Below are 458,783 nucleotides of genomic sequence, written 5' to 3'. Positions count from 1 at the left end.
AGCGCAAGAAGGCCCAGGAGCCCTCCGAGGACCCCGTGGACGACCTGCGCCAGGGCTGGGACCTGCACGTGGAGTTCGGCTTGGCCAACCCCGCCCACTACCTGCTCATGTACGGTGAGCCCGCACAGGGCGAGCCCAACGCGGCCGGTGCGCGGGCGCAGGGCATCCTGCTCTCGATCGTGGAGCGGGCCGCGCGGGCCGGCCGCCTCGTCATCGGGGTCGAGCAGGCCGCGGACATGTTCCACGCCGCCGGGATGGGCGTCACCCTCAGCCTCATCGGGACCGCGCCGGAGCAGCGGGACCTGTCGCTGTCGGTCCGGACCCGGGAGGCGGTCATCGCGGCGGCCACCGGCGACGCTCCGGCCGGCGGGAGCGAGCCCGCGCGGTGCGCGGTCGCCCTGCGCTCGGCACTGGACGAGTCCGGCGCCGAGTTCAGCCGCGGCGAGCGCCTGCTGTTCGAGGAGCTCCTCACCCGCGTGGCCGGTTCCGGGGCCTGACCGTCACGGCGGGCGGGGCGCCGCCCGCCGTGGCCGCCCGCTCAGCCCTTGAGCGCGCCCGCCATCAGGCCGCGCATGAAGTAGCGGCCCAGCACCAGGTAGATGACCAGGGTCGGCAGGGAGGCCAGCACGGCGGCCGCCATCTGCTGGTTGTAGGGCACGACCATCGACCCGGCCACGTTGTTCAGCTGGACCGTCACCGGCCAGCTCTGCGGACCGGTGAGGAAGACGGCGAACAGGAAGTCGTTCCACGCCGACGTGAACTGCCAGATCAGCGTCACCGCGAACGCCGGCGCCGAGACCGGCAGGACCACGTGGGCGTAGGTGCGCAGCAGGCCCGCGCCGTCCACCCGTGCCGCCTCGATGAGCGTGTGCGGGATGCTCGCGTAGTAGTTGCGGAAGATGAGCGTACAGATCGGGATGCCGTACACCGTGTGCGCCAGGATCAGCGGGAAGAGCCCGCCCATCAGCCCGGAGCTCACCATGATCTGCTGGAGCGGGATCATCACCGCCTGGTAGGGGATGAACATCCCGAACAGGAAGAGGGTGAAGACGGTGTCCGCGCCGGGAAAGCGCCAGCGGGCCATCACGTACCCGTTCAGGGACCCCAGGACGGCCGAGACCACGGCGGCGGGCACGACCATGCGCACGCTGTTCCACAGGCCGGGGGCCAGCGCCGTCCACGCCGTCGACCACCCCTCCATGCTCCATTCCCGCGGCAGCAGCCAGGCGCGGGCGGCCGTGGCCTCCGCGAAGGGCTTGAACCCGGTGGCCACCAGCACGTACATCGGCATCAGGAAGAACGCCGCCAGCACGATGAGCACCGCGAACTTCACGGCCTGGCCGCGCCGGGTGGTGCCGGCCGTTCCGCCGCCCGGGGCGACCACCCGCTCGGGTGCCCTCTGGCTCATCGCCCCTCGCTCCGTTCCTCGCGCATCGTCCACACCAGGTAGGGGATGACGAAGACCGCCACCGCCACGAGCAGGTACGAGGCGATCGTGGCGCCCTTGGCCGGGTCGCGGACCTCGAACACGGTCGACCACATGTACACGGCGGGCACGTCGGCGACGATCTGCTGGCCCGCGATCGCGATGATCAGGTCGAACACCTTCAGCGACATGTGCCCGATGATGATGACGGCGCTCAGTGTGACCGGCCGCAACCGCGGCATGACCACGTGCCAGTACACGCCCCACTCCGAACAGCCGTCCACCCGGGCCGCCTCGCGCAGCTCCGCAGGAACACCGCGGAACCCGGCCAGGAACAGGGCCATGACATAGCCCGACAGCTGCCAGATCGCGGGCAGCGCCATCGCCGCCATGCCCAGGTCGGGCGCGGTCCACCAGGTGTTGACCAGGAAGTCCAGGTTGACGTGGACGAACAGGGCGTTGAGCCCGGTGGCGCGCTCGGCCGGCGCCGGGTTCATCAGCCAGCGCCAGACCACGCCGGTGGCGATGAAGGACACCGCCATCGGCGCCAGGAACAGTGTGCGGAAGACCGGCTCGCCCCGGATCCCCTTGTCCAGGAGCAGCCCCAGCAGCCAGCCCAGCAGCAGGGCGCCGCCGACGAACACGACCGTGAACACGATCGCGTTGTTGACGGCGGCGGGCCAGCGGGCCTCCTGCCACAGGGCGACGAAGTTGTCCAGGCCGACGAAGGAGCCTTCGTCGGTGGGCCGGTGCTGGTCGCTGAGCGCCAGCCGGGTGTTCCAGCCGATCATCCCGTAGACGAAGATCCCGATGAGGAGGATCGACGGGGAGACCAGCAGCAGGGAGGGCCCCCAGGAGCGGACCCGCGTCCGCAGGCGCCTCCCGCGGGACCCGTGGCGGGCACGGGTCGGCCGCCGGGGCCCGGTGCCGCCCTCGGCGGCACCGGGCCGGGTCGCCGGTCCGCTCATTCGGTCTGGGCGGCTTGGTGCAGGGCCTCGTTCAGCGCCTCCAGGTCCTCGTTCTGGAGGTACAGGCCCACGGCCGTGTCGATGTCGTTCTTCCACCGGTTGCCCACGGTCACGCCGTGCCAGAACGAACCCGCCAGCTGGGGATCGGACTGCCATTCGGCCAGGGCCGACTCCAGGTAGGGGTTGTCGGCGTAGTGGGCGGGCTCGGCGTCCTCACGGGCCGGGATGGAGCCCTTCAGCGGGTTGAAGGTGTCCTGGCCCTCCTGGCTGGCCACCAGCTCCAACCAGGTCAGGGCGTGTTCCTCGTGGGGCGCCCCCACCGGGAGGGTGAAGCTGTCCGAGAGCCACATGTAGGTGCCCTCGGTCCCCGGGGAGGCCGCCCACGCGTAGTCCTCGTCCGGGATGGCACCGAGCTCGTCGAAGTAGCCGGCGGCCCAGTCACCCATGATGTTGAAGGCGGCTTCCCCGTCGGAGACGCGCCGCGCGGCCTCCTGCCAGTCCTCGGCGGCCGACTCCTCCTGGGTGTGGGCCATGACCTCCTCGAAGGTCTCGAGCGCCTCGGCCATCTCCGGGGTGTCCCAGTCGGCGCCCGGCTCCCAGAGGGCGTTGTAGGCCTCGGTGCCCAGCGAGCCCAGGAGCACCGACTCCAGCAGGTGGTCGACGGTCCACTGCGCGCCGACGGCCATCGGTATGGCGTCGGTCTCGGCCTCCACCGCCTCCATCGCCTCGATCAGCTCGTCCAGGGTCTCGGGCGGACCGTCGACCCCGGCCTCCTCCAGTACCGAGGGGCTGTACCAGAGGACGTTGGAGCGGTGGATGTTCACGGGCACGGAGTAGACGCTGCCCTCGTAGGAGATCTGCTCGACCAACTCGTCGGGGAGGGCCTCGTGCAGTCCCTGCTCGTCGAAGAAGTCGTCGAGGGGCTGCAGGTACCCGGCCTCGATGTAGTCCTGCAGCTCGGCGCCGGCGTGTCCCTGGAAGGAGTCGGGGGGATCCTGGCTCTGCAGGCGGCCCTCCAGGACCGCCTGGGCGTTGGTACCCGATCCGCCCGCCACCGCGGCGTTGACGAACTCGACGTCGGGGTTCTCGTTCTCGAACCGTTCGATGAGGGCGTTCAACCCGGCTTCCTCACCGCCGCCGGTCCACCAGGAGAAGACCTCGACCTGGTCCTCTCCTCCGTCCTGGCCTCCGCCACCGCAGGCCGACACCGCCAGGGCCAGCCCCAGCGCCCCCGCTGCGACCGACCACCATCGTGAGCGCATGAGAGCTCCTCCCCGGGTGGCCGACCCGTGCGTCGACTCGCCCCACCCAACGTGTCCCACATCACAACATCGCCGACTCTGACATCATTGGTATGCACAGACGCGAACGTCAACAGTGCGGGCGATCACGACGCCGAGACGTGATCTGTTGCCCGGCCGCCGGGCCGGGAAGCCTTGTGCTGTCGAGTGATCGCGCTCTCGGCGCGAGGGCGCCCAGGGGGCGCGAAGGGGCCCGGAGCACGGGGCGCGGCGGCTCCCGGCACGCGCCGGTACGGGGGCGGGGTGCCCCGCTCCCATCCGGGGGCCGGGAGCGGGGCGGGAAGGTGGGGCCGGGCGATCGCGGAGCCCGGCCCCACCGGTTCGTGGGCGCCTCAGGCGGCGCCCTCGGTGTCGGGCGCGTGTTCGCGCAGGTACGCGCCGAAGGATTCCAGCCCGTCGACGACGCGCGGACCGCTGATGCCCTCGTTGTAGTCCAGGACGAAGAAGCTGTCGGAGCGCACCGCCGGGAGTTCGGAGGTGTGCGGCGAGGTCTTCAGGAACTCGATCTTGTCCTCGGCGGGCTGGTCGCCGTAGTCGAGGATGATGATGACCTCCGGCGCCCCCTCGACGACCGCCTCCCAGCTGACCTGCGTCCAGCGCTCGTCCAGGTCGCCGACGATGTTCTCGCCCCCGGCGAAGCGGATGATGTCGTTGGGCGGGACCTGCGCGGCCGCCGTGAAGGGCTGGTCGGTGCCCGAGTCGTAGAGGAACACCGGGACCGGGTCGCCCTCCGGGGCGTCGGCCCGCACCGCGGCCACGCGCTCGCGGTACTCCGCCACGGTGGCGTCGGCGCGGTCCCTCACCCCGAAGATGTCGCCGAGCCGCTCCAGGTCGGCGTAGAGGCCCTCGAAGGGCTCCACCCGCTCGGGGAAGCCGGGGTAGTCGTAGCAGGACTCGGTGTGCATGAAGCTCTGCACGCCCAGGTCGTCGAGGATCTCCGGCGTGATGCCGCGCTCGTCGCTGAACCCCGAGTTCCACCCCGCCACCACGAAGTCGGCGCCGGCGTCGACCACGACCTCCTTGTTGAGCAGGTCGTCGCTGAGGAACTCCACCCGTGCGTACTCGTCCGCCCACGGGGACTCCGTGACCGGCGGGTTGGCGGGCGGCATCACGTACCCGTGCACGTGGTCGGTCAGGCCGAGCGCGAACATCTTGTCGGCGCTGCCGCCCTCGTAGACCACGGCGTTGTGCGGCCTGGTGTAGTCCACCTCCTCACCGCAGCGGTTCACCGTGACGGTGTCGGCCCGTGCGCCCTCCTCGATCTGGGCGCCGCAGCCGCTCAGCGCCACGGCCAGGATCAGGGGCAGGGCCACGGGAGCGGCCCCGGGCGGGGCCGTGCGGATCGCTGTCATCGGACTCCTTCGGCTCCCTCGTCGAGTGAGTAGAGCAGTTGGGGGTTGCCGGTGAGGGGGTGCTCCACCACGGTCACCTCGAGGCCGAACACGTCCCGGACGCGTTCGCGGGTCAGCACGTCGGCGGGGGCGCCCGAGGCGACCAGCCGCCCCTGGGAGAGCACTCCGACGGTGTCGCAGGCGGCCGCCAGGTTGAGGTCGTGCAGCACCACCAGCACGGTGTGGGCGCGGGCCCGCAGCAGGGACAGCAGGCGGACCTGGTGGCGCAGGTCGAGGTGGTTGGTGGGCTCGTCCAGGACCAGGACCCGGGGCTCCTGGACCAGGGCGCGGGCGATGAGCACCCGCTGGAGCTCGCCGCCGGACAGGCCGAGCACCCCGCGGTCGGCGAGGTGGAGCACGTCGAGGTCGGCCATGACCGCCTCGCACAGGGTGCGCTCCCGTTCGCTCAGGGGCTGGTTGCCTCGCAGGTGCGGTGTCCGGCCCAGGGCGACGACCTCGGCCACCGTGAAGTCCAGTTCGGTCCCGCCCTGCTGGGTGAGCGCGGCCACCTGCCGGGCGGCGCGGCGCAGCCCCAGGGCGGACAGGTCGGTGCCGTCGACCAGCACACGGCCGGCGGAGGGCTTGAGGGCGCCGTAGACGCAGCGCAGCACGGTGGACTTGCCCGAGCCGTTGGGGCCCACGAGGGCGACCATCCGACCGCGTTCGACGTCCAGGGACAGCTCGCGCACCAGGGCGGCGCCGTCGAGGGTGACGGAGAGGTCGTCGACGCACAGCTCCACGGTTCACCGCCCCCCGAACACGTAGCCGCGGCGGCGCATCAGCGTGAGGAACACCGGCACCCCCACCAGCGCTGTGAGCACGCCGAGCGGCAGTTCGCGGGGCGCGGCCACCACGCGGGAGGCGAGGTCCACCCAGACCATGAAGACGGCGCCGACCAGCGGCGCCACCACCAGGACGCGGCGGTGGGCGGCGCCGACGACGATGCGCACCACGTGGGGCACGACCAGGCCCACGAAGCCGATGACACCGCTGACCGCGACCATGGCGCCGGTCATGGCGGCGGTGAGCAGGAACATGACCGCGCGCAGCCGGCCGGTGTCCACACCCAGGCTGGCCGCGGTCTCGTCGCCCAGCGCCGCCACGTCCAGGGAGCGGCTGGAGCGGTGCACCACCACCGCGCCGACCACCACCAGTGCGGCCACCAGCGGCAGGGATCCCCAGTTCGCGGCGCCGAAGCCGCCCATGGTCCAGAACAGCACGGTGCTGGTGGCCTCGTTGCTGGGAGTGAAGTAGACGATGACGCTCATCAGCGCCTGGAAGCCGAAGGACAGCGCGACCCCGGTCAGGACCAGGCGCAGCGGTGTGACCCCCGCGCTGGAGTGGGCGAGACCGTAGACGACCGCGGTCGCCACCGCGGCTCCGGCGAAGGCCCCGGCAGAGACCGCGTACACGCCCAGGGACGACAGGACGCCGAACACGCCCACGGCGACGGCCCCGACCGAGGCGCCGGAGGAGATGCCCAGGACGAACGGGTCGGCGATGGGGTTGCGCACCATGGCCTGTACGGCCACGCCGACGACGCTGAGCCCGGCGCCGACGGTGGCGGCCAGCAGCACGCGCGGGGTCCGGATCTGCCAGACGATCTGGTAGCGGGAGATCTCGTCGGCTCCGATGGTGCCGCCGGTCAGTGCGGCCCAGAGGTAGCGGGCGGTCTCGGCGGGCGGGATCACCGCGGCACCGAGGCCGACCGCGAGCACGACCGAGACGGCGAGGAGCGGGACGAGGACCACGGCCAGGACCGGGGCGAGGCCGCGCGGACCGCTCGCGGGCGCGACCGGTGGGGGCGCGGTGGCGGTCACGGGGGGAGCCGTGGTGCCGGACGGTCGCACGCGACCCCCTTCCCGGGGAAATGACAACGGTTTTCGTTCCTGAAGAACTTCTACCACATTCCGCCCGCTCCTGCTCCTGGCAGGGAGCATCCGCCGACCGCCAGCTCGGATCCGGACGCGGAGCCCGCGTGAGAGAATGCGCTACCGGTGCGGCGCCGGAACCGCGTCGGCCGCTCCCCGGACCAGAGAGGACGCACGCCTTGTCGCAGGACCACGTGCCCTCGGTGCCGAGCGGTCCTCGGCCCGACCTGCGAGCCGACTGCGCGAACTGCTTCGGCCTGTGCTGTGTCGCCCTCCCCTTCGCCGCGTCCGCGGACTTCGCCATCGACAAGAAGGCCGGGGACCCCTGCGGGAACCTGCAGGAGGACTTCGGATGCGGCATCCACGCCCACCTGCGGGAACGGGGTTTCTCCGGCTGCACCGTCTACGACTGCTTCGGAGCGGGGCAGAAGGTCTCCCAGGTGACCTTCGCCGGCCGGAGCTGGCGAGAGGCCCCCGAGACCGCGGAGGGGATGTTCGAGGTCTTCCCGGTCGTGCGACAGCTGCACGAAGTGCTCTGGTACCTGACCGAGGCACTGCTCATGCCGGAGGCGGACCCCGTCCGCGGCGAGCTCCGCCGTGCGTTCGACGACGTCGAACGGCTCACGTGCGAGAGCGCCGAGGTCCTCGCCGACGTGGACGTGGACCGGGTGCGCGGCGAAGTGAACCCCGTGCTGCAGCGTGCTGGCGAACTGGCCCGGCAGGGGGTTCCCGGCCGCAAGCGGAACCACCGGGGCGCCGACCTCATGGGCGCCCGGCTCCGTGGTGCGGAGCTGCGCGGGGCGAACCTGCGCGGGGCCCTGCTCATCGCGGCCGACCTGCGCGACGCCGACCTGCGGACCGCGGACCTGACCGGGGCCGACCTGCGCGACGCCGACCTCCGCGGCGCCGACCTGTCCGACAGCCTCTTCGTCACGCAGGTCCAGCTCAACGCGGCCCGGGGCGACGGGCGGACCAGGGCTCCCCGTACCCTCGACCGCCCCTCCCACTGGTAGTCCCGGACCACGCGTTCCACCCGCCCCCCGGACTCCCTGGAGCCGGAACCGAGCCGGGGCACGCCCGGACCCGGCATCGCTCACGCACGGCGGGTCGCGGACGGGGCGCGATCGGCACGCTCACCCCACCCCGACTCGACGGCACGCCCTGGGTGAGGCTAGCCTTACCTACACCCCCGGCATCCAGCCCCGCGCCGACGAGGAAGAGGCCCCGTGCGCATCGAACAGCCCAGCCATCGCACGATGATCCGCACCCGTGTGGTGCGCACCGAGCGCGTCAGCAAGAACTTCGTCTCGGTGGTCCTGGGCGGTGAGGAGCTGAGCGGCTTCGAGTTCCTGGGTCAGGACCAGTTCGTCCGGCTCTTCCTACCGAGGCGGGGGCAGGAGCGCCTGCACATGCCCACCGCCGCCGACCGGCGCTGGGTCGAGCAGATGTACGCCATGTCCGACGACGTGCGCCCGCACGTGCGCAACTACTCGGTCCGCTCCTTCGACGCCGACGCCCGCGAGCTGGAGCTGGAGTTCGTCGACCACGGGGACGGCGGCCCAGCCTCCGCGTGGGCGGCCTCCGCCTCCCCCGGCGACGAGGCCGGAATCCTGGCGGAGGGGGTGTACTACCAGCCCACGGACGACACCGACTGGCAGCTGCTGGTCGGCGACGAGAGCGCCGTGCCCGCCCTGGTGTCGATCCTGGAGCAGGCCCCCGACGACCTGCGGGCCCAGGTGTTCCTGGAGGTGCCCTCCACGGACGACGTGCGCCCGCTCCCCTCCCGGCCGGGTGTGGACGTGCACTGGCTCCCCCGGACCGACCCGCACTCCGTGCCCGGGCGCCTGGCCCTGGACACCGTGTGCACCGCCGCCCTGCCCAAGGGCCGCCCGTACTGCTTCGTGGCCGGGGAGAACGCCCTGCCCACCGGCCTACGCCGCACGCTGGTCCGCGAGCACGGCGTGCCCAAGCCGGACATCACCTTCGTGGGCTACTGGCGCCACGGCCAGGCCGTCGCGGACTAGCGCATCGACGGCGGGTCAGTCGATCGCGCTGAATCCCCCGTCGCTCCTGAGCAGCTGGCCGTTGATCCACTGCCCGCGCGTGGAGCACGGGAAGTCCACGAGGTGCGCGGTGTCCTGGGGCGTGCCCAGTCGGCCGAGCGGGGTCAGGCCCGTGACCTGTTCCCTGAGCTCTCCGGTCATCCACCCGGTGTCGACCGGGCCCGGGTTGATCGCGTTGGCGGTCACGCCCAGGTGGGCCAGCTCGCGGGCGGCGGCGAGCGTGATGCGGTCCAGGGCCGCCTTGCTCGCGCCGTAGGGCAGGTTGTCCACGGTGTGGTCGCTGGTCAGGGCGGTGATCCGACCGGTTCCGTGGTCACCCCGGAACCGCTGCTCGAACGCGCGGATCAGCAGCCACGTGGCACGCGCGTTGACGGCGAAGTGCCGGTCGAAGCTCTCGACGCCGGTGTCGAGCAGGCCGGAGTCGACGGACTCGCAGTGGCACATCACCAGGGCGGTCACGGCGCCCAGGCGCTCCTCGGCCGCGTCGAGGAGCGCCTCAGGGGTGTCGGGGTCGGCCAGGTCGGCCTCGATCGCCGCCGAGGCGGCCCCGAGGTCGGCCAGGGCGCGGACGGTGGACTCGGCGGCACCCTCCTCGATCCCCCAGTCCATGCGCTCGTCGTAGGGCGTCCAGTAGCTGAACGCGATGTCCCAGCCGGACGCCGCGAGCCGTCGGACGACGCCGGCGCCGATGCCGGCGGTGCGGCCCACCCCCGTCACCAGGGCGACGGGCCGGGTGACGGGGGCGGGGTGAGCATCGCGGACGTGGCGCGGGTCGTGTCCGGACGCGGGGTGCTCGCTCATGGACACCGATCATTCTGGACCGGAGCCGGGCGGGCAACGGCATTTCGGCTGAGGCGGACTCCGGTGCCTAGTGCGAATCCGGCTCGGTCGAGTCGGCCACGTCGTCGGAGGTCACCCGGTCGATCCACGTGATCAGCTCGGCGAAGACCTCCTCGCGGTTGGTCTCGTTGAACAGTTCGTGGCGCGCACCCTCGTAGACCCGGTAGGTCAGGTCGGCCACACCCGCGGCACGGTAGCGCTCGACCAGCGCGTCGCTGAACTCCAGCCCCTGGTTGAGCGGGTCACGGTCACCGACCAGGACGTACAGCGGCAGGTCGTCGGGGGCCTTGGACGGGTCGCCGAGCCGCTCGAAGGCGGCCGTGAGCAGCAGGCCCATGCTCGTGTCCGTGAGCCCGAACCCGCACAGCGGGTCGGCGACGTAGGCGTCCACCTGGCTCTCGTCGCGGCTGAGCCAGTCGGCCTCGGTCCGAAGCGGTGCGAAGGCGGCGTTGAAGTAGGCCGTGGTGTCGGCGGCGCCGGACTCGACCATGCGGGACAGCAGCAGATCGACGGCGGTGGTCCCGCACAGGGCCACACCGTCGGCGAGGCCGGGGTGGTCCAGCAGGTACTGCTGGGCGGCGAACGAGCCCAGGCTGTGCGCGACCAGGACCAGTGGCAGGTCGGGGTGGCGGGCGCCGACCTCGCGGGAGAGTGCGGCCATGTCGTCGACGAGCAGGTTCCACCCGTTGTCGCCGAGGTCGCCGGGGCGGCCGTCGTGCATCGAGAGCCCGTGGCCGCGGTGGTCGTCGGCGTAGACCGCGTAGCCCCGCGCGTTGAGGGCCGCGGCCAGGGGGGCGTAGCGGGCCGCGTGCTCACCCATGCCGTGGGAGATCTGGACGACCCCGCGCGCGGGGGCCTCGGGCACCCATTCGTGGACGTGGATGGTCAGACCGTCTCGACCGGTGAGTGTGAACATCGTCGACTCCTGCTGGGTGGCGGGCGCGTACGGGAGCGGGGCCGCACACGGCCGTGGGCACCCGTCCAGGGGGCGAGGGCCCGTCGGGACCGACCGCGCGGACACGAACATTGTTGCGTTGTCGGATTCCTCGCCGCCGCCCGGGGTTCTCCCTGTCCGTCCGACCAGGGCCCGCGGCGGGGCCGAAGGGGCGGCACGGCACCCGACCGCCCGGATCCCCTCCCCTCTGATCTGGCGTTCTCCCCGATTTTCGGCGCGCACTGCGAAACAATGGTGGCGTCGATCGAGCCCAACGGAAGGCGAAGCATGGCAACCCCGGACAGGAGTACCGACGCCGACACCGAGCCGTCCGGCTTTCCGCGCACACGGGCGCGGGCGGCCGACCTCCTCCCCCGGCTCATCTCGGCCGAGGCCGAGCACGACCTGCCGGTGGTGGAGTGGCGGCTGGACCACCAGGGCCGGCTGCTCGGCGAGATCCGCGACGGCGGGATCTCGGCCACCCGGTGCTGGGCCGACTTCTTCGGCGCGGCCGTGCACGAGCTGCCCGACATCACCAACGCGTCGGGGAACCCCCAGGTCGCCACCGGCCTGGACGACTACCGGGGCGTCACGGTCGTGGTGAAGTCCCGCACCTGAGCCCGGTAACGGGGCGCGGGCGTGGACCGGACCACCCGCGCCCCGCATGGGAGCGATCCCGTTCGACCGCGTCACCCCCTTGCCCGCGACGGGGCGGACACCTACAGTCACTTAACACGCATTCAGTTTGGGTCGGACCCGCACTACGGCCCGCGCGGAATCCGCTACTCCACGCGTGCCACGGGTCCGGTCACCGGCTGATCCCCCCGACATGACCGGAGCCCCCGTGCAGCACAGAAGAGGCGGCCCCGCCCGCCGCGTCCCCGTCCTCGTCGCCGCGGGAGCGGTGGCCGCCACCGCGGCGCTGACCCTGACCGCCCTGACCGTCCCCCACGGCGGAGCCGGGTCCGACACCCGCGAGGACGCCGATCCGGCCTCCACCTCCGGTGCGCTCGTCTGGTCCGACGAGTTCGACGGACCCGCCGGCGCGGCCCCCGACCCCGCGAACTGGAACCACGAGACCGGCGACCACGGGTGGGGCAACGGCGAGCTGCAGAACTACACCGACAGCCGCGAGAACTCGGCTCTGGACGGCAACGGCAACCTCGTCATCACCGCACGCCAGGAGGCCGACGGCGGCTACACCTCCGCCCGGCTGACCACCCAGGACAAGGTCGAGCAGGCCTACGGCCGCTTCGAGGCCAGGATCCGCATCCCCACCGGCCAGGGGGTGTGGCCCGCGTTCTGGATGCTGGGCGACAACTTCCCCGAGACCCCGTGGCCCGACTCCGGCGAGATCGACATCATGGAGAACGTCGGACACGAGCCCGGCACCGTCCACGGCACCGTGCACGGGCCCGGCTACTCCGGCGCGGACGGGATCGGCGCCTCCTACGACCACCCGCAGGGGGGCGCGTTCACCGACGGCTTCCACGTCTACGCCGTCGAGTGGACCCCGGACTCCATCACGTGGTCCGTCGACGACGTGCCGTTCAACACCCTCACCCGGGCCGACCTGCGCGGGAACCCGTGGGTCTACGACCACCCGTTCTTCATGATCCTCAACGTCGCAGTGGGCGGCGCGTGGCCGGGCTATCCCGACGAGACCACGCGGTTCCCCCAGCAGATGGTGGTGGACTACGTGCGCGTCTACGACCTCTGACCCGCCCGTGACCGGCGGCGGCCCGCCACGGCCGCCGCCGGTCCGCCCGCGCGTCGAATCCGCGTGCGCGGTCCGCCCCGTCGGCATAGCATGCCCCTCCAGTGGCGTCGACGACGAGGAGAGAGCATGGCCGAGAGCACGGAACTGCCCGAGCGCAGCCGACGGGTGGCCGAGGCGCTCGGCGCGTTCGGGGCCGAGGGCCGAGTGCGGGAACTGCCCGCCTCGACCCGCACCGCCCAGGCCGCGGCCGAGGCGCTCGGCTGCGAGGTCGGCGCGATCGCCAACAGCCTCGTGTTCATGGCGGACGAGCGACCGCTGCTGGTCATGACCAGCGGTCGGCACCGGGTGGACACCGCTCTGCTGGCCGAGCGGCTGGGCAGGGCCGCGATCCGGCGCGCCGAGCCCGAGGAGGTACGCGCCGCGACCGGCCAGGCCATCGGTGGCGTGGCCCCCGTCGGACACCCCGCGCCGGTCGAGACCGTGGTGGACGCGTCCCTGGCGGACTACGAGCGGCTGTGGGCCGCCGCCGGAACGCCTCGCACGGTCTTCCCGACCGGCTTCGCCGAACTGGTCGCGATGACCGGCGGCACACCCGTCGCGGTCAACTGAACCGGCCGGATCGGGTCCGGCCATGGCCGCCCCGTTCCCGCCCGGCGTCCGCCGTGTCAGCCCCGGGCCCGGACGTAGCGCTGCGCGACCTGGCAGCGGAAGGGGTCGCCGCCGGAGTAGATCTCGCGCGGCGATCCGGACGGACGCCGCGCGTGGTGCGTCGCGGCGTCGCGGACCGCGTCGAACGCGCGCAGGATCGTGGGGAACTGCACCTCGCCGTACGGTACGTCGACGAACAGCTCCGATCCGGCGGGTTCGACGCCGTCGGCGTCCGACGCGGCGAGGACGGGCACGCGCACTTCGACGGGCCCGTCCGATTCCCAGCCCACCTCGCCGTGGTAGACGACGACCAGCGGCCGCGACCGGTCGACCGCCGCCCCGGCCCGCTGCGAGAGCTCGGCCGCGGCACGCTCGATGTGCGCGGGAAGGTCCGCCACGGTCGTGCGAACGGCCCGCGAGACGAAGGGCTGCGCCGGAACGTCGCGGCTCGACACCCCCGGCGCGGCCTCGGCCGATGCCGGTCGACCGTCGAGGCGACCCCGCGCGAGGCCGTCGAGCAGCGCCACGGCGCGCTCGTGCGCACGCACCACATCGGTCCGGTACGCGTCGAGGAGCTCGCGCCGTTCGTCGCCGGCGGCGTCCAGGACCGGGCCGATGCGCTCGAGCGGCATCCCCGCGCGGCGCAAGAGCGCGATCATGCGGGCACGCTCCGCCTGCGACGGCCGGTAGTAGCGGTACCCCGTGTACTCGTCGACGACGTCGGGCCTGAGCAGCCCACGCCGCTCGTACAGGCGCAGCGCCTTCGGAGAGAGCCACGTCAGGCGGCTGAACCCGCCGATCGACAGCCTCGCGTCGGTCTCGCTCATCTGAGCAAGTATGCGACCTCGACGGCCCACTTGGCGCGATCCGGTTCGGTCTGCGGGTCGGTGAGGAACTGCTCCGTGCGCGCGTGCCAGTGGATGCCGTCGGCCCGCTCGTCGACCGCGAGGTCCAGGCCCTGCACGTCCGCCCACTCCCACATGTCCCGGTGGGTCCGCCCGAGCACGTCCGGACCGCCCTGCGGACGCGCGACCAGGTAGCGGCCGGCCGGGATCACACCGGTCTCGAACCCGTCACCGAGCTCCACACAGGCCGGCACGGGAACGGAGACCGTGATGTCCATCGGGTCCGCGGCCGTCCGCAGGCGGCGGTACTGGTAGATCGGCCCGCCCTCGGGAATCCCGCCCGCCTCGCCCAGCGCACCGTAGATCCGCGGGACGTGCGCGTTCACGCGATCCCAGTGGGCGAGCTCGGCCGTCATCGAGACGCCGACCCAGGGGCGCTCGGCCCGCTGCTCGACAGTGAAGGTGGTCATCGTCTTCCTCCTGGTCACCACCCGTATCTCGGATGGCCCAGCAACAGCTCACACCTTCCCCCAGGGACAGAGTCAACCCGCCGCGCAGGACGACGGACCGACCGCCGCGACCAGCGCCCCAGGTGTACCCCCAGGACCGGGGCGTGCACGGTGCCCGAGGGCCGGTACCGGGTAGCGGTCGCCTGTGTTGTGGGGGCGTGCCATGGGACGAAGGCGGCTCAGGACGGGTGCGCGCCCCGTAGGGCCGGGTGTCGGTGCCTTCGCGCGCCGGGAGTGCCAGAATCGGAAGTGTGAGCCACACACACGCCGACCAGCCAGATCCCGCCCAGGACTCGCCCACCGTGGGTCCGCCCGAGCGCAGCGCGGTGGGCCTGCCCGCCGTGCTCAACAGCGTCCGCCAGGTCCGCGAGCAGGCGGGCGTGCGACGCGGCCTGCCCGCGATGCGGGCCGTCAACCAGAAGCGCGGCTTCGACTGCCCCGGGTGCGCCTGGCCCGAGGGCGACCACCGGCACAAGGCGGAGTTCTGTGAGAACGGCGCCAAGGCGGTGGCCGAGGAGGCCACGTCCCGCGCGCTGACCCCGGAGTTCTTCGCCGCGCACCCGGTGGCGGAGCTGGCCGAGCGCTCCGGCTACTGGCTGGGACGGCAGGGCCGGCTGGCCGAGCCGTTGTACCTGGCCGAGGGCGCCACCCACTACGAGCCCGTGAGCTGGGACCGGGCGCTGGACATCGTGGCCGGGGAGCTGCGCGGCCTGGACTCGCCCGACGAGGCGGTCTTCTACACCTCCGGGCGGACCAGCAACGAGGCGGCGTTCTGCTACCAGCTGTTCGCGCGCGCCCTGGGTACCAACAACCTGCCCGACTGCTCCAACATGTGCCACGAGTCGTCCGGGTCGGCGCTCAGCGAGACCCTGGGCGTGGGCAAGGGCAGTGTCTCGCTGGACGACCTGCACCAGGCCGACCTCATCATCGTCGCGGGCCAGAACCCGGGCACGAACCACCCGCGCATGCTGAGCACCCTGGAGCGCGCCAAGAAGGCCGGCGCGCGCATCATCACGGTCAACCCGCTGCCCGAGGCGGGCATGCGCGAGTTCCGCAACCCGCAGAAGGCGTCGGGGCTGCTCGGCCGCGGCACCGAGCTCACCGACCTGTTCGCGCAGATCCGCCTGGGCGGCGACCTGGCCCTGTTCTCGGCGGTCAACCGGCTGCTGCTCGCCGCCGACCGGCGCGGCGAGCCGGTACTGGACCGGGCGTTCATCGACGCCCACACCCACGGGTTCGACGTCTTCGCCAAGGAACTGCTGGACGAACCCGAGGACGGGTTCTGGACGCGGGTGGAGCGCGCGACCGGCCTGGAGCGCTCACTCATCGAGGAGATCGCCGCGATGGTGATCGCCGCCGACCGCGTCGTGGTGTGCTGGGCGATGGGCCTGACCCAGCACAAGCACGCGGTGCCCACCATCCGCGAGGTGGTGAACTTCCTGCTGCTGCGCGGGAACGTGGGGCGGCCGGGCGCCGGGGTGTGCCCGGTGCGCGGGCACTCCAACGTGCAGGGCGACCGCACGATGGGCATCTTCGAGCGGCCCGACGCCGCCTTCCTGGACGCGCTGGAGGCGGAGTTCGGGTTCGCGCCGCCGCGCGAGCACGGCCTGGACACCGTCAACGCCATCCGCGCGATGGCGCGGGGGCGTGTGCGGGTGTTCTTCGCGATGGGCGGCAACTTCGTCGCGGCCACGCCGGACACCCATGTCACCGAGGAGGCGATGCGCCGGGTGGGGCTGACGGTGCACGTGTCGACCAAGCTGAACCGCTCGCACGTGGTGACGGGCACGCGGGCGCTGATCCTGCCGACCCTGGCGCGCAGCGACCGCGACCTGCGCGAGGGCCGTCCCCGCTGGGTGACGGTGGAGGACTCCATGGGCAAGGTGCACGCCTCACACGGTGTCCTGGCGCCCCTGTCCGAGGACATGCGCTCGGAGGTGGACATCGTCCTGGACCTGGCGGACCGGGTCCTGGGCCAGAGCCCGGTGGCGTGGTCGGAGCTGGCCGACTACGACCGGGTGCGCGACCGGATCGCGGGCGTCGTGCCGGGGTTCTCGGACTTCAACGAGCGCGCCCGCAGGCCGGGCGGGTTCACGCTCCCGCACGCGCCCCGCGACGAGCGGCGGTTCCCGACGGCGACGGGGCTGGCCAACTTCACGGTGAACGGCGCGTACGCGCCGCCGGTGCCGCCGGGGCGGCTGCTGTTGCAGACGCTGCGCTCGCACGACCAGTACAACACCACGATCTACGACCTCAACGACCGCTACCGCGGTATCCACGACGGCCGCCGGGTGGTGCTGGTGCACCCGGAGGACGCGCGTGAGCTGGGGTTGGCGGAGGGCGCCTACACCGACATCGTCGGCGAGTGGCCGGACGGGCGGGAGCGGCGGGCGCCGCACTTCCGGGTGGTGCACTACCCCACCGCCCGCGGGTGCGCGGCGTCGTACTTCCCCGAGACCAACGTGCTGGTCCCGTTGGACTCCACGGCCGACGTGAGCAACACGCCCACGTCGAAGTCGGTCGTGGTGCGCTTCGAGCCCGACAGCGGCGCGCCCTGACCCCGACGCGGGTCCGGCTCCAGGGGCGGCCGACCGCCGCCGTCCAGTCACGCCGGGAACGGGCGGCATGTGATCCATCCCATCTCCCGGCGACAGTCGGTGCGGCGTACGCGGTCCCTGCTGTCAACGCGTGTGACCTGCGGGAATAGTGGGGCCGAACCTTTGCCACCGGGGTTTGCCTCGGGTAGACCTGGGGTTCATGAACCATGGGGGCATCGTTTACGAACGCCTGGGCCGGGGTGAGCCGCTCCTGCTCCTGCACGGGCTGGGCCACCGGCGCCAGGCGTGGGACCCCGTCGTGCGCGCGCTGGCCGAGCGCTACGAGGTGTTCGCGCTCGACCTGCCGGGCTTCGGCCAGTCCGCCGCCCCCGACCCCGACCGGCCCTTCGGCATCTCCTCCCTCGTGGACACCGTGCAGTCCTGGTGCCGGGCGCACGGCGTGCACCGGCCGCACGTCGTCGGCAACTCCCTGGGCGGCGCGGTCGCCCTGGAACTGGGGGCGCGCGGGCTCGCCTCCTCGGTCACCGCGCTGGCCCCCATCGGGTTCACCAGTGCCCTGGAGATGCTGGGCTCGCGGCTGCTGGTCGGCGGCATGCGCGTGGCCACGCGGGTCCCCGCGAGGGTCTGGCACACGGTCATCGACAGCCGGCCCGTACGCGCCCTGACCACGCTCGCCCTGCACGGACGCCTGCGCGCCCCCGGGGGCGGGCTCTCCCGTCTGGACCCGGCGGTCATCACCCGCGGGTCGACCTACACGCGCCTGGCCCCGGAAGTGGTGCGCTACAGCTTCGGCGGTGGACGGGGCGTGGTCTGCCCCACGACGATCGCCTGGGGCGAGGACGACCGCGTCCTGCCGATCCGCGCACTGGCCCGGGTCCTGGCCGCGATCCCGCACGCCCGCCAGGTCCGGCTGATGGGGTGCGGGCACGTGCCGATGGAGAACGACCCGGCGACGGTGGTGGAGGTCATCCTGCGCACCTGCCGCACCGCCCCGGCCGTCCCGGTCTCGGACCCGGCTCCCGCCGCCTGAACCGGTCCTCGCCAGGGCCCGGCGGCCGTGGCCGCCACCGCGTCGGCGGCCCGAGGGCCGACCGGTTCCGGATCAGGGGCGGGTGTCACGGAACGCGCGGGGGGACAGGCCGAACTCGGCGCGGAAGAGCCGGCTGAGGTGGCTGGCGTCCCGGATCCCCCAGCGGGCGGCGATCGCGTAGGCGGGCAGGTGGGCGAGCGCCGGGTCGGCGAGGTCGCGGCGGATGCGTTCCAGTCTGCGGCGGCGGATGTGGCCGGCGACCGTCTCGCCCCGGGAGTGGAAGAGCGCGTGAAGGTAGCGGACCGAGACGTGGTGGGCCGCGGCGACCGCGTCCGGGGAGAGGTCCTCCGCCAGGTGCCGGTCGACGTGTTCCAGGACGCGTTCGAGGACCGCGGTCCGCTGGTCGGGCACGGGGCTGTCCGCGTGGCCCGCTTCGCGGAGCAGGGTGCGGAGCATGAAGACGATGTGCTCGCCGTAGTCCCGTCTGGCGTCCGACCCCAACTGTGGGGCCAGGCGCGCGATCTCCGCCAGCGCCACCGTCAGGATCCGCCCGCTCGGTGAGCGGGGCAGCCCGGGATCGGCCGTGACGCCCGCGACGCCCGAGGGCAGGCCCGCCGTGTTCCGCCCCAGGCCCACCACGAAGTACCGGTAGGGGCCGGTCAGGTCGATACGGAACGGCCTGCGGCCCGTGTAGAGCACGAAGTCGCCGGGGGCCAGGGACGCCGAGCGGCCGTCCTGTTCGATACCGCCCCGCCCCTCCAGCATCAGCCCCAGCGAGTAGCCGTGGTCACGGAGCCCGGGGGCGATGCGCGGCAGCACACGGACGCCGTGGTCGCCCCGGATGTCGCAGGCGCTGAGCACCCCGAAGCGGTGCGGACGCAACTCGGCCCGATAGGGGTGCTCGCCCTGCACGAGCACGGTGTCGAAGGCGTCCGCGCGCCCGCTGGAGGCGGCGTCGAGGTATCCGGCCACCAGGGCGCCGTTCTCACGGTGTTCGACCAGCAACGCCCACCTCCCGGAGAGGAACCGCGTCCGTGTGGGGAGACAACTGTGCACAGTTATACCAGCGCGCGGTCCACGGCCTCCGGATACTTGCCTTCGGAACCCCCGGAACGGCATCGCGGAACCGGACGCCGCGCCACCGCGGTCGGCACCGTGTCCGCCTCTGCCGCATCGACATCTGGAGCCGACATGGACCCCTTCTCATCGGCCGTCGACCTCGCCTCGGCCATCCGCTCGCGGGAGCTGAGCCCGGTCGAGGTCACCGAGGCCTACCTCGCGCGGATCGACCGCCACGACCCGGCGGTGAACGCCTTCGTGCGGTGCCACCGCGCCACGGTGCGGGCGCGGGCCGAGGAGGCCGAGCGCGCCGTGCTCGACGGACGCCGCCTTCCGCCCCTGCACGGGGTCCCGATCCCGCTCAAGGAGATGACGCAGGTGGAGGGAGAACCCGCGACCTACTGTTCGCTCGGGATCGGCGACGCCCCCCGGGAGGTGACCGAACCCGTGGTGACGCGTCTGCTGGACGCCGGCCTGATCCCGATGGGACGCACCAACAGCCCCGAGATGGGCATGCTCACCGACACCGACAACCGCCGTTTCGGCCAGACCCGCAATCCGTGGAACACCGCCCACTCCCCCGGCGGTTCCAGCGGCGGAGCCGCCGCGGCCGTCGCCGCGGGGATGGCCCCGGTCGCGCACGCCAACGACGGCGGGGGTTCGATCCGCATGCCCTCCTCCGCCTGCGGCCTGGTCGGACTCAAGCCCAGCCGCGGGCGCGTACCCCAGCTCGCCGCGGCCTGGGAGCACTCCACCGTGGAGGGCGCCATCACCCGGTACGTCCGCGACACCGCCGCCCTGTTGGACGCGATGTCCGTCCCCGACCGCCTGGCCATGTACCAGGCGCCGCCGCCCGCGCGCCCCTTCTCCGACGAGGTCGGCCGCGACGCCGGGCGGCTGCGGATCGGGCTGCTCACCAGCGCACCGACGGGCCTGCCCGTGGAGCCGGAATGCGTCGCCGCCGCGGAGCACACCGCTCACCTCCTGGAGTCTCTGGGCCACCGCGTGGAGGGGGTCGCCCCGCGCTTTTTCAGCGAGGAGGCGTTCGGCGGGTACGCGCGGACCGTCCTGGACGCGTCCCTGTGGGCCGTGCCCTTCGACCGGCCGGACCTGGCCGCGCCGCACCTGCGGCACCGCAGGGAACGCGCCGAGGGCCGCCACTCGGGGCACTACACCCGGGCGGTGGCCCTGCTCCAGCGGGAGTCGCGGGAGGTGGTGGCGCAGTGGGAGCGCGACTTCGACGTCCTGCTCACACCGACCATGGCGTGCGCTCCACCCGAGGCCGGGCGCGTCCTGAAGGAGGCCGACGGGGACCCGGAGGGGCCGCGCGTCACGGAGACGCAGATGATCTCCTTCACCTCGATCTGCAATGTCACCGGCCTGCCGGCGATCAGCCTGCCGACGTACCGGTCCGCCGCGGGCCTGCCGGTCGGCAGCCAGCTGATCGCCGGCCCCTGGGACGAGGCCGTGCTGATCCGGTTGGCCTCCGCCCTGGAGGAGGCCGAGGACTGGACGGCTCGCCGCCCGGCGGGGTTCTCCGGCCCGACCTCCTGAGGGGCGTGTCGGCGGGACGCGCCCGGTGACCGGACCGACCGGTCGCGCCGGCGGGCGGCCCCTCCTGCGAGGAGCCGCCCGCGGCGGTGCCGGGCCCGGTCAGCCGACGGAGGTCAGTCCTTCGGTCCGGCGGCGCAGCAGGAGCAGGACGAGCGCCCCCACGGTCGCCGTCACGGCGGCGAGGGCGCCCAGAGCGGGACGGGTGCCTCCCGCACCGGCGCCCAGCGCGGCCACGACCAGCGGAGAGAGGAACTGGCCGAAGAAGAGCGCGCCGGTGCACAGGCCCGTCCCCCGGCCGCGCTGTCCGAAGTCGAGCCGGTCCACGGCCCAGACGATCATCGTGGGCACCAGCAGGCCCGTTCCGAACCCGGTGACCACGGCTCCCACCGTGATGACCAGGACCGAGGGAGCGGCGAACACCACGCCCAGGCCCACGGCGGCCAGCGCCAGCTCGGCCGGGACGAGCACCCTGGGCGACAGCCCCGCCAGCTTCCCGAAGAGCGCGGCACCGACGGCCGTGCCCAGTGACATCACGGCGCTGATGCCGCCGATCTGCTGCGCCGACCCCGCCCCGGCCGCGGTGAGCACGAACGGGAGCTGGACCGGCAGCGTGTAGAAGAGGACGCCGCCGAAGAGGGTGACCAGGCACGGGACCAGCAGCAGTCGCCACGGGACGGCGGTCGGCCCCTCGGAGCCGGTGGCGCGCTCGGGGTGCTCGGGCCTCCACAGCAGCCGGGCCATCGGGGCCACCAGCAGCACCGCCGCCAGGTAGACCCAGAACGGCGCCCGCCAGCCCATGCTCCCCAGGGCGCCGCCGACCAGGAGGAACAGCGTCGCGGCCACCGCCGCCACCAGTGCCTGCATGCCCAGGTACCTCGCCCGGCGGGCCCCGGTCCAGTAGTCGCCGATCAGGGCCGTGCAGCAGGTGATGATGGCCGCCTCGAAGACACCGAGCAGGACCCGGGACGCCAGGATGGCCGCGAGCGAGTCCAGGTAGAGGGGTGCGGTCCCGATGGCCGAGTAGCCGACCATCGCGGCCAGCAGGACACGCCTGCGGTCGACCCTGTCGGCCAGGACCCCGGCGAAGGCCGCGGTCAGTCCGAGGACCAGGGCGGGGACGGTGAGGACGACGGGGACGAGGACGCCGGCACCGGGAGTCGCGGCGAAGTGCCGTCCCAGTTGCGGCAGCACGGGGGCGATGAGTACGGAGCCCAGGACGGGCATGCAACTCGCGGCGAGCAGCAGGGACAACTGGGGCAGCCCGGCGGTGCGTACGGGCGGCGCGCCCGGGTCGGGGGCGCCGCCGGGGACGGACGGTCGGCCGGTGGTGGGGTGGTCGGACATGGGGGGATCTCCTCGGTCGGCGAGGCCTGTGGAAGGGGGTGCGCGGCAGCGGTGTCGGGTACGCGCGGCCGCGCGGCGGAAGCGTCCGGCGTCCGCCTCCCGTGCGCGGCTCGCGACGGAGCGCTCCGGATCGCCGGTGGGCTCAGGGACGCTCACGCCTGGTTCGGTGGTGTCAGTGTGCGCGGCGGCCGCGCCTCGGACTCGCCCCTGGCGGCACACGCCTCGCCCCTGCGCGCACCGATGGCCGCCAGGGGCGGTGGAAGGAGTCGTCCCCGTCCGTTCGGGGGGCGGGCGCGCGACCGGCCACCGCCCACCCGTACTGTGTCGACATGCCAGCTATCTACCTCATCCGCCACGGCAAGGCCTCCCCCGAGGCCGCCGACTATGACGAACTGAGTCCGACCGGCTACGAACAGGCCATGCTGTTGGGCCGGGAGATCACCCGGCGCGGGCTGCGTGTGGGACCGGTGGTGACCGGCACGCTGCGGCGCCAGAAGCAGACCGCCGCGGCCGCGCTGGCCGAGGCGGGCCTGGACACCGCCCCGGTCACCGACGAGCGGTGGAACGAGTACGACCACCTCGCCCTGCTCGACCGCTACTCCCCCGGCCCCGGCTCCATCCAGCACCGGATCGACGCGTGCCTGCACGCCTGGACCGCGGACGGCGGCGCCGGGAAGGACTCCTGGACCGCCTTCCGGGATACGGCGGCGGCCGCCCTGCGCGACCTGGCCGAAGGGCTGGAGCGCGGGAGCACCGCCCTGGTGTTCACGTCCGGCGGGGTGATCTCGGCGGTGTGCTCGTCCCTGCTGGGTGTGCCCGCGGCGGGGTTCGTGTCGATGAACCGCGTGGTGGTCAACGGCTCGGTCAGCAAGGTCGCGCACGGACGCGGCGGGACCCAGGTGCTGTCCTTCAACGACCACGCGCACCTGGAGCGGGACGGCTCCGCCCTGCTGACGTACCGCTAGATTTTTTGCCCGCCGCATACCGACTGGTCGGTTCCGCCTCGGGCGGAACCGGCCGCTCCCGTCGCCGCGGATTGCCCGCGGTGCGCTGTCACACGCGGGCGGCGGCCGGTGTCTCATGGACGGCACCGATCAGCGGACGGAGAGGAATCTCAATGACCGTGTCAAGCCGCCACAGGCCTGACCGGTGTGCTGCGCTCGAAAAGGCGACCGTCGCGCAGCAGCGCCCACAACACGTTCACGAGCCTGCGCGCCAGGGCGAGCAGCGCTTGTTTGTGCAGCATCCGCTCACCGCGTTTCTTCCGGTAGAAGGTCCGCGATGGGCCGTCGGCCTTGATCGAGGACAGCGCCGCCATGTAGAACACCCTGCGCAGCCTGCGGTTGTAGCGCTTAGGGCGTCTGAGGTTCCCACTCACCCGGCCCGAGTCCTTGCTGACCGGTGCCAGCCCGGCATAAGAAGCCAGGCGACCCGAGTGGGCAAACGCGGCCAGGTCGCCGCCGGTGACTGTGATGAACTCCGCCCCCAGGATCGGCCCCATCCCGGGCAGGGACTCGATGATCCCGGCTTGGGGGTTGGAGCGGAACACGCCGGTGATGGTCTTGTCCAGGTCCTTGCGCTCGTGGTCCAGCTCCAGCAGTTTGGCGGCCAGGCGCTTGACGAGCGCGGCGGTGCTCGCTTCACCGGGCAGCACGATGGTCTGGGCCTGGGCGGCCTCCAGCGCGGCGGCGGTGATCTTGGCCAGGCTGGGCCGGTGCGCGCCGTGCTCGCGCAGGTGGGCGAGGAGCCCGTCCTCGCCCGCGTCGCGGACTTCGGCGGGGGTGGCGAAGCCGGTGAGCAGGATCAGCGGGGACCGCTGGGTGTAGTCCAAGGCGCGTTCCAGGCCGGGGAAGACCGACCCGAGCAGGTCGCGGAGCCGGTTGACGCCGCGTACCCAGTCCGCGGCCAGGTCCGCCCGGTGGGCGGTGAGCCGGGCCAGCTCGGCCACCTGTTCCGGCGGGGTGGTGACCGTGGCCAGGTCCGGGCGCATGCGGGCGGTCTGGGCGATGACCAGGGCGTCCTTGGCGTCGGTCTTGGACTCGCCGAAGGTGGTGGTCATGGTGTTGACCATGCGGCCGGGGACGTAGACCACTGTCTGGTCGGCGGCTCCGAGCACGGCCAGGAGCAGAGCGGCGTAGCTGTTGGTCAGGTCCACCGCCCAGCGAGCCTGGACGCCGGCGGCGGTGGCCTTGGTGATGAGGGCCTCGATGGCGGCCTGGTCGTTGCGGACCTGCTTGGACCACAGCACCTCACCAGTGGTGTTGACCGCTGTGGCGTGGTGGTTGGTCTTCCCAGCGTCGATGCCGACCCACACGAGTTGACCGGTGTTCATGGGTTCTGCCCGCTCCTCGCTGTTGGTGGTCCCCGTGGACAGCCCCGCCACCAGGTCCCTAAACAGCGACTACATCGCAGATCTCAATCAGAGGTCGGGGAGTCCCGGACGGCGGGGCGGCCATTCCTCTCGAGCCTTCGAGGGCAAGCACCCCATCAGCCACACCCCACCGTCCTGGGCATCCAGAACATTCCATCCTGAACACCCACAACCTTAGGGAACCACCCATGAGCGGCGGGGACGGACACGAGGACCGGGCGACCGAGGTGTTCGTCGCCCACCGCAGCCTGCTCTTCACGGTCGCCTACGAGATCCTCGGGTCGGCCGCCGACGCCGAGGACGTCCTGCAGGAGACCTGGCTGCGCTGGGCCGGCGTCGACCTGGACGCGGTGCGCCACCACCGCGCCTACCTGGTGCGGATCGCCACCCGCCAGGCGCTCACCCGGCTGCGCACGCTCGGGCGGCGCAGGGAGTCCTACGTCGGCCCGTGGCTGCCCGAGCCGCTGCTGACCGCACCCGACGTGGCCGAGGACGTCGAGTTGGCCGACAGCGTCTCGATGGCGGTGATGCTGGTCCTGGAGACCCTCGCCCCGACCGAGCGGGCCGTGTTCGTGCTCCGCGAGGTGTTCGCCGTGGACTACGCGGAGATCGCGCGGGCGGTCGACAAGAGCCCCGCCGCGGTCCGGCAGATCGCCCACCGGGCACGGGCGCACGTGGCAGCGCGCCGACCGCGGGACGTGGTCTCACAGGCCGAGTCCCGGGCCGCGCTCGCGGCGTTCCAGCGGGCGATCGAGACCGGCGACCTGCAGGGCCTGCTGGACATCCTCGCACCGGACGTCGTCGCCCTCGGGGACGGGGGCGGGGTCAGGCAGGCCCTGCCGCGGCCCGTCGCGGGTGCGGGCAAGGTGGCACGCCTGCTCGCGGTCGGCCTGCGGCAGTACGGCGACGCGGTGTCGGTCGAACCGGTCCAGCTGAACGGCTACCCGGCGCTCATGCTGCGACTCGACGGAGAACTCGACAGCGTCGTGGCGCTGCGGATCGACGACGGCCTGGTGACCGGGCTCTACACCGTGCGCAACCCCGACAAGCTCTCCCACGTGGACCGGGAGACGGCCCTGAGCCGTTAGGGCGTGTCCGGCCCCGGACGTCCCCGCTCAGCCGGCCTGGTCGGCGCTGCGCTCGGCGTCGCGCCGAAGGACCGCGCGCAGGGCCAGCTCGTAGCCGAACACCCCGCACCCGGCGACGTAGCCCGCCGCGACCGGGGCCGTCACCGAGCGGTGCCGGAACTCCTCGCGGGCGTAGACGTTGGAGATGTGCACCTCCACGACCGGCGCCTCGATGGCGTCGACGGCGTCGCGCAGGGCGATGCTGTAGTGGGCGTAGGCGCCGGGGTTGAAGACCACGCCCGCGTAGCCGCGGGCCTCGTGCAGCCGGTCGACCAGAGCGCCCTCGCTGTTGCTCTGGGCGCACACCACCTCCGCGCCCAGTTCCTTGCCCAGATCGCGCACGCGCCGCTCGACCTCGTCCAGCGTGGTGGTGCCGTACTGCTTCGGGTCGCGTGTGCCCAACAGGTTGAGGTTGGGGCCGTTGAGCAGCAGAACGGTACGGGACACGGCGTGGGACATGCGGAGCCTCCTCGTGGCGGCCGGCGGACCAAGCCAGCCTACGGCGACGGTGGCCCCGCTCACGCCGCCGTCCGCGCGAGCGGGTAGCATACCGGCCAGTCGGTCTACACACCTATGGGAGGCTCACCGTGGCGTCCACCGTTCTCTCCGCACGCGACCTGCAGTTCATGCTCTACGAGTGGCTCGACGCCGAGGCGCTCACCACGCGCCCCCGGTACGCCGACCACTCCCGTGAGACCTTCGACGGCGCCCTCGACCTGGCCGAACGCGTGGCCACCGACCACTTCGCGCCGCACTTCAAGACCAGCGACGCCAACGAGCCGCACTTCGACGGCGAGCACGTCCACGTCATCCCCGAGGTGAAGAAGGCCCTGGAGGTCTACGCCGAGACCGGCCTCAGCAGCCTGTCGATGCCCGAGTCGGTCGGCGGCGCCCAGGCGCCCCGCCTCATCTCCAGCGCCTGCAACGCCTGGTTCCAGGCCGCGAACCTGGCCACCTCCGCCTACCCGTCCCTGACCTCGGGCAACGCCGCACTGTTGCTGACCCACGGCAGCCAGGAGCAGATCGACACCTTCGTGCGCCCCATGGTCGAGGGCCGCTTCACCGGCACGATGTGCCTGTCCGAGCCCCAGGCGGGCAGCTCCCTGTCGGACATCACCACGCGCGCCGAGCCCGCGGGGGACGGCACCTACCGGCTCTTCGGCAACAAGATGTGGATCTCGGCCGGCGACCACGAACTGACCGAGAACATCGTCCACCTCGTGCTGGCCAAGATCCCCGGCGGCCCGGCCGGGGTCAAGGGCATCTCGCTGTTCGTCGTCCCCAAGCACCTGGTGGCCGAGGACGGCACCCTCGGGGAGCGCAACGACGTCGTCCCGGCCGGGCTCAACCACAAGATGGGCTACCGCGGCACGGTCAACGCGCTGCTCAACTTCGGCGAGGGGCGCTACACCCCCGGCGGGGAGCCCGGCGCGGTCGGCTACCTGGTCGGGGAGCCCCACCAGGGCCTGCAGTACATGTTCCACATGATGAACGGGGCCCGGATCGGCGTGGGCGCGGGCGCGATGGCGGTCGGCTACACCGGCTACCTGAAGTCGCTCGCCTACGCCCGCGAACGCCTCCAGGGCCGACCTCTGGGGGCCAAGGACCCGGCCCAGCCCCAGGTCCCCATCGTCGAGCACACCGACGTCCGCCGCATGCTGCTGGCGCAGAAGAGCTACGTGGAGGGCGCCCTCGCACTGGTGCTGTACTGCGCGCGGCTCTACGACGACACCCTCAGCCACGAGGACCCGCAGGCGCGTGAGCACGCCGACCTGCTCCTGGACGCGCTCACCCCCATCGTCAAGAGCTGGCCCTCGCAGTGGTGCGTGACCGCCAACGACCTGGCCATCCAGATCCACGGCGGCTACGGCTACACCCGCGAGTACGACGTGGAGCAGCACTACCGCGACAACCGCCTCAACCCGATCCACGAGGGCACGCACGGCATCCAGGCCCTGGACCTGCTGGGCCGCAAGGCGGTCCTCGACGGCGGCAAGCGGCTGGGGCTGCTGGTGGAAGCCGCCCGCACGGCCGTGGAGCGCGCCCGCGCCCTCGGCGGCGCGGAGGCCGCCTACGCCGAGCTGCTGGAGGCCGCACTGACCCGCACCACCGAGACGGCCGCCTCGGCCTGGTCCGAGGGCGACCCGGCCGTCGCCCTGGCCAACGCCACGCCCTACCTGGAGGCGGTCGGGCACGTGGTCATCGCGTGGATGTGGCTGGAGCAGGCGATCACGGCGCACGGCAAGGAGGGGGCCTTCTACGAGGGCAAGCGAGCGGCGGCCGCGTACTTCTTCCACCACGAGCTGCCGCGCACGGGGCCGCAGTTCGACCTGGTGGCCTCCCGCGACCGCACCGTCCTGGACGTGTCCGCCGACGCGCTGTAGCCCCGCACCACCTGGCGGGGGCGGGACCGGGTTCCGCCCCCGTGAGGTGAGTCCGGGCGCCTCGGGGTACTCAGGGGGCGAAGTGCTCCCCGCACTGGGGCCGGGACCAGGGACATGAGTGCGACGGAGGCCAGAGCCCGAAGTAGACAGGTTCTCCGGCTCGGCGCAGCCCAGAACCTGTTTCGCAAGGGTGTACGAGGACGGGTGTGCCGTAGTACTCCTGGAGAGTCCGACACACATCCGCTTCCATTGGAGCCCACGATGTCCGTTCGCCGAGTCATGCCCATCGTGCGGTCGGAGGCCGCGCGGGACAACCGTGAGTTCTACGGCCTGCTGGGCTTCGAGGAGGTCATGAACCACGGGTGGATCATGACGCTCGCCTCCCCCACCCAGCCTGCGGCGCAGGTCAGCTTCATGGCCGAGGACCGGACAGCGCCGGTCGTCCCCGACATGAGTGTGGAGGTGGACGACGTGGACGCGGCCTACGCGATCATGCGGGAGCGGGGTGCGGAGATCGTCCACCCGCTGCAGGACGAGGAGTGGGGCGTGCGGCGGTTCTTCGTCCGCGACCCCAGCGGCCGGGTCGTCAACGTGCTGGAGCACCGCTGACCGGTGCGGGCTCCGCCCGGCGTTGCGGTCGGCGGAACGCGAGGACGGCGACGGTGCCGAGCGCGGCGGCCATGAGCAGGAAGGCGGCCCGGTCGGTGCCGACCCCCGCCGCCACCGCGGTCGCCGCGGCGAGGCCGACGGCACCGCCGAACCGCTTCCCCGCGTTCATCAGGCCGGAGACCGCACCGGCCTGCTCCGCCGGGACACCGGTGGTCACGATCGTGGCGAGCGGGGTGTTCAGCAGGCCGTACTCCCCCGCCCGCTGCGCGGTCACCCCGAGCTGCCAACCACGCCGTCTGCTCAACCGCCTCCGGCGACACGGGGCCGGCCGGACCCAACACCCCCGTCGGGGGCTTCCAGGTTCACACGAGCGACGGAAAGCGATCCCGGCACCTGTCAAAACCACCGTTGACTGGAAGAAGGGCCGGCCGGATACGGTCACCCCTCCCTCTTCGACGCCACAGCGCGGGTTCTGCCATCGTAGGCTCGCACCCCCTTCGCCCCTGCCCGTCGAGGAGACCGACATGGAACTTCGCCTGACCGACGCCGTCCGCACGTTGCGCGAGGAACTGACCGAGGCCGTCGAGGAGGCCGAAGCCCAGAGCCCCGACATGACCTTCACTGTCGGGCCCGTCCAGATGGACTTCGAGGTCCAGTTCCGCGTCGACGGCAAGGCCAAGGGCAAACTCTCCGCGTGGATCGCCTCCGGCGAGATCGAGGCCGGGGCGAGCCGGACCCGCACCCACCGGGTGTCCTTCACCCTCACCCCCCGCCCGAAGGACACCCCCGACGGCGACGTGTCCATTACCAGCACAGCGCAGACCACCCACGCCGCTCCGCCCCCCTCCTACACACGCTGAGGCATCCGTCCATCCCCCACCAGCCCTCTCGTGCCAGTGACCGGAGCGCATGTTGGACACCGCCCAACGCATCACCCGCATCACCACCCCCCACGGCAGCGGGTCAGGGTATGTGATCGCCCCACGTCTGGTGTTGACCAGTGCCCACACCGTGCCCCCGCCCGATGGCCAGGTGCAGGTGCACACCGCAACCGACCACCAGCCCTCCATGGGGCACGTGGTCTGGCGAGGCACCCCGAAGGGGCACGACGACGCCGCTCTCGTCCACGTCACCGACCCGGGCTGGGTCGAGCGTGCGGTGGTCACCCGGTGGGGGCGGCTGGTCACCACCACCCCCGGCACCCCGTGTGAGGTGTGGGGCTTTCCCGACCTGGCCCAACGCCCCGGCCGGGCTGCGGAGACCGTTCAGCTGATGGGTACGGTGGCCCCGGGCACCCACTTCGTCAACCACCGGCACGTGATGGACCTGAGCTCCCACCCGCCCCGCTGGTACCCGCACGAAATCCGAGAACAAGAGCAGGCCGGGCAGCGGCGTTCGCTGTGGGCGGGCCTGTCCGGGGCCGGAATGCGCTGCGGCGACGGCCAACTGCTCGTGGGTGTGGTGGCCGCCGACCTCGAACACCGCGACCACGCCGCCCTGGACATCGTGCCGGCCTACGTCCTGCACCACGACCCCACCTTCCGGGCGGTGTTGGCCGAGCACGGCGTGTCCCTGGTGCTGGAACCGGTCGAACTCGCCCACCTGGCCCTCACTCCGCGCTCACACCACCGCCCCTCCCCGGCATCGTTGTTGGAAGCCCACCGCCAGGTGGTGGAATTCCACGGCCGGGACGGGACCATGAGAACCCTGCTGGAGTGGTCCGACAGCGACGAGCCGCTCACGGCGGCGGTGGTGCACGGGCCCGGCGGGCAGGGCAAGACCCGCCTGGCCCACGAACTCACCGCACGCCTGGCCCACCCCGACACCCCGGGGCAGCGATGGGCCACGGTGTGGCTCAAGGAGAATGCCACCGTCGACGAGCTGGGCCCGGTCAAGAACGCCACGGCCCCGCTGCTGGTGGTGGTGGACTACGCCGAGACCCGCACCGCGCAGCTGGTCCGCCTGCTCCAGCTGTGCGACCGACCCCCCGGGCATGCCCCCGTCCGGCTGCTGTTGTTGGTGCGCACCCTGGGCGAGTGGTGGGAGCAGGTCAACACCGCCACCCACCACCTCCTGGCCGACATCGCCCTACAACTCCCGCTACCGCCGCTGGCGCCCCGCACCACCGAGCGCACCCAGGAGTACCGCACCGCCCTGCACCACCTCGCCGACGCCCTGCCGGCGGCCCGCACACCCCGCCAGGCCGACTGGGGACGGGTCGCGGCGGGCCTGGCCGATCCGGACCTGTCGGGCCCCGAGTGGGAGACCGTGCTGAGCGTGCACATGCGCGCCCTGGCCGACCTGCTGGACGCCACCCAACACTCCACCGCCGTCACGGCCGACAGTGCGGTGGAGGGTCGGGTGCTGGCCCACGAGTTCCGCTACTGGGACCAGACCGCCGCCGCCTACGGCCTGGGCGACGCCGACCTGGCACAACCGCTGCGCGACGTTCTGGCCCTGGTCTTCACCCTCGCCCCCGCCGATGTCGAGGAAGCAGACGAACTCCTGGGGAGCGCTGCGGTGCTGGAGGACCAGACCACCGCCCGCAAACACCAGATCCGCCTGTGGATCAGCGGCCTGTACCCCCCGGACGGGGAGTGGATGTGGGGGCTCCTGCAACCGGACCGGCTGCTGGAGTACTTCCTCGGCCAGCGCCTCCAGCGCGACCCCGTCCTGTTCGACCCGCACCTGGACACCATCACCACCGCGGACGCCGAACGTCTGGTGACCCTGTACGCACGCGCGGCCGCGCACCCCGCCCTGGCCTCCGTGGGAGGGCACCTGACCACACTGTGCACACGCCACATCCACACTCTGGGTCCAGCGGTCATCGACGTGGCCACACGGGTGGAGCACCCCGGTCCGCTCGTCCAAGCTCTGGACGACGCGACCAGCGATCCTGGTGCCTCGCCCGAGGCCCTGGGAGATCTCAGCGATGCCCTGCCCCTGTCCAGCCAGCGGCTGGCGGTATGGGCCGAGCGCCTGAGCGCGCGCCTGGTCGAAGCACGTCGAGCACAAGCCGAACAGGACCCCGACGCCTACCTGCCCGGCCTCGCGATGGCCCTGAACAACCAAGCACTCCGCCTGGGCGACCTGGGGCGAATCGAGGAGGCCCTGGATGCGGTCACCCGAGCCGTCCGCATCCGCCGCGCCCTGACCGCGGAACACACCGACGCCCATCTCCCGAGCCTCGCATTGTCCCTGGACAACCAATCCAACCGCCTCGCAGACCTGGGGCGGCTCGAAGAAGCACTCGAAGCCGCCACCGAAGCCGTCCACCACTACCGGGCACTCGCCGAACAACACCCCGACGCCCACCTACCCGACCTCGCCAGGGCACTGAACAACCGGGCGCTCCGCCTGGGCGACCTGGGACGGGACGAAGAAGCACTCGGAACCATCACCGAAGCCGTCCACCACTACCGGGCACTCGCCGAACAACACCCCGACGCCCACCTACCCGACCTCGCTATGGCACTGAACAACCAGTCCAACCGCCTGGGCGATCTGGGACGGGCAGAAGAAGCATTCGAGGCCATCACCCGAGCCGTCGACATCCGCCGCACCCTGACCGAACAACATCCCGACGCCCACCTGCCCGACCTCGCCGGATCCCTGAACAACCAGGCGCTCCGCCTGGGCGACCTGGGACGCACCGAAGAGGCACTCGAGGCCGCCACCCAGGCCGTCCACCACTACCGGGCACTCGCCGAGCAACACGCCGACGCCCACCTGCCGGGCCTCGCCCTGGCACTGAACAACCAATCCGTCAGACTGGGCAACCTGGGGCGAACCGAGGAGGCCCTGGAGACGGTCACCGAAGCCGTACATATCCGCCACACCCTGGCTCAGCAGTACCCCGACGCTCACTTGCCCGAGCTCGCCAGGACCCTCAACAGCCGATCCAACCGCCTGGGCGAACTGGGGCGGACCGAAGAAGCACTCGAGGCCATCACCCGAGCCGTCGACATCCGCCGCACCCTGACCGAACAACATCCCGACGCCCACCTGCCCGACCTCGCCCTCGCACTGAACAGCCAGGCGCTCCGCCTGGGCGACCTGGGACGGGACGAAGAAGCACTCGCAACCATCACCGAAGCCGTCCGCCACTACCGGGCACTGGCCGAACAACACCCCGACGCCCACGTCCCAGGCCTGGCAAGGGCTCTGAACAACCAGGCGCTCCGCCTGGGCGACCTGGGACGGGACGAAGAAGCACTCGAGGCCGCCACCCAGGCCGTCCAGCACTACCGGGCGCTCGCCGAACAACGCCCCGACGCCCACCTACCCGACCTCGCCCTGGCACTGAACAACCAATCCGTCACACTGGGCAGCCTGGGGCGAACCGAGGAGGCGCTGGAGACGGTCACCGAAGCCATTCGCATCCGCCGCACTCTGGCCCGGCAACGCCCCGACGTCCACCTGCCCGACCTCTCATTGGCTTTGAACAACCAAGCGGTTCGTCTGGGCGAACTGGGGCGGACCGAAGAAGCACTGGAGGCCATCACTCAGGCCGTCCAGCACTACCGGGCGCTCGCCGAACAACGCCCCGACGCCCACCTACCCGACCTCGCTAGAGCCCTGTACAACCAATCTCTGTACTTGAGTGATCTGGGGCGGACCGAAGAAGCACTCGAAGCCGTCACCCGAGCCGCCGAAATCAAGACGGCTCTTGCGGAGGAGCGCCCTGCCGTGCACCGGCAAGAACTGGAGAATTCACTCCGGCTGCTCGAAGACCTCAGGAATTCCGAAGCCGGCCGGAAGTAGCTTCTCACCCGATGGCCGCAGGTTCGAATCCTGCCGGGTGCGCCACAGAACCCCAGCTCCGGCTGTTCAAGCTTTCTTGGCCAGGAGCAGCCCGAGGACTGGACGAACAGCACCGTGCTCAGCACCGCTCTCTGGTAGGCGCGGGGTCGGTCGGTCTTCGGTGGTGGGGGCAGCAGGGGCTGGACGATCTCCCCGAGCCCGCCGGGCAACACATCGCTCAGAGCACGTGATCATGTCAGGCCCAGAGTCGCTTCGCGGGACTTCTGAGATCAGCTCTAAGAGGATTTAATCCCCGGAGAAGATGAGATACCTATGGGGCTTCAAGGGCACCAGCTTGGCGATCGCGACCAATTCCTCAACAACCGAAGGGCGACCGCTCTCCGGAAATTCTCGAGAGACACTCGCGAGTTCGGCTAGTACGGCAGATATTTGTCGGGAATTGAACACCGTATCATCATAGGGGTCAACCCAGCCCAGCATCGGGAAATCCGAATGGGATTCAACCCTTCTCAGAAAGTCGCCGATTCCAGGATGTATGCACCGCGCCACAACTGTGTCGGCATAATCACACACCAGAGCACTCATTGGCAAGGAGAACACCTCCAAGGACAGAGAGATCGAAAACTGGATCCACCGTGACCTGTACCAGGTCCTTGGCCCCGTACTGGCGGCCCCGCCCGATGATTCGTAGTCGTTGATCGCCGGTTCCGGGCAGTGGGCCAGCACCTGCTTCAGCCCGGTGCTCTGTTCGGTGTCCAGGTGGTCGGGGTGGCTCACGATACAGGCCGTGACCTGACCAACCGTGGGCGGTTTCGGCTTCGGGACAGCGGGGACGAGCCCGCGGGGTCGTGACCGCGGTGATGTGCAGCGTTCGGCTGTGCCGGAAGGCCGTGCCAAGACCGGGCCCGGCCAGGTGGAGGAATAGAAGGTTGAACAGGGAGGAGAGGGACACTTCGCATCACGGAGGGTGAGGGCCAGGTGGTGCAGGCGTCGAATGCGTGCCAGAACCAGTATTCACGTGTCCGCCTCGGCCAAACAACCAGTCGTCCCAGTCGGGGTCGCTGTCGCTGTCGGAGTCGATCTTCGGTTCGACTTCGGTCGCGAGCCATTCCAGGTCAGCGGCGGCGCGAACGGGGCCGAGGGGTGTGAGCCGTCGAGGGGTCACCCGGCCCGTGCGTCATGAACCTGGCCCCCACAATCTGCACGCGCACAGCCCGTCCTCGGCGGGTACGAGGTAGCCGAGGATCTCACCGTCCTCGTCGCGGTGATGGGGCCCGCAACCGGTTTTCGAGGTGGGCAGCGCACCGCTCGCCGGGGCGCCGCCTATCCTCGGAAGGGTGAGTAGCACGCTCGACACCGACGAGCCGGTGGCTTGGGCCGCCCGGATCCGAACGGTCCTCGGGGCCGGTCCCGTGGCCGTCCTGACGGGGGCCGGTGTGTCCACCGACTCCGGCATCCCCGACTACCGGGGGCCGGACTCCCCGCCGCGCACACCGATGACCTACCAGCAGTTCACCGGCGACGCCGCCTTCCGCCGCCACTACTGGGCGCGCAACCACGTGGGCTGGCACCACGTGCACCGCACGCTCCCCAACGACGGGCACCGCGCGCTGGCCGACCTGGAGCGGGCGGGTGTCGTGGACGGCGTCATCACGCAGAACGTCGACACCCTGCACGGCGCGGCGGGCAGCAGGCGCGTCATCGACCTGCACGGCCGCTACGACCGCGTGGCCTGCCTGTCCTGCCCGGAGCGGATCACCCGGTCCCGGCTGCACGAACGCCTGACCCTGCTGAACCCCGGCTTCACCGACCGGGTCGCCGACGTGGAGGTCGCCCCCGACGCCGACGCCGTGCTGGCCTCGACGGAGGGCTTCCGGGTGGCCGACTGCGAGTCCTGCGGCGGTGTGCTCAAGCCCGACATCGTCTACTTCGGCGAGAACGTGCCCAAGGCGCGTGTGCTGGAGGCCTACCGCCTGGTCGAGGGCGCCGGCGCCCTGCTCGTGGCCGGTTCGTCGTTGACCGTGCTGTCGGGGCGCCGCTTCGTCAAGCGCGCGGCCGAGCAGGGCAAACCGGTCGTGATCGTCAACCGGGGCGCCACCCGCGCCGACCACCTCGCGGCCCTGACCGTGGACGCGGGCTGCACACAGGTCCTGCGGGCCCTGGCCGAGGCCTACACCCGCTGATCCGCGCGCCCGGACCCGCCGTGCCCGCCCCTTCGATCAGATCGCCTCGCGGCGCTGCAGGTAGACGAAGGAGCCCCAGCCGGGCAGGACCGGGAACCAGAACGTCAGCAGCCGGAACAGCAGCACCGCGGGCAGCGCGACCGCGGCGGGAACCCCGGCCACGGCGGTCAGGCCGCCGATGAGCGCGGCCTCCACCGCTCCCAGCCCGCCGGGCGTGGGCGCGGCCGAGCCGATGGCGTTGCCCGCCAGGAACACCACCGCGACCGCCACCAGGCTCACCTGCGTGCCGGGAGAGGTGAAGGCCAGCACCGAGAAGTGCAGGCAGAGCACGAACGCCACCGTCAGCAGCAGCGTGCCGCCCAGGCCCATGGCCAGGCTGGCCGGCCGCTGGAGGGTGTCCATCAGACGGGGCAGCACACCGCGCAGGTAGGGGCGCAGCCGGTCGGCGAAGGCCCGGCGCAGGCGCGGCACCAGCACGACCACGGCGACCGCGGCCGTGCCCGCGATACTGACCCCCACCACCGTGGGGGAGGGCGTGAACCCCGTCCAGTACGAGGTACCGGTCAGGTAGGCGCACACGAGCAGCAGCGGGACGTGGACCATGAACCCGACCAGCTGGGACAGGCCGACCGCCGACAGGGCCAGGGAGGTGGGGACGCCGGCCTTGACCGCGAAGCGGGCGTTGATGGCGATCGCCCCCAACCCCGCCGGTGCGGCGATGCGCACGAACGAGGCGGCGTACTGCAGGGCGACCGTGCGCCACCACGGCAGGGGCACGGGCACGAAGCCGATGAGGATCATGGCCGCCGCGACCATGCACGTGGTGGCCATGGCCAAGGCGGCGACCGCCCACATCGGGTCGGCCCGGCCGATGGCCGTCAGGTCCACACCGGCCAGCTGGTAGGCCAGGATCAGACCGACGACGGTCGCGACGATGACGCTGACGACGGTGCGCGGCCGCATCCGCTCCAGGCGGGCGGGGGCGGCGGGCGCCTCTGGGGCGATCCAGGCGATCCGCTCCCCCACCTCGGACAGCAGTCGGCGGTCGCGGCGCAGGCCGCGACGGGTCTCGGAGGGCAGTCCGGCGGGTTGGAGGAAGGGCAGGACCGCGGCGGTGGCGGCCACGCCCAGGGCGCGCACGGCCGAGTCGACGGACCGCTCGGCCCCCACGCGCATGGCCAGGAGCGTGACCAGGGCGGCGTTGTCCAGGGACGACTTGAGCGGGGGCGAGGCCACCGCGCCGCGGTCGACCCCGGTCAGGACGACGTGCCGGGGGTCCTCGCGCAGGACGCCGACCGTGGCTCCGGTGAGGTTGCCGTGCGCGAGGCGGCGGCGGTGCAGGGCGCCGAGGCTCTCCCACACCCGGTCGATGAGGTCGTCGGTGATCTCCTCGTCGGCCAGGGAGTCGAGGGTGCGTGTGTCGGGCAGCTCGCGGGCCACGATCACCGTGCCGGGCCCGGCCTCCCCGACCGCCAGCACGCGCGGGACGGTCACGCCCGCCTCGCGGGCGCTGAAGCTCATCAGCGCGGCGTGCTCGGCCCGGCGCCGGACCCCGTAGAGCATGCGCGGCGCGACCGGCCCCCGCAACAGGAGCAGGTCGCGCAGCCTGCGCCAGAACCCGGCGGTGTTCTCCGAGCTGAGCAGCGACAGCTCCGCGCGGGTTCCGTCGTCGAGGTCGGCGAGGTAGCGCGGATTGCCCTCCTCGTCGGTGCCCGCGCCGGCGATGGCGGTGGCGGTCAGCCCGAAGCGGCGGAGTTCGGCGTGCAGGCGCGCGTCGACCGGTTCCGGGGGCTGGGCCCCGAGCACGTAGCGGGCCAGGGCGGCGCAGACGATGCCGACCAGGACGGTCAGCAGCAGGGCGGGGCCGCTGCTCACACCCGCCAGCAGGGCGCACAGGGCGCCCGCGACGACGCCGGTCCACAGCAGTGAGCGCACGCGCGGCAGTCCGGTGGGCATGGTGAGCGCGAAGGCGATGGCGGCCGCCACGTAGCCGAGGGTGGCGCCGGTGAACACTTCGGCGGGCACGCTGTTCAGAGCGTCGCCGGGCATGTCCGGTACGGGCGAGGGGGCGCGGCCGAGCAGTGTGCTCAGGGCCGCGTTGATGAGGGAGGCCAGGGCGTAGGCCGCGACCGCGGCGGTCATGACGCGGGCGAGGCCGCGCAGGTCGCCGTCGATGAGGGTGCGCAGGACGGTGTAGGAGGCCAGGACGAGGAGCAGGAGGTTGGCGGCCACCGCGACCAGGAACAGCAGCCCGGTGGGCAGCAGCGCGCTCAGCAGTGCGGCCCCGGGCATCCGGTCCCCGTCGGTCACCACGCGCGCGGCGAGGAGGATCGCCGCGACCGCGACCAGGCCGGCGGTCCCGACGAGGAGGTCGACGGGTCTGCGCGGGGTCTTCGCGGTGCGGGGGCCCGGGGCGGGCGCCTGCGGGTCGGTTCGGGTCGTCACGCCTCCCAGACTGCCCGACCCGCGCTGCACGCGGGGCGAGGATCGGGGGCGTTTCGTCCGTTATGCACGGTTCGGGGCAGCAGTGTGACCGCCCCGTGCCCATTCCGGGGCGCTGTGGGCGGACGCCGTCCGTCGCACGGGCGGGCGCCTGGCCTCCGGGCACCTCCGGGGCGGGCGCCCGACGGGACGCCCGCCACGGCGCCTCAGTCGGGCAGGGGCAGCAGCCCGCGCCGGTAGGCGGCGACGAGGTTGCGCGGAACCCGGTACTCGCGCCCGCTCAGGTGGAGGGTGACCAGGTCGGGGGTGTCGGCCTTCCACTGGGAGCGGCGGGTGCGGGTGTTGGACCGCGACATCTTGCGTTTCGGTACGGCCATCGGCCCTGTCCTTGTCGTTCTGGTGGTGGTCGCCCCGGCGGGACGCGCCGGGGGGGGTTCGGGTGGCGACGGCTCCGGCGGCGCTCGCGCCGGAGGGTCCGGTGACGGTCGCGCCGGGCCGGACGGGCCGGGGCGGACCGCCCGCCGGGACCGGGGCGGCCGTGGCGGATCAGCCCGGCCGACCGGGCCCCGCGCGGCCGTGCGGCGGGGTGGTGCCCCGCCACGGCGGATCAGCGCTTGCGCTGGTAGCGGCGCTGGAAGCGCTCCACCCGGCCGGCGGTGTCCACCACGCGGGCGGTGCCGGTGTAGAAGGGGTGGCTGGCGCTGGAGATCTCCACGTCGATGACGGGGTAGGTCCGGCCGTCGGTCCACTCCACGGTCTTCTCGCTGGTGGCGGTGGACCGGGTGAGGAACGCGAAGTCGGCCGCGCGGTCGCGGAAGACGACCGGCCGGTAGTCGGGGTGGATGCCGGGTCTCATGGATGCCTCCTGGTGGCGGGTCAGCGTTCCTCGCGGAACTCGACGTGGCGGCGGGCCCTGGGGTCGTACTTCTTCAGGACGAGCCGGTCGGGCGTGTTGCGCCGGTTCTTGCGGGTCACGTAGGTGTAGCCGGTTCCGGCGGTGGACTTGAGCTTGATGATGGGACGGACCTCGTTGCGCGCCATGTGTGCCTCCTTCGCGGTCACAGACGATACAAGTCAATGATAACCGTTTTCATTCCCGACTTGAACGACACTCGAAGCCGAGCACAATGTCCGGGTTTGACTACACAGTGTGATGGAATCTCCTTCGACCGCTCTCGATCGCGGACCGGACGCGGCACTGCCCAGGCGAGGAGAGACATGGCGCACCACATCCACGACCCCGCGCACCCCACCCGGCGGCGGGCCCTGCTCACCACCGCGGGGCTGGGCGCACTGGGGGCGTCCGCCCTCGTCGGCGGCCCGCCCTCGTTCGCCGCCGCGCTCGCCACACCGCTCACCGGCTCGCATCTGTCCTTCACCCCCGTCCCGGTCGCCCGCAAGGACGGCGTCACCGTCCCCGAGGGCTACACCGTCCGTGTCCTGGCGCCCTGGGGTGCGCCGATCGGCCCGCGCAGCCCCCGCTGGCGGCCCGACGCCTCCGACACCGCCGCCGCGGCCCTGCGCCAGGTCGGCACCGGGCACGGCGGCGTGCAGTACGTGCCGCTGACCCCGAGCCACGCCGGAAACCGGCGCGGACTGCTGGTGCTGAGCCACGCCACCGCCGACCCCGTCCTGCTGCACGCCGACGGGGGCCAGTCCTCGACCGCCGCCCGCACCGCCAAGGAGATGGCCTCGCTCGGAGTGACCGTGCTGCGGATCGAACTGATCGACGGCCGCTGGCGTGTGCGGGCCGACGAACTCAACCGCCGTCTGACGCCCGCCTCACCGGTGGCCTTCTCCGGCCCCCTGGACGGCCATGCCGCGCTGGACACCGGAGACGAGACGCGGGGGGTCCTGGGCGGGTTCGCCCACGCCACCACCCCCTGGGGAACCTTCCTGACCGGGGAGGACACCATCGCCGACGCCTTCGGCACCGAAGAACGGCGCTGGCGGCCCAGCTCCGAGCAGGAGCGCTACGGCCTGGCCGCCGATTCCTCGGCCTACGGCTGGCACGCCCACCAGCCCCGCTTCGACCTCGCCGCGACGCCCGAGGAGGCCCACCGCTTCGGCTGGACCGTGGAGATCGACCCCTTCGCACCGGACGCCGCCCCCGTCAAGCGCACCGCGCTGGGCCGCCTGGCCGCCCGCGGGGCCGCGGTGACCGAGTCGCGGGGACACGCCGTGGTGTACCTCAGCGACGACACCCACGTGTACAAGTTCGTCACCGCCCGCCCCTGGCGGGACCTCCGCGCCGCCGCCACGAGCCCGCTCGACGAGGGGACCCTCCACGCGGCCCGGCTGGACACGGACGGAACCGGGGCGTGGATCCCGCTCGACCACGGCCGCAGGGACCTGCGCGCCGCGTTCCGGAACCAGGCCGACGTGCTGCTGCGGGCCCGCGAAGCCGCCGATGCCGTGGGCGCCACCACCCTGCGCCGGCCCGGGCGGCCCGCCGTCCACCCCGTGACCGGCACGGTCTACTGCCCCGAGAGCGCGGGACCGGGCGGTGGCCGGGTGCTGGCCTGGACCGAGGGCGCGGGCGACCATGGGGCCGCCGTCATGAGCTGGCGCGAGTTCGCCCGTCCGGGGCAGGGCACGGACGCCCTCGGATCCGTGTTCGGCGCACCCGACGGGGTGCACTGCGGCGTCGACGGCCGGCTGTGGATCACCACCGACGTGTCGGACGTGGCCGACCGGGAGCGACGCGTGCGGTTGGGCAACAGTGCCCTGCTGTGCGCCGACCCCGAGACGGGCGAGGTCCGCCGCTTCCTCACCGGGCCGCCCGGGTCCGCCATCTCGGGTGTGAGCTCCACTCCCGACCAGGGCACGCTGTTCGTCACCGTGCACGGGCCGGGCTCGGCCGGGCCCGGTGACGAGGATCCCACCGCCCAGAATCCCCGGGCGGTCAGCAACTGGCCCGGTTTCGACCCGCGGGGGCGCCCCCGCTCCGCCGTGGTCGTCGTCAGCCGCCGCGACGGCGGCCGCGTCGGCACCTGACGGCCACACCACACTCCCCGCCCCACGAACGCCGGGGCCCACGCGCGGAATCGACCGGCATGGGCCCCGTGCCACGCCAGCCCCGTGCCGGCCCGCCCCGCGCGTTCCCCGCCCCCGGGGCCGGTCGACTAGGGAACCCGTGACAGCGGTCCGCGCACGACGAACGCCGCCGGCGGCGACCACGGTCTCCCGTGGCCACCGCCGGCGGCGTTCGTGTTCGGCCCGGCGGCCGGTCCTGTCGTGGGCCGGTCAGGCGACCCGCTCGCGCTTGGCGGCTTCGCGTTCGGCGCGGTGCCGCCGCGCCTCGTCCGGGTCCAGCAACGGCGCCGCCGTCAACAACTGACGCGTGTACTCGCTCTGCGGCGACTCATACACACTGTCGCTGTCACCCATCTCCACGATCTCGCCCTTCCTCATCACCGCGACCCGGTCCGAGACCTGGCGCACCACCGCCAGGTCATGCGCCACGAAGATATAGGTCAACCCGAAATCGTCCTGCAACTCCGAGAGCAACCGCAGCACCTGGTCCTGCGTCGACACGTCCAAAGCCGAGACCGGCTCGTCACAGATGATCAGCTTCGGCTTCAGGATCAGCGCCCGCGCGATCGCGATCCGCTGGCGCTGACCACCGGAGAACGCGTGCGGGAACCGGTTGTAGTGCCCCGGCTCCAACCCCACCCGCTCCAACAGCTCCTGCACCCGCGCGCGCACCTTCCTGCCATCGCGCTCGCCCTGCACCTTCAACGCCGTCCCGATCGCGTCCCCCACCGTCACCCGCGGGTTCAGCGACGAGTACGGGTTCTGGAACACCATCTGCACATCCCGGCGCAACGGGCGCAGCTCCCGGTCGGACAGGTGCGTGATGTCACGGCCCTCGAACTCCACCCGGCCCCGGGTGGGCTCCAACAGGCGCATGACCATCCGCGACAGCGTCGACTTACCCGACCCCGACTCGCCCACCACACCCAGCGTCTCGCCCTGGCGCAGCTCGAAGGACACACCCCTGACCGCCCAGAAGTCCGTGGAACGCCCCCACAGGCCCCCACGCACCCTGAACCGCTGCGCCACATCCTCCACCCGCAGCAGAGGGGTGTCTGTGGAGGTGCCACCGGGCGTGAAGGCCTGGAAGTCGGCGGGGGCGGTGGTGGCGACGCCGGCCTTCGCGTCGCGCTCGGCGCGGTCGGCGCGGTCGCTGGCGCGGCGTTGGGCGCGGGAGACCTCCACCCGCGGCACCGCGTCCAGCAGCGCCTGCGTGTACGGGTGCTCCGGCGAGGACAGCACCGTGCGCACGTCCCCGTGCTCCACCGCCACGCCCTTGCGCATCACCACGACCTCGTCCACCGACCCCGCCACCACCGCCAGGTCGTGCGAGACCAGGATCAGACCCATCCCCAGGTCCCGGCGCAGCTCGTCCAGCAGATCCAGCACCTGGGCCTGCACCGTCACGTCCAACGCGGTGGTCGGCTCATCGGCCAACAGCACCTTGGGATCGCACATCAACCCCATCGCGATCACCACCCGCTGGCGCATACCCCCGGAGAACTCGTGCGGGTAGGAGTTGATCCGCGTGCCCGGCTCGGGGATCCCCACCCGCTCCAGCGACTCCACGGCCTTCTTCACAGCGTGGGCCTTGGAGGCCTTGGGGTGGTGGATCCGGTAGGCCTCCACCAGCTGGTTGCCGATCGTGAACTGCGGGTGCAGCGACTGCATCGGGTCCTGGAAGACCATCGCGATGTCGTTGCCGCGCATCCGGCGCAGCTCCTTGTCCGAGGCCGTGACCACGTTCTTGCCCACGACCTCGATCGCGCCCGTGATCCGGGCCCGGCTACCGCGGTGCAGGCCCATCAGAGCCAGCGAGGTCACGCTCTTGCCCGAGCCCGACTCGCCCACGATGCCGAGGGCGCCGCCCGCCGGCACCTCGAAGGACAACCCGTTCACCGCGTGGACGTCGCCGTCCATGGTCGGGAACGTCACCCGCAGGTCGTCCACGCGGACGACGGGCTCGGTCGAGGCCATGTCAGATTCCTTTGATAGTGCTGCGCCGAAGGCGTCCGTTGAAGGTCGTGGGCGACGGGTGGGCCGGCGGCAGGAAGCCCGGCCGCCATCGCGTGCTAGCTCGCGATCCGCACCCGCGGGTCGACGATCGGGTAGAGGAGGTCGACGATGAGGTTGCAGAGCACGATGAAGAACGCGCCCATCAGGGTGACGCCGATGATCACCGGAAGGTCCTTGGACACGATCGCGTCGATCGCGAACTTGCCGATGCCGTTGAGCGAGAAGGTGGTCTCGGTCAGGATCGCGCCGCCCAGGACCAGGCCGATGTCCAGGCCGAAGATCGTCACGATCGGCGTGAGCGTCGGGCGCAGCGCGTGCTTGAGGATGACCCGGCGCTCGCTCAGGCCCTTGGCCCGGGCGGTACGGATGTAGTCCTCGCCCAGCGTCTCCAGCATCCCCGCGCGGGTCTGCCGGGCGTACTGCGCGGCGTGCAGGAAGGCCAGGGTCACCCAGGGCAGGAACATGACCTGGAACCAGCCGATCGGGTCCTCGCCGAGTGGCACGTAGCGCGGCACCGGGAAGATGTTCCAGCTGTGGACCAGGAAGGCCAGGGACAGCAGACCGGTGAAGTAGATCGGCAGGGACACACCGACCAGGGCCAGGGACATGGCGATCCGGTCGAAGATGCTGCCCTTCTTGACGGCCGACAGGACGCCGACCGCGACGCCGCCGACGACCCACATGACCGCCGCGCCGGCGGCCAGGGACATCGTCACCGGGAGCCGGCTGACGATCTGCTCCAGGACCGGGGTGTTGGTGGTGAAGGAGTAGCCCAGGCACGGGGCCGCGCACTCCACGGTCTCGCGGCCGAAAGTGAACTCGGCACCGAAGAGCAGGTCCCTGACGAAGTTGTAGAACTGCACGGCGATCGGCTGGTCCAAGCCCAGCCGTTCCACCGTGGCCTCGAGCGCGGCCGGGGTGGGTGCCTTGCCCACGTACATGGCGGCCATGCCCTGCGGGGTCACGCCGGCCCACTTGGGCAGCACGAAGAAGATCCAGAAGGTCACCATCGTCACGATGGCGAGCAGCAGCACGCCCGCGCCGAGGCGGCGAAGAATGTAGGTCAGCATCGCGGTCGGCGGCGGGGGTGTCCACGGGGCCGTGGATCCCCCGCCGCCTTCACCTGCCTTGTCGTACTAGTTCGGAACGTGGCCGGTGTGACTAACCGCGGTCGACACCCAGGGCCATGAAGTCGTACATGGCGTATCCGGGCTGGAAGTAGACGTTGGTCAGCTCGGTGGAGCGGTAGTACATCTGGCGGTCGAAGACCACGGGCAGGATGGCGGCCTGCTCCATCACCAGCGTGTCGACCTGGGCGTAGATCGAGGCGCGCTCGTCCGGGTCCTCGGTCTGGACGGCCTCCTGCCAGAGCTCGTTGATCTCCGGGTCGTCGATCTCGGCCATGTTGTAGTTGCCGGTCTCGACGATGGCGGCGCCGTCGGTGATCGGCTGGGCGAAGCCGTAGCCGGTGGGCCAGTCGGGGATCCAGCCGGAGACGCTCAGTCCGATACCGTTCTCACGGACGAAGTCCCGGGAACCGGCGTACTGGCCGTAGAAGTCACCGGCCGGGTAGGTCTCGATGTCGGCCTCGATGCCGACGCGGCCCAGCGCCTCCTGCAGCGCCTCGGCGGTCTGCACGTCCTTCTCGCGGCCCTCGCGGGCGGCGATGACGGTCTCGAAGCCGTCCTCCTCGCCGCACTCCTCCAGCTTGGCCTGCGCGGCCTCCAGGTCACCGGTGTTGTCCTCGGAGGGGTACAGGTCGCTCTCCGGGTCCGAGCCGGGGAGGGCCGGCGGCAGCAGGTTCGTCGCGATGTCGCCGCCCAGCTCTCCGCCCCAGGCGCGGTGCATGCTGTCGCGGTTGGCCGCGTACATGATCGCCTGGCGGCAGGCGACGTCCTCGATCACCGGCGTGTGGATGTTCACGTAGCGCAGCGCGCCCGAGTACAGGTTGTCCATGTTGGGGCGCGCGGACTCGTCGCCGGCCAGGCGGCTGTGCATGGCCGGGCCCACACCGGTGCCGCCCAGGTCGACGTCGATGTCGCCGTTGACCAGGCGCTCGTCGACCTCGTCCTGGCTGATGCCGAGCTGGACTTCGATGTTGTCGGGCAGCGCGGAACGGACCGGGTCGGTCTCGGGGTCCCAGTGCTCGTTGCGCTCCAGCTTCAGGCCCACGCCCGGCTCGTACTCGCCGTCGAACTTGTAGGGACCAGAGGAGACGACCTTCTGCTGGTAGAGCTCACCGCGGTCCGCGTCGACCGGCACGGGGGCCGTCTGCGGCATGATCAGGATGTTGGGGAACTCCGAGAAGCTCTCCTTGAGCTTGAAGACCAGGGTGTGGTCGTCCGGGGTCTCGATGGCGTCGAACTCGCCGAGCGGGTCCGAGGACTCGAAGACGTTGAACTCCGGGTCGGCGTCGAGCTTCTGGGCGAAGTAGCTCGGGCCGTTGGCCAGCGTGCCGCCGTTGAAGTCACCGCGGATGATGCCGTACTTGATGTCCTCGGCCGTGATCTCGGAGCCGTCCTCGTACTTGAGGCCCTCCTGGATCTGGACGGTCCACTCGGTGAAGTCCTCGTTGGGCTCGGGCATGCCCGCGGCCGTGTCCGGGATGAGGTCGGTGGCGTTCTCGCCCGGCTCGTTGTTGTAGGTGAGCAGGGTGCGCGCGTAGTAGCGCGAGAAGTTCCAGCTGAAACCGTAGTAGGTGTTGCCGGGGTCGACGGAGTCCCAGTCCTGGGCCATCGCGTAGCGCAGGGTGCCGCCGGTGGCGTCCGAAGCGTTGACGATCTCCGTCTCGGCGAGGTTGAAGCCGGCGCCGTCGGCGCTGCCACCGCCGTCGGCGCTGTCACCGCCGCCGCAGGCGGCCAGGAAGATGGATGCCGCCGCGCCGAGCGCGACGAAACCGAGGGTGCGTTTCCTCAAGGGAGTACCTCTCTACGGAACCTGATGGGGATGAGTGGACCCGCGGGTTGATCCGCGTCCGTTCGGGGATGGGCGGGCGCCCCGCCCCGCGCCGACGTGGGTCAGTCCGAGGTCTTGGGGTCGAAGGCGTCGCGGAGGCCGTCACCGAAGAGGTTGAAGGCCAGCACGGTGATGAAGATGGCGAGGCCGGGGAAGACGATGAAGTAGGGGCCGTTCTGGTAGAACGGGATCGCCTCGGACAGCATCTTTCCCCAGCTCGGGGTGGGCGGGTTGATACCTACGCCCAGGAAGCTCAGCGCCGCCTCGAACAGGATGTTGGTGGGGATGAGCAGCGTGGAGTACACGATGATCGGCGTGACCAGGTTCGGCAGGATCTCCTTGACCAGGATGTGCCGGTTGCTGGCCCCCAGGCTGCGGGCCGCCTCGACGAACTCGCGCTCGCGCAGGGAGAGCGTCTGTCCGCGGACGATGCGGGCGATGTAGGGCCAGTTGAAGAACCCGATGATGAAGACGATGACGCCGATGCGCAGGCCATTGCCGGTCAGGCCCAGCACACCGTCGGGGATGACGCCCACGAGAGCGATGGCGAACAGCATCAGCGGGAAGGCCAGGAAGATGTCCATCGCCCGGCTGATGACGGTGTCGACCCAGCCGCCCTTGTACCCGGCGATGATGCCCATCACGGTACCGATGGCCACGCACACCAGGGTGGACAGGAAGGCGACCAGCAGCGAGATCTGCGCGCCGTAGAGCAGGCGGCTGAAGAGGTCGCGGCCGGTGGTGGGCTCGACGCCCAGCCAGTGGTCGGAACTGATACCGCCCCAGGGGTCGGTGACCGCGAAGCCGGTGGCCGGGTCCGTGGGGTTCTCCGGGTCCTTGAAGGGCAGCCGGGTGCCGGCGTCGATGAGGTCCTGGTGGTACTCGGTGGGCGGGTAGCCGAACCACTTGACCAGCAGCGGCGCGAGCGCCGCGGCCAGAACGAGAAGGGCGACGACCACGCCGGAGACCATGGCGACCTTGTCGCGCCGCAGCCGCTGCCACGCGATCTGGCGCAGTGACCGGTTGTCCGAGTCGGCGTGCCCGCTCGCGGACTTCGCGCCGGACACCTCGACGTCGCTCGCGGGCGGATCCGCCGATTCGGGGGCATGCGAGGGCGCGCTCATCAGGCCACCACTCTCCACTCATACGCTTCGGCCGAGGAGAGGGCGGGAACCCGCGCGTGAGTCCTGAAGGGGTACCCCTGATGGGGCCTCACGGTGGGAGCCTGCCGGGTCTCGGCACTGGCTGGCATAGGCGTCAGGTCGGCTAGGGCGGGAAGGTGGTCCGCCGCCGCCGGTTCCGGCTGCACGGTGTGCCCGTCTTCACCCTGAGGTGTTGGGCACATCCCGCCGCCTGAACGCCCGGGCTGTGACACAGCGACCAACCTACTCGCGGATTGGACACCTATCGTCCAATTTCCGGCCATGTAGCTAAATCGTGACAAAGTATGGCAAAAAACTCATAATTGCCCAAGGGGGCCAAACTTCGTATTCATCCCACGACTGAGCTGACCTGGTCGGATGCACCGCAGGTCGCGTTGGTCACGATACGTCCGGTGAGATGATGACTCGTCCGCCAAGGCCCAGTGCTATGGCAAGTGCTATGACCCGGAACGTCCTTTGTTACCGGTCCTCGACACAACGAAGACCCGACCGTAGCCGGGCCTGCCGAAGGTGCCGCCATGGGTTCCTGCGATGACTGAGAGTGACCACACGCGAGTCCGGAGCCCCCCGGCCTCGCCGGACCCCAGAAGGTCGGACGTGCAGGTGCAGCCCTGCGGCACCCCAGGCGGGTTGATCCGGGCCGAAACAGGAAGGACCGCGCCGCAGGCGTCCGTTGAGGGTGGTGGCGGGCGACGGCGTGGGCACGAGCGGAGGCCCGAAGAGAGCACGGCGAAGGGGCGCCCCGAGCCCTTCCCGCCAACCGTCAGCACAGGGGGGTTGATCCGGGCCGAAGCAGGAAAGGCTGCGCCGCAGGCGTCCGTTGAGGGTGGTGGCGGGCGACGGCGTGGGCACGAGCGGAGGCCCAAAGCAAGCACGGCGAAGGGGCGCGCCGGGGCCTGCAGGAGGAGACGTTGCCGCCAGCGAGCTTGCGAGCCAGGCGAGTCGACGACGAAGGACCCGGCGTCAAGCGCCCCGAGCACCTACTCGATACCGCGCTTGCGCAGCATCTCCTCGATGTCGCTGAAGTCGGAGAGGTCGTCGGCCCCGGACTTCTTCGGCGCCTTCGCGCCGACCTGGCCCGCGGGTCCCGCGGCCGGTCCGACCGCCTTCGCTCCGCCCTCGCCCTTCGGGGCGCTCGGCCCGTCCTTGGCCGCCCCGCGCGGTGAGGTGCCCAGGCCACGCAGGCGCATGAAGCCCGAGACCACGTAGAGGACCACCGAGAGACCCACCAGGACCGCTCCCGCCCAGACCAGCGGGTTGAGCGCCAGTCCGGCCACGATGCCCAGGAGGCTGAGGACGAACTGCCAGATGGCGTTCATCAGGCCGAGCAGACCCGCGGCCAGCGGCAGCAGGGACCACGCCACGCCGCGCAGCCCCGAGGCGGCGCCCTTGCGCCGCCACACGAAGAAGGTGATGAGCAGACCCGCGATGGTGAGGGCGGCTCCCAGGGAAAGGCCGGCGGTTGCTGTCAGGTCGTCAGGCATGGCACCAGTCTCCCATCCGGCGCCGCTCCGCACATCCGGACGATCCCTTAGGGCGAGCCCCGGTCCGGCGCCTCGCTGCCCGGAGCCCTCCTCCGGGTATCCCCCTCGTCCCCACGCTACCCGCGCACCAGAGGCCCCCACCGGGCGCCGCCCGGCGGCTGTGAGGCACGAGACACGCGTGGACGGCGACGCGCGGCGGCCGCAGCCGGGCACGGGGCCCCCGCTCTCCTAGTCTGATCGGCAGGGTCCCCCTACAGCCACTCAGGAGTCGTACACATGAGCACGCAAGCCCAGATCGGTGTCACCGGACTCGCGGTCATGGGGCGCAACCTCGCCCGCAACCTGGCCCGGAACGGCTTCACCGTCGCGGTCCACAACCGCACCGCGGCCCGGACCGACGCCCTGATCGAGGAGTTCGGGCAGGAGGGCGACTTCGTCGCGGCCCACACCGCGCAGGAGTTCGTCGCCGCGCTGGAGCGCCCCCGCCGTCTGGTGGTCATGGTCAAGGCCGGAGCGCCCACCGACGCCGTCATCGACGAGTTCGCGCCCCTGCTGGAGCCCGGCGACATGATCATCGACGGCGGCAACGCGCACTTCGCCGACACGCGCCGCCGCGAGCGCCGCCTGCGCGAACAGGACCTGCACTTCGTCGGCACCGGCATCTCCGGCGGCGAGGAGGGCGCCCTGCACGGGCCCAGCATCATGCCCGGCGGGTCGGCGGAGTCCTACGCCGTGCTCGGCCCCATCCTGGAGCGGATCGCCGCCAAGGCCGAGGACGGCACACCGTGCGTGTCCCACGTGGGCCCCGACGGCGCGGGCCACTTCGTGAAGATGGTGCACAACGGCATCGAGTACGCCGACATGCAGCTGATCGGTGAGGCCTACCAGCTGCTGCGCGATGTGGCGGGCTACACCCCGGGCCGGATCTCCGACATCTTCCGCACCTGGAACACCGGTCGGCTGGACTCCTACCTGATCGAGATCACCGCCGAGGTGCTCGCGCACGTGGACGCCCGCACCGGGCAGTCGTTCGTGGACGTGGTCGCCGACACGGCCGAGCAGAAGGGCACCGGCCGCTGGACCGTGCAGACCGCGCTGGACCTGGGCGTGCCGGTCTCCGGCATCGCCGAGGCGGTCTTCGCTCGCTCGCTGTCGGGGCACGTGCCGCTGCGCGAGGCGTCGCGGTCGCTGGAGGGTCCCAAACCGCAGGCGCTGACGGAGGAGGAGGCCGCCGCCTTCGCCGACCGCGTCGAGCAGGCGCTCTACGCCTCCAAGATCATGTCCTACGTCCAGGGCTTCCACGAGATCACCGCGGGCGGTGAGGAGTACGGCTGGGGAATCGACCCGGGCGCGGTCGCCGCCCTGTGGCGCGGCGGCTGCATCATCCGGGCCGCGTTCCTGGACCGTATCCGCGCCGCCTACGACACACGCCCGGACCTGCCGAGCCTGCTGTCGGACGCCACGTTCGCCCGGGAGGTCGCCGACGCCCAGGACGACTGGCGCGAGGTCATGGTGGCGGCCACCCGCCAGGGCGTGCCCGCGCCGGGCTTCGGAGCGGCGCTGGCCTACTACGACTCCCTGCGCGCCGAGCGCCTGCCCGCCGCGCTCGTCCAGGGCCAGCGGGACTTCTTCGGTGCCCACACCTACCGGCGCACGGACCGGGAGGGCGCGTTCCACACCCTCTGGGGCGGCGACCGCTCCGAGGTCGAGGCGTAACCCCCGGGCACACCGCAGGGGCGGGACCGCGACGCGCGGTCCCGCCTTCTTTGTCACTTGTGCGTTTTTTGACATGTGTTAATTTAGCTCCATGGAGAGCGACCAGAAGACCGACCGGAGGGTGCGGCGCTCTCAGGCGGCGCTCATGCGCGCCGCCGTGGAGCTGGTGACCGAGCGCGGCACCACCGCCATCGCGGTGTCCGACCTCGCCCAGGCGGCCGACGTGAGCCGCCAACTCGTCTATCTGCAGTTCGGCGACCGCGACACCCTGCTGCTGGAGGCCGCGCTCGACCTCGTACGGCGCGAGCTGGTCACGCACACCCCGGTACCGGCCGACATCACCGACCCCGACCGGCACCTGGCCGCGGCGAAGCACTTCGCGCGCTACCGGACCTTCTACCGGGCGATGGTCACCAGCCCCTGCGGCTACGCCCTCACACTGGCGCTCAGCGATCTGCTCGCCCCGGCCAGTCGGCTCATCGTCGACCGGATGACCGCGGGAACGGCCTCCCCCGAGCTGGCCGAGGACCTCACCCGGTTCGTCGTCGGCGGATGGGCCGCGTTCTTCAACACCTGGCTGGTCGAGAGCCCCGATCCCCTCGACGCCGAGGCGTTCACCGCCCGGCTCATGCGCATGGTGCCGGCTCTGACCGGCGCCGACGCCCTCTCCATCCCACCTGAGGAGACCCCATGACCGCGGTCGAACCCCGAACGGCCACCGACGAGCCCGAGGCCGGGACCACCACCGGCCGGATCCGCGGCCGCCATGAGGGCGGCCTGGCCGTCTTCCGCGGCATCCCCTTCGCCGAACCCCCCGTGGGCCCCGACCGGTTCATGGCACCGCGGCCCGCACGCACCTGGGACGGGGTACGCGAGGCGTTCGCCTTCGGTCCCCCTCCACCCCAGGAGATCCCCGTGCCCGAGACGTTCGCGTTCGGTCCCCCTCCGCCCCATGAGAGCCACGGGTCCGGGGACGCCGCGCCCACGGACGACAGAACCGACGGCGACTGGCTCACGGTCAACGTCTGGACCCCGGGCGTCGACCCGGCCGCCGCCCGCCCGGTGATCGTGTGGATCTACGGCGGTGCCTACAAGGTCGGCTCCTCCGACGAGCCCTACTACGACGCCCACCGCATCGCCGGCGACGGCGACGTCGTCACGGTCACCTTCAACCACCGCGTCGGCATCGAGGGCTTCGCCCAGATCGACGGCGCCCCGGCCAACCGCGGTGTCCTCGACCAGATCGCCGCTCTGGAGTGGGTACGCGACAACATCGCGGCCTTCGGCGGCGACCCCGCGCAGGTCACCGTCGTCGGCGAGTCGGCAGGCGCGGGGGCCGTCGCCTGCCTGTTGACCGCGCCCGCGGCCCGGGGGCTCTTCCACCGCGCGATCGTCCAGAGCCTGCCGGGCACCTTCTTCAGCCCGGAGCTGGCCGAGGACGTCACCGCCGCCATCGCCGCGGAGATGGGTCTGCGCCCCACCGTGGCCGATCTGTCGGGGGTGGCCCCGCGCGTACTCCCCGCCGCCGGGGCGGCGGTCAGCCGCGCCCTGCGCAGCCACCAGGACCGGTGGGGCGCGGTCGCACTCACCCCGACGCCGTTCTCACCGGTCGTGGACGGCGACGTCCTGCCCGTCACACCGTGGCGGGCGCTGGCCGACGGCGCCGCGCGGGACGTGGACCTGATCGTCGGCCACACCCGGGACGAGTACCGCCTCTTCGTCGCCACGTCCGAGCTCGTCGGGCAGATCGACGACGCTCGGGCGGCCGAGGCCCTACGCGTCTTCGGCCCGGGCCCGGACCCCGAGCGCGCCTACCGTGAGGCCTTCCCCGACGCCTCGCCCGAGCGACTGTTCGAACTCGTCCAGTCCGACTGGCTCATGCGTATGCCCTCGCTGCACCTGGCCGAGGCGCAGGTCCGCGGCGGAGGCCGGGCGCACATGTACGAGGTCACCTGGTCCGCGCCGGGCAACGGCGGTGCCCTGGGGGCCTGCCACGGACTCGACGTGCTGCTCCTGTTCGGCGTCTACGACACGGATCTGGGCCGGCTGTTCCTCGGCCCCGACGGCGTCCCGGAGGCCGAGCGCCTCTCGGCCCACGTGCGGCGGGCCTGGACGGACTTCGCCGCCACCGGCGACCCGGGCTGGCCCGCCTACGACACCGAGCAGCGCCTGACCCGCCTGCTGGACACGGAGCCGCGCACCAGCGCCTACCCCGAGGAGGCGTCCCGCCGCCTGTGGCGGGACCACGTCTTCGCGCCCCTGCCCCTGGTGCGGGACCGGGACCGGTGATCCTTCCGGGGCCCGGCGCTCTCGCCGGGCCCCGGGCACGGGCCGAGGCGAGGCGAGGCGAGGACCGGGGGAGGCCGGTCAGCGGTCGGCGACCAGCGACTCCAGCCACTCCATGTCCACGCCCACCAGGCTGTCGCGGAAGACCACGCCCTCGCGCGGGGGGATCTCCACGTGGTCGGGCACGGCGACGGTCACGCAGCCGGCGTCGGCCGCGGCCGTCACACCCACCAGGGAGTCCTCGAAGGCCACGCAGCGCCGGGCGTCGACGCCCAGACGGCGGGCGGCCCGCAGGTAGGGGTCGGGGTCGGGCTTGTTGGCGGCGACCTCGTCACCGGCCACGGAGTCGTCGAAGCTCTCCAGGCCGATTCCGCCGATGGCGGCTTCGATCAGCTCGCGCTCGGTGGAGGTCACCAGGGCGACCGGGATGCCCGCCTCGGAGACCATCCGGACCAGCTCCTTGGCTCCCGGGCGCACCCGGGCACCGCCCTCCAGCTTGCGCCGGAACTTCGCGTACAGCCTCCGGGCGACCTCGCGCGGGGCGAGGTCGGCGCCGGTCAGGCCGATGATGTAGCGGGCCACGGGGTCGGCCGCGTTGCCGACGTTGCGCGCGTGGTCCTCCTCGGTCCACACCCCGCCCAGCTCGGCGACGAGCTCCGCCTCGGACTCCCCCCACAGGTGCTCGCTCTCGATGAGCGTGCCGTCCATGTCCAGCAGGACCGCCTGGAGGCGCCTCCCGGCCTCGGCCTCGGACGTGTCTCGGTTCAGCGTGATCGGTTCGCTCATGCGCACGGTGGCGCCTCCTCGGCCGGTCGGCCGCGGTGGCACCACGCACTCCCTCCAGTATCGGACTCCCCCGGTCGCCCACGAGGCGCTCAGGCGTTCCTTGCGTCCACCATCGTGCTGGACCGTCGGCACACGGCCCGTGAAAAACGCCTGTCGGTGCGGCGTCCGGGCGGCGAACTCTCCTCTGGGGCGCTTCCGCGCGCGCGTCCGCCGACTCCGCACACCATCGTGCTGTGCGGAGACGGTCGCGTCGACCCCCGCCTGTCAAGAGGGAGGGGGATCACACGCCGATCAGACGTCGAGGTCGACCCCCCGGCGCGCACGCCCTTGGTGGACGCCTCCCACTCAGCGCGTGCGGACAAGGCACTCTCGGGGACGTGGCCCGGACTGCTCGAAGACGGACGCGTCAGCGCATGCCCGCCACGTCGAGCAGGGTGGCCACAGTAGGCGCGATGAGCCCGGTCAGCTGGTCGGCTCCGATCCCCGCACGGGCACTGGCGCCGTCGAAGACCAGGCTGAGCTGCCGGGCCAGGAGGTCGGGATCGCTCGCCCCGCCCTGTTCGGCCTCGGAACGGAAGAACGCTGTCAGATTCGCCTTGACGTGGTGAGCCACCCGGCTCGCAGGGTGGCTCTGGTCCTTGAGCTCGACCTGGACGGCCAGGTACCGACACCCCCGATACTCTGGCACGCCTGCCTGAGACTCCACCTGCTCGAAGACGTGCAGGATCCGCTCGCGGGGGGAGCGGCCATCGTCCACGGCGGGCAGTAGGGTCGCCGCGAAGGCGGCGGCGCGCTCCTCCAGACTCGCGGCGAGCAGTTCGTCCTTGCTGTCGAACAGCTTGTACAGGGAGCGCTTCGACACCCCTGCCGCCCTGCACAGTGCCTCGACGCCGATGCCGACACCGTCCCGGTAGGTGAGCGCGGCCGCCGCCTCCAGCAGTCGATCTCTGGTACTTGGCTTTGCTTCGGTGGTCATATCGCGAGCGTAACTGGAGGCGGACGAAATGAAAACCGATCGGTTTTCAAGGGTGGCAGGGTGCGGGCGGCCCCGCCACCAGCACGCCGAAGCCGACCAGCGCCCTGACGTTTCCGTGCTCGCCCTCGACGGTGTCGCGACGGGATCGTGGGAGCTCGCCGACAGTTCACCCGTTCACAGCTTTCCCGTCCTGAGATCCGCACTGCTCTTGAGGATCGCGGAGTCGAGACTCCAGTTCTCCGGCTGAACCCTCTCCCACAGACTTCCCTTGCCGAGTTCCCTTCCCACCTGGTCCTCTCGACGGAACCACTGCTCGGCACTTCTGATCCTGTCGGGGTGGATTTCGTCGAGCAGAGCGTAGTCCCTGGTGATAATTCCGTGCTTCCACACATTCCAGAAGCCCGTGAAATTGTCGCGGAAGCTCATGGTGCTCTTGTCGTCGGGGTCGGCGTTGTATCCGGCAGGGTGATCAGCGATCCCCTTCAGGTCCGGGCTGTTCCAGTACGCGTCCAGATCCGTGTCGATGTACTGTGCCGGATGCCCGGTGACCTTTTCGAACGCCGCAGCCATATCGGTATAGGTCATGTGTTCGATGGCGACTTCGAGGTCCATGCCGTCGGCACGCTCCGGGTGGTCGAAGAGCCAGCGGACGTAGAAGCCGCAGTCCTCGAGAGCCACGTGGGGAACGGCTCCCCCACCGAGAGGGACCCGCCACGTGACGACACCGTCCTCGATGGCGGGCGTCATCGGCGTGAGCGGTGAGATCGTCATCTCCATATAGGGGCCCGAGGTGAAGACCGCCGCTCCCATCCTGTTCCTGTTCTTTTCGTTCTGAAACAGTACCCACTCGGCCATGCGGCCTTTTCCGTCATAGTGGCCGGTGCGGAACCTGGAGTCGTAGCCTGACTTCTTGAGGGTGTAGTCGAGGTTTCCATAGACGAAGAACTTGATGCCCTCTTCGATCGCTATCTCGTAACTGCGGATGGCCCAGTAGGTCTCGGTCTTCTCGCCGGTGTTGAACCCGTCGATGTTGATGAACGCCCCGTCACAGCCGCGAAATCCCTCCCGAAGCACCTCTTCGTCGGCGAACGACCCTTCGAGGACGGAGACATTGCCGAGCGCGAGGAGGACCTGGGCCCGGGGGGACGTGGAATCGCGCGTGAGGACTCGGACGGAGTACTTCTTGTCGGCGACAAGAGAGCGGACGACGGGCATTCCTTGAGCCCCTGTACCGCCGATGACGAAGATGGAGGAGGTGGCGTGAGAAGACATGGCTTGCGACTCCGGAGTTGAGTACGCGCGCGGCGGGCGCTGCGTGTTCGAGACCGGTCTCCGCATCAGGTCGGCAGGCAGGCGCCCTTTTCGGAAACCGATCGGTTTCATGCAGAGTACACCGATCGGTTTCCGAGTGGCAAGCGCCCTCTGTTCAGGACGCCGCCCGGCCGGCCTCACCGCAGTGGCCTCTGGCGAGCCGGCCCCGTGCGGCCGCGCGCGGCCGGGAACCGTCGTCGCCGACCATCAGTCGGGAAAGCGGTTGCCAGCGTCCCGTGCCCCTCGTCGGGGCCCTGCCATCAGAGATCACCGAGCCACGATGAACCCATCGACGACCACCGGGGCGCCGACTGGCCTTGTCGGGACGGCCTTCCCCACGCCCTCACCCTCTCGGCCGCCACCGCCGCTGGACGCACGGGGAGACCGAGGGGCGGCGGCTCCTGGGCCGCCGCCCCGACAGGTTCGGTGCACTGATGACTCAGACGTTGAAGTACGTCGCCTCGGGGTGGTGGATGACGATCGCGTCGGTGGCCTGCTCCGGGACCAGCTGGAACTCCTCCGACAGCGTCACCCCGACGCGCTCGGGCTCCAGCAGGCGCATGATCTTGGCCCGGTCCTCCAGGTTGGGGCAGGCCCCGTAGCCCAGGGAGAAGCGGGCGCCCCGGTAGCCGAGCTTGAAGAAGGCGTCGAGCTCGGCCGGGTCCTCGCCGGCGAAGCCCAGCTCGGCCCGCACCCGCGTGTGCCAGTACTCGGCCAGTGCCTCCGTCAGCTGTACCGACAGCCCGTGCAGCTCCAGGTAGTCGCGGTAGGCGTTCTTCTCGAACAGCTCCGCGGTGGCACGGCTGATCGCCGCGCCCACGGTCACCACCTGGAAGGACACCACGTCCAGCTCACCGGACTCCTTGGGCCGGAAGAAGTCGGCCAGGCACAGGTGGCGGTCGCGGCGCTGGCGCGGGAACGTGAAGCGCGTGCGCTCGGCGGCGCCGTCCTCGTCCAGCACGACGAGGTCGTCGCCCTCGCTGTAGCAGGGGTAGTGCCCGTGCACGACCGCGGCCTCCAGCAGGCCGTCGGTCTGGATACGGTCCAGCCACATCCGCATGCGGGGGCGCCCCTCGGTCGCCACGAGCTCCTCGTAGGAGGGGCCGTTGCCGCCGCGGGCGGCCTTGAGGCCCCACTGGCCCATGAACGTGGCGCGCTCGTCGAGGAAGGCCGCGTAGTCGGCCAGCGGGATGCCCTTGCTGATGCGGTCGCCGAAGAACGGCGGGACGGGCACCCGGTTGTCGGTGGCCACGTCGCTGCGGGCGGGCATGTCCTCGGGCTCGGTCACCTTCAGGGTGGCGCCCTTGCGCACCCTGCGCTGGCGCAGGGCGGGCAGCTCGGCGCCCTCCTCGCCGCGCTTGACGGCCATGAAGGTGTCCATCAGGCGCAGGCCCTCGAAGGCGTCCTTGGCGTAGCGGACGTGGCCCTCGAACATCTCCGCCAGGTCCTGCTCCACGTAGGAGCGGGTCAGGGCGGCGCCGCCCAGCAGCACGGGGAAGCGCTCGGACAGGCCCCGGGAGTTCATCTCCTCCAGGTTCTCCCGCATGATGACCGTGGACTTGACCAGCAGACCGGACATGCCGATGACGTCGGCGCGCTCGGTCTCGGCGGCCTCCAGGATCGCCGAGACCGGCTGCTTGATCCCGATGTTGACCACGTCGTAGCCGTTGTTCGACAGGATGATGTCGACCAGGTTCTTGCCGATGTCGTGGACGTCGCCCTTGACAGTGGCCAGGACGATCCGGCCCTTGCCGTCGTCGTCGGTCTTCTCCATGTGCGGTTCGAGGTAGGCCACCGCACCCTTCATGACCTCGGCGGACTTGAGGACGAACGGCAGCTGCATCTGGCCGGAGCCGAACAGCTCGCCGACGGTCTTCATACCCGCGAGCAGGGTCTCGTTGACGATGGCCAGGGCGGGCTTGCTCTCCAGCGCCTCGTCGAGGTCGCCCTCCATGCCGGCCATCTCGCCGTCGATGATCCGCCGCTCCAGGCGCTCCCACAGCGGCAGCGCGGCCAGCTCCTCGGCGCGCGAGGCGCGCATGGCCTTGGCGTCCACGCCCGTGAACATGTCAATGAACCGCGACAGGGGGTCGTAGTCGTCCGTGCGCCGGTCGTAGACCAGGTCCAGGGCGACCTGGCGCTGCTCCTCGGGGATCTGGTTGATCGGCACGATCTTGGAGGCGTGCACGATCGCCGAGTCCAGGCCGGCCTCGACCGCCTCGTGCAGGAACACCGAGTTCAGCACGATGCGGGCGGCGGGGTTGACGCCGAAGGAGAGGTTGGACAGGCCCAGGGTGGTCTGCACGTCCGGGTAGCGGCGCTTGAGCTCACGGATGGCGTTCAGCGTCTCGATACCGTCGCGGCGGGTCTCCTCCTGCCCCGTGGTGATGGGGAAGGTGAGGCAGTCGATGATGATGTCGCTGGTGCGCAGGCCCCAGTCGCTGGTGATCTCCTCGATGAGGCGGCTGGCCACCCGCAGCTTCCACTCGGCGTCGCGGGCCTGGCCCTCCTCGTCGATGCACAGGCCGACCACGGCGGCGCCGTGCTCCTTGACCAGGCGCATGATGCGCTGGAAGCGGGAGTCGGGGCCGTCGCCGTCCTCGTAGTTGACGGAGTTGATGACCGCGCGCCCGCCCAGCGACTCCAGGCCCGCCTCCAGGACGGCGGGCTCGGTGGAGTCGAGCATGACCGGCAGGGTGGAGGAGGTGGCGAAGCGGAAGGCGAGCTCGCGCATGTCGCGCACGCCGTCGCGGCCGACGTAGTCGATGTTGAGGTCGAGCAGGTGGGCGCCGTCGCGGATCTGGTCGCGGGCGATCTCGACGCAGGCGTCCCAGTCCTCGGCGAGCATCGCGTTGCGGAACTTCTTGGAGCCGTTGGCGTTGGTGCGCTCGCCGACCGCGAGGTAGCTGGAGTCCTGGCGGAAGGGCACGCTCTGGTAGAGCGAGGACGCCGCGGCCTCCACCAGCGGCTTGCGCTGCTTGATGCCGCGGCCCTGCACGCGCTCGACCACCTGCCGCAGGTGCTCGGGAGTGGTACCGCAGCAGCCTCCGGCCATGCTGAGACCGAACTCGCTGGTGAAGGTGTCGTGGGCGTCGGCCAGCTCGGAGGGGGTGAGCGGGTAGACGGCGCCGTTGGCGCCCAGCTGCGGCAGGCCGGCGTTGGGCATGCAGGAGATGGGCACGGTCGCGTGGTGCGAGAGGTAGCGCAGGTGCTCGCTCATCTCGGTGGGCCCGGTGGCGCAGTTCAGGCCGATGACGTCGATGCCGAGCGGTTCCAGGGAGGTGAGCGCGGCGCCGATCTCCGAGCCCATCAGCATGGTGCCGGTGGTCTCGATGGTGACCTGGGCGATGATCGGGACGTCCTTGCCCAGGGCACGGCGGGCGCGGTCGGCACCGACGACGGCGGCCTTGACCTGGAGCAGGTCCTGGCAGGTCTCGATGAGGATGGAGTCGGCGCCGCCGTCGATGAGGCCGCGGGCGCACTGCTCGTAGTAGTCGCGCAGGTGGGCGTAGGGGGCGTGCCCCAGGGTCGGCAGCTTGGTGCCGGGGCCCATCGAGCCCAGGACGTAGCGCGGCTGGTCCTTGGTGGAGTAGGCGTCGGCGGCCTCGCGGGCCACGCGGGCTCCGGCCTCGGCGATCTCGTAGGTGCGGTCCTCGATGCCGTACTCGGACAGGCCGCCGAAGTTCGCGGAGAAGGTGTTGGTCTCGACGCAGTCCGATCCCACGGCCAGGAAGGCGGCATGGGTGTCGTGCACGATGTCGGGCCGCGTGATGTTGAGGATGTCGTTGCAGCCCTCGTGCCCCTGGAACTGATCGAGGTCGAGGTCGTGTGCCTGGAGCATGGTGCCCATGGCGCCGTCCGCGACGATGACACGCTGGGACAGTGCTTCACGGAAGTTCAGGCGAGCGCTCATAGTGCACAACTCTAGTCTCGGGGCACCGCGGGAACCCAGTCTGTTCCCGGCGGTTGCGGCACTGGATCGACCCCCGGTGCGGGCGGGTCGGGACGTCCGGGGACAGCTGTGTCCTGGGCGTTCACTGCTGGCGAGGCTACCTCATGGCGCGTATCGCCAGTTGAGACAACCGTCCCAAAATTTGTCAGGTTCCGGGCTCGGGGGGTTGCCGGGTCCCGCGGTTTCCCGGGTGGCGCGCCACCCCATAGGGTGGAGGGCGTCCACGGCAGGAAGGGGCCACCGATGATCAAGCTCGCACGCGAGCTCGTCGAGCCTGTCATGGTGGCGGCGTTCGAGGGCTGGAACGACGCGGGTGAGGCGGCCAGTCTGGCCATCGAACACCTCGCGGAGCAGTGGGACACCTACGACCTGTGCGAGCTGACTCCGGACGACTACTACGACTTCCAGGTGACCCGGCCGAGGATGACGATCGTGGAGGGCCTGGCGTCCGCGATCGAGTGGCCCACCACGACGGTGAGAGTCGCCACTCCCCCGGGTGCCGAACGCGACGTCGTCCTCGTCACGGGCCCGGAACCGAACATGCGGTGGCGGTCCTACACGGCCGACCTGCTGGCGATCGCCCGCGAACTGGGTGTGCGGCGGGTGCTCATGCTGGGCTCTCTGCTGGCCGACGCCCCGCACACCCGGCCGATCCCGATCACCGGGATGGCCTCGCCCGTGGAACTGGGCGAGCGGTACGGCCTGGAGGCGACCACGTACTCCGGCCCGACCGGGATCGTGGGCGTGGCCCACGAGACCTTCGCGTCGGTGGACGTGGAGACGGTCTCCCTGTGGGCGGCGATCCCGCACTACGTCGCGCAGCCGCCGTGCCCGAAGGCCACCCTGGCGCTGCTGGCGTGGGTCGAGGACTACCTGGGCGTGCGCGTGCCGCTGGGTGAGCTGCCCGAGGACGCCGTGACGTGGGAGAGCAACGTCAACGAGCTCACGGCCGAGGACGAGGACATCGCCGCCTACGTGCGCGGCCTGGAGGAGGCCAAGGACACGGCCGAACTCCCCGAGGCCTCCGGCGACGCGATCGCACGGGACTTCGAGCGGTACCTGCGCCGCCGCGACGACGGCTGACGGGCACCGGGCACCACCGGGCCCCGGGACCGTGGCAACGGCCTCCGGGGCCCGCTTCGCGTTCGCGGTGTGATCCCCGACACGCCTGCCACTCGACTCCTCCGGCTGCCGCTCGGCGGACGTGGACGGTTCCGTCGATCACCTCGCGCGCAAGCGGCGGTGGCACGGGCCCGCGTCCGCTGGGCCGCGCGGTCGCACCCACGCTCGCGGTCCTGGCCGCCGTGGGCCTGGTGCTGGCGGTGGGCGCCGTCCTGGGCGTGCGCGCGGCGCAGCGGGTCGTGCGGGAGTCCAGCACGGGCGACTGAGCCGGACCGGGACCGGCGAGGTGTCCTCGGCGCGGACGTCACTCCTTCTTCTTGGCGGCCTTCGCGGCCCGTTTGGTCTCGCGGACCTCGGTGAGGGACTGCTCGTCGACGATGTCGGCGACCGAGCGCCGGGAGCCCTCCTCCCCGTAGGGCCCGGCGGCCTCGCGCCAGCCCTCGGGACGCACGCCCCGCTGCTTGCCGAGCAGGGCGAGGAAGATGCGCGCCTTCTGGTCGCCGAAGCCGGGAAGGGCCTTGAGGCGGCGGAGCAGTTCGCGACCGTCGGGCTCGCCCGAGGTCCAGACCTGCTCGGCGCGACCCCCGTAGTCGTCGACCAGGGCCGCGCACAGCGCCTGGACCCGTTTGGCCATCGAGGAGGGGAAGCGGTGCACCGCCGGCGTGCGCGCGAAGACCTCGGCGAGTTCCTCGGGGTCCCGCCCGGCGAGGTCGGCGGCGTCCAGCGAGCCGAGCCGGTCGGCGATCTTCTTCGGTCCGGCGAAGGCGGACTCCATGGCGACCTGCTGGTCGAGGAGCATGCCGATCATGAGCGCCAGCGGGTCCCTGGCGAGCAGGGCGTCGGCCTCGGTGTCACCGGTGATGTGCAGCGTGTGGTCCATGCCCCGATCCTGCCATCGCCTCCGGCCCTGCCCGCCCGCGACGAGCCGACGCCTCGGCGCCGAACTCGCGGGCCCGATCGGCGCCGAGCCCGCTGGCCCGAGCCGCACGGCCTCATTCGCTCAGGTCGCGCCACTCCTCCGTCGCCAGCACCGCCGCCCACGCGCCGGCCACGCGGGCCAGACCGCGCCGCACCTCGTCCACGACCGCCGGGGCCAGCGGCACCGCGCCCTCCGGGTCGGGCTCCATGCGTACCGTCACCCGCAGTCCGTCCAGCACCTTCTGACCGCGCACGATCGCCTCGGGGTCGGTGCCCGGCCCTCCGTCGAGGACCGCGCGGATGCCGTCGCGCAGCGCGACCGCCTCGTCGAGGTCGGCCAGGGTGATGGGGATGGCTCCCTCGGTGACCAGGCGGTACTTGCGCAGGAAGCGCGCGAGGTCGGCGCGGTCGGCGAGGTGGCCCTCCGCGGAGACGAAGTCCTTGATGAGTTCGGCGGCCCTACCGGGCCGTGTGGGGGTCGTCATGAAGGCCATGACACCACGGTTCGGCCGCCGATACAGGCGAACGCGCTACTCGGTGGCCACCTGTGGCCACCGAGTAGCGCGAAGGGTGGCGAACCCCGCCGGAACCCCTCGGGCTCAGGCCTCCGCGAGCTTCTGGACGCCCTCCCGGTCCATGGGCAGGCCCAGGCCCCTGAGGTGGGCCGGGAAGGCGGTGACCGTGCCCGCCCAGATCTCGTCGTTGTCCAGCAGCGCCCGCAGGTAGGCGCGTTGGACCTCACCCGGCCCGCCCTCCGCGCCGTCCCCGGGCGGGCGGGGGAAGGCCAGTTCGAGCAGGGGGCCGCAGTCGCGCTCGGCGGTGTAGGCCGACGCCAGCGCCGCCATCCGCCGGTGGACGGGCAACAGGCGTGGGGCGTCCTCGGGACGGGCGCGCTCGGCGAGGGTCCGCACGAGGGTGAACCTGACGTGGCCGCCGAAGGCCGCGGGGCGGGTACCGAACCACTGGTCCGCCGCCCGGGGGTCGTCCAGCGCCTCGACGAGGACACGGGTGGCCTCGGGGGTGTCGCTCAGGGCGGGAGCGAGCGCGGCACAGGCGCGGATGGCCGGGTCGGCGTGGGTGAGGAACTCCGAGGTGTCGCCCCCCGCCTCCCCCTTCGCCAGGACGATGACGGCCGCCTCGTCGCGGGTCTCGGCCATGTCGGCTGCTCCGGACAGATCCAGGTCCAGCCCTCCCAGGGCGGCGACGGCCGCGGCCGCCTCCACCGCGCGCGAGCGCAGCAGTGCGTCCGGGCAGGTGAGGAGGGGCTGGACGGCGTCCCGCAGGACGGGCGCGGCGGCGCGCAGGTCCAGGACGGCCTGCCGCGTCAGCGCCTCCCGAGCCGCCTCCTGCCCCACTCCCCCGTCCTCGGCCCCGATCGCCCCGAGGGCCCGTTCGCGCTCGGCCGGTGACAGCCGGGCCCGCTCGGCGCGTCCGGCGCGGGTCCGACCGGCGGCGGCGCTCTCGGCCGTGTCCCGCAGGAAGCCCAGCAGTGCGGCGCGCAGGGGTTCGGGGCCGGCTCCGGCGTCCGGGTGCGGCCGGCCCGCGCCGGGGCGCTCCAGCAGCCCGGCGACGAACAGGACGGTCGGCACGGTCGCCGGGAAGAGCGTCCCCTGGTGCAGCATGGCGCTGTACAGGTAGTCCAGGCTCCGCGTGAGGGTGTCCGGGTCGTCGGCGAGGAGTCCGGACAGCCGCCCGGGGGCGTCCCCGGACGCACCGTAGGCGTGGAAGGTCCGGTCCCAGTCGGTGGTGTGGAGTACGTCCAGTCCTGTCTGCATAGGCGCATCCTGCCAGCGGGCACCGTCGTTCCACGGGCGTGGCTACCGCCGGCCCGGCGCTCCGTGCGAGTAGCGTCGTCCCTTCCAGCCCTGCCCCGTCACAGGAAGGCCCTCCGATGCCGATGTCCCGACCGCCGACCACACCGATGCGCCGGGCCCTGTTCCGCGCACCGATCTGGATCTACCGGTTGGGACTGGGCCCGCTGATGGGACGCCGCTTCGTGCTGCTGACGCACAGGGGGCGTACGAGCGGGACGGCGCGCCAGGCCGTGCTGGAGGTGGTCGGCGCCAACGAGTCCACGGGCACGGTCCTGGTGGCGTCGGGGTACGGGCGCCGGTCGCAGTGGTACCGCAACATCCTGGCCGAGCCGCGGGTGCTGTTCCAGCTGGGCGCGCACCGGCACCGGGGCCGGGCCGCGCCGCTGCCCCCGGAGGAGGCCGGGCAGGCGCTGGCGCACTACGCTCAGCGCCACCCGGCGGCCGCGTGGACGCTCCTGGGCGCGCTGGGCTTCGAGGTGGACGGGTCCGCGGAGTCCTTCGCGCGCGTGGGCGCCGACCCCGACGGCGTCCCGATCGTCCGGCTCGCGCCGACCGACCCGCCGAGGTCCGACTTCCCGGACCTCTCCGAACGGTAGGCACCCGTGTTCACCGGGGCACGGTCCCGCGGACCGCGCTCCGGGTGCGAACGACCCGTCACTACGGGGGTTGACGGGGTGCGCGGCTGCCCGGATAGTTTTCGGGAGCGCTCCCACGCGGTGGCTTCCACTGCCGGGTGCGCTGGGCCCGCCCTGTGGCACACCGGCTCCGTCGGCGCGGCGCCCGGACGACCCCCCGCCCCCGCAGCCGGTAGAGGTCCAGACACGTGACCAACGAACGCACGAACCCCCTGGCCAGGGTGGCCGGCATCCTCGCCGCCACCGTCCTGCCGCTGATGGCGGCGCTGTTCCTGGCCCCTCCGGCGGCCTCGGCCGCCACCCTGACCGAGATCGACGACTTCGGCTCCAACCCCAGCGACCTGCGCATGTTCCTCTACGTCCCCGACAGCGTCGTCGAGGAGCCACCGATCCTCGTGGCGCAGCACTGGTGCACCGGGACCGGACCCGTCTTCCACGCCAACACCGAGTACGCCGCGCTGGCCGACCAGCACGGCTTCATCGTCGTCTACCCGTCCGTCACGCGCAGCAGCCAGTGCTTCGACGTCTCCTCCCCCGAGGCCCTGCGGCGCGACGGCGGCAGCGACCCGGTCGGCATCCGCTCGATGGTCGACTACACCGTCCGCACCCACGGCGCCGACACCGAGCGCATCTTCGTCACCGGTGTCTCCTCCGGCGCCATGATGACCAACGTGATGCTGGCCAACTACCCCGACGTGTTCGCGGCGGGCTCGGCGTTCGCCGGCGTGCCGTTCGGATGTTTCGCGACCTCCGACGGCTCGGGGTGGAACAACGAGTGCTCCAACGGCCGGATCGACCACACCCCGCAGGAGTGGGGCGACCTGGTCCGGGACTCCTACCCCGGCTACGCGGGCCCGCGTCCGCGTATGCAGCTGTGGCACGGCAGCGAGGACGACGTCCTGCACTACGCGAACTTCAACGAGGAGATCGAACAGTGGACGAACGTCCACGGCCTGGGCACGGACCCCGCCGCCACCGACCGGCCCCGGTCCCACTGGGAGCGGACGCGCTACGGATCGACCGGTGACCAGGCGCCGGTGGAGGCGATCAGCGTGGAGGGCGTCGGGCACAACGTGATCACCTCCGGCATGGCCGCCCACGTGATCACCTTCTTCGGCCTGGACCAGGGCACCGGCCCCGGGCCCGACCCGGACCCGGGGGAGGGCGACTGCCGCGTCACGGCCTCGACCAACGGCTGGAACACCGGGCTCACCGCCGCGCTGACCATCACCAACACCGGCGACACCCCCGTCGAGGACTGGTCCCTGGAGTTCACCCTCCCGGAGGGGCAGAGCATCGGCTCCGGTTGGAACGCCACCTACAGCCCGAGCAGTGGGACGGTCGTCGCCACCCACGCCGCCCACAACGCGACCATCGCCCCGGGCGCCGAGGTGGGCATCGGCTACCAGGCGTCGCACACCGGTGACGCCGGTGCGCCGACCGGCTTCACCCTCAACGGAACGGAGTGCACCGCGGGCTGACCCCGGTGCGGCGCGGCTCCGCCCTCCGCGGAGCCGCGCCCCGGCACGGTGAGCGCGTCCCCCGTGGAGAGGGGGTCACTCGACCCTCGGTCGGGCGGTAGTCCGCGCGATGGGCATCGGTCGGCGTGGGATCTGGGCGGTGCCGATCGGGATCGCCCACAGGCGGCCGAGCTCCTCGGTGACCCGACCCCGCCCAGGTCACCGTCGGCACCGGCCTCTACACTCTGACCGCAGATGACGGCTTCGTCCCGAATCACCGGGGCCCGGGGCCGTCGCCTCCCCTGCCGGTCACGGCGCGCCCTCCGCGCCCCCAGGGGAAGGTCGCGCCGCTCCCGGGAGAGACGACCACGCATCCCGCCCCGGACCGGAGCCAGGACCGATACCGCCGCGTTCCGCGGCGCCGCATGTCCCGGATCATCCGATCACCCCGACAGAGGTCGGCGGCAACGAGGCCGTCCGACCAGGGAACCGACCCATGACTCGAGCACACGACCCCCTCCAGCACCGATCCTTCGTCATCGTCGGCGATACCAACCTGGCGCGCCGTGTGTGCGCGTCGCTCCGCCAGGAGGCCCACGCCGTCCATCACCTCGCCCGCCCCGGGGACGAGGACCTGCGCGAGGCGATGTCGAAGCCCCACGACGCCGTGGCGGTGCTGCTGCACGAGGACGCCGCCGCCCTGCGCTATGCGCTGGCCGTGGCGCACATGTCCGCCGACGTCCCGATCGTCGCGACCGTCTTCGACCGCACCGTCGCCGACGAGCTGCTCCGCCTGCTTCCGCAGTGCCACGTCACCTCGCCGGCCGACCTGGCCGCCCCCTCCCTGGCCGGTCCCTGCGCGGACCCCGGCGTCTCCGCGCTCCACGGCCGTGCCGGGCGCGCCCGAGCGGTCCGGCTCGACCGGACGGGCACGCCGTGCACCGGGGAGTGGACGCGTCGGCGCGCGGGCTGGCGGGCCTGGTGGAGCCGCCTGGCGAGTCAGCTGCGCTCGCACGACGCGGGGACACGCCTCATGCTCGGTGGGCTGACCGGGATACTGGCCTCACTGCTGGCCGACTGGGGATGGCTGCTCGGGCTCGGCCATCCCCCCGCCGAAGCGCTCTTCGACGCCGCCCGCGTGGTCTCGACCGTCGGCCCGGCGACCGACGTGCACTCCACCGCCTACCAGCTGGTGTCCAGCCTGCTCATGCTGGGCACGATCGTCTTCACCGCCATGTTCACCGCGGGCCTGGTCGAGCGCATGCTCGGCCCCCGGCTGGTCGGACTGATCGGGCCCCGGACCGTTCCCCGCTTCGGACACGTCATCGTCGTCGGCATCGGGCAGGTCGGCCTGCGCCTGTGCTGCGAGCTGCGCCGTCTGGGCATCCCCGTCGTCGGGGTCGAACGCGATCCGCACGCGCCCAACGTGCGGCTCGCCCGATCCCTGGGCATCCCGGTGGTGACCGGACACGGCGGCGACCGGACCGTCCTGGAGAGACTGCACCTGCGCCGCGCCCGCGCGCTGGCCGCCGTCGGCTCCGACGACCTCGACAACATCACCGTGGCCATCGCCGCCCAGGGCGTCTCGCGGGACACCCGGGTCGTCCTGCGCGCGGGCGAACACGAGGCGATCGCCGAGACCCGCTCCCTGCTCCCGCTGGGCACGATCCGCGACGTGACCAGCCTGTCCGCCGCCTATGTGCTGGCCCGGCTCCAGGGCGTCCCGGTCACCGGCGTCATCGCCCACCGCCACGAGGTGTCCGTACGCCTGTCCGACGGCACTTTCGAGCCCTGGCCGCTGGCCGCACGCGAGGGCTGCGCGCACGTGGAGGCCGCGGTCCCCGCCTGAAGCCGGGCCGCGGTGCGCGCCGTCGTCGGCGGTGGCGGCAGGACGAACTCCGGCCGCCGCTACGGGAGCTGGAGCTCCACGCCCAGGAGCGCGTCGATGGTGGCGCGGGCCAGGGCGGGCGCGCCGGTGTCCGTACCCTCCTCGGTCAGGGCGCGAGCGGCCCAGGTGTCCACGGCCGTCAGAGCGGCCGGGGAGTCCAGGTCCTCGGCCAGGGCGGCGCGGACCGCGGCGAGCATCGGAGCGGCGTCCGGCCCCGAGCCCAGCGCGACGGCCGCGCGCCAGCGCTTGTAGCGGTCGCAGGCCACGGGAAGCTCGGCGTCGGTCCACTCCCACGGCGACCGGTAGTGGTGGGCCAGCATGGCCAGGCGGATCACGGCCGGCTCCACACCCTGCTCGCGCAGCTTGGACACGAACACGAGGTTGCCCAGCGACTTGGACATCTTCTCGCCGTTGAGCCCCACCATGCCCACGTGCAGGTGGTGGTGGGCGTTGGGACCGCCGGTGGTGCTGCGGGTCTCGGCCGCGCCCATCTCGTGGTGCGGGAAGATGAGGTCGCTGCCGCCGCCGTTGAGGTCGAAGTTCGGGCCGAGCCGGTCCAGGGCGATGGCGCTGCACTCGATGTGCCAACCGGGGCGGCCGCGGCCCAGAGGGCTCTCCCAGGCGGGTTCCCCCGGACGCTCGGCGCGCCACAGCAGCCAGTCCAGCGGGTCCTTCTTGCCGGTGCGGTCGGGGTCGCCGCCGCGCTGGCCGAACAGCTCCAGCATCTCGTCGCGGGTCATACCGCTGATCTCGCCGAACTCGTCCGCCTCGGCCACGGAGAAGTACAGGTCGCCGTCGAGGTCGTAGGTGGCTCCGGTGTCACGGATCCGGGTGGCCAGGTCGCTGATGAGGTCGACCGACTCGACCACTCCGACGTAGGAGGTCGGGGGGATGATCCGCAGGGCGGCCATGTCGTCGCGGAACACGTCGATCTCGCGGTGGGCCAGGTCCCGCCAGTCCACGCCGATCGCCACGGCCCGCTCCAGCAGCGGGTCGTCGATGTCGGTGGTGTTCTGCACGTAGTTCACCTCGTGCCCGGCGTCCCGCCACACCCGGTTGACCAGGTCGAAGGTCAGGTAGGTGAACGCGTGCCCCAGGTGGGCGGCGTCGTAGGGCGTGATGCCGCACGCGTACATGCCCGCGCGGGGACCCGGGTCCGTCGCCCATATCCGGCCGGTGGCCGTGTCGTGGAGACGGAGGGGGCCGCCGGAACCCGGCAGGGAGACGATGTCAGGCGCAGACCATGAACGCATACCGGGAAGACTATCCGCCCCGTGGTGCGGCAAACGTCCCGGGGACGGTGCGGATGTCGGGTGATGATCACCCCACCACGTGCGGGGAATAGCTCAGCGGGGCGTGCTGACGTCCTCGTGGCTGCGGCCGATGAGGAAGGCGCCGAAAACGGCCGCGGCCGCACATCCGGCGGCCAGGACCGTGTTGCCCAGCCGCCAGTGCAGCAGCGCTCCGCTGACCGAGACCACATACAGGAGCCAGTAGGCTCCACTCTCCAACAGACCCGTCGACCAACCGGATCTCGTTCCGCTGCCCGGTTCCCTCATGGCTACCCCTGACCCCTGAGCGCGTGCCGCGCACGCGTGCCCGACGGCGTTCGCGCCGTCCCTCAGGGGACGCTCCGGTCACGCAGGGGGTTGACAGAGTCACCGTGTCGGGCAGGTCACGGCCGCGCGGCCAGCTCCCATTCCAGCTGGTCCAGGTCGGCCTCGGCGCGCTCCCGGGCGCGGGACAGGCCGGTGTCACCGGTGGCGCCGAACTCGGCCAGGTCGGCGCGGACCGCGCGCAGCTGTCCACGGGCACGGCGGGCGGGGGCCGCGGCCCGTTCCGCCACCGGTTCCACGGCCGGACGACCGGTACCTCTGACCTCCTCGAAGGGGGTCCGCAGCGTCCACTCCCACTCCCCCTTGCGCCCGGCGGGGGCGGCGTGGGCCAGGACGCCGACGTGCTCGGCACGGTCGTGGCGCCCGCGCAGGCGCACCCACTGTCCGACGAGGGCGCGGGGGTCGGCGACGGGGCGGGCGGTCGGGGTGTACGGCTGGTCAGTGGCAGGGATGGCGTTCATCGGGGGTCCTTCCGAGTCGGGTCGGGATCACGATCGGGACCGCCTTCGGCGCGGTCCACCGTGGATACGCTCCCCCACGCCGCATATGACGCGGTTTCGGGCAGGGATTCCTACCCGTTTCGCGGGCCCGACCCACGGACCGTTCCTATCCGTGATGTCACGGTTGTCCGGTCGCCTGCCCGGAACAACGCGCGGAGGGACCGTCCCGGTTCCGACTCGGCGGCCTGGCTCCGGGCGGAACGACCACTGGGCGGGCGCGGTGCGCCGCGGGGCGTCGGACTCCGGGGCGCCCCTGCTCCGCGTCGGTTCAGAGACCGATCATCCGCCAGGCCCCGGGGTCGGCTGGGGTGTCGGTGAAGGCGTAGCGGACGGTGCGGTGGTCCAGGGCCAGCAGGGTCACGGAGCCGGTGGCCCATACCAGGCCGTCCCCCAGATCGGCGTGGGCGATCAGTCCCGAGGGGTCGCCCGACTCGTCACTGCCGGCCGAGCGGGGCCTGGACAGCGCGGCGTCGGTCACCAGGCCCGGCCAGCGTCCCCAGACCTCCTCGACGCCGCCCCCTCCGGCCGGCGGAGACGGGTCCGGCCGGGTCGCGGCGAACTCGGGCGTGTGCCGCAGCGAGCGCGGATCGGCCGGGTCGAGCCCGGTGTTGACCACGGTGCTCACCCCCACGGGCACGGGGCGCGAGTGCAGGCGCCGGCCGTCCCAGCTGTGCAGGTCGGCGTGCCCGGCGTCGGCCGTCAGCAGGTGGAAGGGCGCGTACCGGGACATGTCCTCCTCGGCCAGGGGGTCGCGCCCGCGCACGGCGAGGGCGTGCAGGGGCAGGTCGCCCCGGCTGGCCGGATAGCTGCCCTCCCACGGCATCCGCCCGTCCCACGGCCAGCCGTTGAGCAGTGCCGCCACCCGCCGAGCGGCCGGGTCGACGGCCAGCCAGGTACCGCCCGCCAGCCGGTCACGGCCGCCGACCACGGAGGGCTGGTCGGGCCAGTGGCGCCCCGGCCAGTCCCAGGGGCGCGCACGCATCTCGTCCCTGATCGCGGTGATCACCAGCGGTGTGCGCGCCGCGGGATCGAAACCCACGATGACCGTGCACATGGCGCCCCTCACTGTCGTGCCGCGATGGCCGGTGCGGTCCGGAACCGGTACCGACCGCCCTCCTCCCATGAAACCGCACCCGCACGCGTACCGCCGAGACCGGGGTGCGGACCACCGCACCCCGCACACCGCGTGGGGGCACCACCCGCGTCCGGGGGCCGAACCCGCCCGACACGGGCCGGAGAGTCTTCTAGTCTGGGCTTGCCTCGTATCGAGGTCACACCAGTGTCGGGAGCCTCCCGCGTACCGCGCTTCCCGTCCCACCTGTCGCAGCCAGGAGTAGTGCGTGCCCGAACCATCCGACCGGCCCGGCGACGGCCGCCCCACCGCCGACGCCGGACCCCCGCCCCCGCCCGCCGCGTCGGCCCCGACCATCAGCGGGGACCGGCCCGACGACGGCCTCCCGGCGCCGGCCGAGGCCTGGAACGAGCAGGGACTGGCCCGGGCCGAGGTGGCCGCACGGGTCGCGACCGGCCGCACGAACGACGTGCCGGTCCGCGCCAGCCGCAGCGTCGCCCAGATCGTGCGCGGCAACGTGTTCACGCGGATCAACGCGATGATCGCGGTGCTCTTCGCGATCATCGCCGTGATCGGACCCGTCCAGGACGGGCTGTTCGCGATGGTCATCCTCATCAACACCCTCATCGGCATCGTCCAGGAGCTGCGCGCCAAGCGGACCCTGGACAAGCTCGCGATCGTCAACGCCGCACGCCCCCGCGTGGTGCGCGACGGAGCGACCGTGCGGGTGGCCACGCAGGAGATCGTCCTGGACGAGGTCCTGGAGATCGGAACGGGCGACCAGATCGTCGTCGACGGCGTGGTCACCTCCGTCAGCGGCCTGGAGGTCGACGAGTCACTGCTGACCGGGGAGGCCGACCCGGTCCTCAAACGATCCGGCGACACGGTGATGTCGGGCAGCTTCGTGGTGGCGGGCACGGGCCGGTTCCGGGCCACGAAGGTGGGTCGGCACGCCTACGCCGCGCGGCTGGCCGAGGAGGCCAGCCGGTTCTCGCTGGTCCACTCGGAACTGCGCTCGGGCATCAACCGCATCCTCACCTGGATCACCTACGCGCTGTTCCCGATCGGCGGCCTGCTGGTCTACAGCCAGCTGTTCCTGGGCGGCCAGGTCGCCCTCGACGAGCCGGTCGCGGGCGGTCAGATCTCCGGTCCGCTCGCCGACGCCCTGCGCGGCATGGTCGCGGCTTTGGTGTCGATGATCCCCGAAGGGCTCATCCTGCTCACCAGCATCGCCTTCGCGGTGGGCGTGATCCGCCTGGGGCGGCACCGGTGCCTGGTCCAGGAGCTCCCGGCCATCGAGGGCCTGGCCCGCGTGGACGTGGTGTGCACCGACAAGACCGGCACGCTCACCGAGGCGGGCATGCGCCTGGCCGAGATCCGCGACCTGGGCGGCGGCCCCGACCGCAACGGCGCACCGGCCTCCTCCCCCGCCCAGGTGCTGGCCGCGTTGGCGGGCAGCGATCCCGAGCCGAACGCGAGCATGGCGGCCATCGCCCGGGGATGCGCGGCCTCGGGCGGCCCCGTGCCGGACTGGCCGGTCACCGCGCTGGCCCCCTTCTCCTCGGCCCGCAAGTGGAGCGGCGCCAGCCTGCGCACGCCCGCCGGGGAGGAGCACTGGGTCCTGGGCGCGGCCGACGTGCTCACCTGCGCCGACGACCCGGCCGCGGCCGAGGCCGCCCGCCTGGGCGCCCAGGGTCACCGCGTGCTGCTGCTCGCCAGGGCCGGCGAACGCGTGGACTCCGAGGGCGCCCCGGGTTGCGTGCGGCCCGCCGCTCTGGTGGTCCTGGACCAGCGGGTACGCGAGGACGCCGCGCCCACCCTGGACTACTTCTCCGAGCAGGGCGTGGACGTCAAGATCGTCTCCGGCGACCACGCCGCCTCGGTCGGGTCGGTGGGGCGCGAGCTGCGCCTGCCCGGCGCCGAACGGCCCGTCGACGCCCGGGACCTGCCGGAGGACGCCGACGGCCTGGCCCGCGAGGTGGAGGCGCGGTCGGCGTTCGGTCGGGTCACCCCCGAGCGCAAGCGCGACATGGTGCGCGGGCTGCGCGACCGGGGCCGCACGGTGGCGATGACCGGGGACGGCGTCAACGACGTGCTGGCACTCAAGGAGGCCGACATCGGCGTGGCCATGGGGTCGGGCAGCCCGGCCTCGCGCTCCGTGGCCCAGCTGGTGCTGTTGGACGACCGGTTCGCCGCACTGCCCAAGGTGGTGGCCGAGGGGCGACGGGTCATCGGCAACATCGAGCGCGTGGCCAGCCTGTTCCTGACCAAGACCGTGTACACGATGACGCTGGCGACGATCGTGGGCCTGCTCGCGGTGGCCTACCCGTTCTTCCCGCGCCACGCGACCCTGATCAACGCCGTCACGTTCGGCATCCCGTCGTTCTTCCTGGCGCTGGCGCCCAACACCGACCTGGCCCGGCCGGGGTTCGTGTGGCGCACCCTGCGGCTGGCGGTCCCATCGGGGGTGGTGGCCGGCCTGGCTGCGGTGACCACGTACCTCCTGGTGCTGGGCGGGCGGACCGTGCCGGATCCGGCCGACCGCACCGCGGTGGTGATCACGCTGTGCGCGACCACGCTGTGGGTGCTGCTGTTGGTGGCCAAGCCGTACGTGTGGTGGAAGGTCGTGCTGGTCGGCTCGATGGTGGGGCTGCTGACCACGATCATGGTGACGCCCCTGGGCCAGTGGTTCTTCGACCTGGACGTCAGCGACCCGACCAAGGTCATGACCGGTCTGGCGGTGGCGGGAGCGGCGATCGTCGCGATCACGGTGATCCGGGTGGTCGACGACCGGATGACCGCGAGGTCGCGGCGCGAGGCCGATTCTGACGAAGCCGCGTCAAGCCCGGCGCCGACGGGGTGACCGAGAGCGAGAGCCCGTTTACGCTGGTGGGTGACCACGGCGCTCCGCGCCGGCGACCAGGGCGCACTCGGCGGGTGCCGCCCGTCGTGAGCGGGGCATCCAGTGGTGCTCTCGCGGGGCCGGGGAAGGAGTCGGCCCGGAGTCGGCCACCGGCTGATGAGAAGGCGGCGGGAGTGCCACCGGGGCGACGCGCAGCAGGGCGAGTATCCACCGAGTGCGCCCAGGGAGGGCCGTGACACCGCAGCATCCGACCGGACGCGCCCGCATCGGCCTGGCCCTGCTCCTGGGCCTGCTGTCGGTCCTGGGGCCGGTCAGCATCGACATGTACCTGCCGGGGCTCCCGGCCATCGCCGAGGACCTGGACGCCGCCGCCTCCGTGGTGCAGCTCAGCCTGACCGCGTGCATGGTCGGGCTGGCCGCGGGCCAGGTGGTCGTCGGCCCGCTCAGCGACGCGCGCGGACGGCGGGGTCCACTGCTGGTGTGCCTGGCCCTGTTCGTGCTCTCGTCCCTGCTGTGCGCGCTCGCGCCGACCGCCGGCACGCTGGTCGCGGCGCGCTTCCTCCAGGGCTTCACCGCCTCCGCCGGGCTCGTGCTCTCGCGGGCGGTCGTGCGCGACGTGTTCAGCGGAGGCGACCTGACCCGCTTCTTCGCGGTCCTGACGGCGATCACCGCGGTCGCTCCGCTGATCGCGCCCGTGATCGGCGGCGGGGTCCTGTGGTTGCCGCTGGGCGGTTGGCGGGGCGTGTTCGTCTTCCTCGCCGTGCTCGGCACCGCCGTCACGCTGGTCGCCGCGCTCGGGCTGGGTGAGACCCTGCCGCGGGAGCGGCGCGTTCCGGGCAGTGTGGGCGGATCGCTCCGGTCCATGGGCGCGCTCCTGCGCGACCGGTCCTTCTTCGGGTACGCGCTGGTGGTCGGGCTGTTGCACGGCGGAAGCTTCGCCTACGTGGCGGGGACGCCGTTCGTGTACCAGGACCTGCACGGGGTGTCCGCACAGGCCTTCGGTGTGCTGTTCGCCGTCAACGGGCTGGCGATGGTCCTGGGCAGCGCCTCCGTGGGGCGCCTGAGCGACCGGTGGTCGGAGCGGACGCTGCTGCGCGCGGCGGCCGTCGCGGCCGTCGCGTCGACCGGGGCCGTGCTCGCCGCCACCCTGGTCGACGCCCCGCTGATCGCCCTGGCGGTGCCGTTGTTCGTGTACATGGCCGCGATGGGCGCGACGCTCGCCTGCGGCTTCGCGTTGGCGATGCACGGGCAGGAGCGCCGGGCGGGCGCCGCCAGCGCGCTGATCGGGGCGTTTCCGATGGTCGTCGGCGCGGTGGCCGCACCCCTGGTCGGGCTCGACGAGACCACGGCGGTGCCGATGGGCGCCGTGCTGTTCGGCTCCGCCGCCCTGGCACTGCTGGCGCTGTGCGCGCTGACCGGCCCGGACGCGAACGCCGGTGCGCGGGCCGGGCTCGGCGTCCGTGTGCGGCGCACGATGACGCGCGGACGGCGTGACGGCGAGGGCGACGAGTAGCGGGTATCCGGGGAGCCCTCGGCATGGCGGGTGGCGAGCCGCGGGCGCCGGAGCGGTCGGGCCGGGCCGGGCCGGGCCGGGCCGACAAGGCCTCGCACGCGGGTCCCCTCTCAACCGTGCCACTCGCAGACCAGCACCGTGGCGTCGTCGTCGAGCCTGCCTTGGTGATAGGTCATCACGGCCTGGACCAGGCGCCGCAGCGTCTCGGGAACGGGGAGTTGGTCGGCGTCGTGACGGACGACGAAGTCCACGAACCGGTCGAGTCCGAACTCCCTTCCCCGTGCGTCGCGGGCCTCGATGATGCCGTCGGTGTACAGCAGCAGCCGGTCCCCCGGCTCCAACTGCTCATGGCACACCGTCACCGGCAGTCCGAGCCGCATCCCCAGTGGGTGGGAGGGCTCGCAATCGAGCTCGTGGGCCTTGCCGCCCCGGATGAGCACCGGCGGCAGGTGGCCGCAGTTGACCCAGCGCAGATCACCGGTGGCCGTGTTCAGCTCGCCCATGACCGCGGTGGTGAAGCGGGTGCGCACGAACTCCTCGGTCAGCATGAGCTCGACCGCCCGGGGCATGTCACCCAGCGCGGTGCCCTTGCGGCGCTGGTTGCGGAACACGCCCACCGTCAGGTTCGCGAGGAGTCCTGCGGCGTTGTCGTGGCCCATCGCGTCGAACACGGCGATGTGCGCGCCCTCCTGGCTCAGGGCGTAGTCGAAGGAGTCACCCGCGTTCTCGTAGGCGGGTTCGGTGGCTGCCGAGATGGTGACCCTGGCGTTGGTGAAGGTGCTGGGCGGCATGAGCGTCCATTGCATCTCCGCCGAGACCGACATGGGCCTGGTACGGATCAGCCGGGCGTAGGCGTCACTGTTGGCGCGCTTGTCGACCACCAGCAGTCCCACCATCGAGGCCAGGATCCGTATCGCCCGGGAGTCGGGCTCACCCTCGTAGGCCACGTGCAGCACACCCAGGCGCTCGGCCCCGTCCAGGACCGGGACCCAGCAGCGGTGCTCCTGGCCGACGCGCACGGTCTCGCCCTTGGTGTGGGCCAGGCCCGCCACCGTGCCGTCGATGCGCATCTCCTCGCCACCGCCGTGGGCGTCGGGTCCGTCACCGGTCATCTCGCGCAGGACGCGCTCCTGCCGGTCGGCCAGGAAGACGCGCGTCTCGAACAGTCCGGCCCGCGCGGCTTCGCGGGTCACCAGATCCGGGAGCTCCGTGAAGGAGCTCAGTTGGCCGTCGAGCGCCAGAGCCGACACGACCGTGTCGATCCCGCATCGTGCTGACATGCTGTCACCTGGGGTTCCGCTCGGATCCTCTACCTTCCGCAGTACCCATCACGGGCCTGCGCTCACGTCGCCCGGCCACCCTGTGCGCCGTCCCCGCATCGGCTGCCACTCCCGGCACCGCCCGCGCGGGCGCGCTGTCCGTTGCACGGCCGCCCGGTGCCCGGCGCCCGCCCGGAGGCGGGCACCGGGCACCGGCTGTCTACAGCCGGGCTCCGAGGATCTCCCCGGCGTCGGCCACGAGTGCGGTCAGGTAGTCCTCGGCCCCACCGCCGGAGGCGAGGCGGGCCGCCTGACCGGACCACAGGTTGAGCTGCCCCGACCGGCCGAGTTCGGCGGCCCGGGCCCGGATCGGCAGCATGAGGTTGTTCTGCGCCGGGTAGGGCGGGACCCGGTCCTCTGCGTCGGCCATGCCCCGCACCAGTTCGTTCGCGATCCCCCTGGCCGGCCGCCCCGAGAAGAGCCGGGTGAGCACGGTCGTCTCCGCCCGTTCGGACCCGAGTGCCTCCCGATGGGCCGGGACCGCCCCCGACTCCCGCGTGCGCAGGAAGCCGGTCCCGACCTGCGCGCCGTCGGCGCCCAGGGTCAGGGCCGCGGCGAGGCCGCGCGCGTCAGCGATGCCCCCCGCCGCGACCACGGGTACGTTCACGGCGTCACTCACCTGGGGAACCAGGGAGAACGTGCCGACGAGCGATTCGCGGACAGGCGCGAGGAACGAGCCGCGGTGCCCGCCCGCGTCGCTTCCGGAGGCCACGACCACGTCGCAGCCGGCCTCCTGCAGGACACGGGCCTCGGCGACCGTGGTGGCCGTGCCGATGAGCGGTGCCCCGATCCGCCGGGCACCCTCGACCAGCCGCCGGGACGGTGGGCCCATCACGACACTGATCACCGGTGGCCGGGCCGCCAGGACCGCGTCCACCTGGGCCTCGAAGTCCACCCGCTGGTTGACGGCCTCCAGGTCGGGCGGCGTCAGCCCGAACTCGGCGTAGCGGTCGGCGAGCCGGTCGGTGTGCGCGGCCAGCGACACCGCGTCCGGCACGGGCCGCTCCTCCTCCGCGCGCGGCATCCACAGGTTGACGGCGAACGGCGCCGACGTGGCCTCGCGGATCCGGGCCACCAGGGGGCCGATCCGTTCGGGGGCCATGGCGTGCACGCCGTAGGATCCCAGGCCGCCCGCCTCGGAGACCGCGGCGGCCAGGGCGACCGTGGACAGTCCGCCGCCGAACGGTCCCTGGATCACCGGGTGGCGGATATTGAGAACCCCGGTGAGGGCGGCGCCGAACCGCCGGCCGGGGCTCACGCCGCCGCCGCGGCGCGCCCGCGCGCGAACTGGGCGGCCACCGTCGCGATGTGGGCGCCCAGGTGCTCGGCCGTCCGCAGGTCGCTGTCGGTCGGCGCCCGGTCGGGGCCCAGGTCGGCCGGGGACTGGGCCATGGCTCCGGTGAAGCCCGCCAGGCGGTTGAGGTCCTCGGGGCTGCCCTGGCTGCTGTACTCGCCGCCCGGGGCCAGGCCGAGCGGCACCCAGATCATCCCGTGCTGTGCGGCGAAGACCGCGAGCGCGCTGAGCGCGGTGTCCTTGTTGCCGTTGATCCCGGCGGAGTTGGTGAAGCCCGCGGCGAGCTTGCCCTGCCAGCGCCGCTCCTGCCAGACGGCCGCCGTGTCCTCGGCGAAGCCCTGGAAGACGGCGGAGGTACCGCCCATGTAGGTGGGGGTGCCGAACACGATCGCGTCGGCGGCGTCGAGGGCCGGCCAGAGGGCGTCGTCGGCGACGGTGAGGTCGTGCAGTGAGGACCGGGCTCCGCTCGTGCTCGCGGCTCCCCTGGCGACCGCCTCGGCCTGGCGGGCGGTGTGGCCGTAGCCGCTGTGGAAGGCGACGGCGACTCGAACATCGTGCATTGGGGGTTCTCTCCCTGGGTCGGGTGGGCTCGGTTGCCCATGGAGAGAAAGGTAGACGACCGGTCAACTATTTGGCAAGACAGGAACCGGACCTCCCGTGCGGATAGTTGACCGACCGTATACTCTCGGCCCATGGGACGGACGAGCGACGCGAGGGAACGCATCCTGGACTCCTCACGCAGACTCATGCGCACCCGGGGCTACACGGCCCTCGGCGTCGCGGAGATCTGCGCCGACGCGGGTGTGAAGAAGGGCAGCTTCTACCACTTCTTCGACTCCAAGCAGGCCCTGACCGTCGAGGCGGTCGACGGCCACTGGGCCGAGGAGCGCCAGGCGCTGGAGACGGCCCTGGCGGAGACGGCCGAGGACCCCCTGGGCCGGCTCCGGGCCCTGGTCGAATGCCTGGTCGGCGATCAGCGCACCGACCACAGCGAGTCGGGGATGATCCACGGATGCCTCTACGGCAACCTCGCCCTGGAACTGAGCGGGCACGAGCCGGAGGTCAGGCGGCGCCTGGCCGAGGTGTTCGACGACCAGGTCGCCATGGTCGCCCGCCTCATCGGAGAGGCACAGCAGGCGGGTCTGGTCGGGTCGGCGACCGGAGCCGACACTCTGGCCAGCTCCATGGTCGCGCAGATCGAGGGCGCAGTGCTGCTGGCCCGGGTCCGCAACGATCCCGCCCTGCTCGACGAGATCTGGCCGAGCGCCGAGCGCCTGCTGGGTGTGGCCTGACCCCCGGGGCGCGGGCACGGCGCGTCGGACCGCCGATCAGCGCGGATCGGACCCGCGGCACGCGGCGGGGAACCGGGCTCTCGGGGCGTCCGTCGGATACCTGTGACAGGGCCGGCCCCGGGGCCGGCCCCGGTTCGGGACGGCGGTGGGAGAGGTATGCGGCACGAGACGGCCAACGCGTTCACGGTGGGACCCGATTCCAGGACCTACCGGGAGGAGATGAAGCGCCCCGGCACGATCGTGCTCCTGGTCATCGCGCTCATCACTCTCGTGGTCGAGTCCGCCGCCGCCTGGTACTCCTTCGAGCAGGACGACCCCGGATCCGGTGTCGTGGGCGTGATGAGCCTCGGCGCCTTCATGATCATGCTCTGCGGAGTGCTTGTCCTCTGCAGCATCTTGTTCTACCGCAACAGTCGGCTGGTTCTCACTCCGGACGAGATCGTCCACCGGAACTGGCGGGGGCGTACGCGCAGGCTGCCCCGGAACCGGATCGCCGGGGTCACCAAGGCGATCTACGCGGAGGATCCGAGCGGGGTGAAGAACGGGGGTGTGCTGACCGTCATCGCCGACACGGACGGCCGCACGATCAGCTTCGGCACCGGAGGCTGGCCGGAGGAGGAGTTGGCGGAGCTGTGGCAGCGGCTCGGCGCGCCCTGTGAGCAGTGGCTGGCCCCGGAGGCTCCACCGATGAAGGAGTTCCGCCGGGCCCACCCCCAGGTGCGGCTGCCCCTGTACCACGCCCACTTCCAGGGGTTCATAATGCTGGTGTGCACCGCGATCACGATCCTGCTGTTCGCCGGGCTGCTGGGCGCGGCCTTCGCCGTTGACTCGCTCTTCTGACGTCCGCCCGGGGCGGGCCCCGGGGAACTCGAACGGTCTCACGGACCGGGCGTCCACGGCAGTGGCCGACGCCGGGCTAGGAGCGGTCCGTGTCGTCGGAGCGCTCGGGTTCGAACCGGCCCTGGATGACCCGGCCGCCACCCGATCCGGTGGAGTCGCCCTTCCCCGGGTCGCCGCCGGGGCGGCGGCCGAACGGGTCCCCCGGACCTCCCTGACCGGGAATCCGGGCGCCCTGGGCGACGAACTCCTCGTTCATCCGCTCCTGCATCCGGCGCATCCGGCGCTGGGCCCATCCGGCGAACGCCCAGCGCAGGGCGGGACGGGTGACCGGCGTGGCCAGCAGCAGTCCCAGGAGCGCCGTGACGAAGCCGGGAACGACGAGCAGCACGCCGCCCGCCATCAGCATGAGGGGGTCGAGCAGGCCGCCCCGCGGCGGCTCGCCCGTGCGCATGGCCTGGTCGGCGTCACGGAAGGCCCTGGTTCCGGCCCGGCGCAGGAGGAACACCCCCAGGACGGTCAGCGACACCAGGACGGCCAGGGTCCAGGGCACCCCGATCCATCCGGCCACGACGATCATCAGCCACACTTCCACGAACGGAAGGGCCATCAGCGCCAGTACGGCCAGCAGCGGCATCGTGAACCATCCTCAACTCAAGGGCGGTGGGGGTCTATGGGAAGAACGTCCCCGTGTCCCTCATCGTTCCCCGCCGGGCGGGGCCCACCCCTGACGGTCGGGCCCGCCTGGCGAACGGGCCGTGTGCGGGGCCCTCCCCCGGCCGTCGATCCTCAGCCGCGCGCCCGGCGGCGCGTGACGATGACGGCGGCGAGCACCGACGCCACCCCCAGTGCGCTCAGGACGGCCTCGGGCGCCGAGCCGAGGCGGGTCGCGGGCGTGTGGCCGTCCATGGCGGTGACCTCGGCGACGTGGACGTCGGCCTCGGCCTCCGGCGACTCGTAGGCGACCGTGCCGTCGGGGTCCACGACCGCGCTCACGCCGCTGGTGGAGACCACCACCGCCGAGCGGCCGTGCTCCACGGCGCGCAGCTGGGTGATGGCGAGCTGCTGCTGGGTCTGCCCGGTGAAGTTGTAGTTGGCGTTGTTGGTGGGGATGACGATGATCTGGCCGCCCGCGGCGACCGACTCGCGCACCGGCGGGTCGAAGGCCACGTCGAAGCAGATCCCCACGGCCAGTGTGGTGCCCGCGACGTCGATCGCTCCGGGCTCGGTGCCGGGCACGGCGTCGGAGCTGACCTGCTCCAGGCGCTGCACGAACCGGGTGAAGAAGTCGCGGTAGGGGATGTACTCGCCGAAGGGCACCAGATAGCGCTTGACGTAGACGTCCCCGGGCCCGGTCTCGGGGTCCCACACCACGCTCTGGACGTAGCGGGTGCCGTCGTCGTTGAACCGGCTCATCCCCCACAGCAGCGGGACGCCGATGTCCCGGGCCGCGGCGGAGATGATCTCCTCGGCCTCGGGGTCGCGGAAGGGGTCGATGTCGGTGGCGTTCTCCGGCAGCAGGACCATGTCCGGCGCGGGCTCCTCGCCCGCGCGGACGGCCGCGGCGAGCTCGTGGACCCCGTCGGCGTGGTTGCGCAGCACCTGCATGCGCTCGCCCAGGATCGACATCTCACCGACGTTGGGGACGTTGCCCTGCACCATGGCGACGGTGACGGTCTCGGCGGGCGCGGGACGGGCGACCGACGGGGCCAGGACCCCGCCGACGAGCACGGCGGCGGCGACCAGGACCCCCGCGGCGGCCGAGACCGCGCGCGCACGGGCCGTGGCCGTCGCGGACAGGGCGCGCAGCGCGGCCCACAGCAGCACGCCGCCGGTCAGGGCGACCGCGAAGGACACGAGCGCGGAGGAGCCCAGGGCGGCGTAGCCGACGAAGGGGGTGTCGGGCTGGGCGAAGGCGAGCTTGCCCCACGGGAAGCCCCCCAGCGGCCAGCGGGCGCGGACGGCCTCCTGGGCCACCCACAGCGCGGCGGTCCACACGGGCCACCCGGGCAGGCGTACGGCGAGCGCGATCCCCATCGCCATGGGCAGGAAGTAGACGGTCTCGGCACCGGCGATGGCCAGCCACACGTCGACACCGAAGATGTCCTGCCACCGCACGAGCGGCACCATGAGCGTGGCGCCGGACAGCGCGCCGAGCCAGGCGGCGCGGCGCAGCCGGGCCCCGGCCACGGCGAAGGCGAGCAGCGCGGCGCTGAGCGGCCCCAGCCACCACAGGCCGTAGGGCGGGAGTGCCAGGAGCTGGGCCAGACCGGAACCCGCGGCGGCCAGAACCCGCCAGAGGAGGTCGTAGCGCCCCCAGTGGCGGCCCAGGGGGGCCACGGTCGCGGGCGTGGGTGGCACCGCGGCCACGGGCCCCTCCCCCGTCGTGCTCGACGCGGGTCTGTCGGAGCGCGGGGACTCGCCCTGCTCGGTGTGCTCGGCGACCACCTGGGTAGCTCGCTTTCCGCTGGCGTGGGGATGCTGGCGGTTAGAGCATATGGGGGGACGCGGAAAAGGCCCGAGCCACCCTTCGGACCGGCTCCGTCCCGTCGGCGGCGAGCTCGGAAGACCGTTGTCTACTGGATGTTCGGGCCTTTTCCGGGTCCAACCCCCCGCCCGGTCGCGGTACTCCTCCCCTCACCCGATCGCAACCGCACCTGGCGTGTGATGCGGCGTCAGATCGGACGAGCGGGGGCCGCACAACCGGTCCGTCCAGTGCTGGACTGGTCGTTAGGTTACCCAGACTCCCCAACCTCGTGCCTCAACCCGGCGGCCGTGTCGTCGGTGCCGTGTCGCGGTGGTGAAGGGGAGAAAGTGAAGAACCGTCGGACAGGCTAACGCACCTGGGCCCGCCACGCCAGCTGAGCACCGGGGGTTTGTGTCTGACCGCAATCAGATCAACTCTGCCCCAACTCTGGACATTTCGATCAAGATCGTGTGTGATGTGATCACTGAAACTTCCTGATTCGATCAACTTCGGAACCAGGGGCGGTGAACACGGGTCGTCGGCCACGAGACCCCCCTCACCGCACACCACGATCCAGCGGGAGCTGACAACCATGGCGGAGATCGTCCTCGACGGCGTCGACAAGATCTACGGCGGCAATGTCAAAGCCGTCAACGACCTCAACCTCAAGATCGAGGACGGCGAGTTCATGGTGCTCGTCGGCCCTTCGGGCTGCGGCAAGTCCACCGCGCTGCGCATGATCGCCGGCCTGGAGGAGATCTCCGACGGCACGCTGGCCATCGGCGACGAGGTCGTCAACGACCGTCCGCCCAAGGACCGCGACATCGCGATGGTCTTCCAGAACTACGCGCTCTACCCCCACATGAGCGTCGAGCAGAACCTGGCCTTCGGCCTGAAGCTGCGCAAGGTCAGCAAGTCGGAGATCGCCCGCCGCGTGAGCGAGGCCGCCGAGATGCTGGGCCTGGAGCCCTACCTCAAGCGCAAGCCGGGCGCCCTCTCCGGCGGTCAGCGCCAGCGCGTGGCCATGGGCCGCGCGATCGTGCGCGAGCCGCAGGCCTTCCTCATGGACGAGCCGCTGTCCAACCTGGACGCGAAGCTGCGCGTGCAGATGCGCGCCAGCCTCAACCAGCTGCACGAGCGCCTGGGCGTCACCACCGTCTACGTCACCCACGACCAGATCGAGGCCATGACGCTCGGCGACCGGGTCGCGGTCATGCGCGACGGCCGCCTGCAGCAGGTCGACACCCCCAAGCGCCTGTTCGACGCGCCCAAGAACCTGTTCGTGGCCGGCTTCATCGGCTCCCCGGCGATGAACTTCGTCGACGCCGAACTCAGCCAGGACGGTGACGGCGCGGTGCTCGGCTTCGCCGACCACAAGCTGCCGATCCCGGCGAGCGTGCTCGACAGCCGTCCGGGGCTGCGCGACTACCTGGGCCGCAAGCTCATCCTGGGCATCCGCCCCTCCGACTTCAGTGACGCCGCGCTCGACGGCAACGACGACCCGCGCATCGAGGTCACCGCGGGCGTGACCGAGGAGCTGGGCACGGAGATCAACGTCATCTTCAGCGTCGACGCCCCGCCGATCCGCCACGAGGACGCCGCCGCCCTGGCCAAGGACGCCGCGGGGGACGAGGAGAACAACGACTCCGCGATGCCCCTCAGCGAGAACAAGTCGCTGTTCACCGCGCGGGTGAGCCCCCGCAGCTCGGTCAAGCCGGGCCACACGATCAGCCTGTCGGTGGACGTCAGCCAGCTGCACTTCTTCGACCACGAGAGCGGCCTGGCGATCGGCCACCCCGACAACGTCTAGGACTCAGCGGAGTCCGGGCCCGGTCGGGCTCTCCGGGGCCGTTCCCGGCCGCCGTTCGGCGGCCGGGAACGGCCCCGTCGTCGTACCTGCCCGCACAGGCGGCTCCAGGTAAACCTGACCTTCCGGTGACACTGATGTGCCCTGGAGTCAGGCATCCTTGTCTTGACCGTCGCGCCACCAGACCGAAGCATGTGATGGTGCGCAACCGAGCCCCCGGAGCCGCCCTCGCCCACGACCCCGCCTCCGTCCTGGACACCCTCCACGGACGGGCCGTGCCCGACCCCTACCGCTGGCTGGAGACCGCCGACTCCCCCGCGACGGTCAACTGGATCGAGGAGCGCGGCCGCGAGTACGAGCGCGAGGCCGCCACCTGGCCGCTGCGCGGCCGCCTGGCGGAGCGGATCCGCGCGCTGGTGGACACCGATCTGTGGACGCCGCCCGTCCTGCGTCCCGGCCGGGTCTTCACCACACTGCGCCCGGCCGGCGCCGAACACCCGCGTCTGGTCGTGTTCGACGACGACGGCCAGGGCCCGCCGCGCACCGTTTTCGACCCCGCCGAGGACGACCCCTCCGGGCGGACCACCCTCGACGCGTGGGAGCCCGACCCGGACGGCCGCCTGGTCGCACTGCAGACCTCCTCCGGCGGTGTCGAGCGCGGCGGCCTGCGCGTACTGCGCACCGACTCCGGCGCCCAGGTCGGGCCCGCCGTCCACGGCGTGCGCTACTCCCACGTGGCCTGGCTGCCCGGCGACGGTCCCGCCTTCTGCTACGTGCGGCGCGACGGAGCCCGGGGCGTCCGCGGAGTGTGGCTTCGGCGGGTCGCCGACGGAGCCGAGACCCTCGTGCACGCCTGCACGGCGCCCGACACCGTGCCCGGCGTGCGCGTCCTGGGCGGACGCTGGCTGCTGGTGACCGAGAGCCACGGCACCGGACACCGCACGGACCTGTGGCTGGCCGGACTCGGCGAGCGCCCCAGCCGCACCCGCGGCCCGCGGTTGAACGCCGTGCAGGTCGGCGAGGAGGGCGAGACCGAGGCCCGGCTCGGGACGGACGGCCTGCTGTACCTGCGCACCACCCTGCGGGCCCCCCACCGGCGGATCTGCGCGGTCTCCCCGCACGAGCCCGGTGTCGAGCACTGGCGGGAGGTCGTGGCCGAGGACCCCGGCGCCACGCTGGACGCCTTCACCCCCTGTTCCGGTCCGGACGGACCCGCCCTGTTCGTGGCGCGTACCCGGTTGGGCATCAGCGAGGCGGTCGTGCACGACGCGCGCACGGGTGCCCGGCTGTACGCGGTGGACCTGCCCGGCGAGGGCATGGTGTCCGCGCCCGAGGCCGCTCCGGACGGGACGGTCCACTTCGGCTACGCGGACGTGGCCGCCCAGCAGCGGGTGCTGTCCCTGGCCCCGGGCGACCCGGTTCCCCGGCCCTGGCCCGCCCTCCCTCCGCCCACGGAGGCCGCGGGCAGGCCCGGGCACGCCGGTGCCGACACGACGGCTCACGCGTCCGATGAGCCCAGCGGGGCAGGTGGGAGGGACGAGGCCGGGCACGCGCCCTCCGTCCGACGCACGGTGCACTGGTGCCGCTCCCAGGACGGCACCCGGGTCCCGATCAGCGTGTTCACCCTGCGCGAGCGCCCCTGCCCGGAGGACGCGCCCGAGCCACCGCCCGCACCGGGCCCGACGATCCTGCACGCCTACGGCGGCTTCGGCCGACCGCGCCAGTTCGGGTTCAGCGCCACCGTGCTGGCCTGGCTCCAGGCCGGGGGCCGCTACGCCGTCGCCCACGTGCGCGGCGGCGGCGACGCCGGGCGCGACTGGCACCTGCGCGGTTCGGGGCGCGACAAACCGCGCGCGGTGCAGGACCTGGTGGCCGCGGCCGACGCCCTGGTCGACGCGGACGTGTGCGCACGGCACCAGCTGTGCCTGTCCGGCGGCTCTGCCGGAGGGCTCCTGGTCCTGGCCGCCGCCACGGCCCGGCCGGACCTGTGCGAGGCGGTGATCGCCTCCGCTCCGCTGGCCGACATGGCCCGGTTCGAGCAGCTGGGGCTGGGCCGGATGTGGACCCGCGAGTTCGGCACCGCCGCCGACCCCGACGACTTCGCCGTGCTCATGTCCTACTCCCCCTACCACCGGGTCCTGGACAGAGCCGTCCACTCGCCCGGCCACCGCTATCCCAGCATCCTGCTCACCGGCTTCGCCGGGGACACCAGGACCGGCGCCGCCCATCCGCGCAAGATGTGCGCGGCGCTGCTGGCCGCGGCGCGCCACGAGGGCCGCCCCCCGGTCCTGCTGCGCTACGAGCGCGACGTCGGCCACGGACCGCGCGCGGTCAGCCGGGCGGTCGGCCTGGCCGCGGACGCGCACGCGTTCGCGGCCCAACGAACGGGGCTGCTGCCGCGCTGAACGCGGTGGCCGCCCTGCCCGAGAAGGTAACAGCACACAGAAAGTGAGGTGCGGTGCGCATGGACCCCATCGAGGTTGAGGTCGAGGACCTGGCGGAGGTCACTTCCCGCGACATCACCGCGGGCGGCGACAGCGACGGAACCGATGGAAGTTCCGACTTCATCTGATCCCCGCCCGTCCGGCCCGGGCCCCGGGGCCCGGGCCGGACGGGCCCCCTCGTGGAAGGACCGCCGTGACCGACGCCGGCCAGCTGTTCACCGCCCTGAGCGACGTCGTGGGCCGGGAGGCCCTGACCACCCGCCTGTCGGAGGAGTTCTTCTTCGCCGAACTGGGCCCCGACGCCGTCCGCTCACTCTTCACCTTCGACGATCTCAACGACGTTCTGACCGCGTGCTCCCCCGAGCCCCCGCGCCTGCGCCTGCACCGGGACGGCTCCCCCGTTCCGGTCGAGAGCTACACCGCGAACGGCACCTCCTCGCGCACCGCGCGCCGGATCGTGCGCCCCGAGGCGCTCTACCGGGAGCTGCGGGCGGGAGCGAGCCTGGTCCTGGACAGCGTCGACCGGATGCACCCCGGAGTCGGTGCGGCGGCCGACGACCTCATGCGGCTGGTACGCGAGCGTGTGCAGGCCAACCTGTACCTGATCTGGGGCGAATCGCGCGGTTTCGACACCCACTGGGACGACCACGACACGATGATCGTGCAGTTGGAGGGCACCAAGCACTGGAAGGTGCACGGCCCGGGCACGCGCGCGTTCCCGATGAAGGACGACACCGACCACGCGCACACCGCGCCGGTGGACGCCGACGGGCGGACGCACACGATCTGGGAGGGCGTGCTGCGGCCCGGGCAGATCATCCACGTCCCGCGCGGGTGGTGGCACACGGTCACCGGCACCGGTGGCGTGAGCATGCACCTGACGTTCGGTTTCACCCGGGCCACGGGGATCGACTGGGCGAACACGCTCGTGCGCCGCCTGTTCGAGGAGGAGTCCTTCCGCCGCGACCTGCCCCGCTTCGCCGCCCCCGACGAGCGGCGCAAGCACCAGCACGCGCTGGTCGCCCGGTTGCTGGAGCTGGCGGAGGCGTGGGACGTGGACGAGGTGCTGGCCGAGCGGGACGCCCGCTTCCCCCGGCGCACGTCGTTCGCGCTGCCCTGGGCCGTGCAGGACGATCCGCCGCCGCCCGGCGCCCGGGTGGAGTTCGTCCCGGTCCTGCCTCCGCCACTGGAGCACGAGGACGGCCGGGTGGCGGTGTCGGTGTCCGGCAAGCGCTACCGGCTCCCGGCCGCGGCCGCGCCGGTGCTGGAGGCCCTGGCCGAGCAGCGGGTGCTGACGGTGGCCGGCCTCGCCGAGCGCGCCGGGACCTCGACCGAGGAGGCCGCCCGGGTGGTCGTGGCCCTGGCCCGGCACCACCTCGTCCTGGTGCGCTGAGGCCGGGGCGAGGGCCCCGGCCCCACGCGCCCCGGCGGCGGCGCGGACGTGGGCCTCGATTCCGTCGAGGACGCGCTGGAGCCCGAAGTCCGGTCCCTCGGCGGGCCCTCCGGTCCGCCCGCCCTCCGGCGGCACCTGGGCCGGTTCCTGGTCCAGGTCCCCGTCGTCCAGCATGCGGGTGATGGTGGGGAACCGTTCCGGGGCCACCACGCTGCGCAGCGCCCGGGCGTAGTCGCGCTCGCTCTCGGACAGTGTGGTCCCGGCCGCCGCGGCGGCCCGGCCCATCTCGACCTCCCTACGGATGGTCTCGCGCAGCGTGGCGGTGATCAGGAGCAGCATACGAGGCCGCACGCTCGCTGGACAGGCTCGATCCGACCGTGCGCCCCGGCACCGTCCACGGCCTGCGCGGGCCCGACGGGGTGGACGGGACCACCGCCCCCGGGCCGCGCTCCCGCCCGGACCAGCGTCTTCTCCGACCCAAGGGAGGGTCACGACACGCCGATGATCATTGCGGTCGGCCGAATCGTTAGGGTAGCCTCACTTAAGAGGCGCAGATGGAACCGTCACACCGGTGGTCACTGCGACCGCACCCACCCCGGTACATGACGGCTTCATGCGACGAAGGGCAGGTTCCGTGGTGACTCCTGATCCGCTCGACGCGATCCGCGACGCGTGTGCGTCCCTGCGGTTCGCGCCCCTGCCGGACCTGGTCACGTCCCAGGACCTGCGCCGCACGCCGTCGGGTGTCCTGCAGCGGCACCGGGCCGACACCCTCGCCCACGACGGCTCCCTGCCGGTGCTCTTCGACAAGCTCCGAACCGAGCACGGCCCGGGACACCGCCTCCCCGCCGCGACGGGCTTCCTGCGCGCCACCCTGCGCGAACCGATCTTCCTGCTCTCGGCCTCGCTGTACCTGACCGGTCGGGCCCCGGTGCTGGCCCCGCACTCCCTCGTCCTGCCCTGGGACACCGGGCGCTGCCGTTTCGGCACCCCCGCGGTGGTCGACGCCCGGTTGGCGGTCCTGCCCGACGACCCCGCCGCCGACCACCCGGACACCGTGGTCGCCCGGGACGAGGACGACCAGCTCGGGATGGCCGCGGAAGGATTCGTGGCCACCGTCGGCCCCCTCGTGGAGGCCCTGCACGCCCACTCCAGGGCCGGGCGCCGGACACTGTGGGGCTGGGTGCTGGACACCCTGCACTTCTACATGCTCAATCCGGCCCGCTACCTGGGCCGCGACCCCGAGCAGGCCTGGGACCTGGCGTCCCGGCTCGGGGACGCCGTGGTCGCCGCCGGCGCGGTCACACGCAAGCGACCCCGGCTCTTCCCCTTCGCGCCCGAGCACCCGCAGGGCACGTGGGCCGTCCGGGGCACGTGCTGCTTCGACTACAAGGGCGACCCCGAGCACGGCTTCTGCACGACGTGTCCGCTCAAGTGCGACAGCGAGCGGCAGGAGACCCTGTCGGAGTGGCTGCGCGACCCGGCGCTGGCCCCCTGACCGGCCCCGGCCGGGCCCGCGACCACTAGCCGGAGCCCACGTCGACCAGGACGAACATCAGGACCGACACCACGGCACTGACCAGCATGACGAGCAGCAGGACTCCGCAGCCGATGCCGATGATCTTGCCCCAGGGCGTGGACTTCTCCTCCGGCTGCCCGTAGGTGTAGGGCCCGTAGCCCGCCGACGGTGTCCCCTGCCCGTAGCCCGGCCCCTGGACGTAGGCCGGGGGCCGGCCGTACACGCCGCCCTGCCGGCCCTGGCCCGGCGGCTGCGTCCAGCCCGGTTGCGCGGCCTGCGGACCCGTCTGCGGTCCGGGCCCTGGCGGCCCGGTCCACGGCTGCCCGATGGGCGGGACCGTTCCCGGCCCGGCACCCGGTTCGTCCGCCTCACCGTAGCCCGGAGCGTACCCGGCGTGCTCGAACCCCGCCTGGGACGCGCCGCTGGGGCCCTCTGAGTACTCACCCGTGATCGGCTCGGGCGGCGCCCCCGTGGGGTGCTCCCCAGGAGCGAACCCCTGGCCGTACTCGTGCGGTGGTTCCCCCGGCGGCTGCGGACCGCCCCGCATCGGGTCGCCGGGGTCCCCCGGGCGCCACTCCTCGGGCGGACGGTGGTTCACCGGGTCCGGGGACGCCCCGGACCGTTCCTCGGGTCCTCGGTCGGGCTCTCGATCGGTCACAGGGACCACCCCTCACGTCCGGCTGCTGCGCCCACCCGGGCCGACGGGCGCCACAGTTGGACGGTAACCGCGCGAAGGGGAGTCGCACGGCAGCTGCGGGGGCGTTTCCGGTAAAGCTACGGCAGTGTTCGGCGGGCGGCGGCTCAGCCGGTCGGTACCGAGCGGCGCCGGGCCGCCAGCACGCGCAGGGCCAGAACGAACACCGGGACGGTGAACAGGGCCGCGAAGAGGTTGAGGCCGCCGAAGCCCGTCTGGGCCAGCAGCACACCGGAGAGCGCTCCGGCCGCCGCGCCGCCGAGGTTCATCAACAGGTCGCTGACGCCCTGGACCCGGGGACGCACCTCCGGTGCCAGGGACTCGGCCAGCAGCGCGGTCCCCGACACCAGCCCGAAGGACCAGCCCAGACCCAGCAGAACCAGGCCGGTGGCCACCAGCACCTCGTCGTCACCGGCCGTCCCGGCCACGGCCACCGCCACCAGCAGCACGACCTGCCCGGACAGCAGCACGGGCAGTCGGCCGAAGCGGTCGGTCAGCCAGCCGACCACCGGCGACAACGCGTACATCCCGGCGATGTGCAGGGAGATGGTCAGTCCGATCACGGTCAGGGCAGCCCCGTGGTGCGACAGGTGCACCGGGGTCATCGTCATGACCGCGACCATGACCGTGTGGCTGGCGACGATGCCCACGACCGCCAGCAGTGCGGCGGGGGTACGGCCGACCACGGCCAACGCGCCGGGGACCGACAGCCTGGGGCCGTTGGCGGTCTCGGGCGTCCCCGCCGCGCGGGAGGCCGCGGCGACCGCGGCGGTGGCGGTCTTCAACGGGTCCGGGCGCAGCAGCACCATCGTGAGGACGGCACCGAGGACGAACCCGACGGTGGTGAACAGCGCCGGCCCCAGCAGGTCCGGCAGGCCCAGCCGCTGTGCCACCCCTCCGCTCGGCCCGATCAGGTTGGGTCCCGCCACCGCGCCGACCGTGGCCGCCCACACCACGATCGAGAGGTCGCGGCCCCGGCTGCGCTCGGAGGACAGGTCGGCGGCGGCGTGGCGGGCCTGCAGGTTGGTGGCGGTCCCCGCGCCGACGAGCACCATGCCCCCCAGGAACAGGACGAACGAGCCCAGCACGGTGGCACCGATGACGACCGTGCCGCCCACGGCACCCAGCGCCCAGCCCAGGGCCAGTCCCGGCCGGCGGCCGTGACGGGCGGCCAGCGACGCCAGGGGCAGCGCGAAGACGGCGGCGCCCAGGGTGATCATGGTCGTGGCCATCCCGGCCCAGGCGTCGGACCCGGTCAGGTCCTGCGCGATGAGCGCCCCCACGGCGAGCATCGCGCCCATGCCGACAGCGCCGACGACCTGGGTGAGCATCAGCGAGATGACGGTCCGCCTCTGCAGGAGGGCGCGACGGTCCTCGGTCAGACTCCCGGTCGGCGGGAGGGTTTCTGTGGACACGGGACGACCTTCCGATTCATCGGTTATGGGACGAATCGTAGTCCTTCGTCATCGGCGGCCGTAGCGCCACCTCAGATATCCGTGCTCACGTTCGACCTGGCGCATGTGGGTGTACAGGTGGTGGGGATCCTCGGCGCTGATGACCACACCGTCGCGGGGGATCACCGGCCAGCAGGCGTACGCCCAGAACCGGCGGGTGTACACGCCCCAGAGGACGACCCAGGCGCCCTGCTTCTGCCACTCGATGTGTTCGGCGACCCGGCGCCGCTCCTCGTCCCGTGTGTCCATGCCTTCTCAGGACATACCCGGTCCCGGGATCCCCGAGCAGGCCGGAACCGGCCAGTGAACGGGGGTGGCGGCCGTGTCCGCGGGCCGGTGCGGACACGGCCGGGGAGATCAGCGCCCGGAGACCAGCGTGCTGCCCGGGACCGGCTCCGCCGGGTCGTTGCCCAGGGCGATCACCTTGTTGTCGGCGTCCACGTGCACGATGTGCTGGACGTGCTCGGCGCGCTCGGCCTCGGTGACCTGGGCGTAGGAGATGATGATGACCAGGTCGCCGGGGCTGACCAGGCGCGCCGCGGCGCCGTTGATCCCGATGACGCCGGTGCCGCGCTCGCCCGTGATCGCGTAGGTGACGAGCCGGCTGCCGTTGTCGATGTCGACGATGTGGACCTGCTCGCCGTCGACGATGTCGGCGGCGTCCATCAGGTCGGCGTCGATGGTGACCGATCCGACGTAGTGCAGATCGGCCTGCGTGACCGTGGCACGGTGGATCTTGCCGTTGATAAGGGTGCGCAGCACTGATCGAGCCTCGCTTCCGATGCGTGGTGAACTACAGGCCGTTACTGATTCCGCAGTGGGATGTCAGCATTCCGGGCGTTTCCGCCCGAAAGGTCCCGTGACGGTGCCACCATAGCCTGAGCTGGGTGTCCTGGCGACGGTCTCTCGCTTCTCTCCCGCCCAGGGCGGGTCTTGCGCCACCTGCCCGCCCCGGCGTGGCCTTGCGGCCCCGTCGGGTGGTGCGGGTCCTACCGTCGGCTCCACGAGGACGACGGTCCCGCGCTTCACTTCGACCTGGAAGGCGACCCGCCACCGGCCGCGCCGGTGCCTTCCCTTCCACATGATCCACACCGCCTTCGCCTCTCCTCATGCGGACCCGGGCTGGTCTCCTATGGTGGGGACCAGCCCAGACCGGTCAGACGGCGAGGGCGCCCAGGAAGGACTCCACCTGCGCGCGAAGCGGCGGGTCGGCGCCCTCGGTCGTGCAGGCCAGGGCCGCGGCGGCCGCGGCGAAGGCCAGGGCGTCGCGGACCGCGGACGGGTCCACCGCGGCCGCTCCCCGCACCAGCGCACCCCGCTCGGTCAGGCGGGCCAGGACGGCCGCCCCGAAGGTGTCCCCCGCCCCGACGGTGTCGCGGACGTCGACGCGCACGCCCGGCACCTCCACCCGGTCGCCCCAGTGGGCCGACAGCGCCACCGCGCCCTCACCCCCCTTGGTGAGCAGGAGCAGGTCCAGTTCGTGGCGCACGACCCACCGCTCGGCGACCAGCAGGGGGTCGCGGCCCGGCTCCAGCCAGGCGACGTCCTCCTCGCTGACCTTGACCACGTGCGCGAGGTCCATCCACTCCGCGGCCTGGCGGGCCGCCTCGGTTCGCGCCACCCCCACCGCCGGGCGGGCGTTGGCGTCGAAGAACACCGTGGTGCGGTCCCGGTGGGCGCGAGCCCACGCGCGCAGCCGCCCCGCGCCGGGTTCGAGCAGGGCGGCGAGCGAGCCCACGTGGACGGCCTCGGTGTCCGCGCCCAGCTCCGGCAGCTCCTCGGGACGCCACTGCCAGTCGGCCGTGCCCTGGAGGTAGAAGGCGTAGTCCGCCCCGCCGTCGGCGTCCAGCGCCAGGACCGCCAGCGTGGTCGGCTCGGTCGCCGCCACCGCCAGCCCCAGGTCGACGCCGCGCTCGGTCAGGTGGGCGCGGATCTGGCGACCGAAGGCGTCGCCCGAGAGCCGGCAGAGCAGCGCCGAGTCCGAACCCAGGCGGGCCAGGGCGACGGCCGCGTTGGCCGGTCCTCCCCCCGGCACCGCCCGCCACCGGCCCGCTTCGGACCCGGGCACCAGGTCCACCAGCGCCTCGCCGCACACCACGATCACGACGCGGCTCCGGAGGCCAGGGCGCCCTCGGGCAGCTCGGCCGGGTCCAGGGCCCCGGTCATCACGGCGACCGCGTCGGACATGGCGCATCCCGACGGGTCGAGCGTGGCGACCCGCCGTCCCAGGCGCTGGACGTGCACCCGGTCGGCGATCTCGAACACGTGCGGCATGTTGTGGCTGATGAGGATGACCGGCAGCCCGCTGTCGCGTACACGCAGGATGAGGTCGAGCACGGCGCGCGACTCCCGCACGCCCAGCGCGGCCGTCGGTTCGTCCATGATGACGACCTTGTTGCCGAAGGCCGCGGCCCGCGCCACCGCGACCGCCTGCCGTTGCCCGCCCGAGAGGGTCTCCACCGCCTGGTTGGGGTTCTGGATGGTCCTGATCCCGAGTTCGTCGAGGTGGCGGGCCGCCTCCGCGCGCATCCGGGGCCGGTCCAGCATGCGCAGCACCGAGCCGAGCACGCCCGGCCGGCGCACTTCCCGGCCCAGGAACAGGTTGGTCGCGATGTCCAGCGACGGCGAGACCGCCAGGCTCTGGTGCACCGTCTCGATGCCCGCGTCGCGCGCGGCGATCGGGGTGGGCAGCCGCACCGGGCGACCGTCCACGAGGATCTCCCCCGCGTCGGGGACGATCGCCCCGGACAGGGCCTTGATGAGGCTGGACTTGCCCGCGCCGTTGTCGCCGATGACGGCGAGGATCTCGCCCGGGTAGAGCTCCAGGTCGGCTCCGTCCAGGGCGGTCACGCTGCCGTAGCGCTTGACCAGGCCGCGCGCCGCCAGGACCGGCTCGACGACCCCGCTCGGGGCGGTGGTTCCGGCGGTGCCGGTGGTGGTCTGGTTCATCGTCGGGCCTTCCTGATCCACTGGTCGAGGGACACCGCGAGGATCACCAGGACGCCCACGGCGAAGTTCTGCCACAGCACGTCCACCCCGGCCAGGGACAGCCCGTTGCGGCACACGCCCACGATGAGCGCGCCCATGACGGTGCCGATGATCAGGCCGCGGCCGCCGAAGAGGCTGGTGCCGCCGAGCACGACGGCGGTGATGCTGTCGAGGTTGTCCATGACGCCCGCCTGCGGGCTGGCCGAGGCGATGCGGCCGATGAGGATCCACGCCCCGACCGCGTAGACCAGGCCCGCCACCGCGTACACGCTCAGCAGGATCCGGTTGACCCGGACGCCGGCCAGGCGCGCGGCCTCCCGGTCGTCACCGGTGGCGTACACGTGGCGCCCCCACCGGGTGCGGTGCAGCGCGTAGGCGAGCAGTGCGCAGATCACCAGCATGAGCAGCGATCCATAGGTCAGGCGCATGCCGCCGACGGTGACGACCTGCCCGGTCCACAGCAGCACCTGGGACATGTCCGTGCCGCGCACGGTCTCGCTGCGCGAGAACCACAGGTTCAGCGCGAAGAAGATGTTGAGCGAGCCCAGGGTGACGATGAACGGCGGCAGCTTGACCCGGGTCACCAGCACGCCGTTGAAGAGCCCGCACGCCATGCCGCAGGCCAGTCCCACCAGTAGCGCGAGCGGACCCGGCACCCCGAAGTCGGCTGACAACCGCCCCATGACGATGGAGCACAGCACCATGATCGAGCCCACCGACAGGTCGATGCCCATGGTCAGGATGATGAGGGTCTGGCCGAGGGCGAGCGTGCCGATCACCGCGGTCTGCTGCAGGATCAGCGCGATGTTGGTCGGAGCCAGGAAGTTCGGCGCGATCACCGAGAACGCCACGATGGTGAGCAGCAGGACGCCCGCCGGTCCCAGGGTGGCCTGGGCGTGCAGGAGCCGCTGTGCCCGGTCCACCAGGGTGGGCGGCCTGACGTCCTCGGCCAGGACGGTCGGTGGCGGTTGCGGATCGGAGGTCGGCACCCGCGAGGTGTTCGATGTGGTCACGGTGGTTCAGCGTTTCCTTCGTGTCGTCCGGGTCGTCGCGTGCGTGCGGCCGGTCATCCCCAGCAGTTCTCCAGGCCCCAGGCGCTGTCCTGGCTCTCCACGCCGTCCATCGGTTCGTCGGTGATCAGTTCGACCCCGGTGTTGACGAAGTCCAGGCCCTCGGTGGGGTCGGGGGTCTCGCCCGAGGCGGCGTACTCGACGACGGCGTCCACGCCCTGCGCGGCCATGTCCAGGGGGAACTGCATGGAGGTGGCGCCCAGGAGTCCGCTCCCGACGTTCTCCACACCCGGGCAGCCGCCGTCCACCGACACGATGACGACGTCCTCGGCGACGCCCGCGGCGTTGAGCGCCTCGTAGGCTCCGGCCGCGGCCGGCTCGTTGATCGTGTAGACGAGGTTGATGTCGGGGTCGCGCTGCAGGAGGTTCTCCATCGCGGTGCGCCCGCCCTCCTCGGCGCCCTCGGTCACGTCGTGGCCGACGATGCGGTCGTCGTCCTCGTCTCCGATCTGGCCGGGGTCGGCGATGTCCACGCCCAGGCCCTGGAGGAAGCCCTGGTCGCGGGCCACGTCGACGGCGATCTGGTTGGGGTTGAGGTCGAGCATGGCCACGCGCGGGTCCACGCCCTCGGCCTCGAAGCGGGCGGCGGCCCACTGGCCGATGTACTCACCGGCCAGGAAGTTGTCGGTGGCGAAGGTGGCGTCGACGGCGTCGGCGGGCTCGGTCGGGGTGTCCAGCGCGATCACCATGATCCCCGCGGCGCGGGCCTGGTCGAGCGCGGGCACGATCGCCTCTGAGTCGTTGGGGGTGATGAGGATGCCGTCGGCGCCCGCGGCGATGAGGTTCTCCACCGCCTGGACCTGGGACTCGTTGTCGCCGTCGTAGTCGCCGGAGAAGGACTGCAGCGTCACGCCGTGCTCGTCGGCGGCCTCCTCCGCGCCTTCCTTCATCTTGACGAAGAACGGGTTGGTCTCGGTCTTGGTGATGAGTCCGACCAGGACCTCGCCGTCGTCGGCCCCGGCGTCGGAACAGGCCGCGAGCGAGAGCGCGAGCCCGGTTCCCGCAGCGGCGGCCAGTGCCCTGCGGGTCCACGATGCGTGCTTCATTGGGGGACTCCTTCGTCGGCGCCCCGCTGCCCGCGGGACGAAGGGGGTGGTGCCTCGTGACGCCAGTCACCAAGACAACGATGTCCCGAAAGTTTCATCGAGACATCGTGCGTATGTCAACCCCTGCAATCCACTGAGTTCAGCGAGCCGAAGCAGTCGACGGAGACCTGTTGACAACGTTGACTCACCAACGGCATGGTGATGCACATCACCACCCCCCGGCCGCTCACCGACACCCCTCGACAGCGACCCGCGGACGCGTCGGCGCCGACTCCCCCAGGCCCCGGCGGGGCGCGGTCCGCGGTGGGCCGGCGCACTGACGCGGGGGTCGAGATCGGAGATCCCTCCCATGCACCGACGACCGCCCCCCGACCTCCGACACGGGCCGCTGCGCCCGTCCCGGCGCACCGCACGGGCCGCCACGATCGCCCTGGTCACCGGCGCCGCGCTGACCCTCACCGGCGCGGCCGACACCGCCGACGGGGCCGACCACGCCCACCGGCCCCAGATCCACTTCACCCCGGCACAGAACTGGATGAACGACCCCAACGGACTCATCCACCACGACGGCGTCTACCACCTGTACTTCCAGTACAACCCCGAAGGCGACCGCTGGGGCAACATGTCCTGGGGGCACGCCACCAGCACCGACCTGCTGACCTGGGAGGAGCAGCCGCTGGCGCTGCCCTACACCGACGACGAGCACGTCTTCTCCGGCGGCATCGTCTTCGACGAGCACAACACCAGCGGCCTGGGCACCGCGGACGAACCGCCCCTGGTGGCGCTGTACACGAGCGCCTACACCAGCGCCTCCGAGCGGCCCGGCGTCCAGGCCCAGTCCCTCGCCTACAGCCTCGACGGCGGCTACACCTGGGAACGCTACGAGGGCAACCCCGTCCTGGACATCGGCTCGGGCGAGTTCCGCGACCCCAAGGTGTTCTGGTACGAGGAGGGCGGCTACTGGGTGATGTCCACCGTCGTGGCCACCGAACACAAGGTGCTCTTCCACCGCTCGGACGACCTCGTCGAGTGGGAGTTCCTCAGCGACTTCGGGCCCGCCCACGCCGACGGCGGCGTCTGGGAGGTCCCCGACCTGTTCGAGCTGCCCGTCGACGGCGACCCCGACAACACCCGCTGGGTCCTCATCGTCAACCTCAACCCCGGCTCCGTCGCCGGCGGCTCGGGCGCCCAGTACTTCGTCGGCGACTTCGACGGCACCGAGTTCACCCCCGGACACCTGGTCGACTCCGGGCCGCCCGACGGCGAGGTCTTCGCCGACTTCGAGAACGGCTACGGCGGCTGGGAGATCGTCAACGACCTGGACGGCCACGGCGGCGACGGACCCTTCGGCACCGCACCCGCCGCCGGAACCCTGGCCGGCCAGCACCCCGTGGTCGGCTACGAGGGCGAGCACCTGCTCAACAGCTTCGTCGGCGGCGACGCCCCGCGCGGGCACGCCGCCTCGCCCGAGTTCACCATCGACCGCGACTTCGTGAACCTGCTCGTGGGCGGCGGCCACCACCCCAGGACCGGCGAGGGCGGCCACGCCTCGGTCGACCTGGTCGTGGACGGCGAGGTCGTGCGCACCGCCACGGGCAGGGACAGCGAGAGCCTGGACTGGGTCTCCTGGGACGTCGCCGACCTCATCGGCCGGACCGCCCGGCTGCGCGTGGAGGACGACGCCACCGGCGGATGGGGGCACGTCCTGCTCGACCACGTGATGTTCTCCGACGGCCCCGTACCCGGACCGGCCGACTACGACTGGCTCGACTGGGGCCGCGACTACTACGCCGCGGTCTCCTACAACGACACCCCCGACGGCGCCCGCGTCACCATGGCGTGGATGAACAACTGGCAGTACGCCGAGTACACGCCCACCTCGCCCTGGCGCGGTGCCATGGCCCTGCCCCGGCGGCTGGAGCTGGAGACCGTCGACGGCCGGCCCCGCCTGGTCCAGAACCCCGTCGACCAGCTGGAGTCGATCTACGGCGACCCCGTCTACGAACGCGGCCGGGCCCCGGTGCACGCGCGCGGACTCGACCTGCCGCCGGCCGAACCCGGACGGGCCTACCAGGTCGAACTGACCCTGCGGCCCGGCCGGGCCGACGAGATCGGCCTGCGCGTGCACGAAGGCGCCGACCAGGCCACCGTGATCGGCTACGACACCGCCGCACGGGAACTGTTCCTCGACCGCTCCGCCTCCGGCGACACCGGCTTCCACGACGCCTTCCCGAGCCGCAGCGCCGTCCCGCTGCCCCTGGACGACGGGAGGCTGCGCCTGCGCGTGGTCGTGGACACCTCCTCGGTGGAGGTGTTCGCCGCCGGCGGCCGGGCCACCCTGACCGACCTCGTCTTCCCCGGCCCCGACGCCCACGGGATCTCCGTCTTCACCGATGGTGGCGACGGATCGGTCGAGGACGTCACCGTCCGTCCGCTGGGCCCCGGTCCCAGCGGTGCGGCAGAATGAGTCCGTCCCCCCGCGCACCCGAGCGGCGATGAGCTCCGGGGCCGCACCGCGCTGGTGCCGCCCCGGACCCACACGCCGGGTGCGCTGCCACGGTGTCCGGAGAGTAGATGCAGGTGTCGGTGAACCAGAGTGACAGGGACCAGCGGACCGCCAACGGAGAGCCGGTCCGCCGGGCGACCATGCGCGACGTCGCGGCGTTGTCCGGAGTGAGCATCAAGACGGTCTCACGCGTCATCAACGGTGTCTCCACCGTCTCCGACGACCTGCGCGACCGCGTCACCCGCGCCATCACCCAGCTCGACTTCCAGCCCAACCTCGCCGCCTCCAGCCTGCGCCGCACCGACGGCGCCACCCGGCAGATCGCCCTGCTGCTGGAGGACGTGGCCAACCCCTTCTCCGCCACCCTGAGCCGGGCCGTGGAGAACGTGGCCCGCGAGCACGACACCCTGGTCTTCGCGGGCAGCCTGGACGAGGAGCCCCAGCGCGAGCTGGAACTGGTGCGCGCGGCCACCCTGCACCGGGTCGACGGGATCATCATCGTCCCGGCAGCCCCGGACCACGGCTACCTGCACCGCGAGATCCGCACCGGCACGCCGGTGGTGTTCGTGGACCGGCCCCCGCGGGGGCTGGCCGCGGACGCCGTGCTGGCCACCAACACCGAAGGGGCCCGCGAGGCGGTCCTGCACCTGGCCGACCACGGGCACACCGAGATCGCCTTCCTGGGCGACGAGGCCTCCATCACCACGGTCGGCGAGCGCCTCACGGGCTTCCGCAACGCTCTGGCCGAGCGCGGCCTGCCCGAGCGCCCCGGGCGGGTGGTCCTGGACCTGCCCGACCCCGAGACCGCCGCGCGCGCGGTGGCCGCCATGCTCGACTCCGCGGACCCGCCCACGGCGCTGTTCACCGCCCAGAACCTCGTGACCATCGGGGCCATCCAGACCCTCCAGGAGCGGGGACTGCACCAGGACGTCGCCGTGGTCGGCTTCGACGACTTCCCCATGGCCGACCTCCTGTCGCCCCGGGTGACCGTGGTCGCCCAGGACGTGATGCGCATCGGCACACTGGCCGTCCAGCGCCTCTTCGAGCGCATCGCCGGAGACGACGGAGCCCCCAGGGAGGAGCGGGTCCCGACCTCGCTGATCGTCCGCGGCTCCGGCGAGATCCCCCCGCCCGCACGCTGACCCCGGCCCGCGGGAGACCGGGGAGCCGCGCCCGAACCGCGGCCGGTCCCCGTGTCGCCGTGCCCGGGGCGGGAACGCCCCGGGCACGCGTACCGCGGCGTCGAACGGTTCCTAGGTGAGCGAGGTGTAGGCCACCACGCCCCTCCGGACGAGGTCGCTCGCCCGCCGGGCGGTGGTGCGCACCTCGGAGTCGCCGGAGGCCCCGGCGATCTGGCTGAGCATGTCCACCAGCATCTTGGCCGTGCGCACGAAGTCGCCCGCGGGCATGTCGGCCTGGCGCAGGATCGCGTCGAGGCGGTCGCCTCGCGCCCAGCGGTGCGCCGTCCACACGAACCCCAGGTCGGGCTGGCGCAGGAACGACACCCGGTGGCGCGACTCCACCTCGTGCAGCTCGCCCCACAGCCGCACCATCTCCGCCAGAGTCTCCTCGATCCGCCCGCCGGGCAGCCGCGGATAGGCGTCGTCGTTGCGGCGCGCCTCGTAGACCAGGGAGGCCACGCAGGCGGCCAGCTCGGGCGGTGTCAGGTCCTTCCACACGCCCCGGCGCAGGCACTCGGCGACCAGCAGGTCCAGTTCGGAGTAGACCTTGGCCAGCCGGCCGCCCTCCTCCGAGACCTCGTCCCCCGACAGGTACTCCAGGTCCTCCAGCACCCCGCACACGCGGTCGAAGGTGCGCGAGATGACGTGCGAACGCCCCTCCACTCGGCGGCGCAGGGCATCGGTCTCCTTCGCCAGCCGGAAGTAGCGCTCCGCCCAGCGGGCGTGGTCCTCGCGCTCGGCGCAGCCGTGGCAGGGGTGTTCCCGCAGCTTCGCGCGCAGCCGCTGCACCTCGGCGTCCTCGCCCTGTGCCCGCGACCGGCGCTCGTAGGAGGGGTCGGTGCCCTGTTCCTTGAGCTTGTTGCGCAGCGTCGAGGCCAGGTCCTGGCGCGAGCGCGGGGAGCGCGCCGAGAACGACTTCGGCACGCGCATGCGCCCCGAGGCCTTCACCGGCACGGTGAAGTCGGTGGAGTTGATCCGCTTGACCTGCTTGTCCACCGTCAGCACCAGGGGCGCGGGCGGGTCGTGGCGCAGACCCGGGTCCAGTACGACCGCGTGTCCGGAGAATCGGCCCGAGGGGATGCGGATGATGTCACCGGTGCGCAGCTGCTCCAGGGCCTCCAGGGCCTCGTCCCGGCGCTGGATCGACCGCGTCCGCGACAGCACGGCCTCGCGGTCGCTCAGGGCGCGGCGCAGCCCGGCGTACTCCATGAAGTCGCCCAGGTGGCACTCGGCGGCCTTCGCGTAGCCCTCCAGCGCCTCCTCGTGCTTGCGCAGCTGCTTGACCAGGCCCACCACGGCGCGGTCGGCCTGGAACTGGGCGAAGGACGCCTCCAGCATGTTCCGGCTGCGCCGGCGGCCGACCTGTCCCACCAGGTTCACCGCCATGTTGTAGGAGGGCTGGAAGCTGGAGTTGAGCGGGTAGGTGCGCGTCCCGGCCAGGCTGGCCACGGACTCGGGGTCGGTACCGGCCTGCCACACCACCACGGCGTGGCCCTCCACGTCGATGCCGCGGCGCCCGGCCCGACCCGTGAGCTGGGTGTACTCCCCCGGGGTGAGCTGGGCGTGGGTCTCGCCGTTCCACTTGTCGAGCTTCTCGATGACCACGGTGCGGGCGGGCATGTTGATGCCCAGGGCCAGGGTCTCGGTGGCGAACACCGCGCGGATGAGCCCACGCGAGAACAGCTGCTCCACGACCTCCTTGAACGCGGGCAGCATACCGGCGTGGTGCGCCGAGATCCCGGCCTCCAGGGCGCGCAGCCACGCGTCGAACCCCAGCACGGTCAGGTCGGCGGCGGGAATGTCGGCGCACTGGGACTCCGCGTACTCGCGGATCTCGGCGGCCTCCTCCGGTGTGGTCAGGACCAGGCCCGAGGCCAGGCACTGGCGCACCGCGTCGTCGCAGCCGGCCCGGCTGAAGATGAAGGTGATGGCGGGGAGCAGGCCCTGGTCGTCGAGCTCCTCGATCACGGTGGGCCGCTGGGGCGGCGCGAACCGCGAACGGGGCCGCGGCGTGCCGCCCCGCGCCCGCGTCTGCGGATGGCGGCGCCGGTTGGCGAGCTGGGTGACCCGCGCGTCCTCCTCGGCGAACCGGGTCAGGCTCGGGTTGATGTGCAGCGTGCGCCCGCCGACCTCGATCTCACGGGGCCGGCCCCCGCCCTGGCGGCGGCGTTCACGCTTGCGCTTGCCCTTGCCCTTGCGGCCCTCCGGCTCCGCCTCACGGGTCTCCTCGGCCTCCTCCTCCACGTTCACGAACAGGTCGTGCATGCGGTGGCCGACCATCACGTGCTGCCACAGCGGCACGGGCCGCTTCTCGTCGACGATGACCGTGGTGTCGCCGCGCACCTGCTGCAGCCACTCGCCGAACTCCTCGGCGTTGCTGACGGTCGCCGACAGGGCGACCATGCGCACCGACTCGGGCAGGTGGATGATCACCTCCTCCCACACCGCGCCGCGGAACCGGTCGGCGAGGTAGTGGACCTCGTCCATGACGACGTAGGCGAGTCCGCCCAGGGTCGAGGAGCCCTCGTAGAGCATGTTGCGCAGCACCTCGGTGGTCATCACGACCACGGGCGCCTCGCCGTTGACGCTGTTGTCACCGGTCAGCAGGCCGACCTGGTCGGCGCCGTACCGGCGGACCAGGTCGTTGTACTTCTGGTTGGACAGCGCCTTGATGGGCGTGGTGTAGAAGCACTTGGTGCCCTCGCCCAGAGCCAGGTGCACGGCGAACTCGCCGACCACCGTCTTGCCGGACCCGGTGGGGGCGGCCACCAGGACCCCGTGCCCCTTCTCCAGGGCCTTGCACGCCCGGATCTGGAAGGGGTCGAACTCGAACCCGTAGAGGCCCTGGAAGGCCTCGATCGCGGCGCTGGAGGCGCTCTTGCGCCGACGGAAGGCGGCGTACCGCTCAGCGTGACTACTCATAGGCCTTCCACAGTCTCAGATCTCGTCCTGTGATCCTATGCGGGGCGCCGTGTCCGACGACGTGAACCGCCTTGTCCGGACATGCCGTGCGCTGACCGGAACCGGCGCGGCCGAGGGCGGGGGTGCCTAGGCCAGCTCCAGCAGCTCGACCGACTTGGGCACCACTTCGCACTCCAGCGGCGGGGGACCCACGCGCTCGCCGTCGGCGTAGGCCGCGCCCGCCGCGCCGTCGATGGTGACCGTGCGGCCCCGCTCCACCACGACCTCGTCCAGGTCGGTGTGGGTGCCGTTGAACACGCGCGGGAACAGCCGCAGGAACCGGCCCAGCGGGGCCTGACGGGCGAAGACGACGTCGATCATCCCGTCGTCGGGGACGGCGTCCGGGCACACGTGCATGCCTCCGCCGTAGGCGCTGGTGTTGCCGACCGCGACCAGCATGCCCGGCTCGGCGATCCGGCGCCCGTCCACCGTGATCTCGAAGTCGATGGGGGTGAAGGCCCGCAGCTCCGCCAGGAGTCCGACGAGGTAGCCCACGCGGCCGATCCCGAACCGGAAGCCGTTGACGCGCTCGTTGACCCGGGCGTCGAAGCCGCACGCCAGCACACTGAGGTAGTGGCGCCGGGTGCCGTCGGCCAGCTTCAGGCGCACGCAGTCGACCGATCGGCCGCGCCCGGCCAGGATCGCCTCGGCGGCACGACGCGGCGACAGGCGGCGCGAGGAGAACACCCGGGCGATGTCGTTGCCGGTGCCCGCGGGGATCACCGCCAGGGGGACCCCGCTGCCCACGACCGCCTGCAGGGCCTGGTGCACGAGCCCGTCACCGCCCACCGCGACCAGGGCGTCGGGGTGGTCCGCGACCGCCAGGCGCGCCAGCCGCCTGCTGTCCGCCGCCGAGTCGCCGCTGTAGACGAACACGCGGGCACCGGCCTCGCGCAGCGCTTCCTTCAGCCGCACCGCGGTGACCGCTGCGCGGCGCCGACCGGAGGCGGGGTTGACCAGGAGGGCGATGTGGGGGGTCATGAGATGGAGACCTTGCTAACCGACGGGAGCGGGGACGTACGGACTCGCGGAGGCCGCCCGCACTCCCCCGCGCCCCGGGGGTGCGTCAGGACAGGGCGTCCTGGCCCTGCTCCTGCTCGGCTTCCTCGCGCTGGCGGCGATGGTACTCCTCCATCGCCTCCGGCGTGTTCAGCGGGGAGGGCACCCAGGCGACGTCGACCTCGACCTCGCGGTTCTGGATGCGGCGCTCCTCCTCGGTGAGGTACTCCTCGGGAATGTCGAACTCGCCGTCCCGGGCGCCCAGGACGAAGGCCTCCCACTCCGCCGGGGTGAAGAACAGCGTGCCCTTCTCCGGGGCCTTGCCGTCGCGGACGGCGCGGAAATCATCGTCGAACCGGGCGACCTCGACGACCGCCTCGGAGTCGTCCCTGGACAGCGAGGAACGCATCCACACCGCGTGCGTGGTGTCGTGCCACTTCTCGTTGCCCATCGCCTCAGGAGGGAGCTCCCGCTCGGCCTCGGACCGCTCACTCATCGTGCTTCCTCTTCCCAGTCACCGGACCGGCCCGGAGGCCGTTCCCCGGGCCCGTGGGCCGTACGGTCGCCCACACCGCCCGACCCTAGCGGCTCGTACCGGGGCCTCAGGTCCGCTTTCCGGTCTCCGGCTCGGACTCGGTGTCGTCCAGCGGGGAGAGCTGGTCGTCGAGTTCGGAGATCTCGTCGTCGTCGAGGTCCGCGTAGGGGTCGTCGCGGCGCTTGCGCCGGTCGTTGAGGAAGGCGAACAGCTCGGCGATCTCGAACAGCACCACGAGCGGCACCGCCAGGGCCAGCATCGAGATCGGCTCGGCCGGGGTGATGATCGCCGCCACCGCGAACGAGGCGAAGATGATGACGCGCCGCCACTTGGCGAGGGCCGCGTGCGGCAGGATCCCGGTGAGGTTGAGCAGGGCCACCAGCAGGGGCAGGACGAACCCGAGTCCGAACATGCCCATCATGACGACCATGTAGTCCAGGTACTCGCCGATGGTGAGGAACGTCAGCGCGTCCTCGGGCAGGAAGCCGAACAGCATGGTCAGGGCGAGCGCGGTGACGTAGTAGGCCAGGCACGCGCCGCCGATGAACAGCAGCGCCGCCAGCGGGGCGAAGATGTAGGCGTACTTCTTCTCGCGGCTGTGCAGGGCCGGGGCGACGAACGCCCACAGCTGGTAGAGCCAGAACGGGGCGGAGACGAGGGCTCCGACGAACGCCCACACCTTGAACGCGACGAAGAACGCGTCGAAGGGGCCGGTGACGATGAGCGAGCAGCCCTCGGGATCGACCGCCTCGGACTCGGGCAGCGAACAGTAGGGCGCCTTGAGGATCTCCCAGACGATGTCGTAGACGAAGTACCCGACCACAGCGCCGAGGATGAGAGCGATCATCGCCTTGGTGAGGCGTCCGCGCAGCTCGCGCAGGTGCTCCATGAGCGGCATCCGGGCCTCTGGGTTGTCCCGGCGTCGTGCCGTCATCGTGCCGTCACTTTCCTGTCTCCTCCGGGCCGCGCGGGCGCGGCCACCCACTGACCACCGTCCGGCGCGGCGCCCCGCGGCGCCGCGCCCGTCGCCTGTCGGCTCCTACCGCCCCTGGTCGCCGGACACGGTCCGCGCCCCGGGGGCGAAGCCGTTCAGTTGCCGTAGGTGTGCCGGGTGGGCTCACCGGACTCGTGGACGATGCGCTGACCGGCGGGCAGCTGGGGGTAGCCCTGCTGCTGGGGAGCCTCGGAGGGCGCGGAGGCCTGGGGGCCCTGCTGCTGCCGTCCGGCCTGCTGCGAGGACTCGTCCTCCGCGTTCTCGTTGTCCTCCTCGACCAGGCCCTTGCTCTCGGCCTTGAGGATGCGCGCGCTGCGCCCGAGGGAGCGGGCCAGGTCCGGAAGCTTCTTGGCTCCGAAGAGCAGCAGGGCCAGGATCACCAGGATGGCGATGGTAGGTCCGTTAAAGGGTCCCATGGTTCAACCTCTCTCTGGGGCGCGACCAGGCGCCTTCGATGGTACGCGCATGCGCCGCGGGGCCATCACGCCCCCGCGCCGCTCCGGCGGACGCGCTCGCGCAGGGCGGCGCTGCTCGCCTGGTATTCGCCCGACGCCCGGTTCACCTGCACGGCCAGCGCGCGTGCGGCGCCGCGCACGCGCAGCGCGAGGACACCGATGGCGGCTCCGGTCAGAACCACCACGAACAGGACAACGAGGGCGCTCACGAGTTCACCATATCCCGTTCGGGATGACCTACACCCCACGCCTCCATGAACATGTGCGCCTCACTCCGGCGACGAAGTGGTCTCGACCAGGGAAACCGGCGTTTGGGCCGGTCGGTAGTGCTCCAGGGCCCGCAGGGCCTCCGCCCGCACCTCCTCCGCCAGCGCCGCCGGAGCCGCCACCCGGCACTGCGGCCCCAGGCGCAGCGCCAGCCGCGCCACCCAGGCCGGCGCGGGCGTGCGCAGGGTCGCGCGGACACCGCCGCCCTCGCGTTCGAGCACGGACTCGCACACGTAGTCCTCGGTCACCCAGCGGGCGGAGGGCTCCAGGTCCAGGGTGACCAGGGCGTCGCGGTCCGAGCGCTGCAGGACGCCCGCGGACAGGTCGCGGCGGCCCACCCCCTCGGGGACCTCGGCGGCGTAGGGCAGGACGGTGAGCTCCAGCACCCGGTCCAGGCGGAACAGGCGCACGTCCTGGCGCAGACGGCAGAACCCCTCCAGGAACTGGTTGCCGTCCTGCACCACCAGTCCCATGGGGTCCACCTCGCGCTCGGTGACCTGGTCCAGATAGCCCGACAGGTAGCGCAGGTGCAGCCGCTGGCCCGATTCCAGGGCGTCGGCGCAGCGGCGCTGGGTCCGGGCGACCTGCTCGTCCATGTCCGTCCGCACCTGCACGGCGTCCACCAGGGCGCCCGCGGCGGCCCCGGCCGCGGCCCGCAGCTTCTCGCCCACCCTCTTGAGGGCACCGCCCTCCAGCCCCTCCGTCGCGGGAAGGGCCTCCAGCAGGGACACCCCCACGACCAGGCTCGCCGCCTCGTCCGCGGTCAGCCGCAGGGGCTGGGCCAGGGTGTCCGCGTTGCCGAGGATGATCTCCCCGGTCTCCCTGGCCGCGTCGAGGTCGACGTCGATCAGGTCGCCGGGGGTGTATCCGGGCAGGCCGCACATCCACAGCAGGCCGAGGTCGGCCACCACCTGCTTCTCGCTGAGCCCGAAGTGGCGGGCCACCTCCTCGACCCGCAGGTCGCGGCCCAGGGCGTAGGGCACGAGCATGAGCAGGCGGCGCAGCTGGTCGGAGGAGCGCGGGCCGCGGGCGGACACCGCGGCCTCGTGCCGGGCGACCGCGTCCTCCGGCTCGCCCGGCGGGACCTCGTGCTCGGCGGTGGCCGCCAGGTGGGCGGCGACCGCGGCGCGGGCGTCGGCGGGCTCGACCAGTTCGGCGCGCGAGCCGAAGGAGGCCACCGACCGCACCAGATCGGGGGTGTCGACGTAGGGGTAGCTCAGGGTGTCCCATCCGCTCCCTGCGCCGTCGCGTTCACCGGCCACCACGCGCAGTGCGCGGCGGCGCAGTTCGTGCGCGGAGTCGGTGCGCACCCGCACGGTGGCCGAGCGCTCGGGCTCGGCCTTCTGGGTGGCCACCACCGAACGCAGGTCGACGCCCTCGGGCACCCGCACGTCGGGTCCGCCGCGCAGCACGTCGACCTCGCCGCGTACGCGCCCGAGCCGGAAGACACGGCGCGCCCCGCGATGGCGGTCGTGGCCCACCACGTACCAGTGGCCGTGCTGGTTGACGATGCCCCACGGCTCGATCTCGCGCCGCTCCGAGCCGGCCTGGCCGGGCTTGCGGTAGTCGAAGGCGATGGGGCGGCGGTCGCGCACGGCCTGCCACACCGGCCTGAAGGAGGGCTCGTCGGTGCGCATGGCCGGGGTCAGTCCCGGGGCGGCCTCGGTGTCCACCGGGACGCCGGCCGACCGCAGTTTGAACAGGGCGTTGGCCGCCGCCTCACCCAGCGAGGCGTGCCGCCAGGCGCGCGCGGCCAGGCCCAGGACCAGGGCCTCGTCGGGCAGCAGTTCGATCTCGGGCAGCTCGTAGTCGCTGCGGGAGATGCGGTAGCCCTCCTCTCCGCTGACCGCGTCACCGGTGCCGACCTGGATGGGGATGCCGCTGTCGCGCAGCTCCCGCTTGTCCCGCTCGAACATCCGCTTGAACGCCGACTCCGACTCCGCCTCGGCGTAGCCCAGCACCGTCTGCCGGATCTCCTGGGCGGTCAGATGGCGGCGCGTGGACAACAGACAGATGACCAGGTTCAGCTGGCGTTCCGTTTTCCTGCGCGACATCGCCCGCACCCTTCTCGACACTCGGTGGACGACCGGCTGGGCACGCGAGGGCGCGTCGTCCCGACACCGGCTCAGCATCGAAGGTACCGTGCCCTGCATGATCCGGTGGCGCCGTGGAGAAGTCCGTCAGATCCTGCCCTCCTGGCCGGGGGTACGCGTATGCGAGGTGGACGTCCATCCGCGCGGGGACGACGACCCCGCCCCGCGGCGGTGCCGCGCGCTGGCCTACCCCGACGTCGTGGGCGGCCCGGAGGTGGGCGACGAGGTACTGCTCAACACCGGCGCCCTGGACCTGGGGCTGGGCACCGGTGGATACGCGCTGGTCGTGGCCGTTCCGGACCGCCTTCCGCCCGACCGCGAGGGCCCCGGCCACCTGGTCAAGGCCCGCTACACACCGCTGCAGACCACGGTCCTGGGCACCGACGAACAGGACTCGCCCCACCACGACCGGCTGCGCACGGCGACCGGCGTGGACGGGATGCCCGTGGTGGTCGCCGACCTGCACTCGTCGCTGCCCGCGGTCGTCGCGGGCGTGCGCGCCGAGAACCCCGGCGCCCGGATCGCGTACGTGATGCTCGACGGCGGCGCCCTGCCCGCGGCCTTCTCACAGCTCGTGGGGACCCTGCGACACGAGGGGCTGGTGTCGGGATGCGTGACCACCGGCCAGGCCTACGGCGGCGATCTGGAGGCGGTGACGGTGCACTCCGGGCTGCTCGCCGCCCGCCATGTCCTGCGCGCCGACCTGGCCGTGCTCTGCCAGGGGCCGGGCAACCTCGGCACGGGAACGCCCTGGGGGTTCTCCGGGGTGGCCTGCGGTGAGGCCGTGAACGCCGTCGGCGTCCTGGGCGGCCGCCCCGTCGCCGCGCTGCGGATCAGCGAGGCCGACCGGCGCGAGCGCCATCGTGGGGTCTCCCACCACAGCCTGACAGCGTTCGGCCGGGTCGCCCTGGCCAGGGCCGACGTGGTGGTCCCCGCCCTGCCCGGCCCCTTCGGCGAACTCGTGCGCACCCAGACCGCCGCGCTGGGCCAGCGGCACGCCCTGGTCAACGTGGGTGTGGCGGGGCTGGAGGACGAACTGCGCGCCCTCCCGGTGAAGGTGTCGACGATGGGCCGGGGGCTGGAGGAGGACCGGCCGGCGTTCCTGAGCGCCGCGGCCGCCGGGCGGCACGCCGCCCGGCTGCTGCGGGCGGGATGAGCGGGACCGCGTCGGCGCCCCGCTGAGTGCTCAGGCGCGCAGCAGGCTCTCCGGACTCCGCGCCTGGCCGGGGACCGGCACACGCTGGGTCGCGTCGAGCATGTGCGCCGAGGGCGCGTCGAAGAAGGTGCCCGGCCGGAACATCGCCAGCGAGGTGGGCTCGGCCCGCACCCCCTCGTCCACACGCAGGGCGTCGGGGACGAAGACGGCCCCGTCTCCACAGGTCACACCCCAGGTACGGCCCTGCCCCGCGGCGACGACCTCTCCCGGCGCCCCTCCGGGGACGGACTCGTCGAGCCGCCCGGAGCACAGCGTGATCCGGGCGCCGCCGAACATCCCGAAGGCACCCGGAAAGGGCTCGGCCAGCGCGCGCACCATGCGGTCCACGTCCCGCCCGGCCGCGGTGAAGTCCAGGTGGCCGTCGCTGGGACGGCGGCGCGGCCACACCGAGGCGTGTCCCGCCTGCCGCCGCCGCGGCGCGGTGCCGGCCAGGATGTCGTCCAGGTGGCGGACCAGCAGGGCGGACTGCAGCCGCGCCACCGTGCCGTACAGGCAGGTCGCGGTCACGTCCGGAGCCAGATCGAACCAGGTCTGGTCGATGATGTCGCCGGTCTCGGGCTCGGGCTCCAGATGGAAGAGCGTGACCGCGCTGGACCTGAAGTCCCGCAGGATCGTCCAGGTGATGGGAGCGCGTCCGCGTCCGACCGGCAGCGGCGTGGGATGCAGGCCCACCGCGCCCAGCGGCAGAGCGGACAGCACCTGTTCGTGGACGATCTGCGACCAGCCCGCCACGACCATCAGGTCGATGCCGTGGGTCGCCAGGGCGTCACGGGCCTCGTCGGAGTTGATGTCGGCGACCCGCACGTGCGGCAGTCCGTGGCGGCGGGTCACCGTCTCGTAGTCGGCGTATCCGGAGCGGTGCGCGAGTTCGGCCGGGTAGGACAGCACCAGGCTCGGCGGCCTCCCCTGGGCGCACAGCTCCTCCAGAGCGGCGATGCCCAGGCTCAGCCCGGACACATAGCAGTAGCGACGCCGGTCAGCCATGGACTCCCCCTCGCTCCAGGACCGTTGGTCCCGACTCTACGCACCCCTTCGGGCACGCCGCGGACCACCGGCGGCCCGGGCGTGTCCTGCCCGGTGCCCGGGAACACCGAACGCCCGGCCGGGTCGTCCCGGCCGGGCGCGGTGTCGTCGGCGGCGCGGTGTGCCGCACGGAGCGCGGCGCCGCGGCGGCTACTCCCCGGAGTCCTCCTCCGCGGCTTCCTCCTCCGTGGCCTCCTCATCGGCTCCGTCGGAGGGCTCGGCGCTGGGCTCCTCGGCGGGCGGCGGGTTGTCCACCGCGCCCAGGACGTCGATCACGAAGACGAGGGTGCCCACGGGGCCGCCCATCGCCTCCTCCTCGGTCTCGCCGTAGGCCATGTCACCGGGGACGACCAGGAGCAGACGGCTGCCGACCCGCTGGCCGACCATGCCCTCGTCCCAGCCCTCGATGACCGCGCCCGCGCCGATCGTGGTGTCGAACGGGTCGCCGGCACGGCTCCAGGTCGAGTCGAAGGGCTCGTGCCCGCCGTCCTCGTCGGCTTCCCACCGCACGCCCGTGTACTGGACGATGACCTGCTGGCCCTCCTCGACCTCGGCGCCGTCGCCCTCGATGAGGGGTTCGACCACCAGGTCCTCGGGCGGGTCGGTCTCGGGGATGGTGATCTCCGGCTCGCTGTGGCCCTCCTGGACCACCTCGGGGAGGTCGCCGCCGCCGTTCGTGGTCTGCTCGCCGGGAACGACCGCGCCCTTGTTGTAGCGGTCCATGACGTCGAGGACCAGGACGCTGGCGCCCTCGGGAGCCGGCTGCCCGGCGGCCTCGGCCTGGGTGCGCTCCTCCTCGGTCAGCGGCGGGAAGACGAACACCGCCCGGCTGCCGACCGGCTGGTTGACCAGGCCTTCGGTGATGTACTCGGGCATCTGCTCCATGCGTACGAGGTCGGGCGCGCCCGTCTCGTAGCTGGACTGCCCTTCCACCAGCTCGCCCTCGCCCGGGGCGGTCCACTGGTACTGCGCGACGTTGGCGACGAGCAGGTCGTCGTTGCGCACCAGCTCGTCCTCGCCGGACCCCTGGCTCACGATGCCGGAGAGCTCCTCGTCCGGCAGCTCGTTGTCCGGGAAGACGACCTCGGGTTCCTCCCCGACATCACCGCGCACCTCGGGCAGACGGGGATCGAGTTCGTCCTCGCCCATGCGGAGGAAGGCGGGAGTGCGCCACTCGTCGGGGATGGATCCACAGCTTGAGACCGCCAAGGCGATGGCGGTCAGTGGCACCGCGAGGGCGGCAGCACGTCGGTGCATGAGTCACAACCTCTGATTTCCGGCTTAGGACAGAGTCACACTACCGAAAAGAGGGAGTTCGGCCACTCCTGACCGTGCCCGGACGCCACAGGCCCCGCCCACCGGGCTCTCCACCGTCCGCCGTCGCCCCGGGGGCCGTCCGCCGGGGGCACGGGGGCCGCCCCTCGACGGACGGTCCCCGCCTGTGCTTCTCCCCGTCCGGCGGGGCCGGCGCACGGTCCACAGGCCGCTCACATTCCGGCGATGAGCTTCTCCACCCGTTCGTCCACCGACTTGAAGGGGTCCTTGCACAGCACCGTGCGCTGTGCCTGGTCGTTGAGCTTGAGGTGCACCCAGTCCACGGTGAAGTCGCGGCGCTGTTCCTGGGCCCGGCGGATGAACTCGCCGCGCAGCCGGGCACGGGTCGTCTGCGGGGGCACCGACTTGGCCTCGAAGATCTTCAGGTCGTTGACCACCCGTTCCATCTGGCCGCGGTTCTGCATCAGGTAGAACAGGCCGCGGTCGCGGTGGATGTCGTGGTAGGTCAGGTCGAGCTGGGCCACCCGGGGCGAGGACAGGGACAGGTCGTGCTTGTCGCGGTAGCGCTCCAGCAGCTTGTACTTGGCCACCCAGTCGATCTCCCGGGAGACCAGGTCCAGGTTCTGGGTCTCCACCGCCTCCAGGGTGCGCTGCCACAGGTCCAGGACCCGCTTGCCGACGGCGTCGGTGCCGTGGCGGTCGACGTAGCCCTGGACCTTCTCCAGGTACTCGCGCTGGATCTCCAGGGCACTGGCCTCGCGGCCGTTGGCCAGGCGCACCTTGCGCCGCCCGGTCATGTCGTGGCTGACCTCGCGGATGGCCCGGATGGGGTTCTCCAGGGTGTAGTCGCGCATGACCACACCGGCCTCGATCATCCGCAGCACCAGGTCGGTCGAGCCCAGCTTGAGGAGGGTGGTGGTCTCGCTCATGTTGGAGTCGCCGACGATGACGTGCAGGCGGCGGAACCGCTCGGCGTCGGCGTGCGGCTCGTCACGGGTGTTGATGATGGGCCGCGAGCGCGTGGTCGCCGAGGACACGCCCTCCCAGATGTGCTCGGCCCGCTGGCTGACGCAGAACAGGGCGCCGCGCGGGGTCTGCAGCACCTTGCCGGCTCCGCAGATGATCTGGCGGGTGACCAGGAAGGGGATGAGGACGTCGGCCAGGCGGCCGAACTCGCCGTGCCGGCCCACGAGGTAGTTCTCGTGGCAGCCGTAGGAGTTGCCCGCCGAGTCGGTGTTGTTCTTGAACAGGTAGATGTCGCCGGCGATGCCCTCCTCGTGCAGGCGCTGCTCGGCGTCGACCTGCAGCCCTTCGAGGATCCGCTCGCCCGCCTTGTCGTGGGCCACCAGGTCCAGCAGGCTGTCGCACTCGGGGGTCGCGTACTCGGGGTGGCTGCCCACGTCCAGGTACAGGCGGGCTCCGTTGCGCAGGAAGACGTTGCTGCTGCGCCCCCAGGAGACCACCCGCCGGAACAGGTAGCGGGCCACCTCGTCGGGCGACAGTCTGCGCTGTCCCCGGAAGGTACACGTGACTCCGTACTCGTTCTCCAGCCCGAAGATCCGTCGTTCCACGCGGACTCACCAACTTCCCGTCACCGGGGTGCGGACGGCGGGGCCTCGCCGTCCACACCCGCGCCGCGGCGCGTCCCCGCGCCGCACCGTGATCATTGTTCGCAGGTCACTCGTTGGCCTCGTCCTCGGTGGTGTCGCCGCCCCCGGAGGCGGGACGGGCCGCCGCCTGCCCCTCCTCGATGAGCGAGGTCAGACGCCGTCCGTGGATGCGGCGGAACTTGCGGTGCTCCCTGGAGCGTTCCAGCACGGCGACCTCCAGGTTGGCGGCCTCCAGTTCGCGTTCCTCCCCGTTCTCCCTGGCCAGCGCGTGGGTGGCCGTGTTGAGGGCCGCGCTCAGGGGCGCGTCGGCGGCGAAGCGGTCCTTCAGGACCGTTCCGACGTGGTCGGAGGAGCCGCCGACCGCCACGAAGCCCTGCTCGTCGACGATGGAGCCGTCGAAGGTGATGCGGTAGATCTCGTCGTCGGCGGCGGTGTCGCCGACCTCGGCGACGACGATCTCCACCTCCCACGGCTTGAGGCTCTCGCTGAAGACGGTGCCCAGGGTCTGGGCGTAGATGTTGGCGAGCTGGCGCCCGCTGACGTCGCGCCGGTCGTACTGGTAGCCGCGCACGTCCGCGAAGCGGACGCCCATCAGGCGCAGGTTCTCGAACTCGGGGTAGCGGCCGACCGCGGCGAAGCCGATCCGGTCGTACAGTTCGCTGATCTTGTGGAGGGTGCGGGACATGTTGTCCGCCACCATGAGGATGCCGCCCTCGTACTGCAGGACGACGGCGCTGCGGCCGCGCGCGATGCCCTTGCGCGCGTAGTCCGCCTTGTCCTTCATCTGCTGTTCAGGGGCGACGTAGAACGGCATCGACACCGCGGATCGTTCCTTCGCTACTCGGGGAAAGTCTGGTGTGGGGCGGGGGCCGTGGTCAGCTCAGGCTGGCCGTGGGTCCGTCGGGATCGGCGGCCCGTGCCTCGACCATCTCCGTGGCCAGCCGGGCGACGTCCTCGGCGGGGATCCGCCGGTGTCCGTCCTCGGTGATGACATCGATGAGCGGGAAGATCTTGCGGTGCAGGTCCGGCCCGCCCGTGGCGGAGTCGTCGTCGGCTGCGTCGTAGAGGGACTCCAGCGCCACCTTGATCGCGGTGGTCTCGTCCAGGTCGTCGCTGTAGAGCTTCTTGATGGAGCCCCGGGCGTAGACCGAGCCCGAGCCGATGGAGTGGTAGCGGTGCTCCTCGTAGCGCCCGCCGACGGCGTCGTAGCTGAACACCCGCCCCTGTGCGGTGTTCTCGTCGAACCCGACGAAGAGGGGGATCATCACGAATCCCTGCATCGCCAGGCCCAGGTTGCCCCGGACCATCTGCGAGAGCTTGTTCGCCTTGCCCTCCAGGGTGAGCGAACGGCCCTCCATCTTCTCGTAGTGCTCCAGCTCGACCTGGTACAGGCGGGCCAGCTCGATACCGAACCCGGCCGATCCGGCGATCGCCACGGCCGAGAACTCGTCGGTGCGGAACACCTTCTCCATGTCGCGGTTGGCGATGACGTTGCCCTGGGTGGCCCGGCGGTCGCCGGCCAGGAGCACTCCCCCGGGGAAGGTCAGGGCGACGATGGTCGTCGCGTCAGGGGTGAGGTGCCCGGCCGCACCGCCCTCGGGGAGCCTGTGCCCGGGCAGCATCTCGGGGTGGACCGACGTGAGAAACTCCGTGAATGACGAGGTTCCCGCACTCATGAACGCGGCGGGCAACCGTCCGCCCTCGAACCCTGCGAACACGCGACTCCCTCCACTCGCGCCCCACCCCGGCATGGGGGCGGGTGGGGCGCCTGTTGTTCTTGTCTGCGACGGCCGAGCCGTACGCCCGGCCGTGAAACCGACCCTAGTCCTGTGCACGGTGGGGCTGGTGGTGCCCGAGTGCGCTGTCAGCGAACCACCACGGGCGGCTACTGTCCGCCCTTCTGGACGAACTGCCGCACGAAGTCCTCGGCGTTGCTCTCGAGCACGTCGTCGATCTCGTCGAGAATGTCGTCGACGTCCTCGTCCATCTGGTCCTTGCGTTCCTGGACGTCCGCCGCGGCCTCGGTCTCCTCGACCTCTTCGTCGCGGCGTGAGGCGTGCTTCTGACCGCCGGTGTCCTTCGTCGCCATCCTCGCTACCTCCCGTTCGGGGCCTTCGCCCTTATCTTGGCCCAACCACGAGCGGCTCAACCCACTTCCCGGGGCCCGATACCCGCAAGTTACCTCGCGTGTGTCGCGTGCGCGCGCACTCGGACCGCACCGGTGCCGCCTCCCGGGACGGACGCGGCGCTCAGTGGCCGTCGCGGCCCAGGCAGGCGGAGTGTTCGGCGCCCCCGGCCATGGCCTCCGCGCTCCGGCCCGCCCACTCCGCCCCGGAGCGGACGTCCCGGGGGGGTCGCGGGCCGTACGCGGTCGGCCCCGGGGGCGAAGCCCATCGGCGACCCGGCCATGTGCGCTGTGCGCACGCCCGGCAACCGCGCTGTACAAGCACCGCTGTCAACCTCGAGGCGCCCGGCCCCGGACCGCAGCACCCCCGGACGACTCGCGCGGCGCTCGACCGCACCCCTCTGACCTCAGGTATGACGGCGGTGTATCCACGCGGTCACGATCGGTACCCGGTACCTCTGACCGCATCCGGCCATCATGACCCCCTTGCGCACACGCGGTGCTCTCACTCCGTCACTACGTGCACGCGATAACGCAAGGTCAACCACTCGGTGGCTACGAGTAGTCATCACCAGAAATCCTCTGACCCGATCACCCCACCTCGAACTGCATGCTTTTACTCAATGCGGGTCTTTCGCCCACCAAAGTGTCGACCTAAGGTGGTGAATCGTTTACCGGATGTATCGGTGAATATCGGGAGCGAAAGGAACTCGCCTCCGATAAGGGGACAGCGCCCTCACCCGGGCGGTGCCCCCGTTCCCCCGCCAATCCCCCTTGGAGAGTAGGGATCAATGCGACCCTCCCCCGTTATCTCCGCAATCGGAACCGGCGCCCTGGCGTTCGGTCTCGCCCTCACCATGGCACCGGGAGCCCTGGCGGCACCGGCCGCCGCACCACAGGCCCCCACCCCCGACGACAACGCCTCGAGCATGCTCGAGGCCCTGGCCGACGACCTCGATCTGTCGACCCCACAGGCAGAAGAGCTCCTTGAGGCGCAGGATGCGGCACTGGACGTCGACGCCGAGGCCACCGAGGCCGCGGGCGACGCCTACGGCGGCTCCCTGTTCGACATCGACACCCAGGAACTCACCGTCCTGGTGACCGACGCCGACGCCGTCTCCGCGGTCGAGGCGGCCGGCGCCGAGGCCACCGTCGTCGACTACGGCCTCGACGGCCTCGAAGAGGTCGTCGAGGACCTCAACGCCACCGACACCCAGGAGGGTGTCGTGGGCTGGTACCCGGACGTGGAGAGCGACACCGTCGTCATCGAGGTCCTGAAGGGCTCCGACGCCGACGTCGACGCCCTGGTCGAGGCCGCGGGCGTGGACGAGTCCGCCGTCCAGGTCGAGGAGGTCACCGAGCAGGCCGAGACCTACGCCAACATCGTCGGCGGTCTGGCCTACTACATGGGCGGACGCTGCTCGGTCGGCTTCCCGGCCACCAACAGCTCCGGCCAGCCCGGGTTCGTCACCGCCGGCCACTGCGGCACCGTCGGAACCCAGGTCACCATCGGCAACGGCACCGGCGTCTTCGAGCGCTCGGTCTTCCCGGGCAACGACGCCGCCTTCGTCCGGGGCACGTCCAACTTCACCCTCTACAACCTCGTCTACCGCTACAACTCCGGCGGCTACCAGTCCGTGACCGGCACCTCCCAGGCGCCGATCGGCTCGGCCGTGTGCCGCTCGGGCTCCACGACCGGTTGGCACTGCGGCACCATCCAGGCCCGCAACCAGACCGTCCGCTACCCGCAGGGGACCGTCTACTCGCTCACCCGCACCAGCGTGTGCGCCGAGCCCGGCGACTCCGGCGGCTCGTTCATCTCCGGCACCCAGGCCCAGGGCGTCACCTCCGGCGGCTCGGGCAACTGCTCCTCCGGCGGGACGACCTACTACCAGGAGGTCGCTCCGATGATCAGCTCGTGGGGCGTGAACATCCGCACGAGCTGACCCGCACCACCCCGCACCATCCCCCGACGTCCCCGTCCGCGCCGCACGCGGGCGGGGACGTCCCCTGTCCGGGGACGAGCGCCTCACCCGGCCTCGTGCACGACCTCGCCGTCCAGGACGGTCAGCCACGCGCCCACCGTGCGCAGCCGGTCGGAGTCCATCGCCTCCACATCGGCGTCCAGGACCACCAGGTCGGCCAGGTGGCCCGGCCGCAGCGCCCCCAGGCGGTCCTCCACCCCCAGCGCGTGGGCGGCGTCGAGGGTGTGCGCGCGCAGCGCCTCGTGCAGGGTCACCGCCTGGTCGGCACCGATCTCCAGCCCCTCCCGGGTGGTACGGCACACCGCGTTGGCGACGGTGTCCATCGGGCGCAGGCTGGAGACGAAGGAGTCGCTGGAGAGGACGGGCCGCAGCCCCAGGTCGATCTCCTCGCGCATGGGCTGGAGCCGGTGCGCGCGCTCGCCCAGCCGGCGCAGGAAGTCGCCACCGCTGTCGTGCAGGAAGTTGGGCTGGTTGACCGGGATCACCCCGTGGTCGGTGAAGCGCTTGGCCTGCTCCGGGGTGGGGTAGCCGCAGTGCTCCACCCGCGGGCGCGCGTCCGGCCCCGAGACCCGCGCGGCCGAGGCGATCGCGGCCAGGGTGTGCTCCATGGCCGCGTCTCCCTGGGTGTGGATCGCGACCTGCCACCCCTCCCCCGCCGCACGGGTGACCAGGTCCACCAGCCGGTCCGGGTCGTGGTAGAGGCTGCCGGCGAACTCGCCGTGCTCACCGTAGGGAACGGAGAACTTCGCGGTCCCGCCGAGCAGCGTGCCGTCGGAGTAGAACTTCATCCCGGTCAGCCGCAGCCAGTCGTCGCCGAAGGGACTGGCGAGTCCCGCGCTGGTGAGCGCGTCGAGCTGGTGCGACAGGGGCATGCCGAACGTACGCAGCGGCAGCGTCCCCGCCGCGCGGGCCGCCCGGTACACCCTCAGCTCGCGGGCGGAGACCTGCGGGTCGCACACCGTGGTCACACCGGCGGACAGGTACGGCCCGGCCGCGTCGGCGAGCCAGCCCAGGAGCTGGTCGGCGGGCAGGGCGGTGTGGAAGTTGGGGCCGTGGCAGCCGATGTCCACGGCCAGTGGCAGCAGCAGTTCCATGGCCGAGTCCAGCACCATGCCCGTCAGCCGGCCCGCCTCGTCTCGGACGAACGAGCCCCCGGCCGGGTCGGTGACGTTCTCGGTGATCCCGCTCCAGGCCAGCGCCGCGGAGTTGACCACCGCCTGGTGGCCGGAGACGTGGTAGACGATCACCGGGTGCTCGTCGGTGGCCTCGTCCAGATGGCGGCGGGTGGGCCGCCCGCCCGGGAACTTGGCGTCGTCCATGTGGAAGGCGCGGATCCACTGGCCCGCCGGGGTGCGGGCGGCCTCCTGCGCGACCACGCGGACCAGGTCGGCGGCGCTGCCCACCCGCGGGTAGCCCGCGTCCACGGCGGCCAGGGACTCCGCCGTGGACAGCAGGTGGTTGTGGGGGTCGATGAAGCCGGGGAGGACGGTGCGGCCGCCCGCGTCCACCTCCACCGCCCCGGGGCCCGCCGCGGCGCGGGCCTGCTCGGCGGTCCCGACGAGTCGGACCCTCCCCTCCCGCACGGCCACGGCGGCGGCCCTGGGATTGGCGTCGTCCATGGTCAGGACGCTGGCGTTGTGGATCAGCAGAGCGGACACGGGCGAGTTCTCCTCCTCGTGGCGGGGGCCGCCGACGTTCCGGCGGCCGTGGAAACGTCTCAGGCGGCCAGCAGTTCGGCGTCCCGGTGGCGCGGCGCCCTGCGCAGGCACACGATGCTCACCAGCGCCATCACGACCAGGAGTCCGACGACGGACAGGATGCTGCCGGTCGCGGCGTACAGCGCCGTGCACACCAGCGGCGAGAGCCCGCCGAACAGGGCGCCGGCCACCTGGTAGGCGATCGAGATCGCCGTGTAGCGCACCCGGGGCGGGTACATCTGGGCGAGCACGCGCGCGATCGGCCCGTAGACGGTGGCCATCGCCAGGCGCATGGCGCACAGCATGATCAGGATCAGCGCGGTGCTGCCGGTCGACATGACCAGGAACTGCGGCAGCGCGAGGACGGCCACGGCCGCCAGGCCCACGGTGACCACGCGCACGGTGCCGAAGCGGTCGCCCAGCCAGGACACCCCCAGAGTGGCGACCAGCTCCACGAAGGCCGCCAGGGTCAGCCCGTTGAGGATGACCTGTTCGCTGATACCGACTTCGGTGACCCCGTAGGCCTGCAGGAACGTGGTGACGATGTAGTAGCCGCCCACGGCGACCGGCAGGACGCCGATACCCAGCAGCAGCGAACGCCAGGAGGTGCGCACCGCCTCGCGCACGGGCAGGCCCTCGGGCTCGTCCGGCCCCTCCTGGGCCGCGGCGAAGACCGGGGACTCCTCCACCTTCAGGCGGATGACCAGGCCCACCAGGACCAGCACGACGGAGGCCAGGAACGGAAGGCGCCAACCCCAGGTGTAGAGAAGGTCGGCGTCCCAGGCGGTGATGAGTCCGAACGATCCGGTCGCCAGCAGCGCTCCGGCGGGGTTGCCGAGCTGGGCGAAGGAGCCGTAGAAGGTCTTGTGCTCCTCCGGCGCGTGCTCCACGGCCATCAGGACCGCGCCGCCCCACTCCCCGCCCACGGCGATGCCCTGGACGAAGCGCAGGACGACCAGGAGCAGCGGCGCCACGAACCCGGCCTGCTCGTAGGTGGGCAGCAGGCCGACGCAGAACGTGGCCGTTCCCATCATCAGCAGGGTGACGACCAGGGCCGACCTGCGGCCCAGCCGGTCACCGAAGTGTCCGAAGACGATGCCGCCCAGCGGTCGGGCGAAGAAGCCGACCGAGAACGTCGCGAACGACGCCATCAGGCCGACCACGGGGTCGACGCCCTCGGGGAAGAACGTGGTCGCGAAGACCAGGCTCGCGGCGGTGGCGTAGATGTAGAAGTCGAACCATTCGATCGTCGTACCGACGAAGGCCGCCGTCGCCGCCCGCGCGGGGTGCGCGGACGTGAGGGATGTGCGGTGTGTCATGGGGGTCCTCCGTTCGTGGCTGCGGGCCACGGCTGTGATGGTGCGACGGTAGTCACCACCCGCCACCGCACGCAGGGCCGAAGTGCACATGGCACTCTGTGACTGATGTGCATGCCGCACAACACCGGGAGGCCGACGTGATCACCCCTCGCGACATCACCCGCGCGCCGGACCTGGAGGTCAGGGCGGTGGCCGGCCGTGCCGGGCTCGACCGGCCGATCCGCTGGGCGCACGTGACCGAACTGCACGACCCCGTCCACTGGCTCCGGGGCGGCGAGCTCGTCCTGACCGCCGGCATCGGCCTGGGCGCCGCCGACGCCGACCGGCGCGCCTACGTCCGCCGCCTGCACGAGGCCGGGTGCGTCGGCCTGGGCGTGGCACTGGACGGCCCCGGCGCCACCGTCCCGCCCGCCGTCCTCGCCGAGGGCGACCGCCTGGGCCTGCCCGTCCTCAGCGTGGAGGGCGAGACCCCCTTCATCGCCGTGGTCGAGGCCGTGGCCGCCCACCACGCCGCCGAGCGAGGCCGGGCCCAGAGCCACGTGCTCACCGCCCAGGACGCCATGGCCCGCGCCGCCCTGCGCTCGGGCCCGGCCGGAGTCGTCACCACCCTGGCCGCCTCCACCGACGGACAGTCGCTGCTGTTGGACCGCAACGGCATGACCAGCGCCGCCGCCCCGGCCACCGAGCAGCCCTGGCATCGACTCGTGCGCTCCACGGTGGCCGGCGCCGGACGGCGGCCGCGCGGCATGGCGGTGCTCGACGACGAGGGGGCGGCGGTCCTGCTCCAGAACCTGGGACCGGCCGGACGGACGCTCGGATGGCTGGCCCTGTCCTGCGGGTCCGAGGTCACACCGCACACCAGGATGCTCGCCAACCACGCCGCGTCCCTGCTCGCGGTGGACCTGCTGCACTCACGCGACACCCGGCGCGCACTGCACCACCAGCGCGCGCCCCATCTGGCGGCGGCGGTCTCCGGCCGCGCCGCGCCCCCGCTGACACTGCCCGACCCGCCCTGGGAGGTGGTGTGCCTGCCGAGCGAGGAGCCCCGTGCCCTGATGGACGAGGCGGCCGACGCCCTGTCCGACGTGCTCGGCGCCACCGACGCGGCCGACCGCGCCGGGTTGTGCGCACTGGCCGACGCGGTCGTGGCGGTCCTGCCCGCCGGAACGGGCGCGCACGCCGGGGAGCGCCTGCTGCGCGCGCTCGCGGACGTGCCGAACGGACCCCGGGGCGCGGGCGCCTGCGGCGCCCGCCGGACCTCCGATCTGCCCTCCGCGCTGACCAGGGCCCGCCAGGCCGCATCGGAGGGCTACCGCAACGCCGACGAGGCCGACGCGTGGGACCTGTTCCGCTCGGCGGTGCCGCGGGAGGGCGCTCGGGCCTTCACCGAGTCCGTACTGGGCTCCCTGCACGACCACGACGGCCGCCACGGCACCGACCTCGCGCACACGCTGCTGCACTACCTCGACCACGGGGCGCAGGTCGAGGCGGCCGCGCGTGACCTGGGGGTGCACCGCAACACCCTGCGGTCCCGGCTCCGCACGGCCGAGCGCGTCCTGGGGCGCCCGCTGGACGCGCCGCGCACCCGCCTGGAACTGTGGACGGCTCTGAGCCTGACCCCCATGCCCTGCCGCGACCGGACCTGGCACTCCTGACCCGCACGGGAACATCCGGGCGGTGGCGTGTGTCACAGGGGGTATGGAACCTCGGGATCCGGGCCGACCGCCCCCGAGAACTCCGCGCCGACTCACCTTCGTGGTGGCGGCGACGGTGGCCGTGCTCCTGGCCGCGGCCGCCGGCACCGCGCTGGCGGTCACCCTGTCGCCCCTGTGGACGCAGCAGCGTCAAGTCGCGGTGGAGGAGGCCACACCGCCGCCGGAGCCGGAGGCGGCTCCGCCCACCCGGCCGCCCGCACCCGACCCCCCGACCGCGAGCGACACCGCCGAAGCGGTTCCCGAGTCCGTGCCGCCGGAGGCCTACGACGGCACCAGCACCCGTGTCGGCACCCTGCTGCTGCAGGTGGAGCGGTGCTACACCGACACCCACATCACCGACGGATTCGCCTACGAGGACGACGCCCCCGCAGGCATGGAGTTCCACATCTTCCGGCTCACCGTCACCAACGAGGGCAACGCGCCGACCGCCTTCGACACCGAGGGGACCGTCGGAACGACCACCGACGGCCGGGTCCTGCGGCACGACCCCGACGCGGAGTTCACCGTCGCCTGGGACTACTTCTGGGACGACATCGAACCAGGTGCCTCCGTGACCTCCTACGTCCTCTTCACCGCTCCCACCGGAACGGAGTTCACCGAGATCCTGGTCTCCGGCGAGGGACTCCTCGAACCCGACCGGTAGCCCCCACACGCCCTACCGGGGACACCCTCGCGGCGGACCGGACCTCTCCCCGTGAGCCCCCGTGTCCCGCGACCGGCTCAGCTCCGGCGCCGCCCCACGACCGCGCAGGCCACCGCGGCGGCCAGGCACAGCAGGCCCGCGGGGACGAACACCAGCTGGGCCAGGCCCGCGCCGATGTTGGCCCCGATGACCGGTGCCGTCGCGATCGCCCACCAGGCACCGGCCATGAGCGCGATCGGCACCAGGCACGCGACCGCCAGGCCCCGCTCCCGGCCGAGCCGCCCCGCCGCCACGGTACGCACCAGGAGCACGGCCGCCACCAGTGCCAGGGCCAGGCCGACGGGCCCGACCACGGCCTCCGCCCAACCGGGCAGAGGCAGGGGCTCGACCGCGTAGTCGGCCTCACCCAGGGCGAAGCCCCCGGCCCGGGCCTCCTCCGCGGCCGGCGTGTGCACCAGCCACCAGGACGCGGCGGCCGATCCCGCCAGCAGGACGGCGGCCCACACGCCACTGACGGGAGAGAAGCCGGCGGAGGAGCGAGGGGAGGCGGTGTCGTTCATAGGGACATCGTGCCGCGCCGCCGCGCGCACCGCCTGAGTACCGGCACTCAGCCCGGACCGCGCGGCGGGCGGTCACCGTGCCCGGGGCGGGCATCCGCCCCACGCCCTAGGGCCTGTTTGGAAAGTCAGAGCCATTCGTTGATGGCAGCGATCTGGACGGTGGCCTCGTAGCGAAGGGCGAGCTTGTCATAGCGCGTGGCCACCGCCCGGTTGCGTTTGAGCCGGTTGATCCCGCACTCCACCGCGTGCCGGGCCCGGTAGTCGACCTTGTCGAAGCCGGGCGGACGACCCCCACTCCGCCCCTTGCGTTTGCGGTTGCGCACCCGGTCGGCGGGTTCGGGAATCGTCGCTCTGATCTTGCGTCTGCGCAGGTAGGCACGGATCTTCTTCGAGCTGTAGGCCTTATCCGCGCGTACCCGCACCGGCCGGGTGCGCGCCGGACCACTGCGATCCCGCCCCGCCACGCGGATACGTTCCATGACCGGCTCGAACTGAGGGGCGTCCCCGCGCTGGCCGGCCGTGACCACCACCGACAAGGGCTTTTGGCGCTGCTCGCAGGCCAGGTGGATCTTGGTGGTCCACCCGCCCCGCGAGCGTCCCAGAGCGTGGTCGTCGGGCTCGTCCGTTTCGTGATCTGGGCCCTCCCCCTTTTCGCGGCTCCGGCGGCGTGCTGGTGGGCGCGCACGATGGTGGAGTCGACGTTGACCTGCCAGGTGATCAGGCCCGCCGCGTCGGCCAGGGCGCGCAGGGCGTCCAAAATTCGGGCCCAGGTGCCGTTGCGGGTCCAGCGGCGGAAGAGGTCGTAGACGCTCTGCCAGGGGCCGTAGCGCTCGGGTACGTCGCGCCAGGGGGCGCCGGCCCGCACCCGCCAGCGGATGCCGTTGATCAGGGTGCGCTTGGAGCGCGAGGGCGGACGGCCGGTGGCCGGCACGGGCAGGAGCGGTTCGAGCACAGACCATTGGGCGTCGGTGAGGTCACCGCGCCCGGGGCCGGGTAGGGTCACAGCGAAGCCTTCGGTGGGCTTGGTCTTCTTGGTCGTTGACTGATCTACCGAAGGCTTCGCCTATGTGCGGGGTGACACGCCTGGCGTGACCAGATCGGTGCTTTTGCCCCTGATCACACCAGTTACCAAACAGGCCCTAGCCCCGACCGGAGCCCGTGAGCACCGCGACCAGGTCGGCCGCCGTCGGCGAGTTGTCCAGCAGGGCGCCCACGTGCTCCTTGGTGCCCCGGGTCGGTTCCAGGGTGGGGACCCGCTGCAGGGAGTCGTAGCCCGGCAGGTCGAAGATCACCGAGTCCCAGGAGGCCGCCGCGACCTCGTCGGCGTACTTGGCCAGGCAGCGGCCGCGGAAGTAGGCCCGGGTGTCCTCCGGCGGCTCGGTGACCGCGCGCTGGACCTGCCGCTCCTCCAGCAGGCGCGTCATGCGCCCGCGCGAGGCCATGCGGTTGTAGATCCCCTTGTCCGCCCGCACGTCCGAGTACTGCAGGTCCACCAGCTGCAGGCGCGGGTGCGACCAGTCCAGGGAGTCGCGCGAGCGGTAGCCCTCCAGCACCTTGAGCTTGGTCACCCAGTCCAGCTCACCGGACAGGCTCATCGGATCCGAACCCAGACGCGTCAGGACCGACTCCCAGCGGTCCAGCACGTCGGCGGTGTCGGGGTCCACGTCGGTGCCGAACCTGTCCTCGACGTACTTGCGCGCCTGGTCCAGGTACTCGCCCTGCAGCTCCAGCGCCGTCATGCGCCGCCCGTCGCGCAGCCGGACCCGGTGGGTCAGGCCGGGGTCGTGCGAGACCGCCCGCAGGTCGGCCACCGGGGTCTCCAGCGACAGGTCCACGCTGAGGAACCCGTCCTCGATCATCGACAGCACCAGTGCCGTACTGCCCAGCTTCAGGTACGTGGACAGCTCGCTCATGTTGGCGTCGCCGATGATCACGTGCAGCCGGCGGTACCGGTCCGGGTCGGAGTGGGGCTCATCGCGCGTGTTGATGATGGGGCGCTTGAGCGTGGTCTCCAACCCCACCTCGACCTCGAAGAAGTCCGCGCGCTGGGAGATCTGGAACCCCGACCCCTGCCCGTCCGCGCCGATGCCGACCTTGCCCGCCCCGCACACGACCTGCCGCGAGACGAAGAAGGGGATCAGGTGCCGCACGATGTCGCCGAACGGCGTCGACCGGCTCATCAGGTAGTTCTCGTGACAACCGTAGGAGGCGCCCTTGTTGTCGGTGTTGTTCTTGTACAGCTGGATCGGCTCGATGCCCGGTGTGGCGCTCGCGCGAGCCGCCGCGTCGGCCATCACCCGCTCCCCGGCCTTGTCCCACAGGACCGCGTCCATCGGGTTGGTGACCTCGGGCGCCGAGTACTCCGGGTGAGCGTGGTCGACGTACAGCCGCGCACCGTTGGTGAGGATGACGTTGGCCAGCCCCAGGTCCTCGTCGGTGAGCTGCGTGGGGTCGGCGACCTCACGCGCCAGATCGAACCCGCGGGCGTCGCGCAGCGGGTTCTCCTCCTCGAAGTCCCACCGGGCACGCCGGGCCCGGGCAGCGGACGCCGCCAGATAGGCGTTCACCACCTGGGTGGAGGTGACCATCGCGTTGGCCCCGGGGTTGCCGGGAACGGAGATCCCGTATTCGGTCTCGATACCCATAATCCGCCGCACACTCATGATGAGAGGTTATCCGCCGGGGACCGGTCTTGAACGTTTCGGCGCCGATTGTGGCTCAAGTGCCGTCTTCTTGGGCGTTTCGTCCCCGCGCCCCCAGATCCCTTTTTCTCGCAGGTCGGACGGGCTTGGTCCGAATCCCGGAACGACACGCCCCAGGCGGGGGCCGAAGGTCGGTACCGGACCCGACGCCGCCCGCGAACGCAGGCCGTGACCAGGGCGTGGACGGCTCGGGGCACGGACGGCCCGGGGCCCGGCCTCCGGGGCCGCCACGTCCGTGCGAGCCCACGGAATCGGGCCGCCCCGCCGCCCGGCACGGCGAAGGCCTTCGAGTGCCACGGACACGAGCGCCACGGTGCACTCCACGACCCCTCACAGTCACGGGGCCGCTGTCGTGCTCAAGGGGTGACGACCAGGCGAGCCGCTCTCTCCGCCCATACCGGGCTCCGACTCCGAGGCCGGAGGCGAACCTCCGTCAGAGGGGTCTGGCCCGAACTCCACCCAGGAGAATACCTGAGTGTTACTGTCTGACTACCCAATGTCACGAGAATGGGTTCCGGCAACCCTTCCTCGAACATGCGAACCATCCATGACACCTCTCCCTGATCCACAGGATCGACGGTGGCCACGGCCCGCGCGGCCGCAGCCACCGCCCATCAGGGAGGGGACGAACGCGCTGCGAGACGGGATGTGCACCGCCACGCGGCAACCGACAGCAAAGAGGACACGTGTTCAACAAGGCATTCATCAGGAACGCGATCGACCGGAGCGCCGAGAACGGCGTCGACCGCCGCCGACTCTTCCGGGCGGCGGGCGCGGCAGGCCTGGGGGTCGGCGCCACTGGACTCCTGGGCACCATGCCCGCCTCCGCTGAAGAGGAGGGTTCCGGCGGTCCCAGTGACGCCGCCATCCTGAACTTCGCTCTCAACCTGGAGTATCTCGAAGCCGAGTTCTACCTGAGGGCGGTCACCGGTGAGGGGCTGCCAGACCAGAGCATCGGCGGCAAGGGCTACGTCGGTGAGGTGTCGGGTGGCCGCAAGGTGGCCTTCAAGACCAAGCTGGTGCGCCAGTACGCCGAGGAGATCGCCGCTGACGAGCGCGCCCACGTGGACTTCCTCCGCGGCGCCCTCGGGTCCGCGGCCGTCGCCCGGCCGACCATCGACATCGACGCGGCCTTCACCGCCGCTGCACAGGCCGCCGGTCTGATCCAGCCCGGTCAGCGGTTCGACGCCTACGCCAACGAGGACAACTTCCTTCTGGCGGCCTACATCTTCGAGGATGTCGGCGTCACCGCCTACAAGGGTGCGGCCCCGCTCGTGGACAACAAGACGTTCCTGGAGGCGGCGGCCGGAATCCTGGCCGTCGAGGCCTACCACGCGGCGAACATCCGCGTCGCGCTGCTGGCCCGTGGGCTGGAGGCCCAGTCCCTGGCCATCTCCGACGCGCGCGACAGCCTCGACGGTGACGCCGACCTCGACCAGGGCGTCGTCAACGGTTCGGGTGGGGCCAACATCGTTCCGACCGACCAGAACGGCATCGCGTTCAGCCGCAGTGCCGGACAGGTGCTCAACATCGTCTACCTGACGCCGGACCAGGCCACCTCCGGCGGCTTCTTCCCCGACGGTGTGAACGGGTCCATCAACCAGAGCGGCGACAACGGCTAGCCACCATGCCGTTCAGTGGAGGGATAGGGGGCGGGCGAACCATCTCCGTTCCGGACCACTGAATACACACGCAAGGGGTCTCCTGGCGCGACGACCGCACCCCACACCGGCCGCATCCGGAGATCCCCTTACTGGACCGTCGTTTCGTTCCGGGTTTATTGAGGACTCCGATGAACCCGGAACGACACACTTTTCCGACTTCCGTGAGACCGATCGTCTGACGCCCAGGTCCGCCACCATCCAGGTGGAGCGGTACACCGATCTCCACACCACCGCATACTGGCCATCTCATTGAGAATCGGCGGGTCACTCATACGGTTGCGCGCATCTGCTGCAGATAGCCCAGTTCCTCGCGGACGGAGCAGCCGGTCGCGGATCCTGGTCCTGACGGTACCCAGCGGCACCTGCAAACGTTCGGCGAGCTGCCGATGGGTTGAACCGTCATAGAACGCAAGGGTGAGGGCGCGGGTCCTCGTCCCGGTCGGCCTGAACACCGGCCGACGATCTGTCGCGGGCAGCACACGCTCGGGGTTCAGGACTCCCGGGTCAGCTTCGCGTAGACCACGGTGTTGTTCCGGTAGCTGCGCGTGTCCTCGTCGAACCGGCCGCCGCACGTGATCAGCCGCAGTTCGGCAACGCCGCCGGTGGGTCCGTAGACCCGTTCGGTCGGGAAGTCGTCCTTGGGGTACTGCTCGACCGCGTACACGGTGAAGACGGCCGTGGTCCCGTCGGTGCGCTCGACCCGGACCGTGTCCCCGGATTCGAGTTCCTCCAGGCGGTGGAACACGGCCGGTGCGGTCCGCGAGTCGACGTGGCCGCCGATGACCGCCGGGCCCGCCTGCCCCGGCGAGGGCCCGTGCTCGTACCAGCCCACCGCAGCGTAGTCGCGGGGTGCCTCGATCTCCCCGTCCCGTTGCAGTCCCAACCGGACCAGGCCGTTGACGTCCACGTCGATCGCCCCGATCTCCAGCCCTACCGGCTCGGAGTGCGGTAGCGCCCGCGCGAGTGCTTCCGGTGGGGGCGGGGAGTGGCGCGTCCGTGATTCCACTCCGGTGCTCCGCTGGGTCTGGACGCTGTCGCTCACCGGTGGAGCCGTGTCCTCGTCCGGGGCCAGGGCCAGCGCCATGAGCAGGACTCCCCCGGTCGCGGCCACGGTGATGGCCACCGCAGGAGCCCTGCGGCGGCCACCCGTGGCACGTGTCCCCTCAGCGCTCATCGACCGAGCCCGTGGACGGCGCGTGCCCGCTCATGTCAGTGTCCCTGGACCATGCGCCGACGGACCAGGAACCCCGCACCCGCACCGGCCGCGGCCAGCAGGGCCGCACCGGAACCGAGCATCAGGGCGTCAGGCCCCTGGGATCCGGTGCCGCCGCCGCCAGCGGCCATACCGCCCTCGGGCGCCGGCGTGAGCCTGCCGCACGTGGACGGGTCGGTGGCCTCAGCGGGCAGCTCCGGGTCCAGGTCGCTCTCGCCACCGCCGTCCATGTCGTACTCGCCGTTGCCGTTGTAGTCCAGACCGTGCTGGACGATCACTGCCTCACCGGCCCTGATCGAGGAGGCCACGTCCTCGGGAACCTCGAAGGTCCGGTGGTAGGAGACGCTCCCGTCGGCCTCGGCGGCAGGGAAGCGCTCGACCGCCAGGGCGCTGTCGGGCGAGGTGTCGCCCTCGGTGGTCAACGAGGTCTTGATCCCCCCGTAGGAGGGCTGCCCCTCGGTGGTGCTGAGGCGGTCGTCGTCCTCGATGTCGTCAGCGGCGTCCGGGCCCGGGCACATGTTCGTGCCGCCGATGTGGAAGTGCTGGGCGTGCGGCTGCTCGGCCAGCAACCCGGACGACTCGATCTCGACGGTGACACTGGTGCCCTCGATCATCACCGTGGAGGTGCCCCGGGCGCCGGAGTCGTTGAGCGCGCTGAGATCGGCGTGCAGCGTCATCGACTCCTCGGCCGAGGCCGGGGCCGCGGCGGTGAGCACACCGATGGGCAGAGCGAACGCCAGCAGGGCCAGCTTCCCGTTCTTCATGGATCCTCCCTCGAAACAGCCCCGACTCCAGTGTGGAACCAGGGCGGTGAGATGAGCGTCCCGGCCACATACCCCCACTAAAAACGCCACATACTTCATTATCCAGAACATGGAATCTTCTTTGCCCCCCAGAAACTCAAAACTCCATGAACCGTATATCTCCCTTAGGTCAAATCTCCCCTGACCTCCGGGGCGATTTCCCGCCCCTCGGGGCCACATGGAGAACCCGATCAGTAAATGGGGCAGCACCAGAACCCGGCTTCGTTGAATGGTGAACCATTCGACCCCAGGTCGAACTCTTGTCCGAAGGCCGCCCTGGTACGCAGAGACCATGCGCGGCGTTCCGGTAGATCTACCTTCAGGTAGAAATAATCCGCTACTGCACTGGCGTCCGGAGTGGGATCCGCGAAGCTCCATTCCTGATCCAATCTCAGATTGGACTGTTGCTGAACTGCATCGATATTTCCGAGTTGATGGAGCCGCTGGTATTACGCGAGTACGTGCACAATCGATACCGCCTCGCTCCTGATCAAGACGATCAGTGTGTGTCCCGACTTCGTGGGTGACACACAACGGGCACCAGGGCTCTCATCCCACTGGTTCTCGTTCCCGGCTGGCTTCACGGTCGGTAAGAGCACGGTCTCTCGGATGTTCCTGCAGGTGAAGGAGGGCGGTCGATGCCGACTCCGACGCCGACGGGCGGCGGCATGCCGTCCTCGAACGCCTGAAGGAGGTCCTCATCGAGCTGCATGGCTTCGGGGTCCTGCCTGTCCCGTCGGCCGCTGCTTCCCCACGTAACCGACATCCGAGATCTTTTCCCCATCCCGACCAAACCGCCCCTCCCACAGCCCCGAATGCAGGTTAGGAGCCTCAAAGAAGCGTGTGGCCACACGCGCTCCCGCGCACGAAAGGAACGACAGTGAAGACCAGAAAGCTCGCACCGCTCACCATCGCCCTGCCGCTCGGCCTCTCGATGGGGCTGTTCGCGGCCACGCCCGCCAGTGCCGCGGAGACGTGGACCTTCCAGGGCAACCTCGGCCAGCTCAACGACTCCGGAACCAGTGGTCAGGCCTGGGTGGAGATCGAAGGCAACACCGCCGACATCACCGTCAACGTCAACGGTGCTGTGGCCGGCTCGCCGCACGCCCAGCACATCCACATCGGCGGCCAGGGCGTCTGCCCGACCATGGACGCCGACGAGGACGGTGACGGCATCCTCTCCACCCCGGAGGGCCAGGACTCCTACGGCCAGGTCAAGGTCTCCCTCACCACGGAGGGCGACACCGGCGCGGACAGCGCGCTGGCTGTGGACCGCATGCCCAGCGGAGACAGCTACACCTACGAGCGCACCGTCGAACTGCCCGACGACGTTGTCCAGGACATCAGCGACGGGAATGCCTCCGTCGTCGTGCACGGCATCGACGCCAACGGCGACGGTGAGTACAGCGGCGACGCCACGAGCCCGCTGAACGAGGAACTGCCGCTGGAGGCCACCGCCCCGGCGGCCTGCGGCGAACTGCAGCTCAGTCCGCAGGAGGGCATGGACACCGGCAAGGGCGGCATGGCCGACCAGGGCACGAACGCCGGCCTGGTGGGTCTCAGCGGCGCGCTGGCGGCCACAGCCGCGGGCGGCTTCGTCCTCGCCCGGCGTCTGCGCCACAACAGCTGATCGGTAGACGGAACGAGGAGGGGCGGTCCCTATGACCGAGAGCGCGTATCAGTCACGGCCTCGGCCGGGCGGCCGTCGCGGCACCAGTGTCGCGACGGCCGCGGGGGCGATCGCCTTGCTCGCCGTGCTGGCCGCCGGATGCGGGCAGACGCCCGCTACCGGCGGCCAGCCGAGCCCGGAGGCGTCGGCGTCCCCACCCAGTGCTGCCTCCAGTGATGCGGTCGATACTGCCGGGGAGGGCGATACCGAGACACTGCCCCGTTCGGCGCCGACCGGTCTGCAGATCCCCGCCATCGGCGTCGACACGAGCCAGACCGTCGCGTTGGGCACCCAGGAGAACGGGCAGATCGAGGTGCCAGAGGGCGACAGCACCGTCGGCTGGTACGAGGGCGGCCCCACACCGGGTGAGTTCGGCCCCGCCCTGATGGGCGCCCACGTCGATTCCGAGTCCGGGCCCGCGCTGTTCTACAGGCTCGCCGACCTCACCGGTGGCGAGGAGGTGCGGGTGGTCCGCGAGGACGGCGTGACCGCTGTGTTCACCGTCTACTCCGTCGAGCAGTACCCCAAGGACGCGTTCCCCACGCGCAAGGTCTACGCGCCCACCGAGCACCGGGCCGAACTGCGCCTGGTCACCTGCGGCGGCACCTTCGACGAGGAGACCGGCCACTACCGGGACAACATCGTCGCCTACGCCAGCATGACGGGTGTGGCATGACCTGACGGGGAACGGTGGCCATCTGGGATCATGCGTCGCCGCCTCGTCCGCCCGCGAGCAGGAACCGCGGGCGCCAGTGCGTCCACCCCTGGGACGGGCACTGGCCGCAGAGAACGGCTGGGATCGCTCATGGCCCATCCGATCCTCAGGATTCCGCCACCACCCCGCCATCACGGGGCCCAGAAACAACCGGCACGAAGAGGGGCCGACCGGAAGTCCGGTCGGCCCCTCAAGGCGCTCGCAGAGTGCGTTCCTACAGGTACTGACCCGTGTTGGCGACGGTGTCGATGCTGCGCCCGGCGTCGGCGCCCTTCTTGCCGGTCACCAGGGTCCGGATGTAGACGATGCGCTCGCCCTTCTTACCGGAGATGCGTGCCCAGTCGTCGGGGTTGGTGGTGTTGGGCAGGTCCTCGTTCTCACTGAACTCGTCGACGCAGGCCTGCAGCAGGTGCGAGACCCGGATGCCCTTGGCCTGGGCGTCGATGAAGTCCTTGATGGCCATCTTCTTCGCCCGCGAGACGATGTTCTCGATCATCGCGCCGGAGTTGAAGTCCTTGAAGTACAGGACCTCCTTGTCCCCGTTGGCGTAGGTCACCTCCAGGAACCGGTTCTCCTCGCCCTCGGTGTACATCCGTTCCACGACCCGCTGGATCATGGCGTCCACGGTGGCCTTGGCGGAGCCGCCGTGCTCGGCCAGGTCCTCGTCGTGCAGCGGCAGGTCGGGAGTGATGTACTTGCCGAAGATGTCGCGGGCCGCCTCCGCGTCGGGCCGCTCGATCTTGATCTTGACGTCCAGACGGCCGGGCCGCAGGATCGCCGGGTCGATCATGTCCTCGCGGTTGGAGGCGCCGATGACGATGACGTTCTCCAGCCCTTCGACACCGTCGATCTCACTGAGCAGCTGCGGCACGATCGTGTTCTCCACGTCGGAGGACACGCCCGAGCCGCGGGTGCGGAAGATCGAGTCCATCTCGTCGAAGAACACGATGACGGGCGTACCCTCGGAGGCCTTCTCCCGTGCCCGCTGGAAGACCAGGCGGATGTGCCGCTCGGTCTCACCCACGTACTTGTTGAGCAGCTCCGGGCCCTTGATGTTGAGGAAGAAGCTCTTGCCCACGTCACGGCCGGTCCGCTCGGAGACCTGCTTGGCCAGGGAGTTGGCGACCGCCTTGGCGATGAGCGTCTTGCCGCACCCGGGGGGCCCGTACAGCAGCACGCCCTTGGGCGGGCGCAGCTGGTGCTCGTAGAACAACTCCTTGTAAAGGTAGGGCAGTTCGACCGCGTCGCGGATCATCTCGATTTGTCCCGACAGGCCACCGATGTCGGTGTAGGCGATGTCGGGGACCTCTTCGAGGATGAGTTCCTCGACCTCGGACTTGGGGATGCGCTCGTAGACATAGCCCGAACGCGGCTCCAACAGCAGCGAGTCGCCGGGTCGGACCGCTTCGTCCCGCAGCGGCTCGGCCAGGCGTACGATCCGCTCCTCGTCGTGGTGGGAGATCACCAGCGCGCGCTCGCCGTCCTCAAGGATCTCCTTGAGCATGACGACCTCGCCGACGGTCTCGAACGACTCCACCTCGACGACGTTGAACGCCTCGTTGAGCATGACCTCCTGCCCCGGACGCAGGGCGTCCAGGTCAACGGAGGGACTGACGTTCACCCGCATCTTGCGACCGTTGGTGAAGATCTCGACGGTCTCATCCTCGCGCGACCCCAGGTAGACGCCGAACCCGGACGGCGGTTGCGCCAGCCGGTCGACCTCCTCCTTCAGTGCCACGATCTGTTCGCGCGCCTCCTTGAGAGTGGAGACGAGCCGCTCATTCTGTCCGTTCGCAGCGGCGAGGTTGGCCTGGGCCTCCCTCAACCGCTCCTCCAGAAGGCGTACATGTCGGGGCGAATCGGCGAGCTTACGCCGAACCACGCTGAGTTCCTTTTCCATGTAAGAGACCTGTGCCGTGAGTTCAGCGACTTCACGGTCCTGGTCGCTCTGACGCTCGTCGTCGCGCTCGGCCACGTCCGCCACCTCCCTATGAGAAGGACGACTACTCGGGAGCCTACCTACCCCCGCCCAATTCCTAACCTCCCAGTGGTGAGGAGTGTCCTAGCCCTCATTCAGAGGTCTTGCATCTGACCAGGTCACAGTGGTACCGGATGACCCGACGTAATGAGAAAGTAACCTCCGTGTCTGGTTCCGGGCAAGCCCGACGCGCCCTCCAGCGCACGCGCCCCGGCGCACGCCACCGGGCCGGGGAGCACACGGCGAAGCCCGCCCGGGCCGGGCCCGGGCGGGCTTTCGCGCTCTCCTCGACGGCCGGGAGGCCGACCGGCGGCTACCGGGCGTCGCCGTCCGACCCCGCGTCAGGTGTGGCCGCATCCGGCCCCGTCGGCTCGGCGGGCGCGGCGGGCTCGGTCGGCGTGGCCGCATCCGGCTCCGTCGGCGCCACGGGCGCGACCGCCGCCGGCGCCGCCCCGGCCGTCGCCGTGCCGGCCTCGGCACCGGCGCGGCCGTCACGCTCCCGCACGGGAGTGAAGTCCTTGCCGTAGGCCCCCTTGGCCGGCCGGCGCCGGCGCTCGGGCGCCTCGGCCCCGTCCGCCAGGCGCCGCGCGACCACCAGGAACCCGGTGTGCCCGATCATGCGGTGGTCCGGGCGCACCGCCAGGCCCTCCACGTGCCAGGTGCGCAGCATCGTCTCCCACGAGCGCGGCTCGTAGAAGCGCGGGTCCTCGCGCATCTCCTCCACCACGCGCGAGAGCTGGGTGGTGGTGGCGACGTAACAGCACACCAGACCCCCCGGGATCAGCGCCCCGGCCACCGCGTCCAGGCACTCCCAGGGCGCGAGCATGTCCAGGAAGACCCGGTCCACCTCGGTCTCGTCCAGGGACTCCACCAGATCGCCGACGGTGAGCTTCCAGGCCGGGTGCGGCCCGCCGTGGAAACGCTCCACGTTCTTGCGGGCGATCTCCGCGAAGTCGGCCCGGCGCTCGTAGGAGTGCACCATGCCCTGCTCGCCGACCGCTCGCAGCAGCCAGTTGGACATCGCCCCCGAACCGGCTCCGGCCTCCACCACGCGCGCGCCGGGGAAGATGTCCGCCTCCACGAGCACCTGAGCGGCGTCCTTGGGGTAGACGATGGTCGCGCCGCGCTTCATCGACAGCGTGTAGTCGATCAGGAGCGGGCGCAGCGCCACGTAGGACGTGCCGGTGTTGGAGCGCACCACGCTCCCCTCGGGCTGACCGATCAGGTCGGCGTGGTCGACCTTGCCCTTGTGCGAGTGGAACGTACCGCCCTCGCTCAGCGTGATGGTGTGCATGCGACCCTTGGGGTCGGTCAACTGCACGGTGTCGCCGTCGGTGAAGGGGCCGCGGCGCCCATGAATACCGGTCAACGTCGCTCTCGTCTTCCCACGTCGCAATTGGTCGGGCCGACCGCCCAGCGTATCGGTCCGCCACCACCCGGCGTACCGGTCCGGGGCCCGCCGCGGACGCCCCGGCCCCGAACACGTGCGAAAGTCCGCGCGCCAGGGCAGGATCGGGCCGTGGGACGCGCGAGCGCCCCTTCGGCACACGAGGACCAACGGGAGACGACGACCCATGTCACAGCTGACCACGGGGCTGGGAATCGACATCGGCGGCAGCGGCATCAAGGGAGCCCCGGTCGACCTCGCCGCCGGCGAGTTCCTGCAGGAGCGCCTGAAGATCCTCACCCCCGAGCACGCCACCCCCGCCGCCGTAGCCGAGATCGTCGGCCGCATCGCGGAGCACTTCCCCGTCGCCGAGGGCGCCCCCCTGGGCGTCACCTTCCCCGGCGTGGTCCAGAACGGCATCGTGCACACCGCCGCCAACCTGCACGGTCACTGGGTGGGCACCGACGCCCGCGCCCTGTTCGCCGAGGCCACCGGGCGCGAGGTGCGCGTCCTCAACGACGCCGACGCCGCGGCCCTGGCCGAGGCCCGCTACGGCGCGGCCAAGGGGGTGCGCGGCGTCGTTCTGATGACGACCCTGGGCACGGGGATCGGTACCGCACTGGTCGTCGACGGCCGCCTGGTGCCCAACACCGAGTTCGGCCACCTGGAGATCGACGGCCACGACGCCGAGAGCCGCGCCTCCTCCGGCGCCAAGGAACGCGAGGGCCTCTCCTACCACGAGTGGGCGACCAAGCGCCTGCACCGCTACTACCGGGTCCTGGAGGACCTGCTCTGGCCGGACCTGATCGTCGTCGGCGGCGGAGTGAGCCGCAAGGCCGACAAGTTCCTCCCCCACGTGGACATCCGCACGCCCATCGTGGCGGCGTCGCTGCGCAACTCCGCGGGCATCGTCGGCGCCGCGCTGGCCGCCGCACAGGACGCGGAGCGGGACGCGGGCCCGGACGGGGAGCGGCGGGCCGCCCGGGACGCGGCCGCGGGGGCGGCGGACGGCCCCACCTGAACCCCGCACGCCCGGACGGGGCCGGGGCGCGGCCCGAGGGGCACCAGGGGTCGGAGTGCCGCTCGGGCCGCCGGGGGGAGAGGACGGGCGGGACCGGACACGGCCCCGTGCAGAGGGAGACTGGGTTTCGGGGAAGGCCCAGGCCCCGCCCGTCGCCTGGGCGCGGACACAACACGCGCCCGTCCAGGGGTGAGCCCGACGGCTCGGGTTCAGGGAACGCCGGCAGTGGTCATCGCGCACCGGCCACGGCGGGGTCGAGCAGGGTCACGCCGCATCGGACGCGCCGTCACAGGAGGACAGGGCACCGGCGATCCGCCGGGCGGCCTCCCCCGTCCGGGTGACCGGGGACAACGGGACCCCCGCCAACGGAGCGGGCACGCCGTCCTGGAGCGGCCAGCGCATCCACCACCACAGACCACCGCGGTGCGGCCTCAGCAGCGCGCGCTGCGGACGAGTGCTCGGTCCGGCCTCGACCACACCCGAGGTCCGATCCTCGCGCACCTCCACGCCTCGCGAGCGCAGTTCCGCGGCCAGGCCGCGCAGAGCTCCGCCGACCAGTCTCCCGCGGTCGGCACCGTCGGCGGCGGTGTCCGCGCCGCGCCCGAACCCGGCCGGACCCGGTTTCCCCAGCGGTGGGGTCTCAACGGTCACCGGACCTCCCTTCCCCATGCGTTCCCGTGCGACCGGGGACCAACGTCCCCTGAACTCTGCCGCATCAGAGGGGCGCGGACGCGACGGTATGCGGATCACGCATCACGCCTTCTTTTTGACACATAGCCACCAAGGGCGTCCGGAATCCCTAATCTAAGCTCATGCCCCAACGAGACGGCGTTCCTCCACCCGACCTGTGGTCGCGACCCCGCATCGCGGCCGCCCTGGCCACCTGTGACATGGCGACGGTCATCGAAGGCGTGCGCAGCGCACGCGGATGGTCCCAGGGCGAACTCGCCCGCGCGGTCGACTACTCCCAGAGCTGGGTCTCCCGGGTGGTCAACGGCCAGCAGTCCCTCACGGTGAGCCAGGTGCACGACCTCGCCCAGAGGCTCGGCATCCCCCTGCACCTGCTCCGGTTCGGCGGCCAGACCCCGCCGGACGGCGCCGCCCCCAAGGAGGTGGACCCCACGAGACGCCGCGACTTCGGACGGGTCGTCGCCGCGGGAGCGCTCATGACGGCCACCACCCCGCGCGTCGCCCCCGCCCACTCCCGCCACGCGGTCAACGAGACCACCGCGCCCGCACTGCGCTCCATCACCGGCGGCCAGCGCCGCATGGACGCCACCTCCTCCGCCCGCCACCTGCTGCCCAGCGCGGTGGCGCACGTGCATCTGACCGAGCAGATGCTCGCGAACGCGCGCGGGACGCCCTTCCTCGCACCCGTCAGCGCCGCCGCCAGCGAGGCCTCCGGCTTCGCCGCCTGGCTGCACGCCGACCAGGGCGACGTGGGCTCGGCCCGCATGCACTACCGCACCGCCGTCGTCCGCGCCCGCCAGACCGGCATCCGCCTGCTCGACGTCTACATGCTCGGTTCCCTGGCCGCCTTCGAGATCGACACCGCGGAGGACCCCGAACTCGGCCTCGGGCTCGTCCGGGAGGCCGAACACGTCCTGGGCGGCACCGCCCACCCCACCGCCAACGCCTGGCTGGCCTGCGTGGGCGCCCTGGCCCACGCCGGGATCGGCGACCGCTCCGCCGCCGCGCAGGCCCTGCGCCGAGCCGAGCGCGAGGTCACCAGGCCCGGCAACTGCGACCCGCCCTGGCCGTGGGTGTTCGCCTTCGACGAGCCCAAGGTCGCCGGCTACCGCGCGCTCGTCGACGTACGGCTACGGCGCCCGCACGACGCCCGCCAGGCCTTCGCCGAGGCCTTCGCCCCCTCCACCGCCGGCGCCAAGCAGGCCGCCGTGCTCCAGATCGAACTGGCCTCGGCCCACGCCGACGCCGGCGACGTCGACGAAGCGTTCCGACTGGCCCAGGAAGCACTCACCACCGGTGTGGAGTTCGGATCCGAACGCGTCATGGGCCGCGTGCGCGGTTTCCGGCGCCGCTACACCGGCCCCTACGCCGCCTGCGTCCGAGAACTCGACGAACGCCTGACCTCGCTCATGACCGGATTCTCCGCCTGTGGGTAGAAACGCGTCGAGCAGAACACCAGGGAGGTTTCGTGATCCGTATCGGCATCACCGGGCACCGCGGCCTGACGCCGGGCCTCGACACCGCCATCGCGGACATGATCACCGCACACCTGGCGCCCTACGGCTGTGACCTGGTGGGACTGTCCTGCCTGGCCGACGGCGCCGACACCGTCTTCGCCGAGGCCGTCCTGGCCGCCGGCGCCCCACTGGAGGCCATCGTCCCCGCCGCCGGCTACCGGGAGGCCCTCCCGAAGGAACACCACCCCGCCTACGACCGGCTCCTCGCGCGCGCCGTCCGGGTCCACCGGTTACCCCACCAGGTCTCCACCTCCGACGCGCACATGGCCGCCGGACGCCACCTGGTCGACCACTGCGACCTCCTCGTCGCCGTCTGGGACGGCGAGCCCGCCCGCGGCCCCGGCGGCACCGCCGACGTCGTGGCCTACGCGCGCTCGCTCTCACGCCCGGTCCGCGTCCTGTGGCCCCAGGGCGCCCGCCGCTGACCCCGCCGGGCCCCGCCCGGGGCCCGCGCTCAGGCCCCGTTCATCGCGGCGTTGACGTCCATCGCCCGCAACACACCGACGACACCGCCGTCCTCCTCCACCACGAGGTACTCCGGCAGCGGACGACGCGAGAGCGCCTCCATCAACGCCTCGCCCTCCAAAGCCACCGGCACCACCGATTCGCGCGTCACCGCGCGCGCCACACTCGACACCGGCACCCAGGACCGGCGCGCCTCCGTGATGGCCCGGGCCGCCGACGGATGCACGATCGACACCGGCGTCCCCGCGGAGTCCGTCACCACCACCGCCTCGGCGCCGGCCGCCTCCGCCCGCCGCTCGGCCTCCGCCAACGGGGTGTCGGAGACCACCGAGACCGACCGCCGCACCAGATCCCTGGCCCTGAGCCCGGGAACCCGCGCACGCAGCCGGGCGCTCTTGAGCGCCTCGGACGCCCCCATCCACATGAACCCGCCCAGCACCACACCCCACACGATCGCCCACGGCCCCGGCGTACTGCCCGCCGACGCGGCGAACAGCCACGGCAGTGACACGACCACCAGCGCCAGCACCCGACCGCCCCAGGCCGCCACCACGCTCCCGGTGTAGGCGCGCCCGGTCACCTTCCACACAGCCGCCCGCAGCAGCCGCCCACCGTCCAACGGCAGCCCCGGCAGCAGGTTGAACACACCCACCAGCAGATTGGCCACCCACAGCTGGAACAGGAGCTCACCCGTGACACTGAACGGCGGGGCCAGCGACGCCAGGCCGAACCCGCCCACGGCCAGCAGCAGCGACAGCGCCGGCCCGGAGAACGCGATCCAGAACTCCCGGCCCGGCGTGGGCGCCTCCCGCTCGATCTCCGAGACCCCGCCCAGCACGTACAGGACGATGCGCCGTACGGGTAGCCCGTACATCCGCGCCACCACCGAGTGCGCCAACTCATGGACCAGCACCGACGCGTACAACAGGACCGCGAAGACGAACGCCAACAGGTAGGCCGACGGCCCCAGCGCCAGCCGCGTCTGCACGACGCCGCCGTAGACCAGCGTGATCAGGACGGCCACGATCCACCACGACGACGTGACGTAGACCGGAACACCGAAGGGCCGCCCCAGCAGTAACCCGGGCTTCTTCGAGCGTCCGGCGGGGCGGGGCGAGGCGGGGTCACTTCCGTTCGTCACGCCCTCAGCCTATGGGGCCCGCCCCGGGCCCCGCCCGCCTGACGGCGTCCCCGGATGTCACGGCCCTCTCGTAGGCTCGGACCATGAGCTCCGTGCCCCTGCCGACCGCGCTGTCGCCCTCCCGCGCCGCCGACTTCCTGCAGTGCCCACTGCTGTTCCGCTTCCGCACCATCGACCGCATCCCGGAAGCGCCCAGCGCGGCCGCCACCCGCGGCACGCTCGTCCACGCCTGCCTGGAACGCCTCTACGAACTCCCCGCCGAGACGCGCACCGCCCGCACCGCCGTCGCGCTCGTCACCCCGCAGTGGGACCGGCTCCGCGCCAAGCGGCCCGAACTGGAGGAGATGTTCGCCGACGACGCCGAACGCGACACCTGGCTGGAGTCCGCCCGCGACCTCGTGCGCCGCTACTTCGACCTGGAGAACCCCACCGCCCTGGAGCCCCGCGAACGCGAGATGGCGCTCAAGGTCGCCCTGCCCACCGGACTGAACCTGCGCGGCTACGTCGACCGCCTCGACGTCGCGCCCTCCGGCCAGATCCGGGTCGTGGACTACAAGACCGGCAAGTCCCCGCACCCCCGCTTCGAGGACAAGGCCAAGTTCCAGGTCTACTTCTACGCCGTCATGATCTGGCGCGACCTCGGTGTCGTCCCCACCCGCCTCCAACTCGTCTACCTCGGCGGCGAGGGTGCCGTGCGCTGGTACGACCCCACCGAGGACGAACTGCGCGCCGTCGAGACCGAGATCACCGACATCTGGGCGCGCATCGAGGCCGCGGGCCGCACCGGCGAGTGGGCGCCCCGCCGCAGCAAGCTCTGCGGCTGGTGCGACCACCAGGCGATCTGCCCGGAGTTCGGCGGCACGCCCCCGCCACTCCCCACGGCACCGACCGCCTGACCCCACCCGTCGCCCGCAGATAGGGCACAATCGCCCCTGTGCCCGTCTCAGTGCTGCTCGTCGACGACCAACCGCTCGTCCGCGCCGGATTCCGGCTGATCCTCGAATCGGCCCCCCACCTGTCCGTCGTGGGCGAGGCCTCCGACGGCGAGCAGGCGGTCCACGCGGTGCGGAGCCTGCTGCCCGACGTCGTGCTCATGGACCTGCGCATGAACGGAACCGACGGCGTGGAGGCCACACGCCGCATCACCTCCTGGGCGCGCGACGGCGGCCACCGAGTCCACGTCCTGGCCCTGACCACCTTCGACCTCGACGAGTACGTCGTCGAGGTCCTGCGCGCCGGAGCGACCGGGTTCCTGCTCAAGGACGCCCCGCCCACCGAGCTGATCGCCGCCGTGGAGGTCGTCGCCGACGGCGCCGCCGTCATCGCCCCCAACGTCCTACGGCGCCTCCTGGACCGGTACGCCCCCCTGCTGCCCGCGCAGACCCCTGCCGCCCCCGCGCTGCCCGACCCCCTCACCGACCGCGAACGCGAGGTCCTGCGGCTGATCGCACGCGGCTGGTCCAACACCGAGATCGCCGAGCACCTCGTCCTGGGCGAGACCACCGTCAAGTCCCACCTGGGCCGCATCCTCGCCAAACTCGGGCTGCGCGACCGCGTCCAAGCGGTCGTCCACGCCTACGAGACCGGCCTCGTCCGCCCCGGCGCGGACCCGCAGGCCCCCCGGACCCACCCGTGACACCGCGCCCGCGGGCCGGCGGCGCACCCGCCGGGACACCCCCGGCGCGTCGTTGTCGGACACCGCCGCGCCTTGACAGGATGATCCGGTGACCGAGTTCACCGGTGCCCGGTACAGCAGCAGGCGAACCCCGGCCCCGCTCACCGCGTCCCCTCTGGGGTCTTGAACATTCGCACTGGCCGACGCGGGGCGCAGGCGGGGAGGGAACGGAGTTCAGCGATGCCGGACAAGCGGGGGCGGCCGGTTCCGCCGAGCGAGGACCGCATGCTCAGCCGCATGCGGGACTGGCGCGCGGCGCACGAACGCGAGCTGACGCCCGACGGCTTCGACGAGGAGGAGGACGTCGCCCTCCCCGACGGCCGGGCCATGGACCTGGTCCTGCGCGTCGGCGAGCTGATGCTCGCCAGCGGCGAGGGCACCGAAGCCGTGAGCGAGGCGATGCTCAGCCTCTCCGTCGCCTTCGAACTGCCGCGCTCGGAGGTCTCGGTCACCTTCACCACCATCACCCTGTCCACCCACCCCGGCGGTGACCACCCGCCGGTGACCGGTGAACGCGTGGTGCGGCGGCGCACGCTGGACTACTTCCGCGTCAACGAACTGCACACCCTCGTGCAGCAGTCGGCGCTGGGCCTGCTGGAGCTGGAGGACGCCGCCGCGCGGCTCACCCAGATCCGGCGCGCCCGCATGCCCTACCCCAACTGGATGATCGCCATCGGCTTCGGCCTGATCGCCTCCAGTGCCAGTGTCATGATGGGCGGCGGCCTGATCGTGGCCGCGGCCGCGTTCCTGGCCACGGTCCTCGGCGACCGCACCTCGGTGTTCCTCGCCCGGCGCGGAGTCGCCGAGTTCTACCAGATGGTCGCCGCGGCCGCCGTGGCCGCCACCATCGGTGTCGGGCTGCTGTGGGTGAGCTCCGAGCTCGCACTCGGCCTCCAGGCTGGAGCGATCATCACCGGCAACATCATGGCGCTGCTGCCCGGACGCCCGCTGGTCTCCAGCATCCAGGACGGCATCAGCGGCAGCTACGTCTCCTCGGCCGCCCGCCTGCTGGAGACGTTCTTCATCCTGGGCGCCATCGTCACGGGTGTGGCCGCCGTCGCCTACACCGCCCAGCAGATCGGCGTGGCCATCGACCTGGAGAGCCTGCCCTCGGCCGGCACCTCCATGGAACCGCTCGTCCTCGTGGGCGCCGCGGGCATCGCCATGGCCTTCGCGATCTCCCTGGCCGTCCCGCCCAAGATGCTGCCCGCCATCGGCGTCCTCGGCGTGATGATCTGGTTGATCTACGCCTGGTTGCGCAGCGCCACCGACGTGCCCGCCGTCGTCGGCACGGTCGCCGGCGCGATCGCCGTGGGCGTGGTCGGCCACTGGCTCGCCCGCTACACGCGCCGACCGGTCCTGCCCTACCTGGTGCCGTCCATCGCCCCTCTGCTGCCCGGCAGCATCCTCTACCGGGGCCTGATCGAGATCACTCAGGGAACGGCCGTCTACGGGCTCCTCAGCCTCGTGGAGGCGGTCATGGTGGCCCTGGCCCTGGGCGCCGGCGTCAACCTCGGCGGCGAGCTCGTCCGCGCCTTCCAGCACGGCGGCCTGGCCGGAGCGGGCATGCGCGGACGACCGGCGGCACGCCGGACACGCGGTGCGTACTGAGTCCTTTTTCCACCGGCTCGGAACCGGAGCGAACCAACCCCGGCCAGGGCGTATCTCACTGGTTGAGAGCGAACGACGACGGTGAGGCCACCAGATCCGGCTCAAACCGCAGCAGCATGTGAAATGAGCCACTACTCTTGGCCTCAGCTCAGTGTCGAGCACGGAAGAAAGGCCATCCCATGTGTAGCCACGAACCTCCCTGTCCGTCCTTCGAGGACACCGACCGCGAAGCCGCGCGCGTCGTCTCCAGCCACCCCGAACAGGGATGGAGCCTGCTCTGCAACGGCGTCGTCCTATTCGACGACACCGGCGAGCTTCTCCCCGACGGGGCGGTTGTCGCCCCGCACCGGCCGCACGTGGCGGCCTGAAGGGCTCCTCGGCCCACCAGCGGTGTACACCGCCCCCCACGGGCCGGATCCGGAGGCCCCCGCACAACGGGGCCCCGCGCCGGCGGCGCCGTTCAGGGCGGCGGCGGACGGCGGGACGGTGGCGTCCCCACCCTCCCGAAGCACCCGCCGACGCGATGGCGGGCGACGGGCGACGCCCGGGCCGTGCCGACCCGGGCGTCGCCCCGCTGAGCGGCCCGCCCCAAGGGGGCCGCCCGCTCAGCCCTGCTCGGGCCAGCCGTCCGGCAGCACGTCCTCCCCGCCCATCGCCGCGCGCAGGCGCCGCCGGAAGTCGGCGTGCACGTCCGCGCCCCACACGAGTTGGCTCGGCGTGCGCAGGGCCTCTTCCATGGCCGCGCGCAGCACGGCCGGACGGGACTCGCCCTCCGCCACCGGCACCGCCAGCAGCGCGTGCATCTGTGTGACGACCGCGAACAGCTCCCCCGCCAGGACGGGCGCGCTCGACGTGGCGACCGCCTCCTCCAGATAGCGGTCCCACCACGGCTCGGCCGCCTCCTCGGACCCTTCGTCCTCCTCCGCAGGCGGCGCGATGGCGCGGCGCAGCCGCCGGCGCACGGCGTCCGCGGTCTCCGGGTCCCGGTCCGCCAGGCCGGCCTGCCATGCGCGTTCGGCGGCCTCGGGCTCGCCCCGCAGGGCCAGGAGCCCGGCCAGGAGTTCCACAGCGGCCCCGGAGACCCCCGGTTCCGCGGCGGGCCCCTCCCGGTCGTGTCCGGACGGCTCCACGACCGCACCGAGATCGCCGATGGCGTGCTCGAGGTGGGCCGCGGCCCGCAGCAGGCGCAGGCCCGGGTCGTCGGCGACCGCGAGCCCGCGTTCGACGGCGGCGGCCGCGGCACCGGGCATCCCCCGCTCCAGCAGACGCCCGGCGAGATCGCGCGAGGCCTCCACGACGGTCTCGGCGTGCAGGCGGCTGATCGGCTCCGGACCGGACGGCAGGGTGAGCGCGCGCTCCCAGTCCTCCTGGGCCCCGGCGGAGTCGCCGCGTGCCTCGGCGGCCCTGGCCAGACCGTAGCGGGCGATGGCGGCGTAGCCCGGCCCACCCAGGTCCAGCAGGCGTTCCCACACGCGTGCGGCCTCGGCGGGTTCCCCGTCCTGCTCCAGGGAGAGGGCCAGGTGGTAGGCGGCGCGCGGGGCGTAGCGGGAGTCCCCGGTGGCCAGGGCCCGGCGTGCGGCGGCGCGGGACGCCGGCGCGTCGCCCCGCCGGTCCTGGACCACCGCCAGTCCGAGCAGCGCGCGGGCCTGCACGGCGGGATGGGGGTTGGCCGCCACGGCCTGCTCGTAGAGCTTGGCGGAGCGTTTGAGGTGGCCGTTCTCTGCGAGGTCCTGGGCCTGGTCGCACAGCGCCGCCGCGTCGAGACCGGACGGCACCTCCTGCTCCGGCGCGTCCTCGGGATCGGTCGCCTCGGGGGCTTCGGCGGGGCCAGAGCGTGCGGCACGTCCGGACGTCGTGGTCATGGGTCCGCTTTCCAGGGGTCGTGGAGGGCGTCGCCGCCACTCTAACCCGCGGCCCCGCGCCGGAGGGCGGCCCGCCCTCCGGGTGTCGATCCGCGCCCGCCCGGGAGGTCCCCTCTCGTCCGGGCGAAGCCCCTCCCTTCCGCCTCGAACGAAGACAAGCGCGACCTTGACGATGTAGATTCACAAATCGGACAAGAGGGGGCGCCGACCGAGTCGGCGCCCCCGTCACGCACGACCTAGAGCTCGAAGGCCTCCGGCGGCGGGCAGGAGCACACCAGGTTGCGGTCGCCGTAGGCCTGGTCGATCCGGCCGACCGGCGGCCAGTACTTGTCCTGGCGCAGCGACGACAGCGGATAGGCCGCCTCCGCCCGGGTGTAGCCGTGCTCCCAGACGTCGGCGGTCAGCGCCTCCGCGGTGTGCGGGGCACCCCGCAGCGGGTTGTCGTCGGCGTCCCACTCCCCCGACTCCACGCGGTCGATCTCGCCGCGGATGGCGATCAGCGCCTGGACGAACCGCTCCAGTTCGGCGAGGTTCTCGCTCTCGGTGGGCTCCACCATGAGGGTGCCCGCCACCGGGAACGACATCGTCGGCGCGTGGAAGCCGTAGTCCATCAGCCGCTTGGCGACGTCCTCGTTGCTGATACCGGTGGCCTTCTGCAGCGGGCGGATGTCGATGACGCACTCGTGCGCCACCAGCCCCTCCGCGCCCGTGTAGAGCACCGGGAAGTACGGCTCCAGCCGCTTGGCCAGGTAGTTCGCCGACAGCACCGCGGTCTCGGTGGCGGCACGCAGACCGTCACCGCCCATCATCCGCACGTAGGCCCAGGAGATGGGCAGGATGCCGGCCGAACCGAACGGCGCCGCCGAGACGGGTCCCACGCCGGTGTGCGGCCCGGCCTCGGGCTGGCCCGGGTGGTTGGGCAGGAATCCGGCCAGGTGGGAGCGGACCGCGACCGGGCCCACACCCGGACCACCGCCGCCGTGCGGGATGCAGAAGGTCTTGTGCAGGTTCAGGTGGCTGACGTCCGCGCCGAACTCGCCGGGCTTGGCCCAGCCCAGCAGGGCGTTGAGGTTGGCGCCGTCGACGTAGACCTGGCCGCCGGCCTCGTGGACGAGTCGGCACACCTCGGTGATGGTGTCCTCGTACACGCCGTGTGTGGACGGGTAGGTGACCATGATCGCCGCCAGGTCGTCGGCGTGCTCGGTCGTCTTGGCCCGCAGGTCGGCCACGTCCACGTTGCCGTTGTCGTCACAGGCCACGACCGCCACGCGCATCCCGGCCATCACCGCGCTGGCGGCGTTGGTGCCGTGCGCGGAGCTGGGGATGAGGCACACGTCGCGGTGGGCCTCGCCGCGGGAGCGGTGGTAGCCGCGGATGGCCAGCAGCCCGGCGAGCTCGCCCTGCGACCCCGCGTTGGGCTGGAGCGAGACCGCGTCGTAGCCGGTGACCTCCGCCAGCCACGCCTCCAGGTCGCGCACGATCCGCACGCTCCCGGCCGCCTGGTCCAGCGGCGCGAAGGGGTGCAGGCCCGCGAACTCGGGCCAGGTGATGGCCTCCATCTCGGCCGTGGCGTTGAGCTTCATCGTGCACGAGCCCAGCGGGATCATCGTGCGGTCCAGCGCCAGGTCGCGGTCGGACAGGCGCCGCATGTAGCGCAGCAGCGAGGTCTCGCTGCGGTGGGTGTTGAACACCTCGTGCGCCAGGTAGTCCACGCCCCGGGCCAGGTCGGCGGGAAGGCGGTCGGCGTTCTCGTCCACGCTCAGGCGGATCCGCGAGGAGCCCCGCTCGGCCTCGCCGAACGCGGCCAGCACCTCCTCCAGGTCCGCCGCCGAGGTGGTCTCGTCCACGCTCACGCCGACCGTGGACCCGTCGACGGCCAGCAGGTTGTAGCCGGCCTCCAGCGCCGCTTCCACGACGCGGTCGGAGCTAGGTACGCGCACGCGCAGGGTGTCGAAGTAGGCGGAGTGGACGACCTCGAAGCCGCGTTCGGTCAGGGCGTCGGCCAGCGCCACGGTGCGGGCGTGCACCTGCCGGGCGATCGCGCGCAGGCCGTCGGGACCGTGGTAGACCGCGTACATCCCGGCCATGATGGCCAGCAGCACCTGGGCCGTACAGATGTTGCTGGTGGCCTTCTCGCGACGGATGTGCTGCTCACGGGTCTGCAGGGCGAGCCGGTAGGCGGGGCGGCCGGCGTTGTCGACCGAGACGCCGACCAGACGGCCGGGCAGCTGGCGCCGCAGCTTCTCGCCGACCGACATGTAGCCCGCGTGCGGACCGCCGAACCCGAGCGGCACGCCGAAGCGCTGGGTGGAGCCCACCGCGATGTCGGCGCCCAGGTCACCGGGGCTGCGCAGCAGGGTCAGGGCGAGGATGTCGGCGGCCACGACCGCCATCGCGCCGCGCTCGTGGGCGGCGGCGACGATCCCGCTCGGGTCGCGGACCACACCGCTGGAGGCGGGGTACTGCACCAGGACGCCGAAGGCCTCGGCGTCGGGCAGCCCGTCGGTGAGGTCGGCGACGACGACCTCGATCCCCAGGGGCTCGGCGCGGGTGCGCAGCACCTGCAGGGTCTGCGGGAAGACGTCGGCGTCCACGACGAACACGTTGCCCTTGGCCTTGGAGGCGCGGCGGGCCAGCGTCATGGCCTCTGCGGCGGCCGTGGCCTCATCGAGCAGGGAGGCGCCGGAGACGGGCAGGCCGGTCAGGTCCGAGACCATCGTCTGGAAGTTCAGCAGGGCCTCCAGCCGGCCCTGGGAGATCTCGGGCTGGTAGGGCGTGTAGGCCGTGTACCAGGCGGGGTTCTCCAGGATGTTGCGCAGGATGACCGGCGGGGTGAGGGTGTCGTAGTACCCCAGGCCGATCATCGAGGTGCGCACGGCGTTGCGGGAGGCGATGTCCTTCAGCTCGGCCAGGGCCTCGGCCTCGCCCAGCGCCTCGGGCAGGTCGAGCGGGGCGCCGGTCCCGGGAGCGCTGAGGATCGACTCGGGCACGGCCGCGCGCATGAGCTCCTCGGTGGAGCCGTAGCCGACCGTCTTGAGCATCTCCTGGACCTCGGCGGGCGTCGGACCGATGTGGCGGTCGGCGAAGACCCGGGCGGGAGCGCCTGGACTGTTCCATGACTGATCGGGCACGGAGACCTCCTGGTGACAGGGCCGAGATGCTCGGCAGTGTTCCTCACGGTCTCCCCCTCTGTCACCGGGCACGGCGGTGCCGGGCTTCAGAGCGGCCTCTTCCACGCGGTCCTGGTGCCTGAGAGGTTACTGGGGAGTATTGCCCCGTCGGCGCCCCTGCCGGGGTCTCTCCCGCGTGGTCTTGTCAGCCTGTTGACGTAGTTGTACGTACACACGGACAAGGCGAATGTCAGGATTCGTCCCTGCCGTGCCTACGACCGTACTCGATCACCAGGCGCCACGCCGAGTCAGGGCAGGTGTGTCGGTCGCCCCACCGGCCCGCCGCGCGGCCCGCGCCGCCCCGGGTCAGCCGGTGCGGCGTTCCCGCCGGCGCCGCGCCAGTTCGTCCACGGGCTGGGGCGCGGGAAGGTCGGCCCGCTCCTCGGCCGGGACCACGCCCAGGGCCTCCTCCAGCTCACGCCAGACGTTGGCCAGGGCCAGGCCGAACATGCCCTGGCCGCGCTGCATCAGGTCGACGACCTCGTCGGGCGTGGTGCACTCGTAGACGCTCACGCCGTCGCTCATCAGGGTGATGCGGGCCAGATCGGGGGCGGGGCGTCCGCGCAGGTGGTCGACCGCGTTGCGGATCTGCTGGAGCGAGATGCCCGTGTCCAGCAGCCGTTTGGCCACCTTGAGCAAGAGGATGTCGGGGAGGCTGTACAGGGGGGCGTTCTGGGCACCGGAATGCACGCTCGGTTCCACCAGGCCGGTTCTGGCCCAGTAGTCGAGTTGGCGATAGGTGATCCCCGCGGCCGTGCACGCCGCTGGGCCCCGATACCCGACGTCCATAGGCAGCGCCACCACGTCCTCTTCGCACAGCAGGCCCTGCTGCCCCGCTAGCCGCAGCGCGGACCGCCTGTCATGTGGCTCCCGCTTGCCGCTCGCTACCGCCACGCCGACCTCCGGCCTCTCGTCCCACGGCGGCGTCGACAGGGGATATCCACTTGGGGAATGGGTGCGCCATGGGTCCCACAGCAATGACGGTAGGACGGCCGACCGGCATGGTCAACGACAGCCCCCGGCGCGTCGCCAAGTACCCGAAGCACGGACCGTCACGGCGGTACCCGGAGAGTCCCACCCGCCCGGGCGGGATACGGCCCTGACCGTTCCGGTCACTTCCCACGCCCAATCTATCACTGGCTCGTTTGACAAAGCCGCAGGTCGCAGCCGTGTCATACCCGGTGGTGCCCTTGGCACCACGCAGAAGGGACCCACCGTCGGCGGGTCCCTTCGACGCTACTCCGTCCGTCGGCCGAAGTCCTCGGGCGAGATGTTGTCCAGGAACTCCCGGAACGCCTCCACCTGGTCTTCCTGCTCGTCCGGTATCGGCATGCCGGCCTCTTCGATCACGTCCTCGTGCGCGTAGATCGGCGTGCCTGTGCGCAGCGCCAGAGCGATGGAGTCCGAGGGACGAGCGCTGACCTCCACACCGTTGCTGAAGACCAGTTCCGCGTAGAAGATGCCGTCACTGAGCCCGGTGATGTTCACCGTCTTGAGCCCGGTGTCGAGGGCGTCGAGCACATCCCGGAACAGGTCGTGCGTGAGGGGCCTGGCGGGTGCGACGCCCTGCTGCGCCAGGGCGATCGCGGTCGCCTCCACACCGCCGATCCAGATCGGCAGGTAGCGGTCCCCATCGGATTCCTTGAGCAGGACAATCGGCTGGTTCGAGGGCATCTCAACCCGGACGCCGACGACCTCCATGTGCTTCACAGCGGCTCCGTCCCACGAGTCGTCATGCCGGATGGGCGCTCGTCCCTGCTCCCCCGTTGGATCAGGACCCGAGGGCGAAATCGGCACCCTTCGATACAAAGCTCTCCGGAGGCGGGGGGCCGCAAACCTTCCCGCCCCTCCCGTCGCCCGCCAGCGCCCCGCGGGGCTCTTCGCCCGGAGCGGGGCTACCACCCTCAACGGAGAGCCTACGGCCCCAGTTCCCCGGACCCGTCATGGAGCCCCTCCCCGTCCGCCCGCGGGGCCCCTGCGGCGGGAGGAGGCGGTTCCCGCCCGACCTCCCGCCCGTGCCCGGCAGCGCCTCAGCGGCGCGGCTTGGTCAGCAGGACCATACGGAACTTTCCGATCTGGATCTCGTCCCCGCCGCCGAGTTCGGCCTCGTCGACCGGCTCGCGGTTGACGTAGGTGCCGTTGAGGCTGCCCACGTCCCGGACACCGAAGCCGTTGCCGCGGCGGAAGAACTCCACGTGGCGCCGGGAGACGGTGACGTCGTCGAGGAAGATGTCGCTGTTGGGGTGGCGCCCGGCGGTGGTGACGTCGCTGTCCAGGAGGAACCGGCTGCCGGCGTTCGGGCCGCGCCGGACCACCAGGAGCGCTGTGCCCGAGGGAAGGGCGTCGGCGTTGGCGGGATCATCACCACTGAGCTCGTCGCCGGAGTCCTCTTCCTCCAGGGCCTGGATGCCCGAGATGGAAATGGTGGACGTGACATCGCCTGCGGCGTCCCCACCCGCACTGGGCTGTGGGCTCTGCTGTTCTGGCCTGCGGACGGGAGTCCCGCAGTGGGAGCAGAAACGGGCATCATCCGCAACGGCGTGACCGCACTGCGTGCAGTAAACGCTCGACATAGGTCGGCTCGGCCTCCTACCGCACGGGGCGGTGCTTGATTCGGCTGATCGGTGGCACGTCGCGGGCACCGCGCGGGCCCTCGGCCCACACACCGCCCGGAGCGTGGTGAGACGGTGCCCAGTCACGGCGACGGGACGCCTCACGGTCGGTCGCTAGGTCTCTTCCCCCCAGTTGCGCTCCTTCTCACCCGGGTCGGGGCGTCCGCCGCTGCCGGGATACCCGCCCCAGACGGCGACTCGGACGCCGGGGAACACTCGACTTTAAACCATATCCCTGTCCAGGAAGGGATTCGCTCCTCCTCGGCCTGCCGCAGAAGGCCCTGGACACCCCCGCGGCCCGGTCCGGCCGACACGGCACCCGGGGCACCGCATCCGCCTGTGGCCGATCTCGGATGAGATGGACACCTGTCCTGATGCTGATGCGCTGGACGGCCGTTTGGTTCTCCCCGATCCGCAACGAATTCGCAGGAACTTCACGGCACCGCGACGACCTGCTGATATGTCGAGTTTAGCCGGAGACGGACCTTCGTGTCGGCTACTCCGCGCCATGGTGGCGACACACAACGCGCGGGTGCGGACGTCCCGCGTCCGCACCCGCGCGCACGCGCCTATCCCTCCGCGCGTTCCACGACCGCGGCCCACTCGTCCAGCAGCCGCTGGGCCGTGTCGGAGTCAGGACCTTCGGCCCAAAGATGCGTGACGGCCTCGGAGGTGTCGGGCAGGACCAGCGCCCATCCGCCGTCGGCCTCCAGCACCCGCACGCCGTCCGTGGTGTCCAGCTCGCGGTCGCCCGCCGCCTCGACCACGGCGCGCATGACGCTGCCCTTGACCGCCCAGGGGGTCGGGACGGAACGGCGCAGCAGGTGCGCCCGCGGGATGGCCCGGTCGATCTGGCTCAGCGACCGACGGGTCCGGGCCACCAGTCCCAGCAACCGCACGAAGGCGGCGATGCCGTCGCTGGTGGGGCTGAACTCCGGCAGAACGAAACCGCCTCGACCGTCGGCGGCGAAGATGACGTCCTCGGCGCCTCCCTGCACGGCCTTGGTGAGTTCGTCCGTGGCCGTGGCCGTCCAGTGCACATCCACACCGTGCGACCGGGCGACGGTCTCGGCGACCCGGGTGGTGGTCACCGGCAGCGCCACCCGGCCGCCGCCCCGCTCGGCCGCGACCAGGTCCAGCACCACGAGCAGGGCGCGGTCGTCGTCGACCAGCTCACCGTTCTCGTCCACGATCGCGAGCCGCTCGGCCACGGGGTCGAACCGCACCCCGAAGTCCGCCCGCGAACTCGACACGAGCTCGCCCAGCCGCTCCAGGTCGCGCATCTTCTTGGCGACGGTGTCGGTGGGCGAGACCTCGTCGAGGCGGTTGTTGACGGTGAGCACATCGACGCCGATGCGCCCCAGCAGCGAGGGCAGGATCAGCGAGCTGGTACCGCCCGCGCAGTCGATCACCACCTTGAGCTCGGCCTCGGCCACCCCGGAGGCGTCGACCGACGACAACAGTTCGCCGGTGTAGTTCTCCACCACGCGCGAGGGCTGGGTGAGCTCGGCGATCTCGCCGGGGAAGGCGCGGCGGTACTCCGCACGGGAGAAGACCCGGTCGAGCTTGCGCTGGGCGCCCGGGGACAGGTCGGCGCCCCTGTCGTCCAGGAACAGGATGTCCACCGACTCCGGGTCCCCAGGGGTGGTCCGCAGCGCGACGCCCCCGCTGACCCCGCTCTGGGAGGTGTGGAACCGCGCCACGGGCAGCGGCACCACCTCCAGGTCGCGCACGTCGATGGCGGCCGACGTCAGCGCGCTGATCACCGCTCGCTTGAGCGTACGGGCCGCACGGGAGACGTCGCGGGAGGTCGTGACGATCGCACCCTTCTTCAGGGTCGTGGCGAAGGCGTTGGCCAGGCGCACCGCCAGTTCGGGCGTGATCTCCACGTTGGTCAGGCCGGACACGCCGCGGGGGCCGAACAGCGAGCGCTGCCCGCGCGACTCCCAGATGACGTTGTCGTTGACGACGGCGCCGGCCTCGATGGTCTTGAAGGGGTAGACCTTGACGTCGTTGTGCACGTAGGCCTCGGACTCGATGACGCAGTCCTCGCCCACGACCGCGCCCTCCTCCACGCGGACCGCGGCCATGATGTCGGTGTTCTTGCCGATGACCGCGCCCCGGAGGTTGGCGCCGCGCCCGACGAACACGTTGTCGTGCAGGACCGTGCGGTGGCAGAAGGCGTCGGCGCGCACCACGGCGTTGCTTCCCACCACGGTGTACTCGCGCAGTTCGGCTCCGGCCTCGACCTTGGCGTAGTCGCCGACGTAGAGCGGACCCTTGAGGACGGCGTTGGGGTCGACCCGGGCGCCCTCGCCGATCCACACGCCCGGGGAGACCTCGAAGCCGTCGATCTCGACGTCGACCTTGCCCGAGAGCACGTCCGCCTGGGCGCTGAGGTAGCTCTCGTGGGTGCCCACGTCCTCCCAGTAGCCGTCGGCGATGTAGCCGTAGAGGGGCTCGCCCTCCTCCAGGAGCTCGGGGAAGACGTCACCGGACCAGTCGACGACCTCGCCCGGGGCCACGCGTTCGAGGACCTCCGGCTCCATGATGTAGATGCCGGTGTTGACGGTGTCGGAGAAGACCTGGCCCCACGTCGGTTTCTCCAGGAACCGCTGGATCCGGCCCTGTTCGTCGACGATGATGATGCCGAACTCCAGCGGGTTGGGCACCCGCTTGAGGGCGATGGTGACCTTGGCGCCGCTCTCCTTGTGGAAGCGGACCATGTCGGTCAGGTCGATGTCGGTCAGCGCGTCCCCGGAGATGACGAGGAACGGTTCGCCGCGCAGGTACTCCTCGGCGTTCTTGACGCTGCCCGCGGTCCCCAGGGGGACCTCCTCGGCGACGTAGTCGAGCTTCATGCCCAACTCCTCGCCGTCTCCGAAGTAGTTGCGGATGAGGGTGGCCAGGAACTGGACGGTCACGACCGTCTCGGTGAAACCGTGCTTGCGCAGCAGGAGCAGCACGTGCTCCATGATGGGCTTGTTGACCACCGGCAGCAGGGGTTTGGGCTGGTTGGCGGTCATGGGCCGGAGCCGGGTGCCCTCGCCCCCGGCCATCAGGACCGCCTTCATCGACGGCATGTGGGCCGGGTTCGCGGACTCGCTGTTGGACGTGGTCATCGCCGGTACCTCCGTACGACGCCGCCGTCGAGCCGCCCGGCGAGGGGATGGTGTTCGGAGCGCGCACCGTCGCGCGCGGTGGGACATGTGCTTCTCATGACGGAGATGACACTCCCTTTCGATCCGACAGGACTCGCGGTGAGCCGGTCCGCCGGTTCGTGTCACTCAGGGGCCGGTGTGCCCCTGACCGGTGCGGCCCGGCCTTTCCGGGCCCTGTGGTGCCGCGCCGGGGTCGCCGTCCGCGGTCTCCGGAGCGGTCGGATCGGGTCGATCCGCGCTCGGTCCGGGTGCGGGGTCGCTGTCGTCGGCACCCCCGCGGATGCCGGGTCGATCAGCGCCTTCGTCACGGCGGGTCTGAGCCATCAGGCGCAGCCCCTGGACGGCGTAGAGCAGTCCGGCCCACCAGTACAGAGCAGTTCCCCACAGAGCAAACGCCCAACCTATAATTCTCGCCACATCCGCGACGATCGAAGCGTGCGCCGCGATGAACAGCAGCGGGAAAGAATACAAAAGACAGAGCGTCGCCGCCTTGCCCGCGAAGTTGACCGGAAGCGGCCCGTAGCCGAAGTGGCGCAGCAGCGGAAGCGCGCCGAGGATGAGGACGTCGCGCAGCACGAGGATGGCCATCAGCCACCACGGCACGATGTCGCGCACGACCAGCCCGAGCAGGGCGGCGAAGATGTAGAGGCGGTCGGCGAGCGGATCCAGGACCGTGCCCAGACGGCTCGTCTGGTTCCAGGCCCGGGCGATCTTGCCGTCGAGCCAGTCGCTGATCCCCGCCAGCGCCAGGACGAGCAGGGCCCACCAGTCGGCCTGCGGCCCCAGGACCAGCCACAGGAACAGCGGCACGCCGAGCAGGCGCAGCATGCTCAGGAGGTTCGGGACCGTCCAGACACGGTCACCGACCACCGGGCCGGCCACGTCGTCCCCCGCCTCGCGTCTGCCTTCTTCCGCGGATCGCCCCATAGGCCCAACGATAGCTGCCGGGACGGTCGTTCTCGCGCCGGCGTGACTCCGCCGGCCCGAACGCGTTGCGCGACCGCCGCCCGCCGGCCCCGTCCCGGACGGCGTTCTCGGCCGCAGCGGTTCGCCCCGTCCGGTTCTCGCCGGTCCCCCGCGCCCGGTCCGGGCCTCAGGCGGGCAGCCGGGTGCCCAGGTGGGCGGCCAGGTGCCGGAGCCGCTCGACGCCGGTGGGCTCGGTGTCCTGGAGGGGGACCTCCACCGTCCCCTGTTCGGCGAAGCGCTCGCGGGTGGCGGCCAGGGCCGCGGCCGTGTCGGGGCCAGCCGCGCCCGCGGGCGGGATCTGGTTGACCACGACCCGGTCCAGCGCGAACCCGGCGTCGGCGAGCTGGTCGACGGCCCGCGCGGTCTCGGCGAGCACCATGCGCCGGGGCACCGTCACCAGCGCGACCACGGCGTCCTCGCGCAGACGGGCCGAGGCCCGTTCCAGGCGGTGGCGCCGGGCGTGCAGGCGACGCAGCAGGGGGTCGTCGTCCTCCTCCGGTTCGGCCCGGCCCACCACGTCGGCGAAGGCCTCGGCGCGGTTGGCGCGCTCACGCTGGCGGGTCAGCCCCACCACCCAGGGAGTGAGCAGGGTCGGCAGGTGCAGCAGTCGGAGCAGGTGGCCGGTCGGCGCGCTGTCCACGACCAGCGCGTCCCAGCGGTCCCCGACCTCCTCCATCCGGTCGATGAGCAGGTCGGCCAGGGCCGACTCGGCCATGCCCGGACTCGATCCGGCCTGCTCCAGGTGGCGGTGGACGGCGGGCATGACGGCGGTGGGCACGGCTCGGCGCGCGTCCTCGGCGACCTGCGCGATCCGGCGGCGCACGGCGGCTTCGGCGTCGGGCTCGCAGGCCCACAGCCGGGGGGCCGCCTCGACCGGTTCGTCGGACAGGGAGGCCTCCAGCGCGTCGCCCAGGGAGTGGGCGGGGTCGGTGGACAGCACCAGGACGCGCAGGCCGGCGTCGGCCAGCGCCAGGGCGCGCGCTGCGGCCAGGGTGGTCTTGCCGACGCCGCCCTTGCCTCCGACGAACGTGATCGGGGTGGTCAACAGCAGCCTCCCGGGGCGCCGAAGTCGTCGCGGCCCAACCGCTGGTGCCAGGAGTGCAGGTCGGCGACCATGTACGGGATCAGGTCGAGGGTCTCGTAGGCGACGGGATTGTCCACACCGAGGGTCTCCAGCATCAGCAGGGCGCGCAGGGTGTCCTGCTGATCGCGCGCCTCCCGTCGGCGGGCGTGTCCCCAGCGCGCGTCGAAGACCTGCTGGTGGAAGTCCTCCACGCGGCGCCAGGCGGAGACGGTGCGGTGCCAGGCCCTCCCCAGCGGGGAGGCCCCGGCACCGCCGTGGTCGGTGTTCACGCGGTGGGCTCGGTGTCCTCGGTCGGGGCCGCGGGCGCGGTCTCCTCCGCCCGGGTGGCGGAGCGGTCGGCGAAGGCCCTGCGCAGGGCCATGGCCGCCTCGACGGTCATCCACACGGCCAGGCCGAAGATGACGGTGTCCAACGGGGCAAGGACGAAGCGCTGCATGGGGTCGTCGGAGCCCAGGAATCCGATGAGCTGGACGACGAGGGCCCAGGAGGTCATGACGACCAGGAAGACCAGCGGGACCAGGACGACGATCGGGTTGCGTCCGCGCTTGGTCACCCACACGGCGATGACGGCCAGGGCCAGGCCGGCGGTGAGCTGGTTGGTCGTGCCGAACAGCTGCCACAGGGTGCCGGCCGCGAAGTTGCCGGGCACCAGGGCCAGCGCGAAGGGGATGAGCACGGCCAGCAGGGTGGAGACGGTGACGCTGCGGGTCAGGAAGGCGAACACGCGGTGCACGGTCCCGCCCTCGGACGCCTTGTCCGCGGCGATCGAGCTGATCTCCTGGATGGTGTAGCGCTGGAGGCGGACGGCGGTGTCCAGGCTCGTGGCCGCGAAGCTCACGACGACGACGGTGGCGAAGATCAGGCCGAGGTTCTCGGGGACGCCGATGTTGCCGGCGAACCCGGCCACGCCCTGGACGAACTTGCCCGCGGGACCGGTGCCCGCCGCGGTCCAGTCGACGTAGATGTCGGACCAGGCCATCCCCTGGTTGGCGGAGAAGACCATGATCCCGGCGGTGCACGCCAGGATGGAGCAGACCGCGAGCGTGCCCTCGCCCAGGGAGCTGAGGTAGCCCACGTAGCGGGCGTCGGTCTCCTTGTCCAGCTGCTTGGACGTGGTTCCCGAGGACACCAGGCTGTGGAAGCCGGAGACCGCGCCGCACGCGATGGTGATGAACAGCAGCGGGAAGATCGAGGGCGAGCCCTCGGGGAGGTCGCCGCGGAAGGCCGGGGCCTCGATCGTGTTCATGCCGACCACGACGCCGACCATGATGACGAACAGGGCCAGCATCATCTGGTGCTGGTTGATGTAGTCGCGCGGCTGGAGCAGCATCCACACGGGCAGGCGCGAGGTGAAGAAGGTGTAGGTGAAGATCAGCACCAGCCACACGAACGCGGGCTCGACCCCCAGCCCGCTCGCGACGGGGTCGACGGTGATCGGGAACATCACGCCCAGCGGGATGCACGCGTACACGATGACCAGGGCGACGACCGAGGGCAGCAGGGCGGCCGTACGGCGGCGGTAGACGACCTGGCCGACGCCGATCGCCAGGGGGATGGTGACCAGGACGGGCAGGACGGCCGAGGGGTTGTCGATGAACAGGCCCGCGATGATGACCGCGAACACCGCGTTCACCATGGTCACCAGGAAGAAGATGATGAGCAGGAAGAGGATCCGCGCGCGGGCGCTGATGACGTCGCTGGCCAGTGAGCCGATGCTCCGGCCCTTGTGCCGCACGGAGACGACGATCGACCCGAAGTCGTGGGCTCCGGAGGCGAAGATGGTGCCCAGGACCACCCACAGCAGCGCGGGCCCCCATCCCCAGAAGACGGCGATGGCCGGTCCCACGATGGGCGCGGCTCCCGCCACGGAGATGAAGTGGTGCGCGAAGACGATGTGCTTGTTGGTCGGCACGTAGTCCACGCCGTCCTTCAGGGCGTGCGCGGGCGTCACGAAGTCCGGATCGAGCGCGTACACCCTCTTGGCCAGATAGACCGAGTAGAACCGGTAGCCGAGCGCGAACAGCGCCAGGGCTCCGAGAAGGACGGCTACAGCGGGCATGGGGGGACCTTCAATCTCGCACCTGAGTGTGCTCGTGGCCGGTGGGTGCTTTGTCCTGGGCTTTGCAGTACAGTCCCGAGAAATTAACATGAGGCCCACGTCACAGAAAAGGTGCGCCGTGAACGATTTGGCCTCGGCTTGGCGCCGAGCCCCCACCGGTGAGATGTGCTGGCTCTCCCCGGACGGGCCGACCGGCGTCCCCGTCGTCCCCCTCCTGGGCGAGCACCCGTGCGTGGCCCTGCCGCTGGCCCTGCTGCCCGAGGTCGACTCGCTCCTGAACCGGGCGGCGTTCTGCCTCTCCGCGCCGGCGGGCGAGAGCGCGCCCACCCTGGTCGCCACGGGACGGGTCCGTGTGCACCTGGACCCCGAGGGCCGCGAGTTCGGGGGCGAGCTGGTGGAGCAGGAGGTCGTCAAGCATCCGCCGTCGCGCCTGCGCGTGGGCAGCCTCATGGCCCGCAGGGACAACTGGTGGTGGATGGCCCGCGCCATCGTGACCATGGTCGACATCGACCGGGTCCACGAGATCCCCGCCCGAACGCGCGCGGGCGACGCCCTGCTGGTGCGGGAGCGGGATGCGGACGTACGCGTGGACGTGGTCACCGCCCGCGACTGGTCGGCGGGGGCGGGTTCGTCCGTGGAGCTGTGGTCGCGCGACGGTGCCGACGTCGACGGACACGGTGAGGAGGCGCTCGTCTTCTCCCACCAGGCCAGCCCCGACTTCGAGCGCTGGGAGCGCTGGAGCCGGTACGGGACGCTGACCGGGCAGGACCTGGCGATCACCGACGCCGACGGCGCTCCCGACCCCGACCCCCGGCCGTACGGGCTGGTGGAGCGCTACCGCAACCACCGCGAGGTGGTGCGGGCCTGCCGTGCGGGCTTCACCACCGTGCGGCGCCGTCTGGCGACCTGACCCGGGCGTTCGGGCGCCGGGCGGAGGTGGTCCCGGCGGGCCGGTCGCGGTCGGCCGTGCGGCCGCACCCCCGTCGCGTGAGCGCGCTCACCGGACGCGTGGCCCGCGCTCACCCGAGGGCGAGGACGCGGTCGGCCTCCCGCCGCCCCGAGAGCAGGGCACCGTGGACGGTGGCCGTGTGCTCGATCTCGGTGGCCTCGCCCGCGAAGAACAGCCGGTCGTCGACGGGGCGCCCCAGGGCGAGCCGGTCGGAGTCGCCCGACCCGACCGCGGTGAAGGAGAAGCTGCCCAGGGCGAAGGGGTCGTCGAACCAGTGGGTGAGGTAGTGGTCGATCGGGTCCGGTGCCCTGCGGAACATCCCGCGCAGGGAGGCCATGGCGTGCTCGACCACCTCGCCCTCCTCCATGCGTGCCAGGAACCGGGCGGCACCGCCGCCGTTGCGGGTGGCCAGCACGGGTTTGCCCAGCACCCGCTGCCCCGCGTACCAGTGGAACCAGGTGCCCTCCTCGGTGCCCAGGTTGACGATCACCTCGGCGTCACCCCAGAAGACGTCGTCGAAGAGCAGGAAGAGCTTGTCCAGGCGGCCGGTGCCGAGTGCGCGGACGGCGTCCCGTTTGTCCTCCGGCAGCGCCGGTTCGAAGACCACCTGACCGGCCTGGAGGACGCCCAGCGGCAGCGTCACCAGGGCGCGGTCAGCGGTCAGCTCCACCGGTCCGCCGGGGCTGGTGGAGCGGACGGTGACACCGCGGTCGTCGTGGGAGACGGACTGGACCACGTGTCCCAGGCGCACGTCCAGCCCCTGGGCGAGGTACTCGGTGAGCCGGCTCATCCCCTGGGGGAAGACGACGTCGTCGCCGCTGAACTCGTGCACGGCGCCCACGGCGGAGAAGGCCACCTCGTCGGCGCTGGCGCCGTGGTCGGCCTCGGTGAGCCGGTGCACGATCTCCCCGGCGTCACGGGCCCGGCCGCGCACCAGGTTGGCGTCGTGCAGGGCCTGCGCGATGCCCTCCTCGATCGACTCCTGCGGGCTCGCTCCGACGTTGGCCCAGTACATGTGCTCGTGCAGGAGGTTGACGTCCTCCATGTTGCGTCGGTGGCGGTCGAAGAGCAGCCGTCGGCCCTTGGGGTCGTAGGCGGTCTCGGTGGCCCGGTTGAACACGGCGGTGGGCACTCCGGCCTCGCGCACCAGGTCGGCCAGGGGGTTGTTGCGCTCCCCGCGCATCCAGGAGGCGCCCAGGTCCAGGGTGACGCCGTCCCAGGTGTCGACGGAGTGGATGCGCCCGCCCAGGCGGTCGCGTGCCTCGACCACGGTGACGCGCTCGCCCTCGTCCGCGAGCCGGTCGGCGGCGGCCAGCCCGGCCATGCCCGCGCCCACGACGATGGTGTGTCCGCGCCCCGGCTCGGCTTCGCGGCCGCGCGGCTCACTCCCGCCGCCGGTACGTCCTTCGGCGGGCCCCTCCCCGGCGAACCCTTCGCTCTTGTCCTCGCTCAACGCGCATTCCCCTCCACGTCGGTGACCCGCAGTGAGACCCTAGTCGCGCCGCGTTCCCCGCGCGGGGACGACACCCCGGCGGGTGAGCGCGTACGCGCGGGCCGGGCCGGTCGCGGGCCCGGCGACCGGCCCGGTGGCCCGTGGCCGCGGGCCGGACGGGGGCGGGCTCACCGGGGAGCGGGTCCGCCGAGCTCGTCCCCGTCGTCCATCTCGATGTGCTCGCGCAGGCGCTCGCCCTCGACGTGCTCGTCGTGGACCACCTCGTGCTTGCGGACCCTGACCTCCTCGACCGGGACCTCCCTCTTGGAGACCACGGGACGCTCCTCGAAGAGCACGAACCGCTCCTCGCCCTCCGACATCCCCCCGGTGTCCTCCACCTGGGAGGGGTCGGTGATCGGGCGGCGCTCCACCTGGATCTCCTCGTGGTGCAGCGGGACGGTCTCCTCGAAGTGCTCGCTCTCGACGCTCCTGCGGATCCTCGCCTGTCCGCTCTCGCGCCTCTCGATACCGATGTCGATCTGCTCCTCGTGGCGGACCATCCGGATCTCGCGCTCGGAGGTACCGGCCCAGTCCCCCGATTCGCCCGCCAGGCCCTCGCGCACGGCGGCGCCCTCACCGGAGGCGGCCGCACCGGCGGTGGTGCCCTCGCCGGTCGGGCCCGCGCCCGTGGTGGAGCTCTCGCCCGCGGCGCCCTCCTCGGCCATCCCCTCACCCGCGGCGGCGCCCGTCATCCGGTCGGCTTCGCCGCCCGCCTGGCGGGGCACGGCCCCGTGCTTGGCGAAGTAGTCGCTGATGACGGCCTTCTCCTCGTCGGTCAGGTTGTGGCCCCCCTCGACGTTGGGGGCGTCCTTGACCGTGGTCTTGTCGTAGGGGACCTGGATGGCGTCCTCCACGTTCCGCGACCCCTTGAGGGGGACGAGCGTCTCCTTCAGTCCGAACAGCCCGGTGTGGACCGAGACCCAGGTCGGCTCGTTGGTCCGCTCGTCCAGGAACACCTGCTTGATCTTGCCGATGTTCTGGCCCTGATCGTCGAGCACGCGGTGTCCGACGAGTCCCTCGGCGGCGATGTGCTGAGCCACGGTGACCTCCCTGTCCGTCTGCTCCGTCCGGTGGGACGGGCGCTCCCACTGCGCCGTACGCGTGGGGCACTACCCGGCTCGGCCGGGCAGGACAGGTCTTCTGTGCGGAGATGACACAACGTGAGCCACATGTTTGCCCCGCTTCGGCTCCCAGTGGTCCACACGTTGCCCCGGTTGACGTCGCACTGGACATGGACTCCCTCGCCGCCGGTACCGGCACCCCGTGGTTCGACTACGCTATGCGCGCGCTTTGCCACGAAGGGAAGCGAACACCGGCCGTTGCGCCCGCACCCCGCTCCCGCCGGTGGCCCCCGCCCCGGCCGCGGCACCGACCGGACGGGCCGGGGCTCGGGGAGGACCGGTGGGCCGCGGTGCCTCAGGCGCCGTGCGCCTCCACCATCGCGCCGTCCCGGGCCACCACGCGCCCGGCGCGCACCACGGCCCAGCGATCGGGGACGTCCACCACGATCTGGGGCAGGCACTCCCCCTCGACCAGGAGGAAGTCGGCGGGCGCGCCCCGCGTGAAGTCGGCCCGGGGCAGGCCCAGGAGGTCGGCTCCGGCGTGGGCGGCGGTGAAGTAGGCCGCCGACAGGTCCTCGTCCAGCCGCGCGCGGCGGCACCGGGCGAGCAGGTGCGCCCTGTGGAGCATGTCCGCGTTGCCGAAGGGGCTCCAGGAGTCGCGCACGCCGTCGGAGCCCAGCCCGATCCGCACGCCCCGTTCGAGGAGCACGCCGGTCGGCAGGACGCTCTGCGGGCTCGGGGCGACCGTGGTGAGCCCGACCCCGGCGTCGGCGAGGTCGTCGGCCAGGCGTCGCAGCGTCTCACCGGTGTCCTCGGGGACGCGGAAGGCATGGCTGACGGTGACCCTGCCCCCCATGTCCAGGGCCCGCGTGCGCTCGATGACGCCGCGGATCGCGGCGAGGCCGGGCTCGCCCCTGTCGTGCAGGTGGATGTCGACGCCGAGACCGTGCAGGTCGGCGATACCGAACACCAGGTCGAGCTGGCCCTGGGGATCACCGTCGAAGGTTCCGGGGTCGATGCCGCCCACCAGGTCGACGGCGCCGGTCCGGGCCGCCTCGTCCAACAGGGCCTCAGTGCCCGGTGCCCGGCGCACCCCGTGCTGGGGGAAGGCCACGATCTGCACGTCCAGCGCGTGCGCCAGGCGTGCGCGCACCTCGCCGAGCGCCGCCACCCCGTCCAGGCCGAAGGCGGGGGCCACGTCGGCGTGCGCGCGCATCGCGCGGGTGCCCTGGGCCACGGCGTGCGCCATCAGCCTCCCGGCGCGTTCCTCGATGGGACTGGCCAGGGTGCGGTACAGATCGGCGTCCTGGTCGGCGAGGTCGGCGATGCCCTGGGCCGGCCGCCGCGCGACCCAGGGTTCGCCCCAGGTGGTCTTGTCGGGGTGGATGTGGGCGTCCACCAGCGTCGGCAGCGCGATCCGGCCGCCACAGTCCACCACGTGCGCCTCGCCCACAGGTGTCTGCGCGATCCTGCCGTCCACGACCACCAGGTCGACGGGGGCGCCGCCCATGGGCCGGACGTCGCGGTAGACCGTCGTGCGGTACTGCAGGGACATGGTGGGCCTCTCCACGGGACGACGGTGCTTCCACATCGTGATCGATGACGTTCGCGATACGGCAGCATCCTAGGGCGGGACCGGGCCCGTTGTCCGTGCGGTCCGGCACGAGCCGGCACACTCCCCGGCCGCGCCCATGGAAGGAGGACGCCTGACGTTCCACGGCTCTGGACACGCCGAACGCCCGCCCCCACCGGAGGCGCGCCGGGTCCACGGCGGCGCGCTCGCGGCGCTCGTCCCCGGGAAGGCGGGCGGCCGGGGCCCGGACGGACCGGGCCCCGGCTCACCGACCCCGGGTGGCGGGCGTCAGCAGGTGTTGTCCTGGCTGTTGTTCCAGGTGATGCCGCGGACCACGGTGTTCACGGCGCACGGGTTCTCGTTGATGGCGGTGTCGGTCAGGTTCAGGTTCTCGAAGGTGATGTCGGAGGTGTTGGCGAACTCCGAGCGGGCGGCGATCCGGATGGTGCCCGGACCGGAGACCGATCCGCCCTGGCTGGCGACGGTCACGTTGTGGCAGTTCTCGATGAGCATGGCGTTGTTGCCGGTGTCGGCGATGTCGACGCGCTCGATCACCGCGCCGCCGCTCTCGGAGACGCAGAAGATCCCCCGGCCGCCGCCGCGCGCGCGGACCTCTCCCACGCGGATGTTGGTGTCGTAGCCGCCGTTCAGGCGTCCGTTGCGGTTGGCCATCCGGAAGGCCGCGTAGCCGGTCCCGGTTCCGGCGCCCTCGGCGTCGACCCGGCCGACGGTGGCGTTGACGGTGTCGTTGAGCAGCAGACCGGAGTAGGCGGTGTCGCGCGCCGTCACCGTTCCGATGGTGAGGCCGTCGACGCCGTAGGTCTCCACACCGTGGTTGCCGGTGCCCGAGACGTAGACGTCGTCGATGCTGATGTTCCGGGCCTCACGGACCGCGTCGTTGTCGCGGCTGTCGATGCGCATGCCCAGGCCGCCCGACAGGCGCAGGTCGACCTGCCCGAAGGACACGTCCTGCGACGTGCGCACGTACACCCCGAAGTACGGGTTGCCCGTCACGGACAGGTGGGGGACCGAGACGTCCTCGGCGTGCCGGATCCGCACCGCGGCGTTGTTGCCGCTGGGCGTACCGGTCACGTCGATGGTGCCGCACACCTCCAACGAGGTGTGGCTGGGCAGGTCCAACGAAGCGTTGGCGGGCATCGACCCGGAACCGCGCACGACCACGCGTTCCTGTGAGGAGCGCCCCGGGGTGAGGCCGTCGACGGCCGCGCGCATGGCGGCCAGCATGTCGCCGCCGGTGTAGAGGGTGTCGGAGCCGCGGCGCGCGGTCCAGGTGGAACCGTTCTGGACGGCCTCGGCGGTGGGTGTGCCCGCGCCGCAGTCGTCACTGGATCCGCCGTCGACCTCGACCAGCGTCCACACCTGCGCGGCGCCGCCGTGGTGCTCGTACTGGGACAGCCGTGCGCCGGCCTCGGTGCTCCAGTCCCAGACCTCCAGGGCCTTGCCGCTGTTGCGGTTGACGAACGAGACGCCGCCGGCGGTGTCGACGGGCAGCCACTGCTGGTTCGCGTTGCCGAGGTCGGTGTACTGGCGGATCTCGGCGCCGTCCTCGGTGGAGCGCTCCCACACGTCGATGGCCTTGCCGCTGTTGCGGTTGACGATCCGGTAGTAGCCGTCACCGGCGGGAACGAACCGGAACTGCTGCCAGGGGCGGTCGGTGCGGTCCCACTGGACGATTTCGGCGCCGTCCTCGGTGGAACCGCCGGTGACGTCCGCGACCAGACCGCTGTGGTGGTTGCGCAGGACGTAGTAGGCGCCGGTGTCGATGTCGGCGGCCTGGGCCGGACCGGCCGTGAGGCTGGTCAGCCCGACGCCGAGCAGGAGGGCGACGGCCGCGGAGAGCGCCCGGCGCAGGAGGGGTCGGGATCGGGGGGATGGAGGTGGGGGTGGGGGGTTGGAACGCACTGTGGCTCCTCGCGTTCGGTCTCCGGGCGGCGGTCGCCCGGAGGGGTGGTGGTGCGCCACGACGGGTCCCCGTCCCTGACGGGTCGTGCCTGGACGGGACGGGCGTCGTCAGGGCGTTCAGCAGGAGTTGTCCTGGCCGTCGTCCCAGGTGATGCCGCGTAGGACGGTGTTCACGGCGCACGGGTTCTCGTTGAAGGCCGTGTCGGACAGCGTCAGGTCCTCGAAGGTGGTGTCGGAGGTGTGGGCGAACTCCGACCGGGCGTCCGGACGTAGACCCCGAAGTACGGGCTGCCCGTCACGGACAGGTGGGGGACCGAGACGTCCTCGGCGTGCCGGATCCGCACCGCGGCGTTGTTGCCGCTGGGCGTACCCGTGACGTCGATGGTGCCGCACACCTCCAACGAGGTGTGGCTGGGCAGGTCCACCGAGGCGTCGGCGGGCACGCAGCCGGACCCCCGGACCACGACGCGTTCCTGCGAGCCGCGTCCGGGGTCGAGGCTGTCGACGGCCGCTCGCATCGCGGCGAGCATGTCGCCGCCCTCGTAGACGACGTCGCGGCCGTTGCGGCAGGTCCAACCGGAGCCGTCCTGGAGGGCCTCGGCGTGCAAGTCGCCGTCGCCGCAGGCGGCGGCCGCGAGGGTGCGGCGCGGAGGCCGGTGTCGTGACGTGCGGATGTCATACGTGCTCCTTCGTGCCTGCCCTGGAGCGGCGGGGCCCCAGGGATGGACGACGGGCAGCGGGAGCGCTCACCATGCCCGTGGGGTTTGGGAACCTAGCATGGAAAGCGTATTCCCGATACGGGGGCAACACATGACCGCAACGCCTGCGACACAAGGGATCCGTGGTCGACCGGCGATCGGCCGCACCGCCCGATCGCCTGTTGGAACGGAGTCCGCATGACCCCTCTGAGCGACGACAGCCCGCTCTGGGACCCCGGCCATGCCTCGGCCGGCGATCCGGCGCGCTTCGACGGCCACGACGTGACCGTTGACGACGCGACCTCGGTGACCGAGATCCTGGAGGCCGTCGCACCGGGCGCGCCCGCGCTGGTGCTGATCGACCATCTGGCCGCCCACCCGGGTCACCGGATCTCCGCGGACGCGATCACCACGGCGTTCCCCCACACGTTCACGAACCGGCACTCGCTCGCCGGCTCGACGAGTCGGATCAACGCGCTCTGCGCCGACCGCGGGTTCCGGCCGCTGTTCTACTGGTGGAAGGGCTCGAAGGCTGAGCCGTCCACCTACGCCATGAAGCCCTCCGTCGCCGCGGTGGTGCGCTCGGCCCGACGGGCGTGACGGCCCGCGGGCGCCCGGCGGCGTCGCGGAGACCACCCGGCCGACCGGGCGCCACCTGCCCGAGCACCCCGGTCGGGCGGGTGCGGTGGTACGGGCGCAGTGACTACTCGCGCCCCCGCTGCGCCGACGCCTGGGCGTGCGCTCGGGCCGAGGGCGTCTGCCGGCCGACGATCGCCGGGGCCTCGTGGACCAGGTCGTCGTCGGTGATCGCCTCCACCATGAACAGGGCGAAGTCGGTCCGCCGGGTGATGTTGCTCGCCAGCGCCGGGTCGCCGACGTGGCGGCGCCACACCGGAAGCCCCTGGCTCTCGCCCTCCTCCAGGTCGCTGCCGCGCACGACCGTCCACCGGGTGTCGCTGGCGTAGATCCTGCGGCACGCCCGCACCTGGTCGTCGACGTCGATGACGCGTGCCAGCCGGGCCAGCACGGTCGTGACCCGCAGGACCACACGGAACCAGAACGAGTACACGTCGTTCTCGTCACGGGGCACGTGCCAACCGCAGGAGAACACCAGCCGCGCCCCCTCCGGTGCCAGGTGGAGCACCGCCCGCGCGGTTCCGCTCGAGTACCCCCGCACACCCCAGGGCACGAGGACCGTGAGCACGGCGTCGCATCCCTCGACCGCCCGGGCGATGACGTCCCGGTCGTCGGTCGGCCCCGGAACCACGGTGATGCGGTCCCCGAACTCGGCCAGCTTGCCGACGCTCTGCTCCCGGCACACGCCCACGACCTCGTAGTCGCGGTCCAGGGCGTGTCGCACCATGTACCGCCCGAGCTTGCCCGAGGCTCCCACGACGCAGACCCTCTTCCGGGGGCCGCCGTCGGCACCGTCCCGTTCCCGTCGCCCGTCCATGTCCACTCCTCCCGTTCACCTTACACCTGTAAGGCTGTACTGGGAGGCTATCCTTACACCCGTAAGGCCGTCAAGGGCGAACACTGGAGCAGAACACGGAGACCACAAGTGACAGCGACCCCCAGGCGGCGACAGGCGTCCCGCCCCTCACTGAGCCGCGAGCGCGTCCTCGAAGGCGCGGTCCGCGTCGCCGACGAACGCGGGGTGGCCTCGGTGAGTATGCGGAAAGTGGCCGAAGAGCTCGGGGTGGAGGCGATGTCGCTCTACCACCACGTGGCCAACAAGGACGAGATCCTGGACGGGATCGTCGACCGGGTCTTCGCCGAGATCGAGCTGCCCCGGGACGAGACCGACTGGAAGGCCGCGATGCGCCGGCGCGCGTCGTCCGCCCGTGCGGCCCTGCTGCGCCACACGTGGGCGCTGGGCCTGATGGACTCCCGGCGCACCCCCGGTCCGGCGACGCTCACGCACCACGACTGGATGATCGGCCGCCTGCGCGGAGCGGGCTTCTCCCTCGCGGGGACGGCCCAGGCCGTGTCGACGCTGGACGGCTACGTGTACGGGTTCGTCCTCCAGGAGTCGAACCTGCCCTTCCGCACCCCCGAGGAGTTGAAGGACGTGGCGGCCGCCATGGTCGACGCGTTCCCCGCCGAGGGCTACCCCCACCTGACGGAGATGATCCAGGCGCACGCCCTGAGCCCCGGCTACGCCTACGCCGACGAGTTCCTGCCCGGCCTGGACCTGATCCTGGACGGCCTCGAAACACTCCGCGACGCTCCGGACGAGCCCCGCCGTCCCTGACAGGACGGTCCGCCCCTGATCGGCTCCCCTCGCGACCCGCGGTCCCCGGCGAGGACCGCGGTCACGGCCCACGCCCCGGCGTCAGTCGCGCTCGGAGTCCGGCGCCGCACTCACCACCATCTCAGGACGCCCGCTGACCAGCAGCCAGGCCGGAAGCACCACCAGGCACAGCACCGGCAGCAGGCCCAGGTCGGGGACCACGGTCACCGCGACGAACAGGCTCAGCCATCCCTGCCGGGTGACCGCGGTGAGGATCCCCAGCAGCGCGCACGCCACCGCCAGCGACACCGGCACCGCGGGAACCAGCTTCGCGACCAGGAGCCCCAACGCCACCCCGGCGAACACGGCCGGGAAGATCCGGCCCCCGCGGAACCCGCAGGAGGCCGCGGTGAGCAGGGCCGCCATCCGGAACACGATGATCACCGCCAGCGCCGCCACACCGACGTCGGCGCTCCGCTCGACCAGTGCGCCCATCTGTTCCAGGCCCTTGAACATGGTCAGCGGCCCGCCGATCGCACCCAGCAGTCCCAGGACCAGACCGCCCGTGCCGATCATCAGCACCGGGTGGCGCAGCCGCTGGAACCAGCCGTGCACGAGTGGGAAGGCGTAGACCAGCGCCAGTCCGAGGACGCCCCCCACCAGGGCGACGACCGACCCGGTCAGCACGTCCCCCACACTCGGGCCGGGGTAGGCGGGCAGGGGCAGGGACAGGCTGTGCGCCCCGAACACGTGCGCGGTCACCGCCCCGGCCCCGGCGGCGATCAGGGGGAGCACCAACCGGTCCCACAGCGGCTCCTCCCGGTCGCCCGCGGCGGCCTCGGTCAACAGCAGCGCGGCGGCCACCGGGGTGGAGAACAGCGCCCCGATGGTGGCCGCGGTGGCCAGCCCGACCCAGACCCGCGCGGGCGCGGCGGGGACCAGTCGGCGGCCCGCCCAGTGGGCGAGGGTGACGGTGGCCCCGATCACGGGGTTCTCCGGTCCCAGGCTGACCCCGCAGGCCAGGGCGAGAACGACCGCGGCCAGCAGGCCGGGCAGGGCCCGTGGCTCCAGCGGCTCTTCGACCAGCTCCACGGTGGCCGGGTCCGGTCCTGCGTGGCCGGGCGCCTTCCACACGATCAGCCCGACGGCCAGCCCGGCCAGGGTGAGCACACCGACCGTCCACAGCGCGCCTCCACCGTCGACGCCGAGGGTGCCGGGCAGCGTGGTCCACACCCATCCCTGGATGAAGGCGGCGGCGACGTCGACGGCCACCAGGACCAGAGCCGAACCGACTCCGACCAGCAGCGCGGGGATCATGAGGGGCGCGAGCCTGCGCGCGATCGGGACCGGGTCGCCCTCCGCCCCTCGTTCCGCACCCACGTGTGTGCTCCCTCCGCCTCGACGCACGCCGTAGGGCCATCGTGGCGGCGGCGGGCCCGCCCCTCCCCGACGACACGGCAGTCGGCGGGCAAAGAAGAGGAGTCGTGCGTGCCGCGCGCGGACAGGGCCGCCCGCCCGGAGCGCGGCTCCGGGCGGGCGGCCCGAGGTGGGTGGGGCGGTGTCAGACCTTGCGGTACTGCGGGACCCAGGCGCCGTCCTCGACGACGTAGTCGCCGAACAGGGCCGGGGCCTCCTCCTTGAGTGCCTCGCCGATGCGGTGGAAGAGCAGACGGATCTCCTCCTCCGCACCCGGCGCGGTGCGGGCCTCCAGGGTGTGCCGCAGGGTGCGCACGTTGGCGGTCCACACCAGGCCGGTGGCCACGCCCTCGGGGGCGAAGCGGCGCATGAACGACGTCTTGTGCTTCTTCTCGGCGAACTTCACGCCGTCGTCGTCCAGGCCGAAGTGGTCGGCCATCCAGAGCTGGAACTCCTCCATCTGCTGGAGCATCGCGGTGGCGCGCTCCATCAGCTCGGGGTCCTCCTCCGCCCAGTCCGGGAACCAGAACGGCAGGTCGCTCAGGCGCACGAAGCGCAGTGACTCCTGTGAGACGGCCACGCCGGGCCGGTGCCGGATGAGTTCGTGGGTCAGGACGCGCGAGACGTTGTGCAGCACGAAGCTGAAGCTGATGTGCTCCAGGACGGAGCCGTGCAGGCTGGCCAGGATGTTGCCGAGGTAGGCGTCCTGGTCCTTGCGCACCCGCGTGACGTTCGGGTTCAGGCCGGGCTCCCAGGAGCGGTAGCACAGCCGCCCGGCGAACTCGGCGAGGTTCTGCGCGTCGTTGAGGTGGGCGTCCAGGTCACCGCGGTCGAACCGCTCCAGCCACGCCTGCCCGCCGACCTCCTTGAGGTAGTCGGCGATCACGTCGTAGTCCACCTGCGGACGCGCTACCAGACGTACCTGCGGCTCGACCTTCTTCACAGCACCCTCTCCTCGTGGCTCCCCGCCCCACGGCACACGTCAGTGCCGTGACCTGGGAGGTCCCGGTAACAGGTGCGCACGTGGGGCTGGGCCGATTGGCCTTCCACGAGGGTACACGGCGCCGGAGGGCGCCCGAGGGCACCTGAGGCCGTACGTCAGAAGCCGAACCACCCGCCAGGGGCGAGGATGAGTCCGACGACGATCGCGACGATGCCCCAGAGCATCTGCCCGCGCAGGATGCCCAGAACGCCGCCGACGATGAGAATGAGTCCGAGAATCAGTAGCAAAGTACCCATACTCCACCACTGTCCGGTCACAACTTGGTCAAACCCCGATCCGGTGACGTTTCGGGACCGAATTTTGAGGTAACGGCCCGTGCGCGGCGCGGGATCGCCGCGCACGGGCCGGTGCCGGGTCAGGCGCGCGCGGGCACGGCCGCGCGCCGGGCCGCCTCCAGGACGCGGGCGACGATGCCCTCGCCCACGGGCGCGGTGAGGATGGACTCGGGGTGGAACTGCACGCCGAACCAGCACGCGGACGGGTCCTCGATCGCCATCACCACCGGCTCCTCCTCGTCCAGCACGGCGGTCACCTCGAAGTTCTTGACCAGGTCGGGGAGCGTGTACGTGGAGTGGTACCGCGCGGCCGGGAACCGGCCGTCCTCGCCCAGTCCCGTCAGCAGGTGCCCGCCCAGGACCCTCACGCGTCCGGGCTTGCCGTGCACGGGCTCCGCCAGCGTGCGCAGCTCGCCGCCGGAGTGCTCCACCATGGCCTGCAGGCCCAGGCACACGCCGAACACCGGCAGGCGGCGGGCGGCGAGCTGGTCCAGCAGAGCGGACATGCCGAAGTCCACCGGCAGGCCCGGTCCGGGCGAGAGCACGACCAGGTCCGGGGCCAGGCGGTCCAGCAGGGAGGCGTCGAAACCGTAGCGGACGGTGGTGACCTCCGCGCCGTGCCGGCGCACGTAGTCGGCGAGGGTGTTGACGAAGGAGTCCTCGTGGTCCACGAGCAGCACCTTCAGGCCCGTGCCGGGCAGCGCCGCCGCGGGCGCCGAATCGGCGGCCGGCTCCTCCCCCCTTTCGGCGGCCCGGTCGTCCTCCTCCCCCTGGGCGAGCGTCTCCAGCAGGGCACGGGCCTTGAGGAAGGTCTCCTTCTCCTCGGCCTCGGGGTCGGAGTCGTAGAGCAGGGTCGCGCCGACCCGCACCGCGGCCACCCCGTTCTGGATGTGCGCGGTGCGCAGGGTCAGGCCGGTGTTCATCGAGCCGTCGAAGTTGATCACGCCCACGGCGCCGCCGTACCAGCGGCGGGGGCTGGTCTCGTGCTGCTCGATGAACCGCATCGCCCAGGTCTTGGGGGCTCCGGTGACGGTGACCGCCCACATGTGGCTCAGGAAGGCGTCCAGGGCGTCGAAGTCGCGGCGCAGGGTCCCCTCGATGTGGTCGACGGTGTGGATCAGGCGCGAGTACATCTCGATCTGGCGGCGCCCGATCACCCGGACGCTGCCCGGCTCGCACACCCGCGACTTGTCGTTGCGGTCCACGTCCGTGCACATGGTGAGCTCGGACTTCTCCTTGACCGAGGAGAGCAGCTCCTGGATGTTCTCGGCGTCGCCGAGCGCGTCCTCGCCCCGGCGGATGGTGCCCGAGATCGGGCAGGTCTCCACGCGCTGCCCGGTGCCGGGCTCGCCGCTGACCCGCACGAACATCTCCGGTGAGGCACCGACGAGGTACTCTCCCTCGCCGAGGTTGAAGAAGAACTCGTAGGGGGCGGGGTTGCGCTCGCGCAGGCGCTCGTAGAAGCGTGCGGGCGAGGAGCAGCGGGCGTAGGTGCGGTGGCCGGGGACGACCTCGAACAGGTCGCCCCGGCGGAACTTCTCCTTGGCGTCGGCGACGATGCGCGCGTAGGAACCCGGCTCGGGCCCCTCGGGCACGTGCGCGGCGACGACCGGCGGGGTGGGATCGGTCTCGCGGGCCAAACCCTCGGTGGCGGCCTCGGCGTGCCCGTCGCCGCCGGGAACGGTGAACTCGTAGGTGTAGCGCACGCAGGTCTCGCGCTTGCGGTCGCGGACCACGAGGGCGTCGGGCAGGTGCAGGACGAGGTCGCGGTCGTCGGGGTCGCGGTCGATGTGCCGCTCGATCGGCTCGAACTGGAAGGCCAGGTCGTAGCCGAACGCCCCGTACAGGCCGAGGTTGGTGTCCTCGGGGCTGCGCAGGGCCGCCACGACGGCGCGGATCCCGGTGAAGACGCTGGGACGGCGGCTGCGCTCCTCCTCTGTGAAGAACGCACCGGGGTCGGGCTCGGGCACGGTGACGGCGACGTGGCCGGGGCCCCGGTCGGCGTCGCTTCCCACGCCCTCCAGCGCCCGGGCCAGGACGGGGAGCAGGACGCGGCCGCGTGCGTTGAGGGCGGTGGCGGTGATCCGGCGCCCGCGGGTACTGAGCTCCAGACACGGGTCGACGTACCCCAGGTGCCAGCGGTCGTAGCGGCCCGGGTACTCCATACCGGAGGAGAGCACGCCGCCGCGGCGGTGCTCGACGGACGCGACGAGGTCGGTGAGGACCTCCGGGTCGCAGGGGGTGGAACTGCGGCGGACGGTCACGCCGCCCGCGGTGCGGTACGTGATGGTCTGAACGTCGCTGGGGTTCACGGCCGGTCCTTTGGCGCTGTGGTCGGTCGGGTCGGGTCACGCCGGCCGGGGCCGTGAGAAAACAAAACGACCGCCGGTCCGGGGCGGTCGCTGCTCTCGGGTACTACGAACCTGCGCCGCCTAGGAGCGGCGCCACCACTGGGCCTGGGTGGTCGGTTCGGTTCGCATGGGCCCGAGTGTAGCGGGTGCGGCGGACCGTGGCCACCGCCACACCCGGTTCCACCCCGCTCACGCCCGCCTCACCCGCTCACTCCCGCCTCGCAGGCTCGCCCCGCCTCACCCGCTGGCCCGCAGGAGCGGGTTCGTCGCCTCCTCGGGCGTCCCCTTCCGGTCGGGGGCCGGATCAGACCGGCGGACCCGACCAGCGGTATCGGCGCTCGGGACGGCCGGCCGTGCCGTAGCGCAGCCGGACCTCGACGCGGCCGGAATCGGCGAAGTACTCCAGGTAGCGCCGGGCGCTGACCCGGGAGATGCCGGTGGCGGCCGCGCACTCGGTCGCCGACAGGTCCTCGCCTCCCTCTCCCCCGCCCCGGGCCGCGTGCTCGCGCAGCGCCCGCTCCACGAGCTCCGCGGTCGGGCTGGTGAGCCCCTTGGGCATCGCCTTGGCGGGCCGCACGACCGGCCGGGCCGCGCCGAAGGCCCGGTCCACGGCGTCCTGGTCGGCGGCCCCCTCCGTCTCCAGGTCGCGGCGCAGCCGCGCGTAGTCGCGCAGCCGCTCGGTCAGCACGGCCGGCTCGAAGGGCTTGATCAGGTACTGCACCGCCCCGCCGCGCAGCGCCTGACGGACCGTCCCGCTGTCCCGGGCCGCCGTGATGACCAGCGCGTCCACCTCCGGCAGGTCCTCGCCGCCCCCGGGCGCGCGCAGGGCCCGCAGCACCTCGATGCCGTTCATGTCGGGCAGGTAGATGTCGAGCAGGACCAGGTCCGGGCGCAGCCGCGCGATCATCTCCAGGGCCTCGGCCCCGGTCCTGGCCTCACCGACGACGGTGAAGCCGGGGACGCGCTCCACCAGGCCGCGGTGGACCCGCGCGACCATGAAGTCGTCGTCGACGATGAGGGTTCTGACCTGCGCCGCCGGTGCCTGGTCCGCGGTCGCCTCTGGCGCGTTCAACGTGTACCTCCGGTGTGGTGCGGTCCCGGTCGGCCCGGGGTGGTCGGCATCAGTGCTCCCCCTCGGACCCGGGCGGGGTCTCGTGCAGGACGGCGGTGAACTGCGAGCCCGTGACGGTCGCCGTCCCGCCGCGCCGCGCGCAGACCAGGCCGACGATGGCCAGTCCCAGGCCGCGCTTGCGCCCGGCTCCGCCCTTGGTCGTGTAGCCGTGCTGGAACACCTCGCCGGCGAGTTCGGTGGGCACGCCGGGGCCGGAGTCGGTGACGGCCACCCGGACCGGGTCGCCTCCGCCGCCGACGACCTCCACCTCCACCCAGGGGCGCTCGGCGCCTCCGGCGGTCGGGGCGACGGCGTCCAGGGCGTTGTCGACCAGGTTGGCCACGACCGTGACCAGGTCGTCGGACAGCTCCTCCGACACCGGTTCCAGCCGGGTCCCCGGGGAGACCCGCAGCCGGGTGCGCTGCTCGTCGGCCAGGCTGGTCTTGGCGATGAGCAGCGCGGCCAGGGAGGGGTCGTTGACCCGGCCGGTGACGTCGGCGCTGAGCTGGGCACGGGCACCGCCGACCTGGCTGACGTACTTGGCGGCCTCCCCGTACTCCCGCAGCTCCAGCAGCCCGGAGATGACGTGCAGCCGGTTGCTGAACTCGTGGGCCTGGGCGCGCAGGGTCTCGGTGGTGGTCTGGCTCGTGTCCAGTTCGTGCTGGAGTTCGACCAGGTCGGTGCGGTCGCGCATGGTGGTCACCGATCCCGCGGGGCGCCCGTCGGTGACCAGGGGCATGCGGTTCAGGGCCACCAGCCGGTCCCCCAGGGCGACGACCGTGTCGCGTCCCTGGACCCGGCCCAGCAGGACGTCCTCCAGTTCACCGCCCACCCCCAGCTCGGCGAGGCTGGAGCCGACACAGTCGGGGGGCAGGCCGAGCAGGCGGACGGCGGCGTCGTTGGCCAGGGTGACGCGGTGCTCGGCGTCCAGTCCCAGGACGCCCTCCTTGATGCCGTGCAGCATCGCCTCGCGGTGTTCCACGAGGCGGGCGATCTGGTCGGGTTCCAGGCCCAGGGTCTGGCGTTTGACGCGGCGCGACAGCAGCAGGGATCCGGCCACGCCGAGCACGCTGGCGATGCCCAGGTACACCAGCAGGTTGGGGGTGGCCAGGACCAGGAGTTCGCCGGCCCCGGGGTAGTCCACGCCCGCCAGGACGACGCCGAGGATGGTTCCGCCGTCCCCGATGACCGGGACGGCCGCCGCCACGGCGCGGTTTCCCTCGATCTCGGTCACACCGGTCCAGGCACGGCCCCCGAGCGCCGAGGTGATGCCGGGCTCGCTCCGGGGCCCGCCGTCGCCGGGCCCGGGGTCCAGGGTCAGGGCCTCGCCCCCGCTGTCGTGGATGACCAGGTGGTCGGCGCTGGAGAGCACGCGCACGCTCTCGGCCGTCGGCGCCAGGACCTCCATCCTCCCGTCGGCCTCCAGGCCGGCGCGGACGATGTCGCGCGCGGCGGTGCTCTCGGCGACCGAGAGCATACGGCGGCTCTCGGTCTGGCGCAGGCGGGCGTCGGACTGGGCCAGGGACACCGCGGCGACCATGACCAGCACGATCACGACGATGCCGAGCTGCAGTGCGAGGAACTGCCCGGCCAGTGTCGTTCGCGGCGCCCCGAACCTCATCGGTCGACCGCCGTCGGCGCCCCTGTGATCACAACGACCACAACGTTCCTTACGACCATTGCCCGCACAAACGACACAACACTTTTCACCCGTGTTTCCCTCTGCTTGCCTGTGCGTTGCCTCACACGCCAACCGGAACATACCCGGCCGCATCCCCTACGGAGAAATCATGCTCCGCATCACGAAGTCGCACGTCAGTCCCAGTGTCCCCGGATCGGGCACGTCCCGCCGATCCCTGATGGTCCGCGCGGCCGCCGTCGGCGCCGCCCTGCCGCTCGTGCTCGCCGCCTGCGGCGGCACCGATGAGGGCGCCGTCGCCGAGGACGGTACCTGGTCGCCGACCCAGGCCATCGAGATCACCGCTCCGGCCGCCACCGGCGGCGGATGGGACACGCTCGCCCGCACCAGCGCCCGCCTGCTGGAGGAGGAAGAGCTGGTGGACGATTCCGTCCAGGTGGTCAACAAGCCCGGTGCGGGCGGCGCGATCGGTTGGGGCTACATCGCCAACAACGCCGGGGACCCGCACAAGCTGTTCGTGACGAGCCCGCCCATCCTGCTGGTGCCGATGGCCGGGGACTCCGACTACGACCACCAGGACTTCACCCCGATCGCCCGCCTGGCGACCGACTACATGGTCTACCTCGTGCCCGCCGACTCCGACGTCGAGACCTTCGACGACCTGGCCGCCCAGGCCGGGTCCGGCGACTTCAGCGTCGGCGGCGGATCGGGGCCGGGCAGCATGGACCACGTCGCCCTGGCCGGTGCCCTGGAGGCCGCCGGAGCCGACGCGACCCGGGCCAACTACATCCCCTTCGACGGCGGCGGCGAGGCCCTGACCTCACTCCTGGGCGGTCACGTGGACGCGGCCGTGGTGGGCGTCGGCGAGGCACTGGGCATGCTGGAGTCCGGCGACGTGCGCGCGGTGGGCGTCTCCTCGGAGGAGCGCGTCGACGCCGTCGCGGACGTGCCGACGCTGGTCGAGCAGGACGTCGACTTCACCTTCGACATCTGGCGCGGCGTCATGGCCCCGTCGGACCTGAACGAGGCCCAGGTCGCCTACTACGAGACCCTGTTCGCCGACCTGATGGAGACCGAGGCCTGGCAGACCGAGTCCGCCCGCCTGGGCTGGACGGACGCCTACCAGGACAGCGAGGAGTTCGGCGCGTTCCTGGACGACACGCGCGACGAGTTCGCCCAGATCCTGACCGAGGTCGGTCTCCAGTGAGTGAGAACACCACCGCGCGCCGCGGCGGCGCGCCCGCGGAGGGGGCGGCCCGGAGCCGCCCCCGGAGGGCCTGGACGCCGCGCACACCGATCCTGCCCGAGCGGGCGTTCCGGTTCTCGCCGCGCACGCTCGGTGTCGCGGTCGCCCTGTTCGCGATCGGCTACCTCGCACTGGCCTTCCAGATGCCCGACTACACGGCGGTGAGCGTCCCGGTCCAGCCCTCCACCCTGCCGCGCTGGCTGGGCGTGGCACTGCTGGTCCTGGCGGTCCTGCTGTTCCTCCAGCGCCGACCGGAGGAGGAGGGCGCGCCGGCGACGGCGGAGACATCGGACGAGCCCGCGGAAGGGGCGCCGGAGGGCGGTGAGCCCCGGCTGGGCCGCCTCGACGACCCCCGGCTGGAGATCGGCCTGTTCGTCGGCGCCCTGGTCGCCTACATCGCCGTCTTCGAGCTCCTGGGCTTCATCCTGTCCACCGCCCTGTACCTGGGATCGATGACCTGGTACCTCGGCTACCGCCGACACCTGGTCAACGCCGTGGTCGCCCTCACCCTGCCGATCGCGTTCTACGCGGGAATGACGTGGGGCCTGGACGTGACGCTGCCGAGCGGCCCGCTTCCCTTCTGACCTGAGACCAAGGAAACCCTCTCATGGGCATGCTCGACCAACTCATGTACGGCTTCGGCATCGCGCTGACGCCGGAGAACCTGCTCTACGTCTTCATCGGCGTGCTGGCCGGAACGATCATCGGCATGCTGCCCGGCCTGGGGCCGATGAGCGCGATCGCGCTGATGATCCCCATCGCCTACGGCATGGACCCCACGTCGGCGATCATCATGCTGGCGGGGGTGTACTACGGGGCGATCTTCGGCGGATCGACCTCGTCCATCCTGCTCAACGCCCCGGGCGTGGCCGGGACGGTCGCCACCTCCTTCGACGGCTACCCGATGGCCCTCAAGGGCCAGGCGGGCAAGGCCCTGGCGATCGCGGCCATCTGCTCGTTCGTCGGCGGCACCATCAGCGTCGTGGGGCTGATGGCGATCGCTCCGAGCCTGGCCTCGTTCGCCGTCAGCTTCGGCCCGGTGGAGTACTTCGCGCTGATGGTGCTGGGGCTGACCGCGGTGGTGTCCCTGGGCGGGCGCAACCTGGTCAAGGGACTGATCGCGGCCGTGGTCGGGGTGATGATCGCCCTGGTGGGCATCGACTCGCAGACGGCGATCGTCCGCTTCACGTTCGACCTGCCCGAGCTGTACGAGGGCGTGGAGTTCCTCATCGTCGCGCTGGGCGTGTTCGCGCTGGCCGAGGTGCTGGTCATGCTCAACCAGCGCGGCAAGGGCGGTGTGCGCAAGGGCGTGACCTCGCTGCGGCTGTCCCGCCGCGAGCTGGGCCGGATCACCCCGCCCGCGCTGCGCTCGTCGGTGCTGGGCTTCTTCACCGGTGTCCTGCCGGGTGCGGGGGCCACGGTCGCCTCCTTCCTGTCGTACTCGATGGAGAAGAAGATCGCCCGGGACGGCGACACGTTCGGGCAGGGCAACCCGAAGGGAGTGGCCGCGCCGGAGGCGGCCAACAACGCGGCGGCCGTGGGATCGTTCGTCCCGCTGATGACCCTGGGCGTACCGGGCTCGGGCACGACGGCGATCCTGCTGGGCGCGCTGATGGTGCTCGGTGTGCAGCCGGGCCCGATGATGCTGTCGGAGAACCCGGACATGTTCTGGGGCGTGGTCGCCTCGATGTACATCGGCAGTGTGGTGCTGCTCATCCTCAACCTGCCGCTCATCCCGTTGTTCGCCAAGGTGCTCAACACACCCAGGACGATGCTGATCCCGCTGGTCGTCGTATTCTGCGTGGTAGGCGTCTACGGGCTGAGCTTCAGCGTGTTCGACCTGGGCCTGCTGGCCGCGTTCGGCGCGATCGGGTTCCTGATGCGCCGCAACGACTTCCCGGCCGCGCCGCTGATCCTGGGTCTGATCCTGGGCGGGCTGATGGAGACGAACATGCGGCGGGCGCTGCAGATCTCCAACGGCGAGTGGTCGGTGTTCCTCACCGAGCCGATCTCGGCGGGGCTGCTGGCGGTGGCCGTGCTGTCGATGCTCCCGGCCCTGGTGCGCGTCCTGCGTCGGCGGCGCACGCGGGTCGGACCGGCCGCCGGGGCGGACTCGGGGACCGGGTCAGAGAGCGGTTCCCAGGGGGAGCCGCAGGACAGGGCCGGGTCCGCGACGGCGCCCGGATCCGGGCCCGGCTCCGATGGCCGGGTTCCGCCGCGGGACTGACCACGACGACAGGAAGTGACGGGCGGGGTGGACGAGCGCAGGGGGACGGCGGGTCGGCGCGGGCCGAGCCGCCGCGCCGTCCTGTCCGCCGGAGGGGCCGCCGGACTGGCGCTGCCGCTGGCGGGCTGCCAGGAGCCGGGGCGCCAGGACACGCTGCGGATCATGGTGCCGACCCCGCCCGGCGGCGGGTTCGACCACACCGCCCGGACCCTGGCGTCCGTGATCGAGGAGATCGGCGCGGTCTCCGACATCACCGTCTTCAACCTGGCGGGTAGCACGGGGACCGCCGCGCTGGCCCGGCTGGTCTACGAGCAGGGGTCGGCGGACCTGCTGCTGCAGATGGGGCTGGGCCTGGTGGCCAACACCCACGTCGACACCGCCGCGGACTCGGTCACCGAGGCCACCCCCGTGGCCCGCCTGATCGAGGAGCCCGAGGCGCTGATGGTCCCGGCCGACTCCGAGTACGCCTCCATCGACGACCTGGTGAGCGCCTGGCGGTCGGACCCGGGAGCGATACGGATCGGCGGCGGCTCGACCCCCGCGGGCCCCGACCACCTGGTGACCATGCTGCTCGCGGAGGAACTGGGCATCGACCCGGCCGCCGTGGTCTACCGCTCCTATGACGGCGGCGGCCCGATGCAGGCCGCCCTGATGGGCCACGCGCTCGACTTCGCCGCGGCGGGCCCCAGTGAGCAGCGCGCGGCGATCGACTCGGGCCAGCTGCGGGTCCTGGCGGTGACGGGGGCCGAAGCGGATCCGGGGATGGACGCCCCGACACTGCTGGAGGCCGGGATCGACCTGGAGTTCATGAACTGGCGCGGGCTGCTGGCCCCGCCCGGACTGGGCGAGGACGATCTCACGTGGCTGCTGGATCTCGTGGAGCGGGTGCACGCGTCACCGGAGTGGGAGGAGCGCCTGGCGCGCAACAGGTGGACCGACGCCTATCTGGCCGGGGAGGAGTTCGCCGTGTTCCTCGCGCAGGAGGATGAGCGCACCGGGCGGACGCTGGAGCGGATCGGCCTGGCCGACGGATGATCCGCGGTCGCCGCGGTGCCGGTCCGGCCGGCGGTGACCGCCTCGCCGAGGCCCCGTGGGATCGCGTCCCGGCGGGTGGTAAGCTCAGGCACTCAGCACAGTTCTTCAGTGCACCCACAGCTTACTGCGGCAAGGATATCACCTTGATGGAGAGTCGTCAACCGGGGTCACCCTCACCGGAACAGGAGGCCCTCGCCTACGAGCAGACGAGGGTCAGCGCGATGTACGCGCGCCTGGACGAACTGCGGGAGTACACCGCCGACCAGCTCGCCGCCGCGCACCTGCAGGACCGCGGCGGATTCGCCGCCCTGGTGGAACGCGAGGCGCGCTCCTACGAGCAGGCCCGGCGGCGGGCCCGGCTCGGCGCGGTCGAGGAGGGGCTGTGCTTCGGCCGCGTCGACCTCGCCGCAGAGCCGGAGACGCTCTACGTCGGTCGGATCGGACTCCGCGACGCCGAGCACGAGACCATCCTCGTCGACTGGCGGGCCCCGGCCGCCCGCCCGTTCTACGCCGCCACCCCGAGTGACGCCGCCGGCCTCGCCCGCCGACGCCACCTGCGCGTACGCCACCGACGCGTCATCGGCCTGGACGACGAGGTGTTCGACCCCGACGGCCTGACCGAGAGCGACCGGCACCAGCTGGTCGGCGAGGCCGCGCTGCTCGCCTCGCTGCGCCGCGGCCGGACCGGTCGGATGGCCGACATCGTGGCCACCATCCAGGCCGAGCAGGACCGCGTCATCCGTGCACGGCTGGCCGGGGTGCTCGTCGTCCAGGGCGGGCCGGGCACCGGCAAGACCGTGGCCGCCCTGCACCGCGCCGCCTACCTGCTCTACACCCACCGCCACGTCCTGGAGCGCCGCGGCGTCCTCGTGGTCGGACCCAACCCGGCGTTCCTGCGCTACGTCGGCGATGTGCTCCCCTCCCTCGGGGAGACCGACGTGGTGATGCGCACCGTGGGCGAACTCTTCCCCGGCGTGGAGGCCCGCGACCACGACCCGCACGCCGTCGCACGCGTCAAGGGCTCCCCGCGCATGGCCGACCTCGTGCGCGCCGCCGTCCTGGACCGCCAGCGCACGCCGCTGGAGGCGTTCGGCGACGACGAGCTGCGGGTACGCACCGACGCGGGCGTCCTCGCCGTTCCCGCCGAGACCGCCGCACAGGTGATCGCGACCGCGCGGGGCCTGCGCCTGCCGCACAACGCGGCGCGCAAGTACGCCGTCACCACCCTGCTCCGCGAGCTGGCGCGGGCGGAGTCCGTCCTGCTCGGACGACCCGCTGAGGAGGAGGACCTGCCCTTCATCGGCGAGCGGCTCTGGTTCGTGGACGCGGTCCGCGCGGCCGTCGACGCCCTGTGGCCCCCGCTGACACCCGAGCACCTGCTGTCGGAGCTGTTCGCCGACGCCGAGGCGCTCGACCGCGTGGGCGCCCGGGCCGGCCTGTCCGAGGACGAGCGCCGGGCACTGGCGCGCGCGGCCGACGCCCCGTGGACGGTCGAGGACGTGCCCCTGCTGGACGAGACCGCCGACATCCTGGGCTACGACGACAGCGCCGAACGGGCCCGGGAGCGCCGCCGCGCGGCGCGGGAGGCGGAGGAGGAGCGCTACGCCCAGGGGGTGCTGGAGTTCACCGGGGCCGACGATCCCCTGCTGGACGCCCGGGTCCTGGCCGAGCGCCACCGCGACACCGGACCCGAGCTCACCACAGCCGAACGCGCGGGCCAGGACCGGGAGTGGACCTACGGCCACGTCATCGTGGACGAGGCGCAGGAGCTGTCACCGATGGCCTGGCGCGCGGTGATGCGCCGGGTGCCGACCCGTTCCCTGACGGTGGTGGGCGACGTCGCCCAGACCGGCAGCGCCGCGGGCGCCCGATCGTGGCTCGACGCGCTGGAGCCCTTCGTGGGAGCGAACCTGCACGTGGAGCGGCTACGGGTCAACTACCGCACACCCGCGCCGATCATGCTCGCGGCCGCGGACGTGCTGCGTGCGGCGGCCCCGGACGAGGAGGTGCCCGAGTCGGTGCGCGAGGAGGGCGACCCGCCCCGCGCCGTGCGCCTGACCGGACCGCTGGCCGCGTCGCTGCCCGCGGTGGTGGCCGAGGAGCTGGGGGCGATCGGGGAGGGCCGGGTCGCGGTGATCACGGCCGACCGGGACGTGGCGGCCGTGGCGGCCGCCCTTCCCGACGCGGGGCGGCCCTACGGCGGGGGACCCGGGCGCGACACCCTGGAGAACCCCGTCGTCGTGGTGACCGCGACCGAGTCCAAGGGGCTGGAGTTCGACTCCGTGGTGGTCGTGGAGCCGGACCACGTGTGGGAGCAGCCGCGCGGCGCCAACGACCTCTACGTCGCCGTCACCCGCGCCACCCGCCGACTGACCGTGGCCCACACCCGCGACCTGCCCGGGGTGCTGGACCGGCTGGTCTGACGCCCGGCCCCGGTCCGCTACCGGCCCCGGGCCCGGGCCCGGGGCCGCCCGCGCGGGAACGCGGATCAGTACTGGGCGGGCCGGTCGACCGCCAGGGTGTCGACGAGCAGGGCCGCGACCCGGCCGTCGGCGGCCCTGCCCAGCCACGCCGGGCAGGAGCTCACGCCGTCACCGATGAAGGCCGTCACCAGGTTCCCGCCGGTGACGGGCTCGCTCAGGGTCCTGGTCCACGGGCCGGAGTCACGGGACCGCTCCCCGGGCGCGGCGAACCGGGCGGGGCCGGGGTCGCTCGTGTGGACGACGCCGTGCGCCAGGCGCAACAGCACGTACATCGCCGGCCGGAAATCCAGTTCCTGATCCAGGGAGGGACTGATCGCCTCCGCGAAGGCCTGCCCGGTCACGGTGCCGGGAGCGTCCAGGAAGGCCTGGGCGGCCTCCCGCAGTTCCCGCTCCCGGTCGGCCAGCGCCTCCCGTTCCCGCTGCGTGTAGCCGATGACGAGGTCGGGGTGGTGGTCGGGGTCGGTCAGCAGCTCGGAGAGGTGTGGCATGCACGCCGCGTCGCCCACGCTGATGAGGCCGCTGTCGCGGTCCACGGCCGTCCCGTGGAACTGCCCCTCGCGCAGCTCGTCCAGGCTCTCGTCCGGGCGCAGCGCCATCTCCCACGCGTGGACGGGGACCCCCGCCAGGTCGGCGACGTCGATGCGCAGACCCGCCACCACGGCGAACTCCTCCCCGGGACCGGTCGAGCGCAGAACGGACACCCGCACGGGGTGCTCCCCCACCGGGAGCGGGACCGCCAGGGCCTGACTCGGCCCTGCGAACCCCAGCAGCACCCGCCCCGTGGGCAGGACGAGGGTCCCGGCGTCGTGCACCTCCACGGTGCCCGGTCGACGGTCGTGTGCGTCCCGGTAGCGCCGCCCAGGCTGGAAGAGCCCGTCGACACCGAGCGGGGCCAGCGGACCCGGCGGCGCCCAGGGGGCCCAGACCGGGTCGCGATCCGGTTCGACACCGGCGTCACGCAGTTCCACGCCAGCCTCGGACAGGCGGGGGTGCAGCGCCACGAGCGCCTCCCACCGGCCGAATCCGGGGAGGGAGCGGCTGGTGATGGCCGCCAGGTCCTCCTCCAGCCACTGGTGGGAGGAGGCGTACCCTCCGTTGACGAACTCGTCGCGGTAGACGGACCAGTTCCCGCCGAGCACCTCGACGCTCCGCAGGAGCGGGACCCGGCCCACGGCCGCGTCCGCGGAGTCGGGCGCGGCCCAGTGCCGGCTGTGGCTGAGCGCGAGCCCGCCGTCCTCCTCACGCGTGTAGCGGTGGTGGGTGCGCCGTCGGCCCTCGGCGTCGAACAGCCAGACCCCGCAGTGCCCGTGGGTCCAGGAGATCTCCAGCAGGACCAGCGGAGCGCCGTCCGCGTCCTCGACGAGCACGGCGTACTGCGCGCCGACGCTGTCGCGTTCACGCGCGGTGGCGGTGTCCAGCACGCCCACCGCGCGGCCCGGCTCGCTCTCCCACCCCTCGCAGTACACGACGTGACAGGGCTGCGGTGTGCTCATGCTGATTCCTCGGTTCGGGGGAAGTGTCGCCAGGAACCTACCGCCCCGGACCGACACCGGCCGCCGACCGCCCCGACCTCGCCTTTCCGTTCCTGGGAGCGAGAAGAGCCACCGAAGGCGGGGCAAGCCCTGGGACGGAGTGATATCTCACCCAGGCCCGGGAGGCGGCGGATCCCGCCCCGAACCCAGCGGTCTTCTGAACGGTGGTACGCCTTCCCGAGGCGCGGAAGTCGCCTGCGGAAAGCCAGGATCGGGGTCGGGATTTCGAATTCATGACAGATTCACGGCGGAAAGCTGCAGAATCGTCATAGAGAGGGTGCACAGTAGGAGAATGAAGCGCTGTGATTTCTGTGAACTCCCCATCGGCGAGGGCTGCGCCTGCGCGCTGCCCCGGGACTACATCGGTCCCAGTGGGACGGGGACTCCCTTCTCGACCGTGAGCCGGCACCCGTCCAGGGACGCGATCCTGATCTCCCTGCGGGGTGTGGCCCACCGTAACGGTTGCAGCCACCAGTCCGACTCGAAGGTCAGTGCGCCGCTCTGGGGCTGGATCGACGCCCCCGACCCGAAGGTGTGGCAACGCATCAGCACCACCTCGCCCCTCCAGGCCACCGCGGGCAACACCCAGCGGTCCGCCACCCGCCGCTGCCGGACCTGCGACCACTGAGGCTCGCCCGGCCGGACCGGCAGCGCCCCGGCGGGCCGATGCCCGTCGGCGCGAGAGCGCCCAACCCCAGGAGCGGCAGCCGCCTGGGGCAGGGACGCGGACCCGGCTGACGCACGCCCGCCGCACACGTAGGCCGCGGCACGCCCGGAATCCGACACGGAGACGGCGAGCCGCGGCGGCGATCTCCGCCATGCCCGCGAAACCGGGATCACGACGAAGCCGAGTTCGCGGTGCCCCCGACCGCCGCGCGTTTCAGGGATGCCCCGTGCCGCAGAACTCCCGCGCGCCCGACAGCGCGCGGGACCGCACCCTCAGGACGTTCACCGAGCAGTACGGGCTTGGCACGAGGCCGGCGCGTCGGCCGGTCGGCTGCACTTCGGGTCCACGGATCGTCCATTGACTGGCCCAGAGCCACGTCCTCGAGACCTTCCCCGCATCCCGCTTCGGTCGACGGTCACTTCGCGGGGCGGGCGGCCCTTCGGCCGACGACGACCATGACCGCCCCGGCGACGAGGCCGACCAGCCCGAGCGCGGCTCCACCGATCACCCCGACGATGCGCCGGTTGTACGTGGCGTCCATCGTTCCGGCACGCGCCACACCGTGGCTGATGTCGGATGGCTCCCCGCAGACCACGGTGTGGGTCCCGGGCTCGGACGTGTCCAGCGGACGCGAGAACATCCAGAGCTCATCGGTCTCGTACACGATTCCCGTGATGACGTTGTCGACGCGCTCCCCGGAGGGACCGTAGTGCAAGCAGGAGAAGGTGTCGTGGTCGGTGCTCCAGAGCTCCCACTCCTCCTGCTCATCCTCGGCGACCTCGAAGGTCATGGATCCGCCGCCGTCGGTCTGCGCGACGAAGTCGGGCACACGGAAGGGCGCCGTCAGACCCCACACGGCCATCAGTACGCCGGCCACCAGCGACGATGGTCAGTGCTCCGATACGGGCCCAGGGTCGTGGAGTACGCCCCGGGGCTCCGGATGCGGGGGCAAGGTGGTGTGAGTCAGGGGAAACCATGGACCAGAGAGTGCCACAACTCGATGACACAACGTCATTCGACCCCCACGCCTGCGTGCGGCGAGCAGAGGAAGACCCGTCACCCGGGCGCCGACACCCCCGTCGCCGCGGTCAGCGTCCCCTCCCTCGCTGAGGTCGCCGACCTGCCCTGCGGCGCGGCCGACCAAGACCCGAAGAACCCCGATGGGGACCACCTGCCCGTCCCCTCCACCGCGTGGGACGCCTTCCTCACCGCCGCCCGTTCCTGAACCGCGACGACCGTGCTCCCCACGTCACCCTCCATGCGCGAAGGTGGCCGTGGGACACGGTCATCACTGCGATCAACGGCCGGACAACCGCCCCAGGTCAGGCCCGTTGCGCGCCCAGCGACCACACACCGTGACCGGGTCTGGGAGGACCGTGGACGACACGGATCACTCGCGGCTCCTGCCGGTCGTCCCCGTGATCAGGGCAGCAGGGCGCGCAGCCTGGCCGCGTGGCCGTCGAGTTCGGTGCGTTCGGCCTCCTGCCACAGGGCGTGCACCGAGAAGGCGTCGCCCTCATAGCGCGGAAAGACGTGCAGGTGCGCGTGGAAGACCTCCTGGCCGGCCGCCTCGCCGTCGGCCAGGAACAGGTTGACGCCCTCGCAGCGGATCGGTCCGCCGGAACCCCCGTCCGTGTTCCCTGTGTCCAGGGCGTTCCTGCGTAGGGCCTCGCCCACGCGGCGGGCCACGCTCCACAGCCGTCCGCCCAGTTCGTCACCGATCTCGCCCAAACCCACCAGGTGCTCGCGCGGAACCACCAGCACGTGCCCTGGCGTGACCGGGTACAGGTCCATGAACGCCAGCACCAGGTCGTCGGAGTGGACGAGGCTGTGCGCGGCCTCGCCGTCGCGGATCAGACAGAACACGCACGCGCCCATGGAACCTCCGTTGGCCGGGGAGAGCCCAGCGTGGCACGGCATGCGGCGGGCGTCATCCGGTTTTCCCGGCTGCGGCCCGGTCCGAGCCGCCCCCGGCCACCGCACACGGTGGTCCGGGTGGTGGAAGTCCCGAAGAGCGCGGATCAGCCTCCTTCCGTTCCTTCGCGCCTTCGCGCTGAGCGCTCCCACAGGGGCTGGGCCCTCACCGTAGGGTTCTCCGCGGCCGCGTGAGGAGGTCGAGGAGGGTGTCCCGCAGCACCGCATCCGTCTGCGGGGTGCGGCCTCCGGTGATGCCGGAGCGGAAGAGCGAAGCCCCCTCCACCGTCATCACGAAGACCTCGGCGCGGGCTCGCGCCTCGGTCTCGTCCAGTTCCGGAACGTGATGCCGGATGACCGCGGCGACGTGTCCGGCGTACTGGGCGTAGAAGGAACGCACGGCTGCGGTGTCGTCGTCATGCGCCGCCATGGCCCACACTTCCGTGAACAGCCGTACCAGCGGCAGGTCGTCGTGGTCGGCGAGCACACTGCTGATCACCGTGGCGGGGTCGGTCCCGTCATCGGATGGACCGGTGCGGTCGGCGATCCGGGCCAGCGAGGTGGTCAGGGCCCGGTCGAGCAGGGCGGCCAGCAGGTCGGCACGTGTGGGGAAGTAGTGCTGGAGGTGGCCGAGGCGTACCCCGGCCTCGTGGGCGACGGCGCGCAGGGTGAACTGGGCGCCGCCGGAGGCGGCCAGCAGCCGTTCGGCGGTGTCCAGCAGTTCGTTGCGCCGTCGGAGCCCCTTGGCGGTCGCCCCGCCGGAGGAGGCGGCGCTCACGAGGCGGCCCGCCCGGCGGCCGCCCCGACCTGTTCGACGTCGACCCGCACGCCCTGGTCGGCCAGTGTCCGCAGCGCCGCGGATGGATCCGGGTGCTGCTCGGGGAAGACCACGCCCTCGGGCGCGGGTGCCCCGTCGGTGCCCAGCACCCTGAGCAGTCCCAGATATCCGCCGACGGCGGTGAGGTGGCTCTGCCCGGCGGGGTCGGTGACGGTGGCGGTCCGGGCGTCGTCGCCGTGGGCCACGTCGATCCGGAGCCGGGCGGTACCTCCGTCGCCCGGAGAGTAGAGCACCGACCGGCGGGCCGGGGCCCAGCGTTCACCGTCCGCCCAGCGGAAGAAGCCCACGCCGCGCAGGGCCAGGAGCATCCGGGTGGCGGCGGGGGAGCTGAAGCCGAGCCGGGTGGCGGCGGTGGTGGCGCCCAGGGTGAGCGGGAACGTGTACTGCTCGGGTGTGTCGATGCGTGCCACGCGTACCGAGTCGTCGCCGATCCGCACCGTGCGGGCACCGCTCAACGGGGCGGTGAGTCGGCGTCTGCCGTTCTCCACGACTTCGAAGTCGATACCGAGTCGGTCCATGAACTCCACCGAGTCGCTGCCCGCCCGGTCCGACATGTCCCAGCGGACGGCCGTCTCGATCCGCTCGGCCCCGCCCAGCTCCCGGGCGAGCGCGGCGGCGACCAGGCTGGTGACTCCGCCCATCCAGGCGGAGGACAGCAGGACCGGCGCGGTCGTCCGGGCCAGCGCGGCCAGGGTGACCGCCCGCTGCAAGCGGGCCGTCCACCGCGTCACGTCGACCTGGGGTATCCCCGCCGCCATGGCAGCGTGGAGCACTCGGTCGTCCGGATCGTTGACCGCGCTCACCACCGCCCGGACGGCGGCTCGGAACGGAGCGGGAGAGGACAGGTCCCAGGCGCGTGCCTCGCCTCCCAGTTCCTCGGCCAGTGCCCGGCCCCGTTCCGGGCTGCGGCCGGTCAGCAGGACGGGCATACCCCCGGCGGCGGTCATGCGGGCGAGTTGGGCGCCTACCGTCCCGTACCCACCGGTGATGAGGACGGGACCGGCCGGATCGTGCGTCAGTTCGTCAGTCATGGAACTGAATATAGGTCATACGACCTAGAATTGGAATCCGGCGCCCCGAGTGCCGTACGCGGGCGGCCCCGTGCCTCCGGCGTCGACCGCGGCGCACAGGTCAGATCCGTGGGTCCGCGGCACGGCTGGGGCAGCCCCCTCGGCGGCCGCCCGGCCGTGGCGGATGCGCGCGGACTCACCCCCAGGGAAGGGCGCCGAACACGGCGGCGATGAGGTCGGTGGTACCGCGGCCGAAGCGTGCGCCGGCCTCCAGGCCGGTGGCCAGGAGCGCGAGCATGACGAGGGCGACCAGCGCACGCGCGGGCCACCGGCGGGGACGAGGTGCGTCGGGCTCGGCGGGTTCACCGCCCGGGTCGAGCCAGGAGCGGTCCAGGCGGGCGATGTCGCGGCGCAGGTCCTGGACCTCGGTGTGGTACAGGTCGCGTTCCTCGCGGACCTGCTGGAGTTCGGCCCGCTCGGCGCGCACGGCGGCGCGGGCGTCGACGATGTCGATCCGGGCCCCCTCGGGGCCGCGCTTGGCGTGCCAGCGCTCCAGGCGGGACAGGGGCAGGTCCACGTACTGGGTCGGCCAGTTGTCCTCGCCGCCGGACTCGTCGGTGTCGTCCGGCTCCGGTTCGGTCTCGGCGGCGTAGTCGGCCGCCGGCTCGGCGGTCAGCGGGAGCGGAGGCGCCTCGGCCGGGGTGCGGGCGGGCGGGTCGGGGACCGGTGGTTCGTCCGGCGCCTCGTCCGCGGGCGGCGCGGCGGAGATGGTCCACGCCTCCCCCCGCTCCTCGTCGGGTGCCTCGTCGACGGACCGCGAACGGGTCTCGGGCAGGTGGAGTTCGGGGGCGGACCGCGTGTCCCGCGACTCGGGCGCGTCCGCGCTCCCGGCACCGGTGTCGTCCCCGCCGACGGCGGTGCTCCCGGCACGGGTGTCGCCCCCGCCGACGGCGGTTTCCTCCGTTCCGGTGCCGCTCCCGGCTTGGTCGGCCGCACGATCGACCGGCCACAAGGGCTCCGACGCGGCCAGGGTCCGTGTGCCCGTGGCGCTGCGCGGCCGGGCGGCGGCGATGCGCGGGCGCACCGGCCGGGACGGCACTCGGCGCAGGAGGTCGTCGGAGTCCCGGCGGGAGCGGCGGGGGCGGTGGGGGCCCGTCGGGTCCGGTTCCTCGGGGTCCTCCTCCGGTGGTTCCTCGACCTCCAGCAGTTCCGGCAGGTCGTCGATCTCCTCCGGCTCGGGAGCGAGCGCGGCCGCGCCCTGCTCGGGCCGGACCGGGGTTGCGGGCTCATCGTGCTCGGGCGGCCCCGCCGCGTCCGGCTCCGGGAGGGCGGCGACCGGCAGGGGTTCGGGCTCCGGGAGGTCGTCGGGGTCGGCGGCCAGGGGCCGGGCACGGGGGTCGAACCAGTCGCACAGCAGGTCACGGCGGTCGGCGAAGGTCGCCGCCTCGGGCACCCCGCGTTCGCGCAGGTGGGCGGCGAGCGCGTTGCCGCCCTCGTCGAGCAGGACCGTGACCAGGCCCTCGGCCACCCGGCGGAAGTCCGGCGGCACGGGGTTGACGAAGGGGGAGCCGCCGCGGTCGCCCACGGGGGGACCGAAGGCGATGTGCTGGCCGTTGTCCTCGCCCAGGACGGGGTCGTAGGTGGAGAACGACCAGGCCCAGCCGGCCGCGGGGATGGCGCGGGGCGGGGTGAGCACGTCGTGCAGGACGCGGTGCACGCCCCACAGGAAGCGCATCTGGACCGCCTGCCACAGATCGGCCCGTTCGGGCTCCAGCGCGATGTGGACCGGCAGGTCCGGGCGCGCGAGGGCGGCGGCCACCGCCCCGATGAGCAGCGGCTCGCCTCCGACGGCCGTCTCGGCGGCCTTGCGGTCGCGGGTGCGCACGGCTCCCGGGGCGGCGGTGCGCTCCCAGGGCTCCGGCGCTCCCAGGGACCGCATGGTCTCCCATCCGGGGGCGGGAGGCCGGCGGGCGGCCGGGCGGGTGTTGGGGTTCTCGTGCAGGGACAGGACGCGGGGCAGGGTCAGCCCGTAGGAGGGGCCCACGATCGCCCAGGCGTGCGCGTCGCGGACGTCGCCGGGCCAGCGGTAGACCAGGGCGGACTGCCCGTCGGGGTAGTCGTGCGCCCACAGGGTCTCGGGGAAGTCAGCGGGGTCGGTGCCGGGCAGGGCCGAGCGGTAGTCGGCCGTGAGCGCGGGGACGAGGCGGTCGCGCCAGGAGCGCAGGACGGGGTGGTCGCGCTCGGGGAGGGAGGCCGCGGCCGGGCCCGGGCCGGTGCGCCCCAGCAGGGTGGGCTCGGCCCAGGCGAAGTGGATCTGGTGGTACGTGCTGTCGGGCAAGTCGCCCCTCCCCGGGTACGCGGGCCGAGGCGGCGCTGCCGTCCGCCGCCTTGAGGGCGTACCCGGCGGGCACTCCCCCTCGCGTGCGTCGGGGCTGCCTCCGCTGCGCACGCCCTAGGGAAGGTATCCGGTCGAAGCAGGGCGAAAACAGCGGGTTCGTACATACGTGCCCGTCTGGGGTGTTTGCGAAGAACCATGGCCTGCCCCGGCCACGCGCCCCCGGCGCGCGGCCGGCGCGGCCGACGGGACCTACCCGGCGTCGGCCAGGCGCTGCCACTGATCACCGGTGAGCGTGAGGTCGGCGGCCTCGATCGCCTCGTCCAACTGCTCGATGCGGCTCACCCCGACCAGGGGGACGATGCGCGGGTCGCTGTCCATCAGCCAGGCCAGCACCACCTGGTTGCGGGTGGCACCGGTCTCCTTGACGACCTCGTCCAGCGCGGCCAGCCGGGACGCGGTGCCGGGGTGGTCGTAGGCGGGTTCCAGCTCCTTGTCCTCGCGGGTGTAGGCGCCCCACAGCAGGGAGGTGTAGGCGACCACGGTGTGCTCGCGCCCCTCGGCCGCCTCGGCGCGCACGAAGTCGAGCAGCTCCGGGGTGATGTGCATGTGCCCCATCGACTGGAGCGGGATGTCCAGGCGCGGCTGCAGGTAGCTGTACCGGTACTGGAGCAGCCGCGGGCGCGGCCAGGCGTGGTCGGCGGCGATGGCGCGGGCCCGCTCCAGGCGCCAGGTGCGGTGGTTGCTCAGCCCGACCTCGCCCAGAGTGCCCTCGGCCACGAGCTCGGCGAAGGCGCCCATGGTCTCCTCCAGCGGGACCGTGCGGTCCTCCTGGTGGGCGTAGAGGGCGTCGAGCCGGTCCACGCCCAGGCGCTCGCGGCTCCGCTCGGCGGCCAGGGCGACCGTGGCCGCGGAGAGCCCCTCCTTGGTCTCCAGCCCTGTACCTGGCACGGTCGGCTGGGCACCGAGCTTGGTGGCGACGAACACCTCGTCGGTGATGCCGCGTTCGCGGCGCCAGCGGCCGAGGAAGGTCTCACTCTCGTGGCCCTCGAAGCCCTCCACCCAGAACTGGTAGCAGTCGGCGGTGTCCACGAAGGTGCCCCCGGCCTCGACGAAGCGGTCGAGGAGGGCGGCGGAGGTGGCGTCGTCGGTCTCGCTGCCGAACTTCATGGCGCCCAGGCACAGGGCGCTGACGCGGCGGTCGCCGATGGTGGTGTAACGCATCAGAGGGCTTCCTCTACGGGTCGGGAGGTGGTCTCGTCCGGGGTGGGGGCGGCTTCGGCGCCGCCGTCGGCGAGGACGCCGAGGTAGTACTCGATCTTGTGCTGGATCGCCGTCTGGCGGACGCGCAGCTCGGCGATGTGCTCGTCGAGCCGCCGCTGGTGGCTCTGGAGCACCTCGACGCGCTCGGGGATGGTGTGGTCGCCTGCGCGCACGAGTTCGGCGAACTCGCGCAGGCGGGCGATGGGCATGTCCGTGTCGCGCAGGCAGCGGATGAGGTGGAGCAGCTCGGCGTCGTCGGCCCGGTAGCGCCGGTGACCGCTGGGCGCGCGGTCCACCTGGCGCAGCAGCCCCGCCTTCTCGTAGTAGCGCAGGGTGTCCAGAGTGAGGTCGAACCGCTCGGCTATCTGGCCGGGCGTGTAGTAGTCCATGTCCGTAAGCATGGGACCTGGAGCGCACTCCAGGTCAAGTCGTTCGGGTGGGGGATCCGCCGGTTCAGCCGGTGTCGCGGATGGCGCCCACGACCGCGAGGGTGAGGTCGTCGATGATCTCGGCCTCGTCGACCTCGGGGTGCTCCAGCCACCACTCCCCCGCGGCCTGGACCATGCCCACGACCGCGTGGGCGACGATCTGGGCGCGCACGCGCTCGGTGATGCGCCGTTCGGCGACGAGCTGGTCGGCCAGCTCCTCGCCCAGGCGGCGCACCATCATGCCCAGGTCGCTACGGGTGCGGGAGTCCTCGGAGGTGGCCCGGTCCATGAGGAACCGGTACAGGTTGAGGTTCTGCGAGATCATCGACAAGTACGCGCCCACGGTGGCCCGGGCGCGCACGTCGAACTCGGTGTGCTCGTGCAGCTCCGCGCGGATGCGCTCGATGAGGGGGTCCACGTGCCGCCCGGCCAGGGCCCGGTAGAGCCCGCCCTTGTCGCCGAAGTGGCGGTAGAGGATGGGCTTGCTGATGCCCGCCTCGGCGGCGATGGCCAGCATCGAGGCGTCGGGCCCGTCGCGCTGGATCACCCGGTCGGCGGCGTCGAGGATGGCGCGGCGGCGTTCGGGGTCGCGTCCGCGGCCGCCCCGGCCCTTGCGGGGTCGAGGGGAGTCCGGTGCCCCGTGAGGGGCTCCGCTGTCGGTCGGGGCGGTCGCGTGCGAGTTCTCCATGGCCACAAGGGACCACGGTAGCGGTTCCGGCCGGGGACGAGGAGGTCAGCGCCCGATCGTGATCCAGGTGGCCCAGGCCCGGGCGAGCAGGGTCCCGTCCTCGTCGTGGAGGGTGGTGCCGGTGCGCACCTTGCGGCCCTCGATCCCGTGCAGGTGCCCCATCACCACGTGGGTGCGGCCCACGCGGGGCGCCGCGAGGACCTGGGCGGTGAACCGGCCGAGGACGGCGGGGCGGCCGACCACGTCGGAGGACCAGCCGCCGGGGCAGTCCAGTGCGGCCCAGACCTCGTGGAAGGCGGCGCTGCCGAACCCGTCGTCCACCGAGGGGGTCGGTGTCCAGGTGCAGGCCACGGTGCGGCCCACCGCGTCGGGGCCGTGCCCGGGGCGCACCTCCCCGGCGAACAGGCGCAGCCCGTCGCCCTCGGCGCGGTCGGGGCCGCAGCTGTAGCAGCGCGGGAAGGGGTGTTCGACCAGCCCGGGGTAGCGGTCCTCGGCCGCACGGGCCTCGGCCGCCCCGACCGGGCCGCCGGGCACGGCGGGCTCCTCGGGGAGGTCGACCGTCTCCGCCTCCGCGACCAGGTGGCCCTTGTCGGTGAGCGCGGGGTCGGTCAGGCGCAACCCGGAACCGGGCCCGTCCTCGACCGTCAGGGGGTGGTCCAGGGGCGGCGGGGTACGCAGGGTGACCTGCACGGCGGGTCCGCCCACCGTGCTCAGGCGGGCCGCGAGCAGCCCGGCGCTGTAGCCGCCGTTGCCCGAGCCGTCGGGCCCGTTGTAGCCGGTGGGGATGGTGATGGTGGGGGCGCCGTTGCCCGGTTTGAGGTCCATACGCCCAGCGTAGGGTCCGGTCGGGTCACCGGGGCGTCCGGGGCCGTCGCGCCGGGGCGGTCCGGGCCAGGACCGCCCGCAGCAGGCGTACCCGGGCACTCCAGCGCGCGGGCGTGCGCACGCTTCCGTGGAGTGCCTGCTCGGCCCGGTCCAGGGCGTCCTCCAGCAGGGCGTCGTGCAGGGGGCGGAACACCAGGGGCCAGGCCACCAGGGCCGGTCCGTGCGCGCGCATGGCCAGCAGATGTGCCAGAACGGTGCCGCCGGAGGGATCGGGGCGGACGGTGAGCTCGTGGAACCCGTCGAAGCCGCGCGGGGCGCCGAAGCGCAGGCGCACCCAGCGGCCGGGGACGTAGTGCTCCACCGTGTAGCGGACGGGGCCGTGCCCGCCGGAGGCACCGGGGGCGAGGGGGCCGTCCAGGACCATCGCGGGCCAGGACCCGCACGGCCAGAGGCGGTCGTCGTCAGAGGCCAGGGCGTCGAGCAGGGCGCCCACCTCGTCGGGGGAGGCGTTCAGTCGGCGTTCGTGCGTGTTGTACACGGGCATGGCGACTCCATTTTAGAGGGTTCTCTCTAAAACAAAGTAGAGCATAGTCTCCAGAACATGGGAAGACCCGCACGGTTTCGAACCGAGGACCTGGTGACGGCGGCGACCGCCCTGGCGGCGGAGGGCGGTCCGGCCGCGGTGACGATGGCCGCCCTGGCCCGCGCGACCGGTGCGCCCAGCGGATCGCTCTACCACCGCTTCAGCGGGCGCCCCGCCCTGCTGGCGGCCGTGTGGACGCACGCCGTGACCGACTTCCAGGCGGGGTGCCGGCGCACGCTGGCGGCCGACCCCCCGTCGGCAGCCGCCGAGGCGACCGCGCGCCACGTCCTGGCCTGGAGCCGCGCCCGGCCGGACGCCGCCCGGGTCCTGCTGCACCGGCCCGCCGACTTCGACGAGACCCACTGGCCGGAGTCCGACCGGGAGCTGCTGCGCACGGCCAACACCGAGGTCGGCGCACTGTTGACCCGGCTCGCACAAGGACTGCGCGAGCCGGAGGAGACGGCGGAGGCCGCGCTGGAACGCGTCCGGCTGGCCGTGGTCGACCTGCCCCTCGCACTGGTCCGGCGCCACCTGCTCCAGGGGACCGGTGTCCCCGCCGAAGCCGAGGACCTGGCCGCCGACGCGGCCCTGCGCCTGCTGACCCCCCGAACGCCGTAGCGCCCGCTCCGGCGGAGAGCCGGAACGGGCGCGGGGTGCCGTGAAGAGCCGGGAGGAGCGCTGGGGCGCGGTGGATCAGACGGCCTCGGGCAGGGCGGCGGCCACGAGGTCGCGCTCCCTGCGGCCCCCGCCCTGTACAGGACACAGTGGCGCTCCGTGCCCACGCACCGGGCGGCCCCGGCGCCGGGAGGCGCGCACCTCCGTTCCGGTGTCCTCGCCATGACGCACACCCGGCTCAGCGCACGGGAAGGCCCGTGATCTGGCGGCCGATAATGAGCTTCTGGATCTCGCTCGCGCCCTCGAAGATGGTGAAGATGATCGCACCCCCACCAAAACCCGCAGGTCACAACACCACAGGACCCTCAAACGGCAACACACCGGCAACACTCGACCCCTCACCCGTCTCCGGCAAATCCTCGAACGCCGCCTGCATCACCGCACTCGCCTCCGACGCCACCCGCGGCACCATGTGCCCGTAGATCCGATACGTCGTCTCGATCTGCCGATGCCCCAACCACCGCGACACGTGCGTGATGTCGATCCCCCGCGCCAACATCACCGACGCCCACCGATGCCGAAGGTAGTGCGACGTCATGAAGTCCGGCAGGCCGGCCACCTCCACCGCCTTCCGCACATGCGCGTGGTAGGAGTTCCGCACAACCCTGCGGTGCTTCCGGCCCGGCACCACATATCCGTCCTCGTCCGGCAGGAACAACGCGACGTGCTGCCGGTACCGCTCCTGAACGAACACCGGAACCGGCACATCCCGGAACTCGCCCCGCTTCCGCCACTTACACGGGATCACGTTCCCATCCGGGTCCACCTGCTCCTCTACCCGGTACACCGTCCCGCCCTCACGAAATTGGTTGGCGTTGATGGCCAGCGCCTCCCCGATCCGCAGCCCACACCCGTACTGAAACCACGACGGCAACCGCCAGTCCGCAGGGAACCGGTTCACGAACTTCAGGAGCTGGTCGCGGGCCGGATCGATGAGGATCGCCCCCGACACCACCACCGGCAACTCCACCTGCACACACGGCGACTCGGTCACCCGCTTGTTCCGGCGGGCCTCCGCGAAGATCGCAGCGATCGCCACGTACACCCCAGCGATCGTGGACGCCGAGAACAACGGCTCTCCGTGCTCATCCTTCGCCGCCTCCATGTCCGACACCAGGTCCGTGATGTGCTCCCGGGTGACGTCCCGCAACGACGAGCGGTACGTCTTCGCGGACGGCGGCACCTTACGCCACTTCTCCCGGGTTCGATCCTCCGAGCGTCCCAATCCCCTTTCCTGGGTGGTGCGGCACCGGGAACGGGGACCGGTGCCGTCTAGGCACTGTTTTTTGAACGGGTCAGGTCGCGGAGCCAGATCCGGATCGAGGCCACCTGCACGGTCCCGTCGAAGATCGCGGCCCGCTTGTCGTAGCGGGTCGCGACCGCCCGGTTCTGCTTGAGCAGGTTGATCGCCCGCTCCACGGTGTTGCGCTCGCGGTAGGCGACCTGGTCGAAAGCCGGTGGCCTGCCGCCCGCCGACCCTTTGCGCCGGCGGTGTTCACGCTGGTCACGGGGCTGGGCGATGGTCGCTTTGATCTTGCGCTTGCGCAGGTGGTCCCGGTTGGCGCGGCTGGAGTAGGCCTTGTCGCCCAGGCCCCGGTCGGGGCGGGTGCGCGGCCGGCCGGTGCTGCGGGGCAGCCGCAACGATTCCATCAGGGGCTCGAACATGGGGCTGTCCCCGCGCTGGCCCGGGGTCGTGGCCAGTACCAGGGGACGCCTGTGCTGATCGGCGAGCAGGTGGATCTTGGTGGTCAGCCCGCCCCGGGAGCGCCCGAGTGCTTCGCGTCCGTCCGGTTCGTCCCGCGCTGTGTCCCCTTTTTCGCTGCCCCGGCGGCGTGCTGGTGGGCCCGGACGGTGGTGGAGTCGATGCTCGCGATGAGTTCTTCACCGGTGGCCGCGTCGATGCGCAGCCGGTCGGCGATCCTCTGCCAGGTGCCGTCCAGGGACCAGCGGCGGTGGCGTCCGGCGGCGGTCTCCCAGGGGCCGTACCGTTCTGGCAGGTCACGCCAGGGGATCCCGGTGCGGGTGCGGAACAGGATCGCGTTGATGATCTTGCGGTGGTCGGCCCACTTCTTGCCCTTGGGCGCATCGTCGGGCATGAGCGGGGCGAGCAGGGCCCACTCGGCATCGGTGACTTCATGACGTCCAGGCACGTTTACCAAGCCTGCCAGGGCAGACCCTGCTCCGCTCCCACTTCCAAAAAACACGACCTAGTGTTCTGATTGGTTATTTCGTTTATGGTTGCAGGATGAGTGCTCCTGGACCGAAGCTGCCCCCGCTGGAGCTGAGCGACCAAGAACGCGCCGAGCTCCAGCGGTGGGTCAGACGACGCAAGACCGCACAGGACCTGGCCCTGCGGGCCCGGATCGTGCTCGCCTGCGCCGAAGGCCTGTCCAACGCCCAGGTCCGCCGCGCGGTAGGAGTATCGGCGCCCACGGTGACCAAGTGGCGCCAGCGCTTCATCGCGCACCGCTTGGACGGCCTGACCGACGAACCCCGGCCCGGACGGCCGCGCACGATCACCGACGCCCAGGTCGAGGCGGTGGTGGCCGCCACCCTGGAGAGCACACCCGCCCCTGACACCCACTGGTCCACGCGCTCCATGGCCCAGCACACCGGCATGACCCAGAACGCGGTGTGGCGCATCTGGAACGCCTTCGGCCTGCAGCCCCACCGGCGGGAACAGTTCAAGATCTCCACCGACCCGTTCTTCATCGACAAGGTCCGCGACGTCGTCGGCCTCTACCTCGACCCGCCCGAACGGGCGGTGGCGCTGTGCGTGGACGAGAAGTCCCAGATCCAGGCGCTCAACCGCACCCAGCCGGTGCTGCCGATGATGCCCGGCACCCCCGAGCGGGCCACCCATGACTACGTGCGTGCCGGGGTGACCAGCCTGTTCGCCGCGCTGGACACCGCCACAGGGCAGGTGATCACTTCGATCCACCGCCGCCACCGCGCCATCGAGTTCAAGAAGTTCCTGGCCAAGATCGACCGCGAGGTCCCCGCGGACCTGCAGGTGCACCTGGTCCTGGACAACTACGCCACGCACAAGACCCCCGAGATCCAAAGGTGGCTACTGCGCCACCCCCGGTTCCACCTGCACTTCATCCCGACCAGTTCCTCCTGGTTGAACCTGGTCGAGCGGTGGTTCGCCGAGATCACCAACCGGCTGATCCGCCGCGGCACCCACCGCAGCGTCCAGGCCCTGGAGAAGGACATCCGCGCCTGGGCCGCGTCCTGGAACGAGAATCCCCGACCCTATGTGTGGACCAAGACCGCAGAGGAGATCCTCGACAGCATCGCCTCATACTGCCAACGCATCAGCAAGTGAAATAACCAATCAGAACACTAGTGTTCTGATTGGTTATTTCGTTTATGGTTGCAGGATGAGTGCTCCTGGACCGAAGCTGCCCCCGCTGGAGCTGAGCGACCAAGAACGCGCCGAGCTCCAGCGGTGGGTCAGACGACGCAAGACCGCACAGGACCTGGCCCTGCGGGCCCGGATCGTGCTCGCCTGCGCCGAAGGCCTGTCCAACGCCCAGGTCCGCCGCGAGGTAGGAGTATCGGCGCCCACGGTGACCAAGTGGCGCCAGCGCTTCATCGCGCACCGCTTGGACGGCCTGACCGACGAACCCCGGCCCGGACGGCCGCGCACGATCACCGACGCCCAGGTCGAGGCGGTGGTGGCCGCCACCCTGGAGAGCACACCCGCCCCTGACACCCACTGGTCCACGCGCTCCATGGCCCAGCACACCGGCATGACCCAGAACGCGGTGTGGCGCATCTGGAACGCCTTCGGCCTGCAGCCCCACCGGCGGGAACAGTTCAAGATCTCCACCGACCCGTTCTTCATCGACAAGGTCCGCGACGTCGTCGGCCTCTACCTCGACCCGCCCGAACGGGCGGTGGCGCTGTGCGTGGACGAGAAGTCCCAGATCCAGGCGCTCAACCGCACCCAGCCGGTGCTGCCGATGATGCCCGGCACCCCCGAGCGGGCCACCCATGACTACGTGCGTGCCGGGGTGACCAGCCTGTTCGCCGCGCTGGACACCGCCACAGGGCAGGTGATCACTTCGATCCACCGCCGCCACCGCGCCATCGAGTTCAAGAAGTTCCTGGCCAAGATCGACCGCGAGGTCCCCGCGGACCTGCAGGTGCACCTGGTCCTGGACAACTACGCCACGCACAAGACCCCCGAGATCCAAAGGTGGCTACTGCGCCACCCCCGGTTCCACCTGCACTTCATCCCGACCAGTTCCTCCTGGTTGAACCTGGTCGAGCGGTGGTTCGCCGAGATCACCAACCGGCTGATCCGCCGCGGCACCCACCGCAGCGTCCAGGCCCTGGAGAAGGACATCCGCGCCTGGGCCGCGTCCTGGAACGAGAATCCCCGACCCTATGTGTGGACCAAGACCGCAGAGGAGATCCTCGACAGCATCGCCTCATACTGCCAACGCATCAGCAAGTGAAATAACCAATCAGAACACTAGTGTTCTGATTGGTTATTTCGTTTATGGTTGCAGGATGAGTGCTCCTGGACCGAAGCTGCCCCCGCTGGAGCTGAGCGACCAAGAACGCGCCGAGCTCCAGCGGTGGGTCAGACGACGCAAGACCGCACAGGACCTGGCCCTGCGGGCCCGGATCGTGCTCGCCTGCGCCGAAGGCCTGTCCAACGCCCAGGTCCGCCGCGAGGTAGGAGTATCGGCGCCCACGGTGACCAAGTGGCGCCAGCGCTTCATCGCGCACCGCTTGGACGGCCTGACCGACGAACCCCGGCCCGGACGGCCGCGCACGATCACCGACGCCCAGGTCGAGGCGGTGGTGGCCGCCACCCTGGAGAGCACACCCGCCCCTGACACCCACTGGTCCACGCGCTCCATGGCCCAGCACACCGGCATGACCCAGAACGCGGTGTGGCGCATCTGGAACGCCTTCGGCCTGCAGCCCCACCGGCGGGAACAGTTCAAGATCTCCACCGACCCGTTCTTCATCGACAAGGTCCGCGACGTCGTCGGCCTCTACCTCGACCCGCCCGAACGGGCGGTGGCGCTGTGCGTGGACGAGAAGTCCCAGATCCAGGCGCTCAACCGCACCCAGCCGGTGCTGCCGATGATGCCCGGCACCCCCGAGCGGGCCACCCATGACTACGTGCGTGCCGGGGTGACCAGCCTGTTCGCCGCGCTGGACACCGCCACAGGGCAGGTGATCACTTCGATCCACCGCCGCCACCGCGCCATCGAGTTCAAGAAGTTCCTGGCCAAGATCGACCGCGAGGTCCCCGCGGACCTGCAGGTGCACCTGGTCCTGGACAACTACGCCACGCACAAGACCCCCGAGATCCAAAGGTGGCTACTGCGCCACCCCCGGTTCCACCTGCACTTCATCCCGACCAGTTCCTCCTGGTTGAACCTGGTCGAGCGGTGGTTCGCCGAGATCACCAACCGGCTGATCCGCCGCGGCACCCACCGCAGCGTCCAGGCCCTGGAGAAGGACATCCGCGCCTGGGCCGCGTCCTGGAACGAGAATCCCCGACCCTATGTGTGGACCAAGACCGCAGAGGAGATCCTCGACAGCATCGCCTCATACTGCCAACGCATCAGCAAGTGAACTAACCAATCAGAACACTAGGCCGTGGTTTCCGACACCTGCCCGGCCACGACCTGGGTGACGATCTCCCCGTCCGTGGCCGGGCGGCCGATCCGCTGGGAACGGATGGCCCCCGGGGCGGCGTGCAGGGTGACCCGGCCGGCGCCGCCCGATACCTGACGGTCCATGGCGGCGCCACCGGATGTCTGCCAGGGGTGGCCGGTGTCGGTGGCACCCCACCCGTCCACGACGGCCCGGTTGAACGTGTCGCGGATCGTGGTCGTACTCATCGGATCATCACCTACACGGTGACGTCCGCGACCTGGTCCGCGGGGTCACCGAGTTCCACGGCGACGGTCAGCCCGGTCCCATCAGAAACGGACGCTTCGGGGGCGACCACCGCGTTGCCGGTTGTGCCGTCCAGCAAGACCGTCGCGATGATGGCGGTGGCCTGGGTGACCGGGTCAATCGTGAGGACGTAGCCGAGTCGTGGAAGCGGGCGATGGTGCCGCGCAACTCGACCGTCCCGGAGCGCACCCACCGCCACGAGGGGCTGTAGCCGTGAGGCGGGGACAGGTACCGAGAGCGCAGGGTGATGGGCTGCCAGTCGGTGGGGTATTCGGTGTCCGCGACCGTCGCCCAACTGGACCCGGACCACACGAGCACCCGGCCGGTGTCGGTCTCGAAGCACACCATGCCCCGATGCGGGACGGGCGGCCGGTTCGAGGGCAGGCACGGCACCGCCCCGGACGGGGATGTGTATTCGCGGACGCTGGTGTCGACGTCGCCCGGCATGACCACAGAGGAGCCCCCGGCGACGGTGATCACGGCCAGGACCACGTCCCACACCCCGGCGCCCTCACGGGTCGGGGCAGGGGCGGTTCCGGACCCGGCGCTGCCCGGGATGATGAAGGCGGTCGCCTGGTCCGTCTGCGGGTCGGCACGCACCGCACCAGGTCCCGGCGAGCCTGCGTGGAAGCGTTCACCTCAACGGCCCGGTTGATGGGCACCGCCACGCGGTACCAGTAGCCGCCGACGAGCGCGTATCCGGTGCTGATGGTGATGAGCCCGGTCCTGTTCGCGGTGACTGCGAGTTCGTCGACGACGTCGGTGGGCGGGTCTACCCCGGGCCCTGCGGTAACGACCCCAGGCGGGGCGAACTGACGGAACAGGCGGGCTAGGTCTTCGGCGGCGTCCAGTGGGCTGCCAGCGAAAACGCCGGATGTTTCTGCCACCACGTGCCCTCTTTCATGGAGAAGGGCCCACACCGTGCGGCGTGGGCCCATGAGCGGGCAGGGAGGGGAGGTTCAGGCGGCGGCCAGGCGTGCGACCTCTCGGCGCAGGCGGCGGAGCGCCCGGTAGGTGCGGGGCATGTGGATCTCGTCGCCGACGATGGGGGTAATGCGCTGCCCGTCGTTGGGGGTGCGGGTGTACACGACCTCTCGGATTAGGTCGGTGACGGCCCCCCGGGGGTGTCGAAGTTGACCCTGTCGCCCAGGTCGACGTCCTCACCCCAGATGAGGCCGTCTGTGGGGAGCAGGTCGAACGCGACGGTTTGGGTGGCGGCGCCCTCGGCGAACCGTTCCTCGGCCTGTTGAGCGGTAGCCACTGCCGGGGCCACCCACTCGGTGTCCTCGGGGCCGTCCGCCTGCTGCTTGAGGTCGCGGGAGTCATTGAATTCCTCGATCACCAGGTTGGGCCACAGCGGCGACGCCTGCACGTACTGGAACAGCAGCCGATCCGCGCCCTGCCCCCTGGCGCCGATGATCAGGTGGGTGACCTCCGGTGGGGTCAGCTCGTAGGTGTACGTGTCGACGTTGCCCAGCTCAACAGAGAACCCCATCTCGCCGGTGAGGTCACGGGGTTCGTACACCCCGGCCTCCAGGACGGCGCCGTTCTGCAACTCCCTCCACCCCAGGTTCGCGCCGGCGCCGAGGAAGAACGTGTGCTCGTGCAGGTCCGTGAACCGCTCCGCTGAGGTGATGGTGGGGCCGCGGCCTTGGCTGATGGGGATGACCAGGCCGGGGTGGCGGCGGGCGGTGAGGGCGGCGGCCCCGGCCTGCTGGTCGATGAGTGTGCCCATGACGGTCTCAGCGGGCCCGGTGATCTTCGTGCGGTCCACCGTGTGCTTTACACCTGTGGCGGCGATCGCTGTGGTGTACAGCGGGTAGATGATCAGCCGGAACGCGGACGTGTCGCTGATGCCGGTGAACGTCGAGGTTTCGGCGCCGTCCGGGCGGCCGGTGCCCGCGTTGTCATCGGTGACTTCGGAGACCATGCGGTGGGGCCGGAGAACACGGTGCGACCGTTGACCTCGAAGGCGATGCCGTTGCCTTCTTCGAGGAGGGCGGCGGAGTCGGTGTCGGCGTCCACGACGATCTTCCATGCCCCGTGGGCGAGGTGGCGGTCGCGGATCTCCAGCTCTTGTTCGTCATCGATCTCGCCGATCATTTCCCGGTTCGCGTTACGTACCCGGATGACCCATTCGTCCACTAGGGAACCAGCCTCTCACCGAAAAGAACAAGTAGATCTAGGAAAATAGCCTCAAATCCTCACATATGCCAGTGAATGAGATTTCTGATGCACATTGACTCACTGAACTCATTGCCCACATAACCTTGACTCTCTTGCGCAGATGCACAAACATGGAGAAGCAAGTTCGACGTGGATCACGAAGCGAGACAAGATGAGCACGATGGCCAGGATTTTCGCTATTGCCGCGTCAGGCTTTTTTGCCGTGGCGTCGTTTCAGCCTGCTCAAGCCGAAACCACGGATGCCTACTCATTCACACCAGAGAGGCACTGCCTGTTCCTCGTGGAGGGAATCAGCTCGGGAGAGGAAGAGAGTCGTATCCTCTCCTACGAATGCCACACGGACAAGGACAGCGCCCGCCAAGCCCAGCAGGCCAGCAGTGGCACCCACCTGATGACGTGGTATTCGGGACAAAACTTCCAAGGTTCCAGTTACCGGATCCAGGGTACATCGGGGCCGTGCGACCGAAGCGGCTACGGCTTCTCGAATGTAGGATCGGTATGGAACAACCGAATCAGTTCCTTCAAGACCTACAACCGATGCAACAGCGTGAGCGGATACGACGGATTCAATTACGCACGCGATATTTACGTCTGCGTAGCTTGTGGAAGCTCCAGTGGGTACTCGGAACCCTACGTTGGAAACGTGGCCAACAACCGCATCAGCTCACTGAAGATGTGGAATAACTGGCATTAAAAAGACAATTGGCCCTAGAAAAAACCTAACGCACTATGCCGTCGGAGCCAACGGCGTGTACCGCAGGATCAGCCGCGACTCCTCCCCCATCCCGAACGCCGTCACATCGACCGTGTTCTCCCCCGGCGGGAGCGGCCACAGAGTGGACCCCGGATGCGCGAGGTGCTGGTACGCACGAACCCCGTTCAACCTCACCGACTTCTTCCGGGGCCGGGTGTCGATGACCAGCTCATCCCCCAACTCCAACCCCGTGGTGACCTCCATCCACCGGCCCGTCGTCGTGTTCTCCAGCCGGGCCCCCGGAGCGATCGGGCCCCGCAGGGTCCACACCGGCCATGTCTGCACTGACCCGGCGACACGGATACCCATGCCGGGGCCGATCGCCGCTGACCGCCGTACCTCGATAGGGAGGATCGGCAGCCAGTTGCGGGGGCTGTCGGACGGGCCGCGGTACACGATCTCGACGGGGGACAGCTGCCAGAACGGCTGCTCGGCGCGGAACGTCAGCCCGACCGTCGCCCACAGCAGGCCTTCGACGTCGCGGTCCATTTCGCCTTCGGCGCCGGACTCGTAGTGGGCGGTGATCCGCCGGGACTTGCCGTCGAACTCCTGCACGGTGAGCACGCCCCGGCCGCCGCCGTTGACGTCCATCGGGTCCAGGTCCGCGGCCAACCGGCGCCGCTTGCGACCCCCCTACCCCCTGGTGGAGGGGAGGGAAGGCGTGCGGGCTCTGACCTGGGTTAACGCGAAGGCAGGTTGGGGGTGGTGGTGGGTCACCCGGTGGTAATGTGCTGGTCGACGTGGCCGGGCCGGTAGTGGCGGTGCCAGTCGGTGATGTGGTCGGCCCATGCGGTGGGTCGGTGTGCCTGTGCCCTGTGGGTGAGCGTGTCCTGGTCGGCGTTGATCATCACGACTTTCGCGCCTCGTTGCTTCCACTCGGCTCGCGTTGTCGGGTTGGGTGCGGTGTTTCGTGCCGGGTTTATTGGAGGCTCTGGCATGTCCTGAGTTTGGTGGAGCCGTGTTCTCGGATTCTCAGGCCACGGTGCTCGGTTGTTCGTTCTCGAACTCTATGGGCGTCAGCCAGCCGATCGCCGAGTGTCGGCGCTGCCGGTTGTGGAAGATCTCCAGGTAATCGAAGATCGCGTTGGCCAGCTCAAGTCTGGTTCGCCACCTGCGCCGATCCAAGAGTTCGACCTGCATGCGCGACCAGAACGACTCGATGACGGCATTGTCGTAGCAGTCCCCGATCGATCCCATCGAGGGCACCAGACCGGACTCCTTGGCCCGACGCGTGAAGGCCCAAGATCCGAACTGCACGCCATGATCGGAGTGGATGACCGTCCCCGGAGCTGGTTGGCGGTTGTCGATGGCCATCCCGAGCGCGTTCGTGGTCAACGCCGCCGTGGGCGAGGAATCGATCGCCCACCCGACCACACGCCGCGAGCACACGTCCAGCACCACCGCGCAGTAGACCTTGCCCTCGCGGGTGGGGTGCTCGGTGATATCGGTGACCCAGAGCTGGTCCAGGCCCTGGCGGGTGAACTGGCGATCCACCAGGTCGGCCGAGACCAGGTCCGGCCGCGCCCGCCGCCACTTCGGGCGGCCGGCGACTCCTTTGATGTCGGCCCGGGACATCAGCATCGCCACTGTGCCGTGCCAGAGCTGCATCCCTCGCCCGAGGGTGAGTTCGGCGTGCACACGCCGCACCCCGTAGACGCCGTTGGAGGCGGCATGGATCTGGCGGATGGTGTCGGTGAGCAGCACGTGCCGGACGGAGCGGGCCGAGGGGCCGCGGTCGCGCCAGGCGTAGAACCCGGACTCCGAGACCCCCAGTACCCGGACGGCGACCTGGACCGGATGGCCCTCGGCGGCCATCACCGCGATCGCCTCGAACCGTCTTTTGGGGGCACCACCTTGCCCAGCAGCTCACTGGCCCGGCGGTGGATCGCCAGCTCGGCCTCCAACTCGGCGATGCGCTTGTTCGCTACGGCCAGTTCGGTCTTCTCGGTGCTGGTCAGGCCAGGGGCCAGACCCTGGTCGATACGGTCCTGGCGCCGCCAGGCGTAGATCGTCTCGGTGCTGATGTCCAGATCACGCGCCACGTCCGCGACGCTGCGCCCGCTCTCGACCAGGTCCAGGACCTTGCGGCGGAACTCGGCCGGGTATCCACGACGTCCCACGACGCCCTCCTTCAAGGGTCACGTGGTCCCAGGATCCAGAAATCCGACTCCGAAAAACACAGGACACACCAGGAGTGGCCGCGGCACTGCCTCAAGTCCCGGTTGGATCGGGTGCGGCAATCAGGGCAGGTGGGTTTGCCGGGGCGTGCCTTCCCCGGGCACCCCGGGGTCTTGCATGGTTGAGAGGGGCGGGCAGGCACGTTCACCTCCGCGCAACCGCTGACGTGCCCATGGCGTCTTACCAGGTAGGGGGCGCGCTCAGGGGGCTGTGATGGCACGTATGACCATCGGCAAGGCAGTGATATCCGACGACGAGAAGTGGTACTACACCGGGTTCCGGTGGAAGCCTCTCCTGGAGACGCCGGCAAGCCCAAAGCCGAAACTGGAAGAGTCAGTTGCTGCGGGCGAGCTACTGGACCCGTTGGAGTCCGGGGCTGCTGGCAAGAAGCTGGCGGGCCTTGTCGCTGAGCACGGGTCGGTGACGGCTGCTGAGGAAGCGGTGGGGTTCGATCCTGCTGGGCTGGTTCCGCCACGGGAGACTCTGCGGGTGTCGGTGTACAAGGACCGGCGTGCGTTCGAGAAGGACGCAAAGAGGATGATCGCGCAGGGGTGGCGTATCCAGCAGCAGGAGAAGGATGCGGATCGCACGTCGGCGACCCCGGTGGTCAACGGTGCTCTTCTCGGAACCCTCTTCGGGGGCCCCATCGGTACTGTGGTCGGTGGTGCGTATGGCGCTTCTGTCTCAAAGAAGCGCGGACAGGTGCAAGTGATTTGGGAGCGGGACTAACGCTCTCGAATGCGCACTGCGGAGTGGGCCGGTTGGTCACGACGCGAGGTAGTCCAGGGCGAACCCGACGAAGAACAGCGGGGCCGCGACGACCCGCAGCCACCACTCAAACCGGGGGCGAGCCAAGAGCCGGCCGAACCAGATGACAACAGCAGGGGTCTTCTCGACCGTGAGGGCCGTTCCGAGAGTCAAGCTCGCAATCGCAGTGGGAAGGCTGGCGAGCCCCACGATCTGGTTGGCCGCCCCTAATGTCCCTTCCGGAGGGTCCCAGCGCCGAAAGGCCAGAACGCTCACCCACGGGACGAGCAGAGCTCCCAGAGGGACCAAGGTCCACCAGATCCATTTCCCTTTAGAAGTCTGGATCTGTTCGCCCCACGCGATGAGGCGTTCGGAGCCGATGATATCCAGGACGATGGTGCATCCGGCGAGGAACGCGAGCATCTTTCCTGCGCGGCCGAGCCACAGCACAGGGGCACCGTACAGGGTGTGGTCGGTGAGCTGCTGGCCGGACCACCACAGGGCCCAGGCGTCGGTGAGGGTGAGATCCACGGGGTGACCGTAACGGGAACACCCGCCCCCTGCCCTGCTCTGGCCTACATCGGCCACCCAGGGAACCACCGGCATCCACGCCGCGTCTCACCCGCGACTCGCGACGGCAGGAAGGACACCGTGACCGGAACACAGGAGGACAAGCGCTGGGGTCACCCGGAAGCTGGTGGACGCATGAAGCATCCTCCGCCAGGATTCTTCCATGACGACATCGCCGGGACGATCGACCTGCGCGACAGCTCAACCCTGGACCGGCTGTTGACAAGCGTGGCCTACAAGAACGCGAAGATGATTCGCGCGACCCAGCAGGTGCTCGATGCAAACCACGCGCACCGCGAGGAGACGGCCCGGCTGCTGGAGGAAAACCAGCGGCTTCGCGAGGTCACGCTGGAGGTTCTCAAGGAGAACCAGTTGCACCGGCAAGCATTGGAGAACCACACTGCTGTGGTCGACAAGGGCGGTAGGCGTGCCACATGGGTTGCCGTCGGGAGCCTCCTAGTGGCACTCGCAGCACTGGCACCGGCCGTGGTCCCCCTGTTCGTTGCGACTCCATTGTTCTGAACGACTTCGAATGTCCCCGCGGGGAGCTACTGTCAGCGGTCAGCGCGGCTCCAACTAAGGACCGCGCACGACCAGGAGGACCAACATGGCTGACCAGCCCCCCACGAAGTGTTCGGACACCCGACCCATGCCTCCTCTGGGGTACTGCGCTGAGTGCATCCGCGAAGGCGTATGGATGCGGGCGGCCACCCTGTGGGAGGGAACCGCGCTGTGCGCCCAGGACCTTGTCCACCGCGTGGGACCAGGTGATGGTGTCCGGGACAGTGTGGAGAACAGCGAGGAGGAGAGGTCCGTCAATCTCGTGCTGCTCGATGAGCTTCGCCGTGGCATCTCCTCCAAGGGCACGGTCGCCGGTTTCTAGCTGGGGGCGCCCACATCAGTCACCCTACTCGTAGGTGACCGACCCGTCCCCGTTGTCCCTCACCTTGACGGTCAGGTCCGGGTAGTTGTCCTCAGCGGTCGTGTACGCCTGCGGGCCCTTCAACGCCATGGACAACGCGAGGGTGAGCGCCAGGTGCTTCCAGTCCGGTTCCCCCGCCAGCTCCGACGCGGCACCACGCAACCCGTCCGCGACCGGACCGGCGAGAGGCCCGAGCGTGCCGAACCCTTCCGGGTCGAGATTCACGGGCAGGTCGATGGTGGCGGTGCCGAGCTTGTAGCGGCGCCCCCGGCCGACCTTGACGTACACGGTCATGGGGGCGGTCAGCTTGCCCATCAGGGGTCGCCTACCGACAGTCGGAGGGTGGCCACGTCACCGTCGATCATAGCGACCTCGTCGAGCCCCCCCAGTGCGTTCGGCGTCAGTGAGCTGGTCGAGCACCAGGATGTCTTCCCGGCCGCCCTTCGTGTCCACGTTGAGGGTTCGGAGTCGGGCCATCAGGGGTTGGTCTCCTCACGGGTGATGAGGTGGTGCAGCGAGCTGTCGAACATGTCGGAGATCCGCTGAGAGGTGAGCGCCGGCGCGGGGGCTTGGTTTGTCAAGGTGCCGAGCCAGGACCAGCCGGGTTCGGTGGGGTCGGTACCCAGCGGGGCAACCCACACTTCGGCCAGCGGCCCTCGAAAGGGAGGAACGGGTGTGGGCCTTCCCTCGGCTGCCGGCGGCCTTGCACAGCTGGGTCGAAGCCGTTCCCCGGCACACCAGGTCGTCCCGGTGCCGGCCGAGGGTCTGATCGGTGCTCACTCCTCATCATCCACATCGTCTTTCACGAACGCTGAACCTGCGACGTCCTGGACGATGGACGCCGCGACGATCGCCCGAGCCTGCCGCTTCGCGAAACCGGCCTGACGGGTCTGCTGGACCATGCCGGTGAACGCAGACAGCGCCTGCCCCCACCGCTCCTGAGCCTCGAACATCGCCTGTGCCTGCGGGGTGCCGAGCATCCGGTTCGGCCTGTAGGAGTTGGCCACTGTGGGCCTCCTGTCTGTGTCAGGGGTTGGGGTGGTGGATCATGACGCCAGGTGTCCCCCGATTCGCCGGAAGGGCGGAAGCATGCGCGAAGACCTCGAACGGGCCACAGGGGTGGGCGGGTTCGCCCTCCTTAAGAAGGCGCTGGCCGCGAAACCATCGTTGACCAGTACAGACGCGAGAAGGGCCTCAGCGTCCAGGAGATAGCAGCACGGATGGGAGTCACCACCAACACCTACCGGAACATCATCCGCGGCAAGACCACACCCCGACCCGAAAACGTCACAGCCCTCGAAAACACGCTCGGCTGGGCGCCCGGCCAATTCCAAGACCTCCAGAACGGGTCCACCACCGTCGACACCAAGCCGACCCCGCCCCCATCTGAACAGCTGAGAGTCGTAGGCGGGGTGGACACCGAGCACGGTTTGCTCACCTGGACCGAGCTCCCAGGAGGACTACGCGACTACACGTTGTCCCGAGAGATAGCCGGCGTCCAGCGCGGTGCGTCCCTGCCCGGGTCGTCTCTGAGCCCGGCCGAGGTGGTGAAGGACTTGGCGGTGGGGCTGAAGATGCTGGAGAAATACTACGAGCTAGAGGGGTGAACCTTTCGGCATCAAACAGCGCCCTAACATCGGGAGTATCACACTGAGTTAGCGTGAAGTCTGCTTTTCCGTCTCACGCATGGCCCTGAACAGGGATCACCGGCTACGGTGAGATCCGCGAAAACGTCGGACCACGAGGACGGTGACACACAGTGACAATCTTGACGGAACACTTCGTAGAAGCAGAACGGCCCACCGGACCCATCCGTGTGATCGTCACCCCCCACCTGACGGACACACCGGGCCTGATCCTGCGAGACGGACTCACTGATCATCCTTCAGCAGGGGGTCAGAGCAGGCGACGCAGCCCCCGTATTCGCCGGACTAGAGCAGGCTGAGCGCGACGCCTGGTTCGTGCCCTTCGGCTGCCCGCCCGGCGGAAACGTGTGGGACTACGTCTCCCCCCGACATGCCCCGTCACCCCAGTCAGATCCAGCCCGAGCACCGGCTCCCCGCTCATCTGGAAAGCGCCTTCATCAACGACCTCTGACTGCGGCTGGTGTTTCCCAGCACCCCGGTCCCACTTCTTATGGTGCTAGGCGGCTCAGCCCTAAGCCGCCCCTGACTACCGTGCTTGCGCATTCGGGTCGGAGGCAACCGAAATCCTTTCGCGTGCGTCCCATTATCCGACGTATCACTCGCTGTTAGATGGGCGTGCTCGCCCCGCCGAGAGTGAACCCTGTTCTGAACAGGGGACATAAGGTGCGGTTTAACCCCGCAAAGCGGAAACAGTAAGGCAAGGTGACCCACAGTGACCATATTGGCGGCGCAGACCCGACCATCGGAACACACCACCGCACAGATCCGCGTGATCGTCACCTCCCGCCTGAGCGGCACACCATGCCTCGTCCTCCGAGACGGGCTCCCCTGGGTCCTGATCATCATCAAGGAAGGCACCGCCGCAGGACTCGTGTCACCAGCCTTGGCCCAGCTCGACAAGGACGAACCCGCGGCCTGGGCTGGACCCTACGGATGCCCTCCCGGCATGAACCCGTGGGACTACTTCACGCCCGAGCTGCCCGTGCAGCCCGAGATGGTCACCCCCGAGCACCGGCTTCCCCCTGAGCCGGAAGCAGCGTTCATCAACGATCTGTGATGGAGGCCGGGGGCTTCCCCACCCGGCCCCACTCTCGCCTTCTGGTGTTGAGCGGCTCAGCCCTCCACCACATTGACCACGTCAGCGCGTAGTGTTCTTCGTACCCTCTGTGAGCTGACCTCTTGCCAGTGTTGCCGGTAACAGGATCGGCAACACCCGTGCGGGAACACGCGGTAAGTGCCGGTCATGAGCGGTAACCTTCCCTCATTCACCGAACACACACCCCGTTCGACCTAGAACAAAATTACGAAACCAATACGCTGAACTGCGCAAACATCACCGCACGGGCAAGCCGGTGATCTGGCGGCCGATGATGAGCTTCTGGATCTCGCTCGCGCCCTCGAAGATGGTGAAGATCGTGGCGTCGCGGTGCCAGCGCTCCACCGGGTACTCGCGCGTGTAGCCGTTGCCGCCGAGGATGCGCACGGCGTTCTGGGTGACGAACGTGGCGGTCTCGCTGGCGTAGAGCTTGCTCATGGAGCCCTGGGCCCGGTCGAAGTCCTTGTTGTTGCGGGCCATCCACGCGGCGCGCCAGACCAGGAGGCGGGCGGCGTCGATACGCGTGGCCATCTCGGCCAGGAGGAAGGCCACGCCCTGGTTCTCGCCGATGGGCCTTCCGAACTGCTCGCGCTGGGTCGCGTACTCCAGCGCGTACTCGTAGGCGGCACGGGCGCAGCCGACCGCCATGGCGCCGACGCTCGGGCGGGAGGCCTCGAAGGTCTTCATCGCGGCCTGGCCGTTGGAGCGCTTGCCCTCGCGGACGCGGGCGAGGCGCTCGTCCAGCTTCTCCTTGCCGCCGAGCAGGCACGAACCCGGCACCCGGACGTCCTTGAGCACGACCTCGGCCGTGTGCGAGGCGCGGATGCCGTGTTTGGCGAACTTCTGTCCCTGGCTCAGACCCGGGGTGTTCGGCGGAACGATGAACGTCGCCTGGCCCCGCGAGCCGAACTCGGGCTCCACGGAGGCCACGACCACGTGCACGTCGGCGATGCCGCCGTTGGTGGCCCACGTCTTGGTTCCGTTGATCACCCACTCGTCCCTGGCCTGGTCGTACACGGCCCGGGTGCGAATCGCCGAGACGTCGCTGCCGGCGTCGGGCTCCGAGGAGCAGAACGCCGCGAGCTTGACGTCGTCGGCGGTGCCGAACATCTGCGGCGTCCACTCCAGGAGCTGTTCCTGGGTGCCGTTGGCCGCCACCGACACGGCCGCCAGACCGGTACCGGTCAGCGCGAGGGCGATACCCGGGTCGCCCCAGTACAGCTCCTCGAAGGCGACGGGGATGCCGAGCCCACTGGGCTCCAGCCACTGGTTGGCGAAGAAGTCGAGGGAGTACAGGCCGATCTTGGCGGCCTCCTGGATGATCGGCCAGGGGGTCTGCTCCCGCTCGTCCCACTCGGCGGCGGCGGGGCGGATGACATCGGCGGCGAATCCGTGGGCCCAGTCCCGGACGTCGCGAACATCCTCGCTGAGTTCCAGGCTGAAGGCGGGCGCGGTGGCCTCACTCATGCGCTTACATCCTTTGTCGGCCCCTCCGGGGGAAGGGCGGCCATTAAGTGTTACCAAGGGTAACACGTTTGGCTCGACGCGACCCGACCGCTGGATGAACCGTGGGAGGACACCGCCCGCGAACCGCCGATCCGCGCTCGGGCCGGTCAGAAACCGGCCCCCTCGGGGGAGGCCGCGGTGGACGGCTCCGCGGTGGACGGTACGGGCTCCGCGCTGGGCTGCCCGGACCGCTCGGGCGTGGGCCCCGCCTCCTGGGACGGCCCCACGCCCTGCGACGGCTCCTCGGGTGGAGTGGGATCCCCGGGCGGGGAGGGCTCGTCCGGCGGCTCCGGTCCGGGCGGCGAGGGCGCACCGGGTCCCGGAGGAGGCTCCGCGGGCTCTGAGGGCTCGGAGGGCGGCGGCTCGGGGGTCGGGGTGACGGCCTCAGCACCCTCCCCGGCACCGGGATCCGGTCCCGAGGCGCCGGTCGGCGGGGTGTCGGGGGTCGGGGTCGCCGGATCCGGCTGCGGCGCGGTTCCCCCGCCCTCCGGGGACGACGTCTCCCCGTTCCCCGTCGGCTCCGCGGACTCGTCCGGGACCGAGGCCCCCGGCGCCGTCCCCGTCGCCGCGCTCAGCCGGGGGGCCTGCTGGGCGGCTCCGTCCGGTTCGCCCGTGGGGTCGGCCACCAAGGGGTCGGGGTCGGCCAGGGGCACGGTCCCGGCCACGGGCGAAGCGGACTCACCGGAGCCCGGCGCCGTCTCCGTGCCCGCGTAGAGCAGACCGAACGACACCGCCGCGGCCGCTCCGAGCGCGCCCACCGCGACCACCGGGTGGGCGTTGGCCGCGCGCCCCGGCCACCCGAGCCCGCCGGCCGCGGGCGGCCCGGCCACCCCCGACCGCAGCCGGGAGGCGGCGCTGCGACCCCACCGGCGCGCCTTCGCCGCGAGGTCGGCCCCCTCGCCCCAGGGGCGCCCCACGCGTGCGGCGTACCGCGAGCCCCTCACCCGCCCCGCCCGGACGACGTCCGCCACGCGCGGGACACGGGCCCGCTCGACGCTGCGGCGCACATCGTCGAGCCTGCGGTTCATCGCGGCCGCCGGCCGCTGCGCGTGGCGCATCAGCCACACGATGACCGCGACCGTGGCCGCGACGGCGACCACGGCCGCGGCGGCCGTCACCGTGATGACGAACATCGGATCGGAGCCCATGAGCCTCACCCCACACGGGTGATGGTTCCCGACCGGAGCCGCGCACCGAAAGCCCATTGATCAGAGTTTTACCAGTTCAGAACCGTCTTATCGCCTGTCGCACGCAACCCGGCGGGCGCAGGCGGGTCGCAGCCCTCGGCTCCGACCCGCCTCCGTCGCGCCCCCGTGCCGCCCCGCCCCGGCACGCGGGCGCCGCTCAGTCCTCGCGGCTGTGGTTCTCCAGGAAGGTGTACACGTCGTGCTCGTCCACACCGGGGAAGGTGCCCGAGGGCAGGGCCGACAGCACGTGGGAGTGGGCGCGCGCCGACGGCCACACGTTGCCCTCCCAGCGGGCGGCCAGATCGGCGGGCGGACGCACGCAGCACTCGCCGTTGGGGCAGTTGGACTTGGTCCGGTTGGTCGTCTCCCGGCCGCGGAACCAGCGGGACTCCTTGTAGGGCACGCCCAGGGTGATGGCGAAGTTGCGCTCGCGGCTGGGGTCCACGTGCGCCACGCACCAGTGCGTGCCGTTGGGCTTGTCCGTGTACTGGTAGTAGATCGAGTAGCGGTCCGGGGAGGCGAACACCTGGCGGCCCGACCACTGGCGGCACATGCGCTGGCCCTCGATGGCGCCGGTGTCGTCGGTCGGGAAGACCAGGCCGTCGTTCTCGTAGGCCTTGTAGATGATGCCGGTCTCGTCGTTGCGGATGAAGTGGCAGACCAGGTCCAGGTGGCGGTGGGCCAGGTTGGTGAACCGGTGGGCGGCCATCTCGTAGGAGACCGAGTACACGTCGCGCAGGTCCTCCACGGACAGGTCGCGGGCCTGCTTGGCCTCCTGGAGGTAGGTGACGGCGGTGGACTCGGGTATGAGGACGGCCGCCGCGAAGTAGTTGGCCTCCACCCGCTGGCGCAGGAAGTCGCCGAAGTCGCGGGGCTGGCCGTGGCCGAGGATGACGTGGCCCAGGGTCTGCAACAGGATCGTGCGGGGGCTGTGCATGCCCAGGGTCGTCTCGCGCTTGAGATAGATGCGCCGGTTGATGTGGTCGGTCAACGAGCGCACCGAGCGGGGCAGGTCCTGCACGTACTTGAGGTTGAACCCGTGGTGGGTGGCGATCGCGAGGATCTGCCCCTGCGACAGGGCCCCGGCGGTGTAGTTGACGGCGGCCAGGGTCTCGGCCGCCGCCTTCTCGATGTTCTCGAAGTAGTTGCCGCGCTCGCGCATCTGGCGGCGCAGGTCGGCGTTGGCCCGCCGCGCCTCCTCCGGGGTGGCCGTCGGCTTGGCGTGGCGCCGCTTGAGTTCGTCGTACAGCCCCACGATGTGTTCGAGGACGTCGTTGGGCACCCGCTTGCCGACCTTCAGGTGCGGCAGGTTCAACCCCTGGTAGAGGGGGTCGCGCTGGGCTTCCTCGACGGTGATCTCCAGCTGCGCGCGCCGGCTCGGGGGCTGCTTCGACAGAAGTTCCTCAACCGAGACACCGAGGGCGGAGGCGAGGGACGTGAGCAGGGAGAGCTTGGGCTCACGTTTGCCGTTCTCCAGGAGGGACAGCTGCGAGGGCGCCCGACCCACGCGTTCTCCCAGGTCAGAGAGGGTCAGGCCGCGCGCTCGGCGCAGATGACGGAGCCGCTGCCCGAAGGTAACGAGATCTAGGTCACCCGTCAAAGACGGTATTTCTTCAGCACCAAAGTACGCCATGCGTTCATAGTACGGAAAGAATCCAAGATCTTCACACGATTTGAGGTGGAAAACCCTTGGATCTTGCCCAAGAATCATAGTTACCGGCGGGGAACATACCGCCCAGGGCTCACCCCCTGGCTCTGGTTCGGCCTCCCTCGACCGGTGAGAACACCTTGGGGACTACACGTAAGGCGGGAACGAACATGGGCACCAGCGCTCGACGTCAGGAAGCCAGCGCCGAACTCCAGCGGGACTGGGAGACCAACTCCCGGTGGGCCGGGATCGAGCGCACCTACTCCGCCGACGACGTGGTCAAGCTCCGCGGCTCGGTCACCGAGGAGCACACGCTGGCCCGCCGCGGCGCCGAGCGCCTCTGGGACCTGCTGCACACCGAGGACTACGTCAACAGCCTGGGCGCCCTCACCGGCAACCAGGCGGTCCAGCAGGTCCGCGCCGGCCTGAAGGCCATCTACCTCTCCGGGTGGCAGGTCGCGGCCGACGCCAACCTGTCCGGCAGCACCTACCCGGACCAGAGCCTCTACCCGGCCAACTCCGTCCCGGCCGTGGTCCGCCGCATCAACAACGCCCTGATGCGCGCCGACCAGATCACCTGGGCCGAGGGCGACGACACCGCCCCCGAGTGGCTCGCCCCGATCGTCGCCGACGCCGAGGCCGGCTTCGGCGGTGTCCTCAACGCCTACGAGCTGATGAAGGGCATGATCGCCTCCGGCGCGGCCGGTGTCCACTGGGAGGACCAGCTGGCCTCCGAGAAGAAGTGCGGCCACCTGGGCGGCAAGGTCCTCATCCCGACCGGCCAGCACGTCAAGACGCTCAACGCCGCCCGTCTGGCGGCCGACGTGGCCGGCGTCCCGTCCCTGGTCATCGCGCGGACCGACGCCCAGGCCGCGACCCTGATCACCAGCGACATCGACGAGCGCGACCAGCCCTACATCACGGGCGAGCGCACCGCGGAGGGCTTCTACCGCTTCCGCAACGGCGTGGACGCCTGCGTCGCCCGCGGTCTGGCCTACGCCCCGCACTCCGACCTGCTCTGGATGGAGACCGCGACGCCGGACCTGGAGGTCGCCCGCGACTTCGCCGAGCGCATCAAGGCCCAGTACCCGGACCAGATGCTGGCCTACAACTGCTCGCCGTCCTTCAACTGGAAGCGGCACCTGGACGACGCGACCATCGCGAAGTTCCAGCGCGAGCTGGGCCACATGGGCTACAAGTTCCAGTTCATCACGCTGGCCGGCTTCCACTCGCTCAACTACTCGATGTTCAATCTCGCCAAGGGCTACGCCAACAACGGGATGACCTCGTACGTCGAGCTGCAGGAGGCCGAGTTCGCGGCGGAGGAGCGCGGCTACACCGCCACCCGCCACCAGCGCGAGGTCGGCACCGGCTACTTCGACGCCATCAGCACGACCATCTCCCCTGAGGCCAGCACCACGGCACTCACCGGCTCCACCGAGGAAGACCAGTTCTCAGCGGCTCACTGACACTGGTCTTCGTTCCCAGACGGTCGTCCCACCCCGCTTTCGTGGCTGGGGCGGGGCGGGACGACCGTCACCCCCTAGCCGTCGGCCATGCGCGGTCCGTGTCACACGCGCATGGCCGGCGGCTTGTCCTGTGTCCGGAGCGGCGCCCGCCCGGGCCAAAGCCCGCGACCGCCGATCCGTGGATCCCCGGCGCGTCCCCGGCCGCACCGGAGGAACCCCTCCTACGGTGGCGGGTACGCGGTTCGACCGCACGAACGCGTGCCCGACCGGATGGAGTCCCGATGAAGCCCGCCGACCACCCCGATCAGTTCCTCGTCACCGCCCGGCGCCTCCTCGTCGGCGGCGCGATCGCCGCCGCCGCCGTCTTCGGCACCGCTGCCTGTGAGGACACGGGCGACGACGACCCGGCCGTGGAGGAGCCCGGGGACCAGGAGGACACGGAGGACGGCGAGGAGGACGGCGAGGAGGACGCGCCGGGCGGCTACTGATCCGCGCCGTTCCTGGTCGGGGCCCGTCGCGATCCCTCCCGGGCAGCACGTAGATTCGACGCGTGAGCGACAAGACCCACCACGAGGCGCGCGCGACCCGCGCCTCCGACACCGCGTCCGCCCCGCCCCTCGCCCCGCGCCTGCTGCGCTGGGAGATCCTGTGCGTCCTGGCCCTGTCCCTGGGCGCGGCGGCGGTGGCGTCGACCATCTCCTTCGCCGGCGCCCTGACCGCCGCCGAGAGCCTCGCCGAGCAGACCGCGAGCCTGGTGAACCCGCGTGCCGTCGAGCGGCCGTGGCTGGACCTGTCCTACCAGCTCTACGCGGTGGTCTTCGCGCTGGCGCCGGTCCTGCTGGTGCTGTACCTGCTGCACCGGACCGGCGACTCGGCACACACGATCGGCTTCGACGTGCGACGTCCCGGCCTGGACCTGGGCGGCGGCGCCGCGCTGGCGGCCCTGATCGGCCTGGGCGGGCTGGTCGTCTACATCGTGTCCTGGCAGCTGGGCCTGACGCGCACCATCGCGCCCAGCACCCTGGAGGGCCACTGGTGGGACTCCCTCGTGCTCGTCCTGCAGGCCGTCAAGAACGGCGTCCTGGAGGAGGTCGTCGTGGTCGGCTACCTGCTGCACCGGTTCGGGCAGCTGGGATGGTCGCCGTGGAAGTCGGTGCTGGCCAGCTCCGTGCTGCGCGCCTTCTACCACCTCTACCAGGGCGTGGGGATGTTCTTCGGCAACCTGGTGATGGGCCTGGTGTTCGGCTGGTTCTACCTGCGCTACGGCCGGGTGATGCCGCTGGTGGTGGCGCACACGGTCATCGACGTCGTGGCGTTCGTCGGGTCGGTCTACCTCATCGGCCGGCTCGACTGGCTTCCGGTCTGACCTCCCGGGCGGCGATCGCGTCCTCCAGGAAGCGGGGGCGCGACAGCAGGATCCCGACGACCAGGTTGACCACCGTCAGGGTCACCAGCAGGGCCAGGGGCGCGTGCCAGCCGCCGCTGAGCTCGTGCAGCAGCCCGAACAGGAAGGGTCCGGCCCCGCCCATGAGGTAGCCCAGGCTCTGGCTGGTGGCCGACATCGCCGCGGTCCCCGGGCCCGTGCGCGTGCGCAGGGCGAACACGGTCAGGGCGAACACGAAGCTGCCCATGCCCATGCCGACGAGTGTCGTCCACACCCACACCCCCGTCAGCGGCGCGACCCACATCCCGGCGAAGCCGGCCAGGTAGGCGACCGCGAACATGACCACGACCGGGCTCGTGTTGCGCATCCGGGTCACGAGGGTGGGCAGGATCAGTGACATCGGCACGCCCAGCAGCGTCAGGTACGACAGCGCCAGGCCCGCGGACTGGGCGTCCATCCCCTGGTCCCGCAGCATCTGCGCGTACCAGCCGAACATGATGTAGGCGATGGAGGACTGGGTCCCGAAGTAGAGCACGGCCTGTCGGCCGATGCCCGTGCCCAGCACCTGGCGGAAGCTCAGGTGGCGTCCGCCCCCGCCGCGGCGCGGTTCGGCGCGCAGGGCCAGGAGCCAGGGCAGGGCCGCCACGAGCGCGAAGAGGGCGTAGGAGCCCAGCGCGACGCGCCACTGGCCCGTCGCCTGCTCCACGGGCACCGTCGCCGCGGCCGCGATGGCGGTGCCCGCCGCCAGCGCCGTGGTGTAGACGGTCGTCATCAGGCCCACGCGGTCGGGGAAGTGTTCCTTGACCAACGCGGGGAGGATGACATTACCCATCGCTCCACCGGAGAGTGCCACGACGCTCAGGACCAGGAAGAGCCAGGGGTAGGGCGCGAAGGCGCGGGCGACGAGCCCGACGAAGACCGCGCCGAGGGCGAAGACGAGGAGGTGGTGCTCCCCCAGGCGTCTGGCCAGCGCCGGGGTGAGCCCGCCGAAGAGGGCGAAGCACAGCACGGGCAGGGTCGTGAGCACTCCCGCACCGACGGCGGTCATGCCCAGACCGTCGGTGACCTCCCCGAGCACCGGACCTACACTGGTGATGGCGGTCCGCAGGTTGAGGGCGGCCAGAGCGATACCGACCGCCACCAGCAGCAGGAGTCCGCGCCCGGGACGGGAGGCAGCGGTCCCCCCGTGCGGGGAACCGCTCTGATCGCCGGTGCTCGGTGCGGAGGTGACTCTCATGGGAGGGGGCTCACATATTCATAGGATGACCCGATGTACTTCATGAGGATAACGCATTGCCGTTCGCCGTCATTTCCAGCCCGCAACTGGTCTAAGCTCCGGCCTAACCGATCCGTACCCGTGCGCTGGCCCAGTCATCCGGCGACCCGCCCCTAGGAGGTTACGCGTGCCCCTCGCCTCGACACGCCGGACCGGTCTCGTCGACCAGGTCATCAGTCAGTTACGAGCCCAGATCGACTCGGGTGAATGGGGCGTCGGCGACCGCATCCCCACCGAGTCGGAGCTGTCCGACCAGCTCGAGGTGGGCCGCAACACCGTCCGCGAGGCCGTCCGCGCCCTCGCCCACGCCGGGCTCCTGGAGATCCGGCAGGGCGCGGGGACCTTCGTCCGCGCCTCCAGCGAGCTCGGCGGCGCCCTGCGCCGCCGGCTGGAGCGCTCACGCCTGCGGGAGAACCTGGAGGTGCGCCGAGCGCTGGAGGTGGAGGCCGCGCGACTGGCGGCGCTGCGCCACAGCGAGGAGGACATGGCGGGCATCGACCGCGCCATGGCCCTGCGCGAGGAGGCCTGGCGCGAGCGCGACATGGGCGCGTTCGTGGAGGCCGACTTCACGTTCCACCGGGCGGTGGTCAACGCCACGCACAACACCCTGCTCATCGATCTGTACGACGACATCGCCCAGGTCGTCTACGCGAGCATCGCGCACACCGCCTACGGGCAGAGCGCGGAAGCCGCCGACCGCCCGTCCTCGGCGACCGAGGGCATCGACCACACGGGCCTGACGGAGGCGATCCGCGCCGCCGACGCCCCCGCGGCCGCCCGTGAGGCCACCTGCTACATCGACGAACTGCTCTCCCTCACCGAGGACTGAGCGGCTCACCACGGCCGGGCCGTGCGCGCTCCCCCCACCGTGCCGCGCACGCCGGTCGGGGCCCGCCTCCCCTCAGGAAACGGGCCCCGACCGCTCACTGCTCCTGCGAACCCCGCCCGGTTCCGCCCCGCGCTCAGTCGGTGCCGTAGGCGTCGCCCAGGGCGGGCAGGTGGCCGCCGCGCGCCCGGAGGGCGGACAGGCCCTCGACCACGCGTGCGGCGGTATCGCGGCGCCCCAGGCGGTGCATCCGTCCGAGGCCCGGCCGCGGACGCTCCTCGTTCGCGCCCTCCCAGCCCGCGACCCGCGAGGGGTCCAGGCCCAACAGGTCCAGTGTGCTCTCCCCGGCCGCCACGGCGTCGACGAGCGCGCGCTCGCGGGTCAGGCTGCTCATGGCCTCGGTGATGATGGCGCTGACCTGGGCTCGCGGCAGGCAGACGACACCGTCGTCGTCGGCGACGATCCAGTCGCCCCGCCGCACCGGCAGCGGCGCTGGCCCGTTGGCCGTCATGCTGATCTGCTGGCCGACCGCTCCCCCCGCGTCGTGTCCGGCCTCGCGCACGGCCACCCCGGCGCTGAAGACGGGCAGCTGGCAGCGGGCGATGGCGGCGATGTCGCGCACGCACCCGTCCAGGACGATGCCGGCCACGCCCCGGGTCCGCGCGGCGACGGCGATGATCTCGTCGACGTAGCCGTACTCGGAGTCACCGGCCACGTCCACGACCAGGGCGGACCCCGGAGGCGCCTGGGCCACCGCCACGTGCAGGGCGAGGTTGTCCCCCGGTGTACAGCGGACCGGGAAGGCGGTCGCGGCCAGCGCCGCCCCCGGCCAGACCGAGAACAGGTGCGTGCCGAAGGGGCGGCCGCCACACCGGGCGAGCCCCACCGTTCCCACCGCCGTCAACGTCTTAGCAAGCGCCACGTCTGCCTCCCACTACACCCGCGCCTGGTGCGGTCGACTCGCACCGACCCCCTCTATACTCACGGGTAACTTAAGCGTGACGCAAGGCATACGCCATGGAAACACGCAAAAATGCTACCGATGGTTACAGATAGGGCCGGGACGCCCGAGTTCGTTCACCGGGCGCCACCGGGCACGCACGAGGAGTCGTGCGCCCGTCACCCCGGCGGCCACCCCATCGGCCGCTCGCCGCCCCGGCGCTCCTTGCGCACCGACAGGTGGTCCCAGGTCTCCACGTACGACACCCCGGGCGTCGCGCGGACCGATTCCAGGGCCTCCACCAAGCGGTGGCGATCCGGCGCGGTCAGCGTTCCGATGACGTCGTAGCGCCCGAATCCGCTGGCCAGGAAGGAGATCCTGGTCAGGTTCGCCAGCGCCGCGCCGAGTGTCCCGGCGTCCCCCCGGCACCGCAGGCCGAACCCCAACTGCTCGTTGGCGCCCACCGCCGAGGGCTCCACCAGAGCCGTCACGTGCACGACGCCGGCGTTCAGCAGGCGCACCACGCGCGAGCGCGCCGCGGCCTGCGACAGGCCCACCTGGCGCGCCAGGTCCGCGTACGAGGACCGGCCGTCCTTGAGCAGTCGGCGAACCAGCCGCCAGTCCAGCGCGTCCAACTCGATGTCGCGCAGTTCCCGCACACTGCTGTGGGCGTCCTTGAACACCGACGTGGCACGGAACACCTCCGCGCCCTCCACCCCCGGCAGCGACCGCAGGTCGGCGAGTTCCTTGGTGAGGGCGGCGTCGTCGGCCACCCGCACCTGCGCGACGGCCGGGAAGCGCCCGGCCGCCTGCGCGGCGAAGGTCACGGCCTCGCGTTCGCCCAGCTCCTCCATCAACGGCCCCACCGGGCCATCGACCCGGAAGGACACATGACCGAGGACCTCCATGCCGACCACACCGGCGTGCAGCACGCCGACGATCCGGATCGCCCCCGACTGCACGAGCTGGCGCACTCTGGCGCGCACCGCCGTCCGGGACAACCCGACCCCGTCCGCCAGGGCCTGGAATGTCGCTCTGCCGTCCCCCTGCAACGCGCGCATCAGCGCCGCGTCCACCGCATCCAGCACTATGGTGCCTTTCGTTCCCATGACGCCGCCCTTCCCCCGGACAGCGCCCCCTCCTGCGGCCAGATCATCGCAGTTGTCGCGCCGGTTCACTACTGATCACGAAAGAAATCGGTTGATTCACCCCTTTGAGCGGCGTGGACAGCCCGCCCAACCCCCCATCCAGTACCTACAGACCACATAACAGACTTGTATAGAACATCCCTATGACGGGGACGTCCGTACGTACAACGACGACAAACCGCCACACTGATGTCCTGGGGCAGCACGTGCACCGGATCGAGAACCGGGACGCACCCTCCGTGCGTGTCCACAACAGGGATAGCGTTCGACAGTGCCCGGTCGCCGTACGGTGGTCGAGAGCGGGATGTCGACGTCACGGGGATCGCGCACGCGCCCCGCGAGTGGAGAGGAAACGTCGGTGACAGCGGAGGACGAGCAGCGGGACGGGGCGCCCACGCGCCCGAGCACGAGGCGGGCCCTGCTGTGGACCGCCGCCTCGGTCCCGCTCCCGGGCGTCGCGCATCTGCGCATGCGGCGGCGCCTGGCCGGGTGGGTGATCCTGGGGACCTACCTCCTCGGCATCGCCGCTCTGGCCGCGTGGGCGATCAGTCTCGGAGTCCGTGACGGCGACGCTCTGACCGTGGTGGCCGGCATGGCGGTACAGAACCGCTGGCTCCTGGGATCGATGGCCGCGGTCTTCGCCGTGACTGTGCTGTGGCTGAGCGTGATCGTGCACTCCTGGGTGATCACCCGGCCCGAGGGCGCGCCGATCGGCCGGCGCGTGGCCGGCGGGGCCGTCGTCCTCACGCTGTGTCTGACGGTGGCCGTGCCCTCCGCGCTGGCGCTGCACGGCGGCTACACGGCCTACACGACGATCTCCGACGTCTTCGGCGGCCCCGAGCGCCCCGACATGCCCCCGCACGACGCCGCCGACCCCTGGAACGGGGCCGAGCGGGTCAACGTCATGCTGATCGGCGCGGACTCGGCGGAGAACCGCTACGGCGTGCGCACCGACTCCATGATGGTCGCCAGCGTCGACCCCGCGACCGGGGACACGGTGCTCATCGGCCTGCCGCGCAACCTGGAGAACGCCCAGTTCCCCGAGGGCAGCGCCCTCGCCGAGCGCTACCCGGCGCCCTACGGCTTCAACGACCTGCTCAACGAGGTCTACCAGACCGTCGCCGAGGAGCCCGGGGAGCTCGCGTTCAACCCGACCGCGCCCGACCCCTCCGCCGACGCCCTCAAGGAGGTGGTCGGCTACAACATCGGCCTGGACATCGAGTACTACGCGATGGTCGACATGATGGGGTTCCGCGACCTCATCGACGCGGTCGGCGGGATCGAGGTGCTGATCGAGGAGCCCATCCCCTACGGCGTGCACGGCGGGGTGCTGGAGCCGGGCCTGCAGCGCCTGGACGGCCACGAAGCGCTGTGGTACGGCCGTTCCCGGATCGCCACGGACGACTACGGGCGGATGGGGCGCCAGGGCTGCCTGATCAAGTACGTCGCCGACCAGGTGGAGCCCACCACCATCCTCACGAGCTACCGCGAGCTGGCCGGCGCCACCGCCCGCACACTGACCACCGACATCCCGCAGAGCAAGGTCCCGGCGTTCATCGAGCTGGCCAACAGGGTCGCCGACGGGGGTGCGATGGACGCTCTCCAGCTGTCGCCGCCCCAGGTCAACACCGGCAACCCGGACTGGGAGGCGGTCCGCTCCCTGGTCTCCGTGGCGATCACGGGCGAGGAGGACGCTGGTGACGAGCTGCCGGAGAGCCCGTCGGAGGAGGCCTCCGACGGAACCGGCACGGAGGGCACCGACGACGGGACTGACGCGGAGCAGTCGGCCGGTGAGGACACCGAGGACGAGCGGACCGAGTGGCAGGAGTACACCGGGCTGGCGGAGCCCGAGCCGGCCGATCCGGGCCGCCAGGTCGGCAGCGACCCGATGGACCTGAACACGCTGTGCCCCTGAGCGTGTGAGACCAAACCGCCGCGTCCCCGTCTGACCACCTCCGGCCAGACGGGGACGTTCCGTTGTGGAGCGGCCACCGCGGGTGTGACCCTGGCGCGGTGACCACCGCTCAGCTCTGGACACTCGTGGCACTCGGCGCCTTCCACGGACTGCACCCCGGCATGGGCTGGTTGCTGGCCGTGTCCCGCGGCCTCCAGGAGGGCGGACGGCGTGAGGTACTGCGCTCCCTCCCGGCGATCGCCGTCGGCCACGCCGCCAGCGTGGGGGTGGCGGCGGTGGCCATCACCCTCACCGGCTCGGCGACCGCCTCGGTGCTCTTCCCGGTCGCCGGGGGCGCCGTGATCGTTCTGGTGGGGCTGTTGATGCTGTTGTCGCGACGGCACTTCCACTGGCGCGAGGTCCGCCTGTCGCTGTGGCAGTTGACGGCGTGGGCGTTCCTGATGTCGTCCGCGCACGGGGCGGGACTCATGCTGATGCCGGTCCTGGCCGGCCGGCTCGGACAGGTGCACGGCGGCGGGCACGGTGACCACGCCGGGACCGCCCCGGCACCCGCGGAGGCGGGGGCAGAGGCGGAGGCGGGGGCACCTGCGGCGGCATCGGCGGGCGGAGCCTCCGGGGTCACCGAGACGGCCGGGAACGCGTGGAGCCTGTGGGACGCGACCCTGCTCGGTGCGGGCGCGACCGCCGTCCACTCCCTGGCCATGCTGGCGGCGGCGGGCGTCGCGGCACTGATCGCCTATGACTTCGTGGGCGTGCACGCCCTGCGCTGGCGCGGGGTCACGATGGACCGGATCTGGGCCGTGACACTGGTCCTGGGCGGGCTCTTCGTCCTGTGGTCGGTCTGGTGAGCACCGCACCGACCCTCGTGGCCACGACATGTGACGGTCGCCATACACACTTCCGGGGCACAAGCGGGCCAGGTCCGAAATCTGGTGAGCCCCTCCGGAGTTATGTGTCTGGGATCAGTGCCGAGGGGGTGACCGCCCAGGCCGTCGGCACGCACACACAGGGGGCTTGCGCATGGCACACAGACCGACGGGGTACGGGCGCCGGTGGAACGGACTCCTGATGTCCGTGGCCATCCTCGTGGTGATGGCTGTGGTCGTGATCCTGGGGACCCACTGGGTGATGCAGCGCACCGCTCCGGTGTCGATGCCCTGGGGGCCCGACTGCGCCGTCACGACCGACCAAGGCCAGGTCCGCCTGGACCGCGAGCAGGCGCAGAGGGCGACCACGGCGGCCGCCGTCACCGTCCAGGGGGACTCGGCCCCGGTGGAGGCGCCGGAGACCGACGACATCCCCGACGAGGTGATGACGCGCCTGGTGGAGGGGCCCGAGGACGACGCCGGACCGTCGCTGACCTGCCGCTCCACCGACAACCCCGACCTCGGCGTGGAGAACGGGCTGGAGCCGTCCGGGCTGACGACACGCGCCCAGCACCTCCACGACGGCCTGGTCGGGCACTTCGCCGACCTGAGCCTTGGCGGCTACGAGCCCGGCGGCTACGACACGGGGCACGGCGAGAACTCGGCCCACTACGAGGGCCGGGCGATCGACATCTTCTACCGGCCGGTCGACGAGGACAACCGTCGGGCGGGGTGGATCATGGCGCACTGGCTGATCGCGCACGCCCCCGACTACGAGGTCGCCGTGATCATCTTCGACGACCGCATCTGGAGCACGACCTTCCCGTCACTGGGCTGGCGCCACTACGAGGCCGACCCCGACAACGAGATCCTGCGCCACCTGGACCACGTGCACGTGGACGTCCAGAGGGGCGAGGAGGCGGTCGACGCCGGCTGACCCCCGCCGGGGCCGGCACGACCCGGCGGAGCCCGGCCCCGACCGCCGCGGCTCAGTCGTCGAGCCGGAAGCCGACCTTGAGCCCCACCTGGTAGTGCGCGATGGCGCCGTCCTCGATGTGTCCGCGGACCTGCGTGACCTCGAACCAGTCGAGTTCGCGCAGTGTCGAGGCGGCACGATCGATGCCGTTGCGGATGGCCTGGTCGATTCCCTGTGGCGAGGTTCCGACGATCTCCGTGACGCGGTACGTGTGGTGGGACATCAGTGACCCCCTGCGTAGTCGGTTGCGCTGCGTAGTCGATGTGCGGTCGCGACGGGGCGACCCTCCGTCACCTGCCTCCCCTGAAACCGCCCCGGCCACACGGGAGGCCCGCACGCCGTTCGACACCGCCATGGTCGTGCGCGTGCATCGCTTGACCTTTACCAGAAGGTGTGATTACCCCGCAGTGAAGCACCTTTGACCCAAGGAATCGGTCTTCCCCGGAAGGAACCAGAAGGAAATCGCAACGACCGGATGGGCGAACTGTCAGATTAGTCCTGACCTGGGACTTAGGGCCCGTCAACGGTGGGACTCTCCCGAGACAACGTCGTAACTGACTCTTGACGTACCCCGGGGGGCGTCGGTGTACATTGGGTTCTAGCGCTTCGGTCCCCCGTCGGAGCGCGGAGCGATGTTTCGAGCCCCCGTCGAAACATCGCCTACGACGCCGGGTGGTTTGCCCCCGTAACCACCCGGCGTCGCCTATTCTCCGGCCCGATCGGTGAATACCGGACCGTTGCCACGCCTTGACCCACGGCACCGATTCTCCCCATGGGGTTTTGAACCGCCGCGGGCCACTGGGCCGCCGGTCCCCCGGACCCGACGCGGCGCGGCCGGCCCCCACCGGCACGGGACGTGTTCGGGCCCCGTGCGAAGCACACGTAGTGTGGTGGGGCGCGGGTGGACGACCCGCCTCCATCTCCGAACGAGGAGCGGTCAGCCTTGGGTGACTCCGGACCCGCCGTCGAGACGCAGTGCTCGCGGCGCGACTGCCGAGCGTCGGCGACCTGGGCCCTGGTGTGGAACAACCCCAAGGTCCACACCCCCGAACGCCGCAAGGTGTGGGTCGCCTGCGACGAGCACCGCGAGTACCTCAGCGACTTCCTGGACCGGCGCGGCTTCCTGCGCGAGGTCACGCCCATGGCGGAGTTCGAGGGCTGAGCGGGGGCGCGCCCTCCCCTGGACGTGCTCATGACGCCCACGGCCCGGCGCCCCGCAAGCCCGGTCGGCCCGTGGAGATCCGGACTGCCCGGATCGGCCGTTCGGCGCGCTGCCCGGCCGCGGGGACGAGCCGCGCGGGACGGGCAGGTGTCCAGGGGATGTCGGTCGCCCACCGAACCCGGGTCACCGGCCCGGCATGTCCTCCCCTGGGGCGAGTCAGTCGCGTGCGCCCCCGACGACCGTGGTGAGCAGGGACGTCCACTCGGAGGCCGGGAGCGCGAGCGTCGCGTGGTGGGGGTTCTTGGAGTCGCGCAGCTGCGCACCACCAGTGACACTTCGGGCTTCCACGCAGTTGCCGCCGTTCGGGGAGTACGAGCTCTTGGACCATTCCGACTTCATTGGAGACCTTCCAGGATCGCGAGGGACTGCGAGGCGGGGTGGGCTGATCCGAGTGCCCGGCTGACGGCGGCGATCAGAAGCGGGTGTTCCGACGTCTCCGCGAGCACGCTACCTCCAGCGTAGTCACAGGACACAGCCGCTTCCCCATTGCGCAGACGAAACACCATCACCGGGGCAATCGGAACCAGGAGCGAAGCGCCAGCGGGAACCACATGGATGGTGACACGCCCCGATGAAGCCCATGACAGGAGGGTCGCGACCTGCTCCGCGCGAACGTCGGCGGGGAACGTGCTGTTCGTCAGCGCGGTCTCAGGCAGGACCGCCGTCACACGCAGGTCGGGAAGTTGTTCGAGGCGTTGGCACCGGAGCTGTACCAGCCGGTCGATCTCCGCACGGGAGTCCCACGGACGCGCGGCACGGAACAGCGTTTCGGCATAGCGGGGGGACTGCAGGTAGCCGGGAACGTGCAGAGTCGCGACCACATCGACTGCGCGGGCCTCAGGTTCCACGGTGGTGAGGTCGCGGGTCCAGGGCGGGAGGTTCACCCCGTCCCGCGACTCGTCGAACCGCGCCAGAAGGCGGCCCTCCTGCGCGAGAACGCGGTCGATCACTTCCGCGTTCTCGCGCCGAGGAAGGCCGCCCCCGGTCACCCAACGGTTCAGGCTGGACAGGGACAAGCCGGTCGACGCTGCCAACTGTGTCTGGGATATACCGGTGCTGTCCAAGATCCTCTTGAGATCTTCACTGAAGGGGGTGGGAGCCATAAGGCGAGATTACCTTCCGTGGCTATGGGAGTAGATGGAAACCGCTGAATTCCCTATGAGAATCCAATGAGAACCCGAACGCTCGAACCATGGAAGCTCTCAGGAATCTCAGCGCGGCGTTCGCGCACCGGCAACTCCTCAACTACCGGCGTGGCGACACCCTCGTCGTCAACGATCCCTACCTTCGCCAACGGGTGGAGGTCACCGCGTACGGCCACTGGTACCGGTGGACCGGTCCGGACGGTACGCCCCAGCACAGCGACATCCACGCTCCTGGGCCCACCGTCGACCGGATCATCGACCAGTACGCCGGGCTCCACCTCGGGACGGGTGCGACGTGACCGGCCCCGACGACAATCGCGCGCCCTCGCCCAGCGCGGTGCCTCGCGTGCTGACCCTCGAAGAGTTCGCCCGGCTCGTACGTCCGCGTTCGCCGGAACCCCCGCGACCGGCCCCGCCCGTTCCACCACGGCTGCCGCGTCGCGACTCCGACCGGCGCCGACGCGGGACCTAGCGCTCCGAGGGGCGTTCGAGGGGTGAGCCGGGTGTCAGCCGTCGTTCCCCGAGTCCCCGTCGAGGTCGCGGCGGGCGCGGGCGAGGTCGTCGGGGGTGTCGACGTCGAACGCGGCGTGGTGGTCGGTCAGAGGGACCAGTCGCGGCGAGAGCGGGCCGAGCAGACCGTACAAGGACCGGCCCCGGTAGTCCGCCAGGGCCTTCCGCACGGCGGCGGTGCGCCAGATCCCGGTGAGCCACTGCTCGCGCCCGCCGTCGTCGACGAGCACCACGCCCGCGTCCTCGTCCTCCCGGTCCCGAAGGGCGTCGGCCAGCGCGGCGAGATGGCCGGCGGTCAGGTGCGGCAGGTCCGCGGCCAGCAGCGCGAACCACGCCCGCTCCACGTGCGGAAGCCCCGCGCGCAACGCCGGGACGGGTCCGGATCCGGGCGGGTCCTCGCGCACGTAGCGCGCTCGGGGGCTCTCACGCGGCGGACCGACGACCGTGACCCCGGCGTCGGGGCTGTGGGATCGGACCACGGCGGCGACCCGCTCCAGCAGCGTGCTCCCGCCCACGGTCAGGCCGGGCTTGTCGACGCCGCCCATGCGGCGCCCCTCACCGCCGGCCAGGACCACCGCGTCCAGGCCGGGACGCGTGCCGTTCACTCGCTCGCTCACACCCCCAGCATGGACCACGGCGGCGCCCGCCGGTCCGCTCAGCCCTTGACGCAGATCACCTGGCGCAGGTGGGCGGCGACCTCGACCAGGTCCGTCTGGGCCCCGATCACCGACTCCAGGTCCTTGTAGGCGGCGGGGATCTCGTCCACGACGCCCAGGTCCTTGCGGCACTCCACGCCCTTGGTCTGCGCGACCAGGTCCTCCCGGGTGAAGGTCTTGCGGGCCTTGTTCCGGCTCATCCGGCGGCCCGCCCCGTGCGAGGCGGAGTTGAACGACGCCGGGTTCCCCAGGCCCTTGACGATGTAGGTGCCCGTCGCCATCGAGCCCGGAATGATTCCGAACTCACCCTTGCCCGCGCGAATGGCGCCCTTGCGGGTGACGAGCACGTCCACCCCGTCGTAGTTCTCCTCCGCCACGTAGTTGTGGTGGCAGGAGATCCACTGGACGAAGCCCGCGCCGGGAATCCGCTCGGCCACGGCCGCGCACGCCAGGCCCATCATGACGTCACGGTTGCGCCGCGCGTAGTCCTGCGCCCAGAACAGGTCGCGGCGGTAGGCGTCCATCTCCGGGGTCCCGCTGAGGAAGACGGCCAGGTCCAGGTCGGGCAGGTCCTGGTTGTGCGGCAGGCCCTTGGCCCGGCCGATGTGGTGGTCGGCGAGCTCCTTGCCGATGTTGCGCGATCCCGAGTGCAGGACGAGCCACACGGTTCCCCCGTCGTCCAGGCACACCTCCAGGAAGTGATTGCCTCCCCCGAGGGTCCCCATCTGGCGCAGGGCCCGCTCACGACGGGGGTGGACGGCGTCGGCGAGGTCGTCGAAGCCCTGCCAGAACGCGTCCCACCTCCGGCTTCGCAGACCGGGGACCCGCGCGGGGTCGACCGGCTCGTCGTGGGCGTGGAAGCCGACGGGGATCGCCGCCTCCAGCGCGTGGCGCAGCCCCCGGAGGTCGTCCGGCAGACGCGACGCGGTCAGGTCCGTGCGGACCGCGGTCATACCGCAGCCGATGTCCACGCCCACGGCCGCCGGGCTGACCGCGTCGCGCATGGCGATCACCGACCCGACCGTGGCGCCCTTGCCGAAGTGCACGTCGGGCATCACGGCCAGGCCGTGCACCCACGGCACGCGCGTGACGTTGCGCAGCTGCTCCATCGCGGCGCCCTCGACCCGGTCCGGGTCCGCCCACATCCGGATCGGTACGCGGTCCCCCGCTACCTCCGTGTACGGCATGCCGTGCCACCTCCCTGACTCGTGGTTCCGGCTCGTCGCGCTCCATCAAGCCAGACCCCGATTCGCGGTGGCAAAGGGTTTTCGGCCGCTTCAGCCGCCGATCGCCGACATCGGGCGGGCGGGCTGCAGGAACGAGGGGTCGTTGATCCCGTGGCCCGGCAGCTTGCTCGCCACGGCCGCCTCCCACCGCGCGACGATCGCGTCGTCGTCGGCCCCCTCGCGCAGGAGCGTGCGCAGGTCGGACTCCTCCCGGGCGAACAGGCAGTTGCGCACCTGGCCGTCGGCGGTGAGCCGCACGCGGTCGCACGCCCCGCAGAAGGGCCTGGTGACCGAGCCGATGACGCCCACGGTGGCCTGCTCCCCGTTGGGGAAGCGTGTCCCGCGCAGGTGGAACAGTTCGGCGGGCGCGCTGCCGCGGGTGTCGGCGTCGGCGGCGTCCAGCTCGAACTCCGTCTCCAGCAGGGCGAGGATCTCGTCGGCGGTGATCATGGTGTCGCGCCGCCACCCGTGTTGGGCGTCCAGCGGCATCTGCTCGATGAAGCGCAGCTCGTAGCCGCGCTCGACGCAGAAGCGCAGGAGGTCGGCGGCCTCGTGCTCGTTGGTGTCGCGCATCAGGACGGCGTTGACCTTGACGGGGGTCAGTCCGGCCCGGGCGGCTCCCTCCAGCCCTTCGAGGACGTCGTCGAGCCTGCGGCGGCGGGCGAGCTTCTCGAACACGTCGTGGCGCAGGGTGTCGAGGGAGACGTTCACCCGGTCCAGCCCCGCCTCGGCGAGCGCGGGGGCCATCCGGGCCAGCCCGATGCCGTTCGTGGTCAGGGCGGTGTGGGGGCGGGGTTCGAGCGCGGTGGTCCCGGCGATGAGGCCCGGAAGGCCGCGGCGCAGGAGGGGCTCACCGCCGGTGAAGCGGACCTCGGTGATGCCGAGGCGTGTCACGCCCACGCCGATGAGGCGGAGGAGTTCCTCGTCGGTGAGGAGTTCCGGCTTGGGCAGCCACTCCAACCCTTCGGGGGGCATGCAGTAGGTGCATCTGAGGTTGCAGCGGTCCGTGAGCGACACACGCAGGTCGGTCGCACGTCGCCCATAGGAGTCGGCCAGCACGGGCGTCACCCTCTCCAGTCCGAGTTGCCGGGTGGGTTGTACGCGAGGTTCCCACCCGAGGGATACCCACTCGTAAGCGTAAAAGATCCCCTTTCACAATGAGTAGCCTTAATCACACCTTATGCCGTATTTCGTGGCTAAACACGAGAGTTGGCCGCCTTGTCTGGACGACCTGCACGAACCTCCCACACGATCGTTATGCCACTGATGCACGGGGTGGGCGGACGCAGCTCGATTCCCGCCAGTCCCGTTGGACGCACCCTTCCCACATGCGTGACGCGGGTGCCGCCCCGTAGGGTGACCGTCCTGAGAGGGGTGGCCCTCGACGATCGTCGCAGCGGCGGGCACGGAAGCGGAGGCAGGACACGGTGATCACCACACGCGAATGGGCCCTGGCCGGCGGGCCGGACGGATCGGGACGGCTCGCGGCGCGCGCCTGGGTCTCCCCCGACACCGAACCGACCTGGCTGGCGGTCCTCGTCCACGGCTACGGCGAGCACCTGGGCCGCTACGAGCAGGTGGCGGCGGACCTGGTCGCCGTGGGAGCGGTCGTCTACGGCGCCGACCACCGCGGCCACGGGGGCTCCTCCGGTGAACGGGTCCTCATCGACGACTTCGCGGGCGTGGTCGAGGACGTGCACCGGATCATCACCCAGGCGCGCACCGCCTACCGGAGGCTGCCCCTGGTCCTGATCGGCCACTCCATGGGCGGCCTCATCGCCGCCCGCTACGCCCAGACCCACGAGGGGGACCTCGCCGGCCTGGTGCTGTCCGGCCCGGTGCTGGGGCACTGGCAGGCCCTGGAGGACCTGGCCGCCGCGGAGGAGATCCCCGACGCCCCCATCGATCCCGGCACCCTGTCCCGCGACCCGGCCGTGGGCGCCGCCTACGTGGCCGATCCCCTGGTCTGGCACGGCCCCTTCCGTCGGACCACCGTGCTGGCCATGCTCCGCGAGCTGGAGCGTGTCCGCGAGGCGGGGCGCGTGGAGTCGCTGCCGCTGCTGTGGCTGCACGGATCGGACGACACTCTCGTGCCGATCAGCGGGACCAGGACCGGGATCGAGCTCCTCGCGGGGCGCGACTTCGCCGCACGGGTCTTCCCGGGTGCCCGGCACGAGGTCTTCAACGAGACCAACCGCGACGAGGTCCTGGCGGAGGTCGTCCGCTTCGCCCGGCGCGTCGCCTCGTAGTCCGCGGGCCCGGGTCCCGTTCAGACGTAGAGCTGGCCGCGCGGCTGGCCGGGGTGGGCCAGGGTCTCGGCGTAGGCGCGGGCCAGCCGGTCCACGGCGTCGGCCAGCACGTCGGGCGGCTGGGTGTAGGCCAGGCGCAGGTAGCGCTCCAGGGTGCCGTCCGTACCGAACACCGGCCCGGCCGCCGGGTGCACGCCGTACCGGACCGCCGCGGCCGACAGCGCCGTCGCCACGGGCTGCGGCAGCGTCGCCCACACCACCAGGCCGCCCCCCGGCACGCTGGGCCGCCAGTCCGGCAGGCGCTCGCGCATCGCCCGCAGCAGCGCGTCCCGGTTGCGGCGCAGCTGTCGGCTGCGCTCGGCACGGATCCGGAGCACGTCGGACATCAGGTGCGTGACGACCAACTGCTCCAGCACGGCCCCGGCGATGTCGACGCGCTGGCGGACGGCCATGAGCCGGGCCACCATCGGCGGCGTGGTGCGCACCCAGCCCACCCGCAGGCCGCCCCACAGCAGCTTGGCCACCGAACCGACGGTGAACACGCGCCCGTCGGTGTCGTAGGCGGCCACCGGCGCCGGCAGGTCGCCGGAGTCGATCGCCAGCTCGGCGACCGACTCGTCGATGACCAGGTGGCTCCCGGCCCGGCGCGCCTCCCGGACCAGGACGCGGCGCTCCTCGTCGTCCATCAGGGCGCCGGTCGGGTTCTGGAAGTCGGGGATGAGGTAGGCCAGGCCCGGGCGCCACTGGCGGAAGGCGTCGGCCAGGTACTCCATGTCCCATCCCTGCGGTGTGACGCCGACGGTGCGGATCCGGGCGCCCCGGTGGCGGGCGGCGTCGACCGGGTGCGGGTAGGTGGGCGACTCGACCAGCACGTCGTCGCCGTCCTGCACCAGCAGGTCCATGAGCAGGGCCACGGCGTGCTGGGCGCCGCTGGTGACGAAGATCTGCTCCGGGGTGGTGGGCAGCCCGCGCTCGACGTAGCGGCGCGCGATCGCGTGCCGGAGCTCGGGGAGGCCGTAAGGGTAGTAGCCCAGCCCTCCCACGTGGGCGGCGAGCTGCTCGGAGGCCTGGAACGCGGCGGCGCGCAGTCCCTCCACGGCCGGGGGCGCGGCCACGCCCAGGTCGATCTGCTCGGCCGGGGACGGGAAGGGCGCGGACTCGCCCGACCCCGAGTCCGGCAGGACCGTCCAACTGCCCGCTCCCTGCCGACTGTCCAGGAAGCGGTTGTCGCGCAGCCAGGCGTAGGCGGCGGTCACGGTGTTGCGGCTCACCCCGAGCGCGGTGGCCAGGTCGCGTTCGGCCGGCAGGCGCGTGTTGGTGGGCACGCGCCCGTCCAGGACCAGACCGCTGACGGCCCGGGCGATGGCCAGGTAGTAGGGCCGCTCCACGGGCGCCTCGCCGATCAGGCGGGCCAGCAGACGGCCGTTGATGCGCCGTGTCCCTCCGCCCGTGCCCGTGCGGTCCATCGTCCGCTTGCCCGCCTGCCTGACCATGGATCCCCCGTCCGCGTGCACCGTTCGGTCCACTTGAGCGTATTGGCCCTTCACTAACCGCGCCACTTCCGCCACTCTGGCGATGCGGCCCGAGGAATGGCCTCTGATCCGATGACAGGATGTCTGGGGCGGCACCCGCCCGCCCCTCCGCCTGGCGCCCCGGCCCTCGTGCGCGCACCGACTCCCGAACCGCGAAAGGCACCGGACACCGCCGTGACGATCACCCCGATCCTGCCCCGACCCCGCCTCCAGCGCCTCGTGCGGCTCTACGCCGGCCTGGTCCTGTACGGGCTCAGCGGCGCCCTGTTGATCGAGGCGCGCCTGGGTTCGATGCCCTGGGACGTGCTGCACCAGGGCCTGGCCCTGCGGGCGGGGCTGTCCGTGGGGGCGTGGAGCGTCATCGTGGGCGCCGCGCTGATGCTGCTGTGGATCCCGCTGCGCCAGAGACCGGGGCTGGGCACCCTGAGCAACGTGGTGGTGATCGGCGTGTGCGTCGACCTGTTCATGTGGCTGATTCCCACGACCGGCCCCCTCCTGGTGCGGGTGGTGCTGCTGGCCCTGGGCATTCTGGTGTGCGCCGTGGCGACCGGCTGCTACATCGGCGCCGGACTGGGCACCGGACCGCGGGACGGGCTCATGACGGGGCTCGCGGCACGCGGGTGGTCCGTGCGCCTGGCCCGCACTGTCATCGAGATCACGGTGGTGGTCACCGGTGTGGTTCTCGGTGGAACGGTCGGTGTGGGAACCGTGGTGTTCGCGGTCACCATCGGACCACTCGCCCATGTCTTCATTCCGATGTTCCAAATGTCTGAAATGCCGTCGGAAGAACCGAAATCATCTCACTGTTAGCCGACCCGTCATCAGCGGTTGATCACCGCGTCATAACTTCTGCCCGGACAAACTCCCGCAATTAACCCCATACCACGCCGACCCTGCAAATGCACGTGCACTTGCGGGTAGCGCGACCCCGGCGAAGAAGGGAGGATGGGGACCGCGGTGAACGGAAGGACCGTGTTCGGGCGGGTTCCGGCGCTCCGGCCTTTTCGGCTGCCCTCACCTGGGAACATACCGGGTACCAGGCAAGTCGTGGGGTCGGGGAGAGGACAAGGCCCGAACGGCGCCCCTTTCCGACGGCGGACGCGTGTCGGCCGGCCGGAACGGGAGAGAGGCCTCGATGGGGAGCGCACACGGGCGTGCGCGAGGTGCTCCGCGACGATGCGGCGGCCCCGTCCAGCCAACGGCACTCGCGCCAACCGCAGGACCAAGGACGACGTGATGGGGGTGAGCCGCGTGCCCGGCTGGATTGAAGACTACGCAATGATCGGCGACATGCAGACCGCCGCGCTGGTCGGTCGCGACGGTTCCATCGACTGGGCCTGTCTGCCGGATTTCGACTCCTCGGCCTGCTTCGCCGCCCTGCTCGGCGACGAGCAGAACGGCGGCTGGTCGCTGCGCCCGGCCGACGGCGAACCGAACGCCACCCGGCGCCACTACCGGGGTGAGACGCTCATCCTGGAATCGGAGTGGGACACCGACACCGGATCGGTGCGGGTCATCGACTTCATGCCCCCACGCGGCGGCGCACCGCACATCGTCCGCATCGTCGAGGGCCTCAGCGGCTCGGTCGAGATGAGCACGACCATGCGGATCCGCTTCGACTACGGACACGTCGTGCCCTGGATGCACAGGGCCGGCACCGAACTCGTCGCCATCGCCGGCCCCGACGCGATCTGGTTGAGCGCCCCCGTCGCCCTGCAGGGGCACAACTTCACCCACGACGCGAACTTCACCGTCACCGCCGGCCAACGCGTGCCGTTCGTGATGACCTGGCACCCCTCCCAGGTGGAGGAGTCCGACCATTTGGACGCTGAGAAAGCGCTCTCCCGCACCGAGCGGTTCTGGGAGAAGTGGGTCAGCCAGTGCACCTACGACGGCCCCTACCGCGAGGCCGTCATCCGGTCCCTCATCGTCCTCAAGGCCCTCACCTACCGCCCGACCGGCGGCATCGTGGCGGCGCCCACCACCTCCCTGCCCGAGGAGATCGGGGGCGTGCGCAACTGGGACTACCGGTACTGCTGGCTGCGTGACGCCACCATCACCCTGGAGGCGCTGATCCGCTCGGGCTACAAGGACGAGGCCCTCGCCTGGCGCGAGTGGCTGGTCCGCGCCGTGGCCGGCGAACCCCAGCTCATGCAGATCATGTACGGCATCCGCGGCGAGCGGCGGCTGACCGAGTGGGAGGCCGACTGGCTGCCCGGCTACGAGGCCTCCCGCCCGGTCCGCATCGGCAACGCCGCCGTGGGCCAGTACCAGCTGGACGTGTACGGCGAGGTCATGGACGTACTGCACCTGGCCAGGCGCTCCGGGATCCGCGGGGGCGACCACCTGTGGGGCCTGCAGCGCTCGCTGGTGAACTACCTGGAGTGGTGCTGGGACGAACCCGACGAGGGCCTGTGGGAGGTACGCGGACCCCGACAGCACTTCGTGCACTCCAAGGTCATGGCCTGGGTGGCGGCCGACCGAGCGGTGCGCAGCATCGAGGAGTTCGGCAAGGAGGGCCCCATCGAGAGGTGGAAGGCCCTGCGCGACACCATCCACGCCGAGGTCTGCGAGTACGGCTACGACCCCCACCGCAACACCTTCACCCAGTACTACGGCAGCAAGGAGCTGGACGCGGCCCTGCTGCTGATCCCCGAGGTCGGCTTCCTCCCCTACGACGACCCCCGCGTGATCGGCACCATCGAGGCGATCCGCAAGGACCTGATGGTCGACGGCTTCGTACTGCGCTACCGCACGGACCTGGAGAACTCCGCCGACCAGCTGCCCGGCGACGAGGGCGCCTTCCTGGCGTGCAGCTTCTGGATGGCCAACGCGCTGCTGTCCATCGGCCGCCAGGAGGAGGCCAGGGAGCTGTTCGAGCGCCTGCTCTCGCTGCGCAACGACCTGGGGCTGCTGGCCGAGGAGTGGGACCCGCGGCTGGGCCGCCAGGTCGGCAACTTCCCCCAGGCGTTCAGCCACGTGCCCCTGGTGACCACCGCCCTCAACCTCGCCGACCGCCAGGGCGGCTGGCGAGCGGAATAGCCCCCCGGCGAACGTGCCCCCCGACGACTGAGCCCAGCGCCCCCGCGACCGGTTCGGCCGCGGGGGCGCGTGGCCGGTCGAACCGCTCGACGCCCTCGTCCCGGACCCGGCCCGGGCACTCGGCGTAGGCGGCCCCGAGCGCCGAAACGGCCGTGGATGTCGGGAGCTGGCGCTAGTGTTCTGGCCATGTCTTCCAGGGACCTGAACGAAATCATGGACAACGGTTGGGCGAAGGCCCTCGAGCCGGTCTCCCCGCAGATCGCCGCGATGGGCGACTTCCTCCGCCAGGAGATCGCGGAGGGCCGGACCTACCTTCCGGCCGGGGAGAACGTGCTGCGCGCCTTCCAGCAGCCCTTCGACGACGTGCGCGTGCTCATCGTGGGCCAGGACCCCTATCCCACCCCCGGCAACGCGGTGGGCCTGAGCTTCTCCGTCGCCCCGGACGTGCGCCTGCCCGCGAGCCTGCGCAACATCTACAAGGAGATGCAGGACGACCTCGGCGCCCCCATGCCGTCCAACGGCGACCTGACTCCGTGGACCGAGCAGGGCGTCCTGCTGCTCAACAGGGTGCTGACCGTCGCTCCGGGCAAGGCCGGATCGCACCGGGGCAAGGGCTGGGAGGCCGTCACCGAGCAGGCGATCCGCGCGCTGTCCGAGCGCGGCAAGCCGCTCGTGGCGATCCTGTGGGGCCGCGACGCGCGCAACCTGCGCCCGATGATGCCGGGCGTGCCGTGCGTGGAGTCCGCGCACCCGAGCCCGCTCTCCGCGCGCAACGGGTTCTTCGGCTCCAAGCCGTTCAGCCGCACCAACGTGATGCTGGAGGAGATGGGCGCACAGCCCGTGAACTGGCAGCTGCCCTGAGGCATCACACTCCTGCACCACCACCAGACCCTCGGACTCGGTACCGCCCCCAGGTACCGGGTCCGCCCGCGTTCCACCCCCTGATGCGGAAAGGCCCCCGCACCGATGGCCAAGCAGCTCACGTACGCCGACGCCCTGAGGATCCTCGGCAAGAACGACTCGGAGGTACTGGACCTGGCGGAGAAGCTCACCGACGGCGGGCTGGGACTGGTGGGAGTCCCGGACCTGTTCGGAGCCCGAGGGGCGCTGGTGAGCAAGGGCCGCCAGGCCCTGGAGGGGATACGCGGCAAACTCAAGGGTGAGAGCCGCCTGTCGCGGACGGAGAGGATCGAGGCGGCGTACCAGGTCCTGGTCGTCGTGGCGTTCTTCGAGGCGGTGGAAGAATCGCTGGCGGAGATCGGCGCGCCCTTCACACTGAACGACCTGGACATCACCGGGGACGAGTTCTCGCACCTGCTCCGGCTCTGCACGCGCTTCCACCAGCCGATCTCGCGCCAGGGCAGGGAGAGGAGGGGAACCTCCTCCGGAATGGTCCTGCTGACCGACGACTTCCTCGGCTTCGTCCTGGGCCTGGCCACGGTCGAGCGGCACGGCATCACCGGCTTGGGCCACCCGGTCATGTCCCGCCTGTCCAAGGTCCTACCGGACCGCTCCGCGGACCGCCTCGGAGAGTACTACCGCCGCCTGGCCGCCGACGTCCCCGAGTTCGGCATGTGGGTGCACCTCGAGGAGCACGCCCGTACGCAGCGGACCCTCGGAACCGGGCTGGGGGAACTCCGCAGGCGGCTCGACGCCATCGGCTCGGGCAGGACCGTCGAAGCGCGCCGTCGGGAACTCAGCGACGGCTACCAGGTGCCGCTGCGCCAACCGGTGCTCCGCGCCGACGACCTCCCTCCCGGTCTGAGGCTCCCGACGCTCGAGGACTGCTACGTGTCGCCGCGCGGACGCGTGGCTTTCGTCCGGATGGGCAGCGCTCCCAGCACGGAGGCCTGGTGGGAACAACAGACCGTCATCGACGACCTCCCGTCGTTCGTCGCGGCCCACCTCGTCCACCCCGCCACCACCAGCCTCCCGACGGTCGTGCTGGGCCACCCCGGCGCGGGCAAGTCCAAGTTCACCGAGATGCTCGCCGCCCGTCTGCCCGCCGCCGACTTCCTGCCGATCCGTGTGGAACTGCGCTCGGTCCAGCCCAACTCCCCCATCCACCTCCAGATCGAGGAGGGACTGGCCGCCGCACTGCACACCCGGGTGTCCTGGCGTGAACTGGCCGAGTCGGCGGACGGCGCGCTGCCGGTCGTCATCCTGGACGGCTTCGACGAACTCCTCCAGGCGACGGGGGTGGACCGCTCCGACTACCTGGAGCGCGTCCAGGAGTTCCAGCTGCGACAGGAGGCCATCGGACAGCCCGTGGCCGTCATCGTCACCAGTCGTACCATCGTCGCGAACCGGGCCCGGTTCCCCCCGGACACGACGGTGATCCGTCTGGAACCCTTCAGCGAGGAGCAGGTCGAACAGATGCTGGGGGTGTGGAACCGGACCAACGCCCACGCGTTCGCGTCCGCCGGCCGGGAACCCCTGGCAGTGTCCGACCTCGCGCCCCACCACGACCTGGCCGAACAGCCGCTCCTGCTGCTGATGCTGCTGGTCTTCGATACCGGTGACAACGCGCTGCGCCGGGCGCCGGGGACACTCTCGCACGGTGACCTGTACGAACGCCTGCTCACGATGTTCGCCGGGCGGGAGGTGGACAAGCACCGCCCGGGGCTGGGCGTCCGAGAACGCGCCCAGGCCGTGGAGGGTGAACTGCGGCGCCTGGAGATCGCGGCGATGGCCATGTTCGCCCGGGGCAGGCAAAGCGTGCACGCCGACGAACTCGACCGCGACCTCGCCGTCCTCATGCCGGACGCCGCCAAGCGCGCCGACGACGCGGACCTGCACGGACAGATCGCGCCCGCGCACCAGGTGCTCGGACGGTTCTTCTTCGTCCACGAAGCACGGGCCAGGGCCGCCGACGGGGCCGCGAGCGTCTTCGAGTTCCTGCACGCCACTTTCGGCGAGTACCTGGTGGCCCGGGCGGTCACCTCGGCCCTGGGGGAGTTGGTCGAGGACAGGGCCCGGTCCCTGCGGCGGCGGGGCGGACCCCAGCACCTGGACGACGGCGAACTCCACGCCCTGTCCTCCTTCGCCGCCTTCGCCGGGCGGGAGAAGGTCGTGGACTTCCTGGATGAGCGGGTCAGGCGCCAACTGGAGGACGACCCCGACCTCGCCGGGGAGTACACCGCGCTGCTCATCGAGCTGTTCCGGGAGGCACCCTTCCCCGCGCCCAACCGCTCGTACACCGCCTACGAGCCGCAGCGGCTCGCGACGTCCGCCCGAGAGGGCCGCTACACCGCCAACCTGGTCACGCTGCTCGTCCTGGTCGCCCAGCGACCCCTGCAACTGAACGAGCTCTTTCCTGAGGCACGGGACCACTGGCACGCGTGGCGCGCGACCGTGGCGCAGTGGCGGGCACTGCCGTCGAGCCAGTGGTTCGGAATCCTCGACACCCTGCGCATCCGGCACCACGGCTACGTCGACAACACCGATCCCTTCACCACGATCGAACGCGAGGACCTCTCCCCCGTCAACGTCGGCGAGTGCCTGGGCTTCGAGCTGCGCGCCGACCTGAACGATGAGGCGTCCGTGGTCGACCCGTACGGGATCACCGTGCCTCATGCCTCCGTGACCTCCGCGCTGCTGCGCTCCATGGCGCTGCAGGCCAACAGCACCGCCTCGCGGATGAGCCTGATCCTCCTGCCGTACCTGCGACACGTGTCCCTGGACCTGGGGACCTGGTACACGGACGAGGAGACCGACACCTCCTGGGTCCAGGCCCACGAGGTCATGCGACTGCGCCTGGAACCGCCGGGGTGGAGGCCGCGCGAGCGGATGAACACCTACCGGCGGCTCCTGGACCCGGGAAGGTTCGGACGCCTGGAACTCCTGGTGCTCCGCCAGGCCGCCGAGGACCTGGCCATGCTCCCCGAGGACTCCGAATCGCTCAGGGCCCTGTCCCTTCTGGTGCACGACTACGTCAGCAGTGTGGAGGTGGCTCTCCACCACGGCGGGCTGCCCTCCGAACAGGTCCAGCCCGTCTTCGCCGCGTTGAATCGTCACATCCACCCGACCCTCAGGCGTTCCATCGCCGTTCTCGCGAACATCTGAGTCGGTCCTCGTCCCCTCCCCCGACGATCGAAAGGCATCCCTCCCTCCATGGCGAAGCAGCTCACCTACGCCGACGCACTCAAGGCGCTCGGCGGCAACGACTCCGAGGTCCTGGACCTGGCCGAGAAGCTCACCGACGGCGGACTGGGACTGGTGGGAGTCCCGGACCTGTTCGGTGCCCGGGGGGCGCTGGTGAGCAAGGGCCGCCAGGCCCTGGAGGGCATGGCCGCCAAGCTCAAGGGCGAGAGCCGCCTGTCCCGCACCGCGAAGATCCAGGCCGCGCACCACATCCTGGTCCTGGTGGCGTTCTTCGAGGCGGTGGAGGAGTCCTTGGGGGAGGTGGGCGCCCCCTTCTCACTGGCGGACCTGGAGTTCACCCGGGAGGAGCAGGTCCGGCTCCTGGACAGCGTGCTCACGCACTCCGGCTCCCTGCCGGTCCCCTCCCTGGGCTCCGCCTGGGCACCGCGCTTCTTCTCGGACTTCCTCCTCCGATCCTTCACCGACGTCCTCCTCGGGCTCGCCGTCGCCGAGGAGCACGGCATCGCCTCCGACACCCACCCCCTCCTGGAAGCCCTGCGCGACGCCGTGCCCGGCCGGGCCGCGCAGCGGTACCAGGAGTCCTACCGGCTGCTCGCCGCCGACATCCCGGAGTTCGGGATGTGGGTGCACATGGACGAGCACGAGCGCACCCGCCGAACGGTCGGGACCGGGCTCTTGGAGCTCAGCCGGGCCCTGGAGGCGGTCGGGTCCCGGCGCGAGGTGGACGGCCGGCGGCGCGAGCTGGCCGCCGGGTACCAGGCGGTCCTGCGACAGCCCGTCCTGCGGGCGGACGACGCCCCCGCCCGACTCGCCCTGCCCGCCTTGGAGGACGCCTACGTCCCCCCGCGCGGACGCGCCGGGTACGCGGTGCGCAGCGGCACACCCTCCGCGGAGGAGTGGTGGGAGGAGCTACCGGTCGACGACGACCTGCAGGACACGGTCGCCGCCCACCTGGTCCACCCCGTCGCCACCGAGGTCCCCACCGTGATCCTGGGCCACCCCGGCGCGGGCAAGTCCAAGCTCACCGAGATGCTCGCCGCGCGGCTGCCCGCCGCCGACTTCCTGCCGATCCGGGTCGAACTGCGCTCTGTGCCGCCCAACTCCCCCATCCACGTGCAGATCGAGGAGGGGCTGGCCGCCGCACTGCACACCCGGGTGTCCTGGCGCGAGCTCGCGGAGTCGGCCGACGGCGCCCTGCCGGTCATCATCCTGGACGGCTTCGACGAACTCCTCCAGGCCACCGGGGTCGACCGATCCGACTACCTGGAGCGCGTCCAGGAGTTCCAGCACCAGCAGGAGGCCCTGGGGCAGCCCGTGGCCGTCATCGTCACCAGCCGCACGGTGGTCGCCGACCGCACCCGCTTCCCCGACGGCACACTGGTGATGCGCCTGGAGCCCTTCGACGAGGCGCAGATCGCGCGCATGCTCCAGGTGTGGAACCGGGCCAACGCCCTGACGTTCGTCACCGCGGGGCTGATGCCGCTGACCACCGACGTCCTCCTGCGGTACCGCGAGTTGGCCGAGCAGCCGCTCCTCCTGCTGATGCTGCTCATCTACGACGCGGCGGACAACGCCCTGCGCGCGGCGTCGGAAACGCTCTCGCACGGACAGCTCTACGAACGCCTGCTGACGATGTTCGCCAGGCGCGAGGTCGACAAGCACCGGTCGGGGCTGAGCCGGGACGACCTCGACGCGGCCGTCGAGGACGAGCTGCGCCGGTTGGAGGTCGCCGCGCTGGCGATGTTCACGCGCCGCAGACAGAGCGTGAGCGCCGATGACCTGGGCCAGGACCTCGACGTCCTCATGCCCGACGCGCCGGTCCGACCCGCCGAGGCCGACCTGCACGGCCGGATCGCTCCCGCGCACCAGGTCCTGGGCCGGTTCTTCTTCGTCCACGAGTCGCGCGCCCGGGCCGCCGACGGAAACGCGAGCGCCTTCGAGTTCCTGCACGCCACCTTCGGCGAGTACCTGGTGGCGCGCGCGGTCGTGACCGCCCTGGAGGTGGTGGAGGAGTCGCGGCCCCGCCCTTCGCGGCGCCGCGGCCGCAACACCCGCACCGACGACGGCGAGCTGTACGCGCTGTCCTCCTTCGCCAGCTACGCGGGGCGGGACCGGGTCGTGGCGTTCCTGGACGAGCTGCTCCAGCGCAGGCTGGCCGGGGATCCGGGCCTGCGGGAGGACTACGCCGCCCTGCTCCTCGAACTGTTCAGGGAAGCCCCCTTCCCGGCCCCGAACCGCTCGCTGTCCGACCACGAGCCCACACGGCTTCCGCAGACCAAGCGCGAGGCGTACTACACCAGCAACCTGATGATCCTGCTGTGCCTGGTGCGCGAGAACCCCGTCGACGCCCGTGAGCTCTTCCCCGACGCGCCCGAACCCGACCAGGCCCTCCAGCACGTCACCTCGCTCTGGCGCACACTGGCGGGATCGGAGTGGTTCAGCATCGTGTCGGCGCTGCGTGTGCGCCACCTGAACGGCTGGGACGAGGACGGTCCCGTCACCCTCATCCGGCTGGAGGACGGCTCCCCCGTCGACGTCGGCGAGTGCGTGGGGTTCGAGATCCGGGCGAACCAGGAGGTGACTCCGTCCATGGTCGACCCCTACGGGATCACGGTGCCGTACAAGTCGACCACCTCCCGCCTGCTCCGGTCGACGGCCATGCGGGTGAACGGGACGGCGGCGCGCTTCACCCTGGGCCTGCTGCCCTACCTCCGGCACGTCTCCTCGGACCTGGCGACCTGGTACCTGGACCCGCACCGGCTCGACTCCTGGACCGAGCTGCACGAGATCCTGCGCCTGCGCCTGGAACCCGTCACCGAGGACCCGGACGGGCGTGTGGCGGGCTACCGCAGGCTGTTGTCACAGCGTTCGCTCGGGCGGATCGAGCTGGTGGTGCTGCGCCAGGCCGCGGAGGACCTGGCGCTGCTCGCCCGCGGCACCGAGTTCCGGGAGAGCCTGCTGGAGGTCCTGCGCTCCTACCTGTCGAACGTGGAGTCCATCGTCGCCGGGCCGGCACTCCACGCGGGCGGGATCGGGGGCGTCCTGGACATGCTCAGCCACCAGGTCTCCCCGGACTGGACGAGCCGTGTGCGCAAGCTGGCCGCGGAGAACGACACCGACATTCCGTACTCCGACGCGATGACGAGCGGGATCCACTCCGTTCTGAAGATCAGCGGGGGCAACTCCACCGAGGGGCGCTGACCAACGGTTCCGCCGTCACGCGCCGGCCCGGGACCTGACCCGTTCGACCAGGGCCGGGACGACGTCGCCGATGGGGTCGCGCAGTACCGCGCTGGCGAAGTCGTCGTAGGGGGTCGGCTCGGCGTTGATCACGACCAGGTCGGCCCGCGCCATCATCGCCACGTCGCACAGCCCCGCCACCGGGTGCACCGACAGCGACGTGCCCACGGCCACGAACACGTCGCACTCGCGGGCGGCCTGCGCGGCCCGCTCGATGACCTCGGGGTCGAGCCGCTGGCCGAAGGAGATGGTGTCCGACTTCTGGATGCCGCCGCAGCGCCGGCACTTGGGGTCGGACTCCTCGTCCAGCCGGGCGAGGACCTCCTCGGCCGGGGTGCGCAGGGAGCAGCGCATGCACCGCACCCACAGCATCGTGCCGTGCACCTCGACGACCTCGTCCTCGGGCGTCCCGCCGCGCTGGTGCAGTCCGTCGATGTTCTGGGTGATGAGCGCGCGGAGCCGCCCCGTGCCGGCCAGGTCCGCCAGGGCCCGGTGGGCGGCGTTGGGCTCGGCGCTCCACGCCTGGTGGGCCCGGCGCGACAGCCACACCTGGCGACGGACGGTCACGTCACCCATGTAGGTGTCGAAGTCGGCCATCGCCTCGGCACTGGGGTCCTTGGTCCACACGCCCTGGGGGCCGCGAAAGTCGGGGATGCCAGAGTCGGTGGACACGCCCGCTCCGGTGAGCACGGTGATGCGGCCGGCGGAGGACATCAGTTCGGCGGCCCGCTCGAAGCCCTCGGGATCGGCGAACGGCGTGGAGTCGGTGGTGATCGAGGCCATACCCCATTGTTGCAGCGGCTTTCACCCGGGTTTTGCCCGGCACGGCCGACAGGGGCCGGTGATCGTCCTCCGGACGCCGTACCCTCGGTGCATCCGGGAGGCATCGGGCGAAATGCCCAGCCGATGCGCACGAGAAGAGCAAAGGGTGCGAAAATCGACACCGCCTGAGGATGGCGACCGGTTCCCGTTCACCCGCCCGTGCCCCCGTATGCGAAAGCTCGCCGGAATCACCCGACCCGGCTTGCCTTCCCATCCGACAACGCCTCGAATCCCGACCGCACCGTTCCCTGCCCCGCGCAGACCACCACCGGCGCCCACCGGTGCTGCAAGGCGTGGCCCGTCACGAAGTCCGGACGGCGGTGTGCTTCACCGCCGCGTCGCTCCAGCACGGGAACACCAGAAGCCGGACAGCACCCACAACGTTGTGTGACCCGTACACACGTCGTGACCGATTTCGGTCAACCCAGCTGCGGAGCCTTGTCGGCGTTCCCCAGGTTCGACACAGTGACTGCTTGCGCATTCGATCGAGGCAAGGGGCAGCGATATGGACGAGTGGCATGGGTTGAGCTTGGTACCCAGGCAGGACGGGACGGGGGCCATGTGGGCGGTCGACGAGACCAGGCGCGTCAACGGAGTCAGAGACCTCGTGGGTTCAGTGATCCCGAGTGACGTCTACCCAGGAAAATGGCGGGCCAGCGTGATGATGCCCGGCGAGGGTGGCAGCTTATTCATCCGTGTGGCCACGCAGGGTGAGGAGGAGAAGCTCGTGGAGCGCCCGCAGGTGGGGACGGAAACGTTCAAGACCCCAGAGGAGGCGCTGAACGCCATCGCACGGCACAAGGACGCGCGACCGCGCACTCCGAACACGGGAGGCGGAGCTGAGAGCGGCTGCGCGGTTCTTCTCTTCATTCTGCTCGCCGCACCGACCGTGACGGCCCAGGTCTGGATGATCATGACCTGACGCGATCTACCTCGGTTCGAGACCCAAGACCCAGCCTCGGACTAGCCGGGCCGGCTTCCTTCGGAGCGCCCTTCACGAAGGTCAGCACCTGCTCATGGTGGCGGCCCGTGATCCTGCTGGCCCCCACCGGCCTCCGAACCGCATGGGCACGATCCCGAGAGCACCAGCACGCAGGGGCCCCGCCGCAAGGCTCGTGCCACCGTCCTGGGCCCGGCTCGACCAGGACGCGACCGCGGCCCGGGCCGGAACCTTCGGGTGTCGAGCGGCCCAGCCCTGCACCGTGTTCCCGCGCCCGTGCGCTGGGGGATGTCGCACCTCGCCTCCTGCCCCCGCATCGTGAGCCGGATCTTCACACGTGTTCCGGAGGCAACAGGACCGGAAACACTGAGTCGGGGGATGCCGGATGATCCCGGTAAGTCCCGGTAACCTTTCGGGACCTGCCCCAGGAGTCCGCACACCGCTGTGACCTCGATCACTCATTCGATTCACCGCTGTTGGCCTGCCAAAACACCGGCCGACCTCCCAGGCTCAGGAGCGCACGGCCCGGCCGATGCGCACGAGAAGGGCAAAGGGTGCGAAAATCGACACAATCATGAAGCAGCCCTCCTACATCCTCGTGGTCAACGGGACCAAGGTCCAGCGACCGGTCTTCGTCCTGGGCGCGCCCCACTCCGGCGTACCGGTGATCGCCCAGGCCCTGTCCCGTGCCCCCGGCTTCCACCTCGGCGCGGGGGCCTCCGCGGTGCTCAACACCGTGTACGCCGTGGCCAGACGCCCCTCACTCGCCACCGAGAAGGTGTCGGCGACGGCGACTCTGCTGCGCGAGGCCTACGCCGAGGCCTGGCAGCTCACCCCGCTGACCTGCCCGCAGTGCCCAGGGCCGTGGGCCCGCGTACCCGCCAACACGTCCTCCGAGCCGTGCGAGCACAGCGAACGGGTGAGCCGGTACGGGGACGCCAGCCCCGACCTGCTCTACTGCGCCCCGGCCCTGCACTCGGCCTTCCCCGACGCGCTGTTCGTGCAGATCATCCGGGACGGCCGCGACGTCGTCACGGCGATGATGGAGGACGAGCGCTCGCTCGCCTGGCTCAAGCCGAGCTTCATGAAGGTCGACCACGAGTTCCCCAACCACTTCTTCGGCCTGGAGGACGAGTCGGACCTCTCGGCGTTCTCCGAGGGCTCCACACCCGCCAAGTGCGCGATGCGCTGGCGCGGCGCGGTGCGGATGTCGGCGCGCCTGCGCCAGGAGATCGGCCCGGAGCGGCTGCTGACGCTGCGCTACGAGGACGTGCACGGCGGCGAGGTCGACACGGCCGAGCGCCTGCGCGAGTTCACCGGGGCGCGGGTGTCGGCGACCGAACTGCTGACGGACCGGTCCTGGGGCATCGGCGCGTGGCGCGAGCGGCTGACCCGCGACCAGCACGGCGACGTCCACGGCGTGGCCTCGGTGGAGCTGTCGAGGCTCGGCTACGCCTGACCGGCTCCGGTACGGCCACGCGCGGGCGGCCGGGAGCGCGTCGGCGGCGGCGCGGTCGAGCACGGAGCCGGGGACCGCTAGGAACCGGCCCTCTCGTGCTCGGCGGCGGGCTCCTGGTCGCCGAACCGTCCGGTGACCAGGGACTCGTCGATCTCCTCGACCAGTTCCCAGGCCGCCTCGTCGTCGAGGGTGTCGGCGTCGCGCATGTCCGGGACCACGGCCGTGCACACCAGTTCCACGAGCGCGGCGGCGTCGAGCAGTTCGGTGACGCCCACGACCGACATCGGCGGGTAGTAGCGGCCCATGTGGCGGCGGTAGACCGATCCCAGGGCCCCGAGGTTGACGCGGTAGGCGCTCATGGCGGTGGTGTACACGTGCATGTTCACCACGTGTCCGGGTTCGGCGCCGGCGGCGCGCAGCGCCTCCACCGCGTTGGCCAGCGCCCGGTCGAACTGCTGCACGACGCTCTCGCCGACGACCACCCCGTCGGGACGGCGCGCGGTCTGGCCTCCGATGTGGACGGTGCGCCCGGGCGTGACCACGAGTGCGTGCGCGTACCCCACCGGCTCGGCCAGGGACAACGGATTGATGATCTTGTGCGGTGTCCGGTCCACCGACGGCCCCTCTGCTTCGTCACGGAGCGCCCACGGCACCCGGGACCCGACACGGCGTCCCCACACCGGGAGGGCGGCCGCGGGACGTGCGGATACGATGGACGCATGTCGATCACTGTGCTGCTGTCCGCTCTCGCGCTCGTCGCCGTCCTGGCGCTGTTCGCCGCCATCTTCATCGGCGGGGGCGTCTACGTCGGCCGGCTCCGCCGCAAGGGCACCGAGACCGTCCTGGCCGACGCTCGCAAGACGCGCGATCTGCGCGACTGACCCGCCGGGCCGCGCGGCGGATCAGTCGCCGTCGAACTCGTCGGGGTCCGGGCCGTAGCGGCTGTTGGTGTTGAGGCCGCTGAGGCGGTCCATGTCCGCCTCGGCGAGTTCGAAGTCGAACACCTCGAAGTTGGACCTGATCCGCTCCGGGGTCACCGACTTGGGGATCACCACGTTGCCGAGCTGGATGTGCCAGCGGAGCAGGATCTGGGCTGGCGTGCGCTCGTACTCGCCGGCGATGGCGGTGATCGTGGGGTGGTCCAGGAGCCTGCCCTGGCCCAGCGGGCTCCAGGCCTCGGTGACGATGCTGTGCTTGGCGTCGAAGTCGCGCAGGTCCGCCTGGGTGAGCAGCGGGTGCAGTTCGACCTGGTTGACCATCGGGGCGATGCCGCCCTCCTCCATGACCCGTTCCAGGTGCGCGGGCTGGAAGTTGCACACGCCGATGGCGCGCACGCGCCCCTCGGCGTAGAGGCGCTCCAGGGCCTTCCAGGTGGGCACGTACAGGTCGCGCCCGGGAAGGGGCCAGTGGATGAGGTACAGGTCGAGCCGGTCCATCCTCAGGCGCTGCAGGCTGGCGTCCAGCGCGCGCAGCGTGGCGTCGTAGCCCTGGTCGGGGTTGGCCAGCTTCGAGGTGACGAACACGTCGTCGCGGTCGAGGCCCGACCGGTGCACCGCCTCACCGACGCCCGCCTCGTTGCCGTAGGCGGCGGCGGTGTCGATACTGCGGTAGCCCGTCTCCAACGCGGTCGACACGACGTCGACCACGTCGTCGTCGCGCACCTGCCAGACACCGAAGCCCAGTTGCGGTATCCGCAGTCCGTTACTCAACGTGATGCCGGGAACCGTCATCGCTCTTCATCCCCCGTTGACCCTGAGCGCGAGTTTCATCCTGGTTCTTATGGCGCGGCAGCCCCCTGCCACAGTCGCATACTGCCACGTCGGAGCCGGACCGGCGCGCAGATAGGCCGTGACTGTGCGTGCTTTGCACTCCGGTGACCCGCGGTTGACCGGTCTTCGCCGAACGTGCGCGGCCGTCGCGGGACGCCCCCACCGGCACGATCCGGGGGCACACGGTACGCTCGCCCCGTTCTCCTTCGGAAGGGGGCCGATGGGCCGCGAGGAGCGCGCCCTCGTGGGCGCCGAGCTGGCACGCGACCGGGCCGCCCTGGTGGACCGGATCGTCGCCGAGGTGTACGAGCGCGTACCCGCCTACCAGGCGCTGCACGAGTCGCAGCTCACGGAGGTCCGTGCGATCGCCGCCTGGCTGGTCACCCGTTCGCTGGAGCTGTGGACGGCCGGTGCCGCCGGGCTCGCCCCGGAGGACGTGGAGCGGCTGCGCGGCGTGGGCCGGGCCCGGGCGGCGGACGGGCGCTCCATCGACGCGGTGGTGCGGGCCCACCGGGTGGGGTCGGCTGCGGCGGTCCGGCTGGTGGCGGAGGCCTCGGCCGACCGGCTCGACGCCGCCGACGTGTTCGCCCTGAGCGAACTGTGGCTGACCGCCATCGACCAGATCTCCGAGAGCCTGTCGGTGGGCCACACCGAGGCTGCGCGACTGCTGGACACCGACGTCGAGCGGGCCCGGCGGACCTTCCTCGACGACCTCCTCATCGGCCGCCAGTCCTCGCGCGGGGCGGTCCGCGACCGGGCGCGCATCCTGGGCCTCACCCCGCCGGACCCGGCCGTGCTGGTCGTGGCCGAGCCCGCGTCCCAGCCCTCCGGCACCGCGCCGCGCCCGGCTTCCGGCTCCGGCCAGGGATCGGGGCCCGTCACGGGCTCGGTGGCGGGAACGGGTTCGGGTTCGGGCCCGACCGTGTCGGTCCCGGGCGCGATGGCCCTGCTCGACCTGATCGAACCCACCGGGGCCGATCCCCTGCTCACCACACGGGCGGGACGGGCGGTGCTGCTGGTCGCACCGGCCGACGCCGCGCAGGTGACCGCCGTGCTGGGCGGACGCCCCTGGCGGGGCTGCGTGCTGGCACCGCGCGCGCTCACCGGCATGTCGGCCGCCTACCGCCTGGCCGACGACGCCCTGGAGACGGCGCCCCCGCACGCCTTCGGACACGAGGGCGTCCTCGGGGAGGCCGACGCGTGCGTGCTGGCGCTGCTGAACGGCGGCCCGGCCACGCCGGACGCGGTCCGGCGGGCGGCACTGGGTCCACTGCTGTCCGAGGGCAACGCCCACCTGCTGGAGACACTGCGCACCTACTTCGGGGCCGGGGCCGCGACCACGGCGGCCGACACCCTGCACGTGCACCCCCAGACCCTGCGCTACCGGCTGCGCCAGGTGCGGGAGCTGACCGGCCACGACCCGCACCGGCCCTGGCCGCGCTTCGTCCTGGAGACCGCCTGCGCCATCGCCCCCTGATCCACGCCCGTACCCGCCTAACGGCTCGGCCGCCTCCCCGCCCGTGCGCAAGTCCACCGACCTTTGGCCCGCAGATGGTGTCGCTTTGCGGCTCCCTAGACGGTCGGTGTCCGAGACTGGGCGGCGGAGCTCAACTGGGCTCCGGACGCTGGTACCGCATGCCGGAAGGGGAGGCACCGTGACGAGCACGGACCGTTCGACGGAGACGCCCAGGCCACGCAGCAGTCAGCCGTGGCTGCACCAGAGGGGGAAGGAGATCCAGGAGTTCGGGTCGGTCCGCCAGCTGCCGGTGGGGTTGTCGTACAACACGCGGATGTACTCCTGCCAACGCCTCAACCAGGTCCTGGCCGACACGCAGATCCTGCACAGCCTGTACAAGAAGCACCACTGGCTGATGCGGGGCCAGACCTTCTACCAGCTGCACCTGCTGATGGACAAGCACGCCGACGAGCAGACCGCGCTGGTCGACAGCATCGCCGAGCGCATCCAGACGCTGGGCGGTGTGGCCCTGGGGGACCCCAGGCACGTCGCGGAGATCACCAACATCCCCCGGCCCCCGAACGGTGTCGAGGAGGTGCCCGCGATGCTCTCGCGCCTGCTCGAAGCACACGAGACCATCCTGAGCGACTCCCACGACGCCGCGGCCCGCACGCAGGAGCAGGGCGACGACGGCACGAACGACCTACTGGTGTCGGACGTGATCCGCACCGGGGAGCTCCAGGCCTGGTTCCTGGCCGAGCACCTGGTGGACACCCCGATCGTGCACTCGTAGACCGCCGCCCGAGGGGGCCGGGACCGCGTCGGTCCGGCCCCTTCACCGTATCCGCGCCCTGACCGGACCACCGGCCAGGTCAGGGTGAGCAGGGCCGTCCCCGCGGTGCGCCCGGTCCCGCCCCGCGCGGACTCCGGCACCGGCCTCCGGGGCCCGCCCGTCCTGACCGCGCGACGCGGCCGGGCCGAACAGAGGGACCCCTCCCCCCGACCGCCTCCCCCCGCCCGCCCACGTCGCCCGGGCCCCGCGTAGCGCCGTGACCTGCAAACGGTTGCCGGAAAAGAGCAGGCCAGCGCAGGAGTGAGGGCGCGCACTCTGCCGCCGGAACCGAGTGTCTGAGGCAGAGTGGGGAGGAATCAGCCTTCAGGGGTTGACGTTTCACCGGTGTTTCAGCGACAGTCATGCAATCGGTTGCAGAGCCGATCAGGCTCTGGAAAGCGCTTCCCCCGAAAGAGACCCCCATGATCATCCGACGCAGCTTCCTCGCCGCCTCCGCGGCCGTCCTCGGCGCTCCACTGCTCGCCACCCCCGCCTGGGCGGCCCCCGGCCGGGCACCGCGCCTGTTCGTCACGGGCGACTCCACCGCCTCCACCTACGCCGCCCACGAAGCGCCCCGGACCGGTTGGGGACAGGCCCTCGACCTCTTCCTCGGCCGCGGCGCGACCGTGGACAACCGCGCCCTGTCCGGCGCCAGCTCCAAGAGCTTCGCCGACCTGGGCCTGTTGGACGGCGTCCTGGCCGACATCCGCCCCGGCGACTACCTGCTCGCCTCCTTCGGCCACAACGACTCCAAGTCCGCCGACCCCGACCGCTACACCGAACCCTGGAGCACCTACCAGGAGCAGCTCACCGTCTACCTCGACGGCGCCCGCGAGCGCGGCGCCCATCCGGTCCTGGTGACGTCGGTCGAACGCCGCCGCTTCACCGGCGACGGGGCGCCCCGTGAGTCCCACGGCGACTACCCCGCGGCCATGCGCGACCTGGCCGACCGGGAGGGCGTACCCCTGATCGACCTCACCGCGCTCAGCCTGGAGCTGTGGGGCGAACTGGGCCCCGAGGGCACCAAGAGCCACTTCCTGTGGCTGGACCCGGGCACCCACGCCAACTACCCGGACGGCGTCCAGGACAACACCCACTTCCAGGCGCACGGCGCGATCGAGGTCGCGCGCCTGGTCGCCGCCGCGCTCAAGCGGCAGCGCGTCCTGCACCCCGCCTTCGTCCGCCGGCTCGGCGACAGCCTTCCCGACTCCGCGGTGACCTGGCCCGCCGAGCGTCCCGTCTAGGGCGTGTGCGGTGGATGCCGCCCGCCGCGAGCGGCGCTTCCAGTGGTACTCCCCACGGGTCGAGCATCCACCGCACACGTTCCAGGCCGAAGGGCGGCCCTCCCCCTCACCGCCCTTCCCTTCTCCTCCGTCCCCGCAGGAAGGAACACCAGTGCGCACTCCTCCGACCACGGTGCCGCGACGCGCCGCCCTCCCCCTCGCTCTCGCGGGTGTCCTGGGCGCGTTCGCCTTCACCGGAACCACCGCGAACACGACCATCGAGGCGACCCCAGTGAGCGAAACGACCACCGTGATCACCGTCGCGGCCGACGGCTCCGGCGACTACACCAGCGTTCAGGACGCGGTCGACGCCGCGCCCTCCGACTCCGCCGAGCGCGTGACGCTGAGGATCGGCGCGGGCGTCTACGACGAGCCCGTGGTCATCCCTTCCTCCAAGCCGAACCTGACCCTGGTCGGAGCGACCGGCGACCCGAGGGACGTCGTGATCACCCATGACCGCGCGGCCGGTCTGCCCAAGCCGGGCGGCGGGACGTGGGGGACCTCGGGCAGCGCCAGCGTCGTCATCTCCGGCGACGACGTGCACACCCGCGACCTGACCTTCGAGAACTCCTTCCTGCGCGAGGAGCACCCGGAGGTCACCTCCACCCAGGCGGTGGCGGTCCGCACCACCGGCGACCGCCTGGTGTTCGACAACGTCCGCTTCCTGGGCCACCAGGACACGCTCTACGCCAACTCGCCCAACACGCAGACCACCTCGCGGCAGTACTACCGGAACTGCTACGTGGAGGGTGACGTGGACTTCGTCTTCGGCCGCGGCACGGCCGTCTTCCACGGGTGCGAGATCCGCTCCCTGGACCGCGGCAGCGGCACCGACAACGGGTACGTGACGGCGCCCAGCACGCCGCCGGAACAGGAGTTCGGCTTCCTGTTCACGGAGTCCTGCTTCACCAGCGACGCCCCGCCGGAGTCGGTCTACCTGGGCCGGCCGTGGGTGCCCAGCTCCGACCCGGACGCCCGCCCCCAGGCGCTGATCCGCGACTCCTGGATGGGACGGCACTTCAAGGAACAGGGCTGGATCGAGATGTCCTCCGGACACGACTGGCGCCGGTTCCAGCTGCGTGAGTTCGCCAACAGCGGTCCCGGCGCACTGACCACGCCGGACCGTCCGCAGATGAGCGCGGAGGAGGCCGCCGGCCACACCGCCGAGGCCTACCTCGCGGGTGCCGACGGCTGGAACCCGGTCCGCGAGCCCGCCCGGCCGGTGTGCACGGCGCGGGGCCGGTAGGGACGGTACCGCGGTTCACGGGCCCCGGTGCGCGGACGACGGCTCCCGCGCGCCGGGGCCCACCGTGTTCAGGGGCCCGGGAACGGCCCGGGCCGGGAGCGCGCGAGCAGAGTCAGGTAGTCGTCGAGGGGACGGCCCGCCGCGAGCATGGCCCGGCTCCGCCGGGAGATGCGCTCGCGCCACTGCCGCAGGAGGTCGTCGAGGGCCTCGGGGCCGCCGGCGGAGCGGAGCCGTGCCACGAAGTCGGCGATCTGGGCCAGCCCGTGGCCGCCGCGCCGCAGCTGCGCGGCCGCGTGGGCGTCGCGGACCGCGTCCGGCGTGTAGAGGCGGTACCCCGTGGCCGGGTCGCGCTCGGGCCGCAGGATCCCGGCCCGCTCCCACTTGCGCAGCGAGGCGGGGTGCATCCGGAGCCGGTGGGCGAGCGCTCCGACGGTCACACCGCCCGCGCGCGGCTCCGGGTCGGCGGTCAGGTCGCCGAGCGCCGCGGTGACCTCGTCGAGCGTCCGGCGCTCCTGCAGGAGGTCGGCGTGCGCCTGGTCGACCAGGCGGAACAGGGCCGCCTCGTCGTCGCGGCCGGCGGCCCGCATCACCCGCACCGCCGTCGCGTGACCGAATCCGGCGCGCAGGGCGAGGAAGGCGCGCAGGGCCTGCGCGTGGAGGGCCGTGTAGCGGCGGTACCCGCTGGGACTGCGTTCGGCGGACGGCAGGATCCCCTCGTCCTCGTAGTTGCGCACCGCCTGGGCGGAGAGCCCGTGCTCACGGGCGAGGTCGATCGGTCGCATGAACCCTTCCTTTGAGGCTTTCTCGGCCTGAGAGCGCTTCTTCGGCGTCAAAGTCTCAACCGAGTGTTCAAGGATACGGTCGAAGGTGGTCGATCGCTTCGAGGTGAGGATCTGTGATGTCCCTGTCCGACTACGGCCTGCGCGCCGATCCGGGCCCCGCGGTGGGGCGACTCCTGGACACGTGGGGGCGCACCCCCCTGGTGCTGGGGATGGGCGAACCGACGCACGGCGTGGAGAAGTTCCTGCTGTTGCGCAACGAGGTGTTCGCCCACCTGGTGGAGCACCGGGGCTTCCGTTCCTTCGCGCTGGAGACCGACTGCCTGACCGCGGCGACCGTCGACGACCACGTCACCGGCCGGACGGACGGTCTCGACCTCGGCACGGCCCTCAGCCACGGGTTCGGTGCCTTCGCGGGCAACCGCGCACTGGTGGCGTGGATGCGCGAGTACAACGAGGAGCGCGAACCCGGCGAGCGGGTCAGGTTCCACGGTGTGGACTCACCGCTGGAGATCTCGGGTGCGGCGAGCCCGCGAGCGGCCCTGGAGGCGGCGAGCGCGTACCTGGGCGAGCACCTCGGCCGTGTTCCGTTCGAGGGGCTCGCGGACATCGACGACGCCGCCTGGGAGAACCCGGCGGCGATGATGGACCCCTCGGCCTCCGTCGGCGGCGGCGCCGAGGCCCGCGCCCTGCGCGTGGCGGCCGACGACATGATGGGCGTCTTCGAGTCCGAGGCCCCGGGCCTGCGGCGGGCCGACTCCGACGAGGGGTACGAACGCGCGCTCCTGTTCGCCCGGACGGGGCGGGGGCTGCTGCGCTACCACGCGGCCATGGCCTCGGACGCCCCCGACCGGGTGGCCCGGATGCTCGGTCTGCGGGACGCGATGATGGCGGACCACCTCCTGGCGGTCGCCCGGACCGGGGCTCCGTGCCTGGTCTCCGCGCACAACACCCACCTGCGGCGCTGCCGTTCGACCGTGGACTTCGGCGGGACGGACCAGCACTGGTGGAGCGCCGGTGCCGTCGCGGCGTCGTTGATCGGGGACGGCTACGCGGTCATCGGCACCGACTCCGACACGGTGGCCTCCGGTGAACCGAGCCTCCAGGCCGCGTTGGCGGACGCCACGCGGGACCGGGCGCTGTTCCCGGTGGAGCGGTTGGGCGACCTGCGCGACCTGCCGCCGGCCGCGTCCGCGGACTACCGGTACATTCCGCTCTCCGGCCTCGACGGCGTCGACGCGGTCGCCTTCGTCACGGGAGTCCGGCTGGACGAACTGCCGAATTCCTACTGAGAAAGGACCATGAATCCGGAGGATGCCGGTCTATCCGGCCGGTTGTGCGTGACCTACCTTCATGTGGTGACCATCACAACGCCGACCGAAGGGGCATGCTTGGCAGCCATCACTCTGGATCAGGCGCGGGCGCTGATCGACGGCGCTCTGAAGTACGCGGAAGCCCACGACCTCCGACCGCTCACCGTCGCCGTGCTGGACCCCGGCGGGGTCCAGGTGGCCCTGGCCCGCCAGGACGGATCGGGACTGCTCCGACCCGACCTGGCCGTGGCCAAGGCCTGGGGCGTGCTCGGGCTCGGCATGTCCGCCCGGGCGATCGCCGCCCGGGCGGAACAGTCGCCGGAGTTCTTCACCTCCGTGGCGGCCCTGGCCCAGGGGCGCGTCGTCGCCGTGCCCGGCGGTGTCTTCATCCGGGACGCCGAGGGAACCCTGGTGGGGGCGGCGGGCGCGACCGGCGACACCTCCCTCAACGACGAACTGAGCCTCGTCGCGGGGATCCGCTCCGCCGGGCTGTACCCCGAGACCGGGGCCGAGGAGGACTGACAGTCAGTCAGCGTCTTCCTGGGGCCTCCGCTCGTGCCCACGCCGTCGCCCGCCACCACCCTCAACGGCCACCTTCGGCGCAGTGCTTCCTGCTTCGGCCCGTGGTCGGGGCGCCGGAAGGCCGGCGTTCTTCGTCGTCGACTCGCCTGGCTCGCAAGCTCGCTGGCGGCCCCGTCTCCTCCCGCAGAACACCGGCGCGCCCCTCGCGACACCCCCTGGGGTGACCGCGGTGGGTCCGCCAAGGGGGCCGCCGCCGCGCGCATCGCGCGGCGGCGGCCGCACGTCAGGAGGCCGTGACGCCCCACCGGGCGCGGATCGAGCGGTCGGCCCAGGTGAAGAACACGTCGATGACGATGCCGATGAACAGCACGATGACGACGTAGCTCAGCAGTTGCTCGGCGTCGTTGAGCTGGCGGGCCTGGCTGAGCGCCCAGCCGATGGAGTTCTGCTGGTTGATGATGACCAGCAGCTCCCCGGCCATGAGGGAGCGCCAGGCGAAGGCCCAGCCCTGTTTGAGCCCGGTGACGAACATGGGCAGCGCGGCCGGGACGATGAGCAGCGTGTAGCGCTGGACCCCGCGCAGGCCCATGGCCTGCCCCGCACGCATGAGCTGTCGGGGCACGTAGTCGATCCCGGAGATGAGCCCGCCGGCGATGGAAGGCGCCGCGCCCAGGATGATGACGAACATGATCGCCGACTCGCTGATGCCGTAGAGCAGCATCGCGAACGGAAACCACACGATCGACGGCATGGTCTGCAGGCCGGAGATGAGCGATCCGATGGCCACGCGCAACGGCTTGAGCTGCGAGACCGCCAGCCCCAGGAGCACACCGACCACCAGTGCCAGCGCGAAGCCCGCGAAGGCCCTGCGCATGGTGACCGCGACCGCCTCCCAGAACCCCGGCGAGGTGACCTCCTGGGCGATGCGGGGCAGGACCTGGTCGGGACCGGGCAGCACGTAGACCGGCCGCCACCCGCTCCACACCACGGCCTGCCAGGCCGCCAGCACGATGGCCACGGCCACCAGTTTGGGCCACGTGGCCGCCCACAGGGTGCGCGCACGCACCAGGGCGTCGGCGCGCTGGCCCTCGCCGGGCTTCATCTCCAGGGCGTCCAGGCCCTGGATCTGGCGGTCGCGCACGGAGGAGTCACCCGGCATGGCGCGACACCTCCACCCGCAGCCGGTCGGTGATCTCGGCGGCCTGGGCGGCGATCTCGGCGGAGTCGATCCGCCGGGGCCGCCGCCCGCTCACCTCGAACTCCTCGATGACGCGGCCCGGGCGGCTGGAGAGCAGGATGACCCGGTCGCCGAGCCGCACGGCCTCGCGCACGTTGTGCGTGACGAACAGGATGGTCAGGGACCTCTCCCGCCAGATCCGCTCGACCTCGTCGTGCAGGATGTCGCGGGTCATCGCGTCGAGCGCGCCGAAGGGCTCGTCCATGAGCAGGACGTCGGCGTCCTGGGCCAGGGCACGGGCCAGGGCGACGCGCTGGCGCATGCCGCCCGAGAGCTGGTGCGGGCGCTTGTGCGCGAAGCCGCTCAGCCGGACCAGGTCCAGGAGTTCGGCCACCCGCCGTCTGCGCTCGGCCCTGGGCACCCCGTTGACCTTCATGGGCACCTCGATGTTGCCGCCGATGGTCAGCCAGGGGAAGAGGGACGCCTCCTGGAACATCATGGCCACCCGGTGACCGCCCACGTCCACGGTCCCGACGGTGGGTTCCTCCAGGCCCGCGACGAGGGAGAGCAGTGTGCTCTTGCCACAGCCGGAGGCTCCGACGATCGCGACGAACTCGCGAGGCCGCACGGAGACGGACATGCCGTCGATGGCGGTCAGCGCTCCGGGGCCGCGCCCGAACACCTTCGTGATCCGGTCGATCTCGATGGCGGCGGCGCGCGTCCTGGCCGGGCTCTCGGTCGTGACGCTCACTTGTCCTCCTGGGGTCCGGTGATCTGGTCCCGTCCGTCCTGCGCGAGCAGGTCGTTGAGCGGTTCGAGTGCGTACAGGCCGTCCAGGTCGACGGGGTCGAGCAGGCCGACGGACTCGGCGTGCTCGGCTCCGGCGGTCAGGGACGGGGCGATGGGGTCGACGGTGAACTCCAGGCGGGCGAAGGCCGACTCGACGGTCTCGTCGGGCAGGCGGCTGCCGGTGACCTCGGCCAGCTGGTCGGCGGCGGCGCGCCGGGCACGGTCCGGATCGGCGTTCATCCGGTCGACGGTGTCCAGGTGCGCGCGCAGGAGGCGCTCGACCCGGTCGGGGTGGGCGTCGAGGTAGTCGGCGCCGACGACGAGGTTGGCGGTGACGAACGCACCATCGGTCTCGGGCCACAGGTCGGCCTCGTCCACCAGGAGGCGGCCGTCGTGTTCCCGCAGGAGCCGGCTCAGGTGGGGTTCGGGGAGGAAGGCGCCGTCGATCTCCCCCAGGGCGAAGGCGTCCACGATCTCCGCGTTCTGCTGGGGGATGATGGACAGGTCGCCGCCGCCGGCGGTGTCGAACTCCCAGCCCCGGCCGGCGGCGAAGTAGCGCAGTGCCACGTCCTGGGTGTTGCCGAGCTGGGGCGTGGACAGGGTGGTTCCGACCAGGTCGTCGACGTCGTCGATGCCGGGACGCACGACCAGGCCCGCCCCGCCGGAGGTGGAGCCGGCGACGACCCGAAGCGCGGCACCGTCTGACTGCGCCCACCCGTTGATGGTGGGGTTGGGGCCGATGAAGGCGGCGTCGACCTCTCCGGAGAAGAGCGCGTTGACCAGGTCGGGGCCGGCGTTGAAGGTCTGGATGGCGACCCGGGCGTCCTGGCCGAGCGCGTCGGCGTAGGCGCCGTCGTGGTCGGCGACCAGGGCCGGGGCGTGGGTGATGTTGGTCAGGTACCCCACGGTGAGGTCGTCGCCGTCGTCCGGGCCGCCGAAGGCCCCGCACCCGGCGGCGGCCAGGCTCACTGCCAGGGCCGCCGCGGCGAGGACGGGCGTTCGCACGCTCATGTGGGCACTCACCTCGCTGGTCGACGATTTCAGGCAAACTCTACTTAAGAAGTAGGTTTTGTGGAAGCTGGACACTCCCACCCCGTGCAACCGGACCAGTGATCTGGGTCACCCGTGGTCAGGGCGGCGGAGCGGTCGCGCTCCGCCGCCCGGTGCGGACTACTTCTGGGGGTCGACCTGCAGCTTGCGGCCCCGGCCGGCGCGGAAGGCGTCGATGGCCGCGCCGTAGTCGGCCAGGGCGAAGGTGTCGGTGACCATGGCGTCGGCGTCGACCGCGCCCTTGGCCATCAGGTCCACCGCCCGCCCGTAGCTGTGCAGGACCGCCATGCTGCCGACGACGGTGACCTCGTCGTTGTAGACGCGGAACGGCGAGAACGTGGCCGTGGCCTCGGCCGGAGCGACCCCGAAGACCTGGAACGTGCCGCCCCTGGCGACCCGGGTGAGCCCGTCCTCGATGGCGTCGACCACGCCCGTGCAGTCCACGACGACCTCCCAGTCCGTGCGGTCGAGCGCGTCCGCTCCGGGTGCCACGGCGTCGGCGGCCAGGCGTTCGGCGACGGCCAGCCGGTCGGTGTTGGGGTCGACGACGGACACGCTGGCCGCGCCGGCCGAGCGCGCCAGCTGGGCCATGAGCAGCCCCATCGTCCCGGCGCCGTAGACCAGGTAGTGCTCCCCCACCCGCCCCGGGAGCAGGTCGAAGCCGTGCACCGCGCACGAGAGCGGTTCCACCAGGGCCCCGTGGGCGAAGGGCATCGTGTCGGGTATCCGGTGGCAGGAGGCCGCGGGCGCCACGGCGAACTCGGCCGCCGCGCCGGGCGTGGTGACGCCGATGGCGTTCCAGCTCGCGCACAGGTTGCCGCGGCCCACCGCGCACTTGGCGCACTCCCCGCAGAACAGGGACGGGTCGACCGCGACACGGTCGTCCACGGCGAGCCCGGTGACCTCCGAGCCGACGGCGACCACCGTCCCGGCGAACTCGTGGCCGGGGATGATCGGGTAGGGGGTGGGAGCGAACTCCCCGTCGAGGATGTGCAGGTCGGTGCCGCACACCCCGACCGCGGACGGTGCCACCACCACCTCCCTGGGGCCGGGTGCGGGGTCCTCCACCCGCTCGACGGAGTACTGTCCCGGTTCGTTGACGACGAGTGCGCGCATTACTTGATGGCTCCTAGGGAGAGGCCGCGGACCAGCCAGCGTTGGGCTGCCCATCCGGCGATGATCACGGGCAGGGCCGCCATGGTGGAGGCGGCCGAGAGCCGGGCCCAGAACAGCCCCTCGCCGCTGATGAAGCCGACGAGGAACACGGGCACGGTCGAGGCCTGGGAGGCGGTGAGGTTGACCGCGAAGAAGAACTCGTTCCAGGCGAAGATGAAGCAGATCAGAGCGGTCGCGGCCAGTCCGGGCGCGATCATCGGCAGGATGACGCTGCGCATCTCCCGGATCCGGCCGGCGCCGTCCATGCGGGCGGCCTCCAGGACCTCCTCGGGCAGCTCGACCAGGAAGGACCGGATCATCCACACCGCGATGGGCATGTTCATCGCGGTGTAGACCAGCGTCAGGGTCCGCACGTCGTCCAGGGCACCGAGGTTGCGGGCGATGACGTACAGCGGCAGGATCATCGCCACCGGCGGCAGCAGCTTGGTGGACAGGAAGAAGAACAGCGAGTCGCGCCACTTGGGGATGCGCACGAGCGAGAGCGCGTAGGCGGCGGGCACCGCCAGCACGATGGCCAGCGCCGTGGACAGCACGGAGGCCTGTAGCGAGTTGAGCAGGTAGGGGACGAAGTCGCGGCCGAGCACGGCCGCGTACTGGTCCAGGGTCGGCTCGAACCAGAAGGTGGGCGGGTCGGTGGAGGCCTGCGACTCCTGTTTGAAGCCGGTCAGGAACATCCACAGCACGGGGAAGAAGAACAGCACGCCCACCACCCACGCCAGCAGGCCGAGGCCGAAGCCGGGCCCGATCCGGCGCCGGCGGCGCGATCGCGGAGCGCGCGGCCGGACCGGCTCCTGTCCGTGGTCGGGGCGCCTCGCGCCCACGTCGGTCACGGTCGTCACGACTCCTCCTCGAACAGGCTGGAGACCACGCGCAGCGCGAACATGGCGATGACGAGGGTGGCGGCGACCACGACGACCCCGGCGGCCGCGGCCTCGCCCACCTCGAAGGCACGGAAGGCCTGGAGATAGATGAAGTAGGGCAGGTTGGTGGTCGCCTGCCCCGGCCCGCCCTGCGTGATCATGTAGATCGCGTCAAAGGTCTGGACGATGTAGATCGTGCCGAGCAGCAGCGCCAGCTCCAGGAAGCGGCGCAGGTGCGGGAACGTGATGCTGCGGAAGGTCTCCAGCGGCCCGGCGCCGTCCACGCGCGCCGCCTCCAGCACCTCCGGCGGCTGGCTCTGCAGCCCCGCGAGCAGGATGAGCATCATGAACGGCGTCCACTGCCAGGCCAGCACGAGGACGATCGACAGCAGCGGGAAGTCGTTCACCCAGTCCACGCGCACGCCGAACGGTGAGATCACCCAGTTGAGCAGGCCGTACACCGGGTGGTACATCGAGGTCTTCCACAGCAGCGCGGCGGCGACCGGCATGACCAGGAACGGCGTGATCATCAGGGTCCGCACGACGCCGCGGCCGAGGAAGGCCCGGTCGAGCAGCAGTGCCAGCCCCAGCCCCAGGACGAGGGAGAGCAGGACGGCGCCGGCGGTGAGCAGGACGGTGTTGAGGACGGCGTTGCGGAAGAGCGGGTCGCCCAGGACCGCGCCGTAGTTGGCCAGTCCGGTGAAGCCGCCGGACTCGGGCCGCAGGAGGTTCGAGTCCTGGAAGCTGTAGTAGACGGTGAACAGGAACGGGATCTGGGTCAGCGCGATGACGAAGAGCAGCCCGGGCAGGAGCGGGCCGCGCCGTCCCCAGCGCTCGCCCCGGGTGAGCTCCCGCGGGGCGGGCCCTCCCCGTGCCGTGTCCGGCGTGGTCTGAGCGGTCATGGTCGGTCCTCGCAGGTCGGTTCGGGCATCGGCGGCTCAGTCCCGGTAGCCGCCGGACTCGGCGGTCTCCTGGGCGTACTCCTGTGACGTGGCCAGCGCCTCCTCGACGCTCTGCTGGCCGGCGATGGCCGCGGAGATCTCCTGGGAGACCCGGGTGCCCAGGTCCTGGAACTCGGGGATCGCCACGTACTGGACCCCGGTCCACGGCTGCGGGTGCAGGCCGGGCTGCTCCACGTCGACGTTCTCGATCGCCTCGAAGGTGGGCCCGGCGAAGGCCGCGGCGGCCTCCCGGTACTCGGGGATGTCGTAGGTGGACACGCGCGCGCCCGGGGGGACGCGCTCCCAGCCCAGCTCCTCGCCGACCAGGCGGTGGTACTCCTTGGAGGTGGCCCAGGAGACGAACTCCCAGGCGGCGTCGGGGTCGGTGGAGGTGCTGGGGACCGACAGCGCCCACGCCCACAGCCAGCCGGCGTGGTCGGTCTCGGCCGTCGGGGCGGCGACGTAGCCGATGTCGCCGACCACGCTGCTGGACTCGGGGTCCTCCAGGTTGCCGGCCGCGACGGTGGAGTCGTAGAACATGGCGGCGTCGCCCTGGGCCATGGTGGTCAGGCACTCGGTGAAGCCCGCGTTGGGCGCTCCGGCCTGGCCGTGGTCGCGCACGAGGTCGACGTAGGTCTGGACGGCCTCCTGGACCTCGGGCGAGTCGAGGTGGGCGTTCCACTCCTCGTCGTACCACTGGCCGCCGTGGGTGAGGATCACCGTGTTGAGCGGTGCGAGCAGCTCGCCCCAGCCGGGCACACCGCGCAGGCAGATCCCCGCGGTGTCGGAGTCGTCGAGCTCGGCGGCGAACCCGGCGACCTCCTCCCAGGTCGGCTGGTCGGGCATCTCCAGGCCCGCTTCCTCGAACAGGTCCGTCCGGTACATGAGGAAGGAGGACTCCCCGTAGAAGGGCGCCCCGTACATCTGGTCGTCGTAGGACAGGGCCGAGCGGACGGTGGGGATGATGTCGTCGATGTCGTACTCGGGGTCGGCGGCGTACTCGTCCAGGCCGAGCAGCCAGCCGTTCTCCGCCCAGATGGGCACCTCGTAGGTACCGACCGTGACGACGTCGTACTGCCCGCTCTGGGTGGCGATGTCCTGGGTGACGCGGTCGCGCAGCTGGTTCTCCGGCAGGACGACGAACTCGACGGTGATGTCGTCGTGCTGGTCGTTGAACTCGCCGATCAGGGACTCGATGTCCTCCATCTGCGGGTTGGCGACCGTGGCGACGGTCACCACGCGCTCCCCGCCTCCGGGGGCCTGCCCACCCGCTCCGGCGCAGGCGGTGGCCATCAGGACGAGACCGGTGGCGGCGGCCGTGAGGGGCAGGCCCCGCGGTGGCGTGCGTGTGGACATGTCTTCCTCCCGAGGGGTACGGCGGCCGTCGCCGACCGCCGGATGCTCATATGAGCACTTGAAGGATCATTCGAGCGACGTGCGGCTCATTTAAGTTGTGAGGGGTGTCACCCGTCAAGGTCAGCTGCCATAATGAGCGGAGAAGTGCTCATCTGAGCAGAACCGAGGAGGTGTGGATGGCCACCCGGCCGACGTTCCGACCAGCGGAACTCATCCGCGCGACGGCGATCGCGCGGCGGTACTACCTCGAAGGCGAGTCCAAGGTCCGCATCGCCGACGACTTCGGCATCAGCCGGTTCAAGGTGGCGCGCATCCTGGACGAGGCCCGCGAGGCCGGGATCGTGCGCATCGAGATCTCCGCCCCCACCGAGATCGACGCCGCCCTCTCCCACGAGCTCCGCACCGCCTTCGGTCTGCATGAGGCGGTCGTGGTCGACCAGGCCGGCGACGACGAGACCGTCCGGCGGAGCATCGGCCGGATCGCCGCGGAGTACCTCACCGAGATCCTGGAGGAGGGCGACACCCTCGGCCTGGCCTGCTCGCGCACGCTCAACGAGATGACCCTGGCACTGGGCGAACTGCCGCGCTGCACGGTCGTCCAGCTCACCGGTGTCCTGCCCGGCGGGGTGGAGGAGAACTCGGTGGAACTGGTCCGCCGCGTCGCCAGCCTGGCCCGCGGCCCGGCCTTTCCCATCTACGCCCCGCTCGTGGTCTCCGACGCCGCCACCACCCGCGCGCTGCGCGCCCAGCCCCAGGTCGCCGACGCCATGCAGCGCTACGGGCACCTGTCCAAGGCCGTCGTGGCGATCGGCGCCTGGACTCCCACTCGTTCGCTGGTCCGCGACGCCCTCCCCCTGGAGGAGGGGGCACGGCTGGAGGAGCAGGGCGTGCGGGCCGAGGTGTGCGCGCGGACGGTGGACGCCCAGGGCGCTCCCACGGCCCCGGGGTTGTCCGAGCGCGTCGTGGCCATCACTCTGGAACAGTTGCGCGCGGTTCCAGAGGTCGTCGCCGTCGCAGGCGGCACGGGCAAGGCCGAGGCGATCCGCGCCGTCCTGCGCACCGGCGTGGTCGGCTCGCTGGTCACCGACGTCGCCACCGCGCGCGTGCTGCTGGAACCCGGGGGCGCGTGAGCGCCCACCGTCCACTGTTCACCCCTCACCCACCGGAGCGGAAATGGCCCTGGTCGCCGGAATCGACAGTTCGACCCAGTCCTGCAAGGTCGTGGTCTGCGACACCGACAGCGGAGCGGTGGTGCGCGAGGCCCGCGCACCGCACCCCGACGGAACAGAGATCCACCCCGGCGAGTGGTGGTCGGCACTGACCGACGCCTCCGACGGACTGCTCGACGGAGTCGCGGCCGTGGCCGTCGCCGGCCAGCAGCACGGCATGGTCACCGTGGACGGCGACGGCGAGGTCGTCCGCCCCGCCCTGCTGTGGAACGACTCCCGTTCGGCCGCGGCCGCCGACGACCTGGTCGCCGAGCTCGGCGGGCCCAAGGCCTGGTCCGACGCCATTGGGAGCGTTCCCGTCGCGAGCTTCACGGTGACCAAGCTGCGGTGGCTGGCCGAGCACGAACCGGAGGCCGCCGCGCGGGTGGCCGGGGTGATGCTCCCCCATGACTGGCTCACCTGGCGCCTGGGCGGCCGGGGCGAGCCGACCACCGACCGGGGCGACGCCTCGGGCACCGGCTACTGGTCGCCACCGGAGGGCGCCTACCGCACCGACCTGCTGGTCCGGGCCTTCGGGCGCGAGATCGACGTACCGCGCGTGGCCGGACCCGCCGAGGTGGTCGGGCACACCCCCTCCGGAGCGCTCATCGCGCCGGGGACGGGCGACAACATGGGCGCGGCCCTGGGCCTGGGGCTGCGGGCGGGCGACGCGGCGGTGTCGCTGGGCACCAGCGGCACGGTGTTCGCGGTCAACGACCAGGCCACGCGGGACCAGAGCGGCGCGGTGTCCGGCTTCGCCGACGCCACCGGCCGGTTCCTGCCGCTGGCCTGCACGCTCAACGCCGCGCGGGTGCTGACCGCCACCGCCGCGATGCTCGGCGTGGACCTGGCCGGACTCGACACGCTGGCGATGGCCGCCGAGCCGGGCGCCGAGGGCGTCGTCCTGCTGCCCTACCTGGACGGCGAGCGCACGCCGGTGCTGCCCGACGCCGCCGGTTCGCTGCACGGCCTGCGCCGCTCGAACATGCGGCCGGAGAACATCGCCCGCGCGGCGGTGGAGGGCATGCTGTGCGGCCTGGCCGACGGTGTGACCGCACTGACCGACACCGGGGTGCCGGTCCGGCGGGTGCTCCTGCTGGGCGGGGGCGCCCGCTCGGCGGCGGTGCGCGCCATCGCGCCGACGGTCCTGGGCGCGCCGGTGGTGGCGCCCCCCGCCGCGGAGTACGTCGCGATCGGCGCCGCCCGCCAGGCGGCCTGGGCCCTGGCGGGCTCGGAGGAGCCGCCGCCCTGGGACACCGCCGAGGCCGGGCCGGCCGCGGAGCCCGCGGTCGTGCCCGGGGTCCGCGAGCGCTACGCGAGCGTGCGGCGCGAGGTCCACGGGGTCTGACGGGTGTTCGGCGGGTGCCGCGTCGCCTCGCGGGGCGCGCGGCGCCCGGCCGGGACCGACCCGGCCGGGCGCCGTGGAGCCGACCGCGCAGCGGACGGGGCTACCGGCTCAGGGCGGCGTCCTCGTCCGCTTCGTCGCTGCCGCTGTCCTCGTCCTCGCCGCGCAGGTGGGCCAGCAGCCGTGCGAGCTCCCTGCGCACCACCGGGGCCAGCAGGTACAGGCCGACGATGTTGAAGAACGCCGCGGCGAAGACCAGGGCGTCGGCCATGCTCAGGACGGCGCCCAGGGTCAGCATGGAGCCGACCACCAGGAACGCGCAGTAGATGACCAGGTACACGCGCTCGCTGCGCCGCCCCGCGCCGAAGATGTGCGTCCAGCCCTTGAGGCCGTAGTAGCTCCAGGTGATGACGGTGCTCAGGGCGAACAGCACGACGGCGACGGTCAGGACGTAGGGGAACCACGGCATGACGCTGCCGAAGGCGTCCGAGGTCAGGCTCACGCCGCCGGGCAGCTCGCCGCCGGACGCCGCGGCCTCGCGCGCCGCGGTCCAGGAGCTCGGGGCGGCGATGACGATGGTCAGCGCGGTCATCGTGCAGATGACGACGGTGTCCAGGAACGGGCCGAGCATGGCGACCAGACCGGCGCTGGCCGGGTACTTGGTCTTGACGGTGGCCAGCGCGATCGGGGACGAGCCGATGCCCGCCTCGTTGGAGAAGGCGGCGCGCTGGAAACCGATGACCATGGCGCCGACGGCACCGCCCGCGACGCCGGTCGGAGCGAAGGCGCCCGAGACGATCTGGGCGAACGCGTCGGGCAGCAGGGCGATGTTGGCGCCGATGACGACCAGGCAGCCGAGAACGTAGACGATGGTCATGCTCGGCACCAGCTTGCTCGTCACCTTGGTGATGCTGGAGATCCCGCCGATGACCACGGCACCGACGAGCACGGCCAGGACCACGCCGAAGACGAAGGAGCCGCCGCTCCCGCCGAGCGGTCCGGCCTCACCGCCGGTGACCGAGCGGAGCTGCTCCAGGGTCTGGTTGGCCTGGAACATGTTCCCGCCCGCGATGGCGAAGATGAGGATGAACACGGCGGTCATCCACGACAGGACCTTGCCGATCCCGCCCAGTCCGCGCTCGGCCAGGCCCTTGGCGAGGTACTTCATGGGTCCGCCGCTGACGGCGCCCTCCGGGCCGATCTCCCGGTACTTCACGCCCAGGGTGCACTCGGCGAACTTGACGGCCATCATCAGCAGGCCGGCCAGGACCATCCAGAGCGTGGCGCCGGGTCCGCCGATGGTGACGGCGATGGCCACACCGGCGATGTTGCCGAGACCGACGGTGCCGGACACGGCGGCCGTGAGCGCCTGGAAGTGCGTGACCTCGCCCGGGGCGTCCTCGCCCAGGCCGCGCCCGGCGATCCGGACGGCGGTGAGGGGACGGCGGAACTGCAGGAAGCCGAGGTAGAGGGTGAAGACGACGCCGGCGGCGATCAGCCAGGCGACGATCCACGGGAACTGGGCGCCGAAGAGTGTGACCTGGGCGAAGACCACGTCGCTGAGCAGGGTCGCCACGGGGTTGAACACCGTGTCGACCGCGGTCTCGATGGTCTCGCCGATGCCCCCCTCCTGGGGGACGGCGGCAGCGCTGAGCATGAGCACACCTTTCGGGTGTGACGGGCAGAGCGGCACCGCGGGCCCGGTGGTCGGGCCGCACGGGACCCGTCGGCCGCCTCGTGGGCGGTCGGCTCTGGGTCCGTCGAACGGAACTGGTGGGCGAAGCCGCGGGCGCCCCGAGGGTCGGGGGCGTTAAGCCGGCCTACCGGCGGGCTTTAGCGGAACTTCACGTTGGGGATCCTAAGCGCACATATGTGGCAGGCAACACATCAGTCGCGAACCTTTACTTTCGCCCCATAGGCACCCACCCCGCGAACACGGGGAGTCAGCACTGTTGACAAAAACGGTTCAACGCGGCGACAGGCCCGACGCCGCCGGGCTTGCCGCGATCGAGCCGCCGCGGACCCACGACCCTGGGGAAAGGCGCCTCGAAACCACGTCACCGTGATCAATTCGTTATGCCAGGATCGGCTGTGCGCCGTGCCGCGGCGAGGGCGACCGCCCCGGCCGTGTCGGTCGCGCCCGCGGTGGTCGGGACGACAGGATCGACCCATGCAACCGATCTTCGTTCTCGTGCACAGTCCGTCCCTGGGCCCCTCGACGTGGCGCCCGGTGGCCGAACACCTGGCGGCGGCGGGATTCCGGGTACGGGTCCCGTCACTCCTGCACACCGGTACCGGTGGACCGCCGTTCTGGCCCCGCGTGGTCGAGGCCGTCCGCGACGACCTCTGGCAGGTCCCGGCCGACAGCCCCGTCACGCTGGTGGCCCACAGCAACGCGGGCCTGTTCCTCCCGACGGTCAGCGCGGGCCTCGACCATCCGGTGGCCGGCTCGGTCTTCGTCGACGCCGCGCTACCGGCCCTGCACGGTGACACCCCGGCCGCTCCGCCCGGGCCGCTGGAGTTCCTCCGGTCGATGGCGGTGGACGGCCGACTGCCGCGTTGGACCGACTGGTGGGACGAGGCCCAGACCGCCCCCATGTTCCCCGATCCGTCGGTCCGCCGCGCCGTCGTCGAAGAACAGCCCACCCTGCCGCTGTCCTACTTCGAGCAGAGGATCCCGGTCCCCGGCGGCTGGGACGACCACCCCTGCTCCTACCTGTGGTTCAGCACCGCCTATGACGGCCTCGCCGCCCAGGCGCGCGAACGCGGCTGGGCCGTCGCGCACCTGCACCAGATCGTCGACCCCGCGGGCACGGTCCGCCGCCTCGTCGAACTCGCCACGACCCCCTAGCGTGTGGGGAGGATCCGATACCGACTCCGAGACGGGTGAGCATGACCGAGACCACCTCGCGCCGACTGGGCCGCTCCGACCTCCTCGTGTCCCCCCTGTGCCTGGGCGGCAACGTGTTCGGCTGGACGGCCGACGAGGCGACCTCCTTCCGCCTGCTGGACGCCTTCCGCGAGGCGGGCGGCACCTTCGTCGACACCGCCGACTCCTACTCCGCCTGGGTCGAGGGACACACCGGCGGAGAGTCCGAGACGGTCATCGGCGCCTGGCTGGCCTCCCGCGGCCGCCCCGACGACCTGGTGATCGCCACCAAGGTCAGCCAACACCCCGCCTTCCCCGGGCTGTCCGCCGACAACGTCCGCGCCGCCGCGCACGCCTCGCTCAAGCGCCTGGGTGTGGAGGCCGTCGACCTCTACTACGCGCACTTCGACGACCCCGACACCCCGGTCGAGGAGAGCGCCGAGGCCTTCTCCGCCCTGGTCGACGAGGGCAAGGTGCGCGCCATCGGCCTGTCCAACCACAGCCCGGAACGGATCACCGCGTGGCTGGACGTGTGCCGGGAGCGGGGCCTGCACGCCCCGGTCTGCGTCCAGCCGCACTACAACCTGATGGAGCGGGCCGTCGAGGCCGACCTGGTCCCGCTGGCCCAGGAGCGGGAACTGGCCCTGCTCCCCTACTTCGGACTGGCCCGCGGCTTCCTCACCGGCAAGTACCGGCCGGGCGGCGGCCAGGGGGACAGCCCGCGCGCCGGCCGCGCCGGCGCCTACCTCGACCGTCCGCAGGGACCGCGCGTGCTGGCCGAACTCGACGCGATCGCCGCGCGCAGGGGTGTCGCCCCGGCGACGGTCGCGCTGGCCTGGCTCGTGGACCGGCCCGCCGTCGCCTCGGTGCTGGCCAGCGCCCGCGACCTGGACCAGCTCTCCGCACTGCTTCCGGTCGACGAGCTGCGGCTCAGCGACCAGGAGAGGGCCCGGCTGGACGAGGCCTCCCACACCGGGGCGTGATGACGGCGACCCCCTCAAAGTCATCACGTAGGGTAAATAAAGAACTACCGTACGCACGGGGGACGAGAACCGATGACACACGACTTTCCCGACGGCCACGGCAACGAACCGGGCTCCTTCGACGAGTTCCTCGCCCGGTTCCTGGGCGCGCGCGGCCCGGTCCGCCGTGTGGACCTGTCCAAGCTCATGAGCGCCGAGGCCCGGCAGGTGGCCGACGCGGGCGTGCGCCGTGCCCTGGAGACCGGCGGCGCCGACGTCGACACCATCCACCTGATGTGGTCGCTGCTGCGTCACGAGCCCACGCGTGACCTTGTCAAGCGCACCGGTGCCGACCTCGCCACGCTGGGCGACGTCATCGACCACGCGGTCGCCCAGGCCCCGCGGTCCGTGATGCCCGGCACCGCCAGGCTCACCCCCTCGGCCAAGCGCGCCCTGTTGGACGCCCTGCAGATCGCCCGCGCCACCGGAAGTTCCAGCATCACGCCCGAACACCTGCTCTTCGCCCTGGCGGTCAACCCCTCCGGTGCGGTGGGCCAGCTCCTGCGCGACTCCGGCGTCACACCCGAGTCGCTCCAGCAGTCGGCCGGGGCCGTGCCCGCCGCCGAGCAGACGGAGGCCGAGCCCTCGGACACACCGACCCTGGACGAGTTCGCCACCGACATGACCGCCCTGGCCCGCGAGGGCCGGCTGGACCCCGTGGTCGGCCGCGACGACGAGGTCGAACAGTGCATCGAGGTGCTGGCCCGGCGCCGCAAGAACAACCCGGTGCTCATCGGCGACCCGGGGGTGGGCAAGACCGCGATCGTGGAGGGCATCGCCCAGCGCATCTTCGACGACGACGTGCCCGAGACCCTGCGCGGGCGCCGCCTGGTCCAGTTGGACCTGGCCGGGGTGGTGGCCGGAACCCGCTACCGGGGCGACTTCGAGGAGCGCCTGACCACCATCGTCGACGAGATCCGCGAGAAGGCCGACCGCCTGCTCGTGTTCATCGACGAGATCCACACGATCGTGGGCGCCGGTGCGGCCGAGGGGTCGGTCAACGCCGGGAACATGCTCAAGCCCGCGCTCGCCCGCGGCGAACTGCACATCATCGGCGCGACCACCGTGGACGAGTACCGCAAGAACGTGGAGAAGGACGCGGCGCTGGAGCGGCGCTTCCAGCCCATCCTGGTGCCCGAGCCCTCGGTCTCGGACACCATCGAGATCCTGCGCGGGCTGAGCGACCGCTACGAGGCGCACCACCAGGTGCGGTTCAGCGACGAGAGCCTGGTCGCGGCCGCCGAACTGTCCGACCGCTACATCACCGACCGCTTCCTGCCGGACAAGGCCATCGACCTCATCGACCAGGCCGGCGCCCGTGTCCGGCTGCGCCTGCGCACGTCCAGCTCGGCACTGCGCGAGTTGGAGGGCCGGTTGAAGACCCTGGAGGAGCAGAAGGAGAAGGCCGTCCAGGAGGAGGACTACGAGCGCGCCTCGTCCCTGCGCGACGAGATCGCACGGGCCAAGGGGTCGGTGCACCAGGCGCGCGGAACCGGGTCGTCGGTCCCCGAGGTGGGCGCCGAGGACGTGGCCGACGTGGTCGCGCGCAGCACGGGCATCCCCGTCTCCCAGCTCACCCAGGAGGAGCGCGAACGCCTGGTCCACCTGGAGGCCAGCCTGCACGAGCGCGTCATCGGCCAGAACGAGGCGGTCACGGCCGTCTCGGAGGCGATCCGCCGCTCGCGCGCCGGCCTCGGCGACCCCGGCCGCCCGGTGGGCAGCTTCCTGTTCCTGGGGCCGACCGGCGTGGGCAAGACCGAGCTGGCACGGGCCCTGGCCGAGACCCTCTTCGGCTCCGAGGAGGCCATGGTCCGCATCGACATGAGCGAGTTCCAGGAGCGGCACACCGCCAGCCGCCTGACCGGGGCCCCGCCCGGGTTCGTCGGCTACGAGGAGGCCGGCCAGCTCACCGAGGCGGTGCGGCGCCACCCCTACTCGGTCCTGCTGCTCGACGAGGTCGAGAAGGCGCACCACGACGTGTTCAATCTGCTCCTGCAGCTGCTGGACGACGGCCGGCTGACCGACGGGCAGGGCCGCACGGTCGACTTCCGCAACACGGTGGTCATCATGACCAGCAACCTGGGGTCGGAGGCCATCACCGGCGGCGGGCCCATGGGCTTCACGGCCGAGGGCCAGATGGACCCCGACACCGAGCAGCGCGTGATGCGGCGCCTGCGCGAGGAGTTCCGTCCCGAGTTCCTGAACCGCATCGACGAGGTCATCGTCTTCCAGCAGCTGGGCGCCGAGGAACTGGCCCGGATCACCCGGCTCATGCTGGAGCGGACCGAGCAGCGGCTCAAGGCCCAGGACATCACCGTGCGCTTCACCGACGAGGCGGTGGGCTGGCTGGCCGAGCGCGGATACCAGCCCGCCTACGGCGCGCGGCCGCTGGCGCGCACGATCCAGCGCTCGGTGGGCAACCGGCTCTCACGCATGGTGCTGGACGGCCAGGTCGTGGCTGGTGACCACGTCCTGGTGGACGTGGACACCGACGAAGAGCTGCGGATCTCGACCGTGGCCGCCTACTGAGCGCGATCGGCGGTGCGGGGCGCGCCGCGGCCGGCCCGCCCCGCACGTGCTCCCGTCAGGCGGCGGCCGTCGCCCCCGCGACGGCCCTCCTCTCGGCTCAGACCGGCTCGGGTTCCGGTTCGGGCCCCGGCGGCTCCGGCGACGGCGGTTCAGGGGGCGGGACGGGCTCCGGCGAGGGCGGGTAGGGGTCCGGCGGAACCGGGCTCGGTGGGAACGGATCCGGCGGAAGCGGGTCCGGATACCGCAGGACCGGTGCTCTGGTGCGCATGGGATGTCCTCCTTCGACAACGGGCGCGGGGACGGGCCGCCGGTCAGGCGCGCTCCATCCGCCGCAGACGGGGCGGGACCTCGTTGGAGTGGAACTCGAAGAAGCCCTCCTGGTCGTCGCCGATGTGGTTGACGCCGACCTCGTCGGCCGCGGCCTCGACACAGGGCCGGATCGCGGCGACGCGGGCCTCGGGGTCGGGGCCGCACGGGCGCCCCTGGCCTGCTCGACCAGATCCGCGGGCCCGTGCTCCTCCGCGGCGATGAAGTATCCGAAGCGCGTCATGACGACCTCCCCGGGCCTACGGTTCGCGTCCGCCGTCGCCGGGAGGCGCGGATCCGGCACGCGAGGGCTGGTTGAGGCGTCGGCCCGCGCCCTCGTTGAGCGCGCTGAGCGCGCGCACGACCCCCGGCAGGCCCTGTCCCGCCTCGGTGCCCGGCCGCTGCTCGGGTTCGGGCGGCACGCCGGGCAGCAGCCACCCCGCCAGGGCCATCGCCCGCTGCGTCAGCCCCGGGGCGAGACCGTGGACGGCCATCCCCAGGCGGGCCGCGGGCGTTAGGACCACGTAGCCGCGGCCGCGGACCGTGGCGCGCACGATGCGGCGGGCGGCCCGATCGGCGCTCATGGACAGCAGGGGCAGGCCCGCGCACACGGCGAACCAGCCGTACTCGCGCTCGGGCGCGCCGGAGAACACGGCTCCCCGGGGTGAACCGGTGCGCATCAGGCCCGGGACCACCGTGGTCACGCGCACGCCGGAGCCCTGGCTCTCGGCCGCGAGCCCCTCGGAGAGCGCGACCTGCGCGGCCTTGGCACAGGCGTAGGGCCACAGGTGCGGCGGTGCCAGGTGGCCGCCGATGGAGGTGATAGTGACGAAGGAGCCCCTGGACTCGCGCAGCCGCCCCCAGGCAGCACGCGCGACGTGGTAGGGCCCCCAGAACATGACCGCCATGGCGTCCTCGACGTCCGCGGTCGTCATGGTCTCGCGCGGTCCCACGCGCAGGATCCCGGCGTTGTTGACCACCACGTCCAGCCCGCCGAGGCGCTCGGCGGCCTCCTCCACCACGGCCTCGGCCTGCTCGGGGTCGGACAGGTCGCACTGGATGCCGTGCGCACGGATCCCGCGCCCGGCGAGCCCCGCGACGGCCCGGTCCAGCCGGCCCCGGTCCCGGCCGCAGACCGCGACCGCAGCGCCGTAGGAGCCGAACTCGCGGGCGAGCCGCAGTCCGAGTCCCCGGGTGCCGCCCGTGACGAGGACGGCCCTGCCCCGCAGGAGGCCGGCGAGACGGCGCTCGGCCAGCGCCGAGGCGGAGACTCCCGCGACAGCTCCGGCCACCGCCCACGGGACCAGCTCGCCCGGGCGTGCGCGTTCACGCCGCCGCCGGCGCCGGGACAGGGCCCAGCGCCCGGCGGCCAGGGCCGCGGGTACCGTCCATCGGATCATGGGAACCGCCTCCTGGGAACGGTCGGCGTGGTGCCTGCCACGGCCGTGCCGTTCCGCGTCCGTCGTCGGTCCGCACCGCGTGTGGGTGTACGGCTACCCGCGTGCGCCGGGCGAAAACGCGACGCGGACCCTTCCTGACCAGGTCCTGACCAGACGTCGGCGCTAGCGCCGGGCCTCGGGGTAGCCCTCCGGCGGCAGGCCCTGCCTGGGCGCGGTGGTGTCCTCCCCCACGGGGGAACCGCCGCGCGCGGGCCCCGGGGTCTCCGGTCGGAAGCCCTGGTCGCCGCCCGAGGGCTCGGCCCCCTCCTCCAGCCCGTGCAGACGCTGGTGGAGGATCTCCAGAACCCCGGTGCGGTTGCCGTGGTGCTCCTCGTAGGCGATGAGCTCCCTCATCTGCTCCCCGTCGAGCGAGCGGATCCGGTGTTGCACCGTGGCGATCGGCAGGCCCTCGTAGTCCTCGATCGGGGGCGTCTTCCGGTTCATGGTGTTCACTCCCGCCTGGTGGACGCGGCCTGTGGCGGTCCTGTGTACAGCCGGCTGTAGGGGTACGGCTACCCGTCGGCCCCTGCCCGTAACCGCAACCCGGGCGGTCCGATTTACTGCGCCGAACTCGGGTATTCGCCCCCATAACGGACACAAGGGAGGGAGAGTCGCCATGAGCATCACCGAGCGGATGCTGGAGACGTACCCCGGGTCGATCACGGGGACCGACCAGGCCCGCCTGCGGGCCTGCGTCGACGCCTGCGCGGCGTGTGCCGAGGCCTGCGACGCGTGCGCGGACGCGTGTCTGAGCGAACGGTCCGTGGCCGACCTGACCGTGTGCGTGCGCACCACCCTCGACTGCGCGGAGGTGTGCGGGGCCACCCGGCGCGTCCTGACCCGGCAGACCGGGTCGGAGGAGCGCGTGCTGCGAGCGCTCCTGAACGCGTGCGCGACGGTGTGCGCGGTCTGCCGGGCCGAGTGCGAGCAGCACGCCGCGGAGCACGCGCACTGCCGGATCTGCGCCCGGGAGTGCCAGATCTGCGAGCAGGCGTGCCGCGACATGCTGTCGACCCTGTAGCGACCGCGGCCGACGGCGGTGCCGGGCCGCGCGCCCGGAGGACGACCGGCCGAAAGCGCCCGGACGGGCGGCGGTACTCCACGGAGTGGGAGGACCCGCCTGCCCCGGGGGCCCGTCGAGGCGGATCCGCACGAGGGTGAGGCGGGGCGGGAGGGCCCCGGGCCGCACGGGCGGCCCTGACCTGCGGCGCCCACGGCGCCCACGCGCAACGGGCCGCGCGGACTGCGTCGGCCGCGAGGTGCGAGGATGGACGCGACCGTGTCCCGTGGACGCCTCGAAGGGAAACCTCGCTTGAGCTACGTCGCCGCACCGACCCGCTACGACGCCATGCCCTACCGCCGCTGCGGCCGGAGCGGGCTGCGTCTGCCCGCCCTGTCCCTGGGCCTGTGGCACAACTTCGGCGACGACCGGGGGATCGAGGTCCAGCGCTCGGTCCTGCTGCGGGCGTTCGACCTCGGGATCACCCACTTCGACCTGGCCAACAACTACGGCCCGCCGGCCGGCGCGGCCGAGGTGAACTTCGGCCGGGTGTTCGCCCGCGACCTGGGCCGCTACCGCGACGAGATCGTCGTCTCCACCAAGGCCGGGTTCCACATGTGGCCCGGCCCCTACGGGGAGTGGGGTTCGCGCAAGGGCATGCTGGCCAGCCTGGACCAGAGCCTGGAGCGGACGGGCCTGGAGTACGTGGACGTGTTCTACAGCCACCGCCCGGACCCCGACACTCCCCTGGAGGAGACCATGGGCGCGCTCGACACGGCGGTCCGCCAGGGCAAGGCCCTGTACGCGGGCGTGTCGAACTACTCCCCCGAACAGACCCTGGAGGCGGCGCGCATCCTACGGGAGCTGGGCACGCCGCTGCTCATCCACCAGCCCTCGTACTCGATGTTCAACCGCTGGGTGGAGGACGGCCTGCTCGACGCCCTGGACGAGGTGGGCGCCGGTTCCATCGCCTACTCGCCGCTGTCGCAGGGGCTGCTCACCGACCGCTACCTCGACGGCGTGCCCGAGGGCTCACGGGCCGCGGGTGCCAGCCCGTTCCTGACGGCCGACCGGCTCACCCCGGCCGTGATGGGGCGCATCCGCGCGCTGAACGCCATCGCCGGGGGCCGCGGCCAGTCGCTGGCCCAGATGGCGCTGGCGTGGGTGCTGCGCGGCGGGCGGGTGACCTCGGCGGTGATCGGCGCGAGCAGCGTCGCTCAGCTGGAGGACAGCGTGGCCGCCGTCGGGCACCTGGACTTCACCGACGAGGAGCTGGCCGAGATCGACCGCCACGCCCGCGAGGACTGACCGCGCTCAGACCCGGTCGGCGGGGAACCCACCGGTGGCGACCGGCCCCCAGCGCCGGGGCGTGACGCGCACCAGGGCCTTGCCCTGACGGCGCATGGCGGCGCGGTACTCGTCCCAGTCGGGGTGCTCACCGGAGATCACCCGGAAGTACTCCACCAGCGGCTCCACCGCCGCCTCGCCGTCGAGGACCTCGGCATCGCCGTCGACCTGCACCCAGGGCCCGTCGAAGTCGTCGGAGAGGACGACCACGCTCGCCCGGGCGTCGCGGGCGGCGTTGCGGGCCTTGGCGCGCTCGGGGTAGGTGGAGACCACGATGCGGCCCTGGGCGTCGACCCCGCACACCACGGGTGAGGCCTGCGGGTCGCCGTCCGCTCGCCGGGTGATGAGCAGGGCGTGGTGGCGGGTGCGCACGAAGTCCAGCAGGCCGTCGAGGTCGACCCGGGTGTTGGTGGCGATCGAAGGGCTCATGCTCTCGCTTTCGCGGCTCGCGGGCTCCCGCGCCGCACGGGCACGGGCGCGGACGCCGCTCAGCCTATCCCGCCGGCCCCGCACCGCGGCTGCCCGGCGCGGCGTCCTGTGAGCGGTCCCCCAGGACGGCGGGCAGGCCGAAGCGCGGGAAGAGGGACACGTCGAAGAACGCGACCGCGTGGGCGACACCGCCCCCGGTCAGGTCCAGGACCTGGAGGTGGAAGGCGCGGTGGACGCCGTCCGCGCCGCGCATGTAGAGCCCGAAGGCCGGCTGGCCGTTGGCCCCGGCCGGGAGCATCCGCATGTCTCCGGGGCCCTGGGCCGGGCAGCTCGACAGGATGAGGCGGCCGATGTGCTCGGCGCCGCGCACCCAGGCGGTGAAGGGCGGCATCTCCCAGACCGCGTCGGCGGTGAACATCGCAGTGATCCCGCTGACGTCGTAGTTCTCGAACGCCGTGACGTAGCGCTCCAGGACCCGCCTCTGCTCGGCCCCGGGCACCTCGACCCGGTCCTCGGTCGGGGCGGACCTGGCCAGCTGCGCGCGGGCGCGCTGGAGCAGGCTGTTGACCGCCGGGACGGAGGTGTCGAGGATCTCGGCGACCTCGGCGGCGCTGAACCGCAGCACGTCCCGCAGGACGAGCACGGCCCGCTGGCGCGGCTGGAGGTACTGCAGGGCCGCCACCAGTGCCAGGCGCACGCTCTCGCGGGCGGCGACCACCGTCCCCGGGTCCCCGTCCCCCGCGCCGACCAGGGCGTCGGGTACCGGTTCCAGCCAGGGCAGCTCGGGGCGCTCGCCGAGCCGCCCCTCGGGCTCGGCGGGACCGCCGAGCCCGGTGGGCAGCGGGCGCCGCCCGCGCTGCTCGAGGGCGGTGAGGCAGGCCGTGGTGGCGATGCGGTGCAGCCAGGTGCGCAGGCTGGACCGGCCCTCGAACCGGTCGTAGGCCTTCCAGGCGCGCAGATAGGTCTCCTGCACCAGGTCCTCGGCGTCGTGCACGGAACCGAGCATGCGGTAGCAGTGCGCGTACAGCTCCCGCCGGTAGGGGTCGGCGAGCTGGGCGAAGTCCTGGTCCGCGGGGTGGTCCACCATGACCGTCACGCTACGCCTCCTGTAGGACAGAACACAGGTTGCCGAACGGGTCGGCGAACCAGGCGACGGCGGGTCCGCCGTCGCCGCGGGCGATGCCCCTGGCGTCCTGCTCGAAGCCCTCGTAGCGCAGCTTCTGCACGCCCGCGGCGGCGAGCTCGTCGACGGCGGCCCCGACGTCGTCCACGACGAGGTTGAGGACGGTGAACACGGCCGGGGCGTGGTCCGGCTTCGGGTAGACGAGGATGGTCCGGCCCTCACCGAGGTCGATCTCGATCAGGCCCTCCTCCTCCATTCCGGCGACCGGCCCGACCTCGAGGCCGAGCGTGCCGGCGTAGAACTCGCGCGCGGTGCCGGTGTCCGGGACGGCGAAGGACCCGAACACGTGCGTGGCGGTGACCATGGCGGCCTCCTCGGTGTCAGGCGCCGCCCTCCATGGCGGCGCGGTGCTCATCGCTGAGCTGGATGATCTGGACATGGTTGCCGTCGGGGTCCTCGGCGGTGGCGAAGAGGCTGCCGTGCCGGTCCTCCAGGGGTGCGACCCAGGTGGTGCCCGCGGCGTCCATGCGCTGGACTACGGCCCGGGCGTCGCCGACGTCGAAGTTGACGATGGACCTGGCTGGCTCGACGGCCTTGGCGGCGACGTCGGGGCGGCGGTCGATGAGCAGGTGGAAGTGCCCGAAGCGCAGCACCCGGTAGCCGTCCACGTCGTCGTCCTCCTGTGGGTCCAGGACCTCGGCGTACCAGGCGTGCAGGCGGTCGGGGTCGTGGGTGGCGAGCAGCATGCTGTCGAGGCTGGGCCGGCGGTGCACGGTGTCCTCCCTGGCGGGTCGGCGATGGGTCTCGTCCTGTCTGACTCGCCCGGGCCGCACGACTCATCGCGGGTCAAGCACAAAAGAACCGACTGCGGACTCCGTGTTGACGGACGGCCCCGATCGGCGTTGATAGCGTCGAGCGACCGACGGATGACACAGGGGGACGACTCATGCGCGCTGTGGTCTTCGACGACTACGGGACCTTCCCGTCTCTCACCGAGGTGCCCAGGCCGCGTCCAGGTCCCGGCGAGGCGCTGATCCGTGTCGCGGGCGCCGGCGCCTGCCACTCCGACGTCAGCGTCTACCGGCACTTCGAGGAGGGCCAGCCCGGCGCCCAGAAGCCGCCCTTCGTCCTGGGGCACGAGAACGCCGGGTGGGTCGAGGAGCTCGGCCAGGGGGTCACGCACGTCGACGTCGGCGGCGCCTACCTCGTCTACGGGCCGGTCGGCTGCGGGCACTGCCGCGCGTGCGCGCGGGGGCAGGACACCTACTGCGAGAACGTCGCCACGATGCCCTACCTCGCCGTGGGGCTGGGCCGCAACGGCGGGATGGCCGACTACATGGTCGCCCCCGCCCACCACCTCGTTCCGCTGGGCGACGCCGACCCGGCGCTGGCCGCCCCGCTGGCCGACGCGGGGCTCACCCCGTACCACGCGATCAAGCAGGCGCTGCCCCACCTGGCCGGCGGCGGGCGCCACGCCCTGGTCGTCGGCCTGGGCGGACTCGGCCAGATCGCCGTGCAGATCCTCACCGCCCTGACCGGCGCGACCGTCATCGCCACGGACACCAAGCCGGAGGCGCGGGCGCGCGCGGAGCGCCACGGAGCCCTCACGGTGGCTCCCGGGGAGAACCAGGCCGAGGAGATCCGCGAGCTCACCGGCGGTCGGGGCATCGACGCCGCCTTCGACTTCGTGGGGGTCACGCCCACGGTCTCCACGGCCGCCGCGACGATGGCGCAGGGCTCCCGGCTGACGGTCGTGGGCATCGCGGGCGGCACGCACGAGTGGTCGTTCTTCACCAGTCCCTACGAGTCCTACGTCACCAGCACGTACTGGGGAACCGTCGAGGACCTGTGGGAGGTCGTCGACATGTTCCGCGCCGGGCAGATCACACCCGAGATCGAGCGCTTCGGCATGGACGACGCCCTGGAGGCCTACCGCAGGCTGGAGGCGGGTGATCTGTCCGGACGCGCGGTGGTGGTTCCGAACGACTCCTGACGCGGGCCGTCTGAGCGCCCCGGCCCGTCCCGCCACGGCGCCGGCGGGGCCCCGGTCCGCCGAGGACCCAGAACCTCAGGCCGTCCGGCCCGCCCGTCCGCGGGCCTGGTGCCGGGCGGCCTTCGCGCGGTTGCCGCACCCGGCCATGGAGCACCAGCGCCGGGTGCCGTTCTTGGAGGTGTCGAAGAAGACCAGGATGCAGGCGGGGTTGGCGCACCCGCGGATGCGGTCCGGGGAGCGGAGCAGGTCGAGGTAGCCGGCGGCGGCCGTCCACGCCGGCCCCCAGGAGGGGTCGTCGAACTCGACGTCGAAGGCGGGGGTCCCGGGACCGCCCTCGGCGTCCTCCTGGAGCCTGCGCCGCACGCACCCGTGGGCTAAGGCGTCGTTGAGGTCGGCGCGGGCACCGGCCTCCCCCGGGTGCTCCCTCAGGCGCCGCAGTGCGCCGCGCACGCGCAGGAGGCGGTCGAGCGTGGCGCGGTCGGCCGCGAAGCGGGCGTCCAGGCCCGTCTCCGCCAGCCATTGGCGCAGGCCGTCGAGCGAGTCGAGCAGATCGTGCTCCACCCCTCCCCCGGCCCAACGGGTGTTGAGCAGATCCATGGCCACGGGCTCGCCGACCAGTGGCCGGACCCTGCGTTCCACCATGCGCCCTCCCCCTGCTCAGCGGCCGACTGGATCGTACCAACCTACCTGGATAACCGTTGAACACCATTTGAGCGGTTGACATGCCGAACAACTAACCCTTAAAGTCCATCTCAACGGTTACAGCGATCGGGCTGGACCCTGAGGGAGAAGAGGCACACCATGGCCGCGTCCACCGCCACCACCGGGCACGTGGGACTCAACGTCACCGACCTCGACCGCTCCCGCGACTTCTACGGCCGGGTCCTGGGCTTCGAGGTCATGGGCGAGGGCAAGGAGGAGGGGCGCGAGTTCGCCTTCCTGGGCCGTGACGGCCGACTCGTCCTCACCCTCTGGAAGCAGAGCGCGCACGCCTTCCGCACCGACAGCGCCGGCCTGCACCACCTCTCCTTCCAGGTCGACACCATCGAGGAGGTCCGCCGGGCCGAGACCGAGCTCCGCGCCGCCGCCGTGGAATTCGCCTACGACGGCGTCGTCCCGCACCGTGAGGGAGCCGCCTCCGGCGGGATCTTCTTCCACGACCCGGACGGCATCCGCCTGGAGATCTACGCCCCCACCGGCGCCGAGGACGCGCAAACACCCATCAACGAAGCTCCCACCTGCGGTTTCTTCTAAGACGACCGATCCAGAAAGGGGGAGCCGTGGGCTCCTACCACCGCGGTGAACTCGCCGTCCAGGAACGGGCCGCGCTGTCGCGGCAGGCGGGCCACACCGCCCGGGCGATCCGCGCGTCGGTGCCCGACGTGGCCGCCGACTTCCTCGCCGCCCGCACCTTCCTGGTGGTCGGAGCGGCCGACACCGACGGGCGCACCTGGTGCTCCCTGCTGACCGGCCCGCCCGGCTTCCTCCGGGTCCCCGACGAGAACACGCTCGACGTCGCCGCGCTCCCGCACCGCGGCGACCCGCTCGCCGAGCGGCTGCGCCAGGGCCCCGCCCCCGTCGGAGCCCTGGCCCTGGACCCGGCCCGCCGCCGTCGCATGCGCGTCAACGGGACCGTCCGGCCGCACGGCCCGGGCCTGCGCGTGGCGACAGAGGACGTCTACGCCAACTGTCCCAAGTACATCCAGAAGCGCACCCCGGTCCCCACGGCGCCCACCGGCCCCGAGCCCGTCCACGGGGACGCCCTCACCCCCGGCCAGCAGGCCCTCGTCCGGCGCGCCGACACCTTCTTCGTCGCCACCCGCTCCGACACCGGGCACGCGGACGCCAACCACCGCGGCGGCGGCCCCGGCTTCCTGCGCGTGCACTCGCCCACCCTGCTCAGCTGGCCGGACTACGTCGGCAACGCCATGTTCAACACCCTGGGCAACCTGTGGGTCGAGCCCCGCGCGGGCCTGCTCGTCCCGGACTGGGAGACGGGTGACACGCTGCGGCTGACCGGCCGTGCCCGCGTCCTGTGGGATGAGGGCTCCCCCACCCGGGAGCGCTCGGTGGAGTTCACCGTGGACGGCGTCGTCGCCACCGCGGGCGGCGGGCTGCTCGCACCGGAACCGCCCGAGTACTCCACGGCCAATCCGCCGGTCGACCCGCCGGCCTGACCCGCCCCGGCCCCGCGCGCGCCCCGCCCGCCTGCCAGGATGCGCACAACACGACGAGCAGGAGGACTCACATGGACCTGGGGATCGCAGGCAGGGTCGCACTGGTCACCGCGGCCGGTTCCGGCCTGGGGCGGGCGATGGCCGTGGCGCTGGCGGCCGAGGGCGTGAACGTGGCCGTCACCGGCCGCGACGAGGAGCGCCTCGCCGCGACCGTGGCGGCCTGCACCGAGCACGGGGTGTCCGCGCTCGCGCTGACCTGGGACCTGGCCGACCACGGCCGGGCCGCGGAGGTGGCCGGACGCGTCGCCCGGGACCTGGGCCCGGTCGACATCCTCGTGAACAACACCGGGGGCCCGCCGCCCACGCCCGCTCTGGGCCAGGACATCGGACTGTGGCAGGACCAGTACGCGTCCATGGTCCTGCCGGTCATCGCTCTCACCGACGCCGTGGTGCCGGGCATGCGCGAGCGCGGGTGGGGCCGGATCATCACCAGCACCTCCTCCGGGGCGATCGCGCCGATTCCGAACCTGGGCATCTCCAACACCCTGCGGGCGTCACTGCACTCCTGGTCCAAGACGCTGGCCCGGGAGGTGGCCGCCGACGGCGTGACCGCCAACGTCCTCGTGCCCGGCCGCGTCGCCACACCGCGCACCGACGCCCTGGACCGCGCCCGCGCCGAACGCGAGGGCCGCACGGTCGCCGAGGTGGAGGAGGACGCCCGCGCCACCATCCCCGCCGGGCGCTACGGCCGCCCCGAGGAGTACGGCGCGGTCGCCGCCTTCCTGGCGAGCCGCCAGGCCGCCTATGTCACGGGCACCGCCGTGCGCGTCGACGGCGGCCACCTGCCCACGGTGTAGAGCGGCCGGCGGCGCACCGGCTCACCGTGTGCGCCGCCGGGGCGGCAGGGGCACGAACGCACTGGTCCGGCGGGCGTACTCGGCCCAGCCGGGCCGCCCCGCCATGTGCTCGTCGAGCAGGCGCTGCCCGGACCCCCTGGTGAGCAGGAACGTCATCACCAGCGGGGCCGGCAGGGTCACCAGGACCCACCACGACCCGGACGCGACCAGGAACAGCCCCCACCACACGCACGCGTCGCCGAAGTAGTTGGGGTGGCGCGTCCACGCCCACAGTCCGCGGTCCATGATCCGCCCGCGGTTGGCCGGGTCGGTCTTGAACCGGCGCAGCTGGGCGTCCCCGACCGCCTCGAAGAGGAAGCCGAACAGCCAGAGCGCCGCTCCGGCCGCGGCGACTCCGCCCAGAGGGCCGGAGGCGTGCGCCGAGACCTGGACCGGCAGGGAGATCAGCCACACCAGGGCGCCCTGGAGCAGGTAGACCATGCGCAGGGCGTAGGCGTCACGGCTGCCCGGGGCACGCGACAGCAGGCGGTCGTAGCGGGGGTCCTCCCCGCCGCCGCGGCTGCGCCGGTGGATGTGCGCGGCCAGGCGCACCCCCCACACCGCGACGAGGACGAAGAGCAGCAGGGCCCGTCCCCGGTCGGCGGTGGCCGTCAGCAGGCTGACCCCCGCCACCAGCACGAACCCGATGCCCCACGCCACGTCCACGACACTGTGCCGCCCCACCCGGCGGCCCACGGCGAAGGCGCCGAGCATGAGCGCGGCCAGGGCCAGGGCGTTCAGGGCACCCGTGGACACGAGCCCGGCCACGGCGGTCACCGGGAGCGCTCCAGCACCATCTGCTCCACGTCGATCATGCCCGCCCGGAACCCGGCCTCGCAGTAGGCGAGGTAGAACGACCACATGCGGCGGAACGTGTCGTCGAAGCCGAGTTCGGCGACGCGCTCGGCGGCACCCTCGAAGGAGTCGCGCCACAACCGCAGGGTGTCGGCGTAGTCGGCGCCGAAGGCGAGCCGGTCGACCACCCTCAGCCGGGTCCGGTCCCGCAACTGCTGCTCGATGGCGGTGACCGAGGGGATGAGACCGCCCGGGAAGATGTACTTGTGCATCCAGGTGTAGGAGTTGCGCGACGCCCGCATCAGGCCGTGCTCCATCGTGATGCTCTGCAGACCGACCCGCCCGCCCGGGCGCACCAGGCGGTCGAGCCCGGCGAAGTAGACCGGCCAGTAGCGCTCGCCGACCGCCTCGACCATCTCCACGCTCACCACGGCGTCGTAGCTGCCCTCGACGTCGCGGTAGTCGCGCAGCTCCACCTGGACCCGGTCCCCCAGTCCGGCCGCCGCGACGCGCTCGCGCGCCAGGTCGCGCTGTTCCGACGACAGCGTGACCGTGGTGACCCGGGCGCCGCGGCGCGCGGCGCGCACGGCGAGTTCGCCCCAGCCGGTGCCGATCTCCAGGAGTTCGGTGCCGTCGGTGACGCCGGCGCCGTCCAGCAGGCGGTCGATCTTGCGCCGCTGGGCCCGGGCCAGTGTGGCGGGGTCGCGCTCCTCACCGTCCTCGAACAACGCGCTGGAGTAGGTCATGGTCGGGTCGAGGAAGGTCGCGAAGAGGTCGTTGGACAGGTCGTAGTGGTGGCTGATGTGCCGGCGCGCGCCGCTGCGGGTGTTGCGTTCCAGGGCGGGCCTGCGGGGCAGTGTCACGTGCCGCAGGGGACGCAGGGGCCGCGGTACCAGCTCCTCGTACCCCTGCGCGAGGACGGTGAGGAGGCGGACGAGCTCCGGTGAGTCCCACTCCCCCGCCATGTAGGACTCACCGAAGCCGATGAGCCCGCCGGCCGCCAGCCGCCGGTGGAAGGCGTCGGGGTCGCGCAGGCACAGCACCGGCGGGTCGGCGGCGGCGGGCTCTCCCGGGCCCGTGTGCAGTCGGACTCCGGCGCGCGCGGCGGCGTGCCCGGCCAGGGCGCGCGCCACGGGGGTACGCGGCCCGCGGGCCGGGATCCGGGCGACGTCGGGCCAGCGCCGGGCGTCGACGTCGGGGGTCCGGCGCCGGTCGGTCGTGTCCTGGGTCGTGTTCATCGCGTTTCGTCCGTTCGTTCTCTTCGTCCACGGTCGTGGGCCCGCGGTGGGTGGACCGGCAGGCCGCGCAGGTAGAGCCCGATCCCCTGGCGGCGGATGCGCAGCGCGCCGACCAGTGGGGCGAGGGGGTGCCGCAGGGCCAGCCGCAGCAGCGCCCCGGGGGTGGCCGGGCGGTGTACGCCCCGCACCGAGGCCACGAAGGGCGGTCGGCCGGTGCGGTGCAGGGCGACGGTCAGGGCGACGCGGTCCCCGGGTGCCGGGAGGCTGAGCCGGTAGCGGCCCTCGACCCGGTTGAACGGGGACACGTGGAACTCCTTGTCGGCCTCGGCCCGGCCCCGCTCGTCGACCTCCAGCAGGTAGCGGTGCCGCCCGCCGTAGGTGTTGTGGACCTCGGCCACGACACGGACCAGGTGTCCGCCGCGGTCGTGGCACCAGTACACGGTGAGCGGGTTGAACACGTGGCCGAGCACCCGGGCGTGGGCGAGCATCAGCACGCGGCCGCCGGCGAGGTCGATCCCGTGCCCGGCGAGGTAGGCGTCGATGTCGGCCCGGGTGGACCGGGCCGCGCCGTCGCCGTGGTCGGCCGCGTGGAACCCGCCCAGGAGCCGGAGGGGCCAGGGCGGGCGCGGCAGGGCGTCCAGGTCGACCAGCCAGTAGTAGGTGCGGTAGGCGAAGGCGTGCCGCACGGGTTCGGCGCGGACGTGGCGCACGGTGGACTCGTAGAGCGCCGGGACGCCGGGGTCGCTCACCAGCGCACCCCCAGGCTCGCCGCCGCGACGACCCCCGACCGGCACCCGTCCTCGTGGAAGCCCCACCCGTGGTGTGCCCCGGCGAAGGCCACGACGCCGTCGTTGAGCTCGACGAGCCGCCGCTGGGCCGCGACGGAGGCGGGCGTGTAGACGGGGTGGGCGTAGTCCATGGCGGCCACGACCCTGTCGGAGCCCACGGTGCCCTGGTCGTTGAGGGTCACCACGTACTGCTCGGCGCCGGGCAGGTGCTGCAGGCGGTTCATGTGGTAGCTGACCCGGACCGGCGCGTCGTCGGGCTCGCACGAGGACAGCCGGTGGTTCCAGCTCGCCCACGTGGCGCGGTCCCGGGGCAGGACGGAGGTGTCGGTGTGCAGCAGGGTGCGGTTGCGCGCGTAGCCGAAGGCCCCGAGGACCTCCTTCTCGACCGGGGTGGGCGACTCCAGCAGGTCCAGGGCCTGGTCGGCGTGGGTGGCCACCACGGCCGCGTCGAACTCCAGCTCCTCGGAGCCGGCCCGCAGCCGCACTCCGTGGGCCGTCCGCGCGAGACCGCTGACGGGCGTGCCGGTGCGCACCGAGGCCAGACGCGCGGCCACGCGGTCCACGTACACGTGCGAACCGCCCACCACCGTCCGCCACGAGGGCGATCCCCACACGGAGAGCATGCCGTGGTGGCGCAGGAAGGCGAACAGGTAACGGGCCGGGTAGTCCAGCGCCGTCCCCGGCGGGCACGACCACACCGCGGACACCAGCGGCAGCAGGAAGTGCGCGACGAAGTGCGGCCCGAAGCGGTAGTGGCGGGCGAAGTCGCCCAGGGTCGGCTCGCGGGCCGGCGAGGGCGGACCGGAGTCGAGCACGCGCCGGGCAGCGCGGTGGAAGCGCGGCACCTCCGCCAGCATGCGCAGGTAGGCGGCGCTGCGCCGGGACCGGTTCGGCAGCAGGGCGGGCAGGCCCCGCGCCCCCGCGTACTCCAGGCCGCACCCGTCGCAGCGCACCGACATGCTCATCTCGGTGGAGCGCGTCGGTACCCGCAACTCCTCGAACAACCGCAGTAGATGGGGATAGGTGCGGCGGTTGTGCACGATGAAGCCGCTGTCGACGGACAGCTCCGCGCCACCCGCGGTTCCCAGGCGGTGGGTGTGCGCGTGCCCGCCGAGGCGGCTGTCCGCTTCCAGGAGGGTGACGTCGGCGTGCCGGCTCAGGATGTGGGCAGCGGTCAGCCCGGAGATCCCGGAGCCGACGACGGCGATCCTGCGGCGGGGGACGGTATGGCCCGTGACCATGGGTTCCTTTACTCGTTCGCTGATCGGACACGGGTGATTCGTCGCGGAACGACAGGGCGGATTGCCCCGGATATGTCACGGATCGATCACGAAATGTGGGGCGATCCATACCCGCCGGGTCCTGGACTCCGAGGCCGGACGGGACCACCCTGGGGAGCATGCGACTGCGCCTGTCACGACCCTTCAGCCGTGCCGACCGCTACCTCTACGACAGGGTGACGGCGATCGGTCCGCCCGTGCTGGACCCGGTCACCCCCCGCTTCGTCCAGGCCACCGACCACATGGCGCCGTGGCTGCTGGTCTCGGCCACGCTCGCGGCCACCGGCGGGCCCCGCCTGCGCCGCACCGCGCTGCGGGCGATCGCCTCCGCCGGCGCCGCCAACGCCGCCTCCTTCGTGGTCAAGAACCTGGTCACCCGTTCGCGTCCGGACAGCTCCCGGGTCCCGGTCGCCCGTCGCCCCTACCGCGCCTACGGCAACTCCTCCTTCCCCTCGGGGCACACCGCCGCCGCGGTGGCCTTCGCCGGGGGGATCGCCGCCGACGCCCCGCGCCCGCTGTCCGCCGTGGTCTGGGCCATCGCCGGCGCCGTGGCGCTGTCCCGGGTGCACAGCGGCGTCCACTACCCCGGCGACGTGGCCGGGGGCCTGGCCATCGGCTCCGCCGCGGCCCTGCTGTCGCGGGTCGTCCTTCCCGCCCGCCCGGAACTGGTCTCGGGCGCGCGCACCACCTTCGAGGGCACGGCCGGCACCGAACCCGAGGGCGCCGACGTGACCGTGGTGGTCAACCCGCGCTCCGCCGGGACGGGGATCGGGGCGCCGAGCTTCGGTGACACCGCGGACCGTGTGACACGGTCGCTGCCGAAGGCGCGGATCGTGCCGCTGACCCCGGACGACGACATGGCGGCGGTGATGGACGAGGCGGCCCGCAACAGCCGGGTCCTGGCGGTCTCGGGAGGCGACGGGACGGCCAACGCCGGGGCCCGCGCCGCTCTGGACCACGACCGGCCACTGCTCGTCCTGCCGACCGGCACCCTGAACAACTTCGCCCGCACCCTCGGCCTGACCTCGGTGGAGACCGCCCTGCGGGCCTACGCGACCGGCCACCTGGCCAGGGTCGACGTGGGCGAGGCCGACGGCCGGGTCTTCCTCAACACCGCGACGTTCGGCTCGCACCCGCGCCTGGTCCGGCGCCGCGACCGCTGGGCGCCCAGGATCGGCAAGTGGCCGGCGTTCGGCCTGGCCCTGTGGCGCGACCTGAGGAACGTCGAACCCACCCCGACCCGCATCGACGGCCGTCCGACCCGCGTGTGGTGGGCCTTCGTGGGCAACTGCCGGTACCGCACGCACGGTCGCTTCCCGGCGATGCGCGAGCGGCTCGACGACGGGCGGCTCGACGTGCGGGTGCTGGGGGCGGCGCGGCGCTCGCCCCGGTGGCGCGCCCTCACCGACATCCTGCTCGACCGCCCCCGGGGCGGGGACGGCTACTCCACCTGGCTCACCACGGGGCTCACGCTCGCCCTTCCGCCCGACCACCGGCAGATCTCCGTGGACGGCGAGGTGTGGGAGTGCGGGGACACGGTGCGGTTCACCAAGCGGCCCGCCGCTCTGCGCGTCATCGTCGCCGCCGACTCCGCCTGAGGACGGCGCCGACACCGGCAGGTGACCCTCGATCGCCTGGCCGACCCGGGCGAACGCGTCCCGGGAGGTCATCCCGGCGGCCGGGGCCCGTCTCCGGTCTCCACACGCGGCTCCCGACGGTTCGGCGGCGGTCGGAGCCCACCACGGGTGGAACGCAGCGGGCCCGGATCAGGGGCGGATCCACCGGTGCAGCAGCGTTCCCCCGCCCTCCAGCAGAAGGCGCGGCACCAGTTCCTGGTCCACGGCCGCGCCGGCGGTGATCCGCTGCTCCGCCCCCGCGGCCAGCACGGGCACGACGGTCAGGCACAGCTCGTCGAGCACGCCCTCGGCGGCCACGTCCCGCAGGAGCCGCGGACCGCCCTCGCACAGGATCCGGGACAGCCCCCGCGCGTGCAGCGCGTCCACCGCAGCGACCAGGTCGACCTCCGTCTCGCCCAGCACCAGCACCCGTTCGGGGCCCAGTACCGAACGCGCCCGCTCCAGCGCCGGTTCGCCCGCCTCCTGGCAGGTCACCAGCCACACCTGTCCCCGGTCGGGATCCTCGGCCGCCAGCAGCGGCGGCACGTGCGCGGTGCGGGTGACCACCGCCAGCGCCGGGTGCGGGGCACGCCCCTGCGCCTCGGCGCTCCGGCGCCGCGCACCGGTGCGCGGCGTGGGGCGGCGGTAGCCCTCGGCACGCGCCGTCCCGGCGCCCACCAGGACCACGTCGGCCAGATCCCGCAGCAGCGTGAACACGACCAGGTCGGCCTCGGTGTTGATGGTCCCGGTCCGGCCGTCGTTGCCCGCGGCGGCACCGTCCAGCGTGGAGACCATGTTCGCCCGCACCCACGGCCGCGCGCTCGTGTCGGGGTAGGCGTAGAGGGCCTCCAGGACGGCGTCGTCGACGGGGTCGCCGGGCTCGGCCGCTCCGGGCGCGACCTCGTTCATCAGCAGGCGCACGACCACACCGCCACCGTGTACATGACCCCGAACGGGTCGTCGGCGTAGAGCACCTCGGACCGGTAGGACGCGCCGTCCTCCACCACCGCGGACGCCATCACCTGCAGGGCGGCGCGTCCGGCCACCAGCAGTTCCGCGGCCAGGCCGGGCTCCAGACCCAGCAGCGCCGACGGGTCGGCCTCGGCCAGGGCCCGGCACACGCGCTCGTCGAAGGCGAAGGCGCGCTCGTCCAGGTGACCGGGCGCCCTGACGCCCCGGCGGGCGCTGCCGTCGCCCATCACCAGCAGCCCCACACGCTCCGGGCGGCGGGCGATCGCGCGCGCCGCCTCCGCCACCTGCCCGGGGTCGGCGTCGAAGGCCACCGCGTACATCTCGACGGGGACCGGACCGCCGACCGCGTCGAGCAGCCGGCCCGCCACGCCCAGGCTCAGCGGCAGCGCGTCCTCCGCCGGCCGCGCCCCCGTGGCACCGAAGGCCCCGGCCGGCGCCGCCCCCGGCGCGTGCCGGCCACCGGTGTCGGCCCCTCCCACGACCACGACCACCTCGGGGGCGAGCGCGACCAGGGACGCCAGCGCCGCCTCGCAGGCCTTGCGCAGGTCCGCGGCGACGTCCTGCCCACCGGTGAGCTCACGCAGCAGCAGCGGCGGATGCGGGCAGACAGCGGTTCCGACGATCATCGAGCCTCCTCCAGGACGTCTCGCGCGCGCACGTCCTACGCCAAGCCTCTCACTGCCCGCGAGGGAGGCCGTACACCCCTGATCGTGGCGACCATGTCCAGGACCTGGCGGGTCTCCACGACCTCGTGGACCCGGTAGACCCGCGCCCCGTGCCAGGCGCACACCGCGGTCGCCGCCAGTGTGCCGGTCAGCCGCTCGCCCACGGGCAGGTCGAGGGTCTCGCCGACGAAGTCCTTGTTGGACAGCGACACCAGCACCGGCCACCCGGTCGCCGTCATCTCGTCGAGCCTGCGCGTCAGCTCCAACGAGTGCCAGGTGTTCTTGCCGAAGTCGTGGGCGGGGTCGATCAGCACCGACTCCGCGGGCGCCCCCAGCGCCACCGCGCGTTCGGCCAGGGCCACGGTGGAGTCGATCGCCTCGCGCACCACGTCGTCGTAGTGCAGCCGGTGCGGCCGGGTACGCGGGGTCACCCCGCCGGTGTGCGTGCACACCAGCCCGGCACCGAACTCCGCGGCCACCTCGGCCAGCTCCGGGTCGTACCCGCCCCAGGCGTCGTTGAGCAGGTCGGCGCCCGCCTCGCACACCGCCCGGCCCACCGAGGCACGCCAGGTGTCCACGCTGATGACCAGGTCGGGGAACTCCTGCCGGACCCCCGCCACGAAGTCGACGATCCGGCGCTTCTCCTCGTCCGCGCCGATCTCCTCGCCCGGGGCCGCCTTGATGCCGCCGATGTCGACGATGTCCGCCCCCTGGGCCACGACGCGGCGCACGCGCTCGAACGCGGGCCCGTCGTCCCAGGTCGCCCCCCGGTCGTAGAAGGAGTCCGGGGTCCGGTTGACGATCGCCATCACCAGCGCCGCGTCCGGGGCGTACTCCCGGCCCCGCAGTCTCAGCACGAATCGGCCACCTCTCCCTGGTGCCACTCCGGTGCGGGCGCCACCCGCGCCGCGGGGCCCCGCTCGACCACACTCACCGTACGTGTCGTCGTCCGTCCGCCCGTGCCGAACTGGCGCACCTCGACCGCCTCGCGCCCCTGACCGACTCCGGCCCGGCGGTCGGCCACGGCCAACAGCTCGGTGGCCATCATCCCCAGCCCGCGCAGGCTCTGGTGCCGGTGGGCGCGCCGCCCCATGTCCACCTGGGCGATCGCGTCGGTCCCCCGCCTGAGGTAGGTGTCGACCAGCACGGCCAGCTCCACCCCGTAGCCCGTGGGCACCGGCAGGTCCCGCAGGAGCTCGCGGCGCACCGCCCACTCCCCCGACAGCGGCTGGACCACGCCCGCCAGCTCCGGCCAGCGCAGCGCGATGGTGGGACGGGCCACCAGCTCGGTGACCCGGCCGCCCTCGTTGGTGCCGGCGCCGCCGTGGTCCAGGACCCGGTCGTAGAAGGCCTTGACCAGGCCCACCCCCGGCTCGGACAGCAAGGGGCCCAGCAGACCCGACACGAAGTGGGTGTCCCACTCCACCAGGTCGGCGTCCATGAACGCCACGACGTCGCCGGAGGTGACGAAGAGCGACTTCCACATGGCCTCGCCCTTGCCCCGGTGGTGGCCCAGGTCGGGGCGCACGTCCACGACGCGGTGCACCCGCGCCCCGGCCGCGCCGGCCAGCGCGCCGGTGTCGTCGGTGGAGTCGGAGTCCATGACGACCAGTTCGTCGACCAGGGGGACGTCCTCCACCAGGGCCGCGCGCACCCGGGCGACGATGCCGCCGACGGTCGCCGCCTCGTTCTTGGCCGGGATCACCAGGCTGACGGTCGTCCCGCTGCGCCGCTTGAGTTCCGCCAGCCCCTCGAGCGTCCAGTCCGACCACCGGTAGGTCCGACGCCCGAACCATTCGTTGTCCACAGTGCCTCCCCAGCCGAAACACTAGGGCACACTACGCGTCGCCATCACCGGTGAGGTGGCGCAGGCCTGACAGGGTCAGGAAGTCCGTGTGCGTCCCGGCGGTCGTGCAGGCGAAGGCGCCCGCCACCGCTCCGGCCCGCGCGCACTCCAGGGGCGGCGCGCCCTCCAGGCGGGCGTGCAGGAAGGCCGCGACGAACGAGTCGCCCGCACCGTTGGTGTCCACGACCGGTGCCCCGGGGTCGGCGGCGGGCACGTGGACGGGCTCGGCCCAGCCGCGTTCGAGCACGTGGCAGCCCTCGGCGCCGTCGGTGGCCACGACCAGCCCCGCCCGGCCCCGCTCCAGTACGCCGCGCATCACCTCGCCCACCCGTCCGTGGATCGCGGCGGCGCTGAGGAAGACCAGGTCCGAGCGCAGGGCGTAGGGCAGGTGGTGTTCCTCGCGGCCGTCCCAGTCGTGCAGGTCGGTGGAGCTGGGCACCCCCAGCCGCTCCAGGTCGTCGTAGACGTCCCGGTTGTGGCCCATGATCGACATGTGCACGTGGCGGGCACGCTCGACGAAGGGCAGGTAGAACTCGCGGGGCAGCCGCAGGTCTGCGGGGTGGCGGCCGTCGAAGTAGGAGAACCTGCGGCCCTGGGCGTCGACCAGGTTCACGCCCCGGGGCGTGCCGTGCGGCGAGACGACGTGGCTGAAGTCGAGCCCGCGCTCGGCGTAGGCCTCCAGGACCATGCGGCCCTGGACGTCGTCGCCCAGGAAGTCCACGAACTTGGTCGCCAGTCCCAGGGCGTGGCAGCCCAGCGCCACGCCGTTGCCGGTATGGCCCACGTAGTCCAGGACCGGCGGCACGAACACCGAGTCGCCCTCGGGCGGGGCCAGGGTGTCGACCCGCACGACGGTGTCGACACCCGTGCCCGCGATGACGAGGACGTCGTAGTGGTCGCTTCCGGTACCGCTGGAGTTGGCTGGCACTGTGCCTCCGGCTCAGATGGACGGGTCGGCCGCCAGCCTGCCACACCGGTCCGACGCCCGTTCGACCAGCCAGTCGAACAGGGCCGGGTCGCGGCCCATCTCCGGGTGCCACTGCACGCCGATCACGTCGCCGTTGTCGGCGTACTCCAGCGCCTCGACCGTGCCGTCCTCGGCCCAGGCCGTGGCGACCACGCCCTCACCGAGGACGTCCACGGCCTGGTGGTGGTAGGAGGGCGCGTCCAGGCGCGTGCGGCCCAGGACCGCCGCGGTGCGCGTGCCCCGCGCGACCGTGACGGGATGGCCGTCGAACACCCCCGTCCTGAGGCGGTGCCCGTCGTGCCCCACCCGGTCGGGCAGGTGCTGCACGAGCGTGCCGCCGCGGGCCACGTTGAGCAGCTGCATGCCCCGGCACACGCCCAGGACGGGGATCCCCCGCTCCAGCGCGGCCGCCAGCAGGGCGCCCTCGGCCGCGTCCCGGGCGGCCTGCACTCCGGCGGTGTGCTCCTCCTCCTCGGCGCCGTACAGGCCGGGGCCGAGGTCGCCGCCGCCCGCCAGCAGCAGCCCGTCCAGACGCGCCACCGCGTCGGCCACCCCCTCCAGCGGGGGCAGCAGGACCGGGACCGCGCCGGACGCGGCGACGGCGTCGGTGTAGGCGCCGGGCAACAGCACCGCGGGCATCTCCCACACGCCCCAGCGGGCGGGCTGGGAGTAGGCGGAGACGCCGATGATCGGTGACACGGCGGCTGTCCTCCTCACTCGGGGGTGACGTAGGCGCCGGAGATGCCCCCGTCGACCAGGAAGTTGGAACCGGTGATGAACGAGGCGTCGTCGCTGGCCAGGAACGCCACCGCGGCGGCGATCTCCTCGGCCTCGGCGAAGCGGCCCAGCGGCACGTGCACCAGGCGGCGGGCCGCCCGCTCGGGATCCTTGGCGAACAGCTCCCGCAGCAGCGGGGTGTTCACCGGTCCGGGTGAGAGGGCGTTGACCCGGATGCCCTCCCGGGCGAACTGGACGCCCAGTTCGCGGCTCAGGGCCAGGACGCCGCCCTTGCTGGCGGTGTAGGAGATCTGGGAGGTCGCCGCGCCCATCGTGGCCACGAAGGAGGCGGTGTTGACGATCGAGCCCCGCCCCTGCTCGCGCATGTGCGGCAGCGCGTACTTGCAGCACAGGTACACCGACGTCAGGTTGACCTCCTGGACGCGGCGCCAAGCGTCCAGCCCGGTGGTGAGGATCGAGTCGTCCTCGGGAGGAGAGATCCCGGCGTTGTTGAAGGCCACGTCGACGCTGCCGCAGGTGCGGCGGACGGTGGCGAACAGCTCCTCGACCTCGGCCTCGTCGGTGACGTCGGCCCGCAGGAAGCGGCCGCCCACCTCCTCGGCCACCCGCTTGCCCGCCTCCTCGTCCAGGTCCACGGCGACGACGGTCGCGCCCTCGGCGGCCAACCGCCGGGCCGTGGCGCGGCCGATGCCGCCCGCGGCTCCGGTGATGACGGCGACGCGCTGGTCGAACCGGTTCATGTGCTCTCCCTCAGGTGTCGTCGGAGACGAAGACGGTCTTGGTGTCGGTGAAGGCGTCCAGTGCGTCGGGTCCCAGCTCACGGCCGATGCCCGACTGCTTCATGCCCCCGAAGGGGGTCCAGTAGCGCACCGCCGAGTGCGAGTTGACCGACAGGTTGCCCGCCCGGACCGCGCGGGAGACCCGCAGGGCGCGGCCGACGTCGCGGGTCCACACCGATCCGGCCAGGCCGAAGTCGGAGTCGTTGGCGATGCGCACGGCGTCCTCCTCGGTGTCGAAGGGCAGCACCGAGACCACGGGACCGAAGATCTCCTCGCGGAAGGACGGCTCGTGCGGGTCGTTCGCGGCCAGGACGGTGGGCGGGAACCAGAACCCGGGGCCCTCCGGCGCGCTGCCCTGGAAGGCGACCGTCGCCCCGTCCACGTAGCCCGCGACGCGGTCGCGCTGGGCGGCGCTGATCAGCGGACCCATGTCGGTGGCCGGATCACGCGGATCGCCGACGGCCACGGCCGCCACGGCCGGGCGCAGCAGCTCCATGAAGCGCTCGTGGACCGAGCGCTGGACCAGCAGCCGTGACCGGGCGCAGCAGTCCTGGCCCGCGTTGTCGAAGACCCCGCCGGGAGCGGCCGCGGCGGCCTGCTCCAGGTCGGCGTCGGCGAAGACGATGTTGGCGCTCTTGCCGCCCAGCTCCAGGGTCAGGCGCTTGAGCCGGTCGGCGGAGGCCGCCATGATGGAGCGCCCCACGCGGGTGGAGCCGGTGAAGGCGATCTTGGCGACGTCGGGGTGGCGCACCAGGCGCTCCCCGGCCACGGTCCCGGCGCCCGGCAGCACCTGCAGGACGCCGTCGGGCAGCCCGGCCTCGCGGGCCAGCTCACCGATGCGCAGGGCGGTCAGCGGCGTGAGCTCGGCGGGTTTGACGACCACGGTGTTGCCGGCGGCCAGCGCAGGGGCGGCGCCCCAGGCCAGCACGGGCATGGGGAAGTTCCACGGGACGATGACGCCGACGACGCCGAGCGGCTCGGCGAAGGTGACGCTCCACCCGCCGGGGACGGGGATCTGCCGTCCGGCGGCGCGCTCGGGCGCGCCCGCGTAGTACTGGAAGACGTCGCGGGCGTTGCCGGCCTCCCATCGGGCCTGACCGAGGGGGTGTCCGGCGTTGCGCACCTCCAGCCGGGCGAGTTCCTCGCCGTGCTCGTCCAGGGCGGCGGCGACGGCGCGCAGCAGCCGCGCGCGCTCGCCGGGCGCGGTGTCCCGCCAGGCCGGGAAGGCCGCGGCGGCGCGGGCGACCGCCTCGTCGGTCTCCTCGGCCGACGCCAGGCCGACGGTGGCGATGACCTCCTCCGTGGCCGGGTCGATCACCTCGTGCTCGGTCCCCAATGCATCCCCCTCGTGTTCGTCGCTGCGCCGCGGGCGCCGCGCGTCGGTCGGGCCGCGCGCGGGCGCGGCCCGGTGGTCACATCCGCTCGAAGCCGCGGACCATCTCCCAGTCGGTGACGGCGGCGTCGAAGGCGGCCAGCTCCACCCGGGCGTTGTGGGCGTAGTGCTCGACGACGTCCTCGCCGAAGGCCGTGCGCGCCAACTCGCTGTTCTCCCACAGCTCCAGGGCCTCGCGCAGGCTCGTGGGCACGGTCGCCAGCCCGGAGGCGTAGGCGTTGCCGGTGAGAGGGGCGGGCGGCTCGACGGCCTTGTCCACGCCGTGCAGTCCGGCGGCGATGAGGGCGGCGGTGGCCAGGTAGGGGTTGACGTCGCCGCCGGGGACGCGGTTCTCCACCCTCAGGGAGGGGCCGTGGCCGACCAGGCGCAGCGCGCACGTGCGGTTGTCGTGGCCCCAGGCGACGGCGGTGGGGGCGAAGCTGCCCGGGACGTAGCGCTTGTAGGAGTTGATGTTGGGGGCCAGCAGCAGCGTGAACTCGCGCAGCGCGGCGAGCTGTCCGCCCAGGAAGTGGCGGCCCACCGTGGACATGCCCTGCCCCTCGGCCATGACGGGGGCGCCGTCGTCGTCGCGCAGGGACAGGTGGATGTGGCAGGAGTTGCCCTCGCGGTCGTTGGGCTTGGCCATGAAGGTCAGGGCCATGCCCTCCTGCGCGGCGATCTCCTTGGCGCCGTTCTTGTAGACGCTGTGCTGGTCGCAGGTGGTGACGGCCTCGGCGTAGCGGAAGGTGATCTCGTGCTGGCCCAGGTTGCACTCGCCCTTGGCGCCCTCCACGTACAGCCCGGCTCCGGTCATCTCGTTGCGGACGCGGCGCAGGAGGGGTTCGACGCGGGCGCCGCCCAGCACCGAGTAGTCGACGTTGTACTGGTTGGCGGGGGTCAGGTCGCGGTAGCCGCGGTTCCAGGCCTGTTCGTAGCTGTCGCGGTAGACCACGAACTCCAGTTCGGTGCCGACCAGTGCGTGCCAGCCGCGTTCGGCGAGGTTCTCGCGCTGGCGGTTGAGGATCTGCCGGGGCGAGGCGGCCACGGGAGTGCCGTCGTGCCAGGTGAGGTCGGCCGTGACCATGGCGGCGCCCTCGGCCCAGGGAGTGCGGCGCAGCGTGGACATGTCGGGGACCATCGCGAAGTCGCCGTAGCCGGTCTCCCAGGACGACATCGCGTATCCGTCGACGGTGTTCATGTCCACGTCCACGGCCAGCAGGTAGTTGCAGCCCTCGGTGCCGTGGGCGAGGACCTCCTCCAGGAAGAAGCGGGTGGAGAGGCGTTTGCCCTGGAGCCGGCCCTGCATGTCGGTGAAGGCCACCAGGACGGTGTCGAGGGTGCCCTCGGCCGCTTCGCGGCGCAGCTCGTCCAGGGACAGTGGGGGACCGCCGTGCTCGTTCACCTGGGACTCCTTGTCCGCGTCGGGACCGGCCACCGACGCATTTGGTTTGGTCTCAGACCATTCACCGGTCATGCAACCAGCGGGGTCCCCGCATGTCAATAGCGCATTACGCCCCTTGACAGCGTGGACCCGACCGGAAGAACATCTCCGGTATTCCAAAAGGACTGGCGATGAACCAATAGGCGCCATCGTTGGTCCTGCAAGGCACACGGGCAACCGAACCGAGGGAGCGCCCATGTCCGACACCAACGACCGCCCGGTCCACATCCAGGGGGCCGAATACGCCTCCGCCGGGGACGACTACCTGCGACGGCGCCAGCTCAGGCGCGGCGCCGCCGGCTGGGTGCTGCTCGCCGGGCTGGGCGTCGCCTACGTCATCTCCGGCGACTTCGCGGGCTGGAACTTCGGCCTGGCCGAGGGCGGCTGGGGCGGCCTGCTCATCGCCACCGTCCTCATGGGCGCCATGTACCTGTGCATGGTGCTGGGCCTGGCCGAACTGGCCTCCACCCTGCCCACCGCCGGCGCGGGCTACGGCTTCGCCCGCCGGGCCCTGGGCCCGCTGGGCGGCTTCGCGACCGGCACGGCGATCCTCATCGAGTACGCGATCGCCCCGGCGGCCATCGCGGTCTTCATCGGCGGCTACGTCGAGGCACTGGGGCTGTTCGGGCTCACCAACGCCTGGCCGGTGTACCTCGTCTGCTACGCCGTGTTCGTCGGTATCCACCTGTGGGGGGTGGGTGAGGCCCTGCGGGTGATGTTCGTGATCACCGGCGTGGCCCTGGTGGCGCTGGTGGCGTTCGCGATCGGGATGATCCCGCGCTTCGACCCGGCCAACCTGTTCGACATCGAGCCGACCTCGGCGCTGGGCGCGAGCGCGTTCCTGCCCTACGGGTTCGCCGGGATCCTGGGCGCCTTCGTCTTCGGCATCTGGTTCTTCCTCGCGGTCGAGGGCGTGCCGCTGGCGGCCGAGGAGGCGCGCGAGCCGCGCAAGGACATGCCGCGCGGCATCATCGCGGCGATGTGCGTGCTGATGGTGACCGCCACCGCCATGCTCGTGCTGGCCCCCGGCGGCGCCGGGGCCGCGGCCCTGGCCGGCTCCACCAACCCGCTGCCCGAGGCGCTGCGGGAGGCCTACGGCGGCGACACCGTACTGGCGGACCTGGTCAACTACGTCGGCCTGGCCGGACTGGTGGCCTCGTTCTTCTCCATCATCTACGCCTACTCCCGCCAGCTGTTCGCCCTCTCCCGGGCCGGCTACCTCCCGCGCTGGCTCTCGGTGACCGGCAAGCGCCGCACCCCCTACATGGCCCTCATCGTGCCCGGAACGCTCGGGTTCGTCCTGGCGGTCACGGTGGCCGACGGCGACCGGCTGATCAACATCGCCGTGTTCGGCGCCGCCGTCTCCTACGTCCTCATGATGCTGTCGCACATCGTGCTGCGCCGCCGCGAGCCGGACCTGGAGCGCCCCTACCGCACCCCCGGCGGCGCGGTCACCACGGGCGCCGCACTCGTCCTGGCGGTGTGCGCCCTGGCCGCCACGTTCTTCGTGGACATGGTCGGGGCGGCCGTCACCGCGGCGATCCTGCTGGCGTTCCTGGCCTACTTCTGGTTCTACTCCCGCCACCGGCTGGTGGCCAACGCCCCGGAGGAGGAGTTCGCGCTCATCGAGGAGGCCGACTCCGAGCTCAAGTGAGCCGGAGCCGGCCCGCCCCCTCCCCGGCACGGGCCGGGGAGGGGACGCCGGCCCTGCGCCGACCCGCCCCGACACGCGGGGCGGGAGGGCGCCCCACCGGACAGGCCCTAACCTGAGGGAGGCAAGAGCGTCACCGAACGTGGAGGGCACAGGTGGTCAGGACCAACGCCGAGCCCGACGCCGACGCCGGACCGGCCGCCGAGGCCGTGTTCCGCCCCGTCCGGGCGGGCAACGCCTTCGAGGAGACCGTCGAGCGGCTCCTGTCTGCGATCAAGCTGGGCGTGGTCGCCCACGGCGACCGCTTCCCCGCCGAACGCGAGCTCGCCGGCCGCCTGGGCGTCAGCCGCATCACCCTGCGCGAGGCCATCCGCGCGCTGCAGGAGGAGGGCTACGTCGAGTCCCGGCGCGGACGGCTGGGCGGCACCTTCGTCACCTACGTGCGTCCCCGCCCCAGCCGGGCCGAGGCCCGGCGCGTCCTCAAGGACATGCACGTCGACCTCGACGACCTGCTCGCCTTCCGCCGGGTGCTGGAGACCGGCGCGGCGGTACTGCTGGCCGAGACCGGCCTGACCCCCGACCAGGACCGCCTGCTCACCGAACGGCTGGCGCGGGTCGACGGCGCCGACGTCGACGACTACCGCCGCACCGACACCGTCTTCCACCTCACCATCGCCGAACTCACCGGCTCGCCCTCGCTGTCCTCGTCCCTGACCGAGGTGCGCATGCGCGTCAACGACCTGCTCGACGCCATGCCCATGCTCGTCAAGAACCTCGAGCACAGCAGCGCCCAGCACCGCGCCATCGTCGACTCGATCCGCTCCGGCGACCCCGAGGCCGCCCGACTCGCCGTACGCGAACACCTGGAGGGCAGCGAGGCCCTGCTGCGCGGCTTCCTCACCTGAGCTCTCCCCCGGGAGCGGGTGCGCCCCGCGGTGGGTCACACGGTCTCTCCGAGCTCCTGCCGGGCCCGCCGGCCGACGGCGGCCCGGAGGGGTTCGGCCGCCACCGTCGCCGCCACGCGCTCCCCGAAGTACTCGATCTCCACCGCGGTACCGGGGACCGCCACCGCGGCCGGCAGCCACGCGTAGGCGATGTTGCGGCCCACGCTGTGGCCGCGCCCGGCACTGGTGACGTAGCCGACCGCCCGGCCGTCGGCGCGCACGGGCTCCGCCCCCATCACGACCTGCTCGGTGTCGTCACTCAGCAGCCGGGCCAGACGCCGGTCGACCGTGTCGTGCGAGCGCCCGCGCAGTGCCTCACGGCCGTGGAAGTAGCCCTTGTCGACGCGCACCGCCGCGCCCAGCCCAGCCTCGTAGGGGTCGTGCTCGCTGGTCATGTCGACACCCCACACGCGGTGGCCGTGCTCCAGGCGCAGGCTGTCCAGGGCACCGTGCCCGGCCGCCACCAGGCCGTGCCCGGCTCCGGCCTCGACCAGCGTGTCCCACAGCAGCCGCCCCAGGTCGGCGCTGGTGTGCAGTTCCCAGCCGGGCTCGCCCACGGGCGACCGGCGCAGGGCGGTGACCGGGACGCCGCCGACGTAGAGGTCGGCCGCGGACACCTCCGACCGGCCTGGGCCGCGACCGTCCGACCCGGTCAGCGACCGTAACAGGGCCGGGGCGCGCGGACCCCACAGCCCCAGGCAGCAGCTGCCGGGCGTGGTCTCGCGCAGCTGCACGGTCTCGGCCCGGGACAGGTGGCCCCGCAGCCACATCAGGCCGCCCCTCCCGCTCACACCGACGTGGAAGCGCTCCTCCCCCAGCCTGGCCACCGTCAGGTCGCCCCGCATCCCGCCGTCCTCGTCGAGCATGAGTGTGCGTACCACCGTCCCCGTGGCGACGTCGAGCCGGTTGGTGGTCATGGTCTGCAGGAAGTCCAGCGCGTCGGGCCCGGTGACCTCGGCGCGGGTGCGGCCGCTGAGGTCGAACAGGCCCACGCCCTCACGGGTGGCCAGCGCCTCGGCGCCCACGATCGGCGACCAGTGCCGGGCCGCCCACGCGTTGCGCCCGGGGATCCGCGCGACCTGCGGCAGGTCCGCGTTGGACCCGTACCAGCGCGGCACCTCCCACCCGCCCTCCTCCGAGAAGTGGGCCCCCAGCTCGGCCTGGCGTTCGTGGACGGGGCCGCAACGCAGCGGCCGGGGCGGCCCGGACGGTTCCAGCGGGTGGGCGATGTCGCAGACGGCGGAGAACACGGCGGTGCCGCGCCGGCGCACGTAGTCGGGCGAGCGCTGGAGCCGGTCGAACCGGGTGATCTCGCACTCGCGCAGGTCCAGCGAGGGACGGCCGTCGACCAGCCACTCGGCGACGGCGCGCGCCGCACCGGCCGACTGCGGGGTCCCGACCGCCTCGGCGACCCAGAACCCGCCCAGGTCGGGGTGCTCGCCCAGCAGCGGGTTGCCGTCGGGCGTGAACGGGATCAGGCCGTTGACGCCTCGGTCGGCCCCGGCCCCGGACAGGCAGGGCAGCAGCGCCGAGGCGGCCGCCCAGGTCGGGGCGAAGTCCTCGGGGGTGAAGGCCGGTTCGGCGGGCCCGCCGATCTCGTCCGCTCGCCCGGGCGCGCACCGGTGCCGGTAGCCGTCGATACCGAGGCGGTCCGCGTGCCCCTGGACGCAGAACCCGGCCTCGGGGTCGCGCAGCAGGGGCAGGCCCGCCCCCGCGCCGTCGGCGCCCCGGAGCGCGTCGAGCGGGGTCGTCCACACGTACTGGTGGACGGTCGGCACCAGGGGGATGTCCAGGTCGACCATGGCACCCGGCGGCGCACCCCCCAGGCCCGCGCAGGAGACCACGACGTCGGCCCGGAAGGATCCGTGTTCGGTGGTCACGGCCCTGACGCGGCCCGCCCACCTCTCGATGCCGGTGACGCGGTGGTGGGCCAGGAAGCGGGCGCCCCGCCCCATCGCCCTGCGGGCCTGGGCCTCGGTGGCACGGACGGGGACGGCCAGGCCGTCGCCGGGGACGTGGAAGCCGCCGAGCACGGCACCCGGGTCGACCAGGGGGTGCAGTGCGGCGCATTCGTCGGGTGTGGCCAGTGAGCTGTCGATCCCCCAGGAGGTGGCCCAGCCGTGGCGGCGCTTGAGGTCCGCCCAGCGCTGGGGCGTGGTGGCCACCTCCAGCCCGCCGAGGGCGCGGAAGCACCGTTGGCCGTCGAGGGTGAGGGAGGCGTACTTGTCGGCGGTGTAGGCGGCGAAGCGGGTCAGGGTCCGACTGGCGACGGTCTGGAACACCGGTCCGGGCGCGTGCGGGTCCGACCCTCCGGTCGCGAAGAGCGGACCCTGCGCGAGCACGGTGACGTCGGTCCAACCGCGGGAGGCGAGTTCGTCGGCGAGCGCGCAGCCGACGAGGTCCGCGCCGATGATGACCACTCGGGGCTGTCTGACCATGGACGTTCCTCCCGGGGGGTCGAGAAGGCACACTAGTTGCGCATGGTGCATCTCTTCGCGAAATACGCAACGTCTTGGGGTCAATCTGAGGCGCCCGCTCCGGGGCTGTCAAGGGCCCCGTGCCGACTTCTTCGGCGCGCCCGCCACCCGCCGCACACGCGCCGAACCGAGCGGGCGGAGCCCGGAGACCGGACCCCGCCCGCTGACCTGGACACCCCCTGGGCACCCCTCATCGTTCGACGTAGCCGAGCCGGGCCGACAACTCCCGCGCGGCCTCGCTCAGTTCCCGGGTGATCTGGCGCACACGCCGCCGTGAGAGTCGGAAGGAGGGGCCCGAGGCGCTGATCGCCGCGAGGACGGCCCCGTCCGCGCCGCGCACGGGCACGGCCACGGCGTGCAGGCCGGGCTCCAGCTCCTCGAAACAGGTGGCGTACTCGTCCTCGACGATGCTCTGGACCAGGGCGCGCAGCTCCTCGGCGTCGGTGACCGTGTTCGCGGTGAAGGAGTGCAGTTCGCCGGCCAGGATGTCCTCGCGCGGCCCCTCGGGCATCGCGGCCAGCAGGACCTTGCCGCTGGAGGTGGCGTGCAGGGGCGTGCGCTGGCCCGCCCAGTTCTGCGCGGCGATGGCCGAGGTGCCGCGGGCCTGGCAGACGTTCATCGCGCTGCGCCCGTCCAGGACCGCGATGTTGACGGTCTCGCCGAGCTGTTCGGCCAGCGACTCGCACAGCGGCGCACCGAGCCGGGCCACGTCGACCTGCCCGACCACGGCCCCCGCGAAGCGCAGCATGGCCACGCCGAGGGTGAATCGGCCCCGCTCGCCGTCCTGCTCGACGAGGTTCCTGGCCTGGAGGGTGTAGACGAGCCGGGAGGCGGTGGACTTGTGCACGCCCAGATCGGCGGCGATCTCGGTGATGCCGGCCTCGCCCCGGCGCAGCAGGAGTTCGAGTACGGCGATGGCGCGGTCCACCGACTGGACGACCATCGAGTCCTTCGTGGAGTTTCTCATAGAGAAACATTAATCGCTAAACGCAACAAATCGGAAGATGCCCCCGCCCACACCCCGTTCCGGGGCACGCCGACCCGGTGGCCGCCGGCACCGCCGCCCGCCGATCACTCGACGGTGACGACGACCTCCATACCCCGCGCCCGGTGGTCGCCGATCGAGCAGTAGAACGTGTACTCGCCCGGCTCCAGGGACACCGCCCCCTGCGCGCTCTCCCCCGGAGCCGTCACCGGAATCACCTGTTCGTCACCGAGCTCCTCCACGACCAGGTCGTGCTGGACCGTGCCGACGTTCTCGAACTCGACCTCGATCGTCCCGGCGGGCAGGGACGTCGGGATGCCGTCGAAGGTGTACTCGTCGGCGGCGACGCTCAACGGCTCGGCGGCCGAGGTGTCACCCGGTTCCACGGTGTCGACGGGCGGCTGCATCTCCTCGGTCGCCTCGGCCGTCGCCTCCGGCGACGGCTCCTCCGGTCCGGCCTCACCGCCCGCGCAGGACGACAGGCCGAGAGCTGCGGCCACCACCAGGAGCACCAGGGCAGGACGAGACATGGGTACGGTCTCCTTCGACGAACGAGAGCGGATCCCCGGGCCGGTCGCCCCGGGAGCGGACGGATGGCAGGCCGCCCGACCCAGGTCTACCGACAAGGCGCCGCTGCCCGCCGGACCGCCACGCCGTCGGCCCCGCACCGCCCCGGACTCACTCCACCGTCACCGTGGTCTCCATGCCCTGCTCCCGGTGGTCGCCCAGCGAGCAGTAGAAGGTGTACTCACCCCCACCCTCACCACCGTGGCGGAGAACGTGTCGCGAGGCGAGCTCAACAAGCTGCTCAGCCAGCTCCCCTCCGGCTACGCGACCCTGTTCGGCCACCCGGAGCTGAGCGGCTGGCCCCGGGCCCACACCGGTGGTCCGCGCGCGGATCACCGGCGGGCCGTACCGCGCCCGGGCCCGGAGGGTCACTGCCCGTCCGCGCCGAACGTGAGCAGGAACCACTCGGCGGCGGTGTCGGAGACCTCCTCCATCGCTCCGCGCTCCTCGAACAGGTGCGTGGCGTGCGGAACGACATGGATCCGGGTGGGCGCCGAGAGCCGGTCGGCGGCCTCCTGGTTCAACTGCAGGACCTCCGGGTCCGCGCCGCCGACGATGAGCAGCGTCGGCGCCTTCACCAGCTGCAGCGCCTCGGTCCCGGCCAGGTCCGGGCGGCCCCCGCGCGAGACGACCCCGCGGACCCGGTCCGGGCGCTCCGCGGCGCTGCGCAGCGCCGCCGCGGCCCCCGTACTCGCGCCGAACAGCCCGACCGGCAGATCCGCGGTCCCCTCCCTCGTGGCCAACCAGTCCACCGCGCCGGTCAGCCGGCGGGTGAGCAGACCGATGTCGAAGCGCTTCTCCGCGGTGAGCTCGTCGGCACGGCCCTCGGCGGGGGTGAGCAGGTCGAAGAGCAGCGTGGCCATCCCCCGCCGGTGCAGCTCCTCCGCCACGGCCATGTTGCGCGGGCTGTGCCGCGAACTCCCGCTGCCGTGCGCGAAGACCACGATCCCCGACACACCGGGATACGTCGCCAGGTACCCCCCGACCTCCACGCCCGCGGTCGCCACGGTCACGTCCTGCATGGTCATGGTGCCCTCCCCTCGTCAGGACCTCTGAAGGATCCGACGCACCTCCACATCGTCGACCTGGGGGAACCTCTCGTACCAGAGGCTCACGGCCCGGAAGTCGGGCGGCGTGGACAGGCACACCACCCGGTCGCACAACTCCTCCAGCGCCGCCACCGCGTCCGGCGCCCCCACGGGCACCGCCAGGACGACCGAGGCGGCGGCCGCGCGTTCGCGCACCTCGGTGACGGCGGCCCGGGCGCTCATGCCCGTGGCCAGGCCGTCATCGACCACGATGACGTCACGGCCCTCGATCTCCGGCTCCGGCGCGCCCCCGCGGTAGGCCGCCACCCGCCGCCGCGCCTCGGCCTGCGCGTTGGCCACCCGGTCCGCCAGATCGCCCTCGGTGATCCCCAGCGCGACCAGCGCACCCTTGTCGAACAGGGGCGGCCCCTCGGCCGTGGTGGCGCCGATCGCCGCCTCCGGGTTGCCGGGAGCGCCGATCTTGCGGACCACGATCACGTCCAGCGGCGCTCCCAGCACCTCGGCGACGTGTTCGGCCACGGGCAGCCCGCCGCGTGGCAGCGCCAGCACCAGCGGTCGCTCCGGCTCCAGCGCGGCCACCGCTCCGGCCAGCCGCTCACCGGCCTGTCTGCGGTCTCGGAACACCGTCCTCACCCCATTCGCCGTCGGCGCACGACGACCGGCGCGGGCCGGGCCGTGCCGTACCGCCCCGTCAGGACGGATCAGTGTCGTGCACGAGCCCTCACCAACGCGCTACCCGAACCTCACCCGCGCACACCTGACCTCCGGGACGCGCCCCCGCCCCGGCCCCGTCTGTCACGGGCACCGGGCAGCATGCTCCCCATGAGCGAACACCGGCACCACGCCATCGACTACATCGAGATCGCGGCCACCGACCTGGAGCGGGCCAAGCGCTTCTACGCCGACGCCTTCGGCTGGCGCTTCACCGACTACGGCCCCGAGTACGCGGGGATCCAGAGCCCGACCGGCGCCCCGGAGGCGGGCGGACTCACCACGTTCGGCGAGGTCCGCGCCGGGGGCCCGTTCGTCCTGCTGTACTCGACCGACCTGGACCGGTCCGTCGAGGCCGTACGCGCCGCCGGCGGCGAGGTGGTCGACGGACCCTACGGGTTCCCCGGCGGCCGCCGCTTCCACTTCACCGACCCCAGCGGCAACGAGCTGGGCGTGTGGTCTCCCGCCTGAACGCGGGGCGGCCCGACCGGTTCCGCCTTCGGGATCCGGTCGGGCCGCCACACGTGCGCGGGTGCGCCCCCTACGGCGCGGGCGCGCCGGGTGCCGGAACGGCACCGGGGTCGAGCAGGCCCTCCTCGGCCAGCTCCGACCACAGCGCGGTCGGCACCGGACGCGCCGCCAGCGCGGCGTTGCGCCGGACCTGGTCGGCCGAGCGCATGCCCAGGACCACACTGGCCACGGCCGGATGGGCCCCGGTGAAGGCGATCGCGGCCTGGGGCAGGCTCACCCCGTGGCGGCGGGCGGTCGCCGCGATGCGCAGGGCCCGCCCGCGCAGGGCGTCGGGGGCGGGGCGGTAGTCGTAGGTGGCCTCCTCGGGCGGGTGGTCGTGGGCCAGGAGCCCGCTGTTGAACACGCCCCCGGCCAGGACGGCGACGCCGCGCTCCGCACAGGTGTCGAGCAGGGCGTTCGCGGACTGTTCGAGCAGGGTGTGCCGCCCGGCCAGCAGAACGGCGTCGACGTCGGTCTCGGTGGCGAAGCGCTCCAGCATGGCGGCCTGGTTCATGCCCGCGCCGATCGCGCCCACCACCCCCTGGGAGCGCAGGTCGTGCAGGGCCGGATAGGCCTCTTCCAGGGCCTGGCGCCCGTGGTCGTCGGGGTCGTGGATGAGCACCAGGTCGACGCGGTCCAGCCCCAGGCGCTCCAGGCTGCCCTCCAGTGAGCGCCGTACACCGTCCGCGCTGAAGTCCCAGCGCCGGGTGTGCGTGGCGGGGACGTCGAATCCCTGGTCGTCGCGCTCATGGGCACGCTCGGGGGTGGGTTCGAGGATCCGGCCGACCTTGGTGGACAGGGTGTAGCCGTCGCGCGGCAGGTCGGCCAGGGCGCGGCCCAGGCGGCGCTCCGACAGGCCGAGCCCGTAGTGCGGCGCCGTGTCGAACAGGCGCACACCCGCCTCCCACGCCGCGCGGACCGCCTCGGACGCGGTGTCGTCGTCCACCGCCCGGAAGAGGTTGCCCAGCGGCGCGCCGCCGAAGCCGAGTGCGGTGAAGCGCACGGGCGAGCGGCCCGGAGTCGTGGCCGTCATGGCAGCTCCCAGACCAGGGGGATACCGCCGTCGTGGCCGGAGTAGTCGTCCTCGACCTCCAGGAGTTCGGCCATGCGCGCCTGCCAGGGCACGTTCTCGGGGTGGTCGCGCAGGGCGCGGCGCATGGCCTGGTAGTCCTCGACGTCGACGACGTGGAAGAGGTCGCGGCCGTCCCGCCAGATCCGCCAGCCGTGCACTCCGGCCCGCCGGATCGCGGTTTCCAGTCCAGGCGGGATGGTCGCGTGGACCCGGTCGTAGTCGGCCTCCCGTCCGGGTTTGAGTCGGGTGTGCAGGGCGACGCGTTCCATCGGCTGTCCCTTCGGCGGTGCGGCGGTGTGCGGGGGTTCTGGGTCGGATCCTGGAGCGCGGGTGCCCGTCGCCTCATCGCCGGGCCGGGCGCAGCCCGTGCATGCCGCCGTCCACGGCCAGAGCGGTTCCGGTCGTGGCCCCCGAGGAGGGCGCGGCCAGGTAGGCGACGGCCTGGGCGACCTCGTCGGCGCTGACGAGGCGGCCGGTGGGCTGGCGTGCCTCCAGGGCCGCGCGCTCGGCCTCGGGGTCGTCCGCGGCGTCGAGCAGGCGCCCGACCCAGGGCGTGTCCACGGTTCCGGGGTTGACGCAGGTGACGCGGATGCCCTCAGCGACGTGGTCGGCCGCCATGGCCAGGGTCAGTGAGGCGATCGCGCCCTTGCTCGCCGAGTAGAGCGCGCGTCGGGGCAGCCCGGCGGTCGCGGCGATGCTGCACGTGTTGACGACGGCCGCGCCGCGCCCGCGCCCGGCCTCGCGCAGGTGGGGCAGCGCGGCCCGCACCGTGCGCACGGTTCCCAGGACGTTGATGTCCAGGACCCGGTGCCACTCGGCGTCGTCGTTGTCGGCGACCGTGCCCTGGGCGCCGATACCGGCGTTGTTCACCAGCACGTCCAGCCCGCCCAAGTGGGCGACGGCGGCGGTGACCGCGGAGAGGACCGAAGCGTCGTCGCCCACGTCGCCGTGCACGCCGAACCGGCGTCCGTGCCCCTCCCCGTCCTCGGCCCTGACCCCGCCGGGCGGAACCGTCAGATCGAGCCCGACGACCGTGGCGCCGCGCTCGGCGAGCAGGCGCGCGGTGGCCAGGCCGATTCCCGAGGACGCGCCCGTGACGAGGGCGCGTACGTCCGTGAAGTCCGTCATGGCCGCTCCTTGCCGAGGTCGTCGTCGCGCCAGGCGTCGCCGTGGGGGAAGGCGTACCGGTGCAGGGACTCGTCCCGCATCCGCGTACTCATCCCCGGCGCCGAGGGCGCCAGGTACCGTCCCGCCTCGATCCGGACGGGGTCGGTGAAGTGCTCGTGGAGGTGGTCGACGTACTCGATCGACCGGCCCCGCAGATCACCGCTGACGGCGACGTAGTCGAACATCGCCAGGTGCTGCACCGCCTCGCACAGGCCCACGCCGCCCGCGTGCGGGCACACGGGGACGCCGAACTTCGCCGCGAGCAGGAGGATGGCGACGTTCTCGGCGACACCGCCCACCCGGCAGGCGTCGAGTTGGAGCACGTCGATCGCCCCGGCCTGGAGCAGCTGCTTGAACACCACCCGGTTCTGTACGTGCTCGCCGGTGGCCACCGGGACGGGGCTGATCCCCGCACGGATGGCGGCGTGGCCGAGGATGTCGTCGGGCGAGGTGGGCTCCTCGATCCAGTACGGGTCGAACGGGGCCAGCTCCCGCATCCAGGCCACGGCCTGGTCGACGTCCCAGCGCTGGTTGGCGTCCACCGCGATGCGGAAGTCCGGCCCCAGCGCCTGGCGGGCCAGGCGCATGCGGCGCACGTCGTCGTCGAGATCGCCGCCGACCTTGAGCTTGATCTGGTCGAAGCCCTCGGCCGCCGCCTCCTCGGACAGGCGCACCAGGCGCTCGTCGGAGTAGCCCAGCCAGCCGGGGGTGGTGGTGTAGGCGGGGTAGCCCTCGCGCAGCAGTTCCTCGGTCCGTCGGGCACGGCCGGGCTCGGCCGCGCGCAGGATCTCCACGGCCTCGTCCCGGGTCAGCGCGTCGGACAGGTAGCGCCAGTCGACGAGGTCGGCGAGGGCCTCGGGGGCCATCTCCGCCAGCAGGCGCCAGAGCGGTTTGCCGACGGCCCTGCCCGCCAGGTCGAAGGCGGCGTTGACCAGCGCCGCGACGGCCATGTGGACCACGCCCTTCTCCGGGCCCAGCCAGCGCAGCTGCGAGTCGGAGGTCAGGCGGCGGGCGAAGGCGCCCAGGTCACCGACGACCTCGGCGACCGGCAGGCCCACGACGAGGGGGACGTGGGCCTGGATCGCGGCCGCGCACACCTCGTTGCCCCGCCCGATGGTGAAGGCGAAGCCGTGCCCCTCGGGGCCGTGGTCGGTGGTCAGTACGACGTAGGCCGCGGAGTAGTCGGGGTCGGGGTTCATCGCGTCGGAGCCGTCGAGCTCCCGGGAGGTCGGGAAGCGCACGTCGTGGACGCGGACACCGGTGATGCGCGCACCGGTGCCCGGCCCTTCGGAGGCGGGGTCCGCGCTCGTGGGGAGGGGCTGCTCGGGGACCGGTCCGGCCGGGGCCCCGCCGGGCGCGGCGGAGCCGGGGCGGGCCGCGGGCTTCACGCCTGCCCCATCTTCTGGCGCTGGCGGCCGAGGCCGGTGATCTCCAGCTCCACCGTGTCGCCCTGGCGCAGGTAGGGCTGGCCCGGGCGGCCCAAGGCCACCCCGGCGGGGGTGCCGGTGTTGACGACGTCGCCGGGTTCGAGCACGGTGAACTGGCTCAGGTACCACACGAGGTGGTGGACCCCGAAGACCATGTCGCCGGTGTGGCCGTCCTGGACCAGCTCGCCGTTGACCCACAGCCGCAGCGCCAGGTCCTGCGGATCGCCGACCTCGTCGGGGGTGACCAGCCACGGCCCCAGCGGGTTGAACGTCTCGCACGACTTCCCCTTGACCCACTGGCCGCCGCGCTCCAGCTGGAACTCGCGTTCGGAGACGTCGTTGGAGACGGCGTAGCCGGCGATGACCCCGGCCGCGTCCGCCGGGGAGTCCAGGTACCGGGCGGTGCCGCCCAGGACCACGGCCAGTTCGACCTCGTAGTCGGTCTTGGTGCTGCCGCGGGGGATGAGGACCTCGTCCTCCGGTCCGACGACCGTGTTCGGCGCCTTGGTGAACACCACCGGTTCCGCGGGCGGTTCGACTCCGCTCTCGGCCGCGTGGGCGGCGTAGTTCAGCCCGATGCACACGACCTGGCCAGGGCGGGCCACCGGGGCGCCCACCCGCAGGTCCGGCGCGTCCAGGCGCTCCAGGCGTCCCGCGTCGAGGGCGTCGCGGGCCCGGTCGGGACCGGCTCCGGCGAGGAAGGCGCCGTCGATGTCGTCGGTGAGGGGGGACAGGTCGAACAGTGCTCCATCGGGGGCGAGCACGGCGGGACGTTCGGCCCGGGCCGGGCCGACGCGCAAGAACCGCACGATCACACACCTTTCACCTAGTGGTCGGACCATGTGGTCCAACGAGGCAGTCTCAGCACAAAGAAAGCCGATAATCTGGGCGTTTCTTGTCTGAGTCAGACCATATTGTCCGACCAATCTAGGTTCGGTTCACAGGAGTGTCAAGGGCTCGATCACCGGCCGGCGGCGGCACCCCGGCCGCCGGAAGCCCCCGGCCCGCCGTCGGCGTCACGGACGCGCAGCCAGGCCTCCACCTCCAACACGTGCGCGGCCGCGGCGGTGTGCGCGGCCTGCGGATCGCGCCTGTCCAGGGCCTGGTAGATGCGCTCGTGGTCGCTGTGCAGGCGCCCGAGCACCCCCTCGTCCTCGTGCCCGCGCCAGACGCGGGCGCGGAAGGTCCGCGAGGACAGCCCGTCGAGCACGGCCGCCAGGGTGGCGTTGCCCGCGGCCGCCACGATCGACCGGTGGAAGTCGCGGTCCGCGCTGACCATCTCCTCCACGGTCTGGCCCTCACCGATGCGGTCGAGGTGGCGGCGCACCTCGGCCAGCTCCTCGCCGGTGATGCGGGCGGCCGCGGTCGCGGTCGCGTGCGCCTCCAGGATCCGGCGGATCTGGAGGATCTCGACCAGGGTCTGACCACGGGAGATCTCGGCGACCACGCCGAAGGTCTCCAGCAGGTCGCTGGGGCGCAGGCCGGTGACGTAGACCCCCGCGCCGTGCCGGATCTCCAGCACCCCCATGATCGTCAGGGCCCGGATCGCCTCACGCATCGAGCTGCGCGAGAGCCCGAGGGTGGCGGCGAACTCCCGCTCGGTGGGCAGGCGTTCGCCGGGGCGCAGCTCGCCCTCGGCGATCATCGCCTTGACCTGGTCGATCGCCCGCTGGGTCACCGAGGTCCGCGCGGTGGTTCGCTCGCTGCTGGTGGACATGGGGTGGGAGCTCCTCGTCATGCGGTTTCTTGACACGGCAGAACGCGCCGAGTACAACAGATCATACCAAAGGCTAGATTTCGTGACCCAGATCACCGCAAAACCGGCACATTTTCGGCTTTTTATCGGATGATCTGACTCTCTGGTCCGACAATCTTTCTCTCTGCTTCCTCGACACCCCTTCTCCCCCAAGGAGCTCCCCCCATGCCCCCGAAGAACGCCGTGCGCTGGGGCGCGCTGGTCGCCTCGCTCGCTCTGGCCACCGGCTGCGGAACCACCGACGACCTCGGCCCCGGAGCGGCCGCCGAAGGCGAACAGGTCGGCGTCGTCCTGCCGATGCTCACCTCGCCGTTCTGGCAGTCCTACAACTCCTACGTCCCCGCGATGGCCGAGGAGCTGGACGTGGACGCCCTGCCCACCGTCAACTCCGACGGCGACGCCGCGCAGCAGACCACCGACATGGACACCCTGATCAACCAGGGGGTCGCCGGCCTGGTCGTCTCCCCGCTGGACAGCGCCGCCATCGCCACCGGGCTCGAACGGGCCGCGGACCGCGAGGTCCCCGTCGTGGCCGTCGACGTCGCCCCCGAGAGCGGCGAGGTCTTCATGGTCGTGCGAGCCGACAACCGCGGCTACGGGCTGGAGGCCTGCCGCTACCTGGGCGAGGAGATCGGCGAGGGCAAGGTCGTCCAGATCCAGGGCGACCTGGCCTCCGTCAACGGCCGCGACCGCTCCGAGGCCTTCCAGGAGTGCGTGGACGAGGAGCACCCCGGCTTGGAGGTCCTCAACATCCCGGCCGACTGGGAGGGCGACAAGGCCGCCAGCCAGCTCGACGCCCTCCTCAACGACAACCCCGACATCGAGGGCATCTACATGCAGGCGGGCGGCGTCTACCTCGCCCCCACCCTGCAGACCCTGCGGAGCAAGGGCATGCTGCACGAGGCCGGGGAGGACGGACACATCACCATCGTGTCCAACGACGGCATCCCCCAGGAGCTGCAGGCGATCCGCGACGGTGAGATCGACGCGACGCTGTCCCAGCCCGCCGACGACTACGCCCGCTACGGCCTCCACTACATCCGGGCCGCGCTGGCCGGGGAGACCTTCGAGCCCGGGCCCACCGACCACGGCAGCGAGATCGTCGAGCTCGACAACGGCCTCCTGGAGGACCAGCTCCCCACCCCGCTGGTGACCATCGACAACGTCGACGACCCCGAGCTGTGGGGCAACAGCGTCGCGGACTGACCCTTCCTATCCCGAGGACACCTCATGACCACCGCACACGACCCCCCGCCCCTGGCGGAAGCGGTCGGAGTGGGCCGCCGGTTCGGGTCCACGACCGCACTGCACGAGGTCGACCTGACCGTGCACCCCGGACGCTCGCACGCCCTGGTGGGCCGCAACGGCGCCGGCAAGTCCACCCTGGTCTCGATCCTGACCGGTCTCTCCGCGCCCGACACCGGGCACGTCCGCTTCCAGGGCGGGCCGGCACCCGCCCTGGCGGACCGGGAGGGCTGGCGCACCAAGGTGGCGTGCGTCTACCAGCGCTCGACCGCCGTCGCCCACCTGACGGTGGCCGAGAACCTCTTCGTCCACCGCCAGCCCCTCAACAGGCTCGGCCTGATCGACTGGCGGCGCATGCGCCGCACGGCCCGCGACCTCCTGGACCAGTGGGGCGTGCACGTGGACGTGGACCGCCAGGTCCGCGACCTGGGCGTGGAGGACCGCCAGCTGGTGGAGATCGCCCGCGCCCTGTCCCACGGCGCCCGGTTCGTGGTGCTGGACGAGCCCACCGCCCAGCTGGACAAGGCCGGGATCGACCGGCTCTTCACCCGCATGCGGGACCTGCAGGACAGGGGTGTGACGTTCCTGTACATCTCCCACCACCTCCAGGAGGTGTACGAGGTGTGCCAGGACGTCACCGTCCTGCGCGACGCCCGACACATCGTCACCGCGCCGGTCGCCGACCTGCCCCGGTCCGCGCTGATCGAGGCGATGACCGGAACCGCCGAGGAACTCACCGAGGGCGTGCCCGAACCCCGGGTATCCCCGACCGCGCCGCCCCGGCTGGAGGTGCTCGGCCTGAGCGGTGACGGCTTCGAGGGCGTGGACCTGACCGTGCGCTCCGGAGAGGTCGTGGGCCTGGCGGGCAGCAGCGCCAGCGGGAAGGCCGAGTTGGCCGAGACCCTGGTGGGGCTGCGCGCGGCCGCCGCCGGGACCGTCGCGGTCGACGGCACGGCGCACCCCACCGGGGACGTCCCCACCGCTCTGGCCGCGGGTATCGGATGCGTGCCCCGTGACCGCCACCACCAGGGCCTGGTGCCGGAACTGACGGTGGGCGAGAACGCCACGCTGACCATCGGCGACCGGCTCGGCCCGGCCGGGTTCGTCCGCCCCGACCGGCGGCGCGCCTTCGGCCGCCGCATGATCACCGACCTGGACATCCGGACCCAGGGGACCGACCAGTCCGTCAGCGCGCTGTCGGGCGGCAACCAGCAGAAGGTCGTCATGGCCCGGGCCCTGGCCACCCGTCCGCGCGTCCTGGTGCTCCTCAACCCGACCGCGGGAGTCGACGTGAAGTCCAAGGAGGCCCTCCTCGGCGTCATCGACTCCGTCAGGGAGGAGGGCACCGCCGTGCTCGTGGTCTCCGACGAGCTGGACGACCTGCGCCGCTGCGACCGGGTCGTCGTCCTGTTCCACGGCGAGGCCGTCGCCGAACACCCGGCCGGGTGGCGCGACGCCGACCTGGTCGCCTCGATCGAAGGAGTACACGCGTGACCATCGAGAACGTGACCCGACCACGGCACGAGGCCGCGCAGGACGCGGGCGGCGGGCGCGGATCGATCGTGCGCCGCGTCCTGGTGGAGCGGCTGCGGGAGCTGGCGCTGGTGCCCGCCCTGCTGGCCCTGCTCGTCGTGGGGTCGTTCACCAGCCCGAACTTCCTCAGCCAGGCCAACCTCATCAGCATCGTGGCGGCCTCCAGCGCGCTGGCGATGATGGTGCTGGCCGAGTCGCTCATCCTCATCACCGGCAAGTTCGACCTGTCCATCGAGTCCAACGTCGGCCTGGCGCCCGCGATCGGCGCGATGCTGGTGCTGCCCGCGGCCTCCGCCGGATTCGGCACCGAGCTGACCGCCGCGCTCGGCCTGGGCACCACGGTGGCGCTCGGTGCGATCCTGGGCCTGGTCAACGGGCTGCTCGTGGTGAAGCTGAGGCTCAACGCGTTCATCGTGACGCTGGCGATGCTCATCGTGCTGCGCGGCCTGCACGTGGGGCTGAGCGAGGGGCGCACGCTCTTCGACATGCCCGACGCGTTCTTCGCCATCACCACGACCACGTTCCTGGGCGTGCCGGCGTCGGTGTGGGTGGCACTGGTCGCCTACGCGATCGCCGGCCTCCTGCTGAAGTACCACCGCCTGGGCCGGTCGCTGTACGCGATCGGCGGCAACCCCGAAGCGGCGCGCGCCGCCGGGATCCGCGTGGAGCGCACCATCATCTGCGTGTACGCGGTCGGCGGGACGCTCGCCTCGATCGGCGGGCTCATGCTCACCGGCTACGTCGGCGCGATCAGCGCCAACCAGGGCGCCGACATGATCTTCACCGTCTTCGCCGCGGCCGTCATCGGCGGGATCAGCCTGGACGGTGGACGCGGCACCATGTTCGGCGCGCTCTCGGGCGTACTCCTGCTCGGCGTGGTGACGAACCTGCTCACGCTGGCCCAGGTGTCGTCGTTCTGGATCCAGGCGGTCCAGGGCGCGATCATCCTGTTCGCCCTGATGATCGCCCGCCTGACCACGGGCCGGGCCCAGGACTAGGGCGTGTGCGGTGGAGGCCGCCCGGGAGGGGTCTCCACCGACCGCGACCTCGGCCCCAGTGAGCCGGAAGGCCAGACGAACCAGGCGACTCCGACCGAAAGGACACCTCCGTGCGAGTGGACGCGCACCACCACCTGTGGGACACCTCCGAGCGGGAGTACCCGCGCCTGTCCGGGCCGGGGACCGAACCGCTGTGGGGCCGGTTCGACACCGGCCGGCTCGAAGCCCTCGCCCGCCGCGAGGGCTTCGGGGCGACGGTGGTCGTGGAGGCCGCCACGGACCTGCGCGAGACACGGGACCTGCTGTCGGCCTGCGCCGGGAGCACTCTGATCGCGGGTGTGGTCGGGTGGGTGGACCTGACCGACCCCGGGGTGCACGACGTCCTGGCCGAGCTGGCCGAGGGCCCGGGCGAGCTGGTGGCGGTGCGCCACCCCGCCGAGATCGAACCGGACCCCGACTGGCTCCTGCGCCCCGAGGTGCTGCGCGGGATCGCCGCCGCGGGGGCCGCCGGGCTGGCCTTCGACCTGCTGGTCACCCCCGCGCAGCTGCCCGCCGCCGAAGCCGCGGCGCGCTCCCTGCCCGAGGTCCGCTTCGTCCTCGACCACCTCGGCAAGCCGCCGATCGCCGGCGCGCCCTCGCCCGACGACTCCCCCTGGGCCGCCCGCACGGCCGCGCTCGCCCGACTGCCCCACGTGTCGGCGAAGCTGTCCGGCCTGGTCACCGAGGCCGACTGGACCCGTTGGCGGCCCGAACACCTGGCGCCGTACGTCCACCGCGCCCTCGACCTGTTCGGCCCGGACCGGTTGATGTTCGGCTCCGACTGGCCCGTGTGCACGCTCGCAGCGGACCACTCCGCCGTGGTCCGCACCGCCGAGGACCTGCTGGCGGGCCTCTCCCCCACCGAGACCGACCAGGTCATGGGCGGCACCGCCCGGCAGTGGTACCGGCTGGACTGACGGCGCGCCCACGCGGACGCGCCGGAACCGGAAGCGCACGGGGGCGGCCGCGACCGGCCAGCCGACCGGAGGAGGACGGCCCGTTCCGGCCGCGGGCCCGGGGTTCCCCCGTCAGGCCGGAGCGGGGACGCGTTCGCCGACCGGGACCGGGCCCGGCGAGGTGCCGGCCCGGAAGGGGGTGCCGCTCAGTTCCTCACGCCCGTGGGCGGCCAGCCACAGGCGGGGGTCGGGCCCGGCCGCGACCACCCGCGTCGGATTGATGGCCGTGTGGACGAAGTAGTAGTGCACACGGATGTGGTCGAAGTGCGTCGTGTCGCCGAACCCGGGTGTCTGGAACAGATCGCGGGCATAGGCCCACAGCGCCGGGTACTCCGCGAGCTTGCGCACGTTGCACTTGAAGTGGCCGTGGTAGACGGCGTCGAAGCGCACCAGGGTCGTGAAGAGCCTGATGTCGGCCATGGTGATGGCGTCACCGACGAGGTAGCGGCGCGAGGTGAGGCGTTCCTCCAGAGCGTCGAGCCTGCGGAACACTCCGGCCACCGCCCGGTCGTAGCGCTTCTGGTCGGGCGCGAACCCGGAGCGGTAGACGCCGTTGTTGAGGTCCCGGTAGATCTCCGTACCCAGGGACTCGATCTCGTCGCGCAGCGCGGAAGGGTACAGGTCGGGAGCGCCGTCCCGTACCAGGCCGCCCCATTCGGTGGCCATGTCGAGGGAGAGCCGGTCGTAGTCGTTGGAGACCAGGTGCCCGCTGGCGGTGTCGACCAGCCCCGGCACGCTGACGCCTCCGGTGTAGCCGGGATCGCGTGCGAGGTAGGCCTCGCGCAGGGCGTGGATGCCCAGGACCGGGTCCTTGCCCCCGGGGCTGCCGGTCTCCTCGGTGAACACCCAGTGGGGGTCGCCGTCGATGATCTCCTGACGGGGGTCGGTGACGGCCAGCGAGACCGCCTCCTCCAGACCCATGAGGCGGCGGACGATGACGACCCGGTGCGCCCAGGGGCAGGCCCGGTTGATGACCAGCCGGTACCGCCCGGGCTCGGCGGTCCGGTCGAACCGTCCGTCCGCGGTCACCCTGTCGGCGAACGCCGCCGGGTCCCGCGTGATCTCCTCGGTGGGGATCTGGTTGGCCCTCATCCCTGGCTCCCTCCGGTACGGCCGGCACCCGGTGCCGGCCGGGCCATGCTATCGACCCCGCCCCGCCGGACCGGGCCGACGCGGACCCGGCGGCCATCCGAGCACCGGTCCGGAAGCGCAGAAAAGGGCCCGCCGTCCGGCGGACCCTTCATGAACTGCTGTTCCTCTGTCGGGACGGCGGGATTTGAACCCACGACCCCTTGACCCCCAGTCACGCACAGCGTGGCCACCAGGGGTCATCGAAGGTCACCAACCACAAGAAACCCCAGGCCAGGGAGCAACGCCCGGCCACCAGAGGACGGGAACGGTCAAAGAGGGGCGCCCCCGGGCGCCCCTCTCCCAACCCCACCTCCACCCCCCTGATACAAGCAAGGCAATCTACTCGCCAGCGCCACGGGACTCCGGAGGCTGCTCAAGGTTTTGCTGACGCTTCTTCTGTTCAGATTTCAAACGGTGAACCTCAGCAACAAATTCCTCCAGACACTTATCCTCCCCTTCAATATGCTTATACCGGCCAACGCCAATCTCCACAGCCTCCCATTCGCTTTCAATTGCATCCGCAGTTTGCTGGAGATAGAAACTACGCTCTTTATACTTATAGTAACCCATAAATCCACTAGAAACACCAACAGCAAAGGTAATTCCCAAGACAACCCAACGGAATATCTCTACCTGCCCAGCCAACCCGGCAACACCCGTCGCAGCAAGGGATCCAACAATAACCACGCCCTGAAGAATGTTATTAAATCGGCGATACCACCGACTTTCCGAGCGCAGCTGATCGATATCAGCATAGGCGTCTTCCTTATAAGCAACTCTGCGCACTTTCGAAGGAACATCTTTATTGGCGACCGCCAACTTTCTCTCATCCCTGAGCTGAGCCAGCCTCAACTCTAGGGCCCCTTCTGTTGGGCGGCGATCATCACTGTTGATCAACCTGTTAAACCATTGCGCGACAGGGTTTCCGTAGCCAGACACACCTTCGCCACCCTGCGGAATTCCACCAGGAGTCCTTTTGAGATAGAAGGAAGCTAAGGCAAAAAGAAATGCCACGGGGATTGCAGGGAAGTACACGGCTCGCCTAACTTCATCCGAAATCAAGGGAATCCAATATATCACATATAGAAGAAGCCCAAAAATTGGCCCCATCGCCAGTGAAACATTAGACCAAACCCTTCTCCTTCGCGCAACATTCAAGCTAAGTTCCTTCTGCCTGATCTTATGATTCAGGTGGAGGATGTCATTCGCTTCGCCAACTTCACTCACAGGGAGCCCCCTATATCAAATCGCTGATCCGGTGGAGCAAGCATTATAACCTGGTCAGTCACTCGATAAATCCAACCCCTTGAAACAACCGCCATCCCACTACAAAAGTCAACCAAGCGAGCAGCTTGACGAGGGCTCATCTTACCCAGATCAATCGAAATTACTTTTCCACCACGAAACTGCATGGAGATCTCGTTCACTGCGGCTTGATACTCCCGCGGGGAATGCCTCATCACTTTCCCTAGTCGAACATCCGGTTCCTGGCCAAGCACAGCGCTGTAGGCATTCATTATCTCAGCAGATTTGAGAGAATCCTCAAGTTCCCCGGGAGAATCAAAGACAGTCTGGAGAACTTCGCTCGATTTATTTGAACTTTCTCTTTTTTGGGTTGCATAAAATGCAAAAATTGCAACCAAAAACGTCAAGGTTGTTGCCAGAACTAAAAACCAGGACGAAGCAGAACTAATCTCCAAAGAATCGGCATTCACGTGATTACTCTAGCGCATAAAGCACGCTACAGCACAACGCAATCGAGAGGGACCTTGATGAGACTTTAAAGCCTCATGTCAGGCAACCCATCGGCCAAGGCCCAACTTTCTCTGAGCAGGGAAAACGCACTCGCGAGGGTGCGCCTGCCATACGGGCTACCAGGCTGGTCCACCGTTCGACGTGTCCCTGCTCCCTGAGCACGGCGTGAGCATCGAAGAGACTTCATTGCTCGTGGGCCACGACGGCACCGACACCACCGAACGCGTCTACCGCCACCATCCCCGGCCGGTACGCCCGTCAGCGGGCCACATCGATGGACACCATCCACCACGGCGTGGGCTGACAGCCCACCGACCCCGGTTCAACTCCACCGGAGACGCAGAAACTGACCCGTCTGTCGACGAGCCTCTCCATGACCTGCTACTTCTCTGTCAGGACGGCGGGGATTTGAACCCATGACCTCCTGCCCCAGCCACAGCCACCGTGGCCACGGGAGGCTAAGGAAGGTCACCAGACAACACAAACCCGCAGGCCAGGAGACACCTCCCGGCCACCAGACGACGGGAGCGGTCAAAGAGGGGCGCCCGTGGTGGCCCTTCCCCCCAACCCCACCTCACCGAACAGCCAGATATGATTCTGTCAACTGCCAGCCAAAACCAACACCCCAGGACCATAATGGAAAATGACCCGGAGTGGATCAATCATAAATACTTCCGAACTTGCCAAATATCGGATACTCTAACAAAGTTCGCGCGCGGATCATCCACTGCGATCGAAATGGAAGACTTTCATGCCAGCGAGGGAATCTTGCAAATGATCCCATCATGGCAAAAAGATACCCTGGTCCACAAGCTTGCCAAAGCAGTAGCGGATGAGATTTTCCTGAATGACACCGATGGCCCATACGTAACGATCCACAATCCAGACGAAAGTTTTCAGCCAAAGAGATATCTTCCCGTTGATCTGGCACTACAGGGCTACGGAATCAAACACACCCCATTCGAAATCCCACCCCCAGATGGAAAAGTTGTTAGAGCTACACGAAATGTAACCAAATGGCAGGAGTCAGCAAAAGTAGCCAATGCGTGCTATGACTACTTTGTCGAAGATCTAAGGGACAGCCAAGCCTACGAAGACTTGCTATCCAGGATGGCAGACGAGGTGTTCCATGTCGTCTTCAGGGACCGCGTGACCATGCGTGGCCTCAACGCCTACTTCTCCATGAGCGTCGAAGAAATCGGCGACAATATCGAGATACAGGAGGAAGAAATTCAAGAAAGATTCACCAAGAAGGGAGCCCTGAAGAGAAAGGCGATCCCCGCATGGGCCAAAAGAGCCGTATATTTTCGCGAACACGGGCGCTGCGCATTCTGTGGCACGGATATATCTGGACTAGTGGACGCCATACCCAACGAGCAGTTTGACCATATCGTTCCACTTGCAAATCATGGACTGAACGATCTTAGCAACCTACAATTACTCTGCAGACCCTGCAATCTAAATAAATCTGATTCTCACTCAAATACTAGCGACAGGTACAGAAGGTGGTACAGATCACCTTGACAAAAGCCGAATAAACCTAGGTCAAGATGTAAGTACGGCATTCTCGTTTATTTGCTCTGCGCTTCCCATGAACCTATGGAGAGGACCTCACATGTCGGGGGAGGCGCTGGCCATGGTGAAACCTCATCTGACTTGGTCGAAGGCATGCGCAAACCCCGGCCAGTCATACGGACCACCTCAGTGAGTGAGTCACCGACCACCCGACGGACCGGGCTGTGCCTCGGCTTCTGGTTATCCGAGACAAGGAGGCTTTCCTTCTAGGGGATTCCCAGAGAAGCCCTGTCCCCTCAGGGGTCTGAGCCGTAACCTGGGATCGCGACCTGACCAGGGAAGGACGGCGCCATGCCCCTCGACGGCACTCCGGACCCGCACGAAATCGAGGTCCCCTTCGGCACACGGCTCAAGCTCAACCGCACCAGACGAGGCATGACCCGCGAGGTTCTGGGTGGCCTGGTCGGCCGGTCCGCGTCGTGGGTGAAGGCGCTGGAGAACGGGCGGTTGGGAACCCCCAAGCTACCCATCCTGCTCAGGCTTGCGGAAGCCCTGCGTATCCACGACCTCTCGGAACTGACAGGTGAGCAGTCCGTCGCGGTCGAGCTGTTCACCGGCCCAGGGCACGCTCACCTTCCCGCCGTGCGAGCGGCGATCAACGCCTTCCCCATGGTCACCTCGCGTCCCGCTCCGCCAATCGCCCACCTGCAAGCACGCCTGTCTCGGGCGTGGAGCGCACGGCACTCCGCGCCCAACCACCGTGAAGTGCTAGGCGGACTGCTTCCCGGGCTCATCGAAGACGCACAACTCGCCGTCCACCAAGCGGATGACGAACCGACACGGCGCACGGCTCAGGCAGTGCTGTCCGAGGTGTACGCACTCGCGCAGTTCTTCATCGCCTACCAGCCCGCTCAGAGCCTCCTGTGGCGTGTGTGCGAGCGAAGTGTGGTCGCTGCCCAGGAATCGGGCGACCCGCACGCGTTGGGCGTCTCCGCCTGGCTCATGGCCCAAGCTCACCGGGACGCCGGCGACTGGGATGCGGCCGACGTGGTCACCACGAACACCACACGGCAGTTGAGCGGCAACCTCGCGGACGCCACGGATGACGTTCTCGCCATCTGGGGTGCCCTGCAGTTCGAAGCCGGATACACCGCCGCACGGCGCGGTGAGACCGGCAACGCATGGCGACACTGGGACACCGCGCAACAGGTCGCTGACCGGCTCCCCGGCTCCTACTACCACCCGGTGACGTCGTTCTCCCAGGCGATCATGGGTGCCCACGCTGTCACCGTGGCCGTCGAACTTCGCAATGGCGGCGAGAGCGTACGCCAGGCCGCACGAACGGCGTCGGACGTCATTCCGTCGCGCCCGCGACGGGCACGGCACCAGATCGAAAGGGCACGCGCCTTCCACCTGGACGCCCAACCGGGCGAAGCCCTTCGCGTCCTCGCTGAGGCACACGAGGCGGCGCCGGAAACGATCAGGTACAACGGGTACGCACGTCGCATGATTCTCGAAGAGCTGGATTCTCGGCAACGGGAGCGGCGAGAGCAAGCGAACACACTGGCTGACAAGATCGGCATTCTCGCTTAGCCACCGATCGACGGCAGGGGGCACACTTTGTGCCCCCTGAGTCATGTCCGGCGACCTAGCGTCAGGCAACGAATCGACCCCCGCGACGCGGATGAGGCGTCCGGGGGCACGGCCAACGCTGACCAGGAGCGCTGACATGACGCACACTATCGCCCGTTTCTGGGCGATGCTGACACGACCATTGTCCGGTCCGCAGGGACGACACGACCGCCGCGGAACGCCCCCACCCCTCCCCCGCCGAACGCCCCGCTCAACCCATCAGCGTCAGAGTGTGGATGCGCTGACTCGGGTCTCGCGTACGCAGCACCAGCCCGGTGAGTTCGACGAACTCGCCGCTCTCACCCGCTGCTACCTGGCGATGCGGGAGGAGCGATGAGCGACACCACCACGTTCACCGCCAAGAACCGCGCGGTGCTCGAATCATGGGCACGATCCATGAACGCCAAGGTGACCCAAGTCGCCGAGGACTGGAGGTCCATCACCTTCCAGGCCGAGGCCACGGACTCCGAGGGCACCCGGGTCCGCTGCCGGTTCCGGCAGCCCATCCCCCGCATGGCCGCGCTTCGGCGTCTGGCACGCACCTACGTCGTCGGACTCGTCCACGACGTGGACAGCGCCCAGTGCCACCACGTGCGCCGAGTCATCCCCACCGGAGACACCGAGGTCGACGCCCGCCGTAGCGCGATCCTGATCGCTTCGGCCCTGGTCGAGATCCAGCGCCACCACACGTGCGGAGCGACCGTGAGCAATCTGGAGCCCTACGTCGTGGAACGCGCCGTGAACTGGAAGCCCTGACCCTGAACCGCCCCATGAGCCCCGCCGCGCGCCAGCGGCGGGGCTCACTGCTGCCCGCTCACGCCCTGCGTACGCAACGATCCCGACACGACCCCCGAGCACATGGCCGCAAAAGGCCCTCTCGATCGCAACCAGTAGATGAGAGCAACCATCGCGATGGAAGGCAGTGCCAGTGGGTGACAAGGTCGCGTACTCGATCGAAGAAGCAGCACAGGCCCTGAGTCTGGGACGGACCACGGTCAAGAGGCTCATCGCCACCGGGCAACTCCCCTCGGTCCGTGTCGGGCGTCGGCGGCTCATTCCTCGTTCGGCTCTGGAGGGCTACGTCAACCAGCTCATAGAGGACCAGGCACCGGCTTAGGCTGTACGGGACCGTTCCCGGGAAAGACGAGGAGTGGTGCCCAGGACGCCACGCAAGCCCACCAGGGCATCCCTGACCGACCGGCCCGACGTCTCGGTCTACTTCGACCGGACCAAGAAGCTCTGGCGCGCGGAGATCCGCCTCCGGCAGGACCCGCACACCGGCCGCTGCCAGGTCAAGAAGGTCAGCAGCAAGAACAAGAACACCCTCTACGACAAGCTGTCCACGGTCCTCGAAGACCTGGACCAGGGGGTCGACTCCCCCGCCCGCTACACCGTCGCCGACTGCGTCGCGGAGTTCCTGCGGGACCAGATCACGGACCTGGACCCCAACACCCAGGACAACTACACACGGCTCGCCAACACCCACATCACCCCCTACCTCGGCCGGTACCTGCTGGCAGAGCTGCGGGTGGCCGATGTGCTGGCGTGGCTGCGGGGACGCAAGCGGCATCTGTCGTCGCGGACGCTGCGCTTGATGCTCAACCTGTTGGAGCGCGCCATCCGCTACGCACAGGTACAGGAGATGGTCGCCCGCAACGTCGCGGAACTGGCCAGACTCGACCAGCGGGGCAGGCTCAAGGGCGACAAGCCCGGACGGCCCTCCAAGTCCATGACGCTGGAACAGGCGGTCTCCGTGCTCCGTGCGGCCGAGGGCACACGGTGGTACGCCTACCTGGTGCTCTCCATCGTCATCGGCGCGCGAACCGAGGAGATCCGGGCGCTGACGTGGGACCAGATCGACACCAGCGGTGACGTACCCACGATCCACGTGTGGACGTCGGTACGCGGCGACGGGGACACCAAGACCAGGCGGTCACGGCGCTCCCTGGAACTGCCCGGCATCGCCGTCAAAGCGATCAACGCCCATCGGGCGATGCAGGCCCGCGAACGTCTCACGGCGGCCGAACTCTGGCAGGACAACGATCTGGTGTTCTGCACGAGCTACGGGACCCCGCTGGACCGCCACAATGTCCTGCGGGACCTGCGCAAGATCATCAGAAAGGCAGGACTCAACGAGAACGAAGGGACCGTGCGCGAGCTGCGCCACACGTTCGTGTCCCTGCTGTCGGACCACGGCGTGAGCATCGAAGAGATCTCGCTGCTCGTGGGGCATGACGGCACCGACACGACAGAGCGCGTCTACCGGCATCAATTGCGACCGGTACGCCGGTCGGCAGCGAAGGCCATGGACGAGATCCTGCACGACGTGGGCTGACGCCCACCCGAACTCTGGCAGGACAACGATCTGGTGTTCTGCACGAGCTACGGGACCCCGCTGGACCGCCACAATGTCCTGCGGGACCTGCGCAAGATCATCAGAAAGGCAGGACTCAACGAGAACGAAGGGACCGTGCGCGAGCTGCGCCACACGTTCGTGTCCCTGCTGTCGGACCACGGCGTGAGCATCGAAGAGATCTCGCTGCTCGTGGGGCATGACGGCACCGACACGACAGAGCGCGTCTACCGGCATCAATTGCGACCGGTACGCCGGTCGGCAGCGAAGGCCATGGACGAGATCCTGCACGACGTGGGCTGACGCCCACCCGACCCCGGTTCAACCCCACTTCCACCCCACCGGAGACGCAGAAAAGGGCCCGTCTGACGACGAGCCCCTCTATGACCTGCTACTTCTCTGTCGGGACGGCGGGATTTGAACCCACGACCCCTTGACCCCCAGTCAAGTGCGCTACCAAACTGCGCTACGTCCCGGCCGCTGGGCGAGTGCCGTCTCCGGCCCCGCCAACGGGTAAAACCTTATCGCATTCCCGGAGTGGCTCGTACCGCCCGCCCGGGCCGCGGCGGGCGCCCCGCCCCGGCCCGCCTGGTCGGCGGGCCGCGCGGGGCGCCTGCTCACAGTCCCGGGGTCAGGCCACGGTGAGGACGACCTTGCCCATGGTGCGGCCGGTCTGGCTGTGCTCGTGTGCCTTGGCGGCCTCCTCCAAGGGGAAGGTCTCGCTCACGACCGGGCGCAGCTTCCCCGCCTCCACGAGGGCGGTCACCTCCTCCAGCTGGGTGTGGTCGGGCTCGATGCAGACGGTGGCACCGCGAACGCCCGCCGCGGTGGCCGCCTGGACGATCATCTCCTCGTCGAGGGGATTGGACACACCGATGTACAGCCCGTCCGGCCGGAGCACGCTCAGCGACCGCTCCAGGTAGTCACCGCCGATACCGTCGAGCACCACGTCGACGTCGCTGACCGTCTGCGCGAAGTCGACGGAGGTGTAGTCCACCAGCTCGTCGGCGCCCAGCTCCCGCAGCATCGCGTGCTTGGCGGCGCTGGCCGTGCCGATGACGTGGGCGCCCCTGGCCTTGGCGATCTGCACGGCCAGGTGGCCCACTCCGCCCGCCGCGGCGTGCACCAGGACGCGCTGGCCGGCCTCCACCCCGGCGGTGTCGACCAGCGCCTGCCACGCGGTGAGCGAGGCCAACGGCAGGGCGGAGGCGTGGACGTGGTCGAGGGCGGCGGGCTTGCGTGCGAAGCGCCGGGCCGGAGCGGCCACGTAGTCGGCGTAGGCGTCGGGCACGTCCGGGTAGTTGGGCATTCCGTAGACCTCGTCGCCGACCGAGAACCGGCTCGACCCCTGGGAGACGGCCACGACCACCCCCGAGACGTCGAATCCCTGGGAGAAGGGGGGCGTGAGCCAGTACCCGTGCTGCCGGAGCTTCCAGTCGACCGGGTTGACCCCGGCCGCGTGCACGCGGACCAGGATTCGGGTGGCGCCCAGATCGGGCACGGGGACCTGGGCGACTTCCAGGACCTCGGGTCCACCCAGTGTCTGCTGCTGAACGATACGCATCTGCTGCTCTGTCATGTCCCCGAGCCTTCCGGATAAGGTATCCGTTGTATAGAAGGCACTTAAAAGTCTGGTAGGTACCCTGTGTATACCGTCCCTGAACTGGCAGAACATGGTGGGGCCGACGCCTATCTCCGCAACTGCGCGTCCCGCAACATCCTCGACCTGCTGTCCAGCAAGTGGGTCTGCCTCGTCATCGGCGCGCTTCCGGACGAACCGATGCGCTTCGGGGCGCTGCGCCGCCGCCTCGACGGCATCACGCAGAAGATGCTCACCCGGACCCTGCGCGATCTGGAGCGCGCCGGCCTGGTGGACCGCCGGGTGTTTCCCACCACACCGCCACAGGTGGAGTACTCACTGACACCTCTCGGGCGGGACCTGGTCGTGCTCATGGAAGCCTTCCGCGCGTGGGCCGAGGACCACATGGAGGAGATCACCGAGGCACGTGAACGCTACGACGCGCGCGCGGCCGAGCCCGCGCAGGCGCTGAGCCCGCAGTAGGAGCCGGGCTGCGCCCTCCGCTGTCCCGGGCGGCCGATCACCATGGGACCTCGTGCTGAGGCCGAGGAGGTGGCCGCCGGGTCCGGCCCGGCCGCGGCGTCCCGGGCCGGTGAGGGCGTCGGCGGCCGTCGCGCCCGGTGGGGCGCGAAGGGCTTCTGGCCCGGCCAGAGCACGGGTCCTCCACACGGAGGACGGATTCCGCGGCGGACGGGATTCGTCCTCCTGTCAGTAGGACGAGATGTGCACGTGGTCGTAGTGGTTCTCCGTCACGCTGCCACGGTCGCTCATCGCCTTCCACTGGCCGGTGGTCGGCTGCCAGATCCGCTGCTCCCAGATCACGTACTTGACGCCCAGCCGGCTGGCGTTGTCGATGGCGTACTGGGCGATGGCGTTGCCCGTGGAGCGGTTGCCCGCGCTGGGGTGGGTGCCGATCGCCGCCACCATGAAGTCGCACGCCTGACCCGATCCGTGGTCGTCGGCGCTGTTGCGCAGGCACATGACCTCGTAGGGGACGCCGACGTTGAGAATGACCTCGTCGCGGATCGCGGCCATGCGCGGGGTCGCGCCGTCGAAGCCCACACCCTTGACGCTCGCCGGGATGGTGCCCGAGGTGGCCGAGGCCCCGGTCTCCGGCTCAGGGGGCACCTGCTCGGCCTTGTAGCGCTCGATGGCCTCCTCGACCTCCTCGCGCTGGTCCTCCAGGGTGTCGATCAGCTCCTCGGCCTCCGCGAGCTCCTCGGCGGCCGTCTCCGCGGCCTCCGCACGCTCGGCCTGCAGGTCCACCAGCTCGGAGATCCGGCCCGACTGGGTCCGGCCGAGCTGCTCGACCGCGGCCGCGTCCTGGAACATCTGCTCGGGAGAGGAGCTGAAGAACATCTCCAGCGCGGGGTCCAGTCCGGAGCTCTTGTACCGGCCGGCGGCGATGTGGACCACGCTGGAGCGCGAGTCGTCGAGTTGCTCCTCGACCTCCTCCAGGTCCGCCTCGGCCCGCTCCGCGCGCTCCTTGATCTCGGTGAACTGCAGGAGCTCGCCGTCGTAGGACTCCTCCAGATCCTCCGCCCGCTCGGTGAGCTCGTCGAGGTCCAGGTCGTCGAGGTCGGGTTCCGCGTGGGCCGCCGTCGGCGCGACGAGCACGGCCGCCAGCGCCAGCGCCAGGACTCTGCCGCCCGCGTGCCCGCCTCGGCGGCGCGAGGCATCGGCGGGGGACGGGACGGGGGTGCTGTTCATGCGAGCTCCATGGGTCGTACCGCGAGCGAGCCCGAGACGCGAGTAGCCACGGGGGTGGGGCGGGGCGGAGGGGGCCCGGCGCCGGCTCACGCCACTCACGGCACCAGCGTGAAGGTGCCAACGGGTCGGCGGGTGCACGGGAGACAATACGAGATCTTGCCGCAATATACCTAATGCCGGACTTGCAACCTTCGTCACCAGGCGTTCGTCGACCGACACGCGCCGTGCCGCATCGACCGCGGGCCGTCGCCTCCGACTCGCGTCCCCGTACCCCGGAACGCAGAGAGGGGCCCGTCTGACGACGAGCCCCTCCGTGACCTGCTACTTCTCTGTCGGGACGGCGGGATTTGAACCCACGACCCCTTGACCCCCAGTCAAGTGCGCTACCAAACTGCGCTACGTCCCGGCCGCTGGGCGAGTGCCGTCTCCGGCCCCGCCAACAGGTGAAACTCTACCGCACGATCCGGGGCGCTCACACCAGGAATCCCGGTGCGACCGCCCCTCCCGGCTTCGGCACGGCCGTGTCCGCGCCGCCGGCGGGGGCACCCCGCGGCCGCCCCGGTCACGTCGCGGCTCGTACCGAGTGCGCCGGAGGGCGCGCCCGCCCGGACCCGCCTCGCGACCCGGCCTCCCGGGACGAACGGCACGTGTTCCGGACCGTGCGACCCTAGCCGCCCCGGACACGGTCCGCACACGATGGTCTCGACGAGACTACGAGGAGGCGGGCACGATGATGTACTGGAACCAGACGAGCTGGATCTGGATGGCCGTCATGCCGCTGGTGTGGATCGTGGTGATCGGCCTGGTCGTGTGGCTGGTCGCACGGTTCGCGGTGAACACGGACACCCGACGTGAGGGGCCCCAGCGGACGAGCGCGTCCCGTGAGACACCGGAGGAGATCCTGGACCGCAGGTTCGCCTCCGGGGAGATCGACCTGGACACCTACACCGAGGCCCGCGACCGGCTCTCCTCCTACCGGGAACGACCATGACGGATGCCGCCCGCGCGGCGCCCCCGCGGGCACTGGACGGCCTCAGGCGCGCCCGGCGCCGTCCAGGCGCTCCAGGTGGGCGACGGCCTCCGCGATCTGGTTCTCGTTGAACACCGCGACGCCCCGCTCGGTGAGCAGGCGCGCCGTGACTCCGGCACCGGGCACCTTGCGGCCCCCGAACGTGCCGTCGTAGACCTCGTGGGATCCGCACGAGGGGCTGGACTCCTTCAGGATCGCCACGGCCACTCCGTGGGTCTGGGCGGTCGCCAGTGCGGAACGGGCTCCCGAGACGAAGTGGTCGCTCACGTCGGCCCCTTCGGGGGTGAGGATGCGGGCCCGGCCGTCGAGGACCATGTCGGCGTCGGCACCGGGTTCGATCTCGGCCGGGGGCCGCGGCACCGGCAGACCGCCCGCGATCTCCGGGCAGTGCACGACGAGCCGCCCCTCGGCCCTCCAGCGGTCGAGAGCGCCGTCCTCGACCGTCTTGGCCCGCCCGTCGTAGCGGACCCGTCGGCCCATCAGGCAAGCGCTCACGAGCACCTTGTGCATGCGTTCCCCTTCCGCCTCTCCTGTCACGCTACCCCCGTCACGACACGAGTGATGTCCACGATGTTCTCACTTATGGTGATTTACCATGTGCTGTGAGTGACAACTCCGAGGGGGCACACGTGAGCGACCACCAGAGCCATCGGACACCGACCCTGGTGACCGATCACCGGACCACGCGCAGGGCGGTCACGGCGGCCGCCATCGGCAACGCCACCGAATGGTACGACTTCGGCGTCTACAGCTACCTCGCCGTCACCATCGGCCTGGTCTTCTACCCGTCCCAGTCCCAGGGCGTGCAGCTCATCGCGACCTTCACCACCTTCGCCGCGGCCTTCCTCGTGCGCCCCCTCGGCGGCCTGTTCTTCGGTCCGCTCGGCGACCGCGTCGGCCGTCAGCGGATCCTGGCCGTCACCATGCTCCTGATGGCGGTCGGCACCTTCTCCATCGGCCTCATCCCGTCGGCCGCCACCATCGGCATCGCCGCGCCCCTCCTCCTGCTCGCCGCCCGCATGGTCCAGGGCTTCTCCACGGGCGGCGAGTACGGCGGCGCCACGACCTTCATCGCCGAGTACGCGCCCGACCGCCGCCGCGGCTTCCTCGCGTCCTGGCTGGAGTTCGGCACGGTCAGCGGTTACGTCGGCGGAGCCTCGGTCGTCACCCTCATGACCCTGCTGCTGGGATCGGACACCATGACGGACTGGGGCTGGCGGGTGCCCTTCCTGCTCGCCCTGCCGCTGGGCGCGGTCGGCCTGTACCTGCGTCTGAAGCTGGAGGAGACACCGGTCTTCTCGCAGGAGACGGAGGGCTTCGCCAAGGACGCCGAGGGGCACCGCCGCACGGGTCAGTTCAGGGAGACGATCATCGGCCAGTGGCCCGCACTGCTGCTGTGCGTCGGTCTGGTCATGGCCTTCAATGTCAACAACTACATGGTGACGGCCTACCTGCCCACCTACCTCAACGCCGAACTCGGCTACAGCTCCGCCCTGGGACTGGTCATGACACTGACCGCCATGGTGTTCATGCTCGTCGCGGTGACGTTCTTCGGGCGTCTGAGCGACCGCGTGGGACGCAGACCCGTCCTGCTGTCGGGGTGCCTGGCCTCCATCGCGCTGTCACTGCCGGCCTTCTGGCTCCTCCAGCGCGGCAGCCTGGTCGCGGTCGCCCTCGGTGTGCTCGTCCTGGCCCTGACACTGGTGCACTTCTCCGGCAGCGCCCCGGCCTCCCTGCCCGCGCTCTTCCCCACCAGGGTGCGCTACGGCGCCCTGGCCATCGGGTTCAATGTCTCCGTCGCGCTGTTCGGCGGTACGACACCGCTGATCGCCGAGTCGCTCGTCCGGTCGACCGGCAACCTGTACTCTCCGGCGTGGCTGGTCATGGCCGCGGGCGCGGTGGGCCTCGTGGTGGTGTGGCGGATGAAGGAGAGCGCGGGAGAGCCGCTCCCGGGCGCCCCGCACATCCCCGTCCCCGACCGCGACCCGGCACTGGCCGCCCGGCTGCCCTACCCGCGCAGGGACGGGGACGGGATGCCCTCCCCGCGGCCCAGCAACGTCCGCCGCCTGCCCGCGGACGGCTGACCCGGGTGCCCCCAGGTGGCGGCACCGGACGCCGGGCTCCGGACCTCCATCCGGCCCCGGGCACACGACGGGGGCGCCTCCCCCACGGGAGGCGCCCCCACGTCACGTCACCGGTCGGACCTCAGCGGCGGCCGCGCGGCTTGCGGTCCGGACGCACGCTTCCCTTCGAGGCGCGCCCCGGGGTCGCGCCCTTCTTCTCACGGATGCGCATGCTGATGTGCAGCGGCGACCCCTCGAACCCGAAGTCCTCACGCAGACGGCGCTCGATGAAGCGGCGGTAGTTCTCCTCGAGGAACCCCGTCGTGAACAGGATGAAGTGCGGCGGACGCGCACCCGCCTGCGTCGCGAACAGGATCTTGGGCTGCTTGCCGCCGCGCACCGGCGGCGGAGTGGCCGCCACCAGCTCCTTGAGCCAGTTGTTGAGCTGACCCGTCGGGATGCGCTGCTCCCACCCGGCCAGGCTCGTCTCGATCGCCGGGACCAGCTTCTCCATGTGGCGGCCGGTCTGCGCGGAGATGTTCACCCGCGGAGCCCAGGCGACCCGCGCCAACTGGCGGTCGATCTCCTTCTCCAGGTAGATCCGGCGCTCCTCGTCGAGGATGTCCCACTTGTTGAACGCCAGGACCAGGCCGCGCCCGGCCTCCACGACCTGCTCCACGACCCGGATGTCCTGCTCCGCCAGCGGCTCGCTGACGTCCATCAGGACCACGGCCACCTCGGCCCGCTCCAGCGCGGAACCGGTACGCATGGTCGCGTAGTAGTCCGCGCCCTGCAGGGCGCGGAACCGTCGGCGGATGCCGGCGGTGTCGATGAACTTCCAGGTCTTGCCACCGAGCTCGATCAGCTCGTCGACGGCGTCACGCGTGGTCCCGGCCACCGAGTCCACGACGACACGGTCCTCGCCGGCCAGCCGGTTGAGCAGGCTGGACTTGCCCACGTTGGGCCGCCCCACCAGGGCGATCCGGGACGGGCCGTCCTCGGCCTCGTCGTCGGTCGAACCCTCGGGGGTCTCGGGGAAGGCGGAGACGACGGCGTCGAGCATGTCGCCCGTGCCGCGCCCGTGCAGGGCGCTGATGGCGAAGGGCTGCCCCATACCGAGGTTCCACAGGTCGAGGGCGTCCGACTCCTGCATCTGGCCGTCGACCTTGTTGGCGGCGAGCACGACCGGGCGCTTGGTCGACCGCAGGACGCGGGTCACGGCCGCGTCGGCGTCGGTGATGCCCACGGTCGCGTCGACCACGAACAGGACCACGTCGGCGGTCTGCGCGGCGTACTCGGCCTGGCGGGCGACCATCGAGGCGAGACCGGTCACACTGGTCTCCCAGCCGCCGGTGTCCACGAGAGTGAACTTCGCGTTCTGCCACTCGGCGTCGTAGGCGACGCGGTCCCGGGTCACGCCCGGCACGTCCTCCACCACGGCCTCACGGCGGCCGATGATGCGGTTGACGAGACTGGACTTGCCCACGTTGGGCCGCCCGACCACGGCCACGACGGGCAGGGCCGGCGCGACGCCGTCCTGCTCCTCGTCGAAGCCCACGTCGGACATGTCGAAGTCACTCATGTACTGCTCTCCCGGTACGTAGGTTCCCGCGCGCCCAGGATGCGTGCCGCGGGAACGTGCATGGTCGGTGTCCGCGCTCTGAGGCGCGGACGCGCCGCACGGATGCCGACGGCACCCGTGTACTGGCCACGGGGAAGAACCCCCGCGGATGTTCGTCTGTTCCCCGTGAGGGGTGGAGACGGGTTGATGTGACCGGTCTGACCGGCACGGCTCCGCGTCGGGGACCGACGAACCACGCCCGTCCCCGGGCTCCCGGTTCCGGGACGTGGTCCCGGTCCGGACACCGCCACGGCGTGTGTGGCGGATGGCTAGGCCTGACGGACCTCGCCGACCTCGTCCGCCAGCTTCACGACCAGACCGATGACCTCGTCCAGGCTCAGCCCGGTCGTGTCGAGCTCGGTGGCGTCGGCGGTCTGGGTCAGCGGCGAGTGCGCCCGGCTGGAGTCCAGCTTGTCACGCCGCGCCAAATCGGCCTGCGTGGCGGCGACGTCGCTGGTGCGGACCTCCTTGCTGCGCCGCATCGCACGGGCCTCCGCGCTCGCGGTCAGGAACAGCTTGACCGGCGCCTCCGGCGCGACCACGGTCGTGATGTCACGGCCCTCGACCACGATGCCCGCGCTCTCGCGCCGGGCCGCGTCGATGACCTCGCGCTGGGTGCGCACCAGCAGCGCACGCGCCTCCGGCACGGCCGAGACGGCGCTGACACTGCCGGTGACGTCCTTGCCGCGGATCTCGGCGGCCACGTCGCGGCCGTCGACGCTCACGGTGGGCGCGGAGGGGTCGGTGCCCATCTCGATGACGGGCCGCTCGACGAGCGCGGCCACCGCGGCGGCGTCGTTGACGTCCACCCCGTGGTCGAGCATCCACCAGGTCAGGGCCCGGTACATCGCCCCGGTGTCCAGGTAGCGCAGGTCCCGCGCCCGGGCGACGCCCTTGGCCGTGCTCGACTTGCCCGACCCGGAGGGACCGTCGATCGCGATGACGATGCCCTGGTTGCCGTCCTGCACGCTCACTGCCGCTGTCTCCCCGCTACCGATACCGCCTGCCGACGCACCAGCTTACCCCTGGCGGCGTCCGCCCCGAACCCCGTGCTCTCAGGCCCCGGTGTGCACCGACCAGCCGTCGTCGGCCAGCGCTCGGGCGAGCGGGTCCACTGCGGCGGGCAGCACGTACAACTGGGCCACGCCCAACGGCAGGCCCGGGGTGTGCTCGATACGGACGTCCTCGATGTTGACCCCGGCGTCGGCCGCCACGGCGAACATGCGCCCCAGCACACCGGGCTCGTCGGGGATGACGACCGGGAGCACGGTGTAGTCGGGCAGCTTGACCCCGCCGTGCTTGCCGGGCAGGCGCTCCTGACCGGAGCGGCCCCGGGCGAGGAGGTCGCGTACCGGCTCCAGGGCGTCGTCCCCGCCCCCGCCGCCGGACCCCGCCAGGGCCCGCAGCGCGTCGGCCGTCGCGGCCAGGTCGGCGGCCATCCCGTGCAGGACGTCGGCCACCGGGACGGCGTTGTGCGTGAGGATCTCGGTCCACATGGCCGGATCCCCGCCGGCGACGCGCGTCACGTCGCGCACGCCCTGCCCGGCGAGGGTGAGCGCGGTGTCGTCGCCCGACAGCAGCCGGGCGGCCACCGCGGAGGAGGCCACGTGCGGAGCGTGCGAGACCAGTGCGACCGCGCGGTCGTGCGCCTCCGCCTCCAGCACGAGCGGGTCCGCGCCGCACATCCTCGCCAGCTCGGCGACGGCGGCGACGGTCTCGGGGCCCGCCTTGCCGGTCGGGCACAGGGCCCACGAACGCCCGAGGAACAGGTCCGCCCGGGCCGCTCCCGGCCCGTGCTTCTCCCGGCCGCCCATGGGGTGGCCGGGCACGAACGTGGCCATGTCGCAGCCGAGCCGCTCGGCCTCGGCGAGCACGCTCGCCTTCACACTGGCCACGTCGGTGTACACGTGCGCGAGACCGCGGTCCTGGGCACCGCGCAGGACCGCGGGGATCACCGCGGGCGGCGCGGCGATGACCGCGATGTCGACGGGGCGGGCCTGCGCCGACTCGTCCAGGGCCCGGCCGGCCCCGAGGTCGCTGGCCAGGCGCACCGACGCCGCGTCCGGGTCCGACAACAGCACGTCGACCCCCCGGGCGCGCAGCGCGAGCGCGATCGACGTACCGATGAGCCCGGTCCCGACCACCGCGACCCGGCTCACGGAGGGCCGGTGGTCCGCGACCTCGTCGGCGCCCTTGCTGTTACCCACTGCTCTCCCGCTCTCCGACGTGCGTGTGTCCTCCCAGCGTATGGCCTCACCGGGGAGAACGGCCTCCGTGCTACTGCGCGATGTCCAACCGCAGGGCCTGCGCGCCGCGCAGGTAGACGTGCTGGACCTCCGACCGCGGCCGGTCGGTCTCCACGTGGGCCATCAGGCGCACCACGCGCGGCAGGGCGTGCGGGACGTCGATCTCGCTCGCGCACATGAGGGGCACGTCCGCGAATCCGAGCTTGCGCGCGGCCAGTGCCGGGAACTCGGAGGTCAGATCAGGGGTGGCCGTGAAGAGCACGCTGATCACGTCGTCGGTGACGAGCTCGTTGCGGCGCATCACCTCGGAGACCAGTTCGGCCGTGGCCTCCAACACCTGCTCGCGTTCGTCCGCGTCGACCTGCACCGCACCGCGGATGGCCCGTACCGCCACGTTCGATCCCGCCTCATCCTTGCTCCGTCCGGCCGTGCCCCGGATAAGGGAACGGCGGCCACCACCACGGAGGGAGTCCGCGCGGTGACCGCCGTCAACTGTATCTACAGGCCGGCGGCCGCGTAGAGTTCGCCCACCTCGCGCGAGGTCAGCGCCCGCATGGTGCCCTGCTGGAGGGCGTTCAGGTCGATGGGTCCGACCTGGGTGCGGGCGAGGTCGGCGACCGGGTGGCCGACGGCCTCCATCAGGCGGCGCACGATGTGCTTGCGCCCCTCGTGCAGGCGGATCTCCACCATGGCCTTGGGCGCGTCGTTGTCGACGACGCGGAACGAGTCGACCTCGACCGGTCCGTCGTCGAGCTCGACGCCCTTGTTGACCTCGCGGACCACGCGCTGGGGAACCGGGCCCGGGACCATGGCCACGTAGGTCTTGACGACCTTGTAGCGCGGGTGGGTCAGGCGGTTGGCCAGCTCACCGTCGTTGGTCAGCAGGATCAGGCCCTCGGTCTCGGTGTCGAGACGACCGACGTGGAAGATGCGCTCCTCGGTCTGGCCGGTGTAGTCGGCCAGCGTCGGGCGGCCCTCCGGGTCCCACATGGTGCTGACCACTCCGCGCGGCTTGTTGAGCGCGAAGTAGAGCTTGTCCGGGGCGGTGACGACACGCATGCCGTCGACACGGATCTCCGAGGCCTCGGGGTCGACGCGGGCGCCGAAGCGCCGGACGACCTGTCCGTCCACGGAGACGCGGCCGGCGGCGATCATCTCCTCGCTGGCGCGGCGGCTGGCCACACCGGCGGCGGCGAGGGCCTTCTGGAGGCGGATGCCGCCCTGGACGTCGCTGTAGGAGTCGCGGTCCTCGCCGAGGTGGTCCTCGTCCTTGGGGTTGTAGTCGGCGCGCAGCGCGCTGAGGCGCTCACGGGCCGCCTTGGACAGCTGGCTCTCCTTCGTGACACCGGCCGCGGGGGCGGCGTCACGCTTGCGGGGCCGGTCGTCCGGACGGCGGTCGTCCCGCCGGTCGCGGTCACGGTCTCCCCCGAAGGAACGGCGGTCGCCGCCCTGGTCACGGGAGCCCTTGTAGCCGCCCCGGTCGTCACGACCCTGGTAGCCACCGCGGCCACGGTCGTCACGCTGATCGCGCGGACCCTTGAAGCCACCGCGGTCGCGGTCGTCACGGTTCTGGTAACCACCGCCACGGCGGTCATCACGACCCTGGTAACCGCCACGGCGGTCGTCACGACCCTGGTAACCGCCACGGCGGTCATCACGACCCTGGTAACCGCCACGGCCGCGGTCGCCGCCCTGGTCACGCGAACCCTTGAAGCCACCGCGGTCGTCCCGCCGGTCACGGTCGCCGGTGAAGGAACGACGGTCATCACGCTGATCGCGCGAGCCCCTGTAGCCGCCCCGGTCATCGCGACCCTGGTAGCCACCGCGGCCACGGTCGTCACGCTGATCGCGCGGACCCTTGAAGCCACCGCGGTCGCGGTCGTCACGGTTCTGGTAACCACCGCCACGGCGGTCATCGCGACCCTGGTAACCGCCACGGCCACGGTCGCCGCCCTGGTCACGCGAACCCCTGTAACCGCCACGGTCACGGTCGCCCGCGAAGGAACGGCGGTCATCGCCCTGCTCGCGGGAGCCCCGGTAGCCGCCGCGGTCGTCCCTCCGGTCGCGGCCACGGTCGCCGCCGAAGGAACGGCGGTCATCGCCCTGCTCGCGGGAGCCCCGGTAGCCGCCGCGGTCGTCCCTCCGGTCGCGGCCACGGTCGCCGCCGAAGGAACGGCGGTCACCGCCCTGGTCACGCGAACCCTGGTAACCGCCACGGCCACGGTCGTCGCGCTGGTCCCGCGCGCCCCGGTCACGGCCGCGGTCACGGTCATCACGACCCTGGAACCCGCCACCGCGACGGTCGTCCCGCCGGTCGCGGTCACGGTCTCCGCCGAAGGAACGGCGGTCGTCTCGGTTGCGGGGGCCCCGGTCGCCGCGGAATCCGCCGCGCGACCGGTCGTCGCCCCTCTCGCCGCGGCCGCCCTGGCCGCCGCGCTTGTCGTAGTCGCCGCGCTCACCGCGCGGGGCGTCGTCCCGCGCACCGCGGGAACTGTCGTTAGGTGTGCTCACCGGTGTCGTCTAGACCTTCGATGTCGTCGGGGAGGAACGGCGCCAGATCAGGCAGCTCGTCGAGGCCTCGCAGGCCCAACCGTTCCAGGAAATAGGAGGTGGTCCGATACAGCAGCGCACCGGATTCGGAATCGTGTCCGGCCTCTTCGATCAGGCCCCTCAGTACGAGGGTACGCATAACCCCGTCGCAGTTGACACCGCGTACGGCGGAGACCCTGCCCCGGGAGACCGGCTGTCGGTAGGCCACCACCGCCATCGTCTCGAGCGCGGCCTGGGTGAGCCGCACCTCCTGGCCCTCCTTGAGGAAGTGCTCGACGACGTCGGCGCATTCGGGCCGCGTGTACACACGCCACCCTTCGGCCACCGCCCTCAGGTCGAAACCGCGCCCCTGCTCGGTGTATTCCCTCGACAGGTCCTCCAGCGTCCGGGTCACCACGTCCAAAGGGACGTCCAGGGCGCGGGCCAGCTCGTACTCCGACACCGGCTGGTCCACCACCATCAGCACCGCCTCCAGATCGCGGCGCAGGGTGGGCGGGGGCGCTGCGGAGAGATCACCCACATCGGTCGTGCCGTCGGCGCTCACTCGGCCTCCACGGTGTCGTCGTACTCGGTTTCCACCTCGACCTCGGCGTCGCCGCCGGTCCAGGTCACGATGAGTTCGCCCAGCGGTTCGGGCTGGTCGAAGGCCACGTTGCTGGCACGGTACAGCTCCAGCAGGGATAGGAAACGGGCGACGACCTCGAAGGTACCGGTACAGCCGTCGGTCAGCTCGACGAACGTCAGCCGCCCGTGCTCGCGCAGGGCCGCCACCACGAGCTCGCCCTGCTCCCTGACGGAGGTCTTGGTCTGGTGGATGTGCGTGACCGGAACGCTCGGCGGCTCCTTGGGGGTGAACACCATCCCGGCGAGCGCCGCGAACTTCTGCGGGCCGAGCTTGAACAGCACGTCCGGCCGCATCGAGGCGAACCGCTCCTCCAACTGCACCGCCCGCGCGTACCTGCGCCCCTGCGATGCCAGCCGGTCGCGCATCAGGGCCGCGACCTCCTTGTAGGCCCGGTACTGCAGCAGGCGGGCGAACAGCAGGTCGCGGGCCTCCAGCAGTGCCAGGTCGCCCTCGTCCTCCACGTCGCCGCGCGGCAGCAGCCGGGCCGCCTTCAGGTCCAGCAGGGTGGCCGCGACCAGCAGGAAGTTGCTCGCCTGGTCCAGGTCCCAGGCGTCCCCGTGCGCCCGGATGTGCGCGATGAACTCGTCGGTGACCTTCGACAGCGACACCTCGGTGATGTCCAGCTTGTGCTTGGAGATCAGCCCGAGGAGGAGGTCGAACGGTCCCTCGAAGTTGTCCAGGTGCACTTGGAAGGCGTGCTCGTCCACCTCGTCGGCGTCGTCGCCTCCGTGGTCCCCCTCAGCCGCCATGACCGCGGCCCCGCGTCGTCTCACTCATGAGTCAAGGGTGTCACCGGTCGGATCCGACCGGTGACACCCGCGTCCCTTCGTTCCCGAACCGGCACCCCCTCCGATGCCAGTGCGGGTGCTGCTAGTCCTCGCTCAGTCGCCTGACCAGCATGCTGGTCTGGCCGTTCTCCTCGAAATCGGCCAGCAGGACCGCGACGGCCTCGCGGACGAGGCGGCCGCGGTCGGCCGACAGCCCGTGCTCCGCGCGCAGCGAGAGCCGGGTCTGTTCCAGGGCCAGCAGTTCGGGCCCGGAGATGTAGACGGTGATCTTCTCGTCATGACGCTGGCGTCCGCTCGGCTTGGGCGCACCGTCCGGCTGGGCGATGATCCTGCGCCTGCGGCGCGCCGTCGTCTCGGGCGGACTCTTCTGCTCCGGTGCCGTGTACTGGCGTTCGGTCTCCGCGGGCGGCGCTTCCTCCGCGCCGCCGGAGGGGCGGAAGAACAGTTCGTCCGCCCCCGGTAGGGTCACGCGCCGTGACCGCTGAGAGGCCACCTCGCCAGCACCTCCTTGGCCAGATCCCGATAGGCGTTGGCCCCGGCCGATGACGAGTCGAACCTGGTGATGGGTTCGCCCGCCACGGTGGCGTCCGGGAAGCGCACGGTGCGGTTGATGACCGTCCCGTACACCTTGTCGCCGAATCCGTCGATGATCGTGGACAGCACCTCGCGCGCGTGGAGCGTGCGCGGGTCGTACATGGTGCCCAGGAAGCCGTCGATGACCAGGTCCTCGTTGAGGCGCTCCTGGACCTTCTGGATGGTGTCCATCAGCAGGGCCACACCGCGCAGCGCGAAGAACTCGCACTCCAGCGGCACGATGACGCCGTCGGCCGCGGTGAGCGCGTTGACGGTCAGCAGGCCCAGCGACGGCTGGCAGTCGATCAGGACGACGTCGTAGTCGTCGATGACCGGGCGCAGCGCGCGGCCGAGCATCTGCTCACGCGCCACCTCACCGACCAGCTGGACCTCGGCGGCCGACAGGTCGATGTTGCTCGGGATGAGGTCGAGACCCTCGATATCGGTCTTGAGCAGGACGTCCTCGACCGCCACGTCCCGCTGCATGAGCAGGTTGTAGACGGTCAGGTCCAGCTCACGCGGGTCCAGCCGGCCGAGGCCGACCGAGAGCGCTCCCTGCGGGTCGAAGTCGACCAGCAGCACGCGTCGGCCGCACTCCGCGATGGCCGCGCCGAGGTTGATGGTGGTGGTGGTCTTACCGACGCCACCCTTTTGATTACACAGTGCTACAATCCGTGCCGGGCCGTGTTCGTCGAGCGGCTCGGGCTCCGGATAGGTTCGTTCCGGTCTTGTCGTGTGCAGATCCGCCCCCGTGTTGCGTGTCGTGCCCCAAGGGTTGGTCACCGGGTCGACGAGGTCCTCCTCGCCGACGGGTGCGGTCTTCGCCGCCACGTCGTTCTCCGACCAGTTCACAACCCTGGACCTCCCCTACGGACCGGCCACGGCCCGAAGGGATGCCGTGCCCCTGCGCCTGGCCGCCGTCGGAAACTCAATATGTCGACAGCAACGTACCGCCGTGCGGCGACTCTAGGACGCCGACACGGCGCACATCAACGTAAACCTGTCTGTAGAATCCCACGCCTTCGTCCCCGGGGGAAATCGAACGGGAACTCCGCGGTGCCCCGCTTCCCCCGCACAGCAGGCCTTTTCGCATCGTTCGGCCAGTTCACCGGCGTGCACGGGGATGACTCGCGGCGTAGACCTCGCGCAGGTGCTCGACCGTGACCAGCGTGTAGATCTGCGTGGTGGTGACCGAACTGTGCCCCAGCAGTTCCTGCACGACACGGATGTCGGCTCCCCCGTCGAGCAGGTGTGTGGCGAAGGAGTGCCTCAGGGTGTGCGGCGAGACCCCCTCCACCCCGGCCCGGTCGGCGACCGCGCCCAGGACCGCCCAACCGCCCTGACGGGTCAGCCGGCCGCCGCGCGCGTTGAGGAACAGCGCCGGGCCGCCCCGCCCCCGGGCCGCCGAGGCCGCCAGCACGGGGCGGGCCCGCACCAGGTAGGCGGACAGGGCACGGCGGGCGTAGGAGCCCAGCGGCACCACGCGTTCGCGGCCGCCCTTGCCGCGGAAGCGCACGAGCCCCACGGCGCGTTCGGCGGCGACCGCGTCGGAGACGTCGTCGACGTCCAGGCCCACCGCCTCGGAGATCCGGGCGCCGGTGCCGTAGAGGACCTCCAGCAGGGCGCGGTCGCGCAACGCCAGCAGGGCGGCGCGGTCGCCCGCCCCCGCACCGGGCGCTGCCGCCGGAGCGCCCCGGGACCCGGCCCGCGACCCGTCACCGCCCGGCGCCTCCGGCTGCGGGGCGCCGGCCATCGGACCGGACGCGTCCAGGAGGCGCTCCACGTCCTCCAGGGTCACGGCCTTGGGCAGTCGCAGAGGCGGGGACGGCGGGGTCACCTCCGCCGCCGGGTCGTGGTCGGCCCACCCCTCACGCACCGCGAAGCGGTGCAGGCCGCGTACGGCGGCCAGGGCGCGCCCGGCCGAGGCGGCGCTCAGCGGCGCGTGCTCCTCGTCGCCCTCGCGCAGGACCTGGAGGAACCCCCCGACCCGGGACCCGTCCACGTCGGCCAGGTAGGCCACGCCGGCGCCGGTCAGGTGGCGGGTGTAGCGGCGCAGGTCACGGCGGTAGGCGAGCAGGGTGTTGGTCGCCAGCGCCCGCTCGGCGCTGAGGTGGTCCAGGAAGGCGGAGCTCACCTCCGCCAGCGGCGCGGCGACCCCGGCGTCCTCGCCCACGGCTCAGCCGTCGGCGGGGGCGCGCAGGGACGCGAATCCTGTCGCCGCCGCGGTCTGGGCGGCCAGGACCCCGATGACCGTCGACGCGTTGTGCAGACGGCCCGCCATGACCAGGCGCACGGCCTCGTCCAGGGGGACCCACTCGGCCGCCAGGTCGGTCTCCTCGTGCTCGCGGACGAAGTCGATCTCCTCCGCGGGCACCTCGGACAGGTCACGGGCGAGGTAGACGTGGATGCGCTCGTCGGAGAAGCCCACGGTGGGGAAGAAGTCGGCGAGCTCGTGCCAGCGCCGTGCGCGCAGCCCCGCCTCCTCGACCAACTCGCGCTGGGCGGTGAGCAGCGGGTCCTCGCCCTCCACGTCGATCAGCCCGGCGGGCAGCTCCCACATGGTGTGCCGGACGGCGTGCCGGTACTGGCGCAGCAGCAGGACCCGGCCGTCCTCGTCCAGGGCCAGGGCCGCGGCGGCGCCGGGATGGACCATGTAGTCGCGGGCGGCCAGGGACGTGCCCTCCCCGTTGGCGCCGGGCATCACCACCCAGTCGGTGCGCATCCCGCACTTGGGGCCCTGGTAGCGCTCCTCGGAGCGCTCGACCGGCCAGGCGTCGGGGACGTCCGCGATCTTCGCGTCCGCCCCCGGTCGGCGGCCGTCCGGGTGTGTCTCACTGGCCATGCGTTCGCCCCTCAGGCTGACATGCTTCGTCGGTCATCGCTGGTCGCTCTCCACCATGTAGCACATCGCCGCGACCACCCGGCCGGGTCGGGGGCATCCGCACGCCGCCCCACCCCGCCTGGACCGGCCCGGCTCCAGTCCAGCCCGCCGCGGCGGGAAGCCCCGGCCCGCGAACGTGGGGCCGGCGCGGCCACCGCGGAGAACGCGGCCGCACCGGCCGGGCCGTCAGGGTTGTCCGGGCGAGGGAGCGCGCCCGACCGCAGGCCGGGCGCGCTCCCTCCGGACCCGGCCTGCGGGGGCCGGGATCACCTGGACGCGTTCCTGTGCTCCAGCGCGGCGGAGACCAGACCGCGGAAGAGCGGATTGGCCTTGGTCGGGCGGGAGCGCAGCTCCGGGTGCGCCTGCGTCGCGATGAAGAACGGGTGGACGTCCCGGGGCAGTTCGACGTACTCCACCAGCTTGCCGTCGGGGGAGAGCCCGGAGAACACCAGGCCGGCCCCCTCCAGCTTGGCGCGGTAGGCGTTGTTGACCTCGAAGCGGTGGCGGTGGCGCTCGGAGACCTGCGCCTGGCCGTCGTAGACCTCACGGGCCAGAGTGCCCTCGCCCAGGTCCGCCGGGTACATGCCCAGGCGCATCGTGCCGCCCATGTCGCGCTCACCGGCGACGACGTCCTCCTGGTCGGACATCGTGGCGATGACCGGGTCCACCGCCTTGTCGTCGAACTCGGTGCTGTTGGCGCCCTCCATGCCCAGGACGTTGCGGGCGCTCTCGATCACCATGGCCTGCAGGCCCAGGCAGATGCCCAGCATCGGGATCCGGTTCTCACGGGCGTAGCGGATGGCACCGAGCTTGCCCTCGATACCGCGGATGCCGAAACCGCCGGGGATCAGGACGCCGTCGGCGTCGGCCAGCTCGGCGGCCGCACCCGAGGGGCTGGCGCAGTTGTCACTGGCCACCCAGCGGATGTTGACGCGCGTGTTCGTGGCGAACCCGCCCGCGCGCAGGGCCTCGCTCACCGACAGGTAGGCGTCGGGCAGGTCGATGTACTTGCCGACCAGGGCGATGGTCACCTCGTGGTCGGGCTGGTGGACGCGGCGCAGCAGCTCGTCCCACTCGGTCCAGTCCACGTCCCGGAACGGCATGCCCAGGCGCCGCACGACGTAGGCGTCCAGGCCCTCGCGGTGCAGCACCTTGGGGATGTCGTAGATGGAGGGGGCGTCGGGGGTGGAGACCACACCGGCCTCCTCCACGTCGCACATGAGGCTGATCTTGGCCTTGAGGCTCTGCGTGATGGGCCGGTCCGAGCGGCACACGATGGCGTCGGGCTGGATACCGATGCTGCGCAGGGCCGCCACGGAGTGCTGGGTGGGTTTGGTCTTCATCTCCCCGGACGGGCCGAGGAACGGGATCAGGGACACGTGCAGGAAGAAGCAGTTGTCCCGGCCGATCTCGTGCCGGATCTGGCGGACCGCCTCCAGGAAGGGCTGCGACTCGATGTCGCCGACGGTCCCGCCGATCTCGGTGATGACGATGTCGACGTCGGGGGCGTCCATCGCGTAGATGCGCGACTTGATCTCGTTGGTGATGTGCGGGATGACCTGCACCGTGTCACCGAGGTAGGCGCCCTGGCGCTCCTTGGCGATGACGCTGGAGTAGACCTGGCCGGTGGTGACGTTGGCCGAGGCGGACAGCTCGGTGTCCAGGAAGCGCTCGTAGTGGCCGACGTCCAGGTCGGTCTCGGCCCCGTCGTCGGTGACGAAGACCTCGCCGTGCTGGAAGGGGTTCATGGTCCCCGGGTCGACGTTGAGGTAGGGGTCGAGCTTTTGCATGGTGACCCGCAGGCCGCGCGACTTCAGGAGTCGTCCCAGGCTGGAGGCGGTGAGGCCCTTGCCAAGACTGGAGGCGACGCCGCCAGTAACGAAAAGGTGCTTGGTACTCGCGGCGGATGCCAAAGTGTTGCTCCCGTGGGTTGAGTGGCTACGGCGGGCTCGGGATGAACTGAGCGGCCGTGCGGCGGTCCGGTGCGGGGCGGTCTGGGATGCGCCGAGACGGCGCCGGACTCCACGGGGCACCAGGATAACAGGCCACCCGTGCCTCCACATCAGCGAACGCCGAAAGGGCCGGTGCTGTTCCCCGCCGCGACCAGCGGCGTCGCCCACGGCACGGGGGGTGCGCCCGTTCCCGTGGCGCCGGTGTCACGTCCGCCACAGCACCACGGCGCGGACCGGTCCCGCCCCGGGGCACGGGACGCGGTGAAGCGTCCGCGCTCCCCGTAGACGGGCGCTGATCGGCTCAGGGACGGTCGGGACCGTGGTCCGAGTGGCAGTCGGAGCAGCAGTCGTCCTCCTCGGCCGGCGACACCCCGACCAGGGCGGCCGCGCCGGACCCGCAGCAGGCGTCGCCGCGCCAGGCCTCGACCCCCTCCCGGACGGCCAGGCCGGCGATGAGCAGTGCCACGACCGGGTCGGCCCACGCCCAGCCCCACAGAGCGTTCAGCAGCAGCCCGCCGAGCAGGGCGACCGAGAGGTAGGCGCACAGCAGGGTCTGCTTGGAGTCGGCGACGGCCGAGGCCGATCCGAGCTCGCGGCCCGCCCGGCGCTGGGCCAGGGACAGGGTCGGCATGATCACGACCGACAGCGCGGCGAGCACGATCCCGACCGGCGAGGGATCGGCCTCCTGGGCCCCCAGGAGGGAGCGCAGCGCCTCGACGGTGACGTAGGCGGCGAGGGCGAAGAAGGCGAGCGCGATGACGCGCATGGCCCTGGCCTCACGGGCCTGGCGGGTGCGCGCGTCACGGGCGGAGAACTGCCAGGCGACGGCGAGCGCGGAGGAGACCTCGACGAGCGAGTCCAGCCCGAAGCCGACCAGGGCGGCCGAGGAGGCCACCCGCCCGGCCCAGATCGCCACGACGGCCTCGCCGAGGTTGTAGACGATGGTGACGGCGACGAGGAGGCGGATGCGGCGGGCCAGCACGGTGCCGCGTTCGGTGGAGACGGTCATCAGCACGCCCCCGCCTCGTTCGCGCAGGCCGGATCGGCCTCGTCCGCGCAGGCCTGGTCGGTCTGGACCGCGATCACGGCCGAGCGCAGGTCGTCCAGGGCGTGCGCCAACCGCGGGTCGGCGAGTTCGTAGCGCACCCGTCGGCCCACGGGGACGGTGACGACCAGCCCGCAGTCGCGCAGGCAGGACAGGTGGTTGGACAGCCGCGTCCGGCTGATGCCGAGTTCCTCGGCCAGCTCGGCGGGGTGGGCGGCGCCGTCCCGCAGCACCAGCAGGACCCGGCAACGGATGGGATCGGCGAGGGCCCGGCCGAACCGGGCGAGTGCGTCGATGTCGGTGGCGAGTTGGAGCATGCGCCCACGATACACGGATACCTGAATCCAGGATACGGTGAATCAAGGGAGGGCCCCGGCCCTGGCCGGACGGCGACGACCAGGGCCGCACCCGACGGGGCCGGGGTCAGCCCGGGAAGCCGCCCGCCCGCCCCAGGTAGGCGGGAGGCCGCTTGTCCAGGCGCTCCCCCATCCACTCACCCAGGGCGACCGCCTCCGACAGGCTCACACCCGTGTGCAGCCCGCTGCGGTGCAGCATGTACAGCAGGTCCTCCGTGGCGATGTTGCCGGTCGCCGCGGGAGCGAACGGGCAGCCGCCGAACCCGCCGAGGCTGGAATCGAGCACCCGCACGCCCGCGTCCACCGCGGCCATGGCGTTCGCGTAACCGGTGTTGCGGGTGTTGTGGAAGTGACAACGCAGCGCACGGCCGCCGACCACGGTGCCCACGGCACGCAGGAGCTCGGAGACCTCACGGGGCACACCCACCCCGATCGTGTCGGCCAGGGCGATCTCCACCGCCGAGGTGGACGTGATCCGGTTGACGACCTCCACCACCCGCCCGGCGGGGACCTCCCCGTCGAAGGGGCACCCGAACGCGGTCGAGACGGTCACGCTGAGCGGGATCCCCGTCCCCTGGAGCTCGGCGTCGATGTCGGTCAGGGCGTCGAGCATCTCGTCGACGGTGCACCCCTGGTTGCGCGTACAGAACCCGTCCGTGGCGGGCACCGCCACGTTGACCTCGGAGACCCCGGCGGCCACAGCGCGCTCCAGACCGCGCCGGTTGAGCACCAGGCCGATGTGCGAGACCCCGGGCTCCCGCCTGACGCCCGCCATGATCTCCTCGGCGCCCGCCATCTGCGGAACGCGCTTGGGGTTGACGAAGCTGACCGCTTCGATCCGGCGGACCCCGGCCGCCACCGCGGCGTCGATCAACCGGATCCGGTCGTCGACCGACAGCACCGCGGACTCGTTCTGCAGGCCGTCGCGCGGCCCCACCTCAACGATCTCCACGTGGTCCGCGCCCTCGGGCCCATGGTCGTTCGCACTCATCGCCTCGCCTCTCCACGCCTCGTCGCGTCCTGCGCACAGGCTAGCCACGTCCGTCGGCGCGCCTTCGCGAGGGGAGGCGTCCGGCGCGCCGTCAGCGCAGGGCGAGAGCGGGACGGACCTCCCAGGTGGTCCACACCGGCCGGTAGCCCATCCGGTGCCAGAAGGGGCCCGACAGCGGGTTCATCGCCGCGTAGTTGAGCACCGAGGCACCCACGCCGTGGCTGTCCAGCGCCTGGTGGGCCTGCCCCACCAGCGCGGTGCCGATGCCGTTGCCGCGTTCCTCGGCGATCACGACCCCGTAGCCGATGTGCGCGATCGGGCGTGCGTTGACCAGGGACTTGGCCCAGCGGGAGCGTTCGGGCGGAGAGACCCACAGCAGCCCCACGGCGCGCCCGCGCCGCTCGGCCAGCCAGATCCAGGACCGGGACCGCTCCAGCGCGCGGGCCGCGACCTTGCGCGTCTGCTCGGCCGTGTCGGGTTGGAGGAACACCCCGCCGAAGTGCTGCTCGTAGCGGTGCTCCTCCATCAGCAGCGCCACGACCTGGGTCAGGTCGCTGCGATCGGCGAGCCGCAGGGTCACGTCGCGCGGCGGCAGCGAGGGGGGCACGCCGCGGCGGCGCTGGCGGGCCGCGAGCACGGTGTAGGGCTGCAGGCCGTGCCGCTGGAGCGGAATGATCCCGCACACGTCGCGGGCGGGCCAGCTGACCAGGGCGGCCGACTCCGAGCCGGTGCCGGTCGGCAGGTCCTCCAGCTGGTCGCGCCAGCTGGTGAGCAGGGAGTCCAGGGCACGGCTGGGGTCGGGGCCGCCGACGAGGGGGGTGAGCCAGTGCTGGTCGGGCACGCCCCAGATCCGCCCGACCTCGCCGGGCTGGTACCAGGTGTAGTGCATGGTGCCCGCGGCGACCGCGCGCCCCTCCTCGTCGCTGACGGTCAGGAGGGGGTAGGAGTCACGCGCGATGTTGACGGGCGCGGGAAGCAGGGGATCGGCTTGCGCCCAGCGCAGAGCGGCCGACCGCACCAACGGGTCCAGGCCGACGTCGCCCCCGGGCGACTCATCATGTCGCACCCGCGCGACATATCCGCTCATCCACCCCTCCCCTGGCGGGTCCTCACCTCACGCGCTCGTTCGCCCGGCCGCCACCGGGGCGTCGCGTTCGGGGCCCGTCGCCGTCGCGACGACGCGTCCGGGCCGGACCACCGCATGCGGAACGGATCGACCGTACCGCCTCCGCAGGGGCCGGGCGCGCGAAATCGTCACTGAACACCAAGAATTCACTCAGCGTAGGCGTACTTGTCCGTACCGTGTCAACTCACCCGTAAGTGGGAAAGCAGACGCGCACCACCGTAGCTGATCGAAGGTCACTCTCAGATGGAGGGTCGGGCAATAGACCGACACGGTTCGCCCGCGCCACAGGGGATAACGGACCGAACGCCGCTCGGTTCACCCGTCGGCGGAGCCGCCCTCGACGACCGTGGTGTTGCGCCCATGGTTGATGACCTCGGGGTCACCCGAGGCGAAGGCCACCTCGTTGTCCACTCCGACCAGCACGATCTTGTCCGCCGAGCCCACGTTGACCGTGGTCCCGCGGCCGGTCGCCTTGACCAGGCCGCACGCGCCGTCCAGGACGACGTGGGCGTCGTCGGCGGTCACCACGACCTCGCGGTTCCCGCAGTCCTCGCGCACCTCGGCGCCGTTGTCCACGATGACCAGCTCGTCCTCGTCGTCGACGGCCTGCTCGACCCGCTCCTCGCCGCGGTCGCCGACGCTGGGCCCGTGGGCGGCCCCCTCGGCCCCCGCGGGGCCGCCGAACGCCAGGCCACAGCCGGTGAGCAGGGAACCGAGCACGACGATCCCGCCCGTGGCCGCCAGAAGTCGAACCCTCATGCGTTCCCCCACCACCGAACACCGGCAAAAACGACATACACCCTGAACTGCCGCAAGCGTATGTCACGCGGAGGTAACTGCGCGACCCGATCGAGCCTGAAATGTGCTCTGTACGTGATGAAAAGTCGCAGGTCATGGAAGCCCCGTAGGACCGGAACCCCGACCCCACAGGGCTCGCGGTCACTTCACCCCGGCGGCGTCCATCCCGCGGAGTTCACGCTTCAACTCACCGATCTCGTCCCGCAACCGGGCCGCCAGCTCGAACTGCAGGTCGGCCGCGGCCTGGTGCATCTGCGCGCTCAACTGGTCGATGAGACCCGCCAGCTCGGCCCGCGGCATGGCCGTGACGTCCGTGCGCTCGCCCAGCGCCGGCACCGGGGCGCGCTCACCCTTGGCCCCCGCCTGCCGGTACCCGGTGGCCATGAGCTGCTCGGTGTCCACGTCCTCCCGGTTGAGCGAGTCCAGGATATCGGCGATCTGCTTGCGCAGCGGCGTCGGATCGATCCCGTGCTCGGTGTTGTAGGCGATCTGCTTGTCCCGGCGGCGGTTGGTCTCGTCGATCGCGGCCCGCATGGAGTCGGTGACGTTGTCCGCGTACATGTGCACCTGGCCGGCCACGTTACGGGCCGCGCGGCCGATCGTCTGGATCAGCGAGGTCTCCGAACGCAGGAAGCCCTCCTTGTCCGCGTCCAGGATCGCCACCAGCGACACCTCGGGCAGGTCCAGGCCCTCACGCAGCAGGTTGATGCCCACCAGGACGTCGTACTCGCCCACCCGCAGCTCGCGCAGCAGCTCCACCCGGCGCAGCGTGTCCACCTCGCTGTGCAGGTAGCGCACCCGGATGCCCATCTCCGCGAAGTAGTCCGTGAGGTCCTCGGCCATCTTCTTGGTCAGCGTGGTCACCAGCACCCGCTCCCGGCGCTCGGCCCGCTCCCGGATCTCGTGCACCAGGTCGTCGATCTGCCCGTCGGTGGGCTTGACCAGCACCTCGGGGTCGATCAGACCGGTCGGGCGGATCACCTGCTCCACGACGTCGCCACCGCTCTGCCGCAGCTCGTAGCGGCCCGGCGTCGCCGACAGGTACACCGTCTGCCCGATCCGCTCGGTGAACTCCTCCCACCGCAGCGGCCGGTTGTCCATCGCCGAGGGCAGCCGGAACCCGTGGTCGACCAGCGTGCGCTTGCGCGCCGCGTCGCCCTCGTACATCGCCCCGATCTGCGGGACCGTCACGTGCGACTCGTCCAGCACCAGCAGGAAGTCCTCGGGGAAGTAGTCCAGCAGCGTGTTGGGCGGACTGCCCGGCTCCCGGCCGTCGAAGTGCCGCGAGTAGTTCTCGATGCCCGAGCACGACCCGAGCTGGCGCATCATCTCCAGGTCGTGGGTGGTGCGCATCCGCAGGCGCTGGGCCTCCAGCAGCTTGCCCTGGCCCTCCAGCTCCGCCAGCCGCTCGCCCAGCTCGGCCTCGATGGAGGCCACCGCCCGCTCCGTGCGCTCCTCACCGGCCACGTAGTGCGAGGCGGGGAAGATGAACATCTCCTGGCTCTCGCCCAGCACCTCGCCGGTCAACGGGTGCAGGGTCAGCAGCCGCTCGACCTCGTCACCGAACATCTCGATGCGGATCGCCAGTTCCTCGTAGACCGGGATGATCTCGATGGTGTCGCCCCGCACCCGGAAGGTACCGCGGGTGAAGGCCACGTCGTTGCGCGAGTACTGCATCTCCACCAGCCGCCGCAGCAGGTCGTCGCGGTCCACCTCCATGCCCACCGAAAGCTGCGCCATCCGGTCCACGTACTCCTGCGGCGTGCCCAGACCGTAGATGCACGACACCGACGCCACCACGATCGTGTCCCGCCGCGTCAGCAGCGAGTTGGTCGCCGAGTGCCGCAGGCGCTCCACCTCGTCGTTGATCGACGAGTCCTTCTCGATGTAGGTGTCGCTCTGCGGCACGTAGGCCTCGGGCTGGTAGTAGTCGTAGTACGACACGAAGTACTCGACCGCGTTGTTCGGCAGCATCTGCCGCAACTCGTTGGCGAACTGGGCGGCCAGCGTCTTGTTGGGCTGCATCACCAGCGTGGGCCGCTGCAGCCGCTCCACCGTCCACGCCACCGACGCCGTCTTGCCCGTACCGGTGGCACCCAGCAGGACCGTGTGCCGGTCCCCCGCCCGCACCCGCCGGGTGATCTCGGCGATCGCGCCCGGCTGGTCCCCCGCCGGAGTCATGTCGGAGACGACCTCGAAGGGTGCCTCACTGCGCTTGATGTCGCTGACCGGTCGCACGTCGTCGCCCTCTTCTCGCATCGAACGGTGGGCCGCCCGCGCCCACGTGTCCCTCTCCCCCAACGCTACAGACCGCCGCCGACATCCCCGAGGGGCCCGCGACCCCGGGTCCGCGGCGACGGGCCCGCACCAATCCGGCGAACCGGCCAACGAGGGCCCGAACGCCCCTGACCGGGCGGGGCCCGCGCGGTTACCATCGAAGCAGCGCCGAGCGCCCCGAATGAGGTGTCCCTCGTGTCCCACCCCTCCAGACCGACATTCTCACCGGACCTGCCGCCAGGGACCGCCAGGCGCCTGCGCGGCCACGCCGACCAGCTCATCCCCGCCGCCAAGGGCCCGCCCCGCCGACGGGCCTGGCGCCGCGCCGCCGCGGCCACCGCCGCGGGATGCGCCGGCGCGTCCCTCCTCGCCCTCCTGTGGCCGCCCGCGGGACTGCTCCTCGGCGTCCTGCTGTGCCTGGTGACCACGGCCTTCCTCCTGGGCCTGGTCTCCCGCAGCGGCTCGTTCACCGACGACTGGGGCGACCTGGTCATGCACGGCACCTGGGCGCTGCCGGCCTCCATCGGCGGCGTCGTCGGCCTCACCCTGGCCCTGGACCAGGCCCTGGGCCCCCTCCAGGCACTCGTCCCCGGCGACCCCGCCCTGGCCGCCCTGTACCTGCTCGTCGGCGCGGGCGGCGCCGGCGCGATCATGCGCCCGGGCATGATCCCCCGCCTGGCGGCCGAGCACTACGACCAGTACGTCCTGCCCGAGGACTTCGGCCGCCCCCACAGCTACGTCACCCGCCAGGAGGAGCCCGAGGCACACCTGTTCGCCCAGCTGCAGCAGGCCACCGACCGCGTCGAGGAGGGCATCCGGATCCTCGGGGACTCCTTCGACCCCGGACACACCCTGCCCCTGCTACGGCAGGAGGAGTGGACCCTGTCCCAGGAACTGCTACGGCTGCGCACCCTGCGCCGGGAACTGGCCCAGCGCCGGCGCGAGGCGGTCTCGACCCAGGTCACCAAGGCCCTGGCACCCCAGGAGGAGGCGGTCGCCCGCGCCCACGACGCGCTCTGCGACCGCGTGGGCGTCCTGGTCGGCTACGGCGAGCGCGTCCACGAGGCGGTCACCGCCCACCGGGAGTGGGAGCAGTGCCAGGCCATCGCCGACCGTGCCGCCGACTACGCCGACCTCGCCCTGACCTCCACCCGCGACCCCGTACCCGCCGAGGACCTCGACGACAGCCTGCTCAGCGTCCGGGCCGCCCGCACCGTCCGCGAGGAACTGGTGCGCAAGGCCATCGACGCGGGCGCGTCCCTGAGCCAGGCCCTGCACCACCGGGGGCACCCGGACGGCGGCCCCGTCTGACCGGCCGCCCCCGGCCGCGCCGGCGCGCCACCAGGGTGCCCCCGAGGGCGCCAGGGCCCCACTGGGGCGACGCACGCCACGCCGGGGCGCTCCCACCGGCCTCAGGCGGCCCGGGCCAGCAGCGCCCGCCACAGCTCCGCGACACGCGCCCGCAGTTCCTCGCGCGTTCCGGAGTTGTCCACCACCAGGTCCGCCGCGGCCAGCCGCGCGTCCCGGTCGGCCTGGTTGCGGATCCGTGCCCACACCTGCTCGCGCGGCATCCCGCGATCGGCCGCCACGCGCTCCACCCTGGTCTCGTCGGGCGCGTCGACCACGACCACCACGTCGTAGAGCGCCCCCAGGTCGTTCTCGACCAGCAGCGGCACGTCGTAGACCACCACCGGGGCCCCGGACTCCAGCGCCCGCTCCATCAGCTCCGCGCTGCGCTCGCCCACCAGCGGGTGCACGATCGCGTTGAGCCGGGCCAGCCGCTCCTGGTCGGCGAAGACGATCTCGCCCAGACGGGCGCGGTCCAACCGCCCGTCCGGGGCCAGGACCTCCTCACCGAACTCCGCGACGACCGCGGCCAGCCCGGGGGTGCCCGGCTCGACGACCTCGCGGGCGATGGCGTCGGCGTCCACGATCACGGCACCGTGCTCGGCCAGTGCGGCCGACACCGCGCTCTTGCCGGAGCCGATTCCTCCGGTCAGTCCCACCTTCAGCATGGACACGACCCTAGACGGCCGCCCCCGGCCACCCCACGCCGCCCCGGGCCGGGCGGCGCCGGGCCGGTCGGCGCCAGGTCGGCCCGGGCCCCTCAGGAGTGAGCGGTACCCGCCACGGCCCCGGGACCGCCGGCCACCGCTCCGTCCAGCTCCTTGCGCATGTGCACCATCACCAGGTGGTCGGCCAGGCGCTCGCGGTGCGTCTCTGCGTAGCCCTGCGCACGGTACAGGCGCTGGTTGTCGGCGCTCTGCGCCCCCGTGAACAGGGTCAGCGCGGTCAGGTCCGGGCGCCGCCGCCGCAACTCCTCCTCCAGGCGCACCAGCAGAGTACGGGCGATACCGCGCCGGCGCTGGTCCGGGGCGACCGCCAGACGGCCGACCACACCCGTGGTCCCGGTGACCGACGCCCGCCCCACACCCACGATGCGGTGGCCGACCACGGCCTTGAGCAGCAGGGCGTCCTCCTGCGCGAGGAGCTTCTCGACCCTCGACAGGTTCTCGGTCAGCGGCAGGATGAACGGGTCGCCGTAGGCCTGCGCCTCGTCGACGAACGCGGCCCGCTGCAGGGTGAGGATCTCCCCCGCGTCGGCGGGAACGGCCTGGTGGATGTCGAACACGTCGCCTCCTCGCGCACCCCTCCCTGGGGCACACCACGACCCTAGGGCGTGTGCGGTGGAGGCCGCCCGCGACGGGCGGCACCGGCGCCACACGCTCCGCGGAACCGGGCCCGGACACGGCGAAGGGCCGCCCCCGACCGGGGACGGCCCTTCGCGGCGATCATCGGATCCTCACGGACCCGTCATGCTCAGGCCTCGCCGCCCGCGAGCTTCTCGCGGAGGGCTGCCAGGGCCTCGTCGGAGGCCAGGGCGCCACTGGAAGCGGTCTCGGTACTCGGCGTGCCAGCGCTCTGGCCACCACCCGTGTACTCCTCTTCCTCCTCCGGAGCCGGGGCGTTCGCAGCGTCGGCCTCGGCCGCACGGGCCTCCTCGACCTGCTTGCGGTGCGCCTCGAAGCGGGCCTGCGCCTCGGCGTAGCTGCGCTCCCACTCGTCCCGCTGAGCCTCGAAGCCCTCGAGCCACTCGCCGCTCTCGGGGTCGAAGCCCTCCGGGTACTTGTAGTTGCCCTGCTCGTCGTAGTCGGCCGCCATGCCGTACAGCGTGGGGTCGAAGTCCACCTGGTCGGGCGAGACGCTCTCGTTGGCCTGCTTCAGCGAGAGGCTGATCCGACGGCGGTCGAGGTCGATGTCGATGATCTTGACGAAGATCTCGGTACCGACCTGGACGACCTGCTCGGGCACCTCGACGTGGCGCTCGGCCAGCTCGGAGATGTGGACCAGGCCCTCGATGCCCTCCTCGACGCGAACGAACGCACCGAAGGGAACGAGCTTGGTGACCTTACCCGGGACGACCTGACCGATCTGGTGGGTCCGGGCGAACTGCTGCCACGGGTCCTCCTGGGTCGCCTTCAGCGACAGGGAGACGCGCTCGCGCTCCATGTCCACGTCCAGGACCTCGACCGTGACCTCCTGGCCGACCTCGACGACCTCGCTCGGGTGGTCGATGTGCTTCCAGGACAGCTCCGACACGTGCACCAGGCCGTCGACGCCACCCAGGTCCACGAAGGCACCGAAGTTGACGATCGAGGACACGACGCCCTTGCGGATCTGGCCCTTCTGCAGGGTGTTGAGGAAGGTCTGGCGGACCTCGGACTGGGTCTGCTCCAGCCAGGCGCGACGGGACAGGACCACGTTGTTGCGGTTCTTGTCCAGCTCGATGATCTTCGCCTCGAGCTCGCGGCCGACGTAGGGCTGCAGGTCGCGGACACGGCGCATCTCGACCAGGGAGGCGGGCAGGAAGCCGCGCAGACCGATGTCGAGGATGAGACCGCCCTTGACGACCTCGATGACCGTGCCGGTGACGACACCGTCCTCTTCCTTGATCTTCTCGATCGTGCCCCAGGCGCGCTCGTACTGCGCGCGCTTCTTGGACAGGATCAGTCGACCTTCCTTGTCCTCCTTCTGGAGAACGAGGGCTTCGACCTGATCGCCGACTGCAACGACCTCACCGGGGTCGACGTCGTGCTTGATCGACAGTTCCCGAGAGGGGATCACACCCTCGGTCTTGTAGCCGATGTCGAGCAAGACCTCGTCTCGATCGACCTTCACGATGGTGCCCTCGACAATGTCACCGTCGTTGAAGTACTTGATGGTCTCGTCGATCGCCGCGAGGAAGGCTTCCTCGGACCCGATGTCGTTGACCGCTACCTGGGGTGTCGAGGTGGCCTCGGTGCTGCTCGTCATTTGTGGGTGGACTCCGGATACGGACAGGTTCAGGAAATGGGCACGTCTAGGGTTCGAGCCCGTCGATCCGTCGTCCAGAAGAGAGAAGCAGGGCCACGGAGGGACGAACCGCCCATGACCACCAGCCGCCGGGTCCAGAGTGTTGACCGAAGCGGTGCGACCTCACCATCACCCAAGGAGACGGCAGACGCCCGCACGAACCCACAACGCTGCCGCCAGAATATGAGACAAGGGCGTCCTGGTCAATCGGAACCCAGGACCGCCAACCCGGCGTAGGCCTCAATGGCGGCAATTTACCCGAGCATGGCGGTCGAGATCAACCGCGCACACGCCCACGTCCGCACCGGTCCGCGCCCACGTCCCGGCACCGCGGGACGGGTGCCGGAAAAGTATCGGAAAAAGTCGGAGCCGACCAGCCCCCGGGCACTGGACGACTCACTCCATCGGCGGCCGCGAGCGCGCCCGCTTGATCTCCCCGCGGCGGCGCTTGGCGTCCAGCCGGCGCCGCTTGGCACCGCGACTCGGCCGTGTGGCACGGCGTTCCCGCGCCGGCGGCGCCATCGCCTCGGCCAACAGGGCCGCCATCCGTTCCCTGGCCTCGACCCGGTTGCGCACCTGCGACCGGTGGGTCTGCACCGACACCGTCAGCACCCCGTCCACCAGCCGCCCGGACAGCCGCTCCAGGGCCCGCGCGCGCCGGGTGGACCCCAGCGCGGCGCAGGCCGCCACGTCCAACGACAGCGACACCCGGGTGTCGGAGGTGTTGACGTGCTGACCGCCCGGACCCGAGGAACGAGAGAAGCGCCACACCAGGGCGTCCGCGGGAACGGTCACCGAACCGATCGTCAGGCCGCCCTTCGCTTTCTGCGACCTCGCAGGCTCGCTACGCGTGCTCGGGGCGCGCGGTACAGGGTTCTTCGCCGTCGACTCGCCTTGCTCGTCCCTCGCTGCGGCCACGTCTCCTCCTACAGAGCCCTGTGCGCCCCTCGCCGACCCCCAGCGGTCCCGCAGGCACACCGACCTGCGTCCACCCCCAGGGGTCGCCCTCCTGAAACTCCCGGCACGCCCCGTGGCTCAGTGCGCGGCGTCGTGCCAGTTCTGGCCCCGCCCGACCGACACGCCCAGCGGGACACGCAGATCATAGGCCGTGCCCATCTCGTGCGCCACGAGATTCTCGACCGCCTCGCGCTCACCGGGGGCGACCTCCACGATGAGCTCGTCGTGGACCTGCAACAGGACCCGCGACACGTACCCGCCCTCGGTCAGAGCCGCGTCCACCTGCAGCATCGCCACCTTGATGATGTCGGCCGCCGACCCCTGGATCGGGGCGTTGAGCGCCATGCGCTCCGCCATGTCCCTGCGCTGGCGGTTGTCGCTGGTCAGATCCGGCAGATAGCGGCGCCGGCCCATGATCGTCTCGGTGTAGCCCACCTTGCGCGCCTCGTCCACGACCGAACGCAGGTAGTCGCGCACCCCGCCGAACTCCGCGAAGTAGTCCTCCATGAGCTTCTTGGCCTCGTCGGGCGCGATCCCCAGCTGCTGCGACAGCCCGTAGGCGCTCAGCCCGTACGCCAGCCCGTAGCTCATGGCCTTGATCTTCGAGCGCGCCTCGCCGTCCACGGCCTCCACGTCGAGGCCGAACACCCGCGCCGCCATCTGCGCGTGGAAGTCGTACCCGCTGTTGAACGCCTCGATCAGCGCCGGCTCCTGCGACAGGTGCGCCATGATCCGCAGCTCGATCTGGCTGTAGTCGGCCGTCAGCAGCTCCTCGAACCCCTCGCCGACCACGAACGCCCGCCGGATCCGCCGACCCACGTCCGTGCGCACCGGGATGTTCTGCAGGTTCGGGTCCGTGGAGCTGAGCCGCCCCGTCGCCGCCACCGTCTGGTTGTAGGTCGTGTGGATGCGGCCGTCGTCGCCGACGGTCTTGATCAGGCCCTCCACCGTCGTGCGCAGCTTGGTCTGGTCCCGGTGCCGCAACAGCTGCTTGGGCAGCTCGTGACCGGTCTCCTGCTCCAGCCACGCCAGCGCGTCGGCGTCCGTGGTGTACCCGGTCTTGATCTTCTTCGTCTTGGGCAGCCCCAGCTCCTCGAACAGCACCTGCTGCAGCTGCTTGGGCGAGCCCAGGTTGAACTCGCGGCCCACCACCCGGTGCGCCTCCTCCACCGCCCGGCGGGCCGCCGCGGCGAACTCGCCCTGCAGCTCCTCCAGATAGGCGCGGTCGGCGGCGACGCCCACACGCTCCATCTTCGCCAGCACGTCCACCAGCGGCAGCTCCACACCGTGCAGCAGGTGCGTCCCGCCCCGCTTGTCCAGCTCCGCCGAGAGCACACCCGCCAGGTCGCGGGTGGCCGCCGCCCGCACCGCCAGCTCGTGCGCCCGCCCCGAGGGCTCCTCCTCCGATCCCAGGTCCAGCGTCATCTGGGCACCGTCGCCGCCCTCCTGGAGCTCGCGCCCCAGGTACTTGCGGGCCAGGTCGACCAGATCGAACCGGCGCTGCCCCGGCTGGACCAGGTACGCGGCCAGCGCGGTGTCGCTGACCACCCCGCGCAGGGCCCACCCGTGCTCGCCCAGGGCCAGCAGCGCGCCCTTGTACTCGTGCACCGACTTGGGCCGCTCCGCGTCGCCCAGGAACGCCGCCAGCGCCTCGGTGTCGGCCGCGTCCATCGCCGTGGGGTCGGCGTACACCGCCGCGCCGCCGGGCACACAGACCGCGAGCCCGTCCACGCGCCCGGTCCCCTGCCCCCACACGCCCTCGACCGCCAGGCCCGCGGGGGCGGCCGCCGTCACACCCTCGGCCGAGGCGTGGCGCACCAGCCACGCCGCCAGCTCGCCGGTCCCGGCCACGGTGAGGTCGATCTCGAAGCCGTCCTCGGCGCCCGACGCGGCCGCGTCGGCCTCCTCCCCGCCCGTGCGCAGCACCGCGTAGAGGCGCTCACGCAGGTTGGAGGCGAACTCCAGGTTGTCGAACAGGGCGTCGATCCCCGCACGGTCGGCCTCGCCGATGACCAGGTCGGCGGCGCCCACTCCCAACTCGACGTCGGTGGCCAGCTCGTTCAGCCGCTGGTTGCGCAGCACGTCGTCCAGGTGGTCGCGCAGGTTCTGGCCGGCCTTGCCCTTGATCTCGTCGGCGTGCGCGACCAGTTCGTCCAGCGACCCGTACTTGTCGATCCACTTGGCCGCCGTCTTGGGCCCCACCCCCGGCACGCCCGGCAGGTTGTCGGCCTTCTCCCCCACCAGAGCCGCCAGGTCCCGGTAGCGCCGCGGACTCACCCCGTACTTCTCCCGCACCGCCTCCGGCGTCATCCGCCGCAGGTCCGACAGGCTCTTGCCCGGGTACAGGACCGTGCACGCCTCCGTCACCAACTGGAAGGCGTCGCGGTCACCGGAGGCGATCAGCACCTCCATGCCCGCCTCCCCGCCCATGCGCGCCAACGTCGCGATGACGTCGTCGGCCTCGAACCCCGGCGCCGACAGGTTGGCCACACCGACCAGCCGCATCAGGTCCTGGGTCAGCGGCACCTGGGAGGGGAACTCCTGCGGCGTGTCCGAACGGCCGTCCTTGTACTCCGCGTACTCCTCGTGCCGGAACGTGGGCCCCGACAGGTCCCACGCCACCGCCACATGCGTGGGCTCCTCATCACGCAGCAGCTTCACCAGCATCGACGCGAAACCGTAGACGGCGTTCGTCGACTGTCCGGTGCTCGTGCCGAACTTCTCCACCGGAAGCGCGAAGAACGCGCGGAAGGCCATCGAGTGGCCGTCCAGGAGAAGCAGGCGGGGGCGCTTCCCACCGCCGGAAGAGGCCGCACTGTCGGCCCCGGCACTGGCCTGGGATGTCTGGTCGGGGGTCTCTCGCTTGGTCACCACACACCGAATCCTAGGATGCGAAGCAGACACTCCGCGGACATCCGCGCGAGAACACCGCCCGCGCCGCCGCCGGCACACCGCCGCACCCGGGCACACCACCCACAGGAAGGGTTCCCATGACCACAGGATCCGAGACGCAGCCGCTCCTCGACACGGGCGCCCTCACCGGAGGACTCGGACAGCGGATGGGGATCGAGATCTCCGAGGCCTCCGCCGAGCGCGTCGTGGGCCGCATGCCCGTGGAGGGCAACACCCAGCCCTTCGGACTCCTGCACGGAGGCGCCTCCTGCGTGCTCGCCGAATCCCTGGGCTCGGTCGGCGCCACCCTGCACGCCCAGCAGTTCGACCGCGTCGCCGTCGGCATCGAGATCAACGCCACCCACCACCGCTCCGCCACCGACGGCCACGTCACCGGAGTCGCCGTCCCCGTCCACCAGGGCCGCACCCTGTCCACATGGGACATCACCATCAGCGACGACCAGGGCCGCAAGGTCTGCACCTCCCGGCTCACCTGCATGCTCCGCGCACTGCCCCAGGGCTGACGCCCACCGCCCGCGCGACCACCCGCCCGCGGACCCGGCCGACACCGCGCCCCACCTCCCGACTCGCCTTGACGGCCGGGCTCGACCATGCCCGCACATCGCGACAGTTCGCAATGCTCCGTGTGCACCCCGTTCCCGTCTGTCCAGGGCGAACACCGCGCATCGCCGAGATGACTACAGAGCCATAACAGCATGACGGCGAGTCGGCACCAACGCCGCGTCGATGCTTCCGAGCTCGGAGGATCCGTGATTAAGCTCCGCTAACGCTCCTGATTAAGTCATGCCACACAACTCGGGCATCAGGACGCAGGAAGACCACGGCCCCTGAGCGACGGCACCACGTGCGTCGCCGGTTGAACGGAGTGACCACCATCATGGCAAGCAAGAAGGTCCTAGGCCTCACTGCCGCCACCGCGGCCCTGGTACTCGGACTCACCGCGTGTGGCAACGGCGGCGGAGAAGAAGGCGGCGGCGGCGACGGAGGCGGCGAGGAGTTCACCTACGGAATCCTCTACCCCCAGTCCGGTAACCTCGCCTTCCTCGGCCCGCCCCAGATCACCGCGGCCGAGTACGCGATCTCCCAGATCAACGAGGCGGGCGGCATCCTCGGCACCGAGGTCCCCGCGATCGTCGAGGGCGACGAGGCCGGCGACAACGCCCAGGCCAACCAGGCCGCGAACAACCTCGTCGCCGACGAGGTCAACGCCGTCATCGGCGCCGCCGCCTCCGGCATGACCCAGGCGACCTACGACACCATCACCGGCGCCAACATCGTCCAGTGCTCCGGGTCCAACACCTCGGCCGCCCTGAGCGACATCGACGACAACGGCTACTACTTCCGTACGGCGCCCAGCGACAGCCTCTCCGCCGTCGTCATGGCCCGCAAGATCGTCGAGGCCGGCCACCAGAGCGTCGCCCTCGTGGCCCGAGGCGACGACTACGGGGCGGGCTACGCCGAGAACCTGCAGGCCGAGCTCGAGGGCCTGGGCGCCGAGATCGTGGCCAACGAGACCTACGACCCCGAGGCCACCACCTTCGACTCCGTCGTCAGCGGAGTCACCAACGAGGAGCCCGACGCCGTCGCCCTCATCGCCTTCGAGGAAGGCGCCCAGGTCATCGCCCAGATGCTGGAGGGCGACATCCAGGGCGACCAGCTCTTCATCACCGACGGCCTCAACGACCCGGAGCTCGGCGCCACGGTCAACGAGAGCGACCCCGACGCCATCAACGGCGTCACCGGTGTCGCCCCGTCCGCCGACAACCCCGAGTTCTCCGAAGGGCTCGCCGAGTTCAACCCGGAGCTGGAGGTCTTCCAGTTCGCCCCGCAGGTCTACGACTGCGTGACCAGCATCGCCCTGGCCGCCGAGGCCGCCGACAGCGTCGACCCCGCCGAGTACGTGGCCGAACTGCCCAACATCAGCCGCCCCGAGGGCACCGAGTGCAGCAGCTTCGCCGAGTGCCGTGACCTGCTCGCCGACGGCGAGGAGATCAACTACCAGGGCGTCAGCGGCAACATCGACTTCGATGACAACGGCGACCCGACCGCCGCCACCTTCGAGATCTTCGCCTTCGGAGACGACGGCCACGAGATCCTCGCCTACGAGGAGCACTCGCTGAACGACTAGCGACTCCACCGACCGCCGGGCGGCACACGCCACCCGACCGGACACCCAGAGCGCCCCGGGACACCGTCCCGGGGCGCTCTTCTCGTGAGCGGCGCCTCAGCCCCAGCCGGAACGACCACTCGGACCGCCCCCGCCCACGATCCGCCCGACGTCCCACACGTGGTGACGGCCGTCATGGGCGTCGTCGCGCACCACGTCCTCCACCCGCGGCACCCCCGCCCGGCATGGCGCACCACCACTCCCGCCCGCAGCGCCGCGGTCACCGACGCGCTCCAGTCCACCACCGCGCGCCCCGACGACCACAGGGCCCCGGACAGGACCACCCCTCCTACCCGCGCGCCCGCGCCAACAGATCCGGGTCGTACCCGCACACCTCCACCGGCCCCGCGACACCGACCACACCACACCCCGGCACGACGAAGGGCGGGACCCGAAGGCCCCGCCCCTCACACACCACACCCGGCTCAGCCCTTGGCGAGCGTCCCCAGGTACAGCTCGATCACGTTCGGGTCCTTCAACAGGTCCCGGCCCGTCCCCGTGTACGCGTTACGACCCTGGTCCAACACGTACCCGCGGTCACAGATCTGCAGGCACCGGCGAGCGTTCTGCTCCACCATCACCACCGACACACCCGTGGAGTTGACCTCCTTGACCCGCTGGAAGACCTCCTCCTGATAGATCGGCGACAACCCCGCCGTCGGCTCGTCCAACAACAGCACCGACGGATCCATCATCAACGCACGGCCCATCGCCACCATCTGGCGCTCACCACCCGACAACGACCCCGCCTTCGCCTTGCGACGCTCCCCCAGCAACGGGAACAACCCCGCCACCACGGCGAACCGCTCCGCGAACATCTTCGGCCGCAGGAACGCCCCCATCTGGAGGTTCTCCTCGATCGTCAGCGACGGGAACACGTTCTGCGTCTGCGGAACATAGCCCACGCCACGCTCCACCAGACTGTGCGCCGCCAGACCCGCGATCGACGACCCCCGCAGCGTCAGATCGCCCTCACGCACCGGGATCAGTCCGAAGATCGTCTTGATCAACGTCGACTTGCCCGCGCCGTTCGGGCCGATGATCGCCACGACCTCGCCCTCGGTCAGCGTCAGCGTGCACCCGTTGAGGATGTTCACCCCCGGCACATAGCCCGCGACCATGTTCTTCGCCAGCAGCAGGTAGTCCTCCGGACCACCCACCACCGCGGCCTCCCCCGCGTGCTCCAGCACCTCCTCACGGTGGTGCTGCACGACGGCGACGTCCTCGACCTCGGCCGCCGGGCCCTCGTCCACGTCCGGACGCACGTCCCCGTTCTCACTCATCGGCACTCCCGGCCTCGTCCACGTCCTGGGCACCCAGGTAGGCGTCGATCACCTGCTTGTTGGACCGGATGTCCGCCGGAGTCCCCTCCGCGATCACCTGACCCTGCGCCAACACCACGATCCAGTCGCTGATCCCCATGATCACGTCCATGTCGTGCTCGACGAAGAGCACCGTCTTGCCCTCGTCGCGCAACGACGTGATGTGCCCCAGCAGAGACTGCACCAACGCCGGGTTCACACCCGCCATCGGCTCGTCCAACATGATCATCGCCGGATCCGTCATCAGCGCACGGGCCATCTCCAACAGCTTGCGCTGACCACCGGACAGCGAACCCGCCATGTCCTCGCGCTTGTCGATCAGCTTGAAGCGCTCCAACAACTCCAGCGCCCGCACCGTGTTCGCCCGCTCCTGACGACCCCACACGTTGCGCAGGAACGCACCCGACATCCGCTCACCGAACTGGCCCTGCGCGCCCAACAGCATGTTGTCCAGCACCGACATACGCGTCAGCGCCTTGGTCAACTGGAACGTCCGCACCATCCCCGACCGCGCCACCTTGTGGCCCGGCTTGCCGTTGATCCTCGCGCCCTGGAACGTCCAGTCACCCTGATCCACCCGGTCGAACCCGGTCAACAGGTTGAACAGCGTCGACTTGCCGGCACCGTTCGGACCGATCAACGCCGTGATCGTCCCCCGCTGCACCTCCAACCGACGCACGTCCACGGCCGTCAGACCACCGAACGAACGACGCACACGGTCCGCGATCAGAATCGGATCCGACTTCACCGAACCCGGCTCGGGCACGGCACCCGCCATCCGGTCCACCTCGACGCCCGCGGAGGAGCCCATCTCGTCACTTGACATTGATCAACATCTCCTTGCGGTCGCCGATCAGACCCTGCGGCCGGAACACGATCAGCAGCACCAGCAACAGACCCACGAAGGCCAACTGGATCGCACCGTAGTCCGGGCCGTCCAGGAACGGCAGCAGACCCATCGAACCCAGACCGCGCAGCACACCGTCGGTGAAGTTCATCAGGAACCAGAACGCCATCGCCCCCAGCACCGGACCGAACACCCGACCCGCGCCGCCCAGCAGCAGGATCACCCACAGGAAGAACGTCACCTGCGGCTTGAACTGGTCCGGCTGGATCGAAGCCTGGTACACCGCCAGCATGCAGCCGGCCAACGCACCCACCAGACCACCCAGCACCAGGATCTGCATCTTGTACGCGAAGACGTTCTTGCCCAGGCTGCGCACAGCCTCCTCGTCCTCACGGATGCCCTTGATGACACGGCCCCACGGGCTGTGCATCAACATCCACACCAGGCCGCACATCAGAGCCACCAGGCCCCACGTGACCACCAGCACCCACATGTGGTTGCCGTTGTAGGCCAGAGCACCCCAGCCGTAACGCTCACCCGCATCGAACGGGTTGATCGAACGGAAACCGTCCGACAAGTTCTGCAACCCGTACACACCACCGGTCAACGGCTCCGCGAACCCCGCCCGGTACACCAGGCGGAGCACCTCCGCCGCCGCGATCGTCGTGATCGCCAGATAGTCCGCCCTCAGCCGCAGAGTCGGAATACCCAGCAGCAGCGCGAGCAGGAAGGCGCACGCCAACCCCACGCCGAAGCCCACCAGCAGCGGCAGGTCGAACAACTCCACACTGATACCCACGCCATAGGCGCCCACCAGCATGAAGCCGACCTGACCGAAGTTCAGCAGACCCGTGTAACCGAAGTGCAGGTTCAAACCGATCGCGGCCAACGCGTAGATCGCCGCGATCGGCCCGAACGCCGACCGTGTCGACTCCGCGAGGATAGAAACCAAGTCCATCGTCTGCCTCCCCTAGCCGACCCGCTCGCGCCGACCGAGCAGGCCCTGAGGCCTGACCAGCAGCATCAGGATCATGAGTGCCAACGCCCACGCCTGCATCATCTGCGTCGGGAACCACAGCGTCGAGAGCATCGCGACGAGACCCACCGCCAATCCGCCGACCATCGCACCGTACGCCGTGCCGAGACCGCCCAGAATCACCGCGGCGAACATCAACAGCAGCAGACGGAAACCCATCTCGTACTCCACGATCTGGTTCAGCCCGTAGAGCACACCGCCCAGCGACGCCAGGCCACCGCCCAGACCCCACACGTACAGGGTCACGCGGTCCACGTTGATACCCGACGACTCCGCCAGGTCGCGGTTGTCCGACACCGCCCGCATCGCCTTGCCGATCCGGGTGAACTGCAACAGGCAGGCCACCGCCACCAGCACCACGATCGCCACACCCATGATCACCAGGTCACGCGGGGGCATCGAGATCGGCCCCAGGCTGACCGTGTCCTGGATCTGGTAGCCGGCGTAACGGCTGCGGCCCGCGCCGAACAGCACCAGGATCAGGTGCCGCAGCACCAGCGCCACACCGATCGACACGATGAACATCTGGATCAGCGCCACGTTCCGGTGCCTCAGCGGACGCCACACGTACTGCTCCATACCGGCGCCCAGGACCGCACCCATCGCCACAGCGATCACGGCCGCGGCCCACAACGGGACCTGCCAGCCCACGGAGTCGCCCATCACGCCCAACAGCGTCGCCAGCGCGATACCGAGCATGACCGACGCCCACTGGGCGATCGCCAGCCGCGCCCGTGCGACCTTGCCGCCGAGGTAGGCGCCCAGGAACACCGCACCCGCCAGGCCCAGGAAGATCGCCAGCAGGGAGTTGCCCAGACCCGCCGAGCCCGTGCTGAACAGCAGGGCGATCATCGCGCCGAAGGTGACCATGTCACCGTGCGCGAAGTTGATCATCTTGGTCGTACCGAAGATCAGCGACAGCCCGATCGCCGAGATGGCGATGACCAGGCCGTAGAGCAGCCCGCTCGCGGTGAGCTGGGCGAAGCGGTCACCGAACGACCCGCTGGTCGCCGGCGCCTCGATCGCCTCGTCGTCGGCCGCGGCATCGGACCCGTCGTCCGCCGCGTCCGTCCCGCCCGAGGGAGAGGCCGTGCCGTCCGCGTCCTCGCTCGCTCCGGCTTCCTCCAGCGCCAGGATGAGCGGGCGCTCGTCGCCCGCGGCGACGTCCACCTCGGACTCACCGTCGACGACGATGGAGCTCTCCCGTAGCGCGAACTCGCTGGGGATGGACTCCTGGTCCACAACGACGCGGTAGTCACCCGGTTCGGGCAGCTCCGCTTCCCAATTTCCATCAGAGTCGGTTTCGACCGCCGCGATCTCGTCCTCACCCGCGTAGATCGTGATCATGATGCCTTCGACACCCTGATCGCGATCCCCTGGGTCGAGGATCTGACCGTACAGCGACTCACCGCCCTGTTCGTCTGCCGTCGCCGCAGGCCCGGGGATCACGAGGATTGCCGTGATCAGGGCGAGCAGCACGGTCGCGAGGCGTGTGCGCACGCGCGCTCCTTGCGCATCTGAGGTCCGCGGTGTCGTATGCGCGCATTCGACACCGTTGTCCTTACTGGTCGGTGCGGTGAGTTTAGCCCGGTTTAGGCAGGTCATTCAGCATCCCTTAAGCCACGTGACCCAACCGTCACCCCATCGTTCGGAAACGAGACCAAAACGGGACCGGGGCCCCGTTGACGCTGGACAGATGTCTCGTTTTCGACCCTGTTGAGTGGCAGTCTGCACGTTTCCTCCAACCGACCCTGGACATGAGGAAGGGGCCGCACCCCCTCGGATGCGACCCCTCCATCGGTTCGGTACCCCGACCTCAGCCCTGCTGGCCACCGAGGGTCTCGACCACGGTCTCCGCGACCTTGCGCATGGTCAGGCGCCGGTCCATGGAGTTCTTCTGGATCCATCTGAACGCCTCGGGCTCACTCATCCCGTGGCGGCTCTGTAGGAGTCCCTTGGCCTGCTCGACCAGCTTGCGGGTCTCCAGGCGCTCCGTGAGACTGCTGACCTCCGACTCCAGCGCCGCCAATTCGGCGTAGCGGGAGGTGGCCATCTCGATCGCCGGCACCAGGTCCGACTTGTTGAACGGCTTGACCAGGTAGGCCATGGCCCCGGCCTCACGCGCCCGCTCCACGAGTTCACGCTGGGAGAAGGCGGTGAGGATCACGACCGGGGCGATACGCTCCCCGGCGATCCGTTCGGCGGCCGACAGGCCGTCGAGCACCGGCATCTTGATGTCGGTGATCACCAGGTCCGGTTTGAGCTCCTGGGCAAGCCGGATAGCGGTCTCCCCGTCCCCGGCCTCGCCGACGACGGCGTAACCGTCCTCTTCCAGCATCTCCTTGAGGTCCAGGCGAATCAGGGCCTCGTCTTCCGCGATCACCACACGGCTCTGCGTCCTCGTCACGTACACGAGGTTACAGAGATCCGCTAGGATGCAGGACGTCGGGCCCGGCACTGCGCGTCAATCGTGATGCCACTGTTGACGGAGCGCCGCCGAATCGATCAAATCGGACATAACTACAAAAACCAGCCGGAATGATGGAATGGTAGACATAGAGGACTCAAAATCCTCCGCCCGCAAGGGTGTGTGGGTTCGAATCCCACTTCCGGCACAAGCGTGAGAGCCGCCCATGGGCGGCTCTCGGCGTTTCTCGGGCCGACCGTGAGGGTTAGGGTGCCTGATCCCTCGATTGTCGTATGAGTGATCGATTATTCACTCTATGTATCCTCGCGAAATCGTTGACGAGACGTTCCGACTCAAGGCCCAGGGCTGGACTGACCAAGCGATCGCTGCCAGGTGCGGCGTCTCTGTCCAAGCACTGCGGCACTGGCGCTATGGCACCAGGCGCAGCACCGCGCCCGAGGCCCGCCGGGCGGACCGCACGATGTATTGCCCCAAGTGCTACTCGAAAGCACACGTTCACCACGAGGCCTACGCCTACGTGCTCGGGGCCTACCTCGGTGACGGGCATATCACCGAGGGCCGACGGGGTGTACACGCTCTGTCGATCTTCTACGACAACCGCTACCCCCAGCTCATCAGCTACTGCCGTGCCGCGGTCGAGGCCGTCTTCCCCGTCACAGTGATCCTGGTAGGACGCACCGGTTGCTCGGAGATCAAGGCGTACTCCAAGCACTGGCCATGCGTCTTTCCCCAACACGGCAAGGGGCACAAGCACTCTCGTCCCATCGAACTGGAGGCCTGGCAGTCCCGGATCGTCAACGCCCAGCCCGAGGCCTTCGTGCGTGGCCTGATCCACTCGGACGGTTGCCGGGTAGTGAACCGAATCCGCAGGAAACTTCCCCGGGACAGCGAGACCCACTACGAGTATCCCCGGTACCACTTCACCAATACGTCCACCGACATCATCGGGCTCCTCACCGACGCCTTGGACCTGCTGAGCATCGCCTGGAAGTCTCACGTCAACAAGAACGAACCCCGCTACCGCGACACCACGGTCGTGTCCATCTCCCGCAGGGACGCGGTGGCGCGGATGGACTCCTTCGTGGGGCCGAAGTACTGACGCCCCCGGAGCCCCGCCCGTACCGTCGGGGTGCTGGCCGGAACCTCCGTAACTACCCGGCCAGTTCGACCCCAAATGGGCCTTTTGTCACTTTGGGCGCTCCCAGCTCGGCGAAACCGGTCACATCACGGCCACAACCTGAGTACAACCCGTGGGTTCGGTCGCTCCCCCGCCCCGGCGTCACCGATCCTGGTTGTGTAGACGGCGAATCCCCCACGAGAGGAGCAGCGGGTGCTGACCGCGGTGGCCGGCGTGATCGGCGCACTGGTGATCGGTTCCTGGGTCGTGGTGGCCTGGGGCTCGCGACGGCGCCAGCCGTGGCTGCTGTCACCGCTGGCGCTCCTCATCGTCGTGCTCGTGGCGGTGGACCTGCCCGGGTGGTCGTTCATCCCCGTGGCCCTGCTCGTGGCCGGGTCGTTCGCCGAACTGGTGATCGGGTCCCGTGAGTCCCCCGCCGTGCGGACCAAGGACCCCGAGGCCCCGTTGAGCACCGAGCGGTGGGCGGCCGCGGTGGCCGCGCCGTTCCGGGTGGCGCTCGCCGAGCCCTGGGACGTGGTCGCCCGGCCGAATCTGCGGCGCCGCTACCGCCGCCTGCTGGAGCGCCAGTGGGCCGTCACCGACCGGGAGTCGCTGCTGGCGGCGGTGCACTCGCTGCTGGAGGAGTTGCACTCCGGGCCGTCGCTGGACCTCGTGGTGGACCTGAACGCGGGGTCGGCCTGGTCGCGGCTGCCGCAGGAGCAGGGCGGCACCGCCACCGGCGAGCGGGTCCGGTTGTCGGATGAGCAGGTGGCGCGGTTGCGCGTCGTCACGGGGGTGACCGAGGCGGACGAGACCGTCATCATCGGCGCCTTCCAGTGGTGGAAGTCGGTGCACGTGATCCGGCTGGTGTCGGGTGGGGCGACCCTGGACTGGTTGAGTCCGGTGGAGACGCAGACGCTGCTGCGCCGGGTGGCCTCGGACCTGCAGCGCCGGTACTCGTCGTGGCAGCAGTTGTCGACGGCGTTCCACGCGGGGTACCTGTTGTGGCCCGAGCGCGGCACGGACGCCGACCAGGGCGGCGCGGACGGTGTGTGGACGGCTCTGGGCCTGTTGACCGAGGATCCGCAGAGCCCGTGGAACCTGTTGCCGTGGGACATGCCCTTGGAGCGGGTGATCACCGAGAGCGGTGTGCCCTCGCAGCAGGAGCACTAGGTTCTCTCTCCCGCCGGGCCGCCGCTGTGCGGTACGGGGGCGGCCGCCTGCCTGACCGGCGGTCCCGGAGACGGCTCGGCCGCATCTGGTCCTGTCCCGGTGGGCGGCGCGGCTCATACGCCGTCCCTGACCGGACAGGACCTGATGCGGCTCGTCACGTGCGGGGTTCGTCGGCCCCGCCGTCGGCTGGTGTTACTGGTTGCTCAGGGCGACGGCGTCGCCGAGGCGGTGGACGCGCAGCGCGTTGGTGGAACCGGTGGTTCCGGGCGGGCTGCCGGCCACGATGACGATCTTGTCGCCCTTGTTGTAGTCGCCGAGTTCGAGGAGTTCGCTCTCGACCTGGCGGACCATGTCGTCGGTGTTGTCGACCCAGGGGACCTTGTGGGTCTCCACGCCCCAGGTGAGGGACAGTTGGCCGATCGTGTGGTTCTCGGTGGTGAAGGCCATGAGCGGGATCGGGGACCGGTAGCGCGCGAGGCGGCGGGCGGTCTCGCCGGACATGGTGAAGGCGACGAGGGCCTTGGCGCCGACGGTGGCGCCGATCTCGGCCGCGGCGCGGGCGATGGCGCCGCCCGTGGTCTCGGGTACCCGGTTGAGGATGTGCGAGGCGCGCAGGGACTCCTGCTCGGCGGCGCTGACGATGCGCGCCATGGTCTCGACGGTCTCGATGGGGTACTGGCCGACGCTGGTCTCGCCGGAGAGCATGACGGCGTCGGCGCCGTCGAGGACGGCGTTGGCGACGTCGGAGGCTTCGGCGCGGGTGGGCCGGGGTGCTCCGATCATCGATTCGAGCATCTGCGTGGCGACGATGACGGGTTTGGCCTTGTCGCGGCAGCGTTCGACGGCGCGCTTTTGCACCATGGGCACGTTTTCGAGCGGCAGTTCGACGCCGAGGTCGCCGCGGGCGACCATGACGCCGTCGAAGACCTCGATGATGTCCTGGAGGCGTTCGACGGCCTGGGGCTTCTCGATCTTGGCGATGAGGGGGACGGTGATGCCCTCCTCGTCCATGATGCGGTGGCATTCCTCGGCGTCGGCGGGGCTGCGCACGAAGGACAGGGCGACCATGTCGACGCCCTGGTGGAGGGCCCAGCGCAGGTCCTCCTCGTCCTTGTCGGTGAGTGCGGGGACGCTGACGGCGACGCCGGGGAGGTTGAGTCCCTTGTGGTTGGAGATGGTGCCGCCGACGATGACGCGGGTGTGGACGTCCGTGCTGGTGGTCTTGGTGCATTCCAGCGCGATGCGGCCGTCGTCGATGAGGACGCGGTCGCCGGGGCGGACGTCGGCGGGGAGTCCCTTGTAGGTGGTGGAGACGCGGGTGGCGTCGCCGGGGACGTCGTCGGTGGTGATGGTGAATTCGGCACCGTTGACGAGTTCGACGGGTCCGTCGGGGAAGGTGCCGACCCGGATCTTGGGTCCTTGGAGGTCGGCGAGGACGCCGACGGGGCGTTGGGCGGCCTCGGCGGCGGCTCGCAGGTTCGCGAGGCCGGCGCTGTGGTCGTCGTGGGTTCCGTGGCTGAGGTTGACTCGGGCGACGTCGAGTCCTGCGGCGACGAGTTTGCGGAGTACTTCCGGGCTCGACGTGGCGGGACCGAGGGTCGCGACGATTTTTGCTCGACGTGTCACGGCTATCACTTTAGAGCGTCTGGGGGATGGAGTGGTCTAAACCAGGTTGCGTTTGGACGTACCTCTGGCTGCGGTGGGGCGAACGGGGGCTTGTGTCGTAGGGGTTTCGGGTGGCGTGGCGTGGGTTGGATAGGTTGCCGATGTCGTTGGCGGGTGGCCGAGTTTTGGGCGGTTTGTGGTGTTTGAGCGCGATGAGGTCCTGAGGGCGTTGGTGTCGGAGACGGACGCTTTGGAAGGGGTGTTGTCGCACCTGTCGGAGGCGGAGGCGGTGGTGCCGACGCGGTGCGAGCCGTGGGACGTGGCGGCGTTGTCGGCGCACACGGTCCGGGCGATGTTGCAGGTGGAGCCGATGTTGGACGAGGCTCCGCCTGGGCCGGGGACGGCGCTGGTGTCGGCGGCGGGGTACTACACGCCGGATGTGCGGTTCTCGCCGGAGGTGAACGGTGAGCGGGTGCGGTCCGCGGTGGAGGCGGCGGCGCGCAGGGCGGACGCCGCGGAGCCGGGGCGGGTGCTGCGGGAGCGCTGGCGGCCGCTGGTGGCGCGGTTGGCGGCCGAGGACGGCGACCGGGTGGTGGTGACGCGGCACGGTGATCCGATGCGGTTGACGGACTTCCTGGTGACGCGGGTGGTGGAGGCCGTGGTGCACGGGTTGGATGTCGCGGACGCGCTGGGGCGGGAGCCGTGGTCGTCGCGTGAGGGGTCGGGTGTGGCGGCGCGGTTGTTGTTCGGGGGCGCCGACATGGTGGCGGTGGAGCGTGTGCTGCCGGGCGCGGGTGGGGGCGGCGCCGGGACCGTGGCGGCCGTGCGCGCGGTGACGGGGCGCGGCGGTCCGGTGGTGGACCGGGGCGCGCTGGCGGCGGCGGGTGTGTGGTTTCCCGCTCTGGGGTGAGTGGTCCTCAGTCGCGGCGGGGTTGGGGCAGGTAGCCGGCGATGCGTCCGTAGGCGCGCAGGATGCGCAGTCGCTGGATGGTGCGCATGCCCTCGTGGTCGCTGGTGGCGGTGGGGTCCCAGTGGCTCTCCTGGGCGTCCCAGCCCCCGTCGGGGCGCTGCTGTCCTTCGAGGAGGTCGAGGTTGCGTTCGATCTCGGCGTCGGTGAACAGCGGGCGGGCGATGTGTTGGGGGTTGGTGGCCAGGTCGAGGGGTGTGTGGGCGTGGCCTGTGCCGCGCGGGTGGACGTCGATGACGGCGCGGATCTTGGGGGCGAGCCGGTTGATGGCGGCGACGGCGCGACGGCGGTCGTCGACGTGCTGGAGGAAGGTGCACACACCGACGGCTTCGGGTGCGTCGGTCCAGGTGAGGGCGTCGATGTGCTTCCAGCAGTAGGCGGTGGCGACGTCGCGCCAGGGGTGGGTGACGTGTGTCTTGTGCAGGAGCCCGGTGATGAGGGACGTGGTGTCGAGGCGGGCCCTGAAGTCGGTGGTGTGCAGGTACCAGGGCGCGGCCTCGCTGTGCCGGACGGAGGGCAGCACGGGCGGGAGGCCGCCGTCGGCGTCGCTGACGCCGGCGAGGTACCGGCAGATGCCGTGGCCGATGTGGTGGGGCACGGGTCCGAGTTCGTCGAGGTAGCGCAGGGCGATCTCGGTGGCGGCGGGTTGGCTGGCGTGTCCGCGCAGGTCGGGGTGGAGTCCGTTGCCGAAGCCGCCGTCGAGGTTGCGGTAGGCGGCCAGGGCCGAGCGGACGGGGTCGGTGGGGCCGTTCTGGAACAGGTGGGCGAAGCGCTGCCGGTCGATCAGGCGGGCGTTGCGCATGGTGAAGTGCTCTGCGGCGCGGAATGAATCCCAGGTCACGACAGTCATAGTTCGACCGTACGTCGGTGGGCGGGCGGCGTGAACGGCCCGCGGGTCAATCCATTCGGGATCTTTACGCGCTGTTCGGACTCGCGTGCCGCCGGTGTCGGTGGGCGAGCAGTGCGGCGCCCGTCCAGGAGAGCAGGACGGTGGCGGCGACGGCGAGTTGGACGGTGAGGAGGTGGTCGGCGGGGTAGATGACGCCGGTGAGGTAGTGGTCGATGAAGCCCTCGTCGGGGAGTCCGGCCTGGCCGGCGTTCTCACGGCCCCAGGTCTCCAGGTGGGTGAGGGGGCACTGCCAGCCGATGAGGGTGATGCCGAGGGCGTAGAGGGCGATGGCGGCGTGGGGCCACAGGGCTTTGGGCCACTTCCAGGCGAGGAAGCCGCCGAGTGTGACGTAGACGAGGAACGCGAAGTGCAGGAGCATCGCGGCCTCGCCGATGCCCCGGTAGGCCATGTGACCAGGATAGGCGGGGTGTGGCGGTGCGGGTCGGGCCGCGGGGCGGTTCCGGCGCGCGGTCCGGGGCGGTTCAGGTGAGGGTGTGTTCCCTGGTGCGGCGCCGGCGGAGGGTGAGCAGTGCCAGGCCGGTCCAGGACAGGACGACGACCGCGCCGACGCCGGCCTGGACGGTCACGAGGTGGTCGGCGGGGTAGATGACGCCGGTGAGGTAGTGGTCGATGAAGCCCTCGTCGGGGAGTCCGGCCTGGCCCGCGTTCTCACGGCCCCAGGTCTCGACGCGGGTGAGGGGGCAGGTCCAGCCGACGACGCTGATGCCGAGTCCGTAGAGGGCGCAGCCGAGGTGGATCCAGAAGGTGCGGGGCCACTTCCAGGCGAGGAGGCCGCCGATGGCCATGTAGAGGATGAAGGCCGCGTGGACGACCATGGCGGTGTCGCCGATGAGGCGGTAGATCATGTGCCTGTCCTGGGGTCGGGGGGGGTGGGGCCCAGGGGCGGGGGGTGGGTGGGGTGGAGGGCGAGCCGTCCCGGCCCGTCGTCGTGTGTCCATGGTGCCCGGTGGGTGTGGGCGGGGCTGCCACGGTCGGGTCACGGATGGGCGACATCGGCGTGTCCGCCGGGGTTCTCGGGGCGGTGAGGGTACCGGGGGTGCGGGATGTGCGGGATGTGCGGGTGGGACGGCGCCGGGCGCGGGGGTGGTCCCCCGCGCCCGGTGAGCGGTCCTGCGGTCCTGCGGTCCTGCGGCCGTCCCAGGGCGTGTTCCGCGGATACTCACCCTGCTGCGCGGCGCCCCGGCACGACTCTCGCCGCGTTCTCATCAGTCGACAGCCACACCAGGCTGCCTTCTTCTTCGGCCTTGCGACAGCCGCACCGGAACGCCGCTCGCGACGGGCAGCATCCACGGAACGCGCCCTAGACGAGCGGGCGCTCGGTCGGCGGGATGGCGACCGGCAGGGCGGTGTCGGCTCCGAGGTAGCGGTCCACGCCGGCGGCGGCGGAGCGGCCCTCGGCGATGGCCCACACGATGAGCGACTGGCCGCGGCCCATGTCGCCGGCGCAGAAGACACCGTCGACGCTGGTCTGGTAGTCGGCGTCGCGCTGGACGTTGCCGCGGCCGTCGAGGTCGACGCCGAGCGCCTCGATCATGCCCTCCTTCTGGGGGCCGACGAAGCCCATGGCGAGGGTGACGAGGTCGGCGGGGATCTCGCGTTCGGTGCCCTCGACGGGCTCGAAGCCCTTGTCGGTGCGCTTGACCTCGACGAGCTTGAGGGCGCGCACGTGGCCGTCCTCGTCGCCGAGGAACTCCAGGGTGTTGACGGAGTAGATCCGCTTGCCGCCCTCTTCGTGTGCGCTGGTGACCTTGTACAGCATGGGCATGGTGGGCCACGGCTGGTGGTCGGGGCGCTGCGTCGGGGGCTTGGGCATGATCTCGAGCTGGGTGACGGACGCGGCGCCCTGGCGGTGGGCGGTGCCCACGCAGTCGGCGCCGGTGTCGCCGCCGCCGATGACGACGACGTGCTTGCCCTCGGCGTTGATGGGGGCGCGTTCGATGTCGCCCTCCTGCACCCTGTTGGCCAGGGGCAGGTACTCCATGGCCTGGTGGATGCCCGTGAGTTCGCGGCCGGTGGCGGGCAGGTCGCGCGCGGCGGTGGCTCCGCCGGTCAGGACGACGGCGTCGTGGTCGGCGCGCAGCTGCTCGACGGTGATGTCGACGCCGATGTCGACGCCGGTGCGGAAGGTGGTGCCTTCCGCGGTCATCTGGGCGAGGCGGCGGTCGATGTGCCGCTTCTCCATCTTGAACTCGGGGATGCCGTAGCGGAGCAGGCCGCCGATGCGGTCGGCGCGCTCGTAGACGGTGACGTCGTGCCCGGCGCGGGTGAGCTGTTGGGCGGCGGCGAGTCCGGCGGGGCCGGAGCCGACGACGGCGACCTTCTTGCCGGTGCGGGTGGTGGGCGGCAGGGGCTTGACCCAGCCTTCCTCCCACGCGCGGTCGATGATGGAGACCTCGACGTTCTTGATGGTGACGGCGGGCTGGTTGATGCCGAGCACGCACGCGGATTCGCACGGGGCGGGGCAGAGCCGCCCGGTGAACTCCGGGAAGTTGTTGGTGGCGTGCAGGCGTTCGATCGCCTCGGCCCAGTCGTGGGTGTAGACGAGGTTGTTCCACTCGGGGATGAGGTTGCCGAGCGGGCATCCGTTGTGGCAGAAGGGGATGCCGCAGTCCATGCAGCGCGAGGCCTGCTTGGTGACGGTTCCTCGGTCGAAGTCCTCGTGGACCTCGCGCCAGTCCTGGATGCGGACGTCGACGGGGCGGTGTGCGGGAAGCTCGCGCTCCGTGATCTTCAGGAAACCCTTGGGGTCAGCCATGTGTTCTTCCTCCTCTCGTGTTCGCTGACGCTCAGGACTGCGCGGAGGCCATGACGGCCTCGTTGACGTCCCGGCCCTCGCGCTCGGCTTCGGCCTGGGCGAGCAGGACCCGCTTGTAGTCGCGCGGCATGACCCGGCTGATGCGGTCGAGTCCGGTGTCGCCGGCGGCCAGGAGGCGCTTGGCGACGTCGGAGCCGGTCTCGGCGTGGTGGCGGTTCAGGACGTCGGTGAGGAACGCCCGGTCCTCGTCGGTGAGGGCCTCGATCTCGACCATCTCGCCGTTGACGCGGTGGGTGTCCAGGTCCAGGACGTAGGCGACACCGCCGGACATGCCGGCCGCGAAGTTGCGTCCGGTGCTGCCGAGGATGACGGCGCGGCCGCCGGTCATGTACTCGCAGCCGTGGTCGCCGATGCCCTCGACGACGGCGAGCGCACCGGAGTTGCGGACGCAGAAGCGTTCGCCGACGATGCCGCGGAGGTAGATCTCTCCGGAGGTGGCGCCGTAGCCGATGACGTTGCCGGCGATGATGTGGTCCTCGGCGACCAGTCGCGAGTCGGCGTGGGGCCGTACGACGAGGCGGCCGCCGGAGAGGCCCTTGCCGACGTAGTCGTTGGCGTCGCCGGTGAGCCGGAGGGTGACACCCTTGGGGACGAACGCTCCGAAGGACTGTCCGGCGGAGCCGGTGAAGCTCACGTCGATGGTGTCGTCGGGCAGGCCGTCGGCGCCGTAGCGCTTGGTGACCTCGTGGCCGAGCATGGTGCCGACCGTGCGGTTGACGTTGCGGACGGGCAGTTCGAGCCTGACGGGCTGGCCGAAGTCCAGGGCACCCTCGCTGAGCTGGATGAGGGTGTTGTCCAGGGCCTTCTCCAGGCCGTGGTCCTGCGACCGCACGTGGGCGCGGTGGTCGCCGCCCCAGGGCTCGACCTCGTGCAGGATCGGGCTCAGGTCCAGGCCCTGGGCCTTCCAGTGCTGGACGGCGTCGGTGGTGTCGAGCAGGTCGACGGCGCCGATGGCCTCGTCGATGCTGCGGAAGCCGAGCTGGGCGAGGTACTCGCGGACCTCCTGGGCGATGAACTCGAAGAAGTTCACGACGTACTCGGCCTTGCCGGAGAACCTCTCGCGCAGGGTCGGGTTCTGGGTGGCGACGCCGACCGGGCAGGTGTCCAGGTGGCACACGCGCATCATGACGCAGCCGGAGACGACGAGGGGCGCGGTGGCGAAACCGAACTCCTCGGCGCCCAGGAGGGCGGCGATGACGACGTCGCGGCCGGTCTTCATCTGGCCGTCGGTCTGGACGACGATGCGGTCGCGCAGGCCGTTGAGCAGCAGGGTCTGCTGGGTTTCGGCGAGGCCGAGTTCCCAGGGGGTGCCCGCGTGCTTGAGCGAGTTGAGCGGCGAGGCGCCGGTGCCGCCGTCGTGGCCGGAGATGAGGACGACGTCGGCGTGGGCCTTGGACACGCCGGCGGCGACGGTGCCCACGCCCGCTTCGGAGACCAGCTTGACGTGGATCCGTGCGGACGGATTCGCGTTCTTGAGGTCGTGGATGAGCTGGGCGAGGTCCTCGATGGAGTAGATGTCGTGGTGCGGCGGCGGGGAGATGAGCCCGACGCCGGGGGTGGAGTGGCGGGTCTGGGCGACCCACGGGTAGACCTTGTGGCCGGGCAGCTGGCCGCCCTCGCCGGGCTTGGCGCCCTGGGCCATCTTGATCTGGATGTCGTCGGCGTTGCTGAGGTAGTGCGAGGTGACGCCGAAGCGGCCGGAGGCGACCTGCTTGATGGCGCTGCGGCGCAGGTCGCCGTTGGCGTCCGGGGTGAAGCGGGCCGGGTCCTCGCCGCCCTCGCCGGTGTTGGACTTGCCGCCGAGGCGGTTCATCGCGATGGCGAGGGTCTCGTGTGCCTCGGCGGAGATGGAGCCGTAGGACATGGCGCCGGTGGAGAAGCGCTTGACGATCTCGGAGACGGGTTCGACCTCGTCGACGGGGATCGGTTCGCGCACGCCCTCCTTGAGGCGGAAGAGTCCGCGCAGGGTCATGAGCTTCTCGGCCTGGTCGTCGACCTTGGAGGTGTACTCCTTGAAGATCTCGTAGGCGCGGGTGCGGGTGGAGTGCTGGAGCTTGAAGACCGTCTCGGGGCTGAACAGGTGCGGTTCGCCCTCGCGGCGCCACTGGTACTCGCCGCCGACCTCCAGGCGCCGGTGCGCGTTGGCGTTGGCGGTGTGGGCGCGGCGGTGGCGGATGGCGACCTCTTCGGCGAGGACGTCGAAGCCGACGCCGCCCAGGCGGGAGGTGGTGCCGGTGAAGCAGCGGTCGATGACCTCCTGGCCCAGTCCGAGGGCCTCGAAGATCTGGGCTCCGGTGTAGGAGCTGACCGTGGACACGCCGATCTTCGACATGATCTTCAGGACGCTCTTGCCGTAGGCCTTGACGGTGTTGCGGACGGCGGTGTCGGCGTCGATGCCGCCGATGGTGCCGCGCTCGACCAGGTCGCGGACGGTGGCCAGGGCCAGGTACGGGTTGACCGCGGAGGCGCCGTAGCCGATCAGGAGGGCGACGTGGTGGCACTCGCGTACGTCGGCGGCCTCGACGAGGAGGCCGACCTCGGTGCGGGTCTTCTCGCGTACCAGGTGGTGGTGGATGGATCCGGTGAGCAGCAGCGACGGGATGGGTGCGCGCGCGGCGTCGGCCCCGCGGTCGCTGAGCACGAGGATGCGGGCGCCGTCGGCGATGGCGGCCGACACCTCGTCGTTGAGTTCGTCCAGGCGGGCGGAGAGCGCGTCGCCGCCGCCGTCGACGGGGTAGGTGCCGTCGACGGTGAAGGTCTTCAGCGCCGGGGTGGTGCGGCCCGCGGCGACGATGGCGGCGAGTTCGGCCTGGTCGACGACCGGGGTGGGCAGCACGAGGCGCCGGGTGTCTCCGGCTTCGGCCTTGAGGAGGTTGCCCTCGGCGCCGAGCAGGGTGGACAGGCTGGTGACCATCTCCTCGCGGATGGCGTCCAGCGGCGGGTTGGTGACCTGCGCGAAGTTCTGCGAGAAGTAGTCGAAGAGCTGGCGCGAGCGGTCGGAGAGCGCCGCGACCGGGGTGTCGGTGCCCATGGAACCGATGGGTTCGGCGCCGGTGCGGGCCATCGGGGTGAGCAGGATCCGCAGTTCCTCCTCGGTGTAGCCGAACACCTGCTGGGAGAGGTTGAGGTCGCTCACCGGGGCGGGCTGGGCGTCCGGCAGGTCGCCGAGGCGGACCAGGCCGGAGTCGATCCACTCCTGGTAGGGGTGTTCGGCGGCGAGTTCGGCCTTGAGCTCCTCGTCCTCGATGATCCGCCCCTGGGCGGTGTCGACGACGAAGATGCGGCCGGGCTGGAGGCGTCCCTTGCGCACGATGGCGGCGGGGTCGATGTCCAGGACACCGGCTTCGCTGGCCAGGACGACGAGGCCGTCCTCGGTGACCCAGTAGCGCCCGGGGCGCAGGCCGTTGCGGTCCAGGACGGCGCCGACGAGGGTGCCGTCGGTGAAGGACACCGAGGCGGGTCCGTCCCAGGGCTCCATGAGGGTGGAGTGGAACTCGTAGAAGGCCCGGACGGCCGGGTCCATCTCGGTGTGGTTCTCCCACGGCTCGGGGATCATCATGAGCACCGCGTGCGGCAGGGAGCGTCCGCCCAGGTGCAGGAGCTCCAGGGCGTCGTCGAAGGACGCGGTGTCGGAGTCGTCGGGGTCGACGATCGGGAAGATCCGGTCGAGGTCGCCGGGGATGAGGTCGGTGGCGAGCTTGGCCTCGCGGGCCCGCATCATGTTCCGGTTGCCCTTGACCGTGTTGATCTCACCGTTGTGCGCGACGTAGCGGAACGGGTGGGCCAGGGGCCAGGACGGGAACGTGTTGGTGGAGAACCGGGAGTGGACCAGGGCCAGACCGGAGGCGTAGCGCCGGTCGGACAGGTCGGGGAAGAACGGCTCCAGCTGCGGGGTGGTGAGCATGCCCTTGTAGGCGATGGTGCGCGGGGACAGGCTCGGGAAGTAGACGTCGGTCTCGTGCTCGGCGCGCTTGCGGACGCAGTAGGCGTAGCGCTCCAGGGCGATGCCGGTGAGGCCTTCGGTGGCGGTGCCCTCGGTGCCGGTGATGAAGAGCTGGCCGAAGTAGGGCATGGCCTGCCGGGCGGCGGGGCCGCTGTACTGGGGCTCGAAGGGTAGTTCGCGCCAGCCGAGGACGGTCAGGCCCTCGTCGGCGACGATGGCGTCGATGGCTTCCACGGCGGCGGTGCGCTCGGCGGCGTCGGAGGGCAGGAAGGCGATCCCGGTGGCGTAGGCGCCGGCCTCGGGGAGCGCGAAGTCGCAGACCTCGGTGTAGAGCTCGTGCGGGATCTGCGTGAGGATGCCCGCGCCGTCGCCGTCGTCGGGGTCGGCTCCGGCGGCTCCGCGGTGGTCGAGGTTGCGGAGGACCGTGAGCGCCTTCTCGACGATGTCGTGGCTACGACGTCCAGTGAGGTCGGCTACGAAGCCCACACCGCAGGCGTCGTGCTCAAAGGCGGGGTCGTACAGGCCCTGGGAAGTGGTTTCCGCGTTCGTTCGGACGGACGAACGCCGCACCTGAGCAGCAGGCATCTACCCTCCTGTCGTCTTTCGTCGGCTTCGTGAAAAGCGCATCCGGGACGACATTGGCCCTGCTGCGTGATCGAGTTGTGTCGCCCGTGAGGGGCGGTGGCCCATCGGGTGGGCGCCTGTCCGTCACCTGCGTTGCGTCCACGTCCTCGTGGCGCCGGTGTCGGCTGGGTCGCCTTCGTTCGGGCAGGTTCTCTTATACATGCCGGTCAAGCCGCGATGCGAATCGCAGGTCTAGACCAGGTGCGGCCGCGCTACGTCGTTGGTCGCGCGGTGTGCCGCCTCCTGGAGGTGACACGGTCTCTCTCGGAACTGGTGTGTCCGATGAGAGCTGGCTTTGCCGGTTTTTCCACGAGGGAACCCCGGTAAACCTCCCAAAGTGGATAAAGACACCGACCGGGGACGGTGGCCTCATCCTGGGCACGCGGACGGCGTGGACCGCGTTCACACATTACCCCGCTGTTAACGCCACACCCAAGTGGGGACGAAGACTGTGTGGGGGTGATATCTCCCTCATCGTTCGCCGGCCGTCTGACCAGCGCGGCGGCGGACCGGCGCGAACGTGGGACGATCGTCGCATGGCAGGACATGCGACTTCCCCCGGCGCCGACGACTCCGGCGCCGCGCGCCCCGACGACCTTCCGACGGGCGCGGTGGCACCTCCGCTTCCCGAGGCGGCCTACCGGCTGCTGCACGCCTACGGCGTGGACGCCCCGCGCCCGCGCCGGGTGCTGGCCCTGCTGTCCGACGGGCGCTGGTGGAGCTCCAACGACCTCGTGCGCGCCAGCGCTGTCGCCCACTCGGTCGTGGCGGGGCTGCTGCGCGGGCTGGACGAGGCCGGTGAGCTGGTCGCCGAGGCCGGTGAGGGGCGGGGCCGCGTCCGGCTGGCCCGGCCCGCCGACTACTCCGGCGCCTCCACGGACGAGCTGGCCGACCCGGTGGCGCATCTGCTGGCGCGGCACGCCCGCGGCGCGGCCGAGCTGGCGCGGGCCGTCGCCGAGGGCCCCGAGTCGGACCTGGACCTGGACCACGTCACCGCGACAGCCGAGACGGCGCTGCGCCGCGCCCTGTTCCTGACCACCCGCTTCGACCTGTCCGACCGCACGGTGCTGTGTGTGGGCGACCACGACCTCACCTCGGTGGCCCTGGCCCTGGTCTCCCCCAGCACACGCGCGGAGGTCGTGGACGTCGACGAGCGCGTCCTGGCCCACATCGACGCGTTGGCGGACTCGCTGGGGCTGTCGGTGCGCACGCACGCCGCCGACCTGCGGCTGGGGCTGCCCTCGACGGTCCGGGGCGGCGCCGACCTGGTGTTCACCGACCCGCCCTACACCCCCGACGGGGTGGAGCTGTTCGTGCGGCGGGGCATGGAGGGCATGACCGACCCCCGCAGGGGACGGATCCTGCTGGCCTACGGAGCGAGCGAGGCCACGCCCCGCCTGGCCGCGACCACGCAGGCCCGGCTGCTGCGCATGGACCTGCTGGTGGAGTCGCTGTGGCCGGACTTCAACCGCTACCAGGCGGCCGAGTCGATCGGGGCCGCCTCGGACCTGTACGTCCTGCGCCCGCTCTCGCGCACACCCCCCGGCGGCACGGACGAGGTCGCGCGCGTGTACAGCCAGGGCGCCAACGCCAAGGAGGCCAAGGGCGGACTGGACTCCGAGACGGCGCTGAGCGTGACCGCCAGGGCGGCCGAGGACCTGGTGGGTCCCGCCGACCCGGGTGATCCGACGCTGGTGGGCGAGTGGCCCGCCGAGGTGACGCGGGGAGGCCGGGTCCGGCTCTCGACGTGGATGGATTCCCCCGCCCCGGCGGCGGGGTACGCGGTGGTCAATCTCACCGGGGGGTGGGAGCGCCTGGCGGCGCGCGCGGCGCTGGCCTCGACCACCGACGCCGTGTACGTGCTGGTGCCCTCCTCCGCGGCGTGCGTTCGCGACGAGGCGGGCCAGCGGGCTCTGCGCGCGATGCTGGAGCCGCGCTTCCGGGTGCGGTTCCTGCGCGGCTTCGGCCGGTCCGACCTGACCGCGGTGCGGCTCATGCGGCGTCCGGAGAACGACGCCGAGGCGGCGGCCGACCGACTGCTGGCGCACGTGCAGGAGCGGGCGCACGGAACGCTGACGTCCACGTTGCGCGGCGGCCTGATCGAGGTGTCGGCGCGGCTGGCGCGGCCCGTCAACAAGCGCACGGCGCGGCACGCGGTGGCGTCGGCGCCGGGGTGGCTGGCGGGGCACAGTCTGCTCGACCTGCCCGAGCACCGGTTCGCCGAGCTGCGCGGGGTCGCCGAGGACCTGCTGGCGCGGATCGGAGACGTGTAGCCGGCGTTCCTGCGAACCCGGACCGACCCGGACCTCGGTCCGGGTTCACGGGCCGCACACGCGGCCGGCCGCCGACCCGTGCGGGTCGGCGGCCGGAGGGGCGTCGCGGTGCTACTCGGTACCGGTCGTACCGGTGCCGTCGGGGACGGTGCCCTCGGTCGTGCCCGTGCCGTCCGTCGTGCCAGTTCCGGTGCCGGTGCCGTCCGTCGTGCCCTCGGGAACCGTGCCCCCGGTCGTCCCCTCCGTGGTCCCCGTGCCGTCGGGGACGGCGCCCTCGGTCGTGCCGTCGGTGCCTTCCGCCGACTCGTCCCCGCGCAGGTCCACCATGCGCCGGTAGAGCGGGTCGCGGAAGTTGGCGAGCGCGACCAGCGGGCTGGACAGGCTGACCCGGTCCTCGACCGACTCCGAACCGGTCGGCTGCACCCACACGACGACGAGGTAGTGGCCGCTGATGATGGCGTCGGCGGCGCTGTAGCCCTCACCGAGCCGGTTGAAGGGCTCCTCGCCCGAGGGCGGGACGACGAATCCGGTCTCGGGCGCCGCCTCGGCGTCCTCCCCCTCGCCTCCGGCGGCGTCCTCGGGTTCGGCCATCGCGGCGGCGACGGCGCGGCTCCCCTCGACGTCGCCGAGGTTGAACACGGCGGCCACGCCGAAGTAGGTGTCGGAGACGTAGGTGGCGCGGCCCGCCTGGACGCAGTCGGCCGCGGCGAGGGCGTCCCGGGCGTCCTGGCCCCACACGGCCTGCGAGCAGTCCTCGGTCAGGTCGGAGTCGCGCAGCGCGAACTCGAGGCTCTGGCTGGAGATCTCGGTGTTGCGGCGCTCGAACAGCTCGCCCTCGTTGAGCACCCGTGAGTCGGCCTCACGGGTGGCCAGGACGGTGTTCATGTTGCCGCTGTCGACGACCTGGTAGGCGGCGGGCCGTGTTCGGACGGGCGAGGATCCGCCCTCCTCGGAGCCGGATCGCAGGTAGAAGACGACTCCGACACCGATGAGGGCGACGACCAGCACGCCCGCGAGGGCGAAGAGCAGGGGGCGGCCGCGCCGCGCCTCCTTCTTCCGGCGGCCTCCGGCACGGCGGCGTCCTCCCGTCCGCCGGGACTGGCCGTCGTCCTCGGCCGCGGCCGACGCATCCGCTTGGCCCCGGCGCGGCCGGCCGGCCGGCACGTCGCCGGGCTCGCTGCTTCTCCTGCGACGTCCCACGGAGCCGGACGCCGGCGGTTCGGAAGGGGACACCATGGACCTTTCCTCGGGGCGGGCCGCTCCGCGTGATCGCGGACCGGCCCGTGTTCGCTCGGGCGGGAGGCGGGTCTGCCCGGCCTCCGCACGACCCTGGCGGGCGGGTCGATCTGTCCGAGATCCTATCGGGGCGCCCGAGGAGCCCCGACAGGGCTGGGGCCAAGCCCCTTCGCCGGGGGTGGAAGCACGCCGCCCGCCACGCCCGGGTGGGCGGTGGCGGGCGGCGCGTGGGCGAACCGGAGCCGAAGGCTCTCCGTTGAGGGCGGTAGCCCACCCCTTCGCGAAGCGCCGCGTGGGCGGTGGTGGGCGACGGGTGGGCGAACCGGAGCCGAAGGCTCTCCGTTGAGGGCGGTGGCGGGCGACGGGTGGGCTAGTCCTTGGCCCGGCCGACCTCCACGACCTCGTCGTAGACGTAGCGCACGGCGTTCATGGACGCGACGCTCAGCGTGGCCATGTCGGATTCGTCACCGGGGTCGGAGCCGTCGGTGCGCGCCACCCAGAACACGGCCAGGTAGTGGCCCATGACCTGGGTGCTGGCCTGGCTGTAGCCCTCTTCGAGGCCCTGGCCGTCACCGGTCTGCGAGAGCACGAATCCGGCGCTGTGCTCGGGGTTGGTCGGGTCCAGGACGGTGGCCACGTCCGTGGCCGCCTCACTGTTGGCCAGGTCGAACAGCGAGACCTGGGCGACGTACTCCTCGTCGGAGTCGGTGTAGACGCCGGTCGCGCCGTTGACGCAGTTGGCGTCGACCAGGCTCTGGCCGAGATCATCGCCCCACACCATGGAGGTGCAGGAGTCGGTCACGGAGCTGTCCCGGAGCTCGAGGGACAGGCCGTCCAGCTCGATCTCCTCGACCGGTCCGAACACGGCCTCGTCGGTCATCGGCTCGTGCCCCTCGGGGCGCTCGTTGATGGCCCCGAAGACGTCCTCGCGGTTGTCCTCGGACAGGTACAGCTCCGGAGTGAGGGTTCCGTGCCCGTCGGGCGGGAGCACGACGGCCTGGTCCCCGCCATCGATCACGCCGTCGGAGGTGGTCGCCAGCTGGAAGGCCAGGAGTCCGAGCAGCGCCACCAGGGCGATACCGAAGGCTCCCAGCAGCACGCCCAGGGCGGCGGTGCCGCGCTTGCGCTTGCTCTGCTCGGCCAGCGTGTACACGATCTGGTTGGGCCGGTCGCCCAGGACGGAGACCTTCTTGATGGCGGAGGCGGAGAAGGCGGAGACCTTGTCCACGCCGCCGCGTCCCGCGGCCGACTGCGCGCGTGAGCCGCCTCGGCGCCGCCGGGAGGCGCGCCGCGAGCCCCTGCGCCGGGGCCCGTCGCCGGGGCCGTCGTCGTAGGCCTCGTCTTCGGCCTGGTCGTCGTACCCGTCGTCGTAGCGCTCGTACTCGTCGGCACGGGTGTGGGTGTGGCCGTACTCCGCGGAGAAGTCCTCCTCGGGGTCGTAGCCGTCGGTGCCCGTGTCGGGCCCGAGGTCGTCGGGGCGGTCGTAGGCCTGGCCGGCGCGGCGTGTGCCGCCGCGCCGACCTCTGCGCCCGGACCGGGACTCAGCTCTGCTCACGGTCTTTCTCAATCGTCAACCCGTGGTCTGCTCGAAGGTGCGGGGAGCACCGCTGGGTGTGGCCGGACACGGCCGCAGGTCCAGGTGTTTCCCCTGCGCTACTCGGGCTTGGTCCCGGAGTCAGTGCCCGTGTCCTCGGATGCGCTCTCGGTGGAGCTCTCGGTACTAGATCGTTCAGGGCTCGGGTGGTATTCCGTCCCCGCGCCCTCTGAGCTGCCGTTCTGCGTTCCGATGTCGGAATCCTCGGTGTCCACGGCGCTGTAGACGGTGCTGTCGTCGGCGACATCACTCTCGGGTGTGGCGCCGAACACCTGGGTTCCGGCGTCGTGCCCGCGCGGGACGACCGCGGACGAGAACTGGTCCAGTCGGCGGCCGGCCCACACGAAGTAGGCCAGTGCGCCGAGGAAGACCACGATGGAGGTCCAGTTGTTCAGGCGCATGCCGAAGAAGTCGTTGGCCGGGTCGATCCGCAGGTACTCGATCCAGAACCGGCCCACACAGTAGCCCATGACGTAGACGGCGAACAGCCGGCCGCCGGCGAGCTGGTTCTCGTAGCGGCGGCCGAGGAAGGCCAGCAGGGCGCTCAGGCCCAGGCACCACAGGAACTCGTACAGGAAGGTGGGGTGGTAGAGGGTCTCGCCGGGGATCATGCCCTGGCGCAGGCCGCCCTCGGGGAAGGGGTTGATGCGCAGGGCCCAGGGCAGGTCGGTGGGGGCGCCGAACAGCTCCTGGTTGAAGTAGTTGCCCCAGCGGCCGATGCCCTGGGCCAGGGGGATGGTGGGCGCGATCGCGAAGGAGAGCTTGGACATGGACAGGCCGCGCTTCCTCGCGACGAGCCACACGCCGACGGCGCCCAGTGGGATGGCGCCCCAGATGCCCAGTCCGCCCTCCCACACGTAGAGGGCGCGGATGGGTTCGCGTCCGGGCCCGAAGTAGAGCTGGGCGTCACTGACGACGTGGTAGAGGCGGCCGCCGATCAGGCCGAGGATCACGGCCCACACGGCCATGTCCATGATGGTGCCGCTCTCACCGCCCATCCGGGTCCAGCGGCGTTCGCTCCAGAACACCGCGACGATGACCCCCGCGAGGATGCACAGGGCGTAGAAGTGGATCTCCAGGGGTCCGAGGGGGATGGAGTTGATCTCCGGGCTGGGAATGGCCGCGAGGGCGCGGCCGTACTCGGCCGCGCCCTCGGAAGCTGTCGACGACAAAGTCACTGCTCTGCTCTCGGGTTCGCCCCGCGTGCGGGGGTGGCTACTGGGATGATTCCGCTTCACCCCCGTCGCCCATCGGCTCGGTCTGGACCTCGCCGGCGTCCGCCTCGGCGATCGCCTGGCTGAGGCCCCGGACCGTCATGGCGGTGTCGTTGGAGAGCAGCTCACCATTGATGTAGACGGCGGGTGTGCCGCGGAACGTGTTGTCTCCGCTGTAGCGAGTGTAGATCGTTCCCGTGGCATCGATGATCTCGCCCGTGTAGGTGCCCTCCAGGAACGAGGGGTCGTGCCCGTGGTCGGCGCCCCAGGAGATGAGGTCGGTCAGGACCATGGTCCCCAGGGTGTCCTCGCCGATCTCCTCGATGGCGGACTCGGTGAGGGCGGGCAGGTAGTCCTGGGTGAACTGGTCGACGACCCCGGCCTCCTCCTCGACGCGGGCGTCGAAGGCCTCGGCCTCCTCCTCGGTGCCCCCGGCCTCGAGGAACCACTCCTGGAGCTCCGGCACGGAGAAGCCCTCCTGGCCCTCGGCGGGCTGGTGTTCGAACAGCAGGTCGTTGTACTGGACGAACACCCCGGCGTCGGCGGCCGCGCGGGCGGCGGCCCCGCCCCGCAGGGAGTTGGTGCTGATGGGCGCCGGCTGCTGAGCGAAGATGCTGACCGGGCGCAGGTGGACGATGGCCTCGCCCTCCGCGGCGCTCCGCTTGAGGGTGTCGCCGTTGAGCAGCTCGAACTGGCGGCAGGCGGGGCACTGGAAGTCGGCGTAGACCTCCACCACCGGGGCCTCGGCGCCCTCCTGGGCCATGACGACGCTGCCGTCCTCCTGCAGGACCTGCGGCGCCAGGGCTCCGTCGAAGCCGCTGTCGCGCCGGTCGGCGGTCAGGACGGCGTATCCGACGCCGACGATGAGCACCACGACGGCGATGGCCCCGCCGACGACGAGGAGGGTCTTGTTGCGCTGTGCGGCGCGCTTCTCCTTCGCCCTCTGCTCCTTGAGCCGTTCGCGCGAGAGCCTGCGCGCTTCACTCCCCATGCTTTCCTCTGTTTCTGGACGTGCGGTATCGGTCGGTCGCCGTGGTCGGGGCGCGTCAGCGGAACAGGCCGAGAGCGCGGTCGACGGCGAAGGGTGAGCGGGGCCAGATCGCGATGACGGCGCCCAGAGCGGCGAAGCCGATGTCGCGGGCGATGGACAGCCCGTAGGTGGTCTCGCCGGGGTCGACCTGGCCCCCGCCGCCGAAGCAGCCGCAGTCGATGTTCAGGCCGCGGGCCATGGCCGAGGCGATACCGGCGATGAACGCGATCATGAGCAGGGCGCTGACGGCCCCGGTGTAGCGGGTGGCCAGGCCGACCAGGAGCAGGACGGCCAGGGCGATCTCGAAGAGCGGGAGCGTGTAGCCGATGAGTTCGGCGATCTCGACCGGGAAGAGGTCGTAGGCCTCCACCGCCTGGATCGACAGGGCTGGCGGGTACTTGGAGACGGCCGCGTAGAACAGCACCCCGGCGAGCGCGAGACGGCAGGCGAGCGTGATCCAGGGCTGGGCCGCCGCCCAGCGTGCGGCGGGCGCGGGGGCTGCGGGGGGTGCGGTGGTGTCGTCTGCGGTGTCCATCGTGGAGCCTTCGCGGAGTGGGTCGGTTCGGGGGCGACGCTGAGCATGCCGACGGCCTCGCTCAGGGTAGTGATGTCGATACTACTCGTCATGACACGCCGGTGGCACTCGGGTGGCGGGCCCACGACGCGTCCGAAGGCTCCACACCGCGCGCTGTGTCCATCCCACCATCCATGCACCCCGGACGGCAGCCGATTCGGACCCGGCGGGGAAGGATCTCACGGGATTCTCACCTTCTTAACCGCCCTCTTGCCGGAGCTCCGGGCCGGAGTCGCGGCCCCCACACGACGAACGGTGGGCCGCCCCTGTCGGGAACGGCCCACCGTGAAGCGCCCTGCGGTCAGCGGCGCACGCCCGCCGCCAGCTCCTGGGCGAAGGAGCGGACCGCGGTGAGCGCGGTCTCCAGGTCGGGGGCGTCCAGGACGCGCTGGCAGAACCCGGCGCCGACGATGACGCCGTCGGCGTAGGCGGCGACCTCGGCTGCCTGGGCGGCGGTGGAGATGCCCAGGCCGACGCAGATCGGCAGGCCGGACTCGGCGGTCGTCCCGCGGGCGCGCCGGACCAGGGTCTCGGCGGTGTCGGCGACCTGGGCACGGGTGCCGGTGACCCCCATGAGGGAGGCGGCGTAGACGAAGCCCGAACAGGCGTCGGTGGTCAGCGCGAGCCGGCGGTCGGTGGAGGAGGGTGCGACGAGGAAGATCCGGTCCAGGCCGGCCCCGGTCGTGGCCTCGACCCACGCCTGGGACTCCTCGGGGATGAGGTCGGGGGTGATCACCCCGGCACCGCCCGCCTTGGCCAGCCGGTCGGCGAACCGGCCCACCCCGTAGCGCTCGATCGGGTTCCAGTAGGACATGACCACCGCGGCGGCGCCGGTGGCGGCGGTCGCCTCGACCACGCGGAACACGTCGTCGGTGGTGGTTCCGGCGGCCAGCGCGCGGTCGGCGGCGCGCTGGATGGTGGGGCCGTCCATCATGGGGTCGGAGTAGGGCAGGCCCACCTCGACGACGTCGCAGCCGCCCTCGACCATGGCCTCGATGACCTTGACGGAGGATTCCACGTCGGGGAATCCGGCGGGCAGGTAGCCGATGAGGGCGGCACGGCCCGCGGCCCGGGTCTCGGCCAGCTTGGTCTGCAGCGTGGTGGCGGTCATCGCGCCTGTCCTTCCGGGTCCGAGTCCAAGAGGCCGAAGTAGGTGGCCGCGGTGTCGACGTCCTTGTCGCCGCGCCCGGAGAGGTTCACCAGGATGACGGCGTCGGGGCCCAGGCGCTCGCCGAGCTTGCGGGCTCCGGCCAGGGCATGGGCGCTTTCGATGGCCGGGATGATGCCCTCGGTGCGGCACAGCAGCCGGAAGGCCTCCATGGCCTCGGCGTCGGTGATGGGCTCGTAGTGGGCGCGCCCGGTGTCGGCGAGGTAGGCGTGTTCGGGGCCCACCGCCGGGTAGTCGAGCCCGGCGGAGATGGAGTGGCTGGGCAGGGTCTGTCCGTACTCGTCCTGGAGCAGGTAGGTGCGGGCGCCGTGGAAGACGCCGGGGCTGCCCGCGGTGATGGAGGCCGCGGTGCGCGAGGGTCCCTCTCCCCCGGCCTCGAAGCCGTACAGGGCGACGCTCTCGTCGGGGATGAACGCGGCGAAGATCGCGATGGCGTTGGAGCCGCCGCCCACGCACGCGGCGACGGCGTCGGGCAGCCGGCCGGTGAGGGCCTGGACCTGGTCGCGGGCCTCGGCGCCGACGACGTAGTGCAGGTCGCGCACGAGCTTGGGGAAGGGGTGCGGGCCCGCGACGGTGCCGAAGAGGTAGTGCGTGTGGTCGACGTTGGCGACCCAGTCGCGGAACGCCTCGTTGATGGCGTCCTTGAGGGTGCGGCTGCCGATGGTGACGGGGACGACCTCGGCGCCGAGCATGCGCATGCGGGCGACGTTGAGCGCCTGGCGCCGGGTGTCCTCCTCACCCATGTAGATCACGCAGTCCAGGCCCATGAGCGCGCAGGCGGTGGCGGTGGCCACGCCGTGCTGTCCGGCTCCGGTCTCGGCGATGACGCGGGTCTTGCCCATGCGCTTGGTGAGCAGGGCCTGGCCGAGCACGTTGTTGATCTTGTGCGAGCCGGTGTGGTTGAGGTCCTCGCGCTTGAGCAGGACGCGTGCCCCGCCGCAGTGCTCGGAGAAGTTGCGTGCGTCGGTGAGGGCGCTGGGGCGCCCGGTGTAGGTGCGCAGCAGGTCGTCGAGTTCGGCCTGGTAGGCGGGGTCCTGGCGGGCCTTCTCCCACTCGGCCTCGACCTCGTCGAGGGCGGCGATGAGTGCCTCGGGGGCGAACCGGCCCCCGAAGCGGCCGTAGTGCCCGTGCTCGTCCGGCACCGGCTGGGTGTTGCTCATGCGAAGGTCTCCTACAGACGGGGCCGACCGCGGTGGCGTCCCGGGCGTTGCGTGGGCTGCGCGGTTCGGCCGTCCGCGCGCCGCCGGGCTCGGGCGGCGCGGTCGGGCTGGGGCGTGGCGTGTGCCGTGGATGCTGTCCGCCGCGGGCCGGCGGGAACGCGGCGGACGTACTGCTGGGGCGTCGGGTGCCAGGGCGCGGTCTCCGCGAGACGGGCCCTGTGGGCCGACGCGGCGTCGGGAACCCGCGACTCACACGTGCGGATTCCCTACAGCCATCGCCATCGACGGCCCGGGTGCGTCCGGGCGGTCACGGTCGTCGTTCCCATCGGGCCGGTCCTCAGTTCCTGTCGCGCAGCGCGGGGTGGGCGCCCGCGGTCACCAGATCGGCCACGGCCTCGCGCGGGTTCCGTCCGCGGACCAGGCTCTCCCCGACGAGGACGGCGCCGGCTCCGGCGCCGGCGTAGGCCAGCAGGTCGTGCGGGCCGCGGATCCCCGACTCTGCGATCTTGACACAGTCGGCGGGGATGCGGGGGGCGAGCCGGGCGAAGGTGTCCCGGTCGACCTCCAGCGTCTTGAGGTTGCGGGCGTTGACGCCCACGACGGTCGCGCCGGCGTCCAGCGCGCGGTCGACCTCGTCCTCGTCGTGGACCTCCACGAGCGGGGTCAGGCCGAGGGAACGGGCGCGCTCCACCAGGGAGACCAGCGCCTCCTGGGGCAGGGCCGCGACGATGAGCAGGATCGCGGAGGCTCCGAAGACGCGGGCCTCCCACAGCTGGTAGGAGCTGACCACGAAGTCCTTGCGCAGCAACGGCGTGTCGACCGCCTTGTGGACCGCTTCGAGGTCGGCGAGGCTGCCCTGGAAGCGTCGCTGTTCGGTCAGGACGCTGATCCAGCTCGCTCCGCCGGCCTCGTAGTCGCGGGCGAGGGCGGCAGGGTCACCGATCGAGGCCAGCGGACCCTTGGAGGGGCTGGCGCGCTTGACCTCGGCGATCACGTGGACACCGGGGCGGCGCAGCGCGGCTTCGGCGTCCTTGGGGGTGGGCACCGACTCGGCCAGGGCCTTGAGGCGCTCCAGCGGGAGTTCGGACTCCCGCGCCGCCAGGTCGGTGCGTACCCCGTCGAGGATCTCGTCGAGCACGCTCACCAGTTACCGCTCCCTACGTGAATTGGCCGGTCACGGTGGTGGGTCCCGGGTGGACGGGCCCGCGCGCGGCGTGACCGGGGAACCGCCGACGCACCGTGTGTGGCCATCGTATCCACCCCCGCGGCCCGCGGGGGCGTCGGCCCCGCCCGCAGGACCGTCAGTAGGTGGTGGTGGGGGTGGTGGCGACGACCCCGAACAGCACCACGAAGAACAGGATGTAGACCACGACGAGGACGATCATCAGGATGAACGAGACGAGGCTGATGATCCCCAGGATCTTGGCGGTCTTGGCCGAGGACTCGGCGCCCACGTAGTCGCCCATCTCCCACTTGCTGTTGACCTGGAGGGAGAAGATCAGCCCGATGATGCCGATCACGGTGCAACTGAGGATGCCCAGGATGTTGTGCACCATGTAGTTCTTCGGCGGGCCGCCGGCGGGCGGAACCTGCCCGTAGCCGGGGCCCTGGCCGTAGCCGCCGGGGGGCGGCCCGTAGCCGCCCGTGCCGTAGCCACCGGTGGGGCCCTGGTGTCCGTAGCTCATGAGTCTGCCTTCCTGGAGGAGTGAGGAGGTGTCCCGCTACTGGGACGTACGCGGAGGTGTCGCGGTTCGATCTGCCAGAGAACCGGCGCCGCCGGATCCCGTCACCACCCGGGGAACAGCGGCACCTCGGGCGCGAGGAAGGAGAACCACGGCAGGTTGCGCAGCACCCAGTGCGCGGTGATGACGGTGAACATGCCCCAGAGGAACCAGCCGGGCGTGAGCTTGGGCGGCGTCCTGGGCGGTCGGATCGTCCAGGAGAACCAGCGCACGTAGGCCCACAGGATGTAGGGCAGCAGCAGGAACAGCAGCGGGTTCATGCTGATGGCGGCCGTGATGTCGAGCTGCGTGGTGAGCGCGATGGCGCGCATGGTGCCGCAGCCCGGGCAGAAGGTCCCGGTGATCAGCAGCCACGGGCAGGTGGGGTAGATGCCCGGCTGGTTGGGGTCCACGAAGTGCAGGAGGGTGGCACCGAGCAGGCCGGTCACTCCCAGGCCCGCGGGCCACACGTACGGGGGGACCGCGGCCACGAGGCGTTCGATGCGGCCGGGGCGCGGGGGCGCGGCGGCGGTCTCGTCCCGCGCGGTGTCGGACTGCTCGCTTTGGGGTGGGTGCACGTCGACCAGCTTAGGGGTTGGGACGCGGATCTGCCCCCGTACGCCGTGGGCGTGCGGGGGCAGAGCGTCGGGTCTCACGGGGCCCGGAGGGCTCGTGTGAACCCTGTCGGTGGCTTCTAGTAGCCGGACGAGGCAGCGCCGATGCCCACGATCATCATGATGATCACGTACAGGACCCACAGGCCGACCCAGATACCGCCCACGATGAAGGCGATCTTGGTGAACTTCTTGGCCTGGGCCTGGGCCTCCATCGCGCCCTGCTGGTCGCCCCGGTTCCACAGGTCGTTGACCTTGGTGGCGTTGATGATGGCCGGGATGGCGAAGGGCCAGCAGCAGAAGATGGCGACGATGGCCCAGGTCAGACCGTTGTCGGGCGGGGTTCCGCCGCCCATGGGGGCGCCGTAGCCGCCGGAGGGCGGGCCACCGTAGCCGCCGCCTTGAGGCGGGCCGGGGTTGCCGGGGGGCGGGGGACCATAGCTCATGATGGGTACAACTTTCCTGAAGGGGCCAAGGGGTTTGCGCGCGGTGTGCGGGGTGCACGCCGGTCCAACACGGGGCAGGGTTGGATGACCGGACAAGCCGCGGGCAATGATGAATGATGCCAGATCGGCACGACATCCACCTGCCGGAACATACGCGGCGGACAGGACCGGTGGAGAGAATCTACCTGCCCTATGCGACCTTCGTCCATTTTCCGTTACCCAGTCGTTGCGAGCTGGGCAAACGCCGCCGAATGCGGTGAGGTCAGGCGTGGCCCGTCGTGGCGGACTCGCGGCCCGACTCCCACTCCTCACGCGTGGGCGGCACCGGACGCGGCTCCTTGCGGCCCAGGCCGGCCTTCTTCATGACCCCGGCGATCACCGCGAAGATCACACTGGCGCCGAGGGTGAGGGCGGTCCACAGCAGGAAGTCGCCGCCCATGATGATGGCCGCGCCGCCGACGGTCCACACGGCCAGCCAGGACACGGTGAGGAACCAGGCGGACGGGGTGTTGCCGTGGTCTTCGTGGTGTTCGTCGGCCATCAGCTGTTCTCCTTCGGTTCGGCCGGCCGTCGTGCCGGCGCAGCGGTAGCGGCGCCGCCCTCGGACGCGTCGCGGTCCGCGCCGTCGGCGCGTCCGTCGGTGCGCCCGGGGGCGTCGAGTGTGGGGTCGTCACCGGCGTCCAGGGATCTCCACAGGTCGGAGGGTGTCTCCGCCTGGTGCTGTCGCGGTGCGGCGTCCCGATCGTACCTGGTGCCCATTCCCGGCCACGCGGGGGCGCGTACCGCCGCGAACAGGCCGCTCAGGAGCAGTGCCACGGCGCCCGCCGCGGCCATGGCGGGGCCGAGCGTGCCCAGGTCCGGGTCGGCGGCGGACTGGACGGCCCCGTCGGCCGCGGCGGCCTGCGCGGCGACGGCGTCGGCGAGCGCGCCGGGCCGCGTGACGGTCCACACCGAGGCCAGGACGAGCGCGCCGCCCGCCGCGGTGAGCAGTCCGACGGCGCGGCGGACCCAGCCGCGGGCGGCGTACAGGCCCGCGATCGCGGCCAGTCCGGCCCAGCCGACGCCGGTGGGCGTGCCGGTCAGGTCGGCGCCGGTGAGGTCGACCGGCGAGGGTGCGACGGGGCCGGGCACCTCCAGCTCACCGGTGACCCAGTGGCGTCCGGCCGCGGCCAGCAGCAGCGCCGCCCCGGCGACCATGGCCAGGGTGGCGAGCCCGTACTCTCGGCTGTTCCCGGCGCGGTCGGAACTCACAGCAGCCGTCCCGCGTCGAAGCACGTGTGGTCGCCGGTGTGGCAGGCGGCTCCGCGCTGGTCGACGCGGACCAGCAGCGTGTCGCCGTCGCAGTCGAGTGCGACCGACACCACACGTTGGGTGTGTCCGGAGGTGGCCCCCTTGACCCAGTACTCACCGCGGCTGCGCGACCAGTACGTGGCCGCGCCGGTGGTCAGGGTGCGGTGCAGGGCCTCGTCGTCCATCCACGCGAGCATCAGGACCTCGCCGCTGTCGTGCTGTTGCACGATGGCGGGGACGAGTCCGTCGGGGTTCCGTTTCAGCCGTGCGGCGATGCCCGGGTCGAGGCTGGTGAGGCTCATGCCCCCAGATTATGGCCGCCCCGCGAGCGCCCGGAACCGGGGCGGCGTTGGCGCCGGCGGCGTGCGGTTAGAGTTCGTGCGTCCGCCGCCTCGCCGTCCGCGAGGCACCGCACACGGGAGTGGGGAGTCCCTTGACCGCCGAGTCCCTGTCCGACGACCTCTCCGGCATGCCCGCGGCGCTGACCGCCCTGTCCCGGCGCTTCCCGCGCTGGGACCCGTTCGCGGCGCTGCCCGCCCTGCTGGAGGACGAGCCCGCGTCCGTGCGCCTGCTCGGCCTGGGGCCGGCCCGTCACCTGTGCGAGACGGCCGCGGCCCGGCTGCGCCGCGCGGGAGTGGGCGCCAGCGCCGATTTCTCCTCCTCCGCGGAGGAGCCTCCGGCCGGCCCGGAGACGCTGGTGGTGGGGGTGTGCCTGGGCAGCGGCCAACGCGAGCTGTGCACGGTGCTGGACCGGTACGTGGCGCGGTCGCCGGTGATCCTGCTGGCGCCCGACCCGGACGCCGTGGTCGCGCGCTACGCGGACCTGCTGGTGCCGCTGCACGCCGGGGAGGAGGCCAGCGGGCTGGGCTGCCGCGCCTACCAGCACGCGATGGCCCTGGTGCTGCTGTTGGGGCACCGGTTGGGCGCCCCGGCGTCCGGCGGCGCGCAGAACCTGCCGGGGCTGCTGCTGCGCGCGGCCAACGCGACGGGGTCGCTGTTGGAGAGCGCGCCCGAGTGGGTGCCCGAGGCGGCCCGGATCCTGGACTCTCCGCACGGGGTGCACATGGTGGCCCCGTCCGAGCGGTTGGCGTCGGCGTGGCAGGGAGCGCAGACCGTACGGCGGGGGCCGGTACGGGTGGCGCACGTGTGCGAGACCGGTGAGTGGTCGCACACCGACCGGTATCTGGCGGCCGTGACGGACTACCGCGCGCTGCTGTTCGCCGGGTCGGCCTACGACGTGCGCTTCGCCGAGCACCTGGGGCAGCTGCGGGGCGCGTTCGTGGCGGTGGGCCCCACCCCCGGGCACGAACGCGTGCCGGGGGCGGAGCTGACGGTGCGCTATCCGGGCGACGGGGACGCGGACGTGAGCCTGCTGGTCGAGCCACTGGTGGCCGAGCTTCTGGCCGCCCACTGGTGGCACGCCGCGCCCCGCTGACCGGGGCGCGGGCCCGCGCCCCTCAGGCGGAGGAGCGCACCCAGGAGGCGTAGAGGTCGGCGTAGACGCCCGGCCGGTCGACGAGTTCGGTGTGTGAGCCGCTCTGGACGATGCGCCCGTCGTCGAAGACGAGCACCCGGTCGGCCGCCTCGGCCGTGGAGAGCCTGTGGGCGATGGCCACGGAGGTGCGGCCCCGGGTGAGCCGGTCCAGGGCGCGCTGGATGCGCACCTCGGTGTGCGGGTCCACCGCGGAGGTGGCCTCGTCCAGGACCAGCAGGTCGGGGTCGGCGACGTAGGCGCGGACGAGGGCGACGAGCTGGCGCTCGCCCGCCGAGAGCGACTCCCCCCGCTGGCCCACGGGCGTGTTCAGGCCGTGGGCGAGGCTGCCGAGCCAGTCGGCCAGCCCCAGCTCGGTGATGGCGGCCTCCAGTTCGGTGTCGGTGCTCTCGGGCCGGGCGAAGCGGATGTTGTCGCCGAGTGAGCTGTCGAAGAGGAAGCCCTCCTGCGGCACCATGACCACGCGGCCGCGCAGGGACGTGAAGGCGACCTCCCGCAGGTCGACGCCGTCGAGGCGGACGGTGCCCTGTGCCGGGTCCATGAGCCGGGTCAGGAGCTTGACGAAGGTGGTCTTGCCGGAGCCGGTCTCCCCCACCACCGCGACGCGGGTGCCGGGCGTGATGGTGACGTCCACGTCGTCCAGGACGACGGGGCCTTCGGGGTAGGCGTAGGTGACGTGGTCGAAGCGCACCTCGACGGGCCCGCGCGGGAGCACGTGGCCGGCCTCGCCGGGGTCGGCGATGTCGGGGGCGGTGTCCAGGACGCCGAGGACGCGCCGCCACCCGGCGATGGCGTTCTGGGCCTCGTTGAAGATCTCGGTGGCCATCATCATGGGCTGGACGAACAGCGTCATCAGGAACAGGAAGGCGATGAGCTGCCCGGCGGTGAGGCCGCCGCCCAGGCCGAGCCACACGCCCACCAGGACCACGGCGGTGTTGCCGACGGCGGCCACGATCTCGGCGAAGGGCGAGACCGCCATCGACAGGCGCTGGGCCCTGACCTGGGCGGCACGGGTGGCCAGCACGGTGGTGTCGATGCGTCCGGCGGTGCGCTCCTCGGTGCCGTGCGCGCGGATGACGGCGGCGCCCATGACGGTCTCGCCGACCGCGCCGAGCATGTCGCCGGTGCGCTCGCGGACCTTGAGGTAGGCCTTGGAGAGCAGCTTCTGCAGCCAGCGCACACCGAAGAGCAGGGGCAGGAAGCAGACCCAGACGACGATGGTCAGCTGCCAGGAGTAGACGGCCATGAGGATGGTGGCCACCAGCAGCTGTCCGGAGCTGACGATCAGGAGCAGGCCGCCCCACTGCATGAACGTGCTGATCTGGTCGACGTCGCTGGTGACGCGCGAGACCAGGGCGCCCTTGCGCTCGCTGTTCTGGGTGAGGACGGACAGGTCGTGCACGTGCCGGAAGGCCTTGCGCCGCAGGGTGGCCAGCCCGGACTCGGTCGCCCGGTACAGGCGCAGGTTCATCAGGTAGGAGCAGGCCATGGTGACCACGAGCAGGCCGGCGCAGGTGGCGACCATGCGGGTGACGAACGCCAGGTCGGGTCCGTTCGAGCCGGTCAGGCCGTTGTCGATGATCTGCTGGACGGCCACGGGCACGATGATCTTGCCCGCGGTGGCGACCACGGCCAGGGCCAGGGTGATCCACAGGCCCTTGGCGAACTCCGGTGAGAGCTGGAGGCCGCGGCGCAGGGTGCCCATGGCGGTGTCGGTGGAGCGGTGCAGGGACTGCGCGGAGCGGCGCCGGTCGCCGTCCTCGGGGGCGCGCTCGTCGGAGCGGGTCGGGGCTGGGGCGCTCATCGGCGGGTCTCCTCCGTGGTCGTGCCGCCGTTCGCTCCGGCGCGTGCGGTCGGGTCGGTGAGGGAGGTGTCGACGGGGCGCGGGTCGAGGGGCCCCGGGTCCTCGGGGACGGGGTCCTGCGCGGCCTCGGCGGAGGCGCGCTCGTAGGCGGTGACGAGCTTGGTGTAGCCGGGCGAGGTGTGCAGGAGTTCGTCGTGGGTGCCGCGGGCCAGGACGCGTCCGCCCTCGAGGTAGACGACCTCGTCGGCGAGTTCGATGGTGGCGCGGCGGTAGGCGACCACGACCACGGTGGCGGAGTCGTCGCGTTCGCGCAGTCCGGCCAGGATCTGGGCCTCGATCTGCGGGTCCACGGCGGAGGTGGCGTCGTCCATGATCAGCAGGCGGGGGCGGCGCACGATGGCGCGGGCCAGGGCCAGGCGCTGGCGCTGGCCGCCGGAGAGGGTGGTGCCCTTCTCCCCCAGCCGCGCGTCGAGGCCGCCGTCGAGTTCGCGGACGAAGCCGTCGGCGCGGGCCAGGCGCAGGGCCGCCCACACCTGGTCGTCGTCGAGGGGTCGGCCCAGGGTGATGTTGTCGCGGACGGAGTCCTCGAAGACGAAGGTGCCCTGGGGCACGAGCGCGGCGTGGGTGGGGATCTGGTCGCGGGCCAGGTCGCGGACGTCGACGCCGTCGAGGGCGACGGAGCCGCTGTCGGGGTCGACGAGGCGCATCAGGACCGTGGTCAGCGTCGACTTGCCCGACCCGGTGGGCCCGACCAGGGCGACGGTGCGCCCGGGGGCGATGTCGAGGTCGACGCCGTTGAGGACGGTGGTGCGCGCGCCGGTGACGGTGTCGTCCATCAGGTCGCGCGCGGCGCCGTCCTCGGTGTAGGCGTCGGCGTAGGAGAAGGTGACGTCGCGGGCGCTGAGCGCGATGCCGGTGGTGGTGTCGTCGAGCGTGCGGTCCCCGTGCTCCATGGTGCCCTCGGCGCGCAGGACGGACTGGACGCGGTCCCAGCCGACGACGCTGCGGGGCAGGTCGCCCAGGATCCAGCCGAAGGCGCGGATGAACAGCGCCATGAGCGTGAAGAGGTAGGCGATCTGGACGAGGTCGCCGGGGTCGATCGCGCCGGTGGACAGGCGCCACATGCCCAGGAGGAGGACGGCCAGGACGCCGAAGTTGGGCAGGGCCTCCATGAAGGGGTCGAACAGGGAGCGCATCCGACCGACCTGGATGAGGGCGTCGCGCAGGCGGTGGGCGGCGTGGGTGAAGCGCTCGGTCTCGGTGTCCTCGCGTCCCAGGCTCTTGACGACGAGGGCACCGTCGAACGACTCGTGGGCCACGCCGCTGACCTCGGCGCGCAGGGCCTGGGCGCGGGAGGCCATGGGTGAGACGCGGCGCTGGTAGGCGACGTTGGCCACGGCCAGGACGGGGAAGACGACGAAGCCGACCAGGGCCAGGACGGGGTCGGCGACGATCATGGCGATGCCGGCGGTCAGGAGCATGAACACGCTGCCGACCGCCATGGGCAGGGGCGCCAGGGGCGACCAGGAGGCCTCGACGTCGGCGTTGGCGTTGGACAGCAGTTGTCCGGTGGGGTGGCGGTGGTGCCAGGACAGGGGGAGTTCGAGGTACTTGCGGGCGACGGCTCGGCGGTAGCGGGCCTGCATGCGGAACTGGTGGAGTCCGGCGAAGAGGCGCCGCAGGGCGAGTCCGACGGCCTTGCCCAGCCCCACGCCCATGAGCAGGGCGGCCGCGGTGAGCAGTGCGGCGGCCGTCGTCCGCCCGCTTTCGAAGGCGGGCAGGATGGTGGCGTCGGTGAGGTGGCCCAGGACGGAGGCGGACCCGACCGTGACGAAGGCGTGCAGCATGGCGCCGGCCACGGCGGTGAGGAAGACCAGGGGTTCGGTCCGCGCGGCGACCCACATGACGCGCAGGCCGCGCGCGAAGACGCGGGTGTGGCGCTCCGGCCCGGATACGGGGGCCTGGCCGGACGCGGCGGCGTCCGCGCCTTCGTCGGGTGGCGCGCTGCCCTCCCCCTCGCTCCGGCCCCGCGTCGTCGTCCCCTGCGCCATGCGCCCCCCGTTCTCGTCGTGCGGTCGGCCGGGTGCGGCCGACCGGGCAGCGGCCCCGGCGCGCGGCGTTCTCCGGGCATACCGAAGCGGGCCGTGCGCGTGCCGGGTCAACCTATCCAGCGGTAGCGACAGGTTCCACCGGTTTGTTTCAGCGTCGGCCGCTGCGGGGCTATTCCGTCCAGGTGGCGGCCCCGGGCGCCGGGGGCGCTCACCGTGGCAGGGCGAGGGGCCGCGCCCCGCCCGGGGAACGGCCCTGTGGTGGGTGCGGTGCTACCGGTCGTAGTCCTGGTAGGCGATGAGCGCGCGGAAGGTGACCGGCCCGGTGATGCCGTCGACGCCGACGCCCAGGTGGTCCTGGGCGCCGCGGACCGCCCTCTCGGTCTGGGGGCCGTAGAGGCCGTCGGTGAACAGGTGGAGGGCGTACTTGGCGTTGAGCAGGCGCTGGATCGCCTCGACCACGTGGCCGCTGGAGCCGCGCCGGTAGAGGCCGAAGGTGTCGTCGCTCAGCCGCTGCCAGGTCTGCTCGTCCAGCCGTCCGGTCTGGGTGAGGCCCGCGTTGGCCTGGTAGGCGTTGACCGACGCCTCCATGTGCCCGTCGAACGGGATGGGGTGGCTGTAGTCCATGTGCGGGTCGTAGCCGAGGTTGATGAGCAGGAGCTTGGCGGCGGCGATGTCGACGTCGGAGTCGCCGGTCCCGTAGTCGGGCCAGGCCTCGGCTCCGGGGGCGGGCGCGGGGGCGGGCGCGGCGGGCCCGGCGTGGGCAGAGGCCGACGACGAGCCGGCCAGGGCGACGGCCAGGACCATGAGCCCGGCCGAGAACAGGACCGCGAGGCGGCCGGTGAGTCCGGTGCGCGATGTGGTGGACATGAGAGGCTTTCCTTCCCCACGAGGATGATCCTCGTTCACCCCGTGGGATGAGCGCGGCGGACGTGTTGTTCACCACGTGTTTCGGGAAGGGCGCGGGGTCGTGCCCTTGTGGGCACGGCCCCCGCGGGCGCGGAGCCACCGGTCGTGGCCCTGGCAGGTGGTCGGTGCGCGGAAGGTGTGCGTCCCCGTCATGCCGTCGTCGTCGGTCCCGACGTGCTCCTGGGCGCCCCGGACCCTCCGCGCGTCGTGCGCTCAGCGCACCGGGTGGCCGGCCTCCCGCAGGCTCCGCTTGACGTCGTCGATGGTGAACTCCCCGAAGTGGAAGACGGTCGCGGCCAGCACCGCGTCGGCCCCCGCCTCGACCGCGGGAACGAAGTGCTCCACGGCCCCGGCGCCGCCGGAGGCGATCAGCGGTACGTCGACGCGGGCGCGCACGGCCCGGATGAGCTCCAGGTCGAAGCCCTCCTTCGTGCCGTCGGCGTCCATCGAGTTGAGCAGGATCTCCCCCGCGCCCAGGTCGGCGGCGCGCTCGCACCACTCCAGGGCGTCGATGCCGGTGCCCCGGCGCCCCCCGTGGGTGGTGACCTCGAACCCGCTGGGAGTGGGCTCGTCGCCCTCGCGGACGCGGCGCACGTCGGCGGAGAGCACCAGGACCTGGCGGCCGAAGCGCTCGGCGATCTCCGAGATGAGCTCGGGGCGGGCGATCGCGGCGGTGTTCACCCCGACCTTGTCGGCGCCCGCGCGCAGCAGCTGGTCGACGTCGTCGGTGCTGCGCACGCCGCCGCCCACGGTCAGGGGAATGAACACCTGGTCGGCGGTGCGGCGCACCACGTCGTAGGTGGTCTCCCGGTTGCCGCTGGAGGCGGTGACGTCCAGGAACGTGAGCTCGTCGGCTCCGCCGAGGTCGTAGGTCCCGGCGAGTTCCACGGGGTCCCCCGCGTCGCGCAGGTTCTCGAAGTTGACGCCCTTGACCACGCGTCCCGCGTCCACGTCCAGGCAGGGGATGACTCGGATGGCCAGGGTCACCGGTTCACGTCCTTCACGGTCGCCAGGGCGTCCTCCAGGGTGAACGCCCCCTCGTAGAGCGCGGTTCCCATGATCGCGCCCTCCACGCCCTCGGGCACGAGTGTGGCGATCGCCCGGAGGTCGTCGAGGCTGGACACGCCGCCGCTGGCCACGACCGGCCGGTCGGTGCGCTCGCACACAGTGCGCAGCAGGTCCAGGTTGGGGCCCTTGAGGGTGCCGTCCTTGTTGACGTCGGTGACGACGTAGCGCGCGCAGCCCTCGGACTCCAGGCGCTCCAGGGTGGCGAACAGGTCGCCGCCGTCGCGTGTCCAGCCGCGGGCGGCCAGGGTGGTGCCGCGCACGTCGAGGCCGATCGCGATCCTGTCCCCGTGCTCGGCGATGATCTTGGCGCACCACTCGGGGTTCTCCAGCGCGGCGGTGCCGATGTTCACGCGTCGGCAGCCCGTGGACAGGGCGGCGGCCAGGGACTCGTCGTCGCGGATGCCACCGGACATCTCGACCTTGACGTCCAGGCGGCCGACGATGTCGCGCAGCAGGTCGCGGTTGTGGCCGCGACCGAAGGCCGCGTCCAGGTCCACGAGGTGGATCCACTCGGCACCGGCGTTCTGCCAGGCCGTGGCCGCTTCGAAGGGGTCGCCGTACTGGCCCCCGGAACCGGCCTTGCCCTGGACGAGCTGGACGGCCTGGCCGCCCGCCACGTCCACGGCGGGCAGCAGTTCGAGGGCGGGGGTGGTCGGGGTGGTCTCGCCGGTCATCGTGCCTTCTCGTACTCGGTGGGGTCGGTCGTGCTACAGAGTGGCGGCCCAGTTGGCCAGCAGGCGGGCGCCGGCGTCGCCGGACTTCTCCGGGTGGAACTGGGTGGCGCTCAACGGCCCGTTCTCGACGGCGGCCACGAACGGTTCGCCGTGCTCGGACCAGGTGACCATGGGCGCCTTCACGCGCGGGTTGTGGGAGGTGAGCTCCCAGGTGCGCACGGCGTAGGAGTGCACGAAGTAGAACCGGTCGTCGGGGTCGATGCCGTCGAAGAGCACCGAGTCCTCGGGCGCGCGGACGGTGTTCCATCCCATGTGGGGCAGGATGGGCGCGCGCAGGCGCTCGACGGTGCCGGGCCACTCGCCGCAGCCCTCGGTCGCCTGCTCCTCGGCGTGCACGCCGGCCTGTTCGACACCGCGGTCGAACAGGACCTGCAGGCCCACGCAGATGGCCAGGACGGGGCGCCCCCCGGCCACGCGCTTGCCGATGACGCGGTCGCCGCCGGCGGCGCGCAGGCTGGACATGCAGGCGCTGAAGGCGCCCACACCGGGGACGACGAGCCCGTCGGAGTCGAGCGCCACGCGCGGGTCGGAGGTCACGGTCACCTCGGCGCCGGTGCGCTCCATCGCGCGCTGGGCCGAGCGCAGGTTGCCGGAGCCGTAGTCGAAGACGACCACGTGTGCGGGCATGGGTGTGCTTCCTTTACTAGAGGTAGCCGAGCCGGAGCACGCCGGCGGCCACGGCCAGCGCCGTGCATCCGCCCAGGGCGAGGGCCAGGACCCGGTTGGTCTTCCACAGCGCGTAGGTGCCTCCGGCCAGGAATCCGGCCAGCACGATGAAGAACAGGCCCCACAGGTAGTGGTCCATCTACAGAGCGCCCTTGGTGGAGGGGATCCCGCTCACGCGCGGGTCGTTCTCCGTGGCCGTGCGCAGGGCGCGGGCCAGGGCCTTGAACTGGCACTCGACGATGTGGTGGGCGTTGCGGCCGTAGGGCACGTGGACGTGCAGGGCGATGCGCGCCTGGGCGACGAACGACTCCAGGACGTGCCGGGTCATGGTGGTGTCGTAGTCGCGTCCGATGATCGGCGCCATGCCCTCCGGCTCGCTGTGCACGAGGTAGGGGCGGCCCGAGACGTCGACGGTGACTTCGGCCAGGGCCTCGTCCAGGGGCACCTTGGCGTCGGCGAAGCGGCGGATGCCGCGCTTGTCGCCGAGGGCCTCGCGGAAGGCGGCGCCCAGGGCCAGGGCGGTGTCCTCCATCGTGTGGTGGGAGTCGATGTGCAGGTCGCCCTCGGTGCGCACGGTGATGTCGAACAGGCCGTGCTTGGCGAGCTGGTCGAGCATGTGGTCGAAGAAGCCGACGCCGGTGGAGACGTCGGCGACGCCGGTGCCGTCGAGGTCGATCTCGACCTTGACCTTGGTCTCCTTGGTGGCGCGTTCGACGCGTCCGATACGGCTCATGGTGGTCCCTCCTGGCGTTGAGGATAGGCGGCCGTCAGGCCGTGCCTGTGGTGGCGTGGTCATCGGCCGGTGGCCGCGAGCAGTGCGGCGCGGAAGGCGGCCATCTCCTGGGGGGTGCCGACGGTGACGCGCAGCCAGCCGGGCGGGCCGACCTCGCGGATCAGCACCTGGTGGTCGAGCATCGCGCGCCACACGCTCGTGCGGTCCTCGAACTCGCCGAACTGGATGAAGTTGGCGTCGGAGTCGGCGACGGCGAAGCCGTGCCCGCGCAGCCAGTCGACCAGGGCGTCGCGTTCGGCGCGCAGGTCGGCCACGGCGCCGAGGAGCTCGTCGGCGTGGTCCAGCGCGGTGAGCGCGACCACCTGGGTGACCGCGGACAGGTGGTAGGGCAGGCGGACCAGTTGGAGGGCGTCGACCACGGCCGGGTGGGCGGCGAGGTAGCCCACCCGCGCGCCGGCCAGGGCGAAGGCCTTGGACATGGTGCGCGAGACGATGAGCCGCGGGTGGTCGTCCAGGAGGGTCACGGCGCTGGGCGTGTCCTCGCGGCGGAACTCGGCGTAGGCCTCGTCCACGACCAGGACCCCGGGTGCCGCCTCGGCCAGGCGCCGGATGTCGGCGATGTCCACGGCGGTACCGGTGGGGTTGTTGGGCGAGGTGAGGAAGACGACGCTGGGCCGGTGTTCCTCGATCGCGGCCAGGGCGGCCTCGACGTCGACGCGGAACTCGGCGTCGCGCGGGACGGACACCCAGGCGGTGCCGGTGCCTCGCGCGATGATCGGGTGCATCGAGTAGGAGGGTTCGAAGCCCATCGCGGTGCGTCCGGGCCCGCCGAAGGCCTGGAGGATCTGCTGGAGGATCTCGTTGGAGCCGTTGGCGGCCCAGACGTTGGCGGCGGTCAGCCCGTGGCCGAGGTAGGCGGCCAGGCCCTCGCGCAGGCGGACGGCGTCGCGGTCGGGGTAGCGGTTCAGGTCGAGGGCGGCCTCGGCGACCGCCTCGGCCAGGGCCTTGGCCAGGCGCGCGGAGGGCGGGTGCGGGTTCTCGTTGGTGTTGAGGACCACCGGCACGTCCATCTGCGGCGCACCGTAGGGCGACTGGCCTTTGAGGTCGTCGCGCAGGGGCAGGTCGTTCAGGCTGAAGCTCACGTGTGTCACGCTCGTGCTCGGTTGTGGGCCGGTGGGTTCTGTGGCCGTCGGGCCATCCGTTCGGACGGACCCGGCGTGGTCGGGCCCCGCGCCGCGGCGGGCTGCGGTTCGTTTCGTGTTCGTGTGACCGTCCGTCGGGGCGTGCCCGCGGTGGGCGGAGAGCTCGGGGCCGTGCGTCGAGGACGGCGCCGGGCGGCCGTCCGGCCCGCGGCCGCGGGCCGCTCCCCCGCGCGCGGGTGCCGGACGGGCCCGGGGCGCGTCACCGCTGTGGTCGCGGTGGCCGAGTCCCGTGCCTTCCGGCGGGGACGCCGGGCTCAGTCCCGGCCCGGGGCCGTCCGCGCGGCCACGGCCTCGCCGTGCGCGGGCAGGTCCTCGGCCTCGGCCAGGGCGATCACGTGGTGGGCGACGTCGGCCAGCGCGTCGCGGGTGTAGTCGACGATGTGCACCCCCCGCAGGAAGGTCTGCACGCTCAGGCCACCGGAGTGGCAGGCGCAGCCGCCGGTGGGCAGGACGTGGTTGGACCCGGCGGCGTAGTCCCCCAGGGAGACCGGCGAGTGGTCGCCCACGAAGATCGCGCCCGCGTTGCGCACGCGGTCGGCGACCCCGGCGGCGTCCTCGGTCATGATCTCCAGGTGTTCGGCCGCGTAGGCGTCCACGACGGCGAGCCCGTGGTCGAGGTCGTCGACCAGGACGATGCCGGACTGGGGGCCCGCGAGGGCCTCGCGGACGCGGTCGCCGTGCTTGGTGGCGGCGACGCGGACGGCCAGGCGTGCGGCGACCGCCTCGGCCAGGGCCTCGTCCGGGGTCACCAGGACGGAGGCGGCGACGACGTCGTGCTCGGCCTGGCTGATGAGGTCGGCGGCGACGAAGTCGGGGTCGGCGGTGGCGTCGGCCAGGATCGCGATCTCGGTGGGACCGGCCTCGGCGTCGATGCCGATGACGCCCTTGAGCAGCCGTTTGGCGGCGGCCACCCAGATGTTGCCCGGACCGGTGACCATGTCGGCGCGACCGCACTCGCCCGCGCCGTAGGCGAACATCGCCACGGCCTGGGCGCCGCCGACGGCGTAGACCTCGTCGACGCCCAGCAGGGCGCAGGCCGCGAGGATGGTCGGGTGCGGCAGGCCGCCGAAGGCGCTCTGGGGCGGGGAGGTGACGGCCAGGGAGCGCACGCCCGCCTCCTGGGCGGGAACGACGTTCATGATGACGCTGGAGGGGTAGACCGCGCGTCCGCCCGGCACGTAGAGGCCGACGCGGTCGACCGGGATCCACTTCTCGGTCACGGAGCCGCCGGGGACGACCTGGGTGGTGTGGTCGGTGCGGCGCTGGTCCCGGTGGACCATGCGGGCGCGGCGGATGGACTCCTCCAGCGCGGCGCGCACGACCGGGTCGAGGTCGGCCAGGGCGGCCTCGATCGCGTCCTTGGGGACGCGGATGTCGGTGAGCCGGACGCCGTCGAAGCGTTCGGTGAGGTCGATCAGTGCCTCGGTGCCGCGATGGCGCACGTCCTCGCACAGGGGTCGCACGCGGTCGGCGGCGGCCGCCACGTCGAGTTCCGCCCGCGGAAGGGCTTCTCGGGGGTCGCCTTGGGTGCCTCGGAGGTCGATTCGACTGATCACGGCCCCAGTCTAGGGTGCTCCGCCCGCCTGGTGGGTGGCGGTGTCCGAATGATGGACACCACATCCGCGCGCGGCCGGGGAGACCGGGGCGGACGCCGCCGCGGGGACATCGCCGAACAGCTCCCCGCATACGGGGCGAATAAGTGTCGCCTTACTTTGGAATACCTAACCTCAGTGATATTGCGAAAGGCTTGCCTAACTAATTCCGGAGCGCCTCGCCGCGTTTCGCATATTGCTTTTGTTTGCGTTATCGTAGAGCCATGACTTCAGGTAAGAGTTCCGATAGCGGCCTTTCCAAGTTCCACCGTCTCCTGGTTGACCAGGTGCGGCACGAGTTCACCGCTTCACACCAGTACGTCGCGATCGCGACCTGGTTCGACAACCAGGACCTGCCCCAGCTGGCCCGGGTCTTCTACGAGCAGGCGCTCGAGGAGCGGGACCACGCGATGATGATCGTGCGTTTCCTCCTGGACAGCGACATCGACTTCGCCATGCCTGGTGTGGACGAGATCGAGACGCATTTCACCTCTCCGCGTGACCTCGTCGCCCTGGCCCTGCGCCAGGAGCGCGAGGTGACCGACCAGTTCCTCCGCATGGCCAAGGTGGCGCGCGACGAGGACGACTACACCGGCGAGCAGTTCCTCCAGTGGTTCATCCAGGAGCAGACCGAGGAGGTCGCCACGATGTCCACGCTGCTCAACGTGGTGGACCGCTCCAACGGCAACCTGTTCGACGTGGAGACCTTCGTCGCCCGCGACATGCCCAGCGAGGACTCCGGCAGCCAGGGCGCTCCTGGCACGGCCGGCCCCGCGGTCTCCTGACCGCGGCCGGATCCACGGCCACCGGGGGGTGGCCCGTCCACGCGTCCCGGGGCGCCGGCACGGCCGGTCTTTGAGGGGAGAACCGGCCGTCCCGCCCCGGGACGCTCGCGTGTTCCGGCGCGGAGCGCGCCGGGGCGCTCCGTGCCGGAACGGCGACGCCCGCGGCACGCCGTGACCGGCATACTGGGGGTATGCCCGTGGCACTGCCGATCTTTCCACTGAACACCGTGTTGTTCCCCGGTATGAGCGTCCCCCTGCACATCTTCGAGCGGCGCTACCGGCGCCTGGTGTCCGAACTGCTCGACACCGGGTCCGAGTCCTCCGCCGCCCAGGAGAGCGCCCGCGGGCCGCGGCGCTTCGGGGTGGTGTGGATCGAACTGGGTCACGAGGTGGCCAGTGAGTCCGGGCAGGGAGCGGGCGGCGCGGAGACGGGCGTGCCCACGACCGGCGGCTCGCACGCGGCGCTGCCCCGGGTCAGCGCGACCGGGTGCACGGCCGTGATCCGCGACGTGCGCCCCTACGACGACGGGCGCTACGACCTGGTGGTGGAGGGCGGAGCCCGGTTCTCGGTCACCGACCTGTCCGAGGTCGACCCCTCCTCCCCCGACGAGTACGCGCGGGCCTCGGTGTCGTTCCTGCCCGAGCCCCTGGGGCCGGACGTGGAGGAACACGCCGAGCGGGTCCGGGACCTGTACGAGGTCTACTGCGAGCGACTGGCCGCGATCGGCATGGCGCCCGAGACCTCGCCCGACCTGCCCAAGGACCCGATCGCCCTGTCCTACTCGGTGGCCGCCTCGGCGGTGCTGGACCAGGCGGAGAAGCAGCGGCTGCTGGAAGCGGAGGACGCCGCGACGCGGCTGGCGGTGGCCGCACGCTTCCTGCGCAGGGAGAACCGGATCGTGGCGGCTCCCACTCTTCCCAACCTTCCCGCGGGTCCCTTCCTCAACAACGGTGTCTCGTTCAACTAGGTGGCCGGGCGGGACCGTGCGGGGCGCGCCACCCGCGCTCCACCTGACCGGCCAGCTCGAACAGCGCGTCCTCGCCGCCTTTTGCCCCGACCAGTTGCAGGCCGACCGGCAGTCCTGACACGGTGCCGGCGGGAACGCTGAGCACGGGGGACCCGACCACGTTCCACGGTGAGGTCAGGCTCAGCAGCGCCGAGCGGACCTCGGTCTCCGCACCGCCCACCGAGACCCGCCGCCGGCCGATACGGGGCGCTGTCAGGGGCACCGTGGGAAGGGCGAGGGCATCGTATCCGCGCAGGAGCTCCGCCATCTCCCTCCGGGCCCGATCGCGCTCGCGCAGTGCCCGGACGTACCGCCAACCCGGCACGCCCGCGGCCGACTCCAGCCGCTCCAGCACCTCCGGGTCGAAGAGGTGCGCGTCCCGTTCCACCCGTTCGGCGTGCACGTCATAGGCCTGCGCGCCCTGTATCGCCGTGAAGGTGTCCCACAGCATCGCTGCTTCGGGCCAGTCCGCCTCCACCACCTCGTCCACGGGTCCGAGGGCCGCCCGCGCCGCGCGCACCACCTCCGGCTCGGCGGGGACGCCCGGTGGGGGCCGCAACCACAGCACACGGGTACGGCGCGGCGTCCGCGGGCCGCCGACGTCCGGGGCGCCGGTCAGGACACCGGCCGCCACGCGGCAGTCCTCGGCCGAAGCGGCCAGAACGCCCACGTCCTCCAGTGACTCGGCCAGCGGGAACACGCCGGCCGCCGGGACGGCTCCGTGCGCCGGTTTGAACCCGCTCACCCCGCACAGGGCCGCCGGGATCCGCACCGACCCGCCGGTGTCGGTGCCCAGTGCCACCGGCACGATGCCCGCGGCCACGGCCGCGGCGCTGCCGCCGCTGGAGCCGCCCGACATCCGGTCGAGTGCGTGGGGATTGCGCACGGGGCCGGAGACCGATCGGTCGCCGGTCGGGCCGTAGGCGAACTCGTGTGTGGTGGTCTTCGCGACCACCACCGCCCCCGCGGCACGCAGTCGACGCACGCATGCGGCGTCCCGCTCCGCACTGTCCCCGCTCAGGTGCGCCGATCCGGCCCTGGTCGGCAGCCCGGCCACATCGATGTTGTCCTTCACCGCCACCGGAATCCCGTGCAGCGGACCGCGGTCCAGGCCGCGCGCGATCTCACTGTCGGCCCGCCTGGCGGCCGTGTCGGCCCCCGCGCGGTCCACCAGTGCGAACGCGCCCAAAGCGGTCCCGGACTCCAGCGCCGTGTCGAGGGCCGACCGGGCCAGTTCCACCGCGCTCACCCGCCCGGACCGCAGGTCCTCGCCCAGTTCGTGGACGCCCCGCCCCGTGAACGGACCGCGTCGCGGCCGGTCCCGCTGTCCCATCGCGTTTCTCCTCCTGCTCGCTCGGCCTGGCACTCCCCCATCGTCGTGGCCGCCCCCCACCTCGGGACATGGAGAAATCTCCATGTGAGCGACGTTCTCATGTGACAACATCCATGGAACTCCCGAGGCCCCGATGCTGGACTCTCCCCATGAGCACATCTTCAGTACGCACAGTCGTCCCGGCGCGCCACGCCCGATCCGTCCGGGTCGAGGCGGGGCGGTCGGTTCGGGTCGTCGACACCGACGGCGGCCAGGTCGGCGACGTCTTCGCCTTCGTCGCCGACGACCCGGCCGAGTACCACAGCGCCGGACACACGCGCGCCCACCTCAGCCGACTCTTCCCGCGCAAGGGCGAGACCTTCGTGACCAACCGTCGCCGCCCGTTGCTCACCCTGGTCGAGGACACCTCACCGGGCGCCCACGACATGCTCGTCCCCGCCTGCGACCCCCAGCGGTACGCCGACCTGGGCGCCGACCCGGGACACCGCTCGTGCGCGGCCAACCTCGCCGAGGCCGCCGCCGCACACGGCATATCCGTCACCGACGCCCCGCAGCCGATCAACGTGTTCATGAACATCCCCGTCATCGACGGAACCGACATCGCCTGGCACTCCGCCAGGAGTCGGCCGGGTGACGCGATCACGTTCCGGGCGGAGCTCGACTGCGTCGTGATCGTGTCCGCCTGTCCGCAGGACCTGGTGGGAATCAACGGGGAGGGCCCCACCCCGCTGGCGATCGAGGTCCTCGACGACCCCGGCCGCCTCCGTTCGGCGTTCGCGTCCGCGGACGCCACGTCCGGTAAGGAACAGCTGTGAGTACGACCTGGAACGAAGGCGCCGCCGCCGTGGCCCTGCTGACCTTCGACGTCGACGCCGAGACACCCGTGCTGGCCGAGGGACACCGCTACGCCGAGCACGCCATGACCATGAGCCACCAGGCCTACGGCCCCGACGTGGGTGTCCCGCGCCTGCTGGACCTCCTGGACGACCTCCAGGTCCCCGCGACCTTCTTCGTCCCCGGGTGGGTCGCCGAGCAGCGTCCCGGGCTCGCCGAGCGGATCCAGGACCGCGGCCACGAGGTCGCCCACCACTCCTACAGCCACCGGGCCCCCACGCACATGGCCCCCGCAGAGGAACGCGAGGACTTCGAGCGCGCCCTGCGGGTCTTCGCCGACCAGGACATCGAGATCCACGGGCACCGCGCCGCCATGTGGGCCGCGACCTGGAACACCGCGACGCTGGTCGCCGAACACGGGCTGGTCTACGACTCCTCCCTGATGGGTGACGACAGGCCCTACGCGCTCGACACCGGTGCCGGACGGATCGTCGAGCTTCCGGTGCACTGGTCACTGGACGACTGGCAGCAGTACGCGTTCCTGCCCGAACCGGCGATCGGCTCGGTCATCGAGTCGCCGCGCAAGGCACTGGAACTGTGGAAAGCGGAGTTGGACGCGATGCGCCACTACGGCTGTCTGTTCAACCTCACCAGCCATCCCTTCCTCACCGGACGCCCCAGCCGGGCACTGGCCCTGCGTGCGCTGATCGAACACGCCCAGGACCGGGGTGACGTGCGCTTCGCACGTTGCGTGGACGTCGCCCTGGCGGCCGGCGCGGACGCCACCCTGGCGACCCGCCCCGTCCAGCGGCGTCCGGCGGACCCCGCCGTCTACCCGGACTGGTGAGACGGGACGCGCCCCGAAGCGGCTCCGGTCAGCGGAGGTCGGCCGACTCCTGCGCCTCCAGTGCCAGGAACAGATCCACGCGCTCCGGGGTGCGTGCCACGTCCAGCCCAGTCAGCTCCGTCACCTTGGCCATGCGGTTGCGCAACGTGTTGACGTGCACGTGGAGTGCGGCGGCCGTCGCGTTCCAGTTGCCGTCGGCGTCCAGGAAGGCCCGCAGCGTCGCCACCAGCCGACCGCCCCTGGCCTGGTCGTAGGCGCGTACCGGGCCGAGCACCCCCTCCGAAAGGGTGCGCAGTTCCTCCGGGCCGTGGTGGCCCAGGAGCAGGCGGTACATGCCCAGGTCACCGAACCTGCCCACCAGGGGCCCCGCGGGACGCGCGCTCAGGATCCGGCAGCACTCCCGCGCCTCCCACAGGCCCGTGCGGAGCGCCTCGACGCCCTCGGTCACCGAACCCAGACCGACGACCACCGCACCCCCGGTGTCCGGCCGGCCCGTGACCGTCCGGGACAGCCGCGCGGCGAAGTCGGTCAGTTCGCCCTCGGACCACACCCACGGGAAGATGGCCACGGTGTCGCGCGCGCCCTCGGCGATCGCCACCGGGACGAACTCGTCCACGAAGAAGCGGCTGACGTGCTCGCTCAGCGCCGCACCACGCTCGCCCATCCGCACTCCGAGGGCGCACACCGCCAGCGGCCCGGTCCCGTCCACTCCGAAGGCGCGCAGCCGGTCCACGACCTCCTGCTCCTCGCGCGCTCCGGAAGAGATCATGTCGAGGAGTTCCCCGGCGAACCGCATCTCGACCGTCCTGGTCAGCTCCTCGCGCGCGACCTCCAGACTCAGGAACCGCGCCACCTGCTCCAACGACTCCAGTTGCGGCCCCGACAGCTCGTGCATCGCCTCCAGGCACACCAGGGCCGCCCCCGTGCCGCCGCGCGCACCGAGGGTGTCGATGAGGAAGAGCGTCGCGGTCCCGCCCGAAGCCGGCTCGACCTCCAACGGCGGCGGCCGCCTGGACAGGGCGCGGGCGACCGCCGCCGTGTCCTCCCGGTCCGGTCGGACACCGGCGCTGGCCAGACAGCGACCCGTACGGTCCACCACGTACATCCGCAGGCGGGGGTGGTCGCGGTGCAGGATCTCCAGCGCCCGCGACATGCCCCCGCCGTGTGAGGCCGCCTCCACCAGCGCGTTGTTGCGGCGGACCAGGTCGATCAGGTCGTTCTGGCGCTGTTCGGCGTACCGCCCCGCCGCCGCCTGCGACACCTCGGTGAACGGGATCGACACCCCCAGTTCCAGCAGCGGCACCCCGGCGTCCCGGCAGGAGCGCACCAGTTCACGCGGGGTCTGCGGGGTCTCCCTGCGCAGACCGAAGACGATGCCCGCTCCACCGCTGCGGCTCACGCTGGAGACGAACGCCTCAGCCGACGCGGGGCCGGAGAACCACAGCCCGTTGGTCATCACGAGCTCGTGTGCGCGCAGGTACGGGGAGGGGTCCGCGAGTTCGGTGTTGTGCACCCAGCGCACCGGCAGGTCCCACTCCCGATCGCCCTCCACCAGGACGCGCAACTGGAGGGCCGGGTCGGCGGCGAGGGAGCGCAGAGTCAGCATGGTGTGTATATAACCACCAGAACGCACGATTCTCTAGAGCTTTCTCTATCCCGCGTCATCGAGCGCTCTGTTTGGGTTGGGCTGTGACCGAGACCACTGACAGTGTGAACCCGGAGGTCAGACCATGTCCATCCATGAAGCGGACCCGCCCGTGAGCGCCGCCCGTACCCGTGCCGAGACGGTCGCCGAGGACGACTACCCGCAGAACCGGGTCCCCCAGCACGCCCGCCGCAACTTCCTCTCGCTGTTCTTCGTCCTGATCGGCTTCGTCTTCTTCACCCCCACCATGTTGGCCGGAGCCCGGCTCTCCGGGGCCTTCGCCTGGAACGACCTCCTCGTCGTCCTGGCGGTCGGCAGCCTCATCCTGGGCCTGTACGTCGCTCTGCTCTCCCTGATCGGGGCGCGCACGGGGCTGACCACGGTCCTGCTGGCCCGCTACAGCCTGGGCCGCTACGGCGCCAAGTACGCCAGCGTCCTGTTGGGCGGGACCCAGGTGTGCTGGTACGCGGTGACGGCCGTGTTCCTGTCCGAGCTCCTGGTCCAGGCGTTCGGATTCGAGGAGTACACGTGGCTGGTGGTCGTGCTCAGCTCCGTCCTGACCGGCGTGACCGCCTACTACGGCTACCGCGGCCTGGAACTCCTCAGCGGCCTGTCCGTCCCCCTGATGCTGATCCTGTGCCTGTGGGTGCTCTACGAGGCCCTGGACAGCGTGGGGGGCTGGGGCGGGCTGGCGTCCGTCACGCCCGCCGAGCAGGGCAGCATCGCCTGGGCCACGGCCGTGACCATCGTGGTCGGCACCTTCGTCAGCGGCGGCACCCAGATTCCCAACTGGAGCAGGTTCGCCCGTCGGCCCTGGCACGGGTTCGCCGCCGGGCTGTGCGCCTTCCTGGTGTTCAACCTGCTGATGCTCTTCTTCGGTGCGATCGGCGCCATCGCCTTCCAGGCCACCGACTTCGTGGCCGTCCTGCTCCAGCTCAACCTGGTCGCGGCCGCCGTCGTCCTGCTGTTCTTCAACGTGTGGACCACCCAGGAGAACACCGCCTACGCGTTCGGCGTCGCGGGAGCGGAGATGTTCAACGTCCCGGCCAAGCGCCCCTTCATCATCGGCGGGGTGGCCATCGCCATCGTCCTGGCCCTGACCGGGATCTACGAGGCGCTGCCCCAGTACCTGGTCCTGCTGGGCATCCTCATCCCTCCGCTCGGCGGCGTCATCATCGGTGACCACCTGTTCGTCTGGCGGGGGCGGCTGCCCCAGCTGAACCGGGTCCGCTTCCTGGCGGTGCGGTGGAGCTGCGCCACCGCCTACCTGCTCGGACTGGCCACCGCCTTCGTCAGCGAACAGCTCTCCTTCGGGCTCCCGCCCGTCCACGGCGTCGCCGTGGCGATCCTGAGCGTTCCCCTCGCCGAGTGGGCCTTCCGCGGCATCGGTGTGCCGACCAGGCACGAGGAGTTCGAGGAGGACCTGTGGAGCACGTGACCCTGACCCCCGGTTCCATGGCCGGCGAGACCGCGCGCAAGCTGCTGTTGGGCGGTGTCGTGCCCCGCCCCATCGCCTGGACCAGCACCCTCGGCCCCGAGGGGGTCGCCAACCTCGCCCCCTTCAGCTACTTCACCGTCGTGTCCACCGACCCGCCGATGCTGTCGTTGACCATCGAGGCGCGCGACGACGGAGCGGCCAAGGACACGGCGTCCAACATCGGCAGCACCGGGGAGTTCGTGGTCAACATCGTGCCGGAGGCCCTGGGCGAGGCCATGCGGGCCACGTCGGCCGACCTCCCTCCCGAGGACGACGAGTTCGCGGTGGCGGAGACGGCGGCCGCCCCGGCCCGTCACGTGTCCCCGCCACGGGTCGCGGAGTCCCCCCTGGCGATGGAGTGCGTGCTGGAACGGTCGCTGCCGCTGGGCAACGCGCTGCTGGTGATCGGCAGGGTGGTCTGCTTCCATGTGCGCCCCGACGTCCTGGACGGGCGCGGTCGGGTGATGCACGACCGGTTGCGCGCCCTGGGCAGGGTCGGCGGCGACTACCTCGGGACCGCGGACACCTACCCGCTGCCACGGGACGGGGGGCGGCCGGGGGGCCGGATGCCGGTTCCGACCTCCCTCCGCCCCCGGTAGGGTCCTTGTCGGCACGTGCCGTTTCCGGCCTCCGCAGGCGGGGTTACGCGCAGAACTTCTGGATGGGCGTTTAGATTGCTGGACAGGCCGGGGGCGTCCGCGTCGGATCGGGCGCCCCGCCGGGGCCGGAAAGCACAATCGCGCGTGCGCGCGCCGAACCACCAGGGGATCCATGAGTGCACAAGCCACGCCCGCGACCGTGGCCGCCGGGCGGACCAAGACGACCTTCACCCTTCATCCGTATTCGGCCGACGGCGACGGGCACTCCTACGGGGCCGACGCCGCCGACGCGCTCGGCGTCCCGCAGGCGCAGGTCTTCAAGACACTGATCGCCGAGGTGGACGGGGTCTTCACCGTGGGCGTCGTCCCGGTGAGCACGACACTCAACCTCAAGGCGCTGGCGGCCGCGGTCGGGGGCAAGAAGGCGGCGATGGCCGATCCGGCCCGCGCGGAGAAGATCACGGGGTACGTGCGCGGCGGTATCAGTCCGCTCGGGCAGCGCAAACGGCTGCGGACGGTGGTGGACTCCTCTGTCACGGATCTGCCGTCGGTCTTCGTCTCCGCCGGGCGGCGCGGGCTGCAGATGGAGCTGGCGCCGCGGGACCTCATCTCGCTGACCGAGGCGGTCACCGCACCGATCGGCGCGCACTGAACCGGTCCGGCCCGACCGGGAACGGAGTGTGCGCACCGACTGTTGCCGCTACCCCTACCCAGGGGTAGCTTTGTGACATGGGCAACAGTGAATCCCCCGCTCGTTCCGTCCCCGACATGTTCCTCTCCCGCGTACGGGAATCGGGTGACCACGAGGCTTTCAGCTACCCCGTCCCCGACACGACCGGCGCTCCGGAGGAGTGGAGGTCCCTCACCTGGTCGCAGACACTGGACCGGGTACGCCACATCGCGCTCGGCCTGCACACCCTCGGTGTGACCTCCCAGGCCAGGTGCGCCATCAACGCGGGTACCAGGATCGAGTGGATCCTGGCCGACCTCGGCGTGCTGTGCGCCGGCGGTGCCGTCACCACCATCTACCCCTCCTCCACACCGCCCGACTGTGCCTACATCGTCTCCGACTCGGGCAGCATGATCGCCTTCGCCGAGGACGCCGAGCAGGTGGCCAAGCTCGTCGGCCAGCGCCCCCAGATGCCAGGACTGTCCAAGGTCGTGGTCTTCGACGGCGAGGGGGACGGCGACTGGGTCATCACCCTGGCCGAGCTGGAGGCCAGGGGCGCCGAGCTGGCCGCGGAGAGGCCCGACCTGTTCGACGAGCTCGTGGACGCGGTCCGGCCCGACCATCTGGCCACCCTCATCTACACCTCCGGCACCACCGGGCGGCCCAAGGGCGTCCGGCTGGACCACGCCAACTGGCTGTACGAGGCACAGGCGGTCCACGACCTCGGCGAGGAGGTGAAGGCGCAGGGCCACGACCTGATGACCGGCGACGACGTGCAGTACCTGTGGCTGCCGCTGTCGCACGTCTTCGGCAAGTACATGCAGGTCAGCCAGTTGCGCATGGGGTTCAGGACGGCGGTGGACGGGCGCGTCGACAAGATCGTCGACAACCTGGCGATCGTGCGGCCCACGTTCATGGCGGCGGCTCCGCGCATCTTCGAGAAGGTGTACAACCGGGTGGTCATGCAGGCCAAGGAGGGCGGGGCCGCCAAGTTCCGCATCTTCACCTGGGCCGTCGGCGTGGGCGAACGGGTCGCCCGGGTCAGGGAGCGGGGCAAGGAGCCCGCGGGCCTGCTCGCCCTGCAGCACGCGGTGGCCGACCGGTTGGTGTTCAGCAAGCTGCGGGCCCGGTTCGGCGGTCGGCTCAAGTTCTTCGTGTCGGGAAGCGCGCCCCTCGCTCCGGAGATCGGGCGCTTCTTCTACGGCGCCGGCGTGACCATCCTGGAGGGGTACGGGCTCACCGAGACCAGCGCGGGCACCTTCGTCAACCGGCCGGGCGACGTGCGCTTCGGCACGGTCGGCCTCCCCATGCCGGGTACGGAGGTCCGGATCGCCGAGGACGGCGAGGTGCTGGTGCGCGGCGGCGGCGTGATGCGCGGCTACCACAACCTCTCCGGTGCCACCGAGGAGGTGCTCACCGAGGACGGCTGGTTCGCCACCGGCGACATCGGCGTCCTGGAGGACGGCCGGCTGCGGATCACCGACCGCAAGAAGGAGCTGATCAAGACCTCCGGCGGCAAGTACGTGGCGCCGCAGGGGATCGAGAGCCGGTTCAAGTCGCTGTGCCCCTACATCAGCAACTTCGTCGTGCACGGCGACCGGCGCGCCTACTGCGTGGCGCTGGTGGCCCTGGACCCCGAGGCGATCGAGGTGTGGGCGCAGGAGAACGGCCTGGGCGCCCTGGACTACGCCGGGCTGGTCAAGGAGCCCAGGGTGCACCAGATGGTGCAGGAGGCCATCGACGCGCTCAACCGGGACCTGCCGCGGCACGAGACCATCAAGCGGTTCACGATCCTGCCCCGAGAGCTCACCGTGGACGAGGGAGAGATCACGCCCAGCCTGAAGATGCGGCGCAGAGCGGTCGAGGACAAGTACCGGGACCTGCTCGACGCCATGTACGAGGGCTCGGTCCAGACCCTGTGACCGTGGGGGGGTCAGACCTCCTCGGCCCGCGGGTCGCCCTCGGACGGGCCCCGGTGCGCGGGCGGATGCGACGTGAGGCCGCCCCGCTCCGGGGCCTGCGGCGTGCCGGGACCCCCGGAGCGCCCGGGCTCGGCGCCGTGGACGGCTTCCGGAGCGGTGCTCGGGTCCTGCGCGGAGGTCGCGTCGCGGCCTTCGGCCCGGCCGCGCGCGGACGCGGGGCCGGGGTCGGGCGCCGTGGCGACGGCGGCCGGGTCCAGCTCCGGTACCGGTAGGCCGGGCTGGTCCCGGCGGATCGCACTGATCAGGTCCAGCAGTGCGTACTGCAGGACGAAGACGAAGGGCCAGGCCACCAGGAAGGCGGTGGCACGCAGGCGCAGGCCGACCTCGACGCCGTCCCCGGGTTCGGCCGCCGCCAGGGCGGCGTGCAGCGGGGCGTCCAGGGCCGTGCCGATCCGCCAGGTGAGGAGGGTGCCCGCGACCGAGCCCGCGAACCCCGCCAACAGGCACACCATCCGCAGGTCCAGGGGCCGGCGCCGCGCGAGCGGGAACTGCACCATGTAGGCGGCGTATCCGGTGACGAGCCCGGCGATCGCGGTCATGACGACGAAGTAGCCCTCACCGGCGAACACGTCCTGACTGGTCCCGGTGAAGACCTCGCCGTCGCCGAGTGCGGTGCCCTCGGCCCGGACGGGGACCAGTTCCCACCACAGCGGCCCCAGGAGCACACCCAGCAGCACCATGCCTCCGAACAGGGACGCCCCCACGATCAGTCGGCGTCGTGCCCCCGCGGGCCGCCTGTCCTCCGTCATCCGGTCCTCCCCGTCCCCGTCGCCCCGAAAACCAGTGGCTGCGGGGCATGGCCGGAAGGAGAATACCGGCATGAGCGACATGACCCGCCCCGCCACCCTGTCCGCGACTCCGCGTGTCGACCCGCCGATGGCCGCGGACGAACGCACGATGCTCCTGTCCTGGCTGGACTGGCACCGGGCCACGGTACGCGTCAAGTGCGCCGGCCTGGCCCCCGAGCTGTCCTCGGCCACGCCCCTGCCCGCGTCCCCGCTGACGAGCATCGGCGGCATCGTCTCCCACCTGCGCTGGGTGGAGGCGTACTGGTTCGAGGTGGTCCTCCTCAACCAGCCGGACCTGGCACCCTGCTCCGCGGCGGATCCCGACGGGGAGTTCCGGGTCGGGCTGCACCGCCCGCTCACAGAACTCCTGGACGAGTACGACGCCCAGTGCGCGCGCTCCCGAGAGATCGCCACCCGGCTCGAACTCGGCAGCTACGCCCGGGCCGTCACCGACCATCGGGGGCGCACGACCCTGCGGTGGGTGCTCCTGCACATGATCGAGGAGACCGCCCGCCACAACGGGCACCTGGACCTGCTCCGCGAGCTCGCCGACGGCACCACCGGCCAATAGGTCCGCCCCGCGCACACACCGGCCCAAGCGGGTGCGGGAGCAGGCGCGCCGTCAGGCGACCGGTCGGCGCCGACCGGCGCGCACCCGGTTGCCGCAGGGCACCGAGCACCACGCCTGGTCTCTCCGCGTGCGCAGGAAGTACATGCCGCAGCTGGGCGCGTCGCAGCGGCGCAGGCGTTCGCGCCCCTCCCCCGCCACGAGTTCGAGCGCGCACCGGGCCAGGGCGGCGCAGGCGTCGCCGCCGGCCTCGGCGTACCGGAGCCGACCGTCCGCTTCCAGGCGCACGGCCACGGGGGCCCCGGCGGCCAGGGCGTTGAGGCCCTCGCGCGCGTGATCGGGCACCGCCCCGCCTCCCGCCACGGAGTCCACAGCGCTTCGGACGAGCGTCCGCAGGGACCGCAGCGCCGTGGTCGGTTCCCCGGCGAGCGCGCGGTCGCCGAGTCGTGCGCGCCACACGTCGCGGAGCCCGGGGTCGTCGAGGAAGTCGATGTCACCGTGCCCGGGCCCGGCGCCGATGACCACCGTGTTGGTCAGGTCGAGGACGGGATGTTCGTGGCCGATCCACGGCATGTCGTCGAACTCACGCAGCACCATGCCACCAATCTACCGGGTTCGCCTTCCTGAATCCGTGATACCTTCACGTCACGGATTCAGGATCTTAAATCCGTGACATCACGACGAGCAGAGGGACGGATCGGCATGACACTGGAGTACGTGCGCTTCGAGACCGACGACGCCGAGGCGCTGACCGCGGAACGGGACGCACTCGTGGCGCGCCTGCGCGAGCGGTACGGTACCGACTTCGTCAGCGCCCACCTGGTGCGCTATGACGACGGCAGCATCGGAGACGTCATCCTGTGGGCCGGCCGCGAGGCCGCCGAGCGCGCCGCTGAGGAGATCCCCGCGGATCCGGCCTCCGCCGCGTTCTTCGCCCGGATCACCGAGGTCCACGACATGCGCCACGCGGAGGTCCTGCACAGCGCGTGAGGAGCGCGCGCCGCGTGACCTCGGGCCGCACGGACACGAACGGCTCGTAGCGGGACCGGCAGTCGGCGTAGGCGTCGGCCACCGCCTCCCAGGGCGGAGTGAGACCGGCGGAGTGAGACCGGCGGCGTTCTCCTCCAGCGGACACGAAGAAGTCCCCGCGCGCCTGAGGGCACGCGGGGACTTCGGGGTTCTCGGGGGTCCGGCGGTCAGTAGTCGACCGCGTACGCCCCCAGCAGGCTCTTCATCTCACCGTTGAACTCCGGGGAGATCCGCACCGTGTACCGGTCCACGGCGTAGATCCGCGAGCGGACCGGGTTGTCGACCCGGATGCGCACCGGGGTCTCGCCCTTGTGCGTGTCCAGCACCTGGCGCAGGTCGGCCACGAGCTCCGGGGTGAGCCGCTTCTCGTCCACGGTCAGCAGGACCGGAGGCTCGCCCTCGGTGACGTGGGAGATGTCCAGGATGGACATCTCCGAGGCGAACATCGAGTACGTGCCGTCGCGGTCGTTGAGCCGGCCCTTGACGGTGACCGCGGTGTCCTCCAGCAGGGCGTCCACGTACAGCGGATACGTCTTGGGGAAGAACAGGACCTCCATCGAGGCGTCCAGGTCCTCCACCGTGGCGATCGCCCACTGGTTGCCCGCCTTGTTGGTGCGCTTGTCCACCTTGGAGATCAGCCCCGCGATCCGCACCTCACCGCGTTCGCGTGCCATCTCCCCGGCCACGACCTGCGCGATGGAGGTGTCCCGCGAGCGCGCCAGGACCCGCTCGGCCCCGGCCAGCGGGTGGCTGGAGACGTACAGGCCCAGCATCTCCCGCTCGAAGGCGAGCTTGGTCTTGCGGTCCCACTCCTCGTCGCCCCAGTTGATGTTGAGCCCGATGGGAGTGGAGTCCTCTTCTCCCTCGCCCCCGCCGAACAGGTCGAACTGGCCGTGCGCCTCCTGCTTCTTGGAACTGATCATGCCGTCGACCGCGGTCTCGTGGTGGCGGTACAGCTCACGCCGCGGCTGCCCCAGGGAGTCGAACCCGCCCGCCTTGACCAGCGACTCGATGACCCTCTTGTTGCAGGCAGCGAGCTCGATCTTGGACAGGAAGTCGGTGAAGGAGGTGAACTTGCCCTTCTCCGTGCGGGTCTTGATGATCGAGTTGACCACGTTCGCGCCGACGTTGCGGACCGCGCCCATACCGAAGCGGATGTCCCTGCCGACCGGGGTGAAGCGCAGACCCGACTCGTTGACGTCCGGCGGCAGCACCTTGATGCCCTGTGCGCGGCACTCGGCCAGGTAGACCGCCATCTTGTCCTTGTCGTCACTGACCGAGGTCAGCAGCGCGGCCATGTACGCGGCCGGGTAGTTGGCCTTGAGGTAGGCGGTCCAGTACGCGACGAGGGCGTATCCGGCCGCGTGCGACTTGTTGAACGCGTACCCGGCGAACGGGAGCATGACGTCCCAGATCGCCTGCATGGACTCCCGGGAGAAGCCCTTCTCGATCATCCCGGCGGAGAACTTCTCGTACTCCTTCTCCAGGGCCTCCTTCTTCTTCTTGCCCATGGCCCGGCGCATCAGGTCGGCGCCGCCCAGGCTGTACCCGGCCATCTGCTGGGCGATGGCCATGATCTGCTCCTGGTAGACGATCAGGTGATACGTCTCGCCGAGGATCGGGTCCAGCGCGTCCTTCAGCTCGGGGTGGATCGGGGTGACGTCCTGGCGCCCGTTCGACCTGTCCGCGTAGTCGTTGTGCGCGTTGGCCGCCATCGGACCGGGCCGGTACAGCGAGATCACGGCCGTGATGTCGCCGAAGTTCTTCGGTTCCATCCGCTTGAGCAGGTTGCGCATCGCGCCACCGTCCAGCTGGAACACGCCCAGGGTGTCACCACGGGCCAGGAGCTTGTACGCCTTCTTGTCGTCGAGGGGGACCTTGGACATGTCCAGGTCCACGCCGTCGGCTTCCTTGATGCTCTTGACCGCGTCGTCGATGATCGTGAGGTTGCGCAGGCCCAGGAAGTCCATCTTGAGCAGACCCATGTCCTCGCACTGAGGGTAGGGAAAGCCGGTGATGATGGCGCCGTCGGTGTCGCGCTTGTGCAGCGGGATGACGTCGAGCAGCGGGTCGCGGGAGAGGATCACGCCGGCGGCGTGGACGCCCGTTCCGCGGGTCAGGCCCTCGATACCGCGCGCGGTCTCCATGACCTTGGAGACCTGGGGGTCGTTGTCGACCAGGTTGCGCAGCTCCGTGGTCTCCGGGTACCGCTCGTGGTCGGTGTTGAACACCGCGTCCAGCGGGATCTCCGCCCCGCCCACGGCGGCGGGGAAGGCCTTGGTGATCTGGTCGCCGACCGAATAGGGCATGCCGAGGATGCGGGTGGAGTCCTTCACCGCGGCCTTGGCCTTGATGGTGCCGAAGGTGAGGATCTGCGCGACGCGCTCCTCGCCGTACAGGCGGGTGACGTAGTCGATCATCTCGGTGCGCCGACGCTCGTCGAAGTCGAGGTCGACATCGGGCATGCTGACGCGTTCCGGGTTGAGGAACCGCTCGAACAGCAGGCCGTGCGCCATCGGGTCCAGGTCGGTGATGCCCAGGACATAGGCGATCATCGACCCGGCCGCCGATCCACGGCCCGGGCCCAGGGCGATGCCCTCCCGGCGCGCGTACTGGCAGATGTCGGCGACGACGAGGAAGTAGGCCGGGAAGCCCATCTCGTTGATGATGCCGAGTTCGTAGTCGACGCGCTGCCGGTACTCGTCGCTGACACCGTCGGGGTAGCGGCTCGGCAGGCAGCGCTCGACCTCCTTGCGCAGCCAGGACGACTCGGTCTCGCCCTCGGGGATGGGGAAGGCGGGCATGAGGTCGCGGTGGGCGAACACCGAGTCATAGGCGTCGGGCTCGATCCGCTCGGCGATGAGCAGGGTGTTCTTGCACCCCTGGGCCCACTCGTCGAAGTTGAGCAGGCCCCGCATCTCGTCCGGGGTCTTGAGGTAGTAGCCCGAGCCGTTGAACCGGAACCGGGTGGGGTCGTCCAGGTTCTTGCCCACTCCCACGGCCAGCAGGGCGTCGTGCGCGGAGGCCTGGCTCTCGTAGACGTAGTGGGAGTCGTTGGTCACCAGCGGCGGGATGTCCAGCTCGCGGCCGACCTTGAGCAGGCCGTCGCGGACCTGCTTCTCGATGTCCACGCCGTGGTCCATCAGCTCCAGGAAGACGTTCTCCTTGCCGAAGATGTCCTGGAGCTTGGCGGCGTACTCGATCGCCTCCTTCTCCTGCCCCAGCCTCAGACGGGTCTGCACGCCGCCCGACGGACACCCCGTCGAGACGATGATGCCCTCACTGTTCTCCGCCATGAGGTCCAAGTCCATGCGGGGCTTCATGTAGTAGCCCTCCATGGACGCCAGCGAGGACATCTTGAAGAGGTTGCGCAGCCCGGTCGCGTTCTGCGCCAGCATCGTCATGTGCAGGTAGCGGCCACCACCGGAGATGTCCTTGCCGCCCTCGGCGGCCGCGTCGTCGGAACCGCTGGCCCGGCCCCAGAACACCCGCTTCTTGTGGAAGCGCGACTCCGGGGCGACGTAGGCCTCGATGCCGATGATGGGCTTGACACCCGAGCCCTTGGACTGCTGGTAGAACTCGTACGCCCCGAACATGTTGCCGTGGTCGGTCATGGCGACCGCCGGCATCTCCAACCGCGCGGCCTCCTTGAACAGAGGCTTGAGCTTGGCGGCCCCGTCCAGCATCGAGTACTCGGTGTGGACGTGCAGATGGGCGAAGGAATCGGCCATGGTTCGGGTGCCCCCAGGAGGGTGGACGGACAGGTGATGCTCCTGAGCCTACGACTTTCCCACGACTCTCGCGGCCCCCTGTGGGCAACGAACCGGGCCCGCACCGTGAAGATGCGAGCCCGGCCACGAGCAGCAGCACTGGGTCATGTTGTTGTTCTCACGGGCGTAGTGACGGACGAAGGCGTCCATCCTCGACCTGGTGAACCGCAGCGCCGCCATGGCCGGGTTCTTGGAGTCACGGACGGCGACCACGTCGGGGGTGTCGGCCACCAGGACGCACGACCCTCCCACCCACAACCGAAGTTGTGACCAGGATCCGCCGCTTCGACCACGCGCCCTGTTGCCAGACGTGCGTCTCAAGAGCAACGCTGACGCCAGCCACTCCCTCATCGAGCGAAGTCGAACACCGAGGCTTCCGAAGGGTCAACCGCGCTCAGCGGACCAGAGGAGGGCACCCCACTCACCTGTGCCGAAAGAGAAGTAGCCCAGACCGGGGTTCTTGGAGTCGCGAAGATGCATGTGGCACGCGCCCTCAGCCACCTCCACGCAGTTCCCCCCCTTGCTCCCGCTGTAGCTCGACTTCCGCCACTCGAAGTCAGGGGCCTTACACGCTTCGGTCATAGCTCTCCCGCAATCGTGTCCAACAGGTCGATCGAGGCACCGGGCGTCATCGACTGCATGCACAGGACATCGAATGCCTGCCTCATAGGACGGACATCCTGCGCCTGAGTGGACATTGTGGCAGCCCCTCCCGCCTCGACGTACAAGAGCGAATCATCGTCGGCGAAGTCAAGGATGCACCACGAGCCGTCCAGGCCCGCATGCTCGGTCACCTCGATCGGCATGACCCCCATTGTCACGAACGGACTCAGTGCCAGCTCCACCAGCCTTGCGATCTGTTCCTTCAGTACAGCGCGGCCACCGACCGGACGCCGAAGCACACTTTCCTCCAGCACCGCGAAGATCGTCGGAGGGTCGTCTCGGAAAAGGATCTGCTGGCGCCGCATCCTGGCCGTGGTCTGACGGTCGACCTCTCCATCCCCCATGAAGGGACGACCGGACGCCAGAACCGCACGCGCATACGATTCCGTCTGGAAGATGCCTGGAACCGTCTGCGCTTCATAGCTGTAGATCACAACGGCCTCGGCTTCAAGGTTCGCGTAGGGCCTGAACCAGCTCTTGTAGACCTCGTTGGCGTTTTCCAGCAGGGGCAGTATCCGACCGAGGGCTCCTCCGGTGTTCAGCACCTCGTCGCAGTACTCCGTGAACTTGGACGTGACCGGGTCACCCTCGCGGGCGTCCAGCGGTGACCGCTTGGCGGTCTCGATCATCGAGACCATGGACTTGGAGTACGGGATCTGATCGGCAAGCTGCGCCTGCGTCAGTCCCGCCGCCTCGCGATGGCGCTTGAGTTCGCTCGCGTAGTACCTGAGCGCCAGGGGAGTCGGGCGCTCCGGCTCGTCCGGCTCTTCCTCAGGCACGATCCGCAGATCGGTCATGACAGCACTCCGGGAGGGGCGAGGGGGGGTTATCACGGGGCCGATCGCAGCGAACCGGCCTTCCCAGCGTAGTTCCGCGTTGACGTTCGGTGTGGGTTTTCCACAGGCCGGGTTCAGTCACCCGTCCACGGTCGCTTCGGCGGTGGTCACAGCGGATGGCGGCTACCCACAGCGCTCCACACGTCCGTCAGGCATTTCGGACGGGAACCCACGGCTCCCGTGGTGAGCGGGTATCGGTAGCGCAGGGTGACGCTCGTGTTCCAACCTCGACGCATGGAGACCAACAGCACGCGTCAGACCTCGCTTCCAGCTATCACCCCCGAAGCCCTACATGCCGAAGCCGATGCTCTGGCCTCCGAAGAGGCCCCTCGCAGGTTCGCGGTCCTGGCCATGGACTACGACGAGCACGACGGGGTCATCCTCGCCTGGGGCCAGTACTTCAGCGACGGACGTGTCGTCCTGACAGGGGATGCCCTTCCCCTTCACGGACGGTTCGGATCCCTCCGCTCCGCCCTTCGGGTATGCACTCGTGGGAACGCCCCGACATACGTGTCCTGGGTCGATGCCGAGCCGACGGCGAGCCGGACGGCGTCCGTCGGCTCCGCAGCACCCGGGCTCCGCGCCGTCACCGGTGGTGGGGAGGGGCCTCGGCCGTGACCGGTGGGCGGAGGCACGCCGGCGGCGCAGTCGGTGCGTTCCTTGAGGCAGGCGGGGGCGGCGTCGTGCCCGTCGACGAGGCAGCCCAGGCGGCCCCACCGGCGCGGTCCGGAACGGACGAACGGGTTCGATCGGTTCCATCGGTGCCCACAGGGCCGAGGAGGGCCGGTCGAAGGCCCTTTCCGCGCCTGTGGACACACGGTCCGCCCGCCCGGCGGTACCGTTCCCCCACCCCGCCCGCGAGAGGATCCCCGTCCATGCGTCACCGCAGCTCGACCGCCACCCTCGTGCTGGCGCCGTCCGGGGTGCGCCCCGTCCCTCCCGCCCCGGGGCCGTCGCCGTCGGTGCCACCGCCCCCGGCCGAGGGCGCGGTGCGCTTCGCCACGTTCAACGCCGCCCTGTCGCGCCCGACCCCGGGGACCCTACTGAAGGATCTGTCCGCGCCGGGGCACGCGCAGATCGGCAACGTCGCAGAGATCGTCCAGTGGGTGCGCCCCGACGTACTGCTGGTCACCGAGTTCGACCACGACCCCCACGGGCTCGGTCCCCGGCTGTTCCAGGACTCCTACCTGGCGGTGGGCCGGGGCGGCGCGGCGGGTGTGGACTTCCCGTACGTGTACACCGCGCCCGTGAACACCGGGGTGGCGTCCGGGGCGGACCTGGACGGCGACGGGCGGGTGGTCACGACGCCGGGCAGCGCCGCCTACGCCGGGGACGCGTTCGGGTTCGGGCTCTTCCCCGGCCAGTACGGGATGGTCGTGTTCTCGCGGTATCCGCTGCTGACCGACCGGGTGCGCACCTTCCGCGAGTTCCGATGGGCCGACCTGCCGGGTGCCCTGCTGCCCGTGCGCCCCGGAACCGGGGAACCGTTCCACTCCCCCGAGGCCCTGGCCGTGCTGCGGCTGTCGTCCAAGAGCCACTGGGACGTGCCGGTGGACGTCGGCGGCCGGCGCCCCGTGCACCTGCTGGCGAGTCACCCCACACCCCCGGCCTTCGACGGCCCCGAGCGCCGCAACGTCCTGCGCAACCACGACGAGATCAGGTTCTGGGCCGACTACGTGTCCTCGGGCGCCCCGCACCTGTACGACGACGCCGGGCACCGGGGCGGGCTGGCCCCGGGCGCGCCGTTCGTGATCGCGGGCGACCTGAACGCCGATCCCCACGCGGGGGACGGCCACCCCGGGGCGATCCGTCAGCTCCTGGGGCACCCGGGCATCACCGATCCACGTCCCGCGAGTCTGGGCGGGCTGGGCAGGGCGGCCGTGGACCCGGCCGCACCGGCGGCGACCGGCCACCTGCGCGCGGACTACGTGCTGCCGTCGGCGGGCCTGGGCGTGCGCGGCGCGGGCGTGTTCTGGCCCGCGCCGGACGACCCGCTCTTCCGGCTCACCGGGGACCATCCGTTCCCCAGCTCCGACCACCGCCTGGTGTGGGTGGACGTCGTGTGCCGATGAACCCGGTCGCCCGCCCTGAGTCGAGTTCTCTGCAGCATTCCGGGCTCACCCGAAAGCCTTCGGAAGAACGCTCCCTGGCCGCGCCCGCACCGGGCTCCGCCGCGCTAGGGCGAGCATGCACGGAACACGCCCTAGCCCAGGCGCTCGGCGTCCTCCTGGGCGGCGGACAGGCCCGCGCTGATCACGCTGTCCATGATGGCGGCGAGCCGCTCGGCCCCCAGACGCGGTGCGTGCTCGGCCATGCGCTCGACCAGTTCGCGTTCGCGGCGCGGGTCGCGGCCGGCGAAGTACCCGACGGGCTTGAGCCGCTGCACCTGGGCGGCGACGAGCGCGCGGCGCTCCAGGAGCGCGGCGAGTTCGGCGTCCATCCGGTCGATGCGGCCGCGGAGTTCGCGGATGCGCTCGTCGGGCGCGGGGGTGGCGGTCGGGGTGTGCACGGTGGCCTCCAACGGAATGTGAACCGGTCGCGGTGCGGCCGTCCGTTCCGCCGGACTGGGTGCGTGGGGAGCGTCGGCCGCCTGGAAAACGAAAGAGCACCGGGGCCGAGAGGCCCGAGTGCTCTGTTGCCGACGTTCCCTGATCCGCCTACGTGAGCGCGGCCGACGGGTCCGTCGGCTGGCTAAACACAGAGGTGCGGTGGGTCATGGGGACGACTGTACCGCGCCGGGACACCGCATGGGGAGCGTGGGGCCCGTGTTCCCTCCCACGGAGTACCGCGGGGTGCCGTGGACTCCCACGGAATACCGCGCCGCCGGAGCGGCCACGCCCGGGCGCCGGGGCCTACTCCGGGATCTGGACGCGGATCATCAGGGCGGTCGCCTCGGCGGTGACCTCGCCTTGGGCGCGGATCTCGCCCGAGACGAAGACCTTGCGGCCCTCCGTCCGGTCCACCCGGCCGAGGACCTCCAGCGGGGTGAACAGCGGGGTGGGTCTGCGGTAGTTCACTTCCAGCTTGGCGGTCAGGCCCGGGCTGGTCTCCACCGCGGAGGCGCTGCCGACGGCCTGGTCCAGGAGCGCGGCGACCCAGCCGCCGTGCGCGAGTCCGGGCGGCCCCTGGTAGACGGTGTTGAGGGTGACCTCGCCGCGCAGTCCACCGGGAACGCGTTCGAGGAAGAGCGGCGGGGCGACGGGGCTGGTGTCGCCGGAGACGATGTTGGTGATGGTGCCGTACTCGGTCGTCCCGTCCGCCATCGTGCGCTCGACCATCGTCCCGATCTGGCGTCGGTCGACGTCGAGCCGGCCCGTGAGCGTCTCGACCATGGCGGCGGCCTCGGCCAGGGTCTCCCTGTCGGCTCCGGTGTTGGCCACCACGTCGATGAGGTCGTGCACGCGGGAGACCAGGGAGCGCAGTTCGGCGGGGATGGAGCCGTCCTCGACCACGGGGAGACCGAAGGACCGGGGGTCGGGGGCCTCGGCGACCGGGTGCGTGTGGACCGTCATGTGTTCCTCGTCGGATCGGTGGTGCTGGGGCGTGGGGTCACCCACACCAAACCGAATCTTACTCGGTAGTATCCGGGCCAGGCATCTCCGGGCGTGCGCTCCCCGTCACACCACAAGGGCGCGGCCTGCCCCACAGCAGGTCAGCGGGTCAGCGGATCGCCGGGGCCCGCGGTCAGTCGAGTCGACGCACCATGTGCAGGTGGGGAATCCCGGCGTCGAGGAACTCCTCGCCGTGCGCGGTGTAGCCGAGACGCTCGTAGAACCCGAGGGCGTGTGTCTGGGCGTGCAGCTCCACCGAGGAGAACCCGCGCTCGCGGGCCCGCTCCTCCACCGCCTTGACCAGCGCGGCGCCCGTGCCCGCACCGCGCCCCTTGGGCAGGACGGCCAGGCGTCCCAGCAGGCCCGACACCCCGCCGGGGCCGCCGTCGGCCGCACCCTGGTCCACCAGGCGCACCGTGCCGACCGGGACCCCGTCCAGGAGCGCCAGGAACTGGTCCGCGGCCGGGTCGCGACCGTCCCACTCCTCCTCGATGGGGACCTCCTGCTCCGCGACGAACACGGCACCGCGGATGACGAAGACCGCGGCGAGGTCGCGGGCGTCCTGGGCCAACCGGATCACAAGTTCATTCGTCCTCATCCCCGCAGGCTAGCGGGTACGCCGACGGCCGGGGACCGCTGTGCCCCGACCACCGGCGCCGCCGCCCGTTCCACGCCCGGAAGGCTCCGGGCGGGCGACCCGACACGGGGACCTAACCTGGGCGTATGGGACAGCCCCGGGACGTACACCCAGCCGTCGAGGACCCGCGCGTGGAGCGCGCGCGCTACTGGCGGTTCCCGGGCCTGCCCGGCACCGAACTGCTCACCGCCCGTTCCGTCACCACCTCGTTCGCTCGCCACACGCATCCCACGTACACCATCGGCGTCATCACCGACGGCGTCGAGGAGTACTCCCACCCCGGGGGCCGGGCCCGCGTGGGCCCGGGCGGCCTGGCCGTCGTCGGCCCGGGCGAGGTACACACCGGGCACGCGGGCGTCCCCGAGGGTTGGGGCTACCGGGTCTTCTACCCCTCCCCCGAGGTCGTCGAGGACATCGCCGGTGAACTGGGCATCCGCGGGACCCCGGCGTTCACCGAATCCGACATCCACGCCCCGGAGGCCGCGCGGGTCCTGGTCAACGCCCACCTGGCGGCCGACCGCGGCGACCCGCTGACCGCCTCGGCCCTGACCAGGCAGGGGCTGGGACTGCTGCTGCGCACCCACGGACGCGCCCCGGCCGCCGAACCGGCCCCGCACTCCGCCCGCCCCGAGGTCGAGCGCGCCCGCCGGATCCTCACCGCGCGGCTGCTGGACCCCCCGACCCTGGAGGACCTGGCCGCCGAGGTCGGGATGGGGCCGTTCGCGCTCACCCGGGCCTTCCGCGGCGCCCACGGCCTGCCCCCGCACGCCTACGTCAACCAGGTGCGCGTGGACCGCGCCCGCGCCCTGCTGCGGGCGGGCCACCCGCCGGGCGACGTCGCGGCGCGGGTCGGCTTCGCCGACCAGCCCCACTTCACCCGCCACTTCAAGCGGCACCTGGGCGTGCCGCCGGGCGCCTACCAGCGGGCCCTGCTGGCCTCCTGACGGGCGGGGCGCACCCCCACGCACCCGTCCCCCACGGGCGCCCCCCGCAAGAACGTTCAAGACACCACAGTGCCGCCCCCCTACGGTTCGTCGGGTGAGAACCTTCGCTCTGCTCAAGTCGCCCGCCGTGCGCGACAGCCTGGGGATCGGTGTCGCCGTGGGCGCCGCCGGCCTGGCCTTCGGCACGGCCGCGGTGGCCGCGGGCCTGTCCCCCGCACAGGCCCTGTTCCTCAGCCTGTTCGCGTTCACCGGCGCCTCCCAGTTCGCGCTCGTCGGCGTCATCGCCGGAGGCGGCAGCCTGGTCGCCGGGGTCCTGGGCGCACTCCTGCTCGGTGCCCGCAACACCCTCTACGGGCTGCGCCTGGCCGACCTCCTCGGCTGGCGCGGTGCCAGGCGCGCCGTCGCCGCGCAGGGAGTCATCGACGAGACCGCCGCGGTCACCCTGGCCCAGCGCGACCGGGCCTCGGCCCGCACGGCGTTCATCACCACCTACGCCGTGCTCGGCTCGTCCTGGGTGGTCACGACCCTGTTGGGCGCGCTGGCCACCGAGCGCGTCAGTGACATGGACGCCTTCGGCCTGGACGCCGTCGGACCGGCGATCTTCCTCGGCCTGCTGTGGCCCCGGCTGCGCGAGGGCGGCGGCCGCGCGTGGCTGATCGCCGTCGTCGGCTCGGGCATCGCCCTGGCGGCCTCACCGCTGCTGCCGCCGGGTGTTCCGGTGCTCCTCGCGGCGGCCGCCGCCCTGATCGCGCTCATCCGACCGGTCGGCACCTCCGACCCGACCGTGCCCGAACCCGTCGAGGAGGCCCGCGCATGACCCTGTGGATCGCGCTCATCGCCACCGCGGCGGGCTGCTACCTGCTCAAGTTCGCGGGCCTGGCCGCGCCGCGCCGCCTGCTCGACAACCCCTGGCTGCAGCGGTTCGCCACCGCCGTCCCCCTCGCCCTGCTCGCCGCGCTCATCACGGTGGAGGCCGTGCGCGGCGACGGCCAGGCCCTGTCCTGGGACACCGCGCGGATGGCCGGAGTCGGCGCGGCCGCGCTCGCCCTAGCGCTGCGCGCTCCCTTCCTTCTGGTGATCGTCGCGGCGGCGGCCACCACCGCGGGCCTGCGGGCTCTGGGCGTGGCCTGATCCCGCGCACCGCCCTCCGTCCTTGACCGGTTCCGGGGCGGGTGCCAGAGTCGGCCGCACGCGCCCCGGCGCGCCGAGTGGACCTTGCAACGACGGAAGGACCCGCCCCATGACCCCTGCCCGCCGCCAACCCCCCACCGACACCGCCGCGCACGCGGCCGTGGAGGTCCTGGCCGCCGCCGGGATCCGACGGTGCTACACCGTTCCCGGAGAGAGCTTTCTGGAGCTCGCCGACGCCATCGACCGGCACCCCGGGATGTCCCTGGTCTCCACCCGCCACGAGAACGGCGCCGGGTTCATGGCCGAGGCCGACGCCAAGCTCACCGGAGTGCCGGCGGTGGCCGCCGCCACGCGGGGCCCCGGCGCGTCCAACCTCGCCGTGGGCGTGCACACGGCCATGCAGGACTCCACGCCGATGATCGTCTTCCTGGGCCAGGCCGAGACCGACCGGCTCGGCCGCGAGGCCTTCCAGGAGGTGGACCTCACCGCGTTCTACGCGCCGATCACCAAGTGGTCCACGACCGTGCACCGGGCCGACCGGCTCGCGGAGATCACCGCGAAGGCGATCCGGATCGCGACGACCGGTCGGCCGGGCCCGGTGGCGATCGCGGTGCCCGGCGACCTGTTCGGACAGCGGGTGGGCCGCCAGGAACCGCCGGCGCCGTTCCAGGCGCCCCGCCCCCCGCTCTCGGAGGGCGACCGCGACCGGCTGGCCGACCTGCTCGCCCGCGCGGTCCGCCCCGTGATCATCGCGGGCGGTGGCGCACGCTCGGCTCGGGAGGACCTGATCGCCGTCGCCGAGCGGTTCGGTGCCGGGGTGTACGCGGCGTGGCGGCGCCAGGACGTCTTCCCCAACGACCACCCGCTCTACCTCGGCCACCTGGGGCTGGGGTGTCCGCCCCCGACCCTGGACGCCCTGCGCGAGGCCGACGCCGTGCTGGCGGTGGGCTGCCGGTTGAGTGAGACCACCACACAGGGGTTCACGCTGCCGCGCGGTGGTCGCGGCACGAAGGTGGCGCAGATCGACATCGACCCGGGCCAGGTGGGTGCCACCACCGACCTGTGGTTCGGCGCGGTCGCCGACGCGGCCGAGGCCCTGCGCGCCCTGGCCGGATCGCCGGTCCGGGCGCCCCACCGCGACTGGAGCGCGGCGCGGCGGGTCTGGGTGGACACGGCCACGGTGCCGCCCGGGGCCGCCGACCACCCCGGTCCGGGCCTGCATCCGTGGTCGGTGGTGGAGGGCATGCGCGAGGTCCTGCCCGAGGACGCCCTGATCACCAACGACGCGGGCAACTTCGCGAGCTTCCTGCACCGGGGATGGTGGTTCCGCCATCCCCGCACGCAACTGGCCCCCACCAGCGGGGCCATGGGCTACGCGGTGCCCGCGGCGGTGGCGGCCAAGATCGCCGCGCCGGAGCGCACGGTGGTCGCGGTGGCCGGCGACGGCGGGACCATGATGACCGGGCAGGAGCTGGAGACCGCGGTGCGCATGGGCGCGCCGATCACCGTGGTGGTGTTCCAGAACGGCCTGTACGGAACGATCGCCATGCACCAGGCCCGTGAACTGGGCCGGATCGCCGGCACGCGGATCAGCGGACCGCTGGACCTGGCCGGGTTCGCGCGGTCGCTGGGGGCCCGGGGCGCGACGGCGCACACGCGTGCGGAGCTGGAGAAGGCCCTGGTCGAGGCGGTGGACGCCGAGCTGCCGACGCTGGTGGACGTGCGCACCGACCCGGACGTCATCAGCCCGTCCGCCACTCTGGAGGGCTTGTTGTCGGACTAGCCAGGGCGCACCCCGACACTCGCCCGGGGCGGGTGTCGGCGTGCGCGGCGTGGCCGCCCCGGTGGCGCCGGGACGGCCACGCCGCGCCTCACTCGGTGTAGGTGGCGGCGGCCTCGCGCAGCGCGCGGACGGTGGCGCGGATGGCGGGGCGGCGTGCGGCGTCGGTGCGCCAGAACACGTAGACCTGGCGTACCAGCGCGGGCTGGACGGGGATGATGCGCACCCCGTCGGGCACGGTGCCGCGGCCCAGCCTGGGCATCACGGCGGCGCCGATCCCCGCGGCGATGAGCGCGAGCTTGGTCTGGTGCTCCTCGACGTTGTGCACGATCCGCGGTTCGGCCCCGCGGGCGCGGATCATGTCGTGGAGCCACTCATTGCAGATCGAGGCCTTGGACCAGCTGATCCAGGGCAGGGTGAGGATCTCGTCGATCTCCAGCAGTTCGCGGTGGGCCAGGGGGTGGTCGGCGGGCAGGGCGATGTCGCCGATGTCCTCCATCAGCGGGGCGCTGCTCATCCCCGCGGGCAGCTCCAGCGGCGAGCCGACCCAGTCGACGACCATCGCGAGGTCGGCGTCGCCGCGCACCATGGCCGGGACGCTCTCGTGCGGTTCCTCCTCGTTCAGTTCCAGCCGCAGCCCGGGATGGGCCTCGCGCAGGGTGCAGAGGGCGTGCGGGAGCAGGCCGCGCACGGCGGTGGGGGTGCCGGACAGGCGCAGGTGCCCGGTGACGTCGTCGCGGTGGGCCTCCAGTTCCGCCTCGGCGCGCTGGACCATCGACAGGATGCGTGCGGTGTGCTCGACCAGGAGTTCGGCGGCGTCGGTGAGGCGCACGCCCCGGCCGTTGCGTTCGACGAGGGGCTGACCGGTCTCGCGTTCGAGTTTGGTGAGCTGCTGTGAGACGGCTGAGTTGGTGACGTGGAGCGCCTGGGCCGCGGCGCTGAGGGATCCGTGCGCGGCGATGGCGTGGAGGACACGGAGGCGGTCGACACTAAGCATGTAAGCGATGCTAATGCGGATCTTAAGAAAAGCGAAGTAGACCTAACACATCGGACCACGGTAGAACCGGACCATGTCCGTTCTCGCCCCGTCCGGGGCCTCCCCCGGCCTCGCCTCCCGGATCCTGGCCGACTGGCGCGCCAAGTTCGTCCTGCTCGCCCTGATCTGGGGACTGAGCTTCCTGTTCATCAAGGTCGGCGCGCAGGCGCTCACGCCGCTGCAGCTGTCGCTGGGCCGGATGCTCGCCGGCGGCCTGCCGCTGCTGGCCGTCCTGTGCCTGCGCGGCGGACGCCTGCCGCGCTCGCCCCGCCTGTGGTGGCACGTGTTCGTGACGGCCCTGCTGCTCAACACGGTCCCCTTCACCCTGTTCGGCTACGCGGCCCAGCTCATCCCGTCCGCACTGATGGGAATCGTCAACGCATCGACACCGCTGTTCGCCGTCGTGTTCTCGATGCTGCTGCTCAGCGACGAGCGCCCCGACCTGAACCGGGTCCTCGGACTGGGCGTCGGCTTCCTGGGCGTGCTGACCGTGCTCGGCGTGTGGAACTCTCTGGGCGGGGTCGCCGTGAGCGACCGCGACGCCCAGCTGGGCATGTTGTTCGTGGTCGCCGCGACCGCCTGCTACGGGATCGGGACGCCCTACCTGCGCCGCTTCGTCGCGGGCAGCTCGCACGGCGCCCTGGAACTGAGCGCGCTCCAGCTCCTACTGGGGGCGGTACCGCTGGTCCTCCTGGCGCCGGCGCTGCACGGGGTGCCCACGGGGGTGACGTGGCAGGTGGTGGTCTCGGTGGCCCTCCTCGGGGCCCTCGGCACCGGAGCGGCCTACATCCTGCAGTACGCGATCGTGCGCGCCGCCGGGGCGACGGTCGCCACGACCGTCACCTACGTGGTGCCCCTGGTCGCGGTCGTGGCCGGGGTGGTCCTCATGGGCGAGACCCTGGCCTGGCACCAGCCGCTGGGCGCCGTCGTGATCATCGTGGGCGCCGCCCTGTGCCAGGGGCTGCTGCGGATCCGGCCCGTCAGAGCGGTGGCCGACCGCTGAGCCGCTCCGCGATCGCCGGCCCCTGCGCGGCGATCCACGCCTCCGCCCGGGGCATCCGGTCCCGCACGCCCCGCTCCCACATCCGCCGGAACACCGGATCGGCCCGGGCCGCGGCCCGGGCCCCGGCGTGGAAGCGGTGGATCACCCGCGCCGCCAGCGGCACCAGGTCCGCGCGCTGCGCGTCGGTCAGTCCGTAGGCTTCGGCGAAGACCGCGACCCGGCGGGGGGCGTCAGCGCGAACCAGGGCGGGCGGCCGGTCGCGGGGATCGAGGAGCGGCACCCACCAGTACAGGGCGTTGACCACGTCGTACAGGCGGGTGGTGGGCCGGGCCAGGTCGAAGTCGATCAGGGCGACGGGCCGTCCGTGCCGGAAGACGACGTTGCCCGGGCAGTAGTCGCGGTGGCCGACCAGTTCGGCGGGCCGGTCCACGGGCGGCAGGTCAACGGTGTCCGCGCCGGGAAGGCCGCCCCACACCGCGTCGGGCGGGGGCTCCCACCCCTGGGCGGCATCGTGCAGTCGGCGGATCAGCCGGGCCAGGGCGACCAGGACCTCCTCGCCCGTGGCCCGGGCGGGCAGCGGTTCCCGGGGGACGTCCCCCGGGACGAAGGAGAGCACTTCACGACCCCGCTCGTCGATGCCCAGCGGGACCGGGGCCCCGGTGAATCCGGCCCGGTGGAGGTGGGCGAGGTAGGCGCGCACGGTCGCGCTGAACGGCCGGACCGGACGGCGCACGGTGTCGCCCACCCGCACGATCCCGGGCGTGACGCCGTCGCCCTCCAGCACCGCGTCCGGGCTCCGCGCCCCCTCGTTCGTGTCCTCGCCGTTCATCGCCCACCCCCGCCGGTCCAGGGTAGGCGGCCCCGGAGGGACCGGGCAGGGCCGGACACGCGGCGGGGCGTCCGGGGTGGGCCCCCGAACGCCCCGGCGACGTCGTCGTCAGTCCTCGCGCAGTCCCTCGACGGCGGCGGCGAGGTCCTCGGGGTAGGTGCTGGAGAACTCCACCGGGCGGTGCTCGGTGGGGTGGTCGAAGCCCAGCCGCACCGCGTGCAGCCACTGGCGCCGCACGCCCAGGCGCTCGGCCAGGGAGGGGTCGGCGCCGTAGAGCAGGTCGCCCACGCACGGGTGCTTCAGCGCGGCCATGTGCACCCGGATCTGGTGGGTACGGCCGGTCTCCAGCTTGATCTCCAACAGGCTGGCGGCCCGGAAGGCCTCCTGGGTGTCGTAGTGCGTCACCGAGGGGCGCCCGCCCGCGACCACGGCCCAGCGCCCGTCGCCGGCCGGGTGCCGGTCGATCGGTGCGTCCACGGTCCCGCGGAGCGGATCCGGGTGGCCCTGCACGAGCGTGTGGTAGCGCTTGTCGACCGTGCGCTCCTTGAACGCCCGCTTGAGCACGCTGTAGGCGGTCTCGCTCTTGGCGACGACCATCAGGCCGGTCGTGTTGGCGTCCAGCCGGTGCACGATCCCCTGGCGCTCGGCGGCACCGCTGGTGGCCAACTGCACACCGGAGGCCAGCAGCCCCTCCAGGACGCTCGGCCCGGTCCACCCGACCGTGGGGTGGGCGACCACCCCGACCGGCTTGTCCACCACGATGATGTCGGTGTCCTCGTGCACGATCTTCATGCCCGGAACGGCCTCGGCCCGGGGCACGGGTGCGGTGGGCGGCGGCGGGAGGGTGATCTCCAGCCAGGCGCCCGCCTGCACACGGTCGGACTTGCCCGCCTCGGAGCCGTCCACCAGGACGCTGCCGTCCACGATCAGCTCGGCGGCGCGGGTCCGCGAGAGCCCGAACAGCCGGGCGATCGCGGCGTCGAGCCGGTCGCCCTCCAGCCCGTCGGGCACGGGCAGGCTACGCGTGTCGCTCATGTGCCCTTCCCTTCGGTGGAGTCGTCGGCCGGGCCCGAGCCGCCCTGGTCCTTCCCGGTCCGCTTCTTGTCCCGCGCGTCCTCGACGATGGTGCCGTCCATGCCCAGGCCCTTGAAGGTCAGCACCACGACGAGGATCGCGCCGACCACCACGCAGGAGTCGGCGATGTTGAACACGGGGTAGTTCGGCAGCCGGATGAAGTCCACGACCGCCCCGTGGAACGGAGCGGGGTCGCGGAAGAAGCGGTCGACGAGGTTGCCCGCGGCGCCGCCCATCATCAGTCCGAGCGTCACACCCCACCACACGCTGCGCACGCGTCGGCCGATGTAGGCGATGACGAGGACCACGCAACTGGCGATGATGGTGAACACCCAGGTGTAGCCGGTGCCGAGCGAGAACGCCGCACCGGTGTTGAACACCAGGGTGAACTGGAGGAAGCTCCCGATCACGTCGACGCTCTCGCCCTCGCTGAAGGTCGACAGGACCCACTGCTTGGTGGCGAGGTCGACGAGGATCGCGGTGAGAGCGACGAGCAGGAGGAGCACGAACCTGCGCGGACGCGCACCCGTGTCGTCGTTCGTGGTCATGTTGTGGTCCCCAGAGGGCTCTACCTCAGTCAGCGACGCTCCTCGCGCTGTTTGCAGGTCACGCACAGGGTGGCCCGTGGATACGCCTGCAGGCGCGCCTTACCGATGGCCCGGCCGCATGACTCACAGACCCCGTAGGTTCCCGCGTCCATCCGTTCGATCGCCTGCTCGCTCTTGGCGAGCAGGTCACGTGTATTGTAGGCCAACGCCAGGTCGTGCTCGCGCTGGAAGGCTTTGGCCCCGGTGTCGGCGGTATCGTCCCCGGCACCCTCCACGGGGTCGGTGAGCCGCTCCGCGAGAGCTTCCTCGGCTTCGCGGACCTCCGCCCTGGCCGTGGCGACGTCGGTCTCCAGACGTTCGCGTACCTCGGAGATCTCGTCGGCCGTCCAGGGGTCCTCCCCCGGTCCGACCAGCAGTTCGGCGATCTTCGTGGCCTTCATCGCACTCCCCTTCCCAACGGGGCGCCACCATCCCGTACCCCCGCTGAGCTGCGAGGGCTCCCCCTCGGGCGATGCCGCGCATGGTGCCGGAAGCTTAGGCAATCCGCCGCCGCATGGCAATCATCCCCGCGGCACGCCACCGGCCGCCGCCCCGTCGAGGACACGGTGGAAGCGGATCCTGTGCACGTACACGCCGTTGATCGGGCCCGACCGTTCGACCGCGTCGCCGGCCCGCCAGCCCTGGGCGGTGTAGAAGCGGCGCGCCCGGTCGTTGGCGGAGAGCACCCACAGCACCGCCTCGGTGTACCCGCCCGCCCCGAGCGCGTCGGTGACCGCGCCCATCAGGCGCTGGTTGACGCCGGTGCCCCACACCTCCGGCACGGAGTAGAAGGCGGCGACCTCCGGCACGTCCGGGGTGTCCTCCAGCGGCCCGAAGTTGGCGAAGGCCACCACGCTCCCGGCCTCCTCGGCGACCAGCATCGCCTCCCTCGGCCAGTCCGCCGCACCGATCCACCGCGCCCAGCGGTCCGCCCGGCGCCCGGTGTCCAGGGCGTCCAGGTAGCTCTGCGGCATGATGCCGCGGTAGGCGGCCCGCCAGGAACGGACCTGGACGCCGGCGACGGCCTCGGCGTCCCCGACCCCTGCTCGGCGAATCGTCATGGCGCCATCCTGTCGCCCCGGCCGACCCCCGACAAGGGGCGCGCCGCGCTACTCGGCGACGGCGAAGCCCCCGTAGTCCTCGGCGAGCAGGCCCAGGTGGGGTTCGTCGAACACCGCCGGTCCGCCGTGCGGGCCCGTCAGTACCTCGATCACCCAGTCCGCGTCCTCGGCGTCGTCCTCGCCCGCGAGCATGTCGCGGTGCACACGGCACGGCTCGTAGCCCTGCTCCTGGAGCTGCTCGGCCAGCTCGACGGCGTCCTCCCGGTCGGGCAGTGTCACCAGGACAGCGCCCCGCGAACCCTCCGCCATGACGGCCCCTCTCCGAAATGGCGCGGTGGGCCCCACCGCGCTGCGTTATCCTGGCTCCCAGATGGTGTCGATGGGGACGAGTAGTGCTGGCCCCGACCGGACGGACCACAGCCTAGAGGGCCGGGTCCGGCCCAGCGACCCGGGGACGGTGTGAGCCCGGGGGTACGACCAGCGCGAAGATCACCCCGGAGCCGCCGGAGGAACGGGCCGCCGTGCGCGCGCCCCAGTAGAACCGGCACCAGAGCAACGAAGAGGGATCCGCGACAGGCCGCCCGGCGGCCCGCGCGCGGTTCCAAGGAGGGTGGTACCGCGGGGCCCCGGCCTCGTCCCTCCGTCAGGAACACCCCTGATGGAAAGGTACGACGGTGGCCAACGACCCCCGGCCCGCATCCCGCGCGCTGCCCCAGCTGCCCGCGCAGATCGACCTGCCAGCGACGGAGCGCGAGATCCTCGGCCGCTGGTCGAAGGAGAACGTCTTCGAGCGCTCGCTCGACCAGACCCGCGGCGGCCCCAACTGGGTCTTCTACGAGGGACCGCCCACGGCCAACGGCCAGCCCGGCGTCCACCACGTCGAGGCCCGCGCCTTCAAGGACGTCTTCCCGCGCTTTCGCACCATGCGCGGCTACCACGTCGACCGCAAGGCCGGGTGGGACTGCCACGGCCTGCCCGTCGAGGTCGCCGTGGAGAAGGAACTGGGCCTGTCCGGCAAGAAGGACATCGAGACCTTCGGCATCGCCGAGTTCAACGACCGCTGCCGCGAGTCCGTGCTGCGCAACGTCGACGCGTTCACCGCCATGACCGAGCGCATGGGCTACTGGGTCAACATGGACGACGCCTACCGCACCATGGACCCGCAGTACGTGGAGTCCGTCTGGTGGGCGCTCAAGCAGATCTGGGAGAAGGGCCTGCTGGTCCGCGACTACCGGATCAGCCCGTACTGCCCGCGCTGCGGCACCACCCTGTCCGACCACGAGCTCGCCCAGGGGTACGAGACCGTCACCGACCCGTCGGTGTACGTCCGCTTCCCGGTGACCTCGGGTCCGCTGGCCTCGCCGGAGCACCCCACGTCCCTGCTGGTGTGGACCACGACCCCCTGGACGCTGGTGTCCAACACCGCGGTCGCGGTGCACCCGGACGTGGAGTACGTGGTGGCCACCAACGGCGACGAGCGGCTCCTGGTCGCCCGCCCGCTGTTCGAGAAGGTCCTCGGCGAGGGCTGGGAGCTCACCGGCGAGAGCTTCGAGGGCGACGAGATGGAGCGCTGGACCTACCAGCGGCCCTTCGACCTGGTGGAGTTCGACGAGCCCGCGCAGTACATCGTGCTCGCCGACTACGTCACCGTCGAGGACGGCACCGGCCTCGTCCACCAGTCGCCCGCCTTCGGTGCCGACGACATGACGGTGTGCCGCGCCTACGGGCTGCCCGTGGTCAACCCGGTCCGCGCCGACGGCACGTTCGAGGCCGACCTGGACCTCGTGGGCGGCGTCTTCTTCAAGACGGCCGACAAGACGCTGGTACGCGACCTCAGGGACCGCGGCCTGCTCTACCGGCACCAGGACTACGAGCACTCCTACCCGCACTGCTGGCGCTGCCACACCGCACTGCTGTACTACGCGCTCCCGTCCTGGTACATCCGCACGACGGCGGTCAAGGACGAGCTGATCGCGCAGAACGACGTCACCAACTGGGTGCCGGAGAACGTCAAGGAGGGCCGCTTCGGCGAGTGGCTGCGCGGCAACGTCGACTGGGCGCTGTCCCGCAACCGCTACTGGGGGACGCCCCTGCCGATCTGGGAGTTCCCCGACGGCCGGCAGATCTGCGTGGGCTCCCTGGAGGAGCTGGGCCGCCTGAGCGGGCAGGACCTGTCCGACCTGGACCCGCACCGCCCGTACGTGGACGACATCGTCATCCCCGACCCGGACGCCGACCCCTCCCTGCCCGAGGACCAGCGGGTCGCCCGGCGGGTCCCCGAGGTCATCGACGCCTGGTTCGACTCCGGGTCCATGCCGTTCGCCCAGTGGGGGGCGCCGCACCAGAACGCGGACACCTTCCAGGAGAACTTCCCCGCGCAGTACATCTCCGAGGCCATCGACCAGACGCGCGGCTGGTTCTACTCGCTGCTGGCGGTCAGCACCCTGGTGTTCGGCCGCAACTCGTTCGAGAACGTGGTCGTGCTCGGCCACATCCTCGCCGAGGACGGCCGCAAGATGAGCAAGCACCTGGGCAACGTCATGGAGCCCATCCCCGTGATGGACCAGCACGGCGCCGACGCTCTGCGGTGGTTCATGCTGGCCAGCGGCTCACCGTGGACCGCCCGCCGGGTGGGCCACGCCGCCCTGGAGGAGATCGTCCGCAAGGTGCTGCTCACCTACTACAGCACCGTGTCGTTCTTCACCCTGTACGCCAACGCCGGCGGGGGCTGGGACCACTCCATGCTGGAGAAGGCCCCGGCGCCCGAGGACCGTCCGCTGCTGGACCGGTGGCTGCTCTCGGAGCTCAACGAGGTGGTCCGCGACGTCACCCGCGCCATGGACACCTTCGACACCACCACGGCAGGCCGCCGACTGACGGCGTTCGTCGACGACGTGTCCAACTGGTACGTGCGCCGCTCCCGCCGCCGGTTCTGGGGCGGGGCGAACACCCCGGAGGGCGCGTCGGCGTTCGCGACCCTGTTCGAGGCGCTGGAGACGGTCACGCTGCTGATGGCGCCGATCGTGCCGTTCCTGACCGACCACGTGTGGTCGGCGATCCGCCGGCCGGACGCGGCGGACTCGGTGCACCTGGCGTCGTGGCCGCGGGTCCGCGAGGAGCTCATCGACACGGAGCTGTCCGGCCACATGGCGCTCACACGGCGCCTGGTGGAGCTGGGGCGTTCGGCGCGGGTCGACTCGGCCATGCGCACCCGGCAGCCGCTGGCACGCGCCCTGGTGGGCGCTCCCGGCTTCGCCGAGCTGCCCGAGCAGCTGCGGGCACAGATCTCCGACGAGCTCAACGTGGTCGGGCTGGACGCGCTGTCCTCCGTGGGCGGCGACCTCGTCGACTACATCGTGAAGCCGAACTTCCGATCGCTGGGCAAGCGGTTCGCCAAGCGCACGCCGCTGGTGGCCAAGGCCGTCCAGGCGGCCGACCCGGCCGTGCTGGTGGAGCAGGTCCGCGACAGCGGCTGGGCCCGGGTGCAGGTCGAGGGCGAGCCGGTCGAGGTCAGCGCCGACGAGCTCCTGGTCACCGAGCAGCCCCGCGAGGGCTGGGCGGTCGCCTCGGAGTCCGGTGAGACCGTCGCCCTGGACCTGGAGCTGACTCCGGAGCTGCGCCGCGCCGGTCTGGCGCGCGAGATGGTGCGCATGCTGCAGGAGGCGCGCAAGAACAGCGGGCTGGAGGTGTCGGACCGGATCCACGTGTGGTGGTCGGCCACGGACGCGAGCACCGAGCAGGCGCTCGTGGAGCACTCCGAGGCCATCGCCGGCGAGGTGCTGGCGGACGCGTTCGTCGCCGGTGAGATCGCCGGGGACCTGCACACGACCTCCTCCGAGGAGTTCGGTGTGGCGTTCGGGTTCCGCCGGGCCTGATCCGACGCGAACGGGCGCCGCTCCGGAGGGAGCGGCGCCCGTCGTGTGTCCGGAGTCAGGAGACCTGGTCGGGGTCCTGTCGGCGCGAGGGGTCGTCTCCGGTCGAGGGCTCGTCGTCAGAGTCCGGGATCGCCGTGTAGGCCACGGAGGGGTGCTCGTCGGTCTCCGCCACGGGAGCGCGGTAGGAGAAGGCCGCCGTCGCGTCCGCGTCCGCGTCCTCCTCGTCCGCGTCCTTCTCGACCCGGTCGGCCTCGTCCGTGTCCGTGACCGCGGCGGACGCGCCCGGTATCCGGTAGGGGGACGCCACGGCCTCCTGCGGGTCCTGGTCGTCCGGCTCGGCCGCCTCCGGGGCCTGGTCCGCGCCCTGCTCCGCGGCGCCGTCGGTGTCGGCCACCGGCACGCGGTAGGAGAAGGCCGCCGTCGCGTCGGCGTCCTCCTCGGTCTGAACGGCCTCGTCCGTGTCGGACTCGTCGGTGCCCGAAGCCCCAGCGGGGTCGGCCGTGCCCTGGGCCGCACCGGTCGGCACGGGTGCGCCGTCGGGTTCGTCGCGGGCCCCGACCACGGTGTCGTCGGTGCGCGCCTCGGCGTCGTCGGAGGCATCGGCGGTCGGGACGCGGTAGTTGAACCTCGGGGCCTCGTCCTCGTCGGCGTCGTCGGGGTCCTCCTCGGCGGAGTGCTCCGCACCGCGGAGGGCGTCCCGCTCCTCGACCGTGTCCGCACCGTCGGCCGCGTGGGCGTCCGCGTGGGCCGGGTCGGTGGTCTCCTCCGCCACCGGCTCCTCGATGTCCGCGTCCGCGGCACCGCTCGGGTCGTCCTGACCGAACGTGTCGAAGGTGTTCGCCTCGGCCAGGGCGCCGACCTCGGCGGTGTCGCCGGAGACCAGGTCGACCTCGGCGTCGGTGTCCGGCGCCGCACTCTCGGCGGGGAGCTCGTCCGCCGGCGCGGGGAGCACGCGCCCCTCGCCGCCGTCCGCGTCGTCGGCCGCGCTCGGCGCGTCCGCCCGGGTCGTGGCCCAGTCGGAGAAGGACTCCGTGTCCCGGGGCATCGGCTCGGGCGGCGCGGCGCGCTCATGGGGTTCCGCCGACCAGGGGTGGTCCTCGGTACGGGTCTGGTGCGGGATCCGGTAGTCGGAGGGCTCCGGTTCCGGCGTGAACCGGGCGTCCTCGTCGGGCACGTGCCCGTACGGGAGGGCCGGGTCGGGGTCATGCGACCCGGCGGCCGATTCCGGCCGGCCCTCCGTACCTGGTGTGAACCCCGTGTCCTTCTGCTCCGACACAACACTGTCCCGCACCGGCTCGTGAGCCGGTGCGGGTGCGCGCCCGGAATCCTCCGGCCCGCCGTGCGTTCCCGGTGACGTCGCCGCCGTGGTGGCCACGGCGGGGACGGACGACTTCCCCAAACCGTCCGTCCCGGTACGCGTCCGGTCCTGTCTCGCCGCACGTATCCCGCCCTGGACCAGCGCCGCGAGAAGCAGGAGGACGCTGATTCCGCCGAGCCCGAGTGCGAAGTACACCAGGGTGGTCTCGGCCAGAAGGAGGGCAGCCGCGATGGTGGCGATGGCCGCCAGCACCGCCACGGTGGCGAGGATGCTCAAGATCACGGATCGACCAGGGCCTTTACACATGTGGAGCCGGAGTCTTCAGTTGTTCGGAGCCGCATGCCGCTGCTGATCAGCGACGCTCGTGGGGTGCCTCACCCGGGTGGAAACCACCGTGCTGCGCGGGCTCGGGCTGGCCGAACGGGTTGCCGCCGGGGCCGTGCTGCTGCAGCGCGGGCGTGCCACCGGTCGGGGGCGCCATCGTCTGGAAGCCGCCCGTGGTGTTCGGGTTGGCCTCAGCGGGCTTGCCCTCCTCGTTGAGCTCACGCAGCTGGCGCTCGAAGTAGTCCTTCAGGCGGCTGCGGTACTCGCGCTCGAAGTCCTTGAGCACGTTGACCTTGTGCTCCAGCTCCTCGCGCTGCTGCACGAGGCTGCCCATGACCTGGCGGTGGCGCTCCTGGGCGTCGCGGTCCAGGTTCTCCGAACGCGCGCGTGCCTCACCGATGATCTGGTCGGCCTGGCGACGGGCCTTGCCGAGGATGTCCTCGGACTCGTGGCGGGCGCGGCCCAGGGTCTCGTCGGCCTCGCGGCGGGCGTCGGAGATCGCCTGGTCGGCGGTCTGCTGGGCCAGGGCCAGGACACGGGCGGCCGTGTCCATGTTCTCCTCGCCGCCCATCGCCATGTTGGCGCCGGTCATCTGCATCTGCTGCTGCGGCGCCGGCTGGGGCTCGACCGCCTGGGGAGCCTGGACCGGCTCGGGGCGCATCTGCTCCATCTGCGGCTCCGGAGCGGCCTGCTCCTGGGGCTGTTGGAAGTCCTGCATCCCGGCGTTGGGGACCTTGCCCCGCAGGCACTCGGCCAGCTTGCCGCGCAGTTCCTCGTTCTCCTGGATCAGGCGGTCGAGCTCTGACTCGACCTCGTCGAGGAAGGCGTCGACCTCTTCCTCGTCATACCCCGGTCGAAGCCGGGTTGTACTGAACTGCTTGTTCCGCACATCGGCGGGTGTCAGCGGCATGTTCGTCTCCTTGGCGCGCTTGGAGTCTGTCCGTAGGGACGCTACCTGATCGTGACCTTACGGCAATCCAGATCATGACCAAGACCACATATCGGAACCTGGGGCACAACAGTCGCCTCCGGTCCCATCTGACTAGATGAAGCTCCGGATGAGGGCCATCAGAATGTAGATACCGAAGAAGAGGACCAGCACACTCAGGTCGAGTGCGATGCTCCCCAGGCGTACGGGCTTGATGAACCTGCGCAGGAACTTCAGGGGCGGGTCGGTGATCGAGTACACGATCTCGGCGAGCACGAGAACGAACCCCCGAGGACGCCAGTCCCTGGAGAAGGACTGGACCATCTCCAGAACCACCCTCGCGATCAGCACGAACAGGAAGAGCTGTAGCGCGAAGAGCAGCCCGGACAGGACGTAAATCACGGTCGTTCCTCGACCCAATCTCTGGACGGATGTGACGGTCTAGCTCTGGTTGAAGAACCCTCGCTCGGCGATCCGCGCCTTGTCTTCGGCGGTCACCTCGACGTTGGCCGGGGACAGCAGGAACACCTTGTTGGTCACGCGTTCGATACTGCCATGCAGACCGAAGATCAGACCAGCCGCGAAGTCGACGAGACGCTTGGCGTCGCTGTCGACCATCTCGGTCAGGTTCATGATCACCGGCGTGCCTTCCCGGAAATGCTCTCCGATAGTACGCGCCTCGTTGTAGGTGCGTGGGTGGAGCGTCGTGATTCGAGCCAGGTCCGCGGTCGAGGCCGTCATGGTCGTACCACCGCGTCGGTCACCTGAACCCAGGTAGTCGCCGGCGTCCGTCACGTCGTCGCCCCGTACTTCCTCGCCACGCGGAGGCTCGGCGTCGCGGTCACGCTGCTGCGCCTCCACACCCTCGTCGAAATCATCGAACTCATCATATTCGTCCGCATAACGGTGATCGTAACGGTCGTCCTCCACGAGGCCGAGGTAGACCGCCATCTTGCGCATCGCGCCGGCCATCTCATGTCCTCCGTCGTCCCCGCGGCCCTCACACCGCAGCCGACTGTTCAACATCACCCATCCGACCCGTGTGAGCGGGATCGACGCCCTTTCGGGCGAACTCCACAGACGGGCTCCAAGGTCTATGTGGGGACATTACCCCACGATCGGCCCTCGGTCGCCGAGCAACGCCGTGCCGAGCCGCACGTGTGTCGCCCCCCTCTCGACCGCCGATTCGAGGTCCGCGCTCATCCCCGCGGACACCATCGTGGCCCGAGCGTAGCGATCGCGGATGCGCTCCGCGACTCCTTTGAGCCGGGCGAACGCCTGCGAGGGGTCCCCGCCCAGAGGGGCCACGGCCATCACACCGCCGAGCGTGAGCGCGTCGTGCTCGTCCACCCGCGCGGCCAGTTCCAGCGCGTCGGCGGGGTCGACTCCGCCGCGAGGACCGATGACGCCCGCCCGCGAGTCCTCGTCGAGGTTGACCTGGATCAGGCAGGTCAGCCGCCGTTCGGCCGCCTCGGCCCGCTCCCCCAGGGCCCGGGCCAGCTTGGCACGGTCCACCGAGTGCACGACGTCGGCGTAGGAGGCCACCGAGCGCGCCTTGTTGGTCTGCAACTGGCCCACGAAGTGCCAGGTCAGATCGAGGTCCGCGGTTTCGGCGGCCTTGGGCGCCGCTTCCTGGTCGCGGTTCTCGCCCACGTCGGTGACACCGAGGGAGGCCAGGATCCGGACATCACTGGCGGGATGGGTCTTGGTGACCGCAATCAGGGACACCTCGGAGGGGTCCCGGTCGGCCTTGAGGCAGGCGGCCTCGATTCTGGCCCGTGCCGCGTGGAGGTTCGCCCGGACCTGTTCGACGCGTGCGGGGTCGGCGTGTGACACGGTGTCCCTTCTCATGCTCCGGGGCGGAGCACTCCCTGATGGATGAGATGACTGGTGTGAATGATGTGAACGGCGCAGCCCACGGGACCGTTCTACCCGAGATGAGGCCCGCCCCGTCCCCGACCGTCCTGGCAAGACCCGAAGGGTGGCCGGGAGTGGCCCCGCGATGGCCGGGTCCGGCCGGGTGATCGTCAGGCGCGCCAGACGAAGGACGCGAACCGGCCCGTCGGCGCGTCCCGCCGGTGGGAGAAGAGTTCGGGGCTCTCCAGAGTGCAGCGGCCGTCGCTGGAGATCTCGGCGACACCCGCGCGGCGCAGCTGCGCGGTCACGGCGGCGAGCATGTCCACACCGGTGGTGCCCTGTCGGGTCCGGCACGCCGCCTCGGGCGCGTGCCGGGCGGTCTCCGCCTGCAACTCGGGCGGGACCTCGTAGCACCGGCCGCAGATGGTCGGCCCCAGGTGGACCCGGACGCGGTCCGGGCGGGCACCCTGCTCCACCATCGCCTCGACCAGGCGGACGGCCACTCCCCCGGCGGTGCCCAGGCGCCCCGAATGGGCCGCGCCCAGGACCCCGGCCTCCCCGTCGGCGGCGATGACGGGCAGGCAGTCGGCGGCCAGCGACGCCAGGACCAGGTCGGGGCGGGTCGTCACCACTCCGTCGCAGGTCCCCACGCCGCCGGGCTCGGTGGCCACGACGACGTCGGTGCCGTGCACCTGGTTCATCCACACCACTCGGTCGAGCCCGAAGCCCAGATCGGCGGCGGCACGCCTCCGGTTCTCCATGACGGGCGCCCGCTCATCCCCCGACCCCAGGCCCAGGTTCAGCGACGCGAACGGCGGCGCGGACACGCCGCCGCTCCGCTCGGTGACGGCGGCACGGACACCGTGCCCCAGATCGATGATGCTGCCCATCCGTGTGACCGACACCTTCCCACCCGTCTCCCACCATCGCCCCTGGGCGCTGCGCGAAGGGGCAGGGGCTACCACCCTCAACCGAAAGCCTACGGCTCCAGCACCCCCACCCGTCTCCCACCATCGCCCCTGGGCGCTGCGCGAAGGGGCAGGGGCTACCACCCTCAACCGAAAGCCTACGGCTCCAGCACCCCCACCCGTCTCCCACCATCGCCCCTGGGCGCTGCGCGAAGGGGCAGGGGCTACCACCCTCAACCGAAAGCCTACGGCTCCAGCACCCCCACCCGTCTCCCACCATCGCCCCCGGGCGCTCCGCGCAAGGGCAGGGGCCACCACCGGGACGGCGAGCAGTCCCGGCGCCATGCGCCGGGGTCAGGGCCGGGGTCGTCGACACGTCGATGCTACCGACGAGCGCGTACGGCGATCCACCGCTCGGCGCATGCGAACGGGGCCCCGCCCAGAGGGCGGAACCCCGTTCCCCGCTTGATTCGGGAGCGCCTACTTCAGGAACTCCGGCACGTCCAGGTCGTCGGGGTCGTCGAAGATCACCCGGCGCCGGGGCGTGGGCACTTCACCACGACGGTCCGCCGACGCGTCCGAGACGGCGTGGATGTGGTGGGACTGGCCGTCCTGCCGCTCCTCGCGCTGCTCCTGCGACTCGGACCGCGGAACCTCCTGCTGCGCGGGCTCGGGGGCGGGGCCCCCGTGGGTGACGGCCTCGGCCGACTGGGTCTCGGCGGCACCGTGGTCCGGCCCCGTGGAGGCCGGCGCGGTCGGCTCGGCCGGGGCGGGCTCCGGCTCGACCGGCGCCTGGTGCACCGGCGCGGTCTCGGCCGGACGGCTCACCGGCGGCGAGGCCGGGCGCGCGGTCTCCTGCGCCGGTGCGGCGGGCGCAGGGGCGGGTTCGGCCGGTCGGGACGGCGCGATCCACGGCATGCTGCTGGCCGACGCCCCGCTCGCGCCCGCGGCGGTGGACGCCGCCTGCGCGGACGACCCCTCCCGGCCGGACGTGGCGCCCCCGCTGGGGGCGGCGGCCTCAGGAGGGTCCACCGGCCGGTGCTCCCGGGCCACGCCTCCGTTGACCTCGGGTTCGTCGAAGCCCGCGGCGATCACGGTCACACGGACCTCGTCGCCCAGGGCGTCGTCGATGACGGCACCGAAGATGATGTTGGCCTCGGGTGCCGCCGAGTTGGCGACCAGTTGGGCCGCCTCGTTGATCTCGAACAGCCCCAGGTCGGAGCCGCCCTGGATGGACAGCAGCACCCCGTGTGCTCCGTCGATGCTCGCTTCGAGCAGAGGAGACGAGATCGCCATCTCCGCCGCCGCCACCGCACGATCGTCCCCTCGTGCGGAACCGATGCCCATGAGGGCCGACCCCGCACCGGACATGACCGACTTCACGTCGGCGAAGTCCAGGTTGATCAGGCCCGGTGTGGTGATCAGGTCGGTGATGCCCTGCACACCGGAGAGCAGGACCTGGTCGGCGGCCTTGAACGCGTCCAGCACGCTGACCTGGCGGTCAGAGATGGACAGCAGTCGGTCGTTGGGAATCACGATGAGTGTGTCGACCTCCTCGCGGAGCATCGCTATCCCCGACTCGGCCTGCGTGGCCCTGCGCTTGCCCTCGAAGCCGAAGGGCCGCGTGACCACACCGATCGTGAGGGCACCCAGGGATCGCGCGATGTTCGCGACGACCGGGGCGCCGCCGGTGCCGGTGCCGCCCCCCTCGCCCGCGGTGACGAAGACCATATCGGCCCCCTTGAGGACCTCCTCGATCTCCTCCCGGTGGTCCTCGGCCGCCCTGCAGCCGACGTCGGGGTTGGCTCCGGCTCCCAGGCCGCGCGTGAGTTCTCGGCCGACGTCGAGCTTGACGTCGGCGTCACTCATCAGCAGCGCCTGCGCGTCGGTATTGATGGCGATGAACTCGACGCCCTTGAGCCCCTCTTCGATCATTCGGTTGACGGCGTTGACACCGCCGCCGCCGATGCCGACGACTTTGATGACCGCGAGGTAGTTCTGCGGTGCTGCCACGACGAGGGGCCTTTCCGCTCGCATACGCCGTTCCGTCACCGTCGCCGGTGGCGGTGAGCCACCGGAAACGCCTCTGGTTCGGCATCCGGTTCTACAGTGTGCGTTTCGGGTGCACCCGCCGCCGCGTGCGCCGGTGGCGCTGCGGCCCGGGGCCCGGGGCCACCAGGTCCGTTCCCGCGCCGGTTCTGCCTCCCGGCGGGGCCCGTCCACTCGACGGACACCACGGTCTCGCGTACCCCAAAAGCGTGTTCTGTTGCTTTGTTGACGTTGGTTGTGCTTCCCGACAGTAAGCGGACCGCCGACTACGGGCAACCGATGACGAGGTCAGCCTAACGGCGTATAACGCGAGGAAGCGAAGTGCGCACTCGGCGCGTCGCGTCTGGAATGTCCTCGTCGGGTGATCGGTGCCTCAGCGGGGCGGCCGAGCGGCGACCGTGAGGCGGCTGCGCCGCCTGCCGCGGTCGATACTCGAAAGCCTTGTCCCGTACCAGGATTCCCCTTCACCGGACGATGGCCAGATCCGGGGTGCCGACGTCGTAGACGCGGTCCTCGGACGGCGGGTGCTCGCGCATGAGGACACGCAGGATCTCGCTCTTGTCCTGGGTGCGTTCGGGATCACCCCACTCCACGACCGCCCCGTTGCCGAGTTCGACGGAGATCGCGTCGGTGTCGGTGGCGTCGATGAGCTGGATCTGGGCGAGCAGCGAGTCCGGTGCCTGTTCGACGATGTCGGCGGCGGCCCGGACCGCGTCGCTGCCCTCGATCTCACCGGTGACCCGGACCAGCGGGTGGGTGCCGGGCCGCGTCGCGGAGTCCTCGATCCGCACGCCGTCGCCATCCACCAGCCGGTACTCCTCGCCCACCCGGATGGCGAGCAGGGGGCGGCGCTCGACGACCTCCACCCGCAGGGTCGCCGGCCAGCCGCGCTTGACCGTGGCGGACTCGACCAGGTCGAGGGACTCCGCCCGGGCCGCACTGCGGTCCAGGTCCACCCGGATCAGCGGCGTGCCCGTGCGGACGTCGACGGCGTCCACGACCTCCTCGGAGGAGACCCGGTCCAGGCCCGTGACCGCGACGCCGCGGACCACGAGCAGCCGGGAACCGAGCAGGACCCAGGTGACGACGCAGACCAGGGAGACGACGAGCAGCGCCACGAAGGCGACCTTCCACGGATCGGACCTGGTCCGCGCGGCCGTACCCTGCGCGGGTGCGGTGGCCTCGTCCTGGTCAGTGCTCATCCGGTCCTCTCCCCTTCGGCGTCCCCGCGGGCCCCCGACCGGTGCCCGCCACCACCCTCGGCGGACGCCGGTGGCACGGTCCTCTCCGCTGCGGCCTCCTCCCGCGGGAACCCGTGCGGCCCTCCTCCCGCCCCCTGGGGTCCCCGAGGGAGGGGAGGGCCTGCCTCCAGGCCCCGAAGGACCACACACGCCCTAGTGATCCCACGGTTGGGACCCCGACTTCAAGCTTGTGGGGACGCGCGTTCCGCGCGCCCCCTCGGCGCCCTGTCCCCCGGTGGTCCCGTCGGTGGGCCCGCGCCCGGGGCCTGCGCGGGCTGCCCGCGGGCCTTCCGCGAACCCGGACGAGCACCGGTGGAACCCCGTGTCCTCGGTTCTACGAGAGGGCCTCGACGATCTGCGGGCCGAGTTCCGTGACGTCGCCGGCGCCCATGGTGAGCACGATGTCTCCGGGGCGGGTGAGGTCGGCGACCGCACGCACGACCTCCTCACGGCCCGGCACGTAGTACACGTGGTCGTGCGTGACCCGCGAGGTGATGAGCTCACCGGTGACCCCGGGCTCGGGGTCCTCGCGGGCGGCGTAGACCTCCATCACCACGACCTCGTCGGCGAGGCTGAGCGCCGCGGCGAACTCCTCGGCGAAGAAGCGGGTGCGGCTGTACAGGTGCGGCTGGAACAGGGCGACGACGCGACCCTCGGGGCGGCCCTGGTCGGCCGCCTCGTCGGCCAGGGAGGCCAGCGCGGCACGGGTGGCGCGCAGGTCGGCCTCGATCTCCGTGGGGTGGTGCGCGTAGCTGTCGTAGACGGCCACACCGGCGGCCTCGCCCTTGGGCTCGAAGCGGCGGGCCGCACCGACGAAGTCGGCGATGCCCTCCACGGCGACCTGGAGGTCGTGGCCGAGCTCGTCGGCCACCGCCACGGCCGCGGCGGCGTTGAGCACGTTGTGCAGGCCGGGAACGGCCACCACGCCCTCGATCGGGTCCTCCTCGTCCGCGGTCTCCAGCGTGAACTCGGTGGCGAAGCCCCGCGCGCTGATCCGGGTGATCCGGTAGTCGGCGTCGGCCGCCTCGCCGTAGGTGCGCACCCGCTTGCCGCGCTCGCGGGCGAGCTCGGCGACCTCCCGGGCGCCGGGGTCGTCGATCCCGACGATCACCGTGCGCTCGACGCGGTCCACGAAGGACGCGAAGTTGGCGTGGATCTCCTCGATGCCGCTGTAGTTGTCGAGGTGGTCGGCCTCGACGTTGGTGACCACGGCGATCTTCGGGGAGAGCATGAGGAAGGAGCCGTCGCTCTCGTCGGCCTCGGCCACGATGGCCTCGCCGGTTCCGGCGTCGGCGCCCAGGCCGGTGGTGACCAGCTTGCCGCCGATCACGTAGCCGGGGTCGGTTCCCAGGTGCTGGAGCACCACGGCGACCATCGAGGTGGTGGTGGTCTTGCCGTGGGTGCCCGAGACCGCGATGCCCTCGCGCCCCAGCAGGAGCGCGCCCAGGGCGGCGGCCCGGGGAAGGACCCGCAGGCCGCGGCGGTGGGCCTCGGCGAGTTCGGGGTTGTCCTCGCGGATCGCGGAGGAGACCACGAGGGTCTCGGCCGGGCCGAGGTGGTCGGCGCTGTGGCCCACGTGGACCGTCGCACCCATCGCCTCCAGCTCGCGCAGGGTGTCGCTGTCGCGCGCGTCGCTGCCCGAGACCTCCACCCCGGACTGCAGCAGGACCCGGGCGATGCCGGACATGCCCGCGCCGCCGAGCCCGATGAAGTGGGTCCGGCCGAGCTTGTCGACGGGGACCGGGTCGGTCGCCTGGACCAGGCTCATCGTGCGTCCTTCCCGTCGTCGTAGTACGCGTCGTCGTCGGCGTCGTCGTCCTGGATCGGAATCTCCGGCGTGGGGTTGTCGCCCCTGGCGATCGCCAGGACCTCGCGCGCCAGCGCCTCGTCGGCGTCCCGGCGACCCATCCGCGCGGCCGCCTCGGACATGGTCACGACGCGGTCGGTGTCGGTGAGCAGCGGGATGAGCTCGCCCTTGATCCACTCCACGGAGATGTCGGAGTTGTGCACCATGAGCCCGCCGCCGGCGCTGACGATCGGTTCGGCGTTCTTGGCCTGTTCGCCGTTGCCGATGGCCAGCGGCACGAACGCCCCCGGCAGGCCGACGGCGGTCAGCTCGGCGCAGGTCATCGCCCCGGAGCGGCACATCGCCACGTCCGCGGCCGCGTAGGCCATGTCCATCCGGTCCACGTAGGGCACCGCGACGTAGGGGATGCCGTCCTCCGTCAGGTCCTGGGGTTCGTCCGCGTTCTTCGGGCCCACGACGTGCAGGACCTGCACGCCCTGGTCGCGGAAGAAGGCCCGGGAGGCGAAGGCGGTCTCGTTGAGGCGCTGGGCGCCCTGGGAACCGCCGAAGATCAGCAGGGTGGGCAGGTCGTGGCGCAGCCCGAAGAACGCACGGGCCTTGTCGCCCATGGCGAGCCGGTCCAGCGTGGAGATCTGCCGGCGCAGGGGGATGCCGATGAACCGGCCGTTGCGGATCTGCGCGTGGGGGTGCCCGGTGTACACGTGCGGGGTGAGGCGGGCGCCGAGCCGGTTGGCCAGACCGGGCAGCGGGTTGGCCTCGTGCACGACCGTGGGAATGCGGCGCCGGCGCGCGGCCAGGTAGCCGGGGGTGGCGACGTAGCCGCCGAAGCCGACGAGGATGTCGGCCTGGAGCCGGTCGAGTTGGTCACCCGCCGCGCTGAGCGCGCCCGCGAGCTTGCCGGGCACCGTGAGCAGTTTGGGGGTGAGTTTGCGCGGAAGGGGGACCGCGGGGATCAGGCCCAGTTCGTAACCGCGCATGGGCACCAGCCTGGTCTCCAGGCCCCGTTCGGTACCCAGGCACAGGATCTCCGTGCTCGGTTCGAGCCGCCGCAGTGCGTCCGCAAGGGAGAGTGCGGGCTCGATATGCCCGGCCGTGCCGCCTCCGGCGAGGGCTACCCTCATCGTCGCCTATTCCTCCTTGGTCGGTCACCTGCCGGGACCGGTCCGTTCCTGTGCTTGGCCGTGGTCGTCCCACCGCGGGGGCCCGGCGTGCGCGGGCCGCGCGCCGTGGTGGGGCGCCTGGAAGTGGTGTTCGCGGCCCGTTCCGTGAGGGGGGACGCGATCTTGTCCAGGCCAAGCCAGCTTAGAGCCCTTTGTGCCCGGCCGGGACCCCGGGCCGCCAGGGCTTTCTGCGCCTGGGGCTCCGTCCGGGCCAGGGAGAGCAGCACGCCGAGCCCGATCATGGTCGGGATGAGCGAGGATCCGCCGTAGGACACCAGGGGCAGCGGGATACCGGTCACGGGCAGCAGACCGATGACGGCGGCGATGTTGATCATGGCCTGCCCGATGATCCAGGTCACGATGGCGGCGGCGGCCAGGCGGGCGAACGGGTCCTTGACCCTGGTCGCCACGCGCAGCCCCGCGTAGCCCAGGACGCCGAACAGGCCGAGCACGAGCAGGGTGCCGATGAGGCCGAACTCCTCACCGATGATGGCGAAGATGAAGTCGGACTCGGCGAAGGGCAGGAAGCCCCACTTCTCTCGGCTGGCGCCGATCCCCACCCCCAGGATGCCGCCCGTGCCCAGCGCGTAGAGCCCGTGCAGGGACTGGAAGCTCGCTCCGGTGGGGTCGGCGCTCGGGTCGAGGAAGTGGGTCACGCGCCGGAGCCGGTACGGCTCGATCGCGATGACGATGGCGGCCAGGGTCAGGACGAGCCCGATCATGGCGACGAAGAGCCGGCCGGGCGCGCCCACGACCCAGAGCAGTCCGAGGAAGGTGAGCAGCAGGACCAGGGTGGTGGACAGGTCCGAGCCGATCAGCACGAGCAGCGCCAGCACCCCGCAGCCGGGCAGCAGCGGGATGAGCAGGTGCCGCCACTCGGTGAGTTCGCGCAGCTCGTCCTTGCGCGCCAGGATGTTGGCGCCCCA

At 71.6% G+C, this 458,783-nt stretch carries 411 protein-coding genes, 3 tRNA genes, 5 pseudogenes and 1 riboswitch (2 of these 420 running past the window's edge); of the genes and pseudogenes, 147 read left to right on the top strand and 272 right to left on the bottom strand.

Annotation, left to right across the window (positions count from 1 at the left end):
- A protein-coding gene (locus M1P99_RS22715; protein WP_304454601.1) for a TetR/AcrR family transcriptional regulator crosses the window boundary here: on the top strand, positions 1–497 show its 3' portion. Its footprint begins 199 nt before the window's first position; only the last 497 of its 696 coding nucleotides appear in the window; its start codon lies beyond the left edge, outside the window; the stop codon is at positions 495–497.
- A gap of 41 nt (positions 498–538) precedes the next feature.
- Here the strand turns inward: M1P99_RS22715 and M1P99_RS22710 are convergent, their stop codons facing one another.
- The 6 genes from M1P99_RS22710 to M1P99_RS22685 form a co-directional block, all read right to left on the bottom strand.
- Positions 539–1,408: a carbohydrate ABC transporter permease gene (locus tag M1P99_RS22710; protein WP_304454600.1), complete on the bottom strand. Its 870-nt coding sequence runs from the start codon at positions 1,406–1,408 to the stop codon at positions 539–541.
- Positions 1,405–2,394 carry a carbohydrate ABC transporter permease gene (locus M1P99_RS22705; protein ID WP_304454599.1) on the bottom strand — a complete coding sequence of 330 codons (990 nt, stop codon included), beginning with the start codon at positions 2,392–2,394 and terminating at the stop codon, positions 1,405–1,407. Before M1P99_RS22705 ends, M1P99_RS22710 begins: the two co-directional genes overlap by 4 nt.
- Positions 2,391–3,656, bottom strand: a complete 1,266-nt coding sequence (locus M1P99_RS22700) for an ABC transporter substrate-binding protein (RefSeq protein WP_304454598.1) — start codon at positions 3,654–3,656, stop codon at positions 2,391–2,393. Before M1P99_RS22700 ends, M1P99_RS22705 begins: the two co-directional genes overlap by 4 nt.
- Before the next feature lie 371 nt (positions 3,657–4,027).
- Entirely contained in the window at positions 4,028–5,047 is a 1,020-nt protein-coding gene (locus M1P99_RS22695) for an ABC transporter substrate-binding protein (protein ID WP_304454597.1), read from the bottom strand.
- On the bottom strand, positions 5,044–5,826 hold the full coding sequence (locus M1P99_RS22690; RefSeq protein WP_304454596.1) for an ABC transporter ATP-binding protein: 783 nt from the start codon (positions 5,824–5,826) through the stop codon (positions 5,044–5,046). The genes M1P99_RS22695 and M1P99_RS22690 overlap by 4 nt, the downstream gene beginning before the upstream one ends.
- 3 nt (positions 5,827–5,829) lie before the next feature.
- The gene (locus tag M1P99_RS22685) at positions 5,830–6,936 is read right to left on the bottom strand and encodes an iron ABC transporter permease (RefSeq protein ID WP_304454595.1); all 1,107 of its coding nucleotides are present in this window, start codon (positions 6,934–6,936) and stop codon (positions 5,830–5,832) included.
- A 200-nt stretch (positions 6,937–7,136) separates the two neighbouring features.
- Here M1P99_RS22685 and M1P99_RS22680 point away from each other — a divergent pair, with 200 nt between their 5' ends.
- Together M1P99_RS22680 and M1P99_RS22675 are read left to right on the top strand one after the other, a co-directional pair.
- Positions 7,137–7,970, top strand: a complete 834-nt coding sequence (locus tag M1P99_RS22680; protein WP_304454594.1) for a pentapeptide repeat-containing protein — start codon at positions 7,137–7,139, stop codon at positions 7,968–7,970.
- Positions 7,971–8,183: 213 nt separating this feature from the next.
- The gene (locus M1P99_RS22675; RefSeq protein WP_304454593.1) at positions 8,184–8,981 is read left to right on the top strand and encodes a siderophore-interacting protein; all 798 of its coding nucleotides are present in this window, start codon (positions 8,184–8,186) and stop codon (positions 8,979–8,981) included.
- 15 nt (positions 8,982–8,996) lie between these two features.
- Here the strand turns inward: M1P99_RS22675 and M1P99_RS22670 are convergent, their stop codons facing one another.
- Together M1P99_RS22670 and M1P99_RS22665 are read right to left on the bottom strand one after the other, a co-directional pair.
- Positions 8,997–9,821 carry an SDR family oxidoreductase gene (locus M1P99_RS22670; protein ID WP_304454592.1) on the bottom strand — a complete coding sequence of 275 codons (825 nt, stop codon included), beginning with the start codon at positions 9,819–9,821 and terminating at the stop codon, positions 8,997–8,999.
- A gap of 67 nt (positions 9,822–9,888) precedes the next feature.
- Positions 9,889–10,776: an alpha/beta fold hydrolase gene (locus M1P99_RS22665; RefSeq protein ID WP_304454591.1), complete on the bottom strand. Its 888-nt coding sequence runs from the start codon at positions 10,774–10,776 to the stop codon at positions 9,889–9,891.
- 306 nt (positions 10,777–11,082) lie between these two features.
- Here M1P99_RS22665 and M1P99_RS22660 point away from each other — a divergent pair, with 306 nt between their 5' ends.
- The 3 genes from M1P99_RS22660 to M1P99_RS22650 all read left to right on the top strand — a co-directional run bounded on the left by M1P99_RS22660 (position 11,083) and on the right by M1P99_RS22650 (position 13,123).
- A complete protein-coding gene (locus tag M1P99_RS22660; RefSeq protein ID WP_304454590.1) occupies positions 11,083–11,412 on the top strand; it encodes a hypothetical protein in 330 nt (109 codons plus the stop codon).
- Positions 11,413–11,716: 304 nt separating this feature from the next.
- Positions 11,717–12,514 carry a glycoside hydrolase family 16 protein gene (locus M1P99_RS22655; protein WP_304455804.1) on the top strand — a complete coding sequence of 266 codons (798 nt, stop codon included), beginning with the start codon at positions 11,717–11,719 and terminating at the stop codon, positions 12,512–12,514.
- 126 nt (positions 12,515–12,640) lie between these two features.
- Positions 12,641–13,123: a YbaK/EbsC family protein gene (locus tag M1P99_RS22650; protein ID WP_304454589.1), complete on the top strand. Its 483-nt coding sequence runs from the start codon at positions 12,641–12,643 to the stop codon at positions 13,121–13,123.
- Between the two features lie 56 nt (positions 13,124–13,179).
- Here the strand turns inward: M1P99_RS22650 and M1P99_RS22645 are convergent, their stop codons facing one another.
- Together M1P99_RS22645 and M1P99_RS22640 are read right to left on the bottom strand one after the other, a co-directional pair.
- Positions 13,180–13,989 carry a MerR family transcriptional regulator gene (locus M1P99_RS22645; RefSeq protein WP_304454588.1) on the bottom strand — a complete coding sequence of 270 codons (810 nt, stop codon included), beginning with the start codon at positions 13,987–13,989 and terminating at the stop codon, positions 13,180–13,182.
- Positions 13,986–14,477, bottom strand: coding sequence for a GyrI-like domain-containing protein (locus M1P99_RS22640; RefSeq protein ID WP_304454587.1), 492 nt, complete (start codon positions 14,475–14,477; stop codon positions 13,986–13,988). Before M1P99_RS22640 ends, M1P99_RS22645 begins: the two co-directional genes overlap by 4 nt.
- Positions 14,478–14,758: 281 nt before the next feature.
- Between M1P99_RS22640 and M1P99_RS22635 the strand changes: the two genes are divergently transcribed.
- A complete protein-coding gene (locus tag M1P99_RS22635; RefSeq protein ID WP_304455803.1) occupies positions 14,759–17,074 on the top strand; it encodes an FdhF/YdeP family oxidoreductase in 2,316 nt (771 codons plus the stop codon).
- 199 nt (positions 17,075–17,273) lie between these two features.
- The gene (locus M1P99_RS22630) at positions 17,274–18,104 is read left to right on the top strand and encodes an alpha/beta fold hydrolase (RefSeq protein WP_304454586.1); all 831 of its coding nucleotides are present in this window, start codon (positions 17,274–17,276) and stop codon (positions 18,102–18,104) included.
- A gap of 72 nt (positions 18,105–18,176) precedes the next feature.
- Here M1P99_RS22630 and M1P99_RS22625 read toward each other — a convergent pair whose 3' ends face one another.
- Positions 18,177–19,109: a helix-turn-helix domain-containing protein gene (locus M1P99_RS22625; protein WP_304454585.1), complete on the bottom strand. Its 933-nt coding sequence runs from the start codon at positions 19,107–19,109 to the stop codon at positions 18,177–18,179.
- A gap of 186 nt (positions 19,110–19,295) precedes the next feature.
- Between M1P99_RS22625 and M1P99_RS22620 the strand changes: the two genes are divergently transcribed.
- Positions 19,296–20,717 carry an amidase gene (locus M1P99_RS22620; protein WP_304454584.1) on the top strand — a complete coding sequence of 474 codons (1,422 nt, stop codon included), beginning with the start codon at positions 19,296–19,298 and terminating at the stop codon, positions 20,715–20,717.
- A 99-nt stretch (positions 20,718–20,816) separates the two neighbouring features.
- Here the strand turns inward: M1P99_RS22620 and M1P99_RS22615 are convergent, their stop codons facing one another.
- On the bottom strand, positions 20,817–22,061 hold the full coding sequence (locus tag M1P99_RS22615; protein WP_304454583.1) for an MFS transporter: 1,245 nt from the start codon (positions 22,059–22,061) through the stop codon (positions 20,817–20,819).
- Positions 22,062–22,390: 329 nt separating this feature from the next.
- Here M1P99_RS22615 and M1P99_RS22610 point away from each other — a divergent pair, with 329 nt between their 5' ends.
- Complete coding sequence (locus M1P99_RS22610; protein WP_304454582.1) at positions 22,391–23,026, top strand: histidine phosphatase family protein; 636 nt, start codon at positions 22,391–22,393, stop codon at positions 23,024–23,026.
- A gap of 161 nt (positions 23,027–23,187) precedes the next feature.
- On the opposite strand, the gene M1P99_RS22605 is transcribed toward M1P99_RS22610, so the two are convergent.
- Positions 23,188–24,393: an IS110 family transposase gene (locus tag M1P99_RS22605; protein ID WP_304453212.1), complete on the bottom strand. Its 1,206-nt coding sequence runs from the start codon at positions 24,391–24,393 to the stop codon at positions 23,188–23,190.
- Positions 24,394–24,620: 227 nt separating this feature from the next.
- Between M1P99_RS22605 and M1P99_RS22600 the strand changes: the two genes are divergently transcribed.
- The gene (locus tag M1P99_RS22600) at positions 24,621–25,520 is read left to right on the top strand and encodes an RNA polymerase sigma-70 factor (protein WP_304454581.1); all 900 of its coding nucleotides are present in this window, start codon (positions 24,621–24,623) and stop codon (positions 25,518–25,520) included.
- 27 nt (positions 25,521–25,547) lie between these two features.
- Here the strand turns inward: M1P99_RS22600 and aroQ are convergent, their stop codons facing one another.
- On the bottom strand, positions 25,548–26,018 hold the full coding sequence (aroQ, locus tag M1P99_RS22595; protein WP_304454580.1) for a type II 3-dehydroquinate dehydratase: 471 nt from the start codon (positions 26,016–26,018) through the stop codon (positions 25,548–25,550).
- Between the two features lie 128 nt (positions 26,019–26,146).
- Between aroQ and M1P99_RS22590 the strand changes: the two genes are divergently transcribed.
- Positions 26,147–27,943, top strand: a complete 1,797-nt coding sequence (locus M1P99_RS22590; protein WP_304454579.1) for an acyl-CoA dehydrogenase — start codon at positions 26,147–26,149, stop codon at positions 27,941–27,943.
- Between the two features lie 261 nt (positions 27,944–28,204).
- Positions 28,205–28,552 (top strand): VOC family protein, encoded by a 348-nt coding sequence (locus M1P99_RS22585; RefSeq protein WP_304454578.1) that lies wholly within the window; start codon positions 28,205–28,207, stop codon positions 28,550–28,552.
- Here the strand turns inward: M1P99_RS22585 and M1P99_RS22580 are convergent.
- Positions 28,530–28,856, bottom strand: a complete 327-nt coding sequence (locus tag M1P99_RS22580) for a hypothetical protein (protein ID WP_304454577.1) — start codon at positions 28,854–28,856, stop codon at positions 28,530–28,532. The two genes, M1P99_RS22585 and M1P99_RS22580, sit on opposite strands and share 23 nt — an antisense overlap.
- Positions 28,857–29,076: 220 nt before the next feature.
- Between M1P99_RS22580 and M1P99_RS22575 the strand changes: the two genes are divergently transcribed.
- Both M1P99_RS22575 and M1P99_RS22570 read left to right on the top strand, forming a co-directional pair.
- Positions 29,077–29,412, top strand: a complete 336-nt coding sequence (locus M1P99_RS22575) for a trypco2 family protein (protein ID WP_304454576.1) — start codon at positions 29,077–29,079, stop codon at positions 29,410–29,412.
- A gap of 178 nt (positions 29,413–29,590) precedes the next feature.
- Entirely contained in the window at positions 29,591–33,319 is a 3,729-nt protein-coding gene (locus tag M1P99_RS22570; RefSeq protein WP_304454575.1) for a tetratricopeptide repeat protein, read from the top strand.
- A gap of 285 nt (positions 33,320–33,604) precedes the next feature.
- Here M1P99_RS22570 and M1P99_RS22565 read toward each other — a convergent pair whose 3' ends face one another.
- Positions 33,605–34,096, bottom strand: coding sequence for a hypothetical protein (locus M1P99_RS22565; protein ID WP_304454574.1), 492 nt, complete (start codon positions 34,094–34,096; stop codon positions 33,605–33,607).
- Positions 34,097–34,656: 560 nt separating this feature from the next.
- Between M1P99_RS22565 and M1P99_RS22560 the strand changes: the two genes are divergently transcribed.
- Positions 34,657–35,502, top strand: a complete 846-nt coding sequence (locus M1P99_RS22560) for an NAD-dependent protein deacetylase (protein ID WP_304454573.1) — start codon at positions 34,657–34,659, stop codon at positions 35,500–35,502.
- 36 nt (positions 35,503–35,538) lie between these two features.
- Here the strand turns inward: M1P99_RS22560 and M1P99_RS22555 are convergent, their stop codons facing one another.
- The 4 genes from M1P99_RS22555 to rpmG all read right to left on the bottom strand — a co-directional run bounded on the left by M1P99_RS22555 (position 35,539) and on the right by rpmG (position 38,985).
- Complete coding sequence (locus M1P99_RS22555; protein WP_304454572.1) at positions 35,539–37,947, bottom strand: lysylphosphatidylglycerol synthase transmembrane domain-containing protein; 2,409 nt, start codon at positions 37,945–37,947, stop codon at positions 35,539–35,541.
- 203 nt (positions 37,948–38,150) lie between these two features.
- A complete protein-coding gene (gene rpmF / locus M1P99_RS22550) occupies positions 38,151–38,321 on the bottom strand; it encodes a 50S ribosomal protein L32 (protein ID WP_304454571.1) in 171 nt (56 codons plus the stop codon).
- A 230-nt stretch (positions 38,322–38,551) separates the two neighbouring features.
- Positions 38,552–38,800 (bottom strand): type B 50S ribosomal protein L31, encoded by a 249-nt coding sequence (locus M1P99_RS22545; RefSeq protein ID WP_304454570.1) that lies wholly within the window; start codon positions 38,798–38,800, stop codon positions 38,552–38,554.
- 20 nt (positions 38,801–38,820) lie between these two features.
- Positions 38,821–38,985: a 50S ribosomal protein L33 gene (rpmG, locus tag M1P99_RS22540; RefSeq protein ID WP_053616566.1), complete on the bottom strand. Its 165-nt coding sequence runs from the start codon at positions 38,983–38,985 to the stop codon at positions 38,821–38,823.
- Between the two features lie 177 nt (positions 38,986–39,162).
- Here rpmG and M1P99_RS22535 point away from each other — a divergent pair, with 177 nt between their 5' ends.
- A complete protein-coding gene (locus M1P99_RS22535; protein WP_304454569.1) occupies positions 39,163–40,941 on the top strand; it encodes a PhoX family phosphatase in 1,779 nt (592 codons plus the stop codon).
- Between the two features lie 249 nt (positions 40,942–41,190).
- Here the strand turns inward: M1P99_RS22535 and M1P99_RS22530 are convergent, their stop codons facing one another.
- The 5 genes from M1P99_RS22530 to M1P99_RS22510 form a co-directional block, all read right to left on the bottom strand.
- Positions 41,191–42,957 carry an ABC transporter ATP-binding protein gene (locus tag M1P99_RS22530; protein ID WP_304454568.1) on the bottom strand — a complete coding sequence of 589 codons (1,767 nt, stop codon included), beginning with the start codon at positions 42,955–42,957 and terminating at the stop codon, positions 41,191–41,193.
- 95 nt (positions 42,958–43,052) lie between these two features.
- Positions 43,053–44,066, bottom strand: coding sequence for an ABC transporter permease (locus M1P99_RS22525; RefSeq protein ID WP_304454567.1), 1,014 nt, complete (start codon positions 44,064–44,066; stop codon positions 43,053–43,055).
- 91 nt (positions 44,067–44,157) lie between these two features.
- Positions 44,158–45,912 carry an ABC transporter substrate-binding protein gene (locus M1P99_RS22520; RefSeq protein WP_304454566.1) on the bottom strand — a complete coding sequence of 585 codons (1,755 nt, stop codon included), beginning with the start codon at positions 45,910–45,912 and terminating at the stop codon, positions 44,158–44,160.
- Between the two features lie 101 nt (positions 45,913–46,013).
- The gene (locus tag M1P99_RS22515; RefSeq protein ID WP_304454565.1) at positions 46,014–47,075 is read right to left on the bottom strand and encodes an ABC transporter permease; all 1,062 of its coding nucleotides are present in this window, start codon (positions 47,073–47,075) and stop codon (positions 46,014–46,016) included.
- Between the two features lie 1,019 nt (positions 47,076–48,094).
- The gene (locus M1P99_RS22510) at positions 48,095–48,598 is read right to left on the bottom strand and encodes a cellulose synthase (RefSeq protein WP_304454564.1); all 504 of its coding nucleotides are present in this window, start codon (positions 48,596–48,598) and stop codon (positions 48,095–48,097) included.
- A gap of 276 nt (positions 48,599–48,874) precedes the next feature.
- Here M1P99_RS22510 and gndA point away from each other — a divergent pair, with 276 nt between their 5' ends.
- The 3 genes from gndA (at position 48,875) to M1P99_RS22495 (ending at position 52,603) form a co-directional block, all read left to right on the top strand.
- Positions 48,875–50,314, top strand: a complete 1,440-nt coding sequence (gene gndA, locus M1P99_RS22505) for an NADP-dependent phosphogluconate dehydrogenase (RefSeq protein ID WP_304454563.1) — start codon at positions 48,875–48,877, stop codon at positions 50,312–50,314.
- Between the two features lie 91 nt (positions 50,315–50,405).
- Complete coding sequence (locus tag M1P99_RS22500) at positions 50,406–51,008, top strand: TetR/AcrR family transcriptional regulator (RefSeq protein WP_304454562.1); 603 nt, start codon at positions 50,406–50,408, stop codon at positions 51,006–51,008.
- Positions 51,005–52,603, top strand: coding sequence for a carboxylesterase/lipase family protein (locus M1P99_RS22495; protein ID WP_304454561.1), 1,599 nt, complete (start codon positions 51,005–51,007; stop codon positions 52,601–52,603). Before M1P99_RS22500 ends, M1P99_RS22495 begins: the two co-directional genes overlap by 4 nt.
- Before the next feature lie 78 nt (positions 52,604–52,681).
- On the opposite strand, the gene M1P99_RS22490 is transcribed toward M1P99_RS22495, so the two are convergent.
- The 4 genes from M1P99_RS22490 to metH all read right to left on the bottom strand — a co-directional run bounded on the left by M1P99_RS22490 (position 52,682) and on the right by metH (position 59,586).
- Positions 52,682–53,386 (bottom strand): HAD family phosphatase, encoded by a 705-nt coding sequence (locus M1P99_RS22490; protein WP_304454560.1) that lies wholly within the window; start codon positions 53,384–53,386, stop codon positions 52,682–52,684.
- A 406-nt stretch (positions 53,387–53,792) separates the two neighbouring features.
- Complete coding sequence (locus M1P99_RS22485; protein WP_304454559.1) at positions 53,793–54,362, bottom strand: TetR/AcrR family transcriptional regulator; 570 nt, start codon at positions 54,360–54,362, stop codon at positions 53,793–53,795.
- Between the two features lie 174 nt (positions 54,363–54,536).
- On the bottom strand, positions 54,537–55,634 hold the full coding sequence (locus M1P99_RS22480; protein WP_304454558.1) for an NmrA family NAD(P)-binding protein: 1,098 nt from the start codon (positions 55,632–55,634) through the stop codon (positions 54,537–54,539).
- Between the two features lie 478 nt (positions 55,635–56,112).
- Positions 56,113–59,586, bottom strand: coding sequence for a methionine synthase (metH, locus tag M1P99_RS22475; RefSeq protein ID WP_304454557.1), 3,474 nt, complete (start codon positions 59,584–59,586; stop codon positions 56,113–56,115).
- A gap of 282 nt (positions 59,587–59,868) precedes the next feature.
- On the opposite strand from metH, the gene M1P99_RS22470 reads away from it, so the two are divergent.
- Positions 59,869–60,708 carry a PAC2 family protein gene (locus tag M1P99_RS22470; protein ID WP_304454556.1) on the top strand — a complete coding sequence of 280 codons (840 nt, stop codon included), beginning with the start codon at positions 59,869–59,871 and terminating at the stop codon, positions 60,706–60,708.
- A gap of 343 nt (positions 60,709–61,051) precedes the next feature.
- On the opposite strand, the gene M1P99_RS22465 is transcribed toward M1P99_RS22470, so the two are convergent.
- The 3 genes from M1P99_RS22465 to M1P99_RS22455 all read right to left on the bottom strand — a co-directional run bounded on the left by M1P99_RS22465 (position 61,052) and on the right by M1P99_RS22455 (position 63,440).
- Positions 61,052–61,627, bottom strand: coding sequence for an HhH-GPD-type base excision DNA repair protein (locus M1P99_RS22465; RefSeq protein WP_304454555.1), 576 nt, complete (start codon positions 61,625–61,627; stop codon positions 61,052–61,054).
- A 112-nt stretch (positions 61,628–61,739) separates the two neighbouring features.
- Positions 61,740–62,150: an ABATE domain-containing protein gene (locus M1P99_RS22460; protein ID WP_304454554.1), complete on the bottom strand. Its 411-nt coding sequence runs from the start codon at positions 62,148–62,150 to the stop codon at positions 61,740–61,742.
- A gap of 114 nt (positions 62,151–62,264) precedes the next feature.
- Complete coding sequence (locus M1P99_RS22455; RefSeq protein WP_304454553.1) at positions 62,265–63,440, bottom strand: hypothetical protein; 1,176 nt, start codon at positions 63,438–63,440, stop codon at positions 62,265–62,267.
- A gap of 116 nt (positions 63,441–63,556) precedes the next feature.
- On the opposite strand from M1P99_RS22455, the gene M1P99_RS22450 reads away from it, so the two are divergent.
- From M1P99_RS22450 to M1P99_RS22440, 3 genes are all read left to right on the top strand, one after another.
- Positions 63,557–64,075, top strand: coding sequence for a nitroreductase family deazaflavin-dependent oxidoreductase (locus tag M1P99_RS22450; RefSeq protein WP_304454552.1), 519 nt, complete (start codon positions 63,557–63,559; stop codon positions 64,073–64,075).
- Positions 64,076–64,302: 227 nt separating this feature from the next.
- Entirely contained in the window at positions 64,303–65,595 is a 1,293-nt protein-coding gene (locus M1P99_RS22445; RefSeq protein ID WP_304454551.1) for a PHB depolymerase family esterase, read from the top strand.
- 475 nt (positions 65,596–66,070) lie between these two features.
- Positions 66,071–67,423 (top strand): TrkA family potassium uptake protein, encoded by a 1,353-nt coding sequence (locus M1P99_RS22440; protein WP_304454550.1) that lies wholly within the window; start codon positions 66,071–66,073, stop codon positions 67,421–67,423.
- 59 nt (positions 67,424–67,482) lie between these two features.
- Here M1P99_RS22440 and mshC read toward each other — a convergent pair whose 3' ends face one another.
- The 4 genes from mshC to M1P99_RS22420 all read right to left on the bottom strand — a co-directional run bounded on the left by mshC (position 67,483) and on the right by M1P99_RS22420 (position 70,632).
- Positions 67,483–68,715 (bottom strand): cysteine--1-D-myo-inosityl 2-amino-2-deoxy-alpha-D-glucopyranoside ligase, encoded by a 1,233-nt coding sequence (gene mshC, locus M1P99_RS22435; RefSeq protein ID WP_304454549.1) that lies wholly within the window; start codon positions 68,713–68,715, stop codon positions 67,483–67,485.
- Positions 68,716–68,808: 93 nt separating this feature from the next.
- Complete coding sequence (locus M1P99_RS22430; protein ID WP_304454548.1) at positions 68,809–69,021, bottom strand: hypothetical protein; 213 nt, start codon at positions 69,019–69,021, stop codon at positions 68,809–68,811.
- A 116-nt stretch (positions 69,022–69,137) separates the two neighbouring features.
- Positions 69,138–69,539 carry a hypothetical protein gene (locus M1P99_RS22425; RefSeq protein ID WP_304454547.1) on the bottom strand — a complete coding sequence of 134 codons (402 nt, stop codon included), beginning with the start codon at positions 69,537–69,539 and terminating at the stop codon, positions 69,138–69,140.
- A gap of 307 nt (positions 69,540–69,846) precedes the next feature.
- On the bottom strand, positions 69,847–70,632 hold the full coding sequence (locus M1P99_RS22420) for an NRDE family protein (RefSeq protein WP_304454546.1): 786 nt from the start codon (positions 70,630–70,632) through the stop codon (positions 69,847–69,849).
- 451 nt (positions 70,633–71,083) lie between these two features.
- On the opposite strand from M1P99_RS22420, the gene M1P99_RS22415 reads away from it, so the two are divergent.
- Both M1P99_RS22415 and M1P99_RS22410 read left to right on the top strand, forming a co-directional pair.
- A complete protein-coding gene (locus M1P99_RS22415; RefSeq protein ID WP_304455802.1) occupies positions 71,084–73,513 on the top strand; it encodes an HAD-IC family P-type ATPase in 2,430 nt (809 codons plus the stop codon).
- A gap of 232 nt (positions 73,514–73,745) precedes the next feature.
- A complete protein-coding gene (locus M1P99_RS22410; RefSeq protein ID WP_304454545.1) occupies positions 73,746–75,026 on the top strand; it encodes a multidrug effflux MFS transporter in 1,281 nt (426 codons plus the stop codon).
- Between the two features lie 110 nt (positions 75,027–75,136).
- Here the strand turns inward: M1P99_RS22410 and M1P99_RS22405 are convergent, their stop codons facing one another.
- The 3 genes from M1P99_RS22405 to M1P99_RS22395 all read right to left on the bottom strand — a co-directional run bounded on the left by M1P99_RS22405 (position 75,137) and on the right by M1P99_RS22395 (position 78,199).
- Positions 75,137–76,306 (bottom strand): PP2C family protein-serine/threonine phosphatase, encoded by a 1,170-nt coding sequence (locus tag M1P99_RS22405; protein WP_304454544.1) that lies wholly within the window; start codon positions 76,304–76,306, stop codon positions 75,137–75,139.
- A gap of 199 nt (positions 76,307–76,505) precedes the next feature.
- Positions 76,506–77,603: a nitronate monooxygenase family protein gene (locus M1P99_RS22400; protein WP_304454543.1), complete on the bottom strand. Its 1,098-nt coding sequence runs from the start codon at positions 77,601–77,603 to the stop codon at positions 76,506–76,508.
- On the bottom strand, positions 77,600–78,199 hold the full coding sequence (locus M1P99_RS22395) for a flavodoxin family protein (protein ID WP_304454542.1): 600 nt from the start codon (positions 78,197–78,199) through the stop codon (positions 77,600–77,602). The genes M1P99_RS22400 and M1P99_RS22395 overlap by 4 nt, the downstream gene beginning before the upstream one ends.
- Positions 78,200–78,331: 132 nt before the next feature.
- Between M1P99_RS22395 and M1P99_RS22390 the strand changes: the two genes are divergently transcribed.
- Together M1P99_RS22390 and M1P99_RS22385 are read left to right on the top strand one after the other, a co-directional pair.
- Positions 78,332–78,931, top strand: coding sequence for a TetR/AcrR family transcriptional regulator (locus M1P99_RS22390; RefSeq protein ID WP_304454541.1), 600 nt, complete (start codon positions 78,332–78,334; stop codon positions 78,929–78,931).
- A 156-nt stretch (positions 78,932–79,087) separates the two neighbouring features.
- On the top strand, positions 79,088–79,771 hold the full coding sequence (locus M1P99_RS22385) for a hypothetical protein (RefSeq protein ID WP_304454540.1): 684 nt from the start codon (positions 79,088–79,090) through the stop codon (positions 79,769–79,771).
- A 76-nt stretch (positions 79,772–79,847) separates the two neighbouring features.
- Here the strand turns inward: M1P99_RS22385 and M1P99_RS22380 are convergent, their stop codons facing one another.
- Together M1P99_RS22380 and lnt are read right to left on the bottom strand one after the other, a co-directional pair.
- Positions 79,848–80,405, bottom strand: coding sequence for an FxsA family protein (locus M1P99_RS22380; RefSeq protein ID WP_304454539.1), 558 nt, complete (start codon positions 80,403–80,405; stop codon positions 79,848–79,850).
- Positions 80,406–80,557: 152 nt separating this feature from the next.
- On the bottom strand, positions 80,558–82,216 hold the full coding sequence (gene lnt / locus M1P99_RS22375; RefSeq protein ID WP_304454538.1) for an apolipoprotein N-acyltransferase: 1,659 nt from the start codon (positions 82,214–82,216) through the stop codon (positions 80,558–80,560).
- Between the two features lie 611 nt (positions 82,217–82,827).
- Between lnt and M1P99_RS22370 the strand changes: the two genes are divergently transcribed.
- From M1P99_RS22370 to M1P99_RS22355, 4 genes are all read left to right on the top strand, one after another.
- Positions 82,828–84,045 carry an ABC transporter ATP-binding protein gene (locus tag M1P99_RS22370; RefSeq protein WP_304454537.1) on the top strand — a complete coding sequence of 406 codons (1,218 nt, stop codon included), beginning with the start codon at positions 82,828–82,830 and terminating at the stop codon, positions 84,043–84,045.
- Positions 84,046–84,239: 194 nt separating this feature from the next.
- On the top strand, positions 84,240–86,447 hold the full coding sequence (locus M1P99_RS22365) for a prolyl oligopeptidase family serine peptidase (RefSeq protein WP_304454536.1): 2,208 nt from the start codon (positions 84,240–84,242) through the stop codon (positions 86,445–86,447).
- Positions 86,448–86,679: 232 nt separating this feature from the next.
- The gene (locus M1P99_RS22360) at positions 86,680–87,879 is read left to right on the top strand and encodes a JmjC domain-containing protein (RefSeq protein WP_304454535.1); all 1,200 of its coding nucleotides are present in this window, start codon (positions 86,680–86,682) and stop codon (positions 87,877–87,879) included.
- A gap of 637 nt (positions 87,880–88,516) precedes the next feature.
- The gene (locus M1P99_RS22355; RefSeq protein WP_304454534.1) at positions 88,517–89,377 is read left to right on the top strand and encodes a (2Fe-2S)-binding protein; all 861 of its coding nucleotides are present in this window, start codon (positions 88,517–88,519) and stop codon (positions 89,375–89,377) included.
- Between the two features lie 25 nt (positions 89,378–89,402).
- On the opposite strand, the gene M1P99_RS22350 is transcribed toward M1P99_RS22355, so the two are convergent.
- From M1P99_RS22350 to M1P99_RS22315, 8 genes are all read right to left on the bottom strand, one after another.
- Positions 89,403–90,056, bottom strand: a complete 654-nt coding sequence (locus tag M1P99_RS22350; RefSeq protein ID WP_304454533.1) for a hypothetical protein — start codon at positions 90,054–90,056, stop codon at positions 89,403–89,405.
- A gap of 143 nt (positions 90,057–90,199) precedes the next feature.
- Positions 90,200–91,507, bottom strand: a complete 1,308-nt coding sequence (locus M1P99_RS22345; protein WP_304454532.1) for an MFS transporter — start codon at positions 91,505–91,507, stop codon at positions 90,200–90,202.
- A gap of 48 nt (positions 91,508–91,555) precedes the next feature.
- Positions 91,556–91,795: a hypothetical protein gene (locus M1P99_RS22340; RefSeq protein ID WP_304454531.1), complete on the bottom strand. Its 240-nt coding sequence runs from the start codon at positions 91,793–91,795 to the stop codon at positions 91,556–91,558.
- A gap of 108 nt (positions 91,796–91,903) precedes the next feature.
- The gene (gene panD / locus M1P99_RS22335; RefSeq protein WP_304454530.1) at positions 91,904–92,308 is read right to left on the bottom strand and encodes an aspartate 1-decarboxylase; all 405 of its coding nucleotides are present in this window, start codon (positions 92,306–92,308) and stop codon (positions 91,904–91,906) included.
- 394 nt (positions 92,309–92,702) lie between these two features.
- Positions 92,703–93,650 carry a carbohydrate kinase gene (locus M1P99_RS22330; protein WP_304454529.1) on the bottom strand — a complete coding sequence of 316 codons (948 nt, stop codon included), beginning with the start codon at positions 93,648–93,650 and terminating at the stop codon, positions 92,703–92,705.
- Positions 93,647–94,495, bottom strand: a complete 849-nt coding sequence (locus M1P99_RS22325; protein WP_304454528.1) for an ATP-binding cassette domain-containing protein — start codon at positions 94,493–94,495, stop codon at positions 93,647–93,649. Before M1P99_RS22325 ends, M1P99_RS22330 begins: the two co-directional genes overlap by 4 nt.
- A complete protein-coding gene (locus M1P99_RS22320) occupies positions 94,492–95,547 on the bottom strand; it encodes an ABC transporter permease (RefSeq protein ID WP_304454527.1) in 1,056 nt (351 codons plus the stop codon). The genes M1P99_RS22325 and M1P99_RS22320 overlap by 4 nt, the downstream gene beginning before the upstream one ends.
- 53 nt (positions 95,548–95,600) lie before the next feature.
- Positions 95,601–96,650, bottom strand: coding sequence for a sugar ABC transporter substrate-binding protein (locus tag M1P99_RS22315; protein WP_304454526.1), 1,050 nt, complete (start codon positions 96,648–96,650; stop codon positions 95,601–95,603).
- A 349-nt stretch (positions 96,651–96,999) separates the two neighbouring features.
- Between M1P99_RS22315 and M1P99_RS22310 the strand changes: the two genes are divergently transcribed.
- Together M1P99_RS22310 and M1P99_RS22305 are read left to right on the top strand one after the other, a co-directional pair.
- Entirely contained in the window at positions 97,000–99,117 is a 2,118-nt protein-coding gene (locus tag M1P99_RS22310; protein WP_304454525.1) for a glycoside hydrolase family 32 protein, read from the top strand.
- A gap of 107 nt (positions 99,118–99,224) precedes the next feature.
- Positions 99,225–100,298 (top strand): LacI family DNA-binding transcriptional regulator, encoded by a 1,074-nt coding sequence (locus tag M1P99_RS22305; protein WP_304454524.1) that lies wholly within the window; start codon positions 99,225–99,227, stop codon positions 100,296–100,298.
- Between the two features lie 111 nt (positions 100,299–100,409).
- Here the strand turns inward: M1P99_RS22305 and M1P99_RS22300 are convergent, their stop codons facing one another.
- The 7 genes from M1P99_RS22300 to M1P99_RS22270 form a co-directional block, all read right to left on the bottom strand.
- Entirely contained in the window at positions 100,410–103,259 is a 2,850-nt protein-coding gene (locus M1P99_RS22300; RefSeq protein ID WP_304454523.1) for an RNA helicase, read from the bottom strand.
- Positions 103,260–103,385: 126 nt separating this feature from the next.
- A complete protein-coding gene (locus M1P99_RS22295) occupies positions 103,386–104,279 on the bottom strand; it encodes a diacylglycerol kinase family protein (protein WP_304454522.1) in 894 nt (297 codons plus the stop codon).
- 85 nt (positions 104,280–104,364) lie between these two features.
- On the bottom strand, positions 104,365–104,793 hold the full coding sequence (locus M1P99_RS22290; protein ID WP_304454521.1) for a DUF397 domain-containing protein: 429 nt from the start codon (positions 104,791–104,793) through the stop codon (positions 104,365–104,367).
- Positions 104,794–104,899: 106 nt separating this feature from the next.
- Positions 104,900–105,730 (bottom strand): twin-arginine translocase subunit TatC, encoded by an 831-nt coding sequence (tatC, locus tag M1P99_RS22285; RefSeq protein WP_304455801.1) that lies wholly within the window; start codon positions 105,728–105,730, stop codon positions 104,900–104,902.
- Between the two features lie 191 nt (positions 105,731–105,921).
- The gene (gene tatA / locus M1P99_RS22280; protein WP_304454520.1) at positions 105,922–106,242 is read right to left on the bottom strand and encodes a Sec-independent protein translocase subunit TatA; all 321 of its coding nucleotides are present in this window, start codon (positions 106,240–106,242) and stop codon (positions 105,922–105,924) included.
- Between the two features lie 65 nt (positions 106,243–106,307).
- Complete coding sequence (locus M1P99_RS22275; protein ID WP_304454519.1) at positions 106,308–106,490, bottom strand: hypothetical protein; 183 nt, start codon at positions 106,488–106,490, stop codon at positions 106,308–106,310.
- 60 nt (positions 106,491–106,550) lie between these two features.
- Positions 106,551–108,602: a YafY family protein gene (locus M1P99_RS22270; RefSeq protein WP_304454518.1), complete on the bottom strand. Its 2,052-nt coding sequence runs from the start codon at positions 108,600–108,602 to the stop codon at positions 106,551–106,553.
- Positions 108,603–108,699: 97 nt separating this feature from the next.
- Here M1P99_RS22270 and M1P99_RS22265 point away from each other — a divergent pair, with 97 nt between their 5' ends.
- On the top strand, positions 108,700–109,797 hold the full coding sequence (locus tag M1P99_RS22265; protein ID WP_304454517.1) for a DUF3866 family protein: 1,098 nt from the start codon (positions 108,700–108,702) through the stop codon (positions 109,795–109,797).
- A 30-nt stretch (positions 109,798–109,827) separates the two neighbouring features.
- Here M1P99_RS22265 and M1P99_RS22260 read toward each other — a convergent pair whose 3' ends face one another.
- From M1P99_RS22260 to M1P99_RS22235, 6 genes are all read right to left on the bottom strand, one after another.
- Positions 109,828–110,841 carry a methionyl-tRNA formyltransferase gene (locus M1P99_RS22260; protein ID WP_304454516.1) on the bottom strand — a complete coding sequence of 338 codons (1,014 nt, stop codon included), beginning with the start codon at positions 110,839–110,841 and terminating at the stop codon, positions 109,828–109,830.
- 189 nt (positions 110,842–111,030) lie between these two features.
- The gene (locus M1P99_RS22255; protein ID WP_304454515.1) at positions 111,031–112,137 is read right to left on the bottom strand and encodes an FKBP-type peptidyl-prolyl cis-trans isomerase; all 1,107 of its coding nucleotides are present in this window, start codon (positions 112,135–112,137) and stop codon (positions 111,031–111,033) included.
- 230 nt (positions 112,138–112,367) lie between these two features.
- The gene (gene pafA / locus M1P99_RS22250) at positions 112,368–113,726 is read right to left on the bottom strand and encodes a Pup--protein ligase (RefSeq protein ID WP_121185627.1); all 1,359 of its coding nucleotides are present in this window, start codon (positions 113,724–113,726) and stop codon (positions 112,368–112,370) included.
- Between the two features lie 106 nt (positions 113,727–113,832).
- Complete coding sequence (gene prcA / locus M1P99_RS22245) at positions 113,833–114,585, bottom strand: proteasome subunit alpha (RefSeq protein WP_304454514.1); 753 nt, start codon at positions 114,583–114,585, stop codon at positions 113,833–113,835.
- 55 nt (positions 114,586–114,640) lie between these two features.
- Complete coding sequence (prcB, locus tag M1P99_RS22240; RefSeq protein WP_304454513.1) at positions 114,641–115,516, bottom strand: proteasome subunit beta; 876 nt, start codon at positions 115,514–115,516, stop codon at positions 114,641–114,643.
- Between the two features lie 134 nt (positions 115,517–115,650).
- A complete protein-coding gene (locus M1P99_RS22235; protein WP_121185633.1) occupies positions 115,651–115,854 on the bottom strand; it encodes a ubiquitin-like protein Pup in 204 nt (67 codons plus the stop codon).
- Positions 115,855–116,681: 827 nt separating this feature from the next.
- Between M1P99_RS22235 and M1P99_RS22230 the strand changes: the two genes are divergently transcribed.
- Positions 116,682–117,836 carry a S1 family peptidase gene (locus M1P99_RS22230; RefSeq protein WP_304454512.1) on the top strand — a complete coding sequence of 385 codons (1,155 nt, stop codon included), beginning with the start codon at positions 116,682–116,684 and terminating at the stop codon, positions 117,834–117,836.
- 83 nt (positions 117,837–117,919) lie between these two features.
- Here the strand turns inward: M1P99_RS22230 and M1P99_RS22225 are convergent, their stop codons facing one another.
- Together M1P99_RS22225 and M1P99_RS22220 are read right to left on the bottom strand one after the other, a co-directional pair.
- Positions 117,920–119,533 (bottom strand): amidohydrolase, encoded by a 1,614-nt coding sequence (locus tag M1P99_RS22225; protein ID WP_304454511.1) that lies wholly within the window; start codon positions 119,531–119,533, stop codon positions 117,920–117,922.
- A gap of 59 nt (positions 119,534–119,592) precedes the next feature.
- Entirely contained in the window at positions 119,593–120,891 is a 1,299-nt protein-coding gene (locus tag M1P99_RS22220; protein ID WP_304454510.1) for an MFS transporter, read from the bottom strand.
- 137 nt (positions 120,892–121,028) lie between these two features.
- On the opposite strand from M1P99_RS22220, the gene M1P99_RS22215 reads away from it, so the two are divergent.
- Entirely contained in the window at positions 121,029–122,546 is a 1,518-nt protein-coding gene (locus tag M1P99_RS22215; RefSeq protein ID WP_304454509.1) for a PucR family transcriptional regulator, read from the top strand.
- 43 nt (positions 122,547–122,589) lie between these two features.
- Positions 122,590–123,249 carry a DUF4352 domain-containing protein gene (locus M1P99_RS22210; protein WP_304454508.1) on the top strand — a complete coding sequence of 220 codons (660 nt, stop codon included), beginning with the start codon at positions 122,590–122,592 and terminating at the stop codon, positions 123,247–123,249.
- Between the two features lie 77 nt (positions 123,250–123,326).
- Here the strand turns inward: M1P99_RS22210 and M1P99_RS22205 are convergent, their stop codons facing one another.
- From M1P99_RS22205 to dop, 3 genes and pseudogenes are all read right to left on the bottom strand, one after another.
- On the bottom strand, positions 123,327–123,809 hold the full coding sequence (locus tag M1P99_RS22205; RefSeq protein WP_304454507.1) for a hypothetical protein: 483 nt from the start codon (positions 123,807–123,809) through the stop codon (positions 123,327–123,329).
- Positions 123,810–123,934: 125 nt separating this feature from the next.
- A pseudogene (locus tag M1P99_RS22200) lies at positions 123,935–124,812 on the bottom strand (IS5 family transposase).
- 136 nt (positions 124,813–124,948) lie between these two features.
- A complete protein-coding gene (dop, locus tag M1P99_RS22195; RefSeq protein ID WP_369696568.1) occupies positions 124,949–126,472 on the bottom strand; it encodes a depupylase/deamidase Dop in 1,524 nt (507 codons plus the stop codon).
- A 725-nt stretch (positions 126,473–127,197) separates the two neighbouring features.
- Between dop and M1P99_RS22190 the strand changes: the two genes are divergently transcribed.
- The gene (locus M1P99_RS22190; protein ID WP_304454505.1) at positions 127,198–128,133 is read left to right on the top strand and encodes a ferritin-like domain-containing protein; all 936 of its coding nucleotides are present in this window, start codon (positions 127,198–127,200) and stop codon (positions 128,131–128,133) included.
- A 532-nt stretch (positions 128,134–128,665) separates the two neighbouring features.
- On the opposite strand, the gene M1P99_RS22185 is transcribed toward M1P99_RS22190, so the two are convergent.
- The 3 genes and pseudogenes from M1P99_RS22185 to M1P99_RS22175 all read right to left on the bottom strand — a co-directional run.
- Complete coding sequence (locus tag M1P99_RS22185; protein ID WP_304454504.1) at positions 128,666–129,298, bottom strand: class F sortase; 633 nt, start codon at positions 129,296–129,298, stop codon at positions 128,666–128,668.
- An 86-nt stretch (positions 129,299–129,384) separates the two neighbouring features.
- Positions 129,385–130,152: a hypothetical protein gene (locus M1P99_RS22180; RefSeq protein ID WP_304454503.1), complete on the bottom strand. Its 768-nt coding sequence runs from the start codon at positions 130,150–130,152 to the stop codon at positions 129,385–129,387.
- A 605-nt stretch (positions 130,153–130,757) separates the two neighbouring features.
- Positions 130,758–130,915, bottom strand: a pseudogene (locus M1P99_RS22175) (amino acid--tRNA ligase-related protein); the annotation flags it as partial.
- A 156-nt stretch (positions 130,916–131,071) separates the two neighbouring features.
- Between M1P99_RS22175 and M1P99_RS22170 the strand changes: the two are divergent.
- Together M1P99_RS22170 and M1P99_RS22165 are read left to right on the top strand one after the other, a co-directional pair.
- Positions 131,072–131,821 carry a CHRD domain-containing protein gene (locus M1P99_RS22170; RefSeq protein ID WP_304454502.1) on the top strand — a complete coding sequence of 250 codons (750 nt, stop codon included), beginning with the start codon at positions 131,072–131,074 and terminating at the stop codon, positions 131,819–131,821.
- Between the two features lie 31 nt (positions 131,822–131,852).
- Positions 131,853–132,536, top strand: a complete 684-nt coding sequence (locus M1P99_RS22165; protein ID WP_304454501.1) for a class F sortase — start codon at positions 131,853–131,855, stop codon at positions 132,534–132,536.
- A gap of 253 nt (positions 132,537–132,789) precedes the next feature.
- On the opposite strand, the gene arc is transcribed toward M1P99_RS22165, so the two are convergent.
- Together arc and M1P99_RS22155 are read right to left on the bottom strand one after the other, a co-directional pair.
- Positions 132,790–134,559, bottom strand: coding sequence for a proteasome ATPase (gene arc / locus M1P99_RS22160; protein ID WP_304454500.1), 1,770 nt, complete (start codon positions 134,557–134,559; stop codon positions 132,790–132,792).
- Between the two features lie 307 nt (positions 134,560–134,866).
- A complete protein-coding gene (locus tag M1P99_RS22155) occupies positions 134,867–135,922 on the bottom strand; it encodes a tRNA (adenine-N1)-methyltransferase (protein WP_304454499.1) in 1,056 nt (351 codons plus the stop codon).
- Positions 135,923–136,127: 205 nt separating this feature from the next.
- Between M1P99_RS22155 and ppgK the strand changes: the two genes are divergently transcribed.
- Positions 136,128–136,961 carry a polyphosphate--glucose phosphotransferase gene (gene ppgK, locus M1P99_RS22150; RefSeq protein ID WP_304454498.1) on the top strand — a complete coding sequence of 278 codons (834 nt, stop codon included), beginning with the start codon at positions 136,128–136,130 and terminating at the stop codon, positions 136,959–136,961.
- A 264-nt stretch (positions 136,962–137,225) separates the two neighbouring features.
- On the opposite strand, the gene M1P99_RS22145 is transcribed toward ppgK, so the two are convergent.
- Positions 137,226–137,519 carry a hypothetical protein gene (locus M1P99_RS22145; protein WP_304455800.1) on the bottom strand — a complete coding sequence of 98 codons (294 nt, stop codon included), beginning with the start codon at positions 137,517–137,519 and terminating at the stop codon, positions 137,226–137,228.
- Positions 137,520–137,773: 254 nt separating this feature from the next.
- Here M1P99_RS22145 and M1P99_RS22140 point away from each other — a divergent pair, with 254 nt between their 5' ends.
- On the top strand, positions 137,774–139,087 hold the full coding sequence (locus M1P99_RS22140) for a helix-turn-helix transcriptional regulator (protein WP_304454497.1): 1,314 nt from the start codon (positions 137,774–137,776) through the stop codon (positions 139,085–139,087).
- A gap of 32 nt (positions 139,088–139,119) precedes the next feature.
- Positions 139,120–139,593: a hypothetical protein gene (locus M1P99_RS22135; protein ID WP_304454496.1), complete on the top strand. Its 474-nt coding sequence runs from the start codon at positions 139,120–139,122 to the stop codon at positions 139,591–139,593.
- 29 nt (positions 139,594–139,622) lie between these two features.
- Here M1P99_RS22135 and M1P99_RS22130 read toward each other — a convergent pair whose 3' ends face one another.
- The gene (locus M1P99_RS22130) at positions 139,623–140,774 is read right to left on the bottom strand and encodes a site-2 protease family protein (protein WP_304454495.1); all 1,152 of its coding nucleotides are present in this window, start codon (positions 140,772–140,774) and stop codon (positions 139,623–139,625) included.
- Between the two features lie 83 nt (positions 140,775–140,857).
- On the opposite strand from M1P99_RS22130, the gene M1P99_RS22125 reads away from it, so the two are divergent.
- The 4 genes from M1P99_RS22125 (at position 140,858) to M1P99_RS22110 (ending at position 144,428) form a co-directional block, all read left to right on the top strand.
- Positions 140,858–141,670, top strand: a complete 813-nt coding sequence (locus M1P99_RS22125; RefSeq protein ID WP_304454494.1) for a PD-(D/E)XK nuclease family protein — start codon at positions 140,858–140,860, stop codon at positions 141,668–141,670.
- Between the two features lie 38 nt (positions 141,671–141,708).
- Entirely contained in the window at positions 141,709–142,410 is a 702-nt protein-coding gene (locus M1P99_RS22120) for a response regulator transcription factor (protein ID WP_304454493.1), read from the top strand.
- A 219-nt stretch (positions 142,411–142,629) separates the two neighbouring features.
- Positions 142,630–144,060 carry a threonine/serine exporter ThrE family protein gene (locus M1P99_RS22115; protein ID WP_304454492.1) on the top strand — a complete coding sequence of 477 codons (1,431 nt, stop codon included), beginning with the start codon at positions 142,630–142,632 and terminating at the stop codon, positions 144,058–144,060.
- 179 nt (positions 144,061–144,239) lie between these two features.
- Positions 144,240–144,428, top strand: coding sequence for a DUF5999 family protein (locus M1P99_RS22110; RefSeq protein ID WP_053617630.1), 189 nt, complete (start codon positions 144,240–144,242; stop codon positions 144,426–144,428).
- Positions 144,429–144,665: 237 nt separating this feature from the next.
- On the opposite strand, the gene M1P99_RS22105 is transcribed toward M1P99_RS22110, so the two are convergent.
- From M1P99_RS22105 to M1P99_RS22060, 10 genes are all read right to left on the bottom strand, one after another.
- A complete protein-coding gene (locus M1P99_RS22105) occupies positions 144,666–145,922 on the bottom strand; it encodes a tetratricopeptide repeat protein (RefSeq protein WP_304454491.1) in 1,257 nt (418 codons plus the stop codon).
- A gap of 236 nt (positions 145,923–146,158) precedes the next feature.
- A complete protein-coding gene (gene gcvP / locus M1P99_RS22100) occupies positions 146,159–149,053 on the bottom strand; it encodes an aminomethyl-transferring glycine dehydrogenase (RefSeq protein ID WP_304454490.1) in 2,895 nt (964 codons plus the stop codon).
- A gap of 96 nt (positions 149,054–149,149) precedes the next feature.
- Positions 149,150–149,237: riboswitch (glycine riboswitch) on the bottom strand.
- A gap of 161 nt (positions 149,238–149,398) precedes the next feature.
- On the bottom strand, positions 149,399–149,881 hold the full coding sequence (locus M1P99_RS22095; RefSeq protein WP_304455799.1) for a MerR family transcriptional regulator: 483 nt from the start codon (positions 149,879–149,881) through the stop codon (positions 149,399–149,401).
- Between the two features lie 447 nt (positions 149,882–150,328).
- A complete protein-coding gene (locus tag M1P99_RS22090; RefSeq protein ID WP_179820974.1) occupies positions 150,329–150,802 on the bottom strand; it encodes a bifunctional nuclease family protein in 474 nt (157 codons plus the stop codon).
- 320 nt (positions 150,803–151,122) lie between these two features.
- Entirely contained in the window at positions 151,123–151,665 is a 543-nt protein-coding gene (locus tag M1P99_RS22085) for an FHA domain-containing protein (protein WP_304454489.1), read from the bottom strand.
- Positions 151,666–152,273: 608 nt separating this feature from the next.
- Positions 152,274–154,778 carry a mannose-1-phosphate guanyltransferase gene (locus M1P99_RS22080; RefSeq protein ID WP_304455798.1) on the bottom strand — a complete coding sequence of 835 codons (2,505 nt, stop codon included), beginning with the start codon at positions 154,776–154,778 and terminating at the stop codon, positions 152,274–152,276.
- Between the two features lie 213 nt (positions 154,779–154,991).
- Entirely contained in the window at positions 154,992–155,747 is a 756-nt protein-coding gene (locus M1P99_RS22075; protein ID WP_304455797.1) for a CDP-alcohol phosphatidyltransferase family protein, read from the bottom strand.
- 211 nt (positions 155,748–155,958) lie between these two features.
- On the bottom strand, positions 155,959–156,882 hold the full coding sequence (locus M1P99_RS22070; RefSeq protein ID WP_304455796.1) for an ArsA family ATPase: 924 nt from the start codon (positions 156,880–156,882) through the stop codon (positions 155,959–155,961).
- Entirely contained in the window at positions 156,873–157,148 is a 276-nt protein-coding gene (locus M1P99_RS22065) for a cory-CC-star protein (protein WP_304455795.1), read from the bottom strand. Before M1P99_RS22065 ends, M1P99_RS22070 begins: the two co-directional genes overlap by 10 nt.
- Before the next feature lie 32 nt (positions 157,149–157,180).
- Complete coding sequence (locus M1P99_RS22060) at positions 157,181–158,974, bottom strand: carbon starvation protein A (protein WP_304454488.1); 1,794 nt, start codon at positions 158,972–158,974, stop codon at positions 157,181–157,183.
- Between the two features lie 118 nt (positions 158,975–159,092).
- Here M1P99_RS22060 and M1P99_RS22055 point away from each other — a divergent pair, with 118 nt between their 5' ends.
- Positions 159,093–159,884, top strand: coding sequence for a hypothetical protein (locus M1P99_RS22055; RefSeq protein WP_304454487.1), 792 nt, complete (start codon positions 159,093–159,095; stop codon positions 159,882–159,884).
- 109 nt (positions 159,885–159,993) lie between these two features.
- Here the strand turns inward: M1P99_RS22055 and M1P99_RS22050 are convergent, their stop codons facing one another.
- From M1P99_RS22050 to M1P99_RS22030, 5 genes are all read right to left on the bottom strand, one after another.
- Entirely contained in the window at positions 159,994–161,376 is a 1,383-nt protein-coding gene (locus M1P99_RS22050; RefSeq protein WP_304454486.1) for an NAD(P)/FAD-dependent oxidoreductase, read from the bottom strand.
- Between the two features lie 167 nt (positions 161,377–161,543).
- Positions 161,544–162,455 carry a PRC and DUF2382 domain-containing protein gene (locus M1P99_RS22045; RefSeq protein WP_304454485.1) on the bottom strand — a complete coding sequence of 304 codons (912 nt, stop codon included), beginning with the start codon at positions 162,453–162,455 and terminating at the stop codon, positions 161,544–161,546.
- 376 nt (positions 162,456–162,831) lie between these two features.
- Entirely contained in the window at positions 162,832–164,031 is a 1,200-nt protein-coding gene (locus tag M1P99_RS22040; protein WP_304454484.1) for an amidohydrolase, read from the bottom strand.
- Between the two features lie 306 nt (positions 164,032–164,337).
- A complete protein-coding gene (locus tag M1P99_RS22035) occupies positions 164,338–165,972 on the bottom strand; it encodes an RICIN domain-containing protein (RefSeq protein WP_304454483.1) in 1,635 nt (544 codons plus the stop codon).
- Between the two features lie 212 nt (positions 165,973–166,184).
- The gene (locus M1P99_RS22030) at positions 166,185–166,580 is read right to left on the bottom strand and encodes a hypothetical protein (protein WP_304454482.1); all 396 of its coding nucleotides are present in this window, start codon (positions 166,578–166,580) and stop codon (positions 166,185–166,187) included.
- A 288-nt stretch (positions 166,581–166,868) separates the two neighbouring features.
- On the opposite strand from M1P99_RS22030, the gene M1P99_RS22025 reads away from it, so the two are divergent.
- Positions 166,869–167,270, top strand: coding sequence for a DUF6416 domain-containing protein (locus M1P99_RS22025; RefSeq protein WP_304454481.1), 402 nt, complete (start codon positions 166,869–166,871; stop codon positions 167,268–167,270).
- 103 nt (positions 167,271–167,373) lie between these two features.
- Here M1P99_RS22025 and M1P99_RS22020 read toward each other — a convergent pair whose 3' ends face one another.
- Positions 167,374–168,123 carry an NAD(P)-dependent oxidoreductase gene (locus M1P99_RS22020; protein ID WP_304454480.1) on the bottom strand — a complete coding sequence of 250 codons (750 nt, stop codon included), beginning with the start codon at positions 168,121–168,123 and terminating at the stop codon, positions 167,374–167,376.
- A gap of 108 nt (positions 168,124–168,231) precedes the next feature.
- Here M1P99_RS22020 and M1P99_RS22015 point away from each other — a divergent pair, with 108 nt between their 5' ends.
- The gene (locus M1P99_RS22015; protein ID WP_304454479.1) at positions 168,232–168,924 is read left to right on the top strand and encodes a TetR/AcrR family transcriptional regulator; all 693 of its coding nucleotides are present in this window, start codon (positions 168,232–168,234) and stop codon (positions 168,922–168,924) included.
- 81 nt (positions 168,925–169,005) lie between these two features.
- Here the strand turns inward: M1P99_RS22015 and M1P99_RS22010 are convergent, their stop codons facing one another.
- From M1P99_RS22010 to M1P99_RS21985, 6 genes are all read right to left on the bottom strand, one after another.
- Positions 169,006–170,283, bottom strand: a complete 1,278-nt coding sequence (locus tag M1P99_RS22010) for an ion channel protein (protein ID WP_304454478.1) — start codon at positions 170,281–170,283, stop codon at positions 169,006–169,008.
- 181 nt (positions 170,284–170,464) lie between these two features.
- Positions 170,465–171,262: an FAD-dependent thymidylate synthase gene (gene thyX / locus M1P99_RS22005; RefSeq protein ID WP_304454477.1), complete on the bottom strand. Its 798-nt coding sequence runs from the start codon at positions 171,260–171,262 to the stop codon at positions 170,465–170,467.
- 155 nt (positions 171,263–171,417) lie between these two features.
- Positions 171,418–171,558: a GPGG-motif small membrane protein gene (locus tag M1P99_RS22000; RefSeq protein WP_304454476.1), complete on the bottom strand. Its 141-nt coding sequence runs from the start codon at positions 171,556–171,558 to the stop codon at positions 171,418–171,420.
- A gap of 119 nt (positions 171,559–171,677) precedes the next feature.
- The gene (locus M1P99_RS21995) at positions 171,678–173,909 is read right to left on the bottom strand and encodes an anthranilate synthase component I (protein ID WP_304454475.1); all 2,232 of its coding nucleotides are present in this window, start codon (positions 173,907–173,909) and stop codon (positions 171,678–171,680) included.
- Positions 173,910–174,252: 343 nt separating this feature from the next.
- On the bottom strand, positions 174,253–175,020 hold the full coding sequence (locus M1P99_RS21990) for a response regulator (protein WP_304454474.1): 768 nt from the start codon (positions 175,018–175,020) through the stop codon (positions 174,253–174,255).
- 49 nt (positions 175,021–175,069) lie between these two features.
- Positions 175,070–176,680, bottom strand: a complete 1,611-nt coding sequence (locus M1P99_RS21985; protein WP_304454473.1) for an ATP-binding protein — start codon at positions 176,678–176,680, stop codon at positions 175,070–175,072.
- A gap of 169 nt (positions 176,681–176,849) precedes the next feature.
- Between M1P99_RS21985 and M1P99_RS21980 the strand changes: the two genes are divergently transcribed.
- From M1P99_RS21980 to M1P99_RS21960, 5 genes are all read left to right on the top strand, one after another.
- Positions 176,850–177,905 (top strand): tripartite tricarboxylate transporter substrate binding protein, encoded by a 1,056-nt coding sequence (locus M1P99_RS21980; protein WP_304454472.1) that lies wholly within the window; start codon positions 176,850–176,852, stop codon positions 177,903–177,905.
- Positions 177,902–178,528: a tripartite tricarboxylate transporter TctB family protein gene (locus tag M1P99_RS21975; RefSeq protein ID WP_304454471.1), complete on the top strand. Its 627-nt coding sequence runs from the start codon at positions 177,902–177,904 to the stop codon at positions 178,526–178,528. The genes M1P99_RS21980 and M1P99_RS21975 overlap by 4 nt, the downstream gene beginning before the upstream one ends.
- Before the next feature lie 23 nt (positions 178,529–178,551).
- Complete coding sequence (locus tag M1P99_RS21970; protein ID WP_304454470.1) at positions 178,552–180,171, top strand: tripartite tricarboxylate transporter permease; 1,620 nt, start codon at positions 178,552–178,554, stop codon at positions 180,169–180,171.
- 27 nt (positions 180,172–180,198) lie between these two features.
- On the top strand, positions 180,199–181,206 hold the full coding sequence (locus M1P99_RS21965) for a tripartite tricarboxylate transporter substrate binding protein (RefSeq protein ID WP_304454469.1): 1,008 nt from the start codon (positions 180,199–180,201) through the stop codon (positions 181,204–181,206).
- Positions 181,207–181,352: 146 nt separating this feature from the next.
- Complete coding sequence (locus tag M1P99_RS21960) at positions 181,353–183,629, top strand: ATP-binding domain-containing protein (RefSeq protein WP_304454468.1); 2,277 nt, start codon at positions 181,353–181,355, stop codon at positions 183,627–183,629.
- Positions 183,630–183,694: 65 nt separating this feature from the next.
- Here M1P99_RS21960 and M1P99_RS21955 read toward each other — a convergent pair whose 3' ends face one another.
- Positions 183,695–185,182: a DUF4241 domain-containing protein gene (locus tag M1P99_RS21955; RefSeq protein ID WP_304454467.1), complete on the bottom strand. Its 1,488-nt coding sequence runs from the start codon at positions 185,180–185,182 to the stop codon at positions 183,695–183,697.
- Between the two features lie 331 nt (positions 185,183–185,513).
- Between M1P99_RS21955 and M1P99_RS21950 the strand changes: the two genes are divergently transcribed.
- Positions 185,514–185,849, top strand: coding sequence for a hypothetical protein (locus tag M1P99_RS21950; protein WP_304454466.1), 336 nt, complete (start codon positions 185,514–185,516; stop codon positions 185,847–185,849).
- A gap of 454 nt (positions 185,850–186,303) precedes the next feature.
- Here M1P99_RS21950 and M1P99_RS21945 read toward each other — a convergent pair whose 3' ends face one another.
- Positions 186,304–186,765 (bottom strand): hypothetical protein, encoded by a 462-nt coding sequence (locus M1P99_RS21945; RefSeq protein ID WP_304454465.1) that lies wholly within the window; start codon positions 186,763–186,765, stop codon positions 186,304–186,306.
- 123 nt (positions 186,766–186,888) lie between these two features.
- On the opposite strand from M1P99_RS21945, the gene M1P99_RS21940 reads away from it, so the two are divergent.
- On the top strand, positions 186,889–187,113 hold the full coding sequence (locus tag M1P99_RS21940; protein WP_304454464.1) for a DUF397 domain-containing protein: 225 nt from the start codon (positions 186,889–186,891) through the stop codon (positions 187,111–187,113).
- A 197-nt stretch (positions 187,114–187,310) separates the two neighbouring features.
- Here M1P99_RS21940 and M1P99_RS21935 read toward each other — a convergent pair whose 3' ends face one another.
- The 9 genes from M1P99_RS21935 to M1P99_RS21895 form a co-directional block, all read right to left on the bottom strand.
- A complete protein-coding gene (locus M1P99_RS21935) occupies positions 187,311–187,766 on the bottom strand; it encodes an HIT family protein (RefSeq protein ID WP_304454463.1) in 456 nt (151 codons plus the stop codon).
- A gap of 202 nt (positions 187,767–187,968) precedes the next feature.
- Positions 187,969–188,580, bottom strand: a complete 612-nt coding sequence (locus M1P99_RS21930; protein ID WP_304454462.1) for a TetR family transcriptional regulator — start codon at positions 188,578–188,580, stop codon at positions 187,969–187,971.
- Entirely contained in the window at positions 188,577–189,671 is a 1,095-nt protein-coding gene (locus tag M1P99_RS21925) for a saccharopine dehydrogenase (protein ID WP_304454461.1), read from the bottom strand. Before M1P99_RS21925 ends, M1P99_RS21930 begins: the two co-directional genes overlap by 4 nt.
- 175 nt (positions 189,672–189,846) lie before the next feature.
- Complete coding sequence (locus tag M1P99_RS21920) at positions 189,847–191,988, bottom strand: hypothetical protein (RefSeq protein ID WP_304454460.1); 2,142 nt, start codon at positions 191,986–191,988, stop codon at positions 189,847–189,849.
- A gap of 249 nt (positions 191,989–192,237) precedes the next feature.
- Positions 192,238–193,209, bottom strand: a complete 972-nt coding sequence (locus tag M1P99_RS21915) for an aldo/keto reductase (protein ID WP_304454459.1) — start codon at positions 193,207–193,209, stop codon at positions 192,238–192,240.
- Positions 193,209–193,637, bottom strand: a complete 429-nt coding sequence (locus tag M1P99_RS21910) for a MerR family transcriptional regulator (protein WP_304454458.1) — start codon at positions 193,635–193,637, stop codon at positions 193,209–193,211. Before M1P99_RS21910 ends, M1P99_RS21915 begins: the two co-directional genes overlap by 1 nt.
- Before the next feature lie 64 nt (positions 193,638–193,701).
- Entirely contained in the window at positions 193,702–194,370 is a 669-nt protein-coding gene (locus M1P99_RS21905) for a TetR/AcrR family transcriptional regulator (RefSeq protein WP_304454457.1), read from the bottom strand.
- Positions 194,371–194,409: 39 nt separating this feature from the next.
- On the bottom strand, positions 194,410–195,189 hold the full coding sequence (locus tag M1P99_RS21900) for a hypothetical protein (protein WP_304454456.1): 780 nt from the start codon (positions 195,187–195,189) through the stop codon (positions 194,410–194,412).
- Positions 195,190–195,214: 25 nt separating this feature from the next.
- A complete protein-coding gene (locus tag M1P99_RS21895; protein ID WP_304454455.1) occupies positions 195,215–195,733 on the bottom strand; it encodes an SRPBCC family protein in 519 nt (172 codons plus the stop codon).
- 57 nt (positions 195,734–195,790) lie between these two features.
- Here M1P99_RS21895 and M1P99_RS21890 point away from each other — a divergent pair, with 57 nt between their 5' ends.
- Positions 195,791–196,390, top strand: a complete 600-nt coding sequence (locus tag M1P99_RS21890) for a TetR/AcrR family transcriptional regulator (protein ID WP_304454454.1) — start codon at positions 195,791–195,793, stop codon at positions 196,388–196,390.
- Between the two features lie 343 nt (positions 196,391–196,733).
- On the opposite strand, the gene M1P99_RS21885 is transcribed toward M1P99_RS21890, so the two are convergent.
- On the bottom strand, positions 196,734–197,672 hold the full coding sequence (locus tag M1P99_RS21885; protein ID WP_304454453.1) for a tyrosine-type recombinase/integrase: 939 nt from the start codon (positions 197,670–197,672) through the stop codon (positions 196,734–196,736).
- A 47-nt stretch (positions 197,673–197,719) separates the two neighbouring features.
- A protein-coding gene (locus M1P99_RS21880) for an IS5 family transposase (protein WP_304455794.1) occupies positions 197,720–198,543 on the bottom strand; the annotation gives its coding sequence in 2 pieces (ribosomal slippage) (positions 197,720–198,226 and positions 198,229–198,543; 822 coding nt in all).
- A gap of 149 nt (positions 198,544–198,692) precedes the next feature.
- On the opposite strand from M1P99_RS21880, the gene M1P99_RS21875 reads away from it, so the two are divergent.
- From M1P99_RS21875 to M1P99_RS21865, 3 genes are read left to right on the top strand one after another with little or no spacing between them, the layout of a single operon-like run.
- Positions 198,693–199,775, top strand: a complete 1,083-nt coding sequence (locus M1P99_RS21875; RefSeq protein WP_304453744.1) for an IS630 family transposase — start codon at positions 198,693–198,695, stop codon at positions 199,773–199,775.
- A gap of 55 nt (positions 199,776–199,830) precedes the next feature.
- A complete protein-coding gene (locus M1P99_RS21870; protein ID WP_304454452.1) occupies positions 199,831–200,913 on the top strand; it encodes an IS630 family transposase in 1,083 nt (360 codons plus the stop codon).
- A gap of 55 nt (positions 200,914–200,968) precedes the next feature.
- Entirely contained in the window at positions 200,969–202,051 is a 1,083-nt protein-coding gene (locus M1P99_RS21865; protein WP_304454452.1) for an IS630 family transposase, read from the top strand.
- Between the two features lie 17 nt (positions 202,052–202,068).
- Here the strand turns inward: M1P99_RS21865 and M1P99_RS21860 are convergent, their stop codons facing one another.
- From M1P99_RS21860 to M1P99_RS21840, 5 genes are all read right to left on the bottom strand, one after another.
- Complete coding sequence (locus tag M1P99_RS21860) at positions 202,069–202,320, bottom strand: hypothetical protein (protein ID WP_304454451.1); 252 nt, start codon at positions 202,318–202,320, stop codon at positions 202,069–202,071.
- Positions 202,321–202,331: 11 nt separating this feature from the next.
- Entirely contained in the window at positions 202,332–202,457 is a 126-nt protein-coding gene (locus tag M1P99_RS21855) for a hypothetical protein (protein ID WP_304454450.1), read from the bottom strand.
- An 880-nt stretch (positions 202,458–203,337) separates the two neighbouring features.
- Positions 203,338–203,466 (bottom strand): hypothetical protein, encoded by a 129-nt coding sequence (locus M1P99_RS21850; protein WP_304454449.1) that lies wholly within the window; start codon positions 203,464–203,466, stop codon positions 203,338–203,340.
- 11 nt (positions 203,467–203,477) lie between these two features.
- Complete coding sequence (locus M1P99_RS21845) at positions 203,478–204,308, bottom strand: hypothetical protein (protein ID WP_304454448.1); 831 nt, start codon at positions 204,306–204,308, stop codon at positions 203,478–203,480.
- Entirely contained in the window at positions 204,206–204,523 is a 318-nt protein-coding gene (locus tag M1P99_RS21840) for a hypothetical protein (protein ID WP_304454447.1), read from the bottom strand. The genes M1P99_RS21845 and M1P99_RS21840 overlap by 103 nt, the downstream gene beginning before the upstream one ends.
- A gap of 193 nt (positions 204,524–204,716) precedes the next feature.
- On the opposite strand from M1P99_RS21840, the gene M1P99_RS21835 reads away from it, so the two are divergent.
- Entirely contained in the window at positions 204,717–205,259 is a 543-nt protein-coding gene (locus M1P99_RS21835; protein WP_304454446.1) for a hypothetical protein, read from the top strand.
- 33 nt (positions 205,260–205,292) lie between these two features.
- Here M1P99_RS21835 and M1P99_RS21830 read toward each other — a convergent pair whose 3' ends face one another.
- The 3 genes and pseudogenes from M1P99_RS21830 to M1P99_RS21820 all read right to left on the bottom strand — a co-directional run bounded on the left by M1P99_RS21830 (position 205,293) and on the right by M1P99_RS21820 (position 207,439).
- The gene (locus M1P99_RS21830) at positions 205,293–205,931 is read right to left on the bottom strand and encodes a hypothetical protein (protein ID WP_304454445.1); all 639 of its coding nucleotides are present in this window, start codon (positions 205,929–205,931) and stop codon (positions 205,293–205,295) included.
- Positions 205,932–206,032: 101 nt separating this feature from the next.
- Positions 206,033–206,167: a hypothetical protein gene (locus M1P99_RS21825; RefSeq protein ID WP_304454444.1), complete on the bottom strand. Its 135-nt coding sequence runs from the start codon at positions 206,165–206,167 to the stop codon at positions 206,033–206,035.
- Positions 206,168–206,291: 124 nt separating this feature from the next.
- A pseudogene (locus M1P99_RS21820) lies at positions 206,292–207,439 on the bottom strand (IS3 family transposase).
- Between the two features lie 280 nt (positions 207,440–207,719).
- Between M1P99_RS21820 and M1P99_RS21815 the strand changes: the two are divergent.
- On the top strand, positions 207,720–208,226 hold the full coding sequence (locus tag M1P99_RS21815; protein WP_304454443.1) for a hypothetical protein: 507 nt from the start codon (positions 207,720–207,722) through the stop codon (positions 208,224–208,226).
- A gap of 36 nt (positions 208,227–208,262) precedes the next feature.
- Here M1P99_RS21815 and M1P99_RS21810 read toward each other — a convergent pair whose 3' ends face one another.
- Positions 208,263–208,775 (bottom strand): hypothetical protein, encoded by a 513-nt coding sequence (locus tag M1P99_RS21810; protein WP_304454442.1) that lies wholly within the window; start codon positions 208,773–208,775, stop codon positions 208,263–208,265.
- A gap of 120 nt (positions 208,776–208,895) precedes the next feature.
- Here M1P99_RS21810 and M1P99_RS21805 point away from each other — a divergent pair, with 120 nt between their 5' ends.
- Together M1P99_RS21805 and M1P99_RS21800 are read left to right on the top strand one after the other, a co-directional pair.
- Positions 208,896–209,336 (top strand): hypothetical protein, encoded by a 441-nt coding sequence (locus tag M1P99_RS21805; RefSeq protein ID WP_304454441.1) that lies wholly within the window; start codon positions 208,896–208,898, stop codon positions 209,334–209,336.
- Positions 209,337–209,511: 175 nt separating this feature from the next.
- Positions 209,512–209,697: a hypothetical protein gene (locus M1P99_RS21800; protein WP_304454440.1), complete on the top strand. Its 186-nt coding sequence runs from the start codon at positions 209,512–209,514 to the stop codon at positions 209,695–209,697.
- A 24-nt stretch (positions 209,698–209,721) separates the two neighbouring features.
- Here M1P99_RS21800 and M1P99_RS21795 read toward each other — a convergent pair whose 3' ends face one another.
- Together M1P99_RS21795 and M1P99_RS21790 are read right to left on the bottom strand one after the other, a co-directional pair.
- Entirely contained in the window at positions 209,722–210,051 is a 330-nt protein-coding gene (locus M1P99_RS21795; RefSeq protein WP_304454439.1) for a hypothetical protein, read from the bottom strand.
- 461 nt (positions 210,052–210,512) lie between these two features.
- The gene (locus M1P99_RS21790) at positions 210,513–210,743 is read right to left on the bottom strand and encodes a hypothetical protein (RefSeq protein ID WP_304454438.1); all 231 of its coding nucleotides are present in this window, start codon (positions 210,741–210,743) and stop codon (positions 210,513–210,515) included.
- Positions 210,744–210,899: 156 nt separating this feature from the next.
- On the opposite strand from M1P99_RS21790, the gene M1P99_RS21785 reads away from it, so the two are divergent.
- On the top strand, positions 210,900–211,343 hold the full coding sequence (locus M1P99_RS21785; RefSeq protein ID WP_304455793.1) for a helix-turn-helix transcriptional regulator: 444 nt from the start codon (positions 210,900–210,902) through the stop codon (positions 211,341–211,343).
- Positions 211,344–212,103: 760 nt separating this feature from the next.
- On the top strand, positions 212,104–212,439 hold the full coding sequence (locus tag M1P99_RS21780) for a hypothetical protein (RefSeq protein WP_304454437.1): 336 nt from the start codon (positions 212,104–212,106) through the stop codon (positions 212,437–212,439).
- Between the two features lie 276 nt (positions 212,440–212,715).
- On the opposite strand, the gene M1P99_RS21775 is transcribed toward M1P99_RS21780, so the two are convergent.
- The 3 genes from M1P99_RS21775 to M1P99_RS21765 form a co-directional block, all read right to left on the bottom strand.
- Positions 212,716–213,945 (bottom strand): acyl-CoA dehydrogenase family protein, encoded by a 1,230-nt coding sequence (locus tag M1P99_RS21775; protein WP_304454436.1) that lies wholly within the window; start codon positions 213,943–213,945, stop codon positions 212,716–212,718.
- 146 nt (positions 213,946–214,091) lie between these two features.
- A complete protein-coding gene (locus M1P99_RS21770; RefSeq protein ID WP_304454435.1) occupies positions 214,092–215,132 on the bottom strand; it encodes a hypothetical protein in 1,041 nt (346 codons plus the stop codon).
- Between the two features lie 196 nt (positions 215,133–215,328).
- Positions 215,329–216,771, bottom strand: coding sequence for a helix-turn-helix domain-containing protein (locus M1P99_RS21765; protein ID WP_304454434.1), 1,443 nt, complete (start codon positions 216,769–216,771; stop codon positions 215,329–215,331).
- A 218-nt stretch (positions 216,772–216,989) separates the two neighbouring features.
- Here M1P99_RS21765 and aceA point away from each other — a divergent pair, with 218 nt between their 5' ends.
- From aceA to M1P99_RS21750, 3 genes are all read left to right on the top strand, one after another.
- A complete protein-coding gene (gene aceA, locus M1P99_RS21760; protein ID WP_304454433.1) occupies positions 216,990–218,288 on the top strand; it encodes an isocitrate lyase in 1,299 nt (432 codons plus the stop codon).
- A gap of 281 nt (positions 218,289–218,569) precedes the next feature.
- A complete protein-coding gene (locus M1P99_RS21755; RefSeq protein WP_304454432.1) occupies positions 218,570–218,776 on the top strand; it encodes a hypothetical protein in 207 nt (68 codons plus the stop codon).
- A 62-nt stretch (positions 218,777–218,838) separates the two neighbouring features.
- Positions 218,839–219,654, top strand: coding sequence for a CPBP family intramembrane glutamic endopeptidase (locus M1P99_RS21750; protein WP_304454431.1), 816 nt, complete (start codon positions 218,839–218,841; stop codon positions 219,652–219,654).
- On the opposite strand, the gene M1P99_RS21745 is transcribed toward M1P99_RS21750, so the two are convergent.
- On the bottom strand, positions 219,623–220,909 hold the full coding sequence (locus tag M1P99_RS21745) for an MFS transporter (protein WP_304454430.1): 1,287 nt from the start codon (positions 220,907–220,909) through the stop codon (positions 219,623–219,625). The genes M1P99_RS21750 and M1P99_RS21745 overlap by 32 nt on opposite strands.
- A 166-nt stretch (positions 220,910–221,075) precedes the next feature.
- Between M1P99_RS21745 and M1P99_RS21740 the strand changes: the two genes are divergently transcribed.
- Positions 221,076–221,777: a FadR/GntR family transcriptional regulator gene (locus M1P99_RS21740; RefSeq protein WP_304454429.1), complete on the top strand. Its 702-nt coding sequence runs from the start codon at positions 221,076–221,078 to the stop codon at positions 221,775–221,777.
- Between the two features lie 133 nt (positions 221,778–221,910).
- On the opposite strand, the gene M1P99_RS21735 is transcribed toward M1P99_RS21740, so the two are convergent.
- The gene (locus M1P99_RS21735; protein ID WP_304455792.1) at positions 221,911–222,669 is read right to left on the bottom strand and encodes an RraA family protein; all 759 of its coding nucleotides are present in this window, start codon (positions 222,667–222,669) and stop codon (positions 221,911–221,913) included.
- A 224-nt stretch (positions 222,670–222,893) separates the two neighbouring features.
- Complete coding sequence (locus tag M1P99_RS21730) at positions 222,894–223,802, bottom strand: Lrp/AsnC family transcriptional regulator (protein ID WP_304455791.1); 909 nt, start codon at positions 223,800–223,802, stop codon at positions 222,894–222,896.
- Between the two features lie 418 nt (positions 223,803–224,220).
- On the opposite strand from M1P99_RS21730, the gene M1P99_RS21725 reads away from it, so the two are divergent.
- The 3 genes from M1P99_RS21725 to M1P99_RS21715 all read left to right on the top strand — a co-directional run bounded on the left by M1P99_RS21725 (position 224,221) and on the right by M1P99_RS21715 (position 227,580).
- Positions 224,221–225,777, top strand: a complete 1,557-nt coding sequence (locus M1P99_RS21725) for an LCP family protein (RefSeq protein ID WP_304454428.1) — start codon at positions 224,221–224,223, stop codon at positions 225,775–225,777.
- Between the two features lie 98 nt (positions 225,778–225,875).
- Entirely contained in the window at positions 225,876–226,625 is a 750-nt protein-coding gene (locus M1P99_RS21720) for a cell wall anchor protein (protein WP_304454427.1), read from the top strand.
- 172 nt (positions 226,626–226,797) lie between these two features.
- Positions 226,798–227,580 (top strand): hypothetical protein, encoded by a 783-nt coding sequence (locus tag M1P99_RS21715; RefSeq protein WP_304454426.1) that lies wholly within the window; start codon positions 226,798–226,800, stop codon positions 227,578–227,580.
- A 52-nt stretch (positions 227,581–227,632) separates the two neighbouring features.
- Here the strand turns inward: M1P99_RS21715 and M1P99_RS21710 are convergent, their stop codons facing one another.
- Complete coding sequence (locus M1P99_RS21710; protein ID WP_304454425.1) at positions 227,633–227,842, bottom strand: dodecin; 210 nt, start codon at positions 227,840–227,842, stop codon at positions 227,633–227,635.
- Between the two features lie 720 nt (positions 227,843–228,562).
- Between M1P99_RS21710 and M1P99_RS21705 the strand changes: the two genes are divergently transcribed.
- On the top strand, positions 228,563–228,781 hold the full coding sequence (locus M1P99_RS21705) for a hypothetical protein (RefSeq protein ID WP_304454424.1): 219 nt from the start codon (positions 228,563–228,565) through the stop codon (positions 228,779–228,781).
- Positions 228,782–228,997: 216 nt separating this feature from the next.
- Here M1P99_RS21705 and M1P99_RS21700 read toward each other — a convergent pair whose 3' ends face one another.
- On the bottom strand, positions 228,998–229,180 hold the full coding sequence (locus tag M1P99_RS21700) for a DUF397 domain-containing protein (protein WP_304454423.1): 183 nt from the start codon (positions 229,178–229,180) through the stop codon (positions 228,998–229,000).
- Entirely contained in the window at positions 229,177–229,944 is a 768-nt protein-coding gene (locus M1P99_RS21695) for a helix-turn-helix transcriptional regulator (RefSeq protein WP_304454422.1), read from the bottom strand. The genes M1P99_RS21700 and M1P99_RS21695 overlap by 4 nt, the downstream gene beginning before the upstream one ends.
- 89 nt (positions 229,945–230,033) lie before the next feature.
- Between M1P99_RS21695 and M1P99_RS21690 the strand changes: the two genes are divergently transcribed.
- A complete protein-coding gene (locus M1P99_RS21690; RefSeq protein ID WP_304454421.1) occupies positions 230,034–230,285 on the top strand; it encodes a hypothetical protein in 252 nt (83 codons plus the stop codon).
- Positions 230,286–230,492: 207 nt separating this feature from the next.
- On the opposite strand, the gene M1P99_RS21685 is transcribed toward M1P99_RS21690, so the two are convergent.
- From M1P99_RS21685 to moaA, 3 genes are all read right to left on the bottom strand, one after another.
- A complete protein-coding gene (locus tag M1P99_RS21685; RefSeq protein ID WP_304454420.1) occupies positions 230,493–231,113 on the bottom strand; it encodes a molybdenum cofactor guanylyltransferase in 621 nt (206 codons plus the stop codon).
- A gap of 38 nt (positions 231,114–231,151) precedes the next feature.
- Positions 231,152–232,339, bottom strand: a complete 1,188-nt coding sequence (locus tag M1P99_RS21680) for an RtcB family protein (RefSeq protein ID WP_304454419.1) — start codon at positions 232,337–232,339, stop codon at positions 231,152–231,154.
- A gap of 90 nt (positions 232,340–232,429) precedes the next feature.
- A complete protein-coding gene (moaA, locus tag M1P99_RS21675; protein WP_304455790.1) occupies positions 232,430–233,437 on the bottom strand; it encodes a GTP 3',8-cyclase MoaA in 1,008 nt (335 codons plus the stop codon).
- Positions 233,438–233,805: 368 nt separating this feature from the next.
- Between moaA and M1P99_RS21670 the strand changes: the two genes are divergently transcribed.
- Positions 233,806–234,627 carry an alpha/beta hydrolase gene (locus M1P99_RS21670; RefSeq protein ID WP_304454418.1) on the top strand — a complete coding sequence of 274 codons (822 nt, stop codon included), beginning with the start codon at positions 233,806–233,808 and terminating at the stop codon, positions 234,625–234,627.
- A 20-nt stretch (positions 234,628–234,647) separates the two neighbouring features.
- Here the strand turns inward: M1P99_RS21670 and M1P99_RS21665 are convergent, their stop codons facing one another.
- Positions 234,648–236,120, bottom strand: a complete 1,473-nt coding sequence (locus tag M1P99_RS21665; protein ID WP_304454417.1) for a PLP-dependent aminotransferase family protein — start codon at positions 236,118–236,120, stop codon at positions 234,648–234,650.
- A gap of 213 nt (positions 236,121–236,333) precedes the next feature.
- Here M1P99_RS21665 and M1P99_RS21660 point away from each other — a divergent pair, with 213 nt between their 5' ends.
- The 5 genes from M1P99_RS21660 to M1P99_RS21640 all read left to right on the top strand — a co-directional run bounded on the left by M1P99_RS21660 (position 236,334) and on the right by M1P99_RS21640 (position 246,506).
- Positions 236,334–236,969, top strand: a complete 636-nt coding sequence (locus M1P99_RS21660; protein ID WP_304454416.1) for a YitT family protein — start codon at positions 236,334–236,336, stop codon at positions 236,967–236,969.
- Between the two features lie 426 nt (positions 236,970–237,395).
- Positions 237,396–239,201 carry a glycoside hydrolase family 15 protein gene (locus tag M1P99_RS21655; protein WP_304454415.1) on the top strand — a complete coding sequence of 602 codons (1,806 nt, stop codon included), beginning with the start codon at positions 237,396–237,398 and terminating at the stop codon, positions 239,199–239,201.
- A gap of 186 nt (positions 239,202–239,387) precedes the next feature.
- Positions 239,388–240,062, top strand: coding sequence for a uracil-DNA glycosylase (locus M1P99_RS21650; protein ID WP_304454414.1), 675 nt, complete (start codon positions 239,388–239,390; stop codon positions 240,060–240,062).
- A 105-nt stretch (positions 240,063–240,167) separates the two neighbouring features.
- Positions 240,168–243,266: an NACHT domain-containing NTPase gene (locus M1P99_RS21645; protein ID WP_304454413.1), complete on the top strand. Its 3,099-nt coding sequence runs from the start codon at positions 240,168–240,170 to the stop codon at positions 243,264–243,266.
- Positions 243,267–243,314: 48 nt separating this feature from the next.
- Entirely contained in the window at positions 243,315–246,506 is a 3,192-nt protein-coding gene (locus M1P99_RS21640) for an NACHT domain-containing NTPase (RefSeq protein ID WP_304454412.1), read from the top strand.
- A 15-nt stretch (positions 246,507–246,521) separates the two neighbouring features.
- Here the strand turns inward: M1P99_RS21640 and M1P99_RS21635 are convergent, their stop codons facing one another.
- Positions 246,522–247,328 carry a Sir2 family NAD-dependent protein deacetylase gene (locus M1P99_RS21635; RefSeq protein ID WP_304454411.1) on the bottom strand — a complete coding sequence of 269 codons (807 nt, stop codon included), beginning with the start codon at positions 247,326–247,328 and terminating at the stop codon, positions 246,522–246,524.
- Positions 247,329–247,872: 544 nt separating this feature from the next.
- On the opposite strand from M1P99_RS21635, the gene M1P99_RS21630 reads away from it, so the two are divergent.
- Together M1P99_RS21630 and M1P99_RS21625 are read left to right on the top strand one after the other, a co-directional pair.
- On the top strand, positions 247,873–248,289 hold the full coding sequence (locus tag M1P99_RS21630; protein WP_304454410.1) for a hypothetical protein: 417 nt from the start codon (positions 247,873–247,875) through the stop codon (positions 248,287–248,289).
- 592 nt (positions 248,290–248,881) lie between these two features.
- Complete coding sequence (locus M1P99_RS21625) at positions 248,882–249,766, top strand: sulfotransferase (RefSeq protein WP_304454409.1); 885 nt, start codon at positions 248,882–248,884, stop codon at positions 249,764–249,766.
- A 77-nt stretch (positions 249,767–249,843) separates the two neighbouring features.
- Here the strand turns inward: M1P99_RS21625 and M1P99_RS21620 are convergent, their stop codons facing one another.
- Positions 249,844–250,380 carry a RidA family protein gene (locus M1P99_RS21620; protein ID WP_304454408.1) on the bottom strand — a complete coding sequence of 179 codons (537 nt, stop codon included), beginning with the start codon at positions 250,378–250,380 and terminating at the stop codon, positions 249,844–249,846.
- A 105-nt stretch (positions 250,381–250,485) separates the two neighbouring features.
- Here M1P99_RS21620 and M1P99_RS21615 point away from each other — a divergent pair, with 105 nt between their 5' ends.
- Positions 250,486–250,647, top strand: a complete 162-nt coding sequence (locus M1P99_RS21615; RefSeq protein ID WP_304454407.1) for a hypothetical protein — start codon at positions 250,486–250,488, stop codon at positions 250,645–250,647.
- Between the two features lie 21 nt (positions 250,648–250,668).
- On the opposite strand, the gene M1P99_RS21610 is transcribed toward M1P99_RS21615, so the two are convergent.
- Positions 250,669–251,496 carry an aldo/keto reductase gene (locus M1P99_RS21610; RefSeq protein ID WP_304454406.1) on the bottom strand — a complete coding sequence of 276 codons (828 nt, stop codon included), beginning with the start codon at positions 251,494–251,496 and terminating at the stop codon, positions 250,669–250,671.
- Positions 251,497–251,755: 259 nt separating this feature from the next.
- Between M1P99_RS21610 and M1P99_RS21605 the strand changes: the two genes are divergently transcribed.
- From M1P99_RS21605 to M1P99_RS21590, 4 genes are all read left to right on the top strand, one after another.
- A complete protein-coding gene (locus tag M1P99_RS21605) occupies positions 251,756–253,012 on the top strand; it encodes a CdaR family transcriptional regulator (protein ID WP_304454405.1) in 1,257 nt (418 codons plus the stop codon).
- Positions 253,013–253,190: 178 nt separating this feature from the next.
- Positions 253,191–253,784 carry a Dps family protein gene (locus M1P99_RS21600; RefSeq protein ID WP_304454404.1) on the top strand — a complete coding sequence of 198 codons (594 nt, stop codon included), beginning with the start codon at positions 253,191–253,193 and terminating at the stop codon, positions 253,782–253,784.
- Between the two features lie 461 nt (positions 253,785–254,245).
- The gene (locus tag M1P99_RS21595; protein ID WP_304454403.1) at positions 254,246–255,067 is read left to right on the top strand and encodes a rhamnogalacturonan acetylesterase; all 822 of its coding nucleotides are present in this window, start codon (positions 254,246–254,248) and stop codon (positions 255,065–255,067) included.
- 151 nt (positions 255,068–255,218) lie between these two features.
- Positions 255,219–256,352: a pectinesterase family protein gene (locus M1P99_RS21590; RefSeq protein ID WP_304454402.1), complete on the top strand. Its 1,134-nt coding sequence runs from the start codon at positions 255,219–255,221 to the stop codon at positions 256,350–256,352.
- Between the two features lie 68 nt (positions 256,353–256,420).
- On the opposite strand, the gene M1P99_RS21585 is transcribed toward M1P99_RS21590, so the two are convergent.
- Entirely contained in the window at positions 256,421–257,134 is a 714-nt protein-coding gene (locus tag M1P99_RS21585) for a MerR family DNA-binding transcriptional regulator (protein WP_304454401.1), read from the bottom strand.
- A 116-nt stretch (positions 257,135–257,250) separates the two neighbouring features.
- On the opposite strand from M1P99_RS21585, the gene M1P99_RS21580 reads away from it, so the two are divergent.
- Together M1P99_RS21580 and M1P99_RS21575 are read left to right on the top strand one after the other, a co-directional pair.
- On the top strand, positions 257,251–258,423 hold the full coding sequence (locus M1P99_RS21580) for an erythromycin esterase family protein (protein WP_304454400.1): 1,173 nt from the start codon (positions 257,251–257,253) through the stop codon (positions 258,421–258,423).
- 99 nt (positions 258,424–258,522) lie between these two features.
- Complete coding sequence (locus tag M1P99_RS21575) at positions 258,523–258,966, top strand: heme-binding protein (RefSeq protein ID WP_304454399.1); 444 nt, start codon at positions 258,523–258,525, stop codon at positions 258,964–258,966.
- Between the two features lie 283 nt (positions 258,967–259,249).
- Here the strand turns inward: M1P99_RS21575 and M1P99_RS21570 are convergent, their stop codons facing one another.
- From M1P99_RS21570 to M1P99_RS21540, 7 genes are all read right to left on the bottom strand, one after another.
- Positions 259,250–260,125: an ABC transporter permease gene (locus tag M1P99_RS21570; RefSeq protein WP_304454398.1), complete on the bottom strand. Its 876-nt coding sequence runs from the start codon at positions 260,123–260,125 to the stop codon at positions 259,250–259,252.
- Entirely contained in the window at positions 260,115–260,894 is a 780-nt protein-coding gene (locus M1P99_RS21565; RefSeq protein WP_304454397.1) for an ABC transporter ATP-binding protein, read from the bottom strand. The genes M1P99_RS21570 and M1P99_RS21565 overlap by 11 nt, the downstream gene beginning before the upstream one ends.
- The gene (locus M1P99_RS21560; protein ID WP_304454396.1) at positions 260,891–261,943 is read right to left on the bottom strand and encodes an ABC transporter substrate-binding protein; all 1,053 of its coding nucleotides are present in this window, start codon (positions 261,941–261,943) and stop codon (positions 260,891–260,893) included. The genes M1P99_RS21565 and M1P99_RS21560 overlap by 4 nt, the downstream gene beginning before the upstream one ends.
- Positions 261,944–262,102: 159 nt before the next feature.
- Positions 262,103–263,098 carry a zinc-dependent alcohol dehydrogenase family protein gene (locus tag M1P99_RS21555; RefSeq protein WP_304454395.1) on the bottom strand — a complete coding sequence of 332 codons (996 nt, stop codon included), beginning with the start codon at positions 263,096–263,098 and terminating at the stop codon, positions 262,103–262,105.
- Entirely contained in the window at positions 263,098–263,904 is an 807-nt protein-coding gene (locus tag M1P99_RS21550; RefSeq protein ID WP_304455789.1) for a carbohydrate ABC transporter permease, read from the bottom strand. The genes M1P99_RS21555 and M1P99_RS21550 overlap by 1 nt, the downstream gene beginning before the upstream one ends.
- 89 nt (positions 263,905–263,993) lie before the next feature.
- Positions 263,994–264,920, bottom strand: a complete 927-nt coding sequence (locus tag M1P99_RS21545; protein WP_304454394.1) for a carbohydrate ABC transporter permease — start codon at positions 264,918–264,920, stop codon at positions 263,994–263,996.
- 36 nt (positions 264,921–264,956) lie between these two features.
- Positions 264,957–266,315 (bottom strand): sugar ABC transporter substrate-binding protein, encoded by a 1,359-nt coding sequence (locus tag M1P99_RS21540; protein WP_304454393.1) that lies wholly within the window; start codon positions 266,313–266,315, stop codon positions 264,957–264,959.
- Between the two features lie 176 nt (positions 266,316–266,491).
- Here M1P99_RS21540 and M1P99_RS21535 point away from each other — a divergent pair, with 176 nt between their 5' ends.
- Both M1P99_RS21535 and xylB read left to right on the top strand, forming a co-directional pair.
- Positions 266,492–267,445 carry a sugar-binding transcriptional regulator gene (locus M1P99_RS21535; protein WP_304454392.1) on the top strand — a complete coding sequence of 318 codons (954 nt, stop codon included), beginning with the start codon at positions 266,492–266,494 and terminating at the stop codon, positions 267,443–267,445.
- Between the two features lie 43 nt (positions 267,446–267,488).
- Positions 267,489–268,871, top strand: a complete 1,383-nt coding sequence (xylB, locus tag M1P99_RS21530) for a xylulokinase (protein ID WP_304454391.1) — start codon at positions 267,489–267,491, stop codon at positions 268,869–268,871.
- Between the two features lie 100 nt (positions 268,872–268,971).
- On the opposite strand, the gene M1P99_RS21525 is transcribed toward xylB, so the two are convergent.
- Positions 268,972–270,525, bottom strand: a complete 1,554-nt coding sequence (locus tag M1P99_RS21525) for a sodium:alanine symporter family protein (RefSeq protein ID WP_304454390.1) — start codon at positions 270,523–270,525, stop codon at positions 268,972–268,974.
- A gap of 513 nt (positions 270,526–271,038) precedes the next feature.
- On the opposite strand from M1P99_RS21525, the gene M1P99_RS21520 reads away from it, so the two are divergent.
- From M1P99_RS21520 to M1P99_RS21510, 3 genes are all read left to right on the top strand, one after another.
- A complete protein-coding gene (locus M1P99_RS21520; RefSeq protein ID WP_304454389.1) occupies positions 271,039–271,719 on the top strand; it encodes an alpha/beta hydrolase in 681 nt (226 codons plus the stop codon).
- 41 nt (positions 271,720–271,760) lie between these two features.
- Positions 271,761–272,720 (top strand): aldo/keto reductase, encoded by a 960-nt coding sequence (locus M1P99_RS21515; RefSeq protein WP_304454388.1) that lies wholly within the window; start codon positions 271,761–271,763, stop codon positions 272,718–272,720.
- 72 nt (positions 272,721–272,792) lie between these two features.
- On the top strand, positions 272,793–275,288 hold the full coding sequence (locus M1P99_RS21510) for an ATP-dependent Clp protease ATP-binding subunit (RefSeq protein ID WP_304454387.1): 2,496 nt from the start codon (positions 272,793–272,795) through the stop codon (positions 275,286–275,288).
- A 311-nt stretch (positions 275,289–275,599) separates the two neighbouring features.
- On the opposite strand, the pseudogene M1P99_RS21505 reads toward M1P99_RS21510, so the two are convergent.
- The 3 genes and pseudogenes from M1P99_RS21505 to M1P99_RS21495 all read right to left on the bottom strand — a co-directional run.
- A pseudogene (locus tag M1P99_RS21505) lies at positions 275,600–275,761 on the bottom strand (LLM class F420-dependent oxidoreductase); the annotation flags it as partial.
- Positions 275,762–275,854: 93 nt separating this feature from the next.
- Complete coding sequence (locus tag M1P99_RS21500; RefSeq protein ID WP_304454386.1) at positions 275,855–276,994, bottom strand: SDR family oxidoreductase; 1,140 nt, start codon at positions 276,992–276,994, stop codon at positions 275,855–275,857.
- Positions 276,995–277,156: 162 nt separating this feature from the next.
- Positions 277,157–277,477, bottom strand: a complete 321-nt coding sequence (locus tag M1P99_RS21495; RefSeq protein ID WP_304454385.1) for a hypothetical protein — start codon at positions 277,475–277,477, stop codon at positions 277,157–277,159.
- 172 nt (positions 277,478–277,649) lie between these two features.
- Here M1P99_RS21495 and M1P99_RS21490 point away from each other — a divergent pair, with 172 nt between their 5' ends.
- A complete protein-coding gene (locus M1P99_RS21490) occupies positions 277,650–278,054 on the top strand; it encodes a four-helix bundle copper-binding protein (RefSeq protein ID WP_304454384.1) in 405 nt (134 codons plus the stop codon).
- A gap of 291 nt (positions 278,055–278,345) precedes the next feature.
- A complete protein-coding gene (mgrA, locus tag M1P99_RS21485; RefSeq protein WP_304454383.1) occupies positions 278,346–279,341 on the top strand; it encodes an L-glyceraldehyde 3-phosphate reductase in 996 nt (331 codons plus the stop codon).
- A gap of 6 nt (positions 279,342–279,347) precedes the next feature.
- Here mgrA and M1P99_RS21480 read toward each other — a convergent pair whose 3' ends face one another.
- The 4 genes from M1P99_RS21480 to M1P99_RS21465 all read right to left on the bottom strand — a co-directional run bounded on the left by M1P99_RS21480 (position 279,348) and on the right by M1P99_RS21465 (position 281,678).
- Positions 279,348–279,809: a TIGR03618 family F420-dependent PPOX class oxidoreductase gene (locus M1P99_RS21480; protein WP_304454382.1), complete on the bottom strand. Its 462-nt coding sequence runs from the start codon at positions 279,807–279,809 to the stop codon at positions 279,348–279,350.
- Positions 279,810–279,873: 64 nt separating this feature from the next.
- On the bottom strand, positions 279,874–280,905 hold the full coding sequence (locus tag M1P99_RS21475; protein ID WP_304454381.1) for a sigma-70 family RNA polymerase sigma factor: 1,032 nt from the start codon (positions 280,903–280,905) through the stop codon (positions 279,874–279,876).
- Position 280,906: 1 nt separating this feature from the next.
- Entirely contained in the window at positions 280,907–281,296 is a 390-nt protein-coding gene (locus M1P99_RS21470; protein WP_304454380.1) for a VOC family protein, read from the bottom strand.
- Positions 281,297–281,312: 16 nt separating this feature from the next.
- The gene (locus M1P99_RS21465; protein WP_304455788.1) at positions 281,313–281,678 is read right to left on the bottom strand and encodes a glyoxalase/bleomycin resistance/extradiol dioxygenase family protein; all 366 of its coding nucleotides are present in this window, start codon (positions 281,676–281,678) and stop codon (positions 281,313–281,315) included.
- Between the two features lie 200 nt (positions 281,679–281,878).
- Here M1P99_RS21465 and M1P99_RS21460 point away from each other — a divergent pair, with 200 nt between their 5' ends.
- Positions 281,879–282,925, top strand: coding sequence for an NAD(P)-dependent alcohol dehydrogenase (locus M1P99_RS21460; protein WP_304454379.1), 1,047 nt, complete (start codon positions 281,879–281,881; stop codon positions 282,923–282,925).
- 75 nt (positions 282,926–283,000) lie between these two features.
- Here the strand turns inward: M1P99_RS21460 and M1P99_RS21455 are convergent, their stop codons facing one another.
- Complete coding sequence (locus M1P99_RS21455; protein ID WP_304454378.1) at positions 283,001–283,567, bottom strand: CGNR zinc finger domain-containing protein; 567 nt, start codon at positions 283,565–283,567, stop codon at positions 283,001–283,003.
- A gap of 159 nt (positions 283,568–283,726) precedes the next feature.
- Here M1P99_RS21455 and M1P99_RS21450 point away from each other — a divergent pair, with 159 nt between their 5' ends.
- The 3 genes from M1P99_RS21450 to M1P99_RS21440 all read left to right on the top strand — a co-directional run bounded on the left by M1P99_RS21450 (position 283,727) and on the right by M1P99_RS21440 (position 285,959).
- A complete protein-coding gene (locus tag M1P99_RS21450; RefSeq protein ID WP_304454377.1) occupies positions 283,727–284,179 on the top strand; it encodes a VOC family protein in 453 nt (150 codons plus the stop codon).
- Positions 284,180–284,205: 26 nt separating this feature from the next.
- Positions 284,206–285,102, top strand: coding sequence for a pyridoxamine 5'-phosphate oxidase family protein (locus tag M1P99_RS21445; RefSeq protein WP_304454376.1), 897 nt, complete (start codon positions 284,206–284,208; stop codon positions 285,100–285,102).
- Between the two features lie 71 nt (positions 285,103–285,173).
- Positions 285,174–285,959: an SDR family oxidoreductase gene (locus tag M1P99_RS21440; protein WP_304454375.1), complete on the top strand. Its 786-nt coding sequence runs from the start codon at positions 285,174–285,176 to the stop codon at positions 285,957–285,959.
- Positions 285,960–285,980: 21 nt separating this feature from the next.
- Here M1P99_RS21440 and M1P99_RS21435 read toward each other — a convergent pair whose 3' ends face one another.
- Genes M1P99_RS21435 through M1P99_RS21420 form a run of 4 tightly spaced genes read right to left on the bottom strand, consistent with a single transcriptional unit; the run spans position 285,981 to position 290,060 of the window.
- Positions 285,981–286,712: a DUF1295 domain-containing protein gene (locus M1P99_RS21435; RefSeq protein WP_304455787.1), complete on the bottom strand. Its 732-nt coding sequence runs from the start codon at positions 286,710–286,712 to the stop codon at positions 285,981–285,983.
- A 59-nt stretch (positions 286,713–286,771) separates the two neighbouring features.
- A complete protein-coding gene (locus M1P99_RS21430) occupies positions 286,772–288,031 on the bottom strand; it encodes a cyclopropane-fatty-acyl-phospholipid synthase family protein (RefSeq protein WP_304454374.1) in 1,260 nt (419 codons plus the stop codon).
- Positions 288,028–288,780: a DUF1365 domain-containing protein gene (locus M1P99_RS21425; RefSeq protein ID WP_304454373.1), complete on the bottom strand. Its 753-nt coding sequence runs from the start codon at positions 288,778–288,780 to the stop codon at positions 288,028–288,030. Before M1P99_RS21425 ends, M1P99_RS21430 begins: the two co-directional genes overlap by 4 nt.
- A complete protein-coding gene (locus M1P99_RS21420; protein ID WP_304454372.1) occupies positions 288,777–290,060 on the bottom strand; it encodes an NAD(P)/FAD-dependent oxidoreductase in 1,284 nt (427 codons plus the stop codon). Before M1P99_RS21420 ends, M1P99_RS21425 begins: the two co-directional genes overlap by 4 nt.
- Positions 290,061–290,218: 158 nt before the next feature.
- Here M1P99_RS21420 and M1P99_RS21415 point away from each other — a divergent pair, with 158 nt between their 5' ends.
- Positions 290,219–291,697 carry a bifunctional phosphatase PAP2/diacylglycerol kinase family protein gene (locus M1P99_RS21415; RefSeq protein ID WP_304454371.1) on the top strand — a complete coding sequence of 493 codons (1,479 nt, stop codon included), beginning with the start codon at positions 290,219–290,221 and terminating at the stop codon, positions 291,695–291,697.
- 168 nt (positions 291,698–291,865) lie between these two features.
- Here the strand turns inward: M1P99_RS21415 and M1P99_RS21410 are convergent, their stop codons facing one another.
- The 9 genes from M1P99_RS21410 to M1P99_RS21370 all read right to left on the bottom strand — a co-directional run bounded on the left by M1P99_RS21410 (position 291,866) and on the right by M1P99_RS21370 (position 300,456).
- Positions 291,866–292,642: a pyrimidine reductase family protein gene (locus M1P99_RS21410; protein WP_304454370.1), complete on the bottom strand. Its 777-nt coding sequence runs from the start codon at positions 292,640–292,642 to the stop codon at positions 291,866–291,868.
- Positions 292,624–293,313 (bottom strand): hypothetical protein, encoded by a 690-nt coding sequence (locus M1P99_RS21405; protein ID WP_304454369.1) that lies wholly within the window; start codon positions 293,311–293,313, stop codon positions 292,624–292,626. Before M1P99_RS21405 ends, M1P99_RS21410 begins: the two co-directional genes overlap by 19 nt.
- A gap of 35 nt (positions 293,314–293,348) precedes the next feature.
- On the bottom strand, positions 293,349–294,209 hold the full coding sequence (gene folP / locus M1P99_RS21400; RefSeq protein WP_304454368.1) for a dihydropteroate synthase: 861 nt from the start codon (positions 294,207–294,209) through the stop codon (positions 293,349–293,351).
- Positions 294,203–295,159: a glucosyl-3-phosphoglycerate synthase gene (locus M1P99_RS21395; RefSeq protein WP_304454367.1), complete on the bottom strand. Its 957-nt coding sequence runs from the start codon at positions 295,157–295,159 to the stop codon at positions 294,203–294,205. Before M1P99_RS21395 ends, folP begins: the two co-directional genes overlap by 7 nt.
- Before the next feature lie 31 nt (positions 295,160–295,190).
- Complete coding sequence (locus M1P99_RS21390; RefSeq protein WP_304454366.1) at positions 295,191–296,126, bottom strand: carbohydrate kinase family protein; 936 nt, start codon at positions 296,124–296,126, stop codon at positions 295,191–295,193.
- 12 nt (positions 296,127–296,138) lie between these two features.
- Positions 296,139–296,864 (bottom strand): gamma-glutamyl-gamma-aminobutyrate hydrolase family protein, encoded by a 726-nt coding sequence (locus M1P99_RS21385; protein WP_304454365.1) that lies wholly within the window; start codon positions 296,862–296,864, stop codon positions 296,139–296,141.
- Positions 296,865–296,878: 14 nt separating this feature from the next.
- Positions 296,879–297,643: a 3-oxoacyl-ACP reductase gene (locus tag M1P99_RS21380; protein WP_304454364.1), complete on the bottom strand. Its 765-nt coding sequence runs from the start codon at positions 297,641–297,643 to the stop codon at positions 296,879–296,881.
- Positions 297,644–297,653: 10 nt separating this feature from the next.
- Positions 297,654–299,018, bottom strand: coding sequence for an aldehyde dehydrogenase (locus tag M1P99_RS21375; RefSeq protein ID WP_304454363.1), 1,365 nt, complete (start codon positions 299,016–299,018; stop codon positions 297,654–297,656).
- A gap of 76 nt (positions 299,019–299,094) precedes the next feature.
- Entirely contained in the window at positions 299,095–300,456 is a 1,362-nt protein-coding gene (locus M1P99_RS21370; protein ID WP_304455786.1) for a glutamine synthetase family protein, read from the bottom strand.
- Between the two features lie 235 nt (positions 300,457–300,691).
- On the opposite strand from M1P99_RS21370, the gene eat reads away from it, so the two are divergent.
- Both eat and M1P99_RS21360 read left to right on the top strand, forming a co-directional pair.
- Entirely contained in the window at positions 300,692–302,149 is a 1,458-nt protein-coding gene (gene eat, locus M1P99_RS21365; protein WP_304454362.1) for an ethanolamine permease, read from the top strand.
- Between the two features lie 152 nt (positions 302,150–302,301).
- The gene (locus M1P99_RS21360) at positions 302,302–303,051 is read left to right on the top strand and encodes a FadR/GntR family transcriptional regulator (protein WP_304454361.1); all 750 of its coding nucleotides are present in this window, start codon (positions 302,302–302,304) and stop codon (positions 303,049–303,051) included.
- Between the two features lie 35 nt (positions 303,052–303,086).
- Here M1P99_RS21360 and M1P99_RS21355 read toward each other — a convergent pair whose 3' ends face one another.
- The 3 genes from M1P99_RS21355 to M1P99_RS21345 form a co-directional block, all read right to left on the bottom strand.
- On the bottom strand, positions 303,087–305,528 hold the full coding sequence (locus M1P99_RS21355) for an FAD-dependent oxidoreductase (protein ID WP_304454360.1): 2,442 nt from the start codon (positions 305,526–305,528) through the stop codon (positions 303,087–303,089).
- A gap of 229 nt (positions 305,529–305,757) precedes the next feature.
- Positions 305,758–306,534 carry an IclR family transcriptional regulator gene (locus M1P99_RS21350; RefSeq protein WP_304454359.1) on the bottom strand — a complete coding sequence of 259 codons (777 nt, stop codon included), beginning with the start codon at positions 306,532–306,534 and terminating at the stop codon, positions 305,758–305,760.
- A gap of 104 nt (positions 306,535–306,638) precedes the next feature.
- Positions 306,639–307,082 (bottom strand): cupredoxin domain-containing protein, encoded by a 444-nt coding sequence (locus tag M1P99_RS21345; RefSeq protein WP_304454358.1) that lies wholly within the window; start codon positions 307,080–307,082, stop codon positions 306,639–306,641.
- 229 nt (positions 307,083–307,311) lie between these two features.
- Between M1P99_RS21345 and M1P99_RS21340 the strand changes: the two are divergent.
- A pseudogene (locus M1P99_RS21340) lies at positions 307,312–307,413 on the top strand (DUF2267 domain-containing protein); the annotation flags it as partial.
- A gap of 74 nt (positions 307,414–307,487) precedes the next feature.
- On the opposite strand, the gene M1P99_RS21335 reads toward M1P99_RS21340, so the two are convergent.
- Together M1P99_RS21335 and M1P99_RS21330 are read right to left on the bottom strand one after the other, a co-directional pair.
- On the bottom strand, positions 307,488–308,147 hold the full coding sequence (locus M1P99_RS21335; RefSeq protein WP_304454357.1) for a dienelactone hydrolase family protein: 660 nt from the start codon (positions 308,145–308,147) through the stop codon (positions 307,488–307,490).
- Positions 308,148–308,162: 15 nt separating this feature from the next.
- The gene (locus M1P99_RS21330; protein ID WP_304454356.1) at positions 308,163–308,792 is read right to left on the bottom strand and encodes a phosphoribosyltransferase; all 630 of its coding nucleotides are present in this window, start codon (positions 308,790–308,792) and stop codon (positions 308,163–308,165) included.
- A 198-nt stretch (positions 308,793–308,990) separates the two neighbouring features.
- On the opposite strand from M1P99_RS21330, the gene M1P99_RS21325 reads away from it, so the two are divergent.
- Positions 308,991–309,350, top strand: a complete 360-nt coding sequence (locus tag M1P99_RS21325) for a VOC family protein (protein ID WP_304454355.1) — start codon at positions 308,991–308,993, stop codon at positions 309,348–309,350.
- Between the two features lie 70 nt (positions 309,351–309,420).
- On the opposite strand, the gene M1P99_RS21320 is transcribed toward M1P99_RS21325, so the two are convergent.
- From M1P99_RS21320 to M1P99_RS21295, 6 genes are all read right to left on the bottom strand, one after another.
- Positions 309,421–310,422 carry an aldo/keto reductase gene (locus tag M1P99_RS21320; RefSeq protein ID WP_304454354.1) on the bottom strand — a complete coding sequence of 334 codons (1,002 nt, stop codon included), beginning with the start codon at positions 310,420–310,422 and terminating at the stop codon, positions 309,421–309,423.
- Positions 310,419–310,730: an L-rhamnose mutarotase gene (locus M1P99_RS21315; RefSeq protein ID WP_304454353.1), complete on the bottom strand. Its 312-nt coding sequence runs from the start codon at positions 310,728–310,730 to the stop codon at positions 310,419–310,421. Before M1P99_RS21315 ends, M1P99_RS21320 begins: the two co-directional genes overlap by 4 nt.
- A 73-nt stretch (positions 310,731–310,803) precedes the next feature.
- Positions 310,804–311,589, bottom strand: a complete 786-nt coding sequence (locus M1P99_RS21310; RefSeq protein ID WP_304454352.1) for an SDR family NAD(P)-dependent oxidoreductase — start codon at positions 311,587–311,589, stop codon at positions 310,804–310,806.
- Positions 311,586–313,016: an enolase C-terminal domain-like protein gene (locus M1P99_RS21305; RefSeq protein ID WP_304454351.1), complete on the bottom strand. Its 1,431-nt coding sequence runs from the start codon at positions 313,014–313,016 to the stop codon at positions 311,586–311,588. The genes M1P99_RS21310 and M1P99_RS21305 overlap by 4 nt, the downstream gene beginning before the upstream one ends.
- The gene (locus M1P99_RS21300; protein WP_304454350.1) at positions 313,013–313,864 is read right to left on the bottom strand and encodes a fumarylacetoacetate hydrolase family protein; all 852 of its coding nucleotides are present in this window, start codon (positions 313,862–313,864) and stop codon (positions 313,013–313,015) included. The genes M1P99_RS21305 and M1P99_RS21300 overlap by 4 nt, the downstream gene beginning before the upstream one ends.
- A gap of 152 nt (positions 313,865–314,016) precedes the next feature.
- Positions 314,017–314,772, bottom strand: coding sequence for a FadR/GntR family transcriptional regulator (locus M1P99_RS21295; RefSeq protein ID WP_304454349.1), 756 nt, complete (start codon positions 314,770–314,772; stop codon positions 314,017–314,019).
- Positions 314,773–314,976: 204 nt separating this feature from the next.
- Here M1P99_RS21295 and M1P99_RS21290 point away from each other — a divergent pair, with 204 nt between their 5' ends.
- From M1P99_RS21290 to M1P99_RS21275, 4 genes are all read left to right on the top strand, one after another.
- Complete coding sequence (locus tag M1P99_RS21290; RefSeq protein ID WP_304454348.1) at positions 314,977–316,017, top strand: sugar ABC transporter substrate-binding protein; 1,041 nt, start codon at positions 314,977–314,979, stop codon at positions 316,015–316,017.
- A gap of 24 nt (positions 316,018–316,041) precedes the next feature.
- Positions 316,042–317,550: a sugar ABC transporter ATP-binding protein gene (locus tag M1P99_RS21285; protein ID WP_304454347.1), complete on the top strand. Its 1,509-nt coding sequence runs from the start codon at positions 316,042–316,044 to the stop codon at positions 317,548–317,550.
- Positions 317,547–318,587, top strand: a complete 1,041-nt coding sequence (locus M1P99_RS21280; protein WP_304454346.1) for an ABC transporter permease — start codon at positions 317,547–317,549, stop codon at positions 318,585–318,587. Before M1P99_RS21285 ends, M1P99_RS21280 begins: the two co-directional genes overlap by 4 nt.
- A 110-nt stretch (positions 318,588–318,697) precedes the next feature.
- A complete protein-coding gene (locus M1P99_RS21275; RefSeq protein WP_304454345.1) occupies positions 318,698–319,543 on the top strand; it encodes an amidohydrolase in 846 nt (281 codons plus the stop codon).
- 111 nt (positions 319,544–319,654) lie between these two features.
- On the opposite strand, the gene M1P99_RS21270 is transcribed toward M1P99_RS21275, so the two are convergent.
- The 3 genes from M1P99_RS21270 to sepF all read right to left on the bottom strand — a co-directional run bounded on the left by M1P99_RS21270 (position 319,655) and on the right by sepF (position 322,428).
- Positions 319,655–320,674 carry a glutathione S-transferase family protein gene (locus M1P99_RS21270; protein ID WP_304454344.1) on the bottom strand — a complete coding sequence of 340 codons (1,020 nt, stop codon included), beginning with the start codon at positions 320,672–320,674 and terminating at the stop codon, positions 319,655–319,657.
- Positions 320,675–321,052: 378 nt separating this feature from the next.
- On the bottom strand, positions 321,053–321,940 hold the full coding sequence (locus M1P99_RS21265; protein WP_304454343.1) for an SLATT domain-containing protein: 888 nt from the start codon (positions 321,938–321,940) through the stop codon (positions 321,053–321,055).
- Positions 321,937–322,428, bottom strand: a complete 492-nt coding sequence (gene sepF / locus M1P99_RS21260; protein WP_304454342.1) for a cell division protein SepF — start codon at positions 322,426–322,428, stop codon at positions 321,937–321,939. The genes M1P99_RS21265 and sepF overlap by 4 nt, the downstream gene beginning before the upstream one ends.
- Before the next feature lie 814 nt (positions 322,429–323,242).
- Here sepF and M1P99_RS21255 point away from each other — a divergent pair.
- The 6 genes from M1P99_RS21255 (at position 323,243) to M1P99_RS21230 (ending at position 328,271) form a co-directional block, all read left to right on the top strand.
- On the top strand, positions 323,243–323,992 hold the full coding sequence (locus tag M1P99_RS21255) for an HNH endonuclease (RefSeq protein WP_304454341.1): 750 nt from the start codon (positions 323,243–323,245) through the stop codon (positions 323,990–323,992).
- A gap of 342 nt (positions 323,993–324,334) precedes the next feature.
- Positions 324,335–325,576 carry a helix-turn-helix domain-containing protein gene (locus tag M1P99_RS21250; protein WP_304454340.1) on the top strand — a complete coding sequence of 414 codons (1,242 nt, stop codon included), beginning with the start codon at positions 324,335–324,337 and terminating at the stop codon, positions 325,574–325,576.
- 372 nt (positions 325,577–325,948) lie between these two features.
- A complete protein-coding gene (locus tag M1P99_RS21245; RefSeq protein WP_304454339.1) occupies positions 325,949–326,371 on the top strand; it encodes a hypothetical protein in 423 nt (140 codons plus the stop codon).
- A 172-nt stretch (positions 326,372–326,543) separates the two neighbouring features.
- Positions 326,544–326,732, top strand: a complete 189-nt coding sequence (locus M1P99_RS21240; RefSeq protein WP_304454338.1) for a helix-turn-helix domain-containing protein — start codon at positions 326,544–326,546, stop codon at positions 326,730–326,732.
- 36 nt (positions 326,733–326,768) lie between these two features.
- The gene (xerC, locus tag M1P99_RS21235) at positions 326,769–327,950 is read left to right on the top strand and encodes a tyrosine recombinase XerC (RefSeq protein WP_304454337.1); all 1,182 of its coding nucleotides are present in this window, start codon (positions 326,769–326,771) and stop codon (positions 327,948–327,950) included.
- Between the two features lie 33 nt (positions 327,951–327,983).
- Complete coding sequence (locus M1P99_RS21230) at positions 327,984–328,271, top strand: tyrosine-type recombinase/integrase (protein ID WP_304454336.1); 288 nt, start codon at positions 327,984–327,986, stop codon at positions 328,269–328,271.
- Between the two features lie 99 nt (positions 328,272–328,370).
- Here M1P99_RS21230 and M1P99_RS21225 read toward each other — a convergent pair.
- A tRNA-Pro gene (locus tag M1P99_RS21225) sits at positions 328,371–328,444 on the bottom strand.
- A 155-nt stretch (positions 328,445–328,599) separates the two neighbouring features.
- Positions 328,600–329,547, bottom strand: a complete 948-nt coding sequence (locus M1P99_RS21220; RefSeq protein WP_304454335.1) for an NADP-dependent oxidoreductase — start codon at positions 329,545–329,547, stop codon at positions 328,600–328,602.
- A 66-nt stretch (positions 329,548–329,613) separates the two neighbouring features.
- Here M1P99_RS21220 and M1P99_RS21215 point away from each other — a divergent pair, with 66 nt between their 5' ends.
- Positions 329,614–330,030, top strand: a complete 417-nt coding sequence (locus tag M1P99_RS21215; RefSeq protein WP_304454334.1) for a helix-turn-helix domain-containing protein — start codon at positions 329,614–329,616, stop codon at positions 330,028–330,030.
- A gap of 225 nt (positions 330,031–330,255) precedes the next feature.
- Here M1P99_RS21215 and M1P99_RS21210 read toward each other — a convergent pair whose 3' ends face one another.
- Positions 330,256–331,257 carry a hypothetical protein gene (locus tag M1P99_RS21210; protein ID WP_304454333.1) on the bottom strand — a complete coding sequence of 334 codons (1,002 nt, stop codon included), beginning with the start codon at positions 331,255–331,257 and terminating at the stop codon, positions 330,256–330,258.
- Positions 331,258–331,589: 332 nt separating this feature from the next.
- A tRNA-Pro gene (locus tag M1P99_RS21205) sits at positions 331,590–331,663 on the bottom strand.
- Positions 331,664–331,987: 324 nt separating this feature from the next.
- Here M1P99_RS21205 and M1P99_RS21200 point away from each other — a divergent pair.
- Complete coding sequence (locus M1P99_RS21200) at positions 331,988–332,248, top strand: SHOCT domain-containing protein (RefSeq protein WP_304454332.1); 261 nt, start codon at positions 331,988–331,990, stop codon at positions 332,246–332,248.
- A gap of 42 nt (positions 332,249–332,290) precedes the next feature.
- Here M1P99_RS21200 and M1P99_RS21195 read toward each other — a convergent pair whose 3' ends face one another.
- Entirely contained in the window at positions 332,291–332,797 is a 507-nt protein-coding gene (locus M1P99_RS21195) for a DUF523 domain-containing protein (protein ID WP_304454331.1), read from the bottom strand.
- A 119-nt stretch (positions 332,798–332,916) separates the two neighbouring features.
- Between M1P99_RS21195 and M1P99_RS21190 the strand changes: the two genes are divergently transcribed.
- A complete protein-coding gene (locus M1P99_RS21190; protein ID WP_304454330.1) occupies positions 332,917–334,371 on the top strand; it encodes an MFS transporter in 1,455 nt (484 codons plus the stop codon).
- Between the two features lie 121 nt (positions 334,372–334,492).
- Here the strand turns inward: M1P99_RS21190 and der are convergent, their stop codons facing one another.
- The 18 genes from der to uvrB all read right to left on the bottom strand — a co-directional run bounded on the left by der (position 334,493) and on the right by uvrB (position 354,140).
- Entirely contained in the window at positions 334,493–335,932 is a 1,440-nt protein-coding gene (gene der / locus M1P99_RS21185; protein ID WP_304454329.1) for a ribosome biogenesis GTPase Der, read from the bottom strand.
- 308 nt (positions 335,933–336,240) lie between these two features.
- Positions 336,241–336,945 (bottom strand): (d)CMP kinase, encoded by a 705-nt coding sequence (gene cmk, locus M1P99_RS21180; protein WP_304454328.1) that lies wholly within the window; start codon positions 336,943–336,945, stop codon positions 336,241–336,243.
- An 81-nt stretch (positions 336,946–337,026) separates the two neighbouring features.
- Positions 337,027–338,178, bottom strand: a complete 1,152-nt coding sequence (locus tag M1P99_RS21175) for a prephenate dehydrogenase (protein WP_304454327.1) — start codon at positions 338,176–338,178, stop codon at positions 337,027–337,029.
- Between the two features lie 70 nt (positions 338,179–338,248).
- Positions 338,249–338,611, bottom strand: coding sequence for a chorismate mutase (gene aroH, locus M1P99_RS21170; protein ID WP_304454326.1), 363 nt, complete (start codon positions 338,609–338,611; stop codon positions 338,249–338,251).
- A 104-nt stretch (positions 338,612–338,715) separates the two neighbouring features.
- Positions 338,716–340,728, bottom strand: a complete 2,013-nt coding sequence (locus tag M1P99_RS21165) for a pseudouridine synthase (protein WP_304454325.1) — start codon at positions 340,726–340,728, stop codon at positions 338,716–338,718.
- Positions 340,715–341,311, bottom strand: a complete 597-nt coding sequence (gene scpB, locus M1P99_RS21160; protein ID WP_304454324.1) for an SMC-Scp complex subunit ScpB — start codon at positions 341,309–341,311, stop codon at positions 340,715–340,717. Before scpB ends, M1P99_RS21165 begins: the two co-directional genes overlap by 14 nt.
- Positions 341,308–342,141, bottom strand: coding sequence for a ScpA family protein (locus tag M1P99_RS21155; protein WP_304455785.1), 834 nt, complete (start codon positions 342,139–342,141; stop codon positions 341,308–341,310). Before M1P99_RS21155 ends, scpB begins: the two co-directional genes overlap by 4 nt.
- A 121-nt stretch (positions 342,142–342,262) precedes the next feature.
- Entirely contained in the window at positions 342,263–342,649 is a 387-nt protein-coding gene (locus tag M1P99_RS21150; protein ID WP_304454323.1) for a hypothetical protein, read from the bottom strand.
- Positions 342,646–343,605 carry a ParA family protein gene (locus M1P99_RS21145; protein WP_304454322.1) on the bottom strand — a complete coding sequence of 320 codons (960 nt, stop codon included), beginning with the start codon at positions 343,603–343,605 and terminating at the stop codon, positions 342,646–342,648. Before M1P99_RS21145 ends, M1P99_RS21150 begins: the two co-directional genes overlap by 4 nt.
- A 253-nt stretch (positions 343,606–343,858) precedes the next feature.
- The gene (locus M1P99_RS21140) at positions 343,859–344,926 is read right to left on the bottom strand and encodes a site-specific tyrosine recombinase XerD (RefSeq protein WP_304454321.1); all 1,068 of its coding nucleotides are present in this window, start codon (positions 344,924–344,926) and stop codon (positions 343,859–343,861) included.
- A gap of 3 nt (positions 344,927–344,929) precedes the next feature.
- Positions 344,930–345,595: an NUDIX hydrolase gene (locus tag M1P99_RS21135; protein WP_304454320.1), complete on the bottom strand. Its 666-nt coding sequence runs from the start codon at positions 345,593–345,595 to the stop codon at positions 344,930–344,932.
- 305 nt (positions 345,596–345,900) lie between these two features.
- Complete coding sequence (locus tag M1P99_RS21130) at positions 345,901–347,547, bottom strand: CTP synthase (RefSeq protein ID WP_304454319.1); 1,647 nt, start codon at positions 347,545–347,547, stop codon at positions 345,901–345,903.
- Between the two features lie 340 nt (positions 347,548–347,887).
- On the bottom strand, positions 347,888–348,595 hold the full coding sequence (locus tag M1P99_RS21125) for a cation transporter (protein ID WP_304454318.1): 708 nt from the start codon (positions 348,593–348,595) through the stop codon (positions 347,888–347,890).
- Positions 348,595–348,948: a helix-turn-helix transcriptional regulator gene (locus M1P99_RS21120; protein ID WP_304454317.1), complete on the bottom strand. Its 354-nt coding sequence runs from the start codon at positions 348,946–348,948 to the stop codon at positions 348,595–348,597. Before M1P99_RS21120 ends, M1P99_RS21125 begins: the two co-directional genes overlap by 1 nt.
- Positions 348,949–349,054: 106 nt before the next feature.
- Positions 349,055–349,978 (bottom strand): hydroxymethylglutaryl-CoA lyase, encoded by a 924-nt coding sequence (locus M1P99_RS21115; protein WP_304454316.1) that lies wholly within the window; start codon positions 349,976–349,978, stop codon positions 349,055–349,057.
- Between the two features lie 91 nt (positions 349,979–350,069).
- Positions 350,070–351,065 (bottom strand): GNAT family N-acetyltransferase, encoded by a 996-nt coding sequence (locus M1P99_RS21110; RefSeq protein WP_304454315.1) that lies wholly within the window; start codon positions 351,063–351,065, stop codon positions 350,070–350,072.
- A gap of 354 nt (positions 351,066–351,419) precedes the next feature.
- Positions 351,420–351,863: a DUF3060 domain-containing protein gene (locus M1P99_RS21105; RefSeq protein ID WP_304454314.1), complete on the bottom strand. Its 444-nt coding sequence runs from the start codon at positions 351,861–351,863 to the stop codon at positions 351,420–351,422.
- Between the two features lie 180 nt (positions 351,864–352,043).
- The gene (gene uvrB / locus M1P99_RS21100; protein WP_304454313.1) at positions 352,044–354,140 is read right to left on the bottom strand and encodes an excinuclease ABC subunit UvrB; all 2,097 of its coding nucleotides are present in this window, start codon (positions 354,138–354,140) and stop codon (positions 352,044–352,046) included.
- Positions 354,141–354,374: 234 nt separating this feature from the next.
- Between uvrB and M1P99_RS21095 the strand changes: the two genes are divergently transcribed.
- Positions 354,375–355,490 (top strand): hypothetical protein, encoded by a 1,116-nt coding sequence (locus tag M1P99_RS21095; protein WP_304454312.1) that lies wholly within the window; start codon positions 354,375–354,377, stop codon positions 355,488–355,490.
- Between the two features lie 101 nt (positions 355,491–355,591).
- On the opposite strand, the gene coaE is transcribed toward M1P99_RS21095, so the two are convergent.
- The 5 genes from coaE to polA all read right to left on the bottom strand — a co-directional run bounded on the left by coaE (position 355,592) and on the right by polA (position 362,363).
- A complete protein-coding gene (gene coaE / locus M1P99_RS21090) occupies positions 355,592–356,194 on the bottom strand; it encodes a dephospho-CoA kinase (protein WP_304454311.1) in 603 nt (200 codons plus the stop codon).
- 92 nt (positions 356,195–356,286) lie between these two features.
- Positions 356,287–356,811, bottom strand: a complete 525-nt coding sequence (locus M1P99_RS21085) for a GNAT family N-acetyltransferase (RefSeq protein WP_304454310.1) — start codon at positions 356,809–356,811, stop codon at positions 356,287–356,289.
- 188 nt (positions 356,812–356,999) lie between these two features.
- Entirely contained in the window at positions 357,000–358,493 is a 1,494-nt protein-coding gene (gene rpsA / locus M1P99_RS21080) for a 30S ribosomal protein S1 (RefSeq protein ID WP_053618673.1), read from the bottom strand.
- A 435-nt stretch (positions 358,494–358,928) separates the two neighbouring features.
- On the bottom strand, positions 358,929–359,327 hold the full coding sequence (gene arfB, locus M1P99_RS21075; protein WP_304454309.1) for an alternative ribosome rescue aminoacyl-tRNA hydrolase ArfB: 399 nt from the start codon (positions 359,325–359,327) through the stop codon (positions 358,929–358,931).
- 240 nt (positions 359,328–359,567) lie between these two features.
- Complete coding sequence (polA, locus tag M1P99_RS21070; protein ID WP_304454308.1) at positions 359,568–362,363, bottom strand: DNA polymerase I; 2,796 nt, start codon at positions 362,361–362,363, stop codon at positions 359,568–359,570.
- Positions 362,364–362,479: 116 nt separating this feature from the next.
- Here polA and M1P99_RS21065 point away from each other — a divergent pair, with 116 nt between their 5' ends.
- Complete coding sequence (locus tag M1P99_RS21065) at positions 362,480–362,905, top strand: PaaI family thioesterase (RefSeq protein WP_304454307.1); 426 nt, start codon at positions 362,480–362,482, stop codon at positions 362,903–362,905.
- Positions 362,906–363,279: 374 nt separating this feature from the next.
- Positions 363,280–364,530 carry an ABC transporter substrate-binding protein gene (locus tag M1P99_RS21060; RefSeq protein ID WP_304454306.1) on the top strand — a complete coding sequence of 417 codons (1,251 nt, stop codon included), beginning with the start codon at positions 363,280–363,282 and terminating at the stop codon, positions 364,528–364,530.
- Positions 364,531–364,994: 464 nt separating this feature from the next.
- On the opposite strand, the gene M1P99_RS21055 is transcribed toward M1P99_RS21060, so the two are convergent.
- The 5 genes from M1P99_RS21055 to M1P99_RS21035 all read right to left on the bottom strand — a co-directional run bounded on the left by M1P99_RS21055 (position 364,995) and on the right by M1P99_RS21035 (position 370,160).
- Complete coding sequence (locus tag M1P99_RS21055; protein ID WP_304454305.1) at positions 364,995–365,852, bottom strand: ABC transporter ATP-binding protein; 858 nt, start codon at positions 365,850–365,852, stop codon at positions 364,995–364,997.
- Entirely contained in the window at positions 365,845–366,717 is an 873-nt protein-coding gene (locus M1P99_RS21050; RefSeq protein ID WP_304454304.1) for an ABC transporter ATP-binding protein, read from the bottom strand. Before M1P99_RS21050 ends, M1P99_RS21055 begins: the two co-directional genes overlap by 8 nt.
- On the bottom strand, positions 366,707–367,696 hold the full coding sequence (locus M1P99_RS21045; protein WP_304454303.1) for a branched-chain amino acid ABC transporter permease: 990 nt from the start codon (positions 367,694–367,696) through the stop codon (positions 366,707–366,709). Before M1P99_RS21045 ends, M1P99_RS21050 begins: the two co-directional genes overlap by 11 nt.
- A 12-nt stretch (positions 367,697–367,708) precedes the next feature.
- Positions 367,709–369,274 (bottom strand): branched-chain amino acid ABC transporter permease, encoded by a 1,566-nt coding sequence (locus tag M1P99_RS21040; protein ID WP_304454302.1) that lies wholly within the window; start codon positions 369,272–369,274, stop codon positions 367,709–367,711.
- A gap of 316 nt (positions 369,275–369,590) precedes the next feature.
- Positions 369,591–370,160, bottom strand: a complete 570-nt coding sequence (locus tag M1P99_RS21035) for an ANTAR domain-containing response regulator (protein WP_304455784.1) — start codon at positions 370,158–370,160, stop codon at positions 369,591–369,593.
- Positions 370,161–370,306: 146 nt separating this feature from the next.
- On the opposite strand from M1P99_RS21035, the gene M1P99_RS21030 reads away from it, so the two are divergent.
- The 3 genes from M1P99_RS21030 to M1P99_RS21020 all read left to right on the top strand — a co-directional run bounded on the left by M1P99_RS21030 (position 370,307) and on the right by M1P99_RS21020 (position 372,492).
- A tRNA-Leu gene (locus M1P99_RS21030) sits at positions 370,307–370,389 on the top strand.
- Between the two features lie 108 nt (positions 370,390–370,497).
- Positions 370,498–371,301 carry a helix-turn-helix domain-containing protein gene (locus M1P99_RS21025; protein ID WP_304454301.1) on the top strand — a complete coding sequence of 268 codons (804 nt, stop codon included), beginning with the start codon at positions 370,498–370,500 and terminating at the stop codon, positions 371,299–371,301.
- Positions 371,302–371,532: 231 nt separating this feature from the next.
- The gene (locus tag M1P99_RS21020; protein WP_304454300.1) at positions 371,533–372,492 is read left to right on the top strand and encodes a DUF1266 domain-containing protein; all 960 of its coding nucleotides are present in this window, start codon (positions 371,533–371,535) and stop codon (positions 372,490–372,492) included.
- A gap of 192 nt (positions 372,493–372,684) precedes the next feature.
- Here M1P99_RS21020 and pyk read toward each other — a convergent pair whose 3' ends face one another.
- Complete coding sequence (gene pyk / locus M1P99_RS21015; RefSeq protein ID WP_304454299.1) at positions 372,685–374,118, bottom strand: pyruvate kinase; 1,434 nt, start codon at positions 374,116–374,118, stop codon at positions 372,685–372,687.
- A 175-nt stretch (positions 374,119–374,293) separates the two neighbouring features.
- Between pyk and M1P99_RS21010 the strand changes: the two genes are divergently transcribed.
- The gene (locus M1P99_RS21010; protein ID WP_369696567.1) at positions 374,294–375,007 is read left to right on the top strand and encodes a maleylpyruvate isomerase N-terminal domain-containing protein; all 714 of its coding nucleotides are present in this window, start codon (positions 374,294–374,296) and stop codon (positions 375,005–375,007) included.
- A 7-nt stretch (positions 375,008–375,014) separates the two neighbouring features.
- Here M1P99_RS21010 and M1P99_RS21005 read toward each other — a convergent pair whose 3' ends face one another.
- From M1P99_RS21005 to gltB, 5 genes are all read right to left on the bottom strand, one after another.
- Positions 375,015–375,905 carry a prenyltransferase gene (locus tag M1P99_RS21005; RefSeq protein WP_304455783.1) on the bottom strand — a complete coding sequence of 297 codons (891 nt, stop codon included), beginning with the start codon at positions 375,903–375,905 and terminating at the stop codon, positions 375,015–375,017.
- A 73-nt stretch (positions 375,906–375,978) separates the two neighbouring features.
- Positions 375,979–376,362, bottom strand: a complete 384-nt coding sequence (locus M1P99_RS21000) for a DUF2784 domain-containing protein (protein ID WP_304454297.1) — start codon at positions 376,360–376,362, stop codon at positions 375,979–375,981.
- A gap of 73 nt (positions 376,363–376,435) precedes the next feature.
- Positions 376,436–376,819 carry a DUF2784 domain-containing protein gene (locus tag M1P99_RS20995; RefSeq protein WP_304454296.1) on the bottom strand — a complete coding sequence of 128 codons (384 nt, stop codon included), beginning with the start codon at positions 376,817–376,819 and terminating at the stop codon, positions 376,436–376,438.
- 455 nt (positions 376,820–377,274) lie between these two features.
- A complete protein-coding gene (locus M1P99_RS20990) occupies positions 377,275–378,729 on the bottom strand; it encodes a glutamate synthase subunit beta (RefSeq protein ID WP_304454295.1) in 1,455 nt (484 codons plus the stop codon).
- Positions 378,730–378,760: 31 nt separating this feature from the next.
- A complete protein-coding gene (gene gltB / locus M1P99_RS20985; RefSeq protein WP_304454294.1) occupies positions 378,761–383,317 on the bottom strand; it encodes a glutamate synthase large subunit in 4,557 nt (1,518 codons plus the stop codon).
- A 575-nt stretch (positions 383,318–383,892) separates the two neighbouring features.
- Here gltB and M1P99_RS20980 point away from each other — a divergent pair.
- Positions 383,893–385,629, top strand: coding sequence for a bis-aminopropyl spermidine synthase family protein (locus M1P99_RS20980; protein ID WP_304454293.1), 1,737 nt, complete (start codon positions 383,893–383,895; stop codon positions 385,627–385,629).
- A 111-nt stretch (positions 385,630–385,740) separates the two neighbouring features.
- Here M1P99_RS20980 and M1P99_RS20975 read toward each other — a convergent pair whose 3' ends face one another.
- The 14 genes from M1P99_RS20975 to hisI form a co-directional block, all read right to left on the bottom strand.
- Positions 385,741–386,862 (bottom strand): hypothetical protein, encoded by a 1,122-nt coding sequence (locus tag M1P99_RS20975; protein WP_304455782.1) that lies wholly within the window; start codon positions 386,860–386,862, stop codon positions 385,741–385,743.
- Positions 386,863–387,235: 373 nt separating this feature from the next.
- Positions 387,236–388,420 carry a hypothetical protein gene (locus M1P99_RS20970; protein ID WP_304454292.1) on the bottom strand — a complete coding sequence of 395 codons (1,185 nt, stop codon included), beginning with the start codon at positions 388,418–388,420 and terminating at the stop codon, positions 387,236–387,238.
- Between the two features lie 98 nt (positions 388,421–388,518).
- Positions 388,519–389,631, bottom strand: a complete 1,113-nt coding sequence (gene lgt / locus M1P99_RS20965) for a prolipoprotein diacylglyceryl transferase (protein WP_304454291.1) — start codon at positions 389,629–389,631, stop codon at positions 388,519–388,521.
- A gap of 43 nt (positions 389,632–389,674) precedes the next feature.
- The gene (locus M1P99_RS20960) at positions 389,675–390,664 is read right to left on the bottom strand and encodes a thioredoxin domain-containing protein (RefSeq protein ID WP_304454290.1); all 990 of its coding nucleotides are present in this window, start codon (positions 390,662–390,664) and stop codon (positions 389,675–389,677) included.
- Between the two features lie 55 nt (positions 390,665–390,719).
- On the bottom strand, positions 390,720–391,238 hold the full coding sequence (locus M1P99_RS20955; RefSeq protein WP_304454289.1) for a MauE/DoxX family redox-associated membrane protein: 519 nt from the start codon (positions 391,236–391,238) through the stop codon (positions 390,720–390,722).
- Between the two features lie 340 nt (positions 391,239–391,578).
- Positions 391,579–392,388 (bottom strand): tryptophan synthase subunit alpha, encoded by an 810-nt coding sequence (gene trpA / locus M1P99_RS20950; protein ID WP_304454288.1) that lies wholly within the window; start codon positions 392,386–392,388, stop codon positions 391,579–391,581.
- Entirely contained in the window at positions 392,385–393,605 is a 1,221-nt protein-coding gene (gene trpB, locus M1P99_RS20945) for a tryptophan synthase subunit beta (RefSeq protein WP_304454287.1), read from the bottom strand. Before trpB ends, trpA begins: the two co-directional genes overlap by 4 nt.
- A gap of 337 nt (positions 393,606–393,942) precedes the next feature.
- Positions 393,943–394,749 (bottom strand): indole-3-glycerol phosphate synthase TrpC, encoded by an 807-nt coding sequence (gene trpC / locus M1P99_RS20940; protein WP_304454286.1) that lies wholly within the window; start codon positions 394,747–394,749, stop codon positions 393,943–393,945.
- Positions 394,750–394,906: 157 nt separating this feature from the next.
- Positions 394,907–395,290: a CD225/dispanin family protein gene (locus tag M1P99_RS20935; protein ID WP_304454285.1), complete on the bottom strand. Its 384-nt coding sequence runs from the start codon at positions 395,288–395,290 to the stop codon at positions 394,907–394,909.
- Between the two features lie 101 nt (positions 395,291–395,391).
- Entirely contained in the window at positions 395,392–395,904 is a 513-nt protein-coding gene (locus M1P99_RS20930; RefSeq protein WP_304454284.1) for a DUF2752 domain-containing protein, read from the bottom strand.
- Positions 395,905–396,020: 116 nt separating this feature from the next.
- Positions 396,021–396,386, bottom strand: coding sequence for a CD225/dispanin family protein (locus M1P99_RS20925; protein WP_304454283.1), 366 nt, complete (start codon positions 396,384–396,386; stop codon positions 396,021–396,023).
- 262 nt (positions 396,387–396,648) lie between these two features.
- Positions 396,649–396,927: an HGxxPAAW family protein gene (locus M1P99_RS20920; RefSeq protein WP_304454282.1), complete on the bottom strand. Its 279-nt coding sequence runs from the start codon at positions 396,925–396,927 to the stop codon at positions 396,649–396,651.
- The gene (locus M1P99_RS20915; RefSeq protein ID WP_304455781.1) at positions 396,927–397,583 is read right to left on the bottom strand and encodes a Trp biosynthesis-associated membrane protein; all 657 of its coding nucleotides are present in this window, start codon (positions 397,581–397,583) and stop codon (positions 396,927–396,929) included. The genes M1P99_RS20920 and M1P99_RS20915 overlap by 1 nt, the downstream gene beginning before the upstream one ends.
- Before the next feature lie 50 nt (positions 397,584–397,633).
- Positions 397,634–397,978, bottom strand: a complete 345-nt coding sequence (gene hisI / locus M1P99_RS20910; protein WP_304454281.1) for a phosphoribosyl-AMP cyclohydrolase — start codon at positions 397,976–397,978, stop codon at positions 397,634–397,636.
- Between the two features lie 131 nt (positions 397,979–398,109).
- Between hisI and M1P99_RS20905 the strand changes: the two genes are divergently transcribed.
- On the top strand, positions 398,110–399,111 hold the full coding sequence (locus M1P99_RS20905; RefSeq protein WP_304454280.1) for a sugar isomerase: 1,002 nt from the start codon (positions 398,110–398,112) through the stop codon (positions 399,109–399,111).
- Positions 399,112–399,133: 22 nt separating this feature from the next.
- Here the strand turns inward: M1P99_RS20905 and M1P99_RS20900 are convergent, their stop codons facing one another.
- The 10 genes from M1P99_RS20900 to hisD form a co-directional block, all read right to left on the bottom strand.
- On the bottom strand, positions 399,134–400,972 hold the full coding sequence (locus M1P99_RS20900; RefSeq protein WP_304454279.1) for an ABC transporter ATP-binding protein: 1,839 nt from the start codon (positions 400,970–400,972) through the stop codon (positions 399,134–399,136).
- On the bottom strand, positions 400,969–403,023 hold the full coding sequence (locus M1P99_RS20895; protein ID WP_304454278.1) for an ABC transporter ATP-binding protein: 2,055 nt from the start codon (positions 403,021–403,023) through the stop codon (positions 400,969–400,971). The genes M1P99_RS20900 and M1P99_RS20895 overlap by 4 nt, the downstream gene beginning before the upstream one ends.
- A gap of 270 nt (positions 403,024–403,293) precedes the next feature.
- A complete protein-coding gene (locus tag M1P99_RS20890) occupies positions 403,294–403,890 on the bottom strand; it encodes a peptidoglycan-binding protein (protein ID WP_304454277.1) in 597 nt (198 codons plus the stop codon).
- 252 nt (positions 403,891–404,142) lie between these two features.
- Positions 404,143–404,916: an imidazole glycerol phosphate synthase subunit HisF gene (gene hisF, locus M1P99_RS20885; RefSeq protein WP_304454276.1), complete on the bottom strand. Its 774-nt coding sequence runs from the start codon at positions 404,914–404,916 to the stop codon at positions 404,143–404,145.
- Positions 404,913–405,671, bottom strand: coding sequence for a bifunctional 1-(5-phosphoribosyl)-5-((5-phosphoribosylamino)methylideneamino)imidazole-4-carboxamide isomerase/phosphoribosylanthranilate isomerase PriA (gene priA / locus M1P99_RS20880; RefSeq protein WP_304454275.1), 759 nt, complete (start codon positions 405,669–405,671; stop codon positions 404,913–404,915). Before priA ends, hisF begins: the two co-directional genes overlap by 4 nt.
- Before the next feature lie 33 nt (positions 405,672–405,704).
- Positions 405,705–406,358, bottom strand: coding sequence for an imidazole glycerol phosphate synthase subunit HisH (gene hisH, locus M1P99_RS20875; RefSeq protein ID WP_304454274.1), 654 nt, complete (start codon positions 406,356–406,358; stop codon positions 405,705–405,707).
- A gap of 16 nt (positions 406,359–406,374) precedes the next feature.
- Positions 406,375–406,536 carry a hypothetical protein gene (locus M1P99_RS20870; RefSeq protein ID WP_304454273.1) on the bottom strand — a complete coding sequence of 54 codons (162 nt, stop codon included), beginning with the start codon at positions 406,534–406,536 and terminating at the stop codon, positions 406,375–406,377.
- The gene (gene hisB, locus M1P99_RS20865; protein WP_304454272.1) at positions 406,537–407,130 is read right to left on the bottom strand and encodes an imidazoleglycerol-phosphate dehydratase HisB; all 594 of its coding nucleotides are present in this window, start codon (positions 407,128–407,130) and stop codon (positions 406,537–406,539) included.
- A gap of 59 nt (positions 407,131–407,189) precedes the next feature.
- Positions 407,190–408,272 carry a histidinol-phosphate transaminase gene (locus M1P99_RS20860; protein ID WP_304454271.1) on the bottom strand — a complete coding sequence of 361 codons (1,083 nt, stop codon included), beginning with the start codon at positions 408,270–408,272 and terminating at the stop codon, positions 407,190–407,192.
- 314 nt (positions 408,273–408,586) lie between these two features.
- Positions 408,587–409,888, bottom strand: coding sequence for a histidinol dehydrogenase (hisD, locus tag M1P99_RS20855; RefSeq protein WP_304454270.1), 1,302 nt, complete (start codon positions 409,886–409,888; stop codon positions 408,587–408,589).
- 260 nt (positions 409,889–410,148) lie between these two features.
- Between hisD and M1P99_RS20850 the strand changes: the two genes are divergently transcribed.
- On the top strand, positions 410,149–410,709 hold the full coding sequence (locus M1P99_RS20850; protein ID WP_304454269.1) for a ferritin: 561 nt from the start codon (positions 410,149–410,151) through the stop codon (positions 410,707–410,709).
- Positions 410,710–410,900: 191 nt separating this feature from the next.
- Complete coding sequence (locus M1P99_RS20845) at positions 410,901–411,677, top strand: LON peptidase substrate-binding domain-containing protein (protein WP_304454268.1); 777 nt, start codon at positions 410,901–410,903, stop codon at positions 411,675–411,677.
- Here M1P99_RS20845 and M1P99_RS20840 read toward each other — a convergent pair.
- Positions 411,670–413,049: an amidase gene (locus tag M1P99_RS20840; protein WP_304454267.1), complete on the bottom strand. Its 1,380-nt coding sequence runs from the start codon at positions 413,047–413,049 to the stop codon at positions 411,670–411,672. The two genes, M1P99_RS20845 and M1P99_RS20840, sit on opposite strands and share 8 nt — an antisense overlap.
- A 149-nt stretch (positions 413,050–413,198) precedes the next feature.
- Here M1P99_RS20840 and M1P99_RS20835 point away from each other — a divergent pair, with 149 nt between their 5' ends.
- Entirely contained in the window at positions 413,199–413,864 is a 666-nt protein-coding gene (locus M1P99_RS20835; RefSeq protein WP_304454266.1) for an urea carboxylase-associated family protein, read from the top strand.
- Positions 413,861–414,730, top strand: coding sequence for a polysaccharide deacetylase (locus M1P99_RS20830; RefSeq protein WP_304454265.1), 870 nt, complete (start codon positions 413,861–413,863; stop codon positions 414,728–414,730). The genes M1P99_RS20835 and M1P99_RS20830 overlap by 4 nt, the downstream gene beginning before the upstream one ends.
- A gap of 28 nt (positions 414,731–414,758) precedes the next feature.
- Here M1P99_RS20830 and M1P99_RS20825 read toward each other — a convergent pair whose 3' ends face one another.
- Positions 414,759–416,336, bottom strand: a complete 1,578-nt coding sequence (locus tag M1P99_RS20825) for a helix-turn-helix domain-containing protein (RefSeq protein ID WP_304454264.1) — start codon at positions 416,334–416,336, stop codon at positions 414,759–414,761.
- Between the two features lie 124 nt (positions 416,337–416,460).
- Between M1P99_RS20825 and codB the strand changes: the two genes are divergently transcribed.
- From codB to M1P99_RS20805, 4 genes are all read left to right on the top strand, one after another.
- Positions 416,461–417,813 carry a cytosine permease gene (gene codB / locus M1P99_RS20820; protein WP_304454263.1) on the top strand — a complete coding sequence of 451 codons (1,353 nt, stop codon included), beginning with the start codon at positions 416,461–416,463 and terminating at the stop codon, positions 417,811–417,813.
- The gene (locus M1P99_RS20815; protein WP_304454262.1) at positions 417,801–418,451 is read left to right on the top strand and encodes a flavin reductase family protein; all 651 of its coding nucleotides are present in this window, start codon (positions 417,801–417,803) and stop codon (positions 418,449–418,451) included. Before codB ends, M1P99_RS20815 begins: the two co-directional genes overlap by 13 nt.
- 199 nt (positions 418,452–418,650) lie before the next feature.
- Positions 418,651–419,103: a Cys-tRNA(Pro) deacylase gene (gene ybaK, locus M1P99_RS20810; RefSeq protein ID WP_304455780.1), complete on the top strand. Its 453-nt coding sequence runs from the start codon at positions 418,651–418,653 to the stop codon at positions 419,101–419,103.
- Positions 419,104–419,180: 77 nt separating this feature from the next.
- The gene (locus M1P99_RS20805) at positions 419,181–421,043 is read left to right on the top strand and encodes a long-chain fatty acid--CoA ligase (protein ID WP_304454261.1); all 1,863 of its coding nucleotides are present in this window, start codon (positions 419,181–419,183) and stop codon (positions 421,041–421,043) included.
- A gap of 11 nt (positions 421,044–421,054) precedes the next feature.
- On the opposite strand, the gene M1P99_RS20800 is transcribed toward M1P99_RS20805, so the two are convergent.
- Entirely contained in the window at positions 421,055–421,852 is a 798-nt protein-coding gene (locus M1P99_RS20800; protein ID WP_304454260.1) for a hypothetical protein, read from the bottom strand.
- 70 nt (positions 421,853–421,922) lie between these two features.
- On the opposite strand from M1P99_RS20800, the gene M1P99_RS20795 reads away from it, so the two are divergent.
- Entirely contained in the window at positions 421,923–422,462 is a 540-nt protein-coding gene (locus M1P99_RS20795; RefSeq protein WP_304454259.1) for a DinB family protein, read from the top strand.
- 51 nt (positions 422,463–422,513) lie between these two features.
- Here M1P99_RS20795 and M1P99_RS20790 read toward each other — a convergent pair whose 3' ends face one another.
- Positions 422,514–423,056, bottom strand: coding sequence for an ABATE domain-containing protein (locus M1P99_RS20790; protein ID WP_304454258.1), 543 nt, complete (start codon positions 423,054–423,056; stop codon positions 422,514–422,516).
- 105 nt (positions 423,057–423,161) lie between these two features.
- On the opposite strand from M1P99_RS20790, the gene M1P99_RS20785 reads away from it, so the two are divergent.
- A complete protein-coding gene (locus tag M1P99_RS20785; protein ID WP_304454257.1) occupies positions 423,162–423,449 on the top strand; it encodes a hypothetical protein in 288 nt (95 codons plus the stop codon).
- 206 nt (positions 423,450–423,655) lie between these two features.
- Here M1P99_RS20785 and dnaE read toward each other — a convergent pair whose 3' ends face one another.
- The 4 genes from dnaE to M1P99_RS20765 are packed head-to-tail and all read right to left on the bottom strand — an operon-like array spanning position 423,656 to position 428,718.
- Positions 423,656–427,219 carry a DNA polymerase III subunit alpha gene (gene dnaE / locus M1P99_RS20780; protein ID WP_304454256.1) on the bottom strand — a complete coding sequence of 1,188 codons (3,564 nt, stop codon included), beginning with the start codon at positions 427,217–427,219 and terminating at the stop codon, positions 423,656–423,658.
- Positions 427,220–427,267: 48 nt separating this feature from the next.
- On the bottom strand, positions 427,268–427,609 hold the full coding sequence (locus M1P99_RS20775) for a DUF397 domain-containing protein (protein ID WP_304454255.1): 342 nt from the start codon (positions 427,607–427,609) through the stop codon (positions 427,268–427,270).
- Between the two features lie 33 nt (positions 427,610–427,642).
- Positions 427,643–427,840: a DUF397 domain-containing protein gene (locus tag M1P99_RS20770; protein ID WP_304454254.1), complete on the bottom strand. Its 198-nt coding sequence runs from the start codon at positions 427,838–427,840 to the stop codon at positions 427,643–427,645.
- A complete protein-coding gene (locus M1P99_RS20765; RefSeq protein ID WP_304454253.1) occupies positions 427,837–428,718 on the bottom strand; it encodes a helix-turn-helix transcriptional regulator in 882 nt (293 codons plus the stop codon). The genes M1P99_RS20770 and M1P99_RS20765 overlap by 4 nt, the downstream gene beginning before the upstream one ends.
- A gap of 914 nt (positions 428,719–429,632) precedes the next feature.
- On the opposite strand from M1P99_RS20765, the gene M1P99_RS20760 reads away from it, so the two are divergent.
- Positions 429,633–430,829, top strand: coding sequence for an endonuclease/exonuclease/phosphatase family protein (locus M1P99_RS20760; protein WP_304454252.1), 1,197 nt, complete (start codon positions 429,633–429,635; stop codon positions 430,827–430,829).
- A 131-nt stretch (positions 430,830–430,960) separates the two neighbouring features.
- Here the strand turns inward: M1P99_RS20760 and M1P99_RS20755 are convergent, their stop codons facing one another.
- The 3 genes from M1P99_RS20755 to M1P99_RS20745 form a co-directional block, all read right to left on the bottom strand.
- Entirely contained in the window at positions 430,961–431,266 is a 306-nt protein-coding gene (locus tag M1P99_RS20755) for a chorismate mutase (protein ID WP_304454251.1), read from the bottom strand.
- A gap of 343 nt (positions 431,267–431,609) precedes the next feature.
- Complete coding sequence (locus M1P99_RS20750) at positions 431,610–432,269, bottom strand: PaaI family thioesterase (RefSeq protein ID WP_304454250.1); 660 nt, start codon at positions 432,267–432,269, stop codon at positions 431,610–431,612.
- 172 nt (positions 432,270–432,441) lie between these two features.
- On the bottom strand, positions 432,442–432,906 hold the full coding sequence (locus M1P99_RS20745; protein ID WP_304454249.1) for a GNAT family N-acetyltransferase: 465 nt from the start codon (positions 432,904–432,906) through the stop codon (positions 432,442–432,444).
- A 125-nt stretch (positions 432,907–433,031) separates the two neighbouring features.
- Between M1P99_RS20745 and M1P99_RS20740 the strand changes: the two genes are divergently transcribed.
- From M1P99_RS20740 to M1P99_RS20725, 4 genes are all read left to right on the top strand, one after another.
- Positions 433,032–433,889 (top strand): AraC family transcriptional regulator, encoded by an 858-nt coding sequence (locus M1P99_RS20740; protein ID WP_304454248.1) that lies wholly within the window; start codon positions 433,032–433,034, stop codon positions 433,887–433,889.
- A gap of 127 nt (positions 433,890–434,016) precedes the next feature.
- Positions 434,017–434,706 (top strand): AzlC family ABC transporter permease, encoded by a 690-nt coding sequence (locus tag M1P99_RS20735; protein WP_304455779.1) that lies wholly within the window; start codon positions 434,017–434,019, stop codon positions 434,704–434,706.
- On the top strand, positions 434,703–435,020 hold the full coding sequence (locus M1P99_RS20730) for an AzlD domain-containing protein (protein WP_304454247.1): 318 nt from the start codon (positions 434,703–434,705) through the stop codon (positions 435,018–435,020). The genes M1P99_RS20735 and M1P99_RS20730 overlap by 4 nt, the downstream gene beginning before the upstream one ends.
- A gap of 109 nt (positions 435,021–435,129) precedes the next feature.
- Positions 435,130–436,803: a thiamine pyrophosphate-dependent enzyme gene (locus M1P99_RS20725; protein ID WP_304454246.1), complete on the top strand. Its 1,674-nt coding sequence runs from the start codon at positions 435,130–435,132 to the stop codon at positions 436,801–436,803.
- 88 nt (positions 436,804–436,891) lie between these two features.
- Here the strand turns inward: M1P99_RS20725 and M1P99_RS20720 are convergent, their stop codons facing one another.
- Positions 436,892–437,797, bottom strand: coding sequence for a LysR family transcriptional regulator (locus tag M1P99_RS20720; protein ID WP_304454245.1), 906 nt, complete (start codon positions 437,795–437,797; stop codon positions 436,892–436,894).
- A 73-nt stretch (positions 437,798–437,870) separates the two neighbouring features.
- Between M1P99_RS20720 and M1P99_RS20715 the strand changes: the two genes are divergently transcribed.
- Complete coding sequence (locus M1P99_RS20715; RefSeq protein WP_304454244.1) at positions 437,871–438,839, top strand: DMT family transporter; 969 nt, start codon at positions 437,871–437,873, stop codon at positions 438,837–438,839.
- On the opposite strand, the gene M1P99_RS20710 is transcribed toward M1P99_RS20715, so the two are convergent.
- The 6 genes from M1P99_RS20710 to M1P99_RS20685 all read right to left on the bottom strand — a co-directional run bounded on the left by M1P99_RS20710 (position 438,817) and on the right by M1P99_RS20685 (position 442,699).
- Entirely contained in the window at positions 438,817–439,668 is an 852-nt protein-coding gene (locus M1P99_RS20710) for a phosphotransferase enzyme family protein (RefSeq protein ID WP_304454243.1), read from the bottom strand. The genes M1P99_RS20715 and M1P99_RS20710 overlap by 23 nt on opposite strands.
- Positions 439,669–439,776: 108 nt before the next feature.
- Positions 439,777–440,703 (bottom strand): RluA family pseudouridine synthase, encoded by a 927-nt coding sequence (locus tag M1P99_RS20705; RefSeq protein ID WP_179821431.1) that lies wholly within the window; start codon positions 440,701–440,703, stop codon positions 439,777–439,779.
- Positions 440,700–441,290, bottom strand: coding sequence for a signal peptidase II (gene lspA, locus M1P99_RS20700; RefSeq protein ID WP_304454242.1), 591 nt, complete (start codon positions 441,288–441,290; stop codon positions 440,700–440,702). The genes M1P99_RS20705 and lspA overlap by 4 nt, the downstream gene beginning before the upstream one ends.
- A gap of 29 nt (positions 441,291–441,319) precedes the next feature.
- Positions 441,320–441,730, bottom strand: coding sequence for a TraR/DksA C4-type zinc finger protein (locus M1P99_RS20695; protein ID WP_304454241.1), 411 nt, complete (start codon positions 441,728–441,730; stop codon positions 441,320–441,322).
- Between the two features lie 120 nt (positions 441,731–441,850).
- Positions 441,851–442,390 (bottom strand): GNAT family N-acetyltransferase, encoded by a 540-nt coding sequence (locus M1P99_RS20690; protein WP_304454240.1) that lies wholly within the window; start codon positions 442,388–442,390, stop codon positions 441,851–441,853.
- A 48-nt stretch (positions 442,391–442,438) separates the two neighbouring features.
- Complete coding sequence (locus M1P99_RS20685; RefSeq protein WP_179821439.1) at positions 442,439–442,699, bottom strand: hypothetical protein; 261 nt, start codon at positions 442,697–442,699, stop codon at positions 442,439–442,441.
- 365 nt (positions 442,700–443,064) lie between these two features.
- Between M1P99_RS20685 and ileS the strand changes: the two genes are divergently transcribed.
- Positions 443,065–446,265, top strand: coding sequence for an isoleucine--tRNA ligase (gene ileS / locus M1P99_RS20680; RefSeq protein ID WP_304454239.1), 3,201 nt, complete (start codon positions 443,065–443,067; stop codon positions 446,263–446,265).
- A 55-nt stretch (positions 446,266–446,320) separates the two neighbouring features.
- Here the strand turns inward: ileS and M1P99_RS20675 are convergent, their stop codons facing one another.
- From M1P99_RS20675 to ftsW, 11 genes are all read right to left on the bottom strand, one after another.
- Positions 446,321–447,865 (bottom strand): hypothetical protein, encoded by a 1,545-nt coding sequence (locus tag M1P99_RS20675; protein WP_304454238.1) that lies wholly within the window; start codon positions 447,863–447,865, stop codon positions 446,321–446,323.
- 70 nt (positions 447,866–447,935) lie between these two features.
- Positions 447,936–448,817 carry a DivIVA domain-containing protein gene (locus M1P99_RS20670; RefSeq protein WP_179821444.1) on the bottom strand — a complete coding sequence of 294 codons (882 nt, stop codon included), beginning with the start codon at positions 448,815–448,817 and terminating at the stop codon, positions 447,936–447,938.
- Positions 448,818–448,949: 132 nt separating this feature from the next.
- Positions 448,950–449,237: a YggT family protein gene (locus M1P99_RS20665; RefSeq protein WP_304454237.1), complete on the bottom strand. Its 288-nt coding sequence runs from the start codon at positions 449,235–449,237 to the stop codon at positions 448,950–448,952.
- Positions 449,238–449,276: 39 nt separating this feature from the next.
- The gene (locus tag M1P99_RS20660; protein ID WP_304454236.1) at positions 449,277–449,807 is read right to left on the bottom strand and encodes a cell division protein SepF; all 531 of its coding nucleotides are present in this window, start codon (positions 449,805–449,807) and stop codon (positions 449,277–449,279) included.
- Positions 449,808–449,942: 135 nt separating this feature from the next.
- Positions 449,943–450,671, bottom strand: coding sequence for a YggS family pyridoxal phosphate-dependent enzyme (locus tag M1P99_RS20655; RefSeq protein ID WP_304454235.1), 729 nt, complete (start codon positions 450,669–450,671; stop codon positions 449,943–449,945).
- A gap of 191 nt (positions 450,672–450,862) precedes the next feature.
- Positions 450,863–451,582 carry a peptidoglycan editing factor PgeF gene (pgeF, locus tag M1P99_RS20650; protein ID WP_304454234.1) on the bottom strand — a complete coding sequence of 240 codons (720 nt, stop codon included), beginning with the start codon at positions 451,580–451,582 and terminating at the stop codon, positions 450,863–450,865.
- Positions 451,583–452,080: 498 nt separating this feature from the next.
- On the bottom strand, positions 452,081–453,613 hold the full coding sequence (gene ftsZ, locus M1P99_RS20645) for a cell division protein FtsZ (RefSeq protein ID WP_304454233.1): 1,533 nt from the start codon (positions 453,611–453,613) through the stop codon (positions 452,081–452,083).
- Positions 453,614–454,113: 500 nt separating this feature from the next.
- Positions 454,114–454,851 carry a cell division protein FtsQ/DivIB gene (locus M1P99_RS20640; protein ID WP_304454232.1) on the bottom strand — a complete coding sequence of 246 codons (738 nt, stop codon included), beginning with the start codon at positions 454,849–454,851 and terminating at the stop codon, positions 454,114–454,116.
- A 373-nt stretch (positions 454,852–455,224) separates the two neighbouring features.
- Positions 455,225–456,658 (bottom strand): UDP-N-acetylmuramate--L-alanine ligase, encoded by a 1,434-nt coding sequence (gene murC, locus M1P99_RS20635; protein ID WP_304454231.1) that lies wholly within the window; start codon positions 456,656–456,658, stop codon positions 455,225–455,227.
- Complete coding sequence (gene murG, locus M1P99_RS20630; protein ID WP_304454230.1) at positions 456,655–457,818, bottom strand: undecaprenyldiphospho-muramoylpentapeptide beta-N-acetylglucosaminyltransferase; 1,164 nt, start codon at positions 457,816–457,818, stop codon at positions 456,655–456,657. Before murG ends, murC begins: the two co-directional genes overlap by 4 nt.
- Positions 457,815–458,783, bottom strand: the 3' portion of a protein-coding gene (gene ftsW / locus M1P99_RS20625) for a putative lipid II flippase FtsW (protein ID WP_304454229.1). Its footprint extends 453 nt past the window's final position; only the last 969 of its 1,422 coding nucleotides appear in the window; its start codon lies beyond the right edge, outside the window; the stop codon is at positions 457,815–457,817. The genes murG and ftsW overlap by 4 nt, the downstream gene beginning before the upstream one ends.

The sequence above is a fragment of the Nocardiopsis sp. YSL2 genome (genome assembly GCF_030555055.1).
Lineage (GTDB): Bacteria > Actinomycetota > Actinomycetes > Streptosporangiales > Streptosporangiaceae > Nocardiopsis.
The sequence above is the reverse complement of the archived record's forward strand: the minus strand, read 5'-3'. Positions and strand labels throughout refer to the sequence as shown.

What these genes read in the sequence shown, in the direction of transcription:
- mshC (WP_304454549.1), bottom strand. Translation starts at nt 68,715, where the DNA reads ATGCGTTCATGGTCTGCGCCTGACATCGTCTCCCTGCCGGGTTCCGGC.
- M1P99_RS22455 (WP_304454553.1), bottom strand. Translation starts at nt 63,440, where the DNA reads ATGCAGACAGGACTGGACGTACTCCACACCACCGACTGGGACCGGACC.
- M1P99_RS22255 (WP_304454515.1), bottom strand. Translation starts at nt 112,137, where the DNA reads ATGCACCGACGTGCTGCCGCCCTCGCGGTGCCACTGACCGCCATCGCC.
- M1P99_RS22080 (WP_304455798.1), bottom strand. Translation starts at nt 154,778, where the DNA reads ATGAAGGCGGTCCTGATGGCCGGGGGCGAGGGCACCCGGCTCCGGCCC.
- M1P99_RS21495 (WP_304454385.1), bottom strand. Translation starts at nt 277,477, where the DNA reads ATGAACCGGAAGACGCCCCCGATCGAGGACTACGAGGGCCTGCCGATC.
- M1P99_RS20790 (WP_304454258.1), bottom strand. Translation starts at nt 423,056, where the DNA reads ATGGTGCTGCGTGAGTTCGACGACATGCCGTGGATCGGCCACGAACAT.
- M1P99_RS20840 (WP_304454267.1), bottom strand. Translation starts at nt 413,049, where the DNA reads ATGGGACAGCGGGACCGGCCGCGACGCGGTCCGTTCACGGGGCGGGGC.
- M1P99_RS22585 (WP_304454578.1), top strand. Translation starts at nt 28,205, where the DNA reads ATGTCCGTTCGCCGAGTCATGCCCATCGTGCGGTCGGAGGCCGCGCGG.
- M1P99_RS22110 (WP_053617630.1), top strand. Translation starts at nt 144,240, where the DNA reads ATGTGTAGCCACGAACCTCCCTGTCCGTCCTTCGAGGACACCGACCGC.
- M1P99_RS22085 (WP_304454489.1), bottom strand. Translation starts at nt 151,665, where the DNA reads ATGTCGAGCGTTTACTGCACGCAGTGCGGTCACGCCGTTGCGGATGAT.
- M1P99_RS22485 (WP_304454559.1), bottom strand. Translation starts at nt 54,362, where the DNA reads ATGACCACCGAAGCAAAGCCAAGTACCAGAGATCGACTGCTGGAGGCG.
- M1P99_RS22535 (WP_304454569.1), top strand. Translation starts at nt 39,163, where the DNA reads ATGGCGCACCACATCCACGACCCCGCGCACCCCACCCGGCGGCGGGCC.
- M1P99_RS20915 (WP_304455781.1), bottom strand. Translation starts at nt 397,583, where the DNA reads ATGGTCGCCGGGGCGGCGCTGCTGCTGGCCGCGGCCGGACGCCACTGG.
- M1P99_RS20825 (WP_304454264.1), bottom strand. Translation starts at nt 416,336, where the DNA reads ATGCTGACTCTGCGCTCCCTCGCCGCCGACCCGGCCCTCCAGTTGCGC.
- M1P99_RS22465 (WP_304454555.1), bottom strand. Translation starts at nt 61,627, where the DNA reads ATGGACCACACGCTGCACATCACCGGTGACACCGAGGCCGACGCCCTG.
- M1P99_RS21060 (WP_304454306.1), top strand. Translation starts at nt 363,280, where the DNA reads ATGGCAAGCAAGAAGGTCCTAGGCCTCACTGCCGCCACCGCGGCCCTG.
- M1P99_RS21665 (WP_304454417.1), bottom strand. Translation starts at nt 236,120, where the DNA reads ATGGTCAGGCAGGCGGGCAAGCGGACGATGGACCGCACGGGCACGGGC.
- M1P99_RS21200 (WP_304454332.1), top strand. Translation starts at nt 331,988, where the DNA reads ATGATGTACTGGAACCAGACGAGCTGGATCTGGATGGCCGTCATGCCG.
- der (WP_304454329.1), bottom strand. Translation starts at nt 335,932, where the DNA reads ATGAGTGACTTCGACATGTCCGACGTGGGCTTCGACGAGGAGCAGGAC.
- trpB (WP_304454287.1), bottom strand. Translation starts at nt 393,605, where the DNA reads ATGAGCAACACCCAGCCGGTGCCGGACGAGCACGGGCACTACGGCCGC.
- M1P99_RS22660 (WP_304454590.1), top strand. Translation starts at nt 11,083, where the DNA reads ATGGCAACCCCGGACAGGAGTACCGACGCCGACACCGAGCCGTCCGGC.
- M1P99_RS22000 (WP_304454476.1), bottom strand. Translation starts at nt 171,558, where the DNA reads ATGGGTACTTTGCTACTGATTCTCGGACTCATTCTCATCGTCGGCGGC.
- M1P99_RS21560 (WP_304454396.1), bottom strand. Translation starts at nt 261,943, where the DNA reads ATGAGCGTGCGAACGCCCGTCCTCGCCGCGGCGGCCCTGGCAGTGAGC.
- M1P99_RS21125 (WP_304454318.1), bottom strand. Translation starts at nt 348,595, where the DNA reads ATGACCGTCTCCACCGAACGCGGCACCGTGCTGGCCCGCCGCATCCGC.
- M1P99_RS21420 (WP_304454372.1), bottom strand. Translation starts at nt 290,060, where the DNA reads ATGGTCACGGGCCATACCGTCCCCCGCCGCAGGATCGCCGTCGTCGGC.
- M1P99_RS22470 (WP_304454556.1), top strand. Translation starts at nt 59,869, where the DNA reads ATGATCAAGCTCGCACGCGAGCTCGTCGAGCCTGTCATGGTGGCGGCG.
- M1P99_RS22290 (WP_304454521.1), bottom strand. Translation starts at nt 104,793, where the DNA reads ATGAGTGAGCGGTCCGAGGCCGAGCGGGAGCTCCCTCCTGAGGCGATG.
- M1P99_RS21980 (WP_304454472.1), top strand. Translation starts at nt 176,850, where the DNA reads ATGCTCCGCATCACGAAGTCGCACGTCAGTCCCAGTGTCCCCGGATCG.
- M1P99_RS21650 (WP_304454414.1), top strand. Translation starts at nt 239,388, where the DNA reads ATGTCTTCCAGGGACCTGAACGAAATCATGGACAACGGTTGGGCGAAG.
- murG (WP_304454230.1), bottom strand. Translation starts at nt 457,818, where the DNA reads ATGAGGGTAGCCCTCGCCGGAGGCGGCACGGCCGGGCATATCGAGCCC.
- M1P99_RS20850 (WP_304454269.1), top strand. Translation starts at nt 410,149, where the DNA reads ATGACTTCAGGTAAGAGTTCCGATAGCGGCCTTTCCAAGTTCCACCGT.
- M1P99_RS21310 (WP_304454352.1), bottom strand. Translation starts at nt 311,589, where the DNA reads ATGACGGACTTCACGGACGTACGCGCCCTCGTCACGGGCGCGTCCTCG.
- M1P99_RS21470 (WP_304454380.1), bottom strand. Translation starts at nt 281,296, where the DNA reads ATGGTCACCGCCACGCACGTGTTCGGGTCCTTCGCCGTCCCGGACACC.
- M1P99_RS21245 (WP_304454339.1), top strand. Translation starts at nt 325,949, where the DNA reads ATGAGCGACACCACCACGTTCACCGCCAAGAACCGCGCGGTGCTCGAA.
- M1P99_RS21115 (WP_304454316.1), bottom strand. Translation starts at nt 349,978, where the DNA reads ATGAGTGCGAACGACCATGGGCCCGAGGGCGCGGACCACGTGGAGATC.
- M1P99_RS20800 (WP_304454260.1), bottom strand. Translation starts at nt 421,852, where the DNA reads ATGACGGAGGACAGGCGGCCCGCGGGGGCACGACGCCGACTGATCGTG.
- M1P99_RS21605 (WP_304454405.1), top strand. Translation starts at nt 251,756, where the DNA reads ATGGGCCGCGAGGAGCGCGCCCTCGTGGGCGCCGAGCTGGCACGCGAC.
- M1P99_RS22305 (WP_304454524.1), top strand. Translation starts at nt 99,225, where the DNA reads ATGCAGGTGTCGGTGAACCAGAGTGACAGGGACCAGCGGACCGCCAAC.
- M1P99_RS21570 (WP_304454398.1), bottom strand. Translation starts at nt 260,125, where the DNA reads ATGCCGGGTGACTCCTCCGTGCGCGACCGCCAGATCCAGGGCCTGGAC.
- M1P99_RS22370 (WP_304454537.1), top strand. Translation starts at nt 82,828, where the DNA reads ATGGCGGAGATCGTCCTCGACGGCGTCGACAAGATCTACGGCGGCAAT.
- M1P99_RS20705 (WP_179821431.1), bottom strand. Translation starts at nt 440,703, where the DNA reads ATGAGCGACACGCGTAGCCTGCCCGTGCCCGACGGGCTGGAGGGCGAC.
- M1P99_RS21645 (WP_304454413.1), top strand. Translation starts at nt 240,168, where the DNA reads ATGGCCAAGCAGCTCACGTACGCCGACGCCCTGAGGATCCTCGGCAAG.
- M1P99_RS21985 (WP_304454473.1), bottom strand. Translation starts at nt 176,680, where the DNA reads ATGAGGTTCGGGGCGCCGCGAACGACACTGGCCGGGCAGTTCCTCGCA.
- dop (WP_369696568.1), bottom strand. Translation starts at nt 126,472, where the DNA reads ATGAGTGTGCGGCGGATTATGGGTATCGAGACCGAATACGGGATCTCC.
- M1P99_RS22480 (WP_304454558.1), bottom strand. Translation starts at nt 55,634, where the DNA reads ATGTCTTCTCACGCCACCTCCTCCATCTTCGTCATCGGCGGTACAGGG.
- M1P99_RS21120 (WP_304454317.1), bottom strand. Translation starts at nt 348,948, where the DNA reads ATGCTCCAACTCGCCACCGACATCGACGCACTCGCCCGGTTCGGCCGG.
- M1P99_RS22095 (WP_304455799.1), bottom strand. Translation starts at nt 149,881, where the DNA reads ATGGACGTCGGGTATCGGGGCCCAGCGGCGTGCACGGCCGCGGGGATC.
- M1P99_RS20795 (WP_304454259.1), top strand. Translation starts at nt 421,923, where the DNA reads ATGAGCGACATGACCCGCCCCGCCACCCTGTCCGCGACTCCGCGTGTC.
- M1P99_RS21295 (WP_304454349.1), bottom strand. Translation starts at nt 314,772, where the DNA reads ATGTCCACCAGCAGCGAGCGAACCACCGCGCGGACCTCGGTGACCCAG.
- M1P99_RS21680 (WP_304454419.1), bottom strand. Translation starts at nt 232,339, where the DNA reads ATGCCGTACACGGAGGTAGCGGGGGACCGCGTACCGATCCGGATGTGG.
- rpmF (WP_304454571.1), bottom strand. Translation starts at nt 38,321, where the DNA reads ATGGCCGTACCGAAACGCAAGATGTCGCGGTCCAACACCCGCACCCGC.
- M1P99_RS22310 (WP_304454525.1), top strand. Translation starts at nt 97,000, where the DNA reads ATGCACCGACGACCGCCCCCCGACCTCCGACACGGGCCGCTGCGCCCG.
- M1P99_RS22300 (WP_304454523.1), bottom strand. Translation starts at nt 103,259, where the DNA reads ATGAGTAGTCACGCTGAGCGGTACGCCGCCTTCCGTCGGCGCAAGAGC.
- M1P99_RS22530 (WP_304454568.1), bottom strand. Translation starts at nt 42,957, where the DNA reads ATGGCCTCGACCGAGCCCGTCGTCCGCGTGGACGACCTGCGGGTGACG.
- prcB (WP_304454513.1), bottom strand. Translation starts at nt 115,516, where the DNA reads ATGCCGGGGTGGGGCGCGAGTGGAGGGAGTCGCGTGTTCGCAGGGTTC.
- M1P99_RS20670 (WP_179821444.1), bottom strand. Translation starts at nt 448,817, where the DNA reads ATGCCGCTGACACCCGCCGATGTGCGGAACAAGCAGTTCAGTACAACC.
- eat (WP_304454362.1), top strand. Translation starts at nt 300,692, where the DNA reads ATGTCCGACACCAACGACCGCCCGGTCCACATCCAGGGGGCCGAATAC.
- hisH (WP_304454274.1), bottom strand. Translation starts at nt 406,358, where the DNA reads ATGCCCGCACACGTGGTCGTCTTCGACTACGGCTCCGGCAACCTGCGC.
- M1P99_RS21105 (WP_304454314.1), bottom strand. Translation starts at nt 351,863, where the DNA reads ATGAGGGTTCGACTTCTGGCGGCCACGGGCGGGATCGTCGTGCTCGGT.
- M1P99_RS20925 (WP_304454283.1), bottom strand. Translation starts at nt 396,386, where the DNA reads ATGAGCTATGGTCCCCCGCCCCCCGGCAACCCCGGCCCGCCTCAAGGC.
- M1P99_RS21290 (WP_304454348.1), top strand. Translation starts at nt 314,977, where the DNA reads ATGCCCCCGAAGAACGCCGTGCGCTGGGGCGCGCTGGTCGCCTCGCTC.
- M1P99_RS22105 (WP_304454491.1), bottom strand. Translation starts at nt 145,922, where the DNA reads ATGACCACGACGTCCGGACGTGCCGCACGCTCTGGCCCCGCCGAAGCC.
- tatC (WP_304455801.1), bottom strand. Translation starts at nt 105,730, where the DNA reads ATGCCGCTCATGGAGCACCTGCGCGAGCTGCGCGGACGCCTCACCAAG.
- aceA (WP_304454433.1), top strand. Translation starts at nt 216,990, where the DNA reads ATGGGCACCAGCGCTCGACGTCAGGAAGCCAGCGCCGAACTCCAGCGG.
- M1P99_RS22270 (WP_304454518.1), bottom strand. Translation starts at nt 108,602, where the DNA reads ATGTCGCGCAGGAAAACGGAACGCCAGCTGAACCTGGTCATCTGTCTG.
- trpA (WP_304454288.1), bottom strand. Translation starts at nt 392,388, where the DNA reads ATGACCGCCACCACGCTGCAGACCAAGCTGGCCGAGACCCGGGCCGCG.
- M1P99_RS22695 (WP_304454597.1), bottom strand. Translation starts at nt 5,047, where the DNA reads ATGACAGCGATCCGCACGGCCCCGCCCGGGGCCGCTCCCGTGGCCCTG.
- M1P99_RS22575 (WP_304454576.1), top strand. Translation starts at nt 29,077, where the DNA reads ATGGAACTTCGCCTGACCGACGCCGTCCGCACGTTGCGCGAGGAACTG.
- M1P99_RS21615 (WP_304454407.1), top strand. Translation starts at nt 250,486, where the DNA reads ATGTCGATCACTGTGCTGCTGTCCGCTCTCGCGCTCGTCGCCGTCCTG.
- M1P99_RS21895 (WP_304454455.1), bottom strand. Translation starts at nt 195,733, where the DNA reads ATGCCCGTGTACAACACGCACGAACGCCGACTGAACGCCTCCCCCGAC.
- M1P99_RS21900 (WP_304454456.1), bottom strand. Translation starts at nt 195,189, where the DNA reads ATGGACCTCAAACCGGGCAACGGCGCCCCCACCATCACCATCCCCACC.
- M1P99_RS21350 (WP_304454359.1), bottom strand. Translation starts at nt 306,534, where the DNA reads ATGAGAAACTCCACGAAGGACTCGATGGTCGTCCAGTCGGTGGACCGC.
- M1P99_RS22670 (WP_304454592.1), bottom strand. Translation starts at nt 9,821, where the DNA reads ATGAGCGAGCACCCCGCGTCCGGACACGACCCGCGCCACGTCCGCGAT.
- metH (WP_304454557.1), bottom strand. Translation starts at nt 59,586, where the DNA reads ATGAGCGCTCGCCTGAACTTCCGTGAAGCACTGTCCCAGCGTGTCATC.
- M1P99_RS20955 (WP_304454289.1), bottom strand. Translation starts at nt 391,238, where the DNA reads ATGGACACCGCAGACGACACCACCGCACCCCCCGCAGCCCCCGCGCCC.
- M1P99_RS21625 (WP_304454409.1), top strand. Translation starts at nt 248,882, where the DNA reads ATGAAGCAGCCCTCCTACATCCTCGTGGTCAACGGGACCAAGGTCCAG.
- M1P99_RS21970 (WP_304454470.1), top strand. Translation starts at nt 178,552, where the DNA reads ATGGGCATGCTCGACCAACTCATGTACGGCTTCGGCATCGCGCTGACG.
- M1P99_RS22205 (WP_304454507.1), bottom strand. Translation starts at nt 123,809, where the DNA reads ATGAACGACACCGCCTCCCCTCGCTCCTCCGCCGGCTTCTCTCCCGTC.
- M1P99_RS22060 (WP_304454488.1), bottom strand. Translation starts at nt 158,974, where the DNA reads ATGCCCGCTGTAGCCGTCCTTCTCGGAGCCCTGGCGCTGTTCGCGCTC.
- M1P99_RS20720 (WP_304454245.1), bottom strand. Translation starts at nt 437,797, where the DNA reads ATGCTTAGTGTCGACCGCCTCCGTGTCCTCCACGCCATCGCCGCGCAC.
- M1P99_RS22395 (WP_304454542.1), bottom strand. Translation starts at nt 78,199, where the DNA reads ATGCACGATGTTCGAGTCGCCGTCGCCTTCCACAGCGGCTACGGCCAC.
- M1P99_RS21045 (WP_304454303.1), bottom strand. Translation starts at nt 367,696, where the DNA reads ATGGACTTGGTTTCTATCCTCGCGGAGTCGACACGGTCGGCGTTCGGG.
- M1P99_RS22235 (WP_121185633.1), bottom strand. Translation starts at nt 115,854, where the DNA reads ATGGCGACGAAGGACACCGGCGGTCAGAAGCACGCCTCACGCCGCGAC.
- M1P99_RS22385 (WP_304454540.1), top strand. Translation starts at nt 79,088, where the DNA reads ATGCGGCACGAGACGGCCAACGCGTTCACGGTGGGACCCGATTCCAGG.
- M1P99_RS22325 (WP_304454528.1), bottom strand. Translation starts at nt 94,495, where the DNA reads ATGAACCAGACCACCACCGGCACCGCCGGAACCACCGCCCCGAGCGGG.
- M1P99_RS20750 (WP_304454250.1), bottom strand. Translation starts at nt 432,269, where the DNA reads ATGACGGTCCACACGCACCCGGTCGCCGAGGCCCCCGACCCCCGGTCC.
- M1P99_RS22020 (WP_304454480.1), bottom strand. Translation starts at nt 168,123, where the DNA reads ATGGACGGGCGACGGGAACGGGACGGTGCCGACGGCGGCCCCCGGAAG.
- M1P99_RS22115 (WP_304454492.1), top strand. Translation starts at nt 142,630, where the DNA reads ATGCCGGACAAGCGGGGGCGGCCGGTTCCGCCGAGCGAGGACCGCATG.
- M1P99_RS22490 (WP_304454560.1), bottom strand. Translation starts at nt 53,386, where the DNA reads ATGAGCGAACCGATCACGCTGAACCGAGACACGTCCGAGGCCGAGGCC.
- M1P99_RS21545 (WP_304454394.1), bottom strand. Translation starts at nt 264,920, where the DNA reads ATGACCGCTCAGACCACGCCGGACACGGCACGGGGAGGGCCCGCCCCG.
- M1P99_RS21745 (WP_304454430.1), bottom strand. Translation starts at nt 220,909, where the DNA reads ATGAGAGTCACCTCCGCACCGAGCACCGGCGATCAGAGCGGTTCCCCG.
- M1P99_RS21870 (WP_304454452.1), top strand. Translation starts at nt 199,831, where the DNA reads ATGAGTGCTCCTGGACCGAAGCTGCCCCCGCTGGAGCTGAGCGACCAA.
- M1P99_RS21775 (WP_304454436.1), bottom strand. Translation starts at nt 213,945, where the DNA reads ATGAGTGAGGCCACCGCGCCCGCCTTCAGCCTGGAACTCAGCGAGGAT.
- M1P99_RS22620 (WP_304454584.1), top strand. Translation starts at nt 19,296, where the DNA reads ATGGACCCCTTCTCATCGGCCGTCGACCTCGCCTCGGCCATCCGCTCG.
- M1P99_RS20745 (WP_304454249.1), bottom strand. Translation starts at nt 432,906, where the DNA reads ATGAGGACGAATGAACTTGTGATCCGGTTGGCCCAGGACGCCCGCGAC.
- M1P99_RS20760 (WP_304454252.1), top strand. Translation starts at nt 429,633, where the DNA reads ATGCGTCACCGCAGCTCGACCGCCACCCTCGTGCTGGCGCCGTCCGGG.
- M1P99_RS21825 (WP_304454444.1), bottom strand. Translation starts at nt 206,167, where the DNA reads ATGATCAACGCCGACCAGGACACGCTCACCCACAGGGCACAGGCACAC.
- M1P99_RS22705 (WP_304454599.1), bottom strand. Translation starts at nt 2,394, where the DNA reads ATGAGCGGACCGGCGACCCGGCCCGGTGCCGCCGAGGGCGGCACCGGG.
- M1P99_RS20770 (WP_304454254.1), bottom strand. Translation starts at nt 427,840, where the DNA reads ATGACCGAAGCGTGTAAGGCCCCTGACTTCGAGTGGCGGAAGTCGAGC.
- M1P99_RS21135 (WP_304454320.1), bottom strand. Translation starts at nt 345,595, where the DNA reads ATGGCCAGTGAGACACACCCGGACGGCCGCCGACCGGGGGCGGACGCG.
- M1P99_RS21465 (WP_304455788.1), bottom strand. Translation starts at nt 281,678, where the DNA reads ATGCTGCTCGCCACCCACGACCCCGACCGCCTGCACGCCTGGTACGCC.
- M1P99_RS22650 (WP_304454589.1), top strand. Translation starts at nt 12,641, where the DNA reads ATGGCCGAGAGCACGGAACTGCCCGAGCGCAGCCGACGGGTGGCCGAG.
- gndA (WP_304454563.1), top strand. Translation starts at nt 48,875, where the DNA reads ATGAGCACGCAAGCCCAGATCGGTGTCACCGGACTCGCGGTCATGGGG.
- M1P99_RS20740 (WP_304454248.1), top strand. Translation starts at nt 433,032, where the DNA reads ATGGGACAGCCCCGGGACGTACACCCAGCCGTCGAGGACCCGCGCGTG.
- M1P99_RS21955 (WP_304454467.1), bottom strand. Translation starts at nt 185,182, where the DNA reads ATGAGCACACCGCAGCCCTGTCACGTCGTGTACTGCGAGGGGTGGGAG.
- M1P99_RS22365 (WP_304454536.1), top strand. Translation starts at nt 84,240, where the DNA reads ATGGTGCGCAACCGAGCCCCCGGAGCCGCCCTCGCCCACGACCCCGCC.
- M1P99_RS20960 (WP_304454290.1), bottom strand. Translation starts at nt 390,664, where the DNA reads ATGGGGAGTGAAGCGCGCAGGCTCTCGCGCGAACGGCTCAAGGAGCAG.
- M1P99_RS21490 (WP_304454384.1), top strand. Translation starts at nt 277,650, where the DNA reads ATGAGCATCACCGAGCGGATGCTGGAGACGTACCCCGGGTCGATCACG.
- M1P99_RS22340 (WP_304454531.1), bottom strand. Translation starts at nt 91,795, where the DNA reads ATGGACACACGGGACGAGGAGCGGCGCCGGGTCGCCGAACACATCGAG.
- M1P99_RS21555 (WP_304454395.1), bottom strand. Translation starts at nt 263,098, where the DNA reads ATGCGCGCACTCGTCGTCAACGAACCGGGACAGTACTCCGTCGAGCGG.
- M1P99_RS21430 (WP_304454374.1), bottom strand. Translation starts at nt 288,031, where the DNA reads ATGAACACGACCCAGGACACGACCGACCGGCGCCGGACCCCCGACGTC.
- M1P99_RS21435 (WP_304455787.1), bottom strand. Translation starts at nt 286,712, where the DNA reads ATGCTCGGCGCCTTCGCCGTGGGCCGCCGGGTGGGGCGGCACAGTGTC.
- dnaE (WP_304454256.1), bottom strand. Translation starts at nt 427,219, where the DNA reads ATGGCCGATTCCTTCGCCCATCTGCACGTCCACACCGAGTACTCGATG.
- M1P99_RS22710 (WP_304454600.1), bottom strand. Translation starts at nt 1,408, where the DNA reads ATGAGCCAGAGGGCACCCGAGCGGGTGGTCGCCCCGGGCGGCGGAACG.
- M1P99_RS21915 (WP_304454459.1), bottom strand. Translation starts at nt 193,209, where the DNA reads ATGCGTTACACCACCATCGGCGACCGCCGCGTCAGCGCCCTGTGCCTG.
- M1P99_RS21540 (WP_304454393.1), bottom strand. Translation starts at nt 266,315, where the DNA reads ATGTCCACACGCACGCCACCGCGGGGCCTGCCCCTCACGGCCGCCGCC.
- M1P99_RS22405 (WP_304454544.1), bottom strand. Translation starts at nt 76,306, where the DNA reads ATGTCAGCACGATGCGGGATCGACACGGTCGTGTCGGCTCTGGCGCTC.
- M1P99_RS21065 (WP_304454307.1), top strand. Translation starts at nt 362,480, where the DNA reads ATGACCACAGGATCCGAGACGCAGCCGCTCCTCGACACGGGCGCCCTC.
- M1P99_RS21515 (WP_304454388.1), top strand. Translation starts at nt 271,761, where the DNA reads ATGACCGAGACCACCTCGCGCCGACTGGGCCGCTCCGACCTCCTCGTG.
- M1P99_RS21835 (WP_304454446.1), top strand. Translation starts at nt 204,717, where the DNA reads ATGAGCACGATGGCCAGGATTTTCGCTATTGCCGCGTCAGGCTTTTTT.
- M1P99_RS21950 (WP_304454466.1), top strand. Translation starts at nt 185,514, where the DNA reads ATGAAGCGCTGTGATTTCTGTGAACTCCCCATCGGCGAGGGCTGCGCC.
- M1P99_RS21700 (WP_304454423.1), bottom strand. Translation starts at nt 229,180, where the DNA reads ATGAAGTCGGAATGGTCCAAGAGCTCGTACTCCCCGAACGGCGGCAAC.
- M1P99_RS21000 (WP_304454297.1), bottom strand. Translation starts at nt 376,362, where the DNA reads ATGGCCTACCGGGGCATCGGCGAGGCCGCGATGCTCCTGCACTTCGCG.
- M1P99_RS21695 (WP_304454422.1), bottom strand. Translation starts at nt 229,944, where the DNA reads ATGGCTCCCACCCCCTTCAGTGAAGATCTCAAGAGGATCTTGGACAGC.
- M1P99_RS20995 (WP_304454296.1), bottom strand. Translation starts at nt 376,819, where the DNA reads ATGATCTACCGCCTCATCGGCGACACCGCCATGGTCGTCCACGCGGCC.
- M1P99_RS21440 (WP_304454375.1), top strand. Translation starts at nt 285,174, where the DNA reads ATGGACCTGGGGATCGCAGGCAGGGTCGCACTGGTCACCGCGGCCGGT.
- M1P99_RS22390 (WP_304454541.1), top strand. Translation starts at nt 78,332, where the DNA reads ATGGGACGGACGAGCGACGCGAGGGAACGCATCCTGGACTCCTCACGC.
- M1P99_RS21635 (WP_304454411.1), bottom strand. Translation starts at nt 247,328, where the DNA reads ATGGCCTCGATCACCACCGACTCCACGCCGTTCGCCGATCCCGAGGGC.
- M1P99_RS21055 (WP_304454305.1), bottom strand. Translation starts at nt 365,852, where the DNA reads ATGAGTGAGAACGGGGACGTGCGTCCGGACGTGGACGAGGGCCCGGCG.
- xylB (WP_304454391.1), top strand. Translation starts at nt 267,489, where the DNA reads ATGGCCCTGGTCGCCGGAATCGACAGTTCGACCCAGTCCTGCAAGGTC.
- M1P99_RS21320 (WP_304454354.1), bottom strand. Translation starts at nt 310,422, where the DNA reads ATGACGGCCACGACTCCGGGCCGCTCGCCCGTGCGCTTCACCGCACTC.
- M1P99_RS22125 (WP_304454494.1), top strand. Translation starts at nt 140,858, where the DNA reads ATGAGCTCCGTGCCCCTGCCGACCGCGCTGTCGCCCTCCCGCGCCGCC.
- M1P99_RS21815 (WP_304454443.1), top strand. Translation starts at nt 207,720, where the DNA reads ATGACCATCGGCAAGGCAGTGATATCCGACGACGAGAAGTGGTACTAC.
- M1P99_RS21110 (WP_304454315.1), bottom strand. Translation starts at nt 351,065, where the DNA reads ATGAGCGGATATGTCGCGCGGGTGCGACATGATGAGTCGCCCGGGGGC.
- M1P99_RS21585 (WP_304454401.1), bottom strand. Translation starts at nt 257,134, where the DNA reads ATGCGACCGATCGACCTCGCCCGTGAGCACGGGCTCTCCGCCCAGGCG.
- M1P99_RS22260 (WP_304454516.1), bottom strand. Translation starts at nt 110,841, where the DNA reads ATGGCTGACCGGCGTCGCTACTGCTATGTGTCCGGGCTGAGCCTGGGC.
- aroQ (WP_304454580.1), bottom strand. Translation starts at nt 26,018, where the DNA reads ATGTCCCACGCCGTGTCCCGTACCGTTCTGCTGCTCAACGGCCCCAAC.
- M1P99_RS21715 (WP_304454426.1), top strand. Translation starts at nt 226,798, where the DNA reads ATGGCACACAGACCGACGGGGTACGGGCGCCGGTGGAACGGACTCCTG.
- M1P99_RS20730 (WP_304454247.1), top strand. Translation starts at nt 434,703, where the DNA reads ATGACCCTGTGGATCGCGCTCATCGCCACCGCGGCGGGCTGCTACCTG.
- M1P99_RS21595 (WP_304454403.1), top strand. Translation starts at nt 254,246, where the DNA reads ATGATCATCCGACGCAGCTTCCTCGCCGCCTCCGCGGCCGTCCTCGGC.
- M1P99_RS20690 (WP_304454240.1), bottom strand. Translation starts at nt 442,390, where the DNA reads ATGACGATTCGCCGAGCAGGGGTCGGGGACGCCGAGGCCGTCGCCGGC.
- M1P99_RS20935 (WP_304454285.1), bottom strand. Translation starts at nt 395,290, where the DNA reads ATGAGCTACGGACACCAGGGCCCCACCGGTGGCTACGGCACGGGCGGC.
- M1P99_RS21460 (WP_304454379.1), top strand. Translation starts at nt 281,879, where the DNA reads ATGCGCGCTGTGGTCTTCGACGACTACGGGACCTTCCCGTCTCTCACC.
- M1P99_RS21940 (WP_304454464.1), top strand. Translation starts at nt 186,889, where the DNA reads ATGACACAACGTCATTCGACCCCCACGCCTGCGTGCGGCGAGCAGAGG.
- M1P99_RS21535 (WP_304454392.1), top strand. Translation starts at nt 266,492, where the DNA reads ATGGCCACCCGGCCGACGTTCCGACCAGCGGAACTCATCCGCGCGACG.
- M1P99_RS22180 (WP_304454503.1), bottom strand. Translation starts at nt 130,152, where the DNA reads ATGAAGAACGGGAAGCTGGCCCTGCTGGCGTTCGCTCTGCCCATCGGT.
- M1P99_RS20895 (WP_304454278.1), bottom strand. Translation starts at nt 403,023, where the DNA reads ATGGCGCAGGGGACGACGACGCGGGGCCGGAGCGAGGGGGAGGGCAGC.
- M1P99_RS21025 (WP_304454301.1), top strand. Translation starts at nt 370,498, where the DNA reads ATGTATCCTCGCGAAATCGTTGACGAGACGTTCCGACTCAAGGCCCAG.
- M1P99_RS21845 (WP_304454448.1), bottom strand. Translation starts at nt 204,308, where the DNA reads ATGGTCTCCGAAGTCACCGATGACAACGCGGGCACCGGCCGCCCGGAC.
- pgeF (WP_304454234.1), bottom strand. Translation starts at nt 451,582, where the DNA reads ATGGGCAGCATCATCGATCTGGGGCACGGTGTCCGTGCCGCCGTCACC.
- M1P99_RS22380 (WP_304454539.1), bottom strand. Translation starts at nt 80,405, where the DNA reads ATGCCGCTGCTGGCCGTACTGGCGCTGATGGCCCTTCCGTTCGTGGAA.
- M1P99_RS22605 (WP_304453212.1), bottom strand. Translation starts at nt 24,393, where the DNA reads ATGAACACCGGTCAACTCGTGTGGGTCGGCATCGACGCTGGGAAGACC.
- M1P99_RS20845 (WP_304454268.1), top strand. Translation starts at nt 410,901, where the DNA reads ATGCCCGTGGCACTGCCGATCTTTCCACTGAACACCGTGTTGTTCCCC.
- priA (WP_304454275.1), bottom strand. Translation starts at nt 405,671, where the DNA reads ATGACCGGCGAGACCACCCCGACCACCCCCGCCCTCGAACTGCTGCCC.
- M1P99_RS21860 (WP_304454451.1), bottom strand. Translation starts at nt 202,320, where the DNA reads ATGAGTACGACCACGATCCGCGACACGTTCAACCGGGCCGTCGTGGAC.
- M1P99_RS22230 (WP_304454512.1), top strand. Translation starts at nt 116,682, where the DNA reads ATGCGACCCTCCCCCGTTATCTCCGCAATCGGAACCGGCGCCCTGGCG.
- M1P99_RS21255 (WP_304454341.1), top strand. Translation starts at nt 323,243, where the DNA reads ATGATCCCATCATGGCAAAAAGATACCCTGGTCCACAAGCTTGCCAAA.
- M1P99_RS20715 (WP_304454244.1), top strand. Translation starts at nt 437,871, where the DNA reads ATGTCCGTTCTCGCCCCGTCCGGGGCCTCCCCCGGCCTCGCCTCCCGG.
- M1P99_RS22495 (WP_304454561.1), top strand. Translation starts at nt 51,005, where the DNA reads ATGACCGCGGTCGAACCCCGAACGGCCACCGACGAGCCCGAGGCCGGG.
- M1P99_RS21155 (WP_304455785.1), bottom strand. Translation starts at nt 342,141, where the DNA reads ATGGCGGCTGAGGGGGACCACGGAGGCGACGACGCCGACGAGGTGGAC.
- M1P99_RS22425 (WP_304454547.1), bottom strand. Translation starts at nt 69,539, where the DNA reads ATGAACGCCATCCCTGCCACTGACCAGCCGTACACCCCGACCGCCCGC.
- M1P99_RS21640 (WP_304454412.1), top strand. Translation starts at nt 243,315, where the DNA reads ATGGCGAAGCAGCTCACCTACGCCGACGCACTCAAGGCGCTCGGCGGC.
- M1P99_RS22615 (WP_304454583.1), bottom strand. Translation starts at nt 22,061, where the DNA reads ATGTCCGACCACCCCACCACCGGCCGACCGTCCGTCCCCGGCGGCGCC.
- ppgK (WP_304454498.1), top strand. Translation starts at nt 136,128, where the DNA reads ATGTCACAGCTGACCACGGGGCTGGGAATCGACATCGGCGGCAGCGGC.
- M1P99_RS21795 (WP_304454439.1), bottom strand. Translation starts at nt 210,051, where the DNA reads ATGGGCAAGCTGACCGCCCCCATGACCGTGTACGTCAAGGTCGGCCGG.
- M1P99_RS20980 (WP_304454293.1), top strand. Translation starts at nt 383,893, where the DNA reads ATGGCAGGACATGCGACTTCCCCCGGCGCCGACGACTCCGGCGCCGCG.
- M1P99_RS21415 (WP_304454371.1), top strand. Translation starts at nt 290,219, where the DNA reads ATGCGACTGCGCCTGTCACGACCCTTCAGCCGTGCCGACCGCTACCTC.
- M1P99_RS22420 (WP_304454546.1), bottom strand. Translation starts at nt 70,632, where the DNA reads ATGTGCACGGTCATCGTGGGTTTCGATCCCGCGGCGCGCACACCGCTG.
- M1P99_RS22700 (WP_304454598.1), bottom strand. Translation starts at nt 3,656, where the DNA reads ATGCGCTCACGATGGTGGTCGGTCGCAGCGGGGGCGCTGGGGCTGGCC.
- M1P99_RS20640 (WP_304454232.1), bottom strand. Translation starts at nt 454,851, where the DNA reads ATGAGCACTGACCAGGACGAGGCCACCGCACCCGCGCAGGGTACGGCC.
- M1P99_RS20920 (WP_304454282.1), bottom strand. Translation starts at nt 396,927, where the DNA reads ATGGCCGACGAACACCACGAAGACCACGGCAACACCCCGTCCGCCTGG.
- M1P99_RS21335 (WP_304454357.1), bottom strand. Translation starts at nt 308,147, where the DNA reads ATGACCATGCAGGACGTGACCGTGGCGACCGCGGGCGTGGAGGTCGGG.
- M1P99_RS21220 (WP_304454335.1), bottom strand. Translation starts at nt 329,547, where the DNA reads ATGACAGAGCAGCAGATGCGTATCGTTCAGCAGCAGACACTGGGTGGA.
- M1P99_RS21510 (WP_304454387.1), top strand. Translation starts at nt 272,793, where the DNA reads ATGACACACGACTTTCCCGACGGCCACGGCAACGAACCGGGCTCCTTC.
- coaE (WP_304454311.1), bottom strand. Translation starts at nt 356,194, where the DNA reads ATGCTGAAGGTGGGACTGACCGGAGGAATCGGCTCCGGCAAGAGCGCG.
- M1P99_RS21910 (WP_304454458.1), bottom strand. Translation starts at nt 193,637, where the DNA reads ATGGACTACTACACGCCCGGCCAGATAGCCGAGCGGTTCGACCTCACT.
- M1P99_RS21770 (WP_304454435.1), bottom strand. Translation starts at nt 215,132, where the DNA reads ATGGGCTCCGATCCGATGTTCGTCATCACGGTGACGGCCGCCGCGGCC.
- M1P99_RS20835 (WP_304454266.1), top strand. Translation starts at nt 413,199, where the DNA reads ATGAGCACATCTTCAGTACGCACAGTCGTCCCGGCGCGCCACGCCCGA.
- M1P99_RS22430 (WP_304454548.1), bottom strand. Translation starts at nt 69,021, where the DNA reads ATGAGGGAACCGGGCAGCGGAACGAGATCCGGTTGGTCGACGGGTCTG.
- M1P99_RS21580 (WP_304454400.1), top strand. Translation starts at nt 257,251, where the DNA reads ATGTCCCTGTCCGACTACGGCCTGCGCGCCGATCCGGGCCCCGCGGTG.
- M1P99_RS22220 (WP_304454510.1), bottom strand. Translation starts at nt 120,891, where the DNA reads ATGACACACCGCACATCCCTCACGTCCGCGCACCCCGCGCGGGCGGCG.
- M1P99_RS22510 (WP_304454564.1), bottom strand. Translation starts at nt 48,598, where the DNA reads ATGCCTGACGACCTGACAGCAACCGCCGGCCTTTCCCTGGGAGCCGCC.
- M1P99_RS21455 (WP_304454378.1), bottom strand. Translation starts at nt 283,567, where the DNA reads ATGGTGGAACGCAGGGTCCGGCCACTGGTCGGCGAGCCCGTGGCCATG.
- M1P99_RS20685 (WP_179821439.1), bottom strand. Translation starts at nt 442,699, where the DNA reads ATGGCGGAGGGTTCGCGGGGCGCTGTCCTGGTGACACTGCCCGACCGG.
- M1P99_RS21450 (WP_304454377.1), top strand. Translation starts at nt 283,727, where the DNA reads ATGGCCGCGTCCACCGCCACCACCGGGCACGTGGGACTCAACGTCACC.
- M1P99_RS22450 (WP_304454552.1), top strand. Translation starts at nt 63,557, where the DNA reads ATGCCGATGTCCCGACCGCCGACCACACCGATGCGCCGGGCCCTGTTC.
- M1P99_RS20725 (WP_304454246.1), top strand. Translation starts at nt 435,130, where the DNA reads ATGACCCCTGCCCGCCGCCAACCCCCCACCGACACCGCCGCGCACGCG.
- M1P99_RS22645 (WP_304454588.1), bottom strand. Translation starts at nt 13,989, where the DNA reads ATGAGCGAGACCGACGCGAGGCTGTCGATCGGCGGGTTCAGCCGCCTG.
- M1P99_RS21315 (WP_304454353.1), bottom strand. Translation starts at nt 310,730, where the DNA reads ATGGAACGCGTCGCCCTGCACACCCGACTCAAACCCGGACGGGAGGCC.
- M1P99_RS21525 (WP_304454390.1), bottom strand. Translation starts at nt 270,525, where the DNA reads ATGCTCAGCGCTGCCGCCGTCCCCCAGGAGGGGGGCATCGGCGAGACC.
- M1P99_RS21800 (WP_304454440.1), top strand. Translation starts at nt 209,512, where the DNA reads ATGCGGGCGGCCACCCTGTGGGAGGGAACCGCGCTGTGCGCCCAGGAC.
- M1P99_RS22640 (WP_304454587.1), bottom strand. Translation starts at nt 14,477, where the DNA reads ATGACCACCTTCACTGTCGAGCAGCGGGCCGAGCGCCCCTGGGTCGGC.
- M1P99_RS22025 (WP_304454481.1), top strand. Translation starts at nt 166,869, where the DNA reads ATGACCCCTCTGAGCGACGACAGCCCGCTCTGGGACCCCGGCCATGCC.
- M1P99_RS21935 (WP_304454463.1), bottom strand. Translation starts at nt 187,766, where the DNA reads ATGGGCGCGTGCGTGTTCTGTCTGATCCGCGACGGCGAGGCCGCGCAC.
- M1P99_RS22295 (WP_304454522.1), bottom strand. Translation starts at nt 104,279, where the DNA reads ATGACCCCCCACATCGCCCTCCTGGTCAACCCCGCCTCCGGTCGGCGC.
- M1P99_RS21520 (WP_304454389.1), top strand. Translation starts at nt 271,039, where the DNA reads ATGCAACCGATCTTCGTTCTCGTGCACAGTCCGTCCCTGGGCCCCTCG.
- hisI (WP_304454281.1), bottom strand. Translation starts at nt 397,978, where the DNA reads ATGAGCCTCACCAGCCTCGACCCGGGCATCGCCGCACGGCTGAAACGG.
- M1P99_RS22440 (WP_304454550.1), top strand. Translation starts at nt 66,071, where the DNA reads ATGACTCGAGCACACGACCCCCTCCAGCACCGATCCTTCGTCATCGTC.
- M1P99_RS21755 (WP_304454432.1), top strand. Translation starts at nt 218,570, where the DNA reads ATGAAGCCCGCCGACCACCCCGATCAGTTCCTCGTCACCGCCCGGCGC.
- M1P99_RS21500 (WP_304454386.1), bottom strand. Translation starts at nt 276,994, where the DNA reads ATGATCCGATGGACGGTACCCGCGGCCCTGGCCGCCGGGCGCTGGGCC.
- M1P99_RS22665 (WP_304454591.1), bottom strand. Translation starts at nt 10,776, where the DNA reads ATGTTCACACTCACCGGTCGAGACGGTCTGACCATCCACGTCCACGAA.
- M1P99_RS21865 (WP_304454452.1), top strand. Translation starts at nt 200,969, where the DNA reads ATGAGTGCTCCTGGACCGAAGCTGCCCCCGCTGGAGCTGAGCGACCAA.
- M1P99_RS22600 (WP_304454581.1), top strand. Translation starts at nt 24,621, where the DNA reads ATGAGCGGCGGGGACGGACACGAGGACCGGGCGACCGAGGTGTTCGTC.
- M1P99_RS22265 (WP_304454517.1), top strand. Translation starts at nt 108,700, where the DNA reads ATGATCCGGTGGCGCCGTGGAGAAGTCCGTCAGATCCTGCCCTCCTGG.
- M1P99_RS22040 (WP_304454484.1), bottom strand. Translation starts at nt 164,031, where the DNA reads ATGTCCCTGCAGTACCGCACGACGGTCTACCGCGACGTCCGGCCCATG.
- M1P99_RS21890 (WP_304454454.1), top strand. Translation starts at nt 195,791, where the DNA reads ATGGGAAGACCCGCACGGTTTCGAACCGAGGACCTGGTGACGGCGGCG.
- murC (WP_304454231.1), bottom strand. Translation starts at nt 456,658, where the DNA reads ATGAGCCTGGTCCAGGCGACCGACCCGGTCCCCGTCGACAAGCTCGGC.
- M1P99_RS22515 (WP_304454565.1), bottom strand. Translation starts at nt 47,075, where the DNA reads ATGAGCGCGCCCTCGCATGCCCCCGAATCGGCGGATCCGCCCGCGAGC.
- M1P99_RS21630 (WP_304454410.1), top strand. Translation starts at nt 247,873, where the DNA reads ATGGACGAGTGGCATGGGTTGAGCTTGGTACCCAGGCAGGACGGGACG.
- M1P99_RS22500 (WP_304454562.1), top strand. Translation starts at nt 50,406, where the DNA reads ATGGAGAGCGACCAGAAGACCGACCGGAGGGTGCGGCGCTCTCAGGCG.
- M1P99_RS22525 (WP_304454567.1), bottom strand. Translation starts at nt 44,066, where the DNA reads ATGCTGACCTACATTCTTCGCCGCCTCGGCGCGGGCGTGCTGCTGCTC.
- M1P99_RS21480 (WP_304454382.1), bottom strand. Translation starts at nt 279,809, where the DNA reads ATGAGCCCTTCGATCGCCACCAACACCCGGGTCGACCTCGACGGCCTG.
- M1P99_RS21195 (WP_304454331.1), bottom strand. Translation starts at nt 332,797, where the DNA reads ATGCACAAGGTGCTCGTGAGCGCTTGCCTGATGGGCCGACGGGTCCGC.
- M1P99_RS21925 (WP_304454461.1), bottom strand. Translation starts at nt 189,671, where the DNA reads ATGACTGACGAACTGACGCACGATCCGGCCGGTCCCGTCCTCATCACC.
- lspA (WP_304454242.1), bottom strand. Translation starts at nt 441,290, where the DNA reads ATGACCACGAACGACGACACGGGTGCGCGTCCGCGCAGGTTCGTGCTC.
- M1P99_RS22140 (WP_304454497.1), top strand. Translation starts at nt 137,774, where the DNA reads ATGCCCCAACGAGACGGCGTTCCTCCACCCGACCTGTGGTCGCGACCC.
- M1P99_RS21710 (WP_304454425.1), bottom strand. Translation starts at nt 227,842, where the DNA reads ATGTCCCACCACACGTACCGCGTCACGGAGATCGTCGGAACCTCGCCA.
- M1P99_RS20990 (WP_304454295.1), bottom strand. Translation starts at nt 378,729, where the DNA reads ATGGCTGACCCCAAGGGTTTCCTGAAGATCACGGAGCGCGAGCTTCCC.
- gltB (WP_304454294.1), bottom strand. Translation starts at nt 383,317, where the DNA reads ATGCCTGCTGCTCAGGTGCGGCGTTCGTCCGTCCGAACGAACGCGGAA.
- M1P99_RS21270 (WP_304454344.1), bottom strand. Translation starts at nt 320,674, where the DNA reads ATGAGGGCCAACCAGATCCCCACCGAGGAGATCACGCGGGACCCGGCG.
- M1P99_RS20785 (WP_304454257.1), top strand. Translation starts at nt 423,162, where the DNA reads ATGACACTGGAGTACGTGCGCTTCGAGACCGACGACGCCGAGGCGCTG.
- M1P99_RS21355 (WP_304454360.1), bottom strand. Translation starts at nt 305,528, where the DNA reads ATGGTCAGACAGCCCCGAGTGGTCATCATCGGCGCGGACCTCGTCGGC.
- codB (WP_304454263.1), top strand. Translation starts at nt 416,461, where the DNA reads ATGTCCATCCATGAAGCGGACCCGCCCGTGAGCGCCGCCCGTACCCGT.
- M1P99_RS22610 (WP_304454582.1), top strand. Translation starts at nt 22,391, where the DNA reads ATGCCAGCTATCTACCTCATCCGCCACGGCAAGGCCTCCCCCGAGGCC.
- tatA (WP_304454520.1), bottom strand. Translation starts at nt 106,242, where the DNA reads ATGGGACCCTTTAACGGACCTACCATCGCCATCCTGGTGATCCTGGCC.
- M1P99_RS21325 (WP_304454355.1), top strand. Translation starts at nt 308,991, where the DNA reads ATGAGCGAACACCGGCACCACGCCATCGACTACATCGAGATCGCGGCC.
- hisB (WP_304454272.1), bottom strand. Translation starts at nt 407,130, where the DNA reads ATGAGCCGTATCGGACGCGTCGAACGCGCCACCAAGGAGACCAAGGTC.
- M1P99_RS22630 (WP_304454586.1), top strand. Translation starts at nt 17,274, where the DNA reads ATGAACCATGGGGGCATCGTTTACGAACGCCTGGGCCGGGGTGAGCCG.
- M1P99_RS22545 (WP_304454570.1), bottom strand. Translation starts at nt 38,800, where the DNA reads ATGAGACCCGGCATCCACCCCGACTACCGGCCGGTCGTCTTCCGCGAC.
- M1P99_RS20890 (WP_304454277.1), bottom strand. Translation starts at nt 403,890, where the DNA reads ATGTCCACCACATCGCGCACCGGACTCACCGGCCGCCTCGCGGTCCTG.
- M1P99_RS20695 (WP_304454241.1), bottom strand. Translation starts at nt 441,730, where the DNA reads ATGAAGGCCACGAAGATCGCCGAACTGCTGGTCGGACCGGGGGAGGAC.
- M1P99_RS20710 (WP_304454243.1), bottom strand. Translation starts at nt 439,668, where the DNA reads ATGAACGGCGAGGACACGAACGAGGGGGCGCGGAGCCCGGACGCGGTG.
- M1P99_RS21250 (WP_304454340.1), top strand. Translation starts at nt 324,335, where the DNA reads ATGCCCCTCGACGGCACTCCGGACCCGCACGAAATCGAGGTCCCCTTC.
- M1P99_RS21875 (WP_304453744.1), top strand. Translation starts at nt 198,693, where the DNA reads ATGAGTGCTCCTGGACCGAAGCTGCCCCCGCTGGAGCTGAGCGACCAA.
- M1P99_RS21285 (WP_304454347.1), top strand. Translation starts at nt 316,042, where the DNA reads ATGACCACCGCACACGACCCCCCGCCCCTGGCGGAAGCGGTCGGAGTG.
- M1P99_RS20765 (WP_304454253.1), bottom strand. Translation starts at nt 428,718, where the DNA reads ATGACCGATCTGCGGATCGTGCCTGAGGAAGAGCCGGACGAGCCGGAG.
- M1P99_RS21405 (WP_304454369.1), bottom strand. Translation starts at nt 293,313, where the DNA reads ATGATCGTCGGAACCGCTGTCTGCCCGCATCCGCCGCTGCTGCTGCGT.
- M1P99_RS21345 (WP_304454358.1), bottom strand. Translation starts at nt 307,082, where the DNA reads ATGTCTCGTCCTGCCCTGGTGCTCCTGGTGGTGGCCGCAGCTCTCGGC.
- rpmG (WP_053616566.1), bottom strand. Translation starts at nt 38,985, where the DNA reads ATGGCGCGCAACGAGGTCCGTCCCATCATCAAGCTCAAGTCCACCGCC.
- M1P99_RS20870 (WP_304454273.1), bottom strand. Translation starts at nt 406,536, where the DNA reads ATGGACCACTACCTGTGGGGCCTGTTCTTCATCGTGCTGGCCGGATTC.
- rpsA (WP_053618673.1), bottom strand. Translation starts at nt 358,493, where the DNA reads ATGACGAGCAGCACCGAGGCCACCTCGACACCCCAGGTAGCGGTCAAC.
- M1P99_RS21050 (WP_304454304.1), bottom strand. Translation starts at nt 366,717, where the DNA reads ATGTCAAGTGACGAGATGGGCTCCTCCGCGGGCGTCGAGGTGGACCGG.
- M1P99_RS22165 (WP_304454501.1), top strand. Translation starts at nt 131,853, where the DNA reads ATGACCGAGAGCGCGTATCAGTCACGGCCTCGGCCGGGCGGCCGTCGC.
- M1P99_RS21960 (WP_304454468.1), top strand. Translation starts at nt 181,353, where the DNA reads ATGGAGAGTCGTCAACCGGGGTCACCCTCACCGGAACAGGAGGCCCTC.
- M1P99_RS20775 (WP_304454255.1), bottom strand. Translation starts at nt 427,609, where the DNA reads ATGAGGGAGTGGCTGGCGTCAGCGTTGCTCTTGAGACGCACGTCTGGC.
- M1P99_RS21655 (WP_304454415.1), top strand. Translation starts at nt 237,396, where the DNA reads ATGGGGGTGAGCCGCGTGCCCGGCTGGATTGAAGACTACGCAATGATC.
- M1P99_RS22210 (WP_304454508.1), top strand. Translation starts at nt 122,590, where the DNA reads ATGGAACCTCGGGATCCGGGCCGACCGCCCCCGAGAACTCCGCGCCGA.
- M1P99_RS20660 (WP_304454236.1), bottom strand. Translation starts at nt 449,807, where the DNA reads ATGGCCGGCGCGATGCGCAAGATGGCGGTCTACCTCGGCCTCGTGGAG.
- M1P99_RS22315 (WP_304454526.1), bottom strand. Translation starts at nt 96,650, where the DNA reads ATGAAGCACGCATCGTGGACCCGCAGGGCACTGGCCGCCGCTGCGGGA.
- M1P99_RS20900 (WP_304454279.1), bottom strand. Translation starts at nt 400,972, where the DNA reads ATGAGCGCCCCAGCCCCGACCCGCTCCGACGAGCGCGCCCCCGAGGAC.
- M1P99_RS21690 (WP_304454421.1), top strand. Translation starts at nt 230,034, where the DNA reads ATGGAAGCTCTCAGGAATCTCAGCGCGGCGTTCGCGCACCGGCAACTC.
- M1P99_RS21210 (WP_304454333.1), bottom strand. Translation starts at nt 331,257, where the DNA reads ATGAACAGCACCCCCGTCCCGTCCCCCGCCGATGCCTCGCGCCGCCGA.
- M1P99_RS22460 (WP_304454554.1), bottom strand. Translation starts at nt 62,150, where the DNA reads ATGACGACCCCCACACGGCCCGGTAGGGCCGCCGAACTCATCAAGGAC.
- M1P99_RS21380 (WP_304454364.1), bottom strand. Translation starts at nt 297,643, where the DNA reads ATGAACCGGTTCGACCAGCGCGTCGCCGTCATCACCGGAGCCGCGGGC.
- M1P99_RS21610 (WP_304454406.1), bottom strand. Translation starts at nt 251,496, where the DNA reads ATGACGGTTCCCGGCATCACGTTGAGTAACGGACTGCGGATACCGCAA.
- M1P99_RS20805 (WP_304454261.1), top strand. Translation starts at nt 419,181, where the DNA reads ATGGGCAACAGTGAATCCCCCGCTCGTTCCGTCCCCGACATGTTCCTC.